Source organism: Macrococcus sp. GL_134, from assembly GCF_057834705.1.
This window is the reverse complement of record NZ_CM174409.1, coordinates 1,211,103-1,672,475: the sequence shown is the minus strand read 5'-3', so window position 1 is coordinate 1,672,475 and position 461,373 is coordinate 1,211,103. Positions and strand designations below refer to the sequence as shown.

General features: G+C 42.2%; 460 protein-coding genes, 35 tRNA genes, 3 rRNA genes, 1 other RNA gene, 5 pseudogenes, 2 riboswitches and 2 other annotated features (1 of these 508 cut by a window edge). Of the genes and pseudogenes, 400 read left to right on the top strand and 104 right to left on the bottom strand.

Annotated elements, in window-relative coordinates; genetic code table 11:
• Positions 1 to 109: 109 nt before the first annotated feature.
• Complete coding sequence (locus AC3IPL_RS08755; protein ID WP_489240682.1) at positions 110 to 916, top strand: hypothetical protein; 807 nt, start codon at positions 110 to 112, stop codon at positions 914 to 916.
• Between the two features lie 72 nt (positions 917 to 988).
• Positions 989 to 1,537 carry a GNAT family N-acetyltransferase gene (locus tag AC3IPL_RS08750; protein WP_489240680.1) on the top strand — a complete coding sequence of 183 codons (549 nt, stop codon included), beginning with the start codon at positions 989 to 991 and terminating at the stop codon, positions 1,535 to 1,537.
• Between the two features lie 81 nt (positions 1,538 to 1,618).
• Here AC3IPL_RS08750 and AC3IPL_RS08745 read toward each other — a convergent pair whose 3' ends face one another.
• The 3 genes from AC3IPL_RS08745 to AC3IPL_RS08735 all read right to left on the bottom strand — a co-directional run bounded on the left by AC3IPL_RS08745 (position 1,619) and on the right by AC3IPL_RS08735 (position 4,799).
• Positions 1,619 to 3,139: a M4 family metallopeptidase gene (locus AC3IPL_RS08745; RefSeq protein WP_489240678.1), complete on the bottom strand. Its 1,521-nt coding sequence runs from the start codon at positions 3,137 to 3,139 to the stop codon at positions 1,619 to 1,621.
• 258 nt (positions 3,140 to 3,397) lie between these two features.
• Positions 3,398 to 4,423: an NAD(P)H-dependent flavin oxidoreductase gene (locus tag AC3IPL_RS08740; protein WP_489240676.1), complete on the bottom strand. Its 1,026-nt coding sequence runs from the start codon at positions 4,421 to 4,423 to the stop codon at positions 3,398 to 3,400.
• A 4-nt stretch (positions 4,424 to 4,427) separates the two neighbouring features.
• The gene (locus AC3IPL_RS08735) at positions 4,428 to 4,799 is read right to left on the bottom strand and encodes a nuclear transport factor 2 family protein (RefSeq protein ID WP_489240675.1); all 372 of its coding nucleotides are present in this window, start codon (positions 4,797 to 4,799) and stop codon (positions 4,428 to 4,430) included.
• Between the two features lie 123 nt (positions 4,800 to 4,922).
• Between AC3IPL_RS08735 and AC3IPL_RS08730 the strand changes: the two genes are divergently transcribed.
• Both AC3IPL_RS08730 and AC3IPL_RS08725 read left to right on the top strand, forming a co-directional pair.
• A complete protein-coding gene (locus tag AC3IPL_RS08730; RefSeq protein WP_489240673.1) occupies positions 4,923 to 5,084 on the top strand; it encodes a hypothetical protein in 162 nt (53 codons plus the stop codon).
• A 56-nt stretch (positions 5,085 to 5,140) separates the two neighbouring features.
• Entirely contained in the window at positions 5,141 to 5,608 is a 468-nt protein-coding gene (locus tag AC3IPL_RS08725) for a hypothetical protein (protein ID WP_489240671.1), read from the top strand.
• Positions 5,609 to 5,634: 26 nt separating this feature from the next.
• On the opposite strand, the gene AC3IPL_RS08720 is transcribed toward AC3IPL_RS08725, so the two are convergent.
• Complete coding sequence (locus AC3IPL_RS08720; RefSeq protein ID WP_489240669.1) at positions 5,635 to 6,891, bottom strand: hypothetical protein; 1,257 nt, start codon at positions 6,889 to 6,891, stop codon at positions 5,635 to 5,637.
• A 328-nt stretch (positions 6,892 to 7,219) separates the two neighbouring features.
• On the opposite strand from AC3IPL_RS08720, the gene AC3IPL_RS08715 reads away from it, so the two are divergent.
• Positions 7,220 to 7,819, top strand: coding sequence for a LuxR C-terminal-related transcriptional regulator (locus AC3IPL_RS08715; RefSeq protein ID WP_489240668.1), 600 nt, complete (start codon positions 7,220 to 7,222; stop codon positions 7,817 to 7,819).
• 193 nt (positions 7,820 to 8,012) lie between these two features.
• Here AC3IPL_RS08715 and AC3IPL_RS08710 read toward each other — a convergent pair whose 3' ends face one another.
• The 6 genes from AC3IPL_RS08710 to AC3IPL_RS08685 all read right to left on the bottom strand — a co-directional run bounded on the left by AC3IPL_RS08710 (position 8,013) and on the right by AC3IPL_RS08685 (position 13,698).
• A complete protein-coding gene (locus tag AC3IPL_RS08710; protein ID WP_489240666.1) occupies positions 8,013 to 8,414 on the bottom strand; it encodes a YolD-like family protein in 402 nt (133 codons plus the stop codon).
• A gap of 162 nt (positions 8,415 to 8,576) precedes the next feature.
• Positions 8,577 to 9,815, bottom strand: coding sequence for an MFS transporter (locus AC3IPL_RS08705; RefSeq protein ID WP_489240664.1), 1,239 nt, complete (start codon positions 9,813 to 9,815; stop codon positions 8,577 to 8,579).
• A 240-nt stretch (positions 9,816 to 10,055) separates the two neighbouring features.
• A complete protein-coding gene (gene speB, locus AC3IPL_RS08700; protein WP_489240663.1) occupies positions 10,056 to 10,907 on the bottom strand; it encodes an agmatinase in 852 nt (283 codons plus the stop codon).
• Entirely contained in the window at positions 10,891 to 11,751 is an 861-nt protein-coding gene (gene speE, locus AC3IPL_RS08695) for a polyamine aminopropyltransferase (RefSeq protein ID WP_489240661.1), read from the bottom strand. The genes speB and speE overlap by 17 nt, the downstream gene beginning before the upstream one ends.
• A gap of 10 nt (positions 11,752 to 11,761) precedes the next feature.
• The gene (gene speD / locus AC3IPL_RS08690) at positions 11,762 to 12,187 is read right to left on the bottom strand and encodes an adenosylmethionine decarboxylase (RefSeq protein WP_489240659.1); all 426 of its coding nucleotides are present in this window, start codon (positions 12,185 to 12,187) and stop codon (positions 11,762 to 11,764) included.
• Positions 12,188 to 12,192: 5 nt separating this feature from the next.
• Positions 12,193 to 13,698: an aminotransferase class I/II-fold pyridoxal phosphate-dependent enzyme gene (locus tag AC3IPL_RS08685; RefSeq protein ID WP_489240658.1), complete on the bottom strand. Its 1,506-nt coding sequence runs from the start codon at positions 13,696 to 13,698 to the stop codon at positions 12,193 to 12,195.
• A 200-nt stretch (positions 13,699 to 13,898) separates the two neighbouring features.
• Between AC3IPL_RS08685 and pglS the strand changes: the two genes are divergently transcribed.
• Together pglS and AC3IPL_RS08675 are read left to right on the top strand one after the other, a co-directional pair.
• Positions 13,899 to 14,930: a 6-phosphogluconolactonase gene (gene pglS / locus AC3IPL_RS08680; protein ID WP_489240656.1), complete on the top strand. Its 1,032-nt coding sequence runs from the start codon at positions 13,899 to 13,901 to the stop codon at positions 14,928 to 14,930.
• A gap of 12 nt (positions 14,931 to 14,942) precedes the next feature.
• On the top strand, positions 14,943 to 15,716 hold the full coding sequence (locus tag AC3IPL_RS08675; RefSeq protein WP_489240654.1) for a carbon-nitrogen family hydrolase: 774 nt from the start codon (positions 14,943 to 14,945) through the stop codon (positions 15,714 to 15,716).
• Between the two features lie 262 nt (positions 15,717 to 15,978).
• Here AC3IPL_RS08675 and AC3IPL_RS08670 read toward each other — a convergent pair whose 3' ends face one another.
• Complete coding sequence (locus tag AC3IPL_RS08670) at positions 15,979 to 17,352, bottom strand: aldehyde dehydrogenase (protein WP_489240653.1); 1,374 nt, start codon at positions 17,350 to 17,352, stop codon at positions 15,979 to 15,981.
• An 85-nt stretch (positions 17,353 to 17,437) separates the two neighbouring features.
• Here AC3IPL_RS08670 and AC3IPL_RS08665 point away from each other — a divergent pair, with 85 nt between their 5' ends.
• From AC3IPL_RS08665 to AC3IPL_RS08655, 3 genes are read left to right on the top strand one after another with little or no spacing between them, the layout of a single operon-like run.
• On the top strand, positions 17,438 to 18,394 hold the full coding sequence (locus tag AC3IPL_RS08665; protein WP_489240651.1) for a Gfo/Idh/MocA family protein: 957 nt from the start codon (positions 17,438 to 17,440) through the stop codon (positions 18,392 to 18,394).
• Positions 18,395 to 18,429: 35 nt separating this feature from the next.
• A complete protein-coding gene (locus AC3IPL_RS08660) occupies positions 18,430 to 18,750 on the top strand; it encodes a DMT family transporter (RefSeq protein ID WP_489242333.1) in 321 nt (106 codons plus the stop codon).
• On the top strand, positions 18,747 to 19,058 hold the full coding sequence (locus AC3IPL_RS08655) for a DMT family transporter (protein ID WP_489240649.1): 312 nt from the start codon (positions 18,747 to 18,749) through the stop codon (positions 19,056 to 19,058). The genes AC3IPL_RS08660 and AC3IPL_RS08655 overlap by 4 nt, the downstream gene beginning before the upstream one ends.
• A 91-nt stretch (positions 19,059 to 19,149) precedes the next feature.
• Here the strand turns inward: AC3IPL_RS08655 and AC3IPL_RS08650 are convergent, their stop codons facing one another.
• From AC3IPL_RS08650 to AC3IPL_RS08640, 3 genes are read right to left on the bottom strand one after another with little or no spacing between them, the layout of a single operon-like run.
• Complete coding sequence (locus AC3IPL_RS08650; RefSeq protein ID WP_489240648.1) at positions 19,150 to 19,419, bottom strand: GNAT family N-acetyltransferase; 270 nt, start codon at positions 19,417 to 19,419, stop codon at positions 19,150 to 19,152.
• A gap of 21 nt (positions 19,420 to 19,440) precedes the next feature.
• Positions 19,441 to 20,361 (bottom strand): manganese-dependent inorganic pyrophosphatase, encoded by a 921-nt coding sequence (locus AC3IPL_RS08645; protein WP_489240646.1) that lies wholly within the window; start codon positions 20,359 to 20,361, stop codon positions 19,441 to 19,443.
• Positions 20,362 to 20,400: 39 nt separating this feature from the next.
• On the bottom strand, positions 20,401 to 20,958 hold the full coding sequence (locus AC3IPL_RS08640; RefSeq protein ID WP_489240644.1) for a cysteine hydrolase family protein: 558 nt from the start codon (positions 20,956 to 20,958) through the stop codon (positions 20,401 to 20,403).
• Between the two features lie 69 nt (positions 20,959 to 21,027).
• On the opposite strand from AC3IPL_RS08640, the gene AC3IPL_RS08635 reads away from it, so the two are divergent.
• Positions 21,028 to 22,179, top strand: coding sequence for a glycosyl hydrolase family 28-related protein (locus AC3IPL_RS08635; RefSeq protein WP_489240642.1), 1,152 nt, complete (start codon positions 21,028 to 21,030; stop codon positions 22,177 to 22,179).
• A gap of 20 nt (positions 22,180 to 22,199) precedes the next feature.
• On the opposite strand, the gene AC3IPL_RS08630 is transcribed toward AC3IPL_RS08635, so the two are convergent.
• The 3 genes from AC3IPL_RS08630 to AC3IPL_RS08620 all read right to left on the bottom strand — a co-directional run bounded on the left by AC3IPL_RS08630 (position 22,200) and on the right by AC3IPL_RS08620 (position 25,625).
• The gene (locus AC3IPL_RS08630; RefSeq protein WP_489240639.1) at positions 22,200 to 23,264 is read right to left on the bottom strand and encodes a nitric oxide synthase oxygenase; all 1,065 of its coding nucleotides are present in this window, start codon (positions 23,262 to 23,264) and stop codon (positions 22,200 to 22,202) included.
• A 70-nt stretch (positions 23,265 to 23,334) separates the two neighbouring features.
• Positions 23,335 to 24,339: a pyridoxal phosphate-dependent aminotransferase gene (locus AC3IPL_RS08625; protein ID WP_489240637.1), complete on the bottom strand. Its 1,005-nt coding sequence runs from the start codon at positions 24,337 to 24,339 to the stop codon at positions 23,335 to 23,337.
• A gap of 53 nt (positions 24,340 to 24,392) precedes the next feature.
• Positions 24,393 to 25,625, bottom strand: a complete 1,233-nt coding sequence (locus tag AC3IPL_RS08620; protein WP_489242332.1) for an MFS transporter — start codon at positions 25,623 to 25,625, stop codon at positions 24,393 to 24,395.
• A 44-nt stretch (positions 25,626 to 25,669) separates the two neighbouring features.
• On the opposite strand from AC3IPL_RS08620, the gene AC3IPL_RS08615 reads away from it, so the two are divergent.
• The 11 genes from AC3IPL_RS08615 (at position 25,670) to AC3IPL_RS08565 (ending at position 37,517) form a co-directional block, all read left to right on the top strand.
• Positions 25,670 to 27,127 carry a nicotinate phosphoribosyltransferase gene (locus tag AC3IPL_RS08615; protein ID WP_489240635.1) on the top strand — a complete coding sequence of 486 codons (1,458 nt, stop codon included), beginning with the start codon at positions 25,670 to 25,672 and terminating at the stop codon, positions 27,125 to 27,127.
• Positions 27,128 to 27,955 carry an NAD(+) synthase gene (gene nadE, locus AC3IPL_RS08610; protein WP_489240631.1) on the top strand — a complete coding sequence of 276 codons (828 nt, stop codon included), beginning with the start codon at positions 27,128 to 27,130 and terminating at the stop codon, positions 27,953 to 27,955.
• A 78-nt stretch (positions 27,956 to 28,033) separates the two neighbouring features.
• Positions 28,034 to 28,573 (top strand): DUF2179 domain-containing protein, encoded by a 540-nt coding sequence (locus AC3IPL_RS08605; RefSeq protein ID WP_489242330.1) that lies wholly within the window; start codon positions 28,034 to 28,036, stop codon positions 28,571 to 28,573.
• A complete protein-coding gene (locus AC3IPL_RS08600) occupies positions 28,563 to 28,739 on the top strand; it encodes an NETI motif-containing protein (protein WP_489242328.1) in 177 nt (58 codons plus the stop codon). The genes AC3IPL_RS08605 and AC3IPL_RS08600 overlap by 11 nt, the downstream gene beginning before the upstream one ends.
• 129 nt (positions 28,740 to 28,868) lie before the next feature.
• A complete protein-coding gene (gene purB / locus AC3IPL_RS08595; protein WP_489240628.1) occupies positions 28,869 to 30,164 on the top strand; it encodes an adenylosuccinate lyase in 1,296 nt (431 codons plus the stop codon).
• A 138-nt stretch (positions 30,165 to 30,302) separates the two neighbouring features.
• The gene (locus tag AC3IPL_RS08590; protein WP_489240625.1) at positions 30,303 to 30,632 is read left to right on the top strand and encodes a YerC/YecD family TrpR-related protein; all 330 of its coding nucleotides are present in this window, start codon (positions 30,303 to 30,305) and stop codon (positions 30,630 to 30,632) included.
• Positions 30,633 to 30,695: 63 nt separating this feature from the next.
• Positions 30,696 to 31,394, top strand: a complete 699-nt coding sequence (locus tag AC3IPL_RS08585; protein WP_489240623.1) for a M15 family metallopeptidase — start codon at positions 30,696 to 30,698, stop codon at positions 31,392 to 31,394.
• Between the two features lie 93 nt (positions 31,395 to 31,487).
• Positions 31,488 to 32,180 (top strand): heptaprenylglyceryl phosphate synthase, encoded by a 693-nt coding sequence (gene pcrB, locus AC3IPL_RS08580; protein ID WP_489240621.1) that lies wholly within the window; start codon positions 31,488 to 31,490, stop codon positions 32,178 to 32,180.
• Between the two features lie 27 nt (positions 32,181 to 32,207).
• Entirely contained in the window at positions 32,208 to 34,337 is a 2,130-nt protein-coding gene (gene pcrA / locus AC3IPL_RS08575) for a DNA helicase PcrA (protein WP_489242327.1), read from the top strand.
• A 5-nt stretch (positions 34,338 to 34,342) separates the two neighbouring features.
• Positions 34,343 to 36,334, top strand: a complete 1,992-nt coding sequence (ligA, locus tag AC3IPL_RS08570; RefSeq protein WP_489240619.1) for an NAD-dependent DNA ligase LigA — start codon at positions 34,343 to 34,345, stop codon at positions 36,332 to 36,334.
• Between the two features lie 10 nt (positions 36,335 to 36,344).
• Positions 36,345 to 37,517, top strand: coding sequence for a CamS family sex pheromone protein (locus tag AC3IPL_RS08565; RefSeq protein WP_489242326.1), 1,173 nt, complete (start codon positions 36,345 to 36,347; stop codon positions 37,515 to 37,517).
• A gap of 53 nt (positions 37,518 to 37,570) precedes the next feature.
• Here AC3IPL_RS08565 and putP read toward each other — a convergent pair whose 3' ends face one another.
• On the bottom strand, positions 37,571 to 39,106 hold the full coding sequence (gene putP / locus AC3IPL_RS08560) for a sodium/proline symporter PutP (protein WP_489240617.1): 1,536 nt from the start codon (positions 39,104 to 39,106) through the stop codon (positions 37,571 to 37,573).
• Between the two features lie 153 nt (positions 39,107 to 39,259).
• Between putP and gatC the strand changes: the two genes are divergently transcribed.
• From gatC to gatB, 3 genes are read left to right on the top strand one after another with little or no spacing between them, the layout of a single operon-like run.
• On the top strand, positions 39,260 to 39,556 hold the full coding sequence (gene gatC / locus AC3IPL_RS08555; RefSeq protein ID WP_489240615.1) for an Asp-tRNA(Asn)/Glu-tRNA(Gln) amidotransferase subunit GatC: 297 nt from the start codon (positions 39,260 to 39,262) through the stop codon (positions 39,554 to 39,556).
• Between the two features lies 1 nt (position 39,557).
• The gene (gene gatA / locus AC3IPL_RS08550; RefSeq protein ID WP_489240613.1) at positions 39,558 to 41,003 is read left to right on the top strand and encodes an Asp-tRNA(Asn)/Glu-tRNA(Gln) amidotransferase subunit GatA; all 1,446 of its coding nucleotides are present in this window, start codon (positions 39,558 to 39,560) and stop codon (positions 41,001 to 41,003) included.
• Positions 41,004 to 41,015: 12 nt separating this feature from the next.
• Positions 41,016 to 42,443, top strand: a complete 1,428-nt coding sequence (gene gatB / locus AC3IPL_RS08545) for an Asp-tRNA(Asn)/Glu-tRNA(Gln) amidotransferase subunit GatB (RefSeq protein ID WP_489240612.1) — start codon at positions 41,016 to 41,018, stop codon at positions 42,441 to 42,443.
• Between the two features lie 112 nt (positions 42,444 to 42,555).
• On the opposite strand, the gene AC3IPL_RS08540 is transcribed toward gatB, so the two are convergent.
• Entirely contained in the window at positions 42,556 to 42,768 is a 213-nt protein-coding gene (locus AC3IPL_RS08540) for a hypothetical protein (RefSeq protein WP_489240610.1), read from the bottom strand.
• Between the two features lie 176 nt (positions 42,769 to 42,944).
• Between AC3IPL_RS08540 and AC3IPL_RS08535 the strand changes: the two genes are divergently transcribed.
• The gene (locus tag AC3IPL_RS08535; protein WP_489240608.1) at positions 42,945 to 43,748 is read left to right on the top strand and encodes a tyrosine-protein phosphatase; all 804 of its coding nucleotides are present in this window, start codon (positions 42,945 to 42,947) and stop codon (positions 43,746 to 43,748) included.
• An 81-nt stretch (positions 43,749 to 43,829) separates the two neighbouring features.
• On the opposite strand, the gene AC3IPL_RS08530 is transcribed toward AC3IPL_RS08535, so the two are convergent.
• On the bottom strand, positions 43,830 to 44,603 hold the full coding sequence (locus tag AC3IPL_RS08530; protein WP_489240606.1) for a hypothetical protein: 774 nt from the start codon (positions 44,601 to 44,603) through the stop codon (positions 43,830 to 43,832).
• Between the two features lie 273 nt (positions 44,604 to 44,876).
• On the opposite strand from AC3IPL_RS08530, the gene AC3IPL_RS08525 reads away from it, so the two are divergent.
• The 5 genes from AC3IPL_RS08525 to AC3IPL_RS08505 all read left to right on the top strand — a co-directional run bounded on the left by AC3IPL_RS08525 (position 44,877) and on the right by AC3IPL_RS08505 (position 48,097).
• Complete coding sequence (locus tag AC3IPL_RS08525) at positions 44,877 to 45,404, top strand: GrpB family protein (protein ID WP_489240604.1); 528 nt, start codon at positions 44,877 to 44,879, stop codon at positions 45,402 to 45,404.
• A 90-nt stretch (positions 45,405 to 45,494) separates the two neighbouring features.
• A complete protein-coding gene (locus AC3IPL_RS08520; RefSeq protein WP_489240602.1) occupies positions 45,495 to 45,977 on the top strand; it encodes a helicase HerA-like domain-containing protein in 483 nt (160 codons plus the stop codon).
• A gap of 10 nt (positions 45,978 to 45,987) precedes the next feature.
• On the top strand, positions 45,988 to 46,920 hold the full coding sequence (locus AC3IPL_RS08515; protein WP_489240600.1) for a helicase HerA-like domain-containing protein: 933 nt from the start codon (positions 45,988 to 45,990) through the stop codon (positions 46,918 to 46,920).
• Positions 46,917 to 47,117: a hypothetical protein gene (locus AC3IPL_RS08510; protein ID WP_489240598.1), complete on the top strand. Its 201-nt coding sequence runs from the start codon at positions 46,917 to 46,919 to the stop codon at positions 47,115 to 47,117. Before AC3IPL_RS08515 ends, AC3IPL_RS08510 begins: the two co-directional genes overlap by 4 nt.
• Positions 47,117 to 48,097: a diacylglycerol kinase gene (locus AC3IPL_RS08505; RefSeq protein ID WP_489240596.1), complete on the top strand. Its 981-nt coding sequence runs from the start codon at positions 47,117 to 47,119 to the stop codon at positions 48,095 to 48,097. Before AC3IPL_RS08510 ends, AC3IPL_RS08505 begins: the two co-directional genes overlap by 1 nt.
• Before the next feature lie 86 nt (positions 48,098 to 48,183).
• Here AC3IPL_RS08505 and AC3IPL_RS08500 read toward each other — a convergent pair whose 3' ends face one another.
• Complete coding sequence (locus tag AC3IPL_RS08500; RefSeq protein ID WP_489240594.1) at positions 48,184 to 49,002, bottom strand: glucose 1-dehydrogenase; 819 nt, start codon at positions 49,000 to 49,002, stop codon at positions 48,184 to 48,186.
• Between the two features lie 112 nt (positions 49,003 to 49,114).
• Between AC3IPL_RS08500 and AC3IPL_RS08495 the strand changes: the two genes are divergently transcribed.
• The 4 genes from AC3IPL_RS08495 to AC3IPL_RS08480 are packed head-to-tail and all read left to right on the top strand — an operon-like array spanning position 49,115 to position 53,550.
• On the top strand, positions 49,115 to 50,914 hold the full coding sequence (locus AC3IPL_RS08495) for a 5'-nucleotidase C-terminal domain-containing protein (protein ID WP_489240593.1): 1,800 nt from the start codon (positions 49,115 to 49,117) through the stop codon (positions 50,912 to 50,914).
• Positions 50,914 to 52,260: a 23S rRNA (uracil(1939)-C(5))-methyltransferase RlmD gene (rlmD, locus tag AC3IPL_RS08490; RefSeq protein ID WP_489240590.1), complete on the top strand. Its 1,347-nt coding sequence runs from the start codon at positions 50,914 to 50,916 to the stop codon at positions 52,258 to 52,260. Before AC3IPL_RS08495 ends, rlmD (AC3IPL_RS08490) begins: the two co-directional genes overlap by 1 nt.
• A gap of 4 nt (positions 52,261 to 52,264) precedes the next feature.
• Positions 52,265 to 53,332, top strand: coding sequence for a DNA polymerase IV (gene dinB, locus AC3IPL_RS08485; protein ID WP_489240588.1), 1,068 nt, complete (start codon positions 52,265 to 52,267; stop codon positions 53,330 to 53,332).
• Positions 53,329 to 53,550 carry a hypothetical protein gene (locus tag AC3IPL_RS08480; protein WP_489240587.1) on the top strand — a complete coding sequence of 74 codons (222 nt, stop codon included), beginning with the start codon at positions 53,329 to 53,331 and terminating at the stop codon, positions 53,548 to 53,550. The genes dinB and AC3IPL_RS08480 overlap by 4 nt, the downstream gene beginning before the upstream one ends.
• Here AC3IPL_RS08480 and AC3IPL_RS08475 read toward each other — a convergent pair whose 3' ends face one another.
• Both AC3IPL_RS08475 and AC3IPL_RS08470 read right to left on the bottom strand, forming a co-directional pair.
• Complete coding sequence (locus AC3IPL_RS08475) at positions 53,551 to 53,817, bottom strand: BRCT domain-containing protein (RefSeq protein WP_489242325.1); 267 nt, start codon at positions 53,815 to 53,817, stop codon at positions 53,551 to 53,553. It lies immediately after the preceding gene.
• Positions 53,818 to 53,895: 78 nt separating this feature from the next.
• Positions 53,896 to 54,444, bottom strand: a pseudogene (locus AC3IPL_RS08470) (3'-5' exonuclease); the annotation flags it as partial.
• 166 nt (positions 54,445 to 54,610) lie between these two features.
• Between AC3IPL_RS08470 and murT the strand changes: the two are divergent.
• On the top strand, positions 54,611 to 55,924 hold the full coding sequence (gene murT / locus AC3IPL_RS08465) for a lipid II isoglutaminyl synthase subunit MurT (RefSeq protein ID WP_489240585.1): 1,314 nt from the start codon (positions 54,611 to 54,613) through the stop codon (positions 55,922 to 55,924).
• Positions 55,921 to 56,640 carry a lipid II isoglutaminyl synthase subunit GatD gene (gene gatD, locus AC3IPL_RS08460; RefSeq protein ID WP_489240583.1) on the top strand — a complete coding sequence of 240 codons (720 nt, stop codon included), beginning with the start codon at positions 55,921 to 55,923 and terminating at the stop codon, positions 56,638 to 56,640. Before murT ends, gatD begins: the two co-directional genes overlap by 4 nt.
• 30 nt (positions 56,641 to 56,670) lie before the next feature.
• On the opposite strand, the gene AC3IPL_RS08455 is transcribed toward gatD, so the two are convergent.
• A complete protein-coding gene (locus tag AC3IPL_RS08455) occupies positions 56,671 to 57,648 on the bottom strand; it encodes an FUSC family protein (protein ID WP_489240581.1) in 978 nt (325 codons plus the stop codon).
• Positions 57,649 to 57,739: 91 nt separating this feature from the next.
• Here AC3IPL_RS08455 and map point away from each other — a divergent pair, with 91 nt between their 5' ends.
• The 5 genes from map (at position 57,740) to AC3IPL_RS08430 (ending at position 61,292) form a co-directional block, all read left to right on the top strand.
• Positions 57,740 to 58,498, top strand: a complete 759-nt coding sequence (gene map, locus AC3IPL_RS08450) for a type I methionyl aminopeptidase (protein WP_489240580.1) — start codon at positions 57,740 to 57,742, stop codon at positions 58,496 to 58,498.
• Between the two features lie 85 nt (positions 58,499 to 58,583).
• Positions 58,584 to 58,958: a hypothetical protein gene (locus AC3IPL_RS08445; protein WP_489240579.1), complete on the top strand. Its 375-nt coding sequence runs from the start codon at positions 58,584 to 58,586 to the stop codon at positions 58,956 to 58,958.
• Complete coding sequence (liaF, locus tag AC3IPL_RS08440) at positions 58,955 to 59,650, top strand: cell wall-active antibiotics response protein LiaF (protein ID WP_489240577.1); 696 nt, start codon at positions 58,955 to 58,957, stop codon at positions 59,648 to 59,650. The genes AC3IPL_RS08445 and liaF overlap by 4 nt, the downstream gene beginning before the upstream one ends.
• Positions 59,647 to 60,669 (top strand): sensor histidine kinase, encoded by a 1,023-nt coding sequence (locus tag AC3IPL_RS08435; protein ID WP_489240576.1) that lies wholly within the window; start codon positions 59,647 to 59,649, stop codon positions 60,667 to 60,669. The genes liaF and AC3IPL_RS08435 overlap by 4 nt, the downstream gene beginning before the upstream one ends.
• Complete coding sequence (locus tag AC3IPL_RS08430; protein WP_489240575.1) at positions 60,666 to 61,292, top strand: response regulator; 627 nt, start codon at positions 60,666 to 60,668, stop codon at positions 61,290 to 61,292. The genes AC3IPL_RS08435 and AC3IPL_RS08430 overlap by 4 nt, the downstream gene beginning before the upstream one ends.
• A gap of 33 nt (positions 61,293 to 61,325) precedes the next feature.
• Here AC3IPL_RS08430 and AC3IPL_RS08425 read toward each other — a convergent pair whose 3' ends face one another.
• From AC3IPL_RS08425 to AC3IPL_RS08415, 3 genes are read right to left on the bottom strand one after another with little or no spacing between them, the layout of a single operon-like run.
• Positions 61,326 to 61,898, bottom strand: coding sequence for a beta-class carbonic anhydrase (locus AC3IPL_RS08425; protein WP_489240573.1), 573 nt, complete (start codon positions 61,896 to 61,898; stop codon positions 61,326 to 61,328).
• A gap of 9 nt (positions 61,899 to 61,907) precedes the next feature.
• Positions 61,908 to 62,915: a YihY/virulence factor BrkB family protein gene (locus tag AC3IPL_RS08420; protein WP_489240571.1), complete on the bottom strand. Its 1,008-nt coding sequence runs from the start codon at positions 62,913 to 62,915 to the stop codon at positions 61,908 to 61,910.
• Between the two features lie 35 nt (positions 62,916 to 62,950).
• A complete protein-coding gene (locus tag AC3IPL_RS08415; protein ID WP_489240569.1) occupies positions 62,951 to 63,367 on the bottom strand; it encodes a YtxH domain-containing protein in 417 nt (138 codons plus the stop codon).
• A 168-nt stretch (positions 63,368 to 63,535) separates the two neighbouring features.
• On the opposite strand from AC3IPL_RS08415, the gene AC3IPL_RS08410 reads away from it, so the two are divergent.
• From AC3IPL_RS08410 to AC3IPL_RS08355, 12 genes are all read left to right on the top strand, one after another.
• A complete protein-coding gene (locus AC3IPL_RS08410) occupies positions 63,536 to 63,733 on the top strand; it encodes a DUF1128 family protein (protein ID WP_489240567.1) in 198 nt (65 codons plus the stop codon).
• 14 nt (positions 63,734 to 63,747) lie between these two features.
• Complete coding sequence (locus AC3IPL_RS08405; RefSeq protein ID WP_489240565.1) at positions 63,748 to 64,983, top strand: aminopeptidase; 1,236 nt, start codon at positions 63,748 to 63,750, stop codon at positions 64,981 to 64,983.
• Positions 64,984 to 65,041: 58 nt separating this feature from the next.
• A complete protein-coding gene (locus tag AC3IPL_RS08400) occupies positions 65,042 to 65,233 on the top strand; it encodes a hypothetical protein (RefSeq protein ID WP_489240563.1) in 192 nt (63 codons plus the stop codon).
• Between the two features lie 105 nt (positions 65,234 to 65,338).
• Entirely contained in the window at positions 65,339 to 65,857 is a 519-nt protein-coding gene (locus AC3IPL_RS08395) for an acyl-CoA thioesterase (protein ID WP_489240562.1), read from the top strand.
• A 163-nt stretch (positions 65,858 to 66,020) separates the two neighbouring features.
• On the top strand, positions 66,021 to 66,179 hold the full coding sequence (locus AC3IPL_RS08390) for an SE1561 family protein (RefSeq protein WP_489240559.1): 159 nt from the start codon (positions 66,021 to 66,023) through the stop codon (positions 66,177 to 66,179).
• Positions 66,180 to 66,189: 10 nt separating this feature from the next.
• A complete protein-coding gene (rlmD, locus tag AC3IPL_RS08385; RefSeq protein WP_489240558.1) occupies positions 66,190 to 67,563 on the top strand; it encodes a 23S rRNA (uracil(1939)-C(5))-methyltransferase RlmD in 1,374 nt (457 codons plus the stop codon).
• A 73-nt stretch (positions 67,564 to 67,636) separates the two neighbouring features.
• Complete coding sequence (locus tag AC3IPL_RS08380) at positions 67,637 to 68,155, top strand: type 1 glutamine amidotransferase domain-containing protein (protein WP_489240556.1); 519 nt, start codon at positions 67,637 to 67,639, stop codon at positions 68,153 to 68,155.
• Between the two features lie 165 nt (positions 68,156 to 68,320).
• The gene (locus AC3IPL_RS08375) at positions 68,321 to 69,028 is read left to right on the top strand and encodes a glycosyltransferase (protein ID WP_489240554.1); all 708 of its coding nucleotides are present in this window, start codon (positions 68,321 to 68,323) and stop codon (positions 69,026 to 69,028) included.
• 11 nt (positions 69,029 to 69,039) lie between these two features.
• A complete protein-coding gene (recX, locus tag AC3IPL_RS08370; protein WP_489240552.1) occupies positions 69,040 to 69,834 on the top strand; it encodes a recombination regulator RecX in 795 nt (264 codons plus the stop codon).
• A complete protein-coding gene (locus AC3IPL_RS08365) occupies positions 69,827 to 70,147 on the top strand; it encodes a YfhH family protein (protein WP_489240551.1) in 321 nt (106 codons plus the stop codon). Before recX ends, AC3IPL_RS08365 begins: the two co-directional genes overlap by 8 nt.
• Before the next feature lie 15 nt (positions 70,148 to 70,162).
• Positions 70,163 to 71,692, top strand: coding sequence for an ATP-binding cassette domain-containing protein (locus AC3IPL_RS08360; RefSeq protein ID WP_489240549.1), 1,530 nt, complete (start codon positions 70,163 to 70,165; stop codon positions 71,690 to 71,692).
• A 9-nt stretch (positions 71,693 to 71,701) separates the two neighbouring features.
• Positions 71,702 to 72,463 carry a hypothetical protein gene (locus tag AC3IPL_RS08355; RefSeq protein ID WP_489240547.1) on the top strand — a complete coding sequence of 254 codons (762 nt, stop codon included), beginning with the start codon at positions 71,702 to 71,704 and terminating at the stop codon, positions 72,461 to 72,463.
• A 59-nt stretch (positions 72,464 to 72,522) separates the two neighbouring features.
• On the opposite strand, the gene AC3IPL_RS08350 is transcribed toward AC3IPL_RS08355, so the two are convergent.
• Positions 72,523 to 73,524 carry a metal-dependent hydrolase gene (locus AC3IPL_RS08350; protein WP_489240545.1) on the bottom strand — a complete coding sequence of 334 codons (1,002 nt, stop codon included), beginning with the start codon at positions 73,522 to 73,524 and terminating at the stop codon, positions 72,523 to 72,525.
• Between the two features lie 75 nt (positions 73,525 to 73,599).
• Between AC3IPL_RS08350 and mutY the strand changes: the two genes are divergently transcribed.
• The 4 genes from mutY to AC3IPL_RS08330 all read left to right on the top strand — a co-directional run bounded on the left by mutY (position 73,600) and on the right by AC3IPL_RS08330 (position 77,744).
• Positions 73,600 to 74,640, top strand: a complete 1,041-nt coding sequence (mutY, locus tag AC3IPL_RS08345; protein ID WP_489240543.1) for an A/G-specific adenine glycosylase — start codon at positions 73,600 to 73,602, stop codon at positions 74,638 to 74,640.
• Between the two features lie 73 nt (positions 74,641 to 74,713).
• On the top strand, positions 74,714 to 75,265 hold the full coding sequence (ntdP, locus tag AC3IPL_RS08340) for a nucleoside tri-diphosphate phosphatase (protein ID WP_489240541.1): 552 nt from the start codon (positions 74,714 to 74,716) through the stop codon (positions 75,263 to 75,265).
• A 50-nt stretch (positions 75,266 to 75,315) separates the two neighbouring features.
• On the top strand, positions 75,316 to 77,058 hold the full coding sequence (locus AC3IPL_RS08335) for an ABC transporter ATP-binding protein (RefSeq protein ID WP_489240539.1): 1,743 nt from the start codon (positions 75,316 to 75,318) through the stop codon (positions 77,056 to 77,058).
• 83 nt (positions 77,059 to 77,141) lie between these two features.
• On the top strand, positions 77,142 to 77,744 hold the full coding sequence (locus tag AC3IPL_RS08330) for a DNA-3-methyladenine glycosylase (RefSeq protein ID WP_489240537.1): 603 nt from the start codon (positions 77,142 to 77,144) through the stop codon (positions 77,742 to 77,744).
• A gap of 38 nt (positions 77,745 to 77,782) precedes the next feature.
• Here AC3IPL_RS08330 and AC3IPL_RS08325 read toward each other — a convergent pair whose 3' ends face one another.
• Together AC3IPL_RS08325 and AC3IPL_RS08320 are read right to left on the bottom strand one after the other, a co-directional pair.
• Positions 77,783 to 78,874, bottom strand: coding sequence for an FUSC family protein (locus tag AC3IPL_RS08325; RefSeq protein WP_489240535.1), 1,092 nt, complete (start codon positions 78,872 to 78,874; stop codon positions 77,783 to 77,785).
• Between the two features lie 51 nt (positions 78,875 to 78,925).
• On the bottom strand, positions 78,926 to 80,224 hold the full coding sequence (locus tag AC3IPL_RS08320) for a glutamate-1-semialdehyde 2,1-aminomutase (RefSeq protein WP_489240533.1): 1,299 nt from the start codon (positions 80,222 to 80,224) through the stop codon (positions 78,926 to 78,928).
• An 81-nt stretch (positions 80,225 to 80,305) separates the two neighbouring features.
• Here AC3IPL_RS08320 and AC3IPL_RS08315 point away from each other — a divergent pair, with 81 nt between their 5' ends.
• From AC3IPL_RS08315 to perR, 3 genes are all read left to right on the top strand, one after another.
• A complete protein-coding gene (locus AC3IPL_RS08315; protein ID WP_489240531.1) occupies positions 80,306 to 80,764 on the top strand; it encodes a peroxiredoxin in 459 nt (152 codons plus the stop codon).
• Entirely contained in the window at positions 80,742 to 81,683 is a 942-nt protein-coding gene (locus AC3IPL_RS08310; protein ID WP_489240529.1) for an NAD(P)-dependent oxidoreductase, read from the top strand. The genes AC3IPL_RS08315 and AC3IPL_RS08310 overlap by 23 nt, the downstream gene beginning before the upstream one ends.
• A gap of 75 nt (positions 81,684 to 81,758) precedes the next feature.
• On the top strand, positions 81,759 to 82,214 hold the full coding sequence (gene perR, locus AC3IPL_RS08305; RefSeq protein WP_489240527.1) for a peroxide-responsive transcriptional repressor PerR: 456 nt from the start codon (positions 81,759 to 81,761) through the stop codon (positions 82,212 to 82,214).
• Positions 82,215 to 82,252: 38 nt separating this feature from the next.
• On the opposite strand, the gene AC3IPL_RS08300 is transcribed toward perR, so the two are convergent.
• On the bottom strand, positions 82,253 to 82,651 hold the full coding sequence (locus AC3IPL_RS08300) for a DUF2614 family zinc ribbon-containing protein (RefSeq protein WP_489240525.1): 399 nt from the start codon (positions 82,649 to 82,651) through the stop codon (positions 82,253 to 82,255).
• A gap of 518 nt (positions 82,652 to 83,169) precedes the next feature.
• On the opposite strand from AC3IPL_RS08300, the gene AC3IPL_RS08295 reads away from it, so the two are divergent.
• From AC3IPL_RS08295 to AC3IPL_RS08175, 25 genes are all read left to right on the top strand, one after another.
• A 16S ribosomal RNA gene (locus AC3IPL_RS08295) occupies positions 83,170 to 84,724 on the top strand.
• A 220-nt stretch (positions 84,725 to 84,944) separates the two neighbouring features.
• Positions 84,945 to 87,869: ribosomal RNA gene (locus AC3IPL_RS08290) — 23S ribosomal RNA — on the top strand.
• A gap of 119 nt (positions 87,870 to 87,988) precedes the next feature.
• Positions 87,989 to 88,103, top strand: a 5S ribosomal RNA gene (gene rrf, locus AC3IPL_RS08285).
• The 16S, 23S and 5S rRNA genes sit together here with 22 tRNA genes alongside, the layout of an rRNA operon.
• Before the next feature lie 11 nt (positions 88,104 to 88,114).
• Positions 88,115 to 88,190, top strand: a tRNA-Val gene (locus tag AC3IPL_RS08280).
• A 13-nt stretch (positions 88,191 to 88,203) separates the two neighbouring features.
• Positions 88,204 to 88,279 (top strand) — tRNA-Thr (locus AC3IPL_RS08275).
• Positions 88,280 to 88,284: 5 nt separating this feature from the next.
• Positions 88,285 to 88,360, top strand: a tRNA-Lys gene (locus tag AC3IPL_RS08270).
• A gap of 9 nt (positions 88,361 to 88,369) precedes the next feature.
• Positions 88,370 to 88,453: transfer RNA gene (locus AC3IPL_RS08265), tRNA-Leu, on the top strand.
• 5 nt (positions 88,454 to 88,458) lie between these two features.
• Positions 88,459 to 88,533, top strand: a tRNA-Gly gene (locus AC3IPL_RS08260).
• Between the two features lie 34 nt (positions 88,534 to 88,567).
• Positions 88,568 to 88,656 (top strand) — tRNA-Leu (locus tag AC3IPL_RS08255).
• Positions 88,657 to 88,661: 5 nt separating this feature from the next.
• A tRNA-Arg gene (locus AC3IPL_RS08250) sits at positions 88,662 to 88,735 on the top strand.
• A 15-nt stretch (positions 88,736 to 88,750) separates the two neighbouring features.
• A tRNA-Pro gene (locus AC3IPL_RS08245) sits at positions 88,751 to 88,824 on the top strand.
• Between the two features lie 26 nt (positions 88,825 to 88,850).
• A tRNA-Ala gene (locus AC3IPL_RS08240) sits at positions 88,851 to 88,926 on the top strand.
• A 15-nt stretch (positions 88,927 to 88,941) separates the two neighbouring features.
• Positions 88,942 to 89,015, top strand: a tRNA-Met gene (locus tag AC3IPL_RS08235).
• 29 nt (positions 89,016 to 89,044) lie between these two features.
• Positions 89,045 to 89,118 (top strand) — tRNA-Ile (locus AC3IPL_RS08230).
• Positions 89,119 to 89,128: 10 nt separating this feature from the next.
• Positions 89,129 to 89,221: transfer RNA gene (locus AC3IPL_RS08225), tRNA-Ser, on the top strand.
• Positions 89,222 to 89,262: 41 nt separating this feature from the next.
• Positions 89,263 to 89,336, top strand: a tRNA-Met gene (locus AC3IPL_RS08220).
• Between the two features lie 7 nt (positions 89,337 to 89,343).
• A tRNA-Asp gene (locus AC3IPL_RS08215) sits at positions 89,344 to 89,419 on the top strand.
• A 5-nt stretch (positions 89,420 to 89,424) separates the two neighbouring features.
• Positions 89,425 to 89,497, top strand: a tRNA-Phe gene (locus AC3IPL_RS08210).
• A gap of 12 nt (positions 89,498 to 89,509) precedes the next feature.
• Positions 89,510 to 89,585 (top strand) — tRNA-Thr (locus tag AC3IPL_RS08205).
• A 7-nt stretch (positions 89,586 to 89,592) separates the two neighbouring features.
• Positions 89,593 to 89,676: transfer RNA gene (locus AC3IPL_RS08200), tRNA-Tyr, on the top strand.
• A gap of 4 nt (positions 89,677 to 89,680) precedes the next feature.
• A tRNA-Trp gene (locus tag AC3IPL_RS08195) sits at positions 89,681 to 89,754 on the top strand.
• Between the two features lie 2 nt (positions 89,755 to 89,756).
• Positions 89,757 to 89,829: transfer RNA gene (locus AC3IPL_RS08190), tRNA-His, on the top strand.
• A gap of 11 nt (positions 89,830 to 89,840) precedes the next feature.
• Positions 89,841 to 89,912 (top strand) — tRNA-Gln (locus AC3IPL_RS08185).
• 8 nt (positions 89,913 to 89,920) lie between these two features.
• Positions 89,921 to 89,994: transfer RNA gene (locus AC3IPL_RS08180), tRNA-Cys, on the top strand.
• A gap of 290 nt (positions 89,995 to 90,284) precedes the next feature.
• Positions 90,285 to 90,368 (top strand) — tRNA-Leu (locus AC3IPL_RS08175).
• A 164-nt stretch (positions 90,369 to 90,532) separates the two neighbouring features.
• Here the strand turns inward: AC3IPL_RS08175 and AC3IPL_RS08170 are convergent.
• From AC3IPL_RS08170 to AC3IPL_RS08155, 4 genes are all read right to left on the bottom strand, one after another.
• On the bottom strand, positions 90,533 to 90,904 hold the full coding sequence (locus tag AC3IPL_RS08170; protein ID WP_489242323.1) for a tyrosine-type recombinase/integrase: 372 nt from the start codon (positions 90,902 to 90,904) through the stop codon (positions 90,533 to 90,535).
• Entirely contained in the window at positions 90,901 to 91,584 is a 684-nt protein-coding gene (locus tag AC3IPL_RS08165) for a tyrosine-type recombinase/integrase (protein ID WP_489240523.1), read from the bottom strand. The genes AC3IPL_RS08170 and AC3IPL_RS08165 overlap by 4 nt, the downstream gene beginning before the upstream one ends.
• Positions 91,585 to 91,810: 226 nt before the next feature.
• Positions 91,811 to 92,146: a hypothetical protein gene (locus AC3IPL_RS08160; RefSeq protein ID WP_489240521.1), complete on the bottom strand. Its 336-nt coding sequence runs from the start codon at positions 92,144 to 92,146 to the stop codon at positions 91,811 to 91,813.
• A 25-nt stretch (positions 92,147 to 92,171) separates the two neighbouring features.
• Positions 92,172 to 92,627, bottom strand: coding sequence for a hypothetical protein (locus tag AC3IPL_RS08155; protein WP_489240519.1), 456 nt, complete (start codon positions 92,625 to 92,627; stop codon positions 92,172 to 92,174).
• Between the two features lie 784 nt (positions 92,628 to 93,411).
• On the opposite strand from AC3IPL_RS08155, the gene AC3IPL_RS08150 reads away from it, so the two are divergent.
• From AC3IPL_RS08150 to AC3IPL_RS08085, 14 genes are all read left to right on the top strand, one after another.
• Positions 93,412 to 93,927, top strand: a complete 516-nt coding sequence (locus AC3IPL_RS08150) for a GNAT family N-acetyltransferase (protein ID WP_489240517.1) — start codon at positions 93,412 to 93,414, stop codon at positions 93,925 to 93,927.
• Between the two features lie 11 nt (positions 93,928 to 93,938).
• Positions 93,939 to 94,406, top strand: a complete 468-nt coding sequence (locus AC3IPL_RS08145; protein WP_489240515.1) for an NUDIX domain-containing protein — start codon at positions 93,939 to 93,941, stop codon at positions 94,404 to 94,406.
• A 37-nt stretch (positions 94,407 to 94,443) separates the two neighbouring features.
• Complete coding sequence (locus AC3IPL_RS08140) at positions 94,444 to 95,496, top strand: PTS sugar transporter subunit IIC (protein ID WP_489240513.1); 1,053 nt, start codon at positions 94,444 to 94,446, stop codon at positions 95,494 to 95,496.
• 114 nt (positions 95,497 to 95,610) lie between these two features.
• Entirely contained in the window at positions 95,611 to 97,038 is a 1,428-nt protein-coding gene (locus tag AC3IPL_RS08135; RefSeq protein WP_489242322.1) for an ABC transporter substrate-binding protein/permease, read from the top strand.
• A complete protein-coding gene (locus AC3IPL_RS08130; protein ID WP_489242320.1) occupies positions 97,031 to 97,756 on the top strand; it encodes an amino acid ABC transporter ATP-binding protein in 726 nt (241 codons plus the stop codon). The genes AC3IPL_RS08135 and AC3IPL_RS08130 overlap by 8 nt, the downstream gene beginning before the upstream one ends.
• A gap of 79 nt (positions 97,757 to 97,835) precedes the next feature.
• Complete coding sequence (queG, locus tag AC3IPL_RS08125; RefSeq protein ID WP_489240511.1) at positions 97,836 to 98,972, top strand: tRNA epoxyqueuosine(34) reductase QueG; 1,137 nt, start codon at positions 97,836 to 97,838, stop codon at positions 98,970 to 98,972.
• Complete coding sequence (gene trmL, locus AC3IPL_RS08120; RefSeq protein WP_489240509.1) at positions 98,959 to 99,435, top strand: tRNA (uridine(34)/cytosine(34)/5-carboxymethylaminomethyluridine(34)-2'-O)-methyltransferase TrmL; 477 nt, start codon at positions 98,959 to 98,961, stop codon at positions 99,433 to 99,435. Before queG ends, trmL begins: the two co-directional genes overlap by 14 nt.
• A gap of 11 nt (positions 99,436 to 99,446) precedes the next feature.
• Positions 99,447 to 100,187, top strand: a complete 741-nt coding sequence (nfsA, locus tag AC3IPL_RS08115) for an oxygen-insensitive NADPH nitroreductase (RefSeq protein ID WP_489240507.1) — start codon at positions 99,447 to 99,449, stop codon at positions 100,185 to 100,187.
• Between the two features lie 219 nt (positions 100,188 to 100,406).
• Positions 100,407 to 101,549 (top strand): N-acetylglucosamine-6-phosphate deacetylase, encoded by a 1,143-nt coding sequence (nagA, locus tag AC3IPL_RS08110; protein WP_489240506.1) that lies wholly within the window; start codon positions 100,407 to 100,409, stop codon positions 101,547 to 101,549.
• A gap of 20 nt (positions 101,550 to 101,569) precedes the next feature.
• Entirely contained in the window at positions 101,570 to 102,184 is a 615-nt protein-coding gene (locus tag AC3IPL_RS08105) for a 6-phosphogluconolactonase (protein ID WP_489240505.1), read from the top strand.
• 123 nt (positions 102,185 to 102,307) lie between these two features.
• Positions 102,308 to 102,463: an SAS053 family DNA gyrase inhibitor gene (locus AC3IPL_RS08100; RefSeq protein WP_489240503.1), complete on the top strand. Its 156-nt coding sequence runs from the start codon at positions 102,308 to 102,310 to the stop codon at positions 102,461 to 102,463.
• Between the two features lie 86 nt (positions 102,464 to 102,549).
• Entirely contained in the window at positions 102,550 to 103,935 is a 1,386-nt protein-coding gene (fumC, locus tag AC3IPL_RS08095) for a class II fumarate hydratase (protein ID WP_489240501.1), read from the top strand.
• A gap of 47 nt (positions 103,936 to 103,982) precedes the next feature.
• Positions 103,983 to 105,518, top strand: a complete 1,536-nt coding sequence (ppx, locus tag AC3IPL_RS08090; protein WP_489242318.1) for an exopolyphosphatase — start codon at positions 103,983 to 103,985, stop codon at positions 105,516 to 105,518.
• 58 nt (positions 105,519 to 105,576) lie between these two features.
• Entirely contained in the window at positions 105,577 to 107,742 is a 2,166-nt protein-coding gene (locus tag AC3IPL_RS08085; protein ID WP_489240499.1) for an RNA degradosome polyphosphate kinase, read from the top strand.
• 54 nt (positions 107,743 to 107,796) lie between these two features.
• Here the strand turns inward: AC3IPL_RS08085 and AC3IPL_RS08080 are convergent, their stop codons facing one another.
• Both AC3IPL_RS08080 and AC3IPL_RS08075 read right to left on the bottom strand, forming a co-directional pair.
• Positions 107,797 to 108,408, bottom strand: a complete 612-nt coding sequence (locus tag AC3IPL_RS08080) for a nitroreductase family protein (protein ID WP_489240497.1) — start codon at positions 108,406 to 108,408, stop codon at positions 107,797 to 107,799.
• 64 nt (positions 108,409 to 108,472) lie between these two features.
• Positions 108,473 to 109,294 carry an RluA family pseudouridine synthase gene (locus tag AC3IPL_RS08075; protein ID WP_489240495.1) on the bottom strand — a complete coding sequence of 274 codons (822 nt, stop codon included), beginning with the start codon at positions 109,292 to 109,294 and terminating at the stop codon, positions 108,473 to 108,475.
• 79 nt (positions 109,295 to 109,373) lie between these two features.
• Between AC3IPL_RS08075 and AC3IPL_RS08070 the strand changes: the two genes are divergently transcribed.
• The 3 genes from AC3IPL_RS08070 to AC3IPL_RS08060 are packed head-to-tail and all read left to right on the top strand — an operon-like array spanning position 109,374 to position 112,656.
• Positions 109,374 to 110,912 (top strand): GNAT family N-acetyltransferase, encoded by a 1,539-nt coding sequence (locus AC3IPL_RS08070; RefSeq protein WP_489240494.1) that lies wholly within the window; start codon positions 109,374 to 109,376, stop codon positions 110,910 to 110,912.
• A 9-nt stretch (positions 110,913 to 110,921) separates the two neighbouring features.
• Positions 110,922 to 112,022, top strand: a complete 1,101-nt coding sequence (locus AC3IPL_RS08065; protein ID WP_489240491.1) for a GAF domain-containing sensor histidine kinase — start codon at positions 110,922 to 110,924, stop codon at positions 112,020 to 112,022.
• 4 nt (positions 112,023 to 112,026) lie between these two features.
• Complete coding sequence (locus tag AC3IPL_RS08060) at positions 112,027 to 112,656, top strand: response regulator (RefSeq protein ID WP_489240490.1); 630 nt, start codon at positions 112,027 to 112,029, stop codon at positions 112,654 to 112,656.
• A gap of 37 nt (positions 112,657 to 112,693) precedes the next feature.
• On the opposite strand, the gene AC3IPL_RS08055 is transcribed toward AC3IPL_RS08060, so the two are convergent.
• Entirely contained in the window at positions 112,694 to 113,560 is an 867-nt protein-coding gene (locus tag AC3IPL_RS08055; RefSeq protein ID WP_489240488.1) for a cation diffusion facilitator family transporter, read from the bottom strand.
• A 173-nt stretch (positions 113,561 to 113,733) separates the two neighbouring features.
• Between AC3IPL_RS08055 and AC3IPL_RS08050 the strand changes: the two genes are divergently transcribed.
• The 7 genes from AC3IPL_RS08050 (at position 113,734) to yhaM (ending at position 122,963) form a co-directional block, all read left to right on the top strand.
• On the top strand, positions 113,734 to 115,032 hold the full coding sequence (locus AC3IPL_RS08050; RefSeq protein WP_489240486.1) for a dicarboxylate/amino acid:cation symporter: 1,299 nt from the start codon (positions 113,734 to 113,736) through the stop codon (positions 115,030 to 115,032).
• A gap of 165 nt (positions 115,033 to 115,197) precedes the next feature.
• A complete protein-coding gene (xdrA, locus tag AC3IPL_RS08045) occupies positions 115,198 to 115,662 on the top strand; it encodes an XRE family transcriptional regulator XdrA (RefSeq protein WP_489240485.1) in 465 nt (154 codons plus the stop codon).
• 104 nt (positions 115,663 to 115,766) lie between these two features.
• Positions 115,767 to 116,132: a YlbF/YmcA family competence regulator gene (locus tag AC3IPL_RS08040; RefSeq protein WP_489240483.1), complete on the top strand. Its 366-nt coding sequence runs from the start codon at positions 115,767 to 115,769 to the stop codon at positions 116,130 to 116,132.
• A 127-nt stretch (positions 116,133 to 116,259) separates the two neighbouring features.
• Positions 116,260 to 117,732: a coproporphyrinogen III oxidase gene (locus AC3IPL_RS08035; RefSeq protein ID WP_489240481.1), complete on the top strand. Its 1,473-nt coding sequence runs from the start codon at positions 116,260 to 116,262 to the stop codon at positions 117,730 to 117,732.
• 205 nt (positions 117,733 to 117,937) lie between these two features.
• Positions 117,938 to 119,119 carry a metallophosphoesterase family protein gene (locus tag AC3IPL_RS08030; RefSeq protein WP_489240479.1) on the top strand — a complete coding sequence of 394 codons (1,182 nt, stop codon included), beginning with the start codon at positions 117,938 to 117,940 and terminating at the stop codon, positions 119,117 to 119,119.
• Positions 119,116 to 122,022 carry an AAA family ATPase gene (locus AC3IPL_RS08025; protein ID WP_489240477.1) on the top strand — a complete coding sequence of 969 codons (2,907 nt, stop codon included), beginning with the start codon at positions 119,116 to 119,118 and terminating at the stop codon, positions 122,020 to 122,022. Before AC3IPL_RS08030 ends, AC3IPL_RS08025 begins: the two co-directional genes overlap by 4 nt.
• A complete protein-coding gene (gene yhaM / locus AC3IPL_RS08020; protein ID WP_489240475.1) occupies positions 122,022 to 122,963 on the top strand; it encodes a 3'-5' exoribonuclease YhaM in 942 nt (313 codons plus the stop codon). Before AC3IPL_RS08025 ends, yhaM begins: the two co-directional genes overlap by 1 nt.
• Positions 122,964 to 122,995: 32 nt before the next feature.
• Here the strand turns inward: yhaM and AC3IPL_RS08015 are convergent, their stop codons facing one another.
• From AC3IPL_RS08015 to AC3IPL_RS07995, 5 genes are all read right to left on the bottom strand, one after another.
• Positions 122,996 to 123,919 (bottom strand): foldase protein PrsA, encoded by a 924-nt coding sequence (locus AC3IPL_RS08015; protein ID WP_489240472.1) that lies wholly within the window; start codon positions 123,917 to 123,919, stop codon positions 122,996 to 122,998.
• Positions 123,920 to 124,018: 99 nt separating this feature from the next.
• Positions 124,019 to 124,564 (bottom strand): DUF3267 domain-containing protein, encoded by a 546-nt coding sequence (locus tag AC3IPL_RS08010; protein WP_489240471.1) that lies wholly within the window; start codon positions 124,562 to 124,564, stop codon positions 124,019 to 124,021.
• A gap of 44 nt (positions 124,565 to 124,608) precedes the next feature.
• A complete protein-coding gene (locus AC3IPL_RS08005) occupies positions 124,609 to 125,157 on the bottom strand; it encodes an HTH-type transcriptional regulator Hpr (RefSeq protein ID WP_489240469.1) in 549 nt (182 codons plus the stop codon).
• 82 nt (positions 125,158 to 125,239) lie between these two features.
• Positions 125,240 to 125,593, bottom strand: coding sequence for a YtxH domain-containing protein (locus tag AC3IPL_RS08000; protein ID WP_489240467.1), 354 nt, complete (start codon positions 125,591 to 125,593; stop codon positions 125,240 to 125,242).
• 48 nt (positions 125,594 to 125,641) lie between these two features.
• On the bottom strand, positions 125,642 to 126,055 hold the full coding sequence (locus tag AC3IPL_RS07995) for an HIT family protein (protein ID WP_489240466.1): 414 nt from the start codon (positions 126,053 to 126,055) through the stop codon (positions 125,642 to 125,644).
• Between the two features lie 110 nt (positions 126,056 to 126,165).
• Here AC3IPL_RS07995 and AC3IPL_RS07990 point away from each other — a divergent pair, with 110 nt between their 5' ends.
• Positions 126,166 to 126,903, top strand: a complete 738-nt coding sequence (locus tag AC3IPL_RS07990) for an ABC transporter ATP-binding protein (RefSeq protein WP_489240464.1) — start codon at positions 126,166 to 126,168, stop codon at positions 126,901 to 126,903.
• On the top strand, positions 126,896 to 128,113 hold the full coding sequence (locus AC3IPL_RS07985) for an ABC transporter permease (protein ID WP_489240463.1): 1,218 nt from the start codon (positions 126,896 to 126,898) through the stop codon (positions 128,111 to 128,113). Before AC3IPL_RS07990 ends, AC3IPL_RS07985 begins: the two co-directional genes overlap by 8 nt.
• 73 nt (positions 128,114 to 128,186) lie before the next feature.
• Here AC3IPL_RS07985 and AC3IPL_RS07980 read toward each other — a convergent pair whose 3' ends face one another.
• Positions 128,187 to 128,684, bottom strand: a complete 498-nt coding sequence (locus tag AC3IPL_RS07980; protein WP_489240461.1) for a hypothetical protein — start codon at positions 128,682 to 128,684, stop codon at positions 128,187 to 128,189.
• 136 nt (positions 128,685 to 128,820) lie between these two features.
• Between AC3IPL_RS07980 and hemE the strand changes: the two genes are divergently transcribed.
• The 4 genes from hemE (at position 128,821) to lplA (ending at position 133,317) form a co-directional block, all read left to right on the top strand.
• Positions 128,821 to 129,864 carry a uroporphyrinogen decarboxylase gene (gene hemE / locus AC3IPL_RS07975; protein ID WP_489240459.1) on the top strand — a complete coding sequence of 348 codons (1,044 nt, stop codon included), beginning with the start codon at positions 128,821 to 128,823 and terminating at the stop codon, positions 129,862 to 129,864.
• 12 nt (positions 129,865 to 129,876) lie between these two features.
• Positions 129,877 to 130,809 carry a ferrochelatase gene (gene hemH / locus AC3IPL_RS07970; protein WP_489240458.1) on the top strand — a complete coding sequence of 311 codons (933 nt, stop codon included), beginning with the start codon at positions 129,877 to 129,879 and terminating at the stop codon, positions 130,807 to 130,809.
• A gap of 6 nt (positions 130,810 to 130,815) precedes the next feature.
• Positions 130,816 to 132,192: a protoporphyrinogen oxidase gene (gene hemY, locus AC3IPL_RS07965; RefSeq protein ID WP_489240456.1), complete on the top strand. Its 1,377-nt coding sequence runs from the start codon at positions 130,816 to 130,818 to the stop codon at positions 132,190 to 132,192.
• A 144-nt stretch (positions 132,193 to 132,336) separates the two neighbouring features.
• Positions 132,337 to 133,317: a lipoate--protein ligase gene (lplA, locus tag AC3IPL_RS07960; RefSeq protein WP_489242317.1), complete on the top strand. Its 981-nt coding sequence runs from the start codon at positions 132,337 to 132,339 to the stop codon at positions 133,315 to 133,317.
• 68 nt (positions 133,318 to 133,385) lie between these two features.
• Here lplA and AC3IPL_RS07955 read toward each other — a convergent pair whose 3' ends face one another.
• Entirely contained in the window at positions 133,386 to 133,604 is a 219-nt protein-coding gene (locus AC3IPL_RS07955; RefSeq protein ID WP_489240454.1) for an IDEAL domain-containing protein, read from the bottom strand.
• 210 nt (positions 133,605 to 133,814) lie between these two features.
• Here AC3IPL_RS07955 and AC3IPL_RS07950 point away from each other — a divergent pair, with 210 nt between their 5' ends.
• From AC3IPL_RS07950 to AC3IPL_RS07880, 15 genes are all read left to right on the top strand, one after another.
• Positions 133,815 to 134,378, top strand: a complete 564-nt coding sequence (locus AC3IPL_RS07950; protein WP_489240452.1) for a competence protein ComK — start codon at positions 133,815 to 133,817, stop codon at positions 134,376 to 134,378.
• Between the two features lie 80 nt (positions 134,379 to 134,458).
• Positions 134,459 to 134,533: transfer RNA gene (locus tag AC3IPL_RS07945), tRNA-Asn, on the top strand.
• Position 134,534: 1 nt separating this feature from the next.
• Positions 134,535 to 134,622, top strand: a tRNA-Ser gene (locus AC3IPL_RS07940).
• 137 nt (positions 134,623 to 134,759) lie between these two features.
• Positions 134,760 to 137,786 (top strand): efflux RND transporter permease subunit, encoded by a 3,027-nt coding sequence (locus AC3IPL_RS07935; protein WP_489240450.1) that lies wholly within the window; start codon positions 134,760 to 134,762, stop codon positions 137,784 to 137,786.
• Positions 137,787 to 137,911: 125 nt separating this feature from the next.
• Positions 137,912 to 137,986 (top strand) — tRNA-Glu (locus AC3IPL_RS07930).
• Positions 137,987 to 138,053: 67 nt separating this feature from the next.
• Positions 138,054 to 138,127, top strand: a tRNA-Met gene (locus tag AC3IPL_RS07925).
• A 4-nt stretch (positions 138,128 to 138,131) separates the two neighbouring features.
• Positions 138,132 to 138,204, top strand: a tRNA-Asp gene (locus tag AC3IPL_RS07920).
• A 10-nt stretch (positions 138,205 to 138,214) separates the two neighbouring features.
• Positions 138,215 to 138,287, top strand: a tRNA-Phe gene (locus AC3IPL_RS07915).
• Between the two features lie 11 nt (positions 138,288 to 138,298).
• A tRNA-His gene (locus AC3IPL_RS07910) sits at positions 138,299 to 138,371 on the top strand.
• Between the two features lie 5 nt (positions 138,372 to 138,376).
• Positions 138,377 to 138,450: transfer RNA gene (locus AC3IPL_RS07905), tRNA-Gly, on the top strand.
• Positions 138,451 to 138,457: 7 nt separating this feature from the next.
• Positions 138,458 to 138,532: transfer RNA gene (locus tag AC3IPL_RS07900), tRNA-Asn, on the top strand.
• A tRNA-Glu gene (locus tag AC3IPL_RS07895) sits at positions 138,533 to 138,604 on the top strand.
• Positions 138,605 to 138,645: 41 nt separating this feature from the next.
• A tRNA-Ser gene (locus tag AC3IPL_RS07890) sits at positions 138,646 to 138,734 on the top strand.
• A 137-nt stretch (positions 138,735 to 138,871) separates the two neighbouring features.
• Positions 138,872 to 139,357 carry a PH domain-containing protein gene (locus AC3IPL_RS07885; protein WP_489240448.1) on the top strand — a complete coding sequence of 162 codons (486 nt, stop codon included), beginning with the start codon at positions 138,872 to 138,874 and terminating at the stop codon, positions 139,355 to 139,357.
• Between the two features lie 12 nt (positions 139,358 to 139,369).
• Positions 139,370 to 139,636, top strand: coding sequence for a hypothetical protein (locus tag AC3IPL_RS07880; protein WP_489240446.1), 267 nt, complete (start codon positions 139,370 to 139,372; stop codon positions 139,634 to 139,636).
• 59 nt (positions 139,637 to 139,695) lie between these two features.
• Here the strand turns inward: AC3IPL_RS07880 and AC3IPL_RS07875 are convergent, their stop codons facing one another.
• The gene (locus tag AC3IPL_RS07875) at positions 139,696 to 140,616 is read right to left on the bottom strand and encodes a 1,4-dihydroxy-2-naphthoate polyprenyltransferase (RefSeq protein ID WP_489240444.1); all 921 of its coding nucleotides are present in this window, start codon (positions 140,614 to 140,616) and stop codon (positions 139,696 to 139,698) included.
• A gap of 150 nt (positions 140,617 to 140,766) precedes the next feature.
• Between AC3IPL_RS07875 and AC3IPL_RS07870 the strand changes: the two genes are divergently transcribed.
• The 6 genes from AC3IPL_RS07870 (at position 140,767) to AC3IPL_RS07845 (ending at position 147,678) form a co-directional block, all read left to right on the top strand.
• Positions 140,767 to 142,032, top strand: a complete 1,266-nt coding sequence (locus AC3IPL_RS07870; RefSeq protein WP_489240442.1) for an isochorismate synthase — start codon at positions 140,767 to 140,769, stop codon at positions 142,030 to 142,032.
• Entirely contained in the window at positions 142,029 to 143,705 is a 1,677-nt protein-coding gene (menD, locus tag AC3IPL_RS07865; RefSeq protein ID WP_489240440.1) for a 2-succinyl-5-enolpyruvyl-6-hydroxy-3-cyclohexene-1-carboxylic-acid synthase, read from the top strand. The genes AC3IPL_RS07870 and menD overlap by 4 nt, the downstream gene beginning before the upstream one ends.
• Positions 143,671 to 144,453, top strand: coding sequence for a 2-succinyl-6-hydroxy-2,4-cyclohexadiene-1-carboxylate synthase (gene menH, locus AC3IPL_RS07860; protein WP_489240438.1), 783 nt, complete (start codon positions 143,671 to 143,673; stop codon positions 144,451 to 144,453). The genes menD and menH overlap by 35 nt, the downstream gene beginning before the upstream one ends.
• On the top strand, positions 144,446 to 145,264 hold the full coding sequence (gene menB, locus AC3IPL_RS07855) for a 1,4-dihydroxy-2-naphthoyl-CoA synthase (protein ID WP_489240436.1): 819 nt from the start codon (positions 144,446 to 144,448) through the stop codon (positions 145,262 to 145,264). Before menH ends, menB begins: the two co-directional genes overlap by 8 nt.
• Before the next feature lie 76 nt (positions 145,265 to 145,340).
• On the top strand, positions 145,341 to 146,732 hold the full coding sequence (menE, locus tag AC3IPL_RS07850; protein ID WP_489240434.1) for an o-succinylbenzoate--CoA ligase: 1,392 nt from the start codon (positions 145,341 to 145,343) through the stop codon (positions 146,730 to 146,732).
• Entirely contained in the window at positions 146,719 to 147,678 is a 960-nt protein-coding gene (locus tag AC3IPL_RS07845) for an enolase C-terminal domain-like protein (RefSeq protein ID WP_489240433.1), read from the top strand. The genes menE and AC3IPL_RS07845 overlap by 14 nt, the downstream gene beginning before the upstream one ends.
• Before the next feature lie 37 nt (positions 147,679 to 147,715).
• Here AC3IPL_RS07845 and yidD read toward each other — a convergent pair whose 3' ends face one another.
• Together yidD and AC3IPL_RS07835 are read right to left on the bottom strand one after the other, a co-directional pair.
• Entirely contained in the window at positions 147,716 to 147,958 is a 243-nt protein-coding gene (gene yidD, locus AC3IPL_RS07840; protein WP_489240432.1) for a membrane protein insertion efficiency factor YidD, read from the bottom strand.
• 9 nt (positions 147,959 to 147,967) lie between these two features.
• Positions 147,968 to 148,723: a hypothetical protein gene (locus AC3IPL_RS07835; RefSeq protein ID WP_489240430.1), complete on the bottom strand. Its 756-nt coding sequence runs from the start codon at positions 148,721 to 148,723 to the stop codon at positions 147,968 to 147,970.
• Between the two features lie 60 nt (positions 148,724 to 148,783).
• Here AC3IPL_RS07835 and AC3IPL_RS07830 point away from each other — a divergent pair, with 60 nt between their 5' ends.
• Together AC3IPL_RS07830 and AC3IPL_RS07825 are read left to right on the top strand one after the other, a co-directional pair.
• Positions 148,784 to 149,224 carry an NUDIX domain-containing protein gene (locus AC3IPL_RS07830; protein ID WP_489240428.1) on the top strand — a complete coding sequence of 147 codons (441 nt, stop codon included), beginning with the start codon at positions 148,784 to 148,786 and terminating at the stop codon, positions 149,222 to 149,224.
• Positions 149,215 to 149,970, top strand: a complete 756-nt coding sequence (locus AC3IPL_RS07825; protein WP_489240426.1) for an alpha/beta hydrolase family protein — start codon at positions 149,215 to 149,217, stop codon at positions 149,968 to 149,970. The genes AC3IPL_RS07830 and AC3IPL_RS07825 overlap by 10 nt, the downstream gene beginning before the upstream one ends.
• Before the next feature lie 71 nt (positions 149,971 to 150,041).
• On the opposite strand, the gene pckA is transcribed toward AC3IPL_RS07825, so the two are convergent.
• Positions 150,042 to 151,640 (bottom strand): phosphoenolpyruvate carboxykinase (ATP), encoded by a 1,599-nt coding sequence (gene pckA, locus AC3IPL_RS07820; RefSeq protein ID WP_489240423.1) that lies wholly within the window; start codon positions 151,638 to 151,640, stop codon positions 150,042 to 150,044.
• Between the two features lie 185 nt (positions 151,641 to 151,825).
• Positions 151,826 to 151,925: riboswitch (SAM riboswitch) on the top strand.
• A 99-nt stretch (positions 151,926 to 152,024) separates the two neighbouring features.
• On the opposite strand from pckA, the gene metK reads away from it, so the two are divergent.
• The 3 genes from metK to AC3IPL_RS07805 all read left to right on the top strand — a co-directional run bounded on the left by metK (position 152,025) and on the right by AC3IPL_RS07805 (position 155,213).
• Complete coding sequence (gene metK, locus AC3IPL_RS07815) at positions 152,025 to 153,215, top strand: methionine adenosyltransferase (protein ID WP_489240421.1); 1,191 nt, start codon at positions 152,025 to 152,027, stop codon at positions 153,213 to 153,215.
• Positions 153,216 to 153,383: 168 nt separating this feature from the next.
• On the top strand, positions 153,384 to 154,295 hold the full coding sequence (locus AC3IPL_RS07810) for a nuclease-related domain-containing protein (RefSeq protein WP_489240419.1): 912 nt from the start codon (positions 153,384 to 153,386) through the stop codon (positions 154,293 to 154,295).
• 78 nt (positions 154,296 to 154,373) lie between these two features.
• A complete protein-coding gene (locus AC3IPL_RS07805; protein WP_489240417.1) occupies positions 154,374 to 155,213 on the top strand; it encodes an aldo/keto reductase in 840 nt (279 codons plus the stop codon).
• A 43-nt stretch (positions 155,214 to 155,256) separates the two neighbouring features.
• On the opposite strand, the gene AC3IPL_RS07800 is transcribed toward AC3IPL_RS07805, so the two are convergent.
• From AC3IPL_RS07800 to AC3IPL_RS07790, 3 genes are read right to left on the bottom strand one after another with little or no spacing between them, the layout of a single operon-like run.
• On the bottom strand, positions 155,257 to 155,571 hold the full coding sequence (locus AC3IPL_RS07800; protein ID WP_489240416.1) for a fluoride efflux transporter FluC: 315 nt from the start codon (positions 155,569 to 155,571) through the stop codon (positions 155,257 to 155,259).
• Positions 155,568 to 155,912 carry a fluoride efflux transporter FluC gene (locus AC3IPL_RS07795; RefSeq protein WP_489240414.1) on the bottom strand — a complete coding sequence of 115 codons (345 nt, stop codon included), beginning with the start codon at positions 155,910 to 155,912 and terminating at the stop codon, positions 155,568 to 155,570. The genes AC3IPL_RS07800 and AC3IPL_RS07795 overlap by 4 nt, the downstream gene beginning before the upstream one ends.
• Positions 155,913 to 155,951: 39 nt before the next feature.
• The gene (locus AC3IPL_RS07790; protein ID WP_489240412.1) at positions 155,952 to 156,254 is read right to left on the bottom strand and encodes a hypothetical protein; all 303 of its coding nucleotides are present in this window, start codon (positions 156,252 to 156,254) and stop codon (positions 155,952 to 155,954) included.
• Between the two features lie 147 nt (positions 156,255 to 156,401).
• Between AC3IPL_RS07790 and AC3IPL_RS07785 the strand changes: the two genes are divergently transcribed.
• From AC3IPL_RS07785 to AC3IPL_RS07755, 7 genes are all read left to right on the top strand, one after another.
• Positions 156,402 to 157,112, top strand: a complete 711-nt coding sequence (locus AC3IPL_RS07785) for a transaldolase (RefSeq protein ID WP_489240410.1) — start codon at positions 156,402 to 156,404, stop codon at positions 157,110 to 157,112.
• A 208-nt stretch (positions 157,113 to 157,320) separates the two neighbouring features.
• Positions 157,321 to 158,181, top strand: a complete 861-nt coding sequence (locus AC3IPL_RS07780; protein WP_489240408.1) for a helix-turn-helix domain-containing protein — start codon at positions 157,321 to 157,323, stop codon at positions 158,179 to 158,181.
• 12 nt (positions 158,182 to 158,193) lie between these two features.
• Positions 158,194 to 158,322, top strand: coding sequence for a hypothetical protein (locus AC3IPL_RS07775; RefSeq protein ID WP_489240406.1), 129 nt, complete (start codon positions 158,194 to 158,196; stop codon positions 158,320 to 158,322).
• Between the two features lie 361 nt (positions 158,323 to 158,683).
• Positions 158,684 to 159,541 carry an N-acetylglucosaminidase gene (locus tag AC3IPL_RS07770; protein ID WP_489240404.1) on the top strand — a complete coding sequence of 286 codons (858 nt, stop codon included), beginning with the start codon at positions 158,684 to 158,686 and terminating at the stop codon, positions 159,539 to 159,541.
• Positions 159,542 to 159,684: 143 nt separating this feature from the next.
• The gene (locus tag AC3IPL_RS07765) at positions 159,685 to 161,343 is read left to right on the top strand and encodes a peptide ABC transporter substrate-binding protein (RefSeq protein ID WP_489242315.1); all 1,659 of its coding nucleotides are present in this window, start codon (positions 159,685 to 159,687) and stop codon (positions 161,341 to 161,343) included.
• Positions 161,344 to 161,460: 117 nt separating this feature from the next.
• Positions 161,461 to 162,045, top strand: a complete 585-nt coding sequence (locus AC3IPL_RS07760) for a TetR/AcrR family transcriptional regulator (protein ID WP_489240403.1) — start codon at positions 161,461 to 161,463, stop codon at positions 162,043 to 162,045.
• Positions 162,046 to 162,591 (top strand): hypothetical protein, encoded by a 546-nt coding sequence (locus AC3IPL_RS07755; RefSeq protein ID WP_489240401.1) that lies wholly within the window; start codon positions 162,046 to 162,048, stop codon positions 162,589 to 162,591.
• A 27-nt stretch (positions 162,592 to 162,618) separates the two neighbouring features.
• Here AC3IPL_RS07755 and AC3IPL_RS07750 read toward each other — a convergent pair whose 3' ends face one another.
• Complete coding sequence (locus AC3IPL_RS07750) at positions 162,619 to 162,816, bottom strand: VraH family peptide resistance protein (RefSeq protein ID WP_489240399.1); 198 nt, start codon at positions 162,814 to 162,816, stop codon at positions 162,619 to 162,621.
• Between the two features lie 303 nt (positions 162,817 to 163,119).
• On the opposite strand from AC3IPL_RS07750, the gene AC3IPL_RS07745 reads away from it, so the two are divergent.
• The 3 genes from AC3IPL_RS07745 (at position 163,120) to AC3IPL_RS07735 (ending at position 164,552) form a co-directional block, all read left to right on the top strand.
• Positions 163,120 to 163,329 (top strand): hypothetical protein, encoded by a 210-nt coding sequence (locus AC3IPL_RS07745; RefSeq protein ID WP_489240397.1) that lies wholly within the window; start codon positions 163,120 to 163,122, stop codon positions 163,327 to 163,329.
• 114 nt (positions 163,330 to 163,443) lie between these two features.
• Positions 163,444 to 163,662, top strand: a complete 219-nt coding sequence (locus AC3IPL_RS07740; protein WP_489240395.1) for a helix-turn-helix domain-containing protein — start codon at positions 163,444 to 163,446, stop codon at positions 163,660 to 163,662.
• A 38-nt stretch (positions 163,663 to 163,700) separates the two neighbouring features.
• Positions 163,701 to 164,552 carry an HNH endonuclease gene (locus AC3IPL_RS07735; protein ID WP_489240393.1) on the top strand — a complete coding sequence of 284 codons (852 nt, stop codon included), beginning with the start codon at positions 163,701 to 163,703 and terminating at the stop codon, positions 164,550 to 164,552.
• Here AC3IPL_RS07735 and AC3IPL_RS07730 read toward each other — a convergent pair.
• The gene (locus tag AC3IPL_RS07730) at positions 164,526 to 165,908 is read right to left on the bottom strand and encodes a Sau3AI family type II restriction endonuclease (protein WP_489240391.1); all 1,383 of its coding nucleotides are present in this window, start codon (positions 165,906 to 165,908) and stop codon (positions 164,526 to 164,528) included. The genes AC3IPL_RS07735 and AC3IPL_RS07730 overlap by 27 nt on opposite strands.
• Before the next feature lie 73 nt (positions 165,909 to 165,981).
• The gene (gene dcm, locus AC3IPL_RS07725; RefSeq protein WP_489240389.1) at positions 165,982 to 167,220 is read right to left on the bottom strand and encodes a DNA (cytosine-5-)-methyltransferase; all 1,239 of its coding nucleotides are present in this window, start codon (positions 167,218 to 167,220) and stop codon (positions 165,982 to 165,984) included.
• A gap of 701 nt (positions 167,221 to 167,921) precedes the next feature.
• On the opposite strand from dcm (AC3IPL_RS07725), the gene AC3IPL_RS07720 reads away from it, so the two are divergent.
• From AC3IPL_RS07720 to AC3IPL_RS07700, 5 genes are read left to right on the top strand one after another with little or no spacing between them, the layout of a single operon-like run.
• Positions 167,922 to 169,982, top strand: coding sequence for a DEAD/DEAH box helicase family protein (locus tag AC3IPL_RS07720; protein WP_489240387.1), 2,061 nt, complete (start codon positions 167,922 to 167,924; stop codon positions 169,980 to 169,982).
• The gene (locus tag AC3IPL_RS07715) at positions 169,966 to 170,145 is read left to right on the top strand and encodes a hypothetical protein (RefSeq protein WP_489240385.1); all 180 of its coding nucleotides are present in this window, start codon (positions 169,966 to 169,968) and stop codon (positions 170,143 to 170,145) included. The genes AC3IPL_RS07720 and AC3IPL_RS07715 overlap by 17 nt, the downstream gene beginning before the upstream one ends.
• Complete coding sequence (locus tag AC3IPL_RS07710; protein WP_489240383.1) at positions 170,142 to 172,166, top strand: AAA family ATPase; 2,025 nt, start codon at positions 170,142 to 170,144, stop codon at positions 172,164 to 172,166. The genes AC3IPL_RS07715 and AC3IPL_RS07710 overlap by 4 nt, the downstream gene beginning before the upstream one ends.
• Positions 172,163 to 172,687, top strand: a complete 525-nt coding sequence (locus AC3IPL_RS07705; protein WP_489240381.1) for a hypothetical protein — start codon at positions 172,163 to 172,165, stop codon at positions 172,685 to 172,687. Before AC3IPL_RS07710 ends, AC3IPL_RS07705 begins: the two co-directional genes overlap by 4 nt.
• A gap of 5 nt (positions 172,688 to 172,692) precedes the next feature.
• A complete protein-coding gene (locus AC3IPL_RS07700) occupies positions 172,693 to 174,261 on the top strand; it encodes a DNA adenine methylase (protein ID WP_489240379.1) in 1,569 nt (522 codons plus the stop codon).
• Positions 174,262 to 174,637: 376 nt separating this feature from the next.
• Here AC3IPL_RS07700 and dcm (AC3IPL_RS07695) read toward each other — a convergent pair whose 3' ends face one another.
• Positions 174,638 to 175,876 (bottom strand): DNA (cytosine-5-)-methyltransferase, encoded by a 1,239-nt coding sequence (gene dcm, locus AC3IPL_RS07695; protein ID WP_489240377.1) that lies wholly within the window; start codon positions 175,874 to 175,876, stop codon positions 174,638 to 174,640.
• 126 nt (positions 175,877 to 176,002) lie between these two features.
• On the opposite strand from dcm (AC3IPL_RS07695), the gene AC3IPL_RS07690 reads away from it, so the two are divergent.
• From AC3IPL_RS07690 to AC3IPL_RS07680, 3 genes are all read left to right on the top strand, one after another.
• Complete coding sequence (locus AC3IPL_RS07690) at positions 176,003 to 176,467, top strand: very short patch repair endonuclease (RefSeq protein WP_489240375.1); 465 nt, start codon at positions 176,003 to 176,005, stop codon at positions 176,465 to 176,467.
• A gap of 674 nt (positions 176,468 to 177,141) precedes the next feature.
• Positions 177,142 to 177,510: a hypothetical protein gene (locus AC3IPL_RS07685; protein ID WP_489240373.1), complete on the top strand. Its 369-nt coding sequence runs from the start codon at positions 177,142 to 177,144 to the stop codon at positions 177,508 to 177,510.
• A gap of 174 nt (positions 177,511 to 177,684) precedes the next feature.
• Positions 177,685 to 179,109, top strand: coding sequence for an MDR family MFS transporter (locus AC3IPL_RS07680; protein ID WP_489240371.1), 1,425 nt, complete (start codon positions 177,685 to 177,687; stop codon positions 179,107 to 179,109).
• A 297-nt stretch (positions 179,110 to 179,406) separates the two neighbouring features.
• Here the strand turns inward: AC3IPL_RS07680 and AC3IPL_RS07675 are convergent, their stop codons facing one another.
• From AC3IPL_RS07675 to AC3IPL_RS07655, 5 genes and pseudogenes are all read right to left on the bottom strand, one after another.
• Entirely contained in the window at positions 179,407 to 180,162 is a 756-nt protein-coding gene (locus AC3IPL_RS07675; protein WP_489240370.1) for a hypothetical protein, read from the bottom strand.
• Between the two features lie 5 nt (positions 180,163 to 180,167).
• Complete coding sequence (locus tag AC3IPL_RS07670) at positions 180,168 to 180,845, bottom strand: ABC transporter permease (protein ID WP_489240368.1); 678 nt, start codon at positions 180,843 to 180,845, stop codon at positions 180,168 to 180,170.
• Positions 180,845 to 181,744, bottom strand: a complete 900-nt coding sequence (locus tag AC3IPL_RS07665; protein ID WP_489240367.1) for an osmoprotectant ABC transporter substrate-binding protein — start codon at positions 181,742 to 181,744, stop codon at positions 180,845 to 180,847. The genes AC3IPL_RS07670 and AC3IPL_RS07665 overlap by 1 nt, the downstream gene beginning before the upstream one ends.
• Before the next feature lies 1 nt (position 181,745).
• Positions 181,746 to 182,390: an ABC transporter permease gene (locus AC3IPL_RS07660; protein ID WP_489240365.1), complete on the bottom strand. Its 645-nt coding sequence runs from the start codon at positions 182,388 to 182,390 to the stop codon at positions 181,746 to 181,748.
• A 2-nt stretch (positions 182,391 to 182,392) separates the two neighbouring features.
• Positions 182,393 to 183,518: pseudogene (locus AC3IPL_RS07655) on the bottom strand (betaine/proline/choline family ABC transporter ATP-binding protein).
• A 101-nt stretch (positions 183,519 to 183,619) separates the two neighbouring features.
• Between AC3IPL_RS07655 and AC3IPL_RS07650 the strand changes: the two are divergent.
• Together AC3IPL_RS07650 and hutG are read left to right on the top strand one after the other, a co-directional pair.
• Complete coding sequence (locus AC3IPL_RS07650; protein ID WP_489240363.1) at positions 183,620 to 185,074, top strand: FAD/NAD(P)-binding protein; 1,455 nt, start codon at positions 183,620 to 183,622, stop codon at positions 185,072 to 185,074.
• A gap of 29 nt (positions 185,075 to 185,103) precedes the next feature.
• Positions 185,104 to 186,030: a formimidoylglutamase gene (hutG, locus tag AC3IPL_RS07645; protein ID WP_489240361.1), complete on the top strand. Its 927-nt coding sequence runs from the start codon at positions 185,104 to 185,106 to the stop codon at positions 186,028 to 186,030.
• Here the strand turns inward: hutG and AC3IPL_RS07640 are convergent.
• Positions 186,027 to 186,896 (bottom strand): LysR family transcriptional regulator, encoded by an 870-nt coding sequence (locus AC3IPL_RS07640; protein WP_489242313.1) that lies wholly within the window; start codon positions 186,894 to 186,896, stop codon positions 186,027 to 186,029. The genes hutG and AC3IPL_RS07640 overlap by 4 nt on opposite strands.
• Before the next feature lie 129 nt (positions 186,897 to 187,025).
• Between AC3IPL_RS07640 and hutU the strand changes: the two genes are divergently transcribed.
• On the top strand, positions 187,026 to 188,693 hold the full coding sequence (gene hutU / locus AC3IPL_RS07635; protein ID WP_489240359.1) for a urocanate hydratase: 1,668 nt from the start codon (positions 187,026 to 187,028) through the stop codon (positions 188,691 to 188,693).
• Positions 188,686 to 189,921, top strand: a complete 1,236-nt coding sequence (gene hutI / locus AC3IPL_RS07630) for an imidazolonepropionase (RefSeq protein WP_489240357.1) — start codon at positions 188,686 to 188,688, stop codon at positions 189,919 to 189,921. The genes hutU and hutI overlap by 8 nt, the downstream gene beginning before the upstream one ends.
• A 59-nt stretch (positions 189,922 to 189,980) precedes the next feature.
• Here hutI and AC3IPL_RS07625 read toward each other — a convergent pair whose 3' ends face one another.
• Complete coding sequence (locus AC3IPL_RS07625) at positions 189,981 to 190,973, bottom strand: proline dehydrogenase family protein (RefSeq protein ID WP_489240355.1); 993 nt, start codon at positions 190,971 to 190,973, stop codon at positions 189,981 to 189,983.
• A gap of 315 nt (positions 190,974 to 191,288) precedes the next feature.
• Between AC3IPL_RS07625 and thiT the strand changes: the two genes are divergently transcribed.
• Positions 191,289 to 191,828, top strand: coding sequence for an energy-coupled thiamine transporter ThiT (thiT, locus tag AC3IPL_RS07620; RefSeq protein ID WP_489240353.1), 540 nt, complete (start codon positions 191,289 to 191,291; stop codon positions 191,826 to 191,828).
• On the opposite strand, the gene AC3IPL_RS07615 is transcribed toward thiT, so the two are convergent.
• On the bottom strand, positions 191,825 to 191,953 hold the full coding sequence (locus tag AC3IPL_RS07615) for a hypothetical protein (protein ID WP_489240351.1): 129 nt from the start codon (positions 191,951 to 191,953) through the stop codon (positions 191,825 to 191,827). The two genes, thiT and AC3IPL_RS07615, sit on opposite strands and share 4 nt — an antisense overlap.
• 132 nt (positions 191,954 to 192,085) lie before the next feature.
• Here AC3IPL_RS07615 and AC3IPL_RS07610 point away from each other — a divergent pair, with 132 nt between their 5' ends.
• Complete coding sequence (locus tag AC3IPL_RS07610; protein WP_489240349.1) at positions 192,086 to 193,123, top strand: AAA family ATPase; 1,038 nt, start codon at positions 192,086 to 192,088, stop codon at positions 193,121 to 193,123.
• A 109-nt stretch (positions 193,124 to 193,232) separates the two neighbouring features.
• The gene (locus tag AC3IPL_RS07605) at positions 193,233 to 193,568 is read left to right on the top strand and encodes a hypothetical protein (protein ID WP_489240347.1); all 336 of its coding nucleotides are present in this window, start codon (positions 193,233 to 193,235) and stop codon (positions 193,566 to 193,568) included.
• Here the strand turns inward: AC3IPL_RS07605 and AC3IPL_RS07600 are convergent.
• The gene (locus AC3IPL_RS07600; RefSeq protein WP_489240345.1) at positions 193,565 to 194,098 is read right to left on the bottom strand and encodes a gamma carbonic anhydrase; all 534 of its coding nucleotides are present in this window, start codon (positions 194,096 to 194,098) and stop codon (positions 193,565 to 193,567) included. The genes AC3IPL_RS07605 and AC3IPL_RS07600 overlap by 4 nt on opposite strands.
• A gap of 61 nt (positions 194,099 to 194,159) precedes the next feature.
• On the opposite strand from AC3IPL_RS07600, the gene AC3IPL_RS07595 reads away from it, so the two are divergent.
• Positions 194,160 to 194,966, top strand: a complete 807-nt coding sequence (locus AC3IPL_RS07595; protein WP_489240343.1) for an alpha/beta fold hydrolase — start codon at positions 194,160 to 194,162, stop codon at positions 194,964 to 194,966.
• A 42-nt stretch (positions 194,967 to 195,008) separates the two neighbouring features.
• Positions 195,009 to 195,413: a transcriptional regulator, SarA/Rot family gene (locus AC3IPL_RS07590; RefSeq protein ID WP_489240341.1), complete on the top strand. Its 405-nt coding sequence runs from the start codon at positions 195,009 to 195,011 to the stop codon at positions 195,411 to 195,413.
• Between the two features lie 19 nt (positions 195,414 to 195,432).
• Here AC3IPL_RS07590 and mnmM read toward each other — a convergent pair whose 3' ends face one another.
• Both mnmM and mnmL read right to left on the bottom strand, forming a co-directional pair.
• Positions 195,433 to 195,984 carry a tRNA 5-(aminomethyl)-2-thiouridylate-methyltransferase MnmM gene (mnmM, locus tag AC3IPL_RS07585; protein WP_489240339.1) on the bottom strand — a complete coding sequence of 184 codons (552 nt, stop codon included), beginning with the start codon at positions 195,982 to 195,984 and terminating at the stop codon, positions 195,433 to 195,435.
• Entirely contained in the window at positions 195,974 to 196,930 is a 957-nt protein-coding gene (gene mnmL / locus AC3IPL_RS07580; RefSeq protein ID WP_489240337.1) for a tRNA modification radical SAM protein MnmL/YtqA, read from the bottom strand. The genes mnmM and mnmL overlap by 11 nt, the downstream gene beginning before the upstream one ends.
• Positions 196,931 to 197,022: 92 nt before the next feature.
• Between mnmL and AC3IPL_RS07575 the strand changes: the two genes are divergently transcribed.
• Entirely contained in the window at positions 197,023 to 198,183 is a 1,161-nt protein-coding gene (locus AC3IPL_RS07575) for an MDR family MFS transporter (protein WP_489240335.1), read from the top strand.
• Positions 198,184 to 198,254: 71 nt separating this feature from the next.
• Here AC3IPL_RS07575 and AC3IPL_RS07570 read toward each other — a convergent pair whose 3' ends face one another.
• Positions 198,255 to 198,383 (bottom strand): hypothetical protein, encoded by a 129-nt coding sequence (locus AC3IPL_RS07570; protein ID WP_489240333.1) that lies wholly within the window; start codon positions 198,381 to 198,383, stop codon positions 198,255 to 198,257.
• Positions 198,384 to 198,682: 299 nt separating this feature from the next.
• Between AC3IPL_RS07570 and leuS the strand changes: the two genes are divergently transcribed.
• Together leuS and AC3IPL_RS07560 are read left to right on the top strand one after the other, a co-directional pair.
• Positions 198,683 to 201,097 (top strand): leucine--tRNA ligase, encoded by a 2,415-nt coding sequence (gene leuS / locus AC3IPL_RS07565; protein WP_489240331.1) that lies wholly within the window; start codon positions 198,683 to 198,685, stop codon positions 201,095 to 201,097.
• Between the two features lie 8 nt (positions 201,098 to 201,105).
• Positions 201,106 to 201,402, top strand: a complete 297-nt coding sequence (locus AC3IPL_RS07560) for a rhodanese-like domain-containing protein (protein ID WP_489240329.1) — start codon at positions 201,106 to 201,108, stop codon at positions 201,400 to 201,402.
• A 29-nt stretch (positions 201,403 to 201,431) separates the two neighbouring features.
• Here AC3IPL_RS07560 and AC3IPL_RS07555 read toward each other — a convergent pair whose 3' ends face one another.
• Positions 201,432 to 202,682 carry a BaiN/RdsA family NAD(P)/FAD-dependent oxidoreductase gene (locus AC3IPL_RS07555; protein ID WP_489240327.1) on the bottom strand — a complete coding sequence of 417 codons (1,251 nt, stop codon included), beginning with the start codon at positions 202,680 to 202,682 and terminating at the stop codon, positions 201,432 to 201,434.
• A 102-nt stretch (positions 202,683 to 202,784) separates the two neighbouring features.
• Here AC3IPL_RS07555 and AC3IPL_RS07550 point away from each other — a divergent pair, with 102 nt between their 5' ends.
• The 10 genes and pseudogenes from AC3IPL_RS07550 to AC3IPL_RS07505 all read left to right on the top strand — a co-directional run bounded on the left by AC3IPL_RS07550 (position 202,785) and on the right by AC3IPL_RS07505 (position 211,763).
• On the top strand, positions 202,785 to 204,425 hold the full coding sequence (locus AC3IPL_RS07550; protein WP_489240325.1) for a putative polysaccharide biosynthesis protein: 1,641 nt from the start codon (positions 202,785 to 202,787) through the stop codon (positions 204,423 to 204,425).
• Positions 204,422 to 205,126, top strand: coding sequence for a pseudouridine synthase (locus AC3IPL_RS07545; RefSeq protein ID WP_489240323.1), 705 nt, complete (start codon positions 204,422 to 204,424; stop codon positions 205,124 to 205,126). Before AC3IPL_RS07550 ends, AC3IPL_RS07545 begins: the two co-directional genes overlap by 4 nt.
• Positions 205,127 to 205,195: 69 nt before the next feature.
• Positions 205,196 to 205,345, top strand: coding sequence for a hypothetical protein (locus tag AC3IPL_RS07540; RefSeq protein ID WP_489240321.1), 150 nt, complete (start codon positions 205,196 to 205,198; stop codon positions 205,343 to 205,345).
• A gap of 2 nt (positions 205,346 to 205,347) precedes the next feature.
• Complete coding sequence (locus AC3IPL_RS07535; RefSeq protein ID WP_489240319.1) at positions 205,348 to 205,665, top strand: hypothetical protein; 318 nt, start codon at positions 205,348 to 205,350, stop codon at positions 205,663 to 205,665.
• A gap of 108 nt (positions 205,666 to 205,773) precedes the next feature.
• A complete protein-coding gene (pepV, locus tag AC3IPL_RS07530) occupies positions 205,774 to 207,183 on the top strand; it encodes a dipeptidase PepV (protein ID WP_489240317.1) in 1,410 nt (469 codons plus the stop codon).
• 4 nt (positions 207,184 to 207,187) lie between these two features.
• Positions 207,188 to 208,021, top strand: a complete 834-nt coding sequence (gene dat / locus AC3IPL_RS07525; RefSeq protein WP_489240315.1) for a D-amino-acid transaminase — start codon at positions 207,188 to 207,190, stop codon at positions 208,019 to 208,021.
• Between the two features lie 196 nt (positions 208,022 to 208,217).
• Positions 208,218 to 209,009, top strand: a complete 792-nt coding sequence (locus AC3IPL_RS07520; protein ID WP_489240313.1) for a phosphotransferase family protein — start codon at positions 208,218 to 208,220, stop codon at positions 209,007 to 209,009.
• 13 nt (positions 209,010 to 209,022) lie between these two features.
• Positions 209,023 to 209,659 (top strand): annotated as a pseudogene (gene trmB, locus AC3IPL_RS07515) (tRNA (guanosine(46)-N7)-methyltransferase TrmB).
• Positions 209,660 to 209,758: 99 nt separating this feature from the next.
• On the top strand, positions 209,759 to 210,589 hold the full coding sequence (locus AC3IPL_RS07510; protein ID WP_489240312.1) for an MBL fold metallo-hydrolase: 831 nt from the start codon (positions 209,759 to 209,761) through the stop codon (positions 210,587 to 210,589).
• Positions 210,582 to 211,763, top strand: a complete 1,182-nt coding sequence (locus AC3IPL_RS07505) for a MalY/PatB family protein (RefSeq protein WP_489240310.1) — start codon at positions 210,582 to 210,584, stop codon at positions 211,761 to 211,763. Before AC3IPL_RS07510 ends, AC3IPL_RS07505 begins: the two co-directional genes overlap by 8 nt.
• Before the next feature lie 70 nt (positions 211,764 to 211,833).
• Here AC3IPL_RS07505 and AC3IPL_RS07500 read toward each other — a convergent pair whose 3' ends face one another.
• A complete protein-coding gene (locus tag AC3IPL_RS07500; RefSeq protein ID WP_489240308.1) occupies positions 211,834 to 212,145 on the bottom strand; it encodes a hypothetical protein in 312 nt (103 codons plus the stop codon).
• A 153-nt stretch (positions 212,146 to 212,298) separates the two neighbouring features.
• Between AC3IPL_RS07500 and AC3IPL_RS07495 the strand changes: the two genes are divergently transcribed.
• The 13 genes from AC3IPL_RS07495 to ccpA all read left to right on the top strand — a co-directional run bounded on the left by AC3IPL_RS07495 (position 212,299) and on the right by ccpA (position 225,213).
• The gene (locus AC3IPL_RS07495; protein ID WP_489240306.1) at positions 212,299 to 213,078 is read left to right on the top strand and encodes an amino acid ABC transporter substrate-binding protein; all 780 of its coding nucleotides are present in this window, start codon (positions 212,299 to 212,301) and stop codon (positions 213,076 to 213,078) included.
• Positions 213,062 to 213,781 carry an amino acid ABC transporter permease gene (locus AC3IPL_RS07490; RefSeq protein ID WP_489242312.1) on the top strand — a complete coding sequence of 240 codons (720 nt, stop codon included), beginning with the start codon at positions 213,062 to 213,064 and terminating at the stop codon, positions 213,779 to 213,781. Before AC3IPL_RS07495 ends, AC3IPL_RS07490 begins: the two co-directional genes overlap by 17 nt.
• Positions 213,778 to 214,509 carry an amino acid ABC transporter ATP-binding protein gene (locus AC3IPL_RS07485; RefSeq protein WP_489240305.1) on the top strand — a complete coding sequence of 244 codons (732 nt, stop codon included), beginning with the start codon at positions 213,778 to 213,780 and terminating at the stop codon, positions 214,507 to 214,509. Before AC3IPL_RS07490 ends, AC3IPL_RS07485 begins: the two co-directional genes overlap by 4 nt.
• 155 nt (positions 214,510 to 214,664) lie before the next feature.
• On the top strand, positions 214,665 to 215,669 hold the full coding sequence (locus tag AC3IPL_RS07480; RefSeq protein ID WP_489240303.1) for a PTS sugar transporter subunit IIC: 1,005 nt from the start codon (positions 214,665 to 214,667) through the stop codon (positions 215,667 to 215,669).
• Positions 215,666 to 215,974 (top strand): thioredoxin family protein, encoded by a 309-nt coding sequence (locus tag AC3IPL_RS07475; protein ID WP_489240301.1) that lies wholly within the window; start codon positions 215,666 to 215,668, stop codon positions 215,972 to 215,974. Before AC3IPL_RS07480 ends, AC3IPL_RS07475 begins: the two co-directional genes overlap by 4 nt.
• Before the next feature lie 80 nt (positions 215,975 to 216,054).
• Positions 216,055 to 216,921 carry a DUF1444 domain-containing protein gene (locus tag AC3IPL_RS07470; protein ID WP_489240299.1) on the top strand — a complete coding sequence of 289 codons (867 nt, stop codon included), beginning with the start codon at positions 216,055 to 216,057 and terminating at the stop codon, positions 216,919 to 216,921.
• Position 216,922: 1 nt separating this feature from the next.
• Positions 216,923 to 217,519, top strand: a complete 597-nt coding sequence (ytpR, locus tag AC3IPL_RS07465) for a YtpR family tRNA-binding protein (RefSeq protein ID WP_489240297.1) — start codon at positions 216,923 to 216,925, stop codon at positions 217,517 to 217,519.
• A gap of 12 nt (positions 217,520 to 217,531) precedes the next feature.
• The gene (locus AC3IPL_RS07460; RefSeq protein WP_489240295.1) at positions 217,532 to 220,096 is read left to right on the top strand and encodes a DNA translocase FtsK; all 2,565 of its coding nucleotides are present in this window, start codon (positions 217,532 to 217,534) and stop codon (positions 220,094 to 220,096) included.
• Positions 220,097 to 220,107: 11 nt separating this feature from the next.
• The gene (gene murC, locus AC3IPL_RS07455; protein WP_489240293.1) at positions 220,108 to 221,406 is read left to right on the top strand and encodes a UDP-N-acetylmuramate--L-alanine ligase; all 1,299 of its coding nucleotides are present in this window, start codon (positions 220,108 to 220,110) and stop codon (positions 221,404 to 221,406) included.
• 76 nt (positions 221,407 to 221,482) lie between these two features.
• On the top strand, positions 221,483 to 222,031 hold the full coding sequence (locus tag AC3IPL_RS07450) for a DUF948 domain-containing protein (RefSeq protein ID WP_489240291.1): 549 nt from the start codon (positions 221,483 to 221,485) through the stop codon (positions 222,029 to 222,031).
• Between the two features lie 87 nt (positions 222,032 to 222,118).
• A complete protein-coding gene (locus AC3IPL_RS07445; RefSeq protein WP_489240289.1) occupies positions 222,119 to 222,976 on the top strand; it encodes a YtxH domain-containing protein in 858 nt (285 codons plus the stop codon).
• A gap of 107 nt (positions 222,977 to 223,083) precedes the next feature.
• A complete protein-coding gene (locus AC3IPL_RS07440) occupies positions 223,084 to 224,157 on the top strand; it encodes a bifunctional 3-deoxy-7-phosphoheptulonate synthase/chorismate mutase (protein ID WP_489240287.1) in 1,074 nt (357 codons plus the stop codon).
• A 66-nt stretch (positions 224,158 to 224,223) separates the two neighbouring features.
• Entirely contained in the window at positions 224,224 to 225,213 is a 990-nt protein-coding gene (gene ccpA, locus AC3IPL_RS07435; protein ID WP_489240285.1) for a catabolite control protein A, read from the top strand.
• Between the two features lie 52 nt (positions 225,214 to 225,265).
• Here ccpA and AC3IPL_RS07430 read toward each other — a convergent pair whose 3' ends face one another.
• From AC3IPL_RS07430 to AC3IPL_RS07420, 3 genes are read right to left on the bottom strand one after another with little or no spacing between them, the layout of a single operon-like run.
• Positions 225,266 to 226,405 (bottom strand): acetoin utilization protein AcuC, encoded by a 1,140-nt coding sequence (locus AC3IPL_RS07430; protein ID WP_489240283.1) that lies wholly within the window; start codon positions 226,403 to 226,405, stop codon positions 225,266 to 225,268.
• Positions 226,402 to 227,040 (bottom strand): CBS and ACT domain-containing protein, encoded by a 639-nt coding sequence (locus AC3IPL_RS07425; RefSeq protein WP_489240281.1) that lies wholly within the window; start codon positions 227,038 to 227,040, stop codon positions 226,402 to 226,404. Before AC3IPL_RS07425 ends, AC3IPL_RS07430 begins: the two co-directional genes overlap by 4 nt.
• Positions 227,041 to 227,051: 11 nt before the next feature.
• Positions 227,052 to 227,684: a GNAT family N-acetyltransferase gene (locus tag AC3IPL_RS07420; RefSeq protein ID WP_489240279.1), complete on the bottom strand. Its 633-nt coding sequence runs from the start codon at positions 227,682 to 227,684 to the stop codon at positions 227,052 to 227,054.
• A gap of 100 nt (positions 227,685 to 227,784) precedes the next feature.
• Between AC3IPL_RS07420 and acsA the strand changes: the two genes are divergently transcribed.
• Together acsA and AC3IPL_RS07410 are read left to right on the top strand one after the other, a co-directional pair.
• Complete coding sequence (gene acsA, locus AC3IPL_RS07415) at positions 227,785 to 229,497, top strand: acetate--CoA ligase (RefSeq protein ID WP_489240277.1); 1,713 nt, start codon at positions 227,785 to 227,787, stop codon at positions 229,495 to 229,497.
• Between the two features lie 67 nt (positions 229,498 to 229,564).
• Entirely contained in the window at positions 229,565 to 231,232 is a 1,668-nt protein-coding gene (locus AC3IPL_RS07410) for a formate--tetrahydrofolate ligase (protein WP_489240275.1), read from the top strand.
• 72 nt (positions 231,233 to 231,304) lie between these two features.
• Here the strand turns inward: AC3IPL_RS07410 and AC3IPL_RS07405 are convergent, their stop codons facing one another.
• Positions 231,305 to 233,731 (bottom strand): transglycosylase domain-containing protein, encoded by a 2,427-nt coding sequence (locus AC3IPL_RS07405; protein ID WP_489240273.1) that lies wholly within the window; start codon positions 233,729 to 233,731, stop codon positions 231,305 to 231,307.
• Positions 233,732 to 234,056: 325 nt separating this feature from the next.
• Here AC3IPL_RS07405 and tyrS point away from each other — a divergent pair, with 325 nt between their 5' ends.
• From tyrS to AC3IPL_RS07390, 3 genes are all read left to right on the top strand, one after another.
• Positions 234,057 to 235,313, top strand: coding sequence for a tyrosine--tRNA ligase (gene tyrS / locus AC3IPL_RS07400; protein WP_489240272.1), 1,257 nt, complete (start codon positions 234,057 to 234,059; stop codon positions 235,311 to 235,313).
• 72 nt (positions 235,314 to 235,385) lie between these two features.
• Positions 235,386 to 235,979 carry a LemA family protein gene (locus AC3IPL_RS07395; RefSeq protein WP_489240270.1) on the top strand — a complete coding sequence of 198 codons (594 nt, stop codon included), beginning with the start codon at positions 235,386 to 235,388 and terminating at the stop codon, positions 235,977 to 235,979.
• Entirely contained in the window at positions 235,979 to 236,842 is an 864-nt protein-coding gene (locus tag AC3IPL_RS07390; protein WP_489240268.1) for a TPM domain-containing protein, read from the top strand. The genes AC3IPL_RS07395 and AC3IPL_RS07390 overlap by 1 nt, the downstream gene beginning before the upstream one ends.
• Positions 236,843 to 236,910: 68 nt before the next feature.
• Here the strand turns inward: AC3IPL_RS07390 and AC3IPL_RS07385 are convergent, their stop codons facing one another.
• A complete protein-coding gene (locus tag AC3IPL_RS07385) occupies positions 236,911 to 238,152 on the bottom strand; it encodes a S1C family serine protease (protein WP_489240266.1) in 1,242 nt (413 codons plus the stop codon).
• Positions 238,153 to 238,308: 156 nt separating this feature from the next.
• On the opposite strand from AC3IPL_RS07385, the gene AC3IPL_RS07380 reads away from it, so the two are divergent.
• A complete protein-coding gene (locus tag AC3IPL_RS07380; protein WP_489240264.1) occupies positions 238,309 to 238,917 on the top strand; it encodes a lysophospholipid acyltransferase family protein in 609 nt (202 codons plus the stop codon).
• A 38-nt stretch (positions 238,918 to 238,955) separates the two neighbouring features.
• Here the strand turns inward: AC3IPL_RS07380 and AC3IPL_RS07375 are convergent, their stop codons facing one another.
• Complete coding sequence (locus AC3IPL_RS07375; protein ID WP_489240262.1) at positions 238,956 to 239,171, bottom strand: hypothetical protein; 216 nt, start codon at positions 239,169 to 239,171, stop codon at positions 238,956 to 238,958.
• A gap of 177 nt (positions 239,172 to 239,348) precedes the next feature.
• Here AC3IPL_RS07375 and AC3IPL_RS07370 point away from each other — a divergent pair, with 177 nt between their 5' ends.
• The 3 genes from AC3IPL_RS07370 (at position 239,349) to nagE (ending at position 243,468) form a co-directional block, all read left to right on the top strand.
• On the top strand, positions 239,349 to 239,765 hold the full coding sequence (locus tag AC3IPL_RS07370; protein ID WP_489240260.1) for a DUF1801 domain-containing protein: 417 nt from the start codon (positions 239,349 to 239,351) through the stop codon (positions 239,763 to 239,765).
• 588 nt (positions 239,766 to 240,353) lie between these two features.
• Entirely contained in the window at positions 240,354 to 241,868 is a 1,515-nt protein-coding gene (gene hutH / locus AC3IPL_RS07365; protein WP_489240258.1) for a histidine ammonia-lyase, read from the top strand.
• 121 nt (positions 241,869 to 241,989) lie between these two features.
• Positions 241,990 to 243,468, top strand: coding sequence for an N-acetylglucosamine-specific PTS transporter subunit IIBC (nagE, locus tag AC3IPL_RS07360; protein WP_489240256.1), 1,479 nt, complete (start codon positions 241,990 to 241,992; stop codon positions 243,466 to 243,468).
• Between the two features lie 95 nt (positions 243,469 to 243,563).
• Here nagE and AC3IPL_RS07355 read toward each other — a convergent pair whose 3' ends face one another.
• The 3 genes from AC3IPL_RS07355 to AC3IPL_RS07345 form a co-directional block, all read right to left on the bottom strand.
• Positions 243,564 to 244,010, bottom strand: coding sequence for an OsmC family protein (locus AC3IPL_RS07355; protein ID WP_489240254.1), 447 nt, complete (start codon positions 244,008 to 244,010; stop codon positions 243,564 to 243,566).
• Between the two features lie 75 nt (positions 244,011 to 244,085).
• Complete coding sequence (gene rpsD / locus AC3IPL_RS07350) at positions 244,086 to 244,688, bottom strand: 30S ribosomal protein S4 (protein ID WP_489240252.1); 603 nt, start codon at positions 244,686 to 244,688, stop codon at positions 244,086 to 244,088.
• A gap of 285 nt (positions 244,689 to 244,973) precedes the next feature.
• Positions 244,974 to 245,450, bottom strand: a complete 477-nt coding sequence (locus tag AC3IPL_RS07345) for a GAF domain-containing protein (RefSeq protein ID WP_489240250.1) — start codon at positions 245,448 to 245,450, stop codon at positions 244,974 to 244,976.
• 127 nt (positions 245,451 to 245,577) lie between these two features.
• Between AC3IPL_RS07345 and ezrA the strand changes: the two genes are divergently transcribed.
• The 5 genes from ezrA to AC3IPL_RS07320 all read left to right on the top strand — a co-directional run bounded on the left by ezrA (position 245,578) and on the right by AC3IPL_RS07320 (position 251,401).
• Positions 245,578 to 247,275: a septation ring formation regulator EzrA gene (gene ezrA / locus AC3IPL_RS07340; protein ID WP_489240248.1), complete on the top strand. Its 1,698-nt coding sequence runs from the start codon at positions 245,578 to 245,580 to the stop codon at positions 247,273 to 247,275.
• 148 nt (positions 247,276 to 247,423) lie between these two features.
• The gene (locus AC3IPL_RS07335; RefSeq protein ID WP_489240246.1) at positions 247,424 to 248,560 is read left to right on the top strand and encodes a cysteine desulfurase family protein; all 1,137 of its coding nucleotides are present in this window, start codon (positions 247,424 to 247,426) and stop codon (positions 248,558 to 248,560) included.
• Positions 248,557 to 249,762 (top strand): tRNA uracil 4-sulfurtransferase ThiI, encoded by a 1,206-nt coding sequence (gene thiI, locus AC3IPL_RS07330; protein WP_489240244.1) that lies wholly within the window; start codon positions 248,557 to 248,559, stop codon positions 249,760 to 249,762. The genes AC3IPL_RS07335 and thiI overlap by 4 nt, the downstream gene beginning before the upstream one ends.
• 12 nt (positions 249,763 to 249,774) lie before the next feature.
• Positions 249,775 to 250,593: a glycerophosphodiester phosphodiesterase gene (locus AC3IPL_RS07325; protein WP_489240242.1), complete on the top strand. Its 819-nt coding sequence runs from the start codon at positions 249,775 to 249,777 to the stop codon at positions 250,591 to 250,593.
• A gap of 49 nt (positions 250,594 to 250,642) precedes the next feature.
• Positions 250,643 to 251,401 (top strand): TSUP family transporter, encoded by a 759-nt coding sequence (locus AC3IPL_RS07320; protein WP_489240240.1) that lies wholly within the window; start codon positions 250,643 to 250,645, stop codon positions 251,399 to 251,401.
• Positions 251,402 to 251,449: 48 nt separating this feature from the next.
• Here AC3IPL_RS07320 and AC3IPL_RS07315 read toward each other — a convergent pair whose 3' ends face one another.
• Positions 251,450 to 252,250, bottom strand: a complete 801-nt coding sequence (locus AC3IPL_RS07315) for an NAD kinase (protein ID WP_489240238.1) — start codon at positions 252,248 to 252,250, stop codon at positions 251,450 to 251,452.
• An 86-nt stretch (positions 252,251 to 252,336) separates the two neighbouring features.
• Here AC3IPL_RS07315 and sppA point away from each other — a divergent pair, with 86 nt between their 5' ends.
• The 5 genes from sppA (at position 252,337) to AC3IPL_RS07290 (ending at position 256,662) form a co-directional block, all read left to right on the top strand.
• Positions 252,337 to 253,341, top strand: coding sequence for a signal peptide peptidase SppA (gene sppA / locus AC3IPL_RS07310; protein ID WP_489240236.1), 1,005 nt, complete (start codon positions 252,337 to 252,339; stop codon positions 253,339 to 253,341).
• A gap of 3 nt (positions 253,342 to 253,344) precedes the next feature.
• Positions 253,345 to 253,866: an RDD family protein gene (locus AC3IPL_RS07305; RefSeq protein WP_489240234.1), complete on the top strand. Its 522-nt coding sequence runs from the start codon at positions 253,345 to 253,347 to the stop codon at positions 253,864 to 253,866.
• Between the two features lie 51 nt (positions 253,867 to 253,917).
• Positions 253,918 to 254,415 carry a thiol peroxidase gene (tpx, locus tag AC3IPL_RS07300; RefSeq protein WP_489240232.1) on the top strand — a complete coding sequence of 166 codons (498 nt, stop codon included), beginning with the start codon at positions 253,918 to 253,920 and terminating at the stop codon, positions 254,413 to 254,415.
• A gap of 49 nt (positions 254,416 to 254,464) precedes the next feature.
• Complete coding sequence (locus AC3IPL_RS07295; protein ID WP_489240230.1) at positions 254,465 to 255,388, top strand: class I SAM-dependent methyltransferase; 924 nt, start codon at positions 254,465 to 254,467, stop codon at positions 255,386 to 255,388.
• A gap of 77 nt (positions 255,389 to 255,465) precedes the next feature.
• Entirely contained in the window at positions 255,466 to 256,662 is a 1,197-nt protein-coding gene (locus AC3IPL_RS07290; protein WP_489240228.1) for an acetate kinase, read from the top strand.
• 42 nt (positions 256,663 to 256,704) lie between these two features.
• Here the strand turns inward: AC3IPL_RS07290 and AC3IPL_RS07285 are convergent, their stop codons facing one another.
• On the bottom strand, positions 256,705 to 257,205 hold the full coding sequence (locus AC3IPL_RS07285) for a universal stress protein (protein WP_489240226.1): 501 nt from the start codon (positions 257,203 to 257,205) through the stop codon (positions 256,705 to 256,707).
• A 134-nt stretch (positions 257,206 to 257,339) separates the two neighbouring features.
• Here AC3IPL_RS07285 and ald point away from each other — a divergent pair, with 134 nt between their 5' ends.
• Complete coding sequence (ald, locus tag AC3IPL_RS07280) at positions 257,340 to 258,452, top strand: alanine dehydrogenase (protein ID WP_489240224.1); 1,113 nt, start codon at positions 257,340 to 257,342, stop codon at positions 258,450 to 258,452.
• Between the two features lie 60 nt (positions 258,453 to 258,512).
• Here ald and AC3IPL_RS07275 read toward each other — a convergent pair whose 3' ends face one another.
• Together AC3IPL_RS07275 and AC3IPL_RS07270 are read right to left on the bottom strand one after the other, a co-directional pair.
• Positions 258,513 to 259,142 carry a copper homeostasis protein CutC gene (locus AC3IPL_RS07275; protein ID WP_489240222.1) on the bottom strand — a complete coding sequence of 210 codons (630 nt, stop codon included), beginning with the start codon at positions 259,140 to 259,142 and terminating at the stop codon, positions 258,513 to 258,515.
• A complete protein-coding gene (locus AC3IPL_RS07270; protein ID WP_489240220.1) occupies positions 259,139 to 260,194 on the bottom strand; it encodes a M24 family metallopeptidase in 1,056 nt (351 codons plus the stop codon). The genes AC3IPL_RS07275 and AC3IPL_RS07270 overlap by 4 nt, the downstream gene beginning before the upstream one ends.
• A 95-nt stretch (positions 260,195 to 260,289) precedes the next feature.
• Between AC3IPL_RS07270 and AC3IPL_RS07265 the strand changes: the two genes are divergently transcribed.
• Complete coding sequence (locus tag AC3IPL_RS07265; RefSeq protein WP_489240218.1) at positions 260,290 to 260,973, top strand: metal-dependent hydrolase; 684 nt, start codon at positions 260,290 to 260,292, stop codon at positions 260,971 to 260,973.
• Between the two features lie 54 nt (positions 260,974 to 261,027).
• Entirely contained in the window at positions 261,028 to 262,323 is a 1,296-nt protein-coding gene (locus tag AC3IPL_RS07260) for a DRTGG domain-containing protein (RefSeq protein WP_489240216.1), read from the top strand.
• A 12-nt stretch (positions 262,324 to 262,335) separates the two neighbouring features.
• On the opposite strand, the gene AC3IPL_RS07255 is transcribed toward AC3IPL_RS07260, so the two are convergent.
• The gene (locus AC3IPL_RS07255) at positions 262,336 to 262,686 is read right to left on the bottom strand and encodes a YtpI family protein (RefSeq protein ID WP_489240214.1); all 351 of its coding nucleotides are present in this window, start codon (positions 262,684 to 262,686) and stop codon (positions 262,336 to 262,338) included.
• 68 nt (positions 262,687 to 262,754) lie between these two features.
• Here AC3IPL_RS07255 and AC3IPL_RS07250 point away from each other — a divergent pair, with 68 nt between their 5' ends.
• The 7 genes from AC3IPL_RS07250 (at position 262,755) to pyk (ending at position 272,142) form a co-directional block, all read left to right on the top strand.
• The gene (locus AC3IPL_RS07250; RefSeq protein ID WP_489240211.1) at positions 262,755 to 263,696 is read left to right on the top strand and encodes a DHH family phosphoesterase; all 942 of its coding nucleotides are present in this window, start codon (positions 262,755 to 262,757) and stop codon (positions 263,694 to 263,696) included.
• A 12-nt stretch (positions 263,697 to 263,708) separates the two neighbouring features.
• Positions 263,709 to 266,837 (top strand): DNA polymerase III subunit alpha, encoded by a 3,129-nt coding sequence (locus AC3IPL_RS07245; protein ID WP_489240209.1) that lies wholly within the window; start codon positions 263,709 to 263,711, stop codon positions 266,835 to 266,837.
• Between the two features lie 129 nt (positions 266,838 to 266,966).
• Positions 266,967 to 267,389 carry a FadR/GntR family transcriptional regulator gene (locus AC3IPL_RS07240; protein WP_489240207.1) on the top strand — a complete coding sequence of 141 codons (423 nt, stop codon included), beginning with the start codon at positions 266,967 to 266,969 and terminating at the stop codon, positions 267,387 to 267,389.
• Positions 267,382 to 268,254: an acetyl-CoA carboxylase, carboxyltransferase subunit beta gene (accD, locus tag AC3IPL_RS07235; protein ID WP_489240205.1), complete on the top strand. Its 873-nt coding sequence runs from the start codon at positions 267,382 to 267,384 to the stop codon at positions 268,252 to 268,254. The genes AC3IPL_RS07240 and accD overlap by 8 nt, the downstream gene beginning before the upstream one ends.
• Positions 268,238 to 269,185, top strand: a complete 948-nt coding sequence (locus AC3IPL_RS07230; protein ID WP_489240203.1) for an acetyl-CoA carboxylase carboxyltransferase subunit alpha — start codon at positions 268,238 to 268,240, stop codon at positions 269,183 to 269,185. The genes accD and AC3IPL_RS07230 overlap by 17 nt, the downstream gene beginning before the upstream one ends.
• A gap of 191 nt (positions 269,186 to 269,376) precedes the next feature.
• Complete coding sequence (gene pfkA / locus AC3IPL_RS07225; protein WP_489240201.1) at positions 269,377 to 270,336, top strand: 6-phosphofructokinase; 960 nt, start codon at positions 269,377 to 269,379, stop codon at positions 270,334 to 270,336.
• 45 nt (positions 270,337 to 270,381) lie between these two features.
• Entirely contained in the window at positions 270,382 to 272,142 is a 1,761-nt protein-coding gene (gene pyk, locus AC3IPL_RS07220; protein ID WP_489240199.1) for a pyruvate kinase, read from the top strand.
• 45 nt (positions 272,143 to 272,187) lie between these two features.
• Here the strand turns inward: pyk and AC3IPL_RS07215 are convergent, their stop codons facing one another.
• Positions 272,188 to 273,564 carry an amino acid permease gene (locus AC3IPL_RS07215; protein ID WP_489240197.1) on the bottom strand — a complete coding sequence of 459 codons (1,377 nt, stop codon included), beginning with the start codon at positions 273,562 to 273,564 and terminating at the stop codon, positions 272,188 to 272,190.
• 281 nt (positions 273,565 to 273,845) lie between these two features.
• Here AC3IPL_RS07215 and AC3IPL_RS07210 point away from each other — a divergent pair, with 281 nt between their 5' ends.
• From AC3IPL_RS07210 to AC3IPL_RS07170, 9 genes and pseudogenes are all read left to right on the top strand, one after another.
• Entirely contained in the window at positions 273,846 to 274,964 is a 1,119-nt protein-coding gene (locus tag AC3IPL_RS07210; RefSeq protein WP_489240195.1) for a citrate synthase, read from the top strand.
• Positions 274,965 to 275,022: 58 nt separating this feature from the next.
• Positions 275,023 to 276,285 carry an NADP-dependent isocitrate dehydrogenase gene (gene icd, locus AC3IPL_RS07205; RefSeq protein ID WP_489240193.1) on the top strand — a complete coding sequence of 421 codons (1,263 nt, stop codon included), beginning with the start codon at positions 275,023 to 275,025 and terminating at the stop codon, positions 276,283 to 276,285.
• 160 nt (positions 276,286 to 276,445) lie between these two features.
• Complete coding sequence (locus AC3IPL_RS07200) at positions 276,446 to 277,156, top strand: response regulator (RefSeq protein ID WP_489240191.1); 711 nt, start codon at positions 276,446 to 276,448, stop codon at positions 277,154 to 277,156.
• Positions 277,153 to 278,859, top strand: coding sequence for a two-component system histidine kinase PnpS (gene pnpS / locus AC3IPL_RS07195; RefSeq protein WP_489240189.1), 1,707 nt, complete (start codon positions 277,153 to 277,155; stop codon positions 278,857 to 278,859). The genes AC3IPL_RS07200 and pnpS overlap by 4 nt, the downstream gene beginning before the upstream one ends.
• A gap of 179 nt (positions 278,860 to 279,038) precedes the next feature.
• Positions 279,039 to 281,648, top strand: a complete 2,610-nt coding sequence (gene polA / locus AC3IPL_RS07190; protein WP_489240187.1) for a DNA polymerase I — start codon at positions 279,039 to 279,041, stop codon at positions 281,646 to 281,648.
• 9 nt (positions 281,649 to 281,657) lie between these two features.
• A complete protein-coding gene (gene mutM / locus AC3IPL_RS07185) occupies positions 281,658 to 282,530 on the top strand; it encodes a bifunctional DNA-formamidopyrimidine glycosylase/DNA-(apurinic or apyrimidinic site) lyase (RefSeq protein WP_489240185.1) in 873 nt (290 codons plus the stop codon).
• 9 nt (positions 282,531 to 282,539) lie between these two features.
• Positions 282,540 to 283,142: a dephospho-CoA kinase gene (coaE, locus tag AC3IPL_RS07180; RefSeq protein ID WP_489240183.1), complete on the top strand. Its 603-nt coding sequence runs from the start codon at positions 282,540 to 282,542 to the stop codon at positions 283,140 to 283,142.
• A 78-nt stretch (positions 283,143 to 283,220) separates the two neighbouring features.
• On the top strand, positions 283,221 to 284,255 hold the full coding sequence (locus AC3IPL_RS07175) for a glyceraldehyde-3-phosphate dehydrogenase (protein WP_489240181.1): 1,035 nt from the start codon (positions 283,221 to 283,223) through the stop codon (positions 284,253 to 284,255).
• A 130-nt stretch (positions 284,256 to 284,385) separates the two neighbouring features.
• Positions 284,386 to 285,156, top strand: a pseudogene (locus tag AC3IPL_RS07170) (VOC family protein); the annotation flags it as partial.
• A 76-nt stretch (positions 285,157 to 285,232) separates the two neighbouring features.
• Here the strand turns inward: AC3IPL_RS07170 and AC3IPL_RS07165 are convergent.
• The gene (locus tag AC3IPL_RS07165; RefSeq protein WP_489240179.1) at positions 285,233 to 288,199 is read right to left on the bottom strand and encodes a Tn3 family transposase; all 2,967 of its coding nucleotides are present in this window, start codon (positions 288,197 to 288,199) and stop codon (positions 285,233 to 285,235) included.
• A gap of 151 nt (positions 288,200 to 288,350) precedes the next feature.
• On the opposite strand from AC3IPL_RS07165, the gene tnpA reads away from it, so the two are divergent.
• Positions 288,351 to 288,623, top strand: coding sequence for an IS66 family insertion sequence element accessory protein TnpA (gene tnpA, locus AC3IPL_RS07160; RefSeq protein ID WP_489240177.1), 273 nt, complete (start codon positions 288,351 to 288,353; stop codon positions 288,621 to 288,623).
• Between the two features lie 263 nt (positions 288,624 to 288,886).
• On the top strand, positions 288,887 to 289,456 hold the full coding sequence (locus AC3IPL_RS07155; RefSeq protein ID WP_489242311.1) for a recombinase family protein: 570 nt from the start codon (positions 288,887 to 288,889) through the stop codon (positions 289,454 to 289,456).
• 73 nt (positions 289,457 to 289,529) lie between these two features.
• On the opposite strand, the gene AC3IPL_RS07150 is transcribed toward AC3IPL_RS07155, so the two are convergent.
• Positions 289,530 to 289,952: a universal stress protein gene (locus AC3IPL_RS07150; RefSeq protein ID WP_489240175.1), complete on the bottom strand. Its 423-nt coding sequence runs from the start codon at positions 289,950 to 289,952 to the stop codon at positions 289,530 to 289,532.
• Between the two features lie 27 nt (positions 289,953 to 289,979).
• Complete coding sequence (locus AC3IPL_RS07145; protein WP_318757676.1) at positions 289,980 to 291,002, bottom strand: YeiH family protein; 1,023 nt, start codon at positions 291,000 to 291,002, stop codon at positions 289,980 to 289,982.
• 154 nt (positions 291,003 to 291,156) lie between these two features.
• Between AC3IPL_RS07145 and AC3IPL_RS07140 the strand changes: the two genes are divergently transcribed.
• The 3 genes and pseudogenes from AC3IPL_RS07140 to AC3IPL_RS07130 all read left to right on the top strand — a co-directional run bounded on the left by AC3IPL_RS07140 (position 291,157) and on the right by AC3IPL_RS07130 (position 293,021).
• Entirely contained in the window at positions 291,157 to 292,032 is an 876-nt protein-coding gene (locus AC3IPL_RS07140; RefSeq protein WP_489240172.1) for a LysR family transcriptional regulator, read from the top strand.
• A 174-nt stretch (positions 292,033 to 292,206) separates the two neighbouring features.
• A pseudogene (locus AC3IPL_RS07135) lies at positions 292,207 to 292,401 on the top strand (VOC family protein); the annotation flags it as partial.
• 23 nt (positions 292,402 to 292,424) lie between these two features.
• A complete protein-coding gene (locus tag AC3IPL_RS07130) occupies positions 292,425 to 293,021 on the top strand; it encodes an alpha/beta hydrolase (protein WP_489240170.1) in 597 nt (198 codons plus the stop codon).
• 35 nt (positions 293,022 to 293,056) lie between these two features.
• Here AC3IPL_RS07130 and AC3IPL_RS07125 read toward each other — a convergent pair whose 3' ends face one another.
• Entirely contained in the window at positions 293,057 to 293,779 is a 723-nt protein-coding gene (locus AC3IPL_RS07125) for an SGNH/GDSL hydrolase family protein (protein WP_489240169.1), read from the bottom strand.
• Positions 293,780 to 293,879: 100 nt separating this feature from the next.
• Between AC3IPL_RS07125 and nrdR the strand changes: the two genes are divergently transcribed.
• The 10 genes from nrdR to AC3IPL_RS07075 all read left to right on the top strand — a co-directional run bounded on the left by nrdR (position 293,880) and on the right by AC3IPL_RS07075 (position 303,649).
• Positions 293,880 to 294,344 (top strand): transcriptional regulator NrdR, encoded by a 465-nt coding sequence (gene nrdR / locus AC3IPL_RS07120; protein ID WP_489240167.1) that lies wholly within the window; start codon positions 293,880 to 293,882, stop codon positions 294,342 to 294,344.
• Positions 294,345 to 294,352: 8 nt separating this feature from the next.
• Positions 294,353 to 295,687: a replicative helicase loading/DNA remodeling protein DnaB gene (gene dnaB, locus AC3IPL_RS07115; protein ID WP_489240165.1), complete on the top strand. Its 1,335-nt coding sequence runs from the start codon at positions 294,353 to 294,355 to the stop codon at positions 295,685 to 295,687.
• Positions 295,687 to 296,607: a primosomal protein DnaI gene (dnaI, locus tag AC3IPL_RS07110; protein WP_489240163.1), complete on the top strand. Its 921-nt coding sequence runs from the start codon at positions 295,687 to 295,689 to the stop codon at positions 296,605 to 296,607. Before dnaB ends, dnaI begins: the two co-directional genes overlap by 1 nt.
• A gap of 285 nt (positions 296,608 to 296,892) precedes the next feature.
• Positions 296,893 to 298,821 carry a threonine--tRNA ligase gene (gene thrS / locus AC3IPL_RS07105; RefSeq protein WP_489242309.1) on the top strand — a complete coding sequence of 643 codons (1,929 nt, stop codon included), beginning with the start codon at positions 296,893 to 296,895 and terminating at the stop codon, positions 298,819 to 298,821.
• Between the two features lie 52 nt (positions 298,822 to 298,873).
• Positions 298,874 to 299,045, top strand: a riboswitch (Lysine riboswitch).
• A gap of 55 nt (positions 299,046 to 299,100) precedes the next feature.
• Positions 299,101 to 300,582, top strand: coding sequence for an amino acid permease (locus AC3IPL_RS07100; protein WP_489240161.1), 1,482 nt, complete (start codon positions 299,101 to 299,103; stop codon positions 300,580 to 300,582).
• Between the two features lie 183 nt (positions 300,583 to 300,765).
• Entirely contained in the window at positions 300,766 to 301,302 is a 537-nt protein-coding gene (infC, locus tag AC3IPL_RS07095; protein WP_489240159.1) for a translation initiation factor IF-3, read from the top strand.
• A 12-nt stretch (positions 301,303 to 301,314) separates the two neighbouring features.
• Complete coding sequence (gene rpmI / locus AC3IPL_RS07090) at positions 301,315 to 301,515, top strand: 50S ribosomal protein L35 (RefSeq protein ID WP_012657249.1); 201 nt, start codon at positions 301,315 to 301,317, stop codon at positions 301,513 to 301,515.
• 28 nt (positions 301,516 to 301,543) lie between these two features.
• Positions 301,544 to 301,903 carry a 50S ribosomal protein L20 gene (gene rplT / locus AC3IPL_RS07085; RefSeq protein ID WP_489240156.1) on the top strand — a complete coding sequence of 120 codons (360 nt, stop codon included), beginning with the start codon at positions 301,544 to 301,546 and terminating at the stop codon, positions 301,901 to 301,903.
• 154 nt (positions 301,904 to 302,057) lie between these two features.
• Complete coding sequence (locus tag AC3IPL_RS07080; protein WP_489240155.1) at positions 302,058 to 302,474, top strand: DUF2512 family protein; 417 nt, start codon at positions 302,058 to 302,060, stop codon at positions 302,472 to 302,474.
• A 98-nt stretch (positions 302,475 to 302,572) separates the two neighbouring features.
• Positions 302,573 to 303,649: a M42 family metallopeptidase gene (locus tag AC3IPL_RS07075; protein WP_489240153.1), complete on the top strand. Its 1,077-nt coding sequence runs from the start codon at positions 302,573 to 302,575 to the stop codon at positions 303,647 to 303,649.
• Positions 303,650 to 303,721: 72 nt separating this feature from the next.
• Here AC3IPL_RS07075 and AC3IPL_RS07070 read toward each other — a convergent pair whose 3' ends face one another.
• A complete protein-coding gene (locus AC3IPL_RS07070; protein WP_489240151.1) occupies positions 303,722 to 305,101 on the bottom strand; it encodes a dihydrolipoyl dehydrogenase family protein in 1,380 nt (459 codons plus the stop codon).
• Between the two features lie 169 nt (positions 305,102 to 305,270).
• Between AC3IPL_RS07070 and AC3IPL_RS07065 the strand changes: the two genes are divergently transcribed.
• From AC3IPL_RS07065 to AC3IPL_RS07035, 7 genes are all read left to right on the top strand, one after another.
• Entirely contained in the window at positions 305,271 to 306,011 is a 741-nt protein-coding gene (locus tag AC3IPL_RS07065; protein WP_489240149.1) for a TrmH family RNA methyltransferase, read from the top strand.
• A gap of 262 nt (positions 306,012 to 306,273) precedes the next feature.
• A complete protein-coding gene (locus AC3IPL_RS07060; protein ID WP_489240147.1) occupies positions 306,274 to 306,693 on the top strand; it encodes a hypothetical protein in 420 nt (139 codons plus the stop codon).
• Positions 306,694 to 306,709: 16 nt separating this feature from the next.
• A complete protein-coding gene (locus AC3IPL_RS07055) occupies positions 306,710 to 307,225 on the top strand; it encodes a hypothetical protein (protein ID WP_489240145.1) in 516 nt (171 codons plus the stop codon).
• Positions 307,210 to 307,491 (top strand): hypothetical protein, encoded by a 282-nt coding sequence (locus AC3IPL_RS07050; protein ID WP_489240143.1) that lies wholly within the window; start codon positions 307,210 to 307,212, stop codon positions 307,489 to 307,491. The genes AC3IPL_RS07055 and AC3IPL_RS07050 overlap by 16 nt, the downstream gene beginning before the upstream one ends.
• Positions 307,492 to 307,745: 254 nt before the next feature.
• A complete protein-coding gene (locus AC3IPL_RS07045; protein ID WP_489240141.1) occupies positions 307,746 to 308,069 on the top strand; it encodes a hypothetical protein in 324 nt (107 codons plus the stop codon).
• A 2-nt stretch (positions 308,070 to 308,071) separates the two neighbouring features.
• A complete protein-coding gene (locus AC3IPL_RS07040; protein WP_489240139.1) occupies positions 308,072 to 308,833 on the top strand; it encodes a DeoR/GlpR family DNA-binding transcription regulator in 762 nt (253 codons plus the stop codon).
• 10 nt (positions 308,834 to 308,843) lie between these two features.
• Entirely contained in the window at positions 308,844 to 309,479 is a 636-nt protein-coding gene (locus AC3IPL_RS07035) for a YdcF family protein (protein ID WP_489240137.1), read from the top strand.
• Positions 309,480 to 309,613: 134 nt separating this feature from the next.
• On the opposite strand, the gene AC3IPL_RS07030 is transcribed toward AC3IPL_RS07035, so the two are convergent.
• On the bottom strand, positions 309,614 to 310,615 hold the full coding sequence (locus tag AC3IPL_RS07030; protein WP_489240135.1) for an IS30 family transposase: 1,002 nt from the start codon (positions 310,613 to 310,615) through the stop codon (positions 309,614 to 309,616).
• Between the two features lie 338 nt (positions 310,616 to 310,953).
• Between AC3IPL_RS07030 and AC3IPL_RS07025 the strand changes: the two genes are divergently transcribed.
• The 6 genes from AC3IPL_RS07025 (at position 310,954) to AC3IPL_RS07000 (ending at position 314,953) form a co-directional block, all read left to right on the top strand.
• Positions 310,954 to 311,571, top strand: coding sequence for a CadD family cadmium resistance transporter (locus tag AC3IPL_RS07025; protein ID WP_133418527.1), 618 nt, complete (start codon positions 310,954 to 310,956; stop codon positions 311,569 to 311,571).
• Between the two features lie 19 nt (positions 311,572 to 311,590).
• The gene (locus AC3IPL_RS07020) at positions 311,591 to 311,926 is read left to right on the top strand and encodes an ArsR/SmtB family transcription factor (RefSeq protein WP_133418528.1); all 336 of its coding nucleotides are present in this window, start codon (positions 311,591 to 311,593) and stop codon (positions 311,924 to 311,926) included.
• 794 nt (positions 311,927 to 312,720) lie between these two features.
• On the top strand, positions 312,721 to 313,011 hold the full coding sequence (locus AC3IPL_RS07015; RefSeq protein WP_489240132.1) for a hypothetical protein: 291 nt from the start codon (positions 312,721 to 312,723) through the stop codon (positions 313,009 to 313,011).
• A 30-nt stretch (positions 313,012 to 313,041) separates the two neighbouring features.
• Complete coding sequence (locus AC3IPL_RS07010; RefSeq protein WP_489240130.1) at positions 313,042 to 313,476, top strand: hypothetical protein; 435 nt, start codon at positions 313,042 to 313,044, stop codon at positions 313,474 to 313,476.
• A gap of 224 nt (positions 313,477 to 313,700) precedes the next feature.
• Positions 313,701 to 314,270: a tyrosine-type recombinase/integrase gene (locus AC3IPL_RS07005; protein WP_489240129.1), complete on the top strand. Its 570-nt coding sequence runs from the start codon at positions 313,701 to 313,703 to the stop codon at positions 314,268 to 314,270.
• A 131-nt stretch (positions 314,271 to 314,401) separates the two neighbouring features.
• Positions 314,402 to 314,953, top strand: coding sequence for a hypothetical protein (locus tag AC3IPL_RS07000; RefSeq protein WP_489240128.1), 552 nt, complete (start codon positions 314,402 to 314,404; stop codon positions 314,951 to 314,953).
• Positions 314,954 to 316,014: 1,061 nt separating this feature from the next.
• Here AC3IPL_RS07000 and AC3IPL_RS06995 read toward each other — a convergent pair.
• A protein-coding gene (locus AC3IPL_RS06995) for an IS3 family transposase (protein ID WP_489240126.1) occupies positions 316,015 to 317,159 on the bottom strand; the annotation gives its coding sequence in 2 pieces (ribosomal slippage) (positions 316,015 to 316,913 and positions 316,913 to 317,159; 1,146 coding nt in all).
• Between the two features lie 109 nt (positions 317,160 to 317,268).
• On the opposite strand from AC3IPL_RS06995, the gene AC3IPL_RS06990 reads away from it, so the two are divergent.
• Complete coding sequence (locus AC3IPL_RS06990) at positions 317,269 to 318,114, top strand: alpha/beta fold hydrolase (protein ID WP_489240124.1); 846 nt, start codon at positions 317,269 to 317,271, stop codon at positions 318,112 to 318,114.
• 543 nt (positions 318,115 to 318,657) lie between these two features.
• On the opposite strand, the gene AC3IPL_RS06985 is transcribed toward AC3IPL_RS06990, so the two are convergent.
• Together AC3IPL_RS06985 and AC3IPL_RS06980 are read right to left on the bottom strand one after the other, a co-directional pair.
• Entirely contained in the window at positions 318,658 to 319,248 is a 591-nt protein-coding gene (locus AC3IPL_RS06985) for a DUF2812 domain-containing protein (RefSeq protein WP_489240122.1), read from the bottom strand.
• 2 nt (positions 319,249 to 319,250) lie between these two features.
• Positions 319,251 to 319,553 (bottom strand): PadR family transcriptional regulator, encoded by a 303-nt coding sequence (locus AC3IPL_RS06980; RefSeq protein WP_489240120.1) that lies wholly within the window; start codon positions 319,551 to 319,553, stop codon positions 319,251 to 319,253.
• An 840-nt stretch (positions 319,554 to 320,393) separates the two neighbouring features.
• Here AC3IPL_RS06980 and AC3IPL_RS06975 point away from each other — a divergent pair.
• Positions 320,394 to 320,666, top strand: a complete 273-nt coding sequence (locus AC3IPL_RS06975; protein WP_489240118.1) for a hypothetical protein — start codon at positions 320,394 to 320,396, stop codon at positions 320,664 to 320,666.
• A 30-nt stretch (positions 320,667 to 320,696) separates the two neighbouring features.
• On the top strand, positions 320,697 to 321,428 hold the full coding sequence (gene yidC, locus AC3IPL_RS06970) for a membrane protein insertase YidC (RefSeq protein ID WP_489240116.1): 732 nt from the start codon (positions 320,697 to 320,699) through the stop codon (positions 321,426 to 321,428).
• A 92-nt stretch (positions 321,429 to 321,520) separates the two neighbouring features.
• On the opposite strand, the gene AC3IPL_RS06965 is transcribed toward yidC, so the two are convergent.
• Positions 321,521 to 321,706 carry a hypothetical protein gene (locus AC3IPL_RS06965; RefSeq protein ID WP_489240115.1) on the bottom strand — a complete coding sequence of 62 codons (186 nt, stop codon included), beginning with the start codon at positions 321,704 to 321,706 and terminating at the stop codon, positions 321,521 to 321,523.
• A gap of 275 nt (positions 321,707 to 321,981) precedes the next feature.
• Here AC3IPL_RS06965 and AC3IPL_RS06960 point away from each other — a divergent pair, with 275 nt between their 5' ends.
• From AC3IPL_RS06960 to AC3IPL_RS06930, 7 genes are all read left to right on the top strand, one after another.
• Positions 321,982 to 322,128 carry a hypothetical protein gene (locus tag AC3IPL_RS06960; protein ID WP_489240113.1) on the top strand — a complete coding sequence of 49 codons (147 nt, stop codon included), beginning with the start codon at positions 321,982 to 321,984 and terminating at the stop codon, positions 322,126 to 322,128.
• A gap of 267 nt (positions 322,129 to 322,395) precedes the next feature.
• A complete protein-coding gene (locus AC3IPL_RS06955) occupies positions 322,396 to 322,902 on the top strand; it encodes a hypothetical protein (protein ID WP_489240111.1) in 507 nt (168 codons plus the stop codon).
• Between the two features lie 228 nt (positions 322,903 to 323,130).
• On the top strand, positions 323,131 to 323,331 hold the full coding sequence (locus tag AC3IPL_RS06950) for a helix-turn-helix transcriptional regulator (protein WP_489240109.1): 201 nt from the start codon (positions 323,131 to 323,133) through the stop codon (positions 323,329 to 323,331).
• 1 nt (position 323,332) lies between these two features.
• Positions 323,333 to 323,752: a hypothetical protein gene (locus tag AC3IPL_RS06945; protein WP_489240108.1), complete on the top strand. Its 420-nt coding sequence runs from the start codon at positions 323,333 to 323,335 to the stop codon at positions 323,750 to 323,752.
• Between the two features lie 552 nt (positions 323,753 to 324,304).
• Positions 324,305 to 325,375, top strand: a complete 1,071-nt coding sequence (gene pheS, locus AC3IPL_RS06940; protein ID WP_489242308.1) for a phenylalanine--tRNA ligase subunit alpha — start codon at positions 324,305 to 324,307, stop codon at positions 325,373 to 325,375.
• Positions 325,362 to 327,755: a phenylalanine--tRNA ligase subunit beta gene (pheT, locus tag AC3IPL_RS06935; RefSeq protein ID WP_489240106.1), complete on the top strand. Its 2,394-nt coding sequence runs from the start codon at positions 325,362 to 325,364 to the stop codon at positions 327,753 to 327,755. The genes pheS and pheT overlap by 14 nt, the downstream gene beginning before the upstream one ends.
• Positions 327,756 to 327,887: 132 nt before the next feature.
• The gene (locus tag AC3IPL_RS06930; protein WP_489240104.1) at positions 327,888 to 328,178 is read left to right on the top strand and encodes a hypothetical protein; all 291 of its coding nucleotides are present in this window, start codon (positions 327,888 to 327,890) and stop codon (positions 328,176 to 328,178) included.
• A gap of 121 nt (positions 328,179 to 328,299) precedes the next feature.
• Here the strand turns inward: AC3IPL_RS06930 and AC3IPL_RS06925 are convergent, their stop codons facing one another.
• Both AC3IPL_RS06925 and rnhC read right to left on the bottom strand, forming a co-directional pair.
• Positions 328,300 to 330,555, bottom strand: a complete 2,256-nt coding sequence (locus AC3IPL_RS06925; protein ID WP_489240102.1) for an ATP-binding cassette domain-containing protein — start codon at positions 330,553 to 330,555, stop codon at positions 328,300 to 328,302.
• A gap of 119 nt (positions 330,556 to 330,674) precedes the next feature.
• Positions 330,675 to 331,592 carry a ribonuclease HIII gene (rnhC, locus tag AC3IPL_RS06920; RefSeq protein ID WP_489240100.1) on the bottom strand — a complete coding sequence of 306 codons (918 nt, stop codon included), beginning with the start codon at positions 331,590 to 331,592 and terminating at the stop codon, positions 330,675 to 330,677.
• Positions 331,593 to 331,683: 91 nt separating this feature from the next.
• Between rnhC and zapA the strand changes: the two genes are divergently transcribed.
• The 67 genes from zapA (at position 331,684) to AC3IPL_RS06585 (ending at position 399,070) form a co-directional block, all read left to right on the top strand.
• Positions 331,684 to 331,956: a cell division protein ZapA gene (gene zapA / locus AC3IPL_RS06915; RefSeq protein WP_489240098.1), complete on the top strand. Its 273-nt coding sequence runs from the start codon at positions 331,684 to 331,686 to the stop codon at positions 331,954 to 331,956.
• Positions 331,949 to 332,497 (top strand): CvpA family protein, encoded by a 549-nt coding sequence (locus AC3IPL_RS06910; protein WP_489240096.1) that lies wholly within the window; start codon positions 331,949 to 331,951, stop codon positions 332,495 to 332,497. Before zapA ends, AC3IPL_RS06910 begins: the two co-directional genes overlap by 8 nt.
• 46 nt (positions 332,498 to 332,543) lie before the next feature.
• On the top strand, positions 332,544 to 334,250 hold the full coding sequence (polX, locus tag AC3IPL_RS06905) for a DNA polymerase/3'-5' exonuclease PolX (protein ID WP_489240094.1): 1,707 nt from the start codon (positions 332,544 to 332,546) through the stop codon (positions 334,248 to 334,250).
• A complete protein-coding gene (locus tag AC3IPL_RS06900) occupies positions 334,247 to 336,586 on the top strand; it encodes an endonuclease MutS2 (RefSeq protein ID WP_489240092.1) in 2,340 nt (779 codons plus the stop codon). The genes polX and AC3IPL_RS06900 overlap by 4 nt, the downstream gene beginning before the upstream one ends.
• A gap of 213 nt (positions 336,587 to 336,799) precedes the next feature.
• A complete protein-coding gene (gene fadR / locus AC3IPL_RS06895; protein WP_489240090.1) occupies positions 336,800 to 337,387 on the top strand; it encodes a fatty acid metabolism transcriptional regulator FadR in 588 nt (195 codons plus the stop codon).
• Positions 337,380 to 338,132: an enoyl-CoA hydratase-related protein gene (locus tag AC3IPL_RS06890; protein WP_489240088.1), complete on the top strand. Its 753-nt coding sequence runs from the start codon at positions 337,380 to 337,382 to the stop codon at positions 338,130 to 338,132. The genes fadR and AC3IPL_RS06890 overlap by 8 nt, the downstream gene beginning before the upstream one ends.
• Positions 338,133 to 338,153: 21 nt before the next feature.
• A complete protein-coding gene (locus AC3IPL_RS06885; protein WP_489240086.1) occupies positions 338,154 to 338,924 on the top strand; it encodes an electron transfer flavoprotein subunit beta/FixA family protein in 771 nt (256 codons plus the stop codon).
• Positions 338,925 to 338,936: 12 nt separating this feature from the next.
• Positions 338,937 to 339,884, top strand: coding sequence for an electron transfer flavoprotein subunit alpha/FixB family protein (locus AC3IPL_RS06880; protein ID WP_489242306.1), 948 nt, complete (start codon positions 338,937 to 338,939; stop codon positions 339,882 to 339,884).
• Positions 339,885 to 339,955: 71 nt separating this feature from the next.
• Positions 339,956 to 340,270 carry a thioredoxin gene (trxA, locus tag AC3IPL_RS06875; RefSeq protein ID WP_149458438.1) on the top strand — a complete coding sequence of 105 codons (315 nt, stop codon included), beginning with the start codon at positions 339,956 to 339,958 and terminating at the stop codon, positions 340,268 to 340,270.
• A gap of 63 nt (positions 340,271 to 340,333) precedes the next feature.
• The gene (uvrC, locus tag AC3IPL_RS06870; protein ID WP_489240083.1) at positions 340,334 to 342,121 is read left to right on the top strand and encodes an excinuclease ABC subunit UvrC; all 1,788 of its coding nucleotides are present in this window, start codon (positions 340,334 to 340,336) and stop codon (positions 342,119 to 342,121) included.
• Positions 342,122 to 342,401: 280 nt separating this feature from the next.
• Entirely contained in the window at positions 342,402 to 343,013 is a 612-nt protein-coding gene (locus AC3IPL_RS06865) for a succinate dehydrogenase cytochrome b558 subunit (protein ID WP_489240082.1), read from the top strand.
• 20 nt (positions 343,014 to 343,033) lie between these two features.
• The gene (gene sdhA, locus AC3IPL_RS06860; protein ID WP_489240080.1) at positions 343,034 to 344,794 is read left to right on the top strand and encodes a succinate dehydrogenase flavoprotein subunit; all 1,761 of its coding nucleotides are present in this window, start codon (positions 343,034 to 343,036) and stop codon (positions 344,792 to 344,794) included.
• The gene (gene sdhB, locus AC3IPL_RS06855; RefSeq protein ID WP_489240078.1) at positions 344,794 to 345,558 is read left to right on the top strand and encodes a succinate dehydrogenase iron-sulfur subunit; all 765 of its coding nucleotides are present in this window, start codon (positions 344,794 to 344,796) and stop codon (positions 345,556 to 345,558) included. Before sdhA ends, sdhB begins: the two co-directional genes overlap by 1 nt.
• Positions 345,559 to 345,686: 128 nt before the next feature.
• Complete coding sequence (locus tag AC3IPL_RS06850; protein ID WP_489240076.1) at positions 345,687 to 346,127, top strand: MarR family winged helix-turn-helix transcriptional regulator; 441 nt, start codon at positions 345,687 to 345,689, stop codon at positions 346,125 to 346,127.
• Complete coding sequence (racE, locus tag AC3IPL_RS06845; RefSeq protein ID WP_489240075.1) at positions 346,120 to 346,926, top strand: glutamate racemase; 807 nt, start codon at positions 346,120 to 346,122, stop codon at positions 346,924 to 346,926. The genes AC3IPL_RS06850 and racE overlap by 8 nt, the downstream gene beginning before the upstream one ends.
• Positions 346,927 to 346,928: 2 nt before the next feature.
• Positions 346,929 to 347,498 carry an XTP/dITP diphosphatase gene (locus tag AC3IPL_RS06840; RefSeq protein WP_489240073.1) on the top strand — a complete coding sequence of 190 codons (570 nt, stop codon included), beginning with the start codon at positions 346,929 to 346,931 and terminating at the stop codon, positions 347,496 to 347,498.
• A gap of 17 nt (positions 347,499 to 347,515) precedes the next feature.
• The gene (locus AC3IPL_RS06835; RefSeq protein WP_489240072.1) at positions 347,516 to 348,016 is read left to right on the top strand and encodes a metallophosphoesterase family protein; all 501 of its coding nucleotides are present in this window, start codon (positions 347,516 to 347,518) and stop codon (positions 348,014 to 348,016) included.
• A gap of 119 nt (positions 348,017 to 348,135) precedes the next feature.
• Positions 348,136 to 348,209: transfer RNA gene (locus AC3IPL_RS06830), tRNA-Arg, on the top strand.
• Positions 348,210 to 348,314: 105 nt separating this feature from the next.
• Positions 348,315 to 348,935 carry an NUDIX domain-containing protein gene (locus AC3IPL_RS06825; RefSeq protein WP_489240069.1) on the top strand — a complete coding sequence of 207 codons (621 nt, stop codon included), beginning with the start codon at positions 348,315 to 348,317 and terminating at the stop codon, positions 348,933 to 348,935.
• The gene (locus AC3IPL_RS06820) at positions 348,936 to 349,889 is read left to right on the top strand and encodes a hypothetical protein (protein ID WP_489240067.1); all 954 of its coding nucleotides are present in this window, start codon (positions 348,936 to 348,938) and stop codon (positions 349,887 to 349,889) included.
• 85 nt (positions 349,890 to 349,974) lie between these two features.
• The gene (gene tig / locus AC3IPL_RS06815; protein ID WP_489240065.1) at positions 349,975 to 351,258 is read left to right on the top strand and encodes a trigger factor; all 1,284 of its coding nucleotides are present in this window, start codon (positions 349,975 to 349,977) and stop codon (positions 351,256 to 351,258) included.
• Between the two features lie 203 nt (positions 351,259 to 351,461).
• Positions 351,462 to 352,724: an ATP-dependent Clp protease ATP-binding subunit ClpX gene (gene clpX, locus AC3IPL_RS06810; protein WP_489240063.1), complete on the top strand. Its 1,263-nt coding sequence runs from the start codon at positions 351,462 to 351,464 to the stop codon at positions 352,722 to 352,724.
• Between the two features lie 87 nt (positions 352,725 to 352,811).
• Entirely contained in the window at positions 352,812 to 353,399 is a 588-nt protein-coding gene (yihA, locus tag AC3IPL_RS06805; RefSeq protein WP_489240061.1) for a ribosome biogenesis GTP-binding protein YihA/YsxC, read from the top strand.
• Between the two features lie 72 nt (positions 353,400 to 353,471).
• Complete coding sequence (gene hemA / locus AC3IPL_RS06800; protein WP_489240059.1) at positions 353,472 to 354,812, top strand: glutamyl-tRNA reductase; 1,341 nt, start codon at positions 353,472 to 353,474, stop codon at positions 354,810 to 354,812.
• A 4-nt stretch (positions 354,813 to 354,816) separates the two neighbouring features.
• Complete coding sequence (gene ccsA, locus AC3IPL_RS06795; RefSeq protein ID WP_489240057.1) at positions 354,817 to 355,650, top strand: cytochrome c biogenesis protein CcsA; 834 nt, start codon at positions 354,817 to 354,819, stop codon at positions 355,648 to 355,650.
• Between the two features lie 10 nt (positions 355,651 to 355,660).
• The gene (hemC, locus tag AC3IPL_RS06790; RefSeq protein WP_489240055.1) at positions 355,661 to 356,590 is read left to right on the top strand and encodes a hydroxymethylbilane synthase; all 930 of its coding nucleotides are present in this window, start codon (positions 355,661 to 355,663) and stop codon (positions 356,588 to 356,590) included.
• 1 nt (position 356,591) lies between these two features.
• On the top strand, positions 356,592 to 357,275 hold the full coding sequence (locus AC3IPL_RS06785; RefSeq protein WP_489240053.1) for a uroporphyrinogen-III synthase: 684 nt from the start codon (positions 356,592 to 356,594) through the stop codon (positions 357,273 to 357,275).
• Positions 357,265 to 358,245, top strand: coding sequence for a porphobilinogen synthase (gene hemB / locus AC3IPL_RS06780; RefSeq protein WP_489240051.1), 981 nt, complete (start codon positions 357,265 to 357,267; stop codon positions 358,243 to 358,245). The genes AC3IPL_RS06785 and hemB overlap by 11 nt, the downstream gene beginning before the upstream one ends.
• Entirely contained in the window at positions 358,245 to 359,522 is a 1,278-nt protein-coding gene (gene hemL / locus AC3IPL_RS06775) for a glutamate-1-semialdehyde 2,1-aminomutase (protein ID WP_489240049.1), read from the top strand. Before hemB ends, hemL begins: the two co-directional genes overlap by 1 nt.
• Before the next feature lie 137 nt (positions 359,523 to 359,659).
• The gene (locus AC3IPL_RS06770) at positions 359,660 to 360,043 is read left to right on the top strand and encodes a hypothetical protein (RefSeq protein WP_489240047.1); all 384 of its coding nucleotides are present in this window, start codon (positions 359,660 to 359,662) and stop codon (positions 360,041 to 360,043) included.
• Between the two features lie 288 nt (positions 360,044 to 360,331).
• A complete protein-coding gene (locus AC3IPL_RS06765; protein WP_489240045.1) occupies positions 360,332 to 361,384 on the top strand; it encodes an AbrB family transcriptional regulator in 1,053 nt (350 codons plus the stop codon).
• 20 nt (positions 361,385 to 361,404) lie between these two features.
• Positions 361,405 to 361,612 (top strand) — a binding site (T-box leader).
• Positions 361,613 to 361,658: 46 nt separating this feature from the next.
• Positions 361,659 to 364,280: a valine--tRNA ligase gene (locus AC3IPL_RS06760; RefSeq protein WP_489240043.1), complete on the top strand. Its 2,622-nt coding sequence runs from the start codon at positions 361,659 to 361,661 to the stop codon at positions 364,278 to 364,280.
• Positions 364,281 to 364,290: 10 nt separating this feature from the next.
• Positions 364,291 to 365,553 (top strand): bifunctional folylpolyglutamate synthase/dihydrofolate synthase, encoded by a 1,263-nt coding sequence (locus tag AC3IPL_RS06755; protein WP_489240042.1) that lies wholly within the window; start codon positions 364,291 to 364,293, stop codon positions 365,551 to 365,553.
• A gap of 55 nt (positions 365,554 to 365,608) precedes the next feature.
• Positions 365,609 to 366,994 (top strand): YfcC family protein, encoded by a 1,386-nt coding sequence (locus AC3IPL_RS06750; protein ID WP_489240039.1) that lies wholly within the window; start codon positions 365,609 to 365,611, stop codon positions 366,992 to 366,994.
• 177 nt (positions 366,995 to 367,171) lie between these two features.
• A complete protein-coding gene (locus AC3IPL_RS06745) occupies positions 367,172 to 367,876 on the top strand; it encodes a prepilin peptidase (protein WP_489240037.1) in 705 nt (234 codons plus the stop codon).
• Positions 367,876 to 368,544 carry a RadC family protein gene (gene radC, locus AC3IPL_RS06740; RefSeq protein WP_489242304.1) on the top strand — a complete coding sequence of 223 codons (669 nt, stop codon included), beginning with the start codon at positions 367,876 to 367,878 and terminating at the stop codon, positions 368,542 to 368,544. Before AC3IPL_RS06745 ends, radC begins: the two co-directional genes overlap by 1 nt.
• A 52-nt stretch (positions 368,545 to 368,596) precedes the next feature.
• The gene (locus AC3IPL_RS06735) at positions 368,597 to 368,884 is read left to right on the top strand and encodes a hypothetical protein (RefSeq protein WP_489240035.1); all 288 of its coding nucleotides are present in this window, start codon (positions 368,597 to 368,599) and stop codon (positions 368,882 to 368,884) included.
• Between the two features lie 262 nt (positions 368,885 to 369,146).
• Entirely contained in the window at positions 369,147 to 370,886 is a 1,740-nt protein-coding gene (locus AC3IPL_RS06730) for an ABC transporter ATP-binding protein (protein ID WP_489240033.1), read from the top strand.
• Positions 370,886 to 372,625 (top strand): ABC transporter ATP-binding protein, encoded by a 1,740-nt coding sequence (locus tag AC3IPL_RS06725; RefSeq protein WP_489240031.1) that lies wholly within the window; start codon positions 370,886 to 370,888, stop codon positions 372,623 to 372,625. The genes AC3IPL_RS06730 and AC3IPL_RS06725 overlap by 1 nt, the downstream gene beginning before the upstream one ends.
• A complete protein-coding gene (locus tag AC3IPL_RS06720) occupies positions 372,588 to 373,097 on the top strand; it encodes a GNAT family N-acetyltransferase (RefSeq protein ID WP_489240029.1) in 510 nt (169 codons plus the stop codon). The genes AC3IPL_RS06725 and AC3IPL_RS06720 overlap by 38 nt, the downstream gene beginning before the upstream one ends.
• Positions 373,098 to 373,150: 53 nt before the next feature.
• On the top strand, positions 373,151 to 373,588 hold the full coding sequence (locus AC3IPL_RS06715; RefSeq protein ID WP_489240028.1) for a DUF4930 family protein: 438 nt from the start codon (positions 373,151 to 373,153) through the stop codon (positions 373,586 to 373,588).
• Between the two features lie 57 nt (positions 373,589 to 373,645).
• Positions 373,646 to 374,767 carry a beta-N-acetylhexosaminidase gene (gene nagZ / locus AC3IPL_RS06710; RefSeq protein WP_489240027.1) on the top strand — a complete coding sequence of 374 codons (1,122 nt, stop codon included), beginning with the start codon at positions 373,646 to 373,648 and terminating at the stop codon, positions 374,765 to 374,767.
• A gap of 33 nt (positions 374,768 to 374,800) precedes the next feature.
• The gene (mreC, locus tag AC3IPL_RS06705; protein ID WP_489240025.1) at positions 374,801 to 375,655 is read left to right on the top strand and encodes a rod shape-determining protein MreC; all 855 of its coding nucleotides are present in this window, start codon (positions 374,801 to 374,803) and stop codon (positions 375,653 to 375,655) included.
• On the top strand, positions 375,655 to 376,158 hold the full coding sequence (gene mreD / locus AC3IPL_RS06700) for a rod shape-determining protein MreD (RefSeq protein ID WP_489240023.1): 504 nt from the start codon (positions 375,655 to 375,657) through the stop codon (positions 376,156 to 376,158). Before mreC ends, mreD begins: the two co-directional genes overlap by 1 nt.
• A 51-nt stretch (positions 376,159 to 376,209) precedes the next feature.
• Positions 376,210 to 376,281 (top strand) — a sequence feature (ribosomal protein L21 leader region).
• 14 nt (positions 376,282 to 376,295) lie between these two features.
• Positions 376,296 to 376,604 carry a 50S ribosomal protein L21 gene (rplU, locus tag AC3IPL_RS06695; protein ID WP_489240021.1) on the top strand — a complete coding sequence of 103 codons (309 nt, stop codon included), beginning with the start codon at positions 376,296 to 376,298 and terminating at the stop codon, positions 376,602 to 376,604.
• Entirely contained in the window at positions 376,604 to 376,924 is a 321-nt protein-coding gene (locus tag AC3IPL_RS06690) for a ribosomal-processing cysteine protease Prp (RefSeq protein ID WP_489240019.1), read from the top strand. The genes rplU and AC3IPL_RS06690 overlap by 1 nt, the downstream gene beginning before the upstream one ends.
• 10 nt (positions 376,925 to 376,934) lie before the next feature.
• Positions 376,935 to 377,219 carry a 50S ribosomal protein L27 gene (gene rpmA / locus AC3IPL_RS06685; protein WP_290772078.1) on the top strand — a complete coding sequence of 95 codons (285 nt, stop codon included), beginning with the start codon at positions 376,935 to 376,937 and terminating at the stop codon, positions 377,217 to 377,219.
• A 105-nt stretch (positions 377,220 to 377,324) separates the two neighbouring features.
• On the top strand, positions 377,325 to 377,807 hold the full coding sequence (locus AC3IPL_RS06680) for a Spo0B domain-containing protein (RefSeq protein WP_290772080.1): 483 nt from the start codon (positions 377,325 to 377,327) through the stop codon (positions 377,805 to 377,807).
• An 11-nt stretch (positions 377,808 to 377,818) separates the two neighbouring features.
• On the top strand, positions 377,819 to 379,108 hold the full coding sequence (gene obgE / locus AC3IPL_RS06675) for a GTPase ObgE (RefSeq protein ID WP_489240017.1): 1,290 nt from the start codon (positions 377,819 to 377,821) through the stop codon (positions 379,106 to 379,108).
• A gap of 8 nt (positions 379,109 to 379,116) precedes the next feature.
• Complete coding sequence (locus AC3IPL_RS06670; protein ID WP_489240015.1) at positions 379,117 to 379,563, top strand: ACT domain-containing protein; 447 nt, start codon at positions 379,117 to 379,119, stop codon at positions 379,561 to 379,563.
• A gap of 9 nt (positions 379,564 to 379,572) precedes the next feature.
• Positions 379,573 to 380,157: a Holliday junction branch migration protein RuvA gene (gene ruvA, locus AC3IPL_RS06665; protein ID WP_489240013.1), complete on the top strand. Its 585-nt coding sequence runs from the start codon at positions 379,573 to 379,575 to the stop codon at positions 380,155 to 380,157.
• 12 nt (positions 380,158 to 380,169) lie between these two features.
• A complete protein-coding gene (ruvB, locus tag AC3IPL_RS06660) occupies positions 380,170 to 381,183 on the top strand; it encodes a Holliday junction branch migration DNA helicase RuvB (protein ID WP_489240011.1) in 1,014 nt (337 codons plus the stop codon).
• A 2-nt stretch (positions 381,184 to 381,185) separates the two neighbouring features.
• Positions 381,186 to 382,211, top strand: coding sequence for a tRNA preQ1(34) S-adenosylmethionine ribosyltransferase-isomerase QueA (gene queA, locus AC3IPL_RS06655; RefSeq protein WP_489240009.1), 1,026 nt, complete (start codon positions 381,186 to 381,188; stop codon positions 382,209 to 382,211).
• Between the two features lie 11 nt (positions 382,212 to 382,222).
• Positions 382,223 to 383,362, top strand: coding sequence for a tRNA guanosine(34) transglycosylase Tgt (gene tgt / locus AC3IPL_RS06650; RefSeq protein WP_489240007.1), 1,140 nt, complete (start codon positions 382,223 to 382,225; stop codon positions 383,360 to 383,362).
• A gap of 9 nt (positions 383,363 to 383,371) precedes the next feature.
• Positions 383,372 to 383,650: a preprotein translocase subunit YajC gene (yajC, locus tag AC3IPL_RS06645; RefSeq protein ID WP_489240005.1), complete on the top strand. Its 279-nt coding sequence runs from the start codon at positions 383,372 to 383,374 to the stop codon at positions 383,648 to 383,650.
• Between the two features lie 79 nt (positions 383,651 to 383,729).
• Positions 383,730 to 386,021, top strand: a complete 2,292-nt coding sequence (gene secDF / locus AC3IPL_RS06640) for a protein translocase subunit SecDF (protein ID WP_489240003.1) — start codon at positions 383,730 to 383,732, stop codon at positions 386,019 to 386,021.
• Positions 386,022 to 386,175: 154 nt separating this feature from the next.
• Positions 386,176 to 388,428, top strand: coding sequence for a single-stranded-DNA-specific exonuclease RecJ (gene recJ / locus AC3IPL_RS06635; RefSeq protein WP_489240001.1), 2,253 nt, complete (start codon positions 386,176 to 386,178; stop codon positions 388,426 to 388,428).
• A gap of 15 nt (positions 388,429 to 388,443) precedes the next feature.
• Positions 388,444 to 388,965, top strand: coding sequence for an adenine phosphoribosyltransferase (locus AC3IPL_RS06630; protein WP_489239999.1), 522 nt, complete (start codon positions 388,444 to 388,446; stop codon positions 388,963 to 388,965).
• 95 nt (positions 388,966 to 389,060) lie between these two features.
• On the top strand, positions 389,061 to 391,253 hold the full coding sequence (locus tag AC3IPL_RS06625) for a RelA/SpoT family protein (RefSeq protein ID WP_489239997.1): 2,193 nt from the start codon (positions 389,061 to 389,063) through the stop codon (positions 391,251 to 391,253).
• Between the two features lie 8 nt (positions 391,254 to 391,261).
• Positions 391,262 to 391,714, top strand: a complete 453-nt coding sequence (dtd, locus tag AC3IPL_RS06620; protein ID WP_489239995.1) for a D-aminoacyl-tRNA deacylase — start codon at positions 391,262 to 391,264, stop codon at positions 391,712 to 391,714.
• Positions 391,711 to 392,562 carry an N-acetylmuramoyl-L-alanine amidase family protein gene (locus tag AC3IPL_RS06615; RefSeq protein ID WP_489239993.1) on the top strand — a complete coding sequence of 284 codons (852 nt, stop codon included), beginning with the start codon at positions 391,711 to 391,713 and terminating at the stop codon, positions 392,560 to 392,562. The genes dtd and AC3IPL_RS06615 overlap by 4 nt, the downstream gene beginning before the upstream one ends.
• Positions 392,563 to 392,861: 299 nt before the next feature.
• Positions 392,862 to 394,124, top strand: coding sequence for a histidine--tRNA ligase (hisS, locus tag AC3IPL_RS06610; protein WP_489239991.1), 1,263 nt, complete (start codon positions 392,862 to 392,864; stop codon positions 394,122 to 394,124).
• Entirely contained in the window at positions 394,125 to 395,891 is a 1,767-nt protein-coding gene (gene aspS, locus AC3IPL_RS06605; protein ID WP_489239989.1) for an aspartate--tRNA ligase, read from the top strand. It begins immediately after the preceding gene.
• Between the two features lie 51 nt (positions 395,892 to 395,942).
• A non-coding RNA gene (ssrS, locus tag AC3IPL_RS06600) (6S RNA) lies at positions 395,943 to 396,130 on the top strand.
• 95 nt (positions 396,131 to 396,225) lie between these two features.
• Positions 396,226 to 396,996, top strand: coding sequence for a tRNA threonylcarbamoyladenosine dehydratase (locus AC3IPL_RS06595; protein ID WP_489242302.1), 771 nt, complete (start codon positions 396,226 to 396,228; stop codon positions 396,994 to 396,996).
• A gap of 153 nt (positions 396,997 to 397,149) precedes the next feature.
• Positions 397,150 to 398,079: an ABC transporter ATP-binding protein gene (locus AC3IPL_RS06590; RefSeq protein ID WP_489239987.1), complete on the top strand. Its 930-nt coding sequence runs from the start codon at positions 397,150 to 397,152 to the stop codon at positions 398,077 to 398,079.
• Complete coding sequence (locus AC3IPL_RS06585) at positions 398,072 to 399,070, top strand: ABC transporter permease (RefSeq protein WP_489239985.1); 999 nt, start codon at positions 398,072 to 398,074, stop codon at positions 399,068 to 399,070. Before AC3IPL_RS06590 ends, AC3IPL_RS06585 begins: the two co-directional genes overlap by 8 nt.
• A gap of 18 nt (positions 399,071 to 399,088) precedes the next feature.
• Here the strand turns inward: AC3IPL_RS06585 and AC3IPL_RS06580 are convergent, their stop codons facing one another.
• The gene (locus AC3IPL_RS06580) at positions 399,089 to 400,360 is read right to left on the bottom strand and encodes a replication-associated recombination protein A (RefSeq protein WP_489239984.1); all 1,272 of its coding nucleotides are present in this window, start codon (positions 400,358 to 400,360) and stop codon (positions 399,089 to 399,091) included.
• 77 nt (positions 400,361 to 400,437) lie between these two features.
• Here AC3IPL_RS06580 and cymR point away from each other — a divergent pair, with 77 nt between their 5' ends.
• Complete coding sequence (gene cymR / locus AC3IPL_RS06575; RefSeq protein ID WP_489239982.1) at positions 400,438 to 400,857, top strand: cysteine metabolism transcriptional regulator CymR; 420 nt, start codon at positions 400,438 to 400,440, stop codon at positions 400,855 to 400,857.
• 28 nt (positions 400,858 to 400,885) lie between these two features.
• Here the strand turns inward: cymR and AC3IPL_RS06570 are convergent, their stop codons facing one another.
• Positions 400,886 to 401,881 carry an LLM class flavin-dependent oxidoreductase gene (locus tag AC3IPL_RS06570; RefSeq protein WP_489239980.1) on the bottom strand — a complete coding sequence of 332 codons (996 nt, stop codon included), beginning with the start codon at positions 401,879 to 401,881 and terminating at the stop codon, positions 400,886 to 400,888.
• A 346-nt stretch (positions 401,882 to 402,227) separates the two neighbouring features.
• Positions 402,228 to 403,148, bottom strand: a complete 921-nt coding sequence (locus AC3IPL_RS06565; protein WP_489239978.1) for a nuclease-related domain-containing protein — start codon at positions 403,146 to 403,148, stop codon at positions 402,228 to 402,230.
• Positions 403,149 to 403,282: 134 nt separating this feature from the next.
• On the opposite strand from AC3IPL_RS06565, the gene AC3IPL_RS06560 reads away from it, so the two are divergent.
• From AC3IPL_RS06560 to AC3IPL_RS06415, 30 genes are all read left to right on the top strand, one after another.
• Entirely contained in the window at positions 403,283 to 404,440 is a 1,158-nt protein-coding gene (locus AC3IPL_RS06560; RefSeq protein ID WP_489239976.1) for a cysteine desulfurase family protein, read from the top strand.
• Positions 404,430 to 405,542: a tRNA 2-thiouridine(34) synthase MnmA gene (mnmA, locus tag AC3IPL_RS06555; protein ID WP_489239974.1), complete on the top strand. Its 1,113-nt coding sequence runs from the start codon at positions 404,430 to 404,432 to the stop codon at positions 405,540 to 405,542. The genes AC3IPL_RS06560 and mnmA overlap by 11 nt, the downstream gene beginning before the upstream one ends.
• Positions 405,543 to 405,600: 58 nt before the next feature.
• Complete coding sequence (locus tag AC3IPL_RS06550; protein ID WP_489239973.1) at positions 405,601 to 406,260, top strand: tetratricopeptide repeat protein; 660 nt, start codon at positions 405,601 to 405,603, stop codon at positions 406,258 to 406,260.
• A gap of 2 nt (positions 406,261 to 406,262) precedes the next feature.
• A complete protein-coding gene (gene recD2, locus AC3IPL_RS06545) occupies positions 406,263 to 408,632 on the top strand; it encodes an SF1B family DNA helicase RecD2 (protein ID WP_489239972.1) in 2,370 nt (789 codons plus the stop codon).
• A 232-nt stretch (positions 408,633 to 408,864) separates the two neighbouring features.
• Positions 408,865 to 411,492, top strand: a complete 2,628-nt coding sequence (gene alaS, locus AC3IPL_RS06540; protein ID WP_489239971.1) for an alanine--tRNA ligase — start codon at positions 408,865 to 408,867, stop codon at positions 411,490 to 411,492.
• A 61-nt stretch (positions 411,493 to 411,553) separates the two neighbouring features.
• Positions 411,554 to 411,823 carry an IreB family regulatory phosphoprotein gene (locus AC3IPL_RS06535; protein WP_489239969.1) on the top strand — a complete coding sequence of 90 codons (270 nt, stop codon included), beginning with the start codon at positions 411,554 to 411,556 and terminating at the stop codon, positions 411,821 to 411,823.
• The gene (gene ruvX, locus AC3IPL_RS06530) at positions 411,816 to 412,238 is read left to right on the top strand and encodes a Holliday junction resolvase RuvX (protein ID WP_489239967.1); all 423 of its coding nucleotides are present in this window, start codon (positions 411,816 to 411,818) and stop codon (positions 412,236 to 412,238) included. The genes AC3IPL_RS06535 and ruvX overlap by 8 nt, the downstream gene beginning before the upstream one ends.
• Before the next feature lie 12 nt (positions 412,239 to 412,250).
• Positions 412,251 to 412,583, top strand: coding sequence for a DUF1292 domain-containing protein (locus AC3IPL_RS06525; RefSeq protein WP_489239966.1), 333 nt, complete (start codon positions 412,251 to 412,253; stop codon positions 412,581 to 412,583).
• A gap of 17 nt (positions 412,584 to 412,600) precedes the next feature.
• Positions 412,601 to 413,728 (top strand): endolytic transglycosylase MltG, encoded by a 1,128-nt coding sequence (gene mltG, locus AC3IPL_RS06520; protein ID WP_489239964.1) that lies wholly within the window; start codon positions 412,601 to 412,603, stop codon positions 413,726 to 413,728.
• Between the two features lie 186 nt (positions 413,729 to 413,914).
• Positions 413,915 to 414,544: an O-methyltransferase gene (locus tag AC3IPL_RS06515; protein ID WP_489239962.1), complete on the top strand. Its 630-nt coding sequence runs from the start codon at positions 413,915 to 413,917 to the stop codon at positions 414,542 to 414,544.
• 1 nt (position 414,545) lies between these two features.
• On the top strand, positions 414,546 to 415,469 hold the full coding sequence (locus AC3IPL_RS06510) for a peptidase U32 family protein (RefSeq protein ID WP_489239960.1): 924 nt from the start codon (positions 414,546 to 414,548) through the stop codon (positions 415,467 to 415,469).
• Positions 415,470 to 415,480: 11 nt separating this feature from the next.
• Positions 415,481 to 416,743, top strand: a complete 1,263-nt coding sequence (locus AC3IPL_RS06505) for a peptidase U32 family protein (protein WP_489239958.1) — start codon at positions 415,481 to 415,483, stop codon at positions 416,741 to 416,743.
• The gene (udk, locus tag AC3IPL_RS06500; RefSeq protein WP_489242300.1) at positions 416,740 to 417,360 is read left to right on the top strand and encodes a uridine kinase; all 621 of its coding nucleotides are present in this window, start codon (positions 416,740 to 416,742) and stop codon (positions 417,358 to 417,360) included. Before AC3IPL_RS06505 ends, udk begins: the two co-directional genes overlap by 4 nt.
• Positions 417,361 to 417,383: 23 nt before the next feature.
• On the top strand, positions 417,384 to 417,860 hold the full coding sequence (gene greA / locus AC3IPL_RS06495) for a transcription elongation factor GreA (protein WP_489239956.1): 477 nt from the start codon (positions 417,384 to 417,386) through the stop codon (positions 417,858 to 417,860).
• A gap of 85 nt (positions 417,861 to 417,945) precedes the next feature.
• On the top strand, positions 417,946 to 418,653 hold the full coding sequence (gene mtnN / locus AC3IPL_RS06490; RefSeq protein WP_489239954.1) for a 5'-methylthioadenosine/S-adenosylhomocysteine nucleosidase: 708 nt from the start codon (positions 417,946 to 417,948) through the stop codon (positions 418,651 to 418,653).
• Positions 418,654 to 418,850: 197 nt separating this feature from the next.
• On the top strand, positions 418,851 to 419,375 hold the full coding sequence (locus AC3IPL_RS06485) for a YqeG family HAD IIIA-type phosphatase (protein WP_489239951.1): 525 nt from the start codon (positions 418,851 to 418,853) through the stop codon (positions 419,373 to 419,375).
• Between the two features lie 108 nt (positions 419,376 to 419,483).
• Positions 419,484 to 419,792 carry a hypothetical protein gene (locus AC3IPL_RS06480; RefSeq protein ID WP_489239949.1) on the top strand — a complete coding sequence of 103 codons (309 nt, stop codon included), beginning with the start codon at positions 419,484 to 419,486 and terminating at the stop codon, positions 419,790 to 419,792.
• Complete coding sequence (locus tag AC3IPL_RS06475) at positions 419,746 to 420,576, top strand: prohibitin family protein (RefSeq protein WP_489239947.1); 831 nt, start codon at positions 419,746 to 419,748, stop codon at positions 420,574 to 420,576. Before AC3IPL_RS06480 ends, AC3IPL_RS06475 begins: the two co-directional genes overlap by 47 nt.
• A gap of 291 nt (positions 420,577 to 420,867) precedes the next feature.
• Positions 420,868 to 421,122 (top strand): hypothetical protein, encoded by a 255-nt coding sequence (locus AC3IPL_RS06470; protein ID WP_489239945.1) that lies wholly within the window; start codon positions 420,868 to 420,870, stop codon positions 421,120 to 421,122.
• 78 nt (positions 421,123 to 421,200) lie between these two features.
• Positions 421,201 to 421,271: transfer RNA gene (locus AC3IPL_RS06465), tRNA-Gly, on the top strand.
• A 119-nt stretch (positions 421,272 to 421,390) separates the two neighbouring features.
• Positions 421,391 to 422,488 (top strand): ribosome biogenesis GTPase YqeH, encoded by a 1,098-nt coding sequence (yqeH, locus tag AC3IPL_RS06460; RefSeq protein ID WP_489239943.1) that lies wholly within the window; start codon positions 421,391 to 421,393, stop codon positions 422,486 to 422,488.
• An 8-nt stretch (positions 422,489 to 422,496) separates the two neighbouring features.
• On the top strand, positions 422,497 to 423,300 hold the full coding sequence (gene aroE, locus AC3IPL_RS06455; protein ID WP_489239941.1) for a shikimate dehydrogenase: 804 nt from the start codon (positions 422,497 to 422,499) through the stop codon (positions 423,298 to 423,300).
• A gap of 10 nt (positions 423,301 to 423,310) precedes the next feature.
• Positions 423,311 to 423,604: a ribosome assembly RNA-binding protein YhbY gene (gene yhbY / locus AC3IPL_RS06450; protein ID WP_489239940.1), complete on the top strand. Its 294-nt coding sequence runs from the start codon at positions 423,311 to 423,313 to the stop codon at positions 423,602 to 423,604.
• A complete protein-coding gene (nadD, locus tag AC3IPL_RS06445; RefSeq protein WP_489239938.1) occupies positions 423,601 to 424,170 on the top strand; it encodes a nicotinate-nucleotide adenylyltransferase in 570 nt (189 codons plus the stop codon). The genes yhbY and nadD overlap by 4 nt, the downstream gene beginning before the upstream one ends.
• The gene (gene yqeK, locus AC3IPL_RS06440) at positions 424,148 to 424,714 is read left to right on the top strand and encodes a bis(5'-nucleosyl)-tetraphosphatase (symmetrical) YqeK (RefSeq protein ID WP_489239935.1); all 567 of its coding nucleotides are present in this window, start codon (positions 424,148 to 424,150) and stop codon (positions 424,712 to 424,714) included. The genes nadD and yqeK overlap by 23 nt, the downstream gene beginning before the upstream one ends.
• A gap of 14 nt (positions 424,715 to 424,728) precedes the next feature.
• Positions 424,729 to 425,079 (top strand): ribosome silencing factor, encoded by a 351-nt coding sequence (rsfS, locus tag AC3IPL_RS06435; RefSeq protein WP_489239934.1) that lies wholly within the window; start codon positions 424,729 to 424,731, stop codon positions 425,077 to 425,079.
• Complete coding sequence (locus AC3IPL_RS06430) at positions 425,079 to 425,798, top strand: class I SAM-dependent DNA methyltransferase (protein WP_489239932.1); 720 nt, start codon at positions 425,079 to 425,081, stop codon at positions 425,796 to 425,798. Before rsfS ends, AC3IPL_RS06430 begins: the two co-directional genes overlap by 1 nt.
• A gap of 73 nt (positions 425,799 to 425,871) precedes the next feature.
• The gene (locus tag AC3IPL_RS06425) at positions 425,872 to 426,495 is read left to right on the top strand and encodes a helix-hairpin-helix domain-containing protein (protein ID WP_489239930.1); all 624 of its coding nucleotides are present in this window, start codon (positions 425,872 to 425,874) and stop codon (positions 426,493 to 426,495) included.
• 48 nt (positions 426,496 to 426,543) lie between these two features.
• A complete protein-coding gene (locus AC3IPL_RS06420; protein WP_489239928.1) occupies positions 426,544 to 427,008 on the top strand; it encodes a ComE operon protein 2 in 465 nt (154 codons plus the stop codon).
• Between the two features lie 10 nt (positions 427,009 to 427,018).
• Entirely contained in the window at positions 427,019 to 429,295 is a 2,277-nt protein-coding gene (locus AC3IPL_RS06415; protein WP_489239926.1) for a DNA internalization-related competence protein ComEC/Rec2, read from the top strand.
• A gap of 29 nt (positions 429,296 to 429,324) precedes the next feature.
• Here the strand turns inward: AC3IPL_RS06415 and AC3IPL_RS06410 are convergent, their stop codons facing one another.
• Positions 429,325 to 429,456: a YqzM family protein gene (locus AC3IPL_RS06410; RefSeq protein ID WP_489239924.1), complete on the bottom strand. Its 132-nt coding sequence runs from the start codon at positions 429,454 to 429,456 to the stop codon at positions 429,325 to 429,327.
• A 55-nt stretch (positions 429,457 to 429,511) separates the two neighbouring features.
• On the opposite strand from AC3IPL_RS06410, the gene holA reads away from it, so the two are divergent.
• Positions 429,512 to 430,513, top strand: a complete 1,002-nt coding sequence (gene holA, locus AC3IPL_RS06405) for a DNA polymerase III subunit delta (protein ID WP_489239922.1) — start codon at positions 429,512 to 429,514, stop codon at positions 430,511 to 430,513.
• A 42-nt stretch (positions 430,514 to 430,555) separates the two neighbouring features.
• On the opposite strand, the gene rpsT is transcribed toward holA, so the two are convergent.
• Positions 430,556 to 430,804: a 30S ribosomal protein S20 gene (gene rpsT / locus AC3IPL_RS06400; RefSeq protein WP_489239920.1), complete on the bottom strand. Its 249-nt coding sequence runs from the start codon at positions 430,802 to 430,804 to the stop codon at positions 430,556 to 430,558.
• 166 nt (positions 430,805 to 430,970) lie between these two features.
• On the opposite strand from rpsT, the gene lepA reads away from it, so the two are divergent.
• The 19 genes from lepA (at position 430,971) to recO (ending at position 448,392) form a co-directional block, all read left to right on the top strand.
• Positions 430,971 to 432,794: a translation elongation factor 4 gene (lepA, locus tag AC3IPL_RS06395; RefSeq protein WP_489239918.1), complete on the top strand. Its 1,824-nt coding sequence runs from the start codon at positions 430,971 to 430,973 to the stop codon at positions 432,792 to 432,794.
• A gap of 64 nt (positions 432,795 to 432,858) precedes the next feature.
• Positions 432,859 to 433,977 (top strand): radical SAM family heme chaperone HemW, encoded by a 1,119-nt coding sequence (gene hemW / locus AC3IPL_RS06390; protein WP_489239916.1) that lies wholly within the window; start codon positions 432,859 to 432,861, stop codon positions 433,975 to 433,977.
• A 124-nt stretch (positions 433,978 to 434,101) separates the two neighbouring features.
• Entirely contained in the window at positions 434,102 to 435,022 is a 921-nt protein-coding gene (hrcA, locus tag AC3IPL_RS06385) for a heat-inducible transcriptional repressor HrcA (protein WP_489239914.1), read from the top strand.
• A gap of 19 nt (positions 435,023 to 435,041) precedes the next feature.
• Positions 435,042 to 435,617: a nucleotide exchange factor GrpE gene (gene grpE / locus AC3IPL_RS06380; protein ID WP_489239912.1), complete on the top strand. Its 576-nt coding sequence runs from the start codon at positions 435,042 to 435,044 to the stop codon at positions 435,615 to 435,617.
• A 33-nt stretch (positions 435,618 to 435,650) separates the two neighbouring features.
• Entirely contained in the window at positions 435,651 to 437,471 is a 1,821-nt protein-coding gene (gene dnaK, locus AC3IPL_RS06375; protein WP_489239911.1) for a molecular chaperone DnaK, read from the top strand.
• Between the two features lie 98 nt (positions 437,472 to 437,569).
• Positions 437,570 to 438,688 (top strand): molecular chaperone DnaJ, encoded by a 1,119-nt coding sequence (dnaJ, locus tag AC3IPL_RS06370; RefSeq protein WP_489239909.1) that lies wholly within the window; start codon positions 437,570 to 437,572, stop codon positions 438,686 to 438,688.
• Between the two features lies 1 nt (position 438,689).
• Positions 438,690 to 439,625 carry a 50S ribosomal protein L11 methyltransferase gene (gene prmA / locus AC3IPL_RS06365; RefSeq protein ID WP_489239907.1) on the top strand — a complete coding sequence of 312 codons (936 nt, stop codon included), beginning with the start codon at positions 438,690 to 438,692 and terminating at the stop codon, positions 439,623 to 439,625.
• Positions 439,625 to 440,365, top strand: a complete 741-nt coding sequence (locus AC3IPL_RS06360) for a 16S rRNA (uracil(1498)-N(3))-methyltransferase (protein WP_489239905.1) — start codon at positions 439,625 to 439,627, stop codon at positions 440,363 to 440,365. Before prmA ends, AC3IPL_RS06360 begins: the two co-directional genes overlap by 1 nt.
• 90 nt (positions 440,366 to 440,455) lie before the next feature.
• Positions 440,456 to 441,808 carry a tRNA (N(6)-L-threonylcarbamoyladenosine(37)-C(2))-methylthiotransferase MtaB gene (gene mtaB / locus AC3IPL_RS06355; protein WP_489239903.1) on the top strand — a complete coding sequence of 451 codons (1,353 nt, stop codon included), beginning with the start codon at positions 440,456 to 440,458 and terminating at the stop codon, positions 441,806 to 441,808.
• A gap of 104 nt (positions 441,809 to 441,912) precedes the next feature.
• Positions 441,913 to 442,089, top strand: a complete 177-nt coding sequence (rpsU, locus tag AC3IPL_RS06350; protein ID WP_016998564.1) for a 30S ribosomal protein S21 — start codon at positions 441,913 to 441,915, stop codon at positions 442,087 to 442,089.
• Positions 442,090 to 442,236: 147 nt separating this feature from the next.
• Complete coding sequence (locus tag AC3IPL_RS06345) at positions 442,237 to 442,869, top strand: NfeD family protein (RefSeq protein ID WP_489239899.1); 633 nt, start codon at positions 442,237 to 442,239, stop codon at positions 442,867 to 442,869.
• A gap of 22 nt (positions 442,870 to 442,891) precedes the next feature.
• Entirely contained in the window at positions 442,892 to 443,878 is a 987-nt protein-coding gene (gene floA, locus AC3IPL_RS06340) for a flotillin-like protein FloA (RefSeq protein ID WP_489242298.1), read from the top strand.
• A 10-nt stretch (positions 443,879 to 443,888) separates the two neighbouring features.
• Positions 443,889 to 444,359, top strand: coding sequence for a hypothetical protein (locus tag AC3IPL_RS06335; RefSeq protein WP_489239897.1), 471 nt, complete (start codon positions 443,889 to 443,891; stop codon positions 444,357 to 444,359).
• Positions 444,360 to 444,575: 216 nt separating this feature from the next.
• On the top strand, positions 444,576 to 445,520 hold the full coding sequence (locus AC3IPL_RS06330) for a PhoH family protein (RefSeq protein ID WP_489239895.1): 945 nt from the start codon (positions 444,576 to 444,578) through the stop codon (positions 445,518 to 445,520).
• Positions 445,520 to 445,984, top strand: coding sequence for an rRNA maturation RNase YbeY (ybeY, locus tag AC3IPL_RS06325; protein ID WP_489239893.1), 465 nt, complete (start codon positions 445,520 to 445,522; stop codon positions 445,982 to 445,984). Before AC3IPL_RS06330 ends, ybeY begins: the two co-directional genes overlap by 1 nt.
• Positions 445,985 to 446,323, top strand: a complete 339-nt coding sequence (locus tag AC3IPL_RS06320) for a diacylglycerol kinase family protein (protein ID WP_489239891.1) — start codon at positions 445,985 to 445,987, stop codon at positions 446,321 to 446,323.
• 22 nt (positions 446,324 to 446,345) lie between these two features.
• The gene (gene cdd, locus AC3IPL_RS06315; protein ID WP_489239889.1) at positions 446,346 to 446,756 is read left to right on the top strand and encodes a cytidine deaminase; all 411 of its coding nucleotides are present in this window, start codon (positions 446,346 to 446,348) and stop codon (positions 446,754 to 446,756) included.
• Positions 446,749 to 447,651, top strand: coding sequence for a GTPase Era (gene era / locus AC3IPL_RS06310; RefSeq protein ID WP_489239887.1), 903 nt, complete (start codon positions 446,749 to 446,751; stop codon positions 447,649 to 447,651). The genes cdd and era overlap by 8 nt, the downstream gene beginning before the upstream one ends.
• Before the next feature lie 3 nt (positions 447,652 to 447,654).
• Positions 447,655 to 448,392: a DNA repair protein RecO gene (gene recO, locus AC3IPL_RS06305; protein WP_489239885.1), complete on the top strand. Its 738-nt coding sequence runs from the start codon at positions 447,655 to 447,657 to the stop codon at positions 448,390 to 448,392.
• Between the two features lie 47 nt (positions 448,393 to 448,439).
• Here the strand turns inward: recO and AC3IPL_RS06300 are convergent, their stop codons facing one another.
• A complete protein-coding gene (locus AC3IPL_RS06300) occupies positions 448,440 to 449,819 on the bottom strand; it encodes a glycine--tRNA ligase (protein WP_489239883.1) in 1,380 nt (459 codons plus the stop codon).
• A gap of 274 nt (positions 449,820 to 450,093) precedes the next feature.
• Here AC3IPL_RS06300 and ccpN point away from each other — a divergent pair, with 274 nt between their 5' ends.
• From ccpN to AC3IPL_RS06265, 7 genes are all read left to right on the top strand, one after another.
• Positions 450,094 to 450,726, top strand: a complete 633-nt coding sequence (gene ccpN, locus AC3IPL_RS06295) for a transcriptional regulator CcpN (protein ID WP_489239881.1) — start codon at positions 450,094 to 450,096, stop codon at positions 450,724 to 450,726.
• A gap of 10 nt (positions 450,727 to 450,736) precedes the next feature.
• A complete protein-coding gene (locus AC3IPL_RS06290; RefSeq protein WP_489239879.1) occupies positions 450,737 to 451,561 on the top strand; it encodes a pyruvate, water dikinase regulatory protein in 825 nt (274 codons plus the stop codon).
• Positions 451,562 to 451,572: 11 nt separating this feature from the next.
• Positions 451,573 to 453,330, top strand: a complete 1,758-nt coding sequence (gene dnaG / locus AC3IPL_RS06285; RefSeq protein WP_489239878.1) for a DNA primase — start codon at positions 451,573 to 451,575, stop codon at positions 453,328 to 453,330.
• A 17-nt stretch (positions 453,331 to 453,347) separates the two neighbouring features.
• The gene (gene rpoD / locus AC3IPL_RS06280; RefSeq protein WP_489239876.1) at positions 453,348 to 454,454 is read left to right on the top strand and encodes an RNA polymerase sigma factor RpoD; all 1,107 of its coding nucleotides are present in this window, start codon (positions 453,348 to 453,350) and stop codon (positions 454,452 to 454,454) included.
• 93 nt (positions 454,455 to 454,547) lie between these two features.
• Positions 454,548 to 454,901, top strand: coding sequence for a c-type cytochrome (locus AC3IPL_RS06275; RefSeq protein WP_489239874.1), 354 nt, complete (start codon positions 454,548 to 454,550; stop codon positions 454,899 to 454,901).
• 54 nt (positions 454,902 to 454,955) lie between these two features.
• Positions 454,956 to 455,642, top strand: coding sequence for a tRNA (adenine(22)-N(1))-methyltransferase (locus AC3IPL_RS06270; protein ID WP_489239872.1), 687 nt, complete (start codon positions 454,956 to 454,958; stop codon positions 455,640 to 455,642).
• Positions 455,629 to 456,717 (top strand): Nif3-like dinuclear metal center hexameric protein, encoded by a 1,089-nt coding sequence (locus AC3IPL_RS06265; protein WP_489239870.1) that lies wholly within the window; start codon positions 455,629 to 455,631, stop codon positions 456,715 to 456,717. The genes AC3IPL_RS06270 and AC3IPL_RS06265 overlap by 14 nt, the downstream gene beginning before the upstream one ends.
• Before the next feature lie 51 nt (positions 456,718 to 456,768).
• On the opposite strand, the gene AC3IPL_RS06260 is transcribed toward AC3IPL_RS06265, so the two are convergent.
• Complete coding sequence (locus AC3IPL_RS06260; protein WP_489239868.1) at positions 456,769 to 457,734, bottom strand: 4-hydroxy-3-methylbut-2-enyl diphosphate reductase; 966 nt, start codon at positions 457,732 to 457,734, stop codon at positions 456,769 to 456,771.
• A gap of 126 nt (positions 457,735 to 457,860) precedes the next feature.
• Between AC3IPL_RS06260 and AC3IPL_RS06255 the strand changes: the two genes are divergently transcribed.
• The 4 genes from AC3IPL_RS06255 to AC3IPL_RS06240 all read left to right on the top strand — a co-directional run.
• Positions 457,861 to 459,189 (top strand): DEAD/DEAH box helicase, encoded by a 1,329-nt coding sequence (locus tag AC3IPL_RS06255; RefSeq protein WP_489239866.1) that lies wholly within the window; start codon positions 457,861 to 457,863, stop codon positions 459,187 to 459,189.
• Positions 459,190 to 459,200: 11 nt separating this feature from the next.
• Positions 459,201 to 460,091: a deoxyribonuclease IV gene (locus tag AC3IPL_RS06250; protein WP_489239864.1), complete on the top strand. Its 891-nt coding sequence runs from the start codon at positions 459,201 to 459,203 to the stop codon at positions 460,089 to 460,091.
• A gap of 82 nt (positions 460,092 to 460,173) precedes the next feature.
• Positions 460,174 to 460,938, top strand: coding sequence for a metal ABC transporter ATP-binding protein (locus AC3IPL_RS06245; RefSeq protein ID WP_489239862.1), 765 nt, complete (start codon positions 460,174 to 460,176; stop codon positions 460,936 to 460,938).
• Positions 460,935 to 461,373: the 5' portion of a metal ABC transporter permease gene (locus AC3IPL_RS06240; protein ID WP_489239860.1), read on the top strand. The gene runs 407 nt beyond the window's last position; only the first 439 of its 846 coding nucleotides appear in the window; it begins with the start codon at positions 460,935 to 460,937; its stop codon lies beyond the right edge, outside the window. The genes AC3IPL_RS06245 and AC3IPL_RS06240 overlap by 4 nt, the downstream gene beginning before the upstream one ends.

Genomic DNA, 461,373 nt, shown 5'->3' with positions numbered 1-461,373 from the left:
TGATTGCATCGACATTAAAGCGAATCATCAGGGTCTTTTGACATTTACAGCCCCCTTCGGTTGACTTCACTTTTAATTTTTACTAGGGTAGACGGTGAGGAGTGATAGTATGAGAACGTTGGAACAAGAGAAAGATTTATTCTTTATCGACGGTTCAACGTACGAGTTACTGAAAGATGAATTAAAGACGACGGTGGTCTGTCCTAAAGATGAGTTTCGAGGGCATGCCATCTACAAAAATTTCCATGTGAGCAACTGCCATAGAACGTGGCGGATTTCAGATTATGACTATGTGATTGCCGCTCAGCCGGGCTGGTACGAATCACTGCCAAGAGATCAACAGCAGCTTGTGTTCAATGAACAGAAGCGGACAGGTTCCTGTATGCTGCTCGGCAACATTTTAATTACACAGAACTACTGGTCCCGATTATCTGAGTCCCAGCAGCAGAAAGTGATCAGTTTTTACGATGAACCGATAGAAACGATCGATGTGACCGGACTGCCGGAACGCTTTACTCGTCTTCATGGTCGTTTTCCTGATGAACATGGCGGCAACTGCTTTGCGGCTGCGTTATATGGTGTGACTGATGAAGCATCTATACTGAGCGAATGGATTCACGACCAGATGTTCACAGATATGCTGGAGCGTAATGATTATCATCAAGTCGCCCAGCCTGCAAAAGGCGATGTAATTGTATTTGTACGTGATGGTGTTATCGTCCATGCAAGTTATATGATTGATGATGATTACTGTTTCAATAAATCAGGACAGATGTTCTATAACCCATGGCATATTGCGCGTATTGACAAAGTAAAAGAAGACTGGAAAGATTGTGAAGTGACGTATTACAGTGGGTCTGACCATCGATATCGAACAGCTGATATGAACGCAGAAAAACAGGCCGTATATGCGTAATTAATAGAATTGTATTGACCTTTTCTATGTTTTTTACTAATGTAAAATAAACATCAGAATAAGGGGACAGCTATGCGATTAATCAAACACGACTTGAGCTACATCGACGCCATTATGGCTGGAACAAGTCGACCGGAGATTCATGATATCCTCGGCATGGACACGCATATGATCGATAGAGAAGGAACCACACGATTTGTTCTGAATATGATTGATGACAATGACTGCACGCAGTATTCGAGATATATTCTAGATGATGATGACCAGTTCATCGGTATCATTACATTGAAGGACATTGACCGGGTGGACCGCATTGCGACAATGGGTACGTGGATTTATCCAGAACGCTGGGGAGAGGGCTATAACCGCCGGGCTAAAGATGAGATGTTGACAACTGCTTTTACGCAGTTAGCACTGGAGGCAGTGCTGTTCGGTGTTAAATTGAGAAACATCCGCTCGATGAAGGCGCAGGAGAAATTGCCTTATACAACGCTTGACGTTGCGGACCGCTATCCGGAGCGTGCTCTGACAAAGCAGATTCGATTGAATGAACCGTTTCAGCTGAATGTAGTTTATAAGGAAGACTTTCTTGAATATCTTAGAGTTACATTAAATAGTTAATCCCTCCTGTGAAGGAGGGGTTTTTTTATGGATCATAACGAAAAAAAACTCCCCTTTGACTAAAAAGGGGAGTAGATGTGATTAGTAGACGCCTACTTGGCTCCATGCTGCAGATACTGTTGCCGCATCTGTTGAACCATATAAATCAGTTGCTGATCTTACTAACGCAGCTCTCGCATCAGCGAATGATGCATTTGGTGTTAAGTAGTATGTCAGCGCTCTGTAGTAGATTTTTTCTGATTTAGATTTTCCAAGTTGAGTGACCGTATTGTAGAACGCTTTGTTCGGGATACCACTGTTTGTATGAACCCCGCCCCAGTCGCCGGCACTTGTATTCGGTAAGTATTTGTAATTATTCATATGAGCGGGCTGACCATAAGCTTCAGGGTTAGACATACTGCGCAGTGCGTCGCCGCTCTTATTAGGCGTATAGACATCTTCACCCATTAAGAAGTCAGGATCGACGAAGTAACCGAAGACATCAGAGAATGATTCATTCAAAGCACCAGGCTGATTCTCATAGACCAGTCCTGCTGTTTTTTCAGTCACTGCATGTGTCAATTCATGTGCAATCACATCATTTGCTCCTGATAGTGGAGAGAATGTGACACCATCTCCGTCTCCATAAACCATCGATTCACCATTCCAGAATGCGTTGTTGTAATTTCTGCCGTAATGGACGATAGAGTAAATCGGTGCGCCCTGGTTATCGTATGAATCGCGGTTATGAACTGATTGATAATAGTCATACACCTGATCTGCATAGTAATGGGCATCGACTGCTGCACGCTGTGTTGTTGATGTGAAACTCTTATCTATATCGTAGACGAGAGAGTATCTTGACGTTGTATTTTTGGCATCATATGTTTGAATCTTACCGGTATGAGTGACATCAGATAAATAGTATCTGCCGCTTTCTTCATATAAGTTTAATGTTTTAGTAGCGCCATTTGTACCTGTTCCAGTACCTGTTGTTGCGCCAACATCAGTTAGGGCATTCTGCTTTTTAACCACTTCGCCTGTTTCAGCGTCAATCTGTACTTTCCAGTTAGCTGGTTCCGGTGTTAAGTAGATGAGTTGAACATCATAGACTAATTTGTTTACTTCAGCATTCACAACTAAATCAGCTTTTTTAACCACTTTGCGATCCTGGTTTTTCACTTCATCTTTTGTAATGCCAGCTGCTGCATAAGCTTTGTTAACTGCCTCTTCAGCTGAAATCTGTTGAGTATTAGTCGGTGCCAGCTTCTCCTGATTCAGGTCACCGTTGACGAAAACGACTTGTCCTTCTTTGTTGACGTGGACTTTCACTTCTGTGTTCAATCCGGCTTTGCCATTTACTTTCGGTTTTAATGTATAGTGTGTGAAGCCTAGATCATCCTGCTGTACTGATACGACTTCATACTGTTTATAGTTTTTCTTGACTTCTTTTGAACCAGGTAAGTTTTTGAGTGTATTTTTAGCATCCTGTTTGCTCTGTACTTTCTCAAGCTTTGATAGTGCTTTTGAACCATCTGATTTGGCAAAAGAGTCGTTTGTAGGAACTAATGAAGCCAGTAAAGCTGTTGATAATACTGCAGGTACGATGAATTTTTTCGACATATAGACACTCCTTAAGTAATTTTTAATGCTAATTCTCATTATAAATATTCTAAAAATTTTGACATCAGTATATAACGCAAAGATAGACTGTCATTTTTTTAACATTACGGCTTTTATATGCTAATTTTATATATTTAATATGATTATTATGCTTATTTTAGCTAAATGAATATTGATAACACTGAATCATTAACATGATTTAACACTTTTAAATTGTTAATAATTCATGCAGATAATTGAACAAAAAAAGCTGAATCATTAAGATTCAGCTGAAGGAATAGTTAATTCAGTTAAAATTGTCTTTAAAGAAACTGTTTTAGATCCGCGTATATTCTGGCCTGACCAATTGCTCATAAATTCAGCATTGTATTGCAACTTTGCCGCAGCTCTTATATCAGCTGTCAATTGATTCATGATAGGGTAGGGAGGAACCGAATGATCTGCTAAGCGGATCATCATCTCATTACTGATTCCTCGTGCAGGTTTTCCAGTGAAAGAAGTCGTCACGACAGCAGCAGTTTCATCAGCTTCATTAATCGCTTTTTTATGAAGTGGATGAGCTGAACTTTCATAGGTATTGAGGAAACGTGTTCCTATCTGGACATAATGAGCACCGAGTGCCTGAGCTGCCTGGATTCCCCGGCGATCTGCAATACCTCCTGCTGCAATGATGGGAATGGCTACGGCATCAGCTATTTGAGGAATAAGACTCATTAATCCGATAGAAGACTGTTTAAGAAATCCGCCGTAATGTCCTCCCGCTTCATATCCCTGTGCAGTCACAAGTTCGATTCCCCGTTCTTCAATGATAAGCGCTTCATTAACATTAGTTGCTGTCCCGATTGTTTTAATACCAGCTTCTTTCAATTTCTTGATTACTGTTTTATCGGGGCAGCCAAATGTAAAACTGACGACAGGAACATTCATTTTAATACATAACTCAATATAGTCGTTGATTGATGGTTCTTCAATCAAGTGAATGTTAGTTATTTCAGGAATATTCAACATCCGTCTCACATTATTAAGTTCATTATTAATGATTGTAATATCATATGATAAATCATCCACACGATGATGTGCAAAGATATTGACAGCAAAAGGACAATCAGTAAGAGACTTTACTTCTTTAATTTGATTTGCCAGCTCATTAATTGAAAGACCACCTGCAGCGATAGAACCGAGGCAGCCATTATTCGACACTTCTGCTACAAATGAAGGACTGATAATCCCGCCGGCCATTGGTGCTTGAATAATCGGTGAAGAAATTCCGAGCAAAGCGCTCACTCCTTTAAGCTCCTGTGATACCCATTTCCATATGCATACGAACCATCTTACGTTCACCATTGATTGTTTTGAATGTCAGTATCGCCAGTGATGAATCCTCGATTAAGTTATAATTGCCGTCTTCCCTAAATATGCGAATGATAACAACACTATCTGAACCGCGTTCCGTTTTATAGATTACATCAAATTCCCATTCTTGCTGCTGTTCAAAAAGTTCTTCAAACACTTTGATGATGTGATCATAAGTGTATACTTTCTCTTCACCAGTCGGTAATATGAAAGTTGCATCCAAGTCAGGTGAGAGGATTTTCTTGATGGTTTCAATATCCTGATGTTGCCATGCTGCTAATAAATTGACATGTGCCAAGATGTTCACGTTCCTTCTGTATGGTTTAATTGAGTAAAATTTATTATAGCATGTCAGTATAGATAAAACATTTCTTTACTCTAATTTTGTATGTTAGAATAACTATATACAAAAATAAGAGGTGAAATGAAAATGAAAAACGTACTCAAAGGATTATTTTTCATCGTATTTTTATTAGCACTTATTGTCACAGGTGGCGCAGCTGTTCTGTTCATGCGCTTTAAAGCTGATTTTGAAGACATCGAACGTCGTACACAAGATATCGTTGCTAAAATTGAATCAGAAAACGTCTAGAACTTGCCATAGTGGTGAGTTCTTTTTTGTGACATTCTTTTCTAGGGGGCGGACATTTGTCAGCGATATGGTCTGAAGTATCTTTAGGGGAAGAGAAAGCAGTTGAACAATTGATTGAGTTGATGCGCTTGACTCATCCGTGTATTGAAGATATTGTGATAGGCTGTCCGAAAACAGATGAAGGTTATATGATGGCTATGAAGATTAAGGAAGCATGGGAACAGCTGGGTGGTTTTACTGGTGAGGGCGGCACTGTACTTGATATCGTCTGCTGGAATGATCAGTCCAGTTCATTCAATAAATATTCTAACCGTATTATAAGACATTATCCTGATGCTTTTGTGGCTGTTGGAACAACGATTGGATTTAAAGAAATCAATAGGCGGCTCCACCGTTTTTCGGAGCTGACAGCTGAGAAGATTTATATTCTCGGTGATTATAGTGAGACATTGAATTCATTATTTTGTGAGCAGCTGACGGGTGTAAGCTGGTCGGGCAGACCATGGAAGATTTCACAGTTATAGTGCGGTAGACAAAAGAAAACAGCCGATCATCGGCTGTTTCTTTTGTTGAGTCGCGGCTGCAGCAGGAGAGTTCCCATCAGTAATAATATATAGCCTGCTAAATTCAATGCCATCGGCTGTTCGCCTGTAGCAGGTAGAGACTCATGACTGGTCTGTTGAGTGTTATCAGCGGGACGGCTTGAAGTCTTAGCAGGTGTGCTGTCAGCTGAAGACTCTGGTACTTCATGAATTTTGTCATCCGTCATCGTATCGCGTGTCGTCGATGAGTGATTTGTAGCTGCATCGTTGTTCGGCTGATTGTTGTCATCACGTGGAACAGGGGAGTACGGCTTGATGCTGGGTGGGTCAACTGGCAGCTGGGGCATTACTTTGCTCTCTTGGCTGTTCGTTTTTGCAGGCTTTTCTTTAGTGACTGGCCGAGTGGCAGGCAGCTGCCGCGTTACTTTGCTTTCGGTTTTTGCAGGCTTTTCTTTAGTGACCGGCTGAGTGGCTGGCAGCTGCTGCGTTACTTTGCTCTCTTGGCTGTTCGTTTTTGCAGGCTTTTCTTTAGTGACTGGCAGCTGGGGCCGTGCAGTGCTCTTTGTCTGACGGTCTTCAGGTTGATCTGAGAGGATAGCGCTGACACGATCTCTCTGCTGCACTTTATTTGAATTCCGCCGTATGTCATTTGAATGCTGCTGTACTGCACGCTGTACTGGCTGTTCGTCTGTCGTTATGCTCTGAGGTTCAGCGGAATCATCTGTTGTCATGATGAAATATTTTTCCTCACCTGCTTCGACAGCTACCGTTTGATGATTATATGAGATGGTATAACTGCCAGCTTCAACGTTATGGAATGATGCTGTGCCGCTGTCATCAGTTATTACTTCATCAATCACTTCGTTGTCTTTCATCAGCTGAAGCGGCATATTGGATGCGACTGTTAAATCTGAAAGCAAGGCGTGAATGGTTACTTGAAGAGCAGGCGATTCATCAGCTGAAGCGTCTTCAACTTCAGTCGTTTCTTCTGGATGGAACTGAATTTCGTTAATATCTGTCGTCAAAGCGACTTCAGTGTCATCATTGATAATAGCGTAATTGTCAGTCGGCTGCTGCATGATGAACATTCCATCATCAAGTGTTTTGAACGACTTGATATGGCCTGCTTGATCGACAAGCTCAAACTGCTGCCTTTTCAAAGGTTGCTGGTCTTCATCGATGAGTTTGATGACTAATGGCGCTGATGCTGTCATAGGGAGTACTGTAAAGATGGCCGTCAATGCAATAAGTGCTGAAAAATTCATAGCGTCCTCCGTTTCATTTGAATAACCATATTATGACACAAAACAATGCCCCGCTCTACATCATTACAATTCATTCACAGCAATGTTATAACCGTCATACTATCTTAAAACGATTAACGTGCTGTTTAATTTTCCACGATCTTGTAAACACTATTAACAGTGCATCATCTAATCATTGGATTATTTCTATAGAATTTCTTCGCTCTGTAAAGCATGCTGTCATATAAATTTAAAAAGTTGTCGAACTTGTCTGAATTTTGAGGTATGATGATGAAAACCATGTATATCCAACATCAATAATTTCGTAAAGTAGGTGATCACCATCAAAATGATAATACTGGATGAACATGAAATGGTAGGTCAGGGAATGGCGCACCTCTTGTCAGCTGAAACAGATATGACTGTCGTCAAAGTATTCTCTGAAATCAATCATCTAGGATATTATATTGAAACGATATCACCGGATATTGTATTATGTGAAGCTAAAATCAAAGGTATGAATGTATTGACTGACTTAAAACGACTGGTCGATAAATATGACAGCACCCGCTTCGTTATACTGACTTCATACGATATTGAAGAATACAAGACGAGAGCACATGATAGCGGAGCGGCTGGATTTATTTCAAAAGGGGAAAGTGCGGACTATTTGATTGATTCTCTGCGAAAAGTATATTATTTCAATCGCAATCTCTGGACAGAAATGACATTGGAACAGCAGATATTGACCGTCCGTGAACGAGAGATACTGGCACTCGTTGCACAGGACATGACTAACAAAGAAATCAGTGAGACACTGTTCGTCAGTAAAAGGACTGTTGAGTATCAAGTGTCCAGCCTGATTCGTAAGCTGGAAGTGGAGTCGAGAGTCGGCGCAGTCATCAAAGGATTGAAGCTCGGTATTATTGAAGAAGATATTACTATCTGATTATTTTTGCGCTATATACGGATGAATATACTGGAAGAATCTTTTAATATGATGATTAACAACACCCATTCTATCAATTAATACATGGATTCTTACCCCCAACAGAATAGTAAATTAAATGATAGAAGAGGATTATATCCTCAAAAAAGAACCCGAATGGAATGCTGATGCTGTTCGGGTTCTTTTTGGACTGCTACTGGAGCGAGAGATTGATGACATCAATAAAAGAAACAAAACACATCTGCTGATTGTCGAGGTTGATTCCGATAATCAGCATGGCCCATGGATCTACTTTTTCGACAGACATTGTCAAAGTCTTGATGTAACCATCATGATAGAATTCAACGAACATCGACTGCTGACTGTGCATGGCTTCCCTTAAAGTGAGGTTGATGTCTTCCAGACGGTCGTCACTGAGGACAGGACGTTCAATCTTGTGCTGCTGCTCAATCTGCTTCTTGATACCCCTATATTGCTCAGGCATGGTGGCAAAGGGGGCCCATTTAATCATGCCGCGTCCATGCGGGATATGAGGATTGAGCTTGCTCCGTTCAATGTTGCGATAGTCGGTCTCGCCATAAATCGGATGGATCATAACATCACTTCTTTCGTGGATGTACCTCTATTATAAGAACGTATGTTCGCAATTTCAAGTGGATTCGTTATGATCCATCTATTTTTATTCATTCACTCGATTCCTCTACATAAAGAAAGACTGCGAGAAACCCAATTATATCAGGGTTTCTCGCAGTCATTTTTATGATGGAATCTGCTGTTTGAAAATAGTTGAGTGAATGGAAAGATAAAGTAACAGCATACCGATCAAGCCGAGACCGATGACGTAAAGAGACATCATCATGCTGTTCAGTACTGTACCGATGATCAAGCCGGAGCTTGCCACAAGACCGGCACCGCTGTGGCCGAGCGAACCAAAGGCGATATAGCTGGCCCGCTTGTCCTCCGGCATCAGCTTTGCCTGAAAAACAGAGATAATCGGTGTCTGCATGAGTTCACCGACTGTAGCGATGAAAATAACAAGTACGAGCAGATACCATGTCGTTAAATGATGAGCAAGACCGTATCCGCCTGTATACATCAATGTGCCGAGCATCAGAACAGCGACTTGATTGCGCTTTTCAGTGACTTTGGCGACAAGGAATGTAATCGTGACTACGAGAATAGTGTTTTCGATAAGCATGATACTCATCATCCGCACGCCGTCGACATGGATGCCGAATAGATTAATCTGCTTAAATTCATCGTGAAGTCTCACACCGATATAGTTCGTCAGTGCAAATTCTGCTGAGAAAATGAAGACCGCTGCCATCGTAAACACAACGAACCGTGTATCTTTCATGGCTACTTTATAGTTGCTGAGCAGATCCCGCATCCAATGGGTTGTCACTGCTCGCGGCGTGCGGTCGGTTGTCGGATCAATTAAATATTTCTTGAAGATGAGCGTATTGATGAGCATAATGATGATGATCAATATAAACAATAACAATCGATGGTCCTTATAGAACAGACCACCGATTGCTGTACCGACGGCAGTCGCTAAGTTGTTGGTCCAGTATGTCGTCACGTAGACTGATTTACGCATCACTTCAGTCGTTGAATCAATGATTAAAGCTTCAAGTGCCGGGAAGACCATTGCATTGCTGATAGCAGTCAGCATGAACAGTAGCGCAACCACCCATGGCATATTGACTGCGGGATGGATGAAGATTGCCATCAGAATCATAATGACCGCAAAAATCATCTGACCTGCCAGCAGCTGACCTTTTCTGCTGAAGCGGTCAGCCAAGTAACCGCCGAGCAGGTTGCATAGTAAACCGAAGATGACATTGATGGAGAGTAAAATACCAGACGTTGCTTTGCCGAGTTCGTCAGCGATATACAGCACCATAAAAGGCATGACACTCATACTCGCCGCATGGTCAAAGAAACCGCAGAAAATACGAAGTTTAACATTGGAAGGAAACTGTGAGAATTTCATGGTGATGGCCCTCTATTTTCGTAAGATTAGTTACATTATAATCTTAAAAGTGCAAAAATAATACAGCTGTTGCAGTATAGCCGCTGTTATTGGATATATACTTCGTCCCAGTTGTAGAAACCGTGCAGCTTCTGATTCGTATGTTGATGATGAGCCGTTTGTTCGGCAGGAAACACCAAACAAAGCAGACCATGTAGAAATTTGATAAAAGAATCCCTGGATAGCATCCAGGGATTCTTATTATTTAGTGATAGCAAGCATCAGTTCGCGTGCGACTTTTGCCGCGACTGCATTAGATACACCTGATGCATCATACGGTGGAGAGAGCTCCACGATGTCTGCTGCGACGACATTCAGCTGTTCGAATACTTTGAATGCAGGTTCCAGTTCCTTGTAAGTCAAGCCACCTGGTTCCGGTGTGCCGGTACCCGGGAAGATGGACGGGTCAAGGCAGTCCAGATCAATCGTTACATAGACAGGCGTATCTTTCAGGATGCCCGGCAGGTCTTTCAAAGTATCGATAGAGAATTTTTCTAGTGTCGTATGTTCATTACTCCAGTCGAATTCTTCTTTAGTGCCTGAGCGGATACCATATTGGAAGATACGGCCGTTACCTGTGATGTCATGAATACGACGGACGACTGTCGCGTGACTTAAAGGCTCGCCCATATAGTCATCGCGTAAATCTGTATGAGCATCAAGCTGGACAAGAACAACATCAGGATATTTTTCGTGAACGGCACGGAAAGGACCGAGCGTCACTAAATGCTCGCCGCCGATCATGAAAGGAAGCTTGCCGGCCGCTAAGATTTCTCGGGCTGTATCTTCCAGTTCATCCAGCACCTTCACTTTGTTGCCGATTGTAATATCCACATCTCCTGAATCCATGATGCTGACGTCTTCCAGGTCTTTATCAAGGTAAGGACTGTAAGTCTCAAGCCCGTATGACTCTGAGCGGATGGCATCTGCCGCAAAACGTGTACCAGGACGGTTCGAGACTGTTCCGTCAAAAGGCGCACCGTAGATAACAGTGGACGCGTCTTCAAAGGTTGCCTCACAGGCCATATAGACATGCTTATTCGGTTGCATCATTCAGCATCTCCTTGACGAATGTCGGCAGAGCGAACGCACCTGTATGGATATCTGTGTTATAGTACTTTGTTTTAAGGCCGAGTTTGTTCCATGCATCTAAATCTGCATCTTTCAGTGGATCATATTTCTTGGACGCAAAACCGAACAGCCAGTGACCTGATGGATACGTCGGCATATGGAACTGATACACACGTGTGATCGGGAATAAGCCTTTGATCTTAGAGTGTGCCCGCTTCATTTCATGTGCGTAAGACGGATAGTACGGTGATTCATGCTGGTTGATTAAAATACCGTCTTCTTTCAGTACACGGAAACAGTTGTTGTAGAAGTCGTGCGAGAACAGACCTTCGCCAGGACCGATTGGATCTGTGGAATCAACAAGAATCAAGTCATAGTAGCCGTCTTCTTTGTTCTTGACGTAAGCAAGGCCGTCTTCGAATAAAAGAGTGACGCGCGGGTCTTCAAGCTTACCTGCAGTAATCGGCAGATATTCCTGTGATAGACGAACAACACGCTCATCGATTTCAACCATATCGATCTGTTCGATAGACTCGTAACGCGTTAATTCCCGGACCGTGCCGCCGTCACCGCCACCGATGACTAATACTTTTTTGATGTTAGGATTCGTCGCCATCGCTACGTGTGTGATCATATCGTGATAGACGAATTCATCTTTCTCGTTGACCATCATCAGGCCGTCCAGCGTAAAGAATGTACCGAACTCTTCAGATTCGAAGAAGTCAATCTGCTGGAAATCGGACTGCTCAGAGTGGATATGTTTATTGGTCTTGATTGAGAAACGAACATTATCTGTGTGGTTTTCTGTATACCAAAGATCTAACATAATGGCCTCCTTATTTAACTTCTACTTCAACAGGTTTGAATGATTCGACAACGATTTCACCTTTAGAATACTTGTGGATTTTGTCAGCCATACCGCGGCCGATTTCGTATGAATCAGACAGTTCTGCACCCAATGCTTTTTCAAGATAATCTTCTGCTCTCCATGGGTCTACTGTATCACCGCATGTGAAGACATCGACCGATGCATAGCCGTATTCCGGCCATGTGTGAATCGTTAAGTGTGATTCAGAAATGATGACGGCACCTGATACGCCGTACGGATTGAATGTGTGGAAGCAGCTTTCAACGATAGTCGCACCTGATACACGTGCCGCTTCGTTCATGATTTCTTCGATTTTGTCGTGGTCTTTTAAGATATCTTTGTCACAGTTGTAGTACTCAATTAATACGTGGCGTCCTAAAGTGGTTAATTTCATAATAGTTATTTTCCTCTTTTCTCTACAATATAAACTTGATTTGAATTTTCAGTGCCGATCTTAAGAATCGGCTGGTTGTTGATGAACTGCCAGTAATCGATGATCTCCTGGGTGATGCGTTCTCCCGCCATCACAATCGGAATGCCCGGTGGATAGATCATTAATGATTCAGCACAGATTTCTCCGACAGCCTGTTCAATGTTAACAGGGCGTTTATCAGCATAGAGTACTTCTCTCAACCCTATTGCCTGCTCTGGAATATTAAGCTGTTTGAGTACGGGGGAGTGAACTGCTCCGTCACTTTGATGATAGCGTCTGCTGATGGATTGCAGTGCGTGCAGCAGGCGGTTCAGTACATCTTCATTGTCGGCGATGGAGACAATGCCCATGATTAAGTTAGGTTCAGCAAGTTCCATCTGGATGTTGTAATCACTGCGCAACAGTTTGTATACTTCAAATCCTGACAGTTCGATTGTTGTATCAATATAAATAGTGAGCTTCGATTCATCGAGCTGCTGCTGATACAGTTCCTTGAACACGAATCCGTCCAGCATATGAAACCCAGGAATGTCATTGACTGCCCGCTTGAATGCCTGAACAGCAGGCATCAACTGCTCAAATCGCTGGTAGCCGTTCAGTGCCAGGTTTTTCCGTGCGATATCGAGCGACGACATCAGCAGGTAAGACGCGCTCGTTGACGTCAGCATATTGATGACGCTTTTGACTTTGCGCTTATCAACTAAATCTCCTTGGACGAGCAGTGCGCTCGACTGAGTGAATGAGCCGCCTGTCTTATGAAGGCTGGTCGCTGCCATGTCTGCGCCGGCTTCCATGCTGGACAGCGGCAGCTGAGGTGAAAATCTGAAATGCGCGCCATGTGCTTCGTCAACGAGCACCGGCATATGGTGCATATGTGCAAGTTCAGTAATAGATGCCAGGTCACTCACTGCGCCGAAATAAGTAGGATTCATAATAAAGACTGCACGGGCATCGGGATGTTTGTTGATGGTACGTTTAACTTGGTCATAGCTTAAGTTATGCGCAATACCAAACGTCGCATCAAATTCCGGTGTAACATAAATCGGTGTAACGTCAGCAAGTGCCATCGCATTCAGCACTGATTTATGAACATTTCTTGGAAGAATCAGCTTGTCTCCCGGTCTGCACACAGAGAAGATCATTGTCTGGATACCTTCTGTTGTCCCGTTGACAAGAAAGTGAGCATCATCTGCAAGATAAAGGTCAGCGAGCAGATGCTGCGCTTCTTTGATGACCCCTTTAGGATTATCATAATTATCCAGCTGCGGCATAGAGTTGACGTCATGCCGCAAAGTCGATTGACCGTAATAATAAAGTTCAGACTGAGGGTCCAGTCCTCGTTTATGACCTGGCACATCGAAACTGGTGACGTTCTCTGATTCATATAATTTAAGTGCATCAAACAATGGCGTTGAGCTATGTTTGATTGTATCTATCTGTGTAAATGATTTGATTTCTATAGGTTTGAGCAATGCTGCACCTCACAATTTTCAGCGAATTGTAAAATATAGTAATACTTAACTATATGTTTTATATAACTGTTAATTTATTTTGACCAAACAAATTGTAATGTATTACTAAACTCATGGCAAGAAAAATTTTTCATTTTGCATATGTTTTTTTGAAGCGGGAATAGTCTGATAGAATGAGAGAAACAAGAGGAGGAATCAACATGGTAAATACTGTAGGTTATATTGGATCTTATACGAAAAAAGATGGGAAAGGAATTTACCGTTTTGAACTTAATGAAGAAGCGAAAAAATTAGAAACCATTGAAACAGGTTACGAAGTGCAGGCATCCACTTATGTGGTTCAGCACGGAGATTTCTTATATGGCATTAAGAAAGAAAATGATAAAGCCGGCGTTGCTGCCTACCGAATCGATGCAGAAGGAAAACTTGAGTTCATCAATGATTGTCTTGAATCAGCAGAAAGCGGCTGTCATATCTGGGTATCTGATGACGGTAAATTTTTATTTGAAGCAGTTTACGGTGCAGGACAGGCCCGTCTCTACAGTCTGAAACCAGAAACAGGGGAAGTACTGCAGTTGATTGATACGGTCGTTCAACAAGGCGAAGGACCAAACGAAGATCGTCAGGACAAAGCACATACGCATTATATTCAGCAGACACCGGACTTGAAGTATGCAGTTGCAGTTGATCTAGGAGCAGATGAAGTCATTACATTCAAATTCAGTGACAACGGTCTGAACAGAGTCGGCGAACTGAAACTGCCGGCGGGTGTCGGTCCGAGACATTTGACGTTCCATAACAATGGTCAATATGCTTACGTGTTCACCGAACTGAGCAACGACGTCTTCGTGCTGAAATACAACGACGGTGATTTTGAAATATTAGAACAGCATCACGCAGTGCCTGATGATTTTACAGACAATACACAAGGCGCAGCGATCCGTTTGAGTCACGATAACAAGTTCGTCTATGCTTCTAACCGAGGCCATCAAAGTATTGCAGTGTTCAAAGTTGAGGGAGACGGCAGTCGGCTGTCTCTTGTTGAGATGACTGATTGCGGGGGAGATTGGCCGCGTGACTTCAACATTACACGAAGTGACAGATTTTTAGTATGTGCCCATGAAGTAAGTGGCAATGTGTCATTATTTGAGAGAGATAGAGAGACAGGTCAATTGACATTGCTTGAAAATGACAAACAAGCAGCTGAAGGTGTCTGCGTACAGTTTCTCTAAGGAGTGATCCAAATGAAAACAGCAGTCTATCAGATGGCAGTCATTCCAGGGCAGCCGAAAGATAATATTAAAAAAGTGGCCGACTGGCTGAATCAGCTGCCGGATGATATTGATATCGCCGTGCTTCCTGAAATGTGGAATACTTCGTATACATTGAATCGCTTAGCAGATTTAATCGACGATGAAGGGAGCCGGGAAATCACGATGCTGCAGCAAGCTGCGAAACATCAGAACGTGAATATTGTGGCAGGTTCTATTGCCGTAAAAGCCGGCACTAAATTTCGTAACCGGTCCATCGTCATCGACCGGCGCGGCAATATCATCCATCATTATGACAAAATCCATTTAGTGCCGATGCTTGATGAACCCAGCTTTCTGGAAGCAGGCAATAAGTTTGAAACGTTTGAACTTGACGGCATGAAGATGGGGATGATCATCTGTTATGACCTTAGGTTTCCTGAAATAACACGAAGACTGGCCGTTGACGGCGCGGAACTATTGTTTGTCGTTGCAGAATGGCCGATTGAACGAATCCGTCATTTTACGGCGCTGTTGACAGCACGTGCGATAGAAAATCAATGTTACGTCGTTGCAAGCAACGGTGCAGGGACATGTGAACGTACTGTGTTTGGCGGGAAATCAATGGTGATTAGTCCGCTAGGTGACGTAATAGCAGAAGCAGAGATGGATGAAGCGACGATAACTGCTGAAATTAAGACAGAGCAGTCTGACGCAGTCCGGCAAGCTATTCCGATATTTAAATCACGTAGAACAGACTTATATTAATGCGTGAATTAAACCGCTCCGGGTAATGAGGAGCGGTTTTTTTGTGTGAGTAGAAGGTTGAGAATATACTGAGCTGCTTCAAAATAGACTGGCGATGGCTATTGAAAATTGTGTATTAATAAAATCTTTAATTATAACATATACTATTATAAAAATGTGGAAAGTTTCCAAATTGGAAACTTTTAATTTAAAACCGCGCTGTGATGATTCTATCAAAAAACAAAAAAAGACCACTGATTAATCAGCAGTCTTGTATGCATTCTTATTTGTAAAGTTGTCTAATATACTTGAATTTCCCTTTATACGGCGGGAAGAGCAGGCCTGTTTCGAGTTTCGTACTTTTAGTCATATAGGCTTTCTGATGACTGAACAGATCGAATGAATATTTGCCGTGATAAGTACCGATGCCTGACGGACCAACGCCGCCGAACGGTAAATAAGGGTTTGAAACATGCATGAGTGTATCGTTGACGCAGCCACCGCCGAACGACAGGCGCTTGAATACTGTTTTGACGAAGTCATTGTCCTCACTGAAGACATATAGTGCCAGAGGTTTGTCGAATGTGCGGACAATATCGAATACCTCATCCCGTGAATCAAATGTAATAATCGGTAATATCGGTCCGAAAATTTCTTCCTGCATCACATCGTCACTTAATGTGACTTCATCGATGAGTGTAGGTTCGATATAACGACTATCAGCGTTTGTCTGACCTCCTAACACAATACGGTCTGCTGCAGAGTCTATCAATCCGCTCAATCGTTTGAAGTGGCTGTCGTTGACAATTCGGCTGAAATCTTCACTGCGCTCGATGTCTTTTCCGTAAAATTCGGTAATCGTATTCTGCATCGCCTTGATGAACTTATCTTTTACTTTGCGGTCGATTAATATATAGTCCGGTGCAACACATGTCTGACCGGCGTTCATGAATTTACCAAATGCAATCCGCTCAGCAGCGACTTTGATGTTCGCCGTCTCATCGATGATAGTAGGACTCTTACCGCCAAGTTCAAGTGCTACAGGTGTTAAGTGTTTACTTGCAGCTTCATAGACGATTTGACCAACCTTTGTACTGCCGGTAAAGAAAATGAAGTCAAACTTTTCTTTCAGCAGTGCTGATGTGACGTCTTTTTCACCGAGAACTGTCGTGACATAATTGGGTTCAAATGCGGCTGTAATAATCTCAGCAATGACTTGACTTGTATTCGGTGTCAGTTCAGACGGTTTGACGACGGCGCAGTTTCCAGCTGCAATAGCACCAATCAATGGTTCCATGATCAGTTGAAATGGATAGTTGAACGGGCCGATGATTAGGACAGTACCAAGCGGTTCACGTACAACATAGCTCTTCGCGGGAAACTGAAGCATCGGTGTATTCATAGACTCAGGCTTACTATAGTTTTTCAGCTCTTTTAAAAACATGCTGATAGATTTCAGAATAATTCCGATTTCAGACGCGTAGCCTTCGACTTTTCCTTTGCCGAGATCTTGATTCAACGCCTTCAAAATGTCAGCTTCTCTTTTTTTGATTTCTTTACGCAACGACTTCAGCTGCTTCTTTCGGAACTTGATATCTTTTGTAGCATCTGTATCAAAAAAAGCATTCATGGCATCTACTTGTGGTTGATGGGACATGTTATTCACTCCATTCACTTTTATCTTAAGTGTACATCAAATCGAAACATGTTAGAATTAATACAGCTTAAGAAGAGGTGACGATATGAGATTTGGTATAATAGGAACGAACTGGATTACAGATCGTTTAATAGAAGCGGGCAGAACAGTAGAAGGATTTGAAGTGACAGCGGTATATTCAAGAACGATGGAAACAGCTGATCAGTTTGCAGATAAACATCGCATTGACCATCGATTTGATGACTGGACAGCTTTCCTGACAAGCCGTGAGTTTGATGCGGTCTACATAGCAACACCTAATTTACTGCATGCTCAGCAGTCGATTGATGTGATGAATCACGGCAAGCATGTATTATGCGAAAAGCCGCTGACGCTGACAGTCAAGCAGGCGGAAGAAATGTTTCAGACGGCGCGTGACAATGATGTCGTGCTGATGGAGGCAATGAAATCGACGGAATCTGAAGCGTTTAAGCAGCTGGAACAATGGATTCATGATATCGGTACAATCCGCCGGGTTAATTTTCACTACAATCAATATTCTTCACGATATGATAAGTTGAAAGACGGCATCATTGAAAATGCCTTCAAACCCGAACTAGGAAACGGTGCATTGATGGATCTCGGCGTTTATACCATTGCACCTCTTGTCAAATTGTTCGGTGTACCCAATACGCTCCATGCAGTGGCGGAGAAATTATCAACAGGAGCAGACGGGCAGGGCACAGTCATCTGTCAGTATGAAGAAATGACCGCTGTACTGAGTTTCAGCAAAATAGCAGATAGTTATCTGCCGTCTGAGATTATCGGCGAATCAGGCATCATCACAATAGACAAAATTTCAGCGCCGAACCACATCGTTAAGCTGACGAGATCGGGAGAAGTAGTTGAAGCGTTGACTCATGAGGCACCGCCGATGTCATATGAGGTGGCGAATTTCATCACAGCATGTCGCCTTAAACTTACAAATCATAATGAACGGACAAGTCTTGATACACTGCGCGTTGTAGAAGCAGTGAAAAAGCAGATAGGCCTTGAGTTTTAGTAGGAGGAAACAGCTTGAAAATCAATAAAGCATGGATGTTTTTAGTGATTGGCGGTTTATTGGAGGTCGTATGGGCAGTCGGCTTGAAATACGCCCATGGGTTTACGAATATCCCATGGACTATCTTTACGATTATAGTGATGGCAGCATCATTCTACTGCTTCGCCTATAGTTTGTCGCGGCTGGAAATCGGAACAGCTTATGCCATCTATACAGGAATCGGCGCTATCGGTACTGTTCTGTACGGTTATCTTTTTCTTGGTGAAGGCATGAGCGCATGGAAAGCAGTGTTTCTTGTGATATTGATTAGTTCAATCATCGGCCTGAAACTTGTAGAAGGAGCTGAACCAGAATGAGCTGGATCATATTAATCAGTGCCGGCATCATGGAAGTGCTGATGGTGATTGCACTTAAAAATAGCAGAGGCTTCAGTAATAAGAAATGGACCGTCATCTGGTTTGCGCTGAGCTTGACGAGTTTGTTTCTATTGTCGCTTGCGATCAAGCATATTCCTCTTGGAACAGCTTATGGTGTATGGACCGGAATCGGTGCCATGGGCAGTGTCGTAGTCGGTATGCTGTTCTTTCACGAGAAAGTCAGTGTGCAGAAAATCATCTTAATTACATTGATCATCATCGCTATTATCGGTTTGAAATTTGTATAAAGATTGATTTTTCTGAAAACTCATGATATGTTAAAACTACCATTTTTTCATTGTTAAAAAATAACGGGGCCGGCAAATGCCGGTCCCGTTATTATTGTTTCAACACGTCATGTGTCGATTTGTCGCGCTCCATGACAACACGAGCGTAAGAACATAGAGGGAGAATCTTTTTGTTTTCAGTGCGTGCGTACGCAACCACGCGGTCGACCAGCTGTTTTGCGATACCCTGGCCGCGCAGCGATGGATCGACAAATGTATGATCGATGACTAAAGTATCAGCTTGAGGCACAAAAGTGATTTCTGCTTGAAAGTCTGTATCTTCACCAATATAGAAACGATGGTCACCTTGTTTGATTTCCATAATAAAAGCCTCCTAATAATATTAAGATAATACGTCAGTCAACTGAGGGACGACTTGCTTCTTACGTGAGACGACGCCTTTTAACAAGGCAGCATTTTTATCCAGGGCAACATTGAATGCTTTTTCAACGGCAGCCTGCTGTTGACCAAGTGCGAGAATTTTTGAATCAGAGTTGATGATGTCTGTCACTACTAACACGAATAGGTCGTAGCCGTTATTTGCTGTTTCAGCATTGATCGCATTCTCGATTTCTTCCTGACGCTGGAAGACTTCGTCAATGTCAACCGTGTTGACCTGTGCTACACGAACTTCTTTGTCGCCCATAGAGAATGATTTAGCATCGATGTTCAATAAGTCTTCAGCTGATTTATCAGCAGTAGATGCGCCGGCTTTCAGCATATCAAGACCATATGTCTCTTTGTTGATGCCTGCAATCTGTTCTAGTTCAGCGGCTGCCTGAATATCTTCCTCTGTACATGTCGGTGATTTGAACAGCAGTGTATCAGAGATGATGGCAGATAACATTAATCCGGCTATTTCAGGTTTGATTTCAAGTTGATTCTCTTTGTACATTTTGTTCAGAATAGTGGCAGTGCAGCCGACGGGTTCAGCACGATAATAAAGAGGTGCTGATGTTTCAAAGTTTGAAATACGGTGATGGTCGACAACCATCAGTATTTGAGCTGTTTCAATGCCAGTGGCAGACTGCTGGAATTCGTTGTGATCCACTAAGATCACACTGTCACCATCTATTTTTTTGATGAATCGTGGTGCTTCCACATTGAAGTAGTCTAAAGCGAATGCAGTTTCTGCGCTGATATCACCGAGTCTTACGGCTTCAACGTCTTTGCCTGTCTGTTGCTGTAAGTCCTGCATGACGATGGCAGATGTGATGGTATCTGTATCAGGATTTTGATGTCCAAAAGTTAAAATTTTAGTCATAGTTCTTCTCTACTCCTTTAAAAAGATAAGTATAGTTTATCATGATTCACCGTGAACCGTCATGCCGAGTGTGTTCTTAAAATGTGAAAGAGCGAAGCGGTGCCCTTCTGCATTGAAAGATTGGACAGCGTCGCTATCTACAGTCATCTGATAGCCTAAATTATAACCATCCACTGCCGTATGCAGTACACAGATATCAGTGCAAACGCCTGTCAGTTCAATTGCCTGGATATGCCGTTCTGCCAGCAGCTGATGCAGATTAGTGCCGGCAAAAGCACTGTAGCGTGTTTTGTCAATCCAAGTCACAAGCGGATGGTGCTGAAGATCGTTATAAACGTCGTTGACTTTGCCGTATAATTCTCTGCCCGGCGTTCCGACGATATTATGAGGTGGAAACAGTTTCGTTTCCGGATGGTATGGGTCATTGTCATGATGACGGTCCATCATAATGAATACCGGTCGTTCTGCAGCAATATATTGCTGGAATTTGCGGGCAATCGTCTGCTCGATGGACTGACCGGGCTTACCGCATGTCAGCTTGCCGTCATCCGCGACAAAGTCATAAGAGTAATCAACAATTATCAGTGCATTTTCCATCTAATCATCCTCCAACAGGGTATAATATAATCATTCAATTTCATTATATAGAAGATGTAGGTGTAAATCGTGGAAAAAACAACTGTTTCAAAAATAAATGTAAGAGATTACGGCGCAAAAGGTAGGAATGCCTTATGGGATACGATTGGTATTCAGCGCGCACTTAATCAAGCGAAGAAAAGACCGGTCGAAGTATATATTCCAGCAGGAACGTACTATATCGGATATGAACTCGTCATCTATGGTCATACAACACTCACTCTTCATGAAGATGCTGTGCTGAGACGTATGAGTCCATTTGCGATGCTGAAAAATGGGAAGCGAAACGCTCATTTCAAGGGATATGATGGGCATAGCTATATTACTGTGAGAGGCGGGACATTTGATCAGTACGGACATGTGCTGAATTTCAACAACAGCATTATGTCACTCGGCCATGCGAGAGAAATATTAATAGAAGATGTCACTTTCAAAAACGTCGTGCAGGGCCATGCGATAGATGCGTGCGGTATTGACGGCTTTGAAGTAAGGAACTGTAAGTTTCTTGGCTTCCGTGATGATGACGGGAGCCGTGCATTTTCTGAAGCCGTTCAGATTGACCTGCAGCTGGAAAACTCATTTCCGAAGTTCGGTGATTATGACGGTACCCCGACGAAAAATGTCATCATTACAGGGTGTTATTTCGGTAATTCGGGCGATCCGATGATGAAGCCTTGGAACCGTGCGATAGGTTCACATGCGAGCAGATACGAAATTTATTACGAAAATATCTTCATTGAGAACAACACGTTTGATCAGATGGGAGACTATGCACTCACCTTCCTAAAAAGTAAGGTGCTGAGAATCACGAATAATACATTCAGCAACTGTGAAGGCGGCGTCAGATACCTTGCAGTGAATAAAGGAAAATACTCATATGACGCTGACGGGATTGATCATGGTGTACAGGCGGGTGAGATGACGATGATTGATCACAATCATTTTCACTCTATCAACAGTAAATATGCCATATTATTTCAGAGCTTTGAAGGAGTTCACAACAAAGATATATTCATCATCAACAATACATTCAGTGAAGATGAAACGTGCCGTGTGAAGATAGGATATGCCAGTGGCGTCGTCTGTGCGAAGAATAATCATTTAAAGAATGTGAAGAAGCAGGAAGTAGAAGACTTCTATGATGAGATGATGATACAACAGGAAAATGAAGGAGAAAAATAGCACAAGGCCGGCAACCATCCTCAAGTCTGGTTGTCGGCATTGTGCCGCTGCAGCTGCGCTAAGAATGGGCAGCTTTTTTTGCTGCGGTAATAGAAGTTCGGATTGTTATAAGTGTTATCGTAGCCTTTATGAAAATTATGGACGAGTGACGGAGATATCGGTGGTATAAGCCATGTCCAGTCGCCTGTCACTTTTCTTCCTGCTGCTGCTTCATTATGTTCAAATTTTTCGAACTGCCTGCTTGCCGTGTAGTGGTCTACTATCGATACACCTGCTGCTCTATACGAATGATAGACCGCATAGTTTAACTCAACCAGTGCTTTGTCACGCCAGTAGCTGGTAGTTGTTGACCGGTCGAGATTGAATGTATCCGCTGCAGTTTCCAGCAGGTCATAGCGATAGCTGTCAATCAAGTTGCGGCTCGCGATTTCCGATTCCATATACCAGCCATTGAAAGGTGCAGCAGCATAAGTGATGCCGCCGATTTTGAGGTCCATCGCAGAAATCATAGGGACCGCATACCACTTCAATCCTAATGCTCCGAACGCGGGATATTCCGGATGCATGAGCGGCACTTCTAGGATGACTTCCTGAGGGATCTCAAAAGTTTTCAGCTGTCCACCGTACTTATAAAGAAGCGGCAGAATATGATTGTCTGTTTGACTGATAGGCTTGAAAGGTGCGGCAATAGGATCATCGGTATACCGGATAAGCTGGTCATTGGCGATGACGAAAGGTGCTTCCGTTACAGTGCCCTGCGGAAATATAGTAATCGTCGGGCGGATCTTGCCGTTGTTTGTTGCATAGTCAATATGGTGGACGACAGCGTTTAACAGCTCCTCTTCAGCAGTCAGATGCCGTTGGTCCAATACATGCAGCTTATCCCAGAACAGACGGCCGATGCACCTATTGCTGTTACGCCATGCGACTTTTGCGCCGTAAGCCAGTTCTTCGTATGTGTGATGGTACGTTCCAGTTGCTTCGATGTCTGACTTGATGCTGCTTAACCGCCTGGTCGTTATCTCAGGAGCTATATTCAGTTCGTGATGCATGAGTTCTATAAATTGAACGGCTTCTGCATACAAAAAAATCACCTCTTAATCACATCATAGCATGAAGGAAGTTAAGAGCGTGATGAACATTGTTAATATTTTTTTAATTTTGATGAGACGCATCGAATGCTCTCCGCCAGTCAAGGGTGATCTGCTCAAGTTGAGTCAACTGTTCTTCTGTAGCGATTGAATAACGGACGACCTCATTTAATAAATCATCATCTGGATACGTCCTCGGCAGGAAGCCATGGGCTTCTATATATCGTCCAAGTGATAATGCATGTTCGCCGTAAGTCATGATGAAATTCGTCTCTGACGGAATGACATGGATGACGTCAGACTGTGCCAGAAATATTTGACGAAGCTGCTTTGCACGTGCGCGCTGATAATCAAAAAATTCAGCGAGATGTGTCTTGTCTTGAAGAAGATGGGTAGCAAGCTGCAGACTGAGCGTATTGATCGGATAAGGATGCTGAATGCTGTTCAGCAGTTTGATAGTGTCAGGGTGTGAGATGACGATGCCGATTCTAAGACCTGCAAAGCCATAAATTTTGCTCATCGTGCGCATTCGGATAACATGCTGTCCTTCAGGGACGGTGTAAGGTCTACTGAATTCGATGTAGGCTTCATCTAATATGATGTAGCCGCCGAGTGACTGCATTTTCGTGCTGCACTGCTGCACGAAATCATCGCTGAACAGTATGCCGGTCGGATTGTTCGGCTGACTCAATATGAAGAAGGATGGTTTCAGTTCATCCATTGCAGCGAGTATCTCGGTCAAGTCAAAGTTAAAATCCTGGTCACAGTTTACGTAATGAATCGGTCGCTCGAACTGTGCAGCATAGTCTGTGTACATAAAAAAGTCGGGATTCAATGTGAGTACTGGACCGGAGCCGAGAGCAATCATACATTTTTGAATCCATTCATCTGAACCATTGGCAGCAGACAGCTGATTGGCTGTGAAATCGTTGAATTCAGCATAAGCTGCGATGAACTGGTCATATTCCTCATCGGGATATTCAAAAAATCTTGATTTCAGCACGATATCCTTTAAAGTTTCGTCTGAGAACGCACGAATGGGACTTTCGTTTTTATTGATTCTGATCAATGGAATCCCTCCTGCAATTAATAGTTTTAAGAACGATTATATCATGTGACAGCTTATGCTGAAACACGACCGGCTGATTTTTTGATGAATAGAAAGGTCACGGCACTGGTCATCATGATAATCAGACCGACGATCACAAAATAAAACTGATTGTTGGAATAATGAATAACGAGCCCTCCAGCAATCGGTCCGGATATACTGCCGATACTATACGCGATACCACACATCAAATTACCTGCAGGCAGCAGTGCGCCCGGTGTAATATCAGCCATGTAACTGACACCAAGTGAGTAGAGTGAGCCTACAAATATTCCGGCAAGGAAGAAGATCAATATCATCAGCCAGCGGTTAGCGATGAACAGGTCAGCACTAATAAAGGTCAGACCGCCTAACAGGGTGAGTACTGCCATGACATGACTGCGCTGATATTTGTCGGTCAGGCTGCCGATCGGCACTTGCAGCAGGATGGCACCTAGGCTGAAAGCAGGTAAGATCCATGTGATATCATCCAGTGTCAGTTGATGATTGAGCGCAAAAACCGGAAAGTTACTGTTCAGCGTACTTTCTATGACGCCGAATATAAGTGGAAACAAAAATGCAATCCAAGATACATAGATGACTCTGCCGAAATTGCTGAAGGTGGATTTCAGTGAAATCGTTCCTTGGTTAGCAGGCGGATAACTATTTTTCAGCGTGAGAACAAGCAGAAAGGCACAAAGTGTCATGCCGGCGCTGACGAGAAATGGCAGTGCAGTATTGTACGTGACGAGCTGCGCAAGCATCGGTCCGAGCATGAATCCCAGTGAAAAACTAAGACCGTAAACAGCCATAGTCCGCCCGAGTTTGTGTCTTGGAACAATTTCCGTCAGCCACGACTGCGTGGAAAAATGGAGGGCGTTATCACCCACCCCTATCAGAATCCGTAGTATGAACCAAAATGTCATGGAATCAAATGCCGGGAACATCATGAGCGAGAGGAAGACGAGCAGTCCGCCCATGATAATGAGTGATCGATAGCCGAATTTGCGCAGCAAACGCTCCAGGAATAATGAAGCACCGAACATACCGATATAGAGAGATGTCGCATGCAGTCCGTTAATATGACTCGGCACGTTGTCCTGTTCGAATATATACGCAATCAGAGGCAGCAGCATCCCTTGAGACAGTCCGGATATGGAAACAATGATGGTGAGAACAGCGATGAGTTTCTTTTGGTTCATGATAGACTCCTCGGTTAATTGATACATACAGTGTAGCATTGATTGCACAAGATTTTGAAAATAAATATGATATGATAAACTAAATACATCAAAAGCAAATGAGGGATAATATGTTTCTAAAAGAAGACGATAGTTTAATGCTACATACCGATTTATACCAGATTAATATGGGTGAGACTTACTGGTTTGATGGGATACATGAGAACACGGCGGTATTTGATGTGTATTTTCGCAGCATGCCGTTCGAATCAGGCTACGCGGTATTTGCAGGTCTTGAGCGCATCATTGAATATATTAAGCGCTTCAAATTTTCAGAAACAGATATTGAATATTTGAGAGAGCAGGGCTATCAGGAAGATTATCTTGCTTACTTAAAAGACCTTCGTTTCACAGGGAATATCCGGTCAATGCAGGAAGGTGAAATTTGCTTTAACAACGAACCGCTGATTCGAGTGGAGGCTCCGTTAATACAAGCGCAATTGATTGAGACAGCCGTATTGAACATCGTCAACTTCCAGACGCTCATCGCTACGAAAGCAAGCCGTATTAAACAAGTGGTGCAGGATGAGATTTTAATGGAATTCGGTACGAGACGTGCTCAAGAAATGGATGCAGCTATATGGGGTGCGAGAGCTGCTTACATTGCAGGTTTTGATTCTACAAGTAATGTCCGGGCAGGTAAGCTGTTCGGTATTCCGATTTCAGGGACACACGCCCATGCGATGGTGCAGGCGTATGACGATGAATATGTCGCGTTCAAGAAATACGCGGAACGTCATAAAAACTGTGTCTTCCTTGTCGATACATTCCATACATTAAAAAGCGGTGTACCGAATGCGATTCGTGTAGCCAAGGAATTGGGGGATCAAATCAATTTTGTCGGTATCCGTCTCGATTCAGGGGATTTGAGCTACTTATCTAAAGAAGCCCGCAAAATGCTGGATGATGCCGGATTCCCTGATGCCAAGATCTTTGCATCCAATGATCTTGATGAAGAGACTATTATCAGCTTGAAGCAGCAAGGCAGCAAAGTAACTGCCTGGGGAATCGGTACTAAACTGATTACCGCTTACGATCAGCCGGCGCTCGGTGCTGTTTACAAACTGGTCGCAATCGCGGACGAAACAGGTGAGCTTCAAGACCGAATCAAAATATCTAACAATGCAGAAAAAGTAACGACGCCAGGCAAAAAGAAAGTGTACCGCATCATCAATAACAAAACCGGTAAATCTGAAGGAGACTACATTACACTTGAACATGAAGATCCAAGTGTCGAATCTGAGCTGAATATGTTCCATCCAATCTTTACTTATAAGAAAAAGCGGGTAAAAGATTTTACAGCAAAAGATCTGCATGTTGATATCTTCACTGACGGAGAACTGGTTTATAAAACACCTCAACTTGCAGATATCGCAGCTTTTCATCTCGACAACCTGGAATTAATCTGGGAAGAGACGAAGCGTTATTTGAATCCGCAGGAATATCCCGTCGATTTAAGTACAGCGTGCTGGAACAACAAAAACGACAAGATACACGAAGTATCTAATAAAGTAGAGGACGTGGAGTAAATGACGTTACAAGAAAACATTATCGAGGAAATGAAGGTTAAACCTGAAATCAATCCGGAAGTGGAAACACGTGCAATCGTTGACTTCTTAAAAACGTACTTGAAGCAATATAGTTTTCTGAAATCTATGACACTCGGAATTTCGGGTGGGCAGGACTCTACGCTTGCCGGCAAACTAGCACAGATGGCAGTCGATGAACTTAATGAAGAAACAGAAGGCGGCTATTCTTTTATTGCTGTCCGTCTACCTTACGGCACACAAAAAGATGAACAGGACTGTCAAGATGCGCTTGATTTCATTAATGCCACTAAAGAGCTGACAGTCAATATTAAACCGAGTGTCGAAGCGAGTACCACAGCACTGCGCGATGCAGGGATTGAACTGACTGACTTCCAAAAAGGAAACGAAAAAGCGAGAGAACGTATGAAAGTTCAATATTCTGTGGCAGCTGCCAATCAGGGTATTGTGCTTGGGACAGACCACGCTGCTGAGAGTATCACCGGTTTCTATACCAAATATGGTGACGGTGGTGCTGATGTGCTGCCATTATTCGGGCTGAACAAACGACAAGGCCGCGCCATTCTTAAATATTTGGGCTGTCCTGAACATCTATACAACAAAAAGCCGACCGCAGATCTTGAAGAAGATAAACCACAGCTGCCGGATGAAGTGGCTCTAGGAGTATCCTATGAAGCGATCGATGACTATCTTGAAGGCAGACAAGTGCCGGCTGAAGCGAGAGAAGTCATCGAAAAACATTACTTGAAGACACAGCATAAAAGAATGATGCCGATTTCCAGATATTCATTTGATGAATTGATCAAGTAATATTGCATACTCCTTCATTCTTTGATAGAATTCCTTAGTACTTGAGGAGGTGCGCCTTTGTTAGATAACCCGTTAATAATGATAGCCGTCATTTTTCTGATCAATGTGGTATATGTGACTTGTTTGACGATGAGGATGATTCTTACTTTGAAAGGATACCGTTACTATGCAGCAGGTGTGTCTGTCATTGAGACGATGATCTACGTTGTAGGTCTTGGGCTTGTGTTGAACAGTCTTGATAAGATTGAAAATGTACTCGCGTATGCGCTGGGCTTTGGTGCTGGAATAATCATCGGAATGAAACTTGAAGAATGGATCGCATTAGGTTACATTGTCGTCAATGTGACTACAGCCGATTATGAAAAGGATATTCCAAGAAAGCTGCGCGACCTTGGCTACGGTGTTACTCACTATGCAGCCAATGGACGCGATGGTCAGCGGATGGTCATGCAAATATTGACGCCGCGAAAATATGAACTGAAACTGATGGATACAGTGAAACAGCTGGATCCAAAAGCATTTATCATCGCCTATGAGCCTAAAAATATTCATGGCGGCTTCTGGGTCAAAGGTTTGCGCAGTAAACGATTGAAAGCGTATGATACAGATGAAATTTGAAGTGCTGGATCATGAAACGATTGCAGATTGTCTGAGTCGCATGAGAGCATCGGGCTATACACCCGTGAAGCGGATGGAACAGCCGATTTTCCACGAAACAAAAGACGGGAAGATTGAAGTGCTGAAGCAGCAGATTGTTTTTATCGGTAAGAAGATAGAAGAATAACAGAAGGTTCAGTGATATACTATTACTGAACCTTTTATTTATTCACGGACATTTTCAATATCTGTTTAATTAATGTACGGTTTTTGTTATAATCAAATTGAAAAATTAATCATGATAGGAGTTAAATTTATGATCGAGCGTTATTCGCGCAAAGAAATGGCAGCTATTTGGAGTGAACAGAATCGCTTTGAAGCATGGCTTGAAGTAGAGATTCTGGCATGTGAAGCATGGAGTAAGCTTGGGGTAATACCTGAGGAAGACGTAAAGCTGATTCGTCAGAACGCACGCGTTGATGTGCAACGTGCACAGGAAATTGAGCAGGAGACTCGTCATGATGTCGTGGCATTTACGCGTCAAGTCAGCGAAACATTGGGCGAAGAGCGCAAATGGGTGCATTACGGACTGACAAGTACGGATGTCGTTGATACAGCGCTCAGCTATGTCATCAAGCAGGCAAATGATATCATCGAACGGGACTTGGAACGATTCATTGAAGTGTTGAAACAGAAAGCGTTGAAATATAAGACGACGCTCATGATGGGCCGTACGCACGGAGTACATGCTGAGCCGACAACATTCGGTCTGAAGATGGCGCTCTGGTATATGGAAATGCAGCGCAATTTGAAACGTTTCAAAGAAGTCCGTAAAGACATCGAAGTCGGCAAAATGAGCGGTGCAGTCGGCACATTTGCGAACATTCCACCTGAAATTGAGGAACATGTGTGTCGGGAGCTGGGAATCGGATTTGCTGAAATTTCAACTCAGACATTACAGCGTGACCGCCATGCGTATTACATCGCGACACTTGCATTGATTGCGACTTCTTTAGAGAAGTTTGCGGTAGAAGTGCGAAACCTGCAGAAGACAGAAACACGTGAAGTGGAAGAAGCATTCGCAAAAGGTCAAAAAGGCTCATCAGCAATGCCGCATAAACGTAATCCTATCGGCTCTGAAAACATCACCGGACTGTCTCGTGTGATTCGCGGCTACATTACGACTGCTTATGAGAACGTGGCATTATGGCACGAACGCGATATTTCGCACTCCTCAGCAGAACGCATCATGCTGCCAGACGTGACGATCGCTCTTGACTATGCGCTGAATCGTTTCACTAATATCATCGATAATCTGACAGTGTATGAAAATAACATGAAACGCAATATGGATAAGACATTCGGGCTGATCTATTCACAACGTGTGCTGTTGACACTGATCGATAAAGGCATGGTCCGAGAAGAAGCCTATGACTTAGTTCAACCGAAAGCGATGGAGTCATGGGAAACCGAAACGCCATTCAGAGACCTACTTGAACAGGATGATAGAGTGACGTCGTTACTCTCAGAAGCAGATCTGAACAGCTGTTTTGACGAAACTCATCATTTGAATCAAGTGGATACATTGTTCAAAAGGGCCGGGCTTGAGTAAGCACTACATGGAATTCGACAAATAAAATAAAACATGAGAAAATAATATATCGGCATTCGAAATATATAATGGATGATACTGTACTTTAACGATTTAATGCGTTAATATAAAATTATCATATTTCAAGGGGTTGAAAGAATGCAGATTGAAAAATTAAAAGGCAAACGTCTCGATGATTTATTTGACGCGGTTCTGACACTTAAAACACGCGAAGAATGCTATGAATTTTTTGATGATTTATGTACTGTCAATGAAATTCATTCTCTGTCACAACGGATGCAGGTCGCTATGATGATCAAGCAAGGTTATACATATGCTGCGATTGAAAAAGAATCAGGTGCTTCTACAGCAACGATTTCCCGTGTGAAACGGTCATTGCAGTGGGGTAATGATGCTTATACTATGGTCATCGATCGAATGAGCGGTGACTCTGAGCACAGTACATCAGACGATGAAACTCATGAATAAAACATGCTGAATCAATTTGATTCAGTATTTTTTTTGGCTTATAATAGCAGTGAAATGAGGGGTATGATGAACAAACTACTGATTACATCTGCCGCTGCTCTATTACTTGCAGCGTGCGGAACTGACGACAACGATACAGTGATCTCTGATGAATCTGTAAAGTCATGGAATACTGCATTGAAAACGATGCCGCTGACAAAGATATTCATTGAATCACATCATAAGGAAGTAAGGCAGGGAGTTACTTATATTGATGATGTATTGATTGTCAATAAGAAGATTGCTCTTCCTGCCGACTATAATCCCGGTGAAAATAAAACTGCACGCCGTGAAATCGAACGGTTGATGACAGCAGGCAATCGTGAAGGACTGCAGTTTGTCATCCGCAGCGGCTATAGAACTTACGAGCATCAGGCACAGTTATACAGCGAGTATGTAGCACGGGATGGCCAGGTCGCTGCTGACAAATACAGTGCACAGCCAGGCCATTCGGAACATCAGACCGGTTTAACGTTCGATATCGGCAGTGTGGCGTCTGCCAATGACTTCAGAATTTCTTTTGGCAATACACCTGAAGGGGCATGGCTGCAGGATCATGCTCATGAATATGGCTTCATCATCCGTTATCCTGAAGGTAAGGAACATATTACAGGCTATCAATACGAGCCGTGGCATGTCAGATATGTCGGACAGTCGCTCGCTGAAGAACTATATGACAGTCATGAGACGCTCGAAGAATATCTCGGATTGTACAAGCAATGAGTCAGTGATTAATCGCTGGCTTTTTTGTTTCACGGCTAAAGAAATGCGCTAAAAATGTTATAATTATAAATATGTCTGAAAAGGAGTATTTCCATGTATGAAGTAAAAGATTGGGAACATGTATTTAAGCTGGACCCTGCTGATGCTATCGATGACAGCACCCTTCAGCAGCTGTGTGAATCAGGCACAGATGCAGTCATTATAGGAGGTACAGATAATGTGACGCTGGATAATGTGCTCGATTTGATGGCACGCGTTAGACGTTATACTGTACCGTGCGCTCTTGAAATTTCAAATTTAGAAAGTGTTGTTCCCGGATTTGACCGGTATTTAGTGCCCTCTGTTTTGAACAGTCCTAATGTGATGTTCCATAACGGAATGCTGCTTGAGGCACTCAAGCAGTACGGTCATATGCTGAACTTTGATGAGTTTACAATGGAAGGTTATATCGTTATGAATCCGGACAGTAAAGTTGCAAAACTTACAGCGGCTGACACTACTTTAAGTGAAGATGATCTTTATGCCTACGGGCAGATGGTCAATCATTTTTACCGGTTTCCTGTATGCTACCTTGAGTACAGTGGAACATACGGTGACGTCGCAATGCTGAAAACATTGAAAGCTGCCTGTCCTGATACGCATATTATCTACGGCGGTGGTATAGAAAATTTGACTCAGGCAATAGAAATGAAAGCCTATGCTGACACGATTGTTGTCGGCAATATTATATATAAAGATCTAAAAAGTGCCCTCGAAACAGTGAAAATCAAGAAACAGAAAGGATAATGGATTGTGAATGAATTGTTGAACAGAATGAATGATGAGCAGCGAGCGGCTGTCCAGGCTACTGAAGGTCCACTGTTGATCATGGCAGGGGCGGGGTCCGGCAAAACACGTGTCCTGACGCATCGCATCGCTTATTTGATTAAAGAGAAATCAGTCAATCCGTATAATATCCTTGCCATTACTTTTACGAATAAAGCTGCTAAGGAAATGAAGGCGCGTGTCGATCAGCTGATTGGTCCTGAAGCAGAAGCTGTATGGATCTCAACATTCCACTCGATGTGCGTCAGAATATTGAGACGCGACATCGACCGGATCGGTATCGAACGTAACTTCACTATTCTTGACCCGACTGATCAGCGCTCTGTCATGAAAGATGTGCTGAAACAGGAGAATCTGGATCCTAAAAAGTACGAACCGCGGTCGCTGCTCGCACAGATTTCAAACTTGAAGAATGACTTGAAGACACCTGAAGATGCTGAACGAGAAGCAAATGATTTCATGGCGATGACCACGGCAAAAGTATATAAAAGATATCAAAACATTCTGCTTAGAAACCATGCGCTTGATTTTGACGATTTGATTATGACGACTCTTCAACTGTTTGAACGTGTACCTGAAGCGCTGGAATACTATCAGAATAAGTTTCATTATATTCACGTGGACGAGTATCAGGATACAAACAGAGCACAGTATCTGCTCGTCAAAGCACTTGCTGAAAAGTTTGAAAACCTATGCGTTGTCGGTGACTCAGATCAGTCTATCTACGGCTGGCGCGGTGCTGACATTTATAACATATTAAGCTTTGAAGAAGATTATCAAAACGCCCGTACCATCTTCCTGGAACGCAACTATCGTTCAACAAAAAATATTCTTCATGCAGCAAACGAAGTCATCAGAAACAATTCAGAACGTAAACCGAAGGCACTGTGGACTGATAATGATGACGGCAGTAAGATACAATATTTCAAAGCGCAGTCTGAACGTCACGAGGCTGAATATATTGTGTCTGAAATACAGAAAAAACAGCGTGACCATTACCAGTTGAGTGATATGGCTATACTGTATCGTACGAATGCGCAGTCACGTGTGCTGGAAGAAACATTACTGAAATCAAACATCAACTATACAATGGTCGGCGGTACAAAGTTCTATGACCGCAAAGAAATCAAAGATATTTTAAGCTATTTACGTCTCATCGCTAACAGCAATGATGATATCAGCTTTGCACGTGTCATCAACACGCCTAAGCGCGGTGTTGGACCAGGGGCACTTGATAAAATTGCAGGCTATGCTGCAGCTAATGGACTGAGCTATTTTGATGCATTGGCAGAAGTGGACTTCATGGGGCTGCCCCGGAAAACGACAGAAACACTCGTGACATTCTATGATATGATGGACGGCTTCATGAAGCAGCAGGAATTTTTGTCCATCACTGAGCTGGTTGAACAGATTATGGATAAGACGGGTTATACAGATATGTTGAAAGTAGACCGGACACTTGAATCACAGTCCCGTCTTGAAAACTTGGAAGAATTTTTAAGTGTTCCTAAAGATTACGAAAAACTGACTCCTATTGAAGAGCAGTCGTTAGTGAATTTCCTGACCGACTTGTCGCTTGTCAGTGACGTCGATAACGCAGATATGGGAACAGGGGTGACATTGATGACGATGCACTCTGCAAAAGGTCTGGAATTCAAAGTCGTCTTTATTGCAGGACTTGAAGAATCCATCTTCCCGCATTCAAGAAGTCTTGCCGACGAAAGCGAGATGGAAGAAGAACGACGTCTGATGTATGTGGCAATCACGAGAGCAGAAGAACATCTTCATATGACTCATGCAGATTCAAGAACATTGTTCGGACGCAGTCAGGCAAACCGGAAATCCCGTTTTCTTGATGAGATTCCTGCTGATCTGCTGGAAGGCGTCAAACCGCGGCCTGTTTACGGGACGAAAAGACATCCGGCACGCAGAATAACGCCTGCTGCAAACAATCAGTCATACAAAGTGGGAGACAAAGTCATCCATAAAACATGGGGTGAGGGACTGGTCAGCAACGTCACTGAGAAATCAGGCTCTCTGGAACTTGATATTATATTTAAGACAGTAGGCATGAAAAGGCTTCTCAGCCAGTTTGCGCCAATCGAAAAGAAGGAGTAGATATTATGCAGCAGCGAGTAGATGAGTTACATCAATTACTGCACCAGTATAACTACGAATACCATGTGCTTGATCAGCCGTCTGTCCCTGACAGTGAATATGATAAGCTGCTTCACGAACTCATCGCGATTGAGGAAGAATATCCCGACTTGAAGACCGCGGATTCACCAACGGTACGTGTCGGCGGCACACCTGTTTCTGCATTTGAGAAAGTGCGGCATGATACACCGATGCTGAGTCTTGGAAATGCGTTCAACGAAGAGGATTTAAGAGCCTTCGATAAGCGTGTCAGAGACAGTGTCGGACAGGTTGACTACATGTTGGAACTGAAAATCGATGGCCTTGCCGTCTCGCTGAAATATGAAGACGGACGCCTCGTACAAGGATTGACGCGTGGTGACGGAAGTACGGGTGAAAACATCACTGAAAACATCAAGACGATATACGCGGTCCCTTTAGTCATCAAACAGCCATTGACACTCGAAGTGCGCGGAGAAGCATATATGCCGCGTCAATCGTTCCTTAAATTAAACAAAGAGAAGGAACGTCTCGGTGAACCGCTCGCAGCCAACCCGAGAAATGCGGCGGCAGGCTCTCTCAGACAGCTGGATTCTAAACTTGCTGCCAAGCGTAAACTAGATATCTTCCTGTATAGTGTGAATGATTTAAGAGAACTGGACGCCAGTTCACAGAGCGAAGCATTGGATACCCTTGACGCCATAGGGTTCAAGACCAATCATGAGCGTAGACTATGTCAGTCAATCGATGAAGTACTAGCATATATTGAGTACTGGACAAAAGAACGTAATCATTTAGCATATGATATTGACGGAATTGTCATCAAAGTGAATGACTTGATCAAGCAGGAGGAGCTCGGATTTACTGCGAAGTCACCACGCTGGGCGATTGCCTATAAGTTTCCGGCAGAAGAAGTGATCACCAAACTGAACGCTATTGAACTGTCAGTCGGCAGAACAGGGGTCGTGACACCGACAGCAATACTTGAACCTGTCAAAGTCGCGGGTACGACAGTCGGCCGTGCATCGCTGCACAATGAAGATTTAATTCACGACAAAGACATTCGTATCGGTGACGATGTTGTAATTAGAAAAGCAGGAGACATTATTCCTGAAGTCGTGCGGCCGGTTGTTGAGAGACGGTCCAAAGATGCAGAACCGTATCATATGCCTGATGATTGTCCTGCCTGCGGCCACGAACTCGTCAGACTAGAGGATGAAGTGGCACTGCGCTGCATCAATCCGACGTGTCAGGCGCAGCTGATTGAAGGAGTTATTCACTTTGTATCAAGGCAGGCGATGAATATCGATGGTCTTGGTGAGAAGATCGTTGCGCAGTTATTTGAAGCGGGTCTCATCAAAGATGTAGCAGACATATATTATTTGAAGCGCGAGCACCTGCTGCCGCTTGAACGTATGGCTGACAAAAAAGTGGACAAGCTGCTAGCTGCGATAGAGGCATCGAAAGAAAATTCACTGGAACGACTGCTGTTCGGTCTTGGCATCAGACATCTTGGAGCGAAGGCAAGTAGTATTCTTGCTGCTGAATACAAAACGATGGACCGCTTGATGGAAGCATCAGAAGAAGAATTGACTGCTATTTATGACATCGGTCATAAGATGGCACAGTCGCTTGTCACTTATTTGAGCAATCAAGATATTCAGGACTTGATTGAAAAACTAAATGCAGCAGGCGTCAATATGGCGTATACTGGTGCTACGATAGATGAAGCCGCGTTCAACCCTGAATTTCGGGATAAGACGATTGTATTGACAGGAAAACTATCGATTATGACCCGTACGGAAGCGACAGAACAGTTGACGAAGCTCGGCGCCAAAGTAACAAGCAGCGTCACTAAAAAGACGGATCTGCTTATTGCCGGGGAAGACGCTGGAAGTAAGCTTGACAAAGCTGAAAGTCTAGGAATTGAAATCTGGACTGAAGAAGAACTGGTCAATAAATTACAGGAAGCAAATTAAGGAGACAATGATGAAGAAAGTACCTATTGTCCTGCTATCAGCGTTGCTGCTGACAGCATGTGGTTCCAATGATGATGCAACATCACAACAAAATAATGATGACAAGCAGATGGCAACGGATATTCAAATCTCCGGAGACTATTACCGCACGCTGCTCCCTTTCAAAGAAAGTCAGGCGCGCGGTCTGACGAGTTCCAATATGACTAGCGCCTATAACGGTGATGCATTTGAAACAGGATTGTTCAGAATCAGCCGAAAGGTATTCTCTCCTGATGATTATTTGTTCCGCGACGGCCAGCTGCTGAATAAAAATGCGGTGGAAAGTTATCTTGAACCGCAGTTCACGAAGCAGGAAATAGATGCGATGAACGAAGATACACGTATTGAGCGGAATGCCTATGCGAACTTTGGATTGAATCCTTCACACAAAGGTGAGACAGATCCTGAGAAGATCGCCGAGCAATCCCCCGCCTATTTGTCTCACATACTGGAGCAGGATTATTTCACTGAGAGAGATGCAAAAAAAGAAAAAATTTCCGGTATGACGATCGGCCTTGCGATGAACAGTGTATATTACTATCAAAAAGAGCAGTACGGCGAAATATATGCCAGACAACTGAACGAAAAAGAAAGTGAGAAAAAGGGCAAGGAAATGGCTGAGGAAATACTTTCTAGACTGCGTGTCAAGTCTGAACTGAAAGAGATTCCTATTACGTTTGCTATTTTCATCCAGAGCTCGTCTGAAAGCATTGTGCCGGGTCATTTCGTTTCCTATTCAGTCAGTGAAAAGGGGAGTAAGTCAGTAGGAAAGTGGAAGAACGTCAACGAAGAGTATACGTTACTCCCCTCAAGTGAAGCAGGAGAACTGAATAAAAAGTTAAACAATGATTTCAAACAGTTCAATGATTCACTGCAAAGCTTCTTCCCTAACTTCACCCAAGCTATCGGAACCGGATACTTTGTAGATGACAAAGTACGCGAAGTAACGATTAATGTCCCGCTTGATTATTACGGCAGAGCAGAAGTAGTTGGGGTGACACAGTACATCAGTGATCTGTCGATGAAATATTTCAGCAATCTGGACAACCTCGAAATTTCTATCGTCGATAGCGACAAACCACTCGCATTGATCACTAAAACCAAAGATGATAAACATCCCGAAATCTATGTCTATAAGCAGTAAATCAAACAATCACCTCCTGTTCATCTGAACAGGAGGTGATTGTTTGTAGATGATTAACTTTTCACGATGCGCGTCATCTCGTCGAATTCATCAAGAACACGCTGTTCTGGTTTGTTCGTCACCAGGCTGACTAATACCGTGGCTAATAAGCTGATGATGAAACCAGGAACAATTTCGTACAGATCAAATAGTGCCGCATGATTTTTAGGACCTTTCATAATGATCCAGAAGATGACTGTCAATGAGCCAAGAATCATACCTGTGATGGCACCTTCTTTCGTCAATCCTTTCCAGAATAATGACAATAGAACAAGCGGTCCGAATGCCGCACCGAAGCCGGCCCAAGCATTACCGACAAGGTTCAAAATCGTATCATTCGGATTCCATGCGATAGCGCCTGCTACTAATGCGACCAGTAGAACGGATAGCCGGCCGACAAGCACGAATTCTTTTTCGCGGGATTTATCCTGAATGGTGGTTTTACGGAATAACATATAGAAGTCTTGAGTCAATGAACTACTTGTCACTAACAATTGTGATGAAATCGTACTCATAATAGCAGCAAGTATCGCCGCAAGAAAGAATCCGGCGATCAATGGATGGAACAAAATCTGACTCATCACAACGAAAATAGTTTCTGGGTTATCTAATTTCTGTCCTGTCTCATGGACGAATGCAATGCCGATTAACCCTGTCATACAAGCGCCGATGAGTGACACAGCCATCCATGAAATACCGATACGGCGTGCTGCCGGCAGCATTCTGTGCGATCTGATAGACATGAATCTGACGATGATATGCGGTTGACCGAAATAACCGAGCCCCCATGCAAGCAGTGAAATGATACCGACTGTCGTTGTCCCTTTGAACCAGTCAAGGTTCGTCGGCTCCAAGTCGACTACTGTATTAAATGTATCCAGGCCGTTTAACTTCAGCAACGCGACGACAGGGACTATTACAAGGGCAATCAGCATAATCACACCTTGGAAGAAGTCCGTAAGTGACACAGCAAGATATCCACCGAACAGCGTATAGATAATGACAATACCCGCTGTCAATATTAAGCCCCAGTGATAGTTCAGTCCAAATGCGCTTTCGAATAGGACGCCGCCTGACACCATGCCGGCTTGAGTATAGAGCGTGAAGAAGATGATGATGACAAGACCTGAGATGATTTTCAACATGCGGGTATGGTCGCTCACCCGCTTCTCAAAGAAATCAGGAATAGTAATGGCGTTATCTGCAAGCTCTGTGTAGACACGCAGCCTCGGGGCAACGAGAATATAGTTCAGCCATGCGCCGATTGTCAGGCCGATGGCAATCCACGTAGCAGATAGGCCACTGGAATAGACAGAACCAGGGAGTCCCATCAGCATCCAGCCGCTCATGTCAGCTGCGCCGGCTGATAGTGCAGTGACTAACGGTCCAAGGCTTCTGCCGCCGAGCATGTATTCATCAAGAGTGCTCGTTGACTGTTTGTATGCATAATAACCAATGCCGAGTAGAATAAGAAAATAAAATGCTATCATGACATAAGTCATCCAAGTTGCTTCAATCTTGACGTTTTGGAATGTGGAAGCAAGTATCATAAGTATTCCTCCTTAGTTGTATAATAATCCATCTTTAAACCTCATTATAAAGTTGTTTGAAGCGTTTTCATATATCTATTTTGACTTTCTTTAGATTTTTGTATAGAAATTTGATAAAATTTAAAGATGGTATAAACGTATAGGAGGATTAACATGACGACGATATCAAATGATCAGGTGAAGCACGTAGCACATCTTGCACGGCTTGCCATCAATGAAGAAGAAGCAGAAAAGTTCAGCACACAGTTAGCAGCCATTTTGACGTTCGCTGACCAGCTGGAAGAAGTAGATACAGAAAATGTCGAACCTACACTACATGTTCTTGATTTACAGAATGTGCTGCGTGAAGATGTTGCTGACAACAGTTTGACACAAGAAGAAGTGCTGAAGAATGCACCTGTCAAAGAAGACGGTCAATTCCGTGTACCTTCAATTTTAGGAGGAGAATAAGATGTCTTTAAGATATGAATCGATTGAATCATTGTCAACTATGATTCAAAACAAAGAGCTTAAACCGTCAGAACTTATTGCTGACACATTCAAAAATATTGAACAGGACGATGCTGACATTCAGTCATTCCTGACTCTTGATAAAGAACAGGCGATGGCAAAAGCTGCTGAGCTTGACCAGCAGACACCATCAGGTCGACTGTTCGGTATTCCTATGGGCATCAAAGACAACATCGTCACTAAAAATGTCGAAACGACGTGTGCCAGCAAAATATTGACTGGATTTAATCCGGTATACGATGCAACAGTAATGCAGAAATTGAACAACGAAAACGGTATTCTTGTCGGTAAACTCAACATGGATGAGTTCGCAATGGGTGGTTCTACCGAAAATTCATTCTACAAGAAGACGGTGAATCCATTTGATCATCGTGCTGTTCCAGGCGGTTCTTCAGGTGGATCTGCTGCAGCTGTGGCAGCGAGTCTTGTCCCGTTTGCACTTGGTTCAGATACAGGTGGTTCCATCCGTCAGCCCGCTTCCTACTGCGGTGTTGTGGGAATGAAACCGACCTATGGACGTGTATCACGTTACGGTCTTGTCGCATTTGCTTCATCTCTTGATCAGATCGGCCCGTTAACGCGTAACGTCAAAGATAACGCAACAGTCCTCGAAATCATTTCAGGTGTCGACAAAATGGACTCTACAAGTGCACCAATAGACAATGTTGACTTCACCTCTAATCTTGACAAAGACTTGACAGGGCTTCGCGTCGCGGTTCCTACTGAATATTTAGGAGAAGGTGTTCAGCCGGAAGTTAAAGCAAGTGTAGAAGCGGCAATCAACGAATTAAGTGCGATGGGGGCGACTGTGGAAGAAGTGTCGCTGCCGAATTCAAAATATGGTGTGGCGACTTATTATATCCTTGCCTCTTCTGAAGCATCAGCAAACTTAGCACGGTTTGATGGTATCCGTTACGGTTATCAGGCTGAAGGTGCGCAGAACTTAGAAGAGCTGTACAAGAAGACGCGTCAGGAAGGTTTCGGTGATGAAGTCAAACGTCGGATCATGCTAGGAACTTATTCATTAAGTTCAGGCTTCTATGATGCTTATTACAAAAAAGCACAGAAAGTAAGAACATTGATCAAACAGGACTTCGAAAATGTATTCAGTCATTATGATGTCATCGTTGGACCTGTCGCACCTACTCCTGCATTCAATATCGGTGAAAAAATCGATGATCCACTGACGATGTATGCTAATGATATTTTGACTATTCCTGTGAACTTGGCAGGTCTGCCATCTATCTCTGTTCCGTGTGGAGAACATAATGGTCGTCCAATTGGACTGCAGATCATCGGTAAACCGTTTGATGAACAGCAGATCTACAATGTGGCTTATCAGTACGAACAGAAATTTAACTTACATGACCGTTATCAAACATTATAAGGAGACGATGATATGCATTTCGAAACAGTAATTGGACTTGAAGTCCACGTTGAATTAAAAACTGAATCCAAGATGTTCTCCAGTTCTCCAGCACATTTCGGGGCTGAACCGAACACGAATGTCAGTGTCATCGATCTAGGCTATCCAGGTGTATTACCTGTGGTCAACAAAACAGCAGTTGACTGGGCGATGCGTGCAGCGATGGCATTGAATATGGATATCAGAACAGAAACGAAGTTTGACCGTAAGAACTATTTCTATCCAGATAATCCGAAAGCCTATCAGATCTCACAGTTTGATGAGCCGATCGGTGAAAATGGGTATATTGACATCGAAGTGAACGGCGAAACGAAACGTATCGGGATCACGCGTCTTCATATGGAGGAAGATGCCGGCAAGCTGTCCCATAAAGACGGGTATTCATTAGTTGACTTGAATCGTCAAGGAACACCGCTTGTCGAAATTGTTTCTGAACCTGATATCCGAACGCCGGAAGAAGCATATGCTTACCTTGAAAAGCTGAAAGCGATTATTCAATATACAGGAGTATCTGACTGTAAGATGGAAGAAGGCTCACTGCGCTGTGATGCTAACATTTCACTGCGTCCTAGAGGTCAGGAAGCGTTCGGCACTAAAGCAGAGCTTAAAAACTTGAACTCATTCAACTATGTCAGACGGGGTCTTGAGCATGAAGAGAAACGCCAGGCAGAAGTACTGTTATCTGGCGGAGAAATTCTACAGGAAACACGTCGTTTTGATGAGTCAACGGGCAAAACCATCTTAATGCGTGTCAAAGAAGGTTCAGACGATTATCGCTATTTCCCTGAACCTGATTTAGTTCCTCTCTATATCGACGCTGCCTGGAAAGAGCGCGTTCGTGCCTCTATTCCAGAGCTGCCTGATGAACGTAAAGCGAAATACGTCAATGAATTTGGCCTGCCGGCTTATGATGCACATGTATTGACGTTGACGAAAGAAATGTCTGATTTCTTCGAAGAGACAATCAAACTTGATGCAGACGCGAAGTTAACTTCTAACTGGTTGATGGGCGGCGTGAACGAGTACTTGAACAAACAGCAGAAGGAACTGGGGGAGACGGCATTAACGCCTGAAAACTTGGCGGAAATGATCAAGCTGCTGTCTGATGGAACGATTTCAAGTAAGATTGCGAAGAAAGTCTTCCAGGATACTGTGGAATCAGGAAAAGCTCCGAAAGTCATCATGGAAGAGCAGGGACTGGTGCAAATCTCTGATCCAGCACAGTTGACTACATTAGTTAACGATGCCCTTGATCAGAACCCGCAGTCTATTGAAGATTTCAAGAACGGTAAAGGAAGAGCGATGGGCTTCTTAGTCGGTCAGATTATGAAAATTTCTAAAGGACAGGCCAACCCGCAGATGGTCAACCAAATTCTTAAACAAGAACTTGAAAAACGTTAATAATGAGTCTTGTCATTGAATCAATCATATAAAATAAAAACCTTCGATTGTCATCTCACATCATCTGCATGTGAAGGGACAATCGAAGGTTTTATCATTAAAAAGGTATGATTTACCCATTTTCGATAAGTTCAGTCAATCGGTGGGGCTGAAAGATAGTGTAGGAGAAGTTGGTTTCTGCAAAGATGAAATCCCGGTCATCTGCCCACTGAGAATAATAGTACTGTTTCAAATACTCATACAGGTCTTTCCGTGATTCAGTTAAGTACCGCTTATATAAGCATTCCATTCGACTGACACGGAATATTACTTCGGATGATGTCACACGTCGTCCTCCTTTGAAGTTATATTTAACGTCCATATCATTAACTGTAATTGTATAGGATAAGATTAAATATATCAATTATAAAAACGGGAATATTCAGAAAACTAATTTGCTTTATATTCTCTTGGTGACCATGTATATTGGTAATAAAAGTGATAAAAGGAGAGCGAAAATTAATGATAGACATACATAATCATATTTTATTTGGTATAGATGACGGGGCAGAAAGTGCTGAGGAGACATTGGAGATGGCAAGAGCTGCAGTGCAGGAAGGCATTACAGATATTATCGCTACGCCGCATCACAAAATAGGTGTCTATGAGAATTACGGGCCGAAAATCAGTGAACTGACAGCACAGGTCAACGAGCTCATCCAATCTCATGATATACCGCTGACGATTCATCCAAGCCAGGAAATTAGAATATATGGTGATGTCATAGAGGATCTTAAAAGTGGCAAGGCACTTCCTCTCGTGCAAGGTGCGCCTTATGTCTTGATTGAATTCCCGACACATGAAATTCCGATCTATACAGAGCAGCTGTTCACTAAGATGGCACTCGCAGGCTATATTCCGGTCATCGCTCATCCTGAACGCAACAAAGAGCTGCAGAACAATCCGAACAAGCTTGCTGCATTGATAGAACTTGGCGCACTATGCCAAGTAACCGCAGGCGTTGTCGTCGGAAGATTAGGGGATCATACGCAGTCAGTAGCAGATATGATGATGACTCATCAGATGATTCACATCGTCGCAAGCGATGCTCATAATGTGACAGGCAGAAATTTCTTCATGAAAGACTGCTATGAATTTATTGAAGATCATTATGGTGTTGTGCAGGCTGAATATTATCAGGACAATGCGCGTAAAATACTGGCCGGTGAAACGATACGTTATGTGAGTCCAGTTGAAGTACAAAAAGAAGACAAATTAGAGAAGCTTAAAACTAAGAAAAAGAAGAAATTCCTTGGCTTATTTTAACCGATAAGTTTAAGTAAGACGGATTTAATAACAAAGAACCCGAAAGCGTGAGGTCAATCCACGCCTTCGGGTTCTAATCGTTTATTTGAATAAATAATCAGAGATTGCTGTCGTCCAGAGGTCAACACCATCAGTAGTCAATAATCCTTCATCGACATTATAGTCATCAGATATTGTTTCGTCATCAGGCCAGTCGCCGGATTGACTCACATATCTGAAGTTATTATCTTTGTTGCCGAAATAATCTTCTTCAGCTTTCTGGTAGTCGTTGAAATCAGGATTGTCATACTCGCGTCTTGTGCCGATAATAACAACAGGAATATCATTTTGTTCCACGTCGTTATAAATGTTTTCCAAAGTGTTGATGTGATTATCTAATGGCACACTTTCAAAGAAATCATTGAGCGTCAGTGCGTCCAGTACAATTAAGTCCGGATCCCCATCATATATATCTTCACTGGTTACAGCAGTGGATACACCGGCGACTTCCAAATCAGTAAGCTTAATATGATCATCAATTGAAGATTCAAGCTCGTCCTTGACACTCGTGTTTTCCTCTGAAGTCTGGTAAGGCGTCGACACGAGAGTAATATTCATTTTTTTACCGTCTTTGGTCTCAGTGTTATAAATCTCCTGAAATTCCTTACTTTTAAATAAATCTTTGTTTGGTTTTGAAGCATCCTCTTTTTTGTCTTTCTTTGATGAGTCAGCAGTGCTGGAATCTTTGCCGGTTGATTGCGCAACGACATCGTCCTGTGCCTCTGAGTCGGTTACTTTTGATTCCCAATAAGTATAGCCTAGTGCTATAAGTACGATTGCAATCACTACATAGAGCCAGAAAAGTAAATTTTTCATTGCTGCATTTTCCTCCAGACGTATATCAATATCTCAATTTTAGCAAATAATGAAAAAAATTTATAGCCCAATATTAATACAGCTCAGTTATTTAACTGGATCGACTGGGTTTAACAATGTAAAATAATGGTATGAATGAGAGATATCGAAAGTCAGTCACTTTTCTTTGTAAATAATAATGATAAAAAATATACATTACATTAATAGAATATTTACAATTATTGTGATAAAATAGCGGGAAAATAAAGACATACCAAAAAGTGGAGGATATTTATGATTGATTATACCCCGTGGAATGTCACAGATTACCAGAAAATATTTATAGATGAGTCTAAACAATTGATTGAAATCTTCAGAAATGAAATTGTTGAAATTCATCATTTCGGCAGCACCGCCGTCAAAGATCTTCCTGGTAATCAATCTCTGGATATACTGCCCGTAGTGAAGGACATCGAGAAGATCGAGCAGTATGTCGAAACGATGAAGTCGGCCGGCTACCGTGCGGTTAATTCGGTAGTCCTGGCAGATGAACGATGCAAAGTATTTATTAGAGAATGCGATGATTTGACACGTGTTATTCTGATGATTGAACAGACTGACTTTGACGCTATCGATAGAAGGCTTGCGGTCAGAGACTATTTGAGAATGCATCCAGATATCCGGAAATCATATGCTGATTTGAAGCAGCAGCTTGCTTATCAGTTCGCTGATGACTATCATGGTTATAAAAATGCCAAAGATGAATTTGTTACATCTCTTGAACGTGATGCTGTTAACTGGTATCAATCGACGAGACATTAGACCCTGTACGGGTCTTTTTTTTATAAAATTGCATAATTGAATAAATTCGGTACAATAATGATAACGATAAAATGTGAAAGAGTGATACGTGTGTTAAATATAGCAAAAGGCAGCAGTGACATCAGTCTGAACTTATCCATGGCAAATCGGCACGGCCTGATCGCCGGTGCAACAGGAACGGGTAAGACGATTACATTGAAAGTGATGGCAGAACAATTTTCAAAAGCCGGTGTACCGGTATTTCTTGCCGATGTCAAAGGAGACTTGGCAAGTCTTGCAGAGCCGATGACTGTTAACGCTAAAATTCAGGAGCGACTCGATGCATTGCAGCTCAGCGATTATCAACCACAGACATTCCCGGTGAGACTATGGGACATTTTCGGTAAGACGGGTACCCCTATCAGAGCCACTGTTTCAGAGATGGGTCCACTACTGTTATCGAGACTGCTGCTATTGAATGATACGCAGTCAGGTCTGTTGAATATGGCATTTAAAATCAGTGATGATAAAGGGCTCGTACTGCTCGAATCTGAAGGATCTACAGGCACTGCTCCGAGATATGGGAGACAATAACAGAGACTACATGAGTGAATACGGTAATATATCCAAGCAGTCCATTGGAGCTATCCAGCGCAAATTGCTTGAACTGGAAAGTCAGGGAGCTGAACAATTTTTCGGTGAACCAGCATTGAAACTGGAGGATTTCATCAGCGTCGATCAAAATAAAGGCGTCATCAATATACTTCAGGCGAATGAACTGTATCAACAGCCGCTCCTCTATACTACGTTTTTGTTATGGTTGCTGACGGAACTGTTTGAAGTGCTCCCTGAAATAGGAGATGCTGATAAGCCTAAACTTGTCTTCTTCTTTGATGAGGCTCATCTGTTGTTCAAAGATGCCAATAAGTCGTTTGTCACGCAGGTGGAGCAAGTCGTTCGTCTGATCCGTTCAAAAGGTGTAGGTGTTTATTTTGTGACTCAAAATCCAATTGATTTACCGGATGAAGTACTGGGGCAGCTCGGTAATCGCGTACAGCATGCCCTCCGTTCATTTACACCGCGAGATCAAAAAGCAGTGAGGAGTGCAGCGGAAACATTCAGACAGAATCCTGACATTGATGTAGCTTCAGTAATCGGAGAATTAAAAACCGGAGAAGCACTTATTTCATTTTTGAATGAGGAGGGGCAGCCGTCAATTGTTGAACGTGCCTTTATTAGACCACCTGAAAGTAAAATCGGAGTCATTGATCCCAGTGTTGCAGCGGCGGCTGTGGATGCGAATCCATACCAATCAACCTATAGTCAGTCACTCGACCGTGAAAGTGCCTATGAATTGCTGCAGAAGAAATTTACGGCAGCTGCGGAACAGACAGAAAATAACAAAGTGGAGAAGAAACGTACGACAAGAGAACCATCATCTGAATTCAAAAAAATTGCATCCTCTGTACTGACAAGTGTCGGCAGACAAATCGGCAGAGAGATAGTCAGAAATATATTCGGCGGGCGCAGACGATGAGCAGAATGACATGGTTTTATTTCATCTTAATTGTCATCAATATTATTCTTGTGACGATACTAATGATTCAGCCGCTTGAAGGCTGGCCGCTGAAACTTCTTCAAGTCTTGATTGTCATTGTGACTTTCACTTTGTTTAGGACTTATGTGAAAGAGCGACAACTGACCGGGAAAAATAAAGAAGAGGGAGACCACTAATGAGAAAAAAAGCAAGAATCATTTATAATCCTACATCTGGCCGAGAACAGTTTAAAAAAGTACTGCCGGATGTGCTGATTAAACTGGAACAGGCAGGTTTTGAGACAAGTGCACATGCGACGACAGCAGTCGGTGATGCGACCGTTGCAGCAAGAGCCGCGTTACAAGAGAATTTTGATTTAATTATTGCGGCAGGTGGAGATGGCACATTGAATGAAGTCATCAACGGTGTTGCAGAACAAGATCATATTCCTGATATCGGTATTATACCGATGGGCACAGTCAATGACTTTGGACGGGCGCTAGTGATTCCAAAGGACATTATGGAAGCAGTCGACGTCATTATCGAAGGAGATACCGTACCGGTTGATATCGGCAAGATGAACAATCGTTATTTCATCAACATTGCTGGGGGCGGTAAGATCACTGAAGTGTCATACGAAGCACCGAGCAAATTGAAGACGATGATCGGTCCGCTGGCATATTACGTCAAAGGACTCGAAATGCTGCCTGAAATCAAATCATCGGATGTTCGTATTGAATATGACGGAGAAGTATTTACTGGGGAAGTGATGTTGTTTTTGATTGGGTTGACCAACTCGGTCGGCGGATTTGAGAAACTGGCACCTGAAGCATCGATTAATGATGGCTATTTTACGGTGTTATTCCTTGAAAGAGTTAATCTAGCAGAATTCGGTCATATATTTACGCTTGCGACGAGAGGAGAACATTTAAAACATCCAAAAGTTCACTATGTGAAAGCAAAGGATGTCAAAGTATCTTCATTTGAGAAAGTGCAGCTGAATGTAGACGGAGAGTTCGGTGGAATACTGCCTGCTCACTTCATCAATCTGAAGCGTCATGTCAATATATTCAGTCCGCTCGAAAGATTTGAGAAAGAAAACAATATACAGAAGAAAAACGAAATAGACGGTCAATATCAACAAGAAATTATGGACAGCAGTCTAGAAGACCAATAATGGTGATGAATCATATTCCATCAATAAAAACAGCGGCTCATTGATCAATGAGCCGCTGTTTTTATTGAGGTTGAATATCAGTCAATCTATATTTCGTCTGTAAATTCCGCTGCCAGGTCATCATATTCCCAGTTGCGGTGTGATGGATAGAGTGACAGGCCGCCGTCAGAGACAATGGTCTGCCCTGTAATATATTTTGATTCCTTACTGGCCAGAAAAGCTGCAATATTGGCCATTTCTTCCGGTTCAGCAACATAGCCCATCGGCACGAAATCTTCTGCATCTTTTTTCTTCTCTTCTGTTTCGAAGTTCTCGGCATTGATCGGTGTATCAACAGAGCCTGGTGCAATATTATTGATCCGGATCTGCACGCGAGCATACTCCATCGCAAGACTTTGCGTCAGCAGTTTGACGCCTCCTTTACTTGCACAGTAATGAGCAAAGTGAGGCCATGGTATGATCTCATGGACACTCGAAACATTGATGATATTTCCTTTATATTTTTGCTTCATGAATTGTTTCAATGCTTCACGGCAGCCGATAAACGTTCCGCGTAAGTTGACATTCATCACCTTATCGAATTCTTCCATCGTCATCTCATGACTGACGATATCTTTTTGGACACCAGCGTTATTGACCATGACATGTAGTGCTCCGTATGTATCAATCGTTTCCTTGAACATTGCGAGAAATTCTTCTTCATTTGTCGTATCAGCTTTAATGGCGACTGCCTCGCCACCAGCTGATTTAATTTTGTTGACGATTTGTTCAGCAGCTTCAGCATCGGAATGGTAATTGACAGCCACTTTCATACCCTCAGCAGCAAAGCGTTCGACGATGGCTTTACCGATACCTGATGAGCCACCCGTGACAAGTGCGACTTTACCTTTTAAATCATTATACATAATGACACTCCCTTTTTATTTATCATGGTGTCCTATACCCCTCTTCTCCTTATATAATCTATGTGACAATAAATTCATGATGGAATAAAATAGAATAGAAAGGTGGAGACCTATGAAAGATTATCAATTAATGATTTTAGGAACGACAGATGTTCATACACATATCAGCTTATATGATTATTTTTTAGATCAACCACAGGAAACGAATGGCTTGATTCTCGCCGGCAGTAAGATTTTAGAAATAAAAGCTGCTAATGACAGCAAAGATATTCAGACTTTAGTTCTGGATAACGGCGATATTTTACAAGGAAATTTAGTGGCGGATTATGCGGTCAATAAGCAGCCGGAATGTCATCCGATGATTCATATGATGAATACTATCGGTTATGATGCAGGAACATTAGGTAACCACGAATTTAATTATGGGCTGGATTATTTATTTGAGACGATGGCTCAGACGGCGTTTCCGATTGTCAACAGCAATGTCAGAACAAGTGATGGTGATTATATTTTTTCACCTTACACAATCATCAACAAAACATTCGATGACGGAAAGACGGTCAAAGTAGGTGTCATCGGTGTTGTACCTGAGCAGATTTTAGTCTGGGACAAACCGCATTTGAATGGGCGGATCGTTGTCGACGATATGTATGAATCAGCGAAGCACTGGGCAGGACAACTGCATAATAAGTGTGATATTATCATATGTCTATGTCACTCAGGCTTTGATCCATCGCAGACAGCTGAATCAGGTCTTGAAAATCAAGTACATTTGATCAGTGCAATTGATGACATTGATGCGATGATTTTTGGTCATACTCATCAGCTGTTCCCGAGTGATGAATACAGCAGTGTAGAGGGCGTCGATTCACGTTGTGGAACAATCAACGGAACGTTTGCTGTTCAACCTGTGTCGTTCGGCAGTCATTTAGGGAAAATCACTTTAACGCTTGCGAGTGACGGCGATGGCTTTGTGATTAAGGGAGGCAGCAGTGAATTGATAGAACTGAAAGGACAGACAGTTATCAATCCGCAGCTTGAAGCCGAGAATGACTCAACTCATCGGGATATCATGACATTCATCAACAGCAAAGTAGGCTATACGGAGTATCCTATCGACAGTTTCTTCAGTCAGGCTGCACCGAGCCTTGCAGTCGAACTCATCGCAAGAAGCGCAAAAGCTGCCTTTGAGGCACAGGTAGATATGACTGACAGAGTTATCACAACATCTGCCCCGCTGAAAGCAGGTCGGGACGGTGGTGATGACTATGTCATGGTCAGTGCAGGAGATGTCACGTTGAAGGACGTGATGAGTATTTATCGATTCCCTAATCTACTGACTGCACTCAATGTTCCGGGACGATTGATCAAGGAATGGCTGGAGTGGAGTGCCTCAGCATTCAATACGAACGGTACGCCTTACTTATTGAAAGAAAATCAATCCATTGCACCAGGCTTCCCGAGCTATAACATGGATATCTTCTATGAACTGGATTATACGATTGATCTGTCAGAACCAGAACGTTATAACCATGCAGGTGTTCAAGTCAGTGAAGCTCACCGCGTAAAAGATGTGACGTTCGATGGGGAGCCGCTGGACGATGACGCTGTCTATACAGTGCTGACACATGACTACCGGGCTAATTTCACGCCTTTTCTGCAGACGGAAGACGTGACAGTAGTTCCGCTTGATGACATAGAAGTACGTGATGCGGTCAGTCAGTATGTCAAAACCAATGGCATTGATTTTACGCCTCGCATCCCGTTCAAGCTTGAACCAGGCGGCCGTTACTTAATGAAAACAAGTGCTCACGCAGTAGATGTCGAGGGACAGTATCCAGTCATCATGAAATCACTGCTCGATGACGGCTACGCATTATTTGAAATAGACACGAAAGAATTGAGGATATAATGAATAAAAACGATATATTATCCGGACAGGTCATAGATTATACACATGAAGGCAGCGGTGTCATTAAATTCGACGGCTATCCTGTCTTTGTACCAAACACTGTCAAAGGGGAACATGTAACATTCAAGCTCATTAAGAAAAGTAAAGGGTTCGGTATCGGTAAACTGTTATCCATCGATGAAGAAAGTCCTGACCGCGTCGTGCCGCCCTGCCGTTATTATTACCAGTGCGGGGGGTGCAACATTCAGCATCTGGCATATGACGCTCAGCTCAACATGAAAGAAGAACAGGTCAAAAACTTAGTGCGCAAAATGACAAAGCTAGATATTCCGGTCAGACCGATTATCGGTATGGAACATCCGTGGCGTTATCGCAATAAAAGTCAGCTGCCTGTGAAACGAGAAGAGCAGATAGTTACCGGCTTCTACAAGCCGCGTTCACATGACATTGTGCCTATCGAAGAATGCATCATTCAGAAGGAAAGCCATGACGACATTATGAATGAGCTGCGCCGTTTGTTGAATGAACTGAATGTCAGTATTTACGATGAACGCCGTCATACAGGGAATTTACGGCATATCATCATTAGAAGCGGAACAGCGATCAACGAAACGATGATTGTACTTGTCACTAAAAACAAACGTCTTGAGCAGGCTGATGTCATTGCTCAGCACATGATGGCCAAATTCCCATATATCGTGAGTGTCAGACAGAACATCAATCCGGACCGTACAAATGTCATCATGGGAAGACAATCAACGACCATCAGAGGAAAAGATGAAATACAAGACCAGCTGAAAGAGCTGAAGTTCGAAATATCGGATATGAGCTTCTATCAAATCAATCATGAGCAGACTGAAAAATTATATCAGCAGGCATTAGACTATGCTGAGCTGAACGACAGTCAGAATGTCATTGACTCATACTGCGGTGTCGGTACTATCGGCCTCTTCATGGCATCCCATGCTGAACGGGTATATGGTGTTGAAATTGTCCAAAAAGCTGTCATGGATGCGAAGAAGAATGCAGCGCTGAATGGTCTGACAAACACACATTTTGAGGCAGGTAAGGCAGAAGATATCATCATCAACTGGCAGCAGCAGGGCGTGAAGCCTCACGTTGTAATGATTGATCCACCAAGAAAAGGATGCGATTCTGTATTCATTGATACATTAAAAGAACTGAAGCCGGACCGTATTGTCTATGTGTCATGTAATCCATCGACTTTGATGCGTGATATTCAGAGTTTGTCAGATCTCTATCATATAGAGGAAATCACACCAGTGGATATGTTCCCGCAGACCACTCATGTAGAAGCTGTCTGCAAGATGACGATAAAGGGATGATGCTATGGAAAGAAGAATACTCCATATCGATATGGATGCCTTCTATGCGCAGATAGAACAGCGCGATAATCCAAAGTTAAAAGGAAAACCTGTCATAGTCGGCGGCAAATCAAGTTCAAGAGGTGTCGTTGCGACAGCGAGTTACGAAGCGCGGGCATTTGGTGTTCATTCAGCGATGCCGATGAGCCGTGCGCATCAGCTATGTCCAGATGGTTATTACGTCAGACCACGCTTTGAAGTTTATCGGGAAGAATCTGAGAAAATCATGGCGATTTTTAGAAGTTATACTGAACATGTCCAGCCAGTGGCCTTTGATGAAGCGTATCTTGATATTACACATCTTGTCAGAAGAGATATGCCGGCGTCACGTATCGCTTCATTCATTAAGCGGGATATCTTTGAAGGGACACGGCTCACTTGTTCAGCAGGTGTATCGTATAACAAGTTTCTTGCCAAACTATCGTCAGGAATGAATAAACCGAATGGCCTGACTGTCATACACCATGGCAATGTACATGAGCTATTGATGAAACTCCCGATTGGTGCATTTCCAGGCGTTGGACAGGTAACCGAAAACAAGATGAAACAACAGGGGATTCATACAGGGGCAGATCTATATCTGTTAACTGAACATGAACTGATTGCTAAGTTTGGCAGGCGAGGACCTAAGCTATACCGCTATGCTCGTGGTATCGATGAATCGACGGTGAAATCAGAACGGATCAGAAAATCCATCGGCAAGGAAACGACATTCGCTGTCGATAAAAATGAAGACGAGGAAATACTCGGTGTCATCAGACAGCTGTCCCAGCAGGTGAGTGACAAATTAAATCGTTATGGTCTGACAGGTGACGTCATCACTGTCAAGATGAAAGAGTTTGATTTTCGTACAACGTCAAAGCAGTTGAAACTTCCTGACCGAGTGTCAGATAGTACGGATATATACAATGTATGTTATGATTTGTACACGTCTCTAAAAAATCCCGACCGGCCGATACGTTTAGTAGGGGTCACAGTTGGGAATTTAGAAGAACGGAAGTATATGAATATGACAATCTATGATTTTATTTGACGAAACGAGTGATGATTATAAAATTCAAATTTTCAATTATCGGAATTACTGCGGTATTGATTGCTATGTTTGTGATGAATACTATCGAAAATGGTTTTGAACCATTGAAACTCATGGCAATTATTCTTATTGCAGCACTATTGTTCTGGATAGATTATAAATTAGAACGTCCTATTTCCCGTTCAAGCATTAAAGGCAGTATGAGAAATAAAAAATAGCTAGCTGTAAAAAGTGATGAGCTGCTGCAGTTTATCATCGCTGATCAGCAGGATCTCTTGACCAGAGGCAATCTTATTTTTAATGATTGTCTCTTTTTTTGATGGTTTTCCACTCTTCTGTGTACCGAATATCAAAATATCAATCGGTGCACCAATATCCGGTTCGAACTTACCTCCATGGTCAACAATATACTGGACAGTTTCCTTACGTTTCATATGAAGCGTTCCTGTGATGGCTATTGTTTTACCGTGGAACGGATGCGTCATATCAAAATCACTGACGGTCGGTTTAACGCTGACGAGATCTTTGTTATAGCGGTCGAGCTGGGCCTTCTTAGTAGCTTTATTTTTCATTGCTGACAAATACGAACGGTTCTTCTTCAAGTAATCATCGAGTGATGGATATGACTTCAGCAGTCTGACGGTAATCATAGCACTTGCTTTCGCATCGTTAAGTGCATGATGATGGCCGTGGAAGTCGAGCTGATAGTAGGCCATCATATTCTTCAGACTATAGCTGTGATGCTTGACAGTCTTCCGTGCCATATTGCATGAACAGAAATATTTCAAAGTCGGCATGTCGAGCTGATAGCGCTGGATGGATGCATAGAGCACGTTCATATCGAAGCGGGCAAAGTGTGCAACGACCGGCAGCTCACCGATGAAGTCGAGCATATGCTCAAATACTTCAGGAAATATCGGTGCGTCTGCGACATCTTCAGGCGTAATGCCGTGCACTGCAATGTTGCCTTTTGAGAAATAGTCTTCAGGATTGACCAGTGTATAGAACGTTTCAGTCATCATATTATCCCGCACTTTGACCATTCCAACACTGCAGACACTAGCCGACTTACCATTGGCTGTTTCAAAATCAAGAGCTACAAATTCATTCATGGACGTTCCTCCTTATGCCTCTCTATTCTACAAAAAAAAGTGCTGGAACGCCTTAAATGAGATTCACAGCAGCAGTCGAATGAAAATCAGTCGTTAAATATAGTATAATAATGGGCATTGTTATCCCATCAGATGGTATAATGAATTGTTAATCAAGGAGGTTGCTATGAGAACTTTTTCAGCTAAACTAATCGCAAAAGCTGCGAGACGCGCAAGTATTGCGGCCGGAAAGCGCGGCACGGATCTGCCCGGTCAGATAGCACGTAAAATAGACCCGCAAATCTTACACAAACTTGCTTCTTCAGTGGATGCAGTGGTCTTCATTTCCGGAACGAACGGCAAAACGACGACTTCAAATTTAATTGGACATACATTAAAGACCAATCACATTAAGATTGTTCATAATACAGAAGGCGCTAATATGGCAGCAGGCATTACTTCAAGTTTTATCACTCAGACAAAAAAGGATACGAAGCTCGCCATTATTGAAATTGATGAAGGCTCTATCCCGAGAGTGCTGAAGGAAATGACGCCGACGATGATGGTGTTCACTAACTTTTTCCGCGACCAGATGGACCGCTTTGGAGAAATTGATATATTGGTCGACGGAATTGCAGATCATATTAAAGGAAAAGGCATCAAACTTATTTTGAATGCAGATGATCCTTTTGTGTCACGATTGAAAATCGCTGGCGATGATGTCGTTTATTATGGTATGGCAGCAGGTATTCATCAATTTGAAGAAAGCACGATGATTGAAAGCAAATACTGCCCGAACTGCGGCAGATTATTACACTATGACCATATTCATTATAATCAGATCGGACATTATTCTTGTGAGTGCGGCTTCAACAGAGCAGAACCGATGTACGAAGTCGAGGCACTGAAAGAGAATCCTTATTTAGTCCCTGTCATTAATGGACAAACCTTCAATATGAAGCTTGCAGGGGATTTCAATGTGTTCAACATCATTGCAGCGTACAGTGTATTAAAGGAGTTAGGGTTAAATGATGATGACATTAGAAGAGGTTTTGAGAGCTATTCCTCTGATAATGGACGGATGCAGTATTTTACTAATGGCCGTGCGGAAGCAATCATCAACTTAGCAAAAAATCCAGCAGGACTTAACGCGAGCCTATCTGTCGGTGAGAAAATCGATGGTGAGAAGAATTACTTGATCAGCTTGAACGATAACGGTGCAGATGGACGAGACATTTCCTGGATATGGGATGCGGATTTTGAGAAGCTGGAACGCCAGAATATCGGTAAAATTTACTGCACGGGTAACCGTGCGGAAGAATTAGCCGTCCGGTTAAAATATGCAGAAATCAATGTACCTGTTGAAGTTATCAGCGATATATCAGCTGCGACGGCGTCCGCTCTGCAGGACGGAACTTACACGGTATGCATTCCGAACTATACATCGCTGGAACCGATGCATCGTGTATTAACTAACTATTTTAAGGAGGGCCGCTCATGACTTCAATTAATGTCTATCATTTCATGCCCGACAAACTGAATCTATACGGCGACATCGGCAATATCATTGCTCTTAAAAAACGGGCAAAGTGGCGCGGTATTGAAGTGAATGTGACGGATGTCAAAGAAACTGCAGGCTTGTCACTTAGTGATGCAGATATTCTTTTCATCGGAGGAGGAAGCGACCGAGAGCAGGCTATTGCCACTCAGGAGCTCTTCCGCATTAAAGATGACTTCAAAGCAGCGATTGAAGACGGTGTGCCGGCATTGACAATCTGCGGCGGCTATCAGTTTTTAGGTGAGAAATACGTGACTCCGGACGGGCAGGAGCTTCAAGGATTGAATATTCTTGATTTCTATACAGAATCTAAGAAAGAGCGCTTGACCGGCAATATTGTCATAGAATCAGAAACATTCGGTCAAATTGTCGGATTCGAAAATCATGGTGGACGAACGTATCATCCTTACGACACATTAGGACGCGTCGTCTCAGGATTCGGCAACAACGATACGGATAAGAAAGAAGGTCTGCATTACAAGAATCTTCTCGGAACGTATCTGCATGGTCCCATCCTGCCTAAAAATCATGAGATGACTGATTATCTGCTTGAAGCAGCGTGTGAGCGTAAAAACATTCCGTTTAGTCCATTGACAGACAACACCGCTGAAGAAAATGCAAAAAAAGTCATCATCGACCGATTGCTGGCTGAACAATAAAATCACCCATGAAAAATGCGTCGATGATGCTCATCGACGCATTTTTTTATGGGATTGGTCTTTGAGAAGTTTCTGTATCATCAGCAGCTCATATATATAGTGGCTCTTCAGCTGATTGTCATCAAATTCGGACAGATGTTTGACGCTTGATTTGAAGACCGATAGCGCAGCTCGAGGAACCGGTACACGGTGTTCCATCGCTGACAGAATGGCCGTATATGCCTGCCGTTCGTCACCGTGAAAGTCAAAGGCTGTCCCTTGAGGAAGGTAGATCATATTGGTCAGATGGATGATATACAGCTGATTGAACTGAAGGCGTTCTTCTAGTTCGATCATGAGTTTTTTTCTGCTGATATCAGCCTGATGATATTGAAATTCTTCATGTTCATACTGGGTCAGCTGCTCGATCTTTGTCATAGTCTTATTAATATTCAGCAATTTCTGAATGCTGTCTTCAGAATTGAAATGACCGATCAGCACTTCTTTGCCGCGTGCAATAAATAGCTGATCCAGGTTGTGTTCCACGGTCATCATAAGCTGTTCAATCTGCAGCTGATACTTCGGAGGCAGCACTAAAAAATTGACGAGACCTGCTGTTGTCAATCCAATGATTGACGTGATGAGCCGTGAAAAAAAGTTCATGGCAAAGTCATCGTGAATATTCGGTATCATCGCTGCCGCTGTCAGACTCGCTACAAGCATGCCGTCATATAGTTTCAACTGATAGCAGACGACAATAGTAAGTGTGGCTGCGATGCTGTAGGCAAGCGGTGATTCTCCTAGAAAATAAGCGCTGGTCACTGCAATGAATGCACCGAGAATTGAGGCCGGGAATCTGACGAGTGCTTTTCTCAATGAGGCTTTCGCGGTGGGCTCAATCGAGACGAGCGATGTGATGACCGCGAAAGTCGCTGGTAAGTGGAGCAGCTGACAGATGAGCGCAGTCAGAAACGTTGCGAGACCTGTTTTTATGATTCGGGGACCGATGATTTGTTTAGTCCATTTCATGAGTGATTACCTATCCATAGTTTTTTAATTAGTATAACATTAATAATTTGTTATAATAAACTATGACAACAAATTGAAAGAAGAGATAATAATGATTGTAAAATCAAATGAAGAACTAGAAAAATTAAAAGCAATAGGGCAGATTGTTGCTGAAATCAGAGATACTTTAAGAGAGAAAACAGTTCCTGGTATTACAACAAAGGAACTTGATGATATTGCAGGCAGTTTGTTTGAACAGTTGGACGCGAAATCCGCACCGATCACTGAATATGATTTTCCGGGCTATACATGTATTAGTGTCAACGAAGAAGTAGCGCATGGTATTCCAGGCGGCCGTGTGATTAATGAGGGAGACCTTGTGAACGTCGATGTATCAGGCTGTAAAGATGGCTATTATGCTGATACAGGTATTTCTTTCGTTGTCGGTCAAACTAGCGACCCATTAAAACAAAAAGTAGTAGATGTTGCTTTAATGGCATTCGAAGAAGCAATGAAAAAAGTAAAACCAGGCACAAAATTAAGTCAGATCGGCCGTGCTGTTAATGCGACTGCTAGAAAAAATGGGGTCACAGTCATCAAAAACTTGACAGGTCACGGTATCGGCAGAAGTCTCCATGAAGATCCTAAACATGTCCTGAACTATTATGATCCATTCGAAAAAGACTTGCTGAAAGAGGGCATGGTTCTTGCTGTAGAACCATTTATCTCATCAAAAGCTACATTAGTAACCGACGGCAAAGATGACTGGGCATTTGAAACGAGCGATAACAGCTATGTTGCACAGATTGAACATACGATTGTCGTGACTAAAGAAGGTCCTTTACTGTTAACTGAGCGCATCTCAGACTAAAGTATGAGGTCAAAATCGTTCCTGAGACGTTTTACGTCTTCAGGAACTTTTTTTATACTGATGAGGATGACAAGGAGATGAGGGTATGAACCGCTTAACATGCTATTTAAAACAGACGGTAAAAAAGAGTGTCAGACAAAGTCTGTACTTAAAACTTAAGGAACTGCAGCAGAAACTGACGGAACTCAATGTGATGAAAGCCGTGAAAACTAAGGAACATGAACGGTTGATAGAAAAATATGATAGTCAACAGTTCCAGTTGACCGTCATTGATTCAGAAGATGGCAGTAAGCGGAATTTTCGTGCCAACCGCTATGCAACGTTGAATGAACTGAATAAAATTGACGAAGAATTGAGAGAAATTGAGGCATCTCTTCAGATGATTGAATATATGAAAGAAGAGACCCAGTATGAGATAATGATGATTACAAAACTGAAGGGGAAAGAAGTGAGTACGTGAAACAATTAGTCTCCACAGAAATATTGATCAGCTTTTTGATTTTATTGTTATTGTCTAACTTATATTATATATTTTTTGTTAAAACAGGGATGCTGCTCGTCCTCATCTTAGGGGCACTGCTGATTTTCATCAGTCAGTACTTCAGAAAGAAACTACGGGGGCTTGTCCAGTTCTGGATAGGACTCAGCCTTGTGCTGTTCGGTATGCTGTCCAATCCTTATACGCTCATCGTGCTGTTCAGTTTTCTTATTATTTTAGCTGTACGATATATGATTACCCGCAGGAAGCCCGTCCATGTCATAGTGACTGCTGACAAGGATGTCCATGTCTATGGTCAGAAGTGGTTCAACACACAAGAGACGCCAAAAGAAGTCTATCGTTTTGATGATATCCATCTGCAGCATGCGGTCGGTGATGTGACGATTGATCTGACAAACGCAGCCAATCTGCAGGAAGAAAATTTAATTGTCATAAATCATATGCTCGGGAAAACAACCGTCATCGTTCCGCATCACTACCAGACTAAAGTGGATTATTCAGCACTGTACGGCCAGCTGAAAGTCGGTCATGAGTTTACGAAGCGCGCTAAAAACGAACGACTGACATATCTGTCTGAAGAATATCATAACGGTGTGATGATCAAGATCATCGTCTCTTCAATCGTCGGAGATTTGGAGGTAGTTCATCGATGAATAACTACACACGGATGATTGGAGTCATGCTTATACTGGTCTATACGCTCGTCTTTATATTCTATGTGCTTGACCGAATATTTGTTAATATCATTTATTTCCAAGGGATGCTGTATACACAGATTATTGGCGTACCGGCATTTTTATTTCTGAATATCATCGTCATCCTTGCCTGTATCATCATGGGATCGTTGACAGCCTACAAGCAGAATGAGCAGCTGTCATGGGTGAAGAACCAGATGGAAGCAATTGATTACGGTGAACAACTGGATGACAACGATGAACTGCTGATGCAGCCCGAAATTTATGAACTGTATCAGACCATCATCAAACTAAACGATACGGTAAGAACAGTCAAACATCAGAACCAGCTCGTGACAACAGGTGTCAATGAGCAGGTCGTGAAGAAGATTGTCGAAGAAGAACGTCAGCGGCTGGCACGAGATCTTCACGATTCAGTCAGTCAGCAGTTATTTGCGGCCAGCATGATGCTGTCAGCGGTCAAGAATCATCCTCTTGAAGCCCAGCCGGCAAAACAAGTCGCTATACTGGAAAACATGCTGCACGAGGCACAGCTCGAGATGCGGGCATTACTTCTTCACTTAAGACCATTAGCCCTTCAAAACAAATCACTCGGAGCTGGAATTACTGATCTGATGACTGATCTGAAAAATAAAATTCCGATGGATATTCGAATGAATATTGAAGATATTAAGCTGTCAAAAGGGATTGAAGACCATTTGTTCAGAATTACTCAGGAAGCAATATCCAATACGTTGAGACATGCACATGCAAAAATAGTATCAATCGAGCTCTTTCAAGTAGGAGACAGTGTCATATTAAGACTCGTTGATGATGGTAGAGGCTTTGATATGAATAAGCGTGATGAAACAAGGTATGGGATCAATACGATGAAAGAGCGGGCACTTGAAATCGGGGGCCACTGCCAAATTATTTCAGCGCCGGAGAGTGGTACGAGAATTGAAGTAAAAGTACCGACAGGAGGAGAGACATCATGAGAGTGTTATTTGTAGATGATCACGAGATGGTCAGAATCGGTATATCGAGCTTTTTGTCAACGCAGGAGGACATTGACATCGTCGGTGAAGCAGGAGATGGACAAGAGGGCATTGAACAGGCAGAAGCACTTCAGCCTGATGTCATTTTAATGGATATGGTGATGAATAAGATGAATGGTATTGAGGCGACAAGCATCATTAAAAGCAGGATGCCTCACATCAAAGTCATTATGCTGACAAGCTTTATTGATGACAAAGAAGTGTACGCTGCGATTGACGCGGGTGTCGACAGCTATATACTGAAAACATCTAGTGCCGATGCGATAGCGGATGCCGTTCGCAAAACGTATAACGGCGAATCAGTATTTGAAGCAGAAGTGATGACGAAGATGCGTAACCGGATGAACCAAAGGGCGGCACTTCATGAAATGCTGACAGAACGCGAGATGGAAATTCTCATGCTGATTGCCAAAGGATACTCCAATCAGGAGATTGCAGATGCCAGCCATATTACCATTAAAACAGTGAAAACACATGTCAGCAATATATTAAGTAAACTTGAAGTGCAGGACCGGACACAGGCTGTCATCTATGCATTCAAACATCATCTGATAGCACAATAACAAAACCGCTCATGAAAATCATGAGCGGTTTTGTTATTTAACTACATTGTCATAACCATTATGAATCAGTTCGAGTTCACCTGTATTCGGGTCGATAACGAGTCCGTGGACAGGTACTGAACGATCAAACAATGGATGATTGTAAACGAGATCAATATTATTACTGACGTTCTCTCTGACGTCTTTGAAACCTTCTAGAAAATGATGGACATCAATTCCAGAATGTTCAAGTGTATGAAGCACTTCTTCTTTAACACCACGAGATTTCATAGTAGTAAGCACTGTCTCAACATCAAGATTACCCATGCCGCAGTCCTGATGACCCATAATGATGATTTCCTCAGCCCCTAATGCATAAATACCGACAAGAAGACTACGCATCGTTGCACCGTATGGATGAGTGATTGTAGCACCGGCATTTTTTACGATTTTGATATCGCCGTTTTTAAAACCGAGTGCTTTTGAAGAAAGTTCTACAAGTCTTGTATCCATACATGTAAGGACTACGGCTTTCATCGAAGGGACTTTGGAAGTTTGAAACCCTTTGTATTGTTTGTCTGCTACAAATTGCTGGTTGAAAGAGAGAATATCGTCAAGTAATGTCATAATGGCCTCCTAATTAGTTGTATTATCCAGTAGATGCGCTTTTTTCTCATGTATAATCGCATTGATCTGAGCACCGATAATAATAATGAAACCGGTCAAATATAACCATAACATCAATACGATGACCCCTCCGATACTACCATATGTTTTTGAGTAGTTAGCGAAGTTGCTGACATAGAACCCAAATAATGAGCTGGCAGCTAACCATACAATTGTGGCAAATAAAGCACCTGGTAAGACAGATTTCCAACTAATTTTAACATTTGGCGCAATGGCATACAATGTCATAAACACAACAAATGTTACAATGAGTGGCAATAGGACTTTAACGAGATTGAATACCCATTTGAATTCACTTTGCAGTCCGATTTTGCCGAACAGCAGGTTGCCGAGCTGTTCACCGAAGATCGGTAATGCTAATGTCACAGCTAATACTAGAATCATAATAACAGTAAATAATACAGACAGTAATTTAGAGACGATAGGATTCCTTGCATCTTCCACTTCGTAAGCAACATTAAAGGCATTCATTAACGCAGTCATCCCGTTAGAAGCAGACCATAACGCCGCGATGATACCGAAAGACAATAAGCCGCCTGAACTATTTTTCATAACGTCACTAACAATATTTGTGATCATTGATGCTGTTTCTCCCGGTGCATTTTTAGCAATCGCATCTGTAATCGTTGACTGCTGGATATTGAACAACGGAATTAATGTTAATAGGAAAATGAGTAATGGAAACAGCGATAACATGAAATAATAAGCAAGCTGTGCAGACAGCCCGGACGCATCGTCTTTACCGATACGATAGAGCAGTCGCTGAAAGAAGTTACCGTCTTTCTTATACTTAGCAGGTTTATTGATTTTAGAAACATGTAATTCTTCGTCAGCCTTTTTAGGTTTCTTTGACTGAAATTCTTGAGTGCTCACATAATTTTCCTCTAAACGACTTGACTCAGACGGGTTGGCCGTCTGAGTCAAGTATTTAGAGGAGTTCTTCTGGTCTTTAGCCAAGCCGAATCCCTCCTTATTCTATTAAAATAACTTAATTATTTATTGTTAGCATTTGTATTGTTTTTGTTAGCATTTGTATTGTTTTTGTTAGCATCAAATGCTTTAGCAGCGTTATTTTGGTTATTATCTGACTCATTTTGTTTGAAGTTATTAGATGAAGAATTAAGATTAGTATCTCCATTACGTAAACCAACAACTAAGTCTTTAGCTTGTAATAATGCTTTTTCTAACTCTGGGTTGTTACGACGAATTTCTTCGACTTGTTCTTTCCAGTAGATGACTTCGTCTTTAATGTTTGTTGCTTTATCTTTGACACTTGAAGGATTTTTAGTCACTTGGCTGACGTTGCTGACTTGACCTTTTACTGAGCTGCGTGTCTTTTTGTCTAATAAAGCGACAGCGGCACCTACTGCGGCACCTGCTACTACTGCTGGAATTAATTTGTTATTCATGTTGAATCTCCTCCTGAAAATAAATGTTTTGTTGTTGTTAATGTATCTATATCCATTATCATCTATCCATAAACTTCTTTTCAACAAGAAAATAATTAAAATGTTTCATGAGACGATGACATTTGCTAAAATGAAGTAGAATTTATATTGATAAGAAGGGATAATACCATGACTAAAGAAGAAATGATGAACGCCATTGCCGGAAAATTAAAATTGGTCAATGTCGGCGTGATTAATGCAGATAGTATCGATGACTCTAAAATAGATGAGCTGACGGATCTGTATGATATGGTGATGAAACGCGAAAATATTTCGCCGAGTGAAATGACTGCTATTACTGAGGCACTCGGAAATCTTAGAAAATAAAAGGGGAAAAAATAATGATTAACAATAGGGATGAAAGATTACAGAAGTATGCACAGCTGCTTGTCAATATCGGAATGAATGTGCAGCCGAAGCAGCGTGTCTATATCAGAGCAACAGTAGATGCTGCAGAATTTGTGCATTTAGTAGTAGAAGAAGCGTATAAAGCAGGATCAGAAGATGTTCATGTGGCTTATGGTGATGACCGGTTGTCGCAGCTTGCGTTTCAGTACCGTCCACTAGAAGTGATTACTAATGTTCCTGATTATGTAGTAGACGAAAGAATGGACTATGCTAGAGACGGGGCAGCTCAGCTCGCACTCATCTCTTCAAGTCCCGAAAATCTAAAAGATGCAGACCCGCAAAAATTAGCAGCAAATATGCGGGCTTATGGCACAGCTTTCAAAGAATACATGAAAATGATGCAGTCCGATCAGTTCGCCTGGACAGTCGCAGCTTATCCTTCTTATGAGTGGGCACAGCTTGTGTTCCCGGAACTTGACAAGGAAGCAGCGTTTGATAAACTGCTTGAACTGATTTTATACACAGTGCGTGCCAATGAAGCAGATCCAGTCAAAGCATGGGAAGAACATAACAGCAATCTTCACACTAAAGCAGATTACTTAAATAAGAAAAACTATAAGGCGCTTAAATATTCAGCGCCGGGCACTGATTTAACTATCGGCTTACCTGAAGGGCATATTTGGTGTGGTGCTTCTTCTATTAGTAAAGATGGTATCGAATTTATGGCAAATATGCCGACAGAGGAAGTGTTCACTGTTCCTCATAAAGATCAAGTAAACGGTACTGTAAGCAGCACATTGCCGCTCAGTTATGGCGGCAATATCATCGATAACTTCAAACTGACGTTCAAAGATGGCAAAGTAGTGGATTATCAAGCGGAGACTGGAGAAGACATCTTAAAGGGTCTGTTAGAATCAGACGACGCTGCCACTTATTTAGGAGAAGTCGCTTTAGTGCCGCATGATTCACCGATTTCTAACAGCCAGGTGCTGTTCTATAATACGTTGTTCGATGAGAATGCTTCATGCCATTTAGCGCTCGGTTCTGCCTACCCGTTCTGTCTTGAAGGCGGCAAACTTATGGATGACGCACAATTGGAAGCAGCTGGACTGAATAATTCCATCACTCATGAAGACTTCATGATCGGTAATGCTGAAATGAATATTAGCGGGATTACAGCAGAAGGTAATGAAGAAGCAATCTTCGTCAACGGTAATTGGGCATTTTAATTTAAAGTTATAAGTGATATGATAATCATATATTTGTGAATACACAGGAGGATGAATAATGGCAGAGAATCCAATGATGTCTGAACCGATGATGTGGTTTATAGTACTTTCTTTCATTTTCTCGATCGCTTTGTTCGGTGGAACATTAATGTATTTTTTAGTGAAAGCATTTGATTCATCAGAAACTGAAAAAATAGATACACCTGAAGAAGCACTTGAAAAGAAAGTTTTTGCAGATGATTTACATTAATAAGTCTATTAAAAAGAGGTAGTGCGCTATCTCTTTTTTATTATGTCATTATTGAGTGGCATCATGTAAAATAGAATTACCACTACACAACAAGGGGAACAGAATATGACAGAACGACAAAGAAAATCCATGTCTGAATCACGCACTATTAAGACGCAGCAAGTATTTCCGACAGATACGAATCATCATCATACTTTATTCGGCGGCAAACTGATGGCGATGATTGATGATGTCGCAGCGATTGCAGCAACGCGTCATTGTGGACGCTCAGTCGTGACTGCTTCAACGGATTCGGTGGACTTCATCAGACCCATCAGACCAGGCGAAATCGTCTCACTTGTGTCACTTGTCACTTACACAGGGAATTCATCACTTGAAGTCTGTGTGAAGATCATTTCTGAGAATGTGCTTGAACAAACGAAACAGCTTGCGGCAATCAGCTTCCTGACATTTGTCGCACTTGACGAAAATAATAAACCTGTTCAAGTGCCGGAAGTCTACGGCGAAACTGAAGACCAGATCTGGTTGAATGAAACCGGTAAGGACAGAGCGCGTCACCGGAAAGAACGCGTCGCGCAAAGTAAGGAACTGCTTAATTTTTTTGCGACTAAATTATATGTCTGATTAACTCATCATTCACGACAGAACATATCCTCCTTTTAGAAGATAAACACCTCAGTGAACATTCTAAAAGGAGGTCTTTGTATATGATTAACATTGAAACTATCCCGCATGTCGTTCATAATGAAGAACGACTGAATAAACGTTTGAAATAGGAGAGATGATGATGGCGAATGAATCATTAAATGAAATTAAAGACAAATTAACCGATTTTATCGAAGAGATAGAATCTGTTGATCCTGAAACAACAGATTTAGCAGATATTGATGAATGGCTGTTAATCCTTGATCAATTGGAACAAAAAGTGAAGTCGATTAAATCATAAGGAGACATACATGGCAGATATCAATGTAAAAGTAGGACAGAAGTTTCCGCTCACGATTAAGCGGCTTGGCATTAACGGTGAGGGCATCGGTTATTACAAAAGAAAAGCAACTTTTGTACGTGATGCACTTCCAGGCGAAGTTGTATTAGTTCAAGTGACTAAAGTCAACAATAAATATCTTGAAGGAAAAATGCTCAAGATCAGAGAACGTTCAAAAGACCGCGTTAAAGCACCGTGTCCTGTATTTCATCTATGTGGAGGCTGTCAGATTCAACATTTGAGCTACCCGGCGCAGCTTGACTATAAGCAGCAGATCATTAAAGATTCTCTCGACCGCTATGCCGGTCACGTAGCTGCTGAGACAGTCAAAGATGTTATCGGTATGGATGAACCGTTCCGATATCGCAATATGAATTTGTTTCCGGTAGAGAAATCGGGACGCACGATACGTGCAGGTCTCTATAAGGAGCATTCCAATACGCTGATTGATATTGACGACTGCATCGTTCAGGATAGCCGGACGATGTTTGTAACAAATGAAGTGAAGCGATTGATGAGTGAACTGAATATTGACGTTGCTAAAAATCCGCAGCGCGATCACGGTGTCCGTTTTATTGTGTCCCGCATTGCCAAACATACAGAAGAAATACAGGTTGTCCTTGTTTCAACGACACGTCAGCTGAATAAGCAGGACCTGTTAGCGGAACGCGTGATGAGAATACCTGGTGTCACGAGTTTTGCTTTGAACATCAATGCCGACAAAGAATCTCGGGTACTTGGCCCTGAGACGCTGATTATTGCAGGCGAACCGACGATAAGAGAGCAGCTTGATCATTACGAATATGATTTAACGCCTGAAGGATTCTTCCAGATCAATACAGAACAGACGACCGTGCTCTATCAGGCGGTTAAAGAAGCAGCAGCATTAACAGGAACAGAACGGGTAGTAGATATATACTGTGGTACTGGCGGTAGTACACTCTATCTGGCGGAACAGGCAGCAGAAGTACGCGGCGTTCATAGTGATAGTTCAGCTGTAGTCAATGCGGTATATAATGCAGCATTGAACAACATCGACAACTGTACATTTGAAGCGGGCGAACCGCTCAATCAGCTTGAACAATGGATTGACGACGGTTTCTATCCTGATGTCATCACAGTCAATCCGACAAGAGCAGGACTATCATTTGATGAACTTGATGTGTTCAATGAACTGAAGCCTAAGACGTTAATATATATAAGTAGAAACCCGTCATCACTTGCTAAAGATCTCGCACATTTAACTAAAGCATTCACAGTCGAATATATTCAGCCGATTGATATGTTTCCTCAAACAGTGCAGGTAGAGATGGTAGTGAAGCTCGTAAGGAAGAAACGCCTTTAATGGATGAATATATGTTTAATGAAACTATAGACGGGTAAATAATACTACCATTACTTATAGGAGGAATTTATTCATGACCAAGAAAGTGGCAGTCGTATTAGATAATTTATTCGAGGATGTTGAATATACAAGCCCGGTTGAAGCATTAAAAGGTGAAGGCTATGAAGTGGAAGTTATCGGCAATGAAGCAGGTTCCACGGTAAAAGGCAAAAGAGAAGAAGCTGAAGTTACTATAGACAAAGAAATTTCAGACGTCAAAGCAGATGACTACGATGCACTGCTGATTCCCGGAGGTTTCTCTCCTGACCAGCTGCGCGGTGATGAAGAAGGACGTTTCGGTAAGTTTACGAAAGAATTCTTTACTGCTGACAAACCAGTATTTGCGATTTGTCATGGACCACAGCTGCTCATTGATACTGATGAATTAAAGGGCCGTAAACTGACAAGTTATATTTCAGTACGAAAAGATCTTAAAAATGCGGGCGCAACAGTTGTTGATGAATCAGTAGTTGTCGACGGCAAATTAGTTACATCAAGAACACCGGACGACTTGCCTGACTTTAATAGAGAAATGTTAGCGCAGCTTAAATAACATCTGAAAAATAAGGACCATAACTGGTTCTTATTTTTTTATTTTTTATACCGTCTTCAGATCTAGGGCTAGAGACTGATTTATTGCATTTCAAGAGGCTCAGCGTTCCTTCAGCTGTATATATTTGTTACTATTTAAGGAGTCAATGAAGGAAGGAGCACTTATATGAGAAGAAAACGCGGCTGCGGTTGTTCATTTTTAATGATACCTATTTTAATTCTAGGTTTAATTCTCGGATTTTATTTCTATCAAGGAATGAAAGTCAATATAGATGAGTTGCAGGATATAAATAATAAAGAGACATTTGTTGCTGTTTCTGATATGCCGGACTATGTCAAAAATGCGTTTATTGCTATTGAAGATAAGCGATTTTATAATCATGATGGTGTAGACTGGTTTGGAACAGGACGCGCCATTTTTGTTTCGCTGAAAAACGGGGAGGCGTCCCAAGGTGGCAGCACTATTACACAGCAGCTTGCTAAAAATTATTATTTCAATAATGAACGGTCCATTTCCCGAAAACTCAAAGAAATTGTTGTAGCTAAGCGTATCGAAAACAACTATTCAAAAGATGAAATTTTGAGCTATTACTTAAGTTCTATTTATTTTGGTGATAATATTTATAATATAGAGGATGCGGCGAATCATTATTTTAGTACAACGACTTATACAAATGGTTATCTACCGCAAATCACTGTGCTGCAAAGTGCGATTCTTGCAAGTACTATTAACGCGCCGAGTAATTATGATGTTGACAATTTTCAGATGGACACTGCTCTGCAATCACGTACGAAGCGGACGCTCACCAAAATGCTTGATCAGCAGCTGATTACGGAAGCTCAATATAACGAAGCAGTGGCAGGCCTCGGATAAGGAGTGAGCATATGAAGATTACAATGATTGAGGTTCAAAAGAACAACAAAGATCGGTTCAATCTCTATATTGATGGGAATTTCTATATGGGGATTGATAGTGCAACATATGTGCACTTTAATTTAAGAAAAGATGATGACATTTCAAAAGAACGCCTTGCGGACATCAAAGTGTATGATGATTACCGCAGGGCGATTAATCGTGCACTCATCTATCTGTCCTATAAAAAAAGAACAGAGAAAGAAATCAGAGAGCATCTAGCAAAAGATGACGTTCCTGATGAAACCATCAGTCAAGTGGTTAAGTACTGCTTAGATAACGGTTATATCAATCATATAGATTATGCTCAGAGCTTAATGAACACCATGATTCATACAACCGACAAAGGTCCTGAAATCTTCAAGCAGAAGTTATATGAAAAAGGCATTGAACGCGACTTGATTGATCAGTACTATGACTTATATACTGACGAGATGGATGAGGAACGGATGACCCATCTCATTCAAAAACAGCTGGATAAGCATGCACGAAAGTCCTCACAGCGTCTAGCAGAACAAAAAACAATACAAACACTTGCTCAAAAAGGTTATAATTTGAATATCGTTGTTCCTTATATGAAAGCTATGGAATATAACGGTGACGAGGGCGTTCTTCAGACAGAACTGGAGAAACAAGTTTCCAGATGGTCACGCAAAGCTTCAGGCCATGAGCTGAAGCAAAAAGTTATTACAGCGATGATGCGTAAAGGATTTTCTTATGATGACCTGTTACCTGCGCTTAAAGAAAGTGGTATTGAAGATGAATGAAGATAAGAAATTAGTTGAAATGACCGAACACGAACTGCGGGAGGTCATTGCTCATTACAGAGAACGTGCCAGAAAAGCTGAGACGATGGGCGTCATTAATGAATATGAAGTATATCAGCGTAAAGCATTGATTGCTGAGAGCTATTTAGTTGATCCCACGACAGTGAAAGTCGGGCAAGTGTATCGTCTAGTAGGCGTTGAAGCCCATTACTTCAAGGTGGAACGTATTAAAGGAATATTTGCATGGGGATTCAGACTGCAAGGGACTACGAGTGAAGAAGGTATCCCCTTAGCACTACTGCAGTTGAAATAGTAAAGGAGTAACAATATGGCCGGTGAGATACTTGTAAGACTCGTTAATGTAACTAAATATTTCTTTGACGCGGGCGACAAAACGCTGACTTCAAGGCTGCTGCATAAAAGAGAGAATCGGCATGTAGAGTTGAATCAGGTGACGATACATCTTTATCGCGGAGAAACGCTTGGCATTACTGGGCTCCCGGGTTCAGGGAAATCAGTTGTCGGCAAGCTGATCTCTAAAGTGATTGAGCCGTCGAGCGGCAAAGTACGCAATAATTATCCTACATTTCTCGCCAGTCATCATCATCAGTTCACCGGGCATCATTCGCTCGACCAGATGATTGAAACCGTCTTATTATCATACAATGTGCCGTTAGCTCAGTTTGCAGCAAAAACCAAACAGATTCTTACATATGCAGAACTTGATGAACGGGCAAAAGTTCCGTTTGATGAGCTGACGACAGGTGAAAAGTCACAGTTGTTTGTCGCTTTGACGTACTTTTTGAAACCTGAAGTAGTCATATATGATGATCTCTCAAGACATTTGAATCCGTCGTTCAAGGAAAAGTTCAAGACAGTCATCGAACTGTTGATGCGTGACGGGAAAGCGATCGTACTCATCGAAGAAGAGCTGGACGTCATCAGAGAGAAAGCAAACTATATGACTTGGCTCAGTCACGGGCAAGTGAGAAAGTCAGGAACACCTGATGAAGTGATTCCTCTCTATACAAACTATGTCACTCGTTATGAACAGTCACTCGGTACTAAAAATGAATCATTGTTTGATCTTGAATATAAGATGCAGAGACAAGCCATCGGTGATGAAGAAGCCATGAGACGTGTGTCCAAGCATTCCAAAAAAGTAGTGAATCAAGAGATGCGCAGACTGCTTATAATGACAGTCAGTCTGCTTGCCGCATGTCTATTGTTCTTTGTACTGATCTGGAAGCAGGTTGAATATGAACCGAAGAGTGAAGTGAAAGATGAGACGGCTATTGTCAAGAAAAAAGAGGAATTCACTGACAAATATGCTTTTGCAGTCGTTCAAAATGATGATGCGCCGATCACTTATAAAAACAAGCTGTTTGTCAAAGTGCCTGCGGGTACATTGATTGAAATTACAGGCTATAACAATAAAGACTACCGCATTTCCTATGATGACAAAGATATGACGATGAAGCGCAGTCAGTTATTATATATCAACCCTGCTGCATTGTACGACGACCATCGTTTTAATGAACTTGAAAAATACATGTATGGCAATTACTCGAATTTCAAGGATTTCTTTAATAGTTACCTTGGTAAAAGTCATGCAGTAATCAATGATGAACTATATCCGGAATCGAATCACAGATATCGTGTCAAACTAACGAAGAATAAAATATATCTGCACTTTAATGATAAAAATAAAATGACCGGAATCAGTTTTCCGATTGAGAAAGAGGATGAGCTGAGGAAGGCATTCAATATTAAAGAACAGCAGTGGATTGTGAAAATTGGAGATAGTTATGCCGTTGCAGATTTTGACCGCAATCAGTGGCTGTACTTTAAGATGTAGGTGAATAGAATGAATGAATTGATCAATTTAGTTAAATATGTTCCCTATATGCTGAGAAATATACTGATCGAACTCCGCTATCGTCTCAAGCAGTATGTCTTCTTTTTAGCCATGAATCTTATCGTCATCTTCTTTGCCTTTATGCTGCTCAATTTGATGACAAGTGAGCCGATTGAAAAATCGACAAGAGTATTTCAGTTGAGTGGATATGTCATCTTCTTCTGGATGGCAGGCGCGCTATTTATTTCAAATTTCATCTTGCCGCGTAAAGGGTTTATTTTGAATATTACTAATCTGCCGTTATATGTGCTGGTCAATATACAGATTATTAATTTCTTTATTACATTTGTTATTTCATTGATCATGCTGCTGATCATTAAGTCGGCGAATGGTATTACTGTTGAAACAAGCTGGCTCGGGGTAAGTTATTTTATCATTTTGACTTATTTGTTCTTACTGCCTGTCTGTATCATCATCAGCCTTGTTCAGCAGCGCAGCAGGGAGATTGCTGCTGGACTTGTCATTCTTCTGATGACACTGCCGATATTATGGATACCTTCTTCGGTTCCAGGCGTACTGCTTAACATCCTGAAGTTGAATCCATTTTATTTTTTAGTCAATGGTTTTCAGGAATCAATGGTCATTGGGACATCCGCATTTTATAATTATCCTAATCATCTGCTGTTTTTAGTTGAGCTGATATTAGTCTATATATGGGCGGGTTATTTGTACAAGCTGCTTAAAGATGAGCTGAACATGAAAAAACATTAACAATTAACGAATAAGTCGATTCAATAAAAAAGAGGGGGTCTGTATGACCTCCTCTTTTATTACTGCCGCTGTATATTCTTTTTAATAGCACTGTTCATGAGCTTATCCTGTAGTTTTTCTTCTGAGAATACCCATCCTGTATAGCTGTGCGTGACTTCGTAGGCATGATTCAGATTAAGTATGGCAACAAACGAATAATGGCCGTCTTTCAAGTAGCGCAGGTCAATCAATCTAAGTTCATAGCCGAAAGATTTTTCGACTAATGTCCATCGATAGATAGAACTGAAACTTTTGAAAGCAACAAGGTTTGGATCGTCTTTTGCGTAGATCATCACTTCGTCAGGCGGATAGGGCTCTCTTGTGAACTTGTCACTGAAGTTAACCGTTGTACCGTAACTTCTCCCGATATAGTCATATTGATCAGTCTGTATACCGACGCGCCATTCATAGAATTCAGCTGTAGGCGCAACGAAAACTTTTTTGATTTGTTCAGTTGCTGCGATTTTCTTCATGGCTCTCGTCTTAATCGTTTGCTGCAGAATTCTTCTGATGATATAGTAGATGACTAGTATGAAAAAGATAGCGATGAACGTATAGAAGGGCTGGCCGCCCCACGCCCAGATGACACAACCTGCAAGCAGCAGGGAAAAAATAAAAGGATCAAATGTGTTGATGATTCCGATCTGTATCCATTCTTTTGAAAATGGCCGCAGCGCCTGAGTACCATATGAGTTAAAAATATCAACAAATACATGCAGAAACACTGCAAGCTGTGTCCATGCCCAAAAATGAACGAGATCAGCATCAGCATTGATCAAATAAACGATGAACGTAATAAGTATGGGCCACATGAGTGTGAATGGAATAGAATGTGTAATTCCTCTATGATGAGTAATATAGACGGCATTATTTTTGAATTTCAAAACAGTATCGATATCCGGTATTTGCGAGCCGCCGACGACAGCTGCCACAAACAAGGGATAGTGCGCTGCAACAGCAGGATCAATCGTTGCTATTCCGGCGATTGCTGCTCCCATGACTAAATGTGTTGCTGTATCCATACTATCCCTCCTTTAATATCATTATAATCCAACACTTGTATTTACATAAACATTTAGTATCTGGAGATGAAATCATTGTACAAATCTGAAGCATTTTCTGAGAACCTGCTTGACTGGTTCCACAAGAATAAACGGTCTATGCCTTGGCGTGAAACGAATGATCCTTATAAAATATGGCTGTCTGAAGTGATGCTTCAGCAGACGCAGGTCGTTACAGTCAAAGGATATTACAACAAATTTATCGAGCGTTTCCCGACAATGGAGAGTTTGATAGCAGCAGATGAAGATGAGGTGCTGAAATACTGGGAAGGCCTCGGCTATTATTCCAGAATCAGAAACTTCCAGTCTGGTGTCAGAGAAGTTCAGGAACAGTATGGTGGCGTCGTACCGAAAGACGGTGATGCTTTCTTGAAGTTAAAAGGCGTCGGCCCGTATACAAGAGGGGCCGTGATGAGCATTGCCTATAATCTTAAGTATCCGGCAGTGGATGGCAATGTCTACCGGGTCTTCTCGAGACTTGATGATGATGCCGCTGATATCGCAAAAAGTACAGCGAGAAAGCATTTTGAAGACAAAGTAATGGCTGTCATGCCAGAGGCGGCAGGAGATTTCAATGAAGCCTTGATGGAGCTCGGTGCGACAGTCTGTACACCGAAGAATCCAATCTGCATGCTGTGTCCGGTGCAGCAGCACTGCGAAGCATTTGCCGAAGGGACGGTTGACATCAGACCAGTCAAAACCAAGAAGATAAACCGGAAATCATATCGCTACAAAGTGCTTCTTGTCGTCAACGACAAAGGTGAACTGCTCATTACACAGCGACCGAAAAACGGTCTGCTCGGTGGAATGTGGCAGTTCCCGATGGTGGATGAAGATTTAAGTCTCGCTGAAATAGAAGATATGCTCGGCATGAATCTCTATCAGGAAGAAGAGTGGAATCATACAGTGACCCATACATTCACCCATCTTGACTGGCTGCTTGATGTCTATCTGTTTAGAACGACTGACCCTGCACAAGGCGATTACCGTTTAATGTCACGAGATGAACGTGACCATTATACTTTCCCTGTATCGATGAATAAAATCTATGACTATTATCTTAACCACGAGGGCTAGACAAATTCGTTTCATGACCATCAATCTATGCTATAATATGTATGCAAATACAAAATATTAGGTGGTGTGGAACATGGTCAAAGAATCCATACCAAAAGAAGGCCGGAATGTGCAGATCCAGAGCTATAAGCATAATGGAAAAATACACCGTGTCTGGTCTGAAACAACGATTTTAAAAGGAACCAATCATGTCATCATCGGAGGGAACAATCGGACGCTTGTCACTGAAAGTGATGGTCGGACATGGATTACGAGAGAGCCTGCCATCGTTTATTTCCATGCAGAATACTGGTTTAATGTCATCTGCATGTTCAGAGAAGATGGCGTCTACTACTACTGTAATCTGTCATCACCATTTGTCTATGATACAGAGGCTATCAAATATATTGATTATGATTTGGATATCAAAGTCTATCCGAACGGCAAATATCATCTGCTGGATGAAGACGAATATCAGCAGCATATGAAACAGATGAATTACCCCCCGGAGATCGATCGGATCCTGAGACGAAACGTTGACACTTTGCAGCAATGGATTGAACGAAAAAAAGGACCATTTGCGCCGGACTTCATCAAAGTCTGGCAGGAACGATTTCATCTGCAAAAACGTATGATGGAAGACTGAATCAACCTATCCTCGTATAGGTTGATTCTTAATTTTGAGGAGATGATTTAATGTTAAGAAGGTATCTCCAGTTTGTTAAGCCGTATACATGGCTGATCATTCTGACGATTTTAATCGGTATATTAAAATTCGGTATACCACTGCTTATACCACTGTTGATCAAATACGTCATTGATGATGTAATCGGTAACCAGACGATGACGATTGCAGATAAAAAAGATGCACTGATTAGCGTACTGCTGATTTTCGGTTTTATTTTTACTGTGATCCGTCCGCCTGTGGAATACTATCGTCAATACTTAGCACAGTGGACCAGCAACAAAATACTCTATGACATCCGTAAGAAGCTCTATCGTCATCTGCAGGCGTTAAGTGTTCGATTCTACGGAAACAACAAAGTCGGTGAAGTGATCTCACGCGTCATTAACGACGTGGAATCAACTAAAGACTTTATCATCACAGGGCTGATGAATGTCTGGCTGGATCTGGTCACGATCATCATTGCACTTGCCATCATGTGGACGATGGATCCTAAATTGACACTCGTATCATTGATTATTTTTCCGTTCTATATATTCAGCGTCTATTACTTCTTCGGTAATCTTAGAAAGCTGACACGTAAACGGTCACAGGCACTGGCCGAAGTTCAAGGATTTCTGCATGAACGGGTACAGGGTATGACTGTCATCAAAAGTTTTGCGATAGAAGAGCAGGAAAATGCACGGTTCAACAAAAGAAATATGAATTTCCTGACAAAAGCCACTGACCATACGAAATGGAATGCCAAAAGTTTCGCTGTCATCAATACAGTGACAGATATCGGACCACTACTTGTCGTCGGATTCGGTGCTTACTTTGTCATCGATGATGGCATGACAGTCGGTAGTTTAGCGGCATTTATCGCATATCTTGACCGACTGTATGGACCACTGAGACGACTAGTATCATCATCAACAACACTGACGCAAAGTTTAGCGTCCATGGATAGAATGTTCCAGTTGTTTGATGAACCGTATGACATTGTAGATAAGCCGGGAGCACAACCGATGAAAATTGAACATGGTAATATTACGTTCAATCAAGTCGGATTTAAATACAATGAAGATGACAAAGAAGTGCTCCGTCATGTCGATTTGGACATTAAGAGTGGTCAGACCGTAGCATTCGTCGGTATGAGCGGCGGCGGTAAGTCAACGATGATCAGTCTGATTCCAAGATTTTATGATGTAACTTCAGGTAAGATTTTAGTGGACGGCCGCCCGATTGATGCGTATACGATAGAAAGTCTGCGTAGTCAGATCGGTATGGTGATGCAGGACAATATTCTGTTTTCGGAATCAATCAGAGAGAATATTCTGCTCGGTAAACCAGATGCCACTGAAGAAGAGATGATCTACGCGGCGAAACTCGCTAATGCGCATGACTTTGTCATGAGTCTACCAGATGGATATGAGACTGAAGTCGGAGAACGCGGCGTCAAATTATCCGGTGGTCAGAAACAGCGTGTGGCTATTGCCCGTGTCTTCCTGAAGAATCCGCCGATACTAATTCTTGATGAAGCAACCAGTGCACTGGATCTTGAAAGTGAAGCGGTTATCCAGGAAGCGCTGGAAACACTGTCAAAAGACCGGACGACAGTCATTGTTGCTCATCGCTTATCGACTATTACACATGCGGATAAAATTGTCGTCGTTCAAAACGGTGAAATCGTTGAAACCGGCACACATCATGAACTGATGGACAATCAATCCCATTACTATAACCTATATACCATTCAGCATTTGGAGGGATAATACCTCCAATGGATTGAAGCAACTATCTGCCTGTTATATGATATGACTATCATATAACAGGTTTTTTGAAAGAGGAGATATAAGTGGATCTAAGTTTCATGGAACATGATACATTGGCTGCAGCAAAAGCAATGCTCGGCAAAAGACTGACGACTATCGTTGATGGGGTGACGGCGTCAGGCTATATTACAGAAGTGGAAGGTTACTTAGGAATTAATGATAAGGCGGCCCATGCTTATGGTGGGCGGCGCACAAAGAAGAATGAAATGATGTATCGACCGTTCGGTACTATCTATGTCTATACGATGCACGGTCATCACTGCATGAACTTCATTACGCGTGACGCTGAATCACCCGAAGGAATACTGATTCGTGCGGTTGAACCGATTGAAGGGATTGAAGTGATGCAGCAGCGCCGAGGAAGAATGGACCATCTGACAGACGGACCTGGCAAACTGACTCAGAGTATGGGTGTCAAGCGTGAACTGCATAATGGACTGAAGTTGAATGAAGGACCGATTATAATTACAGAAGGGCAGACGCCTGAAGCGATCGTTGAATCAAAAAGAATCGGAATAGCCAACAAAGAGGAAGCAAGCGATTATTTGTACCGCTTCACTGTTAAAGGTAATCCGTACGTCTCAAAAGATAGAGTGAAAGCTGCAGCTAACCTTGGCTGGTCATAATAGAACACCCCGCTGCTTATAAGCAGCGGGGTGTTCTATTACATATCGAAGTTCTCGTCTTCTACATTGATTTTCTGTTCTTCTTTGTGATATTTGTAGAAGCTATGAGTCAATGTATCCAGATGTTCTAATTTCTCGCGGTACTCAAACATGGCACCGATGACTTGGAAGACATGCTGCTTATAGTAATTTTCCTCGTGAGCATGATAACGGTTCAACTCTTTCAAATAAGCATCGAGCAGATCTTCTTTGAATTGCTCAGTAACGAGAGATGTATCGGCAGCGCGCCCTAAAGATACTTTATTCGTGACACGCATCAGCAGTTCCTCATGATAAGTCATCAGTTCGTCCAGTTCGAACTTGATCTGCACTCTTAAATCTTCTGGCAGATTTAATATATCATTCTCGTAACGGTTCAACTTTTTGAGCAGTTCATAAGCTTTCCTAGTTGAGCTGATGATTTCTTTGAACAGAATTTTTTTCCGAGTATTCCTGTAAGCCTGTTTTTTCGTATAGGCACGTTCATTCTTATACAGATCATACTGCGTCTCAAGTGAGATAATCCGCGACTGAAAGTCTTCCAGGTCTTTCTTGACAATTTGATACTCGCTCGTCCCGTTAATGCTGAGTCTGATCCACTTGAATATATCTCCGCATACATTGAGGCAGTTGTAATAAAGTTTCGTCTCATACTTCGGTGGCAGAAAGACAAGGTTGACAATAAACGCACTGATGACACCGATCATGACGAACGTGAAACGCATCAAGGCTGTCTGGAAAAAGTCACCTTCATGATGATCCATAATAATCAGCTGCGTTACGACTGCCAGTCCTGTGACATTTTGAAGTTTGAGCTGGCTCAGCAGAGCAATCAATATAATAGACGACAATGCGCTGATTAAAATATGAACGCCGAACAGCTGTACCATAATCACCGCAAGCAGGGCACCGATTAAATTCCCTTGAAATTGCTCAATGATCGTCTTATATGATTTATAGACGCTTGGTTGAACTGCGAACAATGCAGAGATACCGGCTACAACCGATCCTTGAACATTGATGAGCTGGGCGAGAGATAACGCCAGTGCTATGGATACACCTGTTTTGAATATTCGAGCTCCTAGTTTCATATAGTAACCTCACTAGACTATGACATTACTATTCTTATACCTTATAGGCATTTACTTTACAAGAGAAAGCTGCTTGAAACTGTTTTCAACAGCAATCAATGTGTTGTTGATATCTTCTTCTGTATGTCTAATCGTAATGAACCACGCTTCATATTTGGAAGGTGCTAAATTAATACCTTCATTCAGCATCAGCTTGAAGAAACGGGCAAATAATTCTCCGTCAGTATTTTCAGCCTGCTCATAGTTAGTGACTTTTTCAGTAGTGAAGTACAGCGTCATTGCACCTTTTAGACGGTTGATGGTCGCTGGTATGTTATATTTTGTGATCAGTGCATTGATGCCGTCTTCCAGCTGTCTGCCTAATCGGTCTAAATAGTCATAAGTTCCTTCTTCTTTGATGACTTCAAGCAGCGCAATACCGGCCTGCATGCTGAGCGGATTACCGGCCATTGTTCCTGCTTGATAAGCTTTGCCGAGCGGTGCAACGTGCTCCATAATATCCTGGCGTCCGCCGTAAGCCCCGATTGGCAGGCCGCCGCCGATGATTTTTCCGAATGCTGTCAAATCAGGTTTGACGCCGAGCATATCCTGCGCACCGCCGTAACAGAAGCGGAAGGCTGTGATGACTTCATCGTAAATGACAAGTGAGCCATTGCTGTGTGCGATATCGTTGATTGCTTCAAGGAATCCTTCAGCGGGTTCGACAATACCGAAGTTACCGACAATCGGTTCAACGAGAACTGCTGCAATCTGATCGCTGAAATGATGGATGGCTTCTTTGAATGAGTCAATATCATTGAACGGTACAGTAATGACTTCCTGTGCGACGCTTTTCGGCACGCCGGCAGAATCTGGTGTTCCGAGCTGACTAGGACCGCTGCCTGCTGCCACTAATACTAAGTCCGAGTGGCCGTGGTAACAGCCGGCAAATTTAATGATTTTGTCACGTTTTGTATAGGCACGTGCCACACGAATTGTAGTCATAACTGCTTCTGTACCCGAATTGACAAATCGTACTTTTTCCAGTGAAGGGATTGCTTCCTGCAGCATCTTTGCAAATGTCACTTCGTGCTTTGTCGGTGTACCGTAAAGAATACCAGTTTCAGCGGCTTTTTTGATGGCTTCTGTAATATGAGGATGAGCATGTCCAGCAATGATCGGGCCATAAGCTGCTAAATAATCGATGTATTGATTACCGTCGACGTCATAGAAGTAAGCACCGTCGCCGCGTTCCATAACGACTGGAGCGCCGCCGCCGACCGCTTTGTAGGACCGGGAAGGTGAATTGACACCGCCGAGAATATAGCGGTCTGCTTCTTTTTGGATACGTTCTGATTCAGTAAATTTCATTTAATAACCTCTTTTGCTTAATATTTTACATCACTTATCGTAACATAAATATCATAAAACTTTGAGCAGGAGGAATAGTTGATGAAAATGCCGGCATTTCAATTAGTTAATCAGCACGGACAGCAGGTGACTGAAGCGGATCTGCTTGATCAAGTGACCATTCTATATTTCTATCCAAGAGATAATACGCCTACATGTACAACTCAGGCTGTTGATTTCACTGAAAATATGGAGCAGTTCACTAAGAAGGGTATTCAAGTTTACGGGGTCAGTGGTGATAGCATGAAAAAGCATCAGAACTTTATCAACAAATATAGCGTCGGATTTGATTTATTGGTCGATGAAGCGTTTAAGTTATCAGAACAGCTGGGTATTTATCAATTAAAGAAGAGTTTTGGCAAAGAAGCGATGGGCATTGTGCGTACGACTTTAATCATCGGTCCGGATCTTGAAATCCTTAAACGCTTTGATAAAGTGAATGTCAAACAGCAGATGGAAGATATATGGGGGTTCATTGATGAAAATCATATCAACGGTTAATTTAAAGACACTATTGGATGATTTAAAAAGTGAGTTCAGTGACCATGACTGGATTGAGCGGTCGTCACTTGATGATTTGACAGAGGATGATCTTAAAACAGTTGAAGTATTGATTGCTTATGATTCTGAGCTTGACGTCACTCAGATGCCGAAACTTAAGTGGCTTGTCTGGTATGCAGCAGGTGTCAATCGACTGCAGTTACAGTATATGAAAGAACATGGAATCATCTTGACCAACGCGAAAGGTATTCATAAAATCCAAATCGCGGAGTTCATCTTTGCTTATATTATGGCGGACTATAAACATCTTGATGAGTTTCATGAGCTGCAGCAAACGCGTGGTTACAAGACTAATATTAGAACGACTGAACTGTTTGAATCGGTGATCTGTTTCCTTGGTACAGGAGAGATTGCTGTACGTGCAGCTCGTCTCGCACAAGCATTCGGCATGAAAACTATTGGAATCAATACAGATGGAAGAAGTATTGAGCACTTTGATAAGACTGTGCAGCTTGCTGACAGAGAGACAACTTTCCGTGAAGCGGATATTATCGTCAACGTACTGCCTGAAACTGAACAAACGACCGAGCTGTTGACCATGGATGATTTTAAGGCAATGGGTGATAGTGCGCTGTTCATCAATGTCGGACGTGGAACAGTGGTCAATGAGTCAGTGCTTATCGCAGCATTAACAAACAGAGTGATAAGAAAAGCCGCGCTTGACGTATATTATGATGAACCGCTCGATTCTTCCCATCCGCTATATGAACTGGACAATGTTATAATGACGCCGCATATTACCGGATTGAGCAGAAGGTATAATGAACGTGCTACTGAAATATTGAAGCAGAATATGAGGATGGGTATTGATAACAGCAATAAATTTGTCAATCTTGTAGATTATGATAAAGGTTACTGACCTCTACATTGACAGCATTTGTCTATAACGAGTATCATATAAGTAAATAATTATAAGTAGAAAGAAGGTGCGGGTATGGCGGTTACAAGAGTTTCACTGGAAACTAAACTGCAGGAAGCCGTGCAGCAGCTTCGGGACAGTGGCGTAAGAATTACCCCGCAGAGACAGGCCATACTGACTTACTTAATCGAAGCGGACAGCCATCCGACAGCAGATGAAATCTATAAGGCGTTATCTCCACAATATCCTACGATGAGTGTAGCGACGGTTTATAATAACTTGAAAGTATTCAAAGAGAGTGATCTGGTTAAAGAACTGACATATGGTGATTCTGCCAGTCGCTATGACTTTGACTCACATAATCATTACCATATCATCTGCAGCGAATGCGGGAAAATCAATGATTTTCAATATCCGAAACTAGATGAAGTAGAGAATATAGCGGAGCACATCACGAACTTCAATGTCACCCACCATCGGATGGAGATTTACGGCATCTGCCCGGAATGCCAGCAGAAAGCTGACCATTAACGAATAAAAGACATCCTTCCAATTAGGAAGGATGTCTTTTATTTAGTCTCTCGCGGTTGTTCAAGTTTTTTACTTTTACGTTTATTATTATAATCCTCATCAAATGCTTTACCAGCCAACGATGGATCAAGTGTAAGTGGTTCATTGCAACGTGCACAAATATCAGCACGACCGAGCATTTTAGTATATTGATTACAGTTAGGACATTGGACGGTAATTGCACGAGTAGATAACATACCGATCCAGAAGTAAACGATAAAACTTAAAATGAAAGCTAATGTTCCGATCAGCAGGAATAACGAGAATAAGAGCTGGCTTTTAGTGAAGTAGAATAGAACAACACCTAAATACATGACAAACATCGCAATGAAAATGAGACTAAGTGCCCATGTTCTTATACGATTGATTTTACTTGCTGGCTTTTTGCCGAATTTCAAATGATCATCTCCTAGATTGTTTACTGCATGAATTATATCACAACATCTCCTATAGAATGAACTGAACAAAATCGATTAGTTCCTGTAATGCTGCATACTGAATATAGCTGAACAAGTTTTTAATAAAAAGTTGATAAAAACTGTTGACTCATCCAATTCATCTTGTTAAGATATAAAAGTCGCTGAAAACAGCAGACAAACATCGCAGCAGCTTGAAAAATTAAATTATCAAAAGTGTAAAAAAGACGCTTGTCTTTAACGAAAAAAGCGAGTAAAATTTTTTATGCAAGACGGAACAAAACACAATCGAGCAGCTAACGCTTAAGTGTAAAACTTCCTAAAGAAAAAGCTTGATTCACAAGAAGATAGCTGATATAATTTAATCTTGTAACAGCGAAAAATGAACATTGAAAACTGAATGACAATATGTCAACGTTAATTCCAATAATTTGAGTACTTTAAGTACTTGCTGAAGAGTGATTGGCTCAACCAATTAAAGAGCTTTTATCAAACAAACTATTATGGAGAGTTTGATCCTGGCTCAGGATGAACGCTGGCGGCGTGCCTAATACATGCAAGTCGAGCGGACAGACAGGAGTGCTTGCACTCCTTGAAGTCAGCGGCGGACGGGTGAGTAACACGTGGGTAACCTACCTATAAGACTGGGATAACTTCGGGAAACCGGAGCTAATACCGGATAATATGTTTCACCTCATGGTGAAACAGTGAAAGACGGTTTCGGCTGTCACTTATAGATGGACCTGCGGCGCATTAGCTAGTTGGTGAGGTAACGGCTCACAAAGGCGACGATGCGTAGCCGACCTGAGAGGGTGATCGGCCACACTGGGACTGAGACACGGCCCAGACTCCTACGGGAGGCAGCAGTAGGGAATCTTCCGCAATGGACGAAAGTCTGACGGAGCAACGCCGCGTGAGTGAAGAAGGTTTTCGGATCGTAAAACTCTGTTGTAAGGGAAGAACAAGTACGTTAGTAACTGAACGTACCTTGACGGTACCTTACCAGAAAGCCACGGCTAACTACGTGCCAGCAGCCGCGGTAATACGTAGGTGGCAAGCGTTATCCGGAATTATTGGGCGTAAAGCGCGCGTAGGCGGTCTCTTAAGTCTGATGTGAAAGCCCCCGGCTCAACCGGGGAGGGTCATTGGAAACTGGGAGACTTGAGTGCAGAAGAGGAGAGTGGAATTCCATGTGTAGCGGTGAAATGCGCAGAGATATGGAGGAACACCAGTGGCGAAGGCGGCTCTCTGGTCTGTAACTGACGCTGAGGTGCGAAAGCGTGGGGATCAAACAGGATTAGATACCCTGGTAGTCCACGCCGTAAACGATGAGTGCTAAGTGTTGGGGGGTTTCCGCCCCTCAGTGCTGCAGCTAACGCATTAAGCACTCCGCCTGGGGAGTACGGTCGCAAGACTGAAACTCAAAGGAATTGACGGGGACCCGCACAAGCGGTGGAGCATGTGGTTTAATTCGAAGCAACGCGAAGAACCTTACCAAATCTTGACATCCTCTGACAACTCTGGAGACAGAGCGTTCCCCTTCGGGGGACAGAGTGACAGGTGGTGCATGGTTGTCGTCAGCTCGTGTCGTGAGATGTTGGGTTAAGTCCCGCAACGAGCGCAACCCTTATCTTTAGTTGCCATCATTCAGTTGGGCACTCTAGAGAGACTGCCGGTGACAAACCGGAGGAAGGTGGGGATGACGTCAAATCATCATGCCCCTTATGATTTGGGCTACACACGTGCTACAATGGATGGTACAAAGGGCAGCAAAACCGCGAGGTCAAGCCAATCCCATAAAACCGTTCTCAGTTCGGATTGTAGTCTGCAACTCGACTACATGAAGCTGGAATCGCTAGTAATCGTAGATCAGCATGCTACGGTGAATACGTTCCCGGGTCTTGTACACACCGCCCGTCACACCACGAGAGTTTGTAACACCCGAAGCCGGTGGAGTAACCTTTTAGGAGCTAGCCGTCGAAGGTGGGACAGATGATTGGGGTGAAGTCGTAACAAGGTAGCCGTATCGGAAGGTGCGGCTGGATCACCTCCTTTCTAAGGATTATACGGAAAAGGAATCCATGAGATTCCTTCGGAATTGACGCTGACATATTGTATTCAGTTTTGAATGTTTATACATTCAGAATGTACCTTGAAAACTAGATAAGCAATGAAGAAGAAAAAAGATTTTACCAAGCAATACCGAGTGAGTTCATTTTATGAATTCTTGAAATCGCGCGTCTGCATTCATGCAGACATCACATTATTAATAACAGATTAAGTTATTAAGGGCGCACGGTGGATGCCTTGGCACTAGAAGCCGATGAAGGACGTTACTAACGACGATATGCTCTGGGGAGCTGTAAGTAAGCTTTGATCCAGAGATTTCCGAATGGGGAAACCCAGCATGAGTCATGTCATGTTATCCATATGTGAATACATAGCATATGAGAAGGCACACCCGGAGAACTGAAACATCTAAGTACCCGGAGGAAGAGAAAGAAAACTCGATTCCCTGAGTAGCGGCGAGCGAAACGGGAAGAGCCCAAACCAGAGTGCTTGCACTCTGGGGTTGTAGGACACTCAATACGGAGTTACAAAGGAACAGTTTAGACGAATGATTTTGGAACAATCAACCAGAGAAGGTAAAGGTCCTGTAGTCGAAAAGCTGTTCCCTCCTGAGTGGATCCTGAGTACGGCGGAACACGTGGAATTCCGTCGGAATCCGGGAGGACCATCTCCCAAGGCTAAATACTCTCTAGTGACCGATAGTGAACCAGTACCGTGAGGGAAAGGTGAAAAGCACCCCGGAAGGGGAGTGAAATAGAACCTGAAACCGTGTGCTTACAAGTAGTCAGAGCCCGTTAATGGGTGATGGCGTGCCTTTTGTAGAATGATCCGGCGAGTTACGATTTGATGCAAGGTTAAGCAGTGAATGCGGAGCCGCAGCGAAAGCGAGTCTGAACAGGGCGAATGAGTATCAGGTCGTAGACCCGAAACCAGGTGATCTACCCATGTCCAGGTTGAAGTTCAGGTAACACTGAATGGAGGACCGAACCGACTTACGTTGAAAAGTGAGCGGATGAGGTGTGGGTAGCGGAGAAATTCCAATCGAACCTGGAGATAGCTGGTTCTCTCCGAAATAGCTTTAGGGCTAGCCTCGCATGATGATTACTGGAGGTAGAGCACTGTTTGGACTAGGGGCCCCCCTCGGGTTACCGAATTCAGACAAACTCCGAATGCCAGATAATTTAATGCGGGAGTCAGACTGCGGGTGATAAGGTCCGTAGTCGAGAGGGAAACAGCCCAGACCACCAGCTAAGGTCCCAAAATATATGTTAAGTGGAAAAGGATGTGGCGTTGCCCAGACAACTAGGATGTTGGCTTAGAAGCAGCCATCATTTAAAGAGTGCGTAATAGCTCACTAGTCGAGTGACGCTGCGCCGAAAATGTACCGGGGCTAAACATATTACCGAAGCTGTGGATTGTCCTTACGGACAATGGTAGGAGAGCGTTCCAAGGGCGTCGAAGCATGACCGCAAGGACATGTGGAGCGCTTGGAAGTGAGAATGCCGGAGTGAGTAGCGAAAGACGGGTGAGAATCCCGTCCACCGATTGACTAAGGTTTCCAGAGGAAGGCTCGTCCGCTCTGGGTTAGTCGGGACCTAAGCCGAGGCCGACAGGCGTAGGCGATGGATAACAGGTAGATATTCCTGTACCACCTAAGATTGTTTGAACGATGGGGGGACGCAGAAGGATAGGCGATCGTACTGTTGGTTATGTACGTCCAAGCATCAAGACTGAGCATCAGGCAAATCCGGTGCTCATCAAGGTTGAGATGTGACGGGGAGCGAAATTATAGTAGCGAAGTCGTTGATTTCACACTGCCAAGAAAAGCCTCTAGTTAGAAATTAGGTGCCCGTACCGCAAACCGACACAGGTAGTCAAGATGAGAATTCTAAGGTGAGCGAGCGAACTCTCGTTAAGGAACTCGGCAAAATGACCCCGTAACTTCGGGAGAAGGGGTGCTTTTTAGGGTGCAAGCCCTGAAGAGCCGCAGTGAATAGGCCCAAGCGACTGTTTATCAAAAACACAGGTCTCTGCAAAACCGTAAGGTGACGTATAGGGGCTGACGCCTGCCCGGTGCTGGAAGGTTAAAAGGAGTGGTTAGCATCTGCGAAGCTACGAATTGAAGCCCCAGTAAACGGCGGCCGTAACTATAACGGTCCTAAGGTAGCGAAATTCCTTGTCGGGTAAGTTCCGACCCGCACGAAAGGCGTAACGATTTGGGCACTGTCTCAACGAGAGACTCGGTGAAATCATAGTACCTGTGAAGATGCAGGTTACCCGCGACAGGACGGAAAGACCCCGTGGAGCTTTACTGCAGCCTGATATTGAAATTCGGCACAGCTTGTACAGGATAGGTAGGAGCCTTTGAAGCGTGAGCGCCAGCTTACGTGGAGGCGCTGGTGGGATACTACCCTGGCTGTGTTGACTTTCTAACCCGCACCACTTATCGTGGTGGGAGACAGTGTCAGGCGGGCAGTTTGACTGGGGCGGTCGCCTCCTAAAGAGTAACGGAGGCGCTCAAAGGTTCCCTCAGAATGGTTGGAAATCATTCGCAGAGTGTAAAGGCACAAGGGAGCTTGACTGCGAGACCTACAAGTCGAGCAGGGTCGAAAGACGGACTTAGTGATCCGGTGGTTCCGCATGGAAGGGCCATCGCTCAACGGATAAAAGCTACCCCGGGGATAACAGGCTTATCTCCCCCAAGAGTTCACATCGACGGGGAGGTTTGGCACCTCGATGTCGGCTCATCGCATCCTGGGGCTGTAGTCGGTCCCAAGGGTTGGGCTGTTCGCCCATTAAAGCGGTACGCGAGCTGGGTTCAGAACGTCGTGAGACAGTTCGGTCCCTATCCGTCGTGGGCGTAGGAAATTTGAGAGGAGCTGTCCTTAGTACGAGAGGACCGGGATGGACATACCTCTGGTGTACCAGTTGTCGCGCCAGCGGCATAGCTGGGTAGCTATGTATGGACGGGATAAGTGCTGAAAGCATCTAAGCATGAAGCCCCCCTCAAGATGAGATTTCCCAACTTCGGTTATAAGATCCCTCAAAGATGATGAGGTCAATAGGTTCGAGGTGGAAGCACAGTAATGTGTGGAGCTGACGGATACTAATCGATCGAAGACTTAATCAAATTAAGACAAGCGAAGGCAAGCGGAAAGACAGCGCAGCTGGACAAACAAAGATTATCGGCATTGCCGGTTGAATCTCTTCTTCATGCCTATCTAGTTTTGAGGGTATATTCCCCGTCTGTCTGGTGACGATGGCAGAGAGGTCACACCTGTTCCCATACCGAACACAGAAGTTAAGCTCTCTAGCGCCGATGGTAGTTGGACTGACGTCCCGTGAGAGTAGGACGTTGCCGGGCAGATTTAATATGGAGGATTAGCTCAGCTGGGAGAGCATCTGCCTTACAAGCAGAGGGTCGGCGGTTCGATCCCGTCATCCTCCACCATTTTTATTATTATGCCGGAATAGCTCAACTGGTAGAGCAACTGACTTGTAATCAGTAGGTTGAGGGTTCAAGTCCTTTTTCCGGCACCATGTAAGAGCCATTAGCTCAGTTGGTAGAGCATTTGACTTTTAATCAAAGGGTCAGAGGTTCGAATCCTCTATGGCTCACCATTTAAATATGCGGGTGTGGCGGAACTGGCAGACGCACTAGACTTAGGATCTAGCGCCTACGGCGTGGGGGTTCGACTCCCTTCACCCGCACCATATTTGCGAAAGTAGTTCAGTGGTAGAATACAACCTTGCCAAGGTTGGGGTCGCGGGTTCGAATCCCGTCTTTCGCTCCATTATTATTTTTTTGTCAAAAATCGATAAATATCAGCCGGGGTGGCGGAACTGGCAGACGCACAGGACTTAAAATCCTGCGGTAAGTGATTACCGTACCGGTTCGATTCCGGTCCTCGGCACCATTCATGCGCCCGTAGCTCAATTGGATAGAGCGTTTGACTACGGATCAAAAGGTTAGGGGTTCGACTCCTCTCGGGCGCGCTAATTATTTTGCTACGGGAAGTAGCTCAGCTTGGTAGAGCACTTGGTTTGGGACCAAGGGGTCGCAGGTTCGAATCCTGTCTTCCCGACTTACTTCTTAAGCAACAAATTTTATGGGGGCTTAGCTCAGCTGGGAGAGCGCCTGCTTTGCACGCAGGAGGTCAGCGGTTCGATCCCGCTAGTCTCCACCATAAATAATTTAATACGGCGGCGTAGCTCAGCTGGCTAGAGCGTACGGTTCATACCCGTGAGGTCGGGGGTTCGATCCCCTCTGCCGCCACTAATTTTTAAGTGTAACTTCTGGATTTAGGACCTTTAGCTCAGTTGGTTAGAGCAAACGGCTCATAACCGTTTGGTCGCAGGTTCGAGTCCTGCAAGGTCCACTTATATAATGGAGGAATACCCAAGTCCGGCTGAAGGGATCGGTCTTGAAAACCGACAGGGGCTTAACGGCTCGCGGGGGTTCGAATCCCTCTTCCTCCGCCATTATTTTTTCTTCAGCAAACAGCTTAAATACTTATTATTATCGCGGGATGGAGCAGTCTGGTAGCTCGTCGGGCTCATAACCCGAAGGTCGGTGGTTCAAATCCGCCTCCCGCAATTACAATGGTCCCGTGGTGTAGCGGTTAACATGCCTGCCTGTCACGCAGGAGATCGCCGGTTCGATCCCGGTCGGGACCGCCATGTATGGCTCAGTAGCTCAGTCGGTAGAGCAATGGATTGAAAATCCATGTGTCGGCGGTTCGATTCCGTCCTGAGCCATCTTTTTATTATGCCGGAATAGCTCAACTGGTAGAGCAACTGACTTGTAATCAGTAGGTTGAGGGTTCAAGTCCTTTTTCCGGCACCATTCCTTTGGAGGGGTAGCGAAGTGGCTAAACGCGGCGGACTGTAAATCCGCTCCTTCGGGTTCGGCAGTTCGAATCTGCCCCCCTCCACCATTATAGGGGCATAGTTTAACGGTAGAATAGAGGTCTCCAAAACCTTTGATGTGGGTTCGATTCCTACTGCCCCTGCCATGGCGATTGTGGCGAAGTGGTTAACGCACCGGATTGTGGTTCCGGCATTCGTGGGTTCGATTCCCATCAGTCGCCCTTGTTATTATTGGGGTATAGCCAAGCGGTAAGGCAACGGACTTTGACTCCGTCACTCGTTGGTTCGAATCCAGCTACCCCAGCTTTTTCTGGCGCCATAGCCAAGTGGTAAGGCAGAGGTCTGCAAAACCTTTATCACCGGTTCAAATCCGGTTGGCGCCTCCATTAAATTATATATGCGGGAGTATTTCAACTTTTAGAATACTAACCTTCCTGGTTAGAGATACAGGTGTAAGTCCTGTCTTCCGCTCCATATTTTATTCTGCGGGAGTATTTCAACTTTTAGAATACTAACCTTCCTGGTTAGAGATACAGGTGTAAGTCCTGTCTTCCGCTCCATATTTTATTCTGCGGGAGTATTTCAACTTTTAGAATACGAATCTTCCTGATTCGAGGTATAGGTGTAAGTCCTATCTTCCGCTCCATATTTTATTCAATGATCTTTATAATATTATGCCGGCGTGGCGGAATTGGCAGACGCGCTGGACTCAAAATCCAGTTCCCTCACAGGAGTGCCGGTTCGACCCCGGCCGCCGGTATCTAAAGAATGTAAAAGAATATAGAAAGTGCTCGTGAATCCTTGGATTTACGGGCTTTTTTCTATTTTGATAGAAAAAGAATATAGAAAGATTATCCGGAAGAGTGGACACGATTTGGACACAGCTAACAAATTTCAAGTCCAAAAACGTCCAATGTGGACACGCTACAGCGCTTCAAGCACAGATAACGTCTTACTGCTTTGCTTATCCTTACTTTCTTTGATAAGATGGGCGTATTCACGATAAGTGATGTCAGGGCTGCTATGTCCGACACGATCAGCAATATAAGCAATGTCTACACCTTCGTAGATAAGGATGGAGATATGCGTGTGACGTAAGGCATGTGATGTAATGTTGCGTTTAATACCAACAGCTTCACATGCTTTTTTTATGGACTCATTGACTGCTGAATTTTTAATCTGTCTGCCACGATGGGTAAATAGGTAACCAGACATATGAGCTGGCCTGTCATCGGCATACTGTAGTAATAGTTTAATCGTTTCTTTATCCACATTCACAGTACGCTTAGCGTTTATATTCTTAGTACCATCCAGATAAACCGTTCCTTTGACTTCATCGATGTGATATCGATGTGATTACGTTTCAAATTGATACAGTCAGAGAAACGTCCACCTGTAGCTATCATGAGTAATATTAAATAGGTGGAAGCGGCCATGTGGTCTTTACGGTCCATATAGTATTTCTTGATCGCTTTCAGTTCCTGCAGGTCTAAGTACATGTGTTTCTCTTCTTTGCTCTTCACATTCGAAAAGATTCGAACATTTAGAGTAAAATCACGAGTGGCCAGACCTTCATTGATTGCATCACGAACTACTGCACGGATATAACTGTTATAACGACTTACGCCATCAATCACATATTGATCAGCCAACTTATTGATAAAGTCCTGGTAATCATCCTTAGTGATGTCCTTGATATCGCGATAACCAAACTCTTTTATCAGCGTCTTGTAAAGACGATCATAGTTGCTGTAGGTCTTCTCTGATACATTAGGTTTTGTATATTTGTCGTGATAATCAATAAACCTTTGATGAAAGATGATTTTCGCTTTTAAGTCTCGACCTTGGGCCAGTTCGTTATAGCGGATGTTACCTGCATGAACTGCTTCACGCCGTGTATTACCTTTACCTCTGTACCGTTTTCCGTTGATTCTAAAGTCATATTCCAATTTGTTACCGACCTTTTTGACGTTCATTTTTTCTCACCTCCTTTCAATGATGATTGCAAAGAACGTATGAAAGGGTAGGCGGTTATCTATATAAAAGGGAGCATACGAATGAAATTAAAATATGGGGTTTAACCGATACAGCAAGAGAGAAATTAATGTATCAAGTGCTGCAGATAATCAAAAAAAATTTTGAAAATAACAATAGATAACATTAAAGCCACTTACTCTTAATGAGTAGGTGGCTTTTATTTCTTTATCTATTGATAAAATCAGTTTTTATTTCTTCAGAGAACAGTAACAATTCAGGGATGTAATTCTTTGCAAAACCATCGATGAAACGGATGACGGTTAAATCAGTACAGTTAGGAATATATTTTCTCAGAATTTCACGGAACATCTGAAGATTATATTCTTCGTTTTTAAATACTATCTGATTAAAAGAGATAAACATCTCTTCAAAATCATCATTATTTAATCCAAAATCTAAAAATAGCAGACTGATAGATTTTGTATTTAATTGGCTGTGACCGACTGAAGATGCCAGTTCATTCAGTGTCTTTTTGATAAGCTGTAAATCTGACTCGTTCATGATTAAACTCCCTTGTTTTTTCAGTTTATACCAACCAGTTTAATATCGTTTTAACGCCTAGCGCTACATTGGTAGCTACTGAATTAGATACGCCGGCATTAATCATCCCTCTGTAAACAGCATCATACACTGCCTGGGCAGGGACTTCAGACCATGCCAATAAAGGCTTAAGTTCGGCCACCACCTTTGAATAGTGTTTATCAAGTTGAGCAGCAGTTTTCTTTCCCATCTGTCCTTCAACTAACGAGATAACTTTGCTTTTGTTGTTAATAATTATTTTTATGGCTTGTTTAACAATAAAGCTGCCACTGATGCTTTGAGGCGCATCGCCTTTCTGTAAAGAAGTATTGAATGTTCCAATATTTCCGCTTTCAGTAGCAGGGGCAGTTTGTTGGATTTCCGAAGCTTGAGTAATAGGGACCAGTGAAGTGACAAAAATAGAACCTGCAAGAATAGTAGCAGAAACTTTTCTGAATAACATATACACACTCTCCTAATATTTTTTTGAAGCGTTCGCTTCAGTTAGATAATATCACTAAAAATTTATGGTATGTAAAAATTCAAAGTTATTTAAGATAGATTTAAGCTAACGTTCTGCTTATACAGAATGGCGGTATGATATTTAAAATCATAACATTTAATAGGTTTTAATTTTAGTGGTTCCTTATTAAATAGCATCTATGCCATCATAAATTTTACCACTGATGACATTCTGGGTGAGGACTCAGTTGATATGTCAGAAGAAAAGTTGCTTTCACAAGTGTTGCCAGTTACTAAACAGTATTTCAAAAATAATAATAGATAATTGTAAAGCCACTTACTCTTGATGAGTAGGTGGCTTTTTGGAGTTCTTTCCTATTATAATACGAAATGAATATAGAAAGAACAATTTGAAAAGTGGACGCGAAGTGGACACGATTTTTTTAATGGTATTGATATATCAACGTTTAGAGTCTAAACAAGACCCCGGCCGCCGGTATCGTATAAAGCCCTTAAACGTTATGTTTAGGGGCTTTTACTTATTGATGTGGCCATTTCCACTATCCTTAATCTATTTAAGGAATAAAGAGATAAACATTGTCTTCCACGCAATAATCATTATAAGATTTATCGAGATGACCGAGTAGTTTTAATATTTTATTAAATCTATTTCTTTAATAAAATATACATAAGACCCCGACCTTTGGCATCTGAACCTTGAAAGGTTTGTTTCAAGGTTTTTTTGTTTAGTGTATAATAAGACAAATGTATATCGGGGTGATTGATTGATTAATTATATAAGGCCGTCTGTTGAAGACAAGATTCCTTTAAAAGCACATTACAAAGAAGTCATTACTCATACATTTCAAGTGCATGATATAGATGATGATGACGATCTGCAAAAAGAAATCGACACGAAATATGGTTATATTGAGAACTATTATAGCGGGAGAGATACTCAGTTTATTGCTGCTAAACATGAAGGAGTGATCATCGGCGCTATCGGTCTATATCATCCGAATACAACCATCAGTGAATTGACAGAGGGAGCACTGGATCATCTGTATGAACTCGGATCATTATATGTAAATCCAGCGTATCAAGGACAGGGTATCGGCAGTGAACTGATCAAGCGCATGCAGGACGATATGCGTCTATCAGGAATCAATCAGTATTGTTTTGATGCAGCTTATACACTTGCTATCAAAACATGGACGAAGATGTTCGGACCTGCGACCTATATATTTAAAGATTACTGGGGCAAAGACGAAGACCATCATATATGGGTGATTACACTTTAAGGAGGAACGCTATGGATTTATCACTGTTACTGAACAGTCATCGATTAAATATTAGAACGTCTGCCATGATTCGTCGAGGTGATGAATGGTTGATGCATCATGGTATCAATGATTCATTTATTACAACAGTTGGAGGCCGTATCAAGTTATTAGAAGACTCAAAATCTGCACTTATCAGAGAGCTGAAAGAAGAACTGGATTTGGTAGTGAGTGAAAATGACCTTCAGTTCCAGACGATGATTGAAGGATTCTTTGATTACAATGGAACTAATTATCATGAATTGCTGTTTGTATATTTATTAGAGATAGGTGACGAGCTAGGAGATGGTGAAATTTTTGCGCAACCCGATGATCAATTTATCTTTAAGTTTTATTCAAAAGAAGAATTACTTCGTGAAAGTATTAAACCCCATGAATTAAAGTCGTTAATGCTTGAGGAAGAACATGATGTGCACTATATAGCTAATCTATTAAATTAGCAATCCGTATCACAACAAATAGGAAAGTCGGTCTAGCATGAAAATTAACGATATGTCTTTAAAAACTTTCTTTTTCAATATATTAAACGGTATGGCGACCGGGATAGTGATTGCGTTAATACCTAACGCCATGCTCGGGGAGCTTTTTAAGTATTTAGCTTCATTTCATCCAGTATTCACGTCGCTCGGACAGATGCTGCTGATGTTTCAGTTCTGCGCTGCTATTATCATCGGTGTCCTGGTCGGTCACCAGTTGAAATTCAATGGTGTTCAAAGTGCTGTTATAGGAGGCGCTGCATTTATCGGTTCGGGTGCTGTTCAGTTTACAGCTGATGGTGCGAAGTTGGTCGGTATGGGCGATCTATTGAACATGATGATGACCATCGCCCTTGCTGCACTGGTCATTGTCGTTCTTGGCAATCGGCTTGGGACACTGAACATTGTCTTTCTGCCGATTCTAGCAGGTGTGCTGCCAGGAGCAGTGGGCACTTTGACGCTGCCGTACGTCAAAATGATGACAGGGTTCCTCGGTCAGCTGGTCAGCCATTTCACCACGCTGAATCCACTGCTGATGTGTATATTGATATGCATGTTTTATGCACTGATGATGGCAACACCTATATCGGTTGTAGCGATTGCGACAGTTATCAGTTTGTCCGGTCTAGGAAGTGGTGCTGCCAATCTTGGTATTGCGGCCTGCTGCTACACGTTCATCGTCGGCTCATGGTTCGTCAATGACAAAGGGGTCAATACGACGCTTGTCATCGGCGCAGCGAAGATGATGATGCCGGTGTACTTCAGATATCCGATTATTATGGTGCCGCTCATGATTAACGGCGGCATTGGTGGCCTGCTTGCTTACTACATGGGAATACAAGGAACACCGATGTCGGCAGGATTTGGTTATACGGGGCTCGTCGGTCCTTTGAATGCTTTTAGATTCATGGAAGGTGACGTGTGGATTAGCATCGTTAAGCTGTTGACTGCCTATTTAATAGTGCCGCTCCCTGCAAGTATATTAGTCCATATGGTGTTGAAGAAAATACTGCCAGGGTATACAAATGATATTTATCTATTCAATAAAGCATAAAAATATTCTGCTGACAGCGGAATATTTTTTTATTGGGTATTGTATATATTTTCATTAAATTGTATAGTTATAATAATTAGTTAAGGAGGTAGTGCTGTGAAGAAGATGTTAACAATGATGCTGCTGTTCGTTGTCATTCTGTCCTATATACCATTATATTCAGCAAGTGCAAAAGACGATCAGTATGATGTCATCAAGAAAAGAGGAGAAATCCGTGTCGGTCTCTCTGCGGATTATGCTCCGTATGAGTTTGAGCAGACGGTCAACGGAAAGAGCAGATATGTGGGTATCGATATTGAACTTGCCAAAAAGGTCGCTAAAGATTTGGGTGTCGATTTAAAGATAGTCGATATGTCATTTGACAGCCTGCTCGGATCTCTTAAAACCGGTAAGATCGATATTATTATTTCAGGTATGTCCCCGACGCCTGAGCGACGTAAAGAAGTCGACTTCACTGAGCAGTATATGCAGGTGACTCAGCGCATGATCGTCCAAAAGAAAAATCAAGACAAGTTGAAAACAGTGGAAGACTTCTCAGGTAAAAGTATCGGTGTACAGAAACAAACGACTCAAGAAGCACTGGCTCAAAAAGAAATTCCAGACGCCAATCTGTCATCATTGACACGTGTCCCTGAAATCATCATGTCGCTTAACTCAGGTAAAGTAGATGGTATTATTCTGGAAGGACCGGTCGGAGATGCGTATTTGTCCAAAAATACCGGTCTTGCTTATTCTTCTCTTGAATTTGCTGATGCTGCAAAAGGGACAGCGATTGCTGTTCCAAAAGACTCTCAGCAGCTGCTCGATCAGCTGAATGCAAGCATTGCAGAAGTTAAGGACAAAGGACTGATTAAAGATTATCAGGACAAAGCAAACGAAGCGATGTTTGAAGAAGGCTCATTCCTCAGCAAATATGGTAATTATTTCATCAAAGGAATCGGAGCGACGATTTTAATTTCAATCATCGGAGTCGTACTCGGATCGTTATTCGGCGGTATTCTTGCATTTATGAAGCTCAGCCGCAATAAAATATTGAAATCCATCGCCTGGATCTATATTGAATTTATTAGAGGGACACCACTACTCGTTCAAGTATTCTTAGTATATTTCGGAACGACGGCAGTGCTTGGGCTTGATTTATCAGCCTTTCTCTGTGGTGCCATTGCACTCGTTCTCAACTGTGCCGCGTACATTGCAGAAATCATCCGTGCCGGAATCAATGCAGTGGATAAAGGGCAGATGGAAGCGGCCCGATCACTTGGACTGAGTCATTCTCAAGCCATGAACAAAGTCATCATGCCGCAGGCCATCAAAAATATTCTGCCTGCGCTCGGCAACGAATTCATCACCGTCATCAAAGAATCATCCATTGTTTCTGTCATCGGCGTCAGCGAACTGATGTTCAATGCACAAAAAGTACAAGGTGCATCATTTGATCCATTCACACCGTTGTTATTAGCGGCAGTCGCATACTTTATTTTGACATTCACATTGTCTCGAGTGATGAATGTCGTCGAAAGGAGAATGAGTGTCAGTGATTAATGTTGAACAATTGAAGAAGAACTTCGGACAAGTGGAAGTATTAAAAGGCATTGATATGGAAGTGTCAGCAGGAGAAGTAGTCGCTGTTATCGGTCCTTCAGGAAGTGGTAAATCTACTTTTTTAAGATGCCTCAATCTTCTCGAAACACCGACTGACGGACGTATTGTCTTTGAAGGAGAAGTATTGAACAGCAAAGGAGCAGACATCAATAAGCTCCGTCAGAAAATGGGGATGGTATTTCAGAACTTCAATTTGTTTCCTCATAAAACGGTGCTTGAGAATTTGACACTGACTCCTATGCTCGTCCGCGGAGAAGGAAGGCAGTCAGCTGAGCAGCGCGCACTCGAGCTGCTCGCCAAAGTCGGCCTGAAAGACCGTGCAGGTTCCTATCCTTCGCAGTTATCCGGTGGACAGAAGCAGCGTGTCGCTATCGCGAGAGCACTGGCAATGAACCCTGATGTCATGCTCTTTGATGAACCCACATCAGCACTTGATCCTGAAATGGTCGGCGATGTGCTTCAAGTAATGAAGGATTTAGCGAGGGAAGGAATGACGATGGTTGTAGTGACGCATGAAATGGGCTTTGCAAGAGAAGTGGCAGACCGCGTTGTCTTCATGGATAAAGGGATTATTCAGGAGCAGGGAACGCCCGAGCAGGTATTCAGTCATCCTAAAAATGAACGGACGCAGAACTTTCTGTCAAAAGTATTATCATAGTGTTGAAGCAGGCGAACAGCTGGTAGGCGTTCGCTTGTTTTTGTGTTAAAATAGTTGCATTGATTTGGAGGTGAGCGACATGTCAGAACAACTGAAACAGGAAATTATTGCGTATAGCCGGACTATTGGTATCGATGCTATCGGCTTTACAACAGCGGAACCTTTTGAAGAGCTGCGTCCGAAGCTGGAATCCTATTATTCTAAAGGTTATGCATCTGGTTTTGAGAGTTCTGATATCGAACTCAGAATCGATCCGAAGAAATCACTGCCGTCTGCCCGTTCTATTATAGCGATTGCGGTCGGCTATCCGAATCGTCTCCCTGATGCACCGAGAAGTGTACGCGGTGAACGGCGCGGTGTCTTCTCCCGGTCGTCCTGGGGAATGGACTATCATTCACTGTTACGCAAACGACTTACACTGCTGCAGGCATTTATTGAAGAACGTGCAGCAGATGCTGAATGTCTGTCTATGGTGGATACGGGCGTACTGAGTGACCGCGCTGTCGCTGAGCGTGCCGGCCTGGGCTATGCTGCAAAAAATGGCTTCATACTTAACGATAAGTTAGGGACATGGACGTATCTAGGTGAACTGCTGACGTCTATTCCATTGCCTCCTGACAAGCCGGTCATTGACAGCTGTCTTGACTGCACGATTTGTGTGGACCGCTGTCCAACAGGTGCTTTAGTCGGCGATGGACAGCTGAATGCACAGAAATGTATCAGTTTTCTGACTCAGACGAAAGGCTTCATGCCTGATGAATATCGCGGGAAGATCGGCAACAGACTGTACGGCTGTGACACATGCCAGCAAGTCTGCCCGAGAAACCGCGGCATTAATACACTGCAGGATGATATCATTCTTGAGCCGCTGAAGCTGAAGCCGCTGCTCGAGCCGCTGCTTACCATCAGCAACAAGATGTTCAAAAATGAATACGGTCATTTAGCGGGCAGCTGGCGGGGCAAGAAGCCGATTCAGCGGAATGCGATCATCGCGCTCGCTCATTTCAAGGAGGAGTCGGCCGTCCCAACCTTGAAACAAGTGGCAGTAGAAGACGATAGGCCCGTCATCAAAGGGACGGCATACTGGGCTATCGGCAGAATTGCAGGCCGATTAGAAGCTCCGTTTTTAATGGAGCGGTATGATGTAGAAGAAGACGAAGAAGTAAGAAATGAAATTCTAAAAGGTTTAGAGGAGATTGAACATGTCATCAATTAACGTCGTATTATATCAGCCGGAGATTCCGGCAAACACAGGAAATATTGCTAGAACTTGTGCAGCAACTGATACAACATTGCACTTGATTCGTCCGCTTGGATTTTCAACGGACGATAAGATGCTGCGTCGTGCAGGTCTTGATTACTGGAAATTTGTCGATATCATTTATTATGACAGCATTGAGGAATTTTTCGATAAGACAGCAGGCAGCAACTACTACTTGCTGACGAAGTTCGGCAAAAAGCCGCACACGACATTCGATTATTCAGATACGTCAGTCGACCACTACTTCATCTTCGGTCGTGAGACAACAGGTCTGCCGGACTGGGTCAAAGAAAAGTATATGGATACTGCACTCAGAATTCCGATGAATGACAATGTGCGTTCATTGAACTTATCTAACACAGCAGCAATCTTAGTATATGAAGCATTAAGACAACAGAATTATCCGAATCTGAAATAGGGGATGAGTAAATGAATGAAGTAGTGAAGCAGTTGATGGCTCACCGTTCAATTAGAGCATTTGAAGCGAAGCAGCTAGATGATCAGACGATAAGAGTTCTTGTTGAAGCGGCCCAGCAGGCATCGACTTCAAGTTTTGTACAAGCATATTCGATCATTGGCGTGACTGATCCTGAAATTAAAAAGGCACTGCGTGACATCAGTACGCAGCATTATGTTGAGCACAATGGTCATTTATTTGTCTTTGTCGCAGATTACAAGCGTCATCAACTATTAGCTGAACGTGCCGGTCAATCAGTTGCTGATTATATCGGAGAAACTGAGAATTTCATTGTCGGCACAGTAGATGCCAGTCTTGCTGCACAGAATATGGCGGTGGCTGCTGAAAGCATGGGACTGGGTATATGTTATATCGGTAGTCTAAGAAATGATATGGCGCGGGTCATTGAATTGCTTGGGCTGCCTGATTATACGTATCCTTTATTCGGATTAGTGGTCGGTTATCCATCAGAAGAAGGCAGCAGCAAAGAAAGGCTGCCGTTTGAACATGTCTATCATGAAAATCGCTATTCGACTGATGATTATTTGTCGCAGATTGATCATTATGATGAACGTATCGCTGATTATTACCGCGAACGGACGAACGGAAGACGCAGCGACAAATGGAGCAGTCAAATGATGGCTAAATTCAGTCACACTATAAGAGAAGACGTGGATGCAGTCGTCAAACAACAAGGATTCTTAAAACAATAATAAAGAAAGACAGAATCAGCACTGCCGATTCTGTCTTTTATTTGTTAAGATCTTTGTCTCTAATACCGTAGTCAGATTCTTTGCCAGCTGTTAACATAGCGACAATGAAAGATAAAGCAACCATACCAATTAACAATGTACCCATTGATGTTGGCCTCCTATACTATTATTGATTTTATTATATACTAATTATAAGCTAAAGAAAAGGAGACGTTAGTCATGCTGGTCATAAACAATGTGAAAATTTACACAGAAGATGGAGTGATTGATAAGGGATATGTTGTGATAGAACAACAACGTATCGCAGAAGTAAGCCATGGCTATTATAATGGAACATGTCACGATGTGATAGATGGGAAAGGCGGAATCCTGCTGCCCGGATTCATCGATATTCATATACATGGAGGCTACGGAGCAGATGTTATGGACGCAGACATGGGTGCGTTAACAACGCTTGCTGAAGGATTGCTGACAGAAGGAACGACCTCCTTTCTCGCGACGACCATGACTGAAGATTTGACGCGCGTTAAGAATGCACTGGAAACAGCGAGCCGTTATGAAGGACCGGGGGCTGAAATCATCGGTATTCATTTAGAAGGGCCGTTTATTTCAGAGCACAAAGTAGGTGCGCAGAATCCAGAGTATGTCATTCATCCGACAACAGTACTTATTGATGAGCTTCAACAGGCGGCACGTGGTAAAATTAAAATTATGACGATTGCACCTGAAGTTGATGGTGCGATGGACGTCATCACTGCGAAACATGATGACATCATCTTTTCTATCGGGCATACAGTGGCAACTTATGATGAGATGAACGCGGCAGTAGCAGCTGGTGCGAAACATATCACGCATCTCTACAATGCTGCGACCCCATTCAATCACCGCAATCCTGGAGCATTCGGTGCAGCGTGGGTCAACGATGACTTGAAGACCGAATGTATTGTAGATGGTATCCATTCACATCAAGCATCTGTGAAAATCGCCTACCGCTTGAAAGGGCGCGACCGCTTCATGATCATTACAGATGCAATGCGTGCCAAAGGGATGCCGGATGGTGATTATGAACTGGGCGGACAGGCTGTCTTAAAGCAGCATGACAAAGCGGTACTCGCTGATGGTACACTAGCCGGCAGTATTCTTAAGATGAATGAGGCACTGCGTAATTTTATGGCGTATACAGGTGAAACACTGGACAATGCGTGGCGTGTTGTCAGCTATAACCAGGCAGCTGCCCTCGGATTATCAGACGAAATCGGCAGTATTAAGCAAGGGAAGTACGCTGACCTTGTTTTAGTGGACGAAGAGTTAAATGTTTTAACAGCAGTGAAAAAAGGGTATATGAAAATGATAAAAAACTAAGTTGTACAGGAGGAAACACCATGGCTATGAACTTTAAAATTTTTGATTCAAAAGGTATCGCGGCGAAATACGCAGCTGACCTTGTACGTAAACAGATGAATAACAATCCGACGTCCATCCTTGCGTTCGCTATGAACGATGAACAGGATTTCTTTTATCGTGAGTTAATAGAAGAGGTAGCAAAAAATCCAGTGGATGCCAGCCAAATTCATATTTTTGATTATGATAATAATGAATCGAGCTTCCAGCAGATGGGCATCGTCAAAGAACAACTGCACCGTGCCAACAAAAATGGCAATTTAATGGATGAAGTGAAAAACGTAAAAACTAAAGAAAACAAAGGAAAGCTGACGATGCTTGTATCTACATTCAACGCAGATGGCAGCATCGGATACCGCGAAATCAATGCTGATAGTGATGAAGGCTTGCTGTCCGCACGCGAAGTCGTTGTTCTCGTGACAGGCTCTGAAAAAGCAAAGGCAGTGAACCGCCTGTATGAAACAGGTGAAACACAGACAACATTTGAAGCTGCCAACTTAAAAGCACACCGTATGGTAACGGTTGTTCTCGATTACGACGCTGCCCAAGGATTGCCGGCAGACATTCGTGAGTATTACCGTTCATTATTCTCCTGATACAACTTAAACCATCGGCTGCTGCCGGTGGTTTTTTAACTAGCTGTGACGTTAATGCAATCATGACGTCCGTTAACAACTGTTATTTAACTGTAGTATAATAGAAAAAAAGGAGGTCACACAATGACGGACCGCTATGAAGATCAAGAAAACGAAATGGTTCAAGACTTTGATGATGTTGTTGAACTGGGTAAGGAAATGGAACAGATTTCGCTTCGCAATGAAGAAGACCGTGATAATGACTGGTCAGACGAACAGAAAGAACAACAAAACAGCTGATACAGCTGTTTTTCTATGAAAACAGATGAATGAAAGCGTTATTTAATGTAAAATAAAGTTATCAATAGACATAAGGGGAGAATAGAATGGCTGTAAGAATCGAACATGATACATTTGGTGAAATCGAAGTACCAGCGGAGAAATACTGGGGGGCACAGACACAGCGGAGCAGACTGAACTTCCGTGTCGGTCAGGAACAGATGCCGATTGAAGTAGTATATGGCTTTGCCCATCTGAAAAAAGCAGCAGCAATCGTCAACAAAGACTTAGGGAAATTATCTGACGCAAAATCAGAAGCGATTGTAAAAGCATGTGATGACGTGCTTGCAGGACGTCTTGATGAGCATTTCCCATTAGTCGTATGGCAGACAGGAAGCGGGACGCAGAGCAACATGAACGTCAATGAAGTCGTGGCATTTGCGGCTAATCAATATTTGCAGCAGGCAGGGAGTGATGAAACAGTTCACCCAAATGATGATGTCAATAAATCACAAAGTTCGAATGATACATATCCGACAGCAATGCATGTGAGTCTTTACGTTGAAATCGAGCGGTTACTCATGCCGGCGCTCGATAAACTGCGCCATACTTTGAAACAAAAAGAAGAACAGTTCGATCATATCATTAAGATCGGCCGGACTCACCTGCAGGATGCAACCCCTTTAACACTTGGTCAGGAAATTTCCGGCTGGAGATATATGCTGGATAAATGTGAGTCGTTATTAACTACTGCGAAAAAAGAATTGCTGAACTTAGCTATCGGTGGTACAGCTGTCGGTACAGGTATCAATGCACATCCGGAATTCGGAGATAGAGTGGCAGCGCAGATCAAAGCACAGACAGGATATGATTTCGTATCCTCTCCAAATAAGTTCCATGCATTGACAGCGCATGATGAAGTGACGTTTGTCCATGGTGCATTAAAAGCGCTGGCAGCAGACCTTATGAAAATTGCCAATGATGTCCGCTGGTTGTCTTCTGGTCCTCGTGCAGGTTTAGGTGAACTAGCTATTCCTGAAAATGAGCCAGGATCTTCTATTATGCCGGGCAAAGTCAATCCGACGCAGTCTGAAATGTTGACGATGGTTGCTGTACAAGTCATGGGTAATGATGCAGCAGTCGGTATTGCAGCGAGCCAGGGTAATTTTGAGCTGAATGTATTCAAACCGGTCATCATGTATAACACACTGCAATCAATTTATTTGCTGGCTGACGGTATGAATTCGTTTAACGATAACTGTGCAGTGGGTATAGAACCAATAGAAGATAATATTGCTGATTATTTAAATCAGTCATTAATGCTCGTCACTGCACTTAATCCGCACATCGGCTACGAGAAAGCAGCCTATATTGCAAAAACGGCTCACAGAGAAGGGCTGACATTAAAACAATCTGCCATCAACAGCGGTTATTTAACAGAAGAGCAGTTTGACGAATGGATTAAACCTGAAGAAATGATTCATCCAAAATAATTGAAATGCCTGCACATTGCGGGCATTTTTTACTAGAAGAGAGGTTCATCATGAGAAGATTAGGATTAGTAGACATTGGTTCAAATACCATCCGTCTTGTTATATTTGAGTATTCAGAAGAATCCGGCTTGCAGGAACTGCAGAACATTAAAACGCCGGCCAGATTGTATCAGTATCTCGACAAAGACAAAGTCATGTCAGACGAAGGAATTGAAGTATTATGCAGTACGCTGAACAGCTTTCAGAAAGTTGCTGCTAAGTTTGATGTAGAAGCGCTGTATCCAGTAGCGACTGCAGCGGTTCGTCAATCACAGAATATTGATGCCATCATCAAGACGGTCAAAGAGCACACAGGAATAGCAATGCGCATCATCTCAGAAAAAGAAGAAGCATTCTATGGTTATTACGCCGTCGTCAATACGCTTAATTTCAATGACGGTGTGACTGTTGATATTGGTGGCGGCAGTACGGAAGTGACATACTTTGAAGACAAGGAACTGAAGTTCTCACATAGTTTTCCGTTTGGTGTTGTAACACTGCAGAAATTATTTTTTGACGGTAGGAAACACAATGACGAAAAAGCTGTTGCTCAGGCGCGCAGCTACATCAAAGAGCAGCTGGAATCACTGAAATGGCTCGCCAAAAGAAAAGTACCGATTATTGCAATCGGCGGCTCAGCGCGGAATATCGCCCGGATCCATCAGTCGATGGTGGAATATCCGATTGCGGGTGTCCATGGTTACTCTATGAAGGAAGAAGCGATAGACAAAGTCTACAAAAAACTCATGGATTCATCGATGGATGATTTAGAGGATTTAGATGGACTAAGCCGTGATAGACGTGACATTATCATCCCGTCCACTTTGCTCTTCAAAGAGCTCTTTGATGAAGTAGCGGCGACTGAATTTGTATTTTCACGCAAAGGGCTGCGTGAAGGTGTCATCATGTCAATTCTGGAAGAACAGTACAAACATCCGTTTGATAAATATGAGGTGTTCAAAGAAAGTTTGAATAATTTAGCTCATAACTATGACATCGGTAAAGACGAAGCACTGCAACGTCAAAAACTTGCAGAGATGATCTATTACGAACTGGAGAAGAACGGGCTGGTAGAAGGAAACAAACTGGACAAAAAATTACTGCTCCAGGCCGCTTATTTGTTCTATTTAGGAAGCTACATTGATTCAGATGCTGCCAGTCAGCATACGTACTATATCATCTCCAACTCTAGTCTGAACGGAGTCTCCCACCGCAATCGCGTCAAGCTGGCATTGTTATCAAGCTATAAGAACAAGACACTGCTTAAGTTTTACTCAGATGAGACAGACTGGTTCACAGAAGCCGAAAAAGCGAAAATTCAACTGCTGGGCAGCATATTGAAATTTGCCTATGCATTAAACAGCAGCAACACCAATGTCGTGCAATCACTCTATCTTGAAAGAAATAAAGACCGCTATCACTTAGTGATTCTATACAAAGGTGATCCCATAGCTGAAGAGTATCAAGCTGAAAGACAGAAAAAACATTTAGAGAAGATTGTAAAAGCTAAAATTAACATTGTGTTTACAGAAGATTTACAATAGTGCGGTATAACTAAGATTGGGATAATATTTAAATTATGATAAGTGGATGTGATGATATATGGAGATGATTGACGCGATCGATCTCAACAACAAAGCATATTACAACAACAGGGAAGTGAGCTGGGTAGCCTTTAACTATCGCGTTATTGAAGAATCACTGGATAACAGAAATCCGCTGCTTGAGAGATTGAAATTTCTAGCGATTGCCTCTTCTAACTTAGATGAATTTTTTATGGTTCGTGTAGCTGGACTCAAAGACCAGATTAAATTAAATTTCAACGAACGTGAAAATAAAACACAGATGACGCCGCGGGAACAGTTAATAGCGATAGATAAAGACAATAGAGAGAATGTCAGAGTTCAATATGAACAATATCATAGGCTCCTGCAGGAATTGGAAGGACATAATATCTTCCTCAAGCAGCCGGATGAGCTCGAGCCGCATAACTACGAAGTGGTCAAGCACCGCTTTGAGTATGAGATAATGCCGACATTGACGCCGCTTGGTATCGATGCGTACCGGCCGTTTCCAAAGCTCTCCAACAAATCACTCAACGTCTTCGTTGATGTTGTGGATCCTAAAGGAGAGAGTAAGTCTGCTATCGTTCAGATTCCAGCATTGTTAGACCGGATTATTATGCTGCAGGATGATCAAAAGATGATTTTTGTCATGCTGGAAGATATCATCATTCATTTTATTGATCGATTGTTCACAGGTCATCAAGTGAAGAGAACATTTACTTTTAGAATTACACGTAATGCAGATCTATCGATTCATGAAGACGGCGCAGAAGATCTGCTCATCGAAATCGAGAAATTTCTTAAGAAACGTAAGAGTGGCGCTGCTGTCCGTCTTGAAATTGATACGAGAAACGATCCGACGATCGGCGGTTCATTTTTAACGCATGAGCTTGAAATTGAAGAACGTGATGTCTATAAGATAGATGGGCCGCTTGATCTGACAATGCTGTTTCAGTTGTCCGGCATGATTGCGAAGAAATATCCGCAGCTTGAGTTCAAGCCGTTTGAACCGGCACCACCAGCATCACTTGGACTTGATAATATCTATGAAGTGGCACGTGAACGAGACGTGTTCTTCCATCACCCGTATGAATCATTTCAACCGGTTGTTGATTTCATCAAAGAAGCTTCAGTTGATCCGTCGACATTGGCAATCAAGCAGACGTTGTACCGGGTATCAAGTGATTCACCGATCATTGAAGCATTGAAGAATGCTGCAGAAGCAGGAAAGCAGGTTACGGTGTTAGTAGAACTGAAAGCGCGGTTCGATGAAGAGAATAATGTTCATTGGGCAAAGATGCTGGAAGAAGCGGGCTGCCACGTCATTTATGGAATGACGTATTTGAAGACGCACAGTAAAATTACGCTCGTCATCAAAAAAATCGATGATGAACTCGTTCCTTATGTTCATCTAGGGACTGGTAACTATAACGACAAAACTGCGAAAATCTATACGGATATGGGGATCATTACGACAAATAAGGAAATCGGGCAGGATGCGATGAACTTCTTCAATTATCTAAGTGGGTATTCAGAGAAGCCTGAATACAACAAACTGCATGTCGCACCTTTTGAAATTCGCGAAGAGTTTTTGGATCATATCGAGCAGGAGATAATTTCACACAAAGAAAACGGCAACGGGCTGATTATTGCTAAGATGAACTCTCTGACTGACAAAGCGGTCATTAAGAAATTGTTCGAAGCAAGTCAGGCCGGTGTCAAAGTCAACTTGATTATCCGCGGCATCTGCTGCTTGAAACCAGGTATTCCAGGGGTCAGTGATAATATACGAGTCATCAGTATTGTCGGTCGTTTTCTTGAGCACTCTAGAATTTATTATTTCTACCATAATGGTAAGGAAAGAATGTATTTGTCATCAGCGGATATGATGACTAGAAATATGATTAAACGTGTTGAAATTCTATTTCCGATTTTAGATGAGAATATTGTTGCACGTCTGAAAGAGTTCCTGCAGCTGCAGCTGGATGATAACCAAAAAGCACGGGAGCAGGATATGAACGGTGTCTATCACTATGTGAGAAATCAGCTTGAACCGATTAATTCACAGCAGTATCTCGTGAAGGAAGCAGAAGCGTTTAAGCGTTCACTGACAAAAGAACGGAAGGTCATTCATCAGCCGGTCATGTCACGCCGCTCAAAACTGTTTGACCGAGTCATTTCCAGACTTAGAAAGAATTCATAAAGAAAGGTCCTAATTAATATAATTAGGACCTTTCTTTATGGGCTGCTGCCCTTGTTATAGGAAAGTTGCAGTTTCTTCGACAGATTGTCTAGATGTTTTGCGCGGTTCTTTCATTGTTTTGCCGATTGAAACTAACAGAATAGGTAAGTAGCGTTCTTCTATATTAAACTGTTTGATCAGTTCAGTTCTATTGAAGCCTGCGATTGGACATGTTCCTAATCCAGCTAGTGTCGCTGCATTGATCAGCTGCATTGCTGCAAGAGAAGCATTCAGTATGCCGGATTCAAAGCGGTACTCTGCGCTTTCATAGGCTTTATTCACTTGATTAATAAGCAGTTCTTTAATTTCTTCAGTCATTCGACCTTCAGCGACATCTTTACTGAAGATAGGTTCTGCCTGTTTCTGGCTTTCTCTATCGGCAAGGACGATGATAGTGGCGCTTGAATCTACAATCTGCTTTTGATAGAACGAGATTGGAAGCAGTTGTTCTTTTGCTTCATCACTATGAATCACCAAGTACTTCCAATGCTGCAAGTTCCATGCAGATGGCGCCTGGTTAGCTTTGCTAATTAAATCTGACAGTTCTTGTTGTGTCATTTTAAATTGGGGATCATATTCTTTGACGGCATGTCTGTCAAAAAATATATCTGCTTGAGTCTGTATCATGATTCTCCTCCATATTACATAGTGATATAGGCTATGGTATAGCGATTAGAGTAAAAATGCAATTTTACTGCTTAAGCTCAGCTTCTACACGTTCACCGGTAACTGGGTGGACGAAGTTCAACTTGTAGCCTGCGAGCTGCAGCTGACGCAATTTTGAATCACTATATAGAGGATCGCCGAGCACCGGGTAACCGATGGCAGCCAGATGGACGCGGATCTGATGTGTCCGTCCTGTATCTAACTTTAATTCCACTTCAGTAACACCGTCTCCCAGTACTTTCGAACTGATGATATGCGTGACAGCGTGCTGGCCGGTATCAGAAATACGGCGTTTGTTCGGATGGAATTTATCTTTGCCGATCGGCAGTTCAATCGTCTGATTTTTAATCGGCAGCAGACTTCTGACTTTGGCTTTGTATGTTCTTGTGATTTCACGCTGTTCAAGCATTCTATCCAGAATTTTTTTGACGAGTGGATTTTTCGCCACAAGAACTAGTCCGACTGTCTCCTGATCAAGGCGATGGACCGGTTCTACATAGTCAGACTTCAAAGTATATATAGCATGATTAAGCAGCGTGTTGGTTTCCATCATATCGTTAGGATGAGTTTTCACACCTTTTGGTTTGACGATGATTGCCAGATAGTCATCTTCATAAGCCACTTCGCATAATCGGAAGGATGACTTATACTGACTCTTTTCCTCTGTAATCGGCAGCACAAGGTCGTCGCCAGTGTGCAGTACAGTTGTAAATTGGGCAGGTTCATTGTTGACAGTAATAGCTTTTGACATTCTCAGTTCATGGATCATTTTTTTAGGCAGCACCCAATGTTTCAGCAGGTCTTCTATCGTCATTCCGTCAAAGTTTGCATTTATCGTTATATTCATTGTTTCCTCCAGGCAGTTCGTTTGATTGTGCAGTTAATCGTGTATAATATATGTATAGTTTACATGAAGGAGCTTGAACATGACAGAAGAATTAAATTTGGAAAGATTCAATAAATTAATAGAAGCCCGTCAAATGACGTTTGAAGATATCGAAGAAGTTATGAAGCTGCAGGAGATTTGTTTTCCTGGGATGGACCCATGGAAGAGAGAGCAGCTTGAATCACACTTAAATCTGTTCCCGCGTGGACAGATGGTCATTGAATATGAAGGGAATATCATCGGTTCATGTTCCAGCTTGATTATCAACTTTGACGAATATGATGACAGACATACGTGGGATGATATTACTGATAACGGATATATTACGAACCATAATGAAAATGGCCACAACTTATACGGTATAGAAGTGATGGTTCATCCCGATTACCGCGGTATGCGTGTCGGTCAAAGGTTATACGAAGCACGCCGTGAAATCGCCTATGAACTGAATTTGAAAAGTATCATCATCGGCGGCCGTATTCCGAACTATCATCTGTACAAAGATGAATTAACACCGCGTGAATACGTAACTGATGTCATGAAGCGCAAAATCAAAGACCCGGTGCTGACGTTCCAATTTATGAATGGCTTTACGCTCATGCGTATTAATCCAGGTTACTTAAAAGATGATATCAAAAGCAGTAAATTCGCAACATTAATGGAGTGGAATAATCCGGATTTCGTCGCTAAATCCAACCTGCATTTCAAGACGAGCCATCCGATTCGGATTTGTACCGTCAACTATATGATGCGTAAAATAGATTCATTTGAAGAGTTTGCGAACCAGATTGAATATTTCGTCGATGTGGCCTACGATGCGGGCAGTGACTTTGTTGTCTTCCCGGAATTATTGACCACTCAGCTGATGAGCTTCGATGAAAAGCGTAATCCAGCAGAATCCATACGTCAGCTGACAAAATATACAGAGCAGTACATTGAAATGTTCAATGATTTTGCGATGCGTTATAACATCAATATTATCGGCGGCTCTCACTTTGTTGAGGAGAATGAAGATATCTATAATATTTCTTATCTCTTCCGTCGTGATGGTTCAATTGAGAAGCAGTACAAAATTCACGTGACACCGAACGAACGTCGCTGGTGGGGGATTTCTCCCGGCAAGAAAGTCGAAGTATTCGATACAGACTGCGGTAAGATTGCTATTCAAATATGCTATGACTCAGAATTCCCGGAAATGGCACGTATCGCGACAGAAAAAGGCGCTAAAATTATTTTCACCCCATTTTCTACTGAAGACCGTCAGAGCTATTTACGTGTGAAATATTGTTCAATGGCACGGGCGATAGAAAACCAGATCTACACAGTGACCAGCGGAACATGCGGTAATTTACCTCAGACTGAGAATATGGACATCCAGTATTCTGCTTCCGGAATCTATACACCAAGTGACTTCGGCTTCGCCCGCGATGGCATTGTCGGTGAAACCGGGGAGAATGTGGAGATGGTGATGATTGGTGACGTCGATTTAGAAGTGCTGCGCCGCGGTCGTGAAGATGGTACGGTGCGGCAACTCCGTGACCGTCGTCATGATCTGTACCACGTTGAATATAAGAGATAAGGTGAGGCAATGAAGTCTAAGACTGCGTTACTGAAAGAAATAGCTGAATTCTTGAATGAAGAGATGGAGACTTATTCCATGCTGAATGGTGCGCTGAAACGGCTGGTCGAAGGAACAGATTTTACGACCGGCTGGATCTTCTTCATTGATGACGAAGGGCACCATGAACTAATCTCTGATGATGGGCTGCCGGATGCACTGGAATATAATAACTGTAAGTATATGACAGAAGGACCATGCTGGTGTGTCTCACGTTATCATCAAGGGAAGTTGACGAAGGCGTCCAATATCATTACGTGCTCGCGAATCGTCAAAGCAAGCAGGAAATACCCGGACGGCACGGATGATATTACGCATCATGCAACAGTGCCGCTGCAGTCCGGACAGGAGCGGTTCGGTCTGTTGAATGTTGCAACGCCTTGTAAGACGAGCTACAGTGAAGACGAACTCGACCTGCTGGAATCTGTAGCATTTCAAATCGGCAGCGCAATCAAGCGGATTTTCCTCACTGAACGAGAACGTGAAATTGCTTTGACCAATGAACGGAACAGACTAGCGCGTGATCTCCATGATTCAGTCAATCAGATGCTGTTCTCACTTCGCCTGACTGCCCACGCTGCAGCCGCCAATACCGAAGATAACAAAGCAAAAGCAGCATTCGGACTCATTGAATCGACGAGCCAATCCGCAGTCAATGAAATGCGGGCATTAATCTGGCAGCTGAAACCAATCGGCCTTGAGCAAGGTCTCGCTCATGCCATACATCAGTATGCCGACGTACTGGGACTCAATGTGACGATGCATATCAATGGGCTGATTCAACTCGATAACAAAGAGGAGAACGTCGTCTTCAGAATCGTGCAGGAAGCGCTGAATAATATTAAGAAACATGCAGGGACTGCAGAAGTAGCGATTACTATCAATCAGCTGCAATCCTTTTCCATAGTGATTGAAGATAATGGCAAAGGATTTGCAGTAAACTCAGCGAAACAGCTGCCGACTCACGGCCTTGCCAACATGCGGCAACGTGCAGAATCAATCGGTGGAACGCTGCATATTACAAGCCGTAATGATGAAGGGACAACCGTGTCCTTACTGCTGGAAGGATGATAGAATGACTTCTATTATATTGGTGGATGACCATCATATTGTCAGACAAGGGCTGAAATTTCTGATTAGTTCAATGACGGATTATACAATCATCGGCGAATTCGGTGACGGTATAGAAGTGATTGACTATTTAGCGTCGAATGAGCTGCCGGACTGTATACTGATGGATTTGGTCATGCCGAACATGGATGGTATACAGACGACCAAGAAACTCAAGGAACGCTACCCGGACCTAAAGATTCTCATATTATCAAGCTATGTAGATGAAGAGCACGTACTTGGAGTGATGGAAGCAGGTGCAGATGGTTATGAAGTAAAAGATGCAGAACCTGGAAAACTGATAGAAACCATCAAGCGTATAGTAGCAGGTGACAAAGTATTCCATCCATCTGTCATGAACGCCGTGAAAAATGCTGAGCAGCTGCCGCATCTTCAGAAGAAGCTGTCGAAGCGTGAACTGGAAGTATTGGAACAGATGGTCAAAGGGCTGACCAACAAAGAAATTGCTGCTATTTTATTCGTATCAGAAAAAACGGTCAAAACACATGTCAGCCATATCTTCTCAAAACTTGAAGTCAATGATCGGACACAAGCCGCTATTTATGCGATGACTTATAACTTAGTGAAGAAGTAGAAGAGGCCGGCTCATTAAATGAGTCGGCCTCTTTGTATTATTCTTCTGGTTCAATGTGAACGATGGTTTCAACAGAACCAAACTCTTGTTTCATCTGAAGTTCGATCTGTTCTGCAATATCATGGCTTTCGCTGACGGATAACGTCGGCAGCACAGTGACCGTCACATCAACAAATGAGATGACCCCGTGATTTCTGCCTTTAATATCCACGACTTGAATGACGCCATGAATATTGGAGATGAGCGATTTCATCTTAACTAACGTGCTTACTTCAAAGCCGTCTGTCAATGTAATGGCAGTTTCTCTGAAAATATCTACGGCGGTCTTCATAATGATGAAACCGACAACAATTGCGGCGATAGTATCAAGCATAGGCAGTCCGACATAGACACCCATGATACCGATAAATGTACCGACACTGACGAGTGCATCGGATAAGTTATCATAAGCTGCTGCTCTTAATGCGCTTGACTCTACTTTGTTAGCTAAGTTGCGGTTATAGAAGTACACACAGAGCATGACAAATGCAGATAAGATGGCAACAATTGCTGCTTCAATAGTCGGGGTTGAGTATTCGCCTCTCAAGAAATTAGTAGCCCCATGAATGATGACCTGCACCGATACTGCAAACATAATGAACGAGGCAGTGAGTGAGGCGATGAATTCTGAACGGTAATGACCGTAGTTATGATTCGAATCTGCAGGCTTCATCGAGATGGATAATCCGATGAGCAGCGCAATGGAAGAAATCACATCTGTCGCATTGTTAAGTCCATCTGCCACTAATGCTTGAGAACCATTCAGCCAGCCGAAGAACAGCTTTGACAAAGTGAGGACGATATACATGATGATGCTCAGTCTCGCGCCTTTTTTAGCCTGTTCCAGCTTATCCTTGATATGCAATAATATCGCGTCCTTTTCTTAGAGTACCGTCTTATTATGAATGATTTGCTGTGAAATATCCAGTGACGAAAATGGGGTAAGCGTTATCTGTTTTTATAAGTGCGATTGTATAATATGAATATTTCATTTATAATTATTCTAAACTGTTACAAAAATTAGATAGAGGTGACGCAATGAAAATAAAAAATAATATGACAGTTCGAATTATAATTGCATTGATTTTAGGTATTGCTATCGGATCCATTTTTAACTTATTTGCTGAGGCAGAATGGGTGAAAGGCATCAATCAATATGTCTTCAATGTTCTAGGGCAGATTTTTCTCAACCTGATTTTTATGCTTGTCGTGCCGATTGTCTTTGTATCCATCGTTCTCGGAGTCGTTGGCGTCGGTGATCCAAAACTGCTTGGGAGTATCGGCATCAAAACACTGTTATTCTTCTTGACCACTACGGCACTGGCTATCATTATCGCTATGTCACTTTCACTGATCTTCAAACCAGGTGACGGCAAAACGGAGCTGCTGCAAAGCGACGATGTTGCGAAGTATGAACAGCAGCAAAAAGCAAAGGCTGATGAAGCCAAAGCGCAGGGCATGTCAACTGAACAGACGTTTGATCAGACACTTATCAATCTGTTCCCTAAAAATCCTATCGAAGCGATGGCAACGACCAATGTCCTGCAGGTTATTACGTTCGCGCTATTCATTGGTATAGGAATGATCGCGCTCGGTGACAAAGTGACAGTCGTCAAAACGTTCTTCGAGCAGGTCAATGAAATATTGATGTATATCGTAATGATGATCATGAAATACTTTGCGCCGTTCGGGACGTTCGGTCTTGTAGCAACAGCGTTCACTAATGCAGGTTTCGGAGCGATTAAGCAGCTCTTCATGTACTTCTTCGTCGTGCTGCTGGCACTGCTCATTCATATGATCGTAGTCTACGGCGGTGCAGTGAAATTTCTCGCAGGAAAAAATCCAATCTGGTTCTTTAAAGGTTTTGCCCCTGCGATGACGGTCGGTTTCAGTTCATCTAGTTCTAATGCGACACTACCTATTTCACTGGAGTGTGCTCAAGAGAACTTAGGAGTCCGTAAAGAAATCTCTTCATTTGTTCAGCCGCTCGGTGCAACCATCAATATGGACGGCACGGCAATTATGCAGGGGGTAGCGACTATCTTCATCGCCCAGATTTCGGGTGTTGATCTCACATTTATGCAGATGGCAACAGTAGTTGTAATTGCGGTTGTTGCGTCAATCGGTACAGCAGGGGTTCCTGGTGTCGGCCTTGTCATGCTGGCAATGGTATTGACAGCAGTCGGACTCAATCCTGCGGCCATTGGAATCATATTGGGCATCGATAGGTTGCTCGACATGTCACGGACCGCTGTCAATATAACAGGAGATGCTGCATGCGCAGTCATTATTTCAGAACGCGAAAAAAGAAAAATCAATCGTTCAGCGGTTCAATAATCAACAAATTTGCGTCAGAGGGGAAACTTCGAGTTTTCCCTCTTTTAATTTGTTGTAAATTATATTAAGATGGTAAATGTGTCTTAAAAGAGATGTGTATTATTTCAATTTAATGCTCATTACATATATTTGAGCGTAAATATAATAGATGAAAGGTCGTATATAATGGATAAACAGAATTTCACAGATTTATTACAGACTAAATTCAAGATGGTCCGTATCGAGGCGGGCTATACTCAAGATACAATGGCTCAAACAATTGGTCTGTCTAAGAAGACGTTAGTACAGATTGAAAAAGAACGGGTATTACCAAACTGGACGACATGTGTGTCACTATGTGCATTGTTCAGAGATTCAGAAGTGCTGCAGACAACACTTGGAGGCGATCCATTAGAAGTCATTCAAGTAATTTCACGCGGTGCTTGTGCCTATCCTAAAAATGAAAACCTTGATGAATTATGGTGGGAGACAAAACAGCAGGAAGCAGGTTACACGCTTCAGTACAATAAAATTTCAAACCTTTACCGTGTCATTGATGCAGCCAACCAACCATTGTTCGGCTCAAATAAAGAACGTGAAGCGGACACTTTCTTCAACAGAAGAGTCTCTGATCAATTGATCAACGCTTAAGCAGACGACTATCGTTTGCTTTTTTTATGTTACTGCTATCAATTGGTTAATGCCATGAATTATGGTACATTATTTACAGACATTAATTAAAGGAGCTATTCAACATGACAGTTAATATTTATGACGAAGCAAATCGCCTGGAAAGTGCATTACGTCAAAGTGACGAATACAATGCAGTGAAAACACACTTCGAGGCAATCAATCATCATTCGGAATCAAAACAGCTGTTTGATGAATTCAGAAACATTCAGCTGACATTGCAGGAAAAACAAATGAACGGTCAGGAAATCACTGAAGAAGACATCGCAAGTGCCAACAATGTTGCCGCAAAAATTGAACAGGATAACAACATCGCCCAGTTAATGCAGGCAGAACAACGCATGAGCCAGATTATCGAAGATTTAAACCGTATTATCATGAAGCCGTTACAAGACTTGTACGGTGTGAACGACGCGTCAACAGAACAATAAGCCGGTTGAAACACGGACGCTTTCCGCATGTATGGACGAGTATGAACTCGTTCTGATACCATCCGGGAGTTGCCGTGTTTCATTTTATAACTAAGAAATGAATGATTTTATCATAAGAGGTATGTCTATGAAAATATACGTAAATCATCCTGAACTTGAACCGCAGCTGCTCTTCATTAAAAACATCTTCAATCTTTATTTTGAAGATGCATTTGTTCTTATCGGTACGGGTGATAACGAATTGACCTTCGATATTACAAGAGAAGAGTCGACACATGTCAAAGCGCTGCTGACTATCGAAGGGCAAAGCTATCAGGCAGAAGCTCTACGCCGCGAAACTGACAAGAAATCAGTGAAGCAGGCGATGGCGAAGACGCTCGTTACCATGTTGACTGAACATACAGGCATCACACAAAGCTGGGGTACTTTGACGGGGATTCGTCCGACGAAGCTCTACCACCGGCTGTACCGGGAAGGCTTTAATCATGAAGCGATCTGTGACAAGTTATCACAGGACTATTTGATCAGCCGTGAGAAGCTGGATTTAATGCGTGACATCGTACAGATTCAAAATGAAGCGATTCCTGACTTGTATGACTTGAAGCGTGAGGTCAGCGTGTACATCGGTATACCGTTCTGTCCGACCAAGTGTGCCTACTGCACGTTCCCGGCTTACAGTATACTGGTCCATAAAAATGATGTCCCGGAATTTCTTGTCGGTCTGCTGCACGAAATCAAAGAAACAGGTCAGTGGTTGAAACAGCATGATGTGAAAATTACGTCTATCTATTTTGGCGGAGGAACACCGACATCTATTACACCAGAAGACTTGAAGCTGCTGCTTGATGAATGCTACCGGTCATTTGATATGTCTTCAGTGCGAGAAGTCACCGTTGAAGCAGGTCGACCGGATACAATTGACCCTGCAACACTGCAAGTATTGAATGACTTCAATATTGACCGTATCAGCATCAATCCACAGAGCTTCACCGATGAAACGCTGAAAGCAATCGGCAGACATCATTCAGTGGCTGAGACGATTGAAAAATTCAAGCTGGCGCGCGAACATCAAATGAACAATATCAATATGGATCTCATCATCGGACTGCCTAATGAAGACAGAACGCATGTTTTGCATTCATTGAATGAAGTAGACAAGCTGAGACCGGAATCAATCACTGTCCACACATTAAGCTTCAAACGCGCAAGCGAAATGACACGTAATAAATCAAAATATCCAGTCGCAGGGCGTGAAGAAATTATGACGATGATGGATATGACAAAGCGCTATGCCAAAGACAACGGTTATCTTCCTTATTATCTGTACCGTCAGAAAAACATTCTCGGCAATCTTGAGAACATCGGTTATGCGGTAGATAAAGAGTACTCTCTGTATAACATTCTGATCATGGAAGAAGTACAGACCATTCTCGGCATCGGATGCGGAGCTTCCAGCAAACTGATTCATCCGGATACCGGAAAGATCGAAAACTATTTGAATCCGAAAGATCCAAAGAGCTATAATAAATCCTATGAACACTACACCGCTGAGAAACTCAAAAAATTAGAACTGCTGTACAGCACTACACCAGTGCAGTAACTCATAATAATTACAATATCAGGAAATCATGATGAATCCATTGTGGTTTCTTTTTTTATAACTTCGTCATTCTAATACGATAGACAACGTGCTGTAACTGACGGCTCACATCAAGTTGAGAAAAATCCATCTTTTTTCCTGTATCCATACAACTGACTTCATATTTGTTGTAAAATAAACTGAATACTAGAAGTGAGGGATTGCCATGATTAAATTTATCCACTGTGCTGATCTGCACCTCGATGCACCGTTCAAATTGAACCACTATGTATCAGATGCCATTATGGAAGATATACGCAGATCCAGCTTTGAGAGCTTCAGAAGAATGATTACAGATGCCATTCATCATCAAGTAGATTTTGTCCTGATTGCAGGGGATTTGTTTGCTGTTAACAATCAATCGTTACGCACTATGGTGTTCCTGAGAGAACAGTTTGAACGACTGCAGGATGCTCATATATTTGTCTATATCATCCGCGGTGAAGCCGATGATATTAAATATTCCCGAATTAAGTGGCCGGCAAATGTCATTGTCTTCGGTGAGCAGGTTGAAACGTATGAATTCATCACTAAGGAAGGCAATATCGTCTATATTCACGGGTTCAGCTACAAAGAACATACAAGTTATGAGAACAAGCTTGAGCAGTATCCGACAAATCAAGTGGATACAAGTATACATATCGGTCTGCTGCACGGTACTTTTGTCAAGCAGCAGACGAAAGACCCGCTGACAGAGTTCAGTCAGGAAGAACTCAACGAAAAAATGTACCATTACTGGGCGCTCGGTCATATTCATGATAGGCGTCTCATCAGTGAACTCCCTCACATTCACTATCCAGGTAACATTCAAGGGACGAGTATAGATGAACTCGGGAAGAAAGGCTATCTGCTGGTGACGGGTGACCATGTATCGATGGATGTCGTCTTCGTGCCGACCCAGTATATTCGCTTTGAACGCGCACAGCTGACATTAAGTGATACAGGCAAGAATGCCATTTATCAGGATTTAACGGATTTTAAGAATGACCGTAGAAAAGAGGGTAGATGCATCTATCAAATAGAGCTCATCAATCATAGTGAATCATTGATTAATCCAGGTCAAATCGATGAATTGTTATCTTTACTGCAGCAATACGAAACACATGAGCAGAACTTCATCTGGATTGATGAGTTGATAGTTAAGCAGGAGCATGACGTTCTGACGCTGCATCAGGAATTTGACCGTGAGTCGCTTGCGGATGATGCGCTGTTCAATGAAGCAATGAGTCCGATCTACCACGATGATACGATGGCACGTTTTCTTGATGATTACGCAGCATTCGATAAGAATGAACTGCTTGAAATAGGTGAAAGAATGATCAAGGCACGAATGAGGGATGACGCATGAACATTAAATCATTAGAAATATACGGCTACGGCAGACTTCAGCAGCGAAAGTATCAACTCAACCGGTCATTCACTCAAATATACGGGGAAAATGAAACGGGCAAGTCAACGATGCAGCTCTTCATCCATTCCATTCTGTTTGGCTTTCCTGCAGCGGATGAACCTAAACTGCTGCCGAGATTTTCAACGACTTATGGGGGTCATCTGCTGATTGATATGGATGGTGATGAACTGTTCATAGAACGCGTGCATCGCCAAAGCAAAGAAGAACTGACTGTACGCTTTAACGACCAGCCAAAAGACGAAAGCTGGCTGAAACAGAAGCTGAACTTCATTACAAAAGAGACGTATAGACAAATATTTTCATTTGATGTGCTGAGCCTGCAGCATGTCCATCAGTTGACAGAAGACAAACTGCAGAATTATCTGCTTCAGGCAGGGGTGTTCGGTTCTGCGGAGTATTCAAGCCTGGAAGATAAGATGTCAGATGAGAAAGTACAACTGATAACGGACGACCATGAATCAGGGAAGCTGTATGATCATGTGCTTGAGCTCACTAGTCTTGAGATTCAGATCAGAGAGGAAGAAGCAAAGCTTGAACAATATGATATTCATGAGAGCCGTGCTTATCAGTTAAAGGGCAAAATCGATCTCCTGAAAACACATATTGAGCAGTTGACAGCGATTCAGCAGCGTAAGCAGAAGGAAATGATGTTCCATGCGGATATGAAAGAGTGGAAGCAGCTGGAACATCAACTGAACATTGAGCCGATTGTCTTCCCTGATAATGGGATTGAACGCTATGAATCACTGAAGCGGCAGAGCTATAACACAGACCGTGACATTATGCTCAGACGGGAAAAAGTGGATCAGCTGACGAAAGAGATGGCAAACATTGAACTGATGTCTGATGACGATTATCATTTGGCGCAGAAATTACTCAAAGAAGAACCAGTCATCAAACAGCATGAACGAACATTAAAATCACTAGACCGCGACATATTGGACAAGCAGGCAGCACTTCATGCTCTGCAGTCAGATATCGGCTGGACAAGTTATCATGATGTCACGCTCGGAGCTGCACTTAAGGAGCAGCTGGTCTACAACGTCGCAGAAAAAGAACGTCTGGCGCTGCAGCTCGAGCAGTTGAACCGTGAACTCGAACAGTCCAGGCTCGAAGAGACGATTACAGCAGACGAAAGAACTGCGCTGCTGCCGAATGTCGTCTCAGATAAGCAGTATCAAGACGGGATTCAGTTAGTCGCTCAGCAAGATGAACTGGCACAGAAAACTGAATTATATAACAAATTGAATGCTGAACAAAAAAGAACAGCTGAAATTGAAGAGCAGCGACGTAAAAAATTAAACATAGTGTACAGTGTTCTTGGGATAGCGGCATTAGCAGCGGCCGTCTATCTGTTCTTGAATGCATGGATAATACCTGCAGCAGCACTGTTGGTCATACCGATTGCTATGATTGTGCTGTATGCAATGAATAAGCCATCAGATGATAGTCAAGGTCAGATAATGGAAGATGAACTCAGCGGCCTTGAACAGTCGATAGCCACATTGGCACGTAATCTTGATGATTCATTCGATTTAAAGCAGCAGCGTGCTTACAGAGAGCAGATGACGGCTCTCAACAGAGAACTGCAGGCCCATGCGAGAAAAGCAGCACAGCTGAAAGCCCGACTCAATAAAAAACAAGCGGACTTTGATGCAATCCAGCACGAATTGAATAGCACGAAGGAGCAGCTGCACCTTCCAGTGACATTTGAAGATAGTCTGCTGCACCATGCGTTCCGGACAATCGGTAAGATGAAACCATTGACCGCAGCCATCAGCGAACTGAAAGAGCAGTATCAGACTGAACAAGCAGTCATTGAAGCCTTCAAAGAACAGCTGCGCGCGTTCAGTGCTATCAATGACAGCGAACATCTTGTCACAGCCTTTCAGGAATTAGGCGCTATCGTTAAGTCGGAAGACAAGCAGCGGACCCAGCAGGCCCGGTTGAATGAACAGCTGGCATTGAGTGAACGCGAACTTGCCGCTGTTCAAACATCGTCAGAAGAAATGAATAAGGAAACTGCACAGTTATTCACTGAAGCTGCTGTTGATGATGAAGCAGCCTATTATTCAAAGCATACGGAATACAAGCAGTACAAAGAAAATTTAGAAAAGCACCAGAAGCTCAGTCAGAAGCTAGAAGAAGAGAACTTCACTTATGAGATGAATACAGAGCTTGCCTATACTTCTACTGAAGATTTGAGGCAGGCAGCAGCGGATATCACCAATCAAATCCAGCAGCTGAACGATACGCTTCAGCAGGAGCAGTTTGAACTGCATCAAACAAAGCAGCAGCTGAACGAACTTGAGAATAATACACTGCTCTCTGAGTTGAATTATCAATATGAAATTGAAAGACAGATTGTCAACAGACTTGCTGAACAGTACGGCGCACTTAACTATATCGAAACATTGATCAGAGCGCACCGTCAGCAGGTCAAAGAAGAAAGAATACCGCATATCATTAGTGAAGCATCACAGATTTTTAGTACACTGACAGAAGGTAGATATATCGCAGTGATGTACGAAGCAGGTCTTGTCGTCAAACACAAAGATGGACAGGTGTACCAGCCGATGGAACTGTCGCAGTCGACAAAGGAACTGCTATACATCGCTATGCGTTTCAGCTTAATCCACCATTTACATCAGTTATATCCACTGCCTATTATTATTGATGATGCTTTCGTACATTTCGACAAACAACGAAAAGATTTCATCATAGATTATTTGATGAAAAATGATGACAATCAAGTTCTCTACTTTACGCCTAACCGTTCGTCCCATATTCCAGGTAAAAATACGCTTGTACTTGAGCGTCATGACAAGGAGACTAAATAATGAGAACAATAGAAAATTTGAAGCCGGGTGAATCAGTCGATGCATTCTTTATGATTCACCGGGCAGTGCAGGGTGTGACAGGACAAGGAAAACCTTACTTGACACTCTATCTGAAAGACAAAAGTGGTGACATCGAAGCCAAAGTGTGGACGGTCTCTGAAGAAGATATTAAGATACTTGTTCCTGAGAAGTTAATTCGCGCGAAAGGCGACGTCATCGATTACCGCGGCAGAATTCAGATGAAGATCAATCAGTTCCGTGTAGCCACTCCAGAGGACGGTGTGAAACTCGAGAACTTTCTTGAATCTGCTCCTGTCGCTGCAGATGAAATGATAGACCAGGTGATGACTTATGTCATGGATATCAGCAATGCGAACTTACAGCGGGTGACGCGTTTACTGCTGAAGAAATATCAGCAGGAATTTATGACCTATCCTGCAGCGAGTTCCAATCATCATAACTTTGTATCTGGATTGATGTACCACGTTGTGACCATGCTGAAACAGGCAGAAGCACTGTGCAACATCTATCCATCATTGAACCGCAGTCTGTTATATGCCGGTATCATTGTACATGATATGGGCAAAGTCAAAGAGCTGTCAGGGCCGGTTGCGACAAGCTATACGGTTGAAGGGAATCTGCTTGGACATATATCCATCATGAGTGATGAAATCGCTGAAATTGCGAAAGAACATCATATTGAAGGAGAAGAGATTCTTCTGCTGAGACATTTAGTACTGTCACATCACGGTAAGTATGAGTACGGTTCACCGAAGCTGCCGATGATCAAAGAAGCGGAAATTCTGCATTTCATCGATAATATTGATGCGCGGATGCAGATGTTTGATAAGCATCTCAAAAAAGTCGACAAAGGACAGTTTACAGAGCGGATCTTTGCGCTTGAAAACAGACAGTTCTACAAGCCGTCATCATTGGATTAAAAAAAGCACAGCCGGGAAGGCTGTGCTTTTTGTTATGACTGCTGTGCATTAGAGGTTAAAATCTGTTCTTCTACCACTTTTTTCATGTCTTTATCTTTATAGTCTACATCGTAATCTTTAAGCAGTTTTTTGTAGGCATCGACCATGACTGATGGATCTTTTTGGATTTTAGCCTGACGTACTTGAGTTTTCAAGTCGTCTTTCTTTTTGTTGAAATCATCTTGTTTGTCGGCTTTGATGATATGGTACCCATAATCAGATTTCACAAGGTCAGAAATTTCACCTTCATCAAGCTTGAACAATGCTTTTTCGAACGGTTCTACAGTCTGTCCTTTGACGACATATCCAAGTGAGCCGCCGTCAGATTTTGAACCAGCATCGCCTGTTTCTTTCTTCGCAATCTTCGCGAAATCATCAGGATTTTCTTTGACTTGTTTCAGTACTTTTTCAGCTTTTGCTTTCGCTTTTGAAGCTGACAATCCTGATGGATCTGTTTCTGATTTAATTTTGATCAGAATGTGTGATCCTTTTTTTGCATTCTTTTTCACTTCTTCGTCCGATACTTTCACTGTGTCTTTCATCAGCTCTGTTTGATAAGCATCGTTGATACGTGATTCTTTGTATTTTTTAATGGTCATTCCCGGCTGCTGTTGTTGAAGAAGAGATTCGAACTGCTTTTCGCCGCCGTATTTTTTTACTTCAGCATCGACATCTTTTTTCACTTTGTCTTCATCGACTTTGTCACCGTATTTATCTTTCAGGATATCAGTAATAAGAATTTGAAATGCTGTTTGAGCGACTTCATCTTTACCCATCTGGTCGATGACGTTTGCTGAACTCACGTCTCCTGCCTTAGATGTAATTAAAGTTTCACCTTCATTGTTACCGCATGCTGCTAGTCCGAGCACTGACACTGATAACACAGCAGGCAGTACAGCTGTTTTGAATTTATTCATTATAATTCTCCTTTTCTAAAAACCGTACACCCAATATAGCATACTGAAATATTTATTTGCAATTTACTCTAACATCTATTGATTAAAATGAGATGAGAATTAACCTTCACATTTTATTAATAGCTCAAGGCCGTGACGTCGCTCTTCAATGAAAGTGCCGCGCGGTGTTTTGACTATATATTTGAAGTAAATAAAATCAATATAGGAAATCCCTATGTTAACAGAACAGAGAAACAGCAGATAATGGCCATATTCAGGCGTTGCCATAGCACCGGCGATAGTTAAGCAGGTGATGATGACAAATGGCAGCAGCAGAGCTACGGTGAAATGAAGCTTGCTGACTGGATGATTGACTCTGACATTGATCAGTGGCGGCCATGACTTTCTCGTTACTTTCTGAATGACAAGCGATTTGAAATCATTCATAAAAGCAACTAAGTGCAGCACCTTATGAACTGGATATAGGACGATAAGACTTAGCAGAAAGGCGATGAAATTAGCGTCGCTGAACGATGTATTCGTAAAAGTATTAAACAGTTCAAACGATATAAGAAAGACTATGCCAGTGATGATGGACGAAATAAAGATAATTCGCTGCAGGCCATAAGTCGTTTTAATATTAAAATTTTTAGTGCATGATAACACGATAAATTCTCCTTGTTGTTGTTAATGTGGACATATCTTATGCATTATGCATTATCACTATCGTTCTCGTCAAGCAGAATTTTCATTAACTCATCGTGACTGGTATTAAGCTGTTCAATGAAGTCTTTGCCGTAGATCTGGCCGACCATAAAAGTGATGTCATTGAAATGGGGCAGGGTGAACATTGAATCTTTATATTCCTCGGCTGCATCATAAATTCTGTTGTCAATACCACTATAGGCTGTATAGGTTTCGTACAGCACATCTTTTCCTTTCTGAGTCAGTTCAAGATACGTATTACGCTTGTCATATTCACTTTTCGGCATGGTCAAATAACCGCGCTTCTCAAGGTTTTTGGCGAAGTTGAAGACAGTCGATACATGCATGACACCATACTGAGAGACTTGGGATATCGTAGCTTTTTCGAGATTTCTGATGATGATGAGTATATGATGTTCATTAATATTCAAGTCGTAAGGTTTAATCCAGTTCTGCCAGTCTTTTTCAATCGTCTTCCACAATGCTTTGCTGAGCTGAGAAATTCTATGAGTATATAACAATTTTTCAATCGTTTCACGATCTCTTTTCATCATATTGCCTCCTTAAATATAAAGAAAAAGCATGATGTCGAACATCATGCTTTAATTTCTTATTGATTATTATTTTAGCATACTATTATTTTTTCGAAAACGTTTCTTTCACTTCATCCACACGGTTTTTCACATTTTCTACGTTGGATTTGAGGTGATTGATGTTCGGATCAATATCACTTTTATACGTTGCGATCATTGTTTTGACTTCATCACCCATCGTTTTCATCGTTTCCTGACTTTCATTTTTTGTTTTCATGACATAGTCTTTCACTTCAATGGCCTCAACTTTGAGCTGGTGAAGCAAAGATTTCGTGTCATACGAATCAGTGACAAATTTCTGTCCGGTCTGTTCTGAACGAGGGGATTTCATAATCCCGGTAATAATACCTGTAGCTACGCCTGATGTGAAGCCCAGTAGGACTGTTTTAAGTTTCATGTGAATTCCTCCAGTAGTTTTGTTTGTTATACCCCGAAACAGAAACAATCAAGCATCCTTAATGGTATGGAGGAGTGCTGTCATGTCATCCTGTGCTACGTCATGTGTCTGCCAGTTATAACTGAAGCCGTCTGTTTCATTGTTGTAGCGCGGCATAATATGGAAGTGAAGATGAAAGACGCTCTGATCAGCAAAACTTCTGTTGTTTTGCAGAATATTGATTCCGTCAGGCTTAAGTGTGTCATCAATCTGCCGGGCAACTTTTTGTACCGTGGCAATGGTTTTTTGCAGCACGTCCGGGTCAGTGCCGAGCAGGTCATCACTATGTTGTTTCGGAATGACAAGCGCATGACCTTTTGATACTTGTGAGATGTCTAGAAACGCCATTGTATCCTCATCTTCATAAATTTTGTAAGATGGGATGTCACCGTTGATGATTTTGCAGAAAATACATGTTGTCATAAGAGTCCCTCCAATCATTTAACGATATTATATCATTTAATTGATTTAGATAGGAGAATGGACAGGTTATTTGATACAATATGATATAAAGAAATTCTGGAGGTGCAGCAGTGACTGTAGAAGTAAAGCAATTAACAGGGGGTTATGGCAATCAGCCTGTGATTCATGATATTAATTTTACGTTGCAAAAAGGACAGATTGTCGGATTAATCGGCTTGAACGGGGCCGGGAAAAGTACGACAATCAAACATATGCTCGGACTGCTTCGACCGATGCAGGGTGAAATATTGATTGACGGGCTGTCGTTAAACGATGCGCCTCATGACTACCGACAAGAAATCACTTATATACCTGAGTCGCCGGTACTCTATGACGAACTGACCCTTGAAGAACATATAGATATGACAGCGATGGCATACGGCTTGTCAAAAGAGACAGCGATGGATAGAAGTATGCCGCTGTTGAAAATATTCCGTCTTGAGGAAAAATTAAAACAATTCCCGCAGAACTTCTCAAAAGGAATGAAGCAGAAAGTGATGATCATCTGTGCATTTTTAAGTCAGCCGAAACTGCATATTATAGATGAGCCTTTTCTAGGACTTGATCCGCTCGGCATACAATCGATGCTTGAACTCATGGTAGATGCACGCGAGGCAGGACGAACCGTACTGATGAGTACCCATATTCTCGCGACAGCTGAGAAGTACTGTGATTATTTTTTAATTATGCATCAAGGACGATTAGTAGCTCAAGGGAATATGAGAGCGCTGCAGGACCGACTAGATATGCCGGGACAGTCGCTAGACGACATTTATATCCGGTTGACGCAAGGTGAAGTCCATGTTTAATGCACGAACGTTGTTTGACAAACGCTCAAATGACAATAGAGAAGACGTGATGCGTTACAGCAAATATATTTTTAATGGGCACTTTATATTGTTCTTATCTATAGCTGTCGGAGCACTCGTACTGCAGTACGGAGAATTACTGAGACATTTACCGAAGGGCATCAACTACCATCTGATTATCGCGCTCGTATTATCTCTCGGCATCGTTACTCCGCTTAGAACTTATTTTAAAGAGGCTGATCAAGTATTCCTGCTCGCCTATGAGAAGCAGCTGAACAGCTACGTCAATAAAGCCATCATCGCAGCATTTGTTAGAAGGCTCATCGGGTGGACGATATTGTTTGCTGTCTTTATCCCGCTCTACCGTGCGGCGTCGTCTGATGATAGTTATGGTTTAGGCGGTGCGTATGTGTTCGGTGTCATGATGATTTTGATCGGGTTGTTTGTCAGATGGTTCGCAATGAAACTGGACATCAGTCATTCAGCTGTCAATATACTGCTGTTTCTGATGGCTATGGCAGGAATATATAATTTATTGCAAGGTGTTTATTTTACATCAGTCGGTGAAGTTGCTTTTAGTGTTGGCCTGGCATATTTGCTTAACCATATTTCACGGAACTATGTCTTTAACTGGGATAAGATCATTGACTATGAGCGTGGATTGACGCAGCGTCAGTACAAGACCATCAACATGTTCACAGACGTAAAAGGGTTAAAAGATAATGTCAGACGCAGACGTTTTCTGGATGGTCTATTGGTACAAGCAAGTCAGAATTTCAATCAACAAGGGATGTTCTTGTATTTATTCAAGCGGAATTTTGTGCGCAGTAAAGATGCTTTCTGGATCATCATCAGATTAGTAGTCATTGGCGGTGTCATTATCTGGCTTGTAAGACAGCCGGTTATCGCAGCGATCATCGGTGTATTTGTGGTCTACATCATTGTGCTCCAGTCATCACAGTTTTATAAGCAGCAGGCTTATCAATTATGGCCGCAAGTGTGGCCGGTCAAGGAAACACTCGTCATTGATGGGTTCCGCAAGTTTCTATGGCAGCTGTCACTTGTTGTCACTGTATTGATGGCTGTGATCTATATCGTGTTTTATTCAGCGCATTTTTATTATGTGATTGCATTTTTCGCTGTCATGTGGTGGACGAACCAGCAAGTAATGAATAAATTACAGAAGAAAATGACATTGCTGAAAGATTAGAAGTCCAAGTTTGAGAGAAAACCGTGAAATCAGTCGGAACACAGCCTTCAAATCAGCAAAACACTGCTTCCTGTCATTCTTTGATAGGAAGCAGTGTTTTTGTAAAGTGAATATTTGAAATGAAGTCCGCCGGCTGATAGTTTTTCACTACGCTGTCTTCATAAGTATCGCGGTAGATTGAGCTGTTCTTGAAATCAGCCAATGTTTGTTCATCACTGAACTGTAGTACAACACAGTATGACTGACTGCGTAATGGTCGGAGCAGTCGGTAGGCCGTGAAGCCTGCATAGTCACTGAAGTTCTTCTGTTCTGTCAGCTTACTTTCAGCGACTTTTCGGCGGTCGTCACTGACCTGGAAATAACGAAGTATAAGCGGTGCGTGAGCGGTCACTTCACCTTCACTGTCGATGATTTCAAAGGATTCGGGTGTACTGAATACAGTTTTCTCTGTTGATTCTTCATATAATATGATGTCTTCCGGTCCAGCAAATTCCAGTATTGACCGATTTTTATGTTTGTCGATCAATCGCTGCATGTAATATTCAGAGCCATGTGTTAAATAAGTAAACATTTGATCACTCCTTTACTCATATCTTACCCGATAATTTTGTATTATGTCAGTTTTATGACAAATACGTATTCGGGGGCGGCATGATATTGGTTGTGTTAAAATAATTAATAATCATTATAAAGTAGGAGGAATAGCTTTGAAGCCGTTCAACGATACAATTTTAAAAGCAGCGTATGGTGAAAAAACAACGCATACGCCGGTCTGGTTCATGCGCCAGGCAGGACGCAGTCAGCCGGAATACAGAGAAATCAAGAAAACACATTCATTGTTTGAAATCACACATGACCCTGAGTTATGTGCATATGTCACAAAATTACCGGTCGACCAGTATAATACCGATGCTGCCATTCTTTACAAAGATATTATGTCACCCCTTGGTGCACTTGGTGTGGATGTAGAAATTAAATCAGGAATAGGACCGGTCATCGGCAATCCAATCCGTCACATCAGTGACGTCCAGAAACTCGGTGAAATCAACCCGGAGCAGGATGTGCCATATATTCTTGATACGATCAAACTGCTGACGACTGAACAGCTATCTGTACCATTGATCGGTTTCACTGGTGCTCCTTTTACATTAGCAAGCTATATGATAGAAGGCGGACCTTCAAAGAACTATAATAAGACTAAGGCGTTTATGTATGAACAGCCTGAGAGCTGGCACCTGTTGATGGAGAAGCTGAGCGACATGTGTATCACTTATACGCATGCTCAAATCGATGCAGGCTGTAAGATGATTCAAGTATTTGATTCATGGGTCGGTGCGTTGAACCGTGAGGACTACCGGACATTTATCGCACCGCACATGCAGCGTATTTTCAGAGGTATTAAAGAGAAGAATGTACCGGTGACAACATTCGGTGTCGGCGCCAGCCATTTAATCGAGGAATGGAATGCACTTCCTGTGGATGTCGTCGGTCTTGACTGGCGTATACAAATTGAAGAAGCACGCGCAAAAGGCATCACTAAAACGTTGCAGGGGAATTTGGATCCTGCAATTCTGCTCGCACCGTGGGCAGTGATCGAAGAGCGTCTTACACGCATTCTTGATCAAGGACTGCGGTCTGACAGCTACATTTTCAATTTAGGTCACGGGGTATTCCCGGAAGTTCAACCCGACACGTTAAGACGTGTATCAGAATTTGTTCATACGTATTCAGCAGATTATAAATCTAATTAAGGAGTTATTGTAATGAAAAAAAGAGGGTTACTGGTTATGGCGTATGGTACGCCGTACAAAGAAGAAGATATTGAACCGTACTACACACATATCAGACGTGGACGTCGACCGTCTGAGGAAGCACTGCAGGATTTAAAAGACCGCTACAAGGCGATTGGAGGAATTTCGCCGCTCGCAGGTACAACAGAACGTCAGGCCGAGGCATTGCGCGACGAACTGAACAAGGATAAAGACGTAGAATACGTGCTGTATATCGGTTTAAAGCATATCCAACCATTTATTGAAGATACGGTCAAACAAATGCATGAAGACGGTATTGAAGAAGCTGTGACGATAGTTCTCGCACCGCACTTCTCTGATTTCTCTGTGAACTCTTATAACCAGCGTGCAGCTGAAGAAGCGGAAAAACACGGTATTAAATTGACGCACGTCAAAGATTTCTACCGTCAGCAGAAATTTATTACGTTCTGGCGCAATCAAGTAGATGATACATTGAAATCTATTCCAGAAGATGAATTGGATGATACGGTGCTGATTGTCAGTGCGCACAGTCTTCCGGAGAAAATCAAGGAAAAAGGCGATCCTTATCCAGATCAATTGGCAGATACAGCACGCTTAATCAGCGAAGCATCACAGATTAAAAATGTTGCTATCGGCTGGCAGTCTGAAGGTAACACACCTGACCCGTGGCTTGGACCAGATGTTCAGGATTTAACACGTGAACTCTACAACAAGCACGGCTATAAGCACTTCATCTATACACCGGTCGGTTTCGTCTGTGAGCACCTTGAAGTACTGTACGATAACGATGTTGAATGTAAAGATGTCTGCCATGAAATCGGTGCAGTATACCATCGTCCTGCGATGCCGAATACGCATCGATTGTTCATTGAAGCAATGGCCGACGAAGTGAAATCTGTGTTAAATTCACAAGAAATGAAGTGACCGGTCATGAAAAAAGTAGCAGTTATTGGAGCAGGCATTACAGGCTTGTCCGCTGCACATTATTTAAAGCAACAGAGTGACGTCCATATCGATATACTTGAACAGTCTGAGCGTGCAGGCGGTAAAATCAAGACGTATCAGCAGGACGGTTATACGATTGAACTGGGTCCGGAATCTTATTTAGCGCGTAAGACCATCATGACTGAGCTTGCAGAAACACTCGGCATGAAAGATGAACTGGTGACCAATACAACAGGACAGTCTTATATTTATGCGCGCAATCAGCTGTATCCGATACCCGGTGGTTCTGTTATGGGGATACCGACAGAAATCAAGCCATTCCTCAAGACAAAACTCGTCTCGCCTATCGGAAAACTTCGGACAGGGATGGATTATTTCATTAAGCCGAAACCGATGACGACAGATATTTCAGTCGGCGCATTTTTCAGGAAGCGTGTCGGTAACGAAGCGCTTGAAAATTTAATCGAGCCGCTGCTTTCCGGAATATATGGCGCTGATATCGACAAATTGAGCTTGAAGACGACGTTTCCGAATTTCAAGGAACAGGAAGAAGCTCATGGCAGTCTGATTAAAGGAATGCGCGCTCAAAAAAGTAAGACGAAACCTACTGTTCAGCCGAAAGGACAATTCCGGCAGTTCCGTAATGGCCTTCAGAGTTTTATCGACAAACTTGCTGAGTCTGTGACGGAACACGGTGTGGTTATTCACTATAACAGCACAGTCACAGCCATTGAATCGCGCAATCAGCAGTATGTCATCACGGTCAACGGCGAAGAACAGTACTATGACGGTGTGATTACGGCAGTTCCTCATACCGTATTCAGCAGATGGTTTGATGATGCACCGCTCCGCTATTTCAAGCATATGCAGGCAACCAGCGTAGCAACAGTGGTCATGGCATTTGATGAATCTCAAGTCAACAATGAAGAGAACGGCACAGGATTTGTAATCGCCCGAAATTCAGATACAGTGATTACAGCCTGTACATGGACTAATAAGAAATGGGAACATTCAGCACCAGCTGGAAAAGTGCTGCTCCGTGCATATGTGGGGAGACCTGGTGATGATGTTGTTAAAAAACATAGCGATGAAGAACTTGTGAATCTTGCGCGGCATGATCTTGATCAAATGATGGATATCAACGGTGAACCTGAATTTTCAATTGTGACACGGTTGATGCAGAGTATGCCGCAATACGAAGTGGGGCATATCGACCGGGTTAAAGCTGTGCAGCGCTATATGGCTGAGCAGTATCCAGGACTTATTTTGACAGGCGCCTCATTCGAAGCGGTCGGGCTGCCGGATTGTGTCAGACAAGCTAAAGACGCCGCTGATCAGTTATCAGCTGTGCTTAGGAGATAATGATTGACGCCTTGAATAATGATACGTTCAAGGCGTCCATTCTTGTATCTTTTCATTCATATCCTATAATGGCGATATAATGAACAAGAATAGGCTGCCATTAAATTATTGAATCAATCACATCAGATGTGTAGGAGGATAATGATGAAATTTATCAGTAATAACAATATTACAGATCCAGCGATTAACTTGGCGATGGAAGAATATGTACTGACTCACTTGACAGATGATTCATATTTTTTGTTCTATATTAATGAGCCTTCCATCATCATCGGCAAAAATCAAAATACATATGCTGAAGTCAATCAGGCTTATGTAGATGAACATCATATTCATGTCGTTCGTAGAATTTCAGGTGGTGGGGCTGTGTACCATGACCTCGGCAACTTGAACTTCAGTTTCGTGACTCAGGCAGATGAAGACAGCTTTCATAACTTCAAACGCTTTACTATGCCGATTGTAGAAGCACTGAATGAAATGGGAGTTGCAGCTGAATTATCTGGTCGTAACGATCTGCAGGTCGGAGAACGCAAAATTTCAGGCAATGCGATGTTCCAGTCTAAAGATAGAATGTTCTCACACGGAACACTGATGCTTGACAGTGATATTGAAGAAGTAGTCCGTAGTTTAAGCGTCAACGAAGAGAAACTGATCACAAAAGGGATACGTTCCATCCGTTCCCGTGTCGCGAATATTTCAGAATTTCTTGAGGAGCCGATAACGATCGAAGACTTCAAAGCACGTCTACTGGATCATATTTTCCAAGGTCATGTTGAAGAATATGTGCTGACAGAAGACGACTGGAACGCTATCCACCAGCTCAGCAGAGAGAAATATCAGACATTCGACTGGAACTACGGCAAAAATCCTCAGTACAACTTCGAAGTGCGTCAGAAGTTCCCAGGTGGTTTAGTGGAACTGAAAATGAACGTCAAAAAAGGCATCATTGAAGAGATCAGAATTTTTGGAGATTTCTTCGGAGTCGGAGAAATCGCTGAGATCGAAGAGCTGTTAGTAGGCGTACCGCATCAGAAACAGGCCGTTGCCGATCAGCTGAAAAAAGTTAACTTTGCTCATTACTTCGGCAGAGTGACAGAAGAAGAATTTCTAAGTCTATTATCATAATAAAAAAGATGTTAGTCATTTCCATTGAGGAGTGATTAACATCTTTTTATTTATAAATGAACGGATGGCTATTCAACTGACATATCCTCCAGCTGCTTCAAAGCCTCTGTATAAGTCATGAAGGCTGCTTCGTCGTGATTAACTAACGCCTCGTCGATCAGCTGCTGATATTCTGTTTTCTTCTGTGTTTTCAAAACATCATCGATCAACAGTTCGATATATAGATTATTCAGATTGCTGACAAAAGTTTCAAGGCCATTTTGTTTGACTTGTGGGTATTGGTTCATGGGTATTCCCTCCTCAATATGATTTGTATCAGTATAAAATAACTATACCCAAAATACAATGAATTTTCAGAAAACTTATAATAAAAATGTTGTTATTTTACACCGAGATTTTAAAACGGTGTAAAAATTGTAAAAATAGTACTTTTGTTAACTCAAATGCAACAGAATATTTTATAATTAACATACTATTATATGAACTTGGAGGGCAGTATGTCTAGCTTAAGATATATTATTCGTGAAACTACTATGTATCTCAAACCTGTCATCTATGATGGACATATATATTCCGAAATAAAAGAATATAACAAAACACCTTTTATCATCAATCAGCGGCCATTGACATTGATCGAACAGTCATGTCTGTTCTACAATACGACTTATGCTGCCCGCAAAGAGAAGACAAGAATTGTTGCAGATATCTGCCAGAAGCCGCCGATTGTACTGAAACCTGAGACAGGGACCTATTTCTTCCCGACGCACGGCGACCGCATTAAGGAATCCCATTGGTTCAACCTCGGAATGATTCAGTATTATCGCAGGGGCAAGTATGAAGATACTGAAATCTACTTTGATGATGGGACAGTGTTATCGCTGCCGGCGAGTTATCATATTATCAACACGCAGTTTCTTCATGCTGTTAAACTAGAATACTGTCTGCGTACTAAAGCCATCAAAAATAATAAAGTGACACAGCAGGAAGTAGATTTTCAGCAGGCATATACAAATATCTATGAAGTATTAGCCATGTATGCACTTCTGGAACGACGAGTGTAAATGTTCCATAAAAAAAATTGCCTAAAGCCTTGTATTATTGACTATAGTTGATATAATAATATTTGTTCATTAAAAATTAATCCACAGTAGCTCAGTGGTAGAGCTATCGGCTGTTAACCGATCGGTCGTAGGTTCGAGTCCTACCTGTGGAGCCATGGAGTAGTACTCAAGTGGCTGAAGAGGCGCCCCTGCTAAGGGTGTAGGTCGGGAAACTGGCGCGAGAGTTCAAATCTCTCCTACTCCGTTATAAAACCATCACGTATGTGATGGTTTTTTTGTCTATTTTATGAAGGGACCATGATATTTACGGGTAAGGATGGGGACGAACCTCCTATGAGTAGTCATATCATGTTAAGATAAAATAAAAAAGGTGCTGCTGCTATGATCAAGTTAAGTATTAATCGTCCTGTGCTGACAGTCGTTACCATGCTCCTAGTCATCATTCTCGGAATCATTTCACTGACAAGAATTCCGCTTAAGCTCATTCCAGACATCAATCCACCTGTGGCAGTCGTCGTCACGAGCTATCCGAACGCCGGCCCTGAAGAAGTCAATCAGAAAATTGCTGTACCGCTTGAGCGTGAATTATCTACGCTGCCCGGCTTAACAACGATTTCCACCCAGTCGCAGGAAGGGAACAGCCTCATTTTGATGGAGCTGGACTGGGAGACGTCTGTTGACGATATTGAAAACGATGTGCTGCAGCGTCTATCAAATGTTGACCTGCCTGACGATGCAGCAAAACCTCGATTCCTGAAATTTGATCCGTCTCAGCTGCCGGTCATTCAGCTCGGACTCAATGCCGATTCCTCTGTTTCGCCGACTGAATTCAATGCCCGAGTTGAAGAGTTGACGGATGAATTGAAACGTATTAACGGAGTTGCCTCTGTTGATGCCAACGGTTCAATGACGAAACAGGTTGCTATCACAGTCAAACCCGATTCATTGAAAGCATCAGGTTTGACATTTTCGCAGCTGTCACAGCTCATCTCGAGCAGCGATATCAGCCTCGCCGGAACGACGGTACGAGAGGACGATCAAGTCATTGCGACGCGTGTCCTATCTGATGTAGCAACGATAGAATCATTGAACAAGCTGCCGCTCATCAAGATAGCAGATAGACAGTTGACGCTGGATGACGTGGCTACCGTTAAAGAAGTCACGACTGAGCCTGCCAGTGTGACACGGGCAAATGGTAAGGAGGCTGTACTGGTCAATGTGCTGGAAAAGTCTAATGCCAACACAACTCAAGTAGCGAATACATTTGAAGAAACATTGGCTGATAAGTTGAAGCAGCCTGAATACAAAGGGCTTCAGGCCGAAGTGTTATTCAGTCAAGGCGACTATATCAGTCGTTCCATCCAGTCGATCGGCATGTCACTCATGCTCGGTGCAGTATTTGCGATGGCGGTACTGTTCGTCTTCCTGAGAAACATAAGAAGTCCATTGATCATTGCGGTAGCTATTCCTTACTCTGTGATTTTTACGTTTGTGCTGATGTTCTTCGCTGATTTCACTGTGAACATATTGACGCTCGGCGGTCTCGCGCTCGGTGTCGGGATGCTTGTCGACAATGCGATTGTTGTCATCGAGAATATTAACCGGCATTTGGTGATGGGCAAGAGCTCTAAAACAGCTGCTCTTGACGGTGCAAGAGAAGTAGCGTTTGCCGTTACCGGCTCGACATTGACAACAGTTGTAGTATTCCTGCCGGTTGTCTTTATTACAGGAATCATCGGTGAAATTTTCACAGAGTTTTCGATGACCATTGCCTTCAGTTTAATCGCTTCACTCATCGTTGCTCTGACCGTTGTGCCGATGCTTGCTGCACGCTTTCTAAAAGCATCACATATCACTTACAAAGAACCCTTTTACCAAAGAGGGATTCATACGATACTCAGTTCAGCCATCCGTCATAAACTGATCACACTGGCTGTTGTCTTAGCATTGATCGGTGTCAGTGTATTCGGATTGACGCGTATCGGTACTATATTCCTGCCGCAGACAGACGAAGGATTTATGACCGTCAATGTCGATATGGGGAACGGCACAGATAAGCAGCTGACAGAGAAAGTCGTCAGCGACATGAGTGAAGTGCTGAACAAAGAAGCTGCGATAGACTATTCACTGTCGGTTGCAGGGACATCCAGTGGGTTCGCAGGAGGGACTGTTGATGAACATCTGGCCTCCATCTATATTAAGATGAAGCCGCTTGACGAACGCCAACTCGCGACTAGTGAACTGAGTGACCGACTGCTGCCGGAGCTCAAGAAAATTGCAGCCGGCTACAAACAACAGGCAGAAGTCAGTATGAATGACTCGAACTCCACAGGAACAGATGCCAATGCCTATACATTCAATCTATCCAACAGCTCACGTGTGAAGCTGCTGGAAGACGAAAAGAAATTGACGCAGTCGCTTGAGACCATTGACAGTGTGACAACCGTTGACAACAACCTGCAGGAAACGACACCAGAACGCGTCATTAAGCTCAACCGCAGTCAACTGGCAGCAAAAGGGTTGAATGCCTCTGAAGTAGCAGCTGATATCAGTACTATGATGCGGGGTCAGACATTATTTACGATGCCGGATCAGTCTGGAGACCTTCAAGATGTAGTGATCCAGCTGCCTGAGAAAACGATTAATACAAATCTCGATGACGTGATCATTGGACGTCAAGGTCAGACACCTGTCACGTTGAAACAAGTATCGACTGTCATCGAGCAGGATGCGCCGGTGTCCATTGAAACCATCGATAAGGACAGTGCCATTCAGTATACGTTGAACTTGAAGTCAGGCACATCAACAACAGATGTCAAAGAAGCAGTCGACAAACGATTTGACGCCTTATCGCTTGATGCTGGTACTGCTATGACAGCTGAAGGAGACCAGGCATTGATTGATGACTCAATGGATGACATGATTATGGCACTCATACTTGCTGCGATTCTCGTCTACTTCGTGATGGCCGCACAGTTTGAATCATTTAAATATCCATTGATCATCTTTATGACAGTACCGCTCACAATCATCGGTATCTCACTTAGCCTATGGCTGACAAAGACACCATTCAGCATTTCAGTTGTCATCGGTGTGCTCGTGCTGATCGGCATTGTTGTCAATAATGGTATCGTCCTTGTTGACTTCATCAATCAGCGGCGACGAGAGGGCATGGATGCAGTTTCTGCCGTCAAAGAATCAGTACGTTTAAGAACACGGCCGATATTGATGACAGCGCTGACGACTATACTCGGATTGATTCCTGTAGCATTAGGATTAGGAGATGGCGGTGAAATCAATCAGCCGATGGGTATTACGGTCATCGGAGGATTATTGATCAGTACACTATTGACATTGATCATCATCCCTGTCATTTATCTACTGTTTGAACGCAGTAGAGTCAAGTAACTATTGCGCAGCCCAGGAAGCATGTTTCCTGGGCTGCTTTTTTGTTGATTCTCCTGTCATTTGACGTCAAATAAAGTATTGACGTCTTTACAAATTATTTATATACTAAAAAAGTCCTTTAATCAGGCCCCTTGGTCAAGCGGTTAAGACACCGCCCTTTCACGGCGGTAACACGGGTTCGAATCCCGTAGGGGTCACCATTTACACTTTTTACTTATTGACTGATTAAGTTTACAAATGATATATTTGAAAAGTACTTTTTATTGACGCGGGATGGAGCAGTCTGGTAGCTCGTCGGGCTCATAACCCGAAGGTCGGTGGTTCAAATCCGCCTCCCGCAACTAAGGTCCCGTGGTGTAGCGGTTAACATGCCTGCCTGTCACGCAGGAGATCGCCGGTTCGATCCCGGTCGGGACCGCTTTTTTTTTGGCTCAGTAGCTCAGTCGGTAGAGCAATGGATTGAAAATCCATGTGTCGGCGGTTCGATTCCGTCCTGAGCCATCTTTTATATGGCGATTGTGGCGAAGTGGTTAACGCACCGGATTGTGGTTCCGGCATTCGTGGGTTCGATTCCCATCAGTCGCCCCTGTGCGGGTGTAGTTAAATGGTATAACCTCAGCCTTCCAAGCTGATGTCGTCGGTTCGATTCCGATCACCCGCTCCATTGTTATTCCACAGTAGCTCAGTGGTAGAGCTATCGGCTGTTAACCGATCGGTCGTAGGTTCGAGTCCTACCTGTGGAGCCAGGCCCCTTGGTCAAGCGGTTAAGACACCGCCCTTTCACGGCGGTAACACGGGTTCGAATCCCGTAGGGGTCATATAATCAGAGGTGAAATATCGCTTCTGATTTTTTAATTATGGAGGGTTGTCCGAGCTGGCCGAAGGAGCACGCCTGGAAAGTGTGTAAACGTCACAAGCGTTTCGAGGGTTCGAATCCCTTGCCCTCCGTTATGAATCATACTGATAACAGTGAGCTGTAATACTGTTGTCAGTATTTTTTTGTTATAAAAAAGTAACAGTATGGTTATATTAGTTTTAGTCAAAAATGGTATGATAAATCTATCAAATGTGTAAAAGAGGTCACTATGGCAAAGAAAAAACATTCTAGTCGTGTAGTATTGGAAAATATAGAATACCCTGTTAAATATAAAAAATTTTCTAAAGCGTTTAAAAAAGTGAAGAAGTCAGAACGTCGATTTTTCATCAAATTACTGAAAGTATATTGTCAGGAAATCGGTAATCGGGAGATGATTCATTTTGCTTCATACAGTGAGCTGAATCTGAACCAAAAAGGCTTGATAATCATGCTTGAAGACCGCATGATGCTGATTCATGGCAAAGACCAGACTCAATTAGTTCACTTCAATCAAATAAAATACAATAAGATTGATACGATAGACTTTGATAGAAAAGATGATCATAATAAAAACGATGTGTACGGTTCATTATTTCTGACGGTCAAACGTAAAAATTTAGGGACGAAAAATTTTACGATCAGAAGTTTAAAGCGTGAAGACTTGCCTGAAATTACAGAGTTTATTAGAATGAAAATGCCGTTCAATAAAATATAAAGGGGTATGATCATGGCAAATATCGATAAACTTGTACAATATGCTGAACTCAAAGTAGGACAATTTGGTGCTGACTATCGTGAGAACTATGAAGATGACGATGTCGCACAGATTCAACCGAATGCAGTCCGTGCAGAAGGGTCTGAAATCATCGTGTCATATGATGAACAGACTTATACGATTGAACTGAACCGCTCTGGTGTGTCAGATGACGTGACACCGGAAGAGGCACAGGAAGTCGCTGCCCGCATTGAAGAATATTTCAAATATGCTCAATAACATGAATTCACAAACAAACCAGCTCGGAAGTTCCGAGCTGGTTTTATGTTGTGGTTATTTTAGATTGCGAATACTGCTGTTAAATATAAGGCAATGGCCAATAAGAATCCGAACAGCGTATTAAACTGACCGGTCACTTTCATCGCAGGCATCAGTTCAAGGGGCTGGTCACCTTTGAAGAAGCGGTTCACCGCTTTGATCGGTAAGTTGGCACTTAACAGGACCAGTAACAGGAACAATGAGCCATATGATTTTATGAAGGCAATATAGAGAATGACCACAAAACTGATAAAATACAAGACAGCCATCGTGATAATTGCTATTCTTTTGCCGACAAGAATGACATATGTCTTGCGGCCGCTCGCTTTGTCTTTGACGCGGTCGCGGATATTGTTCGCCATGTTGATCATGCCGATATTGATCGATACAGGAATACTCATGAGTGCTGGATACCAGTGAAGATGCCCTGTATGAATATAGAACGTAATCATAATGATGACAAATCCCATGAAGAACCCTGCAAACACTTCGCCGAACGGAGTCCAGGAAATCGGGAAGGGCCCGCCGGTATACAGATAACCGACCGCCATACAGATGATGCCGACCAGCAGAATCCACCATGAAGACTGGGCGCATATATAAAGGCCGAGTATCGCTGCAATGATATAGAACGCGACGGCAAGATTGAAGACTGACTGCGGTGACATACCGTTACGTACAATGGCTCCACCGATGCCGACTGATGTATGGTCATCGAGGCCGCGCTTGTAATCAAAATATTCATTGAACATATTCGTTGCGGCCTGAATCAATAGACAGGCAATCAGCATGACAATCAGCAGATCGATGCGGATCGGTCCGAAGTAGCGGGCTGCTGCTGTACCGACGAGCACGGGTACAAACGAGGCAGTGAGTGTATGCGGACGCATAAGTTGGTAGTATTTTTTAAAGCCTTGCTGCGTTGCTAAATGTTCTGACATGTATAATCTCCTATTCGTTCATTTACAGATTGTATTTTATTCCTATTTGAAATAGTAGTCAATGAACGATGCCCATGATATCCATATGGACCGAAAAAGTGGTAAACTATATAAGACTATAAAAGTGAACTGAAAGAAGCTGAATGTGGAATGATGGAGGAATATAAATCCATAACAATACATCAAATACAGTGGTATGAAGAAATTCTGCCGTATCAATTATTTAATATATTTGACGACTATAACGACCGTTATTTCTTCATGACAAAGGAGAAGGATGAATGGCTGCTCGGTCTCGGCGCGGAACGGCTGATTAATGTCAATCACCGTTCACCGAGCTATGTCAACCAAGTGTTCAGCAAAATGCTCAGCACATGCACGGTTATTGGTGAACTGCCGAATATGATCAGATTGTTCGGAGGTTTCCAGTTTGACGAAGGCTGCAATGCAGACTTTGCAGGTTTCGGTCACAGTCATTTCATCTGGCCGAAGATTCAAGTGCTGTTCAAAGATGGGACGTATTATTTATCGTTCACCAATATGACGGCAAAGGAAATCGATGAATTTGTTGCGCAGCTTGACCGTCAATATGAGACTAAGCAGCTGCCAGCAGTGATCAGCCAGCATGATATAGATGCAGATAGATTTCTGAACAGTGTCAGTCTCGCTGTGGAAGAGATGAAAACCGGGCCGTTGACTAAAGTAGTGCTGTCCCGGCGCAAGAAAGTGCAGCTTGCTGACAAAATCGACAATGCAACGTTGATCAGACGCGGATTTCATGACCATGAGCACAGTTATTTCGTGCTGCTCGAGCACCAAGACCGCACCTATGTGTCAAGAACGCCTGAGCAGCTTGTCAAAGTGACAGCGCATCAACTCAGCACTAATGCCATCGCCGGTACAATGAGCAATCAGCTGTCGGATGCAAGAGAGCGGCTGCTCACTGACGAGAAGAATCTGCAGGAACATCAGATTGTTGTGGCAAGCATTACAGATGATCTGACACCGTATTCATCAGAACTGTCTATACCGGAAGCTCCTGGCATTATGGCGAACCGCTATTTCTATCATCTCTATACGCCGATTACCGGAAAAATCGGCGATAATGATGTGCTGACATTGACACAGGCGATGCATCCGACGCCTGCTCTCGGCGGCTTCCCAAAAGGAGAAGCAGCTGCATTTATTCAAGAAGTGGAAGGGAACCGCGGCTTTTATGGTGCGCCGATCGGATATATCGATGCGGGTATGGACGGCGAATTCATCGTCGCCATCCGGTCGATGGTACTGCATGACAAAGAAGTGATATTATTCGCCGGATGCGGAATTGTCGCTGACAGTCGCCCGGAAGACGAGCTCTATGAAACAGAAATTAAATTTAAACCTATGCTTCAACTGTTAGGGGTGTCTCAGTGAAAAACGAACAATTGACGAAACAAGTGTTTCAAACAATCAAAGGATTATATGATTACGGTGTGCATGAAGTGGTCATTTCACCAGGTTCACGGTCAACGCCGCTTGCGATGGCCTGTGAAGTTCATCCGCAGATGACGACATATATTCATCCGGATGAGCGGAGTGCGGCATTCTTTGCGCTCGGACTCATAAAAGCAACTAAAAAACCGGTTGCCATCATCTGTACGTCAGGTACGGCTGCAAGCAATTATATGCCGGCAGTATCTGAAGCCTGTATCAGTCGTCTGCCGTTAGTCGTCATTACAAGTGACAGACCACACGAGCTGCGTAATGTCGGTGCGCCACAAGCAATCAATCAAGTGCGGATGTTCTCGAACATGGTGAACTATGAAGTGGATTTCCCGCTTGCGGATGATTTTCAGTCATCACATAATTTCATCGATGCTGTCATGATGCAGTCATCGCGCTATTTCTCCGGTCCGGAATGTGGACCAGTGCATTTCAATATGCCCTTTCGTGAGCCGCTTGTTCCTGATTTGACGGCGACAGAACTGCTGACAGTAGAGGATAAGAGTCAAGTGACCTACCAGAAGACGGTCAATATCGAGCCGCTCCGGAAGATCATGCTCCGCAGCCGCGGGATGATTGTCGTCGGTGACTGCCAGAATGAAGATTTGTCGCAGTTATTGTTATTTGCGGCTATTCATCAGCTGCCGGTCTTTGCCGATCCGTTAAGTCATCTCCGCCATCAGGATTCACCTTATATTCTGTCGACAGGTGATACATTGTTCAAAGTCTATCAATCCATTAATCCCGGCTATATTATTAGAGTCGGTAAGCCAGTTGTATCCAAAGCCATCAATCGCTGGCTCAGCACTGTGGAAGCTCCGCAAATACTCGTGCAGAACGCATTGAAACCCGATACGTATCCTGTCGTACCGGATGTTCATCTGGAAATGACAGCGAATGACTGTTTCAGACAGCTCGCAGAAGAAAGTCCGGTCATCAGTCACGGCTGGTTTGAATTGTTCTCACACTTGAATGCAGTAGTTACGAATGTCATTCAACAGCACATTCATGCAGTGAACGATGAAGGAACGATCTTCGCCCGGCTGGCAAGACAGCTGGACAGCGATGAAGTATTGTTTCTCGGCAACAGTATGCCGATCCGCGACTGCGATACGTTCTTCATTGACGGACTGGCGAAACCTTATGGCAATCGCGGTGCTAATGGCATTGACGGCGTTGTCTCGACCGCGATGGGAATGGCTGTCCATAAGAAAGTAACGCTTGTGATCGGTGATATTTCGTTCTTTCATGATATGAATGGATTGGTTATGAAGAAGCTGGAAGGTCTTGATATCCGCATTGTCGTCATGAACAATAATGGCGGTGGGATATTCAGTTACTTACCGCAGAAAGAAGAAGAACTGCTGTTTGAACGGTTGTACGGGACGCCGCTTGACCTGGATTTTGAACATACGGCGAAACTCTATGATTTCAACTATCAGCGCTATGAGACGTATGACCATATTCAGCTGCCGAAATACGGGGCACATATTATCGAAGTGATGACCAGCCGCGAAGACAATGTGACGGCCCATCAGGCGCTCACAGAGAAAGTAAGGGAAGCAGTCTATGCTGAACTATCACTTAACAACGCATCACAATAACACGCTGCTGGTCATGCTGCACGGCTTTATGGGAGACCATCATGCCTTTGATCATGCTGTCAGCAGACTGCAGCAGGACATAGATATTGTCACAGTCGATCTGCCGGGTCACGGCGAAAGTATGCCGGTGCATGAGCAGTGGACATTTGGCTGGATAGCACAGCAGCTTAATCGACTCATTCAGTCATTTTCGTATGACCATATCTATATATACGGCTACTCGATGGGCGGCAGGATTGCTCTGTATTACGGGTTGAACTATCACGTGGATGGACTCATTCTGGAAAGTACGTCTGCAGGGCTGGAACACAGGAATGAACGAACAGAGCGCCTTGCTGTCGACCGTGACAGAGGCGCGGCCATCGTCAATGACTTCGAACAGTTCGTGACACATTGGGCAGGGCTGCCGTTATTTCACACCCATCAACCATTGTCCGACCATCAGGCAGCACAGCTTGACGCGATGAGAAGGCGGCAGCAGCCGGCAGCCTTAAAAAAAGCGCTGGAGGATTACGGCACAGGATCACAGCCGTCACTCTGGCACCTGCTAGGGGATTATCATCAGCCGGTGCTGCTGTTGACAGGGACGCTGGACGCGAAATTTGAGCAGCTGAATGCCCGCATGCATAAGCTGATGCCGAACAGCCGACATATTAAATTGCCGGCAGGACATACAATTCATGTGGAACATCCCGAAATTTTTGATACAATAGTAATAGAATTCATTAAGGAGGCTAACCATGTCTAGAGTATGGGAAACAGTCAAAGAATACAAAGAAATCAAATATGAATATTTTGAAGGAATCGGTAAGATTATAATCAACCGTCCGGAAGTTCGTAACGCATTCACACCGAACACGGTCATGGAAATGATTGATGCCTTCTCACGTGCCCGTGATGATCAGCGTATCGGTGCTATCATCTTAACAGGTGAAGGCGATCTTGCGTTCTGTTCAGGTGGAGACCAGTCAGTACGTGGACACGGTGGTTATGTAGGCGATGACAACATTCCTCGTCTGAATGTCTTGGACTTACAGCGTTTAATTCGTGTCATCCCGAAACCAGTCATCGCGATGGTTCGCGGTTACGCAATCGGCGGTGGTCATGTGCTGCACGTCGTCTGTGACTTGACGATTGCTGCAGATAATGCACGTTTCGGTCAAACTGGTCCTAAAGTCGGTTCATTTGATGCCGGTTATGGTTCTGGTTACCTGGCACGCATTGTCGGCCACAAAAAAGCGCGTGAAATCTGGTACTTATGCCGTCAATATAACGCACAGGAAGCTCTTGACATGGGCTTGGTCAACACAGTAGTACCACTTGCTGATATCGAAGACGAAACAGTGAAATGGTGTAAGGAGATTTTACAGCATTCACCGACAGCACTGCGCTTCCTGAAAGCTGCTATGAATGCAGATACAGATGGTTTAGCAGGACTTCAGCAGTTTGCAGGAGATGCGACATTACTGTACTACACTTCAGACGAAGCAAAAGAAGGCCGCGACGCATTCAAAGAAAAACGTCAGCCGGACTTCGATCAGTTCCCTAAATTCCCATAAACTTTAACAAGTTAACATGATACGCGCGCTTTCAACATGAAAGTCAGCGCGTATTTTAATTAAAGGAGTAGCAATCATGAATCACTGGTTATATACACAAGCACAGAATCGCCCGCATCATATTGCTTTGAAGTCAGGTGAAACAGAGCTGACATTTCAGCAGCTCTATCGTCATGCGTCAATGGTCAGCCATCAGCTGTCGGCGCTTGAACTGCCGAAACGTATTGCTATTCAGCCGACCAACCAGTTATCAACGGTCATCATTATTCATGGTATTATACTGTCGGGTCGCGAAATGGCGAGCATCAACACGCATCTGACTGAACACGAAGTCAGCCGTCAGCTGTCTTCCATAGGAGTGGATGTGTTGATCACTGACAGCGATTATTCGACGATTCAGATCATCTCACCGGAATCACTGCTGCTAGATTCAGATGAAGCTGGAACTGACCGTCCTTTTGAACCGGATGACATCTTATCCATTATGTTCACGTCAGGAACGACGGGTGTACAAAAGGCAGTGCCTCAAACATTCAATAACCATTATGCCAGTGCTGAACGCTGCAAATGGTCGTTTCCCTACGAGGCGGCGTCCAGATGGCTCGTCTGCCTGCCGCTCTATCATGTTTCGGGACTGAGTATTATGCTGAGAAGTGTCATTGAAGGGTTTACAGTCATCTTGTTTGAGAAATTTGAAGCAGCAGCGGTATTAAAGAGTATTGAAGAAGAAGGCGTCACGCATATCTCGCTCGTACCACAGACACTCGACTGGCTGCTTGACGCAGGGCTTAAGCGCCATCAGCTGGAAGGACTGTTAATCGGCGGAGCGAAGATGGATGAACGGACACTTGATAAGAGCCTTGCGCTCAATCTTCCGGTCTATACATCATTCGGCATGACTGAAACATGTTCACAGTTCATTACAGCAACACCTGAAGATATGAAGCAGTATCCTAATAGTGTCGGCAGAGTGACAGGTGACATCAAAGTTGCAGCCCCGTTGAACGGAGCAGGGGAAATTCTGGTCAAAGGTGATAATGTCATGACTGGCTATTTGTATCCTGAGGAAGCTAACCAATCATCCTTTACAGATGGATTCTTTATGACAGGGGACATCGGACGGATTACAAATGGTTATTTGTATGTGCTGGACCGTAGACGCGACTTGATTATTTCAGGTGGTGAAAATATTTATCCTAGTGAGATTGAACAAGTCGTGCTGACAATCCCTGCTATCAGTGCGTGTGCGGTTGTAGCACTTGATGACGACAAATGGGGACAGCGGCCTGCACTTGTCTATGAAGCGGCAGAAGGTATGGATGACGAACTCGCAGTGCTGCTGGAAGCAAACATTGCGAAGTACAAGCGTCCGGTTCTTCTAAAGCGGACGGACCATATCGAACGGACCAGCAACGGCAAAATATCTAGACATCGTGTGAAGGAATGGCTGTTGAATGAGATTCAGTAATCTGAAGTTATATCGTTACAAAGCGCCTTTTCGTCAGCCAATTGAGACAGTGAAAATACAGATGAGTGAGCGGCACGTCTTAGTGATCTCACTTGAGATTGACGGTAAGACCTATTATGCGGAGAGCAACGCATTTTTGACGCCATGGTATCATACTGAAACTATTGGCACAGTAGCAGCAGCTGTCCAGACGATATTCAATGCTATAAAAGAAACGTCATTTGAAAGTTTTGCAGCACTTGGAAACGCATTGTATCAGTTTAAAGAAACGCCTCATGCGATAGCACTGTTTGATTATATCGGCTGGCAGTACTTCCACGACCGCCATCCGGTCACAGTGCCGTTAGGGTATACGATCCATCGAGATATTCCAGAGCACTTGACGAACCGGGTCAAAGTTAAATGGACCGATGATATCGTCACGACAGTGAGACAGCTCCGCATGCGCTATCCAGACATTGCTATCTGTATCGATGCAAACGGCAGTCTGACTGAAAGAGACATCCCTGTACTAGAAGCATGTCTCACATACCATATTGACTACATCGAAGAACCATTCAGTGATATTGCGCTCTATCACCGATACAGACAGCTGCCGCTTGCCATCGATGAATCTGCTGACAGTATAGAGAACATACTGAAATATACTGCAGCAGGCGTTGAGATCATCATCGCGAAATATTCAAGGCTTGGCGGTGCATATCCTGTATTGATGTTGAAAGAAGCAATGCCTGATAAGAGAATCATTATCGGCGGTATGTATGAATTCGGATTAAGTAAATATTTCACAGCAGCACTTGCTGAGGAGATGGGGACAATCCCTGACATCACACCGAAAGGCACTTATTTTATACAAGATTATGCAGACTGGGAGGAAACCATTTCAGCAGGTATGATGACGATGAGTTTTCCGCAAGTAGATGTGCAGCGGCTGGAACCGTATTGAAAGAAGATGGATTGCATATATAAAAAAAGGGAACTCGTCACCGAGTTCCCTTTGTGCTAGCTTTCTTTTTCGGTGGCACCGGGTCGAAGCCGCCTTCATGGAAGGGGTGGCATTTACTGATGCGCGCTGCTGTCAGCATGCTTCCTTTCAGTGCCCCATGCGTTTCAATCGCTTCTATACCGTACTGTGAACATGTCGGATAGAAGCGGCATGCCGGCGGTGTCATAGGTGAAATATATCGTCGGTAAAACTGAATACATGAAATTAATAGCTGTTTCATTTCATTCCTCTATTCTGTCAGGTCAGTGACCTTTGTTTTGTTGAAATCGTAGTAATCTGTCGTCTGTTCCATCTTAATCATCACCGGGTCTTCGTCAATGGTCGCTGTGACCTCTACTTGGAAGGTCAATGTTTTCGGATATACTTTGACAGGAGAGTACTGGATGCTGTAACTGCCGGATGTAACAGTTAAGTCTTTCAAGTCAGAGAGAGGTTCTATCTGGTTCATGCTTGATGATACAAGCCCGTATTCAAACAGCTCTTTCATGACTGCCCCAGTGCCTTTGTAATGAATGGCTTGTTCATCGATCGACACGTCGTCAGCTGATGGTTTAATGACGCCCTGGACGATGTGTTTCAAATTGAAAATATCGGCGATAGCCGCTTCGATGTACTTCGTATCCGCACGTCTTGCCTGATAAGTGAGGTATGATGGATCCGGATCGGCTCTTAGTACACCACCCTTAATATAAACACGGTAGCTGTGGACCGGATAGCGTGAATGGTTGCTATCCGCTTCCACTGCTGAATTGAATTCATCCAATGTATTCGTCTGACTTGTTGTTTTTTGAGTAAACTGTGTTGTGAACTTATTATATATAACCGTCGTTTTATTTTCACTTTCACTGCTCAGACTATCGATGGCTTTGATGGACTGCTGTAGTTGTTTCAGTGTTTCGTCCTTCGTCCTAGGGGCAGGTGTTTCTTTGCTACAACCGACTGTCATTAATGTTAGAATAATGATAATATAAATGATTTTCTTCATAATAACCTCATACGTTTTGATAGTATCATTTTATCATAGAGGGGTGAACGGGGATAGACTATGGAATTTATCGATGAACTAGGATATAGAGTGGTACTTAAGCAGGACAGACCGGTTCATGACCATGTGCTGATTATTGCGACATATGAAGGACAGCTTGTACTCACACATCACAAAGAGCGCGGTATCGAATTTCCGGGCGGTAAGCGGGAGGCTGATGAATCAACAGTGAACGCTGCCAGACGCGAATTATTTGAGGAGACAGGCGGCCGTACCGAGTCGCTCCGGTACATGACGACTTATACTGTCTATACTGATCCACCATTTTCAAAAGATGTTTTCACAGCAGAACTAAGCCATATGGAGCGACGGGAACATTACTACGAGACGTATGGTCCGGTACTGGTCGATGATATCCGCCGGATAACAGACCATCGCAGCAGACTGCTTGATGATGACTGCATCAATTATATAGTGAGAGAGGTGACGTCATGTGGCTGAAGGCAACACCCATTGCTGCATGGTATGGTGACAGACAACTGAATGAAGTGGATTACTATTCGGATGAATTCGTCGTATCAGCATTGATTCTAGATGCCGCAGAAGTGAAACGCATCGTTATTTATTTAAGAGGGGGTAAAGGAGGTGTCGGACAGGTGAGACCGGTCCGGCTGATGCAGTTTGCAGGACCTCACACACTGGTCGCTGCTCCTTATTACCGAGGCACAAGAAATGATAACGGCAAAGATGAATTTGGCGGGGCAGACTTGGAAGACGTGCGGGCACTCGTGCGTATATTGAAGACCCATTATCCTGATGTACCTGTACATCTCATTGGTTTTTCAAGAGGAGGTATACAAGGGCTGCTGACTTATCAGGAAGTCGGTGCCACTTCTTTTATTTGTCATAGTGGTGTCACTGACATTTATTTAATGTACGAAGAGCGGCAGGATCTGCGCGGCATGATGAAGCGATTGATCGGCAAACCTACTGTGGATAGAGCGGCATACGACAGACGAAACGGCTATCAGCACGTTACTTCGACAAGTCCACCCGTGATGATTATTCATGGCACAGACGATAAGCAGGTAGGACTACAGCATGCGTATACTTTAGCAGACCGGCTGAAACATCTGGGTGTTCCTTATGAGATGCATATCGTCGAAGGAGAGGAACATGTATTTACACCGCCGAATGAACGGAAGACACTTCGTAAAATAATAGAATGGATGACTGCTGTGGAATAATCGTATAGGATCGATCAAAAGGCCCTGATGAGTAGCTCATCAGGGCCTTTTGATCGATACCATATTTACTATTATTCGCCTTTGTAAGTGAATCCGCCTTGCGCTTCAATTTCAGCTGAGCGGTCTCCGAATTTTTTGAAGTTCTCTTTGAACATCACTGCAAGTTCTTTCGCTTTTTCGTCATAAGCTTCGTGAGACACCCATGCATCGCGCGGCATTAAAATATTGCTCGGGACACCTGGTACGTGGGAAGGGATGCTTAATCCAAACACCTCATCTGTCTTATATTCTACTTCTTTCAATGCACCGCTGATGGCACGACGGACCATTGAACGTGTATGGGTCAAGTTCATGCGTGAACCTACGCCGTATTCGCCGCCGGTCCAGCCAGTGTTAACGAGGTAGACATCGACATTATGTTTATCGATCAGTTCACCGAGCTTGTTCGCATAAACGGTCGCATGCATCGGTAGGAACGGTGAGCCGAAACATGTCGAGAATACCGGCTGCGGGCTTGTGACGCCGCGTTCAGTTCCAGCGAGTTTTGATGTAAATCCGCTTAAGAAATGGTACATTGCCTGGTCTTTATTTAATTTAGCGATAGGAGGAAGTACGCCGTATGCGTCTGCTGTCAGGAAGATGATGGTCTTCGCATGCCCTGCAATAGATGGCAGTATGATGTTATCGATATTTTCAATCGGGTAAGCGGCGCGTGTGTTTTCAGTCAATGATTTATCCTCGTAGTCAGGGAAACCGGCCTCATCTACTTTGACGTTTTCTAAAATAGCGCCGTAACGGATGGCATCATAGATCTGTGGCTCTTTCTCACGCGTCAGATCGATTGTCTTCGCGTAGCATCCGCCTTCAATATTGAAGACTCCGTTGTCATTCCAGCCGTGTTCATCATCACCGATTAATTTGCGCTGTGGATCTGCTGATAACGTCGTTTTACCAGTACCTGATAGTCCAAAGAATAAGGCGACGTCTTTGTTTTCGCCGACGTTTGCTGAACAGTGCATGCTCATCACGTCATTATCTGGCAGGTAATAGTTCATCACACCGAAGATTCCTTTTTTCATTTCGCCGGCATATTCAGTTCCGCCGATCAATATGACTTTGTGTTTGAAGCTTGTGATGATGAATGTCTCGGATTTCGTTCCATCCACTTCGGGGTCAGCTTTGAAGTGCGGCGCTGAGATGATAGTGAAGTCAGGTGAGATGTTCAATCCTTCTTCAGTCGTTTCGGGACGGATGAACATCGTGCGGGCGAACAAGTTGTGCCATGCCATTTCGTTGATGACAGTCAGTTTCAGCTGAGTCGCAGCGTCGGCGCCGGCATACCCGTTAAAGACATAGACTTTGTCCTTTGTGTTTAAATAAGAAGTCACTTTGTCGAGAAGTTTCAAGAAGACGTCCTCTTCGATGGGCTGGTTGATGGCGTTCCAGTCAATTTTATCTTCAGTTTCAGCTTCTCTTACGATAAATTTATCTTTAGGCGAACGACCCGTATATTTTCCTGTTTCTGCTTTTACTGCTCCTGAGTCTGTAAGAACACCTTCACCATTATCCAGTATGTCCTGAATCAGCTGAGTGCGAGACAACTGTTTTTTAGTAGAAGGTTTTGCTAGTAATTGATCCAGATTTTCATTATACGTCGATGTATCGTTCATGTTATAATCCTCCAGTAATAGTTTCTGCAATGTAAGCAGTTTCATCAAATAGTATAACATAACAGACCCAATAGTCTATACTAATCACGGCAGATTCTCAAGCAGTTTTTAAAGACAGAAAATTATGTATTTCTTAAATTTATTGACGTTTAACAAATAGTTTAGTATTATCTTACTTGCGGATTCTCTTATCCAGAGTGGTGGAGGGACATGGACCCTACGAAGCCCAGCAACCTTTTAAGTAAGGTGCCAAACCGTTTGCAGATTTCATCTGAACGATAAGAGTGAATGGACTTGTATTAATCGAGCCTTCTCTCTTAATTGTGGAGAAGGCTTTTCTTATGGATAAACCGTATAACTTTCATAGAAAAAGGAGATATTAAATTGGCAGATCGTAAACTATTTACTTCTGAATCAGTGACAGAAGGACATCCGGATAAAATTGCTGACCAGATTTCAGATGCGATTCTTGATGAAATCTTAAAAGGGGACCCTAAAGCACGTGTTGCATGCGAAACATCAGTGACCACTGGGATGGCACTCATTGCCGGCGAAATCACAACAACGACCTATGTCGATATTCCAAAAGTCGTGCGTGAAACAGTGAAAGAAATCGGTTATACGCGCGCTAAATATGGTTATGACTTCCAGACGATGGCTGTTCTGACTGCGATTGATGAGCAGTCTCCAGACATCGCACAAGGTGTTGACCGTGCGCTTGAAGACCGCGAAGAGCTGTCTGATTCTGACATTGAATCTATCGGTGCAGGTGACCAAGGGCTGATGTTCGGCTATGCATGTAATGAAACAGAGAGCTTAATGCCGCTGCCGATTTCATTGGCACACGAACTGGCACGTCGCTTAACAGAAGTGCGTAAGAACGGTACGCTTGACTACTTACGTCCGGACGGTAAGACACAAGTCACTGTTGAATATGATGAGAATAACGAGCCAAAACGTATCGATACAATCGTTATTTCTTCTCAGCACCATGAGAAAATTGAGCTGGAGCAGATTCAGACGGACATTAAAGAGCACGTCATTAAATCTGTTGTTCCCGCAGAACTGATCGATGACGAAACGAAATACTTCATCAACCCGACTGGACGTTTTGTTATCGGTGGACCTCAAGGGGATGCAGGCTTGACAGGCCGTAAAATCATCGTTGATACTTACGGCGGCTATGCCCGTCACGGCGGCGGTGCCTTCTCTGGTAAAGATGCAACGAAAGTAGACCGTTCAGGCGCCTATGCAGCACGTTATGTCGCGAAGAACATCGTAGCGGCAGGGCTTGCTGACAAAGCAGAAGTACAGCTAGCCTACGCGATCGGTGTGGCTCATCCTGTATCGATTTCTGTCGATACGTTCGGTACAAGCGACTACTCAGAATCAGCACTTGTAGAAGCCGTACGCAGCACATTCGACTTACGTCCGGCAGGTATCATCAAGATGCTTGATCTGCGCCGTCCGATCTACAAGCAGACAGCTGCTTACGGACATTTCGGCCGTACAGATGTCGAGCTGCCATGGGAACAGACAGACAAAGTCGACAGCTTGAAAGCAGCGATTCAATAACATCTTAGACAGCGGAAACCTTGAACGGGTTTCCGTTTTTTTGTGAGTTCGGCTGAAAAAAGAGTAATATTCTCAAAATTGATCAGATGAAATTTTATGAATAATACTGAAGAAAACGTAAATTTTGATTATAATATGAATAAACCTATATATACAAAGGAGAATTTCATGACTGAACTTACACCGCTTCATTACATTATTATTGCGCTCGGTGTTCTGGCGCTGCTGTTCTTAGTGCTCTGGATCGTTACTAACAGCAAAGCAAAACGTGAACGACTGAGACTGGCCGATCAGCATGCAGATGACAAACAGAAATTGTCAGCAGAACTGCAGGACAAAGCTGAGAAAGAACGGCTTGAACAGAAAAAAGCGTTCGCCCAGCAGAAAGAGATCTATGATGAACAAGTATCTAAACAAGCCATTCAAATCGACAGCTTGAAACATCTGTCCAAAAACGGTGGCGAGTATTTGACGGATCTGACATTGATTCAGCTCAAAGAACGTCTTGTCCGAAACGAACGAATCAGACCTGAAGATATGCATGTCCTTGCCAATGTCTTTATTCCCGGACGTGATCTGAAGCGGACAGAGAAAATTGCCCACATCGTATTGACACGAACAGGTGTATACATCATTGATTCGCATTACTGGAAAGGGCATATCTATCACGGCGTAGATCAGACACAGTTCTCACAGGAACCGATGTTTGAACATATATTCAGTCTGCTGGATATCGACCCTTACATCGAACAGACACTTGCGATGGAACGAGATGAGGAGAAAGGCGCTGTCTATTTCCGCTCATTACGAGATAACATTGAAGACTTGAAACGCCGGGCAGAACTCGTTGAAGAAACATTCAAACTGAAATATCCTGTCACATCCATTGCCTACTTCAACAGAGAAGGTCATGATTCCGGGACGATGAACAATTACTCAAGAGATAAGAACGTCAAAGTGGTCGTCGGTGAAGACGAGCTTGAACTGTTCTTTGAGAAATATGTCTTCCACGGAAGGTTTCAATATTCAGTGGATGAACTAGAATTGATACGCGATGATATTGAACATTTGAATCCGTAGTAGCAACCGGCCGTAATCGGTCGGTTTTTTTTAGTAGTATCAGGGTATATGATAAGAACTAAAAAAAGGGGTGTTCAAATGGAATCAGCAGTTACATTTCATAATGGCAATGTCATGCCAAAAGTAGGACTCGGTGTCTTTAGAGTAGAAGAAGGTCAGCAGGCTGTCGATGCAGTAAGACATGCGATTGTTTCAGGTTACCGCAGCATCGATACAGCGATGATCTATCAGAATGAACAATCAGTCGGCGAAGGAATTCGTCTAGGACTAGAAGAAGCGGGGATTGACCGCAGCGACTTATTTGTCACATCTAAAGTGTGGCTGAGTGATTATGGATGCGACACAACGATTGCTGCCTATAACGCATCACTCGAACGGCTCGGACTGGATTATCTGGATCTCTACTTAATTCATTGGCCGGGGCAGGATAATCAAGCATTCATCGATACATGGAAAGCAATGGAACAGTTATATAACGACGGTAAAGTAAGAAATATCGGTGTCAGCAACTTTAACATTGAGCATTTGGAGGCTTTATTGAAACAGGCTTCAGTGAAACCAGTCATCAATCAGGTGGAGTTTCATCCGTACTTGAACCAGAAAGAGCTGCGACACTATTTAGCAGACAAACAAATCGTCGCAGAATCATGGTCACCTTTATTGAACGGTGAGATATTGACGAATGAAGTCATCCATAATATCGCTGACAAGCACGGCAAAACACCGGCACAAGTCGTGATTCGCTGGAACATTGAGAATGATGTCGTCGTCATTCCGAAATCAGTAACACCAGAACGGATAGCAGAAAACTTAAATATCTTTGATTTTGAATTAACACAGGAAGATCATTACGAAATCGATCAGTTGAACGAAGACCGCAGAATCGGACCGGATCCTGCTGAATTTACAGGAGCATAATCATAAAGGCCTTCTAATCTTGTTAGAAGGCCTTTATGATGTATTAATCGATCAGCTGGAGTCCTGCCGTGAAACAAGTCAGCGGCAGAATAATGGATAGAGCGATGTAGGTCATACCAGACTTGCGGTCAGATGCCACAAGTGTCACAGCTTCCACTGAAAATGTTGAAAATGTAGTTAAGCCGCCCATGATTCCGGTCCCGAAAAACAACCAGCCACTCATATGTGTCAGCATACCGAGCAGCAGTGACCCGGCACTATTGATGATGAGAGTCATCCATGGGAAACGGCCATTATACTGACTTAAAAATACCCGGATACAGGCACCGATCATAGAGCCGATTCCGACTTCAATCATTGGACAGCCCCCCATTTCATCCCGAGATAAGCGAATGTCATGCCGAGCAGCACTGTCGCAGCTATATAGCCTGTACCGTACAAGACATTAACTTGAATAAGCGCCGCACTTTCCAGACTGAATGTGGAAAAGGTCGTGAAGCTGCCGACCAGTCCAGCAGTGATACCGGTCTTCAGGGCGGTATGTTTCATCGCCATCAGCTTGACAGACAGCCATCCAAGGACAAACGCCCCGACCATATTGACGACAAACGTCCCTGCAGGATCAAACAGCAGGCTCAGTTCATAACGTAATGCTCCGCCGATAAAGGCGAAGATACAGACGTATACATATTTCATCATATGCCTCCATTAAAAGAAACTGCATGAGAAGCACCATTTCTACAAAATGCCGAACAACAATAATCCTGAAAATAAATGATAGAGAATCACTATCAGGATAATCCAAGGCCAGACTTTGACCCATTTCCTTAAGCCATCAGACATTTGTTTCGGACGTTTAATAGCTATATCAACGAGTAAGATGCTGATAATCAGTAGAATAGCATTCACTAGACCGGTGAACAGGATAATCGCATTGATAGAACCGAACAACCCTTTGATGATAGGATTATGAACGCTTAGAAACACACTAAGAATGACAAAGGTAACGGATAGATAGAAGAATTTGTGTGCTTTATGCATGAATAGCCTCCAAAACTTAGTATGAAACTATTTTAGCATGAAGAGAGGAATTTACCACCACTAGTTTTGCCTATCTTTCATTTGTAATTATCATTATATAGCGTTATAGTGAAATTGAATCACACTTCAATTACAGGAGGAATAGTAATGGAAAACTTGAAAGTACAAGTATTTGCAGATGGCGCTGATATCGAGCAGATGAAATCAGCTTACAATAATAAAGAAGTAGATGGATTCACAACGAACCCGTCATTGATGGCAAAAGCAGGTGTAACTGACTACAAAGAGTTTGCAGAAAATGCAGTTAAAGCGATTCCTGATGCATCTATTTCATTTGAAGTATTCGCAGATGACATGGAGACGATGCGTAAAGAAGCTGAAATCCTGATGGGCTACGGCGATAATGTCTTCGTTAAAATACCAGTCGTCAATACAAAAGGCGAATCCATGATTCCACTGATTAAAGAATTGTCTGAGAAAGATGTTCAATTGAATGTCACTGCGGTCTATACGATTGAACAAGTGAAAGAAATCACGGATGCCGTCAAAGCAGGCGTGCCGACATACGTCTCTGTATTTGCAGGAAGAATTGCGGATACAGGTGTTGATCCCCTGCCGTTGATGAAAGAAGCAGAAAAAGTATGTCACTCAAAAGAAGGCGTCATGCTGTTATGGGCAAGCTGCCGTGAACTATACAATGTCATCCAGGCAGACGAAATCGGCTGTGATATCATTACATGTCCTGGCGATGTCGTGAAGAAAATTCCGAATATCGGTCGTGACGTGAATGAATTATCGGTTGATACAGTGAAAGGCTTCGCAAAAGATATCGAAAAAAGCGGCCTTAAAATTTTATAAACAGATGTCGATGAATGACAGGTACAATGACCATTAACAGACTGGAGCAGATGCGCTCCAGTCTTTTTCAATTGATTAAAAAAATCTATTACCTTCTTTAAAAAAAAAAAATAAATATTTCAAATGCAATATTGCATAAAGAGTATAATTAAGGTATATTATTTATAGTTGATTGTCAGAATATTATTACAACGAAAGGAGTGATGGTGTGCCGATAAGCATTGGGGACAAAGTCATTAAGAGAAGAAAAGAAGTGAAAATGACACAGTCCGAGCTGGCAAAAGATATTTGTACGCAAAGTCAGGTGAGTCGAATTGAAAAAAATGAAATCATGCCGAGTTCTGAAACGTTGTTTCTGATTGCGAATAAGCTGAATGTCAGCATGGATTATTTTTTTGGAGTCGAAAAAGTCAACAACGTGATTCGTGGGAAAAAGATATGTCAGGATTATTTAGAAATCAATGATTTTGAAACATTGGAAGTATTTATAGATGCTCAACTTCAGACTGTTTTGACTGAATACGAACACCAATATTTCTCTTGGATCAAAGCAGTATGTATTGGACAAAATCGGGACAAATTACATGAGAGCATTGCTAGGCTGGAATCACTAAGTAATACTACTATTAATGTTGATGATCCTGAGCTTGATGCAAGTATTTATAACTCTTTATCAATTTTTTACCGAAAAGTAGATAACATTAAAGAATCAGACAGAGCTATTAATAAAGCTAAAAGCATTATTAAGAAAAATATGATTTATAATGAAACTGCAGTAAAAGTATACTATCAATACGCTAATCTACTTATGATTGAAGAGAAATACAGTGAAAGTTTAGAATCTGCTCAACAAGGATTAGAAATATGTCTTGAGAATAACTTATTATATTTAATGGATAATTTAATTTACTTTATTTGTGGAGCTAAGCAAGATCTAGGAATTATTACTGATAAAGATAGAGAACTCTATGATATCGGTTATGGTATAGCAAAACTAAAAAATAATGTAAATTTGATTGATTTGTATGAACAAGAACTTGTAGAATATAATCATTTAAAAACAGTATAGGAGAGATTACCGATGAAAAAACTATCTAAAGGTCTTACAGTATTTACTTTATTAGCAGTATTATTTGGATTTCATAATGTAGATTTTAAAAATACATCTGAACCTAACCATGTGAAAGTTACGGATTTGGAGTATCACTAAAAATCGAAATCAATCCTCTACGGTACTGAACCCGTAATTGGGACAGAAAAAACATTTAATCAGACGGCCTGTTTCCGATATTGAATCGGAGACAGGCCGTCTGATTTTTGAATTCTAATTTCAATTTGTTTTACAATAGAGCTAGGTCTGTTGATCTGTCCAATATTATTTTGAAAGATTGCACCAGCGGCTCAGTTTTTATTTGTCGGGGTGAGGATGTCTTTATTTTCAGCCCGGGTTTTGCTAAAGTAAGTAGAAAAGCACCCGCAGTAAGGGCGCTGCGGGTGTATAGATAGAAAATGAAGGGGGGTATAAGTTACAAATTACCCTTTTTATATGAAGGTAAACATGGAGGTTCACTTTGGCACAGAAGCGGTTAACAAAGCGTCAGCTTGAAATAAGAAACAAATGGATTCTGTCCGGTATTCTTGTCTTCATAGGATTCGGTATCTATCTGCTGATTCGAATGTCAATCGCGGCATACGAAGAACGGATGGAAGATAAGCGGGTGACAGTGAAATGGACGTATCAACAAGCAAAGGCACGTCAGTTGAAGGCGTCTCCTGTTATTTCTAACGGTGTAGTATGGTCAAAAGCAGTTGGTGATGATATCGACCGTTATATGAAGCCGGATAGATTCTACCATCATAGTGAACAGCGCTATCAATTTCTAAATTTGAAGCTGTCGCAGAAGATTGATGCGGATACGTTGAATGAACTGCTGGAAGACCGGGGGATTCTAGAGGGTCTCGGCAAAGCTTTTGCACGTGCGTCCAAAAAAGAAGATGTCAATGAGATCTATCTGATCAGTCATGCGATGCTTGAGACCGGTAAAGGAACCAGTGAACTGGCTCAAGGGGTGACGCTGAACAAAGAAGGGCAGCGCGATAAGAAGGGCAGACGCTACTACAACTTCTTCGGTATCGGGGCCTATGATCAAAATCCGGTCATGGACGGTGCGCGGTTTGCTCAGAAACAGGGCTGGGATTCTCCTGAGAAAGCAGTCAGAGGAGGCGCTGCGTTCATTCACCGTGAATATTTGTCACGTGACAGCCAGTACACGCTGTATTCCATGCGCTTCAACCCTGCTGATCCAGGACGTCACCAATACGCAACCGATGTGATGTGGGCAACGCATAATGCACGGCAGATGGCACAGTATTATAAGCAGTTAGGTCTAGAAGGGAAGTTCTTTACCCGTCACTACTATCAAAAATAAGCAGATACCATCTATCAGCTTATTTTTTTTGAGTGATTATTTCTGAATTTTCAAAATATTAGTTGCTTTATGATTTATATTTGATTATGATAATTTTAAGAAAGCATTTTGAATTTTATTAATTTAGTGCATAAATATTACATATCAGGAGGAAAGCTATGAAGAAGATGAATTGGCTTCTCGTACCCGTATTAACAGCTTCAACAGTGTTAGCAGCATGTTCAGGTGGATCAGGAGATGACGGCGGCGCAAAAGGGGGTTCAAAAGCGGAACAAGTATTGAATCTGACATCATCATCAGATATTCCATCAATGAACCCGGCGTTAGCGACAGACTTAGTCAGCTTCCAGGTATATCAAAACGTATTTGAAGGATTATACAAGCTGGATAAAGATTCACAACCGGTCCCAGCACTTGCTGAAGGAGAACCGGAAAAATCAAATGATGACAAAACATGGACCATCAAACTTCGTAAAGACGCGAAATGGTCTAACGGTGATCCTGTTGTTGCAGAAGATTTCGTCTACGCATGGCGTAACGTTGTCGATAAAGACACCGGTTCAGAATATGCGTTCATCATGTATGACATCAAAAATGCTGAAGACATCAATACAGGCAAAAAAGATCCTGAAGCGTTAGGTGTTAAAGCGGTTGATGATCACACACTCGAAATTGAGCTTGAAAACGTACAACCGTACTTCGAAAGTTTACTGGCATTCGGAACTTACATGCCGAAAAATCATAAATTCGCAGAAGAAAAAGGCGATAAATATGGTGTCGGTGAAGAAAACGCTGTATACAACGGTCCGTTTGAATTGACTGAATGGAATACAGAAGAAAACTTCAAATTAGAAAAGAACGATGATTACTGGAATAAAGATGAAGTGAAGCTGGAGGAAATCAACTACCGTGTCGTCAAAGACGTACAGACAGGACTGAACTTATACGAAACAGGTAAAGTGGACTCTGTGGGTGTATCTGCAGAAAGCGTCGATAAATACAAAGAAAATGATGACTTCCATACAGAATTGACATCAGCGATTCAGTTCATCAGAATCCAGCACAAAGGCAAAAAAGAATTACAGAATGAAGATCTTCGTTTAGCACTTGCTAAATCGATTGACAAAGAATCTTACGTGAAAAACAATGTCAATAATGGTGCGGTAGCAACGAATCAATTGACTCCAAAAGATGTATACAAAGGGCCGGATGGTTCTGACTTCTCTGAAATTGCAGGCGGCGACGAACTGAACTATGACGTTGATGCAGCGAAAGAGCACTGGGCTGAAGCGAAAAAAGCACTTGGTAAAGATAAGATTGAAATTGAGTATTTGACAACTGACCTTGATACATCTAAGAAAGATGCGGAATACTTCAAAGAGCAGTGGGAATCGAATCTTGACGGATTAACGATTAAGATCAAGCAAGTGCCGTTCAAACAAAAACTAGCACTTGAAGCAAAAGGCGATTATGAGCTGGCATATGGTAACTGGTTCCCTGACTATGCTGACCCGATGACGTTCATGGATCTGTTCTGGTCTAAACAGACGAACACAGGTTATAACGATCCAGAGTACGATAAGAGGATTGAAGATGCAAAAGGACCGTTGTTATCTGACCCTCAAAAACGCTGGGATACTTTAGGTGAAGCGAGCACGATGCTGCTTAAAGAAGCACATACGATTCCAATCATTCAACGCGGCAGCGCATATTTAGAGCAGCCATACGTGAAAGGTGTCGTCGTGAATTCTTCTACAATCAACCAGTATGACAAAGCATACATTGATGGCAAGAAGAAGTAACAACTGAATAATGATTAGTCGAGCGACGTTATGTCGCTCGGCTTTTTTGTTGTATTTTAATACAAGTGTGTTAAAATAAATTTAAATCATACAGTTGTATTAAAAAGGAGTGGCTTGATGCCGAAAATCATTGACAGAGAACAGAAGAAGCAGGAAATTGTCAGACACGCCTGGCAATCCATCAGTGATCATGGAATCAAAGGGATGTCAGTGCGACAAATCGCAGATCAGGCGGGAATTTCATCTGGACAGATGCGCTATTATTATCCAGACCATGCAGCACTGCTGACAGCGGTTATGGCGTATGTCAAAGAGAAGGTCGAACACCGAATTAAAGAGATTATTACGAGTGAATTACCTATCCAGCAGAAAATCATTGAAGCGATTCTTGCGACACTGCCGCTTGATGATGATCGATATGCCGATATGGAAGTGTGGACGGCATTCCAGATGATGACGCAGGAAAAAGGGAAAGACACGATGCAGGATGATATAAGGAAGTTGGTCGTGACAGCGCTCAGTGCGCTGGAATCTGCAGGTGTATTAAAGGCAGGACTTGACCGAGAACTGACGACGTTAAGAGCGGTTGCATTGATTGATGGGCTTGCCATGCATAAGTTATTTGCGGTCGATTCTGTAAGCAACGACATGATTGAAGCGATCGTTATAAACGAAGTCGAATTCTGGATGGAGGCGGAATAAATGAGTATCATTCTATGGTTGATCATCGGCGCTGAAATCGCGTTCTGGGTAGTGATTATCGCAGGTTTGACGACGCGTTACATCATGAAGCAGCAGAAGTTGAGCATGGTATTTTTCGCACTCGTACCGGTCATTGACATCGTATTGCTTACCGCGGCAACGATTGATATGCTGAACGGTGCATCTGCAACTATAGCTCATGCTTTAGCAGCAGCCTATATCGCCGTATCGCTCGTATTCGGAAAACGCATGATTGCACATGCTGACAAGCTGTTTAGACAATGGGTATTGAAAGAACATATAACGAAGGACAAATTATTCGGCATGCACTATGCGAACGCATCACTGCAGTTTACTAGACGTCATATACTTGCTTATCTGGTTGGAATGGGATTGATGTGGCTGGTCGTCTGGTTGGTCGGTCAACCTGATAAGACTGAGGCAATGACAGGGGCTATTAGGCTGTGGACGATGATTATTATCATTGATGGGCTCATTACAGCAAGTTATTATATATGGCCGAAAAAACAAAAAACGACGTCATAAAACAAGCAGAGCATCCGCTCTGCTTGTTTATTTTCTTCTATTGCGCTTGTACTGTTCCATCTCTTCACGTTCGTACATATACAGATAGACGATAATACCAAGTGGTACACCGAGAATAGGAGTCGTGAATATGCTTGCGATCACGATAATGGCAATTGCCATCCCAAGTTCATTGTTTTCCCACTGTTTGTCTTTCAAGTAGTCAATCATTGTTCTAAAATCCATCGAAACATCTCCTTCACAAAAGTATAGTTACACTATTATAAACATGAATGGCTGGAGAATGCCAATGATTCTATAGTCACCTTAGAATTCAATGACTGTCTGCTGATGATCTGTCAACATTGTAATCATCGCATCATACAGATGCTGAACTATTAACGTTATTCAGCGCATCTGTAAGCAGCGTGACATAAAAGTATATTATAATATAACAGACATGGTATTTGTGTAAAATTTCCATACTGGAACAATCAATTATTGGCCACGTGAGATGAGTTATAATGACGTCAAAAAGAGGTAGAGACGATGTTGCCTGAACAGTTGATTGTACGTTATCTGGAGAATCATTACGCGACGTATTTCGATAGACATGAACACTTAAAAATCACGCAGCTGAAAGATAAAGGGTATTACTATGAGTTCAACTTGTGGCGCGGAAAATTGCTGACTATAGGGGAGACAGTGACGAAAGTGGATCTGCTGCTGATGAATCAGGAGTTAATGAAAACTGACTAATCCATCATTATATAATAAAAAATGATGAAAATGCGGAATCTTTCCAGGATGGGAAGATTCCGCTTCTTTGCGTGATATATTAGTATCCTCACTTTAAAAAAGTGAGGTAAAATTATGAATAATAAAGAGTTAGTCATAGCTGTCAAGTGGCATAGAGAAAACTTAGAGATCAAAGCTAAAGACGTCGCAGCGATGTTAGGACATGTACCTTCGAAATATTCAAAGATAGAAAATGGTGAGCAGGTCATCACAGGAGTGGAATTAGTGAAGATTGCTGAGTACTTCGGGATGACAGTAGATGAAATGATTAAAATACCTGACAAAAGAAATTAATAACGACGAAAAAATATATAGAATAAGGAGGGCTTGGATTGTTTAGGAAAATAGCAGCTACCGAACAAGATTTTATAGCTATGAAAGCTAAGCATCAAGACTTTTTCTTAGAATATCAAAAATTTGCTTCTGCTTTAACAGTTAAGGCTGGTAGAGCAAAGGATGGCAAAAGTGAAAAAGCGGGCTCTTATACTAGATATTTGATAAGGATTTTTATAATAGTTGAAGATATTTCCGGCTCAACTATATATGATCCATACTCTTTTTATTCATACAAGCTCATCGAAAGTTTAACTAAATTTAAGGATTTTAGTGAATATAACGTGAAAGAAGCTAGATTTCCTAATGCTGCTATAAGGTGTTATCTCTCATTTTTAACAAATTTGAAAGTGTTATATGAACAGCCTATAGATGAGTACATTAATAGGTTAAGTGAAAACATTCAAATGAATGAAGAAAAATTTTACTATTATAAAAAAGTGGAAGAAAAAATAGCGCCATTATTAAAAGAAAACAAAGTTAAATCTAATACAAGCATGAAATATCCTAGAAGTATCGTAGAAGTTAATAAAGCAAAAGAATTCGCGAATTGGACATGTGAATATAATAGTAATCATAAAACATTTATAAGTGATTATAATAATAAACCATACATAGAAGCCCATCACCTAATACCTATGGCTGTACAAGATTTATATGATTACAGTATTGACTTTGCTCATAACATAACTTGTTTATGTCCAAATTGTCATAGGAAAATTCATTATGCAAAAATGAATGAGAAAAAAAATATGGTTGATTACTTATTTGAAAAAAGAAAACCTTATTATAATGACTACGGAGTAACAATTAATAAACAAAATCTATACACATATTACCAAATTATATAAAAAATTTTTATTCAACCAAAAACACTGCTTCGTTATCATCTGGCCATCTGGCAACTTAACCTTATCCTCTGCATTTCTTGCTTTCGGTCTAATATGACAGACTGGATTATCTTGTGCAGAGGGAAGGTTATTTTTTATTCCTCTTGATGTTTCAGTTAAGATAACCCTATCATTTAAAACTTTTTGTGTCTGCAGGTAGAAGCTTTTAAGTTCATTGTCTATTATGTCCCCCGGCATATTCCAGAGTTTAATGTTCTTGAATATCTTATTGCCTTCCAAATCTTTCTGAAATATTATGAACAACCACTTTGTCGATTCAAATTTCTCTTTCAAGGAACTGTCTTCCCAAGGTGTGCTCGCATATTCTTTGAAGTCAATATTCTCAAAAGACATATGTTCTTTCAGTCTCCCGTCCGCTTCCTGGATGATTGTTTTAAACTTAATGTCAAACTTCTCAAACTCTTCAATCTGCGATAACTTCGTTCCTTTGATTCCTAACATGGCACTGATTAAGTATGAAACATTGGCCTTGCCTTGTGACATAGGAATCCCTTCATTTTTTGCGATATCTTTATCTGACATCCCGAAATAGGGACTGAACTTATTAAGAAGAACTGTCTCGATGGAATTTTCCGCAATTTCTTTTGAAGAAGTAATAGAAACCAGATGCTCTTCGCTGATCAGTTTTCTGACCAGTGTAGACATATAACCTTGTTTAATGGAGTAAGCACGTTGCTTCGCAAGAACGTCACTGAAAGGCTGCTTTCTTACTGTTTTAGCGCTTGAGCCTTTTGTGCAGGCACCCAGTATCATTGTATCTCCTTCAGAGAGAAGGTGAGCCTCGCCATTACGAATCTTATCGTTGATGATTTTCCAGTCTTGCTTGACGATTTTAAGGTCTTCTTCAGGAAACTGAAATAAGTCGACTTTAATAATCTGTGTATTAAAAGCATCCATCTTTTTGTTGCTGTCTTGTATGTATTCATAGAAGAACAGAAGCAGTTTCTGATTTTTCTTCCAGTAACTCGATGTGAAGAATTCAGCTGTTACTTCTTTCTCATAGTTGATGATATTAAGTACAAGTCGTTCTTTTGCTTTCAACATTTTCTTCTGTTTGTCCCTGATGATACCTGTCGCTTTCAATTCAATGTTCAAGTCAGCAAAGTCAGCCTCTGTATTGGAGTTAATATCGTAACCGAAGTAACTCTTCTCGATGATATGACCTACCTTGCCTTTAACGTTAGTATTCGTAAGCATATTCTCTTTATCAATTTCATAGAGATACTTGCCTTCAGCTTCTTTGGCATATGTTATTAACTCTTGTTCAGTCTTATAGACGAATGGTTGCAAGCTCATCACCTCTTACCAAATATTTGAATTAATGATACCATAACAGCAAACAAAAAGACCTACTAAATAAATAGTAGGTCTAGAAAAGATTCAGTTGTGTTGTTTCATCCGGATAAGCAAGTTCAATATTTTCTATTTCATTCCCCATACGAGTAATCAATGGCACAACTAATGCATTACCCATACAGAAGAATCTCATCTTGTCAGGCATTGTATCTGTCCAGTTATCTGGAAAACCATTTAAGCGTTCCGCTTCAACAGGGGTTAAGGTTCTATAACGATTTTCTATTTTCAAAATATGGGTACTTCTATTAATACTAGATTCACTTGTAAGCATAGTACGAGCTGGTAATTCTAAAGAATCTGTTTCAGACATTCCACCTTCACTATACCAGTAAGTATGGCCATCTTTATTAGTTCTTTCAAATTTCTTTGCTCCACGTAAGTATTTAAACTTTTCAACTTTATCGTCATTAAGAAAATAAGATTGATCTACATTATCTTCTAAAATTTCACCGAGAGTAATTGGTTTTTCATATTTTGGAACTGTATGGGTTGTGTAGACAAGTCCATTTCGCATGTACCCAGAAACGTGAAAAGTAAAAGAAAAATTATCAGAAATTTCTACAATATCGTGTGATAATTGAACTGAAGAAACTCTATTTTTATAAATTTCATTAGTTATAGGGAAGGATTTAGCAAAAAAACCTTCTTCAAATACTATTTGTTCGTTTGTTTTCTGAATTAAAGATAAGGCATAATTATTTTCTCTTCTGTAACCAAAAATAAAAACGCGGCGACGTCTTTGAGCATTACCGTAATCGGCAGCATTTATAACTCGCCATTCAATATCGTAACCTAATTCATTTAATGTTGATAACATAACAGCAAAGTCTCGACCACGTTGACTAGCTGGTGATTTAAGTAGTCGATCAACATTCTCTAAAAGTATATATTTAGGGGCCACATTTTGTATAAATCTTGCAATTTCCCAGAATAAAACGCCTTTTTTGCCTTGAATTCCTAGTTCCCCATTTAGTGAACGTGCTACAGAGTAGTCTTGGCATGGAAAACCTCCGACAATCATATCTACATTTGTATCGGCTAATACATAATTAGATACTTGAGTAATATCGATATTACTATGTATGCCTGAAGTAAAGTTATGGGTATAACAATCAAAAGCATGTTGGACTTTACGAGAAGGTTCCCATTGATTTGCCCATATAATCTCAAATAACTTATTATTTGTATTCTCTAAACCAATACGAAAACCCCCTACCCCTGCAAACATCTCTGCAACTTTAAGTTTTTTCATAGGAGCCCTCCTTATCATTAACTTATATATAATAGCACAATTTAGTTCGTTATTTGCGATTATGCTAACCAACAAACACTCTTTTTACAAACATAATTAATCGAAGGTAATACGATATTCAAAAAAGCGCATATGATTCTCAGATAAGCTGTAATATGTAACGAATTAAAGAGGCAAATAGTAGTCCTGAACTTATTGTGAGGAGATAGCTATATAATAAAGGAGTAAGATATTGAAAAATTATAATAAACTAACTGGAAGCTCTAATATTTACATACCAAAATACATGACTGCAATTTTAGTAAATGGATGTTTTTTGACATGTTCTTAATTGTAAAAAAAATCAATATAACAAAGACTAACCAAAAATATTGGCAAGAAAAATTTAACAGAAATATTCAAGAGATTATGAAATGTTGATAATTTAACAGAATTAAATATTAAAGTAGCAATCGTATGCGAATATGGATTTGATTATAAAGTTCAAGGAGATACTTTGAATGAATTTTAAATAATAATCAAGGAGGAAAATAAGGAGGATAAGTATAAGAAAGTTCCTACTATCTTTCAAAAGAAATGATAGGGATTAGTTTTTAAGAGGTTTATTACAGTTTGTGTAAATAGCATGGTAAAATTTCAATTAAAAAGTTATAATTTTAATAAAACCGCTATCAGGAAATCATAAATAAAGTTGGGATAAAATGATTAATTTTAATAATTACAAAGATAGGTATGTTAGTTTTGATGATAGTCTGATGGATGAACTTTATAAACCTATGATTAGTGAATCGGTAATCTATGAGCGTATGTCTGGCTACTTTTCAAGTAATTTTATCGATAGTTTATATGAAGAAATAGGGAGTTCAAATATTAGTAATAATTTTAAAATGAAAATTATATGTTCTCCAGAATTGAGTGATGATGACAAAACTCGTATTAAAGAAGGATATGAACTTAGACGTATAATTGAAGAAAATATTATAGCTTCTATTTATGAAATTGAAACTAATGAAAAAAAGTTTGCACATATTACTGAACTCATTGCAAAAGGTATTATAGATTTCCGCTTTGTGACCACTAGCGTTGGAGATGGCATTTTCCATGCTAAAGAAGGAATCTTTATCGATGAATTAAATGCAAAAGTGGCTTTTATTGGATCTAATAACGAAACTGGTGCTGCTATCTTCAAGAATTTTGAAACATCTTTGTTAATTAAAGGTGATCGATATGAAAATATAAAAGTGATTGAAGATATGGAAAACACTTTTAATGATATATGGCAGGATCAAAATCCAAACATCATTCAATGTGAGTTAACAGCAAATATTACTAAAGCGTTCAAAGACGTTAAAGATAGAATGAGACGTAAAAATAAAGGGAACCTACGGATAAGTATTGTAGATAAATTCTCGTTATATGATTATCAAATTGAAGCTATAAATAAGTGGAAGAATAATAATTATAGCGGGTTATTAGAAATGGCAACTGGAACGGGTAAAACTATTACTGCAATTGCCTGTCAAGAAGCCTTACAAAAGCACAGTGATGATTTAGTGACCTTTATTGTAGCTCCTCAAATAGACTTAATCGAACAATGGCATGAAGAATTAACCGCTTTAAATATTAGTGCTATTAAATGTTCTTCTGCTGAAGGAAACTATAGAGATATGCTAAAAGTAAAGTTAAAGAAACGCTCTACAATGTCAGAGCCGGTTGTAATTCTTGTTACATCTAATACTTTTTCCATGAAAAGCTTTCAAAAATTAATTGAACTACATTTAAAAAAAGAAGCACTATTGATTTGTGATGAAGTTCATAGTTTTGGAGCTGAAAAAATGCGTGGGTTATATGAAGAACTCCAGAAAAAGTTTAAATATAGGTTAGGTATTTCTGCAACTCCATACAGAAAAGATGAAGATGAAAGTGAATTACTAATTGAATTCTTTAATAAAATAGTTTTTAGTTACACTTTAAAAGATGCAATAGATAATGGTTTTCTTAACCAATATAATTATGTTCCTATAATTTTATCTTTTAATAAAAATGAACTTTCACAGTATCGTCAAGTATTATTGAAGACTTTAAAAGAAAGTAAATCAAAACTGAATATTCTTAAAGAAATAGAAAAACTTACTACATCAATTGCTAATGCTAACATAGAAAAAGTATCAAAATTAATAGAATTATTAAGTGATGAGAATGCAATAAAGCAACCTAAAATAATTTATTGTTCACCTGGAAACTATAATGATGGTAGTAACGTTCATGATTTAAGACATATAGATTTTGTCTCTCAGCAACTTGGCAATATAGGGTGTAAGTTAAGAAAAATTTATAGCGAAATTCCTAACGTAGAACGAATTGAAATTCTGCGTCAATTTAAAAATCATGAGATTGATACTCTACTAGCTATAAAATGTCTGGATCAAGGAGTTAATTTAAAAGAAGTGACTCATGCCTATATACTTTCAAGTACTGATTCAATGACTGAGTTTATTCAAAGAAGAGGTAGAATCTTAAGGAAAGCACCAGGGAAACCCATTTCATATATATATGATTTAGTTATGTTACCTGAATCTTTAGAAGATCTATACTTTAACCCTGTTTCCGAAGATGCCTATTTAGTGGATAGAGAATTAAGAAGAATGAAAGAGTTTAATTTCGCTGCAGAAAATAAAAATCAAAATGATTTAATAATCAATGAAATAGAAGAAGTATACAGACATGTATTGGAGGAACTTAATAATGAGCCATATAACTAATGAAGACGTAAATAAACTTTTAATATATGTACTTTCCAATGAAAAACAAAGTCTAAAAGATAATCCCTTTCAAAATGAGAATGAAAAAAGTAAGGTCAGACGTAATATACGTAGTTATTTAATCGGACAGGCTAATGAAATCATAGGGAGAGAAAAACTATGAAGATAAAATCTATACACATACAAAACTTTAGACAATATAGAGATTTTAAAATTGAATTTGAAATAAACAACAATAAAAAGAATATTACTATAATAAGAGCTGCAAATTCTACAGGGAAGACAACATTTATGCAAGCTATAAAATGGTGTTTATTTGGAGATTCAGAAATTGATTCAGATAAGGCAGCAGAATTATTGAATTATGATGAGTTAGATGAGTGTCGAAGAAGGGAGATTAAAGATAGTAACTATAGAATTGTCATCGAAGTTATCGAAAATAATTCTACTTTCAAAATTGCCCGCACACAGAATTTACATATTACTCCATCAATGGTCAAAAAAATGGAGATGTTAGTAGCTTTAGAATATAAAGACGAAGATGGTCAAACTAAAATATTAAGAAATAGCAATAAAGAAAAGGAAGAGTTAATTCAAAGGAAAATCAACTCACTTCTTTCAAAACAGATGGTAAATTACTTTTTATTTGATGGTGAGAGAATTGAAAAATTATCTTCAAGAGGAACAGCAGCTCGTAGAGAAGTAAGTGAAGCTATAAGGGCAGTTAGTTCCTTGCCGATTTTAAGTAATTCTATCGATACACTACAAATAATAGCAAAGGATGTAAGGAAAGAGTTAGCAAGATCTGCAAGTAGTGAGGAATACAAAGAAATTGAAATGAAAATTTCTCGGTTAGAAGAGAGGTTGAATGAACAAAGTAAACAACTAGAAGTTACAAAAGAAACTTATGAAAATCTTATGGCTGAGAAAGAAAAAGTGGATAAAGAGTTAAGTAGCATTGAAGACGTTACAAAAATACAAGAAAAGCGTAATAAGCTTGATAAGGAAAATAAAAAGCTGATTGAAGAGAATAATACTTTGTATAATAATATACAAGTTATGAATATGGAGTACACAACCCTAAAATATATATATCTTTTGAAAAATAAGTATCAAAAAATAAATCTCAAAAATAATGATGAAGTTGAAACAATTCCTAAAATGCAAGTAGCAGCCATTGAAAAGATAATTGACAATGGAATTTGTATATGTGGAACACCGCTAGAAAATCATCATATTCAAACGCTAAATAGACAAAAAAATTATCAACCCCCTGCTAGTGAAGAAAGCATGATACATGACTATCAAATGTCAGTAACAAGAGAAGTATCTAAAATTGATATGTTAGTCAAACAAATTAATGAAAAAATAAATAGATATCGTGAAATTTTCGAACAAATTGCTGAGAATAACAAAGATTTAAAAGATATAAATAATAAGTTAAATAATTCATCAATAAACGAGATTGTCTCATTAAATAAAAATAGAGAAAATCTGAAAAGAGATATCGAAGCTTCTCGTTTTGATATAACCTCTACTAATATGAAAATAAAGGATTTAGAGGATGAATTGGATAAGGAAAGATTAAAATATGATGAAATAGAATCTAAATTGATGCTAAGTCTTGAATTAAAAACACAATCTATTTTATTAGAAAAATCTTTAATTCAGCTTAATCATAGGAAACAGAAGGATGAAGAAAATCTGAGAGCAGATATTGAAAAAGCGGCTAACAATCATTTTAAAAACATAATTTCCAAAGAAAAATATATAAAAATAGATAATAACTTCAACTTAAAAGTATTTGAATCTGAGAATGTTGAAGCTGTAACTTCTTCCGGTGAATCAGTAGCAGTTAGCATATCAATTATATTAGCAATAATAGACACATATAAAGCGAATTTAATGAAAAACGATAAATATGAGTTATTGAGTGAAAAAGATTTTTTTGTAGTGATGGATGGACCATTTGCAATGTTAGATCCATATTTTTCAAAACAAATATCGTCCAAAATTAGTCAATCAATAGAACAAATCATCTTGCTCACTAATGATAATCAGTATAACGAAAGTATAAAAGATGCTTTTAGACAAAGAACAAGCAAGGAATACTTACTTGAAATTCCGCCTTATGAGAGAAAAAACAGTATATATAGTAGTGAACTAAGAGAGGTGGAAATATGAGAAAAGATATTACGCTCGAAGGTAGACATGCACGTATTATTAAGGAATTCAACGAGAAAGAGTTTTTTGCAGCAAACCGAGGGAGCGCTGAAATTTTCTTCTTAGCCGTTTTAATTGGTTTATATGAAGGAAAGACTGAAGAACTAGATATTGGTGGGACTACCTTAAATATCTCAAGAACATGGTTGAATAATCCATCACGGGCTAATTTTAAGCATCTAATTAACATGTTTGCTAATTTAGAGCAAAAATTTAACGGTATCGATTTAACGTTAACGCAAATTTTTTTAGACGAAGAAGAAACTGATAAATCAGATAAGCTCCAATTTATAAAGAATCATGGATATGCAGGTCTCGAAATAATGCAGAAAGAGTATTTAATTGACAACGAAATTTTGGATAAGTTAGATGCTTTAGCCGTAATTGAAGATAAATTAATTACTATTGAAGAAATAGATGCTATTGAAATAAAGGCGAATCCTGTAATTAATACCATAGATGATATATTAGAAAGTGAGTAATTGAGATGTTATGGGAAGAACTATTAAATCAAAGTGAAAATGAGCAATATACAGAGAGTGATTTTAAAAAGGAAATAGAAAAATTAAATTTAAGTGAAAGAGATTCGTCCTTCATATTAGGAAGAAAAGATGAAGAAGAAATAAAAAAATTAAAGGCACAAGAATTCAAGGAAAAAATAACTGATTTAAAATTTGTTAAAGCTATGACAGAAGTTGAAATATTAGAGTTCATAGAAAGTACGAATATAGAGATAGAAAATAAAAATCATAAATTTCCTCAAGCTAACTCTATTATTATAGCTATATATACCCTCAACATGATAATAAATGAAGATAAGTTTAGAATTAATCCTCCGTCAGCGTCTGATTTGGCTGATTTGTATGGTTATACAGATAGACAAGGTAATTATTATGGCGATTTATTAGTATATATGGGGTTCCTTAAGAAAGAAAATTCCTTATATTTGCCTACTGAACTTGCAGTACATTATAAAAGTTCAAATGAAGAAAAACGTGTTAAGCTTCTGATTAAATCTTTTTTGAAACATAAAACACTAAGAAATTATTATTTGTTAAAAAAGAATTTAGATACTTTATCTCCTACGAATGATAATTTGTTAAAATTAATCAGTAATGATCCTCTAATGGGTGATTTTAAAAAGAGTACGATTCAAAGGAGAAAATCAACAGTGGAAGCTATTATAAAGTGGGTTGACAGTGTAACCATACCTTCACCAAAACCATTCCTTAAATGGGCTGGAGGTAAGCAAAGACTTGTAAAAAAGTTAAAGGAAAGAATTCCTAAAGAAGATGAGTATAGTACATATATAGAACCATTTGCAGGTGGTGCAGCCATGCTGTACAATGTTCCATTTAAAAATGCTATAGTAAATGATTTGAATGAAGAGCTTATAAATACATATAATCAAATTAAAACAAATGTAGATAGTGTGTATAATATAATGAATGGATTTAAAAATGAGTCTGATGATTTCTATCATATTAGAAATCTTGATAGGGATGTTGATTTTAAAAGCACCTACTCAAAAGCCTATAGAGCTGCGAGATTTATTTACTTGAATAAAACGTGTTTTAATGGTTTATATAGAGTTAATAAGCAAGGACATTTTAATACACCGTTTGGTAAATATAAAAATAGTTCATACAAAGATAAGGAAATGATTACGATTGTAAGTAACTTTTTTAACCAAAACAACATATCGTTTATTAGCACAGATTTTGCGGAAGTACTAAATCAAGCTGATAATAATAGTTTTGTTTACCTTGATCCTCCTTATGATCCAATTTCTAAAACTTCAAGTTTTACTTCTTATACGGACTTAGGATTTAGTCGAGAGGATCAAAGGAGATTGAAAAATATTTGTGATAGGTTGACTGAAAAAGGAGTGAAAATTATGATTTCTAATAACAATACTCCTTTCATCCAAGAACTATATAAAACTGACTCTAAATATAATTATGAAATTATTGAAGTGCAAAGAAATATATCAGCTTTACCTGAAAGTAGAGGAATGGTAGAAGAAGTTATCATAACTAATTACGACTTAAAATAATATATGCTTTTAAAGCATACTAAGTATTCAATATTACAAAAAAGCAAAATGAATTGCTTACTTTATTAGATTAACAATATCTATTCACATAGAAATTGTCCAACTAAGAGTAAACGATTCGTGATGAGTCTCGTTGTTTGTATATCATCGCTACCAGGTATTGACCTGGGTTCTACTCCTAATATTCAGTTCATCGATAATCTCACTTGAAGAAAAGCGCTCGGCTTTTATTTTTATACATTTCCATTTAACTTCACTTGAATAAGCACTACTCTGTATAATAAAAAACACTCCTATCAAATTCATTTTAAATGAATTTGATAGGAGTGTTTTTATTCTGTCTCATTAACAGGAGTCAGTGTAATAAATAGTGGGCTTAAAAAAGATTCAATTGTGTGGTTTCATCTGGATAAGCAAGTTCAATATTTTCTATCTCATTACCCATCCGAGTGATTAATGGTACAACTAACGCATTACCCATACAGAAGAATCTCATCTTGTCAGGCATTGTATCCGTCCAGTTATCAGGGAAGCCGTTCAGGCGTTCTGCTTCTACCGGAGTCAGTGTGCGGAAGCGGCCATTGACTTCAATAATATGAGTGCTGCGATTGACGCTCGATTCACTTGTGAGCATTGTGCGGGCAGGGGAATCTAATGCATCTGATTCAGACATGCCACCTTCACTGAAGAAGTACTTATGACCGTCCTTAGTCGTCCGCTCAATTTTCTTTGCACCTCTTAAATATTTGAACTTCTCAACTTTTTCAGGAGAGAGGAAGTACTTCTCGTCGACTTCATCTTCAAGAATTTCACCGAGAGTTACAGGTGTTTCATACACTGGAATAGTATGAGCTGTATAGATTTCACCGTTCTTCATATAGCCTGACGGATGGAATGTATATGAGAAACTATCAGATATTTCAACGATGTCATGTGACAACTGTGTCGTTGATACTCTGTTCTTATAGACTTCTTTTGTAACAGGGAATGCTTTCGCGAAGAAGCCATCTTTAAAGATAACATCTTCTGCTGATTTCTTGATTAATGATTGAGCATAATTGTTTTCTTTGCGGTAACCGAAGATGAAGACTCGTCTTCTTTTCTGAGCATTGCCATAATCAGCTGCATTAATGACGCGCCATTCAATGTTGTAACCGAGTTCATTCAATGTAGATAGCATGACAGCGAAATCACGGCCGCGTTGACTGGCCGGTGATTTAAGCAGACGATCGACGTTCTCGAGCAATATGTATTTAGGCGCAGTGTTCTGGATGAATCGAGTGATTTCCCAGAACAACACACCTTTCTTTCCTTGAATACCGAGTTCTCCGCTCAGTGATCTTGCCACCGAATAATCTTGACAGGGGAATCCACCGACAATCATATCCACATTTGTATCAGCCATCTCGTAGTTGGAAACTTGCGTCACATCTTCATTGCTGTGGATACCGGATGTGAAATTATGGGTATAACAATCATAAGCATGCTGTACTTTGCGAGAAGGTTCCCATTGATTTGCCCAAGTTATTTCAAATAATTTATTATCTGTCTGTTCAAGACCGATACGAAAACCACCAACTCCGGCAAACATCTCGGCAACTCTAAGCTTTTTCATCACTGGAACCTCCTTAAATATCAACCTATTAATATTAGCACATTTCTGGACTATTTTTCATCATTTATTATTATACCGAACGATCGTTCGTATGACAAATAAAAAATAACATGTGAGGTGATTTTCATGAAGAAAAGTGATTATCCATCTGAACGAAGTTATAATATGTCAAGAATCAGGGGGAAGAACAGTAAGCCTGAGGAAACGGTACGTAATTATTTGTATCATCATGGCTTCAGATATAGAAAGAACTATAGTAGTCTGCCAGGATCTCCAGACGTCTATCTCCCCAAATATAAAACAGCGATTTTCGTCAATGGCTGTTTTTGGCATGTGCATGACTGCGGGAAATTCGTGATGCCGAAAGCCAATCAGGAATTTTGGCAGACAAAGTTCAATAGAAATGTGACAAGGGATGAGAAAAACATTGAAGAACTGACTTCAATGGGAATCAAAGTGATTGTCATATGGGAATGTGGACTTGAAAGTGAAGTTAAGGAAGAAACCTTGAAAGAGCTAGTGGAATTGATAGTAGACGAAGACAATAGCATGAAACTTAGAGAATCTGTTTTAAGATGTCATTGGGATTAATCATTTGATAAATTTTCTTCAGTATTCTAAATTTCTTGAGATAGTTATACTAACAGCTACGGCGTTTGTCCTGGCTGTTTTCTTTTTGTTCCATTTGATCTTCAAGAGCAGCGAGAATCTCTTCTATTACTTCGGTGATATGCTTCATAAATCCCCCTTTTCGATATATATCGAAAAGAAGGGCGATAATCAATTCAGTATTTCTTAATAATAAAAACAATTAATATAGAAGGCACAAAAATCCTACAATCCATCATCTTTACAAATTTAACATTTATTATCTTTTTGCATTTAATTTTTATATATTTATATACGGTTCCATATGGTATAATACTCACAAAATCAACTACGTATTTCAAACTTTGAGAAAAATAACTTTTTTAATCTCTTTTCTTTGATTGACAAGTTAATGTGCAACACATACTATTCATCTAGAACAACTGATTCACACACTCTTTTTCTGGTTACGCTTGTCACACCCGCGGCAACTAAGAAATCATTATCGTTATACCACCCACGAAAATTGTTACACCCACGAGAAAGGCCCTGCTATATGACTTCTGACATTCACATTAGCAGAAAACGATAAAAGCTGATCCAGTTGTATATTGAAGTGATTGATTCTATATAATCACTAAGTTATACCGGCAGCTGTTTAATAGGAGGTACAGTGAATGACGTATTTACACTATTTAATAGCTTGTCAGGAACGTGACGTCGAAGCAATTAAGAAGATGCTTACTTATGACATTCGACTCAATATCGTCTCAAAAGAAGGCGTTGAGTTCCAAGACGACTACAACAAGATCATTGATTTATTGGATGACTATTTCAGTGAAGAATGTCTCTGGGATTTTGATGTCCTTCATAGAGCAGAACGTCCTAATGAAGAACTTATTCTGATTAAAGCGACTCGGGAGGATAGTGCTACTGGTAATATCGGGACTTATTTATGGTTGCTGACTTTAGATAAAGAGAAAAAGGAACAGTATTTGAAAAAGATGCATGTTGAAGTCGTCTGCCCTATAAAAGATAGCTGGTAAAGTTGACTAATACTTTTACACTGATATACACAACGCAGTCAAGAAGAACGATGGACTCGTCAGTCGCGTTCATCGAAACGTTTTCCGGTTTTAGGTTTACTGTTACAATTAACTGATAGATAGAGTGAAACAATAGATGCGGCACTTCGACCGCTCTTTTTTTATGGAGGTTTTATGAAGAAGTCTACAATGATTATGGCAACATTTTTAATAGGTGCATTTTTTATGATTTTAAATGAAACACTGCTTAACATTGCGTTGACTGAATTGATGCGCGTGTTCGATATCGACGCACCGACTGTTCAGTGGCTCGCAACTGGTTTTATGCTGGTGATGGGCATTTTGATGCCATTATCCGCTACATTGATTCAGTGGTTTACGACCCGGCAGATGTTTATCGGGCTGCTGTGTATTTTCTTAGTAGGAACATTGATTGCAGGATTTGCTGTTAACTTTCCGATGATACTTGCGGGTCGTATGATACAGGCTGCGGGCACGGGGCTGCTCATTCCGACAGTGATGAATGCTATGCTGCTGCTGTTCCGGCCGGAAGAACGCGGCAGAGTGATGGGGAACTTCGGTCTTGTGTTGATGTTTGCACCGGCGCTTGGACCGACATTGTCAGGTGTGATTGTTGACTTGTTCGGCTGGCGCTGGCTGTTCTTTGGTGTCGTTCCTTTTATTGTATTTGCGATTGTGTTTGCATGGCGTTATCTGGAGAACGTCGGTGAAGTGACACGTCCTCGCGTTGATATAGGCTCAGCTTTACTGTCGACGATCGGAGTGGCAGGTGTGATCTATGGATTCAGTTCAGTCAGTACGACAGAAGGCGGATTCATGAGTCCTGTCGTCTATGGTTGTATCATTGCAGGCGTGCTCGCACTCGCACTGTTTGTTTGGCGTCAGCTGAAGATTCAACAGCCGCTGCTTGATTTATCGGTCTTTCAGTATGCGAATTACATACGCGGCATGATTATATTTGTAGTAGTGATTATGGCGATGTTTGCGTCAGAAATCGTGATGCCGATGTACTTACAGGGACCGATGGGATTCTCAGCGAAAGTGGCAGGCATGATACTGCTGCCCGGTGCGCTGTTAAACGGCTTCTTATCTCCGGTCATGGGTCGATTGTTCGATAAAGTCGGCCCGCGCAAAATGATGATTCCCGGCATGTTTGTACTGACAGCCATCATGGTGTTCTATGCGATGATTCATCCGGGCATCCCTGTATATATCTTTATTATTGTGTATATTTTGTTGATGGTGAGTATTTCAATGATTATGATGCCGAGTCAGACGAATGCATTGAATGAACTGCCGAAACGCCTATATCCTCATGGCACAGCTGTCAGTAATATGATGCAGCCGATTGCCGGTGCGATGGGAGTTTCTATTTTTGTCAGTATCATGACGCAAGGGCAGAACAAGGCACTGGAGTCGATTGATCGTCCGACCATTGAGCAAGTGAATCATGCACTGACAACAGGTGTTCATCAAGCATACTGGTTTGCGATAGTACTGGTTCTTATCGGGCTGGTGACCTCTCTCTTTATTACAAGGGCGACCCCGCCTGAAGGAGAATATCCGAGTAGCGATTAGCTAAAACATGGCCTTCAAATGGGATTAGAGGGCCAAGTTTGAGGGAAAATCTCAAAAATAACCAAAACATGGCCTTCAAATGGGATTAGAGGGCCAAGTTTGAGGGGAAATTGCAAAATTAGTCAAAACATGGCCTTTAAATGGGATTAGAGGGCCAAGTTTGAGGGAAAATTGCAAAATTAGTCAAAACATGGCCTTCAAATGGGATTAGAGGGCCAAGAAATTAATAAAAACTCAAGATCAACCAAAAAACGGCCTTCAAACCACAGTTTGAAGGCCGTTATTATTCAATCACTATTATTCTTCGATACTTTCAGCTGCTTTAACTGCTTCTGGAATATCCAGTTTCTTAATCTCATTGATTTTGTCAAATGTTGTGACAGCGTTATTGACGACAGTTGACTGATCGTTTTTTAGTGTGAGCTGGTTGGAAATGTGATCAATCTGCTTAGCTTCATTGAATGTCACAGTAATTTTCCCGCTGATGTCAGGGTATTCTTTCTCAAGCTCGGTAATGACTTGCTTATTTTCCTTCGTATTGCCGAACAATGCTTTATACTTCTCGTAGTCATCAAATGTTTCAGTCAATGTGTAGCCGTCATCTTCTTTGTAAGTCGCTGTATCCAGCTGGTCAATGAGCTTGAATTGTGAGCTGTACAGCAGCGGCTCAGTCTGTGAAATCATCTGTGTGCCGACGTAAGTAGAGGCATCAAACCATTGGTCATCCTGCTTGATGATCGTCTTCTTGTCATAGACATAAAAAGTGGCATCTTCGGCATTGTTTTTAATGCTTATCTTCTGGTTGTTCTGTTCATCCGTCATCATCCTGAAATCAACGATAGATGTTTCTTTGTCATTGTCTATTTCATTTTTATACTTTGATGAATAGGAAGTGACATCTTTTGATACGGATTTAGCTGCTTTGATGAGTGACTTCGTGTCTGTGACTTTGATGGTGGTTTCTGATTGATCTATCGGTTCTTTGTCGTTGCTGCAGGCGGTCATGACTAAGGAGGAGGCAAGCAGTATACTCAGTAATTGTGTTTTCATCATTTCTCCTAGTGGCTCGCAGCCGTTTTTCTTTTTCGTTTCACTGGATCCAGCCATCTTTCTAACATACCGAGAATGATATCTGCGAGTATCGCCATGATGGCAGTCGGAATGGCACCAGCTAATATGATTGCTTGACCACCTGTTGCATTGGTACCACGAATAATGATATCTCCTAAGCTCGGTGCTCCGATAAATGAGCCGATTGCTGTGACTCCGATGGCGATGACGAGCGCGATACGAATGCCGGCGATGATCACTGATAGACTTAATGGCAGTTCGATCATCGTCAGCTGCTGACGCTTAGTCATCCCCATGCCGCGGCCGGCGTCAATAATATGTGATTCTACTGAGCGGATACCAGTATAAGTATTCTTGATAATCGGCAGCAGTGAGTAGAGGAACACTGCGACGATGACAGTCGTCTTACCGAGACCGAGTGCCAGCATAAGTATTGCAAGCAGTGCGATGGCGGGCACGGTCTGGATAATATTTGCAATGGCAATGACTGGTGCTACTAATTTAGAGTGACGGGCAATCCAGATGCCGATAGGAATACCGACGATGGCGCCGAGGATGACTCCGTATATACTGATCAGAAAGTGGTCCAGAAATAACTGGAAGACGTAGTGGTAGTTATCACGGAAATAGGCGAAAAACTGTTCAAATGTATTGAGTTTTTCCATCACTTCTGCCCCCCTTCAAAGTAATCATGTTCTTCTAAGTATTGCTCTGCGACAACAGCAGGTTCTTTCAGATCGTTATCGACTGCATAGTTCAGCTTCTGCATCTGTTCAGTCGTAATCGTATTTTTCATGCGTTCAAGAATCCCCTTGATTTCTGGATTCTTTTTAAGCAGCTTGTTAGTGGCTACCGGATTTGCATCATACGGCGGAAAGAAGTGCAGGTCATCTTTCAGAACAACGAGATTGTAACTTTGAATTCGGCCGTCTGTTGTATAGCCGAGGACGACATCCATTTTGCCGGCATTGACTGCCTGATACACGAGGCCGATCTGCATTGGTTTTGTGTCAGCAAAAGAAAATCCATATGTCTCAGTGAATGCCTTGTAGCCGTCACCTTTACGTTTCATCCATGAAGAGTCGACACCTGCGCGTAGTTCGTCTGCATGTTCTTTCAAGTCGCTGACCTTTTTTAAGTTATATTTTTCAGCGGTTTCTTTCGTGACCATGAAGGCATACGTATTCTCAAAGCCATAAGAATCGAAATATTTCTGGTCATATCGTTTCTTGAATTCTTTCGTCACCACTTGACGGGCTTTGTATGGATCAGTGATAGGATTCATTCCGAGAGGTCCCGTTAAATCGGTTCCTGTATATCTTGTGCTTGAAATATTGGCATCACCATTGATCATCGCCTGATGGACGACTGTTCCTGAGCCGAGATTGTTGATGATCTCTACAGGATAACTGGTTTCGTGCTCAATCAGCAGGCGGATCATATGGGCAAGTATTTGACTTTCAGTCGTATAGACCGATGCAATTTTGATGGATTCCTGCTGCGGGTTGTTACAACCGGACAACAGAATGAGACAAGCGAGCAAAGTGATTATCGCTTTCTTCATCTTATCGCTCTCCTTTATTGATAGTAAGACCGTTCGGCGTTACCCAGCGTTCGATGAGTGCCAGTATGCCATCGATGACCAGTGCTAATATCGTGACGATGACCGCACCGGCAATGATGAGTTTTGGTTGATACAAGTTCAGACCGTTGAATATAAAGTCACCAAGTCCACCGGCACCGATATATGATGCGAGCGTTGCCCAGCTGATAGCATAAACGGCAGATAATCTGATACCGCTCATAATGACAGGTATCGCCAGTGGAAACTCAACGTGTCGTAACAGCTGACGTGTTGTCATTCCCATGGCGCGTCCAGCTTGAACGGCAGTCGGGTCGACTGATTTTACGCCGAGATAAGTGTTGTTAAGAATAGGCAGTAGTACATAGAGAAATAAAGCGATGACTGCTGGTAGTGTACCGATTCCGAAAAATGGAATCATCATCGCGAGAATCGCAAGTGACGGTATCGTCTGCAGTACACTGGTGAGTGACAGAACGACTTTGGCTGTTTTATCTGTCCGCGTCAGCATAATACCTAGTGGTACAGCAATCAGTATCGCTGCGAGCAGTGACATGATTGAGATGGACAGATGTTCTATCGTCTTTGCCAGGAGTTCCGTTTGATTCTGCTGTAAAAATTCAATCATCGTTACGCCTCCTCAGTGCCCCAGATCGTGTCATAGACGATGTCCACTAAGTTAGCACGTGTGATGACGCCGACGATGCGGTTATTGTTATCAACGACTGGAATAATGCGGATATTCCGCTTCAAAATGGTCCGCACAGTGTCCTGCAGCATGACGCCGCTTCGTACAGAGTATGTATTCGTGCGCATGATCTGTGACAAGCTCTGATATTTTTTGTGTGAGACCAATAAATCTTCAATATCGACGTGTCCGAGCATGACATTCTGGTTGTCCACGATGAACAGTGTATCAACACGGCGGTCGCGCATCAGTTCGATCGCTTCGCTGATGGATTTCTCTGCTGTGATGGTGATCGGTCGGATCATCGCCTCATCAACGGTCCGGACATTCGGGCGATCTTCGAATCAAGCGGTTCTCCCCGATGAAATCACGGACAAAATCATTCGCCGGATGACTCAGAATATTGTTCGGTGTATCCAGCTGAACGACTTCTCCGTGACTCATGATGACGATGCGGTCTGCAAGTTTAATCGCTTCGTCCATATCATGAGTGACCATGATGAATGTCTTATTGAATTTGACCTGCAGTTCTTTGACTAAGTCCTGCAAAGTATCGCGGGTAATCGGGTCAAGTGCGCCGAATGGTTCATCCATCAAAATGATTTCCTGGTCAGCTGCAAGAGCCCGGACGACACCGATACGCTGCTGCTGGCCGCCTGATAACTGTGCAGGATACATATCTAGATAAGACACCGGCAAGTCAACAAGTTGGATTAATTCCTCAGCCTTTTTGTTTTTATCTTCTTCTGACCATTTAAGGAGCTTAGGAACAAGAGTGATGTTATCTCTGATTGTCATATGAGGAAGCAATCCAATCTGTTGAATCACATACCCGATGCTTCTGCGCAATGTCACTGGATTCATTTGCTCGATATTTTTGCCGTTCAGTAGTATTTCACCGGTTGTCGGTTCAATCATCCGGTTGATCATTCGCATCGCTGTCGTCTTTCCTGAACCACTTGTTCCGATGAATGCGATGAATTCACCTTTATTGACTGTAATATCCAAATTGGAAACCGCTTTTTTTCCACCACGATATACTTTGGATACATTTTTGATTTCTAACATAGATACCTCCGTCGTTGATTTGTGACTTATAGCTATATATTCTATCATAATAATAGGGTAATCTCTAATTGAGGACTAACACAACAAAACATAAGGAGAATATGATGAAAGTAGCAATTATTGGTGGTGGTATAGCAGGCTACCACTTGTTGAATGAACTGCTCAAACACAAAAACAGTAAACAGCATGAGATCATGGTGTTCGATGATACGAATCATCTCGGACGCGGCATGGCGTTCCAGCGTGATGATTCAGAACTGCTGCTGAACTATCCGTCCAATCTGATTTCACTTAAGAAGAATAAGCCGGATGACTTCTATCGCTGGGTCAAAAGCAATCAGTCTATGGAAGAGATCCAAGAAGACGAAGGAGATAACAGGGATGCAGAAGGCAATATTTACTTTTCGCGTCAGTTGTTCGGTGACTATTTAGAGCAGGCGATGAACAAACTGACGAAGAAGAAGCGGGTCACGACGGTCAACCACCGGGTCACAGCTATGACTCCACGACTTGGGGGCTATGAACTGACGGCTGGTGACCATAGTTATGAAGTAGACGTTGTCTTTTTAGTGCCGGGGCAGCTGCCAGCTGTTGATCATTATCAGCTGACAGGGACACCGGGATTTATCGAGTGGCCGTATCCACTGGAGGGACTTGATGTCGATAATGACAAAACATATGCAGTGATCGGCAGCGGACTATCAGGACTTGACTGTATCCGCTATTTGACGGACCAAGGACTGAATCAAGTGATCGCAGCGTCTAGAAACGGTCAAGTGCAGGCGGTAAGAGGGAAAGCGATGACTTATCAGTTTGAGCATTTTACGTCACAGACATTCGATGCTATAAAGAAGCGATATCATGGCCTGCTGCCGCTTGCAGCGCTTATTGATGTGTTTAAGAAAGAGTGTGAGGCGCAAGGAGTCGACTACAAGCGATGGCTCAACTTCGACCGGAGGGATCCAGTCAAAGCGCTGCAGCACGATATTAGAAACCACGATGACATCGGTGATATTCACAGCATTCTGTACCAGATGCAGCATCACGGCTACGAACTATGGCCTTATCTGTCAAAAACAGATAAAGAAACGTTTATGGCGAACTACGAAGCAAAAATCAAGGAAAACATGAATCCGATGCCGGAACCGTCAGCAGAGGAACTGCTTGAACTGATAAGTCGTCATCGGGCAGTCATTAAAGGTGGCCTGAAAGCTGTTGAGTATAAATATCGTAAGTATAGACTGCAGTATGAAGACGGCACTGAAGACCGTGTCCATTATGTCATCAATGCGACCGGACCAGCGAAGTATATCACAGACACGGATCCTGGCGAGCTGCTGCGTCATTTGCTGGATGAGCAGCTCATCAGTGAGAATCCATACGGCGGTATCAATGTCATGCCGCATGATAACAGAGTCATCAGTCCATTTGGTGTGGCGGATGACTTCATAGTGCTCGGACAGCTGACCGGCGGCGTCAACTATGGCAATAACGGAGTATATGAGCTGCTGCTGGAAGCGAAGCGTGTCGTCAAGCATTTTTATAGAAGAAGATAATCGACTGATACAACAAAGGAGGCTATAGGATGCATAGACCATCTATCAAGTCATTATGGACAGGGCGACTGGACAGTGACAATGATGCGCGCCACTTCAGATATTTTCAAACCGTTGATTTGAGCGGAAATCATAAGCAGACACAGGTCGCGCTATTAGGCTACGCAGTCGACGAAGGGGTCCGACTGAACAAAGGGAGACTAGGAGCTGCAGAAGGTCCGGATGTGATTAAAACAGCATTTGCCGGACTGCCGATCATGAAAGGATCGACAGTCAGTGATTACGGCAATATCAGCCATGACCATGACACGCTGCTAGAGACGCAGCAGGAACTGGCAGCTAAAGCAGCAGAACTGCTGCAAAGTCATCAGCTGACTTTTCTGCTCGGCGGCGGTCATGACATCGCTTATGCACAGTACTTAGCCATCAGACAGGCATATCCCGGGCAAACGGTCGGTGTCATCAATATTGATGCCCACTTTGATACGCGAGCAGAAAGTCAGTCGACATCGGGGACGAGTTTCAGTCAGATTCTTCGTGAGGATGACAGTGCAGGTTATATGGTTCTCGGTATTCAGCCGAGCGGCAACACGCAGGCGCTCTTTGACGATGCTGCTGCACGTCAAATCAGCTATGTACTTGCAGAAGCATTCGACAACGGGGTGCCAGGTGATGTAGAAGCAGCCATCCACCAGTTTATGGAACAGTATGACGTCATATTGTTCACGATCTGCATCGACGTCATTGACAGTGCCTTTGCGCCCGGCGTCAGTGCCCCTGCTGTCATCGGACTGATGCCGCACGTTGTACGCCGGCTCGCTGGTACTATTATTGCAAACGACAAAGTGTCATCAGTCAGTATCGCGGAAATGAATCCGCGTTATGACATCGACAACAGAACGGCGAAACTCATCGCCTATTTGATGAATGAGATGATAGATAAGAAATTAACTTAAAAGGTCCAGTGATTCTGGCACAGCTCAATGAGAGAAAGGACTCGGTCAGAGTGCTTTCTCTTTTTTAAATAATTGAGGTGAATGGTGCGGCTCATTTTTGGGCGGATTCTAATGGCATCAAGATGAGCGGTTCTGAACGACTGATAATAGAACCTCGGTATCACTGCATAGCCCATGCCGCAGTGGACGAAGTTCGTCGCGGCTTCGAAGCGGTCAACTTCCATGACAATCAGCGGTCTTACCCCGAGACGAGCGAAGTAGTCGTCCAGATGCTTTCTCACCTGGTACTGCTGATTAGGAACAATCAGCGGCAGCTCTTCGATGGAAATGGATGTCGTGCGTTTGAACTGTCCCCTCGGTGTCAATAAAAAATACTCTTCCTCATAAAGTGGAATAGAAGTGATGTCTTCATGCTTGATGCCTTCATTAGTGACAGCGATATCGACGTCATAATCGAGCAGCTTAGTGACAGCAATATCGAGACCGAGTACTTCATTCACCTGGTAATGCTGCTCAACGTATTGACTACGATGCTGCTGGATGACCATAGACATCCACTGGCTCGTAGATTCAAGCAGCGCGATGTTAATTTTTGGTGTCTCGCTGACGTTCAAGTCATACATCTTCTCAACCGTCTGATGATAGTGCTGTACAAGATCTACTGCATATTGATAGAACATAATCCCTTTGTCAGTAATCTTGACCTCCTTCGTCGTCCTGGTCAGCAGCTGGTAGCCGAGTGTCTCTTCTAACTTCTTGATTGACGCAGTCAATGACGGCTGACTGATATGCAGCTCATCCGCCGCTTTTGTAAAGCTGCTATATTTGACGACAGCGATAAAGTATTCCAGTTGTAAAATCTTCAGTCTGTTCACCCCATTTATAGTTTATAGCTATCAACAAATAGATTATTGATATTAGTTATCTATAGATTAGCATATTATAATGAATTTAAGAATGGAATCATGACTAAACAACTAAAGGAGTATCAGTCGATGAAGGAGATCAGAGCGAAAAAAGGATTAGCGATCGAATGTAAAGGTTGGGAGCAGGAAGCGGTGCTGCGTATGCTCTATAATAACTTGGATCCCGAAGTGGCAGAACATCCGGAGTCACTTGTCGTATACGGCGGTATCGGTCGTGCTGCGAGAAACTGGGAGAGCTTCGATGCGATTGCTGAGACGCTGAGAAACCTCGAAAAAGATGAAACGTTATTAATTCAGTCCGGGAAACCAGTGGCTGTCTTCAAAACGCATGAAGAAGCACCGCGCGTGCTGCTGTCTAACTCAGTGCTCGTACCGAACTGGGCAAACTGGGACCACTTCCATGAACTCGACAAAAAAGGATTGATGATGTACGGCCAGATGACTGCAGGCAGCTGGATCTACATCGGTTCGCAGGGGATTGTTCAAGGAACGTATGAGACATTCGGAGAACTGGCGAATCAGCACTTCGGCGGCAAGCTGAACAGTACTGTGACGCTTACAGCGGGACTCGGCGGCATGGGAGGGGCACAACCGCTCGCGGTCACGATGAACGGCGGTGTGGTTATCGGTGTGGACGTCGATGAATCGCGTATCGACAAGCGGATTGAAACACGTTATACCGACGTCAAAACGCATGACTTGGATGAGGCACTGCACATGGCGGAAGAAGCCCGTCAGGCAGGCACGCCGTTATCTATCGGTCTTGTCGGTAACGCAGTCGATATTCACCGTGCAATTCTTGATAAAGGCTTCAAAATAGATATCATTACAGACCAGACAAGTGCCCACGACCCGCTGAACGGTTACATTCCACAAGGCTATTCGCTTGAAGAAGCAGAGGCGCTGCGCGCTGCAGATCCCGCAAACTATGTGAAGTTAGCTAAAGCATCCATGGCGAAACACGTTGAATATATGCTTGAGTTCCAGAAGAACGGGGCAGTTGCCTTTGACTACGGCAACAACATCCGGCAAGTGGCTTTTGACGAAGGCGTGAGTGAGGCATTCAACTTCCCGGGATTTGTACCGGCATATATCCGCCCGTTATTCTGTGAAGGAAAAGGGCCGTTCCGTTTCGTCGCATTAAGTGGTGACCCGAAAGACATTGCACGGGCAGACGAAGAGATGAGAACGCTCTTCCCGGATAACGACAAGCTGCTCCGCTGGCTGGACCTTGCACACGAGAAAATCGCCTTCCAAGGGCTGCCTGCCCGCATTGCATGGCTTGGATACGGCGAACGGGTGAAGATGGGTCTTGCCCTGAACCGTTTAGTGCGTGACGGCGAAATCTCTGCACCGATTGTCATCGGACGTGACCATCTGGACTCAGGGTCTGTAGCGAGTCCTAACCGTGAGACAGAAGCGATGCAGGACGGCAGTGATGCTGTCGGTGACTGGGCCGTGCTGAATGCGCTCATCAACACAGCAGCAGGCGGCTCATGGATTTCATTTCATCACGGTGGTGGTGTCGGTATGGGTTATTCACTGCACGCCGGCATGGTTGTTGTAGCAGACGGAACGGAAAATGCAGAGCGAAGATTGGAGCGCGTGCTGACAACTGACCCGGGCATGGGAGTTGTGCGTCATGCAGATGCAGGTTACGATATTGCAATTGACGTCGCTGTGGAACGCGGCATTCATATTCCGATGATAACAAAGAAAGGTGATACTCATGAATGATTTAATCATCCAGAACATCAGTGAGCTGATTCTGCCGAAATCGACGGACTGCCCGTTGAAAGGCCATGAACTCGATGAGCTGACAATTATTGAAAATGGCACGATTGTTGTGAAAGACGGAAAAATTATTTATTCTGGGGTGCATACAGAAGAATACGAAGCACATGAGACGATTGATGCGAGAGGCAAAGTAGTCTCTCCTGCATTGATTGATGCACATACGCATTTAGTGCATGGAGGATCCCGAGAGCACGAAATGGCATTGAAACGTCAAGGCGTGTCATACCTTGAAATATTGAAGCAGGGTGGAGGCATTCTCTCGACTGTCAAAGCGACACGCGAGGCGTCAGAAGAAGAACTGTTCAAGAAAGCGGAGTATAACTTGCTGACGATGATCCATCACGGCGTGCTCGGTGTGGAAAGTAAGAGCGGCTATGGTCTGGACCGTGCGACAGAGCTGAAGCAGCTGCGCGTGTCGCACAGACTTGCCGAAAAATATCAGCTCGATATGAGGCATACGTTCCTCGGGCCGCATGCCGTGCCGGCGGGAAGAAACGGAGAGGAATTCATGCAGGAGATGATTGATTTTCTTCCGGAAGTGAAGGACTATGCGGATTTCGCGGATGTTTTCTGTGAGACAGGAGTCTTCACCATTGAAGAATCCCGGCGATACATGCAGGCAGCAAACGCCCTCGGCATGCGGGTGAAAATCCACGCAGATGAGATTGATCCGCTCGGCGGACTTGAGCTTGCCATTGAGCAGAACGCCATCTCAGCCGATCATTTAGTCGCGGCAAGTGAAGAAGGCAAGCAGCAGCTGCATGACAGCGATACAGTCGCGGTACTGCTGCCGGGAACAACGTTCTACTTGAACAAGGACAGTTATGCCGATGCGCGCGGCATGATCGAGCAGAACGGTGCCATCGCTATTGCGACAGATTTCAACCCGGGCAGCTGCGTGACGAACAACCTGCAGATGGTCATGGCGATTGCAGCGCTCAAATTGAAGCTGTCACCGAATGAAATATGGAATGCAGTGACAGTCAACGCAGCTAAAGCCATCGGACTGGACGCCGGCACCATCAATGCAGGTGACAGAGCGAACATCGTCATCTGGCATGCGCCGAACCATCAGTACATCCCTTACCATTACGGCGTGAATCATGCAGAGAAAGTCATTAAGGACGGCAGAATGATAGTCGATCGTCAGATGAGTTTAATCAAATAATAGAAAAACACCCCAAGGCTTTAGGACTCCAGCCTTGGGGTTTACTTCATATGATTGTTTTATTTGTCTTTCAGTGCGACAGCCAGTAATCCGACTGCTGCGGCAATGCCTGCACCGACTGCGATTCTTTTGTTGACAGCAGGTGTGAAGATGGATTTCGTCACAAGCTGCAGGTTCTGCGGTCGTTCTGCCAGGCGGCGCATGAAGTAGCCATACCAGTCCTGTCCAAAAGGCACATAGACACAGAACTGATAGCCTTCTTTAGCAATTTGCTCCTGCAGTTCAGTACGGAATCCGTATAACATCTGGAACTCAATCAAATCTCTGTTCAGCTGATGTTGAGCGATAAATTTCTTTGCGTGATCGATAATGCGATGATCATGCGTTGCGATTGATGTCATCGCTTTTGCGTTCAATAATCGCTGCTCAATCAATTTAATGTAGTTTTCATCGATATCTTCTTTTTCCTGATATGCCACATCAGCAGCTTCTTTATATGCCCCTTTCACTAAGCGGAGACGGACATCAGTATATTTGTCGATGTCTTCAGTGGCACGATATAGATAAGCTTGAATAACAGTCCCGACATTCTTGAATTCACCTTTCAAGCGGTCGAGAATCGCGAACGTCTGCATCGTATGTTTGTAATCTTCTGTATCCATATTGATATGCATATTGCCGCATTGGTGGGCTTTGAGTAGAATTTCACGTACATTGTTATAGCAGAATTCTTCATCTACATCTAAACCAATCTGTGTCAATTTGATTGACATATGCGCTTTGACACCTGATTCGTATATCGCTTCTATCATTGCAATGATTTCATCTTTAGCCTTTGTCGCTTCTTCTCTTGAGAAGACGAATTCCCCAAGATTATCTACAGTTGCTGTAATCCCCTTCGCATTCAGCACTCGGATTGCCTGAATGGTTGAAGGAATATCAACTCCTGCAACTACTTTATTTGCACCAAGTGCCAGCCCATAGCGTTTTGCTGCCTCATTCAAAGCCTGGTTTTCACTTAATGAAATGAAAAAATCTCTTGTCAAACCCATCAGTAAAGCCTCCTTAATATGTACATATAGATTATAGTACTACAAATTTTCTAAAAGTTAAGCGTTTTCTTATCATATTATTGTAGATATTTTACTATTTATAAACATTTACTATAAATTTTAGATGAAGGCATTGAAAAATACGTTCACTCATGTAAAATTAAAAGTGCTATGAACCATAAGGGGTGCTATCCGGCTGTGAATCCAACACAGTGACGTAGATGGCTGAGAGTGTGATACAACCCTTGAACCTGTGAGATAATGCTCGCGAAGGAATATGGTTATTGGTTCATAAGTAAATTTGGAGGTTTATTTATGGAACAAAGAACACGTCTGATCGTTATGATGGAGATTGCTATCATGGTTGCTCTAAGTATGACGATTGATTTAATTGACTCAGGCTTTAAAGTAGGTCCGTACAGTTTTAGTTTCTCTATGGTGCCCGTACTGATTCTTGCAGTCAGAAGGGGGCTGGTTCCGGGAGCAGTTGGGGGACTTGTATGGGCAGTGCTGCAGTTGATTTTAGGAGATGCATCAGCTATTGTTCATCCTGCTCAGTTTATACTGGATTATCCTCTTGCTTTTATGATGCTAGGTATTACAGGCATTGCACGTCATCAGAAGCTGCCAGTCATTCTTGCGTTCAGTGCACTGGCCATAGTCGCCAGATACTTCTGGCACTTCATATCAGGCATCATCTTTTTCGGCAGTTACGCTCCTGAAGGACAGTCGGCATGGCTTTATTCATTGATTGTCAATGCCGGAACGATGATACCCAATCTCATCATCTGTCTGGTGATCATAGCGCTTCTTTTTACGGTTGCAAGACGATTATTTGATACAAAAAGTGCCTAATCTTCTGATTGGGCACTTTTTAATACGATAGTTTCCTGATTGATCGGTTCTGCACTGATGTCTATGAGATGAGGTAAAGCCAATAATAGAGTGAACGAAATAATCACTTTCTTCATTAACTTCATGACTGCCTCCCCTTACATTAATTACTGTCATTGTAACGGATATTTATGATACTACCATGAATCATCTGTAAATAATTGATTTACTTTCGTAAGACTGTTATTAATTAAGTAAAGAACTTAAGGAGCAGCCATATGAATAGCTTAGGAATTTACTTCGGTACATTTGCCCCGTGTCATGTCGGTCACTTTGAACAGATTGTCCGCGCAAAGCGAGAGAACGACAGAGCGGTGGTAATTGTCTCCGGTTATGACGGAGACCGCGGAGATCTGGCAGGTATGAGTTTGAACAACCGGGTCAAGGCGATGCGTGAACTGTTAAAAGATGATCCGACAGTGTCTGTGCGGATGCTTGATGAAACAAACATTCCGAAATATCCAGCGGGCTGGGCTCCGTGGCTTAATCTACTGCGTGAGCGGGTGGAAGAAACGTTTGATATCAGTGACGTGAACCGCATGACATTTTATGTGGGAGAAACAGAATATATGGAACCACTGGATAGTTATTTCAAGGCGCACTGGGCTCAGTCAGAGATTGTGATTACACGGGTCGACCGGCGTGTGACGGGTATCAGTGGCACATCGATCAGAGAAAACCCGCTCTATAACTGGGATTTTGTCACTCGGCCGTTCAGGCGCTTCTTTGTCAAAAATGTGTTGATCATCGGTGGAGCGGGTACCGGTAAGACCGCATTGACGAGAGATCTTGCAAGGCGGTATTCTACATCTTATTCGCTTGAGTATCTTCCAGATTTCTTAAAGGAACGACTAGTTGAAGAACAAGAGCTGGACATCAAAGATTTCCATGAAATTGGTATCGGTCAATATGAACATAACCGTTACCATATCCATTCGCCGGGAACTAGGAAGGTATTTTTTGCTGATACAGATGTGATGATGACTAAGCTCTTTGCACAATCCCATTTAGATGAAGAGGACTTCAATCAGCTCGTTCCAGTATTTGATTTCTATATTTCCCTGCAGACGTGGGCTTTGATTATCGTACTGCCGCCGACAGAAGAGGATTCATCATACGAGAGGATGCTTGATGAACTATCACGGCAGCAGCTGACGCATAGCGTCGTCACACTTGAAGGGCTCAATTACCAAGAGATATACGAGGCGGCACACCAATTAGTAGATGCGCTGCTCGCTGATGGACGCGACAATTAATTGTTAAGTAATTGTAAACGAGAGCTCTAAATCTTTAGCGAATCTTTACATTGTCAGCCAGCAGATGATGTTAAAATAATCATATATTGATTAATTAAGAGGTGTCAAAATGTTTAAAGATATGGCATATTACATGTTCGGTCGTGAACTGGATCCATTCCTTCAGCTATTTGTATTTGAGCCAATGATGATTACATTGATCGCTGTCATCGTTGCGATGTTCACTAAGAAAGCATGGACGATGGCTATCGTCATTATTTTATTGAATATTATCGACAATGTCATAGACGTCAGCTTCTTGTTCGGTGGTCAAGGTATCGGCACGATTATCGCCAAGAATATCGCCTTTTTCTTTGCCAACTTCTTCTCTATGTTTTATGAGTTCGTCATTAGCTTTGTGATTACAAGTACAGCATTTATGCACAAAAAATTCGGTATCGCCTAAGCGGTACCGAATTTTTTTATTGTGTGTGCTTCTTTGTAGCGTTGTCCTTTGTCGACATAAGAGCGGTAAATGCGCTCGAGCTCACTGTAATCATGGTCATTTAGTTCACGGATGACTTTCGCCGGTCTACCGAAAGCAAGTGTTCTAGGAGGAATTTTCTTGCCGGGTGGTACTAGCGAGCCTGCACCGATAAAAGCATATTCACCGATTTCCGCGCCGTCAAGTATGGTGGAATCCATCCCGACCAATGCGTTGCTCCGAACAGTACATGAATGGAGCGTGACGCGATGACCGATCGTCACCCGGTCTTCAATGATCAGCGGCCGATCAGGTGACTGGTGCAGGCAGCATAAGTCTTGAATATTGCTCTCGCTGCCGATGATGACAGGGCTGACGTCACCTCGGATGACTGTTCCGTACCATATAGATGACTGTTCGCTGATAGTTACATCTCCTGTGATGACCGTATTCGGTGCCACAAAGGCTGACGGTGAAATCTTTGGAGCCATTCCATTATATTTGAGTTCCATCTTGTGCCTCCTTTTTTGTTATAATTAATAATATCATTGATCGCCAAAAGGAGCAGAATTTATGTGGAAGTGGGAAACAGAAAAAACAGCTAAAGGTGTCGTCGTCATCGTTCATAATATATTGGAACATCATGGACGCTATGCCTGGCTGATTACGCAGCTGAGAAGAAGCGGCTACCATGTCGTGATGGGTGACCTGCCAGGTCAGGGGCAGACGTCCCGCGTCAACAAAGGGCACATCGAATCATTCGCTGATTACCGGGAGACAGTCATTGAATGGATCGCAGTGTCAGAAGAATATCGTCTGCCGGTATTTCTTGTAGGAGTTGGACTCGGTGGATTGATTGCTGTCAATCTACTGGAACGGGTCTCACTGAATCTTGAAGGGTTGATCTTATTGTCGCCGCTCTTCGGCTTCCAGAATACATTGTCAACGCGCAAAAATATTTTTGCCTCAAGCTTTGGAGGGACATCTAAAGATGCTAAGTTCGATATGAACATCGATATGCATCAAATGACCCGCTCAGAAAGCGTCATTAAAGATGCTGAGTCCGACTCATTGATGATCAGCAAAGTCAGTTTCAACTGGTACCGTTCCATTATGGAAGCGATGAAAGAGACGATGGAGAATATTCCTGCTGTCACCAATGTTCCTTTGTTATTGATGTATGCAGGTGACGATCATCTCGCTGACATAGAACAGACACAATTATTTAAGCGTGAATATCAGTCAGATGAGATGTACGTTAAATGCTGGAAAGGCCTATATCATGAGCTTCATCAAGAACCAGAAAGAGAAAACATCTTACGCTATATAGTTTCGTTTATGAATAATAGAATCTATTATATAGGGTTAATCTCTGAATAGTGGGGTATACCTTTTCTATAAACTTACAGAGGTGGCGATATTATGTCGAATGACGTTCATGAAGTCAAAGACTTGGTTTTACTCAATGAATTACAGCAGGAAATTGACGGCGTGTTCAAGAAAATATCCGACGAATTTGGTTTGTCAAAAAATGAATATCTTGTCATGGTCGCACTGTGGGATAATGGTCCGATGGCTATGAAGAGCCTGGACAAGTATATTGATATCAAACCATACAAACGCACTCGCTTCTTTAACAACCTCGTAAGTAAAGGCTGGATCAGTAAAGAGAGACCGGCTGACGATGAACGGACAGTAATCATTCATTATAATGAAGACAAAGCAGTTGAGAAAGACAGGATTGTTGAGGCAGGGTGTACAGCTATTAAAGGGAACATGGCAAATTTACGTCAGCATTTTGAAGCGGTCATGTCTATTTGTGACTAAAAAAAAGGTAAGCCGAGGCTTACCTTTTTTCTATGGCGCAGACAAAAGGGGGATTATTGCGCTGATTGATGAATTCATATTTGATAATGTGAGCACTTTCCTGGTTATATGAACTTAGAAACTCAAGCACCGCTTCTTTTTCGATTTGGCCTTCTGTATGCCCTGGATAAATGACAAGAATGATAATACCGCCGGGCTTCAGCCGGGCAAATAATTGTTGAACGGCAGAAATCGTTGTGTCGGGGAGGGTGACAATTGATTTGTCACCTTTAGGTAGATAGCCGAGATTGAATATGGCACAGCTGATTGCCTCATCCGGTAAATAACGGTCAGCATGCTGGTGACCGTCATGAATAAATGTGATATTGCTGCAGCCGGCTGTTTTCTCTCTGGCATGACTGATCGCCTCCTCCTGAATATCGAACGCATATACCTGGCCGTCTGGAACGTGACGCGCGAGATACAATGTGTCATTACCGTTACCGCATGTCGCATCGACTACTATGTCTGACGGACTGACGAATTCGTCTATCAATAATTTTGAGAAGGGGAGAATCCCTTTAAGCTTCATTGGTGACTTCCTTTTTGTATCGTTTACCCTGCCAGCTCTCGCGGTCAATCAGTTCTTTGTCGATAGCATTCAGCACTTCCCATTTGTTGACGCTCCACATCGGGCCGATCATCAGTTCAATCGGACCGTCTCCAGTAATTCTATGAATGATCATTTCCGGCGGCAGAATCTCCAGCTGATCAGCGACGAGAGAGACATAATCGTCTTTTGTCATAAATTCGAGCTTGCCTTTTTCGTACTGTTTGACCATCGGTGTCCCTTTCAATAAGTGCAGCAGGTGAATCTTGATCCCCTGGACATCCATGTCTGCAACTGTGCGGGCAGTCTCCATCATCATGTCGTAATCTTCTCCTGGCAGGCCGTTGATGATATGGGAGCAAATGTTGATATTGTGCTTGCGGAGCTTAGCAACCCCTTCGTAGTAGCAGGCCATGTCGTGAGCGCGGTTAATTAAATCACTCGTTTCCTGATGAACAGTCTGCAGACCAAGTTCAACCCACAGATAAGTGCGTTCGTTCAGTTCAGCTAGATATTCTACGACATCATCAGGCAGACAGTCAGGCCGTGTAGCGATAGAGAGTCCCACGACGCCTTCTTGAGCGAGTGCTGCTTCGTATTTCTCTTTCAGCACATGGAGGGGCGCATGCGTATTCGTGTAAGCTTGAAAGTAAGCGATGTATTTGCCTTCTGCCCATTTTTCGTGCGTGCGGTTCTTGATTTTCTCGAACTGGACAGGAATCGGGTCGACCCGGTCGCCTGCGAAGTCGCCTGATCCTGCCACTGAACAGAATGTACAGCCGCCATGTGCTACCGTGCCGTCTCTGTTCGGACAGTCGAAGCCGCCTTCCAGTGCTACTTTGAATACTTTCTGCCCGAATTTCTGGCGCAGATGGTAGTTCCATGTATGATAACGTTTATTGTCTGATGCATATTTAAATTGGTCCATTTAGTCTCACCTTTCTTATTTTAGGATTTTAACACAAAACATTGTCTTACAGTGAAAAAAAAGTTACGCTTGAAGAAGTGAGGTGAAAAATTATGAAGATGCCCAAATTAGTCTGGCTGCTGGTCATCGGGATGGCAGTCAATGTAACAGGGGCAAGTTTTATCTGGCCGCTGAACACGATTTATATACATAATGAACTGGGTAAGAGCTTGAGTGTCGCTGGGGTTGTGCTCATGCTCAACTCGGGTGCCTCTGTCGTCGGTAATCTGATCGGCGGACAGATGTTTGACCGCTTCGGTGGTTATTTATCGGTCATGACCGGCATCATGATTGCGCTGGCCAGTCTGGTGGGCATGGTTGTGATCCATTCGTGGCCGTGGTATCCAGTGTGGTTGATTCTGGTCGGTTTCGGCTCAGGGATTGTCTTCCCTTCCATCTATGCGATGGCAGGTGTGGCATGGCCGGAAGGGGGGAGACGGACGTTCAATGCCATCTATCTCGCCCAGAATTTAGGGGTGGCGCTCGGCGCTGCGCTTGGTGGTTTTATGGCGGATATCAGTTTTAATATCATATTCATCGCCAATTTAGTGCTGTTCGCTGTCTTCTTCCTGATCGCGCTCTTCGGTTACCGGGAGGCAGGCCATCTTCACAAAGGCCGTAAAGTTGAGGAAGTGAAGGAGATTGTGGATAAGAGCAGATTCCATGCACTGCTGTTGATCTGTACGGCTTATTGTCTCTGCTGGATCGGTTATGTCCAGTGGCAGACCACTATTTCAAGTTATACGCAGACTATCGGCATCAGTCTGCAGCAGTACAGTGCGCTGTGGGCGATAAACGGTGTGCTGATTTTAGTGGGTCAGCCATTGATCCGGCCTGTCGTCCGTCTGATTGAAGACAAGATCAAGACCCAGATTGCGGTGGGAATCTCCATTTTCATCGTATCGTTTATCGTGACTATTTATGCTGAGAATTTTGTGATGTTTGTCATCGGTATGGTGATTCTGACCATCGGCGAGATGTTCGTCTGGCCGGCAGTACCGACTGTCGCGAATATGCTGGCGCCTGAAGGACGGGTCGGGACGTATCAAGGCATCGTCAATTCGACAGCGACACTGGGCCGTGCTATTGGTCCGGTCGTCGGCGGTGTTGTGGTCGATCTCTATAATATGGAGGCGATGTTTGGCGTGATGATTGTGTTACTCGTTGTGAGCTTCGGGTTTTTGAAGATATATGATAGAGGGCTGGCAAAGTGACGGGGAAGGTTGACATGATTATATCGGACACTCAAAAGGTAACTTATACTTGAGTGTCCGATTTTTCATTTTTATGGGACACTCAACTCTGGGCAATAGAATGAGTGTCCGATTAAGTCATTCAATTCTTCTGCACTTAATTCCGCACGATGCTTGATCTGCTGCCAGATAGGTTGAACTCTATTTTTGACAATTTCCACGTCACACCTACTGTCCTCTATTTTAACTGGTAATTTTTTTAACCTGTAAAAACTTCTTGCACATTCATCTTAATCATTTTATAGTAGATATTAACTGGAGTAGTAACCTTGAATCATTTTTCAGAGAGTCAGTGGCGGTGGGAACTGATATTGAGTACAGGTGAACTTGCCGGGGTTCTGAAATTTAACACATTAAGCTGCACTTAACAGTGAATTGCGGGTGGTACCGCGGTTGTCTATATGACAGTCGTCCCTCTTACAGGGATGACTGTCTTTATTTATGTCAAGGAGGAAAACATATGAGCTTTAATCACAAAGAAATTGAGAAGAAGTGGCAGCAGTACTGGGCTGAAAACAAAACGTTCAAAACAGCAGAAGATTCATCTAAAAAGAAATTTTATGCGCTTGATATGTTCCCGTATCCATCAGGAGCAGGTCTGCACGTCGGACATCCAGAAGGCTATACAGCGACAGACATCATGTCGCGTTTCAAACGGATGCAGGGTTACAATGTGCTTCATCCAATGGGCTGGGATGCATTTGGTCTGCCGGCTGAACAGTATGCGATTGATACCGGCAATGATCCTGCTGAATTCACGCTGAAAAATATTCAGACGTTCAAACGTCAAATTCAGGAACTCGGCTTCAGCTATGACTGGGACCGTGAAGTGAATACGACAGATCCGAATTACTACAAGTGGACGCAGTGGATCTTCATCCAGCTGTACAACAAAGGGCTTGCTTATGTTGATGAAGTGGCAGTCAATTGGTGTCCTGCACTCGGTACTGTGCTATCTAACGAGGAAGTCATTGACGGCTTGTCTGAACGCGGCGGTCACCCGGTCATCCGTAAGCCGATGCGTCAATGGGTGCTGAAAATCACTGACTATGCAGATCGTCTGCTTGAGGACCTTGATGAGCTGGACTGGCCGGAATCATTGAAAGATATGCAGCGTAACTGGATCGGCCGCTCTGAAGGAGCAGAAGCAACGTTTACCGTTGAGGGGACCGACCAATCATTCGCTGTCTTCACGACAAGACCGGATACTATTTTCGGTGCAACGTATGCAGTGCTTTCTCCTGAACATCAGTTGATTGACATTATTACTACAGATGAACAGCGTGCTGCTGTGACAGCTTATCAAGAGCAGGCTGCCCGTAAATCAGACCTTGAACGGACAGACCTTGCCAAAGAAAAGACAGGAGTCTTCACTGGTGCCTATGCCCGCAATCCGTTCACTGACCAGCTCATGCCGATCTGGATTGCTGATTACGTTCTTGCATCATACGGTACTGGAGCGATTATGGCAGTTCCTGCCCATGATGAACGCGACTTCGAATTCGCGAAACAGTTCCACCTTGAGATCATTCCTGTCGTTGAGGGCGGCGATGTGACAGTCGAACCCTTCACTGGTGACGGTCCGCATATCAATTCAGGTGAACTGAATGGATTGAATAAAGAAGCGGCCATTAAGCGTGCCATTGATATGCTTGAGGCTAAGAACATCGGAATGAAGAAAGTCAGCTACAAACTACGAGACTGGCTGTTCTCCCGTCAACGTTACTGGGGTGAACCGATTCCTGTCATCACTTGGGAAGATGGTACGATGACGACCGTTCCTGAAGAAGAACTGCCGCTTATGCTGCCGAAAACAGACAAAATCACACCATCTGGTACAGGTGAATCACCACTGGCAGTCATTGAAGATTTCATCAATGTGACCGACCCTGTGACAGGTATGAAAGGGCGCCGTGAAACAAACACAATGCCCCAGTGGGCAGGCAGCTGCTGGTACTACATCCGTTATATCGATCCACACAACGACGAGATGATCGCGGATCCGAAGAAGCTTGAAGAATGGCTGCCGGTTGATCTGTATATCGGCGGGGCAGAGCACGCTGTACTGCACTTGCTGTACGCGCGTTTCTGGCACAAAGTACTGTACGACATCGGAGTCGTATCAACTAAAGAGCCATTCCAAAAATTAGTCAATCAAGGGATGATTCTTGGTGAAGGTAACGAGAAGATGAGTAAATCTAAAGGGAATGTGGTCAACCCTGACGACATCGTGAATTCACATGGTGCGGATACGCTTCGGCTATACGAAATGTTCATGGGACCACTGGAGGCATCCATAGCCTGGAACACAACGGGTGTTGACGGTGCTCGACGCTTCCTTGACCGTATTCACCGACTGCTGATAACAGAACAAGGGACAGTCTCTGAAAAAGTGACTGAAGAACCAACACCGGCGCTTGACAAAGTATACAATCAGACAGTCAAAAAAGTGACTGAAGACTATGAGACATTAGGCTTCAACACAGCGATTTCTCAGTTGATGGTATTCATCAACGACTGTTACAAACAGGACAAAATCAATAAAACTTATGTAGAAGGATTTGTGACCATGCTGTCACCGATTGCACCGCATATCGGAGAAGAGCTGTGGCAGAAACTAGGTCATACAGAAACAGTGACTTACGCACAGTGGCCGACGTTTGACGAAACAAAACTCGTTGATGATGAAGTGGAAATTGTCATTCAAGTGAATGGTAAGGTGAAACTAAAGAAATGGATTGCTAAAGATATGGCGAAGGAAGCAATGGAAGCTTCAGCGCTTGAAGAGCAGGAAATCAAAGCAGCGATAGAAGGTAAAACAGTGAGAAAAGTCATTGCAGTACCTAATAAACTTGTGAATATCGTGGCAAACTAGGAGGACATATGACTTACGAAATATCAGCCGGTGAACTGCTTAATAAGCCGGAGCAAGGTGAACATCCTCATATTATTGATATTCGCGAAGATTTTGAAGTGCAGATGGGGATGCTGAAGACTGCTGTTCATATACCGATGAATGAAATTCCGAATGCGATGCCTGAACTAAAAGTAAATGAACCGTATTATATTTTGTGTGCGCATGGTGTCAGAAGTGAAAAAGTCACTGAATATCTGCGTGAACATGATTTTGATGCATATAATGTTCTCGGCGGCATGGCAGCTATCGAACAAACAACATAAAAGAGGCGGGAACTATGTTCCCGCCTCTTTTATGTCGTGCGGCAGTGATAGCCCGCGACATAGCCCGTCACTAGAGCACTCGTAATGTTATAACCACCGGTATAACCATGAATATCAAGAACTTCACCGCAGAAATAAAGATTATCATGCAGCTTAGACTGCATAGTTGCCGGAACGACTTCTTTGACAGAGACACCGCCGCCTGTGACGAATGCTTTGTCGATCGATAACGTTCCGTTCACTGTGAAGCTGAACTGTTTCAGTGATTCGATGAACGTCGCTAAATCATCTTTTTTGACATGATGTGCTGTCAGCTCTAATTCTATACCTGCCTGCTCCAGCAGAAACAACAGCCAGCGCTCCTGCACTAATCCTTTCAGACTGTTTTTCAGTGCCTTGTCCGGCGACTCATTGATAATTGTCCGGATGCGCCCTGTCAATTCGTGCAGTGACTCTTCCGGAAAGCTGTCAATTGTCATCTTGATATCCTGACATTTCTGACGCTGCTGTTCCTTGTAGACAAATTGAGAACACCGGAGAGCGGCAGGGCCTGAAATGCCGAAATGGGTAAACAGCATATCCATCTGATGGGTAATCGCAGGCTTGCCGTTTTTTTTCAGTACACTCAAGCCGACATTTTGAAGACTGAGGCCTTGCAGTACTTTTGAGCGGATGAAAGGTTCACGTGAAGTAATGGGGACTTCCGTCGGGAACAAGTCAGTGATCGTATGACCGGCCTGCTGAGCAAAGATATAGCCGTCGCCCGACGAACCTGTCTGCGGCACACTTTTACCGCCTGTTGCTATGATGACTTGATTCGATTTAATGGCTTCTCTATCTGTTTTGACTCCTGTGATTCTGCCGTCAGTCAACAGCAGTGATTCTACTTTGACGTCTGTCATCACATCGACTTTGTTTTCTTTAAGATGACTGAGCAGTGTGCTGACCACGTCTTTTGCGTTATTCGACACCGGGAACATGCGGCCGTGATCTTCTTCTTTCAGCTTGACACCACGTGATTCGAAGTACTGAATGATATTTTCGTTGTCGAACGTGTGAAAAGCGCTGTAGAGAAATCTGCCGTTACCGGGAATGTGACTGATGATTTCTTCATAAGGGAGACGGTTCGTGACATTGCATCTTCCTCCGCCTGAAATCTGCAGTTTTCGGCCCAGCTGATTCTTCTTGTCGATCAACAGGACGCGGTCGCCGGCTTCACTGGCACTGATGGCAGCCATCAGTCCGCTCGGTCCGCCCCCGATTACAATAGTATGGTACATAATGGTCTCCTTTACGTTGAGATATTAATATAAAAGTAGTGTATCGCAATTAAAGATGATAAGATATCTTTAGTTTAAATATAGAGAGTTAGGGATGAAAATATGTCACAAAGTAGTTCGCTGGTCCGCAGTACATTTATATTGACGGCCAGCATATTCATTACAAAAGTGCTCGGAATCTTATATGTGATTCCATTCTACGCGATTATCGGAGGGGAACGGAACCTTGCACCTTATAACTATGCGTATAACCCGTACACAGTGATGCTGGTAGTTGCAGGAGCAGGTGTGCCGCTAGCTGTCGCAAAATATGTGTCCAAATATAATGCACTGGGTGCCTACAAAGTCAGTCAGAAACTCTACAAATCAAGTTTAATTGTTATGACGATGACCGGTATACTCGGCTTTACCTTATTATACTTGCTGGCCCCGGTGATTGCTGAAGCAACGCTCGCTAAACATCATCCGAATCCGAGCAGCGACGCCTGGAGTGTCAGTGAAATTACGGAAATCATCCGAGTCATTTCTGTCGCGGTCATCTTCATACCGTTTCTCGCTACATTCAGAGGGATTTTCCAAGGCTATGATTCGATGGGACCGACTGCAGTATCGACTGTCATTGAACAGATAGCCCGTATTATCTTCCTGCTCGGCGGGGCATTGATTGTCATGAAATATATGGGCAGCAACATTCTGCTGGCTAATGAAGTAGCGACATTTGCCGCTGCTATCGGCGCCTTGTTTGCGCTGTTGACCCTATGGTATTACTGGCGGAAACGCAAACCTCATATTGACCAGATGATTGAATCGGATCATACAGGAACGACGGTCGGCTACCGCGAAATGTACAAAGAAATATTGATGTACAGCATTCCTTTTGTCATTGTCAGCCTCTGTTTCCCGATTTATTTGATCATTGATCAGTTCACACATAATCGCGGACTGGATATCGCAGGCGTGCCGGTTGAAATGCATGACCCGCTGCTCACGATGCTGAATTTGACGACTAACAAGCTGGTGATGATTCCGACGTCACTTGCCTCAGGGTTTGCCATCAGTCTTGTTCCTGCCATTACGAAGGCTCATGCCTCGGGTCAGATCCGTGCCATGCACCATCAGATCAAAACATCACTCGGACTGTTAATGTTCCTTACCGTCCCGGCGTCACTTGGTATTATGATACTTGCTGCGCCGCTCTATACATCTTTTTACAGCTTTGACCCTATGGCCAATCATATTCTTTATTATTACGCACCGGTTGGCATACTCATTGCGTTATTATCAGTCACTGCTGCGATGCTGCAGGGAATTGATAAGCAGGGACTGACCGTGTGGATTGTCATCGGTTCATTGATCATCAAAGCAGTGATCAATCTGCCGCTTATCATTATGTTCCAGACAGTCGGTGCTGTCCTGGGTACTGCCGTTGCTCTGACAGCAGCAATTATTTGCAATCTATTAGTCATCAAGAAATATGCGCATTTCAAATTCCGTTCGACCTTCATAGAAATAGCGCAGATCATCATGTACAGCGTGCTGATGGTATTGGTTGTTGAACTTATCTATCTCGGCATGATTCAGTTCTTAAGTGTCAGCAACAAGCTGGAAGCACTGATCATTCTAGTTGTATGTGCTGTTGTCGGCGGGCTGTTCTATGGTTATCTGTCACTGCGTTCAGGCCTTGCTGAGAAATATCTCGGCAGCCGTGTCGCACGACTCAGCAGAAAAGTAGGACGCGCATGAGGTTAGACAGGTTCCTTGCGAATACTGGTCACGGTTCCAGGACAGAAGTGAAGCAGCTCATCAAAAAAGGCAGTGTAACCATCGACAGCAGCATAGTCAAAAAAGCAGATACGAAGTTCAATCCAGAGCAGCAGATCGTCGCTGTCAATGGTGATGTCATTCATTATGAGCCGTTGATCTATATCATGCTGAATAAACCAGCAGGTGTCATCAGTGCAACGGAAGATTCATTGCATCGCACGGTGATAGCCCTCGTTCCGGACTATCAGCATTATGACCTGCATCCTGTCGGCAGGCTCGACAAAGATACAGAAGGGCTGTTGATATTGACCAACGATGGTCAGTTCAGCCATGACGTACTCAGTCCAAGAAAGCATGTGAACAAAACTTATTACGCTGAAATCAACGGCGTCGTCACTGCAGAAACAGTCAGTCAATTTAAGGCCGGACTCACTTTGGATGATGGGTATGAGACAATGCCTGCACAGTTGACGATTCTATCCTCAGCTGACACAAGTCACATTGAAGTGGTCATCCAGGAAGGTAAGTTCCATCAGGTCAAACGCATGTTTGAAGCAGTCGGTATGACAGTCAGTTATTTAAAGCGTGTGAAGATGGGCAGTCTTGCTCTCGATCCATCGCTTGACTACGGCCAGTACAGAAAGTTGACAGCCCAGGAAGTCAATCTCGTAAAAAATTAACCGAATGGTTTAGCCTTATGTGGTTTGGGTATATTTCTATTACAAATCTTATAAACGAGGTGTTTAACGATGGCAAAACAAGCAGGATTATTAAGAGCAGCATTGGTTATCGGAGGTACTGCAGCAGCAGCCTATTTCTCTAAGAAAGAAAACTTAGACCGTGTGATGAACAAAGTAGACAAAGAAAAAAATACAACAACGAAAAAGAGAGGGATCTAACGATGGCAAAACAAGCAGGATTATTAAGAGCAGCATTGGTTATCGGAGGTACTGCAGCAGCAGCCTATTTCTCTAAGAAAGAAAATTTAGATCGTGTATTAGATAAAGTGAATCAACCAAAATCACCGGGCAGCAAGCCGAGTCTTGCAGATAAAGTAAAAGAAAAAGCTGCGCCGTTACTTGACCAGTCATCTTCAAACGAAGAACGTTTCCCTAAAACTCAGAAAGATACTTATGAGCAGATAACGACATTTGACGATGAAGGCGGCGGTGGAGTGAACAACATCCATACGGTGCATGATCAAAACCTTAGAAATTAATAGAATGAATGACAGCTGTCTACTAGTAGACAGCTTTTTTTAGTGAAGTCATTTTAAAACAGCCGTTTTTGCTGTAAGATAGAAGTATTGAAGATAGGGGGCTTAATTATGTGGAGAGAGAAAGTAGCAGAATATGAGCAGGCCATTGTAGAAGATTTGAAAGGGCTGCTTGCGATTAACAGTGTCAGAGATGACAGTTTGATGTCTAAAGAAACACCGGTTGGACCAGGACCAAGAGAAGCACTTGAATACATGTATAAGCTTGCTGAACGAGACGGGTTCAACCATGTAGACGTAGATCACGTTGCAGGCCGTATTGAAATGGGTAAAGGTGACGAGTTGTTTGGTATTCTATGTCACGTTGACGTTGTGCCACCAGGCAGCGGCTGGGATACAAATCCATTTGACCCGGTTGAAACAGAAGATAAAATTATTGCGCGCGGTACGCTTGACGATAAAGGACCGACGATTGCTGCTTATTATGCAGTCAAAATTTTGAACGATATGAATGTGGACTTCAAAAAAAGGATTCACGTCATCGTCGGTACAGACGAAGAATCAGGCTGGATGTGTACTGAACGTTACTTCCAGACAGAAGAAATGCCGGACCTCGGCATTGCGCCTGACGCTGACTTTCCATTGATTCACGGCGAAAAAGGGTTGACGACATTCGATATCATTCAAAACAGCGCAACAGAAGACAGTACAGCACCAGAAGTTGAACTAAAAGCATTGAATGCCGGAGAACGTTATAACATGGTGCCTGACTTTGCGGAAGCGAAGCTGCTGGTCAGAGAAAAAATGGACTTCATCATCCAGTCATTTGACAACTACATCAATGACCATCAATTGACAGGTAAAGCGACTGTTGACAGCGGCAGTCTGCTTCTTCAGATTGAAGGGAAGTCTGTACACGGAATGGATCCATCTATCGGTGTGAATGCCGGAATGTTCCTGGTGAACTTCCTGAACACACTGGCTCTTGACGAAAAAGCTAAAGCATTCGTAGCGCTTGGTGACCGTTATTTATTTGACTCTCATTTCGGTGAGAAGATGGGCATGGCTTTTGAAGATGTAGAGATGGGCAAAGTGACAACGAATATCGGTATCATCAGCTATACAGATATCGACGGGGGTCATTACGGCATCAACCTGCGCTATCCTACAGGTTTTGATTTCACGACAGAAATCGCTCGATTCACTGAAAAAGTCGGCGAAGTTGGCTTTGAAATCGTTGTGAACACACACCAGGTGCCTCACTATGTCGATAAAAACGATCCATTTGTGACAAAACTCCTGACGGCTTATCGCAACCAGACCGGTGATATGACCGAACCTTATACTATCGGCGGTGGAACGTATGCCCGCAACCTTGAAAAAGGGGTGGCATTCGGAGCGATGTTCAAAGACTCCGTAGATTTAATGCACCAAAAAAATGAATACATGACGAAAAAACAGCTCTTTGATGCGACAGCCATCTATCTGGAAGCCATCCATGCTGTCTGTGTGGAGGCGTAAGCAGTTGACAGTTGTTTATTATAACGGTGAATTTCACGACGATGCGGTTACGTTGGACATCAATGATAGAGGATATCAGTTTGGTGACGGTGTCTATGAAGTTGTCAGAGTATATGACGGCAGATTGTTCACGGCTCGTGAGCACTTCGAACGATTAGTCCGGAGTGCGGGAGAAATCAGCATTGTGCTTGAACTGACAGTGGATGATTATATCGAGCTGTGTCAACAGCTGATTGACAAGAATCATCTTGTGAGCGGCAATATTTACATTCAGATTACGCGCGGTGTGGCAGTACGTAATCATGCTTTTCCAGCAGGGGCTTCGCCTGTTACTTTGATGTATACGTACGAGGCTGCGCGTCCAGTGGAAGGGATGCAGTCAGGCGTCAACGTAATTACAGCAGAAGACTTCCGCTGGCTGCGCTGTGACATCAAAAGTCTCAATCTGCTGGCCAATGTGCTGAACAAACAAAAAGCTGTGGAGGCAGGCGCAGTGGAAGCGGTCCAGATTCGAGACGGCATTGTCACTGAAGGTGCCTCAACTAATGTCTATCGCATTAAAGACGGCACCATCTATACTCATCCAGTGAATCACCTCATATTGAACGGAATTACGCGCAGAGTCATCAAAGAATGTGCAGATGAACAGTCTATTCCATTCGTCGAAGAAGCGTTTGATGTAGAACAGTTGTTGTCAGCAGATGAAGTGTTCATTTCAAGCACGACACTTGAAGTGACACCTGTCAGACAGATTGACGAGCAAATCATCGGAGAACCTGGACCGATTACACGCAAATTACAGCAGGCATTTGAAGAGAAAATTCAGAGCGGCAGATAATTTAGTGCCTTGAGCGTTGCTATAAGGCACTTCGTGAAATGTCAATAGTTTTTGGGTAACTTTTCCGCTTGAATTACAATCGATAAGGGTATAAAATTTATAACAAGTCACTATTGGACGTGAAGGTTTTTTATCATTGATAAGGCTCTAGATTATATCTCGAGCCTTTTCTTTTTTCTGAATGGAGGTGAACACGTTGGAACATTTCTATCAATTAGGTTGGACACTGGATTCAGCAGGTGGTGCTTCAGGTGAAGCATATATGGCTGAACAGGATGGCAGGAAGCTATTTCTGAAACGTAATTCCAGCCCCTTTCTAGCAGCGCTTTCTGCCGAAGGAATCGTACCGAAGCTTGTGTGGACAAAACGGATCGAGACAGGTGAGGTCGTTACAGCACAGCACTGGAAGAACGGCAGGTCTTTAATGCATGAAGAAATGAATACCAATCGTGTGGCACTGATGCTCAGAAAAATTCATCAATCGACACAGCTGCTCAATATGCTGAAGCGGCTTGAGATGGAACCGATGTACCCCGCTATGCTGCTGAAGAAAATCAATTCTTCGTTGTCCAGAAATGTTCTTTCTCATCATGTCGTCAGAAAATCTCTGCTCTATCTCGAAGAACACATGCCTAACTTAAATGCCGCATTCTACACAGTCTGTCACGGTGATGTGAACCATAATAACTGGCTGCTGTCAGAACAGGATGAATTGTTCCTTGTTGACTGGGAAGGGGCTATGATTGCCGATCCCGCAATAGATATCGGAATGATTCTCTATACATATATTAAGCCGTCAGAGTGGTCAGAATGGCTGAGCAAATATGGCATTCAAGATACGCTTGATTTAAGAAAACGTATGAAGTGGTATACGATCATTCAGGCGATAGCAATGGTCGAATGGTATGAAGAAAAAAATCGCTATCAGGACATGAATCAATGGCTTCATTTTTTAAATGACGTCCTGATGATGAATCGTTTTATATAAGGAGAACAAACGAATGAGAATGCGTAACAAACCATGGGCAGAAGATTATTTGCTTGAACACGGTGCTATTGTAAGCATCGGTGATGACAGACAGCAGCAGATCAGCGAATGGTTCGATAATGATCAGCCGATCCATATAGAAGTCGGCAGCGGAATGGGGCGTTTCATCACTGAAATGGCAAAACAGAACCCTCATATCAACTATATCGGAATTGAACGAGATAAAAATGTGATGATTCGCATCGTTGAAAAAGCTGTCGAGCAGAATATCACGAATTTGAGACTGCTCACACTTGATGCACAAAATCTGACTGATACATTCAGAGCAGGTGAAGTAGCGAGAATTTATTTGAACTTCTCAGAATCCATGGCCGAAGACACGTCACGCGAAACGTCGATTGACCCATGAAAATTTTCTGGCCATCTATCAGCAGGTGCTCGCGGATGATGGTGAAATACATTTCAAGACTGACAATCAGCACTTGTTTGAATTTTCACTGGAAAGTATGAGCCAGTATGGTATGAAATTGAAAAATATCAATCTCGATCTACATGCAAATGAACCGGAAGATAATATTAAGACGGAATATGAGGAGAAGTTCTCCAGTAAAGGATTCCGTATTAATCGTCTGGAAGCTTCGTTTAAATAAGATGTCACCTTAATTAAAACCTTGGAATCGTTCCAAGGTTTTTTTGCATTTTGAATCTTCTGTCATTTCATGTAAAATGGAGTGGAATGGAGGGTTTGTATGTTAACTATAGGCAAGTTTAAACTAACACCATTGAATGGTGGAATCACACATTTGGACGGGGGAGCAACGTTTGGTGCTGTGCCGAAACCACTCTGGTCAAAAAGATATCCAGTCAATGATAATAATCAAGTCCCGCTCGTCACTTATCCGATTCTGATTCAGTCAGATGAGAGCAATATGCTGATAGATACAGGAGTAGGTAACGAGAAGCTGGATGCTAAGCGGATGAGAAACTATGGTATCACGTTTGAAAGTGATATTGTCAGTGAACTTGAAAAGTTGAATATGACGCCTGCAGATATAGACGTTGTCTTAATGAGTCATATGCATTTTGACCACGCACTCGGATTGACGACAGCTGATGGCAAGTCTGTATTCCCAAAGGCGAGAATCATTACGACGGCAACCGAATGGGAAGAGATGCGTCATCCTAACATTCGCAGCAAGTCAACATACTGGCAGATGAATTACGAAGGGATAGAACATCAAGTAGAAACGTTTGAAGATGAACTTGAAGTCTGTCCCGGAATCACAATGATACATACAGGCGGGCATAGCGACGGCCACAGCATCATCGTCATTAAAGACGGCGGAGCGTGCGCTGTCCATATGGGAGATTTACTGCCGACGACGGCCCACCGAAATCCATTATGGGTGACTGCTTACGATGATTACCCGATGGATTCGATCTTTCAGAAGGAAGAGCTGTTTGAAATCTTCAAAAAGGCCTGGTACGTTCTCTACCATGATGTCAATTACTTTGCAGTAACCTTTGATGGAATGAATATTGCTGAGACAATGATAAGGGAGAGGAAGGGACATGTATAACTTTGATGAACAGATTGAGCGCAATGGCACGGACTGCATTAAATACGATGCTATGGATTTGATGTATTCGACCGGTGACATGATGCCGTTCTGGATTGCTGACATGGATTTCAGTACGCCGGCACCGATTGTCGCTGCCATGAAGAAACGTCTTGATCATCCGGTGTTCGGCTACTCAAAATGGAATACAGATGAATTTTATGATGCAGTCAAACATTGGTATAGAACGCGGTTCAATGCACGGGTCATGAACAATGACCTGCACTATGCACCAAGCGTGCTGTTCACTATCACTGAAGTCATCAGAACGTTGACGGCAGAAGGAGACGGTGTCATTATCAATACACCGAGCTATAACAATTTCATCAACTTGATTGAAGGAAATAGAAGAACGATTGTTGAAGCGCCGTTGATGGCTGATGGCAGCAGCTATAAGATGGATATGGATGCATTTGAATCGCTCTGCCAGCAGCGGAGCAACAAAGTGTTCTTGTTATGCAATCCGCACAACCCAACCGGCAAAGTATTTACGGAAGAAGAACTGACGACTATTGTCGAAATTTGCGAGGCACATGACATCTTTATCATTTCAGACGAGATACATATGGATTTTGTGAGAAGTGAAGCAGGACATCAAACACTCGTTAAATGGATGAAGCCGGACAGTCCGATTCTCGTAACGACTTGTTTAGGAAAGACGTTCAACATTTCAGGGCTGCCGCATAGTTTCTATATTACAAAGCATCGCTATATGTCACTTGATCTTAATAGAAAACTCATGTCAGTCTATGGTCTCAGCAGCACGAACTCTTTGATCAATTATGCGGTTCAAGCGGCCTATATGGAATGTGCGGACTGGGTTGATGCGGTCAACGACTATATTGGTGATAATATGCAGGTCGTACAATCGTATATTGAAACGCATTTATCCGATGTTCTTGAAGTACAGATTCCTGAAGCGACATTTTTAATGTGGATTGATTTTAAGAAAAGTGGATATGACGAGGACACGGTTCAACATGCACTGCAGCATACCGGCAAAGTAGCAGTCGGCATCGGCAGCAGCTATGAACTCGGAGTCAGCACTCATTTCAGGTTGAATGCAGCCTGTACGCGTAACCGGTTGATGGAAGGCCTTGATCGAATTAAACAGGCATTCGATTCTTTGAAGTAGCAGCGGTCAGCATCCGAATATGACATGAAACAATTCTGCGCACATAAAAAAACCAGGCAGCTGCCTGGTTTTAATTGTCATGAGTCACTTCAATGCAGTCGATCAACTGACCCGTATAGGCATCGACAATAAATTCGAACTCTTCTCTATAGTTGTCGAAGTTAGTAGTAACGCCTCCACGGAAAACTTCTGTTTCAACACCGAATTTTCTGTAGCGTTCCGGGGTATACACAATGAAGGACGATTCTACACCATTGAATTTGTCTTTGACGTCTTCAAGCAGCTGATAGGGATTTTTAAGACGGTATCTTCTACTGAATGCATAGCTTAGAACGAGAACTGTAACGACGATTGAGGAACCAATCCACCATTTTTTGTTCATGGGAAACCTCCTTTTCCTTATATTCATTATCTTAAATTACAGAAAAAATTCAAGTTTTCTCTGTCTCCAGCATCTTTTTGTTGACTAAACGATTCATTCGGATACAATTATAGTTATTCCGAGTGGAACGATAAGAATAGGAGTGTTATGTAGATGAAAAAGTTATATTGGGTATTAGCAGCATTGATTTTTGTGCTGGCAGCATGTGGTCAGGATGATGACAATGGTAAGAAAGCATCAACAGAAAAAGAAAAAGTATTAACTATCGGCACTGAAGGGACATACGCACCATTCAGCTATCATGACAAGCAGGACAAGTTGACCGGCTACGACGTTGAAGTGGCTGAAGCCGTTGCTAAAGAAGCAGGATACAAAGTGAAATTCGTTGAAACACAATGGGACTCTATGTTCTCAGGTCTGAATGCAGGACGTTTCACAACAGTCGCGAATCAAGTAGGTATTAACGACGAACGTAAAGAAAAATACAAATTCTCAGAGCCTTATACTTATACAAGTGCTGTATTAGTCACGCGTAAAGGCAATGATGACATTAAATCATTCGAAGATGTCAAAGGTAAGAAACTTGCACAAACATTGACTTCAAACTACGGTAAACTTGCGAAAGACTATGGTGCAGATATTACTCAAGTGGAAGGATTCAACCAATCGATGGAACTTGTATTATCCAACCGTGTTGAAGGGACTTTCAATGAAAAATTGTCAGTGCTCGATTACTTGAAACAGAAGAAATCAGCTGACGTAAAAATCATTGAAGGAGATGCAGAAAAAAGTGAATCAGCATTTGTATTCACTAAAAAAACTGATCAGGCCATTATCGATGACGTAAATAATGCGTTGAAAGCATTACAGGATAACGGTGAATTGACTAAGATCAGTGAGAAATGGTTTGGTGAAGATGTTTCTAAACCTTAATGAAACACAGCAGCATGCTCTTGATGCCGCAAAGCAGGCCTTTATGCCGATGCTCGAAGGATTAATCAAATATTCCATTCCGATTACACTGGTCACTTTTGTGTTAGGCCTGATCATTGCGCTCGCCACTGCTTTAATGCGTGTATCGGATCATGCTGTGGCACGCGGCATTGCTCGGTTCTATGTATCGATTATTCGTGGAACGCCGATGATTGTACAACTCTTCATTATCTTTTATGGTATTCCCGAAATCGGCCGCCTTATTACAGGCGACCCTGATAGACAATTGACGTTGACGCCGGTGATCGCGGCCATTATCGGTCTGAGCCTTAACGTCGGTGCCTATGCCTCAGAAATCATCCGCGGAGGTATCGTATCGATTCCTAAAGGTCAGCGTGAAGCCGCCTATTCCATAGGGATGAGTGAATGGATGACGATGCGAAGAATTATATTACCGCAGGCACTGCGCGTATCAGTCCCTGCACTTGGTAACACGTTTTTAAGCCTGATCAAGGACACTTCACTGCTTGGATTCATTCTTGTCGCTGAAATGTTCCGTAAAGCACAGGAAGTCGCAGCGACATCTTATGAATTTCTCTCGATCTATTTACTCGTTGCTGTCATGTACTGGGTAGTATGTTTTATCATCTCACTTGTTCAAGGGATGTATGAACGCCGTCTTGAAAGGAAGTATACGATATGATAGAACTGAACAATATTCATAAAAGTTTCGGTGACAAAGAAGTCATCAAAGGAGTAGACTTGACTGTTGAGAACGGTGAAGTCGTCGTATTGATCGGCCGTAGTGGTTCTGGTAAGACGACGCTTCTCCGCATGATCAATGCTCTTGAATTACCGACTTCCGGTCAAGTCACTGTAGACGGAGCGAGTTATTCCAATACCAATAAACGCAGTCAAATTGCTGTCCGTAAAAAATCAGGGATGGTCTTCCAAAACTATCAGCTGTTCCCTCATAAGACAGCTTTAGAAAACGTGATTGAAGGATTAGTTACTGTCAAGAAGATGTCGAAGACAGAAGCTGAGACGATTGGTGTTGACCTGTTGCGCAAAGTAGGTCTGGAACAAGTGAAAGATCAATATCCTGCTGGATTATCCGGAGGCATGCAGCAGCGTGTCGGTATTGCTCGTGCACTAGCGATGAATCCGAAAGTCATGTTGTTCGACGAACCGACTTCAGCACTGGATCCTGAATTGGTGACGGATGTTCTGAATGTCATGAAAGAACTGGCAGCTGAAGGGATGACGATGGTCATTGTCACGCACGAAATGAATTTCGCCAAAAACGTTGCCAGCAAGATTGCGTTCATTCACGAAGGACGAATCGAAGAAGCCGGTACGCCGGATGAAATTTTTAACCATCCGAAAAGTGAAGCGTTACAACGTTTTCTGAATATTATCGACCAAAAATAATAGTATCAGGTTCTTGAAGGATGAAGAACCGTGATATCAAACGGGGATCTTAACGATGAGATTCCCGTTTTATTGAGTCGTTAAGACGCATTAAATTGTAAATTGTTAATGTCGCTTTTGATTTTTTTCGCTATACTGATTAAGAGGTGAAGGGGATGAAAGGATATTTAAAGCGTTGGTTGATCGATGGAATGAGTTTTATGGCTCTTGGTTTGTTCAGCTCACTTATTATCGGTCTTATTATTGAAACTGCAGGGACTGAACTAAAACCATTTTTTGATACCAGCCTGCTGCTTGACATCGGCAGGATGGCCAAGCAGTATACAGGTGCGGCTGTCGGTGTCAGTGTTGCCTATGGTCTCGGTGCATCGCCGCTGGTTATTTTCTCGAGCGCTATTACGGGAATGTACGGCTATGAGCTCGGAGGCGCCGCCGGTACTTATATCGTTTCACTAGTTACAACAGAACTGGGAGGGCTGTATAGCGGTAGAACTAAAGTTGATATTTTGCTGACACCATTATTGACGCTGTTGATCGGCGGCTTTGTCGCGAAATTAATCGGACCGTTTATCGCGAAGCTGATGGCGAGTATCGGGGAGTTTATTACGTTTTCAACAGCGCAGCAGCCGCTGTTGATGGGGATACTAGTAGCACTTGTCTTCGGTGTGACACTGTCAAGCCCGGTCTCCAGTGCAGCGCTCGCATTAATGCTGAACATTGAGGGGACAGCGGCCGCTGCAGCAACAATCGGCTGCTGCTGTCACATGGTTGGTTTCGCGGTGACGAGCTACGGGGATAATGGAATACAAGGATTAATCGCAAACGGCATCGGGACAAGCAAAATCCAGATTCCGAACTACATGAGAAATCCATTCATACTCGTCCCTCCGGTGCTCGCAAGTATCATCACTGCACCGCTGATGACGATGTTCTGGCCGATGCAGAACGTTGCTGCCGGTGCAGGTATGGGGACCAGTGGCTTTGTCGGTCAGATTATGACCATTAAGACAATGGGTTCATCTCTTACTACGTGGCTGCAGATCGGTCTATTCCATTTTCTGCTGCCGGGACTCATCAGTTATTTTGTCTACCGATTGATGAAAAACGCACAGATCATCAAACCAGGTGACCAACAAATTATGACAGGAGAGAGAATATGATTCAATTGACAAACCAGGAACAATTTCAAGAACTGATTCAATCACCGACGATAGTGATGTTTACAGCAGGGTGGTGTCCGGACTGTCACTTCATACAGCCGGCATTACCTGAAATAGAAGCGGCACATCCAGATTATCAGTTCGTATCTGTTGACCGTGATGAATTCATGGATATTGCCGTGCAGTATGATGTGATGGGGATTCCAAGCTTTGTCGCATTTGACGGCGGTTCTGAAACAGGTCGCTTTGTTTCCAGAGATAGAAAAACACAAGAAGAGATCAATCAATTCATTGATGCTTTGTGACATTCAACCACGATGGGATACTATCACTCATCGTGGTTTTATTGTACAATAAATAATACAAGAATTGAGGAGTGTTACCTATGAATGTGTTTGAAATAAGGGATGCCATCACCGCGGAACTTAATTCTGGGCTGATGATATGGAATTTCGACCGCAAGGAAGAAACGTTAAGAGTCGAACGACAGGATAATCATAAAGGATTGACGATCAAGCTTGCACCGCTTGTTGCTAAGTACAAGCAGCAGGACCATAAGATTATCGATGAAGTCCTCTACTATATCAATGAAACTATTACAGCTATGGCAGACGAAACAAATAAGCAGATTTCACAAATGAAGATCATGCCTGTTATCCGGTCAACGAGCTTCCCGAAAGAATCAGAAAGTGTGCCGTTTATCATAACAGCGCATACGGCAGAAACGAATATATACTATGCGCTTGACCTCGGAACGACGTACCGTCTGATTGACGAAAAAGTCCTCGCTGAGATGAATGTCTCAGTAGATCATGTTAAACAGCAGGCGTTGTTCAATGTGAAGAAACTGAAATCACAGTATAAAGAAGACCGAGTAGCCGGCAATACCTTTTACTTCTTCAACTCGAACGATGGCTACGATGCTTCTAGAATATTGAACGACACGTTGCTGCAGCAGTTCGATGACAACAAGAAGGGTGAACTGCTGGTTGCGACGCCGCATGCTGACGTTCTGATTATCGCGGATATTGAAAATGAGACGGGCTATGACGTCATGGCACAGATGATGATGCAGTTTTTCAGCAATGGTCTTGTGCCGATTACTTCGCTGTCATTTCAATACGAAGCAGGCAGTCTGACACCTGTGTTCATTCTCGGGAAGAACAACATGAAGCGCAATCCTGAGGCTATCCGCCGCCTGGAAGCGAACCGCCAAAAATTTGCACAACAAAACGATGATAAGGAGAAATAGCATGAACATCTTTTATAACGAAAAAATGGGTGACGTTCTGTTCATCACTGTCAAACAAGCAGACGGACCATTTGAATATAACAAGCAGGATGATGTGGTAACGATCACACAAGACGGAGAAGTCGTCGGCTACAACGTATTTAACATCAATGATCAGCTGAATCTGGAATCAACCGGCCTAGTTCAGCTCGATGCCGATAAAGTGGAAGCTGTCAATTCAGTGCTGAGCAGTAAAGGAATTGCACCGCTTGAAGTCGATTTATCACCTAAATTTGTAGTGGGTCACATTGACAGTATGGAGAAGCATCCAGATGCTGATAAGCTGAACATCTGCCAGGTGAATGTCGGTGACGCAGTGCTGCAGATTGTGTGCGGCGCTAAAAATGTCGCGGCCGGACAAAATGTCGTCGTCGCTAAAGTCGGGGCCGTCATGCCGAGCGGAATGCTCATTAAAGATGCTGAACTCCGCGGCGTTGCCTCAAGCGGGATGATCTGTTCAGAACGTGAACTTGGGTTGACTGATTCTGAAGAGAAAAAAGGTATATTAGTGCTTGACGAACAAGCAGTTCCAGGTACTGATTTCTTCAAACAAGATTAAAGGTGTGAGCATATGAGCTGGTTTGATAAATTATTCGGAGAACAGCAAAATGACCGACCGCAGCAAGAAGATATGCCGCCGCGTGAGGAAGACAATCACGATGAGATTTACAGGCGACCGAAAGGCAAGTTCAGGTTTCCATTAGATGTTGATGATTCCAAGCAGCTGCAAGTACAGCCATCACCGGAAGAACCATCATTAAGACAGAGTCACTTTGTCAATGATGAGTACTTTAATAACCGGAGAGCACTCAGGAAAAGCAGGACACACGATGAGACGATTGCAGTGAATCGTACGACAGAGCGCTATCATCCATCCTATACACCACCACCGAAATCTGATATTCACAAGCCGAAATTTGTCGCAAGCGAAGTTCCTTCCGCGATATACGGTTCGCGAAAAAACTTAAAACCGAGTGAGCATCAAGTAGTGATCACTCCGTTATCCGGCAGAAAGCCTGAGGATGTAAAGCCGGAGACGCCGACGCATCGCAAACAGGACAATATGGTCAATGTAGAAAACATTTACGCCTCTCAAATAGTAGCTGAAATCAGACGGGAACGAGAAAAAAAAGCACAGTCTAAAAAAGCATTTGAAGAGAAGCGGCGTCAGCTTAAGATTCAGGAGGAACAAACTGTCTCATCACAAGAGAATGAAGAAGAGACATTGTATGCCGGTGAAGTGGAGGAGCTTGTCATACAAGATACGGCGTCACAACTTGAAACAGTGGAAGTCGTTCTGCCGCCGTCACATGAGTCGCGCACGGTGATAATTGACGAGCCGACATCAGTAGATACGACAGATGTTGTCGATACTGAACCAGCATATAATGAAGCGATTGATACGATTGTTCCTCAGCCGCCCGCTGCTGCAACTGTCGTTGAAGCAGAATCCCACATCGACGAAACGGTGGAAGAAGCTGTCCTCGAGTCGCAGGAAACGCTGACGGTCAAAAAGACAACACCATTTAACGTCGTTATGACACCATCTGACAAAAAACGATTGATGGATAAGACGATGCCCGCCCAGCCGTCCGACGTTGAAGCGCCTGCTGAAGCATCAGCAGAGCAACCGACGATGATTGAGAAAGTGATCGATTTCGTAACGCCGGATGCTAAGGAAGACGGAGAGCCGACAGTGATCGATAAAGTGAAAGAAGCGGTCATGCCGAACAAAGACAAAAAGCGTAAGGGACCGAATTATTTACTGCCGACTGTCAGTCTGCTTGAATCACCTGTACAGACTGAAGCATCGCTTGAGTGGGTGGAAGAGCAGCGACAGCAGCTGGATGAAGCTTTCTATCATTTCAATGTCCCTGCCAAAGTAGAAAGCGTCGTTGTCGGACCGTCCGTCACCCGCTACGAATTATCAGTAGAAAAAGGTGTCAAAGTCAGCAGAATCACCAATTTGCAGGATGATATCAAAATGGCACTTGCTGCAAAGGATATCCGGATTGAGGCACCCATTCCTGGCACATCACGTGTCGGTGTTGAAGTGCCGAACATTGAGACACGCAAAGTCAACTTAAGTGAAGTCGTCTCCAGCAAGCGATTTAAGTTTGCGGAATCCAAACTGATGGTAGCTCTCGGTGTTAAGATCAATAACGAGCCGATGCTGATGGATATTGCAAAGATGCCGCATGCATTGATTGCTGGAGCAACGGGTTCCGGTAAATCGGTCAGCATTAATACCATTCTGCTGTCACTTCTCTACCGCAACAACCCAAATGAACTGAAACTGCTGCTGATTGACCCGAAAATGGTGGAACTTGCGCCTTATAATGACTTACCGCATCTCTTGGCGCCAGTCATTACAGATGTCAAAGCAGCGACTGAAAGTCTGAAATGGATAGTAGAAGAAATGGAGCGCCGCTATAAAACATTTGCTGATGTCCATGTAAGAAATATTACAGCCTATAATCAGAAGTCCCCTTACGACAAACGACTGCCGAAAATTGTGATTATCATAGATGAACTCGCAGATCTCATGATGATGGCACCGCAGGAAGTGGAACATTCCATTGCCCGTATTGCCCAAAAAGCACGTGCTGCAGGTATTCATATGATTCTTGCGACGCAACGGCCGTCCGTCAATGTCATCACTGGTCTGATCAAAGCGAATGTACCGACGCGTCTTGCCTTTATGGTATCGTCCGCTGTCGATTCGCGTACGGTCATGGATAACGGAGGAGCTGAGAAGCTGTTAGGTAACGGTGACATGCTGTATCAAGGAAATGGCATGAACCGACCAATCCGTATTCAAGGCTGCTATGTTTCTGACGAGGAAATCGATGAAGTGGTCGCCTACATCAAGGAGCAGGGAGCACCGAACTATATATTCAAGCAGGAAGAGCTGCTGAGCAAAATGAATGAACTGCCGCAGGATGAGCTGTTTGATGAAGTCATTGATTACATGCAGGATGAAGGACATATTTCTACTTCTCAATTACAGCGCAGATTTCAAATAGGTTATAACAGAGCTGCCCGTATTGTTGACAGCCTGGAAGAAGCAGGTTACATCAGTGGGGCCAATGGTTCTAAACCGAGAACAGTGTTACTAACAGAAAAACAACAATAGGAGTGTATACAATGACGTTATATCATTTTGTGGGAATTAAAGGAGCGGGGATGAGTGCACTGGCACATATTCTATCTGATATAGGCCATGACGTACAAGGGTCAGATATCGAGAAAGAATTCTTCACTGAAATTGCGCTGCACGACAAAGGAATGAAGATTCTCCCGTTTGACGCTGATAATATTAAAGAAGGAATGACGGTGATTGCCGGCAATGCATTCGGTGATAATCATCCCGAAGTGGTAAGAGCGAAGGAACTCAACCTCGAATTTTATCGTTATCATGACTTCCTCGGTTCATTTATGAATGAATATACTTCTGTTGCAGTGACGGGTTCTCACGGTAAGACATCAACGACAGGCTTGTTATCTCATGTCATGAACGGCGATAAGAAAACATCTTATTTGATTGGTGATGGTACGGGTATGGGCTTACCTGACAGCGAATATTTTGCGTTTGAAGCCTGTGAGTACCGCAGACATTTCTTAAGCTATTCACCGGATTATGCGATTATCACGAATATTGACTTTGATCATCCTGATTACTTTGCGAGCATGAGCGATGTCTTCAATGCTTTTCAGGAGATGAGCCGCAACGTCAAAAAAGGAATCATTGCCTGCGGAGATGATGACAATCTGCGCGACCTGCAGGTCACGATTCCGATTTATTACTATGGAATAGGAGCTCAAAATCAAGTCAGAGCTGAAAATATCACCTCTACAGAGACAGGGACTACATTTGATGTCATGATCGGCGGCAGATTCTACAGCAGTTTTAAAACACCGATGTTCGGAGACCACCATGTGCTGAATGCGCTTGCGGTCATCACGGTATGCTATTTAGAACAACTGGATGTTCAAAACATTAAAGATGCACTTGAGACATTCGGCGGTGTTAAACGTCGCTTTACAGAGAAGAAGAAAGATAATCAAATTTTAATTGATGACTATGCGCATCATCCAAGAGAAATCAGTGCCACTATTGATTCGGCACAAAAGAAATATCCAACGAGAAAAATTGTCGCTGTATTCCAGCCTCATACATTTTCCCGCACGGAAACATTTCTTGAAGATTTTGCCGATAGTTTAAAAGCAGCAGACAAAGTGTATCTCTGTGATATTTTTGGCTCGGCGCGCGAAACGTCGGGTAATTTAACTATTGATGATCTGGCAGTGCTTATTCCAGGTGCCGAACTAATCAGCGAAGATAACGTAGCAGTACTGAACCAGTATACAGATGATGTGATTATCTTCATGGGTGCAGGAGATATACAGAAAATCCAGAAAGCCTATGAAAATGTATTGCAATAGTTCAAATATGTTTTAAACTAGAATAGCAGGGTAAAATGAGGTAGTAAAATAGACAGTTTAATAGGAGGGGTTTTATATGGAATGGATACTTCCAATCGCCGGTATTATTGCGGCACTGGCATTCTTAATTCTATGTATCGGTATTGTAGTTGTATTATTAGCAGTCAAGAAAAATCTTGACCACGTTGCTAAAACATTAGATGGTGTAGAAGGTCAGATTCAAGGGATTACACGTGAGTCTACAGACTTATTACATAAGACGAATCGTCTTGCTGAAGATGTACAGGATAAATCAGCTCGTTTGAACACAGTTGTTGATGCTGTCAAAGGTATCGGTGGCTCTGTACAGAACTTGAATAGTTCAGTGGACCGCGTGACTAATTCAGTGACACACAACATTGCTAACAACCAGGAGAACATTGCTCAAGTCGTTAAATGGTCTAACGTAGTGATGGAAGTTGCTGATAAATGGCAGATGCGCAAAGAACGCCGCAACTCAGTGAACTTTGCCAATCAACCAGTCTACAGCGAAAAACAAGTTTATAATGAAGATACAACAAATGGTGGAAACGTCGATCATGTTAAAATTAATGCAGGATTATCAAAAGATTCTGACTTAAAATAACAACTTACGTTTATACGTCATATAAGTGGGAATATACTAACTATAACAAGTTAAGTATATTCCCATTTTAATTAGGAGGTCATTATAATGACAAATACAAATAACAAAGATCTGACAAGCGGTAAATTCGGCAAAGAAAATGATAACAAATTTGACACGGCAAAGAACGTCAATAGTTTTGACAAAGACAACAACACATTAGACGCAGGAGTAAAATCGACATCATACGATAAAGAGAATGACTTCAACTCTTTCGACAATAACAAAATGTATGATAACAATTTCAAAACGCCTGAAAACAACAATACTTACAACCGATCTTTAAGTGCTAACACTTTGAAAGAATATGAAGTCAAACAAACGAATTATTCTACTCGTGATTTTGCTCTTGGTTTCACTGTCGGCGTATCTTTAGGTACATTACTTGGTCTATTGTTTGCTCCGAAAAAAGAGGACACATATGATTATGACACAAATGATTATAAAGGGTCTTACTTAAAAGGTAACCAGGACAAAGAAGATAAATCTTCTAAAGTCGATCAATTCAAAGAAAAAGCAAACGAAATCAAAGACAAAGCTTCTGAAAAAGTATCTGAAGTTAAAGGCAAAGCTCAAGAAGTTAAAGGAAATGTTCAAGACAAAGTTGAAGAGAAAAAAGACGTTAACCAGGCTAAAGGTTATAATGAAGACACAGGCAACTCAACGACTAAAGTTGAAACAGATACAGATACTTTAGAAGCGCAGCGCCGTGCTATCAAAGATGAAGTTAATAATGATTCATTGAAAGAACCTGTTGCTATCGTTGACAAAGATTTAAACACTAACAAAAACAACAACAAATCAAACTTCAGTAACGCTACTAAAGTTGACCCAAACACAAAAGTAGATACTAAAAAAACAGATTTCAAACCTGGTAACACAAACAACAAAAACAACAAAAAATAAGATTCAATAATAAAAGTTGAATAGACTTGTGATATTATAGTAGGATGAATTACTCATCCTACTATTTTTTTATGTAGAAAAATAAAAGAAACGACGAGGTGTATGATATGTCTGAATTGAATCAGTTAAGAGAACGCATCGAAGAGATTAATATTGCCATATTGGAACTATTATCTGAACGCGGAAAAATTGCCAAACAGATTGGCCAGGAAAAACGTAAAGCAGGGACCATGATCTATGATCCGATGCGCGAAAAAGAAATGCTCAACAAGCTTCAGGATTTGAACAAAGGACCTTATGATGATAATGTCATCAAGCAGTTATTTAAGGAAATCTTTAAAGCATCGACTGAACTTCAAAAATCAGAGAATGAAAAACATCTCTATGTCTCTAGAAAACTGAAGTCAGAGGATACTATCGTGACTACTGCAAATGGCGGTATCATAGGCGGCAACGAGAAGATATTCGTCTTCGGTCCATGTTCTGTCGAATCCTATGACCAAGTAGAACAAGTGGCTAAAAATCTAGTGGCAAAAGGCCAGAAATTTATCCGCGGTGGTGCATTCAAACCTCGTACATCTCCTTATGACTTCCAGGGATTGGGAGAAGAAGGATTGAAAATATTAAAAGAAATTAATGTGAAATATGATCTTGCTGTCATCTCAGAGATTGTGAATCCAAATCACTTTGAACTGGCTGATCCATATATCGATGTATTCCAGATCGGTGCGCGTAATATGCAGAACTTTGAACTGCTGAAAGAAGCAGGTAAATCAAATAAACCGGTATTATTAAAACGTGGTTTATCGGCAACTATCGAAGAGCTGATCTATGCAGCTGAATATATTCATGCTAGTGGTAACAGCAATATCATAATTTGTGAACGAGGAATTAGAACATACGAAAAAGCCACTAGAAATACACTTGATATTTCAGCTGTACCGATCTTGAAACAAGGGACACATTTACCGGTTCTTGTTGACGTGACACATTCTACCGGCCGTAAAGACATTATGCTCCCGGTCGCTAAAGCAGCACTGGCTGTCGGTGCAGACGGGGTAATGGCTGAAGTTCATCCGGATCCAGCTGTAGCATTAAGTGACGCTGGTCAGCAGATGAACTTAAATGAATTTGATGTATTTTATGAAGAACTAGAGAAAGCAAGAAGATTATATCAGTAAAAAATATTATGAAAACTGAATGAAAACATGTTAGAATAGTAGAGAAAACGATTACAGGAGGAAGCTATGACAGTTACAATTTACGATGTGGCAAGAGAAGCAAAAGTTTCGATGGCAACTGTCTCTCGTGTAGTGAATGGGAATCCTAATGTGAAACCAGCTACACGTGACCGTGTCAATGAAGTGATTGAACGGTTGAATTATCGTCCAAATGCTGTAGCAAGAGGACTTGCCAGTAAAAAAACAACAACAGTCGGTGTCATTATTCCTGATATTTCGAACATTTACTATTCAGAGTTAGCAAGAGGACTCGAAGATATTGCGACAATGTACAAATATCAGACGATTATTTCTAATTCAGATAATGACCCGCAGAAAGAACGGGAGATATATAATAACTTGTTGAGCAAGCAAGTAGATGGCATCATATTCCTCGGTGGAACATTGTCCAATGAAACTGCTGAACTCATCAAGACATCATCAGTACCAGTCGTTGTCTCTGGTACTGATGATAATGACAGCTCACTTCCAGCAGTCAATATCGATTATCATGCAGCAAGCTGTGAAATCACTGAGAAGTTAATAAAAGACGGTGCGCGTCAATTTGCATTTGTCGGTGGCGGCTATTCCGAAAAAGCGCGTCAAGATGTACTGGCGGGTATGAAAGAAGTGCTCGCTAAAAATGCGATTGATCTTGACGACCATGCGATCTATATCGGCGATGAACAGTACCTTGATGGTGAAAAAGCATTCCAGCAAGTGCAGGCGATGAATCCAGACGCTATCCTCTGCATCAGTGATGAGCAGGCTATTGGTCTTGTTCACGCAGCACAGGATGCGGGATTATCAGTCCCTGATGATCTGCAGATTGTCAGCTTCAATAACACGCGTCTTGTACAGATGGTTCGACCTAAACTATCCAGCGTGATGCAGCCGTTATATGATATCGGCGCAGTCGGTATGCGGTTATTAACGAAGTTTATGAATGATGAAGACATTGAAGACAAGCAGGTCATCCTGCCATATCATATCGAATATCGGGGCACGACTAAATAAAGTATGAAAACTTCAGGAATCTGTGATTTCTGAAGTTTTTTTATTCTTTAGATCATTCATAATGCTGAATGATACGTTCAAGCATCCGCTCATTCTTTTCAGTGATTTCTGCTCGTCTCGGGATAACCTGATAATCCTGATCATCTGCATCCCATGACTCTGGAAGTGTCAAGGCTGATTGATCCTGCCATTTATGAATCCATTGTTCTGGCAGCTTTCCTGTTGGAGCGGGGATATCTTTCATGGCAAGCCACACTTGACTCCATGCAATAGGGGCAACTTGAAAAATATTATAACCGCCGCCCCCGACAGCGATCCATCTGCCGGCACAATGCTCGTCAGCGAGTTGCTTTACAATCCTTGGAATTTTCTCGAAGATTCTATGGGTACAGTGCAGATGCGTCAGTGGATCCAAATAATGGGCATCAGCACCGTTCTGGCTGACTATGACATCAGGTTTAAAAAATCGGCAGGCAACCGCAACACTTTCTTTGAAGCAATGAAGAAATGATTCATCCTCTGTATAGGCGTCGATCGGCACATTCATACTATACAAATAGCCTTCTCCCTCGCCTTTTTCATTGATGCTGCCCGTCCCAGGAAATAAATATCTTCCTGTTTCATGAATGGAATAAGTAAATGCCTGATTATCCGAGTAAAATGACCACTGCACACCATCACCATGATGTGCATCTGTATCAATATACAGCACTCTTGCTCCATATTTCTGCTTCATATATTCTATAGCCACCGCACTATCATTATATATGCAGAATCCTGAAGCGCGGCCTTGGAATCCATGATGAAGACCGCCGCCTAGATTACACGCAGTGCGATCAACACCCGTCATGACAATATCGCAGGCAGTGAGCGTTCCTCCAACAAGCCATGCACTGCTGTCATGCATGGCCTTAAAGTTAGGCGTGTCATTCGTATTCAGCCCGTAACTATCGCACTTAGCTTGACTTAAAGTACCAAGACCAGCCTGTTTCACTGCTTCTATATAGTCTTCTGTATGAACAAGCTTCAGTTCTTCGTCTGTTGCCTTTCTGGCAGGGACCATTTCTGAGTCATCTAGTACACCGAGAGACTTCAGTAGATCAGTCGTCAGCACGAGTCTCATCTGGTTGAATGGGTGACTATCAGAAAATCTATAGTTCAATAATTCATTAGAATAGATATATTTACTCATAGGCCGCTGTCGTGAGGTGTTCTTACTTCGAACCCCGCCTCGTTTAAGTCAGCTATGATCTTCGTTGGATTCATAGACTGCATTCTGATTAATACAAGCTTATAGCCGGGCGTCCGGTCCCGGTAGACTAATATACTTTCAATGCTGACTTTGTTAATATTGAAGATCTTAGTGACGTCATGCATAATACCTGCGCGGTCAGGAACTGCGACTTCGACAGCAGATCCCGGCGTCGTAACACCGGTGAGTTCGAGGAACGTATTCAGCATATCTTTTTGTGTGACGATACCGATACACTGGTTATTCTGAACGACAGGTACACAGCCGATCTTCTGTTCATAGAAGTCGACTGCGATATCTTCTACGAAATCTAGAGGATGACACGTCACCACATTTTTGTGCATAATTCGTGTGATGGGCATCGCTAAATGAGCCGCTGAATCTTCAATTCCTAATATAGAAGGCAGGGCGAGATTGATATCGCGGTCAGAGACGATACCAAGCACTTTCATATTTGAATCGACGACTGGCAGATGTCTGATATCATGTCGTGCCATCATCTCAAGAGCATGTTCAATCGTTTCCACTTCATTAACTGTGAAACATGGACTGGTCATCATTCTTTCAACTAACATACATATCACTCCTATATAAAGAATCGGTTCATAAACCTGATTTTATCAAACTGATCGATCTGCTCATTGGTAATTCTGCTGCCGATTCTTGCCATCAGACAGTTTGCCGGGTGACTGGTAATCTCTGGATCGTTCGTAGAGAACACTTCAAGACCACCAGCTGCCATCATCTTCTGCATGATCTTCTTGTAATCAAATACATTAAGCTTAGAGTTTTTTAAATCCCAGTGCCAGTAATATTCTGTAGTGATGATAATATAATCTTCCATCTGGTCATCAAGCATCGACAGCTTGAGCATTTCTTTGCCGAGCCCGAGGTTACGATAGTTGAGCGATACTTCAATCGCGCCAAGTTCAAGCAGGAAAGGTAGATTACCTTCGCTCCATCGCTCCATCGGATCAGGATACAGATAAGTCGTATAAGCAATGATATGATTGCCATCACGGCATATAATGATCCTTCCTTCCGGCAGATCCGCTATTTCTTTCAGTGCTTCGAACTGCTCCGGCGGTCGTCTGAAAGCGACAAGACCTTCATCAAAAGTATACTGGCTCAGTGTGCTGCCTGATACAGGACCTTCGATGATAACATGCCTGCCGTTAATATGGTGATCATGTCGGTAGTAGGTTTTCGTGTGTTCCATGCCGATCTCCTTTGAAATTTCTAATTTTTTTGAAAAGTTTGTTTAATTTATTATATAATAACATTGTAGCATTGAAAACGTATACAAAGGGGATGTCATCATGAAGACAGAGATCTATCAAGTGGAATCGGGAACATATAATTTAAAAAATTACGATGAAAGCTATCGTAATTTTGACTGGAAAGAAGTAGAGAAGGCATTCTCCTGGCATGAAACTGGTAAAGTCAATATGGCTTATGAATGTATCGACCGCCATGTTGAAAATGGCAGAGGCGACAAAATCGCTTTATATTATAAAGATGCTGAGCGCAATGAATCATATACTTTCAGTGAAATGAAGAAGAAATCAGACAAAGCAGCGAATGTCTTGAAAAGTACGACTAATGTCGCTAAAGGCGATCGACTGTTCATCTTTATGCCGCGTTCACCGGAACTATATTTCGTACTCCTCGGGGCTTTGAAAATTGGAGCGATTGTCGGACCGTTATTTGAGGCATTTATGGAGAAAGCAGTTAAAGATCGACTGGAAAACAGCGAAGCATCTGTCATCGTGACGACGAACAGCCTGGTCGGTCGTATTCCAGTGGACGAGCTGCCGAACTTAAAACATATCGTTATCGTGGATGATCAAGTCGCAGACGAACATATAGATTTCAATAAAGCATTTGAAACGGCTTCAGAGTCATTTGAAACAGAATGGCTCGATCTTGAAGACGGCCTTATTCTTCACTATACATCGGGTTCAACTGGACAGCCAAAAGGGGTGCTGCATGTTCAGTACGCGATGGTTCAGCATTACATGTCCGGCCATTATGTGCTGGACTTAAAAGAAGATGACATATACTGGTGTACCGCTGACCCGGGCTGGGTGACAGGAACAAGTTACGGAATATTTGCACCGTGGTTGAACGGGGCGACGAACGTCATCGCCGGCGGAAGATTTTCTCCGGAAGGTTGGTACGGTACGATTGAAGAGTTCAAAGTGACTGTCTGGTATTCTGCACCGACTGCATTCCGTATGTTGATGGGTGCGGGCGATGAAATGATTAAGAACTTCGACTTATCCAGTTTAAGACATGTGCTGTCTGTCGGAGAACCACTGAATCCGGAAGTCATCAAATGGGGTTACAAAGTATTCGGCAAACGCATTCATGATACGTGGTGGATGACTGAAACTGGTGCACATATGATTGTCAACTATCCTAGTATGGATATCAAATCAGGTTCGATGGGGAAACCACTTCCTGGTGTGGAAGCGGCTATCGTTGACAATGACGGGAATGTCCTGCCACCTAACCGTATGGGTAACTTGGCACTGAAACAAGGATGGCCGTCCATGATGAGAGAGATATGGAATAACCGTCCGAAATATGAATCCTACTTCTTACCGGGCGGCTGGTATATTTCCGGTGACTCAGCCTACATGGATGAAGAGGGCTACTTCTGGTTCCAGGGTCGTGTGGATGATGTTATCATGACTGCGGGTGAGCGTGTCGGTCCTTTTGAAGTGGAATCTAAGCTGGTTGAACATCCAGCCGTCGCTGAAGCGGGTGTCATCGGAAAGCCGGATCCTATCCGTGGTGAGATCATTAAGGCATTCATTGCGCTGAGAGAGGGCTATGAACCGACTGATGAATTGAAGGAAGAAATTCGTGTCTTTGTCAAAAATGGTCTGGCAGCACATGCCGCACCTAGAGAAATAGAATTTAAGGATAAGCTCCCTAAAACACGTTCCGGTAAAATTATGAGACGCGTCCTTAAAGCCTGGGAGCTTGATCTGCCGACAGGCGACTTAAGTACGATGGAAGACTGATGATGCAGATTCAAGATGTTTCAATTCCTTTATGAAGTTGAACATTCACATACAAAGGAGAATGACAATGACTGAATATTTATCTGATCTTGAAATTGCAAAACGTTCCACAATCCGTCCGATCAGTTCCATTGCTGAAGAGGCCGGCATTCCTTTTGAAGCCGTTGAACCCTATGGTTTCTACAAAGCCAAAATAGACACTTCAAAAATCATCTCACAGCCGAAAGGGAAGGTCGTTCTCGTTACAGCGATGAGCCCAACCCCGGCAGGTGAAGGGAAATCTACTGTAACAGTCGGCTTGAGTGATGCCTTCAGACAGCTGGGTGATGATGTGATGGTCGCTTTACGCGAACCCTCACTAGGACCGGTGTTTGGTATGAAAGGCGGCGCGACGGGTGGAGGTTACGCACAAGTCCTGCCGATGGAAGAGATCAATCTTCATTTTAATGGTGACCTTCATGCGATTACAACGGCGAACAATGCATTAGCTGCATTTATCGATAATCATATCTATCAAGGAAATCAACTGAATATTGATCCGCGACGCATCACGTGGAAGCGCGTCATTGATATGAATGACCGTTCGCTGCGTGAAGTAATTGTCGGCCTTGGCGGCCCGTTCAAAGGCATACCGAGAGAAGATGGATTTGATATTACAGTCGCCAGTGAAATTATGGCTGTGTTCTGTCTGTCACGCGATATTCATGACTTGAAGGTTAATCTAGCTAAAATCACAATCGGCTATACTTATGACAGAACACCTGTCACTGTCAAAGACTTAGGTGTAGAAGGCGCACTTACGCTTATTTTAAAGGACGCCATCAAACCGAATCTTGTGCAGACGATTGAAGGGACACCGGCATTGATTCATGGCGGCCCGTTCGCCAATATCGCACACGGCTGTAATTCCATCATCGCGACTAATACGGCGCGACGACTTGCAGATGTCGTGGTGACTGAAAGCGGCTTTGGTTCTGATCTGGGAGCAGAGAAATTCATGGATATCAAAGCTCGTCGTGCAGGACTGGAACCATCAGCTATCGTTGTAGTCGCAACTATTCGTGCCATGAAGATGCACGGTGGTGTATTGAAAGAGCACTTAAAAGAAGAGAATGTGGAAGCAGTCAAACGCGGCATCGTCAATCTCGAGAAGCATATTCAAAACTTAAAGCAGTTCGGTGTAGAACCGGTTGTTGCGCTGAATGCCTTCGTCACGGATACCGACGAAGAAATCAAAGCCGTCAAAGACTGGTGTGCTGACCGCAACATTAAAGTGGCACTGACAGAAGTATGGGAAAAAGGGGGTGCAGGCGGAGTTGAGCTTGCGCGCCTCGTAAAAGAAGTGCTGGCTGAGAAGCAGGACTTCAAGCCGTTATATGAACTCGAACTGCCAGTAGAAGAAAAAATTCGTACAGTCGTTCAAAAGATTTACGGAGGAGATGATGTTGTCTTCTCAGATAGTGCGAAAAAGCAGCTGAAAACTATTAACGCTAACGGCTGGGGTGATTACCCTGTATGTATGGCCAAAACACAATATTCATTTACGGATGATCCGAAGAAGTTAGGCCGTCCTACCGGATTTGAGATCACAATTCGTGAGTTGATTCCGAAAACAGGTGCCGGCTTCATTGTTGCATTGACAGGAGATATTATGACGATGCCGGGCTTACCGAAACAGCCGGCAGCATTGAACATGGATATCGACGACAATGGCCATGCAGTAGGGTTATTCTAACAAGACACAGCAAAAGGTCCTCATTAAATGATAATGAGGACCTTTTGCTGCTTAATGAAAATAACAGATCTATTATTGATTCGGATTAGTAATAGTAGCCGGCGTTTCTTTTTTTTCGGAATCATCATCTTTGCCAGATGTTTTGACGCCTGCAAGTTCAGAGAACGTATCAGCTACTGGTCGTTTCGTTGATACTTTTTCACTCGTCTTGTCGTCCAGCCTGATTCCTAATCGCTCTAATACGGGTTGTGATTTCAGATCTTTTTTACTGTCATCTGTCTTATTGGATACAAGACTTAACTTCACGGGTTCGCCTGGTGCACATGACCCTTTTGGACTATTGGTAAACTGACAAATTTCTTGATTGATCACAGAGTCAGGCTGTTCAAACCGTTTGTCAACACCCATCTGTTTTGGTTCAGCAGCAGTTGCAGCGTTGACGATATCACGCCATAATGTCAGCTGGTAGTGATTTTCTTCATCGAATGTCGTCGGTTTATCATAGCCCATCCAGATACCCATAGTGACGTCCGGGTTATAGCTCAGGAACAAGCTGTCTGTCGCATCCTGCGCAGTACCTGTTTTACCTGCCCAGTCCTGATCATACTGGAATGTGCCTTTCAATTGATACGCACTTCCTGTATTAAGAACACCGCGCAGCATATCCGTGATCATATACGCTGTACCTTCACTGAAGACACGTTCTGGTCTTGCTTTGTGCTGATACAGAACTTTGCCATCTCTTGAACGGATGTTCTCTATCAAGTAACTTTCCTGGTAATTTCCTTTATTGGCGAATGTTGAGAAACCATCGACATTATCTTCAAGCGTGATATCCGTTGCGCCGAGTGGTAATGATAGATTTGGTTTTTCGGAATCCGGTATATTGATATGCATTTTATCCAGGAAATCCCATGGTTTTTTGTCTTGAATACCGGAGTACAGTCTTAATGTACTTAAGTTGAATGAGTTTTCAAGGGCGATTCTTGCTGTTACTTGATTATATTCTTCTCTTGCATAGTTCTCAGGAGAATAGCCGTTGACATCAAACTTCTTGTCCAGCAGTACAGTTTCCGGTGTAATCATACCATATTCAATCGCTGGTGCATAAGTCAGTAATGGTTTCATCGTTGAACCTGGTGAACGTTTAGTCTGTGTCGCATGGTTATTCTGTGATTTATCATGGTTACGTCCACCGACAAATGCTAGAATTTTACCCGTTTTATTTTCTTTCAGCATGACACCGACTTCGTGCTGCAATGTACGCGTCTTACCGTTCACTTCAGCTTGTCTGTCTACTGAGTAGTAAGCAGGATTGCTTTTTAGTTCATCCATAATGTCATAGATTTTTTTGTCTATAGTTGTTTCAACTGTGTAACCTTGATTTCTCAGTGCATAATCAGCCTGCTCTGAATATTTGTCATCAAGGACAGGTGTTTCATTGATTTCCTGTTTCGAGATACCATCTTGTTCAGCGAGTACGTATTTCATAATATCAATGGCACGTCGTTCGACTTCTTCAATCAAGAAAGGATATTTATCATTAGGTGTAGCCACGTCATCTTTGAATGATTTTTTCAGATTGAATGCTTTTGCTTTATCGTATTCTTTTTTAGTGATTTTATCTTCCTGCAGCATTCGTTTAAGAACGTACTGCTGACGGTTCATGCCGGAGCTGAGTGCTTCATCGCTTTTCAACTGGCCGTTATTCAAGAATGGCGTGTAAGTGTATGGATTCTGTGGCAGACCTGCAAGAAATGCACTTTGTGCGATATTTAGATCTTTGGCATGTTTACCGAATACACCACGTGATGCAGCTTCTATTCCAGCGACATTCTGACCGTTAGCGTTACGGCCGAAACTGACGACATTTAAGTAGGCTGACATAATCTCATCTTTAGATAATGATTTTTCTACACGGAATGACAGCAGCATCTCTTTCGCTTTTCGTTCAAATGATGTTTCATTGGACAGCAGCTGATTTTTGATCAACTGCTGAGTCAACGTACTCCCACCTGAAGTGGTACTGCCCCCTAGAAATTCCTGGGCAGATGCTCGAATAAATGCTTTTGGAACAATCCCATTATGTTCATAGAAGTACTCATCTTCGGTCGCTACAAGTGCATCGACGATATGAGGATTAATGTCTTTGTATTCGATGAGCTGTCTTTGAATATCGGCATTTAAGTTGCCGAGGGACTGGCCGCTGCCGAAATAGACCGTTGTGCTCTCTGTCATCTGGTTAAGCGACTTCTTAAGAGCGGCATCGCTTTGGACCGGCTGATCTTTGACGAGTGCCGCAAAGTAACCTGAACCGAATCCTGCAAGCAGCGATACAAAGAGGATGGACAGAATTAAAAAGAAGAACAATACATTAGAGAATGTCTGATAAACCGTATTAAAGATAACAAAAGGCGTCCATTTGATAGACTTCAGCCTGTTTTTAGTACTGGTGAATGTATTCTTCTCTTTGGAAGAATGTTGTTTGTTGTTTGCCATTACTAACCTCCCACATTATTTGTAGTATATCATATCAACGCACTTGACGTAGTGGAAATGAAAGATTAAACTATTATCATAATTATATAGTGTTCAGATTAAAGGACAAGTAATAAATGAAGATTTTCTAAAGAGAGTCAGTGGTGCTGCAAACTGATGAAATCCCATTTATGAATACACCTGGTTACCCTGTCTGACGGACGATGACCGTTTCATCGGACAAGTGATGAGTAATCATAAGTATGGTGGTACCGTGCATTCAAGCACCCTTACGTTTCGACGTAGGGGTGCTTTTTTCATTAGTAATCATTAAGGAGGATATGATATGAACGCATTATTAGAAGATTTACGGTGGAGAGGATTAATTTATCAGGAGACACATCCAGAAGCGATTGAAGCATTATTGAACAAGGAATCAGTCAGTCTATACTGCGGGGCTGACCCGACGGCTGACAGTCTGCATATCGGTCATTTACTGCCATTTCTGACATTGAGAAGATTCCAGCAGCACGGCCATCGACCAGTGGTGCTCATCGGTGGTGGGACGGGAATGATCGGTGATCCGTCAGGACGTACGGATGAACGTGTCTTACAGACGCCGGAAATGGTGCAGCGTAATGTTGATGGTATTAATCAGCAGATGGAACAGCTGTTTGATTTCAACGGTGAAAATGGTGCACTGCGGGTCAATAACAAAGACTGGCTTGGACAGATTGACCTGCTGACGTTTTTACGTGACTACGGTAAGCATGTCGGAGTCAATTACATGCTGGCGAAAGACAGCATTCAATCGCGTCTTGAAGGAGGGATTTCATATACTGAATTCACATATACGATTCTTCAGGCGATTGACTTCGGTCATTTGAATCAGAAGCATGACGTGAAACTGCAGATCGGCGGTTCAGATCAGTGGGGCAATATTACGTCAGGTATAGAATTGATGCGTAGAATGTACGGTGAAGTGGAAGCGTACGGGATGACCATTCCGCTGGTTACGAAGTCAGACGGCAAGAAGTTCGGTAAATCCGAAAGCGGGTCAGTATGGCTGGATAGAACGAAGACATCACCTTATGAATTCTACCAGTTCTGGATCAATACACCTGATGCAGATGTCATCAAATACTTGAAATACTTCACCTTCTTATCTCATGAAGAAATTGATGCTCTTGAGAAATCAGTGGAAGAAGAACCACATCTGCGCCTCGCTCAAAAGAAATTAGCTGAAGAAGTGACGAAGTTAGTCCATGATGAAGATGCGTTAAATGATGCAGTTCGAATCACAGAGGCATTGTTCAAAGGTGATTTGGCAGCACTTTCTGCAGCAGAAATACGCGAAGGATTCAAGGATGTCCCACAATCGACGGTAACTGAGTCAACAAACCTTGTTGACTTTCTCGTTGAAGCAGGAATCTCATCAAGTAAACGTCAGTCACGAGAAGACATCACGAATGGGGCTATCTCCATTAACGGCATCAAGCGGACTGATGTCAGTTATGACATCACTGAGCAGGACAAAATTGACAATGAATTTACGATTGTCCGTCGAGGCAAGAAGAAATATTTTATGGTCAACTATAGTTAAGACTGGTTAACACCAGTCTTTTTTGGGTAGATGTAATTAAGCTAAACTAAATCATTTAAAGGAGCTCACTCAATGAAAAAACTTTTAATCCCCATTATTGCTATTGCAGCAGTATTACTTTTATTAGGAAGTATGCTGATAGGACCTTACAATAAACTGGTTGATCTTGAACAGGATGTTGAAAAGGCTGAAGCCAATATCGATACTAATCTACAACGACGTCTTGATTTAATCCCTAACCTTGTTGAAACAGTAAAAGGCTATGCAAAACACGAAGAAGATGTCTTTAAATCAGTGGCAGATGCACGTTCTAAACTGGCAGGTGCTACACGAAGCGGTTCAATCGAAGAGAAATCTGAAGCCAATGCAGAGATGACTTCTGCATTAGGACGATTGATTGCTATCAGCGAAGCTTATCCAGAACTAAAAGCAGACGCTCAGTTTACAGGTTTACGTGATGAACTCGCAGGTACAGAGAATCGCATTGCAGTCTCACGCCGTGACTATAACGACGTAGTCACTGAATACAACAAAGTGGTCAAACGTTTCCCGGGAAGCATCGTAGCGGGTATTACAGGATTTGACGAAAAAGATTATTTCAAAGCAGATAGTGCTGCACAGAATGCACCAGAAGTTGATTTTAATTCTGATGAGGATAGCAATTAATGAAAAAAATCGCGGTTATTTTCGCGATTTTAGTCAGTGCTTTGTTACCGCTGAACGGGGCGAGTGCAGCTGAACCTCTACCAAAGCTCAAACAGCCTGTCTACACTCAGGATAATGCGTCATTATTATCAGCGAGTGAAGTGGATGAGATTAATGAGCTGGGTAATCGGCTGGAACAAGGGACGACTGCAGAAATATTATTGATGACCATGTCTTCCATCGGACAGGAAAATCGTGCAGACTATGCACTTCGTGCGGGTCGCGAATATGGTGTCGGACAGGCTGATAAGGATAACGGCATTGTCATTCTGTTGAACTTAGATAACGGTAATGAATTCAGAAACCGCGGGGTTGAAGTCCAAGTAGGATACGGCTTAGAAGGTGTGTTGAATGACGCCAAAGTCGGCGCGTTGATTGACCAGTACGCCATGCCGGACCTGCAGCGGGCAGTAACAGCTGATCCGAACGGTGACAGTGCTGAATCAAAAGAGCTGTATGGACAGGCCATGACTAAACTCTATAAGGCAATATGGCAGGAAGTCGCTGATTCATACGGTTATGACGGAAGTCAATTCACCCGCGATGAGCCGATGCCTGCGCAATCTTCCGGCGGCTCATTCAGTGTATTTCAAATATTGATCACGTTGTTCTTTCTCTACTTGATCTTCTCTATCTTCTTTAGAGGTGGCGGCGGCGGTGGACGCGGCGGCAGAAGAAGAGGTGTCGGACCAGTGATCTTCTTCCCGACAGGCGGCGGCTTTTCATCTGGTGGTTTCTCATCCGGTGGTTTCAGCGGCGGCGGTCTTGGTGGAGGTTTTGGCGGCGGCGGCTTTGGCGGCGGCGGCGCAGGACGAGGATTTTAATCAACAAAAAGGAAATCCAGATGATTTTTTCATCTGGATTTCCTTTTTTTAAATTCATCAATGAATCGTTAATTGGATTGATCGGCTGTGCTGCGCAGTGTCAACTCTACGTTCTGCGTTTTGCCTTCTCTGACGATAGTAAATGTCACCGTGTCACCTGATTTTTTATTCTGATAAATATAGGATTTCAGTTCACTGTCTGTTGCAATCTCTTGACCATCAACTTTTGTGATGAGATCTCCTTCATTGAATACTTTACCTGCATAATTATCAGTCTGGGAGACAATAACACCTTGATCAGAATCGATGTCCAGCTGTTCTAAGTACTGTCTTGGAATGGAATCAACACTTGTCAAGGCAAGCCCCATGTATGGTCTTACGACTTTGCCGTTTTTGACGATCTCATCGATAATGGTCTTAACATCATTCGAAGGAATGGCAAAACCAATACCTTCTACTTCCGTTGAAGAGATTTTCATTGAATTGATACCAATTAATTGACCGCTGGCATTGATCAGGGCACCGCCTGAGTTACCTGGATTGATCGCTGCATCGGTCTGAATCGCTTTCACTGATGATGTACCGGCAGAAGTAGAGACGTCCATTGTTCTTTCCTTGGCGCTGACAATCCCTTCAGTCACACTGTTGGCAAAGTCAAGACCAAGAGGATTTCCGATAGCATAGACCGTGTCTCCGGTGCGTATACCAGATGAGTTACCGAAAGTTACAGGTTCGATATTGAGATCGCCTTTGACCTTCAGCACAGCGATATCTGTTAGAGCATCTGTCCCGATTAACTCAGAGTCGTATTGCTTCCCTGTAGAGAGCTGAATTTTAACGTTGGACGCACCTTCAACGACATGGTTGTTAGTGACGATGTAAGAAGCATCGTTATCTGCCTGGTAGATGACGCCCGACCCTGTGCCTGTTTCTTGTTCGCTGTTTTGTGCCGGAGCAAATGGATTATTGATATCAGCCTTCTGCATGTTGATAACACCGACAATAGCAGGTGAAATGTTATCGATGATATCAGCAAGCGATTCATTGTTCGCCGTCTTAGTCACATTGTAGCTGCCTTTACTGTCGTTTGTCACAGGGACTGTCCCGCCATTATCATCCTGCAGGAACGGCAGCTGCATCGCTCCAATGGTCAGAACAGAGCCCAGTACACCTCCTAGCAGTGCCTGCGGAAATCCACTTCTACGTTTCTGCGTGGTTGGCTCTATGCGTCGATTGTATTCTGTATGAGGTTGATCGTACCGCGCTTCGTCATTGTGTGAGTTATAGTGTTGATTTTCGTAATTTGTCATCATTGTCCTCCATTGAGTCGTTATCAGTTAAATTTGCTTGTACTTACTTTTATCATTAAATAATGAAAATATAATGAAAATCAAATAAAATATTGTCTTCAGTTAACTGCTGCTATGTTAAAATAAAACTTAACGATCTATGAATGAGGTGACTCGATGTATAAACCAATTGCTACAATATTATATATTGTCATAAAAATATTGTTCAGAAAAGTAAAGGTGATTGATAAAGACTATTTGCCGAAAGATTCTCGGTACGTGGTGACATGTACACATACCAGCATGGTTGAAATTGTCATACTAGCGATGGCTGTCTATCCAAATGAAATTCATTATATGGCGAAACAGGAATTGTTCAAAAATAAATTTTTGACATGGTTTTTTACCAATACAAATGCATTTCCAGTGAACCGGGAGAATCCGGGGCCATCTACATTGAAAATTCCGGTGAAACTATTGAATCAAGGAAAGACTATCGGCATGTTTCCGGCAGGTTCAAGACAGGCCGGAGCACCAGTGAAACGCGGGGCAGCTACTATCGCAGTGCTCGGCAAAGCACCTATTGTACCGGCAAGTTATCAAGGTGTCACTACATTTAAAGAGTTGTTCAAACCCGGCACAAAAACATTCATTAAATTTGGTGAACCGATCAATCCGATGAGCTACTTAGCTGATTATAAAAAGAGTGAAGCAATCGATAAAATTACTGTAGAACTTGAACAAAGAATGAATCAGTTAAGTCATGATTTAAATCAACTGACATAATAAATGAAAGCACCGGTAAAATTTTACCGGTGCTTCTACTATTCTGCTTTCATAACAATGGTTTCTGTATACTCATCCGGATAAATGAATTCCAGCTTTGTGACATGCGGTCTATTTGTTTTTTTAGCGACTGCCTTTGACTGGTCTCTATATGAATTCAAACAGTTGTATTTTTCTTGTTCATCTATCAATCGGAATTTTATGTCGTTAACATATGAAGTCGGATGAGATGCTTTTAATAATATAGTTGGCATCGAGCCCACCCCTTTGTATTTAATATATATCTTTATTGTGTTAATACCTTTTTTTTGATTGATTAAACATAGCCCAAGAGAAAAAGTGGATAGTTTTCACTTTCTGATGATAAAATACAATAGGATATATTAAATATTCTGAATATAGAGTATAATTCATTAAAAAGGAGAAAATGGATGAGTGATGTGATGAATCAGCCGAGACCTACAGATGTGGATCATTTCATCTCTCAAATTACAGATGTGACCAGGAAGAATGATGTATACCGTTTGCTCCAAATTTTTGAACAGACATCTGGATTTGAGCCGAAAATGTGGGGACCATCGATGATTGGCTTTGGAAAGTATCATTATATGATAGATAACAAGTTTGAGGGCGATGCACCGCTTGTAGCATTTGCTCTTAAGAAGACAAAGATCAATTTGTATCTCGCCAGCAGTAACAATTTAACCACAAAGCAGCTGAAAGGTCTTGGTAATTTCAGAAAAGGAAAGTCCTGCCTTTATATAAGAGAAGTGGATGATATCAATGAGGACGTGCTAAAAGAACTGATTGCTTTATCAATTCAGCAGCTGAAAAGTATGTATCAATAAAAAAGACAAGTGCTATGCACTTGTCTCATTTTTTTTGCTTTCTTGATCATTTTCAGATGTAAAAAGATTGGTCTCAAGGTCGAGCAGTATATTATAAATTTCCTGGTCAATGTTTTCTAGAGAGGTAACGCCTGATTCCAGGTTAGTTATAGTTTCTATATCAATACCTGTAGCAGTTGCTATCTGGTATGTCGTAAGTTTGCCACTGAACAAGTTTTCTAGGCATCTCAATATAATCACCCTTAACTATGAATTATTATATTAATTATAGAACAATAACTGATTAATTCATATTTATTTTTTAGTCAAATAGCTATAATTTGATAGTCTAACTATAACATGACTATATATCAATTACAATACTGTCTTCATAAATATATGCATACATCAATTAGAATCATATTGATTAATAATTTTTATTATATAAACAATGCTGATTTTTATAAACAGACATCAATTTAAGCGAATACAAGATTAATTCACTACCACGATACCAAGCTAAAGAAAGCGTTTTCTTTGTTGTTAAATGGCATGTTTGAACGTATAATCTACACTGTAATTATCTTTAGACAAAGGGGATTATTAAACATGAATCTATTATTAACAGGAACAGGGTTGACGATTGAACAAATTCGCCAATTTCTTGCAGAAAAGGGGTCTGTAGAAATTTCTGATGATGCCATGGAGCGTGTCAGAGAGAGTCGGAACATCGTCGAAAGTATTATTGAAAATCGTCAGACGATATATGGCATTACGACTGGATTCGGATTGTTCAGTGATGTATTGATAGATGAAACTCAGTATAATCAGCTTCAAGTCAATTTGATCCGCTCTCATGCCTGCGGGGTCGGGACCCCGTTTGCTGAGGATGTCGCACTTGTCATGATGATTTTAAGGCTGAATACGATGTTAAAAGGTCATTCTGGTGTCACAACGGATCTTGTGGCACAGCTTACCTTTTTCATCAATGAACGCATTATTCCGGTTATACCGTGTCAAGGGTCACTAGGAGCATCAGGAGACCTTGCGCCTCTTTCACATTTAGCTATTGCATTAATCGGTGAAGGCAGGGTCTTCTACAATGGAACAGAAATGGACAGTGCCGAAGTACTGGAACAGTTGAAGCGCGATCCGCTGAAGCTGCAGGCAAAGGAAGGCCTTGCCTTGATCAACGGGACACAGGCGATGACTGCACAAGGGGTCATCAATTATATCGAAGCTGAGCATGTGGCTTATCAGGCAGAGTGGATTGCTGCTCTGACACATCAAGCGTTGAATGGGATTACAGATGCCTATAATGAGAACGTTCACATCGTCCGCAATTTTGATGAACAGACTGCTGTTGCAGCGCGCATGATGGACTGGCTTGACGGTTCGCAGCTGACTACAAGTCAAGGGGAAGTACGTGTGCAGGATGCTTATTCACTGCGCTGTATTCCACAAATTCACGGCGCTAGTTTTCAAGTATTCCACTACGTCAAAGAAGTGCTTGAAAAAGAGATGAACGCAGCTAATGATAATCCGCTGATATTTGATAAAGATGAGACATTGGTCATATCCGGCGGGAACTTCCATGGTCAGCCTGTTGCATTTGCGCTTGATTTTCTGAAACTTGGTATTAGTGAACTTGCGAATGTATCTGAGCGGAGAATCGAGCGATTGGTGAATCCACAGTTGAATGGTGATCTGCCTGCCTTCTTGAGTCCTGAACCTGGTCTGCAGAGCGGGGCAATGATCATGCAGTATGCAGCAGCAAGCCTTGTGTCAGAGAACAAGACACTTGCCCATCCAGCAAGTGTAGACTCCATACCGTCATCAGCGAATCAGGAGGATCATGTATCGATGGGCACTATCGCTTCACGCCATGGCTATATGATGCTTGAGAATACGAGAAATGTTCTTGCGATTGAATGTATTATTGCACTGCAGGCTGTTGAGCTGAAGGGGATAGATAAGCTGTCACCCAAAACGAGAGCCAAGTTTGATGAATACCGGACAATTGTCCCAGCAATTACTGAAGACCGGCAGTTCCATAAGGATATTAAAAACGTAGCAGACTATTTGAAGGCGAGTGCTTACCGTCAGAACCAAGTCTTAAGTTAATGACGGTTAACAGCGATATTAAAACGATGGATGATATTTCGCTTCTGTTGATCAATAGTCTATATGATTTTCTGATCGTAGTTGATATAATCTAACTAAAAATAAGAAGGGAGTTTTCTTAATGTTTTCATTTTTACAACGGCTCGGCCGTAGTTTGATGCTTCCCGTTGCTGTGTTACCGGCAGCAGCATTACTGATGGGAATCGGCTACTGGATTGATCCGACAGGATGGGGTGCCAATAATGCAGCAGCAGCATTTTTCATCAAGTCAGGTTCAGCAATTCTTGACCATCTTGGTATACTATTCGCAATCGGTGTAGCACTTGGGATGAGTAAATCAAGAGACGGCGCTGTCGCGCTGGCTGCAGTTGTCGGATTTCTTGTTGTGACAAACGTTCTCGCGAGTGACTCTGTTGCCAACTTGCTTGGCATTAAACCTGAAGAGGTTGATAGAGGATTCGCAAAAATCGATAATGTGTTCGTTGGAATTATTATTGGTTTGATTGCTGCCTGGACATTCAACAAATTCCACCAGACAGAATTGCCTGCAGCACTTGCATTCTTCAGTGGCAGAAGACTGGTGCCGATTCTCGTAGCATTTTTTGCAATGCTGCTATCAATCATTTTACTGTTTGTCTGGCCGCTTGTATTCGGTGCATTGATCAGCTTCGGCGAATGGATGCTTGGACTTGGTGCAGTAGGGGCAGGTTTATTCGGATTTTTCAACCGTCTATTGATTCCTACTGGATTGCATCATGCATTGAACGCTGTATTCTGGTTTGATGTTGCTGGAATCAACGATATTGGTAAGTTCCAAAGTAAAGATGCCGTCAAAGGGGTTACAGGGATGTATCAGGCCGGATTCTTTCCGGTGATGATGTTCGGTATGCCGGGGGCTGCTCTTGCGATGTACCATTCGGCAAAAACTGCCCGCAAAAAAGCGGTGGCAGGTATCTTCCTGGCAGGGGCAGTCTCTGCATTCCTGACAGGTGTGACTGAACCTGTTGAGTTCGTATTTATGTTTGTAGCTCCAGCTCTGTATTTGATTCACGCCATATTAACAGGACTGTCCATGTTCATAGCGGCGACATTCCACTGGACAGCAGGATTTGGTTTCAGTGCGGGGTTCATTGACTATTTCCTATCGCTGAAAAATCCTAATGCAAATGAACCATTGATGCTTCTATTATTAGGTGTTGTTTATTTCTTCCTGTACTATGCTATTTTCCGCTTCGCTATCAAGGCACTTGATATTAAAACGCCAGGACGTGAAAGTGATGAGGAAATTGCAGCAATGGCATTAAGTGAAGGTAAGGAAGTCGGAGCAGCTGATGATACAACAACCGGCAGAACTCATAAATATGATAAACTTGCCGAGCGCGTTATTCAAGGCGTCGGTGGTGCTGACAATGTCGAGAACATGACCAACTGTGCAACACGTCTCCGCTTTGAACTGAAGGATAACAGCTTAGTTGACGAGCAGACATTGAAACGTGCGGGATCAGCCGGCGTCATCAAGACAGGACGTAAAAACGCTCAAGTCATTATTGGGACGCATGTTCAGCAAGTAGCTGATGCGGTAGATAAGTATTTGAAATAGCAATCTATTAAACAGGTGCGGGAACGATTGATGTTCCCGCACCTGTTTCTATGCTGAGCTTTTGATGCCCTTTGTCATAGTTCTGACGATTTTCTCTATGAATCAACAGTATTAATCGTAATTTTATCAATGCTCACTGCAACGTTACCAGACAGTGCGCGGGTGATCATACAATTCTCCTCTGATTTGTGAACGAAACGTGTCATTAAAGCATGTTTGTCTTGTTGTTCTTTCGTCTTAATCGTGACATCATAGTGTATCGCTTCATAAGTGAACACCCCATTAGTCACATCTACTATCGCTTTGGATTGAACAGTCAAATCTTCCAGCGACAACTCATTGCGCTTGAACATGACCGACAACGTAATGATGAAGCATGTGGTTGCTGCACCGAGCAGTAGTTCGTCAGGATTCGTCCCGATTTCAGAGCCGCCCATAGCCCTGGGGATAGATATTTTAGTGTCCATGTTTGAAGTCGTCAATTGTCCAGCTGCTTCATATCCACCTGTAAATTGCGCGTGTCCAGTAAATGTATGTTTCATAACGGTCTCCTTTATAACTGTAATGAACTGCTTAAAAACAAAAAAACCTCCGGAATCGTTCCGGAGGAATTACTGTTATCTTGAGTAGTACTCAACGATTAACTGTTCATTGATTTCAGCAGATAATTCAGAACGTTCTGGTGTACGTACGAATGTACCTTCTAAAGCATCAGCGTTGAATGTTAAGTAGTCAGGTACATGATTAGATAATTCAACTGATTCAGCGATGATATCTAATTTTTGTGATTTTTCACGAACTGAAATCACTTGACCAGCTTTTAATGTGTAAGAAGGGATATCTACACGTTTGCCATCTACTAAGATGTGACCGTGGTTAACTAACTGACGTGCTTGACGACGCGTACGAGCTAATCCTAATTGGTAAACAACAGCATCTAAACGAGACGCTAAAAGTGCCATGAAGTTCGCACCGTGAATACCTTTCATTTTTGCAGCGCGGTCAAAGATGGTACGGAATTGACGTTCGTTAATACCATACATGTAACGTAGTTTTTGTTTCTCTTGTAATTGTAGACCATACTCTGATAATTTTTTGCGTTGGTTAGGACCGTGTTGTCCTGGTGCGTAAGGGCGTCTTTCGAGTTCCTTACCAGTGCCGCTTAAAGAAATACCTAAACGACGAGATTTTTTCCAAGTTGAACCTGTAAATCGAGCCATAAGTTTGACTCCTCCTTTTGTTTTTTTCGCGAAAAACAAAAATATGATAAATGCTCGAGCCGATATAGTGTCTTTCCGTGCCTTCGCCTGTTAGCTTTGGTTACACAGCACGCCAACGATGGGGACACCATAGAGCGTCTTAATATTTATCTGCTACTCTCGTTTATTCACATTCGTCTATTATATAAAGGATAATTGTAGATGTCAAGATGAAGATCAATTTAGCAGATTAAAGAAGTCATGACCGATATATTCAAAATAGCGGTCATGACTTTTTTCTATGACTCACTGTGCTGCTGCAAGATGCTTTTCAAGGATCCGTGTGAATTCCAGCAGTCCTTTTTCATCTTCAGCAGTAAATCTATCAGTAATCGGTGCGTCGATATCAAGGACACCGAATACTTGGGCATTCACATGTACAGGGATGACAATCTCTGACTTTGAATTGGCATCACAGGCGATATGCCCCGGGAACGCATGAACATCAGCAATACGCATCACCTTGTCTTCGCTGACAGCAGTGCCGCAGACGCCGCGTCCAACAGGGATAGTGACACAGGCAGGCAGGCCTTGGAATGGTCCCAGCTGCAGCTGACCATTTTTCATCGTGTAGAAGCCTACCCAGTTCACATCGTCCAGAAAATAATTGAGCAGACTGCTGGCATTCGCCAGATGACTGATGACATCATCTTCTCCGCCGAGCAGATGATCAAGTGCTGTATGGAGCTCTTCGTAACTTTTGAACTGACCTGGTTGAAACATATTGAAACACCTCTTCTGTATATGGATAGTCCTATTTTAATCATTTGATATATTTTTCACAAGAAAATGTTTTTTACCACTCTTTTTTAAGTTATAATATGCGTAGTAGGTTGGAGGGAAAATATTTATGACATTATATATCATCGTGCTGGTTGTTGTACTTCTGCTCATCGCTGTTGGTATTTTATTTTACAGACGTAATCAAAAACGCGTTGCTCTTGAGCAAGTTGAAGTACGAAAAGAAGAAGTAAAGGCGCTGCCATTTCAGGATGAACTGGTGAAAGTGAAACAGCTCACTGTTAAAGGTGAAGCAAATATGCGCTTTGAAAAATGGAAACGTGACTGGCAGACTGTTCTTAATGAAGATATTAAAGCCGTAGAGTTGATGCTCAATGACGCGGACGAAGCGCTCGATAAATTCAAATTTGCACAGAGTCAGGAAAAAGTAAGTGAAAGTCATCAAATACTTGATCAAATAGACAAGAAGTACCATCAATTAGCAGGCGATATTACCAGCTATGTCAATGGTGCAAAGTCCGATCAGATCAAATATGAAGAATGCCGGACCATCTACCGCGAAGCGAAACGTGACGTGCTTGCTAACCGCCATCAGTACGGGGAAGCTGCCAAACCGCTTGAAGATAATATCGAATTATTTGCGCCGAGGATCGAAGAATATGTTCAGTATGCGAACGAAGGGAACTATGATACGGCACATCATCATATTTCCGAGCTGCACGAACAGATGACCTGCCTGAAAGAAGATATGGATGAAATTCCGTTATTGATCCGCGATGTTCAAAAAGAGCTTCCGGGTCAGTTCCAGGATGTACGCTATGGTTGTCGTGACTTAAAAGTAGAAGGGTATAATCTGGATCACATTAAAGTAGACAGCAATCTTCAAACATTAAAGGGTAAGTTGAATCTCGTTGAGCCGTTGATTGCCCGTCTGCAGCTGGATGAGGCAGAAGAAATCATCGCTGAGATCAATACGTCACTTGATGACATGCTGGAGCTCGTTGAAATTGAAGTGAAGGCGAAAAATAATGTCGAAAAATCACGTGAGATCATTACTGACGAATTGTTCTATGCGAAAGATATGAACTATACGCTGCGTACAGAGATTGAATACGTCAAAGAAAATTATCATATTAATGAAGAAGATATTCAGAAGGTCAGACAGTATGATAATGAAATACAGAGTCTGATCGGTATTTATGATGAAATTCTCAATGAAATGGCAAAATCTGCTGTCCGCTATTCTGAAGTGGAAGATAATTTAGAGTATATTAAGGACCATGTAGCTGTTGTTAATGAAGACCAGGAAAAAATTCAGCATCACTTAACGGCGCTGCGTGAATACGAACGGGAAGCACAGCAGCATACGCTTAAAATACAGAGCCGAAAAGAAGAAGTCTTCAGACGGTTACTGGCATCGAACTTATCGAGTGTCCCTGAACGCTTCATTATCATGAAGAATGAAATTGATGTTGAAACACGTGATGTCCACAGTCTCTTCAATAAAAGACCGATGAATGTTGAGTATGTGAGAGACAAGGTGAACAAAGTGCTTGTGACGATGAATACATTTGAACAGGAAGCGGTCGATGTTCTTGAGCATGCCAGATATGCAGAAGCATTGATTCAGTATGGTAACCGATACCGTAAAGACCGCTCTGATATCAACAAAGATCTGAATGAAGCAGAACGACTGTTCAGTAATAACCGCTACAAACGTGCTGTAGAAATTGCTGAGGCAGCTATCGAACGTGTGGAACCAGGTGCAGCTGATAGAATTGAACAGCGCATCCATCAAATGAACTAGCTGAACATCATAAGAACATTTAAAAATTCGGATGGCTATTCATTGCCATTCGAATTTTTAAATGTTCAATGCAGCTGGTAAAAAGAACGAATGAGCCCGATAATTGTTATTTTGTGATATAGTATTACAATATTAAATGAGGTGACGTATGATTTATTTCGATAACTGTGCGACGACTAAGCCTGATGCGGCGGTTCTGTCGACGTTTAACGCGATCAATGAGGAATTTTATTACAATGCCGCAAGTCCACACAAAAAAGGTCTTGAAACGCAGCAGCTGCTGGAAGAAGCGCGTCGTCAGATCAAACATATTCTGAAGCTGGATCAACAGAGTATTATCTTTACGAGTGGTGCTACTGAATCGAATAATATCGCACTGACAGGTATGGCAAGAGCGAAGAAGGCTTTCGGTCAGACGATTATTACAACAAAGCTTGAACATCCATCTGTACTGGAAACCATTCGTGGTCTTGAGCAGGAAGGCTTTACTGTCAAATATGTGTCATTCAAAGAAGACGGCACATTAGATATGGAACATTTCGAAGAGCTTCTATCGTCTGATGTTGTGGTTGTTTCAATCATGCACGTCAATAATGTCATGGGGTGCGTACTGCCGATTGCAGAGATTGCAGAACTGCTGAAAAGTTATCCGAAAGTCCATTTTCATGTCGACTGCGTCCAGTCATTCGGCAAAGTACCACTCGTCATTAACGGTGTTGACAGTTTCAGCTTGAGCGGTCACAAGTTTAACGGTCTTAAAGGACAAGGACTGCTCGTCATCAACCAATTGAGAAATTTAGTAAAGACAGTATATGGTGGTGGACAGGAATATGGATTCCGCTCTGGAACATCCAATATAGCGGGCAATGTCACTTTAAGCAAGGCAATGCGCATGACGATGGAAGAGATGGAAATGCAGCGGGCAAGATTGTATCAGTTCAAGCAGGACGTCGAAAATTTTGTTAAACAATTCCCGGGGATCCGGCTGAATTCTCATCCAAATGGTGCACCGCATATCGTCAATTTCTCATTTGTCGGAATCAAAGGGGAAGTTGTCGTGAATGCCTTCAGTCAACGAGACATTATGATATCAACTACCAGCGCCTGTTCTTCAAAACGCGCCAAGTTGAATGAGACGTTGACTGCACTTCATGTACCGGAAGCGGCCATTACCGGAAGTGTCAGAGTCTCATTCTCAAAAAATAATACAGTGGAAGAATTAGATGCATTTAAAGATGCATTCAAAGAAATATATAGTGAAGTAGAGGAGTTATTAGACAAATGAAATATAACAGAGTATTAGTGCGCTACGGTGAACTGACACTGAAAACAGGAAATCGTCATCATTTCATCAGTCAGCTGAAAGGAAATGTAAAATATGCGCTGATTCCCCTTACTGGGTATCATGTGACAGCTGAACGTGACAGAATGTTCATCGATCTTGAAGATGACATTGATATTGAAGAAGTCATGAAACGGGTATCCAAAGTCTTCGGTATTCAATCGCTTAGTCCGGTCGTTCGTACGTCGCAGAACATTGATGCAATGACAGCAGCTGCTGTCGGAGCAGCACAAGAAATTGACCACAGAGATGCAACGTTCAAAGTCGATGTCAAACGTTCAGATAAGCAGTTCCCGCATGATACATTCGAGCTGCAGAGTATGCTCGGCGGAGAAATATTGAAAAATACTGAGCATTTGACAGTCCAGGTGAAGAAACCTGATCATACGGTCCATGTAGAAGTCAGAAAAGAAGGCGTCTATATTTATTCCCGCGTTATAAAAGGGGCAGGGGGACTCCCTGTCGGAACGGGCGGCAAAACATTGCTGATGCTGTCGGGCGGAATCGATTCACCTGTTGCGGGTATCGAAGTGATGAAGCGCGGTGTGACAATAGAAGCCATCCATTTTCATTCTCCACCGTTCACCAGTGAAGAGGCTAAACAAAAAGTCATTGATTTAACACGGATTATGGCTGAAACAACAGGTGTCATAAAACTGCATCTTGTGCCGTTCACTGATATCCAAAAGACTATCCACAAAGTCATTCCTGAAAATATGACGATGACATCAACACGGCGGATGATGCTGAAAATTGCAGAGCAGGTCGCACATCAAATCGATGCTAAAGCTATTGTCAATGGTGAGAATATGGGACAAGTCGCAAGCCAGACACTTGGCAGCATGTATGCCATCAATGCGGTGACATCGATGCCTATACTCCGTCCATTGTTGACGCTCGACAAAGAAGATATCATCGTCAAAGCGAAGGAAATCGGAACATTTGAAACATCGATACAGCCGTTTGAAGACTGCTGTACGATATTCACCCCTAAAAATCCAAAGACTAATCCACGTCTAGATAAAATTGAAAAGTTTGAAAGCTACTTTGACTTTGAACCATTGATTGCAGAGGCAGTGAGCAGCATAGAAGTAATGACCATTACAAAAGAGCAAAAGAGTTCTGTATTTAACAGCCTATTATAAGGAGGACGTTCGATGCTGACTAAAAACGTAGTTATTGCCCATAGAGGTGCATCAGGATATGCACCCGAACATACCTTTTCGTCATTTGATATGAGTCACTTTGATATGCGTGCTGATTATATTGAACTGGACGTTCAGATGACACTTGACGGAGAAATCATTATTATGCATGATGAGACTGTCGAACGGACTGCTGGACTGCCGGGCGTCATTAAAGAGATGACGCTGGCAGAGATCAAGAAGATCGACGTCGGCAGCTGGTATAACAAAAAATTCCCTGAACTGCAGCGTGAATTCTATACAGGGCAGACGATTCCAACATTAGATGAAATCATCGGCCGTTATGGAGCCGTCAACTATTATATTGAGACGAAAGCTCCGGAAGTCTATCCGGGTATGGAAGGACGCTTAGTTGACATTCTTGATACCCATGGGCTGCTGACACCTGAACGGCTTCACAATAAACAGACTGTTATTCAGTCATTCAGTATGGAGAGTCTGATCAAAGTCCATAACCTTGTTCCATTGATGCCGCTGCTCTTGCTGGCAAAAAAAGAAGTGCTGCGTCATATGACGGATGAAGACTTGAAGCAGATCAATGATTTCGTCTATGCGGTCGGCCCGAGTATCAAAGATCTGGATCAGCCGTTGATTGAGCGGCTGCATCGCCTTGGATTTCTTGTCTTTCCGTATACGCTCAACAAACCGGAAGATATGAAACGCTTGATCGATGCAGGGATAGACGGTGCCTTTACTAACTATGCGGATCGTTTAAGAACGGCTTTCAATGCTGAGAACAGTGAAATATTTGATGAGCAGGACTCCATGTGACTATGTAAGTAATATTAAAGTTTGTGAGGGATAACTTGTGGATGTTCAGATGTTATTAATAATTATCTTCTTTGGATTTCTAGCAGCATTTATCGATGCGGTTGTCGGAGGAGGCGGACTGATTTCAACGCCCGCATTGCTCGCTGTCGGGATGCAGCCTGCTACAGCACTCGGTACTAATAAGCTCGCAAGTTCGTTCGGTTCACTGACTTCGACGATCTCTTTCATACGATCCGGGAAGGTAGATTTTAACGTCGTGGGCAAGCTCTTTCCGCTGTCATTTGCAGCGTCGATCATAGGGGCAGTGACAGCGACAGTGCTGCCGCCCGAACTGCTGAAACCAATGATTATCATCATGCTGTCAGTCGTTCTGATTTACACGCTCGTCAAAAAGGACTGGGGGAGCGTTACGACGTATAAGAAATTGTCACCCGTCAGAATGTTTTTCTTTTGTATGATTCTAGTCTTAATCGGTTTTTATGATGGTTTTATCGGCGGCGGCACGGGGAGTTTCTTATTGTTCGCCCTGCTGTTTGTCGGCTTTGATTTTCTAAGAGCTGCAGGTAACGCCAAGTTTCTTAACTTCGCATCTAATATTGGTGCGCTCTTTCTCTTTATGTACATGGGGAAGGTGGATTATACGGTTGGTCTCATCATGGGGATTGCGATGATAGCAGGAAGTTATGTCGGCAGTCAGTTTGCCCTGAAAAAAGGGGTTGCCTATGTTAAGCTGCTGTTCATCATCGTGACAGTGTTATTGATCGGTAAGAATGCATGGGATTATATCGTTACGCATTTTTTGAACTAATTAATAGATGTAAAGCGGCGCTCAATATTTTGAGCGCCGCTTTTATGATTATAGGAAGTTGCGTCTGACTTTGTGCCAGAAAGAATTTTCTTTTACTTTTAATGTCTTGATCATTTTGTCACTTATTTTAATGGTTACAAAATCGGTATGCTGAACAGATAGTGCTTCGTTATCCAGCCCCATGATGGGATAGAAGTTGCCTGATTGATCAAGGCTGAGCGTCAGTACACGATTATCGCCCATCACAATCGGGCCGCCGACCGTTCGGAAGTTGTTGTTATTTAATGAGGCAATTTCTGTCATCTGCATACTTCTCATCATAGGATCAACAATCGCACCACCCAGCGATTTGTTATAACCTGTAGATCCTGTTGGTGTAGAAATCAGCAGTCCGTCACCCCTGAAAGTTTCAAGATGGGTATCATCAATGGACACATCCATTGTCATCGATTTGATGATGGAGGATTTAATGAAGAAATCATTCAGACAGTAATACGTCATTTCGTTGTTCAAATTCACTTCTAGTACGGGATAGCGTCTCACTTCAGTCGTTTCATTTTTGACTGCCAGACGCAGATTCGTCGTATCATCAATATGAAAATCACAGTATAGATATTTCTGATCGCTTGTAGCGATTCCAACATAGATGGCATCCTGGCGGAAATTCGTTTTCCGGACAGCTTGTAAAAACGCACCGTCCCCACCGATTGAAGCAATAATGTCCGCCTGTGCTGGATCTTCAACCACTTCGAATCCATGCTCAATAGCTAATGCCGCTATTTTATCTTTGTGAGCAATCACTTGTGGATCACGAGAAGTAAAGAAATAAAACTTATTTCTAACAGCCATGGAAAATACCTCCTAATGGTTATGATAACAATAGTGTTTCTGTTATTATTATAAATGTAATTAAAACCATTTGAAAGGATGATTAAATGAATAAACGGCTCATTGCACTGCTTACTGCTGCAGCACTGTTCGTTTTAGCTGTGGCATCGTCATTATTCACGAGCAGTTTTACATCAACCATGTCTCAAGAACTTAAAGGATTAAACGATAGTGATACATTACAGGAAACAACGCTCTCAGGCACCGATGCCTATAACAAGATTGCCCGGATTGAAGTCAATGGGGTGATACAGGATACAGGTTCACCGTCGTTGTTTTCAGACGGTTCATATAATCACCAAGTCATGATGCAGGAACTTGAAGAAATCAAAGATGATTCTTCCATCAAAGGCATCATGCTTGTAGTCAATTCACCGGGAGGCGGCGTATACGAAAGTGCTGAAATATATGACAAACTGAAAGAAATCAAAGCAAAAAATAAAAAAATCTATGTCACGATGAAAAATACCGCAGCATCAGGCGGTTACTATATTTCTGCACCGGCTGACAAAATTTACGCATCACGAGAAACGATGACAGGCTCTCTTGGCGTCATCATGCAGTCCATGAACTACAAAGAACTAGCGGATAAATACGGCGTTAAATTCAATACAATCAAAAGCGGAGCGCATAAAGATATTATGAGTCCGACTAAGGAAATGGATGATTCTGAACGCAGAATTCTTCAGTCATTGGTCGATGAAAGTTACAATCAGTTTGTCCAAGTGATTGCTGACGGTAGAGGGATGTCGACATCTGAAGTCAAGAAATTAGCAGACGGCCGCGTCTACTCAGGTCTTCAAGCTAAAAATAACGGGCTGGTTGATGAACTCGGACTGGAAGAAGATGCGCTGAAAGCATTGAAGAAAGAACTGGACGCAGATCAAGCAGAAGTCATTGAATTCGATCAGCAGGACTCTATTTTTGGTAATAATCCATTCGCAGCTGAAACATGGGTATCTAAGCTGACCGGTCAGAATGATGTCGCTGCGGTCAAAGAACTGATTGCAAATCGTCAAGGCATCACGCCGATGTATTTGTACGGGGAGTAGGTGATGAAGATGAATCTTGATGGCTATGAACAGGACATTATCTACAGCACGCATGCCGGATTCGGTCCCCGATTGATTGCTTATCTGATCGATGTGCTGATGATTTGGTGCCTTAAGCAGATTGTGATCGACCCATTGTTTTCGCTGTTCAATGTAACCGATGATTATATGTTTGCACCGATATTTTCACCAGCAAATATTGCAGGCGCATTAGTCTATTTCCTTTACTTCGTCTTGATGACATGGTTTTTCAGAGCGACACTCGGAAAAATGATAATGGGATTAAAAGTGGTGTCATATCACCATAGCTCTTTGTCGTTTTTCAGAGTAGTAGTCAGAGAAGTGTTCGGCAGATATATCAGCAACTTCTTCTTAAATCTGCTTTATTTAGTCGTGCTGTTCAATCCGAGCAAGCAGAGTATCCACGATATGCTGAGTGACACGATTGTCGTCAAAGAACAGCAGGAGCGTCTACGTGACCGATTGACTCATCAACCGTCTGTCAGTCAAAATAGTTCGCTTTAAGTTGATTTCATGTTAAATTAAAGACGACTAATATTTCAGGAGGAACATGTAATGACTCAAATCACTTTTAAAGATTCACCCGTTACTTTACTTGGTGAACAAGTAACAGCTGGAACAGCAGCACCCGATTTTTCAGTGTTGGCAAATGACTTAACGGTTCGCACGTTAACTGATTATGAAGGTAAGAAGAAATTAATCAATGTCGTCCCTTCTCTTGATACAGGCGTATGTGACCAGCAGACAAGACGTTTCAATGAAGAAGCAGCTGAACTTGATAACGTCGTCGTTATTACTATTTCAGTGGACCTGCCGTTTGCTCAGAAAAGATGGTGTGCAGCAAGTGGTCTTGATAATGTTGTCACATTAAGTGACCACAAAGACTTATCATTCGGTTCTGCATACGGAGTAGTGATGGAAGAGCTGAGATTATTAGCACGTTCTGTATTTGTCCTTGATACGGATAACAAAGTGGTTTACACAGAAATCGTATCAGAAGGTACAAATCATCCTGCTTATGACAAAGCACTTGAAGCTGTCAAATCAATTTAATCTTGCTGCCCTGATCAGGGCAGTTTTTATTTGAAAGGAAATCGCATATATGATTGAAAAACTGTTTGAGACACTTGATCAAAAGGCAAAAGCATTACAGCTGGAAAATGGCCACAGCTTTATTGAAAATCTAGGATTAAGTATGGAAGATATTTATATGAATGATCGAACACTGCTCGAGCAAAGCACGACTGTCGAACGACGTAAAGCTTTCCAGTTTGCTTATTTAAGCATGCTGAAGGAGGAAATGATACAACCTAACCACCAGATGACACCGGACAGTATCGGTTATCTCGTCAGCTACATCGTCCGGATGTTTATGGCAGACATGACAGACGCGGATATTCTTGATATCACAAGTGGTACAGGGCATTTGTCGGCTACTGTACATGAGCAGAATCCCGACAAAAATTTCACGCATCACTTAGTTGAAGTCGATCCCATTCTCTCACGACTAAGCATCCATCTATCGAACTTCCTTGAAATTCCATTCAACGTCTATCCTCAGGATGCGATTATGCCGCTTGCCGTTAATAACGTTGATATCGTCATCGGTGATCTGCCGGTCGGTTATTATCCGGTGGATGACAGAAGCCATGAAATGAAACTCGGATTTAAAGAAGGACACAGTTTCTCTCATCATCTGCTGATTGAGCAGGCAGTCAGTGCTTTGAAACCTGGAGGACTTGCATTTTTAGTCGTACCGAGTCAATTATTTGAACATGATAATGTAGAACAGCTTCAAAAATTTATTGCAACAGAAACAACGATGCAGGCATTTCTTAACTTCCCGCACAGCTTGTTCAAAACAGAATCGACCCGCAAGTCATTGTTGATTCTGGAACGAAAAGGCGATAAAAAAATACCGCCGGTAGAAGTATTGTTAGCGAATATTCCTGATTTCAAAGACGAATATCAAATGAAATCTTTCCTGAACGAATTCAATGAATGGTTTAAAGCCAACCGAAAGTAAAAGCAGCTGTTATAATGATTGATAATCTTCTGTATTAATGATTTAATATTAGAGTAGAACTTCCGAGGAGGATAATCATGAAAAAAATTATAGCGATTAATGCTGGCAGTTCATCTTTGAAATTTCAATTGTTTGAAATGCCTGAAGAAAAAGTTGTCACTAAAGGACTTGTTGAAAGAATCGGAATGAAAGACTCAGTGTTCACGATTTCAGTCAATGGTGAGAAAGTCACACAAGTGCTTGACATTAAAAACCATGAGCAGGCGGTCAATATGATGCTTGACGAAATGAAGAAACATCACATCATCAATGATATTAACGACCTTGATGGTACAGGACACCGCGTTGTTCACGGTGGTGAGTTATTCCCGACGTCTGCACTTGTCACTGACGAAGTAGAGCAGAAGATTGAATCATTGATTGATCTTGCACCCCTTCATAATCCAGCCAATTTAATGGGAATTCAGGCATTCAGAAAAATGCTTCCGAATATTCCGCACATCGCTGTATTCGATACTTCATTCCATCAGACAATGCCTGAGGAATCATATCTTTACAGCTTGCCATACCAATATTACAAAGACTTCGGAATCCGTAAATACGGCTTCCACGGAACGAGTCATAAATATGTATCACAGCGCGCTGCAGCATTGCTGGAACGTCCGATTGAACAGCTTCGTGTCATTTCTTGTCATATTGGGAACGGTGCCTCTATTGCGGCGATTGACGGTGGTCAATCTGTCGATACATCTATGGGCTTCACACCGCTTGCAGGTGTCACGATGGGAACACGCTCTGGTAACCTTGACCCGGCGCTGATTCCATATATTATGGAGAAAACAGGAAAGACTGCAGAAGAAGTGCTGGACGTACTGAACAAAGAGTCAGGACTGTTAGGTATTTCAGGTTCTTCAAGTGACCTTCGTGATATCGAGCAGGGCGCACAAGAAGGCGACGAAAGAGCGAAACTCGCTTTAGAAGTTTTTGCGGGTCGTATCCATAAATATATGGGGTCATATGCGACACGGATGCATGGTTTAGATGCAATTATCTTTACTGCAGGTGTCGGTGAGAACTCTGATATTGTCAGAGCGAAAGTATTAGAAGGGCTTGAATTCATGGGAGTTTACTGGGATCCAAGACTCAATACAGGCCTGCGCGGTGAAGAAGCGTTCATCAACTATCCTCATTCACCAGTCAAAGTCATGGTCATTCCAACTGATGAAGAAGTCATGATTGCACGTGACGTCATGGAATTTGGACAATTAGCTTAACCAAAATAAACGAGACTCATTTGAGTCTCGTTTATTTTTATGCTAGGCATTAGCACCTTGCATAAATTCATCTGTTGCGATTTCTGGTGCGAAGTTTTCAGGTAGTGTTTCAGTTCTGACAACCAGCACGTCACAATCTGCATGTCTGACGATGGCTTCTGAAACAGAACCGATAATAAACCGTTCAACGGCATTTAATCCTGTTGAGCCGCACATGATGAGATCAACTTCTAATTTCTTCGCAATCTTCTTTGGAATAATCGTTTTAGGCGAACCGTACTCAGTGAATGTGTCGACATTCGTCACGCCGCGTTCCAGTGCAGCATTTTTATAGCCTTCAAGTAGAGAATGACTAAAGCTTGCCGCACGTTCAGAGATTGAACGGTCATAAGCTTCGACACTCGCATAACTTCTTGTGTCGATGACATTGATGATAGACAGCTTTGCGTCATTTCGCTTGGCAACTTCGACGGCTTTGTTGAACGCCCATTCTGCTTCACTTGATCCATCGACTGCAATCAAAATATTTTTGTACTGCAACATAAATATCCCTCCCGAATCATTCTTTACTACACTTTTATTATACCCTATTTTGCAGAAATTAGTTTAAAAATGATTGCGTTTTCAGCGTTTGGTGTTACTATTGATGTGAAGCATATTATAGGAGGCAGAAGAACATGAAAATTGGTGTACCTAAAGAAATTAAGAATAATGAGAACCGTGTCGCATTGACTCCGGCGGGCGTTTATTCATTAGTTGAAAGTGGTCATGAAGTTGTTGTGGAAACAGCTGCCGGCACGGGGTCATTTTTCACTGATGAAGATTATGTCGAAGCAGGGGGCAAAATTGTAGCAACAGCGAAAGAGGCATGGGATGCAGAGATGGTTATGAAAGTTAAAGAACCGCTATCATCTGAGTACGGCTTCTTCAAAGAAGGGCTGATTCTCTTTACATATCTTCATCTTGCACCAGAACCAGAATTGACAAAAGCATTGCTGGATAACAAAGTTGTCGGAATTGCCTATGAAACAGTCCAGTTGGATGACGGCTTCCTTCCCTTATTATCTCCTATGAGTGAAGTGGCCGGACGTATGGCGACTCAGATCGGTGCACAGTATCTGCAAAGAACTAACGGCGGTAAGGGCATCCTGTTAGCAGGTGTACCTGGCGTTCAAAAAGGTAAGGTCACTATTATCGGCGGCGGTCAAGCCGGAACAAACGCTGCAAAAATGGCTGTAGGGCTTGGGGCTGAAGTGACGATTCTTGACTTGAACCCTATTAGATTACAGCAGTTGGATGATTTATTTGGAAATACAGTTCAGACTTTGATGTCTACACCTTTCAACATTGACGAAAGTGTCAAGGGCAGCGATCTTGTCATCGGTGCTGTATTGATTCCAGGAGCAAAAGCGCCTAAACTCGTCTCTGAAGAAGTGGTCAAAGGAATGAATCCAGGTTCTGTTGTCATCGACATCGCGATTGACCAGGGCGGTATATTCGAAACAACTGACCGCATTACGACTCACGATGATCCGACTTACGTGAAGCATGATGTTGTTCACTATGCAGTCGCTAATATGCCGGGTGCAGTTCCGAGAACATCGACTATGGCACTTAACAATGCCACAATTCCTTATGCACTGCAAATCGCAAACAAAGGCTATGTGGAAGCAGTGAAGCAGAATGCCGCATTGTACAAAGGTATCAATACATTGAATGGTTATGTGACGTTTGAAGCTGTCGCTAAAGACCAGGGACTTGAATACCGTGCTGCAAAAGAATTATTATAAGTAATCAACAAACGGAGGCTCAATGAGCCTCCGTTTGTTTTGTGTGTATATAACCTTGTACTAAACGATGTTCGTGCCGTGTACTTCGTGGAATGGAATCTGACGCGTCAGCGCTTCGACGTTGTCTTTAGTCAATCCACCGCCCGGCATGATCTCTATTCTGCCTTTTGAATAGACGAGGAGTCGTGCGAGCTGATTGACATTATCCAGTATCGATGTCGATGCATCTTCCGAACCATGTGTCAATAATCTGACGACGCCGAGTTCCACAAGTTGGTCCATTGCCTTCAGCTGCTGATGCTTCGGAATCTGATCGAATGCCATATGCATCACAAAAGGTACAGGTGTGTCACTGATCAGCTTCTGCATCGTCAAAGCGTCCAATGAGCCGTCAGCTGTCAGTGTACCGCAGACGAAATAGTCGACACCGAGTGCTGTATACGATTTAATGTCTTGACGCATCACTTCCTGCTCAAATATATCATACGTAAAGTGACCGCCTCTTGGTCGGATCATCACTGCTACTTTGATATTCAACGCATGACAATAATCTATAGCACAAGACACCATGCCGTAGCTCGGCGTCGTACCGCCGACCGACATATCAGCGCACAGTTCAATACGGTCAGCACCATTCTGCACGGCTCTTACAATTTCAGGGAAGGTCTGGACGACTGCCTCTTTGATCATTTCGGATAATGGGTCAGTACTTCATAGCCGTCACGTGTCACAACAATATCATCTTCTACGCGGACGCCGACCTCTCCTTCGACATAAATTCCAGGTTCAATCGTGAACACCATACCTTCCTGAAAGACGGTATCATTAGCTGATGAAATATCTGGGAATTCATGGACGTTAATGCCGAGCCCATGACCGAGACGATGCGGGAACTGCTCACCGTAACCTTGCTGAGTAATATAGTCTCGTGCTGCTTGATCACAATCTGCAATGCGTACACCAGGTTTAACAAGCTCAGTGGCACGTCGATTTGCTTCTGTTACGATGGCGTGGATGGCTTGATGAAGCGGCGAGGTTTCACCGAATGCCACAGTTCTAGTAATATCTGAACAATAGCCGTTATAAATAACGCCTAAATCGAATAGGACATAGTCGCCGGATTTAAGAGTGCGGCTGCCGGGGGTGCCGTGTGGTGACGCCGCATGGTCGCCGAACAACACCATTGTCTCAAAGCTCATTGCGCTGATCCCATCAATTTTGAGCATTTCTGCTTCGATATGTCGGACCACTTCAATTTCGCTGATCCCTTCTGTCAATGCTTTGACGCCTGCTGCCACAGCTTCATCTGCATAACGGGCTGCTGTCTTCAATAACTCTATTTCTTCAACAGATTTGATGTTGCGCATTTGTTTCAGTGTGTCATCGATACTTACGTATGATGTCATATTGAAGTAGGCTTTCAGTTCTTCGAGACGCTTGACGCTGAGATGCCCGCTCTCAATACCGATCTTCTCGAATGAGAAAGTATCAAGTGTGTATGGATTCTCTGTATCAAGATAACCGATAATGGTACCCTCAAATACCGAAGCAGCTTGAACTTCCATTTTAGGGACGAATAATGTTAGCTGGTCATTCGTGATCAGTAGCGCGAGTAGTCGTTCGTGCGGATTAGATAGAAATCCTGTTAAGTAGTTGATGTTTTCTGGGTTGGTGATCCATAGTGCGTCAAGACGATCGTCTGTCAGCCGTTGTTTCAGTTGATTGATTTTATCAAATTGCATAATAATCTCCCTTCTTTCACTGTCATGTACAATCATATCAAATAGACTTCGGTTCATGTATAATAAAGTTATATTATTAAAGGGGAGTGTTATGGATGGAAGTTATTTTTCATGGACAATCATGCATCACATTTGAGGCAAACGGCAAGCATGTCATAGTCGATCCATTTATTACTGGAAATCCATTATCAGACTTGTCGGTAGATCATGTTGAAGCGGATTTCATCGTCTTGACACATGGCCACGGCGATCATTTAGGAGATACAGTTTCGATTGCTAAGAGGACGGGGGCAACGGTCATCGCGCTGCCTGAGACCATTGACTATTTGAGCGGTAAAGGAGTGGACAATGGTCATCCGATGAATATTGGTGGAAACCGTGCCTTTGAGTTCGGCAGCGTCAAATTCGTGCAGGCCTTTCACAGTAATTCATTCACAGAAGAAGATGGGCATATCATCTATCTCGGCATGCCGTGCGGCTTAGTGTTCACGATAGACGACAAAGTCATTTATCATACAGGAGACACAGGGTTGTTCTCTGATATGGAATTAATCGCTAAACGCCATCCTGTCGATCTCTGCTTCATCCCGATCGGCGATAATTTTACGATGGGGATTGATGACGCAAGCTATGCCGTCAATGAATTCATTAAGCCGCGTATCGCTGTACCGATTCATTATGATACGTTTGAGTTAATCAAGCAGGATCCTGAAGCATTCAAAGCACAGGTATCGACACGAGTAGAACTATTGAAGCCCGGTCAATCGGTGACATTGTAAGTCTGTAGAAGAGATGGTACATCTCTTCTTTTCTAATGAAGGTGGTCTACAAGTATGACAAAGCATGAACAAATAATTGCACATATCGAAGGATTAAAAATCGGCAGTAAAATATCGGTCAGACAAGTCGCCAAAGATCTGAGCGTATCAGAAGGGACGGCATACCGTGCCATCAAAGATGCAGAAAACCGCGGTATCGTTTCAACGATTGAACGTGTCGGTACAGTAAGGATTGAGAAGAAGACCCGTGAAACTATTGATAATTTGACCTTTGCTGAAATTGTCAAAATTATTGATGGTCAGGTGCTCGGCGGTAGAAGTGGTCTTCATAAATCACTTACCAAGTTTGCCATCGGTGCCATGGAAGAAGAAGATGTCGCTAAATATCTTGGGGCCAACACACTGCTGATTGTCGGCAACCGGCCGAACGTCCAGCAGATTGCACTTGAAAAGGAATCGGCAGTGTTGATTACCGGTGGGTTCGAAGTAGACGACGCGATCAGGGAGCTGTCCGATGCAAAAGGACTGCCGATCATTTCTTCTGCATATGATACGTTTACAGTGGCGAACATGATCAACCGGGCGATTTATGATCAGTTAATCAAGAAAGAAGTGCTGACGGTCGCTGAAATTCTCATCCATGCTGAGCAGACGAGTTTTCTCTATGACAGCGATACAGTACGGGACTGGAAGGAACTGACCTTATCTTCAGGACATACGCGGTTTCCAGTGCTGGATGAACAGAACAAAGTATGCGGCATTATCACACACAAAGATATTATCGATCAGGATAACAGCGTGAAAATCAAGAAGCTGATGACGAAGCAACCCATCACCGTGTCTGAGAATTCCACAGTGGCGGCCTGTGCGCATATCATGATCTGGGAAGGCATCGAAATGATTCCAGTCATCTCCAGAAACCAGATTCTTGCAGGAATTGTAACGCGTGAAGATGTGCTGCTTGCTATGCAGTCGGCAGATCGTCAGCCGCAGATCGGGCATACATTGAACGACCAAGTGCTGAAGCATATGAGGTTTCAAGGCAGTGACATTGCTGTCAGCATCACACCACAGATGTCCAGCAGTCTAGGAACAGTCAGTAAGTCAGTATTTGTCGCCATCATTGAAGAGGCGACTAAATATTCAATGAAGCGCGAAAGAAAGCGTGAACTATTGATTGAGCACTTGAACATTTATTTTCTGAAGACAGTGCCGATTGATTCTGAACTGACGGTGTCATTAGACATGCTTGATTCGGGACGGAAGTTCGCAAAATTAGATGTCACTATATGCAGTAGACAGGAGACAGTGGCGAAAGCCATGCTTATGTGCCAGCTCATAGAAGCATAAAAAAAGAAAGCCTTAAGCTTTCTTGTCTTGTTCGAGTTCCGCCCATGCTCTATCTTCTTCATCAAAATATTGTTCGAAGTAACGTCCTGCTTTAAGACCGTAGTTGACATTTGCAATACCGAATACAAGCAGTACGGCACAGATCATATAAGTTACAAAACTTGGAAACAATAATATTTGATTGATTGCAAAGGCAATCATAAAGACTCCGAACATCATTCTGCCGCGTGCTCTATGCCATGCGCGTCTGACGTCCCGGTTAGTACGGAAATATCTGGCCGCTTGATAGAGGGCAAGAACGAACGAAATAATCATAATGACAACAGTCAAAGATATAATATAAGGGTAGACAGTTTCCCACATAACGAACGACCTCCAACTGCATTATAGCAGTGACAGCAAAAACTGTAAAACGATTGTTAGGAGATTATATGGATAATAAGCAGCTCAAAGTATTGCAAAATAAACTGAACGATTATGACACGATTGTCATTCACCGCCATGTACGTCCGGACCCTGATGCATTAGGATCGCAGTTAGGACTGAAAGCGGCGCTGGAGAAGATGTCTCCGCGAAAAAGAATATTAGCTGCCGGCAGCATGCCTGACAGTCTTGCCTTTTTCGGACAGATGGACCATGTTACAGCGGAAGATTACAGCAACGCATTAGTCATCATACTGGATACTGCCAATGCCCCTCGTATTGACGGAGAGTATTACGCGGCGGGTAGATATATGATTAAGATTGATCATCATCCTCCTGTCGATTCATATGCCGACTTAAATATCGTCAATACGAAGGCTTCATCAACTAGTGAGATAATCTATGACATTTTGCTGTTATGTGGTTACGGAGATGATTATGTGACGCGTGACGTCGCACAATACTTGTATCTTGGTATTGTAGGGGATACAGGACGCTTTTTATTTAATAATACGACACCGCATACGATGGTTGTCGCCTCTAAACTGCTGACAGCTGATTTTGACCATACAGGTCTGCTGAATCAAATGGGTGAACGTCCACTGAAGAGTATTCATTTTCAAGGGTATGTGCTCCAGCACTTCAACTACGAGGACCACGTCGGATATATTTTGATTACAGATGACATACTGAAGCAATTCGGTATATCGGCTAATGATGCATCGCTGTTCGTCAATAGTATGAGCGATGTCCAAGGAATAGAAGCATGGGTGTTTGCGGTTGATGAAGGTGATCAGATCAGAGCACGGATCCGCAGTAAACGTGCCGTCATCAATGAGCTTGCTGCCCGCTATAATGGAGGCGGTCACCCGATGGCAAGCGGTGCAACTGTCTATAATAAAGAAGAATTTGATCAACTCGTCAATGAGCTGAAAGAAACAGTCAAGTAAAGGAGTGCGTGTATGGTTGTCCAGCTCAATATTCATAGTTCCTATGATTTACTGCAGTCTACTGTAAGAATTGAAGATGTTACTGAGGCAGCACAGGCAGATGGCCAGCACGCACTTGCCATCACTGATACACATGTGATGTACGGGGTGCAGTCTTTTTACTATGCCTGCCAGTCACGCGGTGTTAAACCGATTATCGGGATGACTTTGCTGCTTACTGATGGCCAGCACGCAATTGACGCAGTCGTCCTCGCTAAAAATCAGCACGGGTATGACCATCTCCTGAAATTATCATCCAAAATTCAGCTGAAAGGTCTGGAGCGTGTACCACTGACACTCTTTGACCGTTACCGGCATGAACTGATCATTATCTACAAGAATCTGACAGACAGTCACGCTGCACTTGTTGCAGCAGAGGACAGCTATGCCTGCCATCTATCGCAAGTAGCGGATGACAAAAAAGTATATATCGCACCTGTCAGATATATGAAACCATCAGGCCTCAGTGATTTAACTGTCCTGAAAGCGATAGACAGCAACGAAAAACTTATCCTTGAAGCATTGGATCAGCAGACGGGCGAAGAGCATTTCAAAACGGCTGAACAGCTGGCGGAGCAGGTAGAAGACGTATATCTGAAGCGTACTGAAGCGATTGCAGACCAGTGTCACGTTGAATTGAATCAGACCTTGCACAAACTGCCGAAATTTGTGACGCCGAATCATGAATCAAGCGATGACTATTTATGGACGCTTATCGAACAGGGCAGAGCTAACATTCCGCATTTCGATGACCGCTATGAAGCACGCTTAAAGCATGAATATCAGATCATCACGGATATGGGTTTCAGTGATTATTTTCTTATTGTCGGAGATTTAGTCAACTATGCCAAATCACAAGGTATTTTAGTTGGGCCGGGGCGGGGTTCGTCAGGTGGTTCACTGATCAGTTACCTGCTTAATATTACGATGATTGACCCAGTAGAACACGGACTGATATTCGAACGATTTTTGAATCCTGAACGTGTGACGATGCCCGACATCGATATCGACTTTGAAGATACGAGACGTGAAGAAGTCATTCAATACTGCATCAATAAATACGGAGCATTCAACGTCAGTGGCATCGTGACATTCGGTCATCTGTCGGCAAGAGCTGTGATGCGAGATGTGGGCCGTATACTTCAGTTCGATGATCATGAGCTGAAGTATATGTCGCACGTCCTGCCGAAGAAATTGGGAATGACGCTCCGCGAAGCCTATGAAACGGAAGCATTCAAAGCGTTCGTTGCAAAAGATGCGCGGCATGAGCAGTGGTTTCAAATCGCCTGTCAGCTGGAAGGCCTGCCTAGACATACGTCAACTCACGCTGCCGGCATCATTATTCATGACCAGCTGTTGACTGACTATGTCCCTTTGATCCCAGGTGATGGCATGACGCTGACGCAGTGGACGATGACAGAAGTAGAACGCATCGGCCTGTTGAAGATTGATTTTCTTGGTCTGCGTAATTTAACAATCATTCAGCGTGTCCTGAAACAGGCAGGAATCAGACTGTCAACAGATGCGATTGATTACCATGATAAGAAGGTCTATGCGGCGCTCTCAGCAGCAGATACGAGCGGTGTTTTTCAGCTCGAGTCAGATGGCATGAAGCATGTACTTGAGCGGCTGCAGCCTGAGAATTTTGAAGATATCGTTGCGGTGCTGAGCTTATATCGGCCAGGACCGATGGAGCAGATACCTCTCTATATTGAACGGAGACACGGGCAGGCCGTGACTTATCTTCATCCGGATCTTGAACCGATCTTGAACCAGACATACGGCGTCATTATCTATCAGGAGCAGATTATGAAGATTGCCAGTCAGTTTGCTGGGTTTACGTTAGGCGAAGCAGATAATTTAAGACGGGCAATGAGCAAGAAGAAGCGGGATATTCTTGAAGCTGAAAAACAGCATTTCATCGACGGCAGCCTCAACAACGGATATGACAAGAAGTCCGCAGAGCAGATTTATGATCTGATACTGAAGTTTGCTGATTATGGCTTTCCGAGAGCCCATGCAGTCGCATATGCTCAGATTGCTTATATGATGATGTATTTAAAAGTCCATTACCCTACTTATTTCTATGCTTCGATTATGAGTAATGTTATTGGCAGCGAAGAGAAAATGGCGGCATTCATCAGCGAGCTGAAGGCGAAGAAGATAGAATTTATCCCGCCCTCTATTAATCGTTCGCATTGGTTTGTCCGTGCTGTGGATGACGCTGTTATTTTGTCGCTTGGCATGATTAAAGGTGTCGGTTATAAAACAGTGATGGAGATTATTGAGGAACGGAAAAAAGGGCTGTATACAGATATCTATGATGTCGTCACTCGGCTGCCGGGCAGAACGATGTCCCGACCGGTACTAGAAGCGCTGATTATGACAGGAGCATTTGATGAGTTCAACGTTAACCGGGCCACGCTGCTCGCTTCACTCGATGACCTATTGAACGTCAGCACCGACAAGCAGGAAGGTGATCATTTCCTTGAAGACTTAGGACTAAGCCTGAAAAAGAAATATCATCACCATGAAGAAATGCCGAGCGACCAGAAAGCGGCTGTTGAATTTCAGTATCTCGGCTTCTTTCTGTCCGAACATCCAGTGGAGCAGTTGTTCAATGAACATCTGTATTTACCGCTGTTTCAAATACAGAATGCTGCTAAAGGAAGGTATATACTTGCTGCAGTTAATAATATCCGCCGTATCCGTACGAAGAAAGGGCAGCCTATGGCATTCGCACAAGTAACAGATGGAATCCGTGAGCTGGAACTTGTCATTTTTCCAGAGCTGTTTAAACAGGTGGAAACGTATCTTCAGAAAAATGAGATGATTGTGGTCACAGGTAAGTTCGATCAATCGCCTGATAAACTCATCGTTGACTCACTGACGCTATTTGATGTGTTCAAAGCACAGTACATGAATCAAGTGAAGGAAATCTACGTGCTGAAAGCACCGAAGATGGCGCTGAAGAATGGGCCGATCAAGCTGATGGAATACGTGATGGAGTCAGGCGAGAGCCGGCTGCTGTCAATGATCGACAAGGAAACCGCAAGACAGCTGCTTGAGACGTATCCACCTGAAATGATCCGTGCGATTTAATCTTTTCTCTCATTAACGTTTATGATATAGTAGTCCGTAGTGGTCTGACCACTAGGGCTATTTTATATGGTGTTTGATATAACATGTGAAATCAGTGCTGTCAGATATAAAAATAAGAGGTGAACGTAAGTGACTGAAAAGCGTCAGAAAGGTTTTGTTTCTGTTGTCCATGAGCTTCAGGCAATCATCATGGAAAATCATTTGTCTCCAGGTGATAAGCTGCCTTCTGAACGCTATTTAAGCGATAAGCTGGACATCAGCAGATCCAGTGTCAGAGAAGCACTCAGGGCAATGGAACTGATCGGTATCATCGTAACCAAACGAGGGGAAGGGACCTTTCTTTCCAATATGGATGACCACCAGTTGTTCGAGTTGATTGGCAGTTATTTAATATCATCTGACAAGCAGGTCGCTGAAATAACTGAGTTTAGAAAAGTCATCGACACCCACATCAGTCAGACGGACTCGGATAACTTCATCATGATCCGGGTCAGAAATTTGTTGAGGCATTATGAAGGTGCCTTTAATGAGCAGGGGGATTCAGATGTTTAAAGATATTTTTAAGCGTTCCAACAACAAGAAAAAATATGTAGTCGTCCAAGATATGAAGGACACGGATGTTCCTGAAGGTATAATGACTAAGTGTCCTAAATGCAAGAAAATCATGTATACAAAAGAGCTGAAAAAGAATCTTAATGTCTGTACTCATTGTGACCATCATCTAGCAATGACTGCGCACGACCGTATTCATGCTATCGTAGATAAAGGTTCATTCGAAGAATTTGATGCCGGCATGACATCTGCTAATCCACTTGATTTTCCTGATTACATGGAGAAGCTTGAAAAAGATAAAGTTAAAACTGAAATGAATGAAGCCATTGTGACGGGTACAGGTCAAATAGACGGGATGCCGTTTGGAATATGCGTGATGGATTCAAGATTCCGAATGGGGTCGATGGGTTCTGTTGTCGGTGAGAAGGTCTGCCGGGTGATAGACTATTGTACGGAGCAGCGTCTGCCATTTGTGATATTTACAGCAAGCGGTGGTGCTCGGATGCAGGAGGGGATTCTGTCACTGATGCAGATGGCCAAAACGAGTGTAGCCATTAAGCGTCATAGTGACCAGGGGCTCCTCTATATTTCGTACATGACACATCCAACAACAGGCGGCGTCAGCGCGAGCTTCGCATCTGTCGGTGACATCAATCTTGCTGAGCCGGAGAGTCTAATTGGTTTTGCGGGCAGACGAATCATCGAACAGACTATCGGAGAGAAGCTGCCGGATGATTTTCAGACTGCAGAATTTCTACTGGAACATGGACAGCTGGATAGAGTAGTGCATCGCAAAGATATGCGTGAATTATTGAAACTGCTCATCATGATGCACGGAGGTAAACAAAATGGTACTTCAATTTGAAAAACCTATCATCAAGCTTGATAACAAAATTAAAGATCTTGAAAAATATATGACCGATAAACAAGTTGACTTGTCAGCTGAAATTGCTCAGCTGCAGCAGGAACGTCAAGCAAAATTCACCGAGATCTATTCTAATTTAACGCCGTGGCAGCGCGTACACATTGCCCGTATGGGAGAACGTCCAACGTCTCTTGATTACATCATGGAGATTTTTGATGAATTCATTGAATTCCACGGGGACAGAACATTCCGTGATGATCCGGCACTTATCGGTGGTATCGGACTGTACAACGGTATGCCGGTCACCATACTCGGCCATCAGCGCGGCAAAGATACAAAAGATAATATTTATCGGAACTTCGGAATGGCTCACCCTGAAGGTTATCGTAAAGCGCTGCGTCTGATGAAACAAGCGGAGAAATTCAATCGGCCGATCATCTGCTTCATCGATACAAAAGGAGCGTATCCTGGTAAAGCGGCTGAAGAGCGTGGTCAGAGTGAATCGATCGCTAAGAACTTAGTGGAAATGGCCGGATTAACAGTGCCTGTCATCTCTATCGTAATCGGTGAAGGTGGCAGCGGCGGTGCGCTCGGTCTTGGCGTATGTAACCGGTTGTTAATGCTTGAGAATTCGACGTATTCAGTCATTTCGCCTGAAGGAGCTGCTGCACTGCTCTGGAAGGATAGTGGTCAGGCAGAGCGCGCTGCAGAATCGATGAGAATTACTGGACCTGATTTACTGGAACTTGGCATTGTTGATACGTTGATTGAAGAAGTGCTCGGTGGTGCTCATCAAGATGTCATCATGCAGAGCAGGCTGATTGATAGTGCGCTCGCTTCAACACTTTCAGAGTTGAAGCGTTATTCAGCTCTGGAACTCGTCGAGCAGCGCTATAATAAATACCGCGCTATCGGCCAGTACGAAGAATAATCATTTAAAGATAAGCTTATGACTGCTGTTACAGGCAGCAGTCATAAGCTTTTTTGCTTTTCGCCGGTGATGATAGATTTGATTGACGCTAAAACGTTTACATCTTTCAAATTAACCTCTTTTAATGGAATAACCCTTGTTTTTATGGTAATTTAGTAGTAAATATGAACTTTAAAGTGAGGACTTTTTCTATGAAAAAAATAGCAGTTTTGACTAGCGGCGGCGATTCGCCGGGAATGAATGCCGCTGTTCGAGCAGTAGTAAGAAAAGCATTGTTTCATAATGTTGAAGTTTACGGCGTCTATCAAGGATATCTCGGACTTTTGAACAATAACATTCATCCGATGGAACGCGGATCAGTAGGTGACAAGATTCAGCGCGGTGGAACTTTTCTTCATTCTGCTAGATGTCCGGAATTTAAAGACAAAGAAGTTCGTCAAAAAGGTATCGATCATTTAAATGCACTGGGTATCGAAGGACTGGTCGTCATTGGCGGAGACGGCAGCTATAGAGGCGCACAGCGGTTAAGTGAAGAAGGAATCAATACGATTGGAATTCCGGGGACGATTGATAATGATATCAATGGAACAGATTTCACGATCGGCTTTGACACAGCGCTCAATACGATTATTGATGCCATCGATAAAATCAGAGATACAGCATCAAGTCATGAACGTACATTTATCATCGAAGTGATGGGACGTGACGCGGGGGATCTTGCATTATGGTCTGCACTTGCAGGCGGGGCGGAAACAGCCATCGTTCCTGAACACAAGAAGGACATCAAAGAAGTAGCTGAGAAAATTCAGCAGGGGATGGAACGGGGTAAGAAACACTCTATCATCGTTGTTGCTGAGGGTGTGATGTCAGGGGATGAATGTGCGGAGCAGCTTAAGAAGTACATCAATGTCGATACACGTGTGTCAGTGCTTGGACACATGCAGCGCGGCGGTTCACCATCAGGAGTCGACAGAGTACTCGCATCACGTTTAGGTGCGTATGCTGTTGAATTACTGATGGCAGGTGAGTCTGGTCTTGCAGTCGGCATCCAGAACAACCAGTTGACTAGAACTAAATTTGAGGATATTTTCTCAAACAAGCATGTTCTTGACGAAAGAATGTACAAGTTGACGAACGAACTATCTATTTAACAACGGTGTTATAAAAATATCAAAATTGACGGAGGCTCATGATCAATGAGAAAAACAAAAATCGTATGTACGATAGGACCAGCTTCAGAAGCACCAGAAATGCTCGAGCAATTAATTGAAGCAGGCATGAATGTGGCACGACTGAATTTTTCACACGGCAGCCATGAAGAACACGCCGGCAGAATCGCTAACATTAGAAAAGCGGCAGAGAAATTAAATAAAACAGTAGCCATTCTACTGGATACTAAAGGTCCTGAAATCCGTACACACAATATGGAAAACGACAAAATCGAACTGAAAAAAGGAACAACAGTAGCAGTAAACATGTCAGAAGTGACAGGTACACCTGAAGAATTTTCAGTGACATATGCAGAATTGATCAATGATGTGAATATCGGTTCGACGATTCTACTTGATGACGGTTTGATTGAACTGACAGTCAAAGATATTAAGCAGAACGAAGGGAAAATTATCTGTGATGTCATCAATGCAGGTGAACTGAAAAATAAAAAAGGTGTCAATGTACCGGGTGTTAAAGTGAATTTACCAGGTATTACAGAAAAAGATGCTGAAGATATTAAATTTGGTATCGAACAGAAAGTCGATTTCATTGCAGCATCATTTGTCAGAAGAGCATCAGATGTGCTTGAAATCAGAAGAATTCTTGAAGAACGTCAGTGCCGTTCTATTCATATTATTCCTAAAATCGAGAATGAAGAAGGAATTGAAAACATCGATCAAATTCTAGAAGTTTCAGACGGCTTGATGGTCGCGCGTGGGGATATGGGTGTTGAAATTCCTGCTGAGAAAGTACCGTTAGTACAAAAAGACTTGATCAGAAAATGTAATGCACTTGGAAAACCTGTCATCACTGCAACACAAATGCTTGATTCTATGCAGCGCAATCCACGTTGTACAAGAGCTGAAGCAAGTGACGTGGCGAACGCTATTTATGACGGTTCTGATGCCGTAATGTTATCAGGCGAAACAGCAGCAGGAATGTATCCCCTTGAATCTGTGCAGACCATGCATAATATTGCCTTTGCTGCAGAAGAAGCCCAGGACTATAAGAAGTTGTTGAGTGACCGTACGAATATGACAGAAACAACAATGGTCAATGCTATCGGTGTCTCTGTGGCCCATACAGCATTGAACTTGAATGTACAGACGATTGTAGCAGCGACTGAAAGTGGTCATACAGCTCAAATCATTTCTAAATACCGTCCACATGCACATATCATTGCCGTGACACCGTACGAAGAAACGGCTAGACATATGGCACTTGTCTGGGGCGTAATGCCGTTAGTCAAAAGCGGCAGAAAAACAACTGATCAAATATTGAGCGGTGCAGCAGAAGCAGCCATTGAAACAGGAACAGTTGAAAATGGTGATCTGATCATCATTACGGCTGGTGTTCCGACAGGTGAAGCCGGTACGACGAATTTGATGCAGATTCAGCTGGTCGGTGATGAACTGGCTACTGGTCAAGGCATCGGTCGTAATTCAACGGTCGGTCGTGCAGTAGTCGTCAAAGAAGCAGGGGATCTTGCAGGAAAAGATCTCTCTGATGCAATCATTGTGACACAGTCAACAGATGCTGATATGGTTCCTTATATCGAACAGGCACGTGCGATTGTGACAGAAGAAGGCGGCTTGACAAGTCACGCAGCAGTAGTCGGACTGACATTGGGTAAACCTACTATTGTCGGAGTTGATAACATCTACGACAAAGTGGAAGATAATACAGTGATCACAGTCGATGCAGCACATAACAAAGTATATGCAGGACATGCAAAAGTAAAATAGCTGGAAAAACACCCTAATGACATTGTCATTAGGGTGTTTTTACGATTAACGTCTCATCTGAAATTTGTACAGTATGAACATGACAATAAACCATAACGGTGTCCAGTACAAGGCAACTCTTGTATCTGGTGCCAGGAATAACAGAACGAATAAAAAGATGAAAAACAGCAGGATGATGACTGCTGAAACCATTCCGCCCGGCAGTTTAAATTGAGAGGCTGCATGGTGTTCTGGATTGCGCTTTAAGTAGACCATATATGAAATGATGATCAACGACCAGACGACTAAGAAAAATACGGTTGACACAGTTGTCACTAAAGTGAACACTCGTGCGGCATTAGGAATCATATAGTTCAGCAGCACTGAGATTAGCAGCAGTGAACTCGAAAAGATAACGGCATTTGCCGGGACACCTTGCTTATTGGTTTGTTGAAAGAATCCTGCACCTTTGGAATAGTTCTTGCTCAGACCGAATAACATCCGGCTGTTAGAGAAAATTCCGCTGTTACATGAGGACGATGCAGAAGTAATGACAACGAAATTAATTAGGCTGGCAGCAAAGACGATCCCAATCAGTTTGAATAATTCAACGAACGGGCTGAGTTCAGGGTCAATGCTGTCCCAAGGTGTAATACTCATAATGACAGCAAGTGCACCGACGTAAAACAATAAGATACGAATCGGCACATTGTTGATGGCGCGCGGGATGGTTTTGTCCGGATCTTTTGTTTCTCCGGCAGTGACACCGATCAGTTCTATTCCGACGAAACTGAAGACCGCCATCTGAAAACTGAGGAGGAAGCCATTGATTCCGTTTGGAAAGAATCCGCCGTGAGACCAGATGTTTGAAAATGAAGCATGTCCAAAAGGTGTCTTATAGTTAATCATGACTAAGAAAATACCGACGACTATCAATCCAACAATAGTCACAATTTTGATGATGGCGAACCAGAATTCGAGTTCACCAAACAGGCGTGCTGTCAGTAAGTTCATTACCGTCAGCAGGACGATAGTGACAAATGCTGATATCCACGTCGGAAAATCCGGCCACCAGAAGTTGATATACTGCGCAACCGCGGTCACTTCAGCCATCCCTGTGACAATCCAGCAGAACCAGTATGTCCAGCCGGTCAAGTAACCCGCAAAATCACCCAAATATTCTTTGGCAATGTCTGTGAAAGAATGATAGTCCGTGTTCGATAGCAGCATCTCTCCTAACCCGCGCATGAACAGAAATAAAAAGAATCCAATGATGGCATATGTCAGTAGTATAGATGGGCCTGCAAGGTGGATGGTTTTACCTGCTCCAAGGAACAATCCTGTACCTATAGCCCCTCCGATAGCTATGAGCTGAATATGTCGATTTGACAGTGTTCTTTGTAAATCGTTGTTGTCTTGAGGTGTTGTTTGATTGTGATTCATTGTAACCCTCTTTCCTGTATTGAGCTAAACTTATTATGATATTAATTTAATGATATTTCAACAGCAGATGATGAGGAGCAGACGAAAACAATAGTTCAAAAGTAGATCACTGATTCAATTCACTGATTAAAATAATGATAAGAATAAGTTATTATAAATCATAAATTATATTAAAGGATTGAATGCATTCACAAAAAGCAGAAAATTAGCTATAATAAAACTGTGAAAGCCGTTACAGTTTGGCATTTCTATATTAAAACAAAGTAAAGAGGGGTTAGAATATGTCAGAATTGACAAAAGGGTTAGAGGGAATCGTTGCTTCTCAAACGAAAGTGAGTTCAATCGTTGATGATCAGCTTACATATGCAGGTTACGAAATTGATGATTTGACTGAAAATGCTTCTTTTGAAGAAGTTATCTTTTTATTATGGCATTTCAGATTGCCTAATGAACAAGAACTCCAGGAGTTAAAAGATCAGCTCTTTGAAAATATGGTGCTTAATCCAAGAATGTACAGTCACTTTGAAGACTATGCGACAGACCAGATTCATCCGATGACAGGTCTGCGTACATCACTGAGCTATTTAGCACACTTCGATCCACGTGCTGAAGAATTCAATGACGAAGCCCACTTGAACAAAGCGGTGCGTATTCAAGCCAAAGTCGCTTCATTAGTTGCAGCGTTTGCACGTGTACGCCAAGGCAAAGAAGTCGTTAAACCGAAGAAAGATTTAAGTTACGCAGCAAATTTCCTCTACATGTTATTCGGTGAAGAGCCGACACCTGTTCAGGAAGAAGGGTTTAACAAAGCATTGATTCTTCATGCTGACCATGAATTGAACGCATCAACATTCACTGCACGTGTGACCGTTTCTACATTATCTGATATGTATTCAGGTGTCACTGCAGCAGCAGGCGCATTGAAAGGGCCGTTACACGGTGGCGCTAATGAACAAGTGATGAAGATGCTGTCTGAAATCGGCAGCGTTGATAACGTTGAAGCTTACATTCAGAAAAAAATCGACAACAAAGAGAAGATCATGGGCTTCGGACACCGCGTATACAAAAACGGCGATCCACGTGCCAAATACTTAAAAGAAATGTCTCGTAAGATCACTGATGAAACAGGTCAGAAAGAACTCTACGACATTTCTGTTAAGATTGCTGATATTCTGAAAGAACAAAAAGGTTTACTGCCAAACGTGGATTTCTATTCAGCAACGGTTTATCATTCAATGAATATTGAACATGACTTATTCACACCAATATTTGCAGTGTCGCGTACTTCAGGATGGATTGCACATATTCTTGAGCAGTATGCAGACAACCGCATCATGCGTCCGCGTGCAGAGTATGTCGGTGAGGTCCATCGCAAATACGTCCCTATCTCTGAGCGCTAAGACGTTCATTGCTGTGGATTTAATGACAAGTTAAAATTTATAATGACGGAGGTTTATCATGGGAGAGAAAATTACTAATTCTAACGGAACACTTAACGTACCAAACAATCCAGTTGTACCTTATATTATCGGTGACGGTACTGGTCCTGATATCTGGAATGCAGCGGTACGTGTGCTTGACAGTGCAGTTGAAAAAGCTTATAGCGGTGAAAAGAAAATCGAATGGAAAGAAGTTCTTGCCGGCCAGAAAGCATTTGACGAAACAGGAGACTGGCTGCCACAGGAAACACTTGATACAATCGATGAGTATTTAATCGCTATTAAAGGGCCTTTAACAACACCAATCGGTGGTGGTATCCGCTCATTGAACGTTGCACTGCGTCAAGAATTAGATTTATTTGTCTGCCTGCGTCCTGTACGTTACTTTGAAGGTGTCCCTTCACCAGTGAAACGTCCTGAAGATACAGACATGGTGATTTTCCGTGAGAACACTGAAGATATCTACGCAGGTATTGAATACAAAGGAGGCACTGATGACGTGAAAAAAGTCATTGATTTCCTTCAAAATGAAATGGGTGCAAAAAATATCCGTTTCCCAGAAACATCAGGTATCGGTATTAAGCCGGTATCTAAAGAAGGTACTGAGCGTCTTGTCCGTGCGGCGATCAATTATTCACTTGAGCAGGGCCGTAAATCATTGACACTCGTCCATAAAGGAAACATCATGAAATTCACGGAAGGTGCTTTCAAACAGTGGGGTTATGATTTAGCAGAACGTGAATTCGGAGACAAAGTATTCACTTGGGCACAGTACGACAAACTGGTTGAATCTGATGGTAAGGAAGCGGCAGACAAAGCACAGGAAGAAGCAGTCAACAGCGGCAAATTACTAGTGAAAGATTCTATCGCTGACATCTTCCTGCAACAGATTTTGACTCGTCCAGCTGAATTCGATGTTGTAGCGACAATGAACTTAAACGGTGATTACATTTCAGATGCACTGGCTGCTCAAGTCGGCGGAATTGGTATCGCTCCTGGTGCAAACATTAACTACGAAACAGGACATGCTATCTTTGAAGCGACTCATGGTACAGCACCTAAATATGCTGGTCTTGACAAGGTAAATCCTTCTTCAGTGATTTTAAGCGGTGTACTATTGCTTGATCATTTAGGGTGGAGTGAAGCAGGTCAGTTAATCACAGCATCTATGGAAAAAACAATTGCTTCTAAAGTCGTCACTTATGACTTTGCACGTCTGATGGATGGTGCGACAGAAGTAAAATGCTCTGAGTTTGCAGATGAATTAATCAAAAACCTATAAGATGAGCTTAAAAATCGCGGATGAACAGATGATCCGCGATTTTTTAATGTAAAATTAGTGTAAAGAATTGTTACTATCATTTGAAGTTTGTTGATAAATGATGGTCATTTTATTTCAACATCATATATAATGAGAAGGACAGATACTTTGGAGGGATATAATGAGTCAGAAAGTTCTAGTAGTTGATGATGAGCAATCTATCGTTACTTTATTACAATACAATTTACAGCAGGCAGGTTATGACGTTGTGACTGCTTATGATGGTGAAGAAGGGTTGAATAAAGTATTCACGGAACGTCCTGACATCGTTGTGCTTGACTTGATGCTGCCAAAGATGGACGGGGTCGAAGTCTGTAAAGCTATTAGAAGTGAAAAGAATAATGTTCCTATTCTCATGCTTACAGCAAAAGATGATGAATTTGATAAAGTGCTCGGCCTTGAGCTGGGAGCAGATGATTATATGACAAAGCCGTTCTCTCCACGTGAAGTCGTTGCGAGAATCAAAGCTATTTTAAGACGCCTGCAAGTCAGTGAACAAAACAGTGATATTAAACAGAGCAGTGAAATTCATATCGGTAAATTAAAAATCCTGCCGGAGCACTTCGAAGCTTATCGGAATGATGAGCTGCTAGAACTGACACCGAAGGAATTTGAGCTGCTGATTTATTTGATTGAACGTCAAGGACGCGTCATCACACGGGAACATATGCTGAATTCAGTATGGAATTATGAATTTGCAGGAGACTCGCGAATTGTCGATGTCCATATCAGTCACTTGAGAGAGAAGATTGAAGACAATCCGAAGCAGCCGCAATATATTAAGACAGTCCGCGGCCTCGGTTACAAGCTTGAGAGTCCTAAGTCACTATGATCAGTTTTCAGAAACGATTGCTTTTATTACTTACAACATTATTTGTTGTAAGTTTTCTTTTACTTGGTTTCTTTCTCTCAGTGACCATCAGTGATCAAATATATAATAGTAAAGAAGAAGATATGGAGCGGCAGGCTGCTCATATTGAGCATATGGTACGGAAAGAAGGGATTTTGACACACTATTTAAGCAGTGAAGATACAGCAGTGGACGAAATCATGATCAAGCAGAACGAAAAAGTCATCTATAAGACAGATGGTTTGAATACCGCGGATCTTGAAAAAAGTTTGAGTAATTGGACGGAAAGCTCACAGCAGAGTGAGTTCTTCCGGAGTTACAATGATTCAAACCGGACACTCCTCATCCGTCATTATAATGATTTAACAATATATCTTGTTGATGATATGTCAGAAGTCAGCCATATCATCAAGCAGATGTGGCAGTATTTACTGATTATATTTTTAATCGTTCTGCCGATCGTCTATATTATCGTCCGCTACATCAATAAAAGCTACATTGCACCTATCAGTGAAGTCACCTATGCATCGAAACTGCTGGCTGAAGGAAATTACAAAGTGAGGGTGCCGGAGAGTAGTGTGACAGAGACGAAAGATCTGTATATCAGTACGAACATTCTGGCGCGGACGCTTCAGTCATTGAATAATGAGCAGAAACTTCAGCGCAACAGACTGGAGACGACGCTTCAAAACATTCCGTCAGCCATACTGCTCGTCAATAATCATGGGGATGTCGTGGTCAGCAATGACACGTATAACCGTCTGTTCAACAATGACGGCCCTTCCTTGAAAGGAAATTACGAAGAGGCTATCAATTATCCGGCTATCAACCGAATGATCAAGGAAGCCATCGCCACAGAAAAGACGATCAATGAAGCCGTTGAAATCAAAATTAACGTCCATCAAAAATATTTTGATGCGGCTGTCGTTCCCGTGCTATCCAAAACCCGCAAAAAATTAGAAGGGATTGTCATCGTGCTGCATGATATTACGCAGTTGAAAACATTGGAACAGATGCGCAAAGATTTCGTGGCCAATGTCTCTCATGAACTGAAAACACCGATTACATCCATTAAAGGATTCTCTGAGACATTGCTTGACGGTGCGAAGAACGACCCGGATTCATTGGATATGTTCTTGAATATCATATTGAAGGAGGCGAATCGCATTCAAGTGCTTGTCAGTGAACTGCTCGAACTGTCAAAAATTGAACGGACGAGTCATCTTCAGTTATCTCCTGTCAACATGGCTGATAAGGTGGCAAACTGTATTGAAGTGGTTCAGCAGCTGGCATTAAAAAAACACATTGATATTAAGCTGAATATGGAACCGGATGTCTACATACTGGCTGAGCCGAGCAAATTGAAGCAGGTCATCATCAATCTGCTGTCAAATGCCATCAATTACTCTTTTGAAAACAATAGCATTGAGGTCACCGTGCGACAAAGTGAAGGCGCATCCATCCTTGAAATTAAGGATTACGGTATTGGAATTTCTGAAGAGGAGCAGGTCCGCATATTTGAACGCTTCTACCGGGTTGATAAAGCGCGCAGCAGAGATAGCGGTGGTACGGGTCTTGGGCTCGCAATCGTCAAACACATCGTGGAAGTATTTAACGGTGAGATTGAAGTGGAGAGTCAGCCGGGTGAAGGATCGACATTCCGAGTCAAATTCAAATCACTATAACTTTATCAAATCTTTACAATGGCTTAACATATGACGGCGATACAGCTGTTATAATGTACTCAGACCCCTTCATTTTGAAGAGACAACAGAGGCGCATTTATGCGTCTCTTTGTTTTTGGTCTATTTTTTTAGCTTCTATTTAAGATGTGTTAAAATATAGATATCTAAAGGAGGCACTTATGAGCGAAAAACTAATATTAATTGACGGTAACAGTTTGGCATTTCGAGCGTTTTACGCCCTGCCGCTGCTGAAGAATACTGCTGGTATTCATACGAATGCGGTGTATGGTTTCACTTTGTTACTTGAAAAAATCATCAAAGACGAACAGCCGACGCACTTCTTAGTGGCATTTGATGCCGGTAAGACAACGTTCCGCCACGAGACATACAAAGATTATAAAGGCGGAAGACAGAAGACGCCTCAAGAACTCAGCGAGCAGTTTCCGTATATTCGAAAACTTGTTGAAGCCTACCATATCAAACACTATGAGCTGCCGAACTACGAAGCTGATGATATTATCGGCACGCTGTCAAAAGAAGCGACTGCTGCGGGAATGGAGACGATCATCATTACTGGAGACCGCGATTTGACTCAGCTCGTCAATGATCATGTCTCTGTTTATTATACAAAAAAAGGTGTCACTGATATCGATCATTATACTCCTGAATTTGTTCACGAGAAATATGGATTTGGACCTGACAAGATTACCGACTTGAAAGGTCTGATGGGAGATACATCGGATAATATTCCGGGTGTACCGGGAGTCGGAGAAAAAACGGCGGTCAAACTGCTGCTTGAGTATGGCACAGTTGAAGCGGTCATCGCTCATCTTGATGATATCAAGGCGAAGAAGCTGAATGAGAATTTGACGAACCATCAAGCCGATGCATTGATGAGTAAGCAGCTTGCAACTATTAATCAAGAGGCGCCGATTGAAGTGACGCTGAGCGATACGAAACTGACCGATCATTCAAACGATAAAAAGATCGAACTGTTTAAATCGCTGGAATTCAAACAGATGCTGGATAACCTTGATGCACCGCCTCAAACAGAAGACGTGGTGGACATTGAACTGTCTTCCATTGATGACATTAACTTTGACGGTCGGACCAGTATCTTTATTGACTGTTTCAAAGACAACTATTTGACGAATGACATCCTTCCGCTTGCCTTCAGTGATGGACAGAAGACAGCGGTTGTTGCTGCTAACGACGTGTCGGAGCACCCGCAGCTGACAGCTTATTTAGCCGATCCATCCAAAGCAAAAGTGGTCTATGATGCTAAGAAGACGACAGTACTGTTAAACCGACTGGGCGCTGCGATTAGAGGCATTGAATTTGATATCACACTTGCAAGTTACTTGCTCGATCCATCGAATACTATTATCGATGTCGCTGAAATCGCTCGGCTTGAAGGGAAAAATATCCCGTCAAATGATCAGATATTCGGTAAAGGAGCGAAGATGGCTGTGCCGTCAGATGACATCCTGAATGACTTCTTTGCGAAGCAGGCCGCGGCTGTCCTGGAACTTGCGGTGCTGTTAAAAGATAAGCTTGAACAAAATGAACAGCTGGCTCTGCATGATGAACTTGAACTGCCGCTCGCACTTGTGCTGGCTAAGATGGAGATGCAGGGCATTACCGTCAATAAAGATGAGCTGGTCATGATGCAGGATGAACTGAAAGGGCGCCTGGATATATTGGTCGCATCGATTCATGAACATGCGGGTCAAGCCTTCAATATTAATTCACCGAAACAGCTGGGTGTTGTGCTATTTGAAGACCTGCAGCTGCCGGTCATCAAAAAGACTAAAACAGGATATTCTACAGCTGTTGATGTACTGGAAGCCTTGCAAGGTAAACATCCGATAATCAATGATATCCTGATTTACCGTCAATTGTCTAAACTTCAATCAACTTATGTAGAAGGACTGCAGAAGATGATTGCTGATGACGGAAAAATTCATACGCGTTTCAACCAAGTTCTTGCTCAGACCGGCAGATTGTCTTCTGTTGAACCGAATCTGCAGAATATTCCGATTCGACTTGAGGAAGGACGCAAAATCAGAAAAGCATTCACTGCCTCGCAGCCGGGATGGGTTATTTTTGCAGCGGATTATTCACAGATTGAACTGCGGGTTCTTGCGCACATCACAGGAGATAAGAGCATGTCTGAAGCCTTTATCCATAATATAGACATTCATACGAAGACAGCAATGGAAGTCTTCAATGTAGACAAAGATGAAGTAACAGCGAACATGCGTCGTCAGGCTAAAGCCGTAAATTTCGGTATTGTCTATGGCATCAGTGATTATGGACTGAGTCAGTCGCTCGGTATTACAAGAAAAGCAGCGCAGAAATTCATCGATGATTATTTAGCAAGTTTTCCTGACGTTAAGCAATATATGGATGATATTATTCAACAGGCGAAGCAGGACGGCTATGTCTCTACATTGATGAAGCGCCGCCGCTACATTCCTGACATCACGTCACGCAACTTCAATTTGAGAGGGTTCGCTGAACGAACGGCAATGAATACACCGATTCAAGGGAGTGCCGCTGATATTATCAAGCTTGCGATGGTGAACTATGACAAAGCAGTTGCAGACACCGCATTCAGTGCTAAGCTGTTATTGCAGGTGCATGATGAATTGATCTTTGAAGTGCCTGAAGAAGAAGTAGAGGCGTTCAGCCTATTCGTCAAAGATATAATGGAACAAGCATTACCGCTCGACGTACCGCTGTTAGTCGAGTCTGACTACGGCCAGTCTTGGTATGATGCGAAGTAGGAGGAAATCATGCCGGAATTACCAGAAGTAGAACACGTCAAACGAGGGCTCAGTCCTAAGATTATTGGAGAAATCATTACAGGCGTCCATTTCTCAGAAAAAGTCACTGCCGGCAAATCTTCAGGGAAGCAGACGATTATTAAAGGCACGGACTTAGAGACATTTGAACGGAATATTATAGGGAGTACGATCAAAGCACTTGACCGCCGCAGTAAATATTTAATATTTACACTTGAAAATGAATGGCATGAACATTATATCATCAGTCATCTTGGAATGTCGGGTGCGTATTTTGTAGTGGACCAGCTTGAAGATATCGGGATACCGAACTACATCAATCACTGGCATGTAGCAATTCATCTGCAGTCAGGCAGGCAGCTGATCTACAGTGATATTAGACGGTTCGGTGAACTGAGATATATAGAGCGGCTTGAAGAGGCGACGCAAATTATGGCGATAGCTCCGGAACCATTTGACGATGAAGCGCTGGACTATTATTTGACTCAGCTGACAGCGTCAAAATGGCAGGGCAGGACTATCAAAGAAGCGATCATGAATCATTCAGTGGTGAGCGGCTGCGGCAATATATATGCCTGCGAAGCACTGCATCTCGCCCGCATCAATCCGAACAAAACAGTCAAGCGGACCGGTCGGGCGAAACGAATCGAATTGTTTCAGGCGATCGTACATGTTCTGAATGAAGGAATTAAATACGGTGGCTCGTCTATATCCAGCTACCGGAATGTAGAGGGCAAGGAAGGCTTCATGCAGACGCGCTTCAATATATACGGCCGGAAAATATGCGCCACGTGCGGGGGACCAGTGTCTCAAAAGGTCATTGCAACACGCAATACATATTACTGCACACATTGTCAGAAGTAGGTGGAATGAATGAAAACTATTGGACTAACAGGTGGTATCGCAAGTGGTAAGTCAACGGTAGCTGAACTATTGAAAGGCTATGGGTTTGTTGTAGTGGATGCTGACGTTGCGAGCAGACAGGCTGTGGCGAAAGGGTCAGATGGCCTGCGTGAAGTTCAGGCGGTATTCGGAGAAGAAGCGGTGCTGAAGGGTGAAATGAATCGTCAATATGTCGGACAACTTGTATTTAGTGACGCAGCTAAACGACGTCAATTAAATGAAATCATTCATCCACGCGTCAGAGAAATGATGGAGCAGGAGAAGCTGAAAGCGCTGCAAGCAGGCTATCACGTCATCATGGATATTCCGCTGTTGTTTGAAAATGGACTCGAATCAACAGTGGATGAAGTTTGGGTGGTTTACGTCCCTGAATCAGTGCAGCTTGAGCGCTTGAAGAAGCGCAACCAGCTGTCTACTGACGATGCAGCTGCACGCATCAGTTCACAGTTGTCGATTGAAGATAAAAAGGCACGTGCTGACGTGATCATCGATAACAGTGGCACTCTTAAAGAGCTTCAACAGCAGGTAGAATGGCAAGTCGTACAGTTTTTTGAACGAAACGAAAAAAAATAACGGAAACCGCTTCCATAGACCCCTTATTGTGTTATACTATTGAAAACAAAAAGTATAACACAATAAGGGGAAGATGATATGACGACGAGAGTGGCAATTAATGGTTTAGGTAGAATCGGTAGAATGGTATTCCGTGCTGCGGCATTGAATAACGAACTGGAGATTGTAGCTATTAACGCAAGCTATCCATCTGAGACACTTGCCCATCTGATCAAATATGATACGACTCACGGAAAATTTGAACTCGATGTTGAACCGCTTGACAATGGATTAAAAGTCAATGGTAAGGAAATTAAGCTTGTAGCTGAGCGTAATCCCGAATTGCTGCCATGGCAGGAATTAAACATCGATATCGTTATTGAAGCGACTGGAAAATTCAATGATGCTGAGAAAGCTGCAGCCCATTTAACAGCAGGAGCTAAAAAAGTATTGTTAACAGCACCGGGTAAAGGAAATGTGCAGACGATTGTCCGTGGTGTCAACTGCAACCAGCTGGATGTGGAAACCTATGATGTCATTTCTAATGCATCATGCACAACCAACTGTCTGGCACCTGTTGTGAAAGTGTTGAACGAAACGTTCGGCGTCGACAATGGTCTGATGACTACTGTTCATGCCTATACTAACGATCAGAAGAACTTGGATAATCCTCACAAAGACCTGCGGCGTGCACGTGCGTGCGCACAAAGTATCATTCCGACGTCAACAGGTGCTGCGAAAGCACTGTCATTAGTCCTGCCGGAATTAGAAGGTAAACTGCATGGCATGGCATTACGTGTACCGACAACAAACGTCTCATTAGTCGACCTTGTCGTCGACTTGAAGCAGGATGTGACTGTTGAAGAAGTCAATGCAGCTTTTAAAGAAGCGAGTGAAGGCCCATTAAAAGGCATTCTTGATATCACTTTTGAACCATTGGTGAGTGTGGATTTCAATACCAACTCGATGTCGTCGATTGTTGATGGATTATCTACAATCGTGATGGATAACCGCAAAGTAAAAGTACTGGCATGGTATGACAATGAGTGGGGGTATTCAACGCGCGTCGTAGAACTTGCATCGATGGTAGGTCAGGCATTGAATACAACATCAGATGACTTAGTAGAAGCATAAAAATAGATTGTGTTCACGTTGATGCTGAACATTAATACGGAGGTCCTAACTACATTTGTAGATAGGACCTTTTTACATGTGTCAGATAGTTGCATCACAAGTTATAATATACTAAAAGGTGGTTATTCAGATGCAACAATTAACAGGTATACATCATGTCACTGCGATTACAAGCAGTGCTGAAAAAATATATGACTTCTTCAATGAAATTCTAGGGATGCGTCTCGTGAAAAAGACAGTCAATCAAGATGATATCAACACGTATCATTTATTCTTCGCAGATGATGAAGGAAATGCCGGAACTGATATGACATTCTTTGATTTCGCCGGTATTCAAAAAGGGATGCATGGCACAAACGAAATTGCACGCACATCTTTCCGCGTACCGTCTGACGAGGCAGTGGATTACTTTGTTGATCGTTTCAATGCATTCAACGTTAAACATGACGGCATAAAAGAACAGTTCGGTAGAAAAGTACTGCCTTTTGAAGACTTTGACGGTCAGCTCTATCAAATCATATCTGATGAACATGATAACGGTGTTGCACCGGGCAAACCTTGGAAAAATGGTCCGGTTCCAGAGGCGTTTGGTATTTATGGTCTAGGACCGGTCGTCATCAATACCAGCCAGTTCAATGCATTCAAAGCTGCGTTTGAAACAGTCTATATGTTTAAGGAAACAGCAGTAGAAGGAAACCAGCATTTATTCGAAACAGGTGAAGGTGGTAATGGTGCATCAGTGATTATCGTTGATCAACCGGAAGGACCGGCCGGATACCAGGGCTTTGGGACAATCCACCATGTGGCATTCAGAGTACCTGATGAAAACGGTCTGAATGAATGGATTGAAAGATTGCAGGGCTATGGTCTGCCCAACTCAGGTTATGTCGACCGCTTCTTCTTGGGGTACCGTCAGGAAAATGCGGATTTACAACGTTAAGCCCATTTGCAAGACGATTCCCCTGTTTTTAACAACGTTAAGAAAGTCTCAACGGTCTTAAAGAATCTAACGAGACCAATTTCTCCAAATTAAAGTGGTATTCTCCAAGTAGATTGATATGTTCCCAGCCTAAAGGTGACATATGGTGCAATAAGTCTTCGTTAAAACTACCAGTCCGTTTTTGATATTCAACTGCCTTTGTTAGATGTAGGGTATTCCAGATACTAATAGCATTGATAATTATGTTTAAAGCGCTAGCCCTTTGAAGCTGATGCTGTATGGTTCGTTCCCTAAGCTCTCCTTGTTTTCCGAAGAAAATAGCTCTTGCCAGTCCATTCATGGCTTCTCCTTTATTCAATCCTCTTTGTATTTTTCTCCTTATAGATTCATCTGAAATGTAATTCAGAATAAAGATTGTTTTTTCTATTCGTCCCATTTCACGTAAGGCTGTAGCTAAGCTATTTTGTCTTGAATATGAACCTAATTTCCCCATAATAAGGGATGCTGAGACCGTTCCTTCTCTTATTGAATGGGCTAATCGCAAAACGTCCTCATAGTTCTCTTTAATGACCTTTGTATTTATTTGTCCACGTAAAATAGCTTCTAGTTTTGGATACTCACTTGCTTTACCTATTGTAAATAATTTTGAGTCCGATAAATCTCTTATTCTTGGAGCAAATTTAAATCCTAATAAATGAGTCAATCCGAAGATTTGGTCTGTGTAACCTGCCGTATCTGTATAATGCTCTTCTATGTTTAGATCTGTCTCGTGATGCAATAAACCATCCAAAACATGAATTGCATCCCTTGAGTTAGTATGAATAATCTTTGTGTAGTAAGAAGAAAATTGATCACTCGTAAATCGATAAATAGTGGCTCCTTTACCAGTTCCATAATGGGGATTTGCATCTGCATGTAGTGATGAAACCCCTAGCTGCATTCTCATCCCATCTGACGAGGACGTTGTGCCGTCTCCCCAATAAAAAGACAATTGTAGCTTGTGATGAAAATTTACTAATACAGCTTGGGCTTTATTCATTGCGTCTTCATACATGCGCCATTGAGACACATTGGCTAGTTGCTTATATGTAAGTCCCGGTGTGGCTTCAGCCATCTTACTCAATCCAATATTCATTCCCATACCTAAAAGAGCAGCCATTATAATGATTGTTTCTTCTTTATCTGGTTTTCGATTGTTAGAAGCATGTGTAAATTGCTCATGAAATCCTGTTATATGGGCAACATCCATCAGTAGATCGGTTAATTTTATTCTTGGTAGCATCTGATACAGGCTTGCACTAAATTTCTTTGCTTCTTCTGGAACATCTTTTTCTAAGCGTGCAATCGATAGCTTTCCTTTTTCAAGAGAAACTCCATCTAACTTGTTGGAATTGGCAGCTAACCACTTTAACCGTTTATTAAGGCTGTTGGCTCTCTCCATTACATAATCATCGAATGATAAACTTACTGATAACCTTGTATTCTCTTTCGTTTGATTCCAAGTATCTTCTGAAAACAAATATTCCTCAAAATCTTTATATTGTCTGCTACCAATAATGGAAACATCTCCTGCACGAACATGCTCCCGAAGTTCTGTTAAAACAGCCATCTCATAGTAATGACGATTGATTGTTGTTCCATCATCCTCATATAAATGCTTTTTCCAACGTTTTGAAATAAAATCCACAGGTGAGTCATCAGGTACTTTTCGCTTTCCAGATTCGTTCATTCCTCGGATAATCTCTACAGCTTGTAAAAGTGGCTCATTTGCCTTTGTGGAATGAAATTCCAATACCCTTAATAGTGTTGGCGTATATTTTCTAAGTGAATAAAATCGTTTTTGCAATAAGTCTAAATAATCATAGTCAGAAGGACGTGCAAGCTCCTGAGCTTCTTCTACCGAAGAGACAAAAGAATTCCATTCAATAACGGATTCTAGTACCTCAAAAACGTCTAATTTTTCCTCTTTAGCTTTGATTAAGGCTTGTCCGATGCTCGTAAAGTGTATAACTTTCTCATTCAGTTTTTTACCGTTTTGTTTCTGAATTTCCTCTTGAGTCTTACGACCTTTTGATAGCAGACTAAGTATTTGTCTGTCATGAATATCAAAAGCTTTATCTGTTAACTCCTGAGTAAGTTGTAATAAATAGACTGTTAATATCGAATACCGTTTATTTTCTTGAAAGTCACGGAATGCATAAGGCTCATATCTTGAACCTAAGCGAGATAGCTGTAATAGACGATTGCGATGCAAATGGCTAATATTTACCGATTCTAATTTCATTCCTCGTATGTATTCGAGTCGTTCTATTACTTTTAGAAAGGTTTCGGGAGAAGGGTGTCCCGGCGGTTCCTTTAACCAACCTAATATCGTTTTATTGGATTCGGATGATTGCTGCGACGTAATGATTTCTTCAAGCTTTTCCTTTTGCTCATTTGTAAGAGATTGACTCACCGTATTAAATAGCTTTTTTTCAGCCATTGCCCTTGCCTCCCACACCATTCTTTCAAGTGTAGTGAAAGCAGATAGAATGATTTTGTTTTTTCTTAGAAAATTTAAGCATTCATGTAATAGATGAATAGCATCACCATTTTCCAAAGCTAATTGATGAAGGTGCTTAAATGTCAATCGATATTCTTTTAAAGTAAAAGTTACAAAGTCATATTCACTTCGAATTTCTTTCAAATGATCCCAAAGTGTATTTTCTCTTTGAGGATAAAGACTAAGCGAAGATGGAGTGGCACCGATTTGTTTCGATATATAAAGTAGGACTGAATCTGGGATGCTTTTGATATGAGTGTATGGCCAACCGGGATATCGAAGAACGGCTAATTGAACGGCAAACCCTAAACGGTTTTCTTCTCTCCTTCGCTTATTTATAATTTCTAAATCTCTTTTGGAAAAAGTGTAGTAGGTTCCTAGCACCCATTCATCTTCAGGGATTTGCATAAGGGTCTGTCGCTGTTCAGGTGTAAGCAATTCTCTACCTCTCGCAATTTTCATACAGTATCATCTCATTTCTGTAATTATTCAGTTAATTAGTTCAATTATATATCAATAGAGTGTACTCTATTGATACAAGTGTAGTAGACAGATAAAATGTAAGCGCCAAATATAGCACACCTTCAACGAATTTATTAGACATGAGACAATCATGAAAATGAATGAAGTTGGAGGTTTTTTTATGAAACGATCTGAACGTCAGCTGATGTGGCAATCTCGTATTCAAGCTTTCCATACAAGTGGTGAAGAAAGCGTTGCCGCTTGGTGTGAAAAAAATAATGTACCCGTTCAAAGTATGTATCAGTGGCTACGTAAGTCACGTACACAGACAAAAATTCAACCCGCACAGTGGTTACCTATTGTTGTGCATAAATTTCACGCACCGGGTGCACAAACAATTCTGACAATTCGCTACAATTTATGAAAATACATGGAATATGTTAGAGTCTGGATGGTACAAGGGGATAGGCACCTCGTACCATCGTACTTTTTTACAAATGACAGTAAGCGTAAAAAAACGCAATCCTGTTTTCCAGGAGGTATTTCATGCACCGAATATACGGATAATGATTTTAAGTAAGCGTCAAATAGCGCCCCCTGGAAACCAGGTGGGCGCTATTTGACGCTTACGATAAAATCATAGTAGGGAGTGTCTCATAAGACTTGTATCAAAAGCGAGGTGGTATGATGCGAAAAATCGGTTATATACGTGTCAGTTCAACTAGCCAGAATCCTTCAAGGCAATTTCAGCAATTGAACAAAATCGGAATGGATATCATTTTTGAAGAAAAAGTTTCTGGAGCAACAAAGGATCGTGAGCAACTTCAAAAAATGTTAGAGGATTTACAGGAAGGTGACATTATTTATGTTACAGACTTAACTCGGATCACTCGAAGTACGCAGAATTTATTTGAATTGATTGATTTAATACGCAGTAAAATGGCAAACTTAAAATCACTCAAGGATACATGGTTAGATTTATCAGAAGATAATCCATACAGCCAATTCTTAATTACGGTAATGGCTGGCGTTAACCAATTAGAGCGAGATCTTATTCGTATGCGTCAGCGTGAAGGGATTGAGCTAGCAAAGAAAGAAGGAAAGTTTAAAGGTCGATTAAAGAAATATCATAAAAATCACGCAGGTATGAATTATGCAGTTAAACTATATAAAGAAGGAGGAATGACTGTAAATCAAATTTGTGAAATTACAAATGTATCTAGAGCTTCTTTATATAGAAAATTATCTGAAACATGAAAAGGATTAAAGAATTAAAGGATTATAGGAGTATTAAGGGCTTTACCTTATGGTAAGCCCTTAATTTGAACAATTACTTCTTAACAATCAAGACAGGAATTTCGGACCGGTGTAACACCCCTTGAGCAACACTGCCCATTAATACTCGATCAAAAACACCTCTTCCATGACTACCCAATATAATAAGATCTACTTCCTCTGTTTGGGCAACATGACAAATGGTTTGACTTTGGTGACCTATTTGATGATTATATTCAAGACGATCCTTCCAAGGTTGAAGGACTCCTTCCATAATTTTCTTTTCAATATGTTTACTAAGTTCTTTTTCGTATCGATCCACTGCTTCAGGTGCAAAATCATAGGCGTAATTTTCTTTAACCGTGACGTAAAGCACAACACCTGTTGCATTTGGCCAAGCTTCCAAGAACTCCCCTGTCATTCTTGCGGCATGTTCAGAATAAGCCGAACCATCAGTAGGAAATAATATTTTATTCATTTAAAAAACCTCCTGATTTACAATTAATTACATTGTGAAGTATGTGATAACAGATAACAAAACAGATGTAATAGCCATTGCTAGAAGTGGTCTTAACGCTTTCGTTCTAAGGTCTTTTAGACTAACATTTAAACCTAATCCAATCATAGCCATAGTTAGGATAAAGGAAGTGAAGAAAGAGATGCTATTCATGACACTAGTTGGGACGGTAATCAAATGACCAAGGACATAACTTCCAAATAAGCTCATGATAATAAAACCTATGAGAAACCATGGAAATTCAATTTTAGCATCAGAATCTGATTCAACTTTATTTTTTCGTTTCATCCAGTACATAAGAATAAAACTAAGTGGAACGAGTAAGAAAACACGACCTAGTTTCGCTAACAAAGCAATAGCAAGTGCATCTGGACCAGCAGGCGCTCCTGCTAAGGCAACATGAGCAATTTCGTGTAGACCTACACCTGACCAAACACCGTATTGAAGGTCTGTCAAAGGGAGAAACGGACGTAAGATAGTGTATGTTATGGCGAAAATGGTACCAACTAAAGCAATTATACCTGCCCCAATAGCAGTATCTTCATCCTTTGCTTTCAAAATGGGTGAAACGGCTGCAATTGCAGCAGCGCCACACACCCCTGTTCCAATTCCTAATAACAAGGATAAGGAAGAATTCGCTTTGAATAGTTTTGCAAGCAACATTGTAAGAAGGATTGAAAAAACGATGGTTCCAACATCTCTTGCAAGCAAACCTAACCCTTGATGAAAAACAACATCAATGTTTAGTTTTAACCCAAAAAGGATAATAGCAAGCCTTAACAACCTTTTGGCAGAGAATTGGATTCCAGTACGGAATTTCTCAGGATATCCCCAAATTTGTCGATAAACTACTGCAATGATGATTGCACAGGCGAGCTGACCAACATGATCTAACCCGGGTATTTTTGATAATCCAAAACCAACTAATGCAATAATAAAGGTAAATCCAACACCACCGAACCAAAGTCCTCTCGAGGATGATTTTTTATGTTTTGCTAATGATGTATTCATTTTAACAACTCCTATATTTGCTTCCTTGTATTAAGAGTATATTTGTTTTGATAATAAGTAAAATAGATTATAATTATAGCTATAATATAAAATTACTTATCATGGAAGTTTAAAATTTTTAGACCCCATTTTATTCTAAGGAGGAAGACTCATAATGGATCAATCTTTACTTGTATTTACTACAGTTGCAGAACAAAAGAACTTTACCCGAGCAGCTGAACTTCTCCATATGACACAACCAGCAGTCAGCAATTATATACAAACGTTAGAAAAAAACATGGGGATAAAATTGTTAGAGAGGACAAACAAATATGTTCGACTTAGCAAGGCTGGAGAAATAGTATTTCATCACGCCAAGGACATCTTAGGTCTCTATACTCGAATGGAAAGACTCATTGATGATTTAAAACATACTGCAAGTGGTCCTCTTTCTATTGGTGCAAGTTATACTTTCGGGGAATACATTCTTCCTCATAAAATTGCCAGTTTGCTTAAATCCTATCCATTATTAAATCCAATCATTACTATAAAAAATTCTAATGAAATTATAGATTTAATAAAGAAACACGAGGTAGATGTTGGGATAATCGAAGGAGAGGCTAATAATGAAAATATAAAGGTTATACCATTTGCTCATGACGAGTTATCAATTACAGTCCCTTCAAATCACCATTTAGCAGAACAAAAGGAAATAGACCCCTTGTTATTAAACCTAGAGACTTGGTTAGTTCGTGAAGAAGGTTCTGGAACGAGAGAAATGCAAGAAAAGGGATTTAAACAATTGGGGTTTTCTCCGAAGAAGTATATGACATTTGGGAGTACGCAAGTTATTAAGGAATCTATTGAAGCTGGTCTAGGAATTTCTATACTCTCACACGCGTCAATAAAAAACGAACTAGAACTTGGTAAAGTGAAGTTACTTGATATAAATGGGTTTCCAATCTCACGAAATTTTTCACTTATAACTCCAAGAGTTGAATTTTATACAAAAGCAATCGAGATATTTATTGAATCCTTAGTTATAGAATGAAATCCAGTCAATTGTGAATGACGAGGTGAAAAGCAAGCCCTATCAACGTGGAACAAGTTCATCCAATATCAGATAAAATAAATACCAATCCCCCACCTATCGTTGTTAAAATCGGGTTATTAATCTTGGGAGTGATCTTAGCGTTGTAAATCCGCATTTTCCTGACGCTACCCCTTCTTCAAATCACTGTATGCTAGACTTACAGCACCATTATTATTTGAAATCGCGACAGATGGACCTGGATTCATGGGCGATGAACCCTATGAAACATTAGGTGAGAAGCTATCTCTTCCACCATTTCTTGAACTACAGCGTGAAGCCATCGAAGCGCAGGTCAGACCGATTGATACAGTAAGAAGTACAAAATAGTCACTGGAAGGATGATAAAGACGATGAAACATATATATAACAATGGCACAAATGACAGTACGTTATTACTGCTTCATGGTACAGGTGGCAATGAATATGATTTGCTGCCGATCGGTTCATTGATTGATTCAGACGCCAATGTCCTGAGTGTCAGAGGGAAAGTCAGTGAAAATGGTATGCCTAGATTTTTCAAAAGACTTGCTGAAGGAGTATTTGATGAACAAGATTTAATATATCGTACGAAAGAATTGAATACATTTATTGATGACACTGCAGCGGACAATGGCTTCAACCGAGATCATGTGGTGGCAGTCGGATATTCAAACGGCGCCAATATCGCTGCAAGTCTCCTTTATCACGACAATAAGTCACTTAAGCATGCTATTTTATTTCACCCGATGGTTCCCCTCCGCAACGTTGAACTGCCGGACTTAACTGGGACTCATGTCTTTATCGGTGCGGGTACTAACGACCCAATCTGTACACCGGAACAAACAGAAGAACTGGCAGAAACATTACGTCATGCCGGTGCAGAAGTAGAATTATTCTGGCATCAACAAGGGCATTCGTTGACACCGGATGAAGTGCAGCATGCTGCAAAGTGGTATCATCAATTATAATAAAAAAAGGAAATGGTTTATGCCATTTCCTTTTTTTATGGATTTTCAGCCGGTTCATGCCGGAGTTTAAGCGGTAGATGACTCAACGTATCAACAACAGTCTTCGCCATGATGTCGTAGCCATAGACGTGTGGATGGAGACCGTCAACAGCAAGGTCCGGATTGAGATAATCAATACCATCATCCGTTAATGTCATAGCTGAATAATAGTCGATGTATGGAATGCTTCTGTCATAAGCAAACTGTCTTAACTCATCATTGATGCGTCGAATCGTCTCTGCCCGCAATTCGAATGACTTCAGATGCTTCCGGTTGGTGGACGTCACTGAAGTGATGGCAATCGGAATGTGATGTGCTGCTGCAGCGGTGACGATGTCCTTGATGTCATCAGTCACTTGCAGAACTAGCCGGTCACTTGTTTCCTGACTCAGCGACTGATCGAGATCTTTTGTGTTATTGACCCCCGCAGATAAAATGATAAAGTCAGGATTCAGCTGCAGCGCATCGGCGTAAAATCGCTTTTTTATATACATGGTGCGGTCGTTTGAAATGCCGCGGTTGATCAATCTGCTGCCGTCAGTCAACTCAAAGTAACTGTCTAAGTCCCAGTAGGCGGTAATGGAATCACCGATGAACAGAATACCGACCGGGTCATTATGGTAGAGCAGCGTTTCATTTCTCCGATTAAATTTATCCCGTTCCTTGTTGACAGGATTGCCTTCTTCAAATTTTTCTAGAGCTAACATATCAGGTCTCATAGATCTTCCTCCTCCTGTGAGTTATACCCTTTCAATAACGGTTTTTAACTCTTCTTGAATCATGTATAATAAGATGATAACTATGAGTGAGGTGAATGTCTTGAGATGTCCAAAATGCAGTTATAATCAATCGAAAGTAGTGGATTCCAGACATGCAGATGATCTGACAGCGATTAGAAGGCGTCGTGAATGCGAACAGTGCGGGGCGCGGTTCACAACATTTGAACGCATTGAACTGGCACCGCTGATCGTCGTCAAGAAAGACGGAACAAGGCAGGCCTTCAACCGCGACAAAGTACTCGGCGGGCTGGTCAGAGCGAGTGAAAAGCGCCCCGTTGCTTTTGATGACCTTGAAAAAATTACGAATGAAATCGAATTTCAACTACGTGAAAACGGCAAGAATGAAGTCTCTTCTGTAGATGTCGGTGAACTGGTCATGGATGAACTGATGAAGCTCGACCAAGTGTCCTATGTCCGCTTCGCCTCTGTCTACAAAGAATTCAAAGACATTGATCAACTGCTGAGCACGATGCAGGGGATATTAAATGATAAAGACAAGAAGTAGGTGTTGATGTGCATTATTTTTCTGGGTTAAGACCCGCTGACTCTTTTATCGTCCATACAAACTATGTACAGTCACCGCTGTCAGAAGAAGTGTTGAAGCGGCTGTATATCCCATTGATCGGACTTGAAAGTATTGCGGTCTATCAGTATTTAACTCAATTTATCGATGGGCAGCAAGTCTCTGACCCACAGACCCATTATTTAATTTTGAATGAACTGAAGATGAATTTAAGTCATTTTGAGCAGCTGCGTGAACGGCTGGAAGGTATCGGGTTAATGAAGACCTTTTTGAAGACAGGAGAAGAGCAGTGTTTCGTCTATAAGCTGATCAGTCCAGTGATGCCTCATCAATTTTTCAATGATCCGATGCTGTCTGTGTTCTTATTCCAGGTTGTCGGCAAAGAGCGGTTTAATCAGCTTAAAAAACAATTCTGTACGGAGACGATCGATTTGTCAGATTACCGCGATGTCTCAAAAAATTATATGGATGTCTTCGGGACACCGAAAGAGCCGGATGCCGCCATTTTTAAAGATAATCATCATATCATTAAAACCAAGGATTCATTAGGGATTCCAGTCCATCAGCAGACATTTGATTTCGACCTGCTGGAGATGCTGCTCAATCAAAACTTGATTACGCGTGAACAGCTGCCGAAAGAGACCCGTGACTTGATCACTCAGCTGTCTGTACTCTATGATATTGCGCCTACTGAAATGCGGAGAATCATCCTGCAGTCACTCAGTGCAGATCAGACCATTTCGCACGAAGAGCTGCGCAAAAATGCCCGTGATTTCTATCAGATGGAACATCAAGGGAATCTGCCGGCATTGACTGAAGCGCGGAAGCAGGAAGATCATGAAGATCAGACGCAGCTGTCATGGTATGACATGATGGATACTACAAGTCCGGTAGAGATGCTTGCATCGATCAGCAAATCAGAACCGACGACGCGCCAGAAACAATTGATTGAATCAATCATTGAACGTGAAAAACTGCCGTTCGGTGTAATCAACATACTGCTGCAGTACGTGATGTTCACTAATGATATGAAGCTGCCGCAGCGCTATATCGAAGAAATTGCATCCAACTGGAAGAAGTTACAACTGCAATCCAGCAAACAAGCCTATGATTACGTGAAGAAAATTCAGAAACAGCAGGCTGAACGTAAATCGGAACAGAAAACTGCGAAGATACGGACGCGCCCGTCTTATGAGAAGACCCCTGTCTGGGTGACGCAGATGAAAGAAGGGGTTCAAGTTGATGTCCAAAATGATACTGAACTTGAAGATGAAAAAAGAAAGCTTGAAGAAGAACTGAAAAACTTCTGGAAGGAGGACCACTGATGAAACCATTCAGCGCATTTTTAAAAGATAATCCGGGGATACAGGCGCGTATTGCACAAGTCAAGCAGGAGACAATCCATGATGATGAAATCAAAGCATTTCTGATGGAACACCCGGAAGTGACTGACGAGATCATTGATAAAGATCTGTCCATTCTTCAGGAATATAAGGATCAGTCGAAGCTGTGCGACCGCTGCCGGAACTATGGCAGCTGCATCAATTTCGTCAAGGGTCATACGCCGTCACTGTATGTTGAGGACCAGCGCATCAAAATTGCTTACTCGCCATGTCCGAACAAGAAAGTGTATGACGAAGAAATGAAGATGAAAGAGTACGTCACTGCGATGCATGTCCCTTATGAAATATTGAACGCTAAAATAAACACGGTTGATCTTGACTCAACTGAACGTCTGAACATTGTCAGACAGGCGATGCAGATCTGCAATGATATCGCTGCAGGAAAGTCTACTAAAGCAATGTACATTCACGGGAGCTTTGGTACCGGTAAATCATTTATTTTAGGAGCGATTGCCAATCAGCTGAAAGAAAAGCATGTCTATTCAACGATATTCTATGTCCCGGAATTCATTCGTGAATTGAAGGCAGGTTTCAGTGACCATTCATTCGAGCAGAAGCTGGATCGTGTCAGAAAGAGTCCAGTATTGATGCTTGATGATATCGGTGCTGAAGACTTGACGCCATGGGTACGTGATGAAGTGCTTGGACCGCTGCTGCATCACCGGATGATGAACCAGCTGCCGACATTCTTCTCATCGAACTTCAATCTGGAAGAACTTGAACATCATTTCTCGAATACACGCAATGGTGTCGAACAGACGAAAGCACTCCGAATGATGGAACGGATCCATGCACTCAGCGACCCGTATCAGCTATCCGGAAAAAACTACCGCCGTTCTTGAAAATTATGAAGAGGCGTGTATAATAGAACTATAATATTCAATAATAAGAGGATATGATGAGAACTGACGTCTTATGAAGCGAGCCGGAGTGTGGTGAAAGTCCGGATAAGTGCCGTCTCATTACTCCCTTTTTCTATTGGCATTTAAACGATGCCCGGCTCAAGACCGTTATCTTATGCAGAGTTGCCTTAGGGCGATTAGGGTGGTACCACGGAAGACTCCGTCCCTTTTTGGGAGGGGGTCTTTTTGTGTTTTATGACTTATTAATTTTAAGGAGTGTTCATGATGAGTGAAATCAACATTAAGTTTCCTGATGGTAATGAAAAAGTATTTGACAGCGGTGTGACAACTGAAGAAATTGCGGGTTCTATCAGTCCTGGACTAAAGAAAAAAGCATTGGCCGGTAAATTTAACGGGCAGATGGTGGACTTGAAGACTCGCCTTGAGACAGATGGTGACATTGAGATTATTACACCGGAATCTAAGGAAGGAATCGAAGTGCTCCGTCATTCGACCGCTCACCTCATGGCACAAGCATTGAAACGACTCTATGGCAATGTCCATTTCGGTGTTGGTCCAGTCATTGAAGAAGGCTTCTATTATGATTTTGATACTGACCATAAAGTTTCCAGTGAAGATTTAGCAGATATCGAGAAGACGATGCGTCAGATTGTTGCTGAGAACATCGCGATTGAACGCCGCGTTGTCTCACGTGACGAGGCAAAAGAAGTATTCAAAGATGACCCGTACAAACAGGAGTTAATCGATGCGATTCCAGCAGATGAGAACGTGACATTATATTCACAAGGCGAATTCACTGACCTATGCCGCGGTGTCCATGTGCCATCCACTGGGAAAATCAAAGAATTCAAATTGTTATCCACTGCCGGTGCTTACTGGCGCGGTGATGCCAGCAACAAGATGCTGCAGCGGATATACGGGACTGCCTTCTTTGACAAGAAAGCACTGAAAGAACATCTACGTATTATTGAAGAGCGCAAAGAGCGTGACCACCGTAAGATCGGCAAGGAACTGGATCTGTTTGCGACTAATCCACTGATCGGCGCTGGACTGCCGCTCTGGCTGCCGAACGGTGCGACGATCCGCCGCGAATTAGAACGTTATATTGTCGACAAAGAAGTCGCACTCGGCTATGACCATGTGTATACTCCGGTCATGGGTTCTGTCGATCTGTATAAGACGTCTGGTCACTGGGATCATTATCAGGAGGATATGTTCCCTGTGATGGAAATGGATAATGAAGCACTCGTGCTGCGTCCGATGAACTGTCCGCACCATATGATGGTCTACAAAAATGCGAAGCACAGCTACCGTGAACTGCCGATTCGTATCGCAGAACTTGGTACAATGCACCGTTACGAAGCAAGTGGGGCTGTATCAGGCTTACAGCGTGTGCGCGGTATGACTTTGAATGATGCCCATATCTTCGTCCGTCCGGATCAGATCAAAGATGAGTTCAAGCGTGTTGTACAGCTCGTCATTGATGTCTATGAAGACTTTAAGTTCAAGGACTACAAATTCCGTCTGTCTTACCGTGATCCTGAAGATACAGAGAAATACTTCCAGGATGATGACATGTGGGAACGTGCACAGGCGATGCTGAAAGAAGCAGTGGATGAGATGGGGCTTGACTACGATGAGGCGCCTGGTGAAGCGGCATTCTACGGTCCGAAGCTCGATGTCCAGGTGAAGACAGCACTCGGCAAAGAAGAGACGTTGTCAACTGTACAGCTTGACTTCCTGCTGCCTGAACGCTTTGATCTGACTTATGTCGGTAGTGATGGTCAAGACCACCGTCCAGTCGTCATTCACCGCGGCGTCATCTCAACGATGGAACGATTTGTTGCCTTTCTGACTGAAGAATATAAAGGCGCATATCCGACTTGGCTCGCACCGAATCAGCTGGAGATCATTCCAGTATCCAACGCTGTCCATTATGATTATGCACGAGCGCTGTATGACGAACTGAAGTCGCAGGGCGTCCGCTGTCATATTGATGACCGTGAAGAGAAGATGGGGTACAAAATCCGCGAAGCTCAGATGAACAAAGTTCCTTATCAGATAGTAGTCGGTGACAAAGAAGTTGAAAATAACGAAGTCAACGTCCGTCAATATGGTAAGAAAGAATCGCTGACTATGGAGCGCGATGAATTCATCTGGAAGCTCGTTGATGAGATTCGCCTGAAAAAATAGGTTGTGAATTCGTCTTTCATACGGTATAGTAAAAACAAATAAATATTCCTCAAAAAGAGGTAGAGGTTGCAATGAAGATGAGTAAGGCTGCAGATACGGTATCGCGTAAATGACGCAGCGTGAAAGGTGACATTGCCGAAGTGACTCCTGATGATAACAGGGAGCTGCTGGGCTGGCGTAGAAGATATGTCAGACTGTCACATTCGTGATGCGCTACTTAAACCATTTGGTGTGCATCTATGTGATGTGCACCTTTTTTTGTGTGATGAGAGGTGTCTTATGAGTAATACAGAAGTACAACGTCAATTAAAGCCCCGTCATATTTCGATGATAGCTATCGGGGGCTGTATCGGGACCGGCCTGTTTATGACTTCAGGCGGTGCCATTCGTGAAGCAGGACCGGGTGGTGCACTGCTCGCATTTGCTATTATCGGTCTTATGGTCTTCTTCTTGATGACCAGTCTTGGTGAGATGGCGACCTATCTACCGATTTCAGGGTCATTCTCGACCTATGCGACGCGGTTCGTCGATCCGTCACTTGGTTTCGCACTCGGCTGGAACTACTGGTTCAACTGGGTCATCACAGTGGCTGCAGATGTCAGTATCGCAAGTTCCGTCATCAAATATTGGGGCGTCTTTGATTTTATGCCTGCCTGGGCATGGAGTTTAGTGTTCCTGGCGATTATATTCGGGCTCAATACACTCAGCGTCAAAGTATACGGTGAGAGTGAATACTGGTTTGCACTGATCAAAGTAGTGACAGTCATTTTGTTCATCGGCATCGGGCTCCTGACGATTGTCGGTATTTTAGGCGGGGAATTCATCGGATTGTCAAACTTTACGACAGGTGACGCGCCGTTTCTCGGTCAGAATGTCACACAGTCATTCTTGACTATTCTCGGTGTCTTCCTTGTGGCAGGATTCAGCTTCCAAGGAACAGAGCTGGTCGGTATCACAGCCGGTGAATCAGAAGAGCCGGAGAAAACTATTCCAAAAGCCATCAATCAAGTGTTCTGGCGTATATTGATTTTCTATATTTTAGCGATTCTCATTATCGGACTCATCATCCCATATACTAATCCGAATTTGATGGGCGGCGACGATATCGCGAAGTCTCCGTTTACGCTCGTCTTTGAAAATGCAGGACTTGCGTTTGCGGCATCATTCATGAATGCAGTCATTCTGACTTCCATTCTATCAGCCGGTAACTCAGGTATGTACGCTTCAACACGTATGCTGTACGCGATGGGGAAAGATGGTCTGGCACCAAGAAGATTCTCTGAAGTGAACAAGCAGGGGGTCCCGATTCCAAGTCTTCTGGCAACGTTTGTTGTTGTCATCATCATCTTCTTAGTAGAACGTCTGGCAAATGGTGCCTACGAATATATTGTTGCAGCAAGTGGGATGACCGGCTTCATCGCATGGCTGGGTATCGCAATCAGCCATTACCGGTTTCGCCGGGCATTCTATGCGCAGAACAAAGATCTGTCAGTTCTGAAGTACCGGGCAAAATTATTCCCGTTCGGTCCGTTGTTTGCCTTTCTGCTATGTACAGTTGTCATCTTAGGGCAGGACGTAGAGCTCGTGACAGGCGGCAAGTTTGAATGGGATTCAGTGCTCATCACTTATATGGGTATCCCGGTATTCCTGTTCTTCTATTTCTACCATAAACTGAAATATAAGACGAAGAAAATCCCACTCACAGAGGTCGACTTATCACAGTCACATGATATGAGTGACTACGAAAAAATTAATGTTTGACATCACTAATTAATCCTGTTATACTTTAGTCTGTTGAATACGAAACGGACAAGTAGAAGCCTCCCGCTTCTCGCCCTGAAGACGCCACGCGCTGTTACAGGGTACGATAACATGATTAACCATGTCTCTGCGGGTGCCCTTGTGCACCCGCTTTCTTTGTTCGTCTAGTAAATCCAATAGGAGGTGTCAATCATAGCTAAAGATCAAACGCAAATCAATGACAAAATCCGTGCAAGAGAACTTCGATTAATTGGACATGACGGTGCTCAGTTAGGTGTTAAGACTAAGTTCGAAGCCATCGAAATCGCAGAACGTGTGAATTTAGATGTTGTACTTGTTGCGCCTAACGCAAAACCGCCTGTTGCAAAGATCATGGACTACGGTAAGTTCAAGTTCGAACAGCAGAAGAAAGATAAAGAAGCACGTAAAAATCAGAAGATTGTAGTTATGAAAGAAATCAGGTTAAGTCCGACGATTGAAGACCATGACTTTAACACGAAGCTGAAAAATGCGCGTAAATTCCTTGAAAAACAGGACAAAGTTAAAGTATCTATCCGCTTCAGAGGTCGTGCCATCACGCACAAGGAATTTGGTCAACGAGTGCTTGAGAAATTTGCTGATGAGTGTAAAGATATCGCTACAGTGGAACAAAAACCGAAGATGGATGGCCGCTCAATGTTCTTGATGCTGGCGCCAATCGTCGACAAAAAACAAAACTAGGAGGACAATTCAATGCCTAAAATGAAAACTCACCGCGGAGGCGCGAAACGTGTTAAAAGAACTGGTTCAGGTAAATTAAAACGTTCTAGAGCTTACACTTCTCACCTTTTCGCAAACAAATCAACAAAACAAAAACGTGGACTTCGTAAAGCGTCATTAGTCTCTAAAGGCGATCAAAAGCGCGTTGCACAAATGTTAACATACGTAAAATAATAATAGGATTATCTAAGGAGGAATTATCATGCCACGAGTTAAAGGTGGAACAGTGACGCGTGCCCGTCGCAAAAGAACCATTAAATTAGCAAAAGGTTATTTCGGTTCAAAACATACATTATACAGAGTAGCAAAACAACAAGTCATGAAATCAGGTCAATATGCATACCGTGACCGTCGTCAGAAAAAACGTGACTTCCGTAAATTATGGATCGCACGTATTAACGCGGCTGCACGTATGAACGACATCAGCTACAGCCGTTTAATGAACGGTCTTAAATTAGCTGGTATCGACATCAACCGTAAAATGTTATCAGAGATCGCTATCTCTGACGAAAAAGCATTTGCTGAGTTAGTGACTCAAGCGAAAAACGCTTTAAATAAATAATAGACAAAACCGCAGTGCATATCAGCACTGCGGTTTTTTATGTGAAATGACTGTAAAAATGAATATAATTTGAATGAATATGTCCGATTTTTCGTTTATTCTCTCAATGTCAGGGTATTTCTGACAGTAAGACGTCAATGAGGAGAGGAGGAAAATGATGGACCATTTAAAAGCATTAGTAGTGAAATTTATCGTGATTGCGCTTGTTCTGTTTATTGTTTTGACGTTGATCTTTGATGTGCCGTTCATGGATACGTTATGGATCAGTATAGTGACGACAGTGCTTGCCTATCTGCTTGGTGACCTCGGCATCTTTAATAAAGCGGGTCATTCTGGTGAATTCACGAAACGTAACGGCCTTGCCTCATTGGCCGACTTAGTACTGGCATTTTTAGTGATCTGGTTGATGGCAAGAGCATTGACAGGTAACAATGATGATCTGTTCTGGCCGGCTTTATTGTCTGCTCTAGCAATTACAGGAGGCGAATGGCTGTTTTTCCACAAATTCGTCGACCGTGCGGTATTCAATAGACCTGGTAAAGAGGTCGCTCACAACCACACACATCGTTAGTTTGATCAAGGAAGCACAATTGTGCTTCCTTTTTTGGTGTTGGCAATGATCATATAACGCTCTATACTAAGAGTAACACAGACAAAGGGGATGTTTTTATGGATCAACAGTTAGCACGTTTCAAGGCTTTGACCGACTGCAATGCACCGTCAGGATTTGAGGGACCGATGACACAGCTCATGAAGAGCTATCTGGAGCCGGTCGCAGACGATATCATCCAGGATAATACCGGCAGCATATTCGGTAGGAAGCAAGGGACAGGCAAACATTCTGTCATGCTGGCCGGCCATCTGGACGAAATCGGTTTTATGGTAACCGCGATTACTGATGACGGTTTCATCAAGTTTACGAACCTCGGCTACTGGTGGGCGAACGTCATGCTCAGTCAGAAAGTGACGATTAGCGGCAGCAGAGGAGAAGTCAGAGGGGTCATCGGTGGTAAGCCGCCGCACGTTCTCGGTGTGCAGGAGAAAGAACAGGCAGCAAGTGTACCGAATATGTTCATAGACATCGGTGTGGACTCAAAAGCCGAGGTGCTTGCTGCGGGCATCCGGATCGGTGACCCGGTGACGCCGTACAGCGAGTTTGAAGTGATGACAAATCCCGACTATGTGCTGGCGAAAGCGTGGGACAATCGTTTCGGCTGCGCACTCGCTGTTGAGGCGCTGGAAACGTACACTAATCAGGAAATCACTGTAGTAGCAGGAGCAGTCACGCAGGAGGAGACGATGTCACGTGGTGCAAAGACAGCAGCCCACACTGTCAAGCCGTCTCTTGCTATTGCGCTTGACGTCGGCATCTGTACAAAGACACCCGGCATGAGCGGAATCGCCAAGATGGGTGACGGCCCGATTGTTGTGTTGATTGATGCGTGGCATATTTCGCACCCATCGTTCAGACGGTTCGTCACAGATGTGGCAGAGAAGCATGGCATCAAGGTTCAGTTCGATTATCTGACCGGCGGCTATACAGATGCCGGGAACATCGCGCAAAGTTTAGACGGCATACCTGCTCTATCTATCGGTGTCCCGACGCGTTATATCCACTCCAATGTGTCAATGATGAACCGGCGTGACTATAATGGTGCGCTCGAACTGGTCAACGCAGTGCTCGCTGAACTCACGGATGATAGAGTAGACCAGATCATTGAGCAGACTTACGAGCATCTATCATAAGTGCTATCATTTTTGTACTGATCGGATGAAAAGATACCGCGAAAAAAAGACTGCCGAGGCAGTCTTTTTTTATCACTCAATATCAAGGTCCAGCATCTCAATCTTCAAGAGATCCAGTATGCCGCTTGATTCACTCGGGAAAGCGAAGATCATCAGATTGAGGTCTTTCGCTGACAGTTCCTTCTCGACGATAAAGGTCATGATGTTGATGAGATCTGCTGCGTTATGACCAAAGATAGCAGCACCCGCCACATGATTTTTCTTATCGAGAGCAATCACCATTTCAGCATCCAGTTCATTCTTATACTCAAAGCGCATGTATTCGCCGAACTTAATGGTCCTGATCTTATAACCTTTATCCTCAGCCTCGCTGATCGGCATGCCGACCTGTGACAGACGGGGCAGAGTATAAGCGACTGAAGGAATCGCCGGATACTTGATCGGCAGAAGTTCGAGCGCTTTCTTCGGACTGAAGAGTTTGGCTTCACGTGCGATGATCTGAAGAGCGATATAATTCGATTCAAAGCTTGCAGTCGGCGTCAGCTTAGGAATGGATTTGTCCAGCACATCACCGCTCGCATAAATATGCGGAACAGACGTCTGCAGATGAGAGTTGACTTTGATCCCTTTATCACTGTAGTCGATGCCCACTGTCTCAAGGCCGATGTTCTCAACGTTCGGCACACGGCCAGTCGCATCAACGATATAGTCAGTCTCTAGTGTCGTTCCTGATTGAGTCGTCAAGGTCAGACGGCCATCCTTCTCTTCGACTTTTTCTGTATCTTCATTGAAGTGGAAGGTAACGTTCTCCTCCTCCAGCTTGTCGATCAGCATTTTGACATGGGGCTGGTGGAAGGCTTTCAGAATCTTGTCAGAGTGCACAATGACATGGACTTCTGAGCCGAATTTGCTCGCAATAGAAGCGAACTCAATACTGATATAACCGCCACCGATGAAGGTAATATGCTCAGGGAATGATTTTAGATCCATAAAGTCACGGCTGTCACGGAGATGTTCCTGACCTGGGATATTAAGCCGATGACTGCGCTGACCTGTCGCGATGACGATATATTTAGCCTGATAGGACTGATCGCCGACCTTCACCGTGTGTTCGTCTGTTATCACGCCTTCGCCTTCAATGATCTCAATACCGGCCTTGTTGAAGACTTCAGCGAGTCTATCTTTCTGCGGATCAATGACCTTATGTTTGTAGCGCATCAGATGCTCCCAGCTCACCTCAGGACGGTTTGTGAAGATATCACCAAGACGGTCGATATCATCCAGCACCTCAAACGGTGACTCAAGCAAAATCTTCGGATTACAGCCGAAGTTGGTGCATGTGCCGGCTAGCGTATCCTTTTCAATCAGTGCGACTTTCATCTTCTGGCTGGCAAGCGCCACTGCTGCGTGCCAGGCTGCATGTCCACTACCGATAAATATGACATCATACATTATTAGGTTCCTCCTTACAAAATAGGTTGCTTTAGATTTATTCCCTTTTAATCCCTTATCAACCGTTAAAATGTGACAAAATAACAATATAATGAAATAGATGACGAGTATCTCACGTCTTTGAATTAGTTTATAATAAAGATAACAATTGAGTGAATGGAGTGATGATATGGAACTCATCGAATCAGTACAGAATACGAGAATCAAGAACATTGCAAAACTGCATACGCGTAAGGACCGCAAGAAGGCGCGGCAGTTTCTTGTGGAAGGTTATCATCTGGTGGAAGAAGCCGTGAAGAGCGGCCTTGAAGTGGAGACCATACTGAGTGTCAATCCCGACGATATCTCTGAAGAAATGGTGGAAGCGAGCAAGGAGCAGTATCAGATCACATTCAAAATCGCCGAGAAACTATCTCAGACAGAATCACCGCAAGGGATATACGCCGTCTGTAATATGCCGCAGCACGAACTGGCTGACTTCAAGCAGCTCGTCTATCTTGACCGCATCCAGGACCCGGGCAATGTCGGAACGATTATCCGCACAGCAGACGCTGCAGGCTATGACGGTGTTGTTATCTCAAAAGGGACAGTCGACATCTATAACGACAAAGTGCTGCGCGCGAGTCAGGGCAGTGTCTTCCATCTGCCGGTCATAGAAGCAGACTTCAGTGAAGTGAAGGCAGACTTCGGAGGTAAAGTTTACGGCACAAGCCTGAAAAACGGCAGAAACTACAAGGAAGTTGAAGCGGCTGACGCGTTCATCCTTGTCCTCGGCAACGAAGGACAGGGCGTTGATGAACAGATCCTCGCCGAAACAGATGACAATCTCTTTGTGCCGATCTACGGAAGAGCAGAGAGTCTGAACGTTGCTGTCTGCGCCGGTATTCTGATGTATCATTTCAAAGGCTGATCAAGTGCCGCAGCTAAAATGTCTGACAAATAACTCTGACTTTATTAGAGTAGACACTAATTCAATAACTGATAGAACGGTGTAGTCGTCGGCAGACTGGAGACAAACAGGAGAGAAGATATTATCACATATCTCAACACTATAAGACAGACGCTAAATAGTGTGGAAGAAAGATTAAATATTCCTTAAAAATACAAATATTACTATTGAATACCACCTTTATCATTTATACTGACAGTATAAGGATGGAGGTGGCTTTTTAATGAACAGCTTTAAAGCAGCATGGCTTGATTACTTCCGCAATTTGTTCAATTTCACTGCGCCGATTACGGAAGAAGCGTATAAAAATCAGCTTTGGGTAGGACGGTTGACAATCCTGCCTTTCATACTTTTGATGTTTGGATTGACAATGATTTCAGAACAACATTCAAATAGGTTTCTGTTCTTTCTAGTGACCGTGATACTTGTTGCTATTGTCAGTTATCCAACTGAAATGAGAATGTTTCATACGCGGGGGAAATCGCCATTACTTTATCAGGTGACGCATCTTATATTTTTCATCGCTATACTTGGCTATTATATTTACGCAGTGATGACGCACCAGCAACTAACGTTGTTCGCAATTATGTTGGCATATTTGATACCGAGTTTCACGACATTGGGTAACTATTACTTTAAATAAGCGCAGGAGAAAAATTATGACAGAGAAAATCACTTATAAAGAGGCGTGGCAGGATTATAGACGCAACTTTTTCAAGCCGAAAGCACCCATCAGCTATCGAATGTATGATAAGCATAAAACCATGTTTTTACCGCTGTTTACAATACTATTTATAAGCTGGGTGATCTACAGTTTTATATATGGCTTACACGATGAAGCGTTCTATAATCTGCCGCAAAAGGAACTGGATCGGCAGTTGTTCTGGGATTCGTTTGGAACGGGTGTATATATCATCGGCTTTTTAAGCGTATTGATTTTAACAACTCTGCCGACGGAACTCAGGATGTTTCATAAACGGGGAAAGAACGCTGGACCTTATATAGCCGTCGTTTTGGTTGCTGTTATTGGCAGTGCTGTTTATCTGATGGCGATGCTGATGTTGAAGATGCAGCCTCAGATCCTGCTGGTCATGCTGCCTGTATATGCCGCAATCTTCATGACCAATACTGGCTACGTCAATAACATTAAAAAGAGGGGATGGCGAGAATCATGATAAATAGAGAAGGAGACATAATGGAGGAGAAATCAAATAAAAGCGGTGATAAAATACTGATGTTCTTCATGGCACTCTTAGGCATCAGCTTCATCGTTAACAACCTTACACCTTATAAAATAGGTATTGTGGGTGATATTGCTGTTTTTGGAATAGCGATAACTGTTATTGTTTTATCCTGGATTGAAAGAAGCGCAGTAAAAGTGATTCTCTCCTTTATGTTTCTCCTTGTAATCATTATCATTAATATTGGAATCAGGATTTGATAAGATGGATAAATTCCGATTTCCGTTAAATTATTCATCTTACGGAAAGCAGAAGACTTATAGATTATAGGACAAGTCGACTTTCCATAAGAAGTAAAGAAAATTAAAATAAGCTGTTATTATAAATGTTTATTTTAATTTTTTTTAGTTTACATAAACTGTCTTATTTGTTGATTTACCTTTTTGCACAAATATGCAAATTTATTTGCATATTTGTGCATTTTTTTATATCCTTAATTAAGAGGAGGAATTCTATGATTTTTAGAATTCGTGAGTATGTAATACACCCTGATAAGTTTGAAGTGTTTAACACTTTATTTTATGAGTATTTATTACCTAATCAAATTAAGTTTGGAGCAACATTAGTAGTAAGGTTAATTAACAATAATCGTACTCGTATATTAGCTATTTGGTCATATTTAGATGAAAGACATTATGATTCTGTAGAAGAAAAAATAATAGAAAGTAATCTGCACCGTGAAGCACAAAAGTTTAAATATAAACATGAACCACTGTACAAGGAAACAACGCAGACATTTTGGCGATCAACAGCAGATTTTTATAGGAAGGGTTCATAAATATGTATACTGAAGAACGTCACAAGAAAATCGTTCAAATTCTAGAGGAAAAGAAAAGAATATCTACTAAAGAACTTGCTAAAATTTTAAATGTCTCTATAGATTCAGTTAGAAGAGATTTTATAAAGTTAGAAAACTTGGGAATTCTTCAGAGAATGCACGGTGGAGCAATGTTAAAACAGCAGACTTTAGTTTTGCCACTCCATAGTATAGAGCGATATAAAGATATTGATAATGAAACTTTTGCTATAGCTAAGACTGCTGTTAGATATATTAAAGAAAATGAAACCATCTATATTGGTGGAACTTCGATTCATTATGCGATGGTAAATTATCTACCTAATAATATTAATTATACAGTTGTGACAAATTCTATTGTTGTGGCAGAGAGAATTAAAGATATGGACAATATAAATACTATATTAATAGGAGGAACATTAAAACCTTCAGGAAATATCACTGATTCTCTTGCGATTGAAATGTTGAGACTCTTTCATTTTGATTTGGTTTTTATTACAGGCGGCGGGTTTACAGATAAGAGCATTACCACAAGTTCTATAGATGTTGCTCTTTTTACTAAAAATCTTGTAGAAAAAAGTGAACGAACAATTGCGTTAATGCATCATTCAAAATTTGGTCGTAATCTCTTTTCACATGTTACAGAACTAGAGAAAGTAGATGTATTAATAACTGACGCTAAAATAAAAAAATGCGATGTACTATTTAATGATGAAAACGAATTAGATTTTATTATTGCAAAATAAGGAGATTAACATGAAACCTATTATTCCTAAAAGTCCTGAAGTCCCACAACTCACTAATGATGACATTAAATTTTTGACACATATCACATTTGGAGAAAAAATTCCTCTTCAAAAATGTGATGCTCTATTTGTATTTTCTGGAACACACCCAGGACACTGGGAAGTGGCAATAGATGCATTTAGGAAAAATTTTACTAATAAAATTATCGTAACTGGTGGGAAAAGTTTGACCGGTGTCCCACATCCCGACTGGAATAAAAAGAACCTTTCAGAAGCTGAAATTATTATCAGACATTTATTAGACGGAGGAATACCTGAAGAAATAATTACTTATGAGAATCAATCAACGAATACTTTAGAGAATGTCTTATATGCAAAAAAAGTATTCGATTTCAGTTCGATAGACAGCTTAATGTTCATCTGTAAAAGCCATGTTACAGAAAGACAACGTAGAACATTAGCGAAGCACTTACCTGACAATATTAATTATATTCCTTATACTTTTGATGCTCAATATAAGAACAACATCATAAGTAGAGATACATGGATGAATTCCGAGGAAGGTCAATCTAGAGTGTGGGGTGAATATTTAAGAATTCTTCATTATGGAGAAAAAGGAGATCTTCTTAAAATAGATTTGATCTAAATTGCAATTACAAGTTAGCCACTCTGACAAATCTAGTTCATATAGAATCCTAGGGATTCACTCAGTATGTTCTCTTTAATTAGTTCTTTCAAAAACACTTCCATCGCTGACTGTCCATTTAGTATCTTGCGTGGCTATCTGTTCATCCATTCCTGGATTTTATGGACGGTAGAAGCTGTTACAGTTGAAATGGGGATACCTTTAGGAATATGCCGGCGAATAAATCTGTGCTGATTTTCTTTCGTCCCTCTTTCCCAAGAGGCATAGGGGTGAGTAAAGTAGACTTCAGATAATCCTTTGAGACATTCAGAAAGATCGCTGAATTCAGGTCCGTTATCTGATGTAATGGACTTGAATATTTTAGGGAAAGCATCTCCTGTTTCCTTTATCAGATGACGTAGTGCATTGACTACATGGCAACTTTGTTTACCATCGATCTTTAAGATAAGTTCATAGCGACTTTTTCTCTCAACCATCGTGAGGAGAACCTGATCCTCCCCAGACTTCTGGCCGACAACGGTATCTATCTCCCAATGTCCGAAGGTCGTGCGTGTATCCACTGCATGAGGACGTAGTTCGATAGACTGACCCAGTACTTTTTTATTAATACGAGTAAAGCCTGTCGGCTTCTTATTCTTAAGCTTTAACTTCATCAGAAGATTGATATTACGCGTCTTTAACAGTTTTCTGTCAATCCAGTTATAGAGTGTCTTTATACAGGGTATGAATCTTTCTGGAAAAAGCTTAGCTTTCTTAGCAAGCATAATAACGGAAGCCGGAGACATTTCCTGATGTATCATCAGATGATCGGCCCATTCAACAAAGGGATTTCCTGTGATAGGAATAGGGCGACGTCCTGACTTGATACGATTTTCAAAGTATCTATCCTGAGCAAGATCAGGCGAATAGACGCACTTGTAGTAAGTGTAGATTTTATTATTCTGTACCTGCTGGCTCTTTTGTGTGTACATGCCGCGCTTTATCTCATTATTGATGGTCTGTGGCGCTCTACCGAGCTTTCCGGCTATTTGTCTGTTTGAATACCCTTCATTAATCAGCGTCTGTATGATGATTCGTTCATCTCTAGAAAGGTGTTTGCCCTTAACGGTTTTCGTGTTACCATTGATATGCGTCATACGAATTCATTCCTTTATTATCGGTGTGAGAACTACAATATTAACATGAATTCGTCATGGCGGATTTTTTTATAAACAATTAATGTATCTTCCACCTTAGGTGGCTAACTTGATTGTATAACTTGCCATACAAATAAAGTTGATAGCTTTTATAAAGATTTAAGAGAAGATAAGCAAGAAAGTAATAGCACGACAAATAAAAAAGGTGGCTTGTTGTCACGTTTCTTTAAGTGATATTAAAAAATTATTGAGTTAAAATAACATTCAAAAATATACTTGAATGTTACTGATGGATATGTTAAACTTCATTCAAATGAATTTTTGAATGAGGTGCTTTTATGTTTCAAACTATTATTACTGCTACTGTTTTATACACAGCAACTGCTGTAGACTTATTAGTTATTTTATTAATTTTCTTTGCTAGAGCTAGCACAAAGAAAGAATATAGAAACATCTATATTGGACAATATCTAGGTTCTATTATTTTAATATTAGTAAGTTTATTTTTAGCTTTCGTATTAAATTATGTTCCAGAGAAATGGATCTTAGGATTGCTAGGTATAATACCAATTTATTTCGGTGTTAAAGTAGCATTATATGACGATTGTGCTGGTGAAAAAAGAGCAAAAAAAGAATTGGATAAAAAAGGATTATCAAAATTAATAGGAACTGTGGCATTAGTGACTATCGCAAGTTGTGGTGCTGATAACATTGGATTGTTTGTTCCATATTTTGTTTCACTTAATATGTCAAATCTAATAGTTACACTTATTACATTTTTAGTGTTGATATTTGTATTAGTTTTTACAGCTCAAAAAATTGCTAATATACCTGGAATTGGTGGTACTATTGAGAAGTATAGTCGTTGGATAATGGCTGTTATTTATATAGGACTAGGAATGTTTATTATCATAGAAAATAAAACAATTCAAACAATTTTAGAATTTTTATTTTAGATAAGGGTGTTGAAATTAAATGAATAAATCTATTACTTGTGACATAGTATGTGTTCATGAAGATAAAGTGGACAAAGCGTTAGATTTTTTAAAAATTGAGAAGTCGCAAAGATTACTTAATATTTTTCAAAAAATATGCGATGAAAAAAAATTAAAAATTGTATTGTCTTTACTGAGTGAAAAAGAACTTTGTGTCTGTGATATTGCTATCATTCTAGATATGAGTGTGGCTTCTACATCTCATCATCTTAGATTATTGTATAAAAATGATGTTCTTGATTTTTATAAAAATGGGAAAATGGTATATTATTTTATCAAAGATGAAGAAATTAAGTTATTTTTTAGTAATAATTAAGCGGTCATATTTCTGTGACTGCTTTTTTTATTTGTCTGATAAAGTAACACAATGGTAATTATGTTACTTTGTCGAAAAATGAATTTATTATATGTGTATGATACAATTAATATAAACTTTAGTGGGGTGTTATGATGAAAATAGGAAATTATAAATTTGATTCATTTTGGCTTAGTATGACAATTGGTTTATTAGCAGTTTCGCTACTTTTTCCATACATTATTCTTTCAGCTATCATAACAACGATATTTGGACTAAAAAAGGTTAATCATTAAATTTCTTGTTACTTTATACAACACAATATGAAAGCGAAGACACATTTAAAAAAGATGGTATCATGTTTTTTCTTATTGAAACATTAGCACTGATCATTACTGGATTATTTATAAATAAAATTTTGCGTAAAGACAGTAAAAATAATTAGTTAAAGCAGTCATATTTCTGTGACTGCTTTTTTTATTTGTCTAATGTGTTTACTAAGGGTACGCTCTAATCATACAATGGATTAGAGCGTACTTTTCTATTTACTTATGTCTATTTTGAGTGTTTCTCTTAGTAATTTGATAATAATTAAGTTTTTAGTGATAAATCATAAGCATTCAAAATATATGTACCTCTACAATGCTTTTAGAGCAACACTTCTGTGTTATTAAACTATATATTTAAGTTAGTTAGATTTCAAAAGGAGTATAAAATGAAATTACTAAATAAAAATACCTCTGATTTTATGTCTACTTTTTTATTCTTTAATGCTTTCTAATATTAATAATGTAGAAGCAAGCTCAGAGAAATTTGTGGGTAGTACATGGAAATATAGAATTGATAGTGCATCATCTGCTAAAGCAAAACATGTACATTTTTACAAGAAAGTAAATGGAGCATGGAGTCATCAATTATGCTCATATAGTAACGGAGATGTTTGTGATAAAAGTAAAAACAAAATATCGGGATTTGCTGCTTTACCTACTAAAGTAAAAAAAGCAGCAATTGCTGATAAATCAACAGGAATGGGAAAATTATGTGCATGTGGATTTGATGGTGGCGGTGCAGGTCGAGGATTTATCGTGAAACCATTATTCGCTTAACCACCTTATTATCAAGGAGGAATTATCATATTGAGTAGTGATTTAGCAACCTTAACTAGAATTGTTAGAATGAAATCTTTTGAGCAATGGATAGTAGATATGCCGAATAAGAATGTAATTACTAAAATCTTTATATGGCGTCATTCTAACGAATTAAAGGTATTAACTGTTACAAGTTTATCAAAAGAAGAATTTATTTTGTTAGAGGAATTAATTACACAGATTGAATCTTTAGTATCAGATGTCCAATCAAATTTAGATATTTGCTACTTATATGAATTTTTAGATATTAAAGAATGTAATTTTTCTGGTTACTGGACTAAAGATGAAGATGGAAATGTTTATATAGAGCCTTATATGCAAATTGAACATGAAATCTTAAAAATAATACAGTCAGAACTTTCATGTAAATATAACTTTCAATTACCAGATTTATTAAATGTTAAAAATTATTGGGGTGATTAGCTTTTAACTTCCTTTTATTTACAAAAAATATTTAAGGAAGCATATTGTGTGACTGCCTTTATTTTCAATAAAGTAACACAATAGAAATTATGTTACATGACAAACCCCTTAAATACAGGGGTTTATTTTTATGGATGAAAATATGTAACATAATGATATAATTTAGTACATATTAAGTATCATATATAATATATTATATGTTGTATGCAGAGGAGGAAATGAGGATGAACAGTGTCGAACCCATCAGAGATGTACGGAAGATCCAGGAGATGAAGGAGGCGCTCGCCTACTACGGGCCGGAACGGGATGTCTTCCTGTTCAACCTGGGCATCAACTGCGGGCTTCGTGTCGGTGATCTATTAGGATTGAAGAAGAAGGACATCAAGGACTACAGCATCAGACTTCGGGAGCAGAAGACCCATAAACAGAAGAACATCCCCCTCTATCATTTAAAGGAGGATATCGACCGTTATATTCAGTTCCTGGAGGACGAGGACTATCTATTTAGGAGCAAGCACAAGGATCCGTCGGGACAGCCCCGGCCGATCAGCCGGGTGCAGGCCTACCGCATCCTCAATCATTCAGCAAAATCAATCGGTCTAAATGAAATAGGCACACATTCGATGCGTAAGTCTTTTGGTTACCACTACTACAAAAAGACAAAGGATATTGCGTTGTTGATGGAACTTTTCAATCATTCTTCTCAAACAGTGACGTTAAGATACATTGGGATTAGTCAAGATGTTTTAAATAATTCTATTAACTCAGTAATGAAGAATTTATATTCTAACTAAGATTAAAATATGAATTTTTTGTATGAAATACAAAAAAGTGAATAAATTTAATTTAATTTATTTACTTTTCTAAATATGGTATTTATAGTAAGATGTAAGCGTAAACAAATTGAGTAAAAAGGGGATATAAAATGAAAAAAATAACTAAAGTAGTTTTGTCCGCTGTTGTTTTAAGTAGTTCTTCTAGCGTTTTATTTGGTAATGGAAAATTAACATTTGCAAGTGAAAATACTGATGCAACTAAAGCACTTCCTATTACTAATAATTTGATAAAGACACCGATTAACCTAACTAATGAAGTAGATTCAGTAGTAATTAAAGAACCACAAAAAGTTGTACAAAATCCAGGATCGATGAATTGGAAGTATAAAAGTACTAGATATTATGACAACTTGGTAGATAGTAATTTAGTATATCATGGTACAAATATTTTAACTGGGATATTAGGTACATTTATAGCACCTGAAACTAAAGTTTATCAAATTGCAAGCTTTTTAGCTGGCTATACTTTTGGAGAAATTACAGGTGGATTAAAAAAAGATAAGAGATACTATTTTATTATTAAAACTTATACTGCAACAGATGGAACTAATAACTTATATGTAAGAACTGATGTAGATGCTTATACAGATAGCGCACATAAAAATTTAGCATATTCAACTTATAGTTATCATATATATTAAAATCTAATTTTCAATAAAAATTAGAAAATAAAACAACCTCTCATTTTAATTACTTAAACAGTAATTAAAATGAGAGGTTGTTTAATGTAGAAGAGACTAATTTTTTTCATCAGTTAAAACATATTGTTTCATAATAGAGTAATATAAAACAATTGCGACTCCAAAGATAATATTAATAAAAATAGATTTAACTGATAAGAAAGAAAAGATAGTGATCAATAAAATAGAAAATATATAATGAACACTTAAGTATTTAAAACAATCAATTTTAAAAATAAAGTAATCTTTATTTCGGATAATTATTGCAATAGACATAAAATTTATAAAGTAAAATAACACAGAAAAACGATTGAAATCAAGAGGTGATAAGAAAATAAAGATGATGTTTAACCATAACAAAATACCAGTAATAATTTTCATAAAGAACACCTTCCTTAATTTAAAGACTCTTTATAAATTATTATGATTCATTATATATGATAAGTAAATAAAGAGTTACTAAATATCTGATTATTTGGAAAAAATTAAATTGGTTTTAGATTTTATTTGCATATCTTTCATGCTTAACTGTATAATTAAGACAAATTAAAAAGACCGGCAGGAATGATAGGAGCTACCAACTCCAATCAAACCTCACTCTTACGTTACCTCAACTAACGTAATCATGATTTACCGATCAATCTAATTATATAATTTTTGAAGCGATTATATTACGCTTTATACACACATTATATAGAGGTATCGGTAAAACTTCAATAGACTTGGCTCAAATTGAGAAAAAAGTGGACAGAAGATATGGATTACAGAAGACAGGTAGCGTAAGCGGGCTACCTGTCTTTTTCTATGCCTCAATTCCATACGCAGTACATGTTTCGGGTGTCGTTCATGGATAAAAAAAGCGACGGTGGGCTGGAGCCATCAACCAACGAATTAATCCAGCATGTCTACGGGATTTGTCACTTTGACCGTAGGCATATGCGGTAGTTTGCATGATCCCACTCTTCTACCACTCGTAAGTTACTCAGGCGGTGACGAGCAGATATCAAAAAGACATTGGTCTGTCAACAGATTATTGAACAGTTTTTATAGAAGAATTCTTTGTACTCCTTTGGTGCCTGATAATCCAATGCTCCATGTGATCTAATATTGTTGTACCAATTAATATAATCAAACCATTCAATATTCAGTTGCTGCAGGGAGTTAAAATCATACTGCCTTATGAACTCTGTTTTCATCGCTTTGAATGTTGTTTCGGCAACAGCGCTATCGTAAGGGCACCCTTTCATGCTCAACGACCTTCTGATACCAAAGGTATCCAGTACTTCATCAATAAGCTGATTATCAAATTCTTTGCCTCTGTCTGTATGGAACATCTGAACATCTCTCAGATCATGCTGAATACTACTCAGTGCGCTTGAGACAAGTTGACTGTCTTTTCTTGGACCAGCGCTGTGACCTACGATTTCACGATTGAAGAGATCGATGAACAGACATATGTAATGCCATTTTCCAGTTACTTTCACATACGTCAAATCGCTGACCAGCACTTCCATAGGTATTTTTCTATTGAAGTCTCTGTCCAGTCCATTGGTGACCTTACGATTATTCACCTTAGTGGGATATGCCTTGTAGCTCAGAATCGTATAAGAGGATACTAGATTTTTCATTTTCATAATGCGGCCTATGCGTCTTCTGGAGGCCGTAAGGCCCTGTTTGCTTAACTCATTCTTGATTCTTCTAGTGCCATAACACTTACGGTTGGAGTTGAAGATTCGAACAATTTCATTACTGAGCTCACTGTCAGAATGTACCTTTCCTCCACCAGTCTGTCTATTCATTTCATAATAATAAGTGCTTCTAGAGATCTGCAGGACTTTGCACATTGCTGATACTGAATTTTTTTTGGCATTCTTTCGAATGACATCTATCTTCGTCCCATGATCAGCGCTGCTTGCTTTAAAATATCATTCTCCATCGTGAACTGCTGGTTTTCTTTACGTAGTTTTCTCAGTTCTCTTTCTTCATCTGACAGATTGTCAATATGATTGAAAGAACCGGTGGACTGATGATTCTTCACCCATTTGTCCAATGCCGAAGGCGTCAAGTCATATTCGCGTACAATCTCAGACTTTGACTTACCATTTTCAAACAGTCGGACCATCTGTAATTTAAATTCGGGAGTAAATGTTCTTCTAGTTCTTGCCATAAAAAAATCGTCTACTTTCTTTGATTTAACAATAACCTCCCTCATAGGAGTTGTCCAATCAAGTGTAGACGATTCAATTCAAAATTAGCGTAGGTATAGCGGGGGTGCAATGATGTGGGAGCAAAAATTAGTTAGAACAGACAGAGGGGTATTTGAAGTTTTTGAGGCGGGGAGTGGTGAGCCACTATGTGTCACTCATCTTTATAGTGAGTTTAACGAACGTGGATATTATTTTGCGGATATGTTTGTGGATTACTTCAAAGTTCATTTAATCAACCTCAAGGAAGCCGGAAACTCTCCTCAAATTAAGACTGATGAAGAATTGAGTATGAATGAGACAAGCATAGATTTAGAAGCCATTAGAAGGGCATTAGGATATAACGATTGGAGTTTTGCAGGACATTCCACAGGTGGAATGCTGGGATTAGTCTATGCTGCTCACTATCCCGGTTCATTAAAACGCTTGATGATTGGTGGTGCATCTGCAACGAATGATTATATGGAACACAAAGAAAGTATTTATAGCTATAAAAATCCTGTTAACGAGAGACTTCAAGAAATTTTTTCAATTCTAAATTCGGCTGAAGCTGCAACAGAAGAACGTAAACAAGCGAGCAGGGAATGGACAGAGATGTCATTATATGATCCTAGTAAATTTGATGAATATTTTTCTAAGCCAAGTAGTGGTAAAGTGGTCCAAAAGCGTCTAGATTATTATTCTTACAAAGAACTCTCGACCTATGATATTAGAAAAATTGTTTCAACTATTAAAACTCCTACAATAGTGTTTTGTGGGAAGTATGATTCACAATGTCCTTTTATTTATTCGGAAGAAATTCATGATCTAATTCCAAAATCTATCTTTTATATTTTTGAACAAAGTAATCATGTCCCTTATCTAGAAGAACAAGAAAAATTCTATGAGATGGTTAAGGATTTTAAAAATATAGTTTAATTTATCATTCATTTAAGGTAGTTAATTGTTGTAGTAGAGCTAACAAGTTAAAGTTACTATATCAAATAAAAAATGAATATTAATTTTACAAAACGTTGAAAGAACTTCAGTCTTTTATTAAGATATCAAGATATGGTTTTTATATAATCAATGAAATTTATATGTCTACTATTTGAATTCCATATAAGTTTTCACATCTTTATTATTGATAATGTAAGCACCTACTTTGGTTTGTCTATCTACAAGTCCATAGGTTGATAATAATAATTTAAAAGGTTAGAATGTTTTTAAGGAAATTTCAAGAATAGATTTACCAAAACCCATTTCTGGTAGGACAGAAATGGGTTTTTTAGTGGGCTTTGTCACCTACTTACTTTGTTTATCCTTACTATTTAGCCAGTAAGTAAAGTAACCAACTGTGCAACGAATGATGAATAGGAGAACTACTGTTGAGCGAAAGAATTCAGTCTTACAATTAAACATATGGTTTTAGGTGCTAGCTTCTGAATTGTTATTTTATCAAAGATGAGGTTCCAACTGTTCTTAATTTAAATTAGACTCAGCTTCCTTTTTCAATTTATAGAATTTGTAATAGCTGTTTGAAAAGAATAAAAAGAAGAACACCAATAAAATTGGAAATGAGATCCTCAGTAAAGCGAAAGGCAATTCAAACAGAAACGCTTTCCAGAACATATCTGCTGGCATCTCCCACAACCCGGGTGTTAAGAATAAACCGTTAAAATCAGGCGCGCACAAATAATAGTAGAATAGAAAAAGAATGGCCATCATACCAGTATAGTTCATCATTCTTTTACAGTATTGAACTTTAGAGAAACTATCAGAGTTTAGTACATCGTTTCCTGAACGGAGTCGCTGCCAGATATGAATGCCTGTCAATCTGCTGCCACTGACTAATACCCATCCCATATCTTCGTGAATAATCAAATATTCTTTGTAATCCTTCACTGAAAGATGATCTTGATAATCCAATCTAATCACATAATCCTCTTTTGTTTTCGCGAAGGTATATTTATCAAAAGCAGATTTTTTAGTCAGAAAATAACCTTGAGACAAAATATGGTTCAGCCATTCTTCCTGCTTCATAGGATCAAGAAACCATTTCGTAACCTTCATTATTAATCCTCCATTTCATACAGAGATAAAATATGATTTAATCGTTTTTTCTCATGTTCTAAAACTTCCAATCCTTCGTGAGTAATATGATAGATTTTACGTCTATCCATGATATCAACTTGTTTAATCCAGTGATGTTTTGATAAATTGTCCAGTGCTCCATAAAGAGTACCAGGGGCCAGTATCACGGTCATCTCACTCATCTCCTGAACTTCCTGCATAATAGCATAGCCGTGTTTCGGTGTACGTAACGCAAGTAATATATAGTGCATGGTTTCAGATAACGGTAAAAGTTTATGCTTCATAATTTCTCCTCATGCAGTTTGACTAGTCAGTTGAACTTAATATAAGGATAACAAATTTTAATACTAAGTTCAACTGAATAATGAAAAATTATAGTTTTTGATAATATTAATAACTGTTTATAATCAATTGTCCTATAAGGATAATTGATAGGATTATAATATGAGGTAAGTTAAAGAAGGTAAACACTATGATGAAATAGAACTTAAATATTAAGATACTGATGGAAGTGGAATAGTTGTAGAGAGTATAATTAAAGTAGAATCACATAACATTTTAGCAGTATTGTAAACAATCATTTGCATTACTTTTTAGGTAAAATAAAAAGCAGTCACAACGATGTGACCACTTTAGATTGTTATTTATTTTTTGATTTTATCAGCCGATATTACAATCAATAAAGCTGATTGATTGTATACTATCCATATTATTGTCTCTTTCTTATTAAATCCTTCATCAGTATGACCGCTGCGATGAGGATAATCAGTACAATCACTGGATTGAATGATTTAAGAAAGGCTCTCCCTGCAGTAAAATCCATCATAAAGAGACGGATGCAAAAAAGTATTGAGGAAGAGATAAGTGACGTATAGAAAATATAAATAAAATCAACTTTTTTTAGGATCATGTAAATGAGTATGACGACTGTTACGATAGTGACGATTCCAACTAAAACATCAGGTGTAATTTAGGTCAACCTCCTTTTTTAAGAGATTTACATAAATATTGTAACATAAAGTTTAGAAGCAACATAAGACAATCAATTTACTAATCTGATTCTTTATCATTACCAGTAAATGTTATGTTAAAATGAATTTAATAAGTGGAAGGGAGGAGATTTTATGTTGGAATGGTTGATGAGTTTAATAGGCGAAGGACTGATGCTCAGCTACATTGCTTATTATCTTATTTCTTTTTCTCCGTTGCTCGTAACCCTGCTTTACATTCTCTTTCATATTAAAGTCACGATTAATCTGATCTGCCGCTTCAAATTACCGACTGCTGTAATCATTGTTCACCAATGTATCGCTGCCTGGAGGTTTCCGATATTAAGGTGGCGCATTCGGTGTCTTGCGAAATTATCTGATGAGGAAGATCTATCTCCAGTATATTAATCAATTAATTAATATACTGGAGGAAAAAAATTGAACAAATTATTCAGCTTTATATTAGTGATAAGTGTATTTATATTAAGTGGGTGCGAACCCCGGGCGTTTCATCAGACTTTAGTTGAACCTTTTGTTGTATCAATCAAATTCTTTGCTGACTTTTTTGATGGCAGTTATGGGATAGGGATTATTCTCGTGACAATATGTGTAAGAATACTGATGATGCCTTTGATGTTCTATTCATTCAAGAAGCAGCGACGAGCACAGTTTCAGATGAAGAAATTCAAACCTGAGATTGATGCAATCAACAAAAGAATGAAAGAAGCGGCTACACCTGAAGAACGAAAGGTTTATACGCAGGAACTTCTAGTACTGCACAGAAAAAACGGTACAAGCCCGATCAACAGCGGCTGTTTGCCGGTCTTAATTCAGATGCCGATATTAACTGCCCTGTACTTCGCAATCTCGCATAACAACGAACTCTCAAGCCAGAGCTTTCTCTGGTTTAACTTAGGAACACCTGATATATTCATGGCACTGACAGCAGCCTTGTTATATTACATTCAAGTGAAGCTCTCGATGCAGTATATGTCGGAAGATACACCAGCGCAGATGAAGATGCTGCCGTATATTAGTCCATTAATGATACTAATTCCAGGTATAACGCTTCCTGCAGCTATGCCTCTATACTGGGCTGCCGGTGCATTTGTAGCGATGCTGCAGCAGTATTTGTCGAACCGCTACTTTGATTATGAAGAAGCGTCATAAAACTATATAATTAACTAAGTCAGAGCCGGTCTTTAAAGATCGGCTTTTTTAATTGTTATGTTTATAAGGTTTCTCGTTCTATTTTCTGTAAATTATTGATTAATTAAAATATCCAATATTATGTCAGAACCAGGTAAAAACAGTAATAACGAAGAAGTAATCATGAGTACAGAGCAGACAAGAGCGATGACTTTAACATTGATATTCTTTTTGTAATTCCAACCAAAAATCATCAATGAAACACCAAGTACAAGTAAAATAGCATAGTAGAAACCCATAAATTTTTTTCTCCTTTACAAGTAAATTTGTTACGATAATTTTAGCATTATTGTTATAAATTAGCTAACGATAAAGTGAAAAATTATTCTTCTTAAACCTATATTTCTTAAATACTTTATAATCGACGAATCGGTTTTAAAAAATTATTCAATGCTGACTACTGGTGCTAACTCATCTTTTAAAACAGTCAAATTGAAGAGATAAATGTTTTCAGCTATCATGAAGCATTCTATTAGCAGATTCACAATGAAGTAATGTAAGTCCGATAATAGTTTTGTGTCAATTTGCACTTGCTATTGTACAGCTCACAGTCGAATCGCTCATCGATATAGGACGTACTGCACTGGACGTTAACGGCAGCATGTTAAGTGGCACTATCACATCACGCATGCTCTTTACATTCAACAAAGAGATTTTCTGATATATAGATGCCGTCGTAGAACAGACAGAAGCATAGGGGTCGAGCAGGAAGAGAAATCGTCCTGTTTTTTTGTGCACATAAATTGCTCTAAATGAATATGTTCAGTGATATAATTTAATGATAATTATGAAGAAAAGAAAAAGAGGAGATTTAGAATTTTCATTTTAGTGCTTAGAACTATTATGCTTTTGATTGGTAATAATAGATAATATATTTAACCGGAAGCATAGTTATTATATTGGGGTAATGGAATAGAGGAGTGGGGAATTGTCAGCTATTATGAATGAAATCACTATCAATCCAGAAGGTATGACTCCATTTTTTCAAGTTCGTCCTGAAAAGAGAATGAGGTTTTCGTGGGATAAGCTAGATAAAAATGTAGTAATGGATTTAGTTCGCACTATATTTGGAGATACGCAAATCACGATGACCGTTCTGATAGGTTATTCTTATGGACTGTATTTTGTTAAAGAGAAAACGGGGATCGGAAAATTTTTTACCATCACTAACTGGAAAGAGGCATATATTGATTCAGAAGACCGTGAATTTCGATTTTTATTAGCTCAAATTGAAAGAATCAAGAAAGATGAACTTATCAACTATTGTATGAAGATAAAAAACAGCTATCCACAAGCATATATCACATTTAATAACGAGAGGTCATTTCTTTACGTCAGTACGGATGTGATGGATATTGTCAGTCAGGATAAGGATTTGATTTCAGATCTCAAAAAGAAATATCAAGGCATTGTCGATGTATATTGGGAAGCGTGAGCGAATATAAATTTAATATCCCCCGGATTTTATATTTTTTAAATGTGTTAGATAATAGATAGGTCATATCAAAAGATATTTTTATTTTTAACTCTAATCATCTGTGATTAGGGTTTTTATATTGTTTAAATATTATATTGGTCATAATGTTTAATGAGTATAATGGAATATATATTTTACATAATGTAATTTATATGTTACATTAGAGGTGTCTTAAGGAGGAATAAAATGAATAAAGTGAAAATTTTTAGAGTAGAGGCTAGCCTTACACAAATTGAACTAGCAGACAAAGTGAATGTCACTAGACAAACGATTAGTTTAATTGAAAAAGGTAAATATAATCCTTCTTTAAGACTATGTTTAGATATCTGCTATGTCCTTAATAAAACACTAGATCAAATATTTTGGGTTGAAGAAGGGGATGCATAAAATGCAAAAAATTAAAGATGAACGTTTAATTCTGAAAAATTTGCAGAATATAAGATTCGCTTTTGTTGTTCAGACTGTCGGTATATTGTTTCTACTAGGATATGACTTGATAATGAAAGGTTACGAAAAAATGATTGCAAATCCTTTGTGGTTTGTATTTATGACTGCGATGATCGTACTGATATTACTATCCATTAATATCAGCGTAGAATACGATCGAAGTAAAAGAAGTGCCAAACAAATCTTGAAGATTGGACTACTCATTTTATTAGCTGTATCAGGTATGATTGCATTACTTATCAGCATAACACCGGGTTATGATATATTGAACGGTTTAATGATGGGACTAGTACTATTTATTTGTGGATTACTAGTGCTGTCATATGTTTATCTAGTGAAAAAAGACACGGAAGAAGAATAGAAGACAAATAAACAAAATTTTGAGTTTTTTAAGGTGTTCTTCAATATTTAAGAAGGATGCCTTTTATTAAAAATAAATATTACAATTTCTACTTTTAATGTATTGATTTATAATTAAGTCATCGAGCAAAGTCAACATATCTTCACCTCCTTCCATTGAATGTTCGTCAATGGAAGTCAGGACGACATACAAATGATACTATGTGCGCATTTGGAGCTATCATTTTACAATCCATTTTTACTATCTTTATATTCATCCTTACTTGATTGTCCTCCTTTTATCTCCTATAATGAATAGGAAATGAATAACTAACCGATAAAAAGACGGGATTGATAGTTTATGTCCAGAGAGTGGTCGACTGTGGTGCAACGATCATCTTAAGCTGTGTTTCTTTTCATCTTTTTGGTTGCTTAATAAGAAGTTAAGCCGGATATGCCCGTTATGCATGAATGAAGTGTATGCTTAGGCATAAATTTGGGTGGTACCGCGGAAGTCTTTCGTCCCTTGTTGGATGTCAGGCTATTTTTTTATTTATTTTTAAGGAGGATTATGATGGAACTTAAAGAAAAGTTAAGTGCATTGCAGCAGGAAGCACTGGCAAAAGTGAATGACGCGAGCGATGCGCAGGGGCTGCAGCAGGTGAAGGTGGAGTATCTCGGCAAGAAAGGGATCATCACCGGCTTGATGAAAGAGATGAAGTCTCTGCCAAACGAAGAGAAGCCGATGTTCGGTCAGCTGGTCAATGAGGCGCGCCAGGCGGTTGAAGCGGCGATGACGACGAAGGATGCTGAACTGAAGGAGAAGGCGATCAATGACAAGCTGGCCAATGAGACGATTGATATTTCTCTGCCGGGCCGTCAGTTCAATGTCGGCAGTGCGCATCCTTTAACGAAGATTGTGGAGGAGCTTGAGGATTTATTTATCGGTCTCGGCTACGAGGTCGTTGAGGGCTATGAAGTGGAGACGGATTACTATAACTTTGAAGCGTTAAACTTACCAAAATCGCATCCGGCGCGTGATATGCAGGATAGTTTCTATATCACTGAGGAGCTCCTGATGCGTACACATACGTCTCCTGTGCAGGCACGGACGCTTGAAAGCCGCAAAGGTCAGGGTCCTGTTAAAATTATTTGCCCAGGTAAAGTTTATCGCCGTGATAGTGATGACGCGACGCATAGTCATCAGTTCACACAGATTGAGGGGCTGGTTGTTGATGAGAATATCAAGATGAGTGATCTGAAAGGGACACTTGAGCTGTTCGCGAAGAAGATGTTCGGTGCTGAACGCGAGATTCGTCTCCGTCCAAGTTTCTTCCCGTTTACAGAACCGTCTGTTGAAGTCGATATTTCCTGCTTCAAATGCGGCGGTGCCGGCTGTAATGTCTGCAAAGGTACCGGCTGGATTGAGATTCTCGGTGCCGGTATGGTCCATCCGAATGTGTTAGAGATGGCAGGCTTTGATTCAGAGAAGTATTCGGGCTTTGCCTTTGGGATGGGGCCGGACCGAATCGCGATGCTGAAATACGGGATTGAAGATATCCGTCACTTCTATACGGATGACCTCAGATTCCTTGAACAGTTCAAAGCAGTAGAAGATGGAGGTAGTGAACATGTTAGTCAGTAAAGAATGGCTGAATGAATTTGTCCGCGTGAATGTACCGGTTGAGGAACTGGCTGAGAAAATCACGAGAAGCGGCATTGAAGTAGAAGAGATCACCGATTACAGTCAGGATATCAAAAATCTGGTCGTCGGGCATGTGCTGACGAAAGAAAAACATCCAGATGCCGACAAGCTGAATGTTACGACTGTGGATGTCGGCGAAGAGACGCTGCAGATTGTCTGCGGTGCACCGAATGTCGAAGCGGGCCAGTATGTCATCGTCTGTAAGCCGGGCGGTCGTCTGCCAGGTGGGATCAAGATTAAGCGTGCGAAGCTGCGCGGTGTTGAATCTAATGGGATGATCTGTTCGTTAGGCGAGCTCGGTATTCCGAAGAATCTGGTGCCTGAACAGTATGAGACAGGAATCTTCAACTTCCCGGAAGAAGTGACACCGGGAACGGATGCGCTTGAAGCATTGTTCCTTGCGGATGGCGTGATGGAGTTCGGTCTGACTCCTAACCGTGCAGATGCGATGAGCATGCTGGGCTCTGCCTATGAAGTCAGCGCCTTATATGAAGAAGAAATCGAGTTCCCTGAAGCGGAATTAGAGGAGTCCGGGAATGCAGCAGATGCGTTTGCGATTAAAATAGATGATGCTGAGGCATCGCCTTATTATGCGGTGCGTGTCGTTCAGAATGTGGTCATCAAGCCTTCACCGACCTGGATGCAGATGCGTCTGATTAAAGCGGGTGTTCGTCCGATCAATAATGTCGTCGATGTCTCCAACTATGTCATGATGGAACTCGGTCAGCCGCTTCATATCTTTGATGCCGACAAAATCGGTTCTAGTGAAATTGTTGTCCGCTATGCCGAAGCAGGCGAGAAGATGACGACGCTTGACGATAAGGAACGCACGCTTACTGCTGACGATATTGTCGTGACAAACGGCAGCACACCGATCGCGCTTGCCGGTGTCATGGGCGGCGATTTCTCTGAAGTGACAGAGAATACGAAGAACGTCGTCATTGAGTCTGCACTCTTCAATCCGGTCAATGTCCGTAAGACGTCACGTCAGACCGGTCTTCGTTCAGAAGCATCCAGCCGTTTTGAAAAAGGTATCGCACCAGAACGCGTCAATATGGCGCTTAATCGTGCTGCATTCTTATTGCAGGAACATGCTGCGGGGAATGTGCTCGCTGGTATCGTATCAGCTGGTGAACTGCCTGACCTTGAAGTAACAATTCAGATTACGACGGATGAAGTGAACGGCCTGATCGGATTTGATCTATCGAATACGGAGATCAAGACGATCTTTGAACGTCTTGGCTTCAACAGCCAGGTGGATGGCGATTCATTTAATGTACATGTGCCGACTAGACGCGGAGATATTACGATCAAGGAAGATCTGATCGAAGAAGTGGCACGTATTTATGGTTACGATGAACTGCCGTCAACCTTACCGGTGATGAATGCCAGTAAGCGTGTCGGTCTGACAGCTTATCAGGCGAAACGTCGTGCTGTGAAGCATCTGCTTGAGGGACTGGGTCTGAATCAGGCGATTACGTACGCACTCGTATCAGAAGAAAAAGCACAGCAGTTCACGGACCAGTCACAGGAGACAGTCAAACTGATGATGCCGATGAGTGCAGATCATGCCGTCCTGCGCCAAAGTCTGCTTCCGCATTTAATTGATGCTGTGCAATATAACAATGCCCGCCAGCTGAAGGATGTCGCGTTATACGAGATCGGCAATGTCTTCCATGGTCGTGGTTCAGAACAGCCAGTTGAAATTGAGAACATTGCAGGAATCATTACCGGTCACTTCAGTGCAACTGAGTGGCAAGGTAAAGTGGAAGCTGCTGATTTCTATGTCGTGAAGGGCTTAGTTGAAGCGCTTGGTGATAAATTAAGTGTAGATTTCACATATGAACGTGCAGAAATGTCTCAGCTTCATCCAGGGCGAAGCGCACAAGTTTTATTGAACGGCGAAGTCGTCGGTGTTATCGGACAGCTTCATCCACTTGTGGAAGCAGCCCATGACTTAAAAGAGACGTATGTCTTCGAACTGAATTTACAGCGTCTGTTGGAAGAGACAAGTGCTGTGAAGTATCACATGATTCCGAAGTTCCCAGGTATCGAACGTGATATCGCACTTGAAGTAGAACGGACGCGTGAGACAGGCGAACTGATTGATATCATCATGAGTGCCGGCAACAAGTATCTGCAGCGTGCGATGGTCTTTGATGTCTACGAAGGTGAGCATATCGCTGAAGACAAAAAATCTGTAGCGATTCGTATGGAATTCCTGAATCCTGAAGAGACATTGAAGGATGCGGATATTCAGCCGATTGTCGATAAAGTACTTGAGAAATTAACAGCAGCTGGTGCTAAGTTAAGAGGATAAAAAGAAGAGACCTGAAGAGGTCTCTTCTTTTTATCTTAAAGTTTTCTCAAAAGTGTCTGAATAAACTATGCAAAAACTGGAATATCGAACTATAATTGAGCTGTAAGTCACTCACTTGAGAAGAGAACCCTGATGAAGAAACCACTTGCTGCTTCAATTACTGCTGCTCTGTCTTTAGTGTCACCATCCAGTATGATTCATGCACAGGAAATACAGCCTTCATTACCTGACTTAACAAATAAAAATATAGTCAGTCAGCTAAAAGCGGGAACATACAGCTATAAGGGCATCACCACTAAGTCAACGCATGCGGATGTTCATGTTAAACTGGGTAAAGGTGCAAATGAAATATTGATACGCTCCACTTATAGTGCGGTATTCAGTGATAGTTTCGGTAAGAACTATCACGTGAATATCGATTGATAAGCTGAAGATGATTGATATGAATTTCAGTTACTATGATGAAAATCTGCGATTAATTATAAGTAAGAATAAATGGAATGACAAACGTCACGCAAACAAAATTTGCGTGACGTTTCGTCTTTCATCTATTAATATAATTTCTCAGATGACGGGCTGTATAACTGTCTTCCACTTCAAGTAGTCCTTCCGGTTGCCCGCTATAGAGCAGCTGGCCACCATTCTGTCCCGCTTCCGGACCAATATCGATGATCCAGTCCGCTTCAGTCATCATCGTCAAGTTATGTTCAATCAAAATCACCGTGTTACCTTCATCCACGAGTTCATTGAACAGGGTGACAAGGACATGGATATCCTCCTCGTGCAGGCCGGTCGTCGGTTCATCGAAGATAAAGGTCTGGCCGGTGACTTTATCAGTCAGATATTTGCTGAGTTTGACACGCTGGACCTCACCGCCGGATAAAGTATCAAGTGACTGGCCGAGCGTCATATAGTCAAGGCCGGTTGACTGTAAGGACTGCAGGGTGCCGGCAATCAAATCGTGTGACTTGAAGTAGTCGATGCCCTCATCGACTGTCAGCTTCAGCACATCTGCAATTGAATAACCGTCAACCGTTGCCTCCAGAACTTCAGGTCTATAGCGTGTACCGTTACAGACTTCACAGATTTGAGTGAAGTCTGCCATATAGGCAAGCTCGGTCTTTAATATCCCTTTCCCGTTACAGTTCGGGCAGGCACCGTCAGAATTATAGCTGAAGAGACTTTTCTTCAGACCTGTCTCCTTGCTGAAGAATGCTCTGACGTCATCGAAAATACCGGTATAAGTCAGTAGATTCGAACGACTGGATGCATGGACAGGTTTCTGGTCGATGAAAATAACATCCTTTTTCTTCTTGAATCCTGTCTTGATCAATGTGCTCTTGCCGGAACCCGCAACGCCCGTTACGGCTGTGATGACATTCTCCGGAATATCAACTGATACATCCAGCAGATTGTTCTTCGTGATATGCTCAAGGGAGATAAATCCTTTGACCGGTCGCGGTTTTTTCAGTTGATGATACTGTCTGAGCGCATGTCCTGTCGCCGTATCTGACTCAAGCAATTCGGCATAGCTGCCTTCAAAGGTAATAGTTCCCCCGTTTTTACCGGCACCCGGACCGATATCAATGATATGATCAGCTGTCTTGATGATATCAGGGTCATGTTCAACCACGAGAACGGTATTACCTTTGTCGCGGATAGAGCGGATGATGTCATTGATGTTTCGGATATCTTCAGGATGCAGTCCGACACTCGGTTCATCGATAATGTAGACGAGGTCAGTGAGCGGACTGTTTAAATGACGGATCAGCTTAATCCGCTGTGATTCACCGCCTGATAATGTCGGCGTCTCACGGCCAAGCGTCAGATAGCCGAGACCGATTGAAATGAGTGACTCGAGCTGTTCCCGCAGCGGTTTGATGATATAGGATGCTTTGTCATCATGAATAGCATCCAGAAATACCACGGCTTCGTGAATTGTCATATTGGTGAAGTCAGCAATATCAAGATCATTGATTTTCACACTTAATATACGCTGACTCAGCCTTTTGCCGTGACAAGTCGGGCAAGCTTTCTCAGTGACGACACGATTGACCTCATCAAGCCAGCGTTTTTTCTCGAAGCCGTCATTGATGAGAAAATTGCGGCGGAAGCGGGGAATGACCCCTTCAAATTTGGCTGTCTTCGGCCATTTTTCAGGTGCGTCCTTCAGCCGCTTCGGCTCCGTATAGAGCAGGATATCCATTTCTTCTTTCGTGTAGTCCTTCAGTTTCTTATCGTTATCAAAGAAGCCGGAATACGTATAGCGTTTACCACGCCAGTGTCCGGGACCAAATGTCGGGAAATTGATGGCATGTTCATTCAGTGATTTATCGTAATCCAGCAGTTCATTGATATCAATGTCTTCAACGTAACCAAGTCCCTGGCAGGTCTCGCACATCCCTGCCGGATTGTTGAATGAGAACTCGTTGGAATAGGCAACGAACGGCTGGCCGACACGTGACCATAGCAGCCGGACCGCTGAATAGATATCTGATATCGTGCCGACAGTGGAGCGTGAATTACCACCGAGCCGCTTCTGACTGATGACCATGGATACAGGCAGATTCTGTATGACATCGACCTCCGGTTTCGCGTACTGCGTCAGCTGATACTGGATATATGATGAATAGGTCTCATTCAGCAGTCGCTCTGATTCAGCTGCAATCGTACTGAAGACAAGTGAAGACTTCCCTGAACCGGAACGCCCGGTAAAGACGGTCAGTTTGTTCTTCGGGATTTCAACATTGATATTTTTAAGGTTGTTCTGGCGCGCACCTTTTATGATGATAGAGTTCATAGAATGAAATTCCTTTCACATGAGATGATTTTACTTTCTTCTTTTCCCTATTTCCTTAGCAATATACCATAGCAGGTAGGCAATGATGCCGAGACCTGCGCCGTAATAGATCGGTTCCATTATGACCGCTTCCTTTCGACTAGATTAAGTGCTTTTGCTCTGTTTTTGAAGTCTTTCTTGGTAATGTTGTCGAGACGATTGACACCGTAGCGCTGGATGATTTTTGCTGCCTGCAGATCGACTTTAGCTGATGCGCCTTTATAGACATCCATCGTCAAGTCCTTTTCAATAGCATCCATATGTTTAACGAAAGCATAGCGAGAGATGATACTAGCTGCAGCGATGGCGATAGATTTGCTCTCTCCTTTAGTCTCAAATTTGGTCTTCATAGGCAGTGTTGGTGGGGTCAGGATATAGCGGTTATAGACCGGCTCGACGGCAAACTGGTCGATAACGATATAATCCAGTGTTTCTTCATCAATTTTATTCAGCACATTGATGATTGCCTGATTATGAAGGACTGCCTTCATCTTGACCTGGCTCCAGCCTGCTGCTTTACGCTCGTTGTATTTGACGTTATCAAGCACGAGCAGCGAATGCGGTAAAAAAGTGATGATGTTTTCAGCAAGCTGGCAGATCGTCGCATCATTCAACTTTTTAGAGTCCATGACGCCGAGTTCTTTTAAGATCAATGCATGTTCCTTGCTGACATAGGCTGCACAGACGGTCAGTGGACCGAAATAATCGCCTGACCCTGCCTCGTCAGAACCGATGCAGTTGAAGTGGTCATAGTCTAAAGTGGATGTGACCGTACTGACAGCGGGTTTATTCGGGAGGTCGCCGAGCAGATCAGCCCCAAGTGTTTCGGCATCTTTCCCTTGGATCATCACTTTTTTGGATTGATAGATGGAAATCGTATGGCCCTGTACTTTAGTGCGTGCTGTCATACCAGGTGGCAGGCCCGTTTTTTCGAAGGAAAATCGCTTCAGCAATGTGTTGATATCTTCTTGATTCATGTTTTTGACTACGGTACTCAATGTAAATCCCTCAACAGTCGTATTTTTATTGTGTATTCATTATAAAAAATGGTAACATATAAAGTAAATGACGAACAGTGGAGTGGACCATATGGGTGAATTTAAAAATAGAATAACCGTTACGATATATGATCAACATTACACGATAATCGGGGAAGAAGAACCGAGTCATATTAGACACGTCGCAGGACTGGTTGATATGAGGATTAGAGAAGTCTCTAAGTACAATGCCGGTCTCGATACATCCCGTAAAGCTGTGCTGACGGCGGTCAATATTATGGACGATTATGTGAAGCTGCAGGAGAAATACGAAGACCTGCTGGCAAAATATGAGTCGGAAGGTCAGGGTCCGGTCAATGATTGATATTATTTTATTGTTCTTCCTTGTTCTGGGTGCTGTCATTGGACTCAGAAGAGGATTTATTCTGCAGTCAATGCATTTAATAGGTACAATCGGTTCGCTGATCATCGCACGTATTTTCTACAAGGAGCTTGCCGAGAAGCTGGATATGATCATTCCTTACCCTTCTGCCAATCAGCAGGCACCTGTTCTTATCGACTGGATAGATAGTGAACATGCGTTTTATAACATTGTCAGTTTTATCTTTATCTTTATTATTAGTAAAGTGATTCTGCAGATGATTGCAACGGTCTTTGATTATATAGCACAGCTGCCGCTTCTCAAGCAGCTGAATGCATGGCTGGGCTCGCTGCTCGGCTTTATCGAAAGCTATATCCTTGTATTTCTGCTGTTCTTTTTTATTGCAATGATTCCTTTACCTTTTATACAGGAGCGTATCGATGGCAGCTTTATTGCTAAATTCGTTGTTGAATATACACCGATATTGAGCAGCCGTGCCATTCACTGGTTTGAAAATGCCGCGTTCATTCATATTTTTAAATGAAAAGTCATAGGCGGAAGTCTATGACTTTTATTTTGGAGGTCATCACATGACAAAAAAAGACTATATTAAATTACTTGAAACAATCGGACTGTACATGGAACTTAAAGGAGAAAACAGTTTTAAAGTATCCGCCTATCGAAAAGCAGCAGCATCGATTGAACAATCACAGACACCTATCGATGATATTGAGGACTTCTCGGTGCTGCCGGGTATCGGCAAAAGTGTCTCTGAACTACTGGATGAATATAGAGCTGCCGGTCAGTCATCGCTGCTTGATGAGTTGAAGTCACAGGTGCCTGAAGGGCATATCAAGATGCTGAAGATCAGAAATCTCGGTGCCAAGAAAATCGTCAAGCTGCACAAGACGCTTGGCATCACAACTATTGATGAACTTAAACAAGCGTGTCTGGATGGCCGCGTCAAAGAACTCCCGGGCTTTGGAGCTAAAACAGAAGAAACGATTTTAAAAGGCATTGAAGAACTGACGACAAAACACGACTTAAGCATTAACGAAGCAGCCCAACTGTCACTGTATATCAATGAAGCACTGGAACAATGTTCCGCCGTGACGCGCTACCAGGTGGCGGGTAGTCATCGTCGGATGGCTGAATTCAGCAAAGACTTGGACTATATAATTGAAACAGACCAACCTGAGACAGCAGCTTCTGAAATTGCAGCCATGGCTATCGTGACGCATGTCGAAGTGAGCGGCAGAGAAAAGGTGTCGGTAACGGTTGCCGTTGATGATATTGAAACAGCAGTTGACTTCAGGTTTACAGACGAAGGTGGATTTGCGCAGATGCTCAATCATTTCACGGGCAGCAAAGACCATAATGTGAAGATGCGCCAGCTTGCCAAAGCAAAAAATGAAAAAGTCAACGAGTACGGAATCACGACAGCTGATGGTGAATTGATTCAATTCCCGGCAGAAAAAGACATCTATCAGCATTATGGACTACCGTTCATTCCGCCGGAGATGCGCGATACAGTAGAAGCATTTGATGTCAATCAGCAGGAGATTGGCACGCTCGCTGACATCAAAGGAGACCTTCACATGCATACCACAGCGAGTGACGGAGCCCATGAACTTGAAGAGATGATTGAAGCATGTATCAATAAAGGCTATGACTATATGGTCATCACAGATCATTCAAGAAGTTTAAGAGTGGCCAATGGATTGTCTATTGAACGACTACTTGAGCAGCAGCAGAAAATCAAGACATTGAATCAAGCGTATTCAGAAATAGATATATACAGCGGTACTGAAATGGATATTCTGTCGGATGGGACACTTGACTTTCCTGACGATGTACTTGCGCAGCTGGACTATGTCATTGCAGCCATTCATCAGTCGTTCAGTCAGCCTGAAAGCAAAATTATGGAACGGCTGTTGAATGCCTGTCATAATCCTTATGTGCGGCAGATTGCACATCCGACCGGACGACTGCTTGGCTCAAGAGACGGCTACCCAGTCAATATGGATCAGCTGATTGAGACAGCGAGAGCAACAGGAACAGTCCTTGAAGTCAATGCGCATCCAATCAGACTCGACATCAGCAGCAGTGTGCTTAAAGCACACCCAGGGCTGTCGATTGCTATTAATACAGATGCCCATCATATCGATCATCTGCAACTGATGAAGTACGGAGTCGGTACAGCCATTAAAGGCCATGTCACAAAAGACCAGGTCATCAATACGATGACTCGTGAAGCATTCAGAAAGTGGCTTAAGGAAGGAAAGAACGAAAAATGAACAACAAAGCACTAACCGTTTTAGAATATGACCGCGTCAAAGACCGCGTCTTGACATATGCTCAGAATGAAGTGAGTCATGTGCTGATCAATGCGATGCAGCCATCATCTGATAAAAACTGGATCGTCGATCAGCTTGCTGTTCTGGATGAAGCACGTCTCATTCATATGCAGGGCAGCGAGCCTGGTATGAGTACGCTGACAGCGGTCAAACCATTGACAAAACGGGCCCACATCGGCTCGATGCTCAGTGTCACTGAACTGAACCGTATCAAAAATAATATACGAGTAACCAATCGCTACAAAACGTATCTGCTTAATCTGGCTGAAGGCGGCGACGTCGCACTGCCGATTTTGACTGCCCAGTTTCAGAAACTACCGGTGCTCAGTCATATCAGTGACGAAATTGATGCTAAGTGTGATGAGGTTGAAGTACGTGACAATGCCTCATCAGCACTATATGATATTCGTCAGCAGAAGAAGACCATCAATCGACGCATCAAAGATAAGCTCGACTCCATCGTGCGTTCGCAGGCGAACCAGAAGAAGTTATCAGACGCCATTGTAACGATTCGTAACGACCGCCAGGTCATCCCGGTAAGAAGTGAATACAAACAGGACTTTCCAGGCATTGTCCACGATACTTCGGCATCTGGTCAGACCTTCTATATTGAACCAAACAGCATCATCGAACTCAGCAGTCAGTTGAACGCTGTAGCAGCCCGTGAGAACGAGGAAATAAGCCGGATTCTGTACGAACTGTCAGCGCTTGTTGCCGAAGCGCATCATGACATCAACTGGGTGACCGATGTCATGGGAGCACTCGATTATCAGCTCGCAAAAGCTAAATACGGTCATTCATTGAAAGGGGTCATCCCGACGATTGAAGAAGAGCGGACGATAGACCTGCCGCTTGCATGGCACCCGCTACTTGACCCTGCAACAGTGGTGAAAAATAGCATTACATTTGGCGATGACATCCATTCAGTCATCATTACCGGCCCGAATACAGGGGGTAAGACGGTAACGTTGAAAACAGTCGGTCTGATTATTTTGATGACTCAGTCTGGTCTCATGATTCCAGCAGCTGAAGGCGCCTCACTCAGCATTTATGATGAAGTGTTTTGTGATATCGGTGATGAACAGTCAATTGAACAATCGTTGTCAACATTTTCCAGTCATATGACAAACATTGTCTCTATTCTGAAGGAAATGGATGAACACAGTCTCGTACTGTTTGATGAGCTGGGCTCAGGGACTGACCCTTCTGAAGGGGCGGCTCTTGCGATGAGTATTCTGGACCGCTGTCTCGAAAAGAATGTCATGACGATGGCAACGACACATTACCCTGAACTGAAAGCATACAGCTATAACCGTGAACATGTGATGAATGCCAGTGTCGAATTTGACATCGATACGTTGAGCCCCACTTACAAGTTATTGATGGGTGTACCAGGAAAGAGTAATGCCTTTGAAATCTCTAAAAAGCTGGGACTTGATCTGTCGGTCATCAAACATGCGAAACAGCTCATCCATATGGATAATGTTGAAGTCAATGAAATGATCACTGCTTTGGAGCGGAATACACGCCAGGCAGAGAATGACCGCATCAGACTGGAAAACTTGAAAAAAGAAGCAGCGCAGCTTCATCGTGAGCTGTCTGAGCAGTACGAACTCTACAACCGTCAAAAAGAAGCACTGATGGAGCAGGCCAGACAGACAGCGAATGAGATTGTGACAAAAGCTGAAAAAGCAGCAGACGATATCATTAAAGACTTGAAGATGCTGCGTACCGAACAGCAGGGTATTAAAGAAAACGAACTGATCGAGAAAAAAGGGCAGTTCAAAGGCCTCTATAATGAAACAACCTTAAAGAAAGCAGCGCAGCAGCAAGTACAGGAGAGCATTGAGCCGGGGGACCATGTCAAAGTGCTGTCCTACGGTCAAAAGGGCGTCATCCTGTCAGTAGACAAAGAAGAAGCGTTCGTTCAGATGGGCATCATTAAAATGAAACTACCGTTATCTGACTTCAAGAAAGAGCAGCCGGAAAAAGACAAGCAGATTCGTGTGGTGCCACGCGTCAACCGCCAGACTATCAAGATGGAACTTGATCTGCGGGGTGAGCGCTATGAAGAGGCACTCAGCCGACTTGAAAACTATCTGGATCAGGCATTACTCAGCAATTACAGTCAAGTGACGATCATTCACGGTAAAGGTACTGGAGCGCTCCAAAAAGGGGTGCAGGACTATTTAAAACGTGCTAAGATGGTAAAATCTTTTCGAGGCGGCATGCCGTCTGAAGGTGGTTTCGGTGTGACAGTGGTTGAACTGAAATAGGAGGATAACTATGTGGAATTTTGACATGTATAAGCTTGCCGTCGTCTTGATCATCGCTGCTGTACTGATGATGATCGGCGGCGTTGTCTACTTATCTTTAAAATAACGAACAACAAAAAGAAGTAATATTCTGAAAATAACTTGACGGAAAATTACTTCTTTTCTATACTATTAATTGAATGAATGGTCATTCATTGGAGAGGGAGAACTAAATTGACTGAAAAACGACAATTGATTATTAATGCAGCTGTAGAAGTCATCGCAGAACACGGCTATCATGGAGCACAAGTATCCAGAATAGCCAAGCAGGCAGGAGTCGCAGATGGCACCATCTACCTATATTTTAAAAATAAGGATGATATTTTGTTCGGTATGTTTGAATACAAAGTAGATCAGCTGATGGCTGCGATGGAACAGACGTTGACAGCCGCTTCTTCTCCAGAAGAACAGCTCAAAATCTTCGTCAGAAATCATGTCGAATGGCTGGCACTTGATCAGTCACTGGCAGCCTGCGTTCAACTTGAACTCAGACAATCTAAGAAAGAGATGAGAAACAGACTGAATCATCTGCTGATTCCGTATCATCGCCTGCTGGAAGAAATTCTTGTCAAAGGGATTGAAGCCCGCGTCTTTGATGATGCGATGAATTTGAAATTTGCAAGACAGCTGGTATTTGGAGCAATCGATGAAGCCGTTTCAACATGGGTAGTCGCAGACTTCAAATATGACATCCTGTCACAGTTTGATGATCTCTATTATTTAATCAATAAAGCAGTCGCAAAGGAGTCGAGCAATGATTAACTTATCAGTAGTCGACCACGTCGGTACGTTGACGATTGACCGTCCTAAAGCCAATGCATTATCAGTGGAACTGATTGCACAGTTATCGGAGCAGCTTGATGCGATTGAGTCAGATCCTGCTATCAAAGTCGTACTGATCAAAGGTGAAGGGAAGTTCTTCTCTGCTGGTGCTGACATCAAGGAATTTACGTCACGTAGTGCAGCAGAACTCGAACAGCAGAGTCACGACACCCATCAAGTATTCAATAGAATAGAACAGTTGTCTGTGCCGGTCATTGCCTTGATCAAAGGCGCTGCATTAGGGGGCGGCCTTGAACTGGCCATGAGCTGTCATATTCGACTGAGTACGATAGAGGCGCAGCTCGGCTTACCTGAAATTAAACTTGGAGTGATGCCCGGCTATTCAGGCATCAGACGCCTTAAATCGTATATCGGCACTGCGAAAGCACTGGAAATGGTATTGACCGGTCAGTCAGTCAATGGTTCTGAAGCAGAAGTGCTGGGTCTTATCACGAAAGTATTTTCGACAGAGGACGAGATGAACCGCTACGCCGAACAGTTGAGCCGCACCATTGCCGGCTACTCAAAAGACTCAATTACAGGCATCATGACTGTCAATGCTGCTGAGGACGCTTTCGCAGGTGATCAGACTGAAGCACAACTATTTGGTAAGATCTTTGATACAAATAACGCAAAAGAAGGTATTGACGCCTTTATCAGCAAACGGCAACCGGATTTTAAATAATACTCACAAAGGGGATGCACAATGAATATTTATGTACTGATGAAACGGACGTTTGACACGGAAGAGCGCATTCAGCTGCAAGGGGACAGAATCGATGAGGACAGTGCGGAATTCATCATCAATCCATATGATGAATATGCGATTGAAGAAGCTGTCAAACTAAAAGAAGCACATGATGGTGAGATTGTCGTACTGACAGTCGGCCATGAAGAGAGCGAGAAGGAACTGCGGACGGCACTCGCAATGGGGGCGGACCGTGCCGTGTTAATCAATGCTGAAGATGACTATGATGAAATGGACAGCAGCAGCATCGCAAAAGTGATTGCAGGATACGTTGGAGCACAGGACGTTGATATCCTACTCGCTGGTAACGTCGCGATTGACGGCGGCAGCGGCTCTGTTGCGCCGGCAGTAGCAGAACTGCTTGATATTCCTTATGTCACCACTGCAGTAGAACTCACAGTCGACGGCTCAACTGCGCATATTACAAGAGATGCTGAAGGTGATACAGAGAAAGTGACTGTTCAACTGCCATTTTTGATGACCTGCCAGCAAGGTTTGAATGAACCGAGATATCCATCTCTACCAGGTATTATGAAAGCAAAGAAAAAGCCGCTTGATGAAGTCGAGCTGGATGATATTGATGTTGATGATATCGCAGCACTGACGACAGTAGAGCATCTATCAATGCCGGAAGACAAAGCAGCTGGACGTATTCTTGACGGGGATCTACATGCACAGGTGGATGAATTAGTCGGTATTTTAATCAATGATAGAAAGATAGTCGGATAAAAAAGGGGATATATCATGACGAAAATATTAACAGTAGCAGAAGTGAAAGATAGTCAGCTGAGAAATGTTTCATTTGAAGCCATTACATTAGGTAAACAACTGGGTGATGTCACAGTGCTGGTCATCAATGGGACAGATGATATGCACCGTCTATTGGCAGCACATGGGGCTGACCAGATTCTTTCGATTGTGAATGATCAGCTGTCATCCTATTCGAACGACGGCTATGCCCAGGCTATCACGGCAGCCCTTGAAGCAGTAGAGCCGGAATATTTGATTCTCGGCCATACAGCGATCGGTAAAGATATTGCACCGAGAATTGCCGTCAGAAGAAACGGCGGCTTGATCACAGACGTCATCGATTATGAGGACGGCAGCTTTAAACGTCCGATTTATTCAGGGAAGGCATTTGAAACTAAAACATTCAACAGTGACTTCAAAGTAGTGACTATCAGACCGAATAACTTTGATGTGCTGGATGGAGCAGGTACCAGCAATGTGGAAACACTTGATGTGGACATCAAAGACTTGCGAACAACGATCAATGAGATTGTCCAAAAAGCAGCAGCGGGTGTTGACTTAGCAGAAGCAAAAGTAGTCGTGGCAGGGGGACGCGGTGTCAAATCGAAAGAAGGATTTGAGATGCTGCAGGAACTCGCTGATGTGTTAGGCGGAGCGGTAGGTGCATCCCGCGGTGCGACAGATGCTGAGTACTGCGATTATTCACTGCAGATCGGTCAGACGGGTAAAGTAGTGACGCCCGACCTGTATATTGCCTGTGGTATTTCAGGAGCGATTCAGCATCTTGCCGGCATGAGCAATGCAAAAGTCATTGTCGCTATCAACAAAGATCCAGAAGCGAACATTTTCAGTGTGGCAGACTACGGTATTGTCGGTGATTTATTTGAAGTCGTACCGATGCTGACAGATGCTTTCAAATCAGCCGGCGTACAAGCATGAGCAAAGAGGATGACGGTTTAAAGTGACCGTGTTATACTCCATGTATCATTTAAATTTAGGAGGAATTAACAATGGCATTGATTAATGCAACTGATGCAAACTTTGAAGAAAATATTAAAGAAGGCGTTACTTTAGTGGACTTCTGGGCACCTTGGTGCGGACCATGTAAAATGATTGCGCCGGTACTTGAAGATTTAGCAGGAGATATCGATGGTAAAGCAAACATCGTCAAAGTAGATGTAGACGAAAACCAGGCAACAGCCGCTAAATTCGAAGTGATGAGTATTCCAACATTAATCGTCTTCAAAGACGGTCAAGTTGTTGACAAAGTCGTAGGTTTCCAACCTAAAGAACAACTTCAATCAGTTCTTGAAAAACATTACTAAGAAGCGTATATCACGCATAAAAAAGAGCTTCGGCTCTTTTTTATTTTGAATGGGGAATGGCGAATGGAAGATTTTGAAATTAAAATAAGGCAGAAGCTTGCAGTGCTGCCGTTGGAACCTGGCTGTTATTTAATGAAGGACAGACAAGGTGAGATTATTTATGTCGGCAAAGCGAAAAATCTGCGCAACCGGGTGCGCTCTTATTTCAACGGCACACATGATGAGAAGACGACACGTCTCGTCGCAGAAATTCGAGACTTTGAATTTATTGTGACCAGTTCAGAGATTGAGTCGCTGCTGCTTGAACTGACATTAATCAAGAAACATTATCCGCGGTATAACATTATGCTGAAAGATGACAAGAGTTATCCTTTCATCAAGATTACTAAGGAGAAGCACCCAAGACTGCTGGTCACGCGTCAAGTCAAAAAGAATACAGGTAAATATTTTGGACCTTATCCTAATGCTTATTCAGCACAGGAAACGAAAAAGCTGCTGGACCGCATTATTCCGTTTCGTAAATGCAATCACATGCCGGACAAACTCTGTCTTTACTATCATATCGGTCAGTGTCTTGGACCTTGTGTCTATCCGGTTGAAGAACAGGAATATCAGCAGATGATACAGACGGTGACACAGTTTCTGAATGGGGAAGATGCGACGATTGTCGAAGATCTGCAAAGAAAAATGAATGAGGCGAGCAGTGAACTGAACTTTGAGCAGGCAAAGGAATATAGAGATCTGATCAGTCATATTGAAGCCATCATGTTCAAGCAGAAGATGATGACAGCAGACATGACCGTCCGTGATATTTTCGGTTACAGTGTAGATAAAGGCTGGATGTGCGTCCAGGTCTTCTTTATCCGGCAGGGTAATTTGATTGAACGTAATGTATCGATGGTGCCGCTATTGCAGGATCCGGAAGATCAGTTCTATAATTTCATCGGTCAATTCTATCAGCTGAGCCAAAATATTCTGCCGAAAGAAGTTCATATTCCAGTCGGTCTTGATATTGAGATGGTTCGTTCTGTTGTCGACACGAAAGTCGTGCAGCCTGCCCGCGGACCGAAGCGTGAGATGGTGGCACTTGCTGAGAAAAATGCAAAGATTGCACTGACGACTAAATTTGATATTATCGAGCGCGATGAATCGCGGACGATCAATGCCATCGAGGAGCTCGGACAGGCGATGAATATTCAGACGCCGATTCGAATAGAGGCATTTGACAACTCCAACATACAAGGGGTCGACCCAGTCTCTGCAATGATCACATTCATCGACGGGAGACCCAGCAAGAAGGACTACAGAAAATATAAAATCCGGACGGTACAAGGCCCTGATGACTATAAATCGATGGCTGAAGTCGTGAGAAGACGCTATACTAGAGTGCTTCGTGAAGGGCTGCCGCTGCCCGACTTGATCATTGTCGATGGCGGTAAAGGCCATATGAACGTCATTACCAGCGTACTGGAAGATGAACTCGGACTGGATATACCAGTTGCAGGACTGAAGAAAAATGCAAAGCACCAGACTGCAGAACTATTATACGGAGACAAGGCGGATATTATCCCGCTGAACAAAAAAAGTCAGGCGTTCTATCTGCTGCAGCGGATCCAGGATGAAGTCCATCGTTTTGCAATCACGTTCCACAGACAGACACGCAAGAAAACAGGGCTGCAGTCACAGCTCGATCATATCCCGGGTGTCGGACCAAAGCGGAAAACACAGCTCATTAAACATTTCGGTTCTATTAAACGCATCAAAGAAGCATCGATTGATGAACTGACAGCGCTTGGTATTCCGAAAGCCACTGCTGAAAAGTTGATGGCTGCCCTAAATGAAACATCATAGCAGCCTTGACAGCTCAGGTGAATGACGGTTGGTTTAATCGTATTCATTCATGGGCACAAGGCTTTTTGTCATGCCCATTGTTATCAGATTTGAAGGCATGTTAAATGATAATTATTATCATCGTCCATATGGCAATGAAAAGTGTTACAATAATTTCATAAAGCAAGTCTTCATTTTTTTCTGCTAAATGTAATCGGTTTCTTGATTTCAGAAATCATTAAGCGTAGAATTGAGTGTGTTGATTTGACTTGTCGAAAAAAATTATTAGGGGGGACTTCGCTTGGCGAAATCAGAACAGTCTTTTGCATTACGCAGGTTGCACTCATTGCTTGGTGTACTGCCGATTGGTGTATTCTTACTCCAACATTTATTTATCAACCACTTTGCAATTTATGGTGCTGACAGCTTCAACAAAGCTTCAGACTTCATGGGCAGCTTACCGCTGAAACTACTTCTTGAGACGGTAGTCATCTATATTCCAATATTGTTCCATGCCATCTATGGTGTATATATTGCTTTTACATCGCGCAATAATGTCGGACATTATTCAACATTCCGTAACTGGATGTTCCTGCTTCAGCGTGTGACAGGCGTCATTACATTTCTTTTCATTGCGGTGCATGTATGGCAGACAAGAGTGCAGGCGGCTTTTGGTCAGCACGTTGATTTCAATATGATGCAGAGCATTCTGGAAAATCCGTTTTATTTAGTATTTTATGTGATTGGTGTTTTAAGTACAGTATTCCACTTTGCGAACGGCTTATGGTCATTTGCAGTGACTTGGGGTATCACTCAGAACGAAAAGTCACAGCGCATCATGACTTATGTGTCATTAGTCGTATTCCTGGCAGTGTCAGCATTAGGTTTAACAGCATTATTTGCATTCATTTAATTTAGAGGAGTGGCATATATATGGCAAACAGTAAGGTTATTGTTGTCGGCGGCGGTCTTGCCGGTTTAATGGCAGCGATTAAAGCAGCAGAACAGAATACAAATGTAGAGCTGTTCTCATTAGTACCTGTAAAACGATCTCACTCAGTATGTGCACAAGGTGGGATCAATGGTGCAGTTAACACGAAAGGTGAAGGCGATTCACCGTGGATTCACTTCGATGATACAGTATATGGCGGTGATTTCCTTGCTAATCAGCCGCCTGTAAAAGCAATGACTGAAGCAGCACCAGCAATTATTCACTTACTTGACCGGATGGGTGTCATGTTCAACAGAACGCCTGAAGGGTTACTTGACTTCCGTCGTTTCGGCGGCACGCTTTATCACCGTACAGCTTATGCAGGTGCGACAACAGGCCAGCAATTATTATATGCGCTTGATGAGCAAGTGCGCCGCTATGAAGTTGAAGGATTGATTACGAAATATGAAGGCTGGGAATTCCTCGGTATTGTTAGAGACGATGAAGGCACTTGCCGTGGTATCGTCGCTCAGAATTTGATTGATTCAGAGATTCAATCATTTGGTTCTGATGCTGTAATTATGGCAACGGGCGGCCCTGGTATCATCTTTGGTAAGTCAACGAACTCAATGATCAATACAGGATCAGCAGCATCTGTTGTCTATCAGCAAGGTGCCACTTATGCGAATGGTGAGTTCATTCAGATTCACCCGACCGCGATTCCAGGAGACGACAAGCTGCGCTTAATGAGTGAATCTGCTCGTGGTGAAGGCGGGCGTGTCTGGACATATAAAGACGGTAAGCCTTGGTACTTCCTTGAAGAAAAATATCCTGACTATGGTAATTTAGTCCCGCGTGATATCGCAACACGAGAAATCTTTGATGTCTGTGTCAATCAGAAACTCGGTATTAACGGAGAAAACATGGTGTATCTTGACTTAAGTCACAAAGATCCTCATGAACTTGATGTGAAGCTCGGCGGAATCATTGAAATCTACGAAAAATTCACAGGAGACGACCCGCGTAAAGTTCCGATGAAAATCTTCCCTGCGGTCCACTATTCTATGGGTGGTCTATGGGTAGATTACGATCAAATGACGAATATTCCAGGGCTGTTTGCAGCGGGTGAATGTGATTATTCTCAGCACGGTGGGAACCGTCTAGGAGCAAACTCACTGCTGTCTGCGATTTACGGCGGTATGGTGGCCGGTCCTAACGCGATTAACTACATCAAAAACCTGGACAAATCTTATGAGGATATCCCGACTGAAATCTACGAGCGCCAAGTGGAGAACGAAAGAGTCCGCTTTGACTCATTGCTCAATATGCGCGGAACAGAAAACGCATATAAACTGCACAAAGAACTTGGTGAGATTATGACAGCAAACGTTACTGTTGTGCGTCATAACGATAAGCTGCTTGAAACCGATAAAAAAATTGTTGAATTGATGGAACGTTATCAACACATTGATATGGAAGATACATCAACTTGGAGCAACCAGGCTGTATTCTTTACGCGTCAATTGTGGAACATGCTTGTACTCGCTCGTGTGATGACAATCGGTGCCTATAACCGTAATGAATCCCGAGGAGCTCACTATAAGCCTGAATTCCCTGAACGTAACGATGAAGAGTGGTTGAAAACGACAATGGCATCATTTGATGGTCCTGAAAATCCACCGATCTTCAACTATGAAGATGTCGATGTCAGCTTGATTCCTCCACGTGTACGTGATTACTCTAAAAAAGGAGGTAAACACTAATGGCCGAAAAAACAATTGAACTTATTATCAAACGCCAGGCAAATCCGGAGTCAAAACCTTATGACGAACAATTTGTGATTCCTTATCGTCCGAACATGAACGTAATTGCAGCATTAATGGAGATTCAGCGTAATCCTGTCAATGCAAAAGGCGAAAAAACAACACCTGTAACATGGGATATGAACTGCCTTGAAGAAGTATGTGGTGCATGTTCTATGGTCATCAATGGTAGAGCACGCCAATCTTGTTCAACAATCATCGATACATTGGAACAGCCGATCCGTCTGGAACCGATGGCGACTTTCCCTGTGATGCGTGACCTGCAGGTCGACCGCTCTAAAATGTTCGATAACTTGAAACGTGTTAAAGCATGGGTCCCTGTCGATGGTACATACGATCTAGGACCTGGTCCTCGTATGCCTGAGAAAAAACGCCAGACAGCCTATGAACTGTCAAAATGCATGACCTGTGGAGTTTGCCTTGAAGTATGTCCAAACGTCAACCAGAATTCTAAATTTATGGGGGCACAGCCTATTTCACAAGTACGTCTATTCAACCTGCATCCAACAGGAAGCATGAACAAAGATGAACGGCTGCATGCGTTAATGGGTGAAGGTGGTCTTGCTGAATGCGGTAATTCTCAGAACTGTGTAAAAGCATGTCCTAAAGGAATTCCGTTGACAACATCAATCGCAGCGATGAACCGCCAGGCGAACTTCCAGTTATTCAAATCATTCTTCGGTTCTGATTATCAAGTTAATTAATACACATACAGACAATCAATCATATGAGAAGGCCCTAATTACACGATAATTAGGGCCTTCTCATATGATTGATGTATGACTTTTATTTTTTTGATATGATAGAGTTATATGAATAAGAAGGAGTAGTTATGAACAATAATGAAATCGTTATTCCACTAGAATATCAATTAAGAAGAATTGCTGATCGTATTAAAATACAGGGACGCAGTATATTGCAGTCGTATCAAATCTCCAATCAGCAGTTCATTGCCATCCAATGGCTCGGTGAAGGACCGATGACTGTTGGACAGCTTGCCGGAAATATGGGCCTTGCTGTATCCACTACATCTGAAATGGTGGATCAGCTCATTCTTAAAAACTGCGTGCGCCGCGAAAAGGACTTAAATGATAAGAGGAAAGTCAATCTGCTGCTCGAAAAGAAGGGCACTGCTATTATAGAAGAAGTCATCGCACATCGGCAGCAGTATTTGACCGGCTTAATGGGCCATATGTCTGCTCAGGAGAAAGAGGAATTGAAACGCTCAGTCGAACTGCTGTATATAGCGGTTGGAGAACAGCATCATGAATAGACCGATCGGTGTCATTGATTCAGGAGTAGGCGGCTTAACAGTGGCCAAGGAAATAATGCGGCAGCTGCCTAATGAGACCATTTATTATTTAGGTGATGTCGCACGTTGTCCTTATGGTCCGAGACATGGTGATGAAGTAAGACAGTTTACGACTGAACTTGCTCAGTTCCTGATGACTAAAGGTATTAAGATGCTGGTCATTGCCTGTAACACGGCAACAGCAGTCGCGCTTCAATCACTGCAGCAGCTGCTGCCGATTCCTGTGATCGGCGTAATTGAGCCCGGCGCACGTACTGCCATCATGACAACGACGAATAACAAAGTACTCGTCTTAGGCACTGAAGGGACGATTAAATCTGAAGCTTACCGTAAGATGGTGATGTCCATCAATCCGGCGATTGAAGTGAAGGGGATCAGCTGTCCCGGCTTTGTCCCTTTAGTGGAACAAGTTCGTTACAAAGATCCGATTGTCACGAACATCGTCATTCATCAGACGCTGAAGCAGTGGCGTCATGATAATAGTGATACCGTCATTTTAGGGTGCACGCATTATCCGTTGTTAAAAGATTATATCGAAAATTATTTCGGTGGTGAGAAGACCATCATTTCGTCCGGTCTGGAAACTGCACGGGAAGTCAGTGCGCTGCTGACATTCAGTCAGGAACATGCGCATTACTCACCAGACATCAACCATCGATTTTTTGTCAACGGCGACGCAGAGAAGTTTACGCGGATTGCGAGAGAATGGCTTGAAGATCCATCTATCAATGTTGAATCTATCAACTTAACGGAGGAATAATCATGAGAGAGATTGTCATCGCTACAGGAAATCAAGGTAAAATTAATGATTTTAAATATATTTTTCCGAATGATCGTGTCATCGGGATCCAGTCTTTACTACCAGATTTTGATGTCGACGAAACAGGAACTACATTTGAAGAGAATGCCGCATTGAAATCTGAAGCGGCCTGCCGACTCCTTAATAAAATTGTCATTGCAGACGATTCAGGCCTTGCTGTTGATGCGCTGAACGGCGAACCGGGCATTTATTCAGCCCGCTATGCAGGACTGGAAAAAAATGATGATGCCAACATTGACCTGCTGCTTAAAAATATGAAAGACGTCGCGGACCGCACAGCGAAGTTTGTGTGCGTCATCGCACTGAGCGAACCTGGTCATGAAACGAAGACGTACCGCGGCGAAGTAGCGGGTGAAATTGCCTATGAACGGCGAGGCGAAAATGGCTTCGGCTATGATCCCGTCTTCTATCTGCCTGAGCAGCAAAGAATGATGGCTGAGCTGTCCGGCGAAGAAAAAGCAGAGGTCAGTCACCGTGGACAAGCAATTGACCTGCTGAAACAAGACTTCTAATTAAGGGAGATGGCACTATGAAATGGGTAGTAGTAAGTGATAATCATGGACTTGAGCAAATACTGACAGATATTAAATCGATTCATGACGATGCAGATCTTTTGATTCATCTGGGCGATTCTGAATTTAACTATCATCATCATGAACTGAAAGGCTACATAAAAGTAGCTGGCAACTGTGATTACGGTGTTGAATTTAAAGACGACGCGGTTATTTCAGCTAATGGGCTGAATGCCTATATTACTCATGGTCATCTCCATCGAGTGAACCGTGGACTTGAAGCACTTGCTGCAGCTGCACGTGACGAACAGTGTAAACTGGCATTTTACGGACATACACATATTAGACAAGTCGATTATGTTGATGGTGTAGTGTGTATCAATCCGGGCAGCATAGCCCAGTCCAGAAATCAAGAGCCTGAAAGTTATGCAGTCATCACCATTGATGACACAGAACAGCGTATTACATTTTTTAATCAGCAGCACGAAATGATGGCTGAAGAAGTAGTCGCATTGTAGTCATATGTGCTAGAAAGGTGTAATAACACTATAATAGTTTTTCGATATGTCTGTTTTGTCACTATTTGTTATTGACTTTAAAGTTCAAACTTGATTATAATTAATCTTGTCTTGAATGAGTCCTGGTAGCTCAGCTGGATAGAGCAACGGCCTTCTAAGCCGTCGGTCGGGGGTTCGAATCCCTCCCAGGACGCTAACACAAAAGGAAATGTGATTGTTCACATTTCCTTTTTTATTTGTACACATTAAATAAATCGTTTAAAATTTAACTATGAATTTAAAGATGAGGGGTAAACCGATGAATAAATTTGATGAACAGATCATCGTGGTCGATAGAGAATCTATGTTCAGTCATGAAAAAAATGCATTTAACGGCTTTATTACGATGGAAGACCAGCGAGCGCTTGAAATATTTGAGACTTTGTCTAAATACGAAGTGAAACGACGGGGCGACATGGAAGAAGACCCATCATTCAAACAGTTGATTTCATACTGCATCCTGGAAAACGAACAGGATGAGATTTTAGTCTATGAACGATTAACAGGCGGCGGTGAAAATAGACTTCACGGATTAAGTTCCATTGGTATTGGCGGACATATGAATCATCTTGACGGTGATCATATTGAGAAAATATTAATTGAGAATGCCCGAAGAGAGCTTGAAGAAGAAGTCGGCCTGACCCGGATTCCCGATTCAGATCTTGAACTGATGGGCTTTATTAATGATGATGATAATGAAGTCGGTCGAGTCCACATTGGTTTAGTGTTCAAGATCAAAGTCCAGTCAAATGATGTGAACGTGATGGAAACAGATACACTTGCCATCCAATGGAAAAATAAACATGAACTATCAGCAGCAGCAGACTATGAAACATGGAGCCGTCTCATTATAGACGCGCTTTACAATCAAGGTTATTAAATGAGCGATCTTATCATCTTTCCGAAGATTGGTGAAGGACTCAACCGTCAGTTGGAAGATGCGATGGCAAGGCAAAACTATGAAGAGGCTTATGATATTATCAATGACATGGAACGTCATATTGAACTCAGTGAACAGCAGCAGCTCATTAAACTTGAAGTACTGCTGAAACTTGGTTCATTTATTGAACTGCGCGAAGAATCAAGTATTCTATTGAATCAAGGACACTCGTCATACGATGTTGTCATTAATTACTTCCTTGAGAGTTTGTTTGCTCTGGAACAGTATCAGACCGTCGTTGAATTGATTGAATCACTCCGTTCAGAAAAGCTTGATCAAGCATTGTTGATGCAGCTGCTTCCGCTATATGATGCAGCCAGGCATCAATTGAACGAACGTGAAAAAAAAGCAGTGGATAAGTTCCGTCACTTTCAGTCGATGTCTGAAAGTGAGCAGTATCATCTCATGCTCGAGCTCATTCAGTCTGAACAGTCAACCTATATAGAAACGGTCAAGTATCTGCTCGAGCAGCCGTTGGATGCCAAGGTGCAGACATTGATGATTGAATACCTGCTGTTGAATCATCAGGCCGGCATCATTCATCTGATGAAGTTCGGTGACCTTATTCAACTGAACCTGGCAGAACTGCCTCATCTCCAGGATACAAGGATGATGACTGACGTCTATCCGCAGGTGATTGATTGGTTCGATAATAACGTTCCTTCATTATCTTCAGCGGTTGCAGAATGGCTGAACATGCAGCAGATGCTCCTTTATCCACTTGATTATAGAGACGGAGAAGGCAGACTGTTTGATGTTCAGGAGATAGTCGATAGTCATGTGTTATATTTGACTGAGCTGTTCGCCATTGAACAGCCGCAGCACATCGAAGAAACGGACCGGCATGTAGAAATCATCAGACAGATTAAATCAATAGAAATGAAAGAACACTAATATAATTCATATTGTTGAACGCATGGTGAATTATGCTATAATAAAAGAGTTGAAAATTTAGAGAAATGCGTGGAGGTTATTACACATGACAGCAAAATGGGAAAAACAAGAAGGTAACGTAGGCGTTTTAACGGTTACTGTTCCTGCAGAACAAGTAAATACAGGATTAGATAAAGCATTCAAAAAAGTCGTTAAACAAGTGAACGTACCTGGTTTCCGTAAAGGGAAAATGCCGCGTCCATTATTCGAAAAGCGTTTCGGCGTTGAATCTTTATACCAGGATGCTCTTGATTTCATCTTACCAGATGCGTATGCAGAGGCAGTAGATGAAGCAGGAATCAACCCGGTTGACCGTCCTGAAATCGACATCGAACAAATGGAAAAAGGAAAAGAATTAATCTTCACTGCTAAAGTGACTGTTGAGCCGGAAGTAACTTTAGGCGACTACAAAGGGCTTGAAGTAGAAGCAGCAGACACTGAAGTGTCTGACGAAGAATTCGAAGCAGCTATCAATGCTGAACTTGCACGTAAAGCAGAACTTGTTGTTAAAGAAGACGGCGCTGTTGAAGACGGCGATATCGTTAACCTTGATTTCGATGGTTATGTAGGCGATGAGCAGTTTGAAGGTGGCAAAGCAGAAGGATACGATCTTGAAATTGGTTCAGGTCAATTCATCCCTGGTTTCGAAGAGCAGTTAGTGGGCACTAAAACTGGTGACGAAAAAGACGTGACTGTAACATTCCCTGAAGAATACCATGCTGAAGAATTAGCGGGTAAAGAAGCAGTGTTCAAAGTGAAAATCAATGAAGTAAAAACGAAAGAAGTGCCGGAACTGGATGATGAGTTAGCTAAAGAATTAGACGAATCAGCTGATTCAGTCGATGCCTACAAAACTAAATTCCGTTCAGACTTAGCTGAACAGAAAAAAATCGAAGCTGAAAACGCGACAAAAGAATCATTGATCGGTCAAGTGACTGACAATGCTCAAGTTGATATTCCTCAAGCAATGGTTGACACTGAGCTGGGCCGCATGATGCAGGAATTTGAGCAACGCATTGCACAGCAAGGTCTGAATCTTGAGCTTTACTACCAGTTCTCTGGTCAATCAGAAGAGCAGTTAAAAGAAAGCATGCAGGAAGATGCAGAGAAACGTGTGAAAACAAACTTGACACTTGCTGCTATCGCTAATGCAGAAAACATCGAAATCTCTGATGAAGATGTAGAAGCAGAACTCACTAACATGAGCGAGCAGTTCGGTTTATCAGTAGACGATATCCGTTCAGCGCTTGGCAACACAGATGTATTGAAAGATGATCTGCGCATCCAAAAAGCAATCGATGTATTAGTGAACGAATCAAAAGCTAAATAGTTACATCTAACTGCGAAGATTTCCAAGCTGTCTGCCTCGGCTATCAGCCAGATGTCATCGAACAAATGGCCCTATATCTAGAGTAGATATAGGCCATCTTTTTATTTAGAGCTGGTTCATTTATAAGTCAGACTCTTTCCGGTTTAATTATTTGCATATGCAGTAGCTTTTTAGTATATTCTTCTAGAGACAGGGGTGTAAACATGTTTAAATTTGATGAAGACGAAGAAAACTTGAAGTGTTCCTTCTGTGGCAAGGATCAAGATCAAGTCAAAAAATTAGTAGCCGGAAGCGGTGTCTATATATGTAATGAATGTATCGAACTATGTGCAGAAATTGTTGAAGAAGAACTGAAAACAACACATAGTGAAGAATTGACAGAAATTCCAAAACCTAAGGAAATGCTGGCGCTGCTTGACGACTATGTGATCGGTCAGACGAAAGCCAAAAAAGCACTGGCTGTCGCTGTCTATAATCACTACAAACGTATTGTTCAGCCGGCACAAACTGAAGAAGAGGCAGTTGAACTGCAGAAAAGTAATATCGCATTGATCGGTCCGACGGGCAGCGGTAAGACACTGCTTGCTCAAACACTGGCACGTTCTTTGAATGTCCCATTTGCGATTGCGGATGCGACTAGTTTAACAGAAGCGGGTTATGTCGGTGAAGATGTAGAGAATATTCTTCTGAGACTGATCCAGGCGGCTGATTTCGATATCGAACGCGCAGAAAAAGGGATTATCTATGTCGATGAGATAGATAAGATTGCCCGTAAATCTGAGAATACTTCGATTACTCGTGATGTATCAGGTGAAGGTGTGCAGCAGGCGCTCTTAAAGATTCTTGAAGGGACTGTCGCTTCTGTGCCGCCTCAAGGTGGACGCAAACATCCTAACCAGGAGTTCATTCAGATTGATACAACGAATATTTTATTCATTCTCGGTGGTGCATTTGACGGCATTGACGAAGTGATCAAACGCCGCCTCGGAGAAAAAGTCATCGGTTTCACAGGCATCAAAGAGAAAGACTTTGACGATGCGTCGTTACTGTCACAAATCAAACCAGAAGACCTTCAAGCTTATGGTCTGATTCCTGAGTTCATCGGTCGTATACCAGTCGTTGCTAATTTAGAACAGCTGGACGTCGATGCATTGAAGAGCATATTAACTCAGCCTAAAAATGCATTAGTGAAGCAGTTCAAGAAAATTCTTGAGCTTGATGGTGTTGAACTTGAGTTTACAGATGAAGCATTGACAGCTATCAGTGAACTAGCGATTGAACGTAAAACAGGTGCACGTGGCCTGCGTTCTATTATTGAAGAGAGCCTGATGGATATTATGTTTGATATTCCATCAGAAGAAAATGTCGCTAAAGTCGTTATTACAGAGCAGACGATACGTGAATCGATTGCTCCTGAAATGTATGACGAGGCTTCAAATTTGATCGAGGCAGAAAAATCAGCATAACACTTAACCTCATGGGGTCGTTTACTCTATGAGGTTTCTTTTTGATGATTTGACCGTGTATAATAAGAAGAAAAACAGGAGAAAACTATGAATATCAATCCGAACAACGTAGAAATCATTATCAGTGCGGTTAAACCGGAGCAGTATCCGGACACAGGACTGCAGGAAATTGCGCTTGCCGGCCGTTCAAATGTAGGTAAATCATCCTTCATCAATACGATGATCAACCGCAGGAGCATGGCGAGAATCTCTTCAAAACCAGGAAAAACTCAGACACTTAACTTCTTCAATATCGACGAGCAGCTGGTATTCGTCGATGTGCCTGGATACGGTTACGCCAAAGTATCTAAAACAGAACGCGAACGCTGGGGTAAAATGATTGAGACTTATTTGACGACGCGCGAAAATCTCGCGGTCGTTATTCAGCTCGTTGACATCCGTCACGAACCAACACAGGATGACGTCCTGATGTATGATTTTCTGAAGCACTATGATATCCCAGTCATTATTATTGCGACAAAAGAAGACAAAATACCTAAAGGTAAAGTACAGAAACATTTGAAAATTGTTCGACAGACACTAGAGATGGATTCTGGTGACACGTTGATCAGTTATTCCTCATTATCAAAAGATAAAAACACATTGATCTGGCAGGCTATCGAGAAATATTTGTAGAGCATTAGCTCTTATCAAACCGTAATTTCATGTTATAATAGTACTAATGGCTATAAATGGGGGCGACATAAAATGCATATTGTTGTAGTGAGCGTTAATCACCGTACAGCAGATGTAAGTTTGAGAGAAAAACTGACATTTTCAGAACTAAATATAGAACAGGCACATCAAACATTAATCAATCAAAAATCTATACTTGAAGGTGTCATCATATCGACATGTAATCGCACGGAAATCTATGCGGTGGTCGATCAGCTTCATACAGGCCGCTACTACATCAAATCTTTCTTAGCAGATTGGTTCGATGTGGCTCAGGAAGTAGTGGAATCTGTCACGACTATCAAAGTTGATGACGCAGCGGTCTCACATCTATATCATGTAACAGCTGGACTGGATTCTATCGTTCTAGGCGAAACTCAAATACTAGGACAGATCCGTGACAGTTTCTTGATTGCACAGAGCGAGGGTGCAACAGGGACCATGTTCAACAAATTATTCAAAGAAGCTATCACTTTAGCGAAGCGGGCACATTCAGAAACAGATATTTCTTCCAAGGCAGTTTCTGTTTCTTATGCAGCGGTGGAACTATCGAAGAAAATTCTTGGTTCATTGAATGATAAGAAGATTCTGATCGTCGGTGCAGGCGAAATGGCTGAACTTGCACTTGAGAATCTTACAGGTAGTGGAGCACGTGATATAACTGTCATCAACCGGACACCTGAAAAAGCAAAATCATTGGCAGATAGATTTGACGGCCGTCATATTTTGATGAATGAACTGCAATGTGCACTGATGAACAGTGATATTGTGATATCCTCAACGAGTTCACGCGATTATATCATCACTGAAGAGATGATGACAGGCTTGATGCGTATGCGCCCTTCTCATCCTATCGTGCTGATTGATATCGCTGTCCCGCGTGATATCGATCCTAAAGTCGGCAATCTGGATCTTGTGTTCAACTATGATGTCGATGACTTAAAAGGACTCGTCGATGCCAACCTTGCTGAACGTGAAAAAGCAGCAGAGAGAATACATTATATGATTGATCGTGCAGTGGTTCAGTTCACAGATTGGGTTAATATGCTCGGAGTTGTGCCTGTCATTACAGCACTGCGCGAAAAAGCACTGCGTATACAGGAAACAACAATGGAAAGTATTGACCGTAAAATGCCTGACTTAACAGAGCGTGAACGCAAAGTCATCTCAAAACATATGAAGAGTATCATCAATCAGATGTTAAAAGATCCGATACAGCAGGCAAAAGAATTAAGTGGACATGACAATAGACAGGAAGAACTGCAGTTCTTCCAGGAAATTTTCAATATTACGAATGAAGTAGATACGATTAACGCGCGCGACAACTATGATATAAAAGCATTTCGGGGACAACTTGAACCAAGAAATGGGTGAGTGAATGTCTGATATTTTTTTGATTCGACTGCATGAGGCAATACTCTTCATCTATATGTTGAGTATTGCCTGTTATTTCTTTGATTTCGTTCAGAAGAACAATCAAGTGAAAAAAGTAGGTTTCATCATTCTAGTAACTGTTTTCGTGCTGCAGACATTGCTGATTGGACAGTTCGTGCTTGAAACAGGCAGGTTTCCTGTACAGACCATTGTCGAAGGATTTTATTTCTTCACGTGGCTTACCATCTTGATTTCTATCATCTTGTCATGGAGCACGCGGTCAGAACTGATTACATTCATGATGAACTTAATCGGCTTCATCTTTATGGCAATTCATACATTTCAGCCGGTTCAGTATAATTCCGACACTGCGGTCTCTCATATGATGAACGAATTACTGATGATTCACGTGACGCTCGGAATTACAGCTTATGTCATGTTTCTAATAGCAGCACTTCATGCACTGCTGTATTTGATTCAGATGAATAACTTGAAGAAGAAGAAATTCAACCAGAAATTTTTTAGGATCAATGATTTACCGTCCATCGGAAAGTTTGTCAGTATATTCAGCATCGCGGGATTCGTGCTGCTGCTGATTTCGTTGATTCTCGGCATTCAATGGGGATTGATACTTATCGGCGGCTCTATTGTGACAGACAGTAAAGTGATAGGTTCGATCATCGTCCTATTAATTTACGGCATATTCATATATATCTTTAACAAGCAACGGTTGAAAGTGAATATTTTGATGGAGATGAATATTATTCTGTTCTTGATCTGTATGATTAATTATCTGCTCCTATCCAGATATTCTGAATTTCATCAGCTAATGAACTAGGAGGATTCTCATGAGAAAGATTATAGTAGGGACAAGAAGAAGTCAGCTTGCTTTGACACAGAGTAAGCAGTTCATTCAAAAAATTAAAGACCAGTTTCCTGATGTCGACATAGAGATTAAGGAAATCGTCACTAAAGGCGATAAAATTGTGAATGTCCAGCTGTCAAAAGTCGGTGGTAAAGGGTTGTTCGTCAAAGAGATTGAACAGGCACTTTTCAACAAGGAGATCGATATGGCTATTCATTCATTGAAGGATGTGCCAAGCGAATTACCAGAAGGTCTGACATTGGGCTGTATCCCTGACAGAGAAGATCCTCGTGATGCGTTTATCTCTAAGAATCATGTGAAATTGGCCGACTTACCGGCTGGTAGTATTGTCGGGACAAGCTCACTGCGTCGTGGTGCACAGCTGCTGAATGCTTATCCGGAACTTAACATTGAATGGATCCGCGGTAATATTGACACGCGTCTCAATAAACTTGCGCACGAAGATTATGATGCGATTATACTTGCAGCAGCCGGCCTTAAACGGATGGGCTGGAGCGATGATACCGTGACAGAATATTTAGACCCTGAAACGATGCTTCCCGCTATCGGACAGGGGGCGCTTGGTATCGAATGCCGTTCAGATGATACAGAAGTTCTGGAACTGCTGCGTGCTGTGCATAACGAAGATGTTGAACGCTGTACACAGACTGAACGTCAATTTCTCAAATTAATGGATGGCAGCTGTCAAGTACCGATTGCAGGACATGCTGTGATAGAAGGCGATCAAATTCAGTTCAAAGGGCTGATTATGTCAATAGACGGCAAAGAAAGGTATGTTGCTGAGATTACAGGAACGGATCCGCTTGAAATCGGCATCCAAGCAGCAGAGGAAATGAAGGTCAATGGTGCACATCAAATCATTGCAGCATTAAATGAAGAAGGAAGCCGATAAAATGAAGCCAGTTGTATTGATGACTGACAGCCGTGCCACAGCAAGCAGTGAAGTAGAGATTGTCCATATTCCCCTGATAGGAATCAGACAGCTGCCCGTGAACAGTGCACTTGCTCATCGTCAATATGACTGGCTTCTTTTGACGAGCAGCAATGCGGCAGAACTGTTTTTTGCAAACTACCCGGATATTACATTCAGTAAAGTAGCTTCTATTGGAGCAAAAACGACCCGTACTTTAAAGCGAATCGGTATAAAGGTTGATTATGAACCACCCAACTTTAACCAGGAATCATTCATTGCCCATGCGGGGAGTCAGTTTAATCACTGTACAGTTGTGCTGCCATGCAGCGTCAAGGCTCGTCCAAAGCTCACTGACTTTTTGAGTCAACGTGCAGATGTCACAAGAATCAATCTCTATGAACCTACACATGAGTACGGCAATGCAAAGAAGATGAACACAGCGATTATGAGTGGTAGTATAGATGTGGTCGTATTTATGAGTCCGTCAGCAGTAAAAACTTATTATCAGTATTTCAGTCCGTTTCAGCTGCCAGTTCTGGCTATCGGACCGGTAACCAGCCGTGCGTTGTCCGACGTCCACCAGAAGCATGTGACAGTTGAGCAGTCTACGAAAGAAACATTGATATCAAAAATAATTGAAATGAGGAACAATCATGCAATTTGATAGACATAGAAGACTTCGTTCTTCAGCAGTGATGAGAGATATGGTAAGAGAAACATCAGTTTCAAAGAAAGATTTAATATATCCGATTTTTGTTATTGAAAAGGATGACATGAAAAATGAAATAACGTCCATGCCCGGAATCTTTCAAATCAGTTTAAATCTTCTTCATGAAGAACTGAAAGCAGCTTATGATCTCGGTATTCGTGCTGTGATGTTCTTTGGCATTCCAAACGAAAAAGATGCCTGCGGGACAGGTGCATTCATTGAAGATGGTATTATTCAAAAGGCAACACGACTGTCTAAACAATTGTATCCGGACATGCTGGTGCTGGCAGATACATGTCTCTGTGAATATACAGACCATGGTCACTGTGGTGTACTGGATGACCATGGAGATGTTCTGAATGATGAGACGCTGCCGCTGCTAGTGAAGACTGCTGTGTCTCAAGCTCAAGCAGGAGCTGATATTATTGCACCGAGCAACATGATGGACGGCTTTGTGGCCCATATCAGACAAGGACTTGACGAAGCAGGATATAACAATATCCCGATCATGAGTTACGGCATTAAATATGCCTCTGCATTTTATGGACCATTCCGGGATGCAGCAGAAAGCACTCCTCAATCAGGTGACCGTAAATCTTATCAGATGGATCCTGCTAATCGTCTTGAGGCGATGCGAGAGCTGGAGAGTGACCTTGCTGAAGGCTGCGACATGATGATCGTCAAACCGGCACTCAGCTATCTCGACATTATTCGCGATGTGCGTAACAACAGCAACGTGCCAATCGTCGCGTATAACGTCAGCGGAGAATACGCGATGACTAAGGCAGCAGCACAGAACGGCTGGATTGATGAAGAGCGTATAGTGATGGAACAGATGATCTCGATGAAACGTGCAGGGGCAGATATGATTATCACTTATTTTGCCAAAGATATCTGCGGCTATATCAACAAGGGGGGATATTAATGAATCGTTCACAGCAGGCATTTCAAGCAGCACAACAAGTGATGCCGGGTGGTGTCAACAGTCCAGTACGTGCCTTTAAAAGCGTGGATATGGATCCTATTTTTATGGAACGCGGAAAAGGCTCTAAAATCTATGATATTGACGGCAATGAATACATTGACTACGTGCTTAGCTGGGGACCCCTTATTTTAGGGCATGCAGATGACACAGTCGTTGAAGAATTGAACAAAGCAGTCTTGAACGGTACAAGTTTCGGAGCACCGACTGAACTGGAAACAAAGATGGCGGAATTAGTCATTGAACGCGTCCCTTCTATTGAGATGGTTCGTATGGTATCAAGTGGCACCGAAGCAACATTGGCCGCTCTGCGACTTGCCCGTGGATATACTGGAAGAAATAAAATCCTGAAGTTCATCGGCTGTTATCATGGTCATAGTGATAGTCTGCTCATTAAAGCAGGTTCAGGCGTAGCGACATTAGGACTACCTGATTCACCAGGCGTTCCTAAAGGGACCGCTGAAAATACAATCACTGTTCAATACAATGATTTGGAAGCGGTCAAAACAGCATTTGACAAATACGGTGATGATATTGCTGCCATTATTGTTGAACCTGTGGCCGGTAATATGGGCGTCGTACCGCCGGCTGAAGGATTCCTGGAAGGACTGCGTCAAGTGACCACTGATTTCGGTGCGTTATTGATTTTTGATGAAGTGATGACAGGATTTCGTGTCGGTTATCACTGTGCTCAAGGCTATTTCAATGTGACGCCGGACATCACTTGTCTCGGTAAAGTTATCGGCGGAGGTCTACCAGTTGGTGCGTTTGGCGGTAGACGTGACATTATGGAACGGATTGCGCCGGCCGGTGATATTTATCAGGCGGGGACTTTGAGTGGGAATCCACTCGCGATGACTGCTGGTTATTATACTTTGAGTCAGTTGACGGAAGACAGTTATCAGTACTTCAATTCACTTGGCGATCAGCTTGAAGCAGGACTGAAAGAAGTGTTTGCAAAACACGATGTACCGATTACTGTTAATCGCGCAGGTAGTATGATCGGTTATTTTTTAAACGATCGCAATGTCATGAACTTTGAGACTGCCAGCCAGTCAGATTTAAAGTTATTCGGTCGTCTATATAAAGAAATGGCGGCAAATGGAGTCTTTCTGCCTCCGTCTCAATTTGAAGGCTTATTCCTTTCAACCCAGCATACAGCAGAAGATATCGAAAAAACTTTAGCAGCATTTGATCATGCTCTCCATACCGTCAAATAAAGATTTCTTAAATGAAAATCACTTTTTTATTATGTGATTTTCATTTTTTTTTGTGAAAGATGTTTATATTTATGATTAAAGGCAATAATAATCATGTAAATCAAATTTACAAAAAAATTTAATGGAGGTTTTCTAATATGGCTAACAATAATAATAACAACAGAAATGTCAATGACAAAGATGTTATCTATGATTCAGAAAAAGATCGTCACGTGACACATCAAGCGGACGGTACTACAAATCGTGAGGGAGATCGTGTGCGGGAAACTCGCGATAACGCAGATCATGTACATCGTGAAGAGCCGAAGAAGAAGAGTCCATGGCCTTGGTTAATTCCTTTATTACTTCTACTTCTTGCTATTCCATTAATTATGAGCATGTGTAATAATGACGAAGATGATAAAAATGAAGATGAAACAACAACAGAAGAAGCAACAACAGAAGAAGATGCTACAACAGAAGAAGCTTCTGTAGTAACATTTGATTTAGCTTCAATCGTTAACTTTGATCTTGCATCTTAACAACATAAAAAACTGTGAAGTGATTCACAGTTTTTTGTTTTTTTAAATCATTAAAAAATTCCGGTTCTCTATAAGAACCGGAATTTTGTTGTCAAAATAACATATTTAATAATAAAGTCAGAATTATGGATAACACAATTGAAATGATAATTGAGAACAAACAGCCGGTTGATCCACCTGCAAATCTTATCATCTGATACCTCCTCATTGCTTCTTTCAATATCAATAGCCTGCCTGCCTCTTTTTTAAACAAGTTTGGTACAATAATAGTTAAAGGAAGTGAATTCTATGCGCCAGCTATTGTTAATATGTTCAGCAGTCATTGGAGGGTATCTCCTGATGACAGCTGGAATGATTTTGCCGTGGCTGTTCGGTCCGATGATTGCTGCTGTACTTTTCAGCAAGTTTTCTAAGAAACAGATCATCTGGCCGAAGATACTCGGAGATCTAGGTCTTTTCATACTTGGTGCACAAATCGGCGCAACCTTCACTAAGGAAGTCGTAATGGATATTAAATATGATGCAGTCAATATTATATTATTGAACATTCTGTTGCTGGCAGCGGCTGTATTGCTCTCCTTGCTATTTGCAAAAATGGTCGACTGCACATTTGAGACCGCACTGTTAAGTTCAATACCAGGTGCGCTCAGTCAAATGATTATCATGGCTGAAGAAAACGATAGAGCAAACTTACTGATAGTGACACTGTCACAGACCTCCCGCTTATTATTTGTCATTATTATCGTGCCGTTGGTCAGTTCTCTTAACGCATCTGAAACGACGCAAGCCGCTGCAGAGCACGTATCTTCTGTCTTTCACATGCTCAGTCTCTCTGAAATATTGATGATCGCTGCTCTAGCTCTAATGCTCTATTTGTTAATGAAGAAAATACATTTTCCGGTACCAGAGCTGCTTGCACCTGTTTTTGCGATCATCGGATGGAATTTATCAACAGAGCTGACATTTTCGATACCGTACGTGTGGATTGCCGGGGCACAGGTGATGTTCGGTATTAGAATCGGCTTGCAGATATATAGTCTGTCCAACCAGCTGTCCATCCGATTATTTGCCGGTATAGTGATCCAGAATCTATTACTGGTTGGAGCAACTGTAGTGATCGTAATCCTCTTCACCCGGTTCACCGTGCATCCTTTCAATGATTTGTTCTTAAGTGCAGCACCAGGCGGGATGGCTCAAATTATTGTCGTCGGGCTTGAAACACGAGCGAATGTCGCGATGATATCAAGCTATCATATATTTAGGATTTTTTTCATTCTGCTGATTATTGCACCGCTCGTCCAATATATTCTCAATAAACGACAGATTGACAACTCTTTTTAAATCAGCTACTATTAAATCAAATTCATATCATTACCGGGAAGAGTAAATCAATGCTGACTTTTAGAGAGTACAGGTCTGGTGAAACTGTGCAGTGACGTTGATTGAAGGTAGCCCGCTCGTCTCTTCTACTGAAATGACAGTAAGTAGAAGCGTGTAAGAGCGTTAATCTTATTGAGTGCAGCTTCGGCTGAATTTAGGTGGTACCACGAGATTATTCCCGTCCTATTGATTAGGACGGGTTTTTTTATATTAAATTTTAACTGGAGGTTAACAGATGGACACTAAATATAATCCTAAGCTAGTTGAAGAAGGAAGATATAAAGAATGGGTAGATCAAGAATTATTTAAAGCGGAAAGTGGTTCCGATAAAAAACCTTTTACTATTGTAATTCCACCGCCGAATGTGACAGGAAAACTTCATATCGGCCATGCCTGGGATACAACACTTCAGGATATCATCACGCGAATGAAGCGGATGCAGGGATACAATACATTGTACTTACCAGGCATGGATCATGCCGGTATCGCAACGCAGGCAAAAGTAGAAGCTAAGCTGCGTGAGGAAGGTATTTCCCGTCACGATATTGGGCGCGATAAATTTTTAGAACATACGATGGAATGGAAAGAGGAATACGCAGGTTTTATCCGTGAACAATGGGCAAAGCTTGGTCTTGGACTAGATTATTCGCGTGAACGCTTTACACTTGACGAAGGATTGTCAGAAGCGGTACGTGAAGTATTCGTAAACATGTACAACAAAGGTTTGATCTATCGTGGTGAGCGTATTATCAACTGGGATCCTGCTGCACGAACAGCGTTAAGTGACATCGAGGTCATCCATGAAGAAATCGAGGGTGCCTTTTATCATATCAATTATCCGCTCGCTGATGGCAGTGGTGTCATTGAGATTGCTACGACTCGTCCGGAGACGATGCTTGGAGATACAGCTGTCGTTGTTCATCCGAATGATGAGCGATATCAGCATATGATAGGAAAGACCGTGAAGTTACCAGTAGTCGGCCGTGAAATTCCTGTCCTAGGAGATGACTATGTTGAGATGGAATTTGGAACAGGAGCTATGAAAGTAACGCCTGCTCATGATCCGAATGACTTTGAGATCGGTAATCGTCATAACCTGGCACGAATCAATGTCATGAATGAAGACGGGACGATGAATCAGCTGGCCGGTCAATACGCTGGGATGGACCGTTTTGACTGCCGCAAACAGTTGATTGACGACTTAAAGGCGAGTGGGGAACTTGTCAAAGTCGAAAAACATGTGCATCAAGTCGGTCATAGTGAACGAAGCGGAGCGATTGTTGAACCTTACCTTTCCACACAGTGGTTCGTAAAAATGGCGCCGCTCGCTGACCAGGCATTAGCCAACCAGCAGACTGATGACCGTATAGACTTTATTCCTCAGCGATTTGAAGGGACATTCAATCGCTGGATGGAAGGAATCCATGACTGGTGTATCTCTCGTCAACTATGGTGGGGACATCAAATACCCGCCTGGTACCATAATGAAACCGGTGAACTCTACGTCGGTCAAACTGCACCGGCAGACAGTGAAAACTGGACGCAGGATGAGGATGTTCTGGATACTTGGTTCTCAAGTGCGTTATGGCCGTTCTCCACACTCGGCTGGCCCGATATTGAAGCAGCAGACTTCAAAGAATTTTATCCGACGAATGTACTCGTGACAGGATATGATATTATCTTCTTCTGGGTAGCACGAATGATATTCCAGGGGCTTGAATTCACTGATCGACGACCATTCGATCAAGTGCTGATTCATGGACTTGTGCGGGCGGAAGATGGCCGTAAGATGAGTAAGTCTCTTGGTAATGGAGTAGATCCAATGGATGTCATCGATACGTACGGTGCAGATGCGCTGCGTTATTTCCTTGCCACTGGGTCTACCCCGGGACAAGACCTGCGCTATTCTACTGAAAAAGTAGAGGCGACCTGGAATTTCATCAATAAGATATGGAATGCCTCCCGTTTCAGCCTGATGAATATCGGCGATGATTTCACAGTAGCTGACATTCGCCTGGATGGAAATAAATCAGTGGCTGACAAATGGATATTAACACGACTCAATGAAACGATAGAAGAAGTCACACGACTGGCTGACAAATATGAATTCGGCGAAGTCGGACGCAGTCTTTATAACTTCATCTGGGATGATTTCTGTGACTGGTACATTGAAATGAGTAAAATACCGATGAATAGTGACGATGAAGAAGCGAAGCACACAACACGGTCTATTCTTGCCTATACATTGGATCAGATCATGCGTATGCTTCATCCGTTCATGCCGTTTGTCACTGAAGCCATCTGGCAGAACTTGCCTCACGAAGGAACGTCGATTGTGACAGCCAGCTGGCCGGTCGTCAAAGAAGAGCTCTCTGATGATTCTTCCAAACAAGATATGGAGCAGCTGATGGAAATCATTCGCGCTGTACGTACGGCCCGTAATGAAGTCAATACTCCGATGTCAAAAGAAATTCCAATGATTGTGAAGACCAATCATGATCAAGTGACGACACAACTTGAAGAGAACCGGTTCTATCTGGAACGTTTCTGTAATCCTTCAGAACTTGTCATTGCTGAGAATCCTGAAGTGACTGACAAAGCCATGACTATTCCAGTGACTGGGGCAGAAGTGATTCTACCGCTTGAAGGCCTGATTGATATGGATAAAGAACGGGCGCGTCTGACAAAAGAACTTGAGAAATGGCAGAAAGAACTTGACCGAGTGAACAACAAACTGGCAAATGAAAGATTTGTTTCAAAAGCACCTGAAAAAGTCATCAATGAAGAAAAAGAGAAGCAGGTCACTTATACAGAGCGCTACAACGCAGTGAAAGAACGTTTAGCGCAATTGAAGTAGAGGCGAAGTTATGAATTATTTAGAGAGTTTGTACTGGATTCATGAACGGACGAAGTTTGGTATCAAACCAGGTATCAAACGGATGCAGTGGATGCTTGAACGACTTGGCAATCCCGAACAGCATATTCATGGCATTCATGTCGTAGGAACAAACGGTAAAGGATCAACTGTCAGCTATTTGAAGAATGCACTACTTGCCAACAACTATCAAGTCGGTACGTTTACTTCGCCGTATATCGAGACATTCAATGAAAGAATCAGTCTCAATGGCAGCCCGATAACAGATGAAGAAATCGTCCTCCTTGTTGAGCGGGTCAAACCAGTCAGTGAGCAGATGACGGAGGAAACAGATTTAGGTCCGGCTACTGAGTTTGAGATCATTACACTGATGATGTTTCTCTATTTTGGCGAGGTACATCCGGTTGATTTTGTGGTAGTTGAAGCGGGTCTCGGAGCAAAAAATGATTCAACTAATGTATTTTCTCCTATTATGACAGTGTTGACTAGTATCGGCCTTGATCACACTAATATTATGGGAGACACTTATCTCGATATAGCGAAGGAGAAGTCGGGTGTCATCAAACCAGGTGTACCGCTTGTCTATGCTGTTAAAAATGAAGAAGCAAGACAGTACATAGTCAATAAGGCGCATGACCAGGCGGAAGCGATTGAATTGGGCCGTGACTTTTACGTCATTCCATCGGGTAAGGAATTCACATACCGCTATAACAATTATGAACTTGAACATATTGGTCTGAAAATGATGGGCACACATCAGCAGGAAAATGCAGCTGTAGCAATGACGACATTGATTGAAATGTATGAGCGCGGTATGATGACGCTTGACTTCAATAAGATGGTGGATGCAATCGAGCAGACGACTTGGACAGGACGCATCGAAAAAATTCAGGACCAGCCGACCATTATTCTCGATGGGGCACATAACAAAGAATCCATCGATGTATTAGTAGAAACGATGAAAGCTTATTATCCTGATCGGCGCATCGATGTACTGTTCAGTGCTATCAGCGGTAAACCTATCGGCAGTATGCTGATGGCACTGGAAGATATTGCAGTGACCTTCTATGTCACTGAATTTGAATTTCCAAAAGCTCTGCCGGTCGACGTGATCTATGAGCATGTTGAACATGAGCGGGTAGAGAAAGTAAAAGACTACGGTGAACTCATCAAACATTATGACGGGGACCTGCTGCTAGTCACCGGAAGTCTTTACTTCATCAGTGCAGTCAAAGAGTATTTAAAAAAACAATAAAAATTAATTAATTATTCTGAAAATAGGGAACCCTCTTATATAGGGGGTTTTTGTTATGGAGAATAAACTGAAAATGCCGCATACATATGCACTGCTGCTTTTTTTAGTTGCCGCAGCATGTGTGCTGACATACGTTATTCCCGCCGGTTCTTTTGAGCGGCAAGAAGTGGACGGTAGAACAGAGGTAATGAATGGATCATATCAACAAGTCACTCAGTCACCTGTATCGCCAATAGAGATATTCAGAGCAGTGCCGGACGGAATGATTGCCGGTGCGGAGATTATCTTCTATATCTTTATTGTCGGTGGCGCATTTGGTATTATCCATCGAACAAATGCTATTAATGCTGGGGTCAATACGATGATGAAGCGGTCTGGAAGACACGGCAAATGGCTGATTCCGCTGACTATGATATTATTCAGCATTTTAGGGTTTTCTATCGGTCTCAGTGAAGAAGCAATTGTCTTTGTGCCGATTGGGATTGCCCTTGCTTCAGCACTTGGTTACGATGCAATGGTCGGAGCAGCAATGATTGCTCTCGGAGCAGGTATCGGTTTTCTTGGAGGGATGCTTAATCCATTTACTGTCGGTGTTGCTCAGAAAATTGCGGAAGTACCGCTGTTTTCCGGCTGGTTGTTCAGAACAATTGTTTATCTGCTTGTACTGATCAGCGGGATTATTTATGTCATGTGGTATGCAGAACGTGTCAGAAAGAATCCGGACAAGAGCTTGATTCATGATATCAATGTGGAAGAGAGAAGTACGATATCAGATGATATCGCAAATACTCACATTGAGCCGTTTAATAAGCGGCATGGCTGGATCTTACTGCTGCTGCTCTTTACGGTTGTCATCAATGTCTTTGGTATTTTCAAGTATGAATGGTTTCTTATTCAGATGAGTGCCAATTTCCTGATGCTAGGAATTGCAGCTGGTTTAATCGGGGGATTAGGGCTGAACGGTACATTTGATGCGATGATTGAAGGGATGAAAGACATTCTGTACGGTGCGTTGATCGTCGGATTTGCCCGTGCGATTGTGGTCGTCCTGGAATCAGGTAAAATCATTGATACGATTGTTTTTTATATGACTGATTTCATCGATCATTTACCTGCCGCATTCTCTGTCGTTGCTATGTTCATGACACAGCTGGTACTGAATTTTTTCATTCCTTCTGGTTCAGGTCAGGCTATGACAACGATGCCGATCATGGTGCCGATTGCTGATTTACTGGATATCAATCGTCAGCTCGCAGTACTTGCCTTCCAGTACGGAGATGCGATCAGCAACAACATCATACCGACGTCAGCTTCTTTGATGGGACTGCTTGCCGTTGCAGGAATTCCTTACACGAGATGGCTGCGATTTGTCTGGAAGATCTCACTGATCTGGGTGATCATCTGTCTGGGCAGTATGATTGTTTACCTGTATATTGTGTAACCACTGCATTTTTGTCCATTAGTGATGAAAAACGATAAAAAAGACTGCAGCATTTGATGAACGTGACGATTTTCATCAAATACTGCAGTTTTTTTTTGGTCATTTCATCAAATGCTGCATTTTTACTAATCAGATTTTCTGTAATATAGTAGAGCTATCAATGATGGAGGTGACATCGTGTGGTCGTTAATTATCGGTAGCATCATCGGTTCTTTCATGTTATGTGTGCTGAATCATGAATCTTCTTTACTGCGTCGTTCTCATTGTCTATCATGTGGAAAAGATCTCGAGTGGTATGAACTTATTCCGGTAGTCAGTTATATCGTTCAACGAGGGAGGTGCAGGGGATGTCGGCAGCTGATTCCAGTCAATCATTTGGTGATTGAGCTGCTGTTCGCGCTGATGTTTTTATTGATGACGGCTCAATATGATGAGATGACTCCAAACCGCATCATACTCATCTGCTTTTTAATACCACTCGCTATTTATGACATTCATCATTTTCGTATTCCTAATCATATGATCCTTCTCTTCTTTTTGCTTCTGCTTATCTTCAATTTTCATCAGCTGACTATCAACCATCTGTTTATTTCATTGTTCTTGATTGTAATGCTTCATCTATTTTATTTCCTCACGCATAGTATCGGCTACGGGGATGTTAAATTACTCAGCATCATGTCATTATTTCTATCGTGGGAATATTTTGTTTATATCTTTATGCTGACATATATTACAGGAGGTGTGGCGGCTATCATCTTTTTATTTTATAAGAAGGGTCTAAAAAAAATACCGCTCGTTCCATTTATTGCGGCAAGCACCATGATTGTTCTGCTTTATTTCGATGAACTACATTCTATCTATTTTGGAGGTTTTATCAATTGATGCTGCCAATGATTGAACATGATAAGCCACGTGAACGGCTGCTGACATATGGTCCTGAACAGCTGACCAATCAGGAATTGCTTGCTATTATAATTAATACAGGAACCAAGGATGAAACGGTTTTGGACGTGGCCAACAATATTTTGAACCAAGTCGGAAATGTCAGAGATATAAGATATTTGACACTTCAGGAACTGAGAGAAGTGAAGGGCATCGGTGAGAAAAAAGCTGTGATATTGCTTGCGATGATAGAGCTCGCGGTAAGAATGCATACGCATTCACTGGAGGATAAAATCAGAATTAAGACGCCGCAATGTGTCGCTGATTTATTAATGGAACGGATGAGGTATTATACGCAGGAGCATTTCATCGGTTTATACTTGAATACAAAGAACGTAGTCATTCACGAACAGCTCATCTTTAAAGGGTCACTCAATGCATCTATCGTCCATCCGAGAGAAGTGTTCAAAGAAGCGGTCAAACGTTCTGCTGCCAATATAATAGTGGCCCATAATCATCCGAGCGGCGACCCGACGCCTTCAGTAGAAGATATAGAAGCGACAAAGCGCTTGATGAACTGCGGGACGATGTTCGGCATAGAACTGCTTGATCATATCATCATCGGTGACGGGACATTTATCAGTATTAAGGAGAAGGGAATATTGTAATAGGCAGTGAATTGTGTGGTCATATCATTTATAATCAAGATGAGGTGAACACATGGATATATTTGCAATTGTATTTTTACTGCTGATCATTGCCCCGATGGTCTATATGTACAGCATCGTGAACAAGGAATCAGTGATTTTAAGGAAGCATTTCGTCATAACCTTTGCGACAGCCGTCATCGGAATGAGTCTATTCCCTATTATTTTCTTCACGCTGCTTGAAAATACTTATGAAGGAAGTTTGTGGTCGGTCATTTTTGGAGCGATTGCAGCCGGTATCATCTGGGGATTGATCTGCCTGCTATTTCTGTGGCTCATTAAAAAATGGCTGAAAAAATAATGTTTCGGAAAACGAATATTTATATTGCCAAAGAGAATATTTTGAATTATGATAATATTGAGAATTAAGAAAAGGAGGATAAGACCATGAAAAACTACCAGGACGCAGCTATCTATGTAACTTCATATCATCCTCCTCAGTGTTCTATTCAATCGTTCATTGGAGGAGTCTGACTCCTTACCATACAAAGCGCATGCTTTCCTTATGGAGGTGTGCGCTTTTTTGCGTCTAGGAATCATGTTTAGAAAAAAGGAGTGAGCTTATGTTTTCAGTGTTATTTAAATTAGGATGGTTTTTCAAACAGCAGAAGAAACGTTATATTATTGCGGTCATGCTGCTGCTTGTGGCCAATATCACAGAAATTCTGCCGCCTTGGATCATCGGTAGAACCATTGATTATATCAACAGTGGAGAATTGACTGAGCGGCTTTTGACCATTATTCTTGTCTTCTTTGTAGGTTTGACACTGGTCGGCTATGTGATTCATTATGTATGGCGGTATCTGCTCTTCAATGGTTCTCAGCTGCTGGAAAGTCTGATGCGCCGTAAATTGATGGCGAAGTTTCTGACTATGAGTCCAAGTTTTTATGAAAAGAATCGGACAGGGGACTTGATGGCAAGAGCAACTAACGATCTCTCCGCCATCAGACAGACGGTCGGGTTCGGTATTTTAACATTGATTGACAGTACGACTTTTATGGCAACCATAATTTTGATGATGGGCTTTACCATCTCATGGAAGCTGACATTGTTTGCACTGCTGCCATTGCCGTTTCTTGCGATTATCGAGCAGAAGCTCGGCAAGCTGATTCACGAACGTTACACAGTAAGTCAGGATGCATTCGGTGACATGAATGATGATGTTCTTGAATCTATTGAGGGGATTCGTGTGACGCGTGCATTTGCGCAGGAAGACAATCTGAACAACAAGTTCTTTGAGATGACGACAGATGTCGTTAATAAATTCATGCATGTCGAGCGACTGGATGCATTGTTCAAACCGTTGACCATTATTGTGACGATGTTAAGTTTTATTATTGCATTAGGTTACGGCAGCTTTCTTGTCAATCAAGGTGAGATTACTATCGGTGGACTGATTACATTCAATGTCTACTTGAACATGCTTGTCTGGCCGATGTTTGCTATCGGTCTATTGTTCAATATTATGCAGCGGGGTAATGCGTCTCTTGATCGAGTGATGGCTGTCATGGATGAGCAGGATGTACTGCTGGATCCTATTGATGCAGTCAGCCCTGCTGGTCATCAAGTGGCGTTTCAGAATGTAGACTTCAAGTATCCGCTCAGTGAAACAGTGAATTTAAAAAGAATCAATATTCATGTGGAAGAAGGGCAGACACTTGGTATTGTAGGCCCGACCGGAAGTGGTAAGACGACGTTGATCAAGCAGATTCTCAAAGAATACCCTGTCGGACAGGGGAATATATCACTTGGTGGACATGTGATTCAACAGATGACCAAGCTGGATGTACGTCAAAAAATCGGCTACGTGTCACAGGAAAATATATTATTTTCAAGATCGGTAAAAGAAAATATTAAATTCGGCAGTCCGAATGCTACGGATGCAGAAATCCAGCATGCCATTCATCTGGCGAATTTCACTGAAGATGTGAAACGACTGCCGCAAGGTCTTGAAACATTGGTCGGGGAAAAGGGAATTGCTATTTCTGGTGGCCAGAAGCAGCGGATTTCTATTGCCCGCGCGATGATCAAAGATCCTGAAATATTGATACTCGACGATTCACTGTCAGCTGTCGATGCTAAGACAGAAACGGCGATCATCAACAACATTCAGCAGTCAAGACAGGGTAAAACAACAGTCATTGCGACACATCGACTGTCAGCCGTACAGCATGCTGACTTGATTGTTGTCATGGATCACGGTGAAATTGTACAGCAGGGAAGACATCAAGAGCTGCTTCAGGCAGGCGGCTGGTACAAAGAACAGTTTGACCGTCAGCAGCTGGGAGAGGAGGAACTGTAATGTCAGTGACTAAACGGTTGTTTAAAGAAGCTATGCAGTATAAGCGCATGTTCATCATCGGTTTCATCATCTTAATTTTAGCAGTCATTGCTGAACTGGTCGGGCCGATTATTGCGATGACGATCATCGACGACCATGTAAGAACCGCCAAGTCTGGTGTCATCGAGATGGGTCCGATTTATCGGTTGCTTGCATTATATGCAGTCGTCGCATTGATCAATGCAGTATTGAGTTATTATCAGACGATTTATTTTCAGAACGCCGGCTCTAATGTCATCAAGAATTTAAGGAATAACTTGTTTGTTCATATGCAGCGTCTCCCTATCAAATACTTTGATAACCTACCGGCTGGTAAAGTCGTTGCGAGAATTACTAACGATACACAGACAATTCTTGAATTATTCACAGTCATGGTACCGACTTATATTTCAGGCATTGTCAATATTCTTGGTATTATCATTGCCATCTTCTATTTCAACTGGAAGATTGGATTGACAGCCTTGGTTGTCGTTCCGCTGCTGTTCATCTGGCTGACGTTTTATCGCAAGTTATCTGATCAGTACAATCATGTGACACGTGAGAAGAACAGTGATATGAATGCCATGCTCAATGAATCCATTAACGGGATGACCATCATCCAGGCATTCAATCAGGAACAGAAGATTCAGGACGAATTCAATGAACTGAATGAAACTTATCTGAAAAACTATTCAAGGATCATCCAGCTCGATTCATTGACGAGTCATAACTTGATGGGAACTATCCGGGCATTGATATTTGCAGTGATGATCTATGTCTTTGGGACAACTTTTCTAGGTGGGACAGAAGCTATGACGGTCGGAATGATGTATGTGCTCGTCGATTATTTGACGAGATTATTCAATCCGATGTTCAATATGGTCAACAACTTGAGCGTACTTGAACAGGCCAGAGTCTCTGCGAACCGTGTCTATGAAATGATGGATGAACAACCAGAAATAATGGAAGACAAAGAAATGCGTCCTGCACAAGGGCAGGTTGAGTTCAAGGATGTGTCATTCGCCTACAAAGATGATCAGTACGTCTTGAAGCATATTGATATTCAGGCATCCCGCGGAGAAACAATCGCGTTAGTGGGACACACGGGTTCAGGGAAAAGTTCTATTATGAACTTGCTGTTTCGCTTCTACGATCCATCACATGGCCAGATCTTGATCGATGGTATAGATTCAAAAACAGTGACGAAACAATCGCTTAGACAGTCGATGGGGATTGTACTTCAGGATCCTTATCTCTACAGTGGAACCATCCTCAGCAATATCACATTGAACGACTCTCGTATTTCAAGAGAACGCGCCGTAGCTGCATTGAATGCTGTTGGTGGCGACCGCGTGATTTATGGTCTTGAACAGGGCATCGATACACCTGTCGTTGAAAAAGGGAGTACGTTGTCAAGCGGTCAACGTCAGCTCATATCCTTTGCTCGTGCATTGGCGTTTGATCCAGCTATCTTGATTCTTGATGAAGCAACTGCAAGTATTGACTCTGAAACAGAAGAGATCATTCAAAATGCCATGGATGTCTTGAAACAAGGAAGAACGACATTCATCATCGCACATAGATTATCAACGATTAAAAATGCAGACAAAATTATCGTGCTGGACAAAGGTGAGATCATTGAGTCCGGCAATCATGCTTCATTGATCCAGCTCGGTGGTCAGTATGCTAAAATGTACCGTCTGCAGTCAGCTGGACAATAACATGGAGCTCATTGAAGTGAGGCCGATGACGCGTGACCAGGCAGAGTGCATTGCTGACTGGGACTTCGGTGACGGGTATCGGTTCTATAATATCGAAGGTGACCCCTATGTCATTGAAGAATTCCAGAATGGACATTATTATTCTGTGTTCTATCGTGACGAGCTTGTCGGTTTCTTCTGCGACGGAGAAACAGCAACGGTAGATATCGATTATGATGATCTTCCGCGCTATCTGGATATTGGACTCGCACTCCGTCCAGACATGACGTCACAAGGTTACGGCAGTGAACTGATGGATGTACTGATCAGTTTCTATACAGAGCTGTATCAGCCTGATTATTTTAGGTTGACTGTCGCTGCATTTAATCAACGGGCAGTCAGACTCTATCAGCAGACTGGTTTTCAAACAGTGAAGCAGTTTGAAGTGGACGGTATGCAGTTTTATGTGATGGTGATGAAAGTTCCATCTTAGGACCGATGTCAGCCGGCGTATCATTTTGTATAGTAGTGTCAGAGGTGAAATAGATGAAATTGATATTCAGACTAATGATTCGAGTGATACGTACAATGATTCTGCTTGCGCTGCTCGCGGCGATTATAATAGTAATAGTATTCAAAGGTGATATACCGGGAATGGATAGTTTTAAGACGCACGACATATCAAAAACGATGCAGAACGAGACCCACTATTCTCTGGAAGATAATGAACTGTTTAAGAATATTCCGTTGACTCAAGTGAAAAATGTTTTTGATTTCATGGATAAGCAGGAATTTATGGATGTTTCGGGGTTATCTCGACTTGGTTTTAATGATGATTATTTAATTGCACAGCGGAATGATGATTATATTCTGTATCGTTTCGGGGACAAGACTATTACATTATTCGATTCAGAAGAGGATTTACAGAGTAAGTTGAATCAACTCGGTCAGCAAATAAGTTTACAGGAAAAATCATCATTTTAATGTTATATTAAAAATAATTATCTTCGGATAATTATTTTTTTTATTGAGGAGTAACATATGGAACGTATCATCATTATTACTGTCTTATTGAGCGTTCTGACCGGATGTCAGAATCACTATGATAACACTCAATATCATGACAAACTAAGCTATAGGAAACTGCCATCTGTTGATTTAACGCATCTGATTATAGAAGACATGACGCTTGAGGAAAAAATATATCAATCGCTGATCATCGGTTTTGATGGCACTGTTTTAACTTCAGAACTGGCAGCTATGGCACATCGTAAATTGGGAGGCGTCATTCTGTTCAAGAGGAATATTCAAACAGTCTCCCAAGTGACAGCATTGAATCACCAGATTGAGCAGACTGAGCGTGATATTCCGCTCTTCATAGGTGTAGATCAGGAAGGGGGACGAGTGAACCGGCTGCCGAGCGAGCTCGGCAATACAGAAAGTGCCTATCATCTGGCCGGCACAGGAGACGAACAGTTGGTGTACAACCGTGGAAGATGGACGGGTGAAACACTGAAATCACTGAACTTCAATCTTGATTTCTCAACCGTACTTGATATTTGGACCAATCCCGCCAATCGGGTCATCAGCGATAGAAGTTTTGGTACGACCGCTGAACAAGTGACGCAGATGGCCGGTAAATTCAATCAAGGCATTATGGATGCCGGAATTGTTACAAGTGGCAAACACTTTCCAGGACATGGTGATACTTTTGTTGATTCACATGAATCTTTACCTGTCAGCAATCACGGGATGGACCGGTTAACAGCGGTTGAACTTCGACCATTTGCTGCACTGAAAGATGAACTGGATATGATCATGGTGTCTCATATTCAGCTGCAGCAGCTGGATTCATTGCCGAGTTCATTATCAGAAGTCATCGTCACTGACTTACTGCGCCATGATATGAACTACGACGGGGTGATTGTGACTGATGATCTATCGATGGGGGCGATAGCCAAAAGTTACAGTCAGCTGGATGCAGTCAAACGTGCTTTGCTGGCAGGAAACACGATGGTCCTTATCGGTTCAGATACGCAGCACATCCCTTATATTGTTGAAGAAATAAAGAAAAGTGTTCGGCAGGGCCTGATTAAAGAAGAGAAACTCGATAAAAATATCGAAAAAATTCTTCGATTAAAATTAAAATATGGTATTCTTTAACTACTAAAGATTAAACTCAATGAGGTGTTTAGCTTGCCGAATTTCTACAGTCGGAACAAACTCGTTTTTGTTCTATTTGGACTGATTATTTTTATTATGCTTGTCGGTCTATCATTAAGAGAAAGAAATACGTCTGTCCCTGAGCAGATTGTCGGGGATTCAGCAGCATTAGGACAGCGTATAGTATCCTATCCGGCATTGTTTATCTCACACAATTTATCCAATGTCGTCAATATGTGGGATGCAGTTGAAGAAAATAGAAAACTCAAAGACAAAATCAAAGGCTTCAATCAAGTCGAAGCAGATAATTATCGCCTTGAAAAAGAGAATAAGGAACTTCGGGACCTGCTTAACACGGACAGCATCTCGGAATATGACCCTGAAATAGCGACGATTATTGCTAGAAATCAAGATGAATGGATGAATACTTTCATTCTGAATAAAGGGGAATCGGCAGCGGTCAAAGAAAATATGGCGGTCATTACAAATGACGGGCTTGTCGGCCGCATTAAAAAAGTCAATGCATACTCAAGTCAGGTTGAACTGATATCGTCCAGTGTAAAAGCCAGTAAAATCAGTGTTTCTCTGCAGCAGGGCGGTACTGAAATATTCGGAATGATCGACCATTATGATGACAGCAAAAATCTTCTTGTTCTGAGTGATATTGAGAATAATGTCAAAGTGAAGGTCGGAACAAAAGTCATTACAAGTGGATTAGGCGGTCAATTTCCTAAAGGGATATTGATTGGCAAAGTCAAAAAAGTAGAAAATGATGAATATGGTTTAAGTCAGATGGCCTATGTTGAAACAGCAGCCAACTTAAATGATATTACACAAGTGTATATCGCTAAAAAGAGCCCGACCGCTGCAAAAGGAAGTGACAGTTAATGCAGTTTGTCATTATTCCACTGATTGCACTCTCGCTCTTCTATCTTGATACACTGATCAATACGATGATGCCGATTGAATGGTTCGGTCAGTCGTTTCATTTTACGAGTCATATGCTGTTTTTATATTTATTGATGCTGACAGTATATAAAAATCCGACAGTCGCTCTCATACTCGGAATCTTTTTTGGGCTGGTATCGGATATATATTTGGGCACTGTGTACGGGATATATACATTCAGCTATATCGTCTTCATCATCATGATGAATCAGTTGTTCAAAGTGTTTTACAAAGATATTGCTGTGATGATAGGTCTGCTGTTCATATTTGTCCTGTTATTTGAAAGTGTCTTCTATGTGATGCACATCATTTTGACGGATTCAGCGATGAATATTTTTGAGTTTTTAGGGCTTCATGGAATTCCTTCAAGCTTAATGAATTTACTGCTGATTGTACTGATCTTTCCGCTCATCTTAAAAACGCTGGAACGGACGTATAAATAAAGTTGACTTCTTAAAATTAGGATGGTACTATATTTAAGTTGAGTAGTTTATAGCTACATACAACCGCACGACTGCAGGTCCAAGTGAGTAATCCACCTGTAGACGGCGTGACTTAAAATATTATAGGAGGTGCAAGTATGTTTGCTATTATCGAAACTGGTGGAAAACAAGTAAAAGTAGAGCAAGGTCAAACAATCTGGGTTGAAAAAATTAACGCAGAAGAAGGTGCGACGTTCACTTTTGACAAAGTATTATTAGTGGGTGGAGAATCAGTCAAAGTAGGTTCACCTGTTGTTGAAGGTGCTACTGTTACAGCGAAAGTTGAAAAACACGGCCGCGGTAAAAAAGTGACTGTATTCAAATACAAACCTAAAAAGAACTACAAACGTAAACAAGGTCATCGTCAACCTTATACACGTTTAACTATTGAAGCGATCAACGCGTAATGATTAATGTAACCATTGCTGTCAACGATGATGGGAGAGTCACTGATTTTGAGATGACTGGACATGCCGATTCTGCACCACATGGTCAGGATTTAGTATGTGCTGGAGCATCAGCTGTTGTATTTGGCAGTATGAATGCTGTTCTTGGACTGACAGATGAACGCCCGGATATCGATTATGCACATGATGGTGGCTTTTTCAAATTCCGTGTGATAGATTTAAATAATAACGAAGCTCAGCTGATTATTCAGTCCATGATTGTTTCTTTGGAAACTATTGCTGATGAATATGGTCAGTTCATAAAACTAAACTTTAAGTGAGGTGTAACTCATGTTGAAATTAAACTTACAATTTTTCGCATCGAAAAAAGGGGTAGGTTCTACACGTAACGGTCGTGACTCTGAATCAAAACGTTTAGGTGCTAAACGTGCTGATGGTCAATACGTTTCTGGTGGTTCAATCCTATACCGTCAGCGCGGTACTAAAGTTTTCCCTGGTGAAAACGTAGGTCGTGGTGGAGATGATACTCTATTCGCTAAAATTGACGGTGTCGTAAAATTCGAACGTTTCGGTCGTGACAAGAAAAAAGTTTCTGTGTACGCTGAAGCAAAATAATAACACATTAAAGCACTGAACATCATGTTCAAGTGCTTTTCTTTTTGATACAGTGTTCGTCCCAGTCGTACAGTCTTCTGTTATAATGTCTTAAAGGAGAATATAATGAAAGCAGTCGATATTTATTTACGCGCGAAACATGATGTCAGCAATCAACTGCAGCTGATCAATGGTTACCTTGAATTAGGACATTATGAACAGGCAAAAGCGGCAGCAGAGCGGTGGACTCAAAGAGTCCATGAAGAACAGCAGTTATTCCGGCTGCCATGGCCTGCTTTTCTTGAGGCGGTTGTCAATTATCAGACAACAGCCAGTCGTTACAGCTGGAGATTTGAAGTGAATTCTAAAGGTGACGCTGCCAGTGATGCCTTTGTAACTTCACAGTTTGACCGGTGGATGAGTTTTATAGCAACGATTCCTGCTGCATATAAGCAGCTCATTGAAATCGAACTTTTTGATGAAGAAGAGACGATAGACGTCCATTTTATTCTATCAGGTGGAGACTACAGTGATGTACAGGGTGATGAAGCTTTTGACTGGGTCATCAGCGACCATATGATAACAGCAGCATTTAAAATTAATAGATAAGAGGTGTACAGATGTTTGTCGATCAGGTCAAAATTAACTTAAAAGCAGGCGACGGTGGTAACGGCATTGTGGCTTATAGACGTGAGAAATATGTACCGTTAGGCGGTCCTGCAGGTGGTGACGGTGGCAAAGGGGCTTCCGTTATCTTCGAAGTAGACGAAGGATTAAGAACATTGCTCGATTTTAGATTCCAGCGGATGTTCAAAGCAGATAAAGGTGAAAATGGACAAACGAGTAATATGCACGGGCGAGGTGCGAAAGATTTAATACTGAAAGTACCACCGGGCACCATCATCAAAAATGCTGAGACTGAAGAAGTCATCGCTGACCTTGTGGTGCACGGCCAGCAGGCAGTGGTCGCAAAAGGCGGCCGTGGTGGCCGAGGTAACTCGAGATTTGCCTCAGCTTCGAATCCCGCACCGGAGTTCAGTGAAAACGGTGAGCCGGGTGAGGAAATCGAAGTAGTACTGGAACTTAAGTTGATGGCAGATGTTGGATTGGTCGGCTTCCCAAGTGTCGGTAAATCAACATTATTATCTATCGTGTCAAAGGCCAAACCTAAAATCGGTGCCTATCATTTTACAACAATCAAACCGAATCTCGGTGTCGTACAGACGAAGGATAACCGCAGCTTTGTAATGGCGGATCTGCCGGGTCTGATTGAAGGGGCTTCTGAAGGTGTCGGTCTAGGGCACCAGTTCCTGCGTCACGTTGAGCGCACACGGGTAATCATTCATATCATTGATATGGGACGGACAGATGGTCGTGATCCTTATGAGGATTATGTGACGATTAACAAAGAATTAAAGCAGTATAACGCCAAGCTCGCAAAACGACCACAAATCGTTGTGGCTAATAAAATGGATATGCTTGGTGCTGATGACAACTTAGAGCTGTTTAAGGAAGAAGTCGGTGATGATATTGAAATCATTGAACTGAGTGCAGCGACTTATCAAAATATCGATACATTGTTATACCGCGTAGCAGATTTACTTGATGCCACTCAAGATGTGGACTATGATCTTGATGATGAAGATACAGCAGTTCACCGTGTCATGTACAAACATGAGAAATCAGCAGATCACTTTGAAATCACACGTGATGACGATGGTGCTTACGTCGTCAGCGGTAACGCCATTGAACGGATGTTCAAGATGACAGATTTCACCCGCGATGCTGCAGTGAGACGATTTGCCCGTCAAATGCGGACGATGGGTATCGATGATGCGCTGCGCGCCCGTGGTGCTAAAAACGGCGATATCGTCCGGATTTTACGCGGGGAATTTGAATTCGTAGAGTAGGTGACTGTATGGCCGATAACAAGAAATATTACTTGATCAGAGAAGACGTGCTGCCTGAGTCTATAAAGAAGACATTGAAAGTGAAAGAACTTCTTGATAATGAGCCGCACCTTGCTATCTTTGACGCAGTCAAACGCTTTGATTTGTCGCGCAGTGCTTTTTACAAATACAAGGACACTATTTTTCCGGTTGATGATTCATCGTCAGAACGTCATATGACCATTCTGCTCCATGTCGATGATACGGTCGGATTATTAAGTCGTGTCCTTGAGTTTATCGCACTAGAACAAGGTTCAGTGCTCACCATCCACCAAAGTCTGCCGATCAAAGACAAGACAACGATTACGATGACATTAAATGCCACCTCTATGGATGCGACCATCAACGGGCTGCTGGATCAGTTGAAGCAGCTCGATGGTGTCAATCAAGTACAGTTAATAGGGGTGACTATGTAAGGAGGAGCTATGTACGCATATTTAAAGGGGACACTTAATCAAATCTACCCGACGCATGTCGTTGTAGATATCGGGGGGATAGGTTATGAGTGCTTGACACCTAACCCTTACCGCTTTCAGAAATTCCTGAACGATGAGCTGCAAATATACACTCAGCTCATCGTGAGAGAAGATGCACATACGCTTTATGGTTTTCAGTCTGAGGAGGAAAAAGGATTGTTTCTGTCGCTGATCAAAGTGACGGGTATCGGTCCGAAATCAGCGCTGGCGATTCTTGCAACCAGCACGCCGCATGAAGTCAAACAAGCCATTGAGCAGGAAAATGAAGCCTATTTAATTAAGTTTCCTGGTATCGGCAAGAAAACAGCAAGACAAATCATTCTCGACTTAAAAGGTAAGCTCTTGATTGTCGATGAATCAGCGCTCTTTGATGACTATGAAGAAAATGATTCAGTGGCTGAAGCACTGCTGGCACTTGAAGCACTCGGCTATTCAAGTCGTGAACTCGCTAAAGTGGAGAAACAACTGAAAGCTGAAAAAATTAAAGAAGTAGATGAAAACATCAAACGCGGCTTGCAGATATTAGTGTCTTAAGGAAGTGATAGAATGGAAGAACGGATGATGGATGATACGCTGATGGATTTAGAGGAAGCGAACAATGAACTTAAGCTGCGTCCGACACTGCTCCATCAATACATCGGTCAGAATAAGTTGAAGAACAACCTTAACATCTTTATTCAGGCGGCTAAACTCAGAAATGAAGCTCTGGACCATGTCCTTCTCTATGGACCGCCGGGACTCGGCAAGACGACCCTTGCTAACATTATCGCAAATGAACTTGACGTCAACATCAGAACAACATCAGGACCTTCTATTGAACGTCCGGGAGATCTTGCAGCTATCTTATCATCACTGAATGCAGGCGATGTGTTGTTCATAGATGAGATTCATCGGCTGTCCCGTGTGGTAGAGGAAATTCTCTATCCTGCAATGGAAGATTTCTGCCTTGATATTGTGGTCGGTAAGGGAGAGGAAGCAAGAAGTATTAGAATTGACCTGCCACCCTTTACTTTAGTTGGTGCAACGACGCGTGCAGGCAGCTTATCAGCACCCCTTCGTGATAGATTCGGTGTGCATCTACGTCTTGATTATTATGATGACCAGGATTTAATGGAAATCATTACACGGACTGCAGAAGTATTTGACGTGTCTATCGATGCTGATTCTGCAGCGGAAATAGCCAGCAGAAGCCGTGGGACACCCCGCATCGCTAACCGGCTGCTGCGTCGCGTTCGTGACTTTGCTCAAGTCAACGGCGAAGCGCATATTGAAGTCGCGACAACAACGCAGTCTTTGAATATGCTGCAAGTCGATAAGCACGGGCTGGATCACATCGACCATAAAATTATGACGAATATTATTGAACGTTATAATGGCGGACCTGTCGGACTTGATACAATAGCAGTGAGTGTCGGTGAAGAACGCGTAACCATTGAAGACGTTTATGAGCCGTTTCTTATCCAGAAAGGCTTTTTAGAACGCACGACGCGTGGCCGGCAGGCGACACCGCTCGCATATGAACATTTTAACTATCCGTATCGTAACGAAAAGAGGAAATAACTGTGAACGTAAATGATTTTGATTTTGATTTACCTGAAGAACTGATAGCTCAGACGCCGCTTCTAGACCGTACGGCCAGCCGTCTGATGCTGTTGAATAAAGAGACAGGTGACGTGTCACATCGACACTTCAAAGATATTATCGATTATTTAATGCCGGGAGATACATTGGTATTGAACGATACTAAAGTGATGCCTGCACGTCTGTTTGGCATCAAAGAGGAAACAGGCGCTAAAGTAGAGATGCTCATGCTGAAGCAGCTTGAAGATAATGACTGGGAAGTGCTGATCAAACCTGCTAAACGAATCACAGAAGGAACAGTCGTTTCTTTTGGCGAAGGAAAGCTGAAAGCAGTGTGCAGAGAAAGCCTGGCCCAAGGCGGCAGAATTATGACGCTTGAATATGATGGCATTCTGCAGGAACGTCTTGAAGAACTGGGTGAAATGCCGCTGCCTCCGTACATTAAGGAGAAGCTGGAAGATCAGTCGCGTTATCAGACAGTCTACGCTAAAGCACTGGGTTCTGCTGCAGCACCCACTGCCGGACTTCATTTTACTGAGGCGCTGCTGACAGCGATTAAAGATAAAGGCGTCAATGTCACCTATATTACACTGCACGTTGGTCTCGGCACTTTCAGACCAGTCAGTGTCGACAATGTAGAAGAGCATGATATGCATAGTGAATACTACGAAATGACTGCAGAGACCGCAGCGCTGCTCAACCAAACAAAAGCATCGGGTCACCGCATTATTACGGTCGGTACAACTTCAACACGGACGTTAGAAACGATTGCGTCAACTGAAGGGACATTTAAAGAAACATCCGGCTGGACTGATATATTCATTTATCCGGGTTATGAATTTAAAGGGATTGATGCGATGATTACCAATTTTCATCTGCCGAAATCAACATTGATGATGCTGATTTCCAGCTTATCAACAAGAGAACATGTGCTGAACGCTTACAGACAGGCTGTCGAAGAAAAATATCGGTTCTTCAGCTTTGGCGATGCCATGTTCATCTATTAAAGGAGATTATTATGCCAGCTGTAACTTATGAACATATAAAAACATGTAAACAATCAGGGGCACGTCTCGGAATTGTCCATACACCGCACGGATCGTTCGAGACACCGATGTTTATGCCGGTCGGAACTCAAGCAACAGTCAAAACGATGAGTCCGGAAGAACTCAAGGCAATGAACGCCAAGATTATATTAAGTAATACATATCACCTCTGGCTGCGTCCAGGTAATGATGTCATCAAAGAAGCAGGAGGACTCCACCAGTTCATGAACTGGGATGGGCCGATACTGACTGACTCGGGTGGTTTTCAAGTGTTCAGTCTAAGTGATATGCGTAAAATCGAAGAAGAAGGCGTCCACTTCAGACATCATTTAAATGGTTCAAAATTATTTTTAAGTCCTGAAAAAGCGATGCAGATTCAAAATGATTTAGGCTCTGATATCATGATGGCATTTGATGAATGTCCGCCGATGCCTGCCGAGTATAAGTACGTCAAGGATTCAATAGAACGGACATCCCGCTGGGCGGAACGCTGTCTGAAGGCACATCAAAGACCAGAGGATCAGGCACTGTTCGGTATTATTCAAGGCGGTGAATACGAAGATCTACGTACGCAGAGTGCTAAAGATTTAGTATCACTGGATTTCCCTGGATACGCCATCGGGGGCTTATCTGTCGGTGAACCCAAACCCGTGATGTATCGCATGCTGGAACACACGACACCGTTGATGCCGTTTAATAAACCTCGTTATTTAATGGGGGTCGGCTCTCCCGATGCACTGATAGAAGGGGCTATACGTGGTATCGATATGTTTGACTGTGTACTGCCGACACGAATTGCCCGTAATGGAACGTGCATGACATCACAGGGACGTGTGGTTGTCAAAAATGCCAAGTACGAGCGTGATTTCACGCCGCTTGACCCACATTGTGACTGCTATACATGTAAAAATTATACGAAAGCCTACATTCGTCATTTAATTAAAGCAGATGAGACATTCGGTATCAGATTGACGACGATCCATAATCTGCATTTTCTATTGAATATGATGGAAGAAGTACGTGACGCGATTCGTCATGACAGACTTCTTGATTACAAAGAAGAATTCTTCGAAAACTATGGCTTGAATGTTGAAAACCCAAAAAACTTCTAGGAGGCTACTATGAACGATCAATTTCAATTTATACTGTTAAATATTCTACCGTTACTCGTTCTTCTGCTGGTCGCGTATTTTGCAATCATCAGACCGGGACAGAAACGTGCAAAATCTCAGCAGCAGTTGATGCAAAGTTTAAAACGCGGGGATAAGATTACCACTATCGGCGGCATTCACGGAACAGTTCGTTCAGTGGACACTAAAACAGTGACCATCGCTGTCAACAGTAAAGGTCATGAACTGACATTGGACAAAGAAGCTGTAAAATCTACAAGACCGTCATAAATTATTGTAATCATCTGGATCAACTGTGATATGATAATGTCATATTTTTGTATGCGACTGATTATTAAGAGGTGAAAGTGTGAAAAAGCGTAGTAGAATTGTTGCTCTTGTACTGATTACAGTCCTATTGTTCACATTGATAGGGGTAACAGCTAAAAACATTATGAAAGATGTTAATCTCGGACTGGATCTGCAAGGCGGTTTTGAAGTACTTTACAAAGTAAAACCGCTTGAAAAGGGCGATAAAATTGATGATACAGCAGTTAAAGCGACAAGTGAGACACTGGAATCACGCGTCAATGTCCTTGGGATCTCTGAACCTAAAATTCAAATCGAGGAAGGCAACCGAATCCGTGTCCAGTTAGCAGGTGTCAAAGACCAGAATGAAGCACGTGACATTCTGTCGACAAGTGCCAACCTCACTATTCGTGATGCGAACGATAAACTGCTGCTCTCCGGTAAAGATTTAGTCCAAGGGGCAGCGAAACAAGGATTCAAGCAGAATACTAATGAACCGAATGTCTTATTGAAATTGAAATCCGCAGATAAATTCAAAGAAGTGACTGACAAAGTCTCTAAAATGAATCCAAACATCATGGTTATCTGGATGGACTTTGAAGAAGGTAAAGATAGTTATGAAGCAGAAGTTAAACGGGAGCAGGAAGGCAAAGAGCCGAAATATGTAAGTGCTGCTTCTGTAAGTGGTCCGATCAACTCCAGTGATGTGGAAATTTCCGGAGGATTTAACGGTGAAGATGGGCTGCAACGAGCTAAAAACATCGCGGATCTTCTGAATGCTGGCTCACTGCCGGTTAAGCTGGATGAAATTTATTCAACATCAGTCGGGGCTCAGTTCGGCCAGGATGCGCTGCAAAAGACGCTGCTTGCTTCAGCGATAGGTGTAGGAATTATCTTTCTCTTCATGGTGTTGTATTATAAGCTGCCTGGTTTAATAGCGGTCATTACGCTCTCAGCTTATATTTATTTGACACTCCTGGCATTCAATTTAATTAACGGTGTGTTAACGCTGCCTGGTATCGCTGCGCTTGTACTGGGTGTTGGGATGGCAGTAGATGCCAATATCATCATGTATGAACGGATAAAAGATGAATTGAAGATCGGCCGCAGTATTAAACAGGCTTATCAAAAAGGGTCTCAATCCTCATTCCTGACGATCTTTGATGCCAATATTACAACAGTGCTTGCAGCGCTTGTATTGTTCATCTTCGGCGTCAGCAGCGTCAAAGGTTTTGCGACGATGCTGTTACTTGCGATACTTATGAGTTTTATCACATCAGTATTTTTTACACGGTTGTTATTATCGCTATTGGTCAATTCAAATATGTTCAAAGATAAATTCAGCTGGTTCGGTGTCAAACCTTCCAATCGTCATGATTTGAATGAAGGAATTGATGTTCACGATCTTCATTCAAAATGGGATAAGATTGACTTTGTCAAACTTGCGAAACCCCTATTGATTGCTTCACTGATCACGATTCTTCTTGGTGCAGCTTCTCTTGCAATATTCAAATTGAATCTAGGGATTGATTTCACCAGTGGTACACGTGTCGATGTGAAGAGTGAGCAGCCGATTAAAGTAGCAGCGCTTAAACAGACGTTGGACGACATTGATCTGCCGACTGACAACGTGACTTTAGCTGGAACCAATAATGAAAATGGGGTTGTCCAGTACAAAGAGGCTTTGTCTAAAGATCAAATTCAGGACTTAAAATCAGCGATAGATGATGCATATGGATTCGAACCGAATGTCAATACAGTATCGCCTGTTATCGGTAAAGAGCTGGCAAAAAATGCGATGATTGCAACATTGATCGCTTCACTGGGCATTATTCTATACGTGACGTTCCGTTTCGAATGGCGGATGGGGTTAACTTCAGTACTGGCATTACTTCACGACGCTTTCTTGATTGTCGCTGTCTTCAGCATCATCAGATTTGAAGTGGATATGACATTTATTGCAGCGGTACTGACAATCATCGGTTATTCTATCAATGATACTATTGTGACATTTGACCGGGTGCGCGAAAATCTTCATAAAATGAAAGTGATCACTGCACCGGAACAGATTGACCGAATCGTCAACAGCTCAATCAGACAGACAATGACGCGCTCGATCAATACAGTGCTGACTGTCATTATCGTTGTCGTAGCATTGATTGTACTCGGTGCCCCAAGTATCTTCAACTTCTCCGTTGCACTGCTTATCGGTTTACTATCCGGTGTGTTCAGTTCGATATTCATCGCTGTTCCATTATGGGGTATTCTAAAAAAACGCCAGCTTAAAAATAATGGCGGCCGATTGACTGTATACGAAGAAAAAGTAAAAAATGATGAAAAAATTTACGTATAACAACTGATTTGTCACATACTTGTTAACCGTCATATGATTATGACGGTTTTTTTGATCGCTCTAATGATAATGAAATTAAAAATATGAATCGCTGCGTGATAACTTTGAGTTGAAGGTGCAGCTCATGTATAATAAAACGGTCAGGAGGATGTATATGACTGTAAAAAAACAATGGGTGATGGGTAGTGATGCACCACTCGACCCTTCTCTGATCAAGACATTTAAAATCACTCCTTTAGTTGAGAAAGTACTGGCTGCTAGAAATATCACTGAACGCAGCCAGATAGAAGACTTATTATCGGATGGCAATGTTCACGACCCCTTTCTCATGTATGGTATGGACGAGGCAGTCAAGCGTATTCATCAAGCTGTTGCAGCAGATGAACCTATTTTAGTTTATGGGGATTATGATGCGGATGGCGTAACAAGTGTCACTGTTCTGACTTATGCACTTGAACAACTGGGTGCAATGACAGATTTTTATATCCCAAACCGTTTTACAGAAGGGTACGGCCCTAATGAAGCGGCATTTAAGTATGCAGCTGACGAAGGTGTCGGCTTGATTATTACGGTTGATAACGGAATCAAAGGTCATCATGAAGTAGAAGTGGCTCGATCACTTGGTGTCGATGTCATTATTACAGACCACCACGAAATAGGAACGACCATTCCTAATGCTTACGCTGTCATCCATCCTGCTCATCCAGCAGGTGAATACCCTTGTCCTGATTTAGCAGGAGTCGGTGTTGCCTATAAACTTGCAACGGCACTTCTTGGACGTGAACTTCCGGAACTGCTCGGATTCACAGCGATAGGTACGGTCAGTGACCTTGTGCCGTTGACCGGTGAAAACAGGATGCTGGTCAAGCTCGGACTCAGTCAGCTGAATCAGCAGCAGCCGGCCGGTATTAAGGCATTGCTGCAAGTAGCTAAGCATAGTGGTGCAATCACAGAGGAAACAATCGGCTTTTTGATCGGCCCGCGCTTGAATGCGGTCGGTCGACTGGATGATGCGAGACCAGCCGCTGAACTGTTAATGGAACAAGATATGGAATCCTGTATTTTTCTGGCGGAGCAGGTTGATCAGTTGAATGTTGAAAGAAAACAGATTGTCGAAGATATTGTGAAAGAAGCGCTCGTCATTGCGGAAGATAAAGTGATGAGGGGATATAATTTTCTTGTCGTGGCAGGTGAAGACTGGAATGAAGGTGTTCTCGGTATCGTGGCGTCTCAACTTGTCGAGCGCTATTATATGCCGGTCATTGTGTTGAATATCAATGCTGCAGGATATGCAAAAGGTTCTGCAAGAAGTGTTCCTCAAGTATCTATGTATGACTATCTTAACGCTGAAATAGAACTGCTCACGAAGTTCGGTGGTCATCATATGGCAGCCGGTCTGACTATGGCGCTTGACAATGTCGAGACTCTCGAAAGTCGGTTGAATGACAGACTCAATCATTATTTAGTGAACCATGAACTGACTCCGGTCATCGCTGTTGATGCAGAGGTGACCATGGAAGAAGTGACGGTGGATAATATTCATCAACTGGACCGTTTGAGACCTTTCGGCACGAATAATCCTCAGCCAGTCTTTAGTTTGAAAGGTGCGACGATCACTCAGATCAAAGCCATCGGACAACAAGGAGCGCATCTGAAAATGACGCTGGATAATCAGCTGAATGTGCTGAAATGGTCAGCCGGCGAACTCATTCATGACTATCCTGAAGGCACGACTGTAGATGTGTGCGGAAAGTTTCAATTGAATGAATGGAACGGCCATGTCTCTCCGCAATTAATGATGGAAGACATGGTATCTGATCAAATTCGATTGGTAGATTATCGTAACCAGCATCAGAACTCATTTGCATTTCTCAAAAATGAGCCGGTTATATACTTGATTAACAACAACCGAAAAAAGAATGGCAGTAAATATTATTTTTATGGTGAGAATATATCAGGACATGATAAAATTGTTTTGAGAGATCTGCCGGCAGATCTTGAAGCATTCTATGAGACGATGAAGTCTTCGACAGCCAGTCAAATCTTTGTGATCTTTCATGAAGTCAATCAAGTCTACTTCGAAGGTATGCCGAGCCTCGATAAGTTCAGAGCATTGTACAAACTGATGGTCAACAGCCCTGTTGTTCTTGTGCGGGACGGACTGACTCTTACACAGCGGTTGAATGTATCGCCGAATGTTCTGTTGTTCATGCTGACAGTGATGACTGAACTGGGACTAGCTACTCACGATGGTGAGACTTATCAACTCAATTTAACTGCCGGCAAAGTAGAAATTCCGTCAGCTCTGTCGTATCAGCAGCGTGATCATCAACTGCAGGTAGAACAGCTGCTGTTATTCTCATCATTTGACAAAGTGAAGTCACTGATATTAGAAAAAATGAATTAGTCTTAGGAGGACATTATGGATTTAAAACAATATATTTCAGAAGTTCCAGATTGGCCGATTCCTGGCGTCAGTTTCAAAGATATTACGACGATCATGGATAACGGAGAAGCATACAAATATGCTACGGATCAAATCGTGCGTTTTGCCAAGGAAAAGAATATCGATGTAGTAGTCGGTCCGGAAGCGCGCGGCTTTATCATCGGCTGCCCGGTAAGCTATGCTTTGAGTATCGGTTTTGCGCCTGTCAGAAAAGAAGGCAAACTGCCGCGTGAAGTCATCCGCTATGAATATGACCTGGAATATGGATCCAATGTTCTGACGATGCATAAAGATGCCATCAAACCTGGACAGCGTGTACTGATTACGGATGATCTGCTCGCTACAGGAGGTACGATTGAAGCGACGATTAAATTAGTCGAAGAATTAGGCGGTATCGTTGCAGGGATTGCGTTTATTATCGATTTAAAATACTTGAACGGTATGGAAAAGCTGCAAGGTTATGACGTACTTTCACTTGTTTCATACGAAGAAGAATAATACAGCGGATGCTGTATTATTCTTTTTTTCATATGTTTATTTATCATAAAATATGTAGTATGATATTAACATTATTAAACAAGTGAGGTGAAGGCATGAATAATGAATATCCGTACACTGTCGATGATGTCCTGGCAATGACAAAGGCCTATTTAACAGATGACGATTATCAGCTTGTAGTAAAGAGTTATATGCTGGCAGAAGAAGCCCATGCAGGCCAGTTTCGAAAAAATGGATTACCTTATATCATGCATCCCATTCAGGTCGCAGGAATTCTTGCAGAGATGAAACTGGATGGCCCGACGATAGTGGCTGGGTTTCTACACGATGTAGTAGAAGATACACCCTATACGTATAAAGACTTAGTGAATATGTTCAACGAGGAAGTAGCTGCTATTGTTGACGGGGTCACTAAGCTTGAAAAAGTAAAATATCGATCCAAAGCGGAGCAGCAGGCGGAAAATCACCGTAAATTGTTTATCGCCATCGCTAAAGATGTCAGAGTCATCTTAGTGAAACTCGCTGACCGGTTACATAATATGCGGACGCTGAAAGCCATGCCGCACGAGAAGCAGGTGAGAATCGCCAAGGAAACATTGGAAATTTATGCGCCGCTTGCTCATAGACTGGGTATCAACACCATCAAGTGGGAACTTGAAGATATCTCGCTGCGTTATATTGATAGTATTCAATATTTCCGTATTGTTCATCTGATGAAGAAGAAGCGGAGTGAACGTGAAGCTTATATCGATAATGCGATTGAGAATATCGAACATGAGATGCGGATTACCGGTATTGACGGCAATATTTCGGGCAGGCCTAAACATATTTACAGTATTTACCGTAAAATGGTCAAACAGAAAAAGCAGTTCGATCAAATTTTCGATCTGCTCGCTATACGTGTCATTGTTAATTCTATTAAAGATTGTTATGCAGTGCTCGGATTAGTACATACATTATGGAAACCGATGCCCGGTAGATTCAAAGATTATATCGCCATGCCTAAGCCGAACATGTATCAGTCATTACATACGACTGTTGTCGGTCCAAACGGTGATCCTCTTGAAATTCAAATTCGGACACTTGAAATGCATGAAATTGCAGAGCACGGGGTAGCTGCACACTGGGCATACAAAGAAGGTAAAAACTTAGTCAATACAGACGAAGCCAAAAACTTAAGTAAAATGAACTGGATCAAGGAGATTGAAGAGACGGACTCCACATCGATGGATGCGGAAGCATTCATGGAATCTCTGAAGTACGATCTGCAGAGTGACAAAGTGTATGTCTTTACTCCTGAAAGTGATGTCGTAGAACTCCCGCTCGGCGCTGTACCGATTGATTTTGCGTATGCTGTCCATAGTGAAGTCGGCAATAAAATGATCGGCGCCAAAGTCAACGGTAAAATCGTACCGATTGATTATCAGCTTAATACCGGTGATATTATTGAAATCAGAACATCGAAACATTCCTATGGTCCAAGTAGAGACTGGTTGAAGATCGTCAAGTCTTCCAGTGCGAAAAGTAAAATTCGCAGCTTCTTCAAAAAGCAGGACCGGTCAAGCAATGTCGAAAAAGGAAAGTTCATGATTGAAGCTGAAATCAAAGAGCAGGGATTCAGAGCCGACGAAATATTGACAGCTGAAAACTTCAATGTCTTAATGGATAAATACAGATTTTCGCATATGGATGATATCTATGCAGCGGTCGGTTTCGGCGGTCTCAGTGCAGGCAGTGTCGTAGCAAAGATGACTGAAAAAATGCGTATTAAGCAAAAAGAGCAGGCACTTAATCAAGTCCAGGAAGTCAATAAATCGCTGAACATCAAAAAAGATATACAGACAGAATCTGGTGTGTATGTTGAAGGCATGGACAATATGCTGATTAAACTATCAAAGTGCTGCAATCCAGTGCCCGGGGATGATATTGTCGGTTATATTACGAAAGGACACGGTGTCAAAGTCCATCGTACAGACTGTCCGAACATTAAAGATGAGACAGAACGTATCATTGATGTGGAATGGGTTGAATCGACGAATTCTAACAAAACTTATCAAGTCGATCTTGAGATCAAAGCTTATGACCGAAACGGTCTTCTTAATGAAGTACTGCAGGCAGTCAATGCCACAAAAATTGCATTAGTGCAGGTCAGTGGTCGTGCAGACATCGATAAACGCGCTAAAATCAATATCAGTATCATGGTCAAAAATGTCAATGATATCTATAAAGTAGTAGAAAAAATAAAGCAGTTGAGTGATATCTACACTGTGACCCGAATCTGGAACTGAGGTGTATGATGAAAGTAGTATTACAAAGAGTGAAACGTGCGTCTGTGAAAAGCGCAGATATTTATAATGAAATAGGCAATGGCTTGCTGCTGTTGGTTGGAATCGGTGAAAATACGGTTGAAGCGGATCTTGCAGTGATGGCGAAAAAAATCGCTCATGCAAGATTATTTGAGGATGCTGATGAAAAAATGAATCTTTCCATTAAAGAGGCTGCGGGGGAGATCTTATCGATTTCACAGTTTACTTTGTACGCTGACGTCAAAAAAGGGAACCGGCCGAGTTTCACACGTGCTATGAAGCCGGACATGGCACGTACTTATTACGAGACATTCAATCGACTTCTTGAAAGTGAAGGTATTGCAGTCAAAGCAGGAGATTTTGGCGCCATGATGGCTATTGAATTGATCAATGATGGTCCAGTGACTGTCATATATGAAGCGGCGGAAGGTAAAATTCAATGAGCCGTCAACGTAAACTGAAGACACCGGTTTATATTGTAATAGCTTTGATTGCTGGTATTATAGTGGCACTATTGTTATTTAATCTATTCACCAGCCGAGGTGAGGAACCGAAACGTTTGTCGATGATTGAAAATTCATCACTGAGAACAGGACCCCAGGCCATTTATCCTGCGATTTATGCAGTAGAAAAAGGTGACCGCTTTGATATTATAGACCATCAGAAAAAATGGTATTATGTCAAAGACAAAGAGGGTCGAAAAGGATGGATCGCTGGCTGGCACACAACTCTTGATATAGAACAGGACAAAGTTGTTCAGAAAAATCCATTTAAAGGAAAGACCATTCTGCTGGATCCGGGACATGGCGGTTCTGACCAGGGGGCAAGCAGCAGCACAGGCACGCTCGAAAAAGAAGTGACTTTACAGACCGCATTGATTCTGCGCGATAAATTAAAGGCAGAAGGAGCAACTGTGTTAATGACGCGTGATACAGATGACTATGTCAAACTGAAGGACCGTAAAGGCGTGGCGGATGCATTCATCAGTATTCATAGCGATGCGCTTAAAGAGAGCTCTCCGCACGGATTGACTGTGTATTACTATAATGAATCGCAGAAGTCTCTAGCGGATACACTGCACCAATCGATAAGCGACAAGACATTACTATCAGATAGAGGCGTGAGACAGGCGGATTTTCAAGTCATTCGCCAGACTAAAATCCCTGCTGTCCTTCTTGAACTCGGTTATATCAGTAATCCTACCGATGAAACGATGATGAACGACAAAGTCTACCGACAGCTGGTGACCACATCGATTGTCGATGGTTTGAGAAACTACTTTCTTTATTAGCTTGACTTTAACACAGTGAAGAAGTAAGATGAACTTAATTACAGATTAAAACCGCTTGAACCTGTCAAAGTTATATTGTTTTCTTATTAGAGACATCTACAGCTGCTGAAAGTAGATGAGGAGCATATGACTGTGAACAACAGGTGAGGTTGTTCTATGAAAAGTAGAACCGTCAGACAAACGATACTTGTCCTTAAGAGTGGATACATCATGTATCAATTTGGGTGGCAACACGGTTATTCGTCCCTTATGCGCAATTGCGTATAAGGGCTTTTTTTATTTTAAGGAGGTTTGTAAAGATGATCAATATACCGAGAGGAACACAGGATATACTTCCGCAGGACACGCCTAAATGGCGATATGTTGAATCGAAATTAAATGAAATTGCGGCTGATTATAATTATAAGGAAATTAGAACGCCGATGTTTGAAAGTACAGATTTATTTTCAAGAGGTGTCGGTGATTCTACAGATATCGTACAAAAAGAAATGTACACTTTCAAAGATAAAAGTGACCGCAGCATGACACTGCGTCCTGAAGGCACTGCTGCAGTGGTCCGCAGCTATATAGAGAATAAGATGTATGGTGATGCAAATCAACCGGTGAAATTGTATTATACGGGCCCGATGTTCAGATATGAGCGCAAACAAAAAGGACGTTATCGTCAATTTGTACAGTTTGGTGTTGAAGCTATCGGAGCTGAGAATCCTGCGATTGATGCTGAAGTGCTGCACATGCTGTATCATATCTATAGCTCATTTGGGTTGAAATCATTGAAGCTTGTCATTAATTCAATCGGTGATATGGACTCACGAAAAGAATATAAAGAGGCGCTCGTTGAACACTTTACACCGCATATCGATGGTTTCTGTCAGGACTGTCAAAATCGACTTCATACGAATCCCATGCGTATTCTGGACTGCAAAGTGGATAAAGATCAGCCGTCTGTCAAGACAGCACCTAAAATCACGAATTATTTAAATGATTATTCCAGAAACTATTATGACGAAGTTAAGAAAAATCTAGATATTTTAGGAATTCCATATGTGGAGGATGCAAGTCTTGTCAGAGGACTTGATTATTATACGCATACAGCATTTGAGATGATGAGTGAAGCAGAAGGATTCGGAGCGATTACTACGTTATGCGGCGGTGGTCGTTATAACGGACTACTTGAAATGCTTGATGGACCAAGTGAAACGGGAATCGGTTTCGCGCTCAGTATTGAACGACTGCTGCTGGCACTTGAAGCAGAAGGAATTGAACTTGAGGTAGAGGAACCGATTGAGTTGTTTGTTGTAACGATGCCGGATACAGAAGCTCATGGACTGAAACTCTTGGCAGATTTGAGAACTGCAGGAATCAGCTGCGACATGGATTACTTGAAACGCAAAGTGAAAGGACAGTTCAAACAGGCGGACCGTCTCCATGCTAAATACACAGTTGTCCTTGGTTCAAATGAAATTGAGACAAATCAAGTGAAGCTGAAGGAAATGGCGACAGGCAATGAAACAGAACTGTCACTAGAAAATATGACAGCATATATAAAGGAGAGACGATAAATGGAACGAACGACTTATTGCGGATTGGTGACTGAAGACTATATTGGAATGGAGATTGTACTGAAAGGATGGGTACAGAGACGTCGAGATTTAGGTGGACTGATCTTTATCGATTTAAGAGATAGAGAAGGTATTGTACAAGTCGTATTCAATCCCGACTTCTCAGCTGCAGCACTTCAAACTGCTGAAACGCTGCGTTCTGAATATGTGATAGAAGTTAAAGGGAAAGTAACTGCTCGTGACGAATCAGCTGTCAATCTTAAGCTGAAAACAGGTAAAGTTGAAGTGCAGGTCAGTGAAGTCGTGGTCATCAACAAATCTGAAACACCGCCGTTCCAGATTGAGTCAGATGTTGATGTCGCTGAAGATATTAGATTGAAATATCGCTATCTCGATCTGCGCCGTGAATCACTGGCAAACACGTTCAAAGTGCGTCATCAAGTGACACGTGCAGTGCGCAATTACTTGGATGAATCCGGGTTCTATGAAGTAGAAACTCCGGTATTGACTAAGTCAACACCGGAAGGAGCGCGTGATTACCTCGTACCATCCCGTGTACATGAAGGAGAGTTCTATGCACTGCCTCAGTCCCCGCAAATATTCAAGCAGCTGTTAATGATTGGTGGATTTGACAAATACTATCAAATCGTCAAATGTTTCCGCGACGAAGACTTACGTGCTGACCGTCAACCTGAATTCACTCAGATCGATATCGAGATGAGCTTTGTGGATCAGGAAGATGTGATGCGTATGAATGAAGGTATGATGGCACGCATTATGAAAGAAGTGAAAGGTATTGATGTCAAGCTACCTTTCCCTCGCATGACTTATGAAGAAGCCATGCGTGATTACGGTATCGATAAGCCGGATACTCGTTTCGATATGAAGCTTAAGACATTGAATACACTTGCAGCTCAGATGGACTTCAAAGTATTTAAAGAAGCAGTTGATAATGGCGGTTCTGTCAAAGCCATTGCTGTAAAAGGTGCAGCCGACAAGTATTCAAGAAAAGATATCGATGCGCTGCAGGACTATGCCAAAGTATACGGGGCAAAAGGTCTGGCCTGGGTCAAAGTGACTGAGGAAGGTTTGAATGGACCCATCGCTAAATTCTTTGATGACAACACGTCAGCTGATCTAATCGCTGAAACAGAAGCAGAAGCTGGTGACCTTGTGTTGTTTGTGGCTGATAAAACGAGTATAGTCAATGCGGCACTTGCCAACTTGCGTAATAAGCTGGGGAAAGATTTGAATCTTATTGCAGAAGATCAGTTCAACTTCCTATGGGTGACGGACTGGCCATTATTTGAATATGACGAGGAAGCCGGCCGCTATTTTGCTGCGCATCATCCGTTCACTGCTCCAAAAAAAGAACATCTCGACATCTTGCTGTCTGACAAAGAACATGTTCAGGCTAATGCATATGACATTGTATTGAACGGCTTTGAGCTTGGCGGCGGTTCTATCCGTATTCATAATCAGGAAGTGCAGGCACAGATGTTTGAAGCACTGGGCTTCAGTAAAGAAGAAGCATATGAACAGTTCGGCTTCTTAATGGATGCCTTCAAATACGGTGCGCCTCCCCACGGTGGTATAGCGCTTGGACTTGATCGTTTAGTCATGCTGCTGGCAGGTAAGAGCAATCTACGTGATGTCATCGCATTTCCTAAAACGGCCTCTGCAACTTGTCTTTTGACTGATGCACCAAGTGCTGTGGATACGGGACAGCTCGATGAATTAAATTTATCACTCAAAACATCTGACTAAGTAAAAATAGTTGCATTTTAAATATAATATGATAATATAGAGCTACAAGATGAATATCTGAAGAGTTCGACATTTGTTTTTCTATTTTGACCTAACACTTTTGATTAGGGAGTCTAATAGGTTTTCATACTAAGCACATGCCTATATTTTAGGACGTGCAAGGTAAGAAACAGGACACCCACCTGTATATAGCAGGCCAAAATAATCAACTTTAAGATGACGGCTCAGTCGGATGTTATCGATACACAGGACTTCGGTCCTGTGTATTTTTTTATGCAGTCAACTGACTGCTGTGATAAAATATAGATAATATCATGTGAAAGTATGTGAAATGATGAAACATCAGTTTTCGAGAAATGAATTAGCCTATGGTAAAGAGGGGCTTAAGCTGCTGAACAGTCAGACGGTCGCTGTACTAGGTGTCGGTGGTGTCGGTTCTTTTGCAGCAGAGGCACTCGCAAGAACCAACATTGGACATATCATATTAATTGACAAGGATGACGTGGATATTACTAATGTCAACCGTCAGCTGCATGCGTTGACGACAACAGTGGGCCAGTCTAAAGTGACATTGATGGAAGAGCGTATCAAGTTGATCAACCCGGACTGCAAAGTGACAGCAATGCATATGTTCTATACAGAAGAGACTTATGAACAGCTGTTTGAGTATGATATCGATTATATCGTCGATGCTTCTGATACCATCGTCTATAAGATTCACCTGATGAAAGAATGTCTGAAACGTGGAATTAAAATTATTTCAAGTATGGGTGCTGCCAACAAGACGGATCCAACGCGTTTTCAAATTGAGGATATCTCAAAAACACATACGGATCCGATGGCAAAAGTGATACGGACGCGCCTTAAAAAAGAAGGGATCAAAAAAGGTATCCCAGTTGTATTTTCAGATGAAAGTCCGATTGTCATCAGAGAAGACGTGAAATCCTATGTCGGTAATCCGGATGCAACTATCCGAAAAGCGCAGCTGCCGCCGTCATCCAATGCATTCGTACCGAGTGTAGTCGGTCTGATTTGTGCAAGCTATGTCATCAATGATATCTTAAAAGACATCCCTGTCCGACGGGTTAAAGATAAAGGACAATAAAGGCTGGAACAGACATGTTCCAGCTTTTTTTGATTGGTTATGGATCATAACGTTTTCTTAAACTTTTCTTAAAATTCTCTCCTTTTACTTCTTGATCAATGTTTTACAGGTATAATGAACATGAAGTCAACAACGGCAAGAGGAGGGAATAGAGTGGAACAGCAACCATATAGTCTTGAAGTCAATGAGCTGAGGAAAGATATTGGTAAACGTCAGATTATCAAGGGACTGACATTTCAAGTGAGAAAGGGCGAGGTGTTCGGATTTCTTGGTCCGAACGGTGCTGGTAAGACGACGACAATCAGAATGATTGTCGGATTAACGACACCAACAGACGGTGACATCAGAATACTTGGTCACAATGTCGTTACCGAGCGCGCTGAAGCAATGAAAAAGATAGGCGCCATTGTAGAAAATCCTGAATTATATCCTTTTTTATCTGGACTAGAGAATCTGAAGCAGTATGCCCGAATGCAGGAGGGTATCACTGACGAAGACATTCGTCGTGTCATCAAACTAGTTGGACTGGAGAATCGTATCAAGGACAAAGTAAAGAAGTATTCTCTTGGTATGAGGCAGCGTCTCGGACTTGCTCAGGCACTCCTTCACAATCCCGAAGTGCTTATTCTCGATGAACCGACAAATGGTCTTGATCCTGCAGGCATTCGTGAAATCCGCGACTACATCAGGCGGCTTGCCAAAGAACAAGGAATGTCTGTCATTGTTTCAAGTCACTTGCTTGCTGAGATGGAACTGATGTGCGATCGTTTTGGTATTATTAAAAATGGACAGATGGTTAGAATAGAAGATGTCAACACTGCTACTACTGGAAATGATCATCTGCGGCATCAGTTTGATGTCTATCCAGTGGAACGGGCGGTCAGCTATTTCACTGATAAAGAGCTTCCATTTGAAATCAATCATGAGATGATCACTGTGACTTGCCCGTCTAACAGTGTGCCAGGTATCGTTCGAGATTTAGTGCAGCAGGATATCGATGTATATGGTGTCGTTCGCTCTAAACAATCACTTGAAGAACGCTTCCTTGAACTGACAAACGATGGAGGTGAGGGCATTGTTTAATTTAATACGTAACGAATGGATCAAGTATTTCAATCGCCTCAGTACGTATATCATGCTGGCTATGATTGTCGGTTTATTTTTCATCATCAACTTCTTCGCCTTAACGTTTGATACGGGTGTAGAGATGAACAGAGTCTATTCAAATGATAACTGGAAGCAGGAAGTAAAGACGGATATCAAAGATATGTCCGACGAACTGAACAAGTTAACTAGTCAGAATCAGGACAATTTTGACCAGCAGGAATTCACGAAGATGGCGACATTGCAGCAAGAGATTCCAAGGCTGCAGTTTTATCTGGACAATGATGTTCAGCCGCCAGCTGCTAACAATTTATATGATAACTTACTATCCGCTTCATCCATTATCAGCTTTGTCATCATTATGGTTATCGTCATCACAAGTGGCTTGATGAGCCGTGAACATCAGCAGGGCACTATTAAGCTGCTGCTTATCAGACCAGCGTCACGACTTAAAATATTCTTCTCAAAATGGTTGACGGCTGTGCTTATTTCTATTACATTCACCCTGTTTGCTTATGCAATAGGCGGCATCAATGGTTTGATTACCGGCAAGATGAATCCAACGTCGCAGCATGCAGTGTCGAATATGATGGAAGGCACTTATCACATGGAGAACTTCTGGCCTTTCTTCTTTAAAGTGATGACAAATGATATTATATACGTCGTTATTTTTGCGACTATTACCTACGTGCTGTCTGTTCTATTCAAAAATACAGCAATTTCACTTGGTATAACGATCGGCCTGTTCTTCTTCAGTGGTCTGATTACCAGCTATGTTGCCCAGAAGACAGAGTTAGTAAAATTCATCTGGCCGGCCAACTGGTCGCTCAATCAGTACATGGATTATATGGGGGCACCACCTGTCGATGACATGACTTACACCTTCAGCTTCATCTACAATATCATCGCAATCGCTGTCGTGCTTGGCATCGCATTATGGGTATTCATCAAACGCGATGTAGCAGACTAAAAAAAGAAGTGACCGAGGTCACTTCTTTTGTTCGTTGATGGCATCATAAATTTGCTTGAACTGTGCTTCGGATTTACTCGTATCTTTCGGCTGATAGTATTTGGCATTCTTTAAGTTGTCGGGCAAATACTGCTGGTTGACATATCCACCTTTGAAATCATGCGGGTACTGATAACGGATACCATTGCCCAGAGCTTTTGCGCCTTGATAATGCGCATCTTTTAAATGTTTTGGAATGTCACCGGATCTGCCCGTTCTGACATCAGACAATGCCCGGTCTATAGCAGTGATGGCAGAGTTGGATTTAGGACTGAGACAGAGTTCGATGACAGCTTGAGCTAACGGAATGCGAGCTTCCGGAAACCCGAGCCGCTCTGCTGCTTCGATGGCGGCAAGTGTACGTGAGGCTGCCTGAGGTGAGGCAAGGCCGATGTCTTCAAAACTGATGACGAGCAACCGACGGGTAATGGTCGGAAGGTCACCCCCATTGATCAACCGGGCAAGGTAATGAAGTGCCGCATCGACATCGCTTCCTCTAATAGATTTTTGAAAGGCACTCATGATGTCATAATGCATATCACCGTCCTTGTCAAAGTTAAACGACGACTTCTGGAGACAGTCTTCAGCGTCTTTACGTGTGATGACAATGGTCCCGTCCTGTGCTGTCGATGATAAAACAGCAAGTTCAAGAGCGTTCAGACTAGCTCTGACGTCACCGCCGGAAGCCAGTACAAAATGATCCATTCCTGCTTTTTCTATATCAATCGATTCATTGCCAAAGCCATTCACAGGGTCAGTGAGTGCCCGTTCAAGAGCTGTCCGGATATCTTCTTCAGTCAATGAATGAAGTTCAAATATTTGTGCCCGTGAGCGGATGGCAGGATTAATGGCATGATATGGATTGGACGTCGTCGCACCAATTAAGATGATCCGGCCGTTTTCAAGATGCGGCAGCAGGAAATCCTGTTTCGCTTTGTCGAGACGGTGAATTTCATCCAGCAATAGAATGACCTGGCCGGACATCTTTGCTTCTTCAGCGACTATCTGCAAATCTTTTTTTGTATCAGTGACAGCATTCAGTTGTCTGAATTTTACCGCTGTCGATCCGGCGATTGCACGAGCAATACTTGTTTTACCGGTACCGGGCGGGCCGTACAAAATCATCGAGGACAACCGTCTTGCATCAACCATTCTTCTGATGATTCCACCGGGACCCACTAAGTGCTGCTGACCGATGACTTGATCAATCGTCGTCGGTCGCATTCTATAAGCTAAAGGTTCCATCATCATCCTCCTTTTTTATTAAAGTTTACCTTATTTTCGCGACAAATGTGATAAAATTGATTTAACAAAAAGGAGACGTCTGGATGAAAATATCAACTAAAGGCCGTTATGGTCTTACATTAATGATCAGCCTGGCAAAACGTTACGGACAGGGAACTGTGTCTTTGAAGACAATTGCTGAGGAGAATAGTTTGAGTGATCTATACTTGGAGCAGTTAGTAGGGCCGTTAAGAAATGCCGGACTTATCCGAAGTGTCCGCGGCGCAAAGGGCGGTTATCAACTGATGAAAGCGCCAGGAGACATTACAGCAGGTGACATCATCCGGCTGCTGGAAGGTCCTATTATACCAGTCGAAGGTATTGAAGATGAACCACCGGCGCAAAAACAACTCTGGATGAGTATACGTGATGCTGTCAAACAAGTACTGGACGAAACGACACTTGAAGATTTAATGGATTACAAAGATGAAGATATCATTGAAGGCTATATGTTCTATATTTAAAAAGCAGCTCTCGAGTGAGAGCTGCTTTTTATGATGTGACTTCTTTTAATATTTCATAGCTGCGGCGCTGCTTGTCAAGGTCATAAATATAGGACACTGCTATAATTTCATCTGCATGATATTGATTCTGGAAGTCTTCCAGTTGTTTTGAAATTGTTTCTTTGGAGCCGATGAGTGAAGCCGCTGTGCGTGATGTTGCCATCATTTTCTCCTGCGGGCTCCAGATGGCATCAATGTCATGGGTCGGCGGCTGCAGCGGCTGTCTTGAATTTCTGACAATGCTTAAAAACATCATATGCGTACTTGTCGCCAGAAATTCCGCTTCTTCATCAGTTTCAGCAGCAATGACATTCATGCCGATGATCACATAGGGCTTATCCAGATACTCAGAAGGTGTGAAGAGATTTCTGTAGATGGCAATCGCTTCTTTCATCTGCTCAGGTGCGAAGTGAGCAGCAAACACATAAGGAAGTCCGAGACGTGCCGCAAGGTGAGCAGAATCAGTGGATGAACCGAGAATATATAATGGCACATTGGTGTCCACACCCGGATATGCTTTTACATAGCCCTGCTTATGTTCCGGCCCGAAATAGTCAAGAAGCGCCTTGACATCATCCGGAAATGTATAGACAGATTCATGCTGATTTCTTCTGAGGGCGCTTGCAGTCATCATATCAGTGCCAGGCGCCCGGCCGAGCCCTAGGTTCAGACGATTCGGATAGATGGTTTCGAGCGTGCCGAACTGTTCAGCAACGATGAGCGGTGTATGGTTCGGCAGCATGATACCACCTGCACCTACTTGAATACGCTTCGTATGAGCAAGTACATGATTGATGAGGACAACTGTCGCTGAACTCGCTAAGTTCGGCGTATTATGATGTTCCGCAATCCAGAACCGGTTATAGCCGAGCTCTTCGACAGTCTGAGCCAAGTTGACAACATTCTGGATGGCCTGACGATTCGTTTCTCCCTGTCTTAATATAGCAAGGTCCAGTACAGATACTGGAATCTTTGTATTGTTCATTGATAAACCTTCTTTCTCCTAGTTATATAGGACAGTTTAGCATCCAGGGAATAGGTAGAGAAACGAATATGCCTGACGACCGGATTGTTCCCCGGCGAACATAGCGGCCAGAATATTCGCGGGAGCCCTGCCAAACGAACATAGCGGCCAGAATATTCGCGGGAGACGCGCCAAACGAATATAGCGGCCAGAATATTCGCGGGAGCCCTGCCAAACGAACATAGCGGCCAGAATATTCGCGGGAGACCCCAAACGAAAATAGCGGTCAGAATATTCGCGGGAGCCCTGCCAAAAGAACATAGCGGCCAGGATATTCGCGGGGGGACGCGCCAAACGAACACACCCGTTAACCATTGTTTAACAGGTGCTCCTTAATCATGGTGTCAATCGTCTCCGGCAGCCGATAAGTGGTGCGATTGATTTTGATGAGCCGCTTCTCCTCTACGTAGCTCTTGATATAAAGCTGGAGTGTCCTGACTGTAAAATAGTCGCCGAAAAATTCCGCGAGGCAGCGGATGCTGAATTCATGGACGTCATGTACTGAACAGTAATAAATCATATTAATGTTGAGGACTTCACTGATCGAAAAAGTAGTCCGGCAGTCGGTACATTTCATCTGCTGCTTTCTGCCGTTCAGACTTAAACAATAACATGACGGACAGTTGAAGCCGTTTTTGAGCTGACCCGCAGCACGATGATGATAGAATGGATTGGTTTTCAGTTGGTCTGTAAGAAAAACTTCGTGTAACTGAGGGAATAGCTCGTCACTGACCTGTAACTCGTTGATTATTCTTGTCAGTTTAGTCAGTTTGATGATTGCATCGTCAGGCTGCAGGCCGAATATATGGCTGTCACCTGTCCAGACGATATAACCATGAACCTGCAGGTAAACCTTTCGTCGTTGAAGCCAGTGAGCGAGTATGCTTTTAGCCCGCTCCAGCTGGTTCAATGGATTACTGACTTCTCTGCCGTTTTGAAAATGCCATTTTCCGGAACGGATCTCATAATCGTGGCGGTGGTTTTTCACCTCTAATATAATGACGCGCTGGCGGGTAATGATGACATGATCCAGCTGAATATAATTCTGGTCATGCTCGAGTAGTATATTGCTCACGTACCACCGGCCGTCAAGCGCCTTCTGCAGAATTTCTCCGACGAGCCGTTCCCCGTTGAACCCGTTCCTTTCCTTGTCAAGCAGCTTCTTGTCGGCATCGTCTAAAATACATCTCTTACTCAGTACTTCTAAGTTGATCAGTGTCCTCGTCACTCGAGCACCTCCTACTTTATAATCGGTAAAAATCGCGAAATGATTTATTACAAATTGTAAAGTTCCAGTAACTAGCTATTTACATGAATCGGTGCTATTATAGAGTATTGAAAAATACGGAAAGGATGTTCAAGATGCAAGTGTATGCAGATTATTCAGCGACAACGCCCGTTTCGCCTCATGTTTTAGAAGAGATGACAGCGGTCTATGAGACGACATTCGGCAATCCCTCATCTATTCACCAGACGGGGCGGAATGCGCGGCAAATCATTGATCAGTCTCGTCGGGAAATTGCAGGTGCTATTCATGCACAACCGAAGGAAATCATCTTCACGAGCGGTGCTACAGAATCGAATAATACCGCGATTAAAGGAGCAGCATACAAGAATAAGCACCTTGGGCATCATTTGATTACGACTCAGATTGAACATCATTCTGTGCTGCACGTCTTTGAATATCTTGAAAAGCAAGGCTTCGAAGTGACCTATCTGCCGGTCAGTCATGAGGGCCTGTTAAATATAGACGATTTAAAAGAGGCACTTAGAGAAGACACTATTCTCGTCTCTGTGATGTTCGGCAATAATGAAGTAGGGACTATTCAACCCGTTGATGACATCGGCGCACTGTTGTCAGACCATCAGGCGCTCTTCCATGTAGATGCAGTTCAGACTGCCGGACATCTGCCGCTTGATGTCAACGAACTGAACGTTGATATGATGAGCTTGACCGCTCATAAGTTCTATGGTCCTAAAGGTGTCGGATTGCTTTATATCAAAGAGGGGACACCGTTGGAATACTCACAGCTCGGTGGCTCACAGGAAACAAAGCGCCGTGCAGGAACAGAGAATGTTCCGTTGATCAAAGGAATGGCAAGAGCATTAACTGAAGTCGTCAGTCAGCTGGACGACCATAACATCCGACTGATGCAGCTGAAAGAATATTTCTTAAATGGTCTGCAGCAGCGGTCCATTCCATTTGAAGTGAATGGAGACAAGAATATGCAGCTTGCACACATCACCAATTTATACTTTCCGTTCAGCGATGTTGAAATAATGTTGACGTTACTGGACATGGCTGGTGTCTATGTGTCGAGCGGCTCTGCATGTACTGCTGGATCCATTGAACCTTCACATGTTCTGTCAGCTATGTTCGGCGATGATCCGCGGACGAAGCGCTCCATCAGATTCAGTTTCGGTCATGAGATGACTGAAGACCAATTAGATTATATTGCAGATCAACTGTTGAAAATATACGAAATGAATAGAGAAAGAAGCGAATTCAATGGAAAATAAACAAACGAAAGTCGTCGTCGGTATGTCCGGCGGTGTCGATAGTTCAGTCACAGCACTGCTCTTGAAAGAACAAGGCTATGATGTGATCGGTATTTTTATGAAGAACTGGGATGATACAGACGAAAACGGTGTGTGTACTGCGACTGAAGATTACGAAGATGTCATAGCGGTCTGCAATCAGATCGGGATCCCGTATTACGCAGTTAATTTTGAACAGGAATATTGGGACAAAGTATTCACATATTTCCTCGATGAATATAAAAAAGGACGGACACCCAACCCTGACGTCATGTGCAATAAAGAAATCAAATTCAAGGCGTTTCTTGACCACGCATTGAAACTAGGTGCAGATTATGTGGCAACTGGTCATTACGCACAAGTTCGCCGTAATGACGATGGCACCGTCGACATGCTGCGGGGTATCGACAACAACAAAGATCAGACGTATTTCTTGAACCAGCTGACTCAACAACAGCTGCAGCACGTGATGTTCCCGCTCGGTCATCTGGAAAAATCGGAAGTGCGCGCTATTGCAGAGAAATACCAGCTGGCGACTGCCAAGAAAAAAGATTCCACGGGTATATGTTTTATCGGTGAAAGAAACTTCAAAGAATTTCTAAGTCAGTATCTGCCGGCAACAAGGGGTCGTATGACTACGCTTGACGGTAAAGATATGGGGCAGCATGCGGGATTAATGTACTATACAATCGGTCAACGTCACGGACTTGGTATAGGTGGTGACGGGGATCCGTGGTTTGTCGTCGGCAAAAATCTTGATGACAATGTGCTGTATGTAGAGCAGGGCTTCCATCATGACACGTTGTACAGTGATTACTTGATTGCCTCAGACTTCAGCTTTGTCGGGGAGATGGACCTCTCAGAACCGCTCAGCTGTACAGCGAAGTTCAGATATCGTCAGCAGGACACTCAAGTCACAGTTGAAAAAATATCAGATACACAGCTGAAAGTGACGTTCGCTGAGTCGGTGCGCGCAATTACACCGGGACAGGCGGTTGTCTTTTACCAGGGCGAGGTTTGTCTGGGCGGGGCAACGATTGATGATGTCTTTAAGCATGAACACCAACTGACATATGTCGTCTAAGAAGACATATGTCTTCTTTTTTTATAGTTTGATATAATGAGGATTATTGGAGGTTGTTATGGACGAACAGCAGTTAATTGAACTTATACAGCAGAAAAAATATGAGCAGGCACTTGAAATGCTTTTTAAAGCGATAGAAGAACAGCCTGATGAACCGAATCACTATATCAATACAGGAACCATTCTCGCAGATGCCGGCAAAGTAGAAGAAGCAGAACGTTTTTTCCAGAAAGCATTGACACTGGATTCTGAGCACGGTGGTGCCTATTACGGTCTCGCAAACATTTATTTTAATCATGAGCGTTATAGTGAGGCCGTCAAGCTCTATCAGAAAGCACTTGTTGTGAACAAGGAAGATGCTGACATTCACTATATGCTGGGCATGAGTTTTATCAATTCAGGTGATTTCAATGCTGCACTGCCTTATATGATGCGCAGTTACGAAATTAAGCCGGCTGATGATGAGATTGCTTTTCAGTACGGTCTGATTTTGTGCCAGCTATCGATGTACGACGAAGCAGTGGCTGTTTTAAACGAACTACTCGTGCGTCAGCCTGAACATACGGACGCTCTTTATAATTTAGCACTTGCCCGGTACATGCTGGATGATGATGCAGAACAAGCGATAAATACATTTAAGCGGGTCACAGCAATACAGCCTGACCACTTGCTTGCAGGGCATGCGATTAACATGTTCGGACAACTGAAGGAGGAGTAACTGTGGAAAACATGTCTTTATTTGATCAGCCGTTTGTCAAAGGAACCATTATCCGTATTTTATTTCAGAATGCGGATAATTTTTATACTGTTTTGAAAGCGGAAGTGGTAGATTCAAATGAAGATTTTGAAGAAGAGGTCACAGTTACAGGGTACTTCCCTCAAATTGCTGAAGGTGATACTTATACTTTTACCGGCAGGGTAGTAACGCACGCTAAATATGGAAAGCAGCTGGCAGCTGAGAAATTTGAGAAAGAAATGCCGCAGACAAAAGATGGCGTCATCCATTACTTATCGAGTGACCTTTTTAAAGGTATCGGCAAAAAAATTGCACGTCAAATCGTTGACACACTCGGTGATGATGCACTGAAAATGATTATGGAAGATAGAGCGGTCCTTGACCAGGTGCCTAAGCTCTCCACCGAAAAAAAGGATATGATCTATCAGACGATCAATGACAACCAGGCGATAGAAAAGACGATGATCAAGCTGAATGACTGGGGTTTCGGACCGCAGCTGGCGATGAAGATCTATCAGTATTACAAAGAGGATACTATTAAAACAATTAAGGAATCGCCGTATCGACTCGTGATGGATATTCAAGGAATCGGTTTTAACAAAGCCGATGAATTAGCACAGCGCTTAGGAATGGAAGGAAATCATCCGGAACGTCTGAAAGCGGCGCTCGTCTATGCGATGGAGCAGGCATGTCTACAGAACGGCCATACGTATATTCCGGAAGATATGCTCCTTGAAACGGCTTATCATTTACTGACGAAAAGTGGTGAAATGATTGATTCCGGACTACTGGTCAACAAACTCCTTGAACTGACTGAAGAGAAGATTCTTGTCAATGATGATGATCGTATTTATTTGCCGAGTCTATATTATTCTGAAATGAAGACGGTGCAGACGCTGCATCGACTGATGAACCATCAGGATAACATCAAACAGTTTGAACAGTCTGAAGTGCTTTTGATGATCGGGGAGCTTGAAGACCTCTTTGAAGTGAGCTATGCCGCTAAGCAGCGTGAAGCACTGCAAATAGCGATGAACAGCAAGATGATGATTTTATCAGGCGGCCCCGGTACAGGGAAGACAACAGTGATCAGAGGAATTGTCAATCTGTACGCTGAACTTCACGGCCTCAGTCTCGACTATAAGGACTATGAGCAGTCTGACTTCCCGATTGCCGTTGCAGCACCAACTGGCCGCGCATCAAAACGACTGGCAGAATCCACTGGTCTAGAGGCGACTACCATTCATCGTTTGATCGGCTGGACACGTGAGAGTAAGCCGGATGATATTCTTGAGAATGAAATCACTGCGAAGATCGTCATTATCGATGAAATGTCCATGGTCGACACATGGTTGATGTTTCAGCTGATGCGGGCAGTGCCGAATGACTGCCAGCTGATTTTTGTCGGCGATCAAGATCAGCTGCCGTCAGTCGGGCCGGGTCAGGTGTTCAGAGATATGATTGATTCTAAGATTATGCCGCAGGTTGAACTGGAAGAAGTGTATCGTCAACAAGAAGGCTCATCCATCATAGAACTGGCCCATCAGATTAAGCGCAATCAGTCATTTGATATAGCCGCGCGCTATAACGACCGCTCCTTTATTCCATGTTCCACCGATCAAATACCTCAGGTCATCAATCAAGTAGTGGCTCGCGCTGTTGATAAAGGATATGACAAAAGAGATATACAAGTGCTTGCGCCGATCTATAAAGGAAAAGCAGGTATTAAATTTCTTAATCAGGAACTGCAGGATATATTGAATCCAAAAGCTGATGACAAACGAGAACTGCAGTTTGGTGAAATTGTTTATCGTAAAAACGATAAAGTGCTGCAGCTTGTCAATCGACCGGAAGATAATGTTTTCAACGGGGACATCGGTGAAGTGATTGGTATATTCATGGCCGCTGAAAATGCCTTGAACAAAGACGTTGTTGTCGTAGATTATGACGGAAATGAGGTCACCTATACGAAACAGGACTTAACAGAACTGACTCATGCCTACTGCTGCTCTATCCATAAAGCGCAGGGCTCGGAGTTCCCGATTGTTATCATGCCGGTCGTCCGTGCTTATTACCGTATGCTGCAGAAAAACATATTGTATACTGGTTTGACACGTGCGAAGCAGTCACTGATTATCTGCGGGGAACGTCAGGCATTTGATGAGGGAATCAGTAGAACTGGACTGGAACGGATGACCTCTTTCAGTGAGACGTTGAGAGCTTACTTCAACGATGATGATAAGGAGGTGCATATCCCGGTCGGTGAGCTGACTGAAGATAACATGCATCTTATATCACCTCTCATCAATATGGAAGGTATTTCGCCTTATGATTATCAAACAGTTGACGAATAGCCGTATTGTCCATATAATTTAATTATTCAGTGAGTGATGAGTAAAGTGATTCGTTGTTCTAAGAGACGTACCGGTCGGTGTAAGGTACGCAATGATCATTTGAAGGCTGCATTCACAGTGTAAATCAATAATTCTTTGAGTGATGACTTCGGTCATAACTAGGGTGGTACCGCGAACACGTTCGTCCCTTTCTGGGGCGGGCGTTTATTTTATTTTAAGGAGAGATAACTTAATGAAACGATTAACTGCTGCTGAAATCAGACAGATGTATCTTGATTTCTTTGTTGAAAAAGGCCATATGATTGAGCCGTCTGCACCACTTGTACCGATTGATGATAATACGCTGCTTTGGATCAACTCCGGTGTAGCGACGTTGAAAAAATATTTTGACGGACGGGTTATTCCTAATAATCCAAGAATCGTCAATGCTCAAAAATCAATACGAACGAATGATATCGAAAATGTCGGGTTCACTGCACGTCACCATACATTCTTTGAAATGCTTGGTAATTTCTCTATCGGCGATTACTTCAAAAAAGAAGCCATTGAGTGGGCATGGGAATTCCTGACAAGTGAACGATGGATGGCGATTGATCCAAGTAAGCTATATGTGACGATCCATCCAGAAGACACTGAAGCATATGAGCTGTGGGTCAACGAGATTGGTCTGACAGATGACCGGATTACGCGAATTGAAGGTAACTTCTGGGATATCGGTGAAGGACCATCTGGACCGAATACCGAGATTTTCTACGACCGTGGTGAGGATTACGGACAGGATGATCCAGCTGAGGAGATGTATCCAGGTGGAGAGAATGAACGTTATCTCGAAGTATGGAACTTAGTGTTCTCAGAATTCAACCATAATCCTGACCATACGTATTCTCCGCTTCCAAAGCAGAATATTGATACAGGGATGGGGCTTGAACGGATGGCGAGCGTGTCTCAGAATGTAAGAACCAACTTTGACACGGATCTCTTCCAGCCGATTATTAAACAGACTGAGCAGATTTCAGGTAAAACATATGGAACATTAAAAGAAGATGATGTTGCATTTAAAGTCATTGCAGACCATATCCGTACAGTGGCATTTGCAGTCGGAGATGGTGCTCTGCCATCAAATGAGGGCCGCGGTTATGTGCTCCGTCGTCTACTGCGTCGTGCGGTAAGATTTGCACAAAAACTTGAAATCAATCAGCCGTTTATGTATGAACTGGTGGATATCGTCGCTGAAATAATGAAGCCTTATTATCCAAACGTCGAAGCTCAGAAAGATTTCATCAAACGAGTGATTAAATCTGAAGAAGAACGATTCTATGAGACGCTGGAAGAAGGTCTTGTACATTTCAATCGACTGAAAGAAGAAGCAGCAAGCGGTTCACATGAACTGCGCGGTGAAGATGTGTTCAAGCTGTATGATACATTCGGTTTTCCTGTTGAACTGACTGAAGAGCTGGCAGAAGAAAACGGACTGAACATTGACCGTGCAGGTTTCAAAACGGCGATGGAAGAGCAGCGGACACGTGCAAGAGAATCCCGTCAAAAAACTCAGAGCATGCAGGTTCAAAACGAAACATTGGCAAATATCAGTACGCCGAGTCGTTTTGTCGGCTATGAGACGTTGACAGCAACGACTGAAATAGAAAACATCATCTTTGCTGGTGAAGAAGTCAGTGAAGTTGAAGGAGAACAAACGATTCAGTTTATTCTGCGTGAGACACCGTTCTATGCAGTGAGCGGAGGTCAGATTGCTGACAGAGGTACTGTCAGCCATGATGACTTTGAAATCGCAGTCACTGAGGTCACTAAGGCACCGAATGGCCAGAATCTGCATACAGGAACGATTCAGTTCGGCCGCGTTCATGTCGGATCCACTGTTGAAGCGGCTGTAGATGCTGGTTTTAGAAATGATATCATCAAAAATCATAGTGCGACTCATTTAATGCACGCAGCATTAAAACAAGTGCTGGGCACACATGTTAATCAGGCCGGCTCATTAGTAACGCCCGAACGCCTGCGCTTTGACTTCTCTCACTTTGGTCCTGTGACGTCTGAAGAACTGGACAAAGTAGAAGCGATTGTCAATGAGAAAATATGGGCAAACATCAAAGTAAGTATCGAAGAGATGCCGATTGAACAGGCAAAAGAAAAGGGTGCAATGGCACTGTTCGGAGAGAAGTACGGCGATGTGGTCCGTGTCGTTGAAATGAGTGAATTTTCAATTGAACTATGTGGTGGTGTTCACGTAAGAAACACAGCAGAGATAGGTTTATTCAAGATTGTTTCTGAATCGGGAACAGGGGCAGGTGTCCGGCGTATTGAGGCGGTGACAGGCAAAGCTGCCTATGACTTCATGACTCAGTATGAAACAGCAGTGAATCAGTTGATGATACCGTTAAAGGCGAGAGATCTTGAGCAGTTCGAGACAAAGATTGTTGAGCTTATACAGTCAGAAAAGCAGCTGACAAAACAGCTTGGAGAACTTAATAAAGAACTATCCACCTTAAAGGTCGGAGACATCAAAGAACAGGTTGAAACCATTAACGGTATTCAAATACTCGCAATGGAAGTGCCTGCTGATGACGCTAAAGCACTGCGTGAATTGATGGATGATTATAAATCTAAACTTCCTGACACCATGATATTCCTTGTTGCTGCCAATGATAAATTAAACTACATGGCGACAGTCGCTCAATCGTTGACTGACCGCGTACATGCCGGCAACTTGATTAAAGGTGTCGCTGAAGTGACATCCGGTAAAGGTGGCGGACGCCCTGACTCAGCTCAAGGTGGTGCAAATGACCCTTCAAAAATAACAGAGGCATTACAATTTGTTAAAGACCACATATCTTCACTATAAATTAACGCTATAATATAGTATGATACAAAGTGAATCAATGTCAGTATAAGGGGTGTTTACAGTGGAAAATTTCGATAAAACAATGAAGTTTAACTTTGATGAGCTGCCGAAAGAAGAAGTACGTACTGTTCTTCTCAATGTGTATCATACACTTGAAGAACGAGGCTATAATCCAATCAATCAGATTGTCGGCTATCTATTGTCTGGAGATCCTGCCTATATTCCAAGACATAATGATGCGCGCAATCAGATCAGAAGATTGGATAGAGATGACATTATGGAACAGCTGGTTTCCAGTTATATTCATTCAGAGAAAGAATCAAATGAATAAGGCAATCGGTCTGGATGTAGGGACGAAAACAATTGGTGTCGCACTGAGCGATGCTATGGGATGGACTGCACAAGGGCTTGAAACACTCCGCATCAACGAACAAGAAGGTTACTTAGGCATTGATCGGCTGCAGGAAATCATTGAAGAACATCAAGTGAATGTGGCTGTGATCGGCCTTCCAAAAAACATGAACAACACTGTAGGTCCAAGAGGAGAAGCATCGCTGCATTTCAGTGAACTACTGAAAGAAGCTGTTCCGCACTTAGAAATCGTGATGTGGGATGAGCGGTTATCAACAGTAGCCGCTGAACGTTCTTTGCTGGAAGCAGATGTATCGCGCAAAAAGCGAAAAGCAGTGATAGACAAAATGGCAGCAGTATTTATCTTACAAGGGTACTTAAATTCAAAATCATAGAGGAGAATAGCAATGACAGAACATAATCATAACCATGAAAACGAAGAAATCAACGGAACTTTAGATATCAATAACGAAGAAGAATTACTGACGTTATATGATGAAGATAACAATGAAGTACTTTATCGCAAAGTACTGGAGTTCTACAATCCTGAATTCGACAAAAACTATGTTATCTTAGCTGAAGAAGGCGCATCTGATGAAGATGAAATCGAGTTGATTCCGATGATCAATGTTCCTAATGAAACAGGTGACGGCGGTAAATTCCTACCGGTTGAAACAGATGAAGAATGGGATATGATTGAGGAAATCGTTAATACTGAAATTGACGAGGAAAATTTCTAGGAACTAAGGGTGACTTTATGAGGAATCGTAATGAAGAAATCAAGGATGCAAAATCAGCGTCGAGGATCATCTCTGCTGTAGTCATCGGCTTATTGATGCTCGGCCTCATCGCTGCAGGGATAGCTGGGTTCTTCTATTTTACTGCCAGCCAGAAACCACTGGACCCTGGCAATGAAAGCACAACTAAAATAGAAGTTCTGCCTGGTGAAACGGCAACGATGATCGGAGATAAGCTTGAAAAAAATAAGATCATCAAAAGCAGTGACATGTTCAAGTATTATTTGAAGTTCAACAATATTTCAAACTTCCAGGCAGGCAGCTATGAGCTGTCACCATCAATGACTTTCAAACAGATTTCAAAAAGTCTGCAGGAAGGTAAAATCTACGTACCGGTCGCGTTCAAGATGAATATTCCGGAAGGGATGACCATTGATCAGATTGCAGATATCGTTGCTAAAAACACAACTATTAAAGCAGCGGACTTCGAAAAAACAGTGAATAGCAAAGCATTCGTCAAAAAAATGCAGAAGAAACATCCGAAGCTGATTGCCGATGATGTATTTGATAAAGAGGTGAAGAGACCGCTTGAAGGCTACCTTTATCCGGCGACTTATGAATTTACTGAAGAGAATCCGACGACTGAAGAAATCGTTGATAAAATGCTGACTGCGACTCAGGATAATGCTTTTCCATTATGGGATAAGTATGGCGGTATCGTCATTAATGAAATGGGTACAGAAAAGCGGCTGACATTCCATGAGTTTCTGACATTCAGCTCTTTAGTAGAACGGGAAGCAACAGGCTTGACGGACCGTGCAAAAATTGCTTCTGTCTTCATCAACCGGATGGAAGAAAATCCACCTATGCCTCTTCAGACGGACCCTACTGTACTATATTCACTAGGTCGTCACAAAGAAGTCACATATGAAGAAGACTTAAAAGTAGATTCCCCTTATAATACGTATCAAAATACAGGTCTTCCGCCCGGTCCTATCGCAACAAGTGGTAAGGCTTCGATGGAGAGTGTACTGAATCCGGCACAGACGGATTACTTATACTTCCTGGCTGACTCTGATGGCAAGAATTACTTCTCTAAAACGCTTGAAGAACATAACAAACTGAAAGCTGAACATATTGATAACTAGTGGTCATCGTTAAATGTTCCTGTTCTTAAATGAGCAGGAACGTTTTTTAGGTCATCCTTTCATTCAATCAAGAGAGACTGTAAAATTAAGACTTAATTTTTATGCGGATATGTGATACAATATTTTGAATGAATTCAAATTCTACCGGCCATGTGGTTGGTAGTTTTTCTGTTAAAGGATTGAGTCGTGTTGAATAATAGATCATATATCACACAATTGAATAAGAATACAGAAGTAGATGTGTTACGTGATGATGCACTGGCAAATCAAGTTCCCATTATGGATAAAGTGGCGCTCGAACTTGTGAAGCAGCTGATCAGAATTCAAGGGGCATCATCCATTCTTGAAATAGGGACAGCCATCGGTTATAGTGCGCTGCATTTTGCTTCGGTCAATGACCAGATTGAAGTGACAACGATTGAAAGAAATAAAGAGATGTATGAGCAGGCAGTGACAAATGTTGCGGCATTTCACTGCGAAGACCGTATCCGTCTCATCTTTAATGATGCGGCAGAAGCATTTTCTGATGTGAACGACAGGCAGTATGATATATTGTTTATCGATGCAGCGAAAGCACAGTCGAAGAAATTCTTTGAATTATACAGTCCGCTTGTTAAACGCGGTGGACTCATCATTACTGACAACATTTTGTATCATGACTTCGTCGGCCATATCGAAATTGTCAGAAGCCGTAACGTCAAACAAATGGTAAGGAAAATTGAGCAATACAACAACTGGTTGAAAGAACAGCCGGGCTATACAACAAATTTTATAGATTTAGGAGATGGCATGAGCATCTCGGTAAAGGAGTTTTAATATGACAGAATTACTGGTTACCCCAAAGTCACTGGACCATCTAAAAGTGCTGATTGAAGCGGGAGCTGATGCCTTCGTGATCGGTGAACAGAAATACGGCTTAAGATTAGCCGGAGAATTCAAACAGCAGGATTTGCTGACAGCTGTTGACCTCATCCACTCAGCCGGAAAAAAAGCTTATGTGGCAGTCAATGGTTTATTCCATAATGAACATCTTGATGATGTCGAAAATTATATTAAATGGCTGCACGACATCAAGGTTGACCGTATTATTTTTGGTGATCCTGCTGTCATGATGTATGTCAAAGAACAGGAACAGCCGCTGCCACTGCACTGGAATCAGGAGACAGTCGTTACGAATCACTTTCAGTGTAATTACTGGGGAGAAAGAGGCGCAGTGCGAGCGGTACTTGCCCGTGAATTAAGTATGGAAGAAGTCATTGAAATCAAAGAGAATGCCAATGTTGAAATCGAAGTTCAAGTGCATGGCATGACATGTATGTTCCAGTCGAAACGTCAGCTGCTCGGCAATTATTTCCTTTACCAGGAAAAAGCAATGAAAATCGAAAATCGCCAGGACGAAAAGAACATGTTACTTTACGATGAAGAACGTAATAATAAGTATCCGATTTTTGAAGATGCTAACGGGACTCATATCATGAGCCCTAATGACATTTGTGTCATAGAAGAGCTTGAGGAACTGTTTGAAGCAGGGATAGACAGCTTTAAAATCGACGGCGTACTGCATTCAGAAGAATATATCACTGAAGTGACTAAACAATATAGAAAAGCAATTGATTTGTACGAAGAAGATCCAGATCTATACGATGACGAGAAATTCGGACTGCTGGAAGTGATTGAAGATATTCAGCCTGAATACCGTCCATTAGACCAAGGGTTCCTCTACAAACAAACTGTTTATTAAGGGTGAGAGACATGAAAACAGAAATGGAATTAATCAAACCGAAACAAATGCTGAAGAAACCTGAACTTCTTGCGCCGGCCGGCAATCTTGAAAAATTAAAAGTGGCAGTGCACTATGGTGCCGATGCTGTATTTATCGGCGGTCAGGAGTACGGCTTACGGTCGAACGCTGATAACTTTACAATGGAAGAAATCAGAGAAGGTGCAGAATTCGCGGCGAAATACGGTGCCAAAGTCTATGTGACTACTAATATCTTTGCACATGACGAAAATATTCCAGGACTTGAAGACTACTTACAAGGTCTTGAAGCAGCAGGAGCTACCGGCATTATCGTGGCAGACCCGTTAATCATTGAGACGTGTAAACGTGTCGCACCAAAACTCGAAATTCATTTGAGCACGCAGCAGTCACTCTCCAACTGGAAAGCAGTGGAGTATTGGAAAAATGAAGGATTGGAACGTGTGGTTTTAGCAAGGGAAACAAGCGCCGATGAAATTCAATTAATGAAAGAAAAAGTGGATATCGAGATAGAGGCATTTGTACACGGTGCAATGTGTATCGCCTATTCAGGCCGCTGTACATTAAGCAATCATATGACAGCGCGTGATTCTAACCGTGGCGGCTGCTGTCAGAGCTGTCGCTGGGATTATGATCTATTGTCTGTAGACAATGATGATATTGACGTTGTTTTTGAAGGTGATGATGTCACCCCATTTGCGATGAGTCCGAAAGACTTGAAATTGATTGAATCGATTCCAAGAATGATCGATATCGGTGTAGATTCTCTAAAAATAGAAGGACGCATGAAATCCATCCATTATATTGCAACGGTAGTCTCTGTCTATCGTAAAGTCATCGATGCTTATTGTGCTGATCCTGCCAATTTCAAGATTGATCCAGAATGGCTCATCGAGCTTGATAAATGCGCAAACCGCGATACAGCACCTGCCTTTTTTGAAGGGGTTCCTGGATTTGAAGAGCAGATGTTCGGGCATCAGCAGTCTAAAAAAACGCCTTTTGATTTCTGTGGTTTAGTGTTAGACTATGATGAAAAGACACAGATGGCAACAGTACAGCAGCGCAATAATTTCAAGCCGGGCATGGAAATTGAATTCTTTGGTCCTGAAATCAGTAACTTCAAACAAATCGTCGATAAGATTTATGACGAAGAAGGGAACGTGCTTGATGCAGCACGTCACCCATTGCAAATTGTGCAGTTCAAAGTTGCGCATCCAGTATATAAAAATAATATGATGCGGAAGGAAATCGGCTGATGAAAACGACCATTATTGGTATTGCGGGTGGTTCAGGGTCTGGGAAGACATCTGTGACGTCTCAGATAATGAAAAATCTGGAAGGGTTCAGTGTGGCGCTTATTGAGCAGGATTACTATTACAAAGATCAATCTCACTTAAGCTTTAATGAGCGGTTGAAAACTAACTATGACCATCCATTTGCCTTTGACAATGATTTGCTCTATCAGAATTTAGTGGACTTAAGAGACGGAAAAATGGTCAAAGTACCGACCTACGACTATACGATCCATACAAGAAGCGAGAAAACGATTACATTTGAGCCAAAAGATGTTATTATAGTAGAGGGAATTTTCGCACTCGAGAATGAAAAATTACGTGATTTAATGGATGTTAAAATATATGTTGATACTGATGCCGATCTTCGGATTCTTCGCAGACTTGTAAGAGACATCGAAGAACGAGACCGTACGATGGAATCAGTCATCGACCAATATCTGACAGTTGTTAGACCGATGCATAATCAATTCATCGAACCGACGAAGAGATATGCAGATATTATCATTCCAGAGGGCGGCAGCAATACCGTCGCCATCGATATCATGACGACTAAAATACAATCATTAGTTAGAAATTAAAGAACGAGAAAAGAGGGAGATTGATGGAAATCCAAAAAGAATATCCTATGACTCAGGAAGGCTATAACAAACTTGAGGAAGAGTTAGAGTACCTAAAAACAGTTAAACGTCCTGAAGTTGTAGAAAAAATTAAAGTCGCACGTAGCTTCGGAGACTTATCTGAGAACTCTGAATACGATGCAGCAAAAGACGAACAAGGTTTCGTTGAACAGGAGATCACAAAAATTGAAATGATGCTGCGTCATGCAAACATCATCTCGGATAACGGTTCAAAATCTGAAGTACAGCTCGGCCGTACAGTCAAATTTGTAGAGATACCTGACGGTGACGAAGAATCATATATGATTGTTGGTTCAGCTGAAGCAGATCCGTTTGAAGGAAAAATTTCCAATGAATCACCTATCGCAAAATCATTGCTTGGTAAACAAGTCAATGACGAAATCAATGTACCGTTACCGAACGGTAATGAAATGCGCGTGAAAATTGTAGAAATCAGCTAATACATGACGATAACGCCTTGGCGCCTGCAGAGCGATGCAGATGCGTTCAGGGCGTTCATATTAGCAGTTTATTGAGGAGGCAGTTATGCTGGGAATCATCGGAGCAATGCAGGAAGAAGTAGAGATTTTAAAACAAGATATAGAGAACATGGAGACCATTCAACTTGCACATGTAGAAGTATATACGGGTATACTGTACGGTCAAGAGGTCGTATTGATGCAGAGTGGAATCGGTAAAGTTAATGCCGCTATCTGCACGACACTGCTGATTGAAAACTATCAGCCGGAAGCGATCATCAATACAGGATCCGCTGGTGGTCTTGGCAGCGGCCTTGCAGTCGGAGATATCGTTATCAGTAAAGACGTGCTGCATCATGATGCGGATGCAACAGAATTTGGCTATGCATTAGGGCAAATACCCGGCATGCCACTTTATTATGCGGCAGATGCAGAACTGATGGCACTTGCCGAGCAGGCAATTGACACGCATGGCTTGACTGCTCATACTGGTCTTATCGTGTCCGGTGACAGCTTTATCGGAACACTTGAGAAAAAGGAGCAGATCATTACCCATTTCCCTGATGTTCTGGCTGTTGAGATGGAAGCAGCAGCGGTGGCACAAGTATGCCATCAGTATCATGTACCATTCATTATTACGCGTGCAGTATCTGATCTTGCAAATAGTGAGGCGGGGATGACCTTTGATGAGTTTCTGAAAGTCGCTTGCGTCTCCTCAAGTAAAATTGTAAAATCATTAATAGAAACTATTGCGGATAAAGGAGGCACATTATGATTTATATTATGGCATTATCTGTTGTTGTCACTGCTATCATCGGATTCCTCATCTACTCTGAGACAGAAGTAGAGCGCGGCGAAAGAGAAGTTATCGAATAGTGTTCAACCCCAATTCCAATGGAGTTGGGGTTTCTATGTGAATGAGTTACTATTATAATGGGTATGAAATAAATGAGGAATGATAGAGGTGAAACAATGGGAATATTTAAAAAGTATTTGTTACCGAGTAAATATGCAAAAAATATATTTGAAATTACTCCTGAGGAATTGAAAGGTCGCGGGGTAAAAGCGATCATTACTGATCTTGATAATACGCTTGTCGGTTGGGATGTAGAACTAGCGACTGATGAAGTCGTAGAATGGTTCAATAGCATGAGCGATGAAGATATCAAGGTGACCATTGTCTCCAACAATAACGAAGCACGCGTGGCATCATTTGCGACACCGCTTAAAGTGGACTATATTTTCAATGCTAGAAAACCGATGGGTGCTGCATTTAAAAAAGCGTGCCGGGCAATGGGCGTCAAACCTGAAGAAACGGTCGTTATCGGTGATCAGATGATGACTGATGTGCTGGCAGCGAATTCAAATGGGTTTTATTCGATTATGGTCGTACCTGTCAAATCCAATGATGAATGGAAGACGAGGGTCAATCGTATGATGGAGCGGCGGTTTCTCGCATATTTCAAACGAAAAGGATATATCAACTGGAAAGAGTAGACATGCAGTGTGCACGTCTTTTTTAAGGAAACTTTAAGGAATTTAGACAAATTTGGCAGGACATTACATGTTATAATAGGAGTAAGAGTCAATGAAAGGAGCTAAGTGATGCGCTACTTTTTGATTGGATTAGTGATGATGATTGTTCTTTGTATCATTCTTTACTTTGTACTTTCAAAGTTATATGACTATATATCATTTAGAAGCGGCTCGGAAGAAATCAGACGCGAGCAGCAGCAGCAGCGTTATGAAATGGCGCTTGAAAAAGAGCGGCTTATTCAGCGCAAGGCAGCACTTGAACATGCCATTGATGTAAGGAGCCAGCATTTTCAGCAGATGTCTGAAATCAAACAATTAGAAAAGGAGCTTAATGAAATCAATGAAACCATCGAAACCATCGAAACCCGTCAACCGTAAATCGTTGTTACTGACGACTTTAATAGGAGGGCTGCTTGTCATAGGGGCAATCATTCTATATATGTGTATTGAAAAAGTGCCGCAAGGGCATCAGGCAGTCATCTATTCAGTAAGCGGAGTCAAAGAAGAAACGAAACCTGCAGGCTGGCATTTCATATCCCCGCTTGATAAAGCAATCCACTATCCGATAAGAACACAGACAAAGGAATATAACGACTTAAACGTAGCAACATCAGACGGTAAAAATTTAAATATGGATATCAGTGTCAACTACCATGTCGATCCAACAAAAGTCGTCGATATATTCAATAAATTTGGTAACGCTGATATACAAGGGTTGGAATACGGATTTTTAAGAACACGTGTACAGGATGGGCTGCGTCAATCGGTCGCTAAGTATTCTGTTATAGAAACATTTGGTGTGAAGACCGGTGAAATCAAAAAATCAACGTTAGAAATGCTGCAGGATAATTTGACGAAGCAGGGCTTCATCGTAGAAGATATTGCGATTTCCAGTCCAAAGGCTGATAAAGCGACTCAAGAAGCCATCGATGAGCGTGTCAAAGCAAACCAGGAATTAGAACGTGCTAAGACTGACCGAGCAATCGCTGAAGAAAATGCGAAGAAGAAGAAGATTGAAGCAGAAGGTCAGGCAGAAGCCAATGAAATTCTAGAGAAATCATTATCCGACCGCATTATTCGTAAACAAATGATCGATAAATGGGACGGCAAACAGCCGATTACGATCGGTGGTGAAGGTGTCATTGTTGATGTCAATAAATAGCTCAAAAGCTCTCAAATGTTGAGAGCTTTTGTTTTTCTTCATAAAGAGTAACGTACTGTCCTGAGCAGTGACCACTGCTATCATGGTATTCATGCGGAAGGTCGGTTAATACATGACACGGACAAGGCGAGCAAAGAGATTCTGACTAATGCAGAGTCAACGCCGAACTGATCTTCGATTCCAGCGAGCAGAGCCGTCAAATATTTATCAGTATAAATGAGCTGACAGCTGATAAAAAATTTTTAGAAGGGGTATATATCAAATATGACAAAGTAAAAAAGGGAGAAAAAGATGAATTTAAATGAAGATTTATTATACAATTACTTGGACAGCATTTCCAAAGAAGGCACGTTTGATTCAAGTAAAGTGAATATGCAATCCGAAAGGTTTAACGATGAAATCGACTATTTATTCGATAATGAACTCGTTGACGGCGACAAATCTGCCTATCAGCAGAATGGGTCATATAATGTCCAATCAATGAATGATTTGAAATTGACTCAGCAAGGTCAGTCTATGCTTGAGAAACTCGAGAATAGATGGTAAAATAATAAGCTCCAGTAGGCTGGAGCTTATATCTTTGATTTTTCAATGAAATCATATACAATAAGTGATAATAATTATGCGGGTGTAGTTAAATGGTATAACCTCAGCCTTCCAAGCTGATGTCGTCGGTTCGATTCCGATCACCCGCTTCTTGAAGTCCCGGGAATCTCCCGGGACTTTTTGCGGTGAATAGTTCTTTTTTCATTCCATTACTTATGTGTTAAAATAATAAGGGCTATAGGAAAAGTTCGTAATAGGAGGAATATGATTGTCGAATGAAATGAGATGTATCGGCTGTGGAGCTGTGCTTCAGAGTGATGATGTGACTAAAGCGGGTTACGTGCCGCCATCAAGCCTGAACAAAGAGGACGTAATATGCAAACGCTGCTTTAGGCTGAAGCATTATAACGAAATTCAGGATGTCAATATGACAAGTGATGATTTCTTGACCATGCTGAATGCACTGGGTGATAGAGAAGGGGTTATCGTCAATGTGATCGATGTATTTGATTTTCAAGGGTCATGGATCAATGGACTGAAACGGATTGTCGGTAATAAGAAAGTGATTCTTGCTGCTAACAAAATAGACCTTCTCCCAAAACTCATCAATAAAAACAGAGTAGAGTTATGGATCAAACACCTCGCAAAAGAACTGGGCATGAAGCCTGAAGAAGTGGTGCTGATATCTGCTGTTAAAAATCAAGGGATAGATGAACTGCTGGCAGCAATAGAACAGCAGCGCAATGGCAAGGATGTCTATATAGTAGGGACGACCAATGTCGGTAAATCAACATTGATCAATAAATTAATTGAACGAAGTATCGGAGAGAAAGATGTCATCACGACTTCTCATTTTCCAGGCACAACGCTCGACTTAATTGATATCCCGTTAGGCGACGGAACATTTATGTATGATACACCGGGGATTATTCAAGCGCATCAAATGACGCACTATGTAACAGACGAAGAGCTGAAGGTCATTATGCCGAAAGAAGAAATCAAACCACGCAATTATCAGTTGAACGAGGGACAGACATTATTTTTAGGCGGTCTCGTACGTGTTGATTATGTCACTGGCGGCAGACGAAGCTTGAATTGTTTCGTGTCCAATAGGTTGAACATTCATCGTACAAAAACAGTGAACGCAGAAGACTTATGGCATCGTCAGATTGGTGAACTACTTGTTCCCCCCGGCAGTAAATCATTTGACTTCGATGCTGTCAGACGTCATACGCTGTCCGTCAAGGATAAGAAACAAGATATTATTATTTCAGGTCTTGGATTTATTACAGTTGATGAAGGTGCAGTGATCAATTTATATGCACCGAAACAAGTAGATGTCTATTTAAGACCAAGTATATTGTAGGTGATTTAATGAACTTTGCAGTGATCGGCCATCCGATCAAACATTCACTGTCACCAGTTATGCATCAGGCAAATTTTGATGCGGCTCATCTTCAGCACACATATATTGCACTGGATATTGCTCCGCAGCATTTCCATCATATTAGAGATATTATCACTGACAAAACATTAGACGGATTCAATGTGACTATTCCTTTCAAATCAGATATCATATCTTATCTGGATGAGATAGATGAAGAAGCGGCAGTAATTGGTGCTGTCAATACAGTGAAAATCATTGACGGACGATGGACAGGTTACAATACCGATGGCAGTGGATTTGTAGAAAGTGTATCTCAAAATTTTGGATGGACCGATCTGTCTGAGCTCAACGTGCTGATATTAGGTGCAGGAGGTGCGAGTAAAGGAATAGCTTATGCACTGTCGATGAGAGGTGCAAATGTTATAGTCGCCAACCGGTCGCTTCATCGCTTTGACGACTGGTCCTTTCCAGTCCATACGATTGCGCTTGATGCGGTCAATGATGTCATGACTGATGTAGATTTGTTGATTAACACGACACCAATAGGTATGACCGGTTTTGAGGAGAATGTACTATGTGATCTCAGTACACTTAAGCCTTCAGCAAAAGTGGCAGATATCATCTATACACCAAGAGTGACACCATTTCTCAGGCAGGCCGAGAGATACAGCCTTGCTGTCATGAATGGTCTCGACATGTTTGTCAATCAAGGAGCACAGAGCTTTGAAATTTGGACTGAACAACACGCAGACAGAATGGTAATGAAAAGTCGCGTTATTAAAGAACTATAAGGAGGTAACTATGTTAACTGGAAAGCAGAAGCGATATTTGAGAGCGAAAGCACATCACATTGATCCGATTTTTCAAGTAGGCAAAGGTGGCATCAATGATAACTTGATTGATCAGTTGAACGATGCACTTGAAAAACGTGAGCTGATCAAAGTCAGTGTGCTTCAAAACAATATGGATGAGAAAGATCGGCTGGCTGAAGATATGGCACGCCGTGTTTACGGTGAACTCGTACAGATCATCGGCTCAACCATCATTCTCTATAAACCATCAAAGAATCATAAGAAGATTGAACTGCCAAGATGATGATTTTATATGGTGGGTCATTTGATCCGATTCACATTGGACACATGATTGTTGCTAATGAAGTCTACGAGGCGTTTCAACCCGATCGGTTTATTTTCATACCTGCCAGACAAAGTCCGCTGAAAAGTAGACGCACAGTGGCAACTGACCAGCAAAGGCTGACAATGCTTGAAACAGCGACTGCAGTTCTAGGCTTCGGTGAAGTATCATCAATGGAAATCAACCGTTCAGGTGATAGTTATACTTACGACACTGTACTGCAGTTGAGCAGAGAAAATGACGATATCGCTGTCATCATTGGGACAGATCAATGGCTGCAGCTTGACAAGTGGTATCGAATCGATGAATTAAAGCAGCTATGCCGCTTTATTGTTGTCAATCGCGAAACAGAATTCAATGAAGTGTCCGGTGACGATATTTCATTTCAAATCCCGAGAATCGATGTCAGCTCTACTGAAATTAGAAGAAGGTTGAACGAAGGAGAAACAGTGAAATTCTGGCTTGATTCTGATGTTCATGCCTTTATCCGAAAGGAAAAAATCTATGAAAAAAAAGAGAGCAATTAAACTAGTAGAAGAAAAACTTCCTAAAAAAAGATATGAACATTCGTTGAGAGTAGCTGAAACTGGATTGAAGATGGCGGAACTGTTCAACGGCGATAAAGACAAAGTAGAATTGGCAGGCATCCTTCATGACTATGCTAAGTATGATGACCTTGCCATGATGTATCAGCAGGTCACTCAATATGACCTCGACCATGAGTTGCTAGCCTATAATTCAGAGATTCTTCACGGTCCTATCGCTGCTTCGATAATGAAGTATGAGCATGGGTTGGAAGACGAAGAAGTACTGCAGGCGATTTATAATCATACGACCGGCCGTAAACAGATGACACTGACTGAAAAAATCATCTTTGTTGCAGATTACATTGAACCTGAACGTAAGCAGCCTGGTGTGGATGACATTAGAAAGATAATTTTTGATGAGAAAAAGTTGGACAAAGCCATCTATGAAATTTCTAAAAGAACGGTTTCTTACTTACTGGAAAGCGACAAATGCATTTACCCGAGAACGATTGAGTGTTTAAATTACTATAACTTAGAAAAATAAAAAGGATTGAGTGAATGGATTCAAAACAACTTTTACAATTAGCAGTCGAGGCATGTGATGACAAACGTGCTGAAGAAATTTTAGCGATAGATGTCAAAGAAATCAGCGGTATCACGGATTATTTTCTGATCTGTCATGCTAATTCTGATAGACAAGTGCAGGCAATTGCACGGGAAGTTAAAGATCAAGCTCATAAAAATGGACTGGATGTCAATAGACTGGAAGGGTTCAATGAGGCCCGGTGGATACTGATTGACCTTGGTGACGTTGTGGTTCATGTGTTCCACAAAGAAGAGCGCGGCTATTATAACCTTGAACGCTTATATCGTGATGCAGAGTTCATTGAGTTTGAACAGGTAGACTAATGGCATATGAAGCATTTGCGGCGCTCTATGACCGTCTTATGTACGATCAGCCTTATCATCAATGGCTTGAATTGACTGAACCTTATTTTAAGAATAGTGGATCCGTACTGGATCTTGGCTGTGGAACGGGGAGTTTTACTACGTTAATTCCTCAATCATTGACAAGAGTAGGGGTTGATTTAAGCGAAGACATGCTTGCTGTTGCTGCACAGAAAGACCCGTCTGTCCACTGGGTGGCACAGGACATCACGACTCTTGACCTTGGTATGTCGTTCGATCTTATTACTTGTTATTGTGATAGTCTGAACTATATTACTGCCGAAGAAGACGTGCTTGATGTATTCAGACAGGTCAAAAAGCATCTATCAGCAGATGGGACCTTTATATTTGATGTTCATTCAGAATGGAAGATGACCCATCTATTTGATGGGGAAACCTATACCGACGACACTGAAGATGTGACTTATATTTGGAATACCTTTCCTGGTGAAGAAGCGCACAGTGTCTGGCATGAATTATCGTTCTTTGTCAAAGATAACAATGGCAAATATGATCGTTTTGATGAAACTCATTTTCAGCGGACTTTTTCGCGTGGGACTTATGAACGGTTGTTATCGGAAGCGGGTCTTCGTGTCACTCAAGTATTTGCCGATTTTGACCCTGAAGAGACAATCGCTGAAGAACCGGAAAGGTTATTCTTTGTAGTGAAACATGCATGAAATTGAATTTTATTTGTGACAGAAAAAATAATAATCAGCATCTCTACCGATAATAAGGTGGAGGTGTTTTTTTATGGACGCTATCAAACAGTTATATCATCAGCATAAGGGTAAGATAGGCATTTTTCTGCTGCTGGCTATCGGTGCTTTCATCTTCTATAATTTCACACAGCACAAGCCTGAGCAGAATCTTGATCAACAGATAACTGTTAAGTCTGAACCCGTAAAATCACTAGAATCTGTCAGTTCAGAAGAGAAGCCGAAAGATATGATGGTAGACGTCAAAGGTGCTGTAAAATACAGCGGTGTCTATCCTGCCAAAAAGTCTCAGCGAGTCAACGATATCATTAAACTGGCAGTACCGCTTAAAAATGCTGATATTCAAGCAATCAATCTTGCAGCGGTCATTACTGATCAGATGGTGATATATGTCCCTTTCAAAGGGGAGGTTGCAGGTAACAAATTTGATATGTATCATCAACCAGCTGCGCAGTCATCCGAACAGCAGACCGTAAACATCAACACAGCCGGCGAAAGTGAACTACAGAACATACCCGGGATAGGTCCGAAGAAAGCTCAGGATATTTTGATGTACCGCGAGCAGCACGGTGGATTTAAGTCCAAGGAGGAAATGAAGGAAATTAAAGGCATTGGTGATAAAACTTATATGACTCTTGAACCATTTATAGAATTGTAATTCACCTTTAGATTGCTTAAAATAAAGGCATGAATAGGGGGAATTATCATGGAACGAATTAAATGGCAGGATTATTTTATGGCACAGAGTCAACTGCTGGCTTTGAGATCGACTTGTGCCAGACTAGGTGTAGGAGCGACCATCGTTAAAGATAATCGTATCATTGCTGGAGGATACAATGGCTCTGTTTCAGGTGATGCGCATTGCATAGAGGTCGGCTGCTATGTTGAAGAAGGACATTGCATCCGCACAGTCCATGCAGAGATGAATGCCTTTCTTCAATGCGCTAAGATGGGTGTGTCTACTGAAGGTGCTGAACTCTATGTCACGCATTTTCCGTGCATCCACTGTACGAAATCTATCATTCAAGCAGGCATCAAAAAGATTTACTATGCTCAGGATTATAGAAACCATCCGTATGCGATTGAATTGCTGTTAAAAGCAGGAATACAGGCTGAGAAAATTCCTTTTGATGCAGAAAGAACGGCTTCTTACTTTATGACTATGGAATAGGGGGATACATGTGTGGCTGAATAGTGCTTTCAGTGCATTGATTGGAATAATGCTCACGACCTCACCATTTGCTGCATGTGTCTTACTCGTTGTGTTGGTGATCCATCTCTTCATCAAGAAAACACTAGCACATATTTTCTTTTATCTTGTCATCATTATTGTCTTTTTTATTATTTGCACGTTCCGCACACCCATACTTTCTGAATTCAATTGGGAAGATGACAAAATAGGTGATTACGCGGGCAGGGTTATTTTTGACGATCAGCTCAATTTAGACGGAGAAGTGCTGACAGGAGCGATGAATGCTTCAGGAGAACAGCTGCAGTTTAACTATTATATCGGTTCTGAACAAGAACAGATCCTGATTAAGAAGCGCATGCCGTACTTCAGCAGCTGTCCTGTTCAGATGTCTATTCATCGACCGCTGCCAAATACTAACGGCCTTAAGTTTAATTACGACGAATATTTAGCAAACCAAGGGTTACGCTATACAGCACAAGTAACAGCCCTCTCATTAACTGAATGTCAACCCGTCCAATTAAACTTCATTGACTCGATTAAATGGTATCGCGTAACGCTCGTTGATAGAATGATGGAACTACCTTTCGATAAAATGTCCTACGTTGTTGCGCTCACATTAGGTGATACGCGCTACCTTTCTCACAATGAGCTTGCAGAATTAAAAACGCTCGGTATTTATCATCTCTATGCCATCAGTGGGTCTCATGTTGCACTGCTTACAGTTCAGCTTCTGTTTGTTTTTAAACGCCTGTATCTACCTCTAATTTACAGTACCGGGGCGATCATGGCCTTGCTGCCTGCCTATGCCCTGTTGACAGGATTCTCTCCTTCGGTTTTAAGAGCTTCCTTATTTATTGCGCTATACATGATGTTGAAGCGGTGGGGGATGACGCTGCTCGATAGTCTGGCGCTATCATTCATTATCTTTCTTCTATATGATATTCATCTCATAAACGATATCGGCTTTCAGCTGTCCTATATGATTTCCTTTGTCCTTGTTTTTACAGACCGTCTGTTTGACAAAAAATCTCCGCTTGTTATCTTTTTAATGACTACTTTTATTGCTCAACTGTCCAGCTTTCCAGTCATCCTTCTACATTTTAATACTATTCAATGGAGTGGATTGATCACCAATCTGCTATTTGTGCCGTTTTTTAATATTTTGATGTTCCCGGCCTGTACGTTGCTGCTGCTGATGACAATGATCTTTAACGCTCATCCGCCGGTTGTCTTTAATATGCTCTCAATCCTTTTCACTATCAATGATCACTTAGTTGCATTTTTTTCTGCATTGAATATGGGTGAGACTGTTATCGCTAATCAGCAGGGAATCTGCTATATCATCGTTGCAGCTTTCTTTTATTATGCTGTTGCTATCGGCTACCGTTCTGTTGTTAAAAGTATGGCGGCGATGCTCATTTACTGCCTATTGATTGTCGGCTGGTCTCAGCTGCAGGTCCCGCACGACAGCATTACTTTTGTCGATGTCGGTCAAGGTGACAGTACAATCATCGAAAGTAAGCGTCACGTGATGGTCATCGATACTGGAGGTAAAATGCAGTTCGATGATGCGCCGTGGAAGCAACGCCGCAAGCAGTCAACTATTGCAGAGTTCTCAATTATCCCGATGTTAACTGAGCGCGGCTATCAGCAAATAGATTACTTGCTGTTGACACATCCTGATCAGGACCATTTCGGTGAAGCTGTAGAATTGCTGCAACGATTTGACGTGAAGAACTTGATTCTTAACCCTGAAGCAGCAGGAGCAGAAAAATATAAAGAGACAATAGCAGTAGCAGAGAAGCGGCAGACACGTGTCATTGATGTGCGCAGATTGACGAGTCTCACTGTCGGAAATGCTCAAGTGAGTGTTATGAATTCTGACTATCAATCTGCAGAAGAGAATGACAGCAGCGTTATTACGACTGTGAAATTAGGTCAGCGCCGTTACTTATTGATGGCAGATCTGCCGATTGCTCGAGAAGAATCGGTCATGCAGTTGTGCCGCAGTATTGATGTGTTGAAAGTCGGACACCACGGCAGCGACACAAGTACTTCTGATGCACTTCTTGACTGTATCCAACCCCAATTGGCCGTTATTTCAGCAGGTCGAAACAACCGCTTCGGTCACCCTCACGAAAGTGTCATTCAGCGCTTACAGCAAAGACATATTCAAGTCATGTCGACGCAGCAGCAGGGTAAGATTGAGATTGTGGATGATGTATTACAGACAGGAAAAACAGCATTAAAAAAAGCCAGACAATAATGTCCGGCTTTAAGAAGACTGTGCAGATATTATGGAAGTAAGGCAAAGATTTGGGCGATGATATAGATAACTGCAAATGTTGCAAATCCAGTTCCAAATGCCAGCACTGAGTCTTTAACGTCATTGTTTTTAGACTGTACGTCTTTTTCGAAATGATTCATTTCATCAACCTCCAATTCCCTCTAAGTATATGATAACTTAACAAAAAAAGCTATAATGAAATTAAGATTTAGTAAAGGAGCAGTTATTTTGAAAGCTATAACATTAAATTACGGTGTCGTACCTGAACTGATAACGAAAAAAACACAGGACATAGTGGATGAATTACTGCCGGAACAAGATGATTTTAATTTTGCTAAATATGATCTTCACGAAGTACCGATTCAAGCCATCATTGAAGACGCATTGACCGTCCCTTTCTTAAGTGACTACAAAGTGATTGTCGTGAAAAACAGCTATCTCTTCACAGGTGAGAAGCAGAAGACTGCTGTTGAGCACAATATGGATGCGCTTGTAGAGTTTATCACACAATTTGATGGACCGAATTATGTCATTTTTGAAGTGACTAATGAAAAACTCGATGAACGAAAAAAAATCGTCAAACTGATAAAAAAAGAGCGGACAATCAATAAAATCGAAGCGATGGATGAAGCTGCATTAAAGCAATGGATCAGAAAAACGCTGAATGAGCAGTTCAAAGATATAAAGCAGGATGCGCTCGATGAACTCATACAGTTGACCGGTGCTGATTTCAAGCTGATTACTAATGAGCTTGAAAAGTTACTGCTGTATATCGGCGATGAATCCATCATTGTATTGAGTCATGTCAAACTCATTGTTTCTCGGAGTCTCGAGCAGAATGTCTTTTTGCTGACGGACTATATCACGACCCAGCGAAAGAAAGAGGCAGTCATGCTGCTGCATGATCTGATCAACATGAAGGAAGAACCTATTAAACTGCTGGCATTGATCAGCGGCCAGTACCGGCTGTTCTATCAGACAAAAATTTTAAATCAAAAAGGATTCAGTGAAGCTCAGATTGCCAAAAGCTTGAAAATACATCCTTATCGTGTCAAACTCGCACTTAGAAAATCAGCACGCATGAATTTAAGCAGTATATTGTCGACGATGGAACAGTGTACGGAAACTGATTATCAACTCAAGTCATCATATATGGATAAAGTGTTGATTCTTGAATTATTTATTCTCAGCGTATAAACAAAGGCCCTGCGAAAGATTCGCAGGGCCTTATGATATAGATTAGTTAGAACGCATTACTTGTGATTTTAAACGTCCAGCTTTGTTAGCATGGATTAAGTTGTTTTTAGCAGCTTTGTCAATTTTCTTAACAGCTAACGTTACTAATTCTTGTTTATTATCAGCGTTGTTTTCAACGGCAGCTTTTGCGTTTTTCACTGCAGTACGCATATCGTTCTTTTGAGAGATATTAGCGTCTTGAGCTTTTTGACTTGTAGTCACGCGTTTAATAGCAGATTTAATGTTTGGCATGATGTCACCTCCTAATAATGAGTAACAGGTACAATTTCTTTGCAACAAGAAATATTTTATCAAAATTAACGGCTATATGCAATCGTTATTTTAAAATGGATTGAAGTCGCTGTTTTATCTTGCTATAATCAATTGTATTGACTAAGAAAGAAAGTTGGTTCTACGAATGAACAATGGAGAGCGTCTGAAGAGACAGGAAAAGATAAGAAATTTCTCAATCATCGCCCATATTGACCACGGCAAATCGACATTAGCAGATAGAATATTAGAGAACACTAAATCCGTTGCGAGCCGTGAAATGAAAGCACAGCTGCTCGATTCGATGGATCTGGAACGTGAGCGCGGAATTACCATTAAATTGAATGCTGTTCAATTGAATTATACAGCAAAAGACGGTGAAACGTATATCTTCCACTTGATTGATACGCCTGGACACGTCGACTTTACTTATGAAGTGTCACGAAGTCTTGCAGCATGTGAAGGTGCTATCCTTGTAGTAGATGCTGCACAAGGTATTGAAGCTCAGACGTTGGCCAACGTTTATCTGGCGCTGGATAACAATCTTGAACTTATTCCGGTCATCAATAAGATTGATCTGCCGGCAGCAGAGCCTGAACGTGTCAAGCAGGAGATAGAGGACGTCATTGGTTTAGATGCTTCTGACGCCGTACTCGCCTCAGCTAAAGCTAATATCGGTATAGAAGAAATACTTGAGCAGATCGTTGAACTTGTTCCACCGCCTGAAGGTGATCCTGAAGCGCCGCTGAAAGCATTGATTTTTGACAGTGCATTTGATGCATACCGTGGTGTTATTTCCTCAATCCGTATCATCGACGGTACGGTGAAAGCAGGTGACAGAATCAAGATGATGTCAACCGGCAAAGAATTTGAAGTGGTCGAAGTCGGTATCAACACGCCGAAACAGCTTCCAGTTGCTGAACTGACAGTCGGGGATGTAGGGTATATTACTGCCTCCATTAAAAATGTAGCGGATTCAAGTGTCGGTGATACCATCACGCTTGCAAGTAATCCGGCAGCTGTACCACTGCAAGGTTATAAGAAGATGAATCCGATGGTGTTCTGCGGAATATATCCGATTGATACAGGACGATATAATGATCTGCGTGAAGCACTGGAAAAGTTGCAGTTAAATGATGCATCATTGGAATTTGAAGCAGAGACATCACAGGCGCTCGGTTTCGGTTTCCGTGTAGGATTCCTCGGACTCCTGCATATGGAGATTATCCAGGAGCGGATTGAACGTGAATTTGGTATTGAACTCATCGCCACAGCACCTTCCGTTATTTATAAATGTTTGATGACAGATAAAAGTGAAGTGATTGTTGATAATCCGTCAAAAATGCCGGACCCTCAAAAAATAGACAGCATCTTTGAACCGTACGTCAAAGCAAGTATCATGGTGCCTAATGATTATGTAGGATCAGTGATGGAGCTGTGTCAGAAGAAACGCGGGAACTTCCAGACGATGGATTACCTGGATGATATTCGAGTGAACATTATATACGAAATTCCGTTGTCAGAAATCGTCTTTGATTTCTTTGATCAGCTGAAATCCAATACAAAGGGCTATGCATCGTTTGACTATGAACTGATCGGCTATAAAGAAAGCCGCCTTGTCAAAATGGACATTTTACTGAACGGTGATACAGTTGATGCACTGAGCTTCATCGTCCATAGAGACTTTGCTTATGACCGCGGAAAAGTCATTGTAGAAAAATTAAAGACATTGATTCCGAGACAGCAGTTTGAAGTGCCTATCCAGGCAGCTATTGGTCAGAAGATTGTGGCACGGACTAACATCAAATCAATGGGTAAAAATGTACTGGCAAAATGTTACGGTGGTGATATCAGCCGTAAACGTAAACTACTTGAAAAGCAAAAAGCAGGTAAAGCGAAGATGAAATCTGTAGGTTCAGTTGAAATCCCGCAGGAGGCATTCCTTGCTGTGCTTAAAATGGATGACGAATAACTAGATGATGCACGACGCCCCGGCGTCGTGCATTGTCCGTTACAACTGAAGAAGAGGTGACTAAATGACGAGCTTATATGTTCATATTCCATTTTGCAATCGTATTTGTACGTACTGTGATTTCAACAAGTTTTTAATCAAAAATCAGCCGGTTGATCAGTATATTGATTGCCTCATCCAAGAATTAGCAGCTATTAATGACACGATATTGACCACATTGTTCATCGGCGGCGGTACACCGACCGCACTCACAGTCGAACAGCTTGAGAAGCTGCTGTCATATATAAGCAGGCGTTTTACAATCACTGACGAATTCTCGATGGAAGCGAATCCTGATGAACTGACGAGCGATAAAATTGCTGTTATGAAGCGCTATGGGGTGAACCGACTAAGTTTAGGTGTACAGACATTCGACAACGAGCTGCTGAAGCTGCTTGGAAGAACGCACGAAGAAGCTGACATCAAAGCTGCGGTGGATGCTGCGAAATCTCTTGGCATAGAATCAGTCAGCATAGATTTAATGTATGATCTGCCGACACAGACACTGGAACAAGTGAAAAAGGATCTCGACAAAGCCATGGCATTGAATATTGATCATATTTCAAGCTATTCCTTAATTCTTGAGCCGAAGACCCAGTTCTATAATCAGTATCGTAAAGGAATGCTCCAGCTGCCTGACGAAACGTTAGCGGCTGAAATGTATGATTATACCATTAAACGACTTGCGCAATCTGACTTCAGGCAGTATGAAATATCTAATTTTGCGAAAGCAGGTCATGAGTCACATCATAATATGGTGTATTGGCAGAATAAGGAGTATTACGGCGCAGGTGCAGGAAGTCACGGTTATATTAACGGGATCCGTTATTATAATGTCGGGCCGGTGCCGCACTATATAAAAGCGATGGAGACTCAAGGGACAGCAGTGAAAGAGCGGCACCCTGTGACGACTGAAGAGTCGATGGAAGAATTTATGTTTCTTGGACTGCGAATGAACAGCGGCGTATCTAAAACAATGTTTGAACAACGGTACGGCATACCGATGGATGACATTTTTAAGGATGTACTCAATGAGTTGACTCAGCAGGGCCTTATTACTGACGAATATCAACAGATTGCTTTGACACCAGCCGGCCGGATGATCGGTAATGAGGTCTTTGAGAAGTTCCTGCTTTCAGTATAAAGCAGGACTCTTTTTATAGTTAAAAATAATTTGAAAAGGACGAATTCAAAATCTTGACTTACTTTGACTAATTTGATAAATTTGTATTAGCACTTGAGGTTGATGAGTGCTAACGAGGTGAAATATGCTCACGATTAGACAACAAACATTGCTTAATGCCATTGTTGAAGATTTTGTTGAAAGTGGGGTGCCTGTTGGATCGAAAACTTTGATGGACAATCATCAGCTCACTATCAGCCCGGCAACTATTCGTGCTGAAATGAAGCGGCTGGAAGACAGTGGTTTTATTGAGAAAACACATACATCCTCTGGCAGAGTACCATCACTGAACGGCTATAAGCATTACATCCGAAGCCTTCAGGAAGAACTTGAATCCGATGATATGGTAGTCCATGCAAAGAACCATATGCAGCTTGCTGAGAGAGTGGCAGAAGAAACTCAGTATGTCTCTATTGTCTCAGGCTACCATTCAGGAAAAGGTCTTTCAGATATTCATCTGACAGCATTTCACGAACATCTGCTGTTAATTGTAGTGTATCAGAACGGTGATGTGGATCATCAGCAGATTAACTGGCAGAAACACCTGACTCAGAAACAAATCGTGCTGCTGAATCAATATTTATATGAGCGGCTCGAGTATTTGAATGAACTTCAGATGGAATTTCTGCTTCAGGATGATCTGCCTGTAGAACAGCAGTTACTCAGAACAATTATTTCCTGGATTGTCAGACGTTTGACAGACAGAGAGCCTGTCATTCATATTGCCGGCAGAGAACTGTTATTTGAATCTCTCGCAGCCAGTGATATTGAAGTGATCAAGCATACATTGACCTATATTGATTCATCAGCTTTCATTCATAAGCTAAATAATATGAATGATAATTTAGTTAATGTTAAGATAGGACAGGAAATCGATGATACTTTGCAGAATGTATCGTTGGTCACTGCACCAGTGAAATCAGAAGGCTTTTTTGGTCGACTGGCGGTCATTGGACCAGTTCAGATGAGTTACCGCAAAGTATTTGAAGAATTAAAAGCGCTTTAGAGCGAAGGAGGAATACACTGTGACTGAGGAACAAAAAGACCAGTCTATTGATGAGACTGTAACAGATCAATTAGATGCTGAAGAGCAGAATGTCAGTCAAGCACCTGTCGACGAAGAACCGATCGATGTGGATGAAGATGGACTGGAGAAAAAAGTAGCTGAACTTGAACAAGCTGTTGAAGCTGGTGAAGAAAAATATCTGCGTCTCTATGCTGAATTTGAGAATTACAAAAAACGAACACGTGCTGAGCTTGATACTGAAAGAACTTATCGTTCTCAAAGTGTGCTGAGAGATATCATCCCGGCACTTGATAACTTTGAACGTGCATTGAGTCAGACCGGAGAAGATGCTGCTTTCCAAAGTCTCTACAAAGGTCTGCAGATGATTCATGAAAATCTATTGTCTGCATTGAAAGAACATGGACTTGAGGAAATCATTGCACAGGACCAGCCGTTTGATCCGAATCTTCATCAGGCTGTGATGCAGGACAAAGATGACAGCAAAGAATCAGGCGTGGTTCTAGAAGAGCTTCAAAAAGGATATAAATTAAAAGAACGTGTACTGCGACCTTCAATGGTTAAGGTAAACGAGTAAAAACTATAAAAATTTATTTGGGGGAATTAAATCATGAGTAAAGTAATCGGTATTGACTTAGGAACAACAAATTCATGTGTTGCAGTGCTTGAAGGCGGCGAACCGAAAGTAATCGCAAATCCTGAAGGTAACCGTACAACACCTTCTGTTGTCGCATTCAAGAACGGTGAGACACAGATCGGTGAGGTCGCAAAACGTCAGGCAATCACAAATCCGAACACGATCATCTCTATCAAACGTCATATGGGTACTGACCATAAAGAACATGTCGATGGTAAAGATTATTCACCGCAGGAAATCTCAGCAATGATCTTACAGAACTTAAAAGCAACTGCTGAAGCCTATCTTGGTGAAAAAGTGACAAAAGCAGTCATTACAGTTCCTGCATACTTCAACGATGCAGAACGTCAAGCAACTAAAGATGCCGGTAAAATTGCTGGTCTAGAAGTTGAACGTATTATCAACGAACCGACTGCAGCAGCACTTGCTTATGGTCTTGATAAAACTGACAAAGATCAAAAAGTACTTGTATTCGACTTAGGTGGCGGTACATTTGACGTTTCTATTCTTGAACTGGGTGATGGTGTATTTGAAGTATTATCTACATCAGGTGATAACCGCTTAGGTGGAGATGACTTTGACCAAGTGATCATCGACTTCCTAGTAGAAGAATTCAAAAAAGAAAACGGCTTAGATCTGTCAAAAGACAAAATGGCGATGCAGCGTCTGAAAGATGCAGCTGAAAAAGCGAAAAAAGACTTATCAGGTGTTTCTTCAACACAGATCTCACTCCCATTCATTTCAGCAGGAGAAGCGGGTCCACTGCACTTGGAAGTGACATTATCACGTGCTAAATTCGAAGACTTATCTCGTACTTTAGTTGAACGCACAATGGGACCAACACGTCAGGCGATGAAAGATGCCGGCCTATCAAATGCTGATATCGATGAAGTGATTCTTGTCGGTGGGTCTACTCGTATTCCTGCAGTTCAAGAAGCGATCAAAAAAGAATTAGGTAAAGAACCTAATAAAGGCGTCAATCCTGATGAAGTTGTAGCGATGGGTGCAGCGATTCAAGGCGGCGTTATCACAGGTGACGTTAAAGACGTCGTATTACTTGATGTGACACCGTTATCACTCGGTATTGAAACAATGGGCGGGGTGTCTACTGTCTTAATCGAACGTAACACAACAATCCCGACTTCTAAATCTCAAGTGTTCTCTACAGCAGCAGACAATCAGCCGGCAGTAGATATCCACGTCTTACAAGGTGAGCGTCAAATGGCAGCAGACAATAAAACGCTCGGTCGTTTCCAACTGACAGATATTCCGCCAGCACCACGCGGCGTGCCACAAATCGAAGTGACATTTGATATCGACAAAAATGGTATCGTCAATGTAACTGCAAAAGACTTAGGCACTCAAAAAGAACAGAAAATCACGATTCAGTCATCTTCAGCATTGTCTGATGAAGAGATTGACCGCATGGTGAAAGATGCAGAAGCAAATGCTGAAGCTGACAAAAAACGTCGTGAAGAAGTCGATCTTCGTAACGAGGCAGATCAACTCGTATTCACAGTTGAAAAAACATTGACTGATTTAGAAGGCAAAGTTGACGATGCTGAGAAAGAAAAAGCTGAAGCAGCGAAAGAAGAGCTGAAAAAAGCACTGGAAGGCAGCGATATTGAAGACATCAGAACTAAGAAAGATGCATTGAATGAAATTGTTCAGGCATTATCAATGAAACTTTATGAACAGATGGCTCAAGAGCAGCAGGCTCAGGGTGAATCAGCACCACAAGATGATGTAGTTGATGCTGATTTTACTGAAGTAAAAGACGACGATCAAAAATAATAGCTTATTTTTAAAAGTCAAAGTCAATTTATTGGCTTTGGCTTTTTCTTCAGTTTCATATATGATAGATGAGATAAATGATAAAGGAGCAATCGGACGTGGCAAAACGAGATTATTATGAAGTCCTTGGATTATCCAAAGGGGCTTCTAAAGATGAAATTAAAAAAGCATATCGAAAATTATCCAAGCAATATCATCCGGACATCAATAAAGAAGAAGGCGCAGATGCCAAGTTCAAAGAAATATCTGAAGCATACGAAGTATTGAGTGACGACAACAAGAAAGCTCAGTATGATCAGTTCGGTCATGCAGGAATGGGTCAGAACGGCGGATTCGGCGGCGGAGATTTCGGTGGATTCGGTGGATTTGAAGATATCTTCAGTTCATTCTTCGGTGGTGGCGCAAGACGCGATCCAAATGCCCCGCAAAAAGGTAATGACCTGCAGTATCAGATGACAGTTGACTTCGAAGATGCGGTGTTCGGTGCAGAACGCGATATCACTGTAAAAAAAGAAGTAGAATGTGATGTCTGCGACGGTAGTGGTGCAGAACCAGGTTCATCAGTTACAACGTGTCCGACATGTAAAGGGCGTGGACAAGTCGGTGTCGAACAGAATACGCCGTTCGGCCGTATTAGAACAGAGCGTGCATGTCCTGATTGTCAAGGAACAGGTAAGAAGATTGAAACACCATGTCATGAGTGTGGCGGCGCAGGTACAAAAATTAAGAATGTAACCATCAAAGTCACTATTCCTGCAGGTGTTGATAACGGTCAACAGATCAGAGTGTCAGGTCAAGGTGAACCAGGTATCAATGGTGGACCGGCTGGTGACCTCTATGTTGTCTTCCGAGTCACACCTCATGAAATGTTTGAGCGTGACGGAGATGATATTTTCTATACGCTTGACTTAACGATTGCACAGGCGGCACTCGGAGATGAAATAGAAATTCCAACACTACACGGTAAAGTCAGATTAACGATTCCAGCTGGAACGCAGACTGGTAAACGTTTCAGACTTCGTGATAAAGGGGTCGACAACGTTCATGGATATGGCAGAGGCGACCAATATGTGACAGTCAATGTGAAAACACCGACTGATATGACTGAGAGACAAATTGAACTGCTGAGAGAATTCGCTGAAATAGATGGCGAAGAAATTAATGAGCAGCATGGAAATTTCTTTGATAAGACACGTCGATTCTTCAGAGGAGAATAATATGAACTATAAAGAGGTTACATTACTGCTGAATCACGAAGTAGAGCCTTTCATCGCGGAGATACTGAACGACCTTGGTGCCAATGGGGTGGTCATTGAAGATAGCAGCGAACTCAGCAAAGGCCGTATAGATTCCTACGGAGAAATATATGAACTGAATCCTGATGATTATCCTGAACAAGGAATCCGTGTGAAATGTTACCACAGTCTATATGACTACACAGATGAACTTCTTGCAGACATCAAACAGGCAGTATATGGACTGAAAGATATTCCAATTACATTGTTCGATATTAGTGTCAATGAAATCAAGGATGAAGACTGGGAAAATGAATGGAAGAATCATTTTCACGCTTTCCGTGCATCCGAGAAATTTACTGTAGTACCGAGCTGGGAAGAGTACGAGGCATCGGCTGACGAAACAGTGATTACTCTTGACCCCGGTATGGCATTCGGTACAGGGGATCATGCGACGACGTCCATGTGTCTGAAATTGATAGAAAAATACGTGAAGCAAGGCCAATCAATCATTGATGTAGGAACCGGCTCAGGAATTTTGAGCATCGCAGCTCATAAACTGGGGGCAGCGCCGATTCGCGCAGTAGATCTCGATAAAGTAGCAGTCAGAGTAGCAGAAGAAAATTTTGAAATTAACGACTGTGCTGAAAACATTGAGACAGATACCGGCAACTTACTAGTAGGTGAAACGGAAAAACGAGATGTCATATTCGCCAACATTCTTGCTCATATCGTTGACCTGATGATTGACGATAGCTATCAGCTGCTGAATGACGGCGGTATGCTTATTACGTCAGGTATCATCGTTGAAAAAGAATCAATGATTGTTGAGCATCTTGAACAAGTAGGTTACCGCATACTTGAAATTATACGCGAAAGCGGCTGGATTGCTATTGCAGCAGTTAAAGAGGTGGCATAATGCAACGTTATTTTCTCAATGAAAACGCTGAACTCAACCAGCGTTTTTTTATTCATTCATCAGATGATGTCCATCATATCAAAAATGTGATGCGGCTTGAGCCGGATGATAACATCATTATCAATTTCAATAACGGGGCGTTCATAGCGGTTCTCATCGCTGTAGATAAAGCCGTTGAAGTAGAAACAATCGAACAGCTGAATATTCAGACCGAACTGCCAGTCCGTGTAACGATTGCAGGTGGTCTGCTTAAAAATGATAAATATGAATGGATGATTCAGAAGGCAACAGAACTCGGTGCTGCTCATTTTATTGCGTTTATCTCTGATCGCACTATTGTCAAAGTTGATCAGAAAAAAATGGATAAACGATTGGAACGCTTTAATAAAATTGTCAAAGAAGCGGCAGAGCAGAGTTACCGGCTGACCATTCCAACAGTGTCATTCCAGCGTGATAGTCAATCACTTGCGAAACAGCTCGCGGAATATGACGCGGTGCTCATTGCTTATGAAGAAGAGGCTAAATCAGGTGGCATGCAGTTGTTTCATCAGGCACTCAATAACTTGGCACCAGGAGCAAATGTGCTCATAATATTCGGTCCGGAAGGCGGCTTATCACCTTCAGAGGTCGAGCAGTTTGGTGGGGATGTCATAGGACTTGGACCGAGAATATTAAGAGCAGAGACGGCACCGTTGTATGCACTCAGCGCGGTAAGTTATCACTTTGAACTGATGGCATAAACACATTGAAAAAAATGATAAATAGTGTTATTTTTAAATAATGTATCTCATGATTAATGAATAAATGAAGGTTTAAAAGAGGTGAGGTTTATGTCAACAGTTGCTTTTCATACGTTAGGATGTAAAGTGAATCATTATGAGACAGAAGCAATCTGGCAGTTGTTCAAAGAAGATGGGTATCAGCGCGTCGATTTTGAACAAAATGCGGATGTGTATGTCATCAATACATGTACAGTCACAAATACCGGGGATAAGAAGAGCCGTCAAGTTATTAGACGTGCTATCAGACGTAATCCTGACGCTGTTATTTGCGTCACAGGATGTTATGCGCAGACATCTTCAGCAGAAATTATGGATATTCCTGGAGTCGATATTGTTGTAGGTACACAGGATAGAAATAAATTACTGCCTTATATTGAAGAATATCAGACGATAAGACAGCCGATTAATGGTGTTACAAATATCATGAAGAACCGCACATACGAAGAATTGGATGTGCCTTACTTTACTGACCGCACTCGTGCATCACTGAAAATTCAGGAAGGGTGTAATAATTTCTGTACGTTCTGCATCATTCCATGGGCGCGCGGCTTGATGCGTTCTCGAGATCCTAAAGAGGTCGTCAGACAAGCGACCCAGCTTGTTGATAGCGGTTATCAGGAAATCGTTCTGACAGGTATTCATACAGGCGGTTACGGTGAGGATTTAAAAGATTATAACTTAGCACAGCTGCTGCGTGATCTTGAGACTATACGTGGTCTTAAACGTATTCGTATTTCATCAATAGAAGCAAGTCAGCTGACGGATGAAGTGATTGACGTCATTGATCAAAGTGAGAAAGTGGTGCGACATCTGCACATCCCACTTCAGTCCGGCAGCGATACTGTGTTAAAACGGATGCGTCGTAAATACACGATGGCTCATTTCTCTGAACGCCTGAAAAAACTACATGCGATTATGCCCGGACTTGCAGTAACGAGTGATGTGATTGTCGGTTTCCCTGGTGAAACAGAGGAAGAATTCATGGAGACCTATCACTTCATTGAAGAACATAAGTTTTCTGAACTTCATGTATTCCCGTATTCTATGCGTACCGGAACTCCGGCTGCACGCATGACCGATCAAGTGGATGAGGCAGTTAAGAATGACCGTGTCCATCGTTTAATCAGTCTCTCTGACCAGCTGGCCAAAGAATATGCAAGTCGTTTTGATGGTGAAGTTCTAGAAGTCATTCCTGAGGAAAAAGGGTCACACGATGGTTTGTTAGTTGGTTATACGGACAATTACTTAAAAGTTCAGTTTGAAGGCAGTGAAGAACTGATCGGTGAAATCGTCAAAGTCAAAATCACTGAAGCGGGGTATCCGCTCAATCATGGACAATTTGTTAAAGTGATGGAAAAAGAGCAGCCACAGGCAGTGATTTCTCCGATAGCTGGTAAATAAATTCACTCTTGACCACTTATTAGAGTTATATTATAATACTTGAGTACATAGAGAAATCTATGATTCATTAATGTTCCGTTGATATTTGGAGGGAGGGAAATATAATGTCTAAAACAGTCGTTCGTAAAAACGAATCTATCGAAGATGCACTTCGTCGCTTTAAGCGCACGGTTTCTAAGAGCGGTACGATCCAAGAAGTTCGTAAACGTGAGTTCTACGAAAAACCTAGTGTTAAACGTAAAAAGAAATCAGAAGCAGCACGAAAACGTAAATTCAAATAATATTTGAACTCCCTCAAATATTATGAATAGATGACACAGACTTTTGTCTGTGTCTTTTTTATTTTCTTAAAGTTTTCTTAATTTTTAGTCAAATACTTATATGTGGCTGTCGTGTTCATGTATAATAATAGTAAGGAGGTGACAATTTTGACATGGACTCTATATGATGGAACTTTGTTCATATTGATGCTCGTCATGTTTACAGCAGCTGTATGGCAATTGTTCCAATCACGATTTTCATGGTCTGGAATTTTGATGACTGCTGCAGCACTTAGCTTCGTCATCATTACTGCTTTGAATGGTGACTTGGAGATGCTATCAATCATACTCTTTTTTACAGGAATCATTCTTGTTGTTACGGAACTATTTGTCATCGGTCTTGTATTGGGAATTATAGGAATGATGATGATTGCATCAAGTTTCCTGCTCATTGGAAACGATATTGAGACCATGTCAGTAATGGTCGCTTCGTGTTTAATAATTGCTTTGATAGAGTGGGTGATCATTGTGAAGTTTTTTGGTAAGAAAGTACCACTTTTCAACAAAGTGATATTGACTGACGCTACTTCCAAGGAAGCAGGCTACACGTCACATGACGACCGCAGTCATCTTGTCGGTCAAACAGCAGTCACAACTACTGCATTAAGACCTTCTGGAATTATAGCACTCGGTCAGGATCGTATTGATGCGGTCAGTGAAGGGGCCTTTATCGGTCAGAACAAAGAAGTACGCATCATTTATGTTGAAGGTACACGCGTTGTTGTAAGAGAAATTATATAGAGAAGAGGTTAAGGAAATGGAATTGATTATTTTAGGAATCATCGTCGTGGTTGTCCTTGTTTTATTGATGATATTGTTGACATTTGTACCAGTCGGGCTGTGGATATCAGCACTCGCTGCTGGTGTCAAAGTCGGTATCGGTACATTAGTGGGTATGCGCCTTCGCCGGGTATCGCCGAGAAGAGTCATTGATCCACTGATTAAAGCACATAAAGCAGGTCTTCATTTGACGACTAACCAACTTGAATCACATTATTTAGCAGGTGGCAATGTTGACCGTGTCGTTGATGCGATTATTGCAGCGCAGCGTGCGGATATCAATCTGCCGTTTGAACGTGGTGCAGCGATTGACCTTGCAGGACGTGACGTATTAGAAGCAGTACAGATGTCAGTTAATCCGAAAGTCATTGAAACACCTTTTATTGCAGGTGTGGCAATGAACGGGATTGAAGTGAAAGCAAAAGCAAGAATCACAGTTCGTGCTAATATTGAAAGACTGGTCGGTGGTGCAGGTGAAGAAACGATTGTCGCTCGTGTCGGCGAAGGGATTGTATCAACCATTGGTTCTAGTCAATCGCATACGTCAGTGCTTGAAAATCCGGATATGATCTCTCAGACTGTACTGGGTAAGGGACTGGATTCCGGGACAGCCTTTGAAATTCTGTCGATTGATATTGCGGATGTAGATATCGGTAAAAATATAGGAGCAGATTTACAGACAGAGCAGGCGATGGCTGATAAAAACATCGCACAGGCGAAAGCGGAAGAACGTCGTGCGATGGCCGTTGCTCAAGAACAGGAAATGAAGGCAAGAGTGCAGGAAATGCGAGCTAAAGTTGTCGAATCTGAAGCGGAAGTACCACTTGCAATGGCAAGAGCGTTGCAGGAAGGCAATATCGGCGTCATGGATTACTATAACTTGAAGAACATTGAATCTGATACTGGTATGAGAAACGCCATCAACAAGATGACGGATACCAGCGATAGTACACCGCCACAAAGAAAGTAAGGTGATATCAATGGAAGTCGGCATTATCATATTTATTATTGGGATTATCTTTTCTTACTTTAAGGATAAGATGGATAATAATTCTAATAACAGTAATCAACCTAACAAAAAAACAGCTCAAAAAACTCAAATTAAATCTTTGGAAGAATTGAAGCATGAATTCGAGCAGCGGACACAGCAGGTGGAAAAGGCAGTACCGGTCAAAGAAGCACCGTCACCACAAAAAGTAGTGAAATCACCCGCCGCAACAAGATCATCTGGAGATAGAAAAACCCGTCAGCAGACAACTCTTGACAGGCAGATGACTGCTATTATGAAGGATCAGCATCTGTCAGAAAAGCAGAAAGTTCAGCGGAACAATCAGCTGACAGAGGGTGATCTGACAGTGGAGCACGAGCCGTTGCTTGATTTCTCTAAATATAACTTAGTGCAGAGTCTGATCATGTCGGAAGTTTTAGCACCACCAAAAAGTAAAAGATAAGAGCTGACTTATATAGACTGGGGAAACCCAGTCTTTTTATGTGAAAATAAAGTGTTATGCTCATGATGCGCATGAGAATTTGGTAAAATAGAAAAGAGCTATCCATTGCATCGTCGACTCTTCAAAATTATGACGCAGCAAATCAATCATTGTGAGATGAAACTATCGGTTGACTGTGTTAAATTTAAATTAAACTGAAAATAAGGGAGTTTTTGAATGCCACATACAATCAATATAGAGAATGTTAATGAAGCACAGGCGATTCTCGGCAACGGTGATGAACACATCACATTTCTTGAAGAAGCTTTTAATGTCGTGATACATACGAGAGGCAGTCAACTGACTGTGGCTGGAGCGGACGAAGATGTCGCGAAGGCGGAAGCCGTGCTTGTTAACTTATTAAAGGTAATTCAAAAAGGGATGAATATCTCACTTAAGGATGTTCAATCAGCCGCTCAGATGGCTGGAAAAGGAACGATTCATTATTTAGCGGATCTGTATGATGAGGAAATCACTAAAGATGCATACGGGAAGCCTATTCGAGCGAAAACGATGGGGCAGCGGCTCTATATACATCAGATTAAAAAAAGTGACCTTGTATTTGGTATAGGGCCGGCAGGAACAGGGAAGACATTTTTGGCAGTAGTGATGGCTGCGAAGTCATTACGAGCAGGGCAGGTCAAACGTATCGTGCTGACACGACCGGCTGTTGAAGCAGGGGAATCACTTGGATTTCTGCCAGGTGATTTAAAAGAGAAGGTAGATCCATACTTGCGCCCGTTATACGACGGATTGCATCATGTACTCGGTGCAGAGCATACTGCACGCCTGATTGAAAGAGGTGTGATAGAAGTTGCGCCTCTTGCATACATGCGCGGTAGAACACTGGAAGATGCTTTCGTTATATTAGATGAAGCACAGAATACGACACATGCCCAGATGAAGATGTTTCTGACACGTCTCGGATTTGGTTCAAAGATGGTCATTACAGGTGACAAGACACAGATTGACCTCCCAAAAGGCGTAAAAAGCGGTCTTGTTGAGGCGGAACTGCGGCTTAGCAGTGTTCCGGGAATCGGAGTGCAGACCTTTGAATCATCTGATGTCGTACGCCACCCGCTGGTAAGTAAAATAATTAGAGCATATTCGGAGGATGAGTGATGCTGACAGTAGAATTTTTAGACGATGATAACTATTTGGATCCAGCTTACTTACCACAGATTGAATCACTGCTTCAGTTCGCTGCGGAACAGGAAGGAATTACAGGCGAAGCAGAATTAGCTGTGTCATTTGTATCGAGTGAAGAAATCAAAGCCATTAATGCAGAGTATCGCGACAAGGACGCGGTGACAGATGTCATCAGTTTTGCGATGGAAGAAGGCGAAGATGACTTTGAAGATCCATCGATGGTCAGAGTGTTAGGTGATATTATCATCTGTGTGGAGCGCGCCAAAGAACAAGCAGCTGACTACGGTCATTCATTCGAACGTGAAGTCGGATTCCTGGCACTTCACGGTATGCTACATTTACTTGGATATGATCATATGACACCAGCAGATGAACAGCGGATGTTTGGCCGGCAGGATGCTATATTGACTTCATTTGGATTGACACGAGAAGAATAGATGAAGCGGTTTATTTATCCTCTGCATGGTCTGCTCATTCTGCTGAAGAAGGATGCTAATTTCATCCTTCATATCATAGCTGCAGTGCTGGTCTGTAGTGCAGGTTGGTATTTCAGCCTCACTAAAATAGAATGGCTGTTTATTATTGTTGCCGTCTTTTCGGTGTTGTTCATGGAAGTCATCAATACATCGCTTGAATATGTAGTGGATTTAGTCACTTCTGATTACCATGAGCTTGCAAAACACGCGAAAGACACAGCTAGTTTCGCTGTCGTGCTGGCAAGTATCATGAGCGCTGTTATCGGCTTGGTTATTTTTCTGCCTTATATTATGAAGTGATTTTAATTAAAGGAGATATGTTATGGAATTCAAACAACAATGGCTGCAGGAAGCGATAAAAGCAAGAAGCAAGGCCTATACTCCGTTTTCAAACTTTAAAGTGGGAGCTTATTTAGTAACGAAAGATGGCAGAGCATTCCACGGCTGTAACGTCGAGAATGCAGCCTATGGACCGACTATCTGTGCGGAGCGGACTGCACTCGTCTCTGCCATCGCACAAGGCTATCAACCTGGCGATTTTGAATTCATTGTGGTCGTCACGGGTGCTGATAAGCCGTCATCACCATGCGGCGTATGCCGTCAAGTAATGAAAGAGTTATGTGACGATCAAATGCCGGTGTTTATGACCAATACAGCCGGTGAAGTTATCAATAGTACAGTGGACGAATTATTACCCTATGGGTTCTCAGGAAAGGATTTAGCGAATGACTAACGAATTTAAATCAGGCTTTGTCGCAATTATCGGCCGGCCGAATGTCGGCAAATCAACTTTTATGAATCGGGTGCTTGGACAGAAAGTAGCTATTATGTCTGACAAAGCACAGACGACACGTAATAAAGTACAAGGTGTACTGACAACAGATGAGGCGCAAATTATCTTCATCGATACACCAGGAATTCATAAGCCGAAACATGTACTCGGTGATTATATGATGAAAGTGGCTAAAAACACGTTGCGCGAAGTAGATGCTATATTATTCATGATCAACGTTGAAGAGAGTATCGGCCGCGGTGATCAATATATCGTGGAGATGCTGAAAAATACTAAGACACCGGTATTTCTCGTACTGAATAAAATTGACCTTGTCCATCCGGATCAGCTGATCACTGAAATCGAGAAATATAAAGATCTGCTGCCTTTTGCAGAAATCATTCCGATTTCAGCGCTGCAGGGAAATAATGTCGAGCGTCTTGTAGAGGTTGTCAGCGGCTATCTGCCGGAAGGGCCGATGTACTATCCGAAGGACCAGATATCTGATCACCCAGAACATTTTATCGTGGCTGAATTAATCCGGGAAAAAGTCCTTCATCTAACAAGTCAGGAAATTCCTCATGCGATTGGTGTGAATGTAGAGAAGATGGTTCGTGAAAGTGAGGACCGTGTTCACGTTGAAGCGACGATCTATGTGGAACGCGATTCCCAGAAAGGAATTGTCATCGGTAAGCAGGGCAAGATGTTGAAAGAAGTCGGTAAGCGTGCTCGGCAGGATATCGAAATGCTGCTCGGCTCCAAAGTGTATTTAGAGCTGTGGGTGAAAGTGCAGAAAGACTGGCGTAACAAGCCGAATTTCATCAGACAGATCGGCTACCGTGAAGATGAGTATTAAGCGATGCTGAATAAAGTGAACGGTATCATCATCCGTCGTGTTGACTACGGGGATTCGCATTTAATAGTGACGTTTCTTGCTGAGCACGGCAGAAAGATACCGGTCATGGCAAGAAACGCTAAGAAATCTAAGAAGTTCGGCTACGCGCTTGATCTGTTCTATGAGAATCTATTTATTTTCTCCCAGTTCAAAGGGATGGGGACACTCAGCTCTGTTGATACGCTGAACAGTCATTATGCGATACGCAGTGATCTGTTCAAGCTGACTTATGCGCAGTACATCGCTGAACTGATTGATAGGGCGATGGAAGATGACGACGAAAGTAAATTCGTCTATCAGCTGCTGAAGTTCGGGCTTGACCATATTGCAGCCGGGGCAGATCCTGCAGTCATCGCACTGATCGCCAGTCTGAAATGTATGCCGCTCTATGGCTATACGCCGAACTTCGATTACTGTTCGGTTGACCAGTCTACTAATCATGCGGCGTTTGCCGGCTACTCCATGAAAATGAACAGTGTCCTTACAACACAAGCGATGATAACAGATGAACATGCGATACCGATGAGCAATAAAAGTCTATATTTTCTATATCTACTGAACAATCTACCACTCGATCAGTACAGTTCGGTGACCATCCATACAGATGTGGTGAGGGAAATGGAACGGTTAGTCTTCCAGCTGTATGATGAATTTATAGGTGTTTCGCTGAAATCAAGACGAATACTGGAACAGTTAAGATAGACGGGTCAAAAAATAAGCCTCCATTCAACTGAATGGAGGCTTATTTTTTAAAATCTTACTTTTTCAGCAAGGAAGTTTTTGACTTCACTGATCGGCATACGAATTTGTTCCATCGTGTCACGATCACGGACAGTGACCTGGTTATCTTCCAATGAATCAAAGTCAAATGTAATACAGTAAGGGGTTCCGATTTCATCTTGACGGCGGTAGCGTTTACCGATAGACTGGCTTTCGTCAAAATCAATATTGAAATCCGCACTCAGTTCTTCGAATACTTTAAGCGCGTCTTTAGACAGCTTCTTGCTGAGCGGCAGGATGGCTGCTTTGTAAGGCGCTAGTGCGGGGTGGAAACGCAGCACTGTACGTTTGTCATCGCCCTCAAGTGTTTCCTCATCATAAGCATCGCACAGGAATGCAAGTGTCACACGGTCTGCACCAAGAGATGGTTCGATACAGTAAGGAACATACTTTTCATTGGTTTCAGCATCATGATAAGTGAAATCATCACCGGAATGCTCCATATGTTTCTTCAAATCAAAGTCTGTACGACTTGCAATGCCCCATAATTCTCCCCAGCCGAATGGGAATTTGTATTCGATGTCAGTCGTCGCATTTGAGTAATGTGACAGCTCATCTTCATCATGGTCACGCAGACGCGCATGTTCTTCTTTAATTCCTAGTGTTTTCAACCAGTTCGCTGCGAATTCCTTCCAATAATTCTGCCATTCAATTTCAGTGCCTGGTTTACAGAAGAATTCCAGTTCCATCTGTTCAAATTCACGTGTCCGGAATGTGAAGTTACCTGGAGTAATTTCATTACGGAATGATTTTCCGACTTGAGCGATACCAAAAGGTAGTTTCTTTCTCATGGAGCGCTGTACGTTTTTATAGTTGACGAAAATCCCTTGAGCAGTTTCAGGACGAAGGAAAATTTCGTTAGTTGATGATTCAGTGACACCTTGGAACGTTTTGAACATCAAGTTGAACTGACGGATTTCTGTATAATCATGAGCACCACATTCAGGGCAGTCGATATGATGTTCATCAATCAGACGTTTCATCTCATCGAAGCTTAAACCATCAGCGATGAATGTATCATCTTCCTGCTGCATGACATCTTCAATCAATTTGTCAGCGCGATGACGTGCTTTGCAGTTTTTACAGTCAATCATTGGATCATTGAAGTTAGATAAATGACCGCTTGCTTCCCAAGTTTTTGGGTTCATCAAAATTGCTGCATCTAGACCCACGTTGTAGGGAGATTGCTGAACGAATTTCTGCCACCATGCTTTCTTTACATTGTTCTTTAATTCCACACCTAATGGACCGTAGTCCCAAGTGTTCGCAAGACCACCATAGATTTCACTGCCTGGAAAAACGAAACCACGATGTTTTGCTAATGAAACAATAGTTTCCATGTTTGTCATTAAGAGTTCCTCCTTATAATTAGAGCGGATAAAAAAAGTCCCAAGGCATCAGCCTTGGGACGAGTATATTACCCGCGGTTCCACCCAAATTAGTGTTTCCACTCATCTTGAAATATGAATATGATCAGGCCATTTAATTGTTAAGCTTGCACCCTCCTTAACTCGCTTATAACGAATATATCATGTTTTATATTCCGTTACAATCAATTATATCAATTATTTGTGTACGACTGTTTTTAGAAGTATAATAAATTTATCTAACTATGTCCAAGGGGTGTTCACTATCGAATTAAGTCAAAGGCAGGAAAAAATTCTGCAAATAGTAAAGAACAATGGCCCCATAACAGGAGAAAAGATAGCAGAACGATTGAGCTTGACGAGAGCTACACTTAGACCGGATCTCGCTATATTGACGATGGCAGGTTATCTGGATGCTCGTCCAAGGGTCGGTTATTACTATACCGGTAAATCAAGTACACAGTTATTATCCGCCTCCATCAAAAAGTTTCAAGTCAAGGACTTTCAATCGATTCCATGTGTGACGCATGAAGATATTTCAGTATATGATGCTATCTGTGCGATGTTTCTTGAAGATGTCGGAACATTGTTTGTTATCAATAAAAAGAACGAATTAGTCGGAGTATGTTCAAGAAAAGATTTGTTGCGGGCGTCGATGGGTGGTCAGGATATCCATGCTGTTCCAGTCCATGTCATTATGAGCCGAATGCCGAATATTTCTATGGTCATGCCTGACGATCTATTGATTTATGCAGCTAACTTACTAATAGAGAAACAAATTGATTCATTGCCAGTAGTCAAAAAAAAAGGCAATAGTTACGAAGTGACCGGACGAATTACTAAAACAACGATTACTCGTGCATTTGTGGCACTAATAGAAGATGAATAGGAGTATTATCATGGATGAAATTAGATTAATTATTGCTTCAGATTCAGTCGGAGAAACAGCTGGACTTGTGACAAAAGCATGTACTTCCCAATTCAACCAAGTTGGTAATGCTCTTGAAATAATACGGTTACCTTATATTGAAACTCGGGAGAATGTCGACGAAGTGATCACGATAGCAAAAGAACAGCGCTCTATCGTCATCTATACTCTTGTCAAACCCAATATCCGTAAGTATATGGAAGAGCAGCTGGAAAAACATCAGTTAAATCATGTTGATATTATGGGACCGTTAATGGCTCAACTGACGAATGAACTGAATGAAACGCCTTTAAATGAACCGGGTATCGTGTATAAATTAGATGAAGATTACTTCAAGAAAATCGAAGCGATTGAATTTGCAGTGAAATATGATGATGGGAGAGATCCTAGAGGATTACCTAAAGCTGATATTATATTGATCGGTGTATCTCGTACATCAAAAACGCCGCTCAGCCAATATTTAGCACATAAACGTTTCAAGGTGATGAATGTGCCGCTTGTACCTGAAGTGGACCCACCTGAACAATTATTTGAAATGGATCCTGAAAAATGTGTCGCACTTAAAATAGACCCTGAAAAATTAAATGCCATACGAAAAGAACGACTTGTTCAGCTTGGATTGAATGATGATGCAAACTATGCGCAGGATCAAAGAATTCTGGAAGAGCTGGATTATTTCAATGAAATCGTTGAACGCATTGGTTGCGCGGTCATCGATGTGTCCAATAAAGCGATTGAAGAAACGGCCAATGAAATTATCAAACTAGTTACGAAAAATAACAGATACGATTATTAAGAGGTGTTAATTTGCAGTTAGATCAAGACCTTATTAATGAAATACGCGAGAAGAATGACATTCTCGATGTAGTCAGTCAATATGTAAAACTTGAGAAACGGGGACGTAACTATATTGGTTTATGTCCCTTTCATGATGAGAAAACACCGTCTTTTTCCGTCTCGGTGGATAAGCAGATCTGCCATTGTTTCGGCTGTAAGAAAGGCGGCAATGTCTTTCAGTTTGTTGAACAGATAGAAAACGTCTCGTTTATTGAAGCGGTAAGACGTCTTGGTAGTAATGTCGGCGTTCAGATCGAGCAGGTACAGAGCGTAGCATACGCTGATGATAATATGAAGATGATTGAGATGCATGAATTACTGCGCGACTATTATCATTATGTTTTGAAGGCAATAGAAGAAGCAGAGCCGGCGCTTCAATACCTTTATGACCGGGGATTCACTGATGAAATCATCAATCGTGAAAAAATCGGCTACAGTCCGAACATCAATCACTTCGCTCATGATTTTCTTGAAAAACGAGGATACGACAAAGCGCTTGCGTATGAAGCAGGACTGTTATCACGAAACGAAGAAAATTTCAGTTATTATGACCGTTTCCGTGACAGAATCATGTTTCCTCTTAACAACTCGCAAGGGCACACAGTCGGTTTTTCAGGTAGAACATACAAAAATGAAGAACCGAAATATTTGAATAGTCCGGAAACGCCTGTCTTTCAGAAACGCCAAATACTCTATCATCTGGATGTCGCCCGTAAATCAATCAGGCAGCAGGATGAAGTGATTCTGCTTGAAGGGTTTATGGATGTCATTAAAGTCACCGAAGCGGGACTGACTAACACTATAGCGACTATGGGAACTGCTCTCAGTAAAGAGCACGTTATCATCCTCAAAAAATTGGCCGGCAACATCACATTGATGTTCGATGGAGATGGTGCAGGTCAAAAGGCTACGATGAGTATCGGTGAAAATTTACTGAATGAAGGCATCAGTACTTTTGTAGTACCGGTCAAAAAGGGAATGGATCCTGATGAGATGATCAAGGAGATGGGTCAGGAGGCATTTCGTGACTATGTCCTGCATAACAAAATGGCGTTTGTCAGCTATAAGCTAAAAGAGATGACACGCCAGGTCGCTTCAAATGATTTAGTGTTTGATCAGCGATTAAAAGAAATAACAAATGATATTGCCAAAATAAAATCTCCTGCTCTGAGGAAAAAAGTATTGCACGAGGCTAGTGAATTGTTTAAAGTAGATTTTGACAGTCTTAATTTTGAAGTGAGTAAATATATTCCTCAGTCAGCGCCACAGTTCACTCCAGGTCCAAGAATCGTTACGTATTCCAAACCTGAAAGAGCAGAACGGTTGGTGCTTAAACATTTTTTTAAGGATAAATATCTATTCCTAAAAATGAAAGATCATATTACTGCAGAACATTTCAAAAAGCAGGAGCATCAAGAGATATATATCGCTTTAACAGGGTATTATGAAAGTAGCGATCAATTTAATATCAGTCAATTTCTGTCTTATGTTCCTGTTCAATGTCAAGATGATATCATTTCTATCGATGAAATCGCCATCAATGAAGATCCATCAGTTGAAGAAATAGAAGATTACATTTATGTGATTCGACATGAGCAGGAGGAATTGCGTAATCTCAATCAATTGAAACAATCGTTATCTACAGCAATTAAAGAAGGCAATGTCACTGAAAGAGACCGGCTGATGACGGCAATCATTGACTATAACAGACAGAAAAAACTGAAGTAACCTAGGAGGTAATGCTTGTGGCTAATAAGAAAGAAACCATTAAAGAGAAGAGTAATGACGTATTATTGACATTAGATCAAGTCAAAGCACAATTAATTGAATCAGGTAAAAAGAATGGTCAATTAAGTCATGAAGAAATAGCTGATCGACTACAGAATTTTGATATGGATGCCGATCAGATGGATGAATTTTTCGAAGCAATCGCTGAGAATGATATTACATTAATTAATGAAAAAGATGCTCAAGATACAGATGATAAAATTAACTTAAATGATTTATCAGCTCCTCCAGGCGTAAAGATTAATGATCCGGTCCGCATGTATTTGAAAGAGATTGGACGGGTTAACTTATTAAGTGCTGCTGAAGAAATCGAACTTGCCAAACGTATCGAACAAGGTGACGAAGAAGCAAAAGCGCGTCTTGCAGAAGCCAATCTACGACTTGTTGTAAGTATCGCCAAAAGATATGTCGGCCGTGGTATGCTGTTCCTTGATTTGATCCAGGAAGGAAATATGGGGCTAATCAAAGCGGTTGAAAAGTTTGATTTCAACAAAGGATTTAAATTTTCGACTTACGCTACCTGGTGGATTCGTCAGGCCATTACACGTGCTATTGCTGACCAGGCGAGAACGATTCGTATCCCAGTTCATATGGTGGAAACCATCAATAAGCTGATCCGTGTGCAGCGCCAGTTGCTTCAAGATTTAGGACGCGATCCTAGTCCAGAGGAAATCGGTGAAGAAATGGATCTGCCGGCAGAAAAAGTACGGGAAATCCTTAAAATCGCTCAAGAACCTGTGTCGCTTGAAACGCCGATTGGTGAAGAAGATGACAGCCATTTGGGTGATTTCATTGAAGATCAGGATGCACAGAGTCCTGCAGACCATGCGGCGTATGAACTGCTCAAAGAACAGCTGGAAGATGTCCTCGATACATTGACTGACCGTGAAGAAAACGTTTTAAGATTACGCTTTGGATTAGATGATGGTCGTACACGCACGCTGGAAGAAGTAGGCAAAGTTTTTGGCGTGACACGTGAACGTATCCGTCAAATAGAAGCAAAAGCTCTCCGCAAGCTGAGACATCCATCAAGAAGCAAGCGCCTTAAGGATTTCATGGATTAAATAATTGATTAAATTCTCGAAAACACTTTGACAATATAAGTATTTAATATAAAATAGAAATGTATATGGTGAATTTAAAGGGAGGTATATTTGATGAATCGTAATCCAGTCATTCCATTTATTCTTATCCTGCTTATGGGCGTAGGCTTGGTATTCTTCTTATCTGCACATGGTGCCAACAAAGAAGAAGAGGGTAAAGAAGAAGGCGCGAAAACTGAGCAGAAGTTTGATGCTGCGACGTTTACTAAAGATAACTGTACTTCATGTCACGGTCAAAACCTTGAAGGTGCTATGGGACCTAAACTTGCAGGAAGCAAAACATCTGCAGATGATATGAAAAAAATTATCCGTGAAGGTAAAGGCGCAATGCCGGCACATGATGAAGCTACAATCGCTGATAAAGATTTAGATACTCTTGTTAAGTACTTAAAAGACGGCGCGAAATAATAAATGAAAAATCTTTTGCTCAGGCAAAGGATTTTTTTTTGAAAGGAATTCAAAATGCTGAGTAAACGTTTAGAACGAGTGGCATATTATGTTAAAGGCAGCGCAGTAGCTGATATCGGCTCTGATCATGCCTATCTACCTATAGCATTAGTGATGAGTGGAAAAGTTAAGTCTGCAGTAGCGGGGGAAGTCGTGGATGGACCTTATCAGGCAGCTGTCAATAATGTCGAGGCGCATGGCCTTTCCGCTCAAATAGCAGTAAGAAAAGGGTCCGGACTTGAAGTAATAGCATCAGATGAAGTAGACAACATCACGATCTGCGGAATGGGTGGGCCGCTCATCGCAGATATATTAATAGCAGGTGCACAGAAACTGAACAGTGCGCCGAGACTTATTCTTCAAAGCAACATTCATACAGCAAAAGTTCGAGAAGCGCTGATGATGTTAGGGTATACGATTACCGCTGAAGAAATTCTCAAAGAGAAGCGTCATATCTATGAAATAATAGTGGCTGAACAGCAGCAGCAGCCGATGACATTGACGGAGAATGAAATAAAATTCGGTCCTAAGTTGATGACTGAGCGATCTGCTGTCTTCATTGAAAAATGGACGCGTGAATATAACCACTTGATTAATGTTGCAGCAGTGATCAAAGATAATCCCGAACAGTCAGACAGACTGAAGGAAATTCAACAGCAGCTAAAAATGTTTGATGAGGTGATCAGTCGTGAAAATTTATGAATTAATGGACGTCATCAACCGAAACATTCCATTGTCGAAAGCAGAACCTTGGGATAATGTCGGCCTATTGATCGGGGATTGTCAGTCCGACATCTCAAACATCATGACCACATTAGATTGTACGGCAGAAGTAGTAATGGAAGCAATCAAGCTCGACTGTAATACGATTATCTGTCACCATCCGCTGATTTTTACAGGCATTAAACAGCTCGAGAATTCAGGATACGGCGCAGTGATTCGTCAGTTAATAACAAATGATATCAATTTAATTGCACTGCATACAAATTTAGATGCTCATCCGAAAGGTGTCAGCGCGATGATTGCTGATAAGCTTGAACTAGTCAATCAGGAGATTCTCGTCCCTCAGATGAGCGCTATGGCTAAATTACAGCTATTTGTACCTGCTACCCATGTCGAAGAAGTGAAGGCAGTATTAGCAGAAGCGGGTGCAGGTCAAATAGGCGACTACAGCGACTGTTTTTTTCAGATTGAAGGGAAAGGCCAGTTCAAACCGAATGCTGAAGCAGCTCCTTATGTAGGTGACATCGGTCATCTGGAAGTTGTCGATGAAGTAAAGCTTGAATGTGTATTTGCGCCTCAGCTCAGACAGCAAATCGAACTTGCGTTACTCAGCAGTCATCCGTATGAAGAACCGGCCTATGACATTTATGAATTCAAAGTAAGAGATCAGTTTGGCACTGGAATCAAAGGCATACTTCAACAGCCTGTTGTCATAGATGACTGGCTTTCTCATATCAAGTCGAAACTTAATCTCGACAGTGTGCGGCTGATCGGTCCTCCACATAAGACTATCCGCTCGGTAGGAATTATCGGTGGTGCTGGGATGGATTACATGACCGCAGTCCAGAAGGCAGATGTGGATATTTTCCTGACAGGAGATATCAAATACCACGAAGCTCATGATCTATTGATGGCAGGATTGACTACGGTTGATATTCAGCATTACGCTGAGTCAGTGATGAAAGAAGGATTAAAACAACTGCTTGAAGGATTTGATTTACCTGTCACAGTCATTTCATCATCTGTTGACACCAATCCATTTACATTCTATTAAAAAGGAAATCCTGATGAAAAAACATCAGGATTTCCTTTTGATTTTGTCTGATTATAGTATATCTACCGGTTTAGGATTTTTAATCTTAGGCAGAATTTTCTCTACCGGTACGATAGATTGTTCTGGTACAGGCATGGGGTTAAATGGATCAAATGCTTTAATGTAATCAATGACTTCTTTGACAATCGGGGTAGGAGTAGAGGCACCCGCTGTAATCGCAATAGTTGACTTTCCTTCCAGCCATTCTAATTTTAAGCCGCTGATATCAGAAATTCTGTATGCCTCTGTATGTGCAATTTCCTGTGAGACTTGTGCAAGCCGGTTGGAGTTATTGCTCTTTGGATCGCCGACAACGATTAATAAATCTGCCTGGCCGGCCTGGTCCGCCACTGCTTCTTGTCTGACTTGAGTCGCAAGACAGATTTCTTTATGGACTTCGATATGCGGGAATTTCTGCTCAAGTGATTCCATTAAATGAAGAACATCCCATTGTGACATCGTTGTTTGATTGGTTACAACGAGCTTTTGATCAGCAAGCGCTGCCGGTAAGTTTTCGATATCATCCTGATTTTCCACTAAATGAACGATATCAGGTGCTACGCCGACAGCACCTTCAGGCTCAGGATGACCTTTTTTACCGATATAGATCACATGATAGCCTTCTGCTTTTTTCTTGCGGATCAGGGAATGCGTATTTTCTACATCAGGGCATGTAGCATCAATACACACCAATCCTTTTTCCTTGGCGCGACGTTTCACTTCTGGTGACACACCATGTGCTGTGAATATAACGGTACCTTCAGTGATCTGTTCCAAAATTTCAAGACGATTAGGACCATCCAGTGTGATGATACCGTCACTTTCAAATGCATCAGTCACGTGTTTATTATGAACGATCATACCGAGTATATAAATAGGGCGGGGCAGTGTTTTATCAAGTGATGCATTTCGTGCGATCACCATTGCATCAACAACGCCGTAACAATAGCCGCGGGGTGTAATTTTCACAATTTCCATCTTTTATGCCTCCTATCTACAACAGTATAACAAATTTTCTATATGAACCTCTATTAATTAAGCTACTTTCTTTATGCAGCGCTTTCCTATATAATACATGAGATGAACAAATAAAGGAGGACAACAATGGCTAAACATCCATTTGAAAATTTTGAACTTTCATCTGATATGATTGCAGCGGTGAAAGATTTGAATTTTAATCAGCCGACTGAAGTCCAGAGACGAGTGATCCCTAAACTGACTAGAGGTATTAACCTGATCGGACAATCACAGACAGGAACAGGGAAATCACATGCATTTCTGCTACCGTTAATTGATAAGATCAATCCCGAACTACGTGAACCACAAATCATTATTCTTGCACCTACGAGAGAACTTGCGAAACAGCTGTACGATGCTGCATCGCATTTAGTATCGTTCAAAGAAGATATCAAGGTAGGACTTTACATCGGTGGTACCGATAAACAAAAAGATATCCAGAAATCCAAAGTGGAGCCACAGCTGATTGTCGGTACGCCGAATCGTATCAATGATCTAGCAGATGATCAGGTGCTTAAACTACACTTAGCAAAGTCAATTGTCATTGATGAAGCAGATTTGATGATTGATCTCGGCTTCATGCCTGCAGTCGATACACTGGCTTCAAGACTTGGGGAAGGGGCACAGATTGCTGTGTTCTCTGCCACAATTCCAAAGGCACTGCATCCATTCTTAAACAAGTATTTAGCACAGCCTGAATTTGTGCAGATAGATCCTGAAGAACGTACAAACAAAAACATAGAGTTCTATTTGATTCCTACTAAGAGTAATGACAGAAAAGAAAAATTATACGAAGTGATGCAGACCATCAACCCTTATCTTTGCATTATTTTTGCAAACAGTCGTGAACATGCGGACGAAGTACTGGCCTACCTTTCAGACAAAGGTGTCAAAGCCGGCATTATCCACGGTGGACTGGCTCCCCGCGAACGGACGCAGCAGATGAAGCGCATTAAGCAGCTTGATTTTCAATATGTCGTGGCAAGTGATCTTGCGTCACGAGGCATAGATATTGAGGGTGTCAGTCATGTCATCAACTATGAAATCTCTAAAGATGTTGACTTTTTCACGCACCGCGTCGGTCGTACCGGCCGAGGTAACTACAAAGGGACTGCCATTACTTTGTATACACCTGATGAAGAAGATCTGATCAATCAGATTACGGCCAAAGGCTTTTCGTTTATTCATGCAGATGTCAAAGCGGGAGAAATCAAAGAGATTAAAGATCGTACGCAGCGTGCCGGTCGTAAAAAGCAGGAAGATAACATTGAGCAGTCATTGAAACATAAAGTCAAATCCAAGAAAAAAGTAAAGCCAGGCTATAAGCGTAAGTTCAGATACGAACTGGATCAGCTGAAACGCAGTGAGAAGAAATCTCATGCAAAACGTAAAAACAAAGAAGCAAGAAAGAAATAGGAGTGAAAAATATGTTGATTGGTTCACATGTATCGATGAGCGGCAAAAAAATGCTGCTTGCAGCATCTGAAGAAGCAGCATCTTACGGTTCATCCACTTTTATGATCTATACAGGTGCACCGCAGAATACGAGACGTAAACCGATAGAAGATTTGAATATTGAAGCAGGACGCACGCATATGCAGGAGAACGGTTTATCTAATATCGTTGTCCATGCACCGTATATCATCAATATTGCCAATACCATTAAGCCGGAAGTGTTTGAGCTCGGCGTTGAGTTTTTACAGAAAGAAATCGTGAGAACAGAAGCACTCGGTGCAACAGATATTGTCCTTCATCCAGGTGCCCATGTCGGTGCTGGTGAAGAAGAAGGTATCAAGAAGATCATCGAAGGGCTGAATGAAGTGCTGGCGAATGATAACAACGTCCGCATCGCACTGGAGACAATGGCTGGTAAAGGGTCAGAGTGCGGTAAATCGTTTGAAGAACTGGCAGAAATCATCAATGGTGTTGAAAACAACGAGCGTTTATCGGTTTGTTTTGATACATGTCACGTTCACGACGCGGGTTATGACATTGTCAATGATTTTGACGGTGTATTGAATGAGTTTGACAAAATTGTTGGCGTTGACCGCATTAAAGTGGTTCATGTCAATGACAGCAAGAATGTGCAGGGCGCGAGAAAAGACCGCCATGAAAACTTCGGCTTCGGGGAAATTGGTTTTGATGCGCTGCATTATGTCGTCAATCATCCTTCGTTCAAAGCTATTCCTAAAATTTTAGAGACGCCGTATGTTGGTCTAGACAAAAAAGATAAGAAGCCGCCTTACAGATTTGAAATTGAAATGATTAAGAGCGGGCAGTTTGATCCGGAACTTCAGACGAAAATTATGAACCAGTAAACGCAAGGATGAGTATTCATCCTTGCGTTTTCATTACGATTTACATTATGATAGATGAGTTAAAAGTATGAAGAGGTGAAACATGGATCCTATATTTGAAATTCAGAATGTTAATTACAGTTATCCAGGTAAAGTGGCATTAAAAGACATCAACATCAAAATCTATCCTGGTAGTTTTACAGCCATTGTAGGTCCGAACGGATCAGGAAAGTCGACATTACTTAAACTGATTCTTGGTATCCACCACCTTCAATCGGGCTCCATTCTAGTAAACGGCAAGCCGCTGACTAACCAGTTATCGGACAAAATCGGCTACGTGTCACAAAAAGCGAATGCCGGCAATACTGGATTTCCAGCAACAGTCAGAGAAGTCATTACGAGTGGATTGACACAAGAGAAAAAATTATTTCAACGATTCAATCATCAGGATCGTGACCGTGTAACGGCACTGATGGAGCGTCTGCACATTTCACATTTGCAGCATAAGAATATTTCCCAGCTGTCAGGTGGTCAACAGCAGCGAGTCTTTATTGCACGAGCTCTAATATCGAATCCGACTATTCTCATTCTCGATGAACCAACTGTCGGAATAGACGCTAAACATGTCGCAGAATTCTACCAGCTATTGACACAGCTTAAAGAAGAAGGTATTACTATCCTCCTTGTCACACACGATATCGGGGTAGTGGCAGATACTGCGACAAGTGTTGTCTGCCTCAATCAGCACCTCCATTTCCACGGGTCTGTTCAACAGTTCAAGTCGTTGGATCAAGTAGAAATTTCTAAGATTTACGGTCATCCTGTGCAGTTTGTTGATCATAATCATGAACGGGAGTGCTGCCAATGATTGAAGCACTCTTACAGTTTGACTTCATGAGATATAGCTTTATTTGCGGCATGCTGATTGGTGTTCTAGCGCCATTGATCGGTACATTCATCGTTGTAAGACGATTGTCGCTTATTGCAGATGCGCTTAGTCACGTGACATTAGGTGGAATATCGTTTGGCATGCTTCTGACTCAATTAGTCCCTGCAGTGGTGATCAGTCCCGTGTGGTCGGGGATAGTCTTTTCAGTCATCGGTGCACTGTTGATTGAACGTCTACGGACTGTATATAAGCATTACGAAGAACTAGCTATTCCGATCATCATGTCACTCGGTATCGGATTGAGTGTTATCTTTATTTCGCTGGCTGACGGATTCAATCAAGATTTATTCGGTTATTTGTTCGGGAGTATTAGTGCAGTGACATTCAGTGATATGATGACCATTGCAGCGATTT

Bases quoted from the DNA above. Each gene is read 5' to 3' on its own strand.
- AC3IPL_RS07660 (WP_489240365.1), bottom strand. From the start codon at position 182,390: ATGATTGAATTTTTACAGCAGAATCAAACGGAACTCCTGGCAAAGACG.
- AC3IPL_RS07040 (WP_489240139.1), top strand. From the start codon at position 308,072: ATGTATACTGAAGAACGTCACAAGAAAATCGTTCAAATTCTAGAGGAA.
- AC3IPL_RS07795 (WP_489240414.1), bottom strand. From the start codon at position 155,912: ATGATGAAATATGTATACGTCTGTATCTTCGCCTTTATCGGCGGAGCA.
- rpmA (WP_290772078.1), top strand. From the start codon at position 376,935: ATGTTGAAATTAAACTTACAATTTTTCGCATCGAAAAAAGGGGTAGGT.
- AC3IPL_RS08080 (WP_489240497.1), bottom strand. From the start codon at position 108,408: ATGATACAGACTCAAGCAGATATATTTTTTGACAGACATGCCGTCAAA.
- AC3IPL_RS06410 (WP_489239924.1), bottom strand. From the start codon at position 429,456: ATGAATCATTTCGAAAAAGACGTACAGTCTAAAAACAATGACGTTAAA.
- AC3IPL_RS07870 (WP_489240442.1), top strand. From the start codon at position 140,767: ATGATGGAGGAATATAAATCCATAACAATACATCAAATACAGTGGTAT.
- rlmD (WP_489240590.1), top strand. From the start codon at position 50,914: ATGAATAAAAACGATATATTATCCGGACAGGTCATAGATTATACACAT.
- thiT (WP_489240353.1), top strand. From the start codon at position 191,289: ATGGAACAAAGAACACGTCTGATCGTTATGATGGAGATTGCTATCATG.
- AC3IPL_RS08515 (WP_489240600.1), top strand. From the start codon at position 45,988: ATGAGTGAATACGGTAATATATCCAAGCAGTCCATTGGAGCTATCCAG.
- rplU (WP_489240021.1), top strand. From the start codon at position 376,296: ATGTTTGCTATTATCGAAACTGGTGGAAAACAAGTAAAAGTAGAGCAA.
- AC3IPL_RS08070 (WP_489240494.1), top strand. From the start codon at position 109,374: ATGACAGAAGAATTAAATTTGGAAAGATTCAATAAATTAATAGAAGCC.
- AC3IPL_RS08040 (WP_489240483.1), top strand. From the start codon at position 115,767: ATGACAGTTAATATTTATGACGAAGCAAATCGCCTGGAAAGTGCATTA.
- perR (WP_489240527.1), top strand. From the start codon at position 81,759: ATGGCGGTTACAAGAGTTTCACTGGAAACTAAACTGCAGGAAGCCGTG.
- polA (WP_489240187.1), top strand. From the start codon at position 279,039: ATGAGCGAAAAACTAATATTAATTGACGGTAACAGTTTGGCATTTCGA.
- AC3IPL_RS06595 (WP_489242302.1), top strand. From the start codon at position 396,226: ATGAAACATCAGTTTTCGAGAAATGAATTAGCCTATGGTAAAGAGGGG.
- clpX (WP_489240063.1), top strand. From the start codon at position 351,462: ATGTTTAAATTTGATGAAGACGAAGAAAACTTGAAGTGTTCCTTCTGT.
- AC3IPL_RS08525 (WP_489240604.1), top strand. From the start codon at position 44,877: ATGATTGATTATACCCCGTGGAATGTCACAGATTACCAGAAAATATTT.
- AC3IPL_RS07610 (WP_489240349.1), top strand. From the start codon at position 192,086: ATGAATAGCTTAGGAATTTACTTCGGTACATTTGCCCCGTGTCATGTC.
- AC3IPL_RS08715 (WP_489240668.1), top strand. From the start codon at position 7,220: ATGATAATACTGGATGAACATGAAATGGTAGGTCAGGGAATGGCGCAC.
- aspS (WP_489239989.1), top strand. From the start codon at position 394,125: ATGGAACGAACGACTTATTGCGGATTGGTGACTGAAGACTATATTGGA.
- AC3IPL_RS08160 (WP_489240521.1), bottom strand. From the start codon at position 92,146: ATGAACGAGTCAGATTTACAGCTTATCAAAAAGACACTGAATGAACTG.
- coaE (WP_489240183.1), top strand. From the start codon at position 282,540: ATGAAAACTATTGGACTAACAGGTGGTATCGCAAGTGGTAAGTCAACG.
- aroE (WP_489239941.1), top strand. From the start codon at position 422,497: ATGAACTTTGCAGTGATCGGCCATCCGATCAAACATTCACTGTCACCA.
- AC3IPL_RS06420 (WP_489239928.1), top strand. From the start codon at position 426,544: ATGGAACGAATTAAATGGCAGGATTATTTTATGGCACAGAGTCAACTG.
- ybeY (WP_489239893.1), top strand. From the start codon at position 445,520: ATGCTGACAGTAGAATTTTTAGACGATGATAACTATTTGGATCCAGCT.
- pyk (WP_489240199.1), top strand. From the start codon at position 270,382: ATGAGAAAAACAAAAATCGTATGTACGATAGGACCAGCTTCAGAAGCA.
- AC3IPL_RS08355 (WP_489240547.1), top strand. From the start codon at position 71,702: ATGAATGAATTGATCAATTTAGTTAAATATGTTCCCTATATGCTGAGA.
- AC3IPL_RS06485 (WP_489239951.1), top strand. From the start codon at position 418,851: ATGGGAATATTTAAAAAGTATTTGTTACCGAGTAAATATGCAAAAAAT.
- AC3IPL_RS06785 (WP_489240053.1), top strand. From the start codon at position 356,592: ATGAAGCCAGTTGTATTGATGACTGACAGCCGTGCCACAGCAAGCAGT.
- yqeK (WP_489239935.1), top strand. From the start codon at position 424,148: ATGAAAAAAAAGAGAGCAATTAAACTAGTAGAAGAAAAACTTCCTAAA.
- AC3IPL_RS07935 (WP_489240450.1), top strand. From the start codon at position 134,760: ATGATCAAGTTAAGTATTAATCGTCCTGTGCTGACAGTCGTTACCATG.
- AC3IPL_RS08675 (WP_489240654.1), top strand. From the start codon at position 14,943: ATGAAAACAGCAGTCTATCAGATGGCAGTCATTCCAGGGCAGCCGAAA.
- AC3IPL_RS07475 (WP_489240301.1), top strand. From the start codon at position 215,666: ATGATTCAATTGACAAACCAGGAACAATTTCAAGAACTGATTCAATCA.
- tgt (WP_489240007.1), top strand. From the start codon at position 382,223: ATGCCAGCTGTAACTTATGAACATATAAAAACATGTAAACAATCAGGG.
- AC3IPL_RS07495 (WP_489240306.1), top strand. From the start codon at position 212,299: ATGAAAAAGTTATATTGGGTATTAGCAGCATTGATTTTTGTGCTGGCA.
- dnaK (WP_489239911.1), top strand. From the start codon at position 435,651: ATGAGTAAAGTAATCGGTATTGACTTAGGAACAACAAATTCATGTGTT.
- AC3IPL_RS07060 (WP_489240147.1), top strand. From the start codon at position 306,274: ATGAACAGCTTTAAAGCAGCATGGCTTGATTACTTCCGCAATTTGTTC.
- AC3IPL_RS06760 (WP_489240043.1), top strand. From the start codon at position 361,659: ATGGACACTAAATATAATCCTAAGCTAGTTGAAGAAGGAAGATATAAA.
- AC3IPL_RS07245 (WP_489240209.1), top strand. From the start codon at position 263,709: ATGGTTGTCCAGCTCAATATTCATAGTTCCTATGATTTACTGCAGTCT.
- AC3IPL_RS06570 (WP_489239980.1), bottom strand. From the start codon at position 401,881: ATGAACAATACAAAGATTCCAGTATCTGTACTGGACCTTGCTATATTA.
- pcrA (WP_489242327.1), top strand. From the start codon at position 32,208: ATGAATGATGAGCAGCGAGCGGCTGTCCAGGCTACTGAAGGTCCACTG.
- AC3IPL_RS08500 (WP_489240594.1), bottom strand. From the start codon at position 49,002: ATGTATAATGATTTAAAAGGTAAAGTCGCACTTGTCACGGGTGGCTCA.
- AC3IPL_RS07605 (WP_489240347.1), top strand. From the start codon at position 193,233: ATGTTTAAAGATATGGCATATTACATGTTCGGTCGTGAACTGGATCCA.
- AC3IPL_RS08495 (WP_489240593.1), top strand. From the start codon at position 49,115: ATGAAAGATTATCAATTAATGATTTTAGGAACGACAGATGTTCATACA.
- hisS (WP_489239991.1), top strand. From the start codon at position 392,862: ATGATCAATATACCGAGAGGAACACAGGATATACTTCCGCAGGACACG.
- zapA (WP_489240098.1), top strand. From the start codon at position 331,684: ATGGGTGAATTTAAAAATAGAATAACCGTTACGATATATGATCAACAT.
- uvrC (WP_489240083.1), top strand. From the start codon at position 340,334: ATGGAAGATTTTGAAATTAAAATAAGGCAGAAGCTTGCAGTGCTGCCG.
- AC3IPL_RS08445 (WP_489240579.1), top strand. From the start codon at position 58,584: ATGAACCGCTTAACATGCTATTTAAAACAGACGGTAAAAAAGAGTGTC.
- AC3IPL_RS07790 (WP_489240412.1), bottom strand. From the start codon at position 156,254: ATGCATAAAGCACACAAATTCTTCTATCTATCCGTTACCTTTGTCATT.
- AC3IPL_RS07165 (WP_489240179.1), bottom strand. From the start codon at position 288,199: ATGAAAATTGCGAGAGGTAGAGAATTGCTTACACCTGAACAGCGACAG.
- AC3IPL_RS07315 (WP_489240238.1), bottom strand. From the start codon at position 252,250: ATGGCTGTTAGAAATAAGTTTTATTTCTTTACTTCTCGTGATCCACAA.
- cdd (WP_489239889.1), top strand. From the start codon at position 446,346: ATGGAATTCAAACAACAATGGCTGCAGGAAGCGATAAAAGCAAGAAGC.
- AC3IPL_RS07680 (WP_489240371.1), top strand. From the start codon at position 177,685: ATGAAGAAGTCTACAATGATTATGGCAACATTTTTAATAGGTGCATTT.
- pglS (WP_489240656.1), top strand. From the start codon at position 13,899: ATGGTAAATACTGTAGGTTATATTGGATCTTATACGAAAAAAGATGGG.
- AC3IPL_RS07175 (WP_489240181.1), top strand. From the start codon at position 283,221: ATGACGACGAGAGTGGCAATTAATGGTTTAGGTAGAATCGGTAGAATG.
- AC3IPL_RS08335 (WP_489240539.1), top strand. From the start codon at position 75,316: ATGTTAAGAAGGTATCTCCAGTTTGTTAAGCCGTATACATGGCTGATC.
- AC3IPL_RS07810 (WP_489240419.1), top strand. From the start codon at position 153,384: ATGACTGAACTTACACCGCTTCATTACATTATTATTGCGCTCGGTGTT.
- mnmM (WP_489240339.1), bottom strand. From the start codon at position 195,984: ATGAAGCTTAAAGGGATTCTCCCCTTCTCAAAATTATTGATAGACGAA.
- AC3IPL_RS07345 (WP_489240250.1), bottom strand. From the start codon at position 245,450: ATGTTTCAACCAGGTCAGTTCAAAAGTTACGAAGAGCTCCATACAGCA.
- AC3IPL_RS06755 (WP_489240042.1), top strand. From the start codon at position 364,291: ATGAATTATTTAGAGAGTTTGTACTGGATTCATGAACGGACGAAGTTT.
- dinB (WP_489240588.1), top strand. From the start codon at position 52,265: ATGGAAAGAAGAATACTCCATATCGATATGGATGCCTTCTATGCGCAG.
- AC3IPL_RS06475 (WP_489239947.1), top strand. From the start codon at position 419,746: ATGAAATCAATGAAACCATCGAAACCATCGAAACCCGTCAACCGTAAA.
- AC3IPL_RS07370 (WP_489240260.1), top strand. From the start codon at position 239,349: ATGAGTGATGTGATGAATCAGCCGAGACCTACAGATGTGGATCATTTC.
- AC3IPL_RS06300 (WP_489239883.1), bottom strand. From the start codon at position 449,819: ATGACAAACATGGAAACTATTGTTTCATTAGCAAAACATCGTGGTTTC.
- AC3IPL_RS07020 (WP_133418528.1), top strand. From the start codon at position 311,591: ATGAATAAATCTATTACTTGTGACATAGTATGTGTTCATGAAGATAAA.
- tig (WP_489240065.1), top strand. From the start codon at position 349,975: ATGACAGCAAAATGGGAAAAACAAGAAGGTAACGTAGGCGTTTTAACG.
- sppA (WP_489240236.1), top strand. From the start codon at position 252,337: ATGAATAAACGGCTCATTGCACTGCTTACTGCTGCAGCACTGTTCGTT.
- AC3IPL_RS07070 (WP_489240151.1), bottom strand. From the start codon at position 305,101: ATGTATGATGTCATATTTATCGGTAGTGGACATGCAGCCTGGCACGCA.
- queG (WP_489240511.1), top strand. From the start codon at position 97,836: ATGTCAGAACAACTGAAACAGGAAATTATTGCGTATAGCCGGACTATT.
- AC3IPL_RS08435 (WP_489240576.1), top strand. From the start codon at position 59,647: ATGAATAACTACACACGGATGATTGGAGTCATGCTTATACTGGTCTAT.
- mltG (WP_489239964.1), top strand. From the start codon at position 412,601: ATGAGGAATCGTAATGAAGAAATCAAGGATGCAAAATCAGCGTCGAGG.
- nagZ (WP_489240027.1), top strand. From the start codon at position 373,646: ATGGAACGTATCATCATTATTACTGTCTTATTGAGCGTTCTGACCGGA.
- mtaB (WP_489239903.1), top strand. From the start codon at position 440,456: ATGTCAACAGTTGCTTTTCATACGTTAGGATGTAAAGTGAATCATTAT.
- AC3IPL_RS08075 (WP_489240495.1), bottom strand. From the start codon at position 109,294: ATGAATATAACGATAAATGCAAACTTTGACGGAATGACGATAGAAGAC.
- AC3IPL_RS06735 (WP_489240035.1), top strand. From the start codon at position 368,597: ATGGATATATTTGCAATTGTATTTTTACTGCTGATCATTGCCCCGATG.
- AC3IPL_RS06680 (WP_290772080.1), top strand. From the start codon at position 377,325: ATGAAAGCAGTCGATATTTATTTACGCGCGAAACATGATGTCAGCAAT.
- AC3IPL_RS06550 (WP_489239973.1), top strand. From the start codon at position 405,601: ATGGACGAACAGCAGTTAATTGAACTTATACAGCAGAAAAAATATGAG.
- AC3IPL_RS07745 (WP_489240397.1), top strand. From the start codon at position 163,120: ATGTTGCCTGAACAGTTGATTGTACGTTATCTGGAGAATCATTACGCG.
- yihA (WP_489240061.1), top strand. From the start codon at position 352,812: ATGAATATCAATCCGAACAACGTAGAAATCATTATCAGTGCGGTTAAA.
- yajC (WP_489240005.1), top strand. From the start codon at position 383,372: ATGAACGATCAATTTCAATTTATACTGTTAAATATTCTACCGTTACTC.
- AC3IPL_RS06505 (WP_489239958.1), top strand. From the start codon at position 415,481: ATGAAAACAGAAATGGAATTAATCAAACCGAAACAAATGCTGAAGAAA.
- AC3IPL_RS08165 (WP_489240523.1), bottom strand. From the start codon at position 91,584: ATGAACGTCAAAAAGGTCGGTAACAAATTGGAATATGACTTTAGAATC.
- rpmI (WP_012657249.1), top strand. From the start codon at position 301,315: ATGCCTAAAATGAAAACTCACCGCGGAGGCGCGAAACGTGTTAAAAGA.
- AC3IPL_RS07150 (WP_489240175.1), bottom strand. From the start codon at position 289,952: ATGAATAAAATATTATTTCCTACTGATGGTTCGGCTTATTCTGAACAT.
- AC3IPL_RS07540 (WP_489240321.1), top strand. From the start codon at position 205,196: ATGGCAAAACAAGCAGGATTATTAAGAGCAGCATTGGTTATCGGAGGT.
- AC3IPL_RS06615 (WP_489239993.1), top strand. From the start codon at position 391,711: ATGAGCCGTCAACGTAAACTGAAGACACCGGTTTATATTGTAATAGCT.
- AC3IPL_RS08670 (WP_489240653.1), bottom strand. From the start codon at position 17,352: ATGTCCCATCAACCACAAGTAGATGCCATGAATGCTTTTTTTGATACA.
- AC3IPL_RS07995 (WP_489240466.1), bottom strand. From the start codon at position 126,055: ATGACAACATGTATTTTCTGCAAAATCATCAACGGTGACATCCCATCT.
- AC3IPL_RS06900 (WP_489240092.1), top strand. From the start codon at position 334,247: ATGAACAACAAAGCACTAACCGTTTTAGAATATGACCGCGTCAAAGAC.
- hemA (WP_489240059.1), top strand. From the start codon at position 353,472: ATGCATATTGTTGTAGTGAGCGTTAATCACCGTACAGCAGATGTAAGT.
- hemB (WP_489240051.1), top strand. From the start codon at position 357,265: ATGCAATTTGATAGACATAGAAGACTTCGTTCTTCAGCAGTGATGAGA.
- AC3IPL_RS07405 (WP_489240273.1), bottom strand. From the start codon at position 233,731: ATGGCAAACAACAAACAACATTCTTCCAAAGAGAAGAATACATTCACC.
- AC3IPL_RS07270 (WP_489240220.1), bottom strand. From the start codon at position 260,194: ATGCAATTTGATAAAATCAATCAACTGAAACAACGGCTGACAGACGAT.
- AC3IPL_RS06275 (WP_489239874.1), top strand. From the start codon at position 454,548: ATGAATCGTAATCCAGTCATTCCATTTATTCTTATCCTGCTTATGGGC.
- AC3IPL_RS08600 (WP_489242328.1), top strand. From the start codon at position 28,563: ATGAAATTTGAAGTGCTGGATCATGAAACGATTGCAGATTGTCTGAGT.
- AC3IPL_RS07685 (WP_489240373.1), top strand. From the start codon at position 177,142: ATGACGTATTTACACTATTTAATAGCTTGTCAGGAACGTGACGTCGAA.
- racE (WP_489240075.1), top strand. From the start codon at position 346,120: ATGAATAGACCGATCGGTGTCATTGATTCAGGAGTAGGCGGCTTAACA.
- AC3IPL_RS08365 (WP_489240551.1), top strand. From the start codon at position 69,827: ATGAATGAAGATAAGAAATTAGTTGAAATGACCGAACACGAACTGCGG.
- AC3IPL_RS06270 (WP_489239872.1), top strand. From the start codon at position 454,956: ATGCTGAGTAAACGTTTAGAACGAGTGGCATATTATGTTAAAGGCAGC.
- AC3IPL_RS08005 (WP_489240469.1), bottom strand. From the start codon at position 125,157: ATGATGAAAAGAGATCGTGAAACGATTGAAAAATTGTTATATACTCAT.
- AC3IPL_RS08605 (WP_489242330.1), top strand. From the start codon at position 28,034: ATGATAGCCGTCATTTTTCTGATCAATGTGGTATATGTGACTTGTTTG.
- dtd (WP_489239995.1), top strand. From the start codon at position 391,262: ATGAAAGTAGTATTACAAAGAGTGAAACGTGCGTCTGTGAAAAGCGCA.
- AC3IPL_RS07885 (WP_489240448.1), top strand. From the start codon at position 138,872: ATGGCAAAGAAAAAACATTCTAGTCGTGTAGTATTGGAAAATATAGAA.
- AC3IPL_RS08585 (WP_489240623.1), top strand. From the start codon at position 30,696: ATGATGAACAAACTACTGATTACATCTGCCGCTGCTCTATTACTTGCA.
- menH (WP_489240438.1), top strand. From the start codon at position 143,671: ATGCTGAACTATCACTTAACAACGCATCACAATAACACGCTGCTGGTC.
- AC3IPL_RS06930 (WP_489240104.1), top strand. From the start codon at position 327,888: ATGAAGAAACCACTTGCTGCTTCAATTACTGCTGCTCTGTCTTTAGTG.
- AC3IPL_RS06360 (WP_489239905.1), top strand. From the start codon at position 439,625: ATGCAACGTTATTTTCTCAATGAAAACGCTGAACTCAACCAGCGTTTT.
- map (WP_489240580.1), top strand. From the start codon at position 57,740: ATGATTGTAAAATCAAATGAAGAACTAGAAAAATTAAAAGCAATAGGG.
- AC3IPL_RS08060 (WP_489240490.1), top strand. From the start codon at position 112,027: ATGACTTCTATTATATTGGTGGATGACCATCATATTGTCAGACAAGGG.
- AC3IPL_RS07080 (WP_489240155.1), top strand. From the start codon at position 302,058: ATGATGGACCATTTAAAAGCATTAGTAGTGAAATTTATCGTGATTGCG.
- AC3IPL_RS06260 (WP_489239868.1), bottom strand. From the start codon at position 457,734: ATGGAAATTGTGAAAATTACACCCCGCGGCTATTGTTACGGCGTTGTT.
- ruvA (WP_489240013.1), top strand. From the start codon at position 379,573: ATGTACGCATATTTAAAGGGGACACTTAATCAAATCTACCCGACGCAT.
- AC3IPL_RS07880 (WP_489240446.1), top strand. From the start codon at position 139,370: ATGGCAAATATCGATAAACTTGTACAATATGCTGAACTCAAAGTAGGA.
- AC3IPL_RS08135 (WP_489242322.1), top strand. From the start codon at position 95,611: ATGATGCTGCTGTTCGTTGTCATTCTGTCCTATATACCATTATATTCA.
- AC3IPL_RS06330 (WP_489239895.1), top strand. From the start codon at position 444,576: ATGCCACATACAATCAATATAGAGAATGTTAATGAAGCACAGGCGATT.
- dcm (WP_489240377.1), bottom strand. From the start codon at position 175,876: ATGAAAAAGCTTAGAGTTGCCGAGATGTTTGCCGGAGTTGGTGGTTTT.
- AC3IPL_RS07755 (WP_489240401.1), top strand. From the start codon at position 162,046: ATGAGTATCATTCTATGGTTGATCATCGGCGCTGAAATCGCGTTCTGG.
- lplA (WP_489242317.1), top strand. From the start codon at position 132,337: ATGAAATTTATCAGTAATAACAATATTACAGATCCAGCGATTAACTTG.
- AC3IPL_RS06725 (WP_489240031.1), top strand. From the start codon at position 370,886: ATGTCAGTGACTAAACGGTTGTTTAAAGAAGCTATGCAGTATAAGCGC.
- pcrB (WP_489240621.1), top strand. From the start codon at position 31,488: ATGTATGAAGTAAAAGATTGGGAACATGTATTTAAGCTGGACCCTGCT.
- AC3IPL_RS08430 (WP_489240575.1), top strand. From the start codon at position 60,666: ATGAGAGTGTTATTTGTAGATGATCACGAGATGGTCAGAATCGGTATA.
- mnmL (WP_489240337.1), bottom strand. From the start codon at position 196,930: ATGGACCAATTTAAATATGCATCAGACAATAAACGTTATCATACATGG.
- speE (WP_489240661.1), bottom strand. From the start codon at position 11,751: ATGTTAGATCTTTGGTATACAGAAAACCACACAGATAATGTTCGTTTC.
- AC3IPL_RS07985 (WP_489240463.1), top strand. From the start codon at position 126,896: ATGTTTAATGCACGAACGTTGTTTGACAAACGCTCAAATGACAATAGA.
- AC3IPL_RS07395 (WP_489240270.1), top strand. From the start codon at position 235,386: ATGAAAAAACTTTTAATCCCCATTATTGCTATTGCAGCAGTATTACTT.
- AC3IPL_RS07830 (WP_489240428.1), top strand. From the start codon at position 148,784: ATGGAATTTATCGATGAACTAGGATATAGAGTGGTACTTAAGCAGGAC.
- hemW (WP_489239916.1), top strand. From the start codon at position 432,859: ATGACGAGCTTATATGTTCATATTCCATTTTGCAATCGTATTTGTACG.
- obgE (WP_489240017.1), top strand. From the start codon at position 377,819: ATGTTTGTCGATCAGGTCAAAATTAACTTAAAAGCAGGCGACGGTGGT.
- purB (WP_489240628.1), top strand. From the start codon at position 28,869: ATGATCGAGCGTTATTCGCGCAAAGAAATGGCAGCTATTTGGAGTGAA.
- AC3IPL_RS08665 (WP_489240651.1), top strand. From the start codon at position 17,438: ATGAGATTTGGTATAATAGGAACGAACTGGATTACAGATCGTTTAATA.
- AC3IPL_RS07470 (WP_489240299.1), top strand. From the start codon at position 216,055: ATGAATGTGTTTGAAATAAGGGATGCCATCACCGCGGAACTTAATTCT.
- hutH (WP_489240258.1), top strand. From the start codon at position 240,354: ATGAATCTATTATTAACAGGAACAGGGTTGACGATTGAACAAATTCGC.
- trmL (WP_489240509.1), top strand. From the start codon at position 98,959: ATGTCATCAATTAACGTCGTATTATATCAGCCGGAGATTCCGGCAAAC.
- AC3IPL_RS06825 (WP_489240069.1), top strand. From the start codon at position 348,315: ATGAATAAATTTGATGAACAGATCATCGTGGTCGATAGAGAATCTATG.
- AC3IPL_RS07705 (WP_489240381.1), top strand. From the start codon at position 172,163: ATGAGAAAAGATATTACGCTCGAAGGTAGACATGCACGTATTATTAAG.
- tnpA (WP_489240177.1), top strand. From the start codon at position 288,351: ATGAAAATGAATGAAGTTGGAGGTTTTTTTATGAAACGATCTGAACGT.
- polX (WP_489240094.1), top strand. From the start codon at position 332,544: ATGACAAAAAAAGACTATATTAAATTACTTGAAACAATCGGACTGTAC.
- AC3IPL_RS07305 (WP_489240234.1), top strand. From the start codon at position 253,345: ATGAAGATGAATCTTGATGGCTATGAACAGGACATTATCTACAGCACG.
- AC3IPL_RS07670 (WP_489240368.1), bottom strand. From the start codon at position 180,845: ATGGAAAAACTCAATACATTTGAACAGTTTTTCGCCTATTTCCGTGAT.
- pheS (WP_489242308.1), top strand. From the start codon at position 324,305: ATGGAACTTAAAGAAAAGTTAAGTGCATTGCAGCAGGAAGCACTGGCA.
- AC3IPL_RS07100 (WP_489240161.1), top strand. From the start codon at position 299,101: ATGAGTAATACAGAAGTACAACGTCAATTAAAGCCCCGTCATATTTCG.
- AC3IPL_RS07335 (WP_489240246.1), top strand. From the start codon at position 247,424: ATGATTTATTTCGATAACTGTGCGACGACTAAGCCTGATGCGGCGGTT.
- AC3IPL_RS08505 (WP_489240596.1), top strand. From the start codon at position 47,117: ATGAGAAAAAAAGCAAGAATCATTTATAATCCTACATCTGGCCGAGAA.
- AC3IPL_RS06580 (WP_489239984.1), bottom strand. From the start codon at position 400,360: ATGATGATGGAACCTTTAGCTTATAGAATGCGACCGACGACGATTGAT.
- AC3IPL_RS07600 (WP_489240345.1), bottom strand. From the start codon at position 194,098: ATGGAACTCAAATATAATGGAATGGCTCCAAAGATTTCACCGTCAGCC.
- ruvX (WP_489239967.1), top strand. From the start codon at position 411,816: ATGAATAAGGCAATCGGTCTGGATGTAGGGACGAAAACAATTGGTGTC.
- yhbY (WP_489239940.1), top strand. From the start codon at position 423,311: ATGTTAACTGGAAAGCAGAAGCGATATTTGAGAGCGAAAGCACATCAC.
- AC3IPL_RS07000 (WP_489240128.1), top strand. From the start codon at position 314,402: ATGAAAAAAATAACTAAAGTAGTTTTGTCCGCTGTTGTTTTAAGTAGT.
- AC3IPL_RS08710 (WP_489240666.1), bottom strand. From the start codon at position 8,414: ATGATCCATCCGATTTATGGCGAGACCGACTATCGCAACATTGAACGG.
- AC3IPL_RS06430 (WP_489239932.1), top strand. From the start codon at position 425,079: ATGGCATATGAAGCATTTGCGGCGCTCTATGACCGTCTTATGTACGAT.
- AC3IPL_RS08475 (WP_489242325.1), bottom strand. From the start codon at position 53,817: ATGACGCATCCGTTCCACGGTAAAACAATAGCCATCACAGGAACGCTT.
- AC3IPL_RS07320 (WP_489240240.1), top strand. From the start codon at position 250,643: ATGTTATTAATAATTATCTTCTTTGGATTTCTAGCAGCATTTATCGAT.
- AC3IPL_RS07575 (WP_489240335.1), top strand. From the start codon at position 197,023: ATGAAGATGCCCAAATTAGTCTGGCTGCTGGTCATCGGGATGGCAGTC.
- AC3IPL_RS07555 (WP_489240327.1), bottom strand. From the start codon at position 202,682: ATGTACCATACTATTGTAATCGGGGGCGGACCGAGCGGACTGATGGCT.
- radC (WP_489242304.1), top strand. From the start codon at position 367,876: ATGCTGCCAATGATTGAACATGATAAGCCACGTGAACGGCTGCTGACA.
- leuS (WP_489240331.1), top strand. From the start codon at position 198,683: ATGAGCTTTAATCACAAAGAAATTGAGAAGAAGTGGCAGCAGTACTGG.
- AC3IPL_RS06250 (WP_489239864.1), top strand. From the start codon at position 459,201: ATGTTGATTGGTTCACATGTATCGATGAGCGGCAAAAAAATGCTGCTT.
- AC3IPL_RS08140 (WP_489240513.1), top strand. From the start codon at position 94,444: ATGAAAATTAACGATATGTCTTTAAAAACTTTCTTTTTCAATATATTA.
- AC3IPL_RS07785 (WP_489240410.1), top strand. From the start codon at position 156,402: ATGGAAAACTTGAAAGTACAAGTATTTGCAGATGGCGCTGATATCGAG.
- AC3IPL_RS07710 (WP_489240383.1), top strand. From the start codon at position 170,142: ATGAAGATAAAATCTATACACATACAAAACTTTAGACAATATAGAGAT.
- AC3IPL_RS07550 (WP_489240325.1), top strand. From the start codon at position 202,785: ATGTCACAAAGTAGTTCGCTGGTCCGCAGTACATTTATATTGACGGCC.
- pckA (WP_489240423.1), bottom strand. From the start codon at position 151,640: ATGAACGATACATCGACGTATAATGAAAATCTGGATCAATTACTAGCA.
- AC3IPL_RS07230 (WP_489240203.1), top strand. From the start codon at position 268,238: ATGGTACTTCAATTTGAAAAACCTATCATCAAGCTTGATAACAAAATT.
- alaS (WP_489239971.1), top strand. From the start codon at position 408,865: ATGAAACGATTAACTGCTGCTGAAATCAGACAGATGTATCTTGATTTC.
- AC3IPL_RS06255 (WP_489239866.1), top strand. From the start codon at position 457,861: ATGGCTAAACATCCATTTGAAAATTTTGAACTTTCATCTGATATGATT.
- AC3IPL_RS07065 (WP_489240149.1), top strand. From the start codon at position 305,271: ATGGAACTCATCGAATCAGTACAGAATACGAGAATCAAGAACATTGCA.
- recJ (WP_489240001.1), top strand. From the start codon at position 386,176: ATGACTGTAAAAAAACAATGGGTGATGGGTAGTGATGCACCACTCGAC.
- AC3IPL_RS08755 (WP_489240682.1), top strand. From the start codon at position 110: ATGAGAACGTTGGAACAAGAGAAAGATTTATTCTTTATCGACGGTTCA.
- AC3IPL_RS07260 (WP_489240216.1), top strand. From the start codon at position 261,028: ATGACAAAGCATGAACAAATAATTGCACATATCGAAGGATTAAAAATC.
- AC3IPL_RS08590 (WP_489240625.1), top strand. From the start codon at position 30,303: ATGCAGATTGAAAAATTAAAAGGCAAACGTCTCGATGATTTATTTGAC.
- AC3IPL_RS08350 (WP_489240545.1), bottom strand. From the start codon at position 73,524: ATGGATACAGCAACACATTTAGTCATGGGAGCAGCAATCGCCGGAATA.
- AC3IPL_RS07690 (WP_489240375.1), top strand. From the start codon at position 176,003: ATGAAGAAAAGTGATTATCCATCTGAACGAAGTTATAATATGTCAAGA.
- AC3IPL_RS08455 (WP_489240581.1), bottom strand. From the start codon at position 57,648: ATGAAATGGACTAAACAAATCATCGGTCCCCGAATCATAAAAACAGGT.
- xdrA (WP_489240485.1), top strand. From the start codon at position 115,198: ATGGATAAACAGAATTTCACAGATTTATTACAGACTAAATTCAAGATG.
- AC3IPL_RS06890 (WP_489240088.1), top strand. From the start codon at position 337,380: ATGATTAACTTATCAGTAGTCGACCACGTCGGTACGTTGACGATTGAC.
- AC3IPL_RS06950 (WP_489240109.1), top strand. From the start codon at position 323,131: ATGAATAAAGTGAAAATTTTTAGAGTAGAGGCTAGCCTTACACAAATT.
- AC3IPL_RS07450 (WP_489240291.1), top strand. From the start codon at position 221,483: ATGGAATGGATACTTCCAATCGCCGGTATTATTGCGGCACTGGCATTC.
- ald (WP_489240224.1), top strand. From the start codon at position 257,340: ATGAAAATTGGTGTACCTAAAGAAATTAAGAATAATGAGAACCGTGTC.
- AC3IPL_RS08730 (WP_489240673.1), top strand. From the start codon at position 4,923: ATGAAAAACGTACTCAAAGGATTATTTTTCATCGTATTTTTATTAGCA.
- murT (WP_489240585.1), top strand. From the start codon at position 54,611: ATGAGAACTTTTTCAGCTAAACTAATCGCAAAAGCTGCGAGACGCGCA.
- AC3IPL_RS07425 (WP_489240281.1), bottom strand. From the start codon at position 227,040: ATGTTAGTTGAAAGAATGATGACCAGTCCATGTTTCACAGTTAATGAA.
- AC3IPL_RS08390 (WP_489240559.1), top strand. From the start codon at position 66,021: ATGGCGAATGAATCATTAAATGAAATTAAAGACAAATTAACCGATTTT.
- sdhB (WP_489240078.1), top strand. From the start codon at position 344,794: ATGGCCGAAAAAACAATTGAACTTATTATCAAACGCCAGGCAAATCCG.
- AC3IPL_RS08085 (WP_489240499.1), top strand. From the start codon at position 105,577: ATGGAGATGATTGACGCGATCGATCTCAACAACAAAGCATATTACAAC.
- lepA (WP_489239918.1), top strand. From the start codon at position 430,971: ATGAACAATGGAGAGCGTCTGAAGAGACAGGAAAAGATAAGAAATTTC.
- AC3IPL_RS07210 (WP_489240195.1), top strand. From the start codon at position 273,846: ATGTCAGAATTGACAAAAGGGTTAGAGGGAATCGTTGCTTCTCAAACG.
- AC3IPL_RS07385 (WP_489240266.1), bottom strand. From the start codon at position 238,152: ATGACAAATTACGAAAATCAACACTATAACTCACACAATGACGAAGCG.
- AC3IPL_RS07355 (WP_489240254.1), bottom strand. From the start codon at position 244,010: ATGAAACATACATTTACTGGACACGCGCAATTTACAGGTGGATATGAA.
- mreD (WP_489240023.1), top strand. From the start codon at position 375,655: ATGCAGTTTGTCATTATTCCACTGATTGCACTCTCGCTCTTCTATCTT.
- AC3IPL_RS07420 (WP_489240279.1), bottom strand. From the start codon at position 227,684: ATGGAACACACGAAAACCTACTACCGACATGATCACCATATTAACGGC.
- AC3IPL_RS06770 (WP_489240047.1), top strand. From the start codon at position 359,660: ATGGCTAACAATAATAATAACAACAGAAATGTCAATGACAAAGATGTT.
- pheT (WP_489240106.1), top strand. From the start codon at position 325,362: ATGTTAGTCAGTAAAGAATGGCTGAATGAATTTGTCCGCGTGAATGTA.
- AC3IPL_RS06985 (WP_489240122.1), bottom strand. From the start codon at position 319,248: ATGAAGGTTACGAAATGGTTTCTTGATCCTATGAAGCAGGAAGAATGG.
- rsfS (WP_489239934.1), top strand. From the start codon at position 424,729: ATGGATTCAAAACAACTTTTACAATTAGCAGTCGAGGCATGTGATGAC.
- hemH (WP_489240458.1), top strand. From the start codon at position 129,877: ATGAAAAAAAGAGGGTTACTGGTTATGGCGTATGGTACGCCGTACAAA.
- AC3IPL_RS08400 (WP_489240563.1), top strand. From the start codon at position 65,042: ATGGCAGAGAATCCAATGATGTCTGAACCGATGATGTGGTTTATAGTA.
- AC3IPL_RS07625 (WP_489240355.1), bottom strand. From the start codon at position 190,973: ATGGGTTTGACAAGAGATTTTTTCATTTCATTAAGTGAAAACCAGGCT.
- AC3IPL_RS07740 (WP_489240395.1), top strand. From the start codon at position 163,444: ATGAATAATAAAGAGTTAGTCATAGCTGTCAAGTGGCATAGAGAAAAC.
- AC3IPL_RS06630 (WP_489239999.1), top strand. From the start codon at position 388,444: ATGGATTTAAAACAATATATTTCAGAAGTTCCAGATTGGCCGATTCCT.
- murC (WP_489240293.1), top strand. From the start codon at position 220,108: ATGACGTTATATCATTTTGTGGGAATTAAAGGAGCGGGGATGAGTGCA.
- AC3IPL_RS07295 (WP_489240230.1), top strand. From the start codon at position 254,465: ATGATTGAAAAACTGTTTGAGACACTTGATCAAAAGGCAAAAGCATTA.
- thrS (WP_489242309.1), top strand. From the start codon at position 296,893: ATGAGTGAAATCAACATTAAGTTTCCTGATGGTAATGAAAAAGTATTT.
- AC3IPL_RS07950 (WP_489240452.1), top strand. From the start codon at position 133,815: ATGTCTAGCTTAAGATATATTATTCGTGAAACTACTATGTATCTCAAA.
- AC3IPL_RS08650 (WP_489240648.1), bottom strand. From the start codon at position 19,419: ATGGAAATCAAACAAGGTGACCATCGTTTCTATATTGGTGAAGATACA.
- AC3IPL_RS07825 (WP_489240426.1), top strand. From the start codon at position 149,215: ATGTGGCTGAAGGCAACACCCATTGCTGCATGGTATGGTGACAGACAA.
- AC3IPL_RS08640 (WP_489240644.1), bottom strand. From the start codon at position 20,958: ATGGAAAATGCACTGATAATTGTTGATTACTCTTATGACTTTGTCGCG.
- AC3IPL_RS06885 (WP_489240086.1), top strand. From the start codon at position 338,154: ATGAATATTTATGTACTGATGAAACGGACGTTTGACACGGAAGAGCGC.
- AC3IPL_RS08100 (WP_489240503.1), top strand. From the start codon at position 102,308: ATGACGGACCGCTATGAAGATCAAGAAAACGAAATGGTTCAAGACTTT.
- AC3IPL_RS08105 (WP_489240505.1), top strand. From the start codon at position 101,570: ATGGCTATGAACTTTAAAATTTTTGATTCAAAAGGTATCGCGGCGAAA.
- AC3IPL_RS07130 (WP_489240170.1), top strand. From the start codon at position 292,425: ATGAAACATATATATAACAATGGCACAAATGACAGTACGTTATTACTG.
- AC3IPL_RS08565 (WP_489242326.1), top strand. From the start codon at position 36,345: ATGAAGAAAGTACCTATTGTCCTGCTATCAGCGTTGCTGCTGACAGCA.
- holA (WP_489239922.1), top strand. From the start codon at position 429,512: ATGAAATTAAGATTTAGTAAAGGAGCAGTTATTTTGAAAGCTATAACA.
- hutU (WP_489240359.1), top strand. From the start codon at position 187,026: ATGAAGGAGATCAGAGCGAAAAAAGGATTAGCGATCGAATGTAAAGGT.
- AC3IPL_RS07440 (WP_489240287.1), top strand. From the start codon at position 223,084: ATGTCTGAATTGAATCAGTTAAGAGAACGCATCGAAGAGATTAATATT.
- AC3IPL_RS06975 (WP_489240118.1), top strand. From the start codon at position 320,394: ATGTTGGAATGGTTGATGAGTTTAATAGGCGAAGGACTGATGCTCAGC.
- AC3IPL_RS07980 (WP_489240461.1), bottom strand. From the start codon at position 128,684: ATGTTTACTTATTTAACACATGGCTCTGAATATTACATGCAGCGATTG.
- AC3IPL_RS06715 (WP_489240028.1), top strand. From the start codon at position 373,151: ATGAAATTGATATTCAGACTAATGATTCGAGTGATACGTACAATGATT.
- rpsT (WP_489239920.1), bottom strand. From the start codon at position 430,804: ATGCCAAACATTAAATCTGCTATTAAACGCGTGACTACAAGTCAAAAA.
- AC3IPL_RS06850 (WP_489240076.1), top strand. From the start codon at position 345,687: ATGAACAATAATGAAATCGTTATTCCACTAGAATATCAATTAAGAAGA.
- AC3IPL_RS07700 (WP_489240379.1), top strand. From the start codon at position 172,693: ATGTTATGGGAAGAACTATTAAATCAAAGTGAAAATGAGCAATATACA.
- AC3IPL_RS08030 (WP_489240479.1), top strand. From the start codon at position 117,938: ATGATTAAATTTATCCACTGTGCTGATCTGCACCTCGATGCACCGTTC.
- mutM (WP_489240185.1), top strand. From the start codon at position 281,658: ATGCCGGAATTACCAGAAGTAGAACACGTCAAACGAGGGCTCAGTCCT.
- gatB (WP_489240612.1), top strand. From the start codon at position 41,016: ATGCATTTCGAAACAGTAATTGGACTTGAAGTCCACGTTGAATTAAAA.
- AC3IPL_RS06480 (WP_489239949.1), top strand. From the start codon at position 419,484: ATGCGCTACTTTTTGATTGGATTAGTGATGATGATTGTTCTTTGTATC.
- AC3IPL_RS06945 (WP_489240108.1), top strand. From the start codon at position 323,333: ATGCAAAAAATTAAAGATGAACGTTTAATTCTGAAAAATTTGCAGAAT.
- AC3IPL_RS07545 (WP_489240323.1), top strand. From the start codon at position 204,422: ATGAGGTTAGACAGGTTCCTTGCGAATACTGGTCACGGTTCCAGGACA.
- AC3IPL_RS07430 (WP_489240283.1), bottom strand. From the start codon at position 226,405: ATGAGTAAATATATCTATTCTAATGAATTATTGAACTATAGATTTTCT.
- AC3IPL_RS08065 (WP_489240491.1), top strand. From the start codon at position 110,922: ATGAAGTCTAAGACTGCGTTACTGAAAGAAATAGCTGAATTCTTGAAT.
- AC3IPL_RS07075 (WP_489240153.1), top strand. From the start codon at position 302,573: ATGGATCAACAGTTAGCACGTTTCAAGGCTTTGACCGACTGCAATGCA.
- AC3IPL_RS07275 (WP_489240222.1), bottom strand. From the start codon at position 259,142: ATGATCAAAGAGGCAGTCGTCCAGACCTTCCCTGAAATTGTAAGAGCC.
- AC3IPL_RS07760 (WP_489240403.1), top strand. From the start codon at position 161,461: ATGCCGAAAATCATTGACAGAGAACAGAAGAAGCAGGAAATTGTCAGA.
- AC3IPL_RS08705 (WP_489240664.1), bottom strand. From the start codon at position 9,815: ATGAAATTCTCACAGTTTCCTTCCAATGTTAAACTTCGTATTTTCTGC.
- menB (WP_489240436.1), top strand. From the start codon at position 144,446: ATGTCTAGAGTATGGGAAACAGTCAAAGAATACAAAGAAATCAAATAT.
- AC3IPL_RS08645 (WP_489240646.1), bottom strand. From the start codon at position 20,361: ATGACTAAAATTTTAACTTTTGGACATCAAAATCCTGATACAGATACC.
- hemL (WP_489240049.1), top strand. From the start codon at position 358,245: ATGAATCGTTCACAGCAGGCATTTCAAGCAGCACAACAAGTGATGCCG.
- nagE (WP_489240256.1), top strand. From the start codon at position 241,990: ATGTTTTCATTTTTACAACGGCTCGGCCGTAGTTTGATGCTTCCCGTT.
- hemY (WP_489240456.1), top strand. From the start codon at position 130,816: ATGAAAAAAGTAGCAGTTATTGGAGCAGGCATTACAGGCTTGTCCGCT.
- AC3IPL_RS08380 (WP_489240556.1), top strand. From the start codon at position 67,637: ATGACCAAGAAAGTGGCAGTCGTATTAGATAATTTATTCGAGGATGTT.
- AC3IPL_RS08745 (WP_489240678.1), bottom strand. From the start codon at position 3,139: ATGTCGAAAAAATTCATCGTACCTGCAGTATTATCAACAGCTTTACTG.
- AC3IPL_RS07265 (WP_489240218.1), top strand. From the start codon at position 260,290: ATGGAAGTTATTTTTCATGGACAATCATGCATCACATTTGAGGCAAAC.
- AC3IPL_RS07800 (WP_489240416.1), bottom strand. From the start codon at position 155,571: ATGATTGAAGTCGGAATCGGCTCTATGATCGGTGCCTGTATCCGGGTA.
- menE (WP_489240434.1), top strand. From the start codon at position 145,341: ATGAATCACTGGTTATATACACAAGCACAGAATCGCCCGCATCATATT.
- AC3IPL_RS07835 (WP_489240430.1), bottom strand. From the start codon at position 148,723: ATGAAGAAAATCATTTATATTATCATTATTCTAACATTAATGACAGTC.
- AC3IPL_RS07290 (WP_489240228.1), top strand. From the start codon at position 255,466: ATGAAAAAAATTATAGCGATTAATGCTGGCAGTTCATCTTTGAAATTT.
- AC3IPL_RS07250 (WP_489240211.1), top strand. From the start codon at position 262,755: ATGGATAATAAGCAGCTCAAAGTATTGCAAAATAAACTGAACGATTAT.
- AC3IPL_RS06720 (WP_489240029.1), top strand. From the start codon at position 372,588: ATGCTAAAATGTACCGTCTGCAGTCAGCTGGACAATAACATGGAGCTC.
- hutI (WP_489240357.1), top strand. From the start codon at position 188,686: ATGAATGATTTAATCATCCAGAACATCAGTGAGCTGATTCTGCCGAAA.
- AC3IPL_RS08155 (WP_489240519.1), bottom strand. From the start codon at position 92,627: ATGTTATTCAGAAAAGTTTCTGCTACTATTCTTGCAGGTTCTATTTTT.
- AC3IPL_RS07805 (WP_489240417.1), top strand. From the start codon at position 154,374: ATGGAATCAGCAGTTACATTTCATAATGGCAATGTCATGCCAAAAGTA.
- AC3IPL_RS07510 (WP_489240312.1), top strand. From the start codon at position 209,759: ATGTTAACTATAGGCAAGTTTAAACTAACACCATTGAATGGTGGAATC.
- AC3IPL_RS07485 (WP_489240305.1), top strand. From the start codon at position 213,778: ATGATAGAACTGAACAATATTCATAAAAGTTTCGGTGACAAAGAAGTC.
- AC3IPL_RS07390 (WP_489240268.1), top strand. From the start codon at position 235,979: ATGAAAAAAATCGCGGTTATTTTCGCGATTTTAGTCAGTGCTTTGTTA.
- gatC (WP_489240615.1), top strand. From the start codon at position 39,260: ATGACGACGATATCAAATGATCAGGTGAAGCACGTAGCACATCTTGCA.
- dnaI (WP_489240163.1), top strand. From the start codon at position 295,687: ATGAAACCATTCAGCGCATTTTTAAAAGATAATCCGGGGATACAGGCG.
- AC3IPL_RS08035 (WP_489240481.1), top strand. From the start codon at position 116,260: ATGAAAATATACGTAAATCATCCTGAACTTGAACCGCAGCTGCTCTTC.
- AC3IPL_RS07535 (WP_489240319.1), top strand. From the start codon at position 205,348: ATGGCAAAACAAGCAGGATTATTAAGAGCAGCATTGGTTATCGGAGGT.
- rpsD (WP_489240252.1), bottom strand. From the start codon at position 244,688: ATGGCTCGATTTACAGGTTCAACTTGGAAAAAATCTCGTCGTTTAGGT.
- AC3IPL_RS07050 (WP_489240143.1), top strand. From the start codon at position 307,210: ATGGCGAGAATCATGATAAATAGAGAAGGAGACATAATGGAGGAGAAA.
- AC3IPL_RS06820 (WP_489240067.1), top strand. From the start codon at position 348,936: ATGAGCGATCTTATCATCTTTCCGAAGATTGGTGAAGGACTCAACCGT.
- AC3IPL_RS07025 (WP_133418527.1), top strand. From the start codon at position 310,954: ATGTTTCAAACTATTATTACTGCTACTGTTTTATACACAGCAACTGCT.
- sdhA (WP_489240080.1), top strand. From the start codon at position 343,034: ATGGCAAACAGTAAGGTTATTGTTGTCGGCGGCGGTCTTGCCGGTTTA.
- recX (WP_489240552.1), top strand. From the start codon at position 69,040: ATGAAGATTACAATGATTGAGGTTCAAAAGAACAACAAAGATCGGTTC.
- trxA (WP_149458438.1), top strand. From the start codon at position 339,956: ATGGCATTGATTAATGCAACTGATGCAAACTTTGAAGAAAATATTAAA.
- AC3IPL_RS06425 (WP_489239930.1), top strand. From the start codon at position 425,872: ATGGACGCTATCAAACAGTTATATCATCAGCATAAGGGTAAGATAGGC.
- AC3IPL_RS08405 (WP_489240565.1), top strand. From the start codon at position 63,748: ATGATTAACAATAGGGATGAAAGATTACAGAAGTATGCACAGCTGCTT.
- hutG (WP_489240361.1), top strand. From the start codon at position 185,104: ATGCATAGACCATCTATCAAGTCATTATGGACAGGGCGACTGGACAGT.
- AC3IPL_RS07035 (WP_489240137.1), top strand. From the start codon at position 308,844: ATGAAACCTATTATTCCTAAAAGTCCTGAAGTCCCACAACTCACTAAT.
- AC3IPL_RS07030 (WP_489240135.1), bottom strand. From the start codon at position 310,615: ATGACGCATATCAATGGTAACACGAAAACCGTTAAGGGCAAACACCTT.
- AC3IPL_RS07200 (WP_489240191.1), top strand. From the start codon at position 276,446: ATGAGTCAGAAAGTTCTAGTAGTTGATGATGAGCAATCTATCGTTACT.
- ntdP (WP_489240541.1), top strand. From the start codon at position 74,714: ATGGTCAAAGAATCCATACCAAAAGAAGGCCGGAATGTGCAGATCCAG.
- AC3IPL_RS07140 (WP_489240172.1), top strand. From the start codon at position 291,157: ATGGATCAATCTTTACTTGTATTTACTACAGTTGCAGAACAAAAGAAC.
- AC3IPL_RS07560 (WP_489240329.1), top strand. From the start codon at position 201,106: ATGACTTACGAAATATCAGCCGGTGAACTGCTTAATAAGCCGGAGCAA.
- AC3IPL_RS07665 (WP_489240367.1), bottom strand. From the start codon at position 181,744: ATGAAGAAAGCGATAATCACTTTGCTCGCTTGTCTCATTCTGTTGTCC.
- nadD (WP_489239938.1), top strand. From the start codon at position 423,601: ATGATGATTTTATATGGTGGGTCATTTGATCCGATTCACATTGGACAC.
- AC3IPL_RS07325 (WP_489240242.1), top strand. From the start codon at position 249,775: ATGCTGACTAAAAACGTAGTTATTGCCCATAGAGGTGCATCAGGATAT.
- AC3IPL_RS06910 (WP_489240096.1), top strand. From the start codon at position 331,949: ATGATTGATATTATTTTATTGTTCTTCCTTGTTCTGGGTGCTGTCATT.
- AC3IPL_RS08655 (WP_489240649.1), top strand. From the start codon at position 18,747: ATGAGCTGGATCATATTAATCAGTGCCGGCATCATGGAAGTGCTGATG.
- nfsA (WP_489240507.1), top strand. From the start codon at position 99,447: ATGAATGAAGTAGTGAAGCAGTTGATGGCTCACCGTTCAATTAGAGCA.
- AC3IPL_RS07750 (WP_489240399.1), bottom strand. From the start codon at position 162,816: ATGGATTTTAGAACAATGATTGACTACTTGAAAGACAAACAGTGGGAA.
- cymR (WP_489239982.1), top strand. From the start codon at position 400,438: ATGAAAATATCAACTAAAGGCCGTTATGGTCTTACATTAATGATCAGC.
- AC3IPL_RS07730 (WP_489240391.1), bottom strand. From the start codon at position 165,908: ATGAGCTTGCAACCATTCGTCTATAAGACTGAACAAGAGTTAATAACA.
- AC3IPL_RS07490 (WP_489242312.1), top strand. From the start codon at position 213,062: ATGTTTCTAAACCTTAATGAAACACAGCAGCATGCTCTTGATGCCGCA.
- mnmA (WP_489239974.1), top strand. From the start codon at position 404,430: ATGGAAAATAAACAAACGAAAGTCGTCGTCGGTATGTCCGGCGGTGTC.
- AC3IPL_RS07445 (WP_489240289.1), top strand. From the start codon at position 222,119: ATGACAAATACAAATAACAAAGATCTGACAAGCGGTAAATTCGGCAAA.
- AC3IPL_RS06510 (WP_489239960.1), top strand. From the start codon at position 414,546: ATGACAGAATTACTGGTTACCCCAAAGTCACTGGACCATCTAAAAGTG.
- AC3IPL_RS06290 (WP_489239879.1), top strand. From the start codon at position 450,737: ATGGATGAAATTAGATTAATTATTGCTTCAGATTCAGTCGGAGAAACA.
- AC3IPL_RS07155 (WP_489242311.1), top strand. From the start codon at position 288,887: ATGCGAAAAATCGGTTATATACGTGTCAGTTCAACTAGCCAGAATCCT.
- AC3IPL_RS06840 (WP_489240073.1), top strand. From the start codon at position 346,929: ATGAGAGAGATTGTCATCGCTACAGGAAATCAAGGTAAAATTAATGAT.
- AC3IPL_RS06835 (WP_489240072.1), top strand. From the start codon at position 347,516: ATGAAATGGGTAGTAGTAAGTGATAATCATGGACTTGAGCAAATACTG.
- AC3IPL_RS07500 (WP_489240308.1), bottom strand. From the start codon at position 212,145: ATGAACAAAAAATGGTGGATTGGTTCCTCAATCGTCGTTACAGTTCTC.
- AC3IPL_RS08145 (WP_489240515.1), top strand. From the start codon at position 93,939: ATGGATTTATCACTGTTACTGAACAGTCATCGATTAAATATTAGAACG.
- AC3IPL_RS06560 (WP_489239976.1), top strand. From the start codon at position 403,283: ATGCAAGTGTATGCAGATTATTCAGCGACAACGCCCGTTTCGCCTCAT.
- ruvB (WP_489240011.1), top strand. From the start codon at position 380,170: ATGGAAGAACGGATGATGGATGATACGCTGATGGATTTAGAGGAAGCG.
- AC3IPL_RS07410 (WP_489240275.1), top strand. From the start codon at position 229,565: ATGACTGAATATTTATCTGATCTTGAAATTGCAAAACGTTCCACAATC.
- AC3IPL_RS07005 (WP_489240129.1), top strand. From the start codon at position 313,701: ATGAACAGTGTCGAACCCATCAGAGATGTACGGAAGATCCAGGAGATG.
- AC3IPL_RS08315 (WP_489240531.1), top strand. From the start codon at position 80,306: ATGAAAATGCCGGCATTTCAATTAGTTAATCAGCACGGACAGCAGGTG.
- AC3IPL_RS06335 (WP_489239897.1), top strand. From the start codon at position 443,889: ATGGAAGTCGGCATTATCATATTTATTATTGGGATTATCTTTTCTTAC.
- recO (WP_489239885.1), top strand. From the start codon at position 447,655: ATGCTGAATAAAGTGAACGGTATCATCATCCGTCGTGTTGACTACGGG.
- AC3IPL_RS08660 (WP_489242333.1), top strand. From the start codon at position 18,430: ATGTTTTTAGTGATTGGCGGTTTATTGGAGGTCGTATGGGCAGTCGGC.
- AC3IPL_RS07715 (WP_489240385.1), top strand. From the start codon at position 169,966: ATGAGCCATATAACTAATGAAGACGTAAATAAACTTTTAATATATGTA.
- AC3IPL_RS08425 (WP_489240573.1), bottom strand. From the start codon at position 61,898: ATGACATTACTTGACGATATTCTCTCTTTCAACCAGCAATTTGTAGCA.
- AC3IPL_RS07875 (WP_489240444.1), bottom strand. From the start codon at position 140,616: ATGTCAGAACATTTAGCAACGCAGCAAGGCTTTAAAAAATACTACCAA.
- AC3IPL_RS07675 (WP_489240370.1), bottom strand. From the start codon at position 180,162: ATGATGAAAACACAATTACTGAGTATACTGCTTGCCTCCTCCTTAGTC.
- pepV (WP_489240317.1), top strand. From the start codon at position 205,774: ATGTGGAGAGAGAAAGTAGCAGAATATGAGCAGGCCATTGTAGAAGAT.
- AC3IPL_RS06990 (WP_489240124.1), top strand. From the start codon at position 317,269: ATGATGTGGGAGCAAAAATTAGTTAGAACAGACAGAGGGGTATTTGAA.
- tpx (WP_489240232.1), top strand. From the start codon at position 253,918: ATGACTCAAATCACTTTTAAAGATTCACCCGTTACTTTACTTGGTGAA.
- ezrA (WP_489240248.1), top strand. From the start codon at position 245,578: ATGACATTATATATCATCGTGCTGGTTGTTGTACTTCTGCTCATCGCT.
- AC3IPL_RS08415 (WP_489240569.1), bottom strand. From the start codon at position 63,367: ATGAATAACAAATTAATTCCAGCAGTAGTAGCAGGTGCCGCAGTAGGT.
- AC3IPL_RS08360 (WP_489240549.1), top strand. From the start codon at position 70,163: ATGGCCGGTGAGATACTTGTAAGACTCGTTAATGTAACTAAATATTTC.
- AC3IPL_RS08720 (WP_489240669.1), bottom strand. From the start codon at position 6,891: ATGAATTTTTCAGCACTTATTGCATTGACGGCCATCTTTACAGTACTC.
- putP (WP_489240617.1), bottom strand. From the start codon at position 39,106: ATGATACTTGCTTCCACATTCCAAAACGTCAAGATTGAAGCAACTTGG.
- yidD (WP_489240432.1), bottom strand. From the start codon at position 147,958: ATGAAACAGCTATTAATTTCATGTATTCAGTTTTACCGACGATATATT.
- speD (WP_489240659.1), bottom strand. From the start codon at position 12,187: ATGAAATTAACCACTTTAGGACGCCACGTATTAATTGAGTACTACAAC.
- yhaM (WP_489240475.1), top strand. From the start codon at position 122,022: ATGAGAACAATAGAAAATTTGAAGCCGGGTGAATCAGTCGATGCATTC.
- AC3IPL_RS07845 (WP_489240433.1), top strand. From the start codon at position 146,719: ATGAGATTCAGTAATCTGAAGTTATATCGTTACAAAGCGCCTTTTCGT.
- acsA (WP_489240277.1), top strand. From the start codon at position 227,785: ATGAAGACAGAGATCTATCAAGTGGAATCGGGAACATATAATTTAAAA.
- AC3IPL_RS06980 (WP_489240120.1), bottom strand. From the start codon at position 319,553: ATGAAGCATAAACTTTTACCGTTATCTGAAACCATGCACTATATATTA.
- gatD (WP_489240583.1), top strand. From the start codon at position 55,921: ATGACTTCAATTAATGTCTATCATTTCATGCCCGACAAACTGAATCTA.
- hemC (WP_489240055.1), top strand. From the start codon at position 355,661: ATGAGAAAGATTATAGTAGGGACAAGAAGAAGTCAGCTTGCTTTGACA.
- AC3IPL_RS06470 (WP_489239945.1), top strand. From the start codon at position 420,868: ATGAATTTAAATGAAGATTTATTATACAATTACTTGGACAGCATTTCC.
- AC3IPL_RS07775 (WP_489240406.1), top strand. From the start codon at position 158,194: ATGAAAAAACTATCTAAAGGTCTTACAGTATTTACTTTATTAGCAGTA.
- ccpA (WP_489240285.1), top strand. From the start codon at position 224,224: ATGACAGTTACAATTTACGATGTGGCAAGAGAAGCAAAAGTTTCGATG.
- pfkA (WP_489240201.1), top strand. From the start codon at position 269,377: ATGAAAAAAATAGCAGTTTTGACTAGCGGCGGCGATTCGCCGGGAATG.
- thiI (WP_489240244.1), top strand. From the start codon at position 248,557: ATGAAATATAACAGAGTATTAGTGCGCTACGGTGAACTGACACTGAAA.
- AC3IPL_RS06750 (WP_489240039.1), top strand. From the start codon at position 365,609: ATGGAGAATAAACTGAAAATGCCGCATACATATGCACTGCTGCTTTTT.
- AC3IPL_RS07255 (WP_489240214.1), bottom strand. From the start codon at position 262,686: ATGTGGGAAACTGTCTACCCTTATATTATATCTTTGACTGTTGTCATT.
- rpsU (WP_016998564.1), top strand. From the start codon at position 441,913: ATGTCTAAAACAGTCGTTCGTAAAAACGAATCTATCGAAGATGCACTT.
- AC3IPL_RS08410 (WP_489240567.1), top strand. From the start codon at position 63,536: ATGACTAAAGAAGAAATGATGAACGCCATTGCCGGAAAATTAAAATTG.
- fumC (WP_489240501.1), top strand. From the start codon at position 102,550: ATGGCTGTAAGAATCGAACATGATACATTTGGTGAAATCGAAGTACCA.
- AC3IPL_RS07125 (WP_489240169.1), bottom strand. From the start codon at position 293,779: ATGAGACCTGATATGTTAGCTCTAGAAAAATTTGAAGAAGGCAATCCT.
- ccsA (WP_489240057.1), top strand. From the start codon at position 354,817: ATGTCTGATATTTTTTTGATTCGACTGCATGAGGCAATACTCTTCATC.
- AC3IPL_RS08615 (WP_489240635.1), top strand. From the start codon at position 25,670: ATGTTTCTAAAAGAAGACGATAGTTTAATGCTACATACCGATTTATAC.
- AC3IPL_RS06690 (WP_489240019.1), top strand. From the start codon at position 376,604: ATGATTAATGTAACCATTGCTGTCAACGATGATGGGAGAGTCACTGAT.
- AC3IPL_RS08015 (WP_489240472.1), bottom strand. From the start codon at position 123,919: ATGAATAAATTCAAAACAGCTGTACTGCCTGCTGTGTTATCAGTGTCA.
- AC3IPL_RS07055 (WP_489240145.1), top strand. From the start codon at position 306,710: ATGACAGAGAAAATCACTTATAAAGAGGCGTGGCAGGATTATAGACGC.
- icd (WP_489240193.1), top strand. From the start codon at position 275,023: ATGGGAGAGAAAATTACTAATTCTAACGGAACACTTAACGTACCAAAC.
- AC3IPL_RS07045 (WP_489240141.1), top strand. From the start codon at position 307,746: ATGATTTTTAGAATTCGTGAGTATGTAATACACCCTGATAAGTTTGAA.
- AC3IPL_RS08050 (WP_489240486.1), top strand. From the start codon at position 113,734: ATGAAAATAAAAAATAATATGACAGTTCGAATTATAATTGCATTGATT.
- AC3IPL_RS08395 (WP_489240562.1), top strand. From the start codon at position 65,339: ATGACAGAACGACAAAGAAAATCCATGTCTGAATCACGCACTATTAAG.
- AC3IPL_RS07720 (WP_489240387.1), top strand. From the start codon at position 167,922: ATGATTAATTTTAATAATTACAAAGATAGGTATGTTAGTTTTGATGAT.
- AC3IPL_RS08025 (WP_489240477.1), top strand. From the start codon at position 119,116: ATGAACATTAAATCATTAGAAATATACGGCTACGGCAGACTTCAGCAG.
- AC3IPL_RS06525 (WP_489239966.1), top strand. From the start codon at position 412,251: ATGACAGAACATAATCATAACCATGAAAACGAAGAAATCAACGGAACT.
- AC3IPL_RS07145 (WP_318757676.1), bottom strand. From the start codon at position 291,002: ATGAATACATCATTAGCAAAACATAAAAAATCATCCTCGAGAGGACTT.
- AC3IPL_RS06245 (WP_489239862.1), top strand. From the start codon at position 460,174: ATGGATCCTATATTTGAAATTCAGAATGTTAATTACAGTTATCCAGGT.
- AC3IPL_RS06925 (WP_489240102.1), bottom strand. From the start codon at position 330,555: ATGAACTCTATCATCATAAAAGGTGCGCGCCAGAACAACCTTAAAAAT.
- hrcA (WP_489239914.1), top strand. From the start codon at position 434,102: ATGCTCACGATTAGACAACAAACATTGCTTAATGCCATTGTTGAAGAT.
- AC3IPL_RS07615 (WP_489240351.1), bottom strand. From the start codon at position 191,953: ATGAAGTTAATGAAGAAAGTGATTATTTCGTTCACTCTATTATTGGCT.
- AC3IPL_RS08375 (WP_489240554.1), top strand. From the start codon at position 68,321: ATGAGAAGAAAACGCGGCTGCGGTTGTTCATTTTTAATGATACCTATT.
- AC3IPL_RS07380 (WP_489240264.1), top strand. From the start codon at position 238,309: ATGTATAAACCAATTGCTACAATATTATATATTGTCATAAAAATATTG.
- ytpR (WP_489240297.1), top strand. From the start codon at position 216,923: ATGAACATCTTTTATAACGAAAAAATGGGTGACGTTCTGTTCATCACT.
- ligA (WP_489240619.1), top strand. From the start codon at position 34,343: ATGCAGCAGCGAGTAGATGAGTTACATCAATTACTGCACCAGTATAAC.
- AC3IPL_RS07505 (WP_489240310.1), top strand. From the start codon at position 210,582: ATGTATAACTTTGATGAACAGATTGAGCGCAATGGCACGGACTGCATT.
- rplT (WP_489240156.1), top strand. From the start codon at position 301,544: ATGCCACGAGTTAAAGGTGGAACAGTGACGCGTGCCCGTCGCAAAAGA.
- AC3IPL_RS07460 (WP_489240295.1), top strand. From the start codon at position 217,532: ATGAGCTGGTTTGATAAATTATTCGGAGAACAGCAAAATGACCGACCG.
- AC3IPL_RS08310 (WP_489240529.1), top strand. From the start codon at position 80,742: ATGAAAATCATATCAACGGTTAATTTAAAGACACTATTGGATGATTTA.
- era (WP_489239887.1), top strand. From the start codon at position 446,749: ATGACTAACGAATTTAAATCAGGCTTTGTCGCAATTATCGGCCGGCCG.
- AC3IPL_RS06670 (WP_489240015.1), top strand. From the start codon at position 379,117: ATGGCCGATAACAAGAAATATTACTTGATCAGAGAAGACGTGCTGCCT.
- speB (WP_489240663.1), bottom strand. From the start codon at position 10,907: ATGATGCAACCGAATAAGCATGTCTATATGGCCTGTGAGGCAACCTTT.
- AC3IPL_RS07650 (WP_489240363.1), top strand. From the start codon at position 183,620: ATGATGAAAGTAGCAATTATTGGTGGTGGTATAGCAGGCTACCACTTG.
- AC3IPL_RS07375 (WP_489240262.1), bottom strand. From the start codon at position 239,171: ATGCCAACTATATTATTAAAAGCATCTCATCCGACTTCATATGTTAAC.
- AC3IPL_RS07480 (WP_489240303.1), top strand. From the start codon at position 214,665: ATGAAAGGATATTTAAAGCGTTGGTTGATCGATGGAATGAGTTTTATG.
- AC3IPL_RS08000 (WP_489240467.1), bottom strand. From the start codon at position 125,593: ATGAAACTTAAAACAGTCCTACTGGGCTTCACATCAGGCGTAGCTACA.
- AC3IPL_RS07955 (WP_489240454.1), bottom strand. From the start codon at position 133,604: ATGAACCAATACCCACAAGTCAAACAAAATGGCCTTGAAACTTTTGTC.
- AC3IPL_RS06730 (WP_489240033.1), top strand. From the start codon at position 369,147: ATGTTTTCAGTGTTATTTAAATTAGGATGGTTTTTCAAACAGCAGAAG.
- AC3IPL_RS06765 (WP_489240045.1), top strand. From the start codon at position 360,332: ATGCGCCAGCTATTGTTAATATGTTCAGCAGTCATTGGAGGGTATCTC.
- AC3IPL_RS06625 (WP_489239997.1), top strand. From the start codon at position 389,061: ATGAATAATGAATATCCGTACACTGTCGATGATGTCCTGGCAATGACA.
- greA (WP_489239956.1), top strand. From the start codon at position 417,384: ATGGAAATCCAAAAAGAATATCCTATGACTCAGGAAGGCTATAACAAA.
- AC3IPL_RS07285 (WP_489240226.1), bottom strand. From the start codon at position 257,205: ATGTTGCAGTACAAAAATATTTTGATTGCAGTCGATGGATCAAGTGAA.
- nadE (WP_489240631.1), top strand. From the start codon at position 27,128: ATGACGTTACAAGAAAACATTATCGAGGAAATGAAGGTTAAACCTGAA.
- nagA (WP_489240506.1), top strand. From the start codon at position 100,407: ATGCTGGTCATAAACAATGTGAAAATTTACACAGAAGATGGAGTGATT.
- AC3IPL_RS08510 (WP_489240598.1), top strand. From the start codon at position 46,917: ATGAGCAGAATGACATGGTTTTATTTCATCTTAATTGTCATCAATATT.
- AC3IPL_RS07595 (WP_489240343.1), top strand. From the start codon at position 194,160: ATGTGGAAGTGGGAAACAGAAAAAACAGCTAAAGGTGTCGTCGTCATC.
- mtnN (WP_489239954.1), top strand. From the start codon at position 417,946: ATGCTGGGAATCATCGGAGCAATGCAGGAAGAAGTAGAGATTTTAAAA.
- prmA (WP_489239907.1), top strand. From the start codon at position 438,690: ATGAACTATAAAGAGGTTACATTACTGCTGAATCACGAAGTAGAGCCT.
- AC3IPL_RS08325 (WP_489240535.1), bottom strand. From the start codon at position 78,874: ATGAAACTAGGAGCTCGAATATTCAAAACAGGTGTATCCATAGCACTG.
- tyrS (WP_489240272.1), top strand. From the start codon at position 234,057: ATGAACGCATTATTAGAAGATTTACGGTGGAGAGGATTAATTTATCAG.
- pnpS (WP_489240189.1), top strand. From the start codon at position 277,153: ATGATCAGTTTTCAGAAACGATTGCTTTTATTACTTACAACATTATTT.
- AC3IPL_RS06320 (WP_489239891.1), top strand. From the start codon at position 445,985: ATGAAGCGGTTTATTTATCCTCTGCATGGTCTGCTCATTCTGCTGAAG.
- rlmD (WP_489240558.1), top strand. From the start codon at position 66,190: ATGGCAGATATCAATGTAAAAGTAGGACAGAAGTTTCCGCTCACGATT.
- AC3IPL_RS08320 (WP_489240533.1), bottom strand. From the start codon at position 80,224: ATGAAATTTACTGAATCAGAACGTATCCAAAAAGAAGCAGACCGCTAT.
- AC3IPL_RS08530 (WP_489240606.1), bottom strand. From the start codon at position 44,603: ATGAAAAATTTACTTTTCTGGCTCTATGTAGTGATTGCAATCGTACTT.
- dcm (WP_489240389.1), bottom strand. From the start codon at position 167,220: ATGAAAAAACTTAAAGTTGCAGAGATGTTTGCAGGGGTAGGGGGTTTT.
- AC3IPL_RS08535 (WP_489240608.1), top strand. From the start codon at position 42,945: ATGATAGACATACATAATCATATTTTATTTGGTATAGATGACGGGGCA.
- accD (WP_489240205.1), top strand. From the start codon at position 267,382: ATGTTTAAAGATATTTTTAAGCGTTCCAACAACAAGAAAAAATATGTA.
- AC3IPL_RS08750 (WP_489240680.1), top strand. From the start codon at position 989: ATGCGATTAATCAAACACGACTTGAGCTACATCGACGCCATTATGGCT.
- gatA (WP_489240613.1), top strand. From the start codon at position 39,558: ATGTCTTTAAGATATGAATCGATTGAATCATTGTCAACTATGATTCAA.
- AC3IPL_RS07590 (WP_489240341.1), top strand. From the start codon at position 195,009: ATGTCGAATGACGTTCATGAAGTCAAAGACTTGGTTTTACTCAATGAA.
- AC3IPL_RS07215 (WP_489240197.1), bottom strand. From the start codon at position 273,564: ATGAATCACAATCAAACAACACCTCAAGACAACAACGATTTACAAAGA.
- AC3IPL_RS06965 (WP_489240115.1), bottom strand. From the start codon at position 321,706: ATGGGTTTCTACTATGCTATTTTACTTGTACTTGGTGTTTCATTGATG.